This is a genomic window from Bacillus cereus group sp. MG16 (assembly GCF_040459875.1).
GTDB classification, from domain to species: Bacteria; Bacillota; Bacilli; order Bacillales; family Bacillaceae_G; genus Bacillus_A; species Bacillus_A paranthracis.
Window position 1 is genome coordinate 667,672 of record NZ_JARVHE010000001.1, and the last position, 461,373, is coordinate 1,129,044.

The window sequence follows — 461,373 nt, forward strand, 5'->3', positions numbered from 1 at the left end:
AAACAGTATTAGAAGCAAAAAATATTGAAAAAGTATATGACACGGGTGGTAATAAATTTGCAGCGTTAAAAGGTATTAACTTACAAGTAAAAGAAGGTGAGTTCGTTGGAATTATGGGACCTTCTGGTTCTGGTAAGACGACTTTACTAAATGTTCTTTCTACAATTGATAATGCGACGAACGGTGAAATTTTAATTGATGGAAAAGATATTGTGAAAATGAATGATGATAAGTTAGCATTATTCCGCCGCGATCATTTAGGCTTCATTTTCCAAGATTATAACTTATTAGATACGTTAACAGTGAAAGAGAATATCGCTTTACCACTTGCATTATCAAAGGTGAAAGCGAGTGAGATTGATCGCCGCGTTCTTGAAATCTCAAAGAAATTTGGCATTGATCATATTTTAAGTCAGTTCCCATATCAAGTATCTGGTGGACAGAAGCAGCGCTGCGCAGCATCACGTGCAATCGTTACGAATCCAAGTATGATTTTCGGGGACGAGCCAACTGGAGCGCTTGATTCTAAATCTGCAACAGATTTACTTGAAAGTATGAAGTCATTAAATGAATATGATAACTCAACAATTTTAATGGTAACGCATGATGCATTTGCAGCAAGTTATTGTAAACGAGTTATTTTCATTAAAGATGGTGAACTATATAAAGAATTGCACCGTGGTGAATCAACGCGTAAACAGTTCTTCCAAAAAATTGTTGACGTAATGTCTTCTATTTCTGGAGGTATGGCTGATGACCTTATCTAGCATTGCCCTCCGCAACATACAGCGGAACTTTAAAGACTACTTTGTATATTTCGCATCTATGATTTTTAGTATTGTTATTTATTTTACATTTAAAGCACTGCAATATAATTCACAAATGGAAAAAGCAGCAGAAGCTTCAAAAAAAATTAGCGGAGCGTTCCAAGTTTCCAGTGTGATGCTTATCATTTTCGTAGCAGTGTTTATTATATATTCAAACGGATTCTTTACACGTAAACGTAAAAAAGAAGTTGGCTTATATTCGTTATTAGGTATCCGTAAAAGACAAATTGGTAAAATGCTCTTTTATGAAAATATGTTAATGGGATTAATGTCATTAGTAATTGAGATTGCGATCGGTAGTGTCCTTTCGAAATTATTCCTTGAGTTATTAGTAAATATGATGGGATTAAATTTAAACGTTCATTTTGAAGTACCGATGGCTGCCATTATTGATACAGCAATTATTTTCTTTGTGATTATTTTATATACATCACTTCAAGGATATCGTTTAATTTATCGCTTTAAGTTAATTGAACTTTTCCGTGCAGAACGTGAAGGAGAAGCAATGCCAAAAGGATCTGTCATCATGGCATTAATTTCAGTTTTCTTAATCGGTTCAGGTTATTTTTTAGCGCTAATGTACATGAAAGCAGTTATGTATGCAGACTTTATGGTCGTTGCATTATATATTTTATTAGCGACAGTAGCAGGGACTTATTTACTGTTCATGTTCTTCACAGTATTTGTATTGAAACGTGCAAGAAATAATAAGTCAGCATTTTATAATGGTATGAATATGGTAACGACATCGCAGTTACTATATCGTATTAAAGGAAATGCGAAATCATTGGCGACAATCGCTATTTTAAGTGCAGTTACATTAACAGCGGTTGGTACGTCAGTTACGATGTATTACAACACATTTACGCAATCAAAAGTTGCTGCGCCGTATAGTTATTCCTATGAGAAAAAAGATGCAGCATTAGATAAAAAAGTAAATGAAATACTTGTTGGAGAGAAGAATAATCACCCAGTCACATATGAATCAGAAGTTGAAATGATTCCTGTGAAAGGAACATTTAAAGGTGAAAGAGCTGATCAAGTTCTGAACACACACTATAATGTTACGAATCAGTACTAGCTTATTTCTCAATCAAGCTTTAATACACTTGTGAAACATTTAGATGTAGAACCTGTAAATTTAAGTGCGAATGAAGCTTTTATATATGATAGCTTATATATTGAGAAACTTGATTTTGGTCCTCTTTATACAGGAAATACAGCTGTATTCCCTGTTGGAAATGAGTCAAAAGAATTAAAAATTAAAGGTGTAAATAATAGAAGCCTTACAAACTTAAATGAACTATTTGTAATCGTTCCTGATAAAACATATGAGCAAGTGAAACAAGTAAACGAAACGCGTACTGTAAAAAATATTGATGTAAAAGGTGAGCGAAATAGTAAAGAGTTAACAGCAAAATTAGCAAGCATTATGCCAGCTGGAGAATCAGAAGTTTTAAAACCATTTAACGATTTCTATACAGGATTCCAAATGGGGCTTGAAACGACAGGCTTAATGATGTTTATTGGGCTATTCTTAGGATTAGTATTCCTATTAGCAACAGGCTCAATCATTTACTTTAAACAATTAACAGAAGCAAGTGCTGACCGTGATCGTTACATTGTCCTTCATAAAGTTGGTGTAACGAAGCAAGAAATGAAGAAAGCTATCGCAAAACAAGTAAGCTTTATCTTCGCTATTCCATTAGTAATCGGTATTTTACACAGCTTATTTGCACTAAAAGGTTTATCAAATATATTACCATTTGAAATTATGATTCCGCTTCTCATTAGTATTGGAGTATACGGTGTCATCTATATTGGATATTACTTCTTAACGGTTCGTTCTTATTATAAGATCGTGAGTGCGAAGTAATAAGGGGCAGCTATCGCTACACGCGATAGCTGTTTTTTTATTCTTCATAAAATCTTAAGAAACTTCCTCAATTTTTATTAAGAAACGATAGTTATACTTAGACACAAGTTAAAAACTATCGAACGAATGAGGAGAGGTTTACATGCAGCTCATTACATTTTTACATGAATTTATAAAGCATCCAAAACATACTGGTGCAATTGCGCCAAGTTCAAAAATATTAGCAAAGAAAATGGTCGATGTAATTGATTTTAATAAAGCGAAATGTATTGTAGAGTTAGGGCCTGGCACAGGGGTTTTTACGAAAGAGATTATGAAGAGAAAAAAGAAGGAAACAATATTTCTTCTTATTGAAATTAATGAAGTATTTTTCAAAGAATTAAAAAGAAAGTTTAAAGATGAGCAGAATGTCATTGTTGTACACGGTTCAGCTGAAAATATAAAGAAGTATATGGAGGAGCTCAATATAGAATGCATTGATTACGTTTTATCAGGGTTGCCTTTCACTTCTTTACCAGAAGAAGTTTCAAAGCGAATTTTAAGCAATGCGATGGAAGCGATACATGAGAATGGTGAGTTCATTACATTTCAATATTCACTTGTGAAAAAAGGGTTTATACAGCATTTCTTCCCTGAAATTACACTAGAAAAAGTATGGCTCAATTTCCCGCCAGCCTACGTCTTTAGTTGCAAAAAAGAACTAAGGAGAGCGTATGCATAATGGAATTACATGAATTATTATCCTATATCGAGCAATACGGTTATTGGGCATTATTTTTCTGTTTATGGTTAGGTATTATCGGTATGCCAATTCCAGATGAAATGATTGTAATGAGTGGTGGTTTTGTCTCTTCATTAGGGATATTAAGTGTCATTCCAGCATTTTTATTAACATATTTAGGCGTTGTATCAGGGCTATCTTTAGGTTATATATTAGGGAAAATATTTGGTACGAAAGTACTCGATAAGCTAATGAAAAAGAAAAAGGCGAGATATCTTTTGAAATCTCAACAAATGGTAGAGAAGTATGGTCACTATGCGTTAGTCACAAGTTATTTCATACCAGTTGTAAGACATATTGTACCGTATGTAGTTGGAATGAATAACATGTCATTTCGGATATATGCTTTGTATTCCTATACGACAGGATTTGTTTGGACGCTCATTTATTTTGTGCTCGGTTCTTTATTCGGACAACATATTGAAAGAATTGTAGCAGTTGCGATAGAGTATGGTGTGTATTTTGGCGTAATTGTCGTTTTAATTGGCAGTTTGTTTTATGTAAAAAGAAATGCAGTAGTGAGTAAGTAGCGGAGGCTGTTCCAAAATCCATTTTGGACAGCTTCTTTTGTTGTTTCTACTGTCAGTTTTTGTCGGTAAGTCGATATTCCTTGTCGAAACGTCGATATATTGAAAAAATCGTTGATATATTTTGAGTTGTGTTCGATATATTTGAAAAATCGTCGATATAATTTCATGTACCTAGATGTGATGCCACATTTCTTCTGCGTTAAGAAAAAGTTAAGAAACTGTACGAGTTTTTATTAAGAAATGCGCTCTATACTTAGAAATGTTCTCAAGAAAACATAATGAAAGGCGGAATATAGATGAAAAGATTTATTTTTGGATCATTACTTGTTATCGTTGCAGGAGCGGCATATTTATTAAGTGGGAGTGCTACAGTAGATTCCATGAACCCGTTTCTTAAATTAGAATATCGTTATGCTGTAATTGATAACGATGGAAAAGATTTAGGTGGAAATAAAGGCCGTGTATACACAGTGAACACATACGATAAGGATGGAAACGAAAAAGAGATAACAATTGATGGAGTGGATACATTGCAAAAAGGTTCATATTGGCATGTAATTACGAGAGGAAAGTCTGTGCACGATAAGGTACAAATAGAAGAAGAAATAATTCCTGACGGTGCGAAGGCAAAGTTAGGATTGTAAATATAAACCCGATTCTTGATGAGAGAATCGGGTTTGTTATTTTATGGTAAAATTTAAAGGGGAGGAGTGAGAGGAATGCTACTTGTTGTTAGTCTTATATTAATTGGGATTATGTGTAGTATGAGGGTAGTATCTTTACATATGATAGAACGACAAAAGATAGAAGAACGATACGTATATTGTCCAAAATGTGATGCGAAAATTAGAAAAGGGAATTCTGCTCCTTTTTGTTCGAAATGTAATGTAATCTTTTAAAGAAGGTAAAAGGCCACAACGAACATGTTTAGCTTAATCCATTTATTAAACATTTGAAATTCTGCAGTGTAACAACTGCAGAATTTTTTATGATTATTACATTTCTTTTTAAGAAAATATTAAGAAACCCCATTACTATTTGTTAAGAAAATGCATCTATACTGAATTCTGTTGCTTAAAACGAACAGCAAGAATTATAACAGGAGGTACAGATAGATGAAAACGATGTTAGAAGCGAAAGGGATTTCGAAAATATATAATACAGGCGGGAATACGTTTGAAGCGTTGAAAGATATTCATCTGCAGGTGAAAGAAGGAGAGTTTGTCGGTATTATGGGACCATCTGGTTCTGGTAAGACGACACTTTTGAATGTTCTTTCTACTATTGATACGGCTTCAAAGGGTGAGATTTTAATTGATGGAAAAGATATTGTGAAGATGAATGATGATGAATTGGCACTCTTTCGCCGTAATCATTTAGGGTTCATTTTTCAAGACTATAACTTATTAGATACGTTAACGGTACGAGAAAATATTGCATTGCCACTTGCTTTGTCAAAGGTGAAGGCGAAAGAAGTAGAATCTCGCGTTGAGAAGATTGCGAAGAAGTTTGGAATAGATCATATTTTAAATCAGTATCCGTATGAAGTATCCGGTGGACAAAAACAACGCTGCGCAGCATCAAGGGCAATTGTAACAAGTCCAAGTATGATTTTTGGAGATGAGCCAACTGGTGCGCTTGATTCAAAGTCAGCGACGGATTTATTAGAAAGTATGAAGACATTAAATGAAAAAGATCTTGTAACGATTTTAATGGTAACGCATGATGCGTTTGCGGCAAGTTATTGTAAACGTGTTGTATTTATTAAAGATGGAAAGTTATATAAAGAATTACATCGTAAAGGGATGACACGAAAACAGTTCTTCCAGCAAATTATTGATATGATGTCTTCCATATCTGGAGGTGCGACAAATGAGCTTATCTAGCATTGCACTTCGTAATATAAAACGAAATTTTAAAGATTATTTTATATACTTTGCCTCTATGATTTTTAGCATCGTCATTTATTTTACGTTTAAGGCGTTGCAATACAATTCACAAATAAGTGAGGCTGGAGATAACATCGGACGAGGATTCCAGCTCGCGAGTGTTATGCTCATTATTTTCGTTGCGGTATTTATTATATATTCGAATGGTTTCTTTACACGAAAGCGTAAGAAGGAAATAGGTCTTTATTCTTTACTCGGTATTCGAAAGAAAGAAATAGGTAAAATGCTTTTTTATGAAAATATGTTAATGGGTTTATTATCGTTAGTAATCGGAATTGTAATTGGTAGCTTACTTTCAAAAGGATTCCTAAAGCTACTTGTAAATATGTTAGAGCTACATGTAAATGTTCATTTTGAAGTACCAATTGGAGCTATTATAGATACAGCAGTTATTTTTTGTTTCATTATTTTATATACGTCATTTAAAGGATACCGCGTTATTTATCAATTTAAGTTAATCGAGCTATTTCGTGCAGATAACGAAGGCGAAGTTATGCCAAAAGATTCTAAAATAATGGCTATTATTTCTTTATTATTAATTGGATCAGGTTATTTCTTGTCAGTAACGGCTATTAAAAATGCAAGCAGCGATAACTTTATGCCACTTGCGCTTTATATTGTATTAGCAACAGTACTTGGAACGTATTTATTATTTAAGTTCTTTACTGTTTTTGCATTAAAAAGAGCGCGAGATAAAAAATCTTCATTTTATAATGGAATGAAAATGGTGACGACATCTCAATTACTATACCGCATTAAAGGAAATGCAAAATCGTTAGCGACAATTGCTGTATTAAGTGCAGTAACGTTAACAGCGGTTGGAATGTCTGTTACGATGTATTACAACACATATATGCAGGCGAAGAAATATCACCCAGTTAGTTATTCATATGAAAAGAAAGATATAGAATTGGATCGTAAAGTGAGTGGGATTTTAAAAGAAGGAAAGAATGAAGTCATTCATCAATATGAATTAGAGACAGTAAAAGTAGTAGGAGAATACGGTGATGGAACTTCATTACAATCAAGAACAACAGAACTTATCGCACAATCATCATTTAATAAAATTGCAAAATATTTAAATGAAGAAACTTTAGATTTAAAGAAGAACGAATTGTATGCATTTGATGGTATGTACAGTGAAGGTAAGAGAGATAGTGAGGTATATAAAAATCGAAAAGCTACATTCCCAATTGAAGAAGTAGCACCAGTACAAGTGAAAGATGTACAAGCAAAAAACATTACAAACTTATATGAACTTCTAGTTGTTGTTCCAGACGAAGTATATGAGCAAGCAAAGAAGACAATTGGCTCTCATACTGTAAAAAATATTGATGTGAAAGATGAAAGAAATAGTAAAGTATTAACGGAGAATTTAAAGAAAGTAATACCGGAAGAAGATGCAGAAGGTAAAGAACAATTCAGTGATTTCTATACTATTTTCCGTGATGGTATTGAGGTATCAGGTTTAATGATGTTCAGTGGTATGTTCTTAGGACTTGTATTTTTACTCGCAACAGGGTCTATCATTTACTTCAAGCAATTAACAGAAGCGCATGCAGATCGTGAGCGTTACATTGTTCTTCGAAAACTAGGTGTCACGAAAAAAGAAATGAAAAGGGCAATCGCAAAACAAATGAGATTTATTTTCTTCATTCCTTTAGTAGTTGGCATATTACACACTTTATTTGCATTAACTGGATTAGCGACAGTACTTCCGTATGAAATTGCAGTTCCGTTGTTAATTAGCATCGGCGTGTATAGTGTTATTTATATTGGTTATTATTTGTTGACGGTTCGTGCTTATTTTGGGATCGTTAGTAAATAGAAAAGAGAGAAAGGGAGCATAGTGAAAATTATGTTCTCTTTCGCTGTTTATCATTATTTATTTTCTAAAATTCGTTCAACATCATGTACACTTAATTTACTTGCCTTAGCAATCGTTTTAAGTGGTATACCAAGATCATACATATTTTTAATCATTTGGATTTTTCCTTGTTGAACTCCTTCTTTTCGACCTTTTTCTATACCTTGTTCTAAGCCTTTTTCCATACCTTTTTCCATGCCTCTTTTCATACCTTCTGTCTCTGCGTGGGCGAATTTTGCTGCTTCATCCATTAAAACTTTCTCCCTTGCGTCATAGGCTTGTCGGAAAGAGGAATCTTGACTCATACGTTCCCACTTATTTATTGCTTTTTGTAAAATAGGGTCTTGGTTCATAGCAATATCCTCCAATAGTTTAGTTAAGTGCTCATCCTCATTTGCTGAAAGCAATAAAAGCCAACGAGCAAATGGGTCTTTCCACAGATTTACTTTTTCTTCATGCCACTGTTCTGTTAACTTTGGAATTTCTACAATGTGAATTTCTATGTCATCACTCAAGAGTTTCTGTTGTTGTGTATTCCACAATGTTCCCTTTGTATGAAATTCTTTGTGATCTAAAAACATTATGAAGTTCAATAAATTAATGGTGATGGTTTTACGAAGTGCACTGTAGGGCATCCCTTTTTGTAACTGAGATGTGTATAATTTTCCCCAATAATATAAACTGCGTTTCATCATATCGTGATTATTATTAAGCTGTATTTCTACATTTACTTTTGTCCCGGTGTCTAATGTTGCTGAAATATCTAGAATTGATAATTTATCATTTGCGTGTTCTCGGTGTAAATGTGGATCTTCTAATTGTAGAGAAGCAATAGGTGACTCTAAAGACTCTTGTAACATCGCGTTTAAAAAGGCAATGAGAATATCTTCACTATCATTCGTACCAAACAATTGTTTAAATGCAAAATCAATGCGTAAATTCACTAATTGTTGGTTGAACAAAGTATGCCCTCTCCCTTATATGAAGGTGCTTCTTTTCTTAATTGTATCTAAAAATAACTAGAGGATGCAAACAAGCTATTCTTCTATTTTTTAGAAGTATTATTAGAATGTCACAGGCAAATATGGTTATGTTATACTCTAGTGAAATTGGGAAATAGCTTATGAAACCGAAGAATGGAAACATGTTGAAGACGAAAAAGTAAGTGAAAATGAATTCTTCCAATCAGTAGCTGCTGCAATAGAGAAGAAAGATCCAAGCGTTATTGTGAATAAGGATTGTAATACGCATTGGACAAATTGGGGGGAGTTTGATTATGAAAACTCATATTAAAAATTAAAGCGTAGATTAAAATCTCCTTCTAATAAAAAAGACGAGCTAAAATGTTAAAATTTTAGCTCGTCTTTTTATATTTACACAACCGCAGGATTATAAATCATCGTAAAGTGTCCTTGCAACAATTCAATTTGACAAGGTGTGTGAAGTGAACTTTCTCCATCTGTATCTACTTCTTTTTCTTCCTCTGTTTCGATATGAATGGATTTCGCTTTTACGTGGAAGATGTCATTTTCGTTTGAGTCTTCAAATAGTTTCTTTCCGATGTAATCTTTAAATGCTTGAATACCTGTTGATTTGACTACGAAAATATCAAGTGTTCCGTCGTCACATTTTACGTTCGGAATAAAGGACGGGATGCCGCCAAGATATTCACCGTTTCCAACCATAACAAGGACAGCTTCATCTTCATATACTTGTCCGTCATAAGTGATTTTAACTGGGAATGTTTCAGCATTTTTGACAGTTCGAATTGTGCTTAAGTAGTAGCCGATTTTTCCGAGCTTTGCTTTTTCTTCTGCATCGATATTGTTTGATACTTCAGATACGAGTCCAATGCCCCAGAAGTTTAGGAAATGTTGTCCATTTGCTTTTGCAACGTCAACTGGTTTTACGTGTTCCTTAGTGATAAGTTTTGCTGCTTCTGCAATGTTTTGCGGAACGCCAAGTGTGCGAGAGAAGTCATTGCAAGTTCCGCCTGGAATGATTGCAAGTGTAGGTCTCGTTTCAAGAGGTGCTAAGCCGTTTGTGCATTCAAATACAGTGCCGTCACCACCAAAGACGATAATTAAATCTACTTTACTAGCAAACTCTTGGCAATATTTTGTTGCATCACCTTGCTTTTTCGTATGAAGGATATGTAAGTCAGGAAAAGCTGTGGCAAGAGGTGGTACGATTTTCGTTAAATTTGTATGTAAGTCGCCTTGTCCAGCTTTTGGATTTACGATGAGGAGTACTTTTTCAAATTTTGTTTTTGTCATTTTTCATCTCTCCCTGTTTTTTGTAATGGAAAGAAGGAGCTGTTCCGATGTATTTCAGAACAGCTTCTTCCTATTAATAGGGTGCTAAGATTGTCGGTTATTGTCGGTAAGTCGATATATTGAAAAAATCGCCGATATAATTTGAGTTACGGTCGATATATTTTGAAAATCGCCGATATAAATTTCATGTACTATCGATTTTTTAAGTTATACGATTATTCCGTTACAACCGAAGCAATAAATGGTAAGTTACGATATTTTTCTGCGCAGTCGATGCCGTAGCCAACGATAAATTCGTCTGGAATTTGGAAGCCAACATATTCAGCTTTTAAGTCCACTTTACGACGCTCAGGTTTATCAAGTAGCGTACAGAATTTTAATGCTTTTGGTTTATGCATAAAGAAGTGATCTTTTAAGAAGTGAAGTGTTAAACCAGAATCGATAATGTCTTCTACGACAATTACGTTTTTTCCAGTAATGTTTACATCGATATCTTTTAATAGTTTTACTTTTCCAGTTGTTTCTGTTTGATTTCCGTAGCTAGATGCAGAAATAAAGTCGATTGTTACATCGTTTTTAATGTGACGAATTAAATCAGCAGCGAATACGAAAGAGCCTTTTAATACAGCGATTACTACGATTTCTTCTCCCTCAAAATCACGTTCGATTTGAAGTGCTAGTTCTTTTACTTTTTCTTGTAATTGTTCTTCAGAAATTAAAGTGTTTTTTATTTCAATATTCATTGGAGTCCTCCTACAGTGTAAAACTTGTGAACATTTCGACTGTAAAGGATAGAAAGGAAAAAGTCAAAGGAGATAGTAATTTTTTACAAAATACCGACAAAATCATCTGATGATATGATATACTAATTATATTAAGAAAACGCTTCCATAAAGGGTGATTATAATGAAGAAGAAACAGTACACAACTGTAACATTTATAAAAGCATTACTTTTAACAATTGTTCTTGGATTGTTGGCTTATATAATTGATGTACCAGCGATTCGGATTTCACTAATTGGAATGACTTTAGTATTAGGCGCAATTTCTCATGGTATGATGTCGCAGCTACAAGAAGCTGGACTTGATGATATGAAAGATCATATAGATAAGAAATGAGAAACCTTCACATATGCATAGTGAAGGTTTTTTGTTTCTTACAAAAATGTAAGGTAGTTGTAAGGGAAATCGATAGTTGCATAGTAGTGTTTTGGATAAACTATGGGTGTAAGGTAAAAGGCAAGCATATTTTAGGTAAATTCAGTTTTAGGCACTCTATATGTGAAAAAGGAGTAGGAGGGCATGGAGAAACGTTGGACGACCTTTTCTTTGTTAGCAACTAGCAACACCGTAATGCTAGCTGGCGAGATGGATTTTTTGCACTTGTTTGATCGAGAAGACGATCATTCTTCTTCTAAGTTTACAATGAAATGGAATAAATGGAGCGAAAGTTGTAGGTTGGAAGAAGAGGCCCCTAACGAAGCGCAAAAAATTATTTTGACAAACCCTATTAAAGCGTGGGTTGTTCAACGTCGTAAGTGTAACGTCAAAAATCACTTAAAGAAAACTGAGCCGAGACAATTAGTTATCTCTCCGGCCCGTTCTACTTCTAAATCACGCGAAAGTAACATGTAAATAATTGAGACACACACCCGAAAAGAGCATTGTATCATACAGTGCTCTTTTTCTTTTTTGCAAAAAAGTATTTTGTTTGAGGAAAAATTTGCTATGATTATGGAGGAATCTTACATTTTGCGTTTAGTATGAAAGTATAATCGTAATAAAATTTGAAAAGGTGTGTGTATGATGAAAAAATATAGTGTAATTGCTGTAGCGAGTTTGTTAGCGACAAATCTATTAACCTTTCCTTCTAGTTCGCTAGCGGAAATTGAAAATAAAACGAGAAATAGTATAGAAGCTTTCTCCTATATACAGAGCAATGAGAAAAGCGAACTGCAACAACAATTAGAAGCTGTAAAAGAACGACAAATAGAATTAGAAAAAAGAGAAGAAATTTTAAAACAGCAGAAAGGATTATTTGTTAAGGTAGATGAATTAAAACAGAAAAAAGACGAGTTGCTGAAACAAGATGGTGAACATAAAGTACAACTGGAAGAAGTACAGCAGGAATTAGATGAGTTGAAAAAGCAGCAAGCAGAACTTGAAGGGAAGAACCCGTTACAAGTGAAGGATAATAATGAAGAGAAAAAAGCTGCTGAATTAAAAAAACAAGAAGAACTTGAAGAGAAGAATGCATTAGAAATAAAAAAAAATAATAGCCAAGAAGAAAAAAAACTTGAAGAATTAGAAGAACAAAAAAAGAAAGAAGAGCTAAAGAAGCAACAAGAGGAACTACAAAAACAGCAGGAAGAATTGAAGAAGCAACAGCTAGAATTGGAGCAGAAAACGAAACAAGAACTTGAATTAAAACAAAAAGAGGAACAAGCAAAACAAGAACTTGAATTAAAACAAAAAGAAGAACAGGCAAAACAAGAACTTGAATTAAAACAAAAAGAAGAACAGGCAAAACAAGAACTTGAGCTAAAACAAAAAGAAGAACAGGCAAAACAAGAACTTGAGCTAAAACAAAAAGAAGAACAGGCAAAACAAGAACTTGAGCTAAAACAAAAAGAGCAACAAACAAAACAAGAATTTGAATGGAAGCAAAAAGAAGAACAAGAAAAGAGAGAGACAGAATTAAAACAAGCTACCATTACAATGCAAGCAGCGCCGCAATCATTTCCTGACGTTCCAGGATGGGCACAAGAGTCTGTTTATTATTTAATTCATAAAAAAGTTATTTCTGGGATGCCAGATGGAACATTTTCACCAAGTAAAGTATTAAGCAGAGCTGAAGCAGCAACAATTATGGCGAAAATTTTAGAATTAGAAGTTAGAGAGGGGGAGAAACCAACTTTTACAGACTCTCAAGATCATTGGGCAACTCCTTATATTGCTGCTGTGGAAAAGGCAGGAGTCATTAAAGGGGAAGGAAATGGGAAATTTAATCCGAATGGTCAAATGACAAGAGCTGCTATGGCAACGATGTTAGTACAAGCCTATCAATTAGAGAAAAAGGTTCATGAAGAATTATCAACATTATTTCCTGATGTAAAAGATCATTGGGGTGAGAAATTCATTAATATTTTAGTAAGCATGGGTATATCAAGTGGTGTTGATGGAGAACGTTGGCAACCAGATAGATCCATTACACGTGCAGAGGCAGCACAGCTCGTCGCAGTTACAGATAAGTCTAAAGACAATGAATTGAAGATGAAGAAGATAAGCATTTCGAAAAAATTCTTTACGTATAATGGACCATCTTTATCATCTGGAATTTCAAAGGAATATGGCCCTAGGGAAGTAACAGTGTATGAAGAGCGAGATGGTGGTTGGATTAGAATTCATACGGATACTGGTTTTAAGTGGGTTTGTTTAGTTGAAAAGAAAGTGAATATGAATAAAAACTTTTTGACATATAATGAGGCATCCTTATCTTCAGGGATTTCAGGTGAGTATGCTCCGCAAAGTGTAACGGTTATTGAAGAAAGAGAAGGAAATTGGATTAAAGTTTATACGGCCTTAGGCTATAAGTGGGTCTGCTTAATAGACAAAAAAGTTCAGATTGATAGAGACTTTACTACTTATGATGCTCCTTTCAGGTCTGCGAATATACTAGATTATTATGGGCCTCAAGCAGTAACGGTTGTAGAGGAAAGAGGAACTTGGCTTCGTATACGTACATATGCAGGCTATCAATGGTTGGATACGAAAAAAGAAGCGAAGTATTTATCTAAAGTGTTCTTTGCTTATGATAGTCCAAGTTTTGTATCTCGTGTATCAGGAAGGTATGCACCACAGACAGTCGAGGTTTATGGTGAGAGAGACGGTGGTTGGATTCAAATTCAAACTAGTAATGGGTTAAAGTGGGTTAATGAAGGAAATATTAATCGTAGTCAAGTTATATTGAACGTACCGTCACTGTATCAATTCCCAGAATTGCATAATGGCTGTGAAGTCGTTTCTTTACAAATGCTTGTAGAACATCAAATTGGTCGCTCGTTAAATAAAGTAGCATTTGCTTTTGAAATGCCTTTTGATCAAACGAAATTAAAGAACTATAAAACATCATCACAAATTTGGGGAGATCCAGATGTAGGGTTTGTAGGTGATGTGACAGGAAATACGCCAGGATATTCTATTAATCCCGAACCACTAAAACGTTTGTTAGATAAATATGCAAGAGGAACGAATTTAACTGGAAATGATCTTTCTGTTTTAGAAGACTATGTGAGAAATGGAAAACCAGTAGTAACGTGGGTGACTGTCGCTTTAAATAATCCAAGACCAATTACAACGTGGAAAACACCAGGTGGAAAGACAATTTCTGCAAGAATGAATACGCATGCGGTTGTTTTAACAGGAGTGGATGATAATTACGTATACTATAATGATCCGTTCTATGGAACGAAAAATGTAAAAGTGAGTAAGAGCCGGTTTGCAAGTATTTATAATCAAATGGGCAAGAAGGCCTTAAGTGTAGATTAATTTTAAAAGGTTATCCGAAGATGATTTCGGATAACCTTTTTTACAATGAAATCTTTAAATGAAATATATTTCATCTGCATCTTATATTTATATCTCTTGTTTATTCTAGTGATACATCCGATGCGAAGTGATGTAAAACATATAAAGGGAGAGAAATAAAATGAAAAAGAAACTATTACCGATCTGTGCAATGGCACTTTTAGCAGTAGGATATTCTTCAGTAGCAAGTGCCGATACTGGAACAGTAACAAAGGAAGATGCAGCGCAGGTACAACAAGATAAGGCTAAAAAAGAAGAAGCGATTAAGATACAACAAAAGAGTGATGCAGAGAAAAAGCAAGCGGCGCAAGTACAAGAAAAAAGTGATATGGCTAAAAAAGAGGAAGCAATAAAAGCACAAGAAAAGAATAATGAAGCTAAAAAAGATGCAATGGTAAAAGTCGGACCAAATGGTGAAATGCAGATAATAGAAATAGCAACAGGTGAAAAATTACCAAACACAGCATCAAATAATGTAGAAATGATGGGATTAAGTGCATGTCTTGTAGCAATAGGTACATTATTTGGTTTGAATCGTCGCAATAAAGTTAAGGCGTAATTAAAATATTGCCCTATAAAGAATGGGATAATTTCATATATTAAAAATGGTAGGTTATTCCTACCATTTTTGGCATGGAGGGATGAAACATGAAGTTACTTAATTATATCGGAATTATATTGATGGCCATCGGGCTATTTATGGGATCCTATTACGCAGTGGAATGGTATAAAGGAAAAAGTTCTGCCGGGCAATTAACGACAGAAGAAATAAAGAGCCTTAACAATATACAACATAATCAACTCCCTTATGAAACACCGGTAACTTCTCAAGTGCCTTCTTCTCAAACAAAGCATAAAGAAGGAGAAAAGGTAGCGATGTTACATATACCGAAAATAAAGAAGAAGTTTTCTGTATATTGGGGAGCGGATGATGCAACATTGAAGAAAGGGGTTGGAATGTTCGTTAGTGATGTAACGACAACGCCATCTGGAGGGGGACATACTGTACTAAGTGGGCATAGGGATACTGTATTTACAGATTTAGGAGATTTGAAAGAAAAAGACACTCTTGTTGTAGAGTATGATAATAAAAGTTACACATATGAAATTCAAAAGACGTGGATTACCCATGCGGATGATCGCACTGTTATTATAAAAAAAGAAGAACCGATATTAACACTGACGACTTGTTACCCATTTGATTATATAGGGGATGCACCAGATAGATATATTATCGAGGCGAAGTTAACTGGCAGTTATTCAAAGTGAAATTATAGTTTCTGAAAGCGGGAGGGAGATACATAAGTTATGTCAAAAAATATTTTAATTGTAGAAGATGAAGATATATTACGTGAAATATTAAAAGACTATTTTTTAAGTGAGCAATATGTAGTGTTTGAAGCAAGGGACGGGAAAGAAGCTTTAGTTGTATTTGAGGAAGAAGAGGTTGATTTAGTTATTTTAGATATTATGTTGCCGGAACTTGATGGGTGGTCCGTTTGCCGAAGAATCCGTAAAACATCCGAGGTTCCTATTATTATGCTAACGGCACGTGTTGATGAAGATGATACGTTACTTGGCTTTGAACTTGGAGCAGATGACTATGTGACGAAGCCGTATAGTCCGCCAATTTTATTAGCAAGAGCGAAAAGGTTATTAGAAAGTAGAAAAGTGACGAAGCAATTTTTAGAGAATGAAGATGATACATTATCAATCCATGGTATCCATGTCCATTTTCCGTCGCGTACTGTTACGGTAGATAAAACAGATATTAATTTAACACATACAGAATTTGAAATATTAGCGTATTTTATGAGAAACCAAGGGATTGTTTTAACAAGAGAGCAACTCATTTCAAGAATTTGGGGATATGAATTTGCAGGCGATGATCGAACGGTTAATAGCCATATTCGTAATTTGAGAAATAAATTAGGAGAGAAAGCAAAGTACATTACAACTGTAGTACGAACGGGTTATAAATTTGAGGGGAATGTATGAGGAAAGGGATTGTACTAAAGTTATTTACTCTCACAACAGCATTATGTATGTTAATTTTAGCGACGATTTTTATTGGACAAACGATATTTTTTAAACAATATTACGCGAATCGAAAAGTGGAAGACATTAAAGTGAATTTAAATTCCTTTGAGAAGAATTATTTAAACTATGCAGGAAATGCAGAAGAAATTAAGCGACTGGAGCAAGACTTTTTAAGAGAAAATAATACATGGATTACGACATTAGATCAGAACGGGAATTTAAAGCATGCGGATGATTTCTATTTTGAGGTTGCATTAGAACAAAGGGCAGAGAAGAAATATGGACAAAAAAAGGTCATTATTCCTTTGTACTATCTTATGAATATAGATGAGATTGAAAGGGGAGAATTACCTACTTTTGTGGGGGGAAAAGTTTATTTTAGTGGATTAAAAAGAAATGAGCACTTTATTACATTGTATTTACAATTAACAGAAAAGAATTTAAGTTGGGCTAATAAACCGTTAAGTAAGAAGCTACTTGAAAAAGAACGTAAGATAACCGAGGATGAGCCAAAAGTTGCTCAAGACCTTATGGCTCAGGAAAGACAAAACGTTGCTGGAAATTTGAGTGATTTGGAAAAGAAGAGGGTCATTCAAAATTCTGATTTCGATATGTTTGGGAAGATTACGAAAGTTCAGCTTCCTGATGTAACAGGTCCTATAAATCCAATTTATAAAAATAGCATCTTCTTAGATAACATAAAAGAATTTCAAACTAATTTATTATTAAAAGAGAGCAAGCACATACAATATGCAATACAAACAATGGACTATGAAAAAAATGATATTAAATATAAATTATTAATCAAGCCAATAAAAGAAAAAGATGGATCAGTAACTTATATATATGCGATGGCTTCTTTACAGCCTGTAGATGAAGCCGTACAAATGGTGCAAGATTACTACATTTACATCATTGCATTTGTAGTTGTTCTTATTTTTCTAGCGTCATTCTATTATTCAAAACAAATTGCAAAGCCTTTATTAAAAATAAATGATACGACAAAGAAAATAGCGCATTTAGATTTCACAGAACAAATACCAATTACTTCAAAAGATGAAATTGGTGATTTATCGAAAAATATTAATGTATTATCAAATAAACTACATTCCCATATTGGACAGCTAGAACAAGATATTGAAAAGGAAAGAAAATTAGAAAAGACGCGGAAAGAATTCATTTCTGGTGTTTCGCATGAACTAAAAACACCGCTGAGTATTATGAAAAGCTGTATTTCTATTTTAAAAGATGGAGTAGCTGAGCATAAAAAGGAGTATTATTTTCAAGCGATGGAACGGGAAGTAGATAAAATGGATACGTTAATTTTGGATATGCTGGAGTTAGCTAAATTTGAGTCAGGTACATATAAAATGAAAATGGATTCATTTTATATCGATACAGTAATGGAAGATATATGTGAACACCTTTCTGTAGAAATAGAGAAAAAAGAACTTCGTGTTCATAAACATATAGGTCCATTTGAAGTAGTCGCAAATCAAGGACGGATTGAACAAGTCATTGTGAACTTCATTACAAATGCGATACGTTACACACCAAATAAAGAAGAGATTATTATTTCTACAATAGATGAAAAAAATCGTATAAAAGTATGTATTGAAAATAAAGGTACTCACATTGAAGAAGAGCAATTAGATAAAATTTGGGATCGTTTTTATCGCGTGGATGCAGCTCGTCAGCGTTCGCAAGGTGGAACAGGTCTTGGGCTTGCCATTTCAAAGAATATTTTAGAACTACATGATGCTGAATATGGAGTAAAGAATACAGAAGATGGTGTATTATTTTATTTCTACTTATTGAAAAAAGCGTAGATGATGCATGCTACGCTTTTTTAATTTATTTTCATATTATCTTTACCTAATCTTTATTTTTAAGCGATATAATCTGGTTAGAAAATGAGGTTATGTAAGGAGTAGATTAGCCGTGAATAGCAATTTACTAGGTATGGTAGTATTTATTTTTCTTTGCGCATTTATTGTATTTTTAATTGATATTACGATATGAAAAAAGAGCGCTCATTAAGCGCCCTTTTTGTTTGCATTTATTTGATAAGCATTGATGCTCTTGAATAAGCGTGGTGAAGTAAGGAATAAAAATATAAGTAAAACGGTACATAGAATATAGGAACCAATCATTGTACTACCATTTACGATTAATGAATATAGCACAGCTGATTGACCTTTCGGTGCATATTGTCCCCAGAAAATGATACCGGCAATAAAGTGACAGAAGTAGCGGGCAAAGCTACCGATAAATGTAGCAAGGATAATATAAGCAAGGACTTTCTTTCCTTCGTTTTGTTTTGATGAAGGTTTGTCTTTACGGCTACCTAAACTTGATTGTTCTAAGTTATTTTCATTAGAAGTTAAAAGTGCTTTTTGAATTGGACGATAGAATAAGCCAGCAAATCCGATAAAAGCAAAGGCAATGAAGTACTCAATGAATGCTTGAACAGGTGTTAAAATGTAAGCATCTCCCACAACAATTTGTAATAGTCCCCAAACTAAACCACCTAAGAAAGCTGATTTAAAGCCCCAGCGGTAAGCAATAATAAAAATAGGAATCATAGCAAATGAAATGGAACCGCCTGTTGGAAGTTTAATTGATAATGGTAAAATATCGATGATCATGGCGAAGGCTGCAAGAATAGCAGATTCGATCATCGCTTGTAAATTAGTGTTACGCATGTTGTCTCCCCCTAAATCCAAGTTGTACAAAAAAGAATAGATATCATAGGAGGATACGAAATACGTAAATAAAAATGAGGTATGTATTTCGGACGTTTGCACAATCCCTGCGTTAGCATTAACTAACAGGTTCGAAGGGTCGGAACGAAGTGTTCCCTCTCAGCGGCATGGCTCCCCCAGTGATAACGAGATTCTTTATTTGCTATTGTTTATTGTAAGCGAAATGGATGAGAATGGAAAACGAATACAGTATGACAATAATTGAAATAGAATTGTAGCGAAATGTTAATAAATATGAAGCAAAAGGGTATAGTACAAGAGAAATTGGGTGTGGTATAATTTTTTTGAAAATAATTATCATTCTCTTCTGAGGGGGAAGGTTATGAGCTTAGTAGATATTAAAATTGGAGAGAAAGTGTTAGTAAAAAGTATTCAGTCTTTAGATCAGCTATTAAAGCGTAGACTAGCTGCTTTCGGTCTTGCTGAAGGAAGCGAACTTCGCCTGAAACAGAAAGCGATGTTTAAAGGTCCTTGTACATTGGAGTGTCGTGGACAGTTAATTAGTATTCGTCATTGTGACGCGAAAATGATAAAGGTGGAATTAGCGTGAATAAGGTAGCTTTGCTAGGGAATCCGAATACAGGGAAGACATCATTATTTAATGCACTTACTGGTTCTTATGAGTATGTAGGAAACTGGAGCGGTGTAACAGTAGAAAAGAAGGTTGGTAAATTAAAAGATAGACAAGGAACTTTAATTGATTTACCAGGTGTTTATGATTTAAATCCAGTTTCACGTGATGAAGGTGTTGTAACAAACTTTCTATTAACAGAAGAATTTAATCATATGTTAAATATCGTAGATTCCTCGCAGTTTGAAAGAAATATGCATTTAACGTTGCAGTTGCTTGAATTTGGTAAGCCAGTCTCAATTGGTTTAAACATGGTTGATGTGGCGAAGCAAAGAGGAATTGTCATTGATGTAAAACGATTATCAGAACTATTAGGTGTAACAGTCGTTCCTGTTGTTGCAAGAAGTGGAAAAGGCTGTGAAGAACTGCTTACGACTCTTAAAGAAAATGACAAAAACGAGAAAAAGCCATTCCTTATTTCATATGGTGTACAAATGGATGAAGGAATTGGAGAAGTAATTGCTCTTTTAGAGACAGTGAATTACGAGCATCCGAGATGGTTAGCTCTTCAATTTTTAAGCAATAACGAAGTAGTAGAAAAAGAAATGAAAGCATTACCAATTTATAAGGAACTCATAGCCATTCGATCTCGCTTAGAAGAAAAACTTGATTGTACGTTGGAGGAACATATTTACAAAACTCGTGAAGCGTATATTGAAAAGTTAAAAACAAATGTTATGAAGCATGAGAAAGAAGGAAAAATTCCTTTTTCAGAAAAAATTGATAGATTAATTACACATAAAATTTTAGGACTTCCAATCTTTTTAGCAGTTATGTTTTTTATTTTTCAGGTTACGTTTACGTGGATTGGGACACCGTTATCTGATATGTTAGATGAGTTTTTTGGTGGCCAGCTTACGGATTGGGTAACAGCTGGACTTACAAGTGTCGGAGCTTCTGATTTTATTCAAGCACTCGTTACAGAAGGTATTATTGCCGGTGTTGGTGCTGTATTAGTATTCGTTCCACAAATCTTTGCACTATTCTTTTTCATTTCATTATTAGAAGATTCAGGGTATATGGCGCGAATTGCAGTTGTTATGGATAGAATTATGGAGTTCTTCGGTTTAAACGGAAAAGCGTTCATTCCGATGATTATCGGTTTTGGATGTAATGTTCCAGGTATTATGGCAGCGAGAACGATTGAACAAGAAAAAGAACGTTTACTTACAGTTCTTGTAACACCATTTATGTCTTGTTCGGCACGTTTACCTGTATATGCGTTATTTGCGGGAGTATTCTTCCCTCATAGTCAGGCAACTGTTGTGTTCTCCCTATATGTTGCAGGGATTGTCCTTGCGTTATTAGTTACAAAAATTATGTCTCTTACCATTTTAAAAGCGGAAAAATCTATTTTCGTTATTGAACTACCGCCTTACCGCGTGCCGCAAGCGAAAACGTTATGGCTAAGTACGTGGGAGAAAGGGAAAGGATTTGTTCGTAAAGCAGGTACATTTATCTTTGGTGGTTCTGTTGTCATTTGGCTATTAAATTATGCAGGTCCATCAGGATTTGGTGTTGATATGGGAGACAGTTACTTAGCAATGATTGGTGGATTTATCGCACCACTATTTGCACCGCTTGGTTTTGGAACGTGGCAAGCTGCAGCTTCCCTTTTAACAGGATTTTTAGCGAAGGAAGTTGTCGTTTCTACAATGGCCATTATTTATGCGGTGAAAGAAGATGTGCTTGGAAATGTAATGGGAGCACATTATACAGCATTATCAGCTTATGCATTTATGTTCTTTATTTTATTATATGTTCCGTGTTTAGCGACGGTAGCTGTTATTAAACGTGAAACAGGATCAGCGAAATGGACGATTTTCTCAGTCGTGTATCCACTCGTAGTTGCTTATGTATTAACGCTCATTATATACCAAGTTGGATCCCTACTCGGATTCTAGAAGGAGATGTATTGTGATGATGGTCAATATTATAATTGGAGCTATCATTTTTGGTTATGCAGCATACACGTTAGTTAATTTTGTAAAGAGAAGTAAAAAAGGAAAATGCGCGGCATGTTCTTTAAATAAGTCATGTCAGTCGAATACTTGTAGTCCGGATATGGAGCAAATTGCTCATAAATAGAAAAAAGCTTTTCGAATTTGAATTGAACCCAAAAAGTTAGACAAATATATTAAGCAGCTAGCTACTAAGGATTGAACTCTGTATTGCACAGGGGGCAATCCTTTTAGTTTTGCTTTAATTCTTTTGTGATTGTAGTAATAAATATAAGTTTCTAGTTCTTGCTTAAATTGTTCCATTTACTGCTTGTATTTTATCCTTTGAAGAAAATTTAGCCATTTAATTATGTGTCTAACAATTGGAGTGCACTTCATTACAGGCAGTCTTTTTAATCTACTTCAATATCTCGGCCTTCTGTCATCACTTTATTTCTCCAAAGCAAAAGTAATCTCCTAAATTCTGAAGTTTCTAATTTACATTGATTATTTGGTGGGCTAATGTAATAATTAATCGCGCTTGTATATTTAGGTTCAATAAATACAGCAGCAGCATTGTATTCTAGTTCATAACTAGGGTACTTTCCCTCTACGACATGGTCTAAAACTTCTATATATTCATCCGCTTCATCTTCATCTAGGTTTTCTATAAAGTCAGATACAATAGCAATTTCTTTTGGTAAACGAATTCTTAGTCCACCAAATGGGTCACGCCAAAATTCATGTGCATAATTCATTAATACAACCTCACTATCTTCTCGTATATTTTGGATAAGCAGTGGTAATTTCTCCATTTTCAATAATCATCTCAACCTTAAATCTAGAAGAAGTTTGCCCTACGTATTTATTTGGAGCGATTTGAACACGATTGGTATATGCTTCTTTAATAGAATCAACTACCTGGACTCTATTCCAATCCTTAGGGAAAAATGCACCTCCAATTGTTAATTATGTGTCTAACAATTGGGGTGCACTTCATTTCGTGAAGCTTTTTTGTTTTACTTTTTAATTTTTACAAGTTGTGATGATTCTACACCATTCTTTCCAGGGAACTCTTTACTTGGATCTTTATCGAATTTTAATACACCTACAGATTTTTCTTCACCTTTTACATTGCTGTAAGTTGCGTCATCAACAATCGCATACATATCTGTATATGCACGGCCACTTCCGATAATTGTGTTGCCTTCATATTTTAATTTTGCTCCATCAAGTGTAGCATTTTCTACTTTTTCTTTAGCAAATAATACACCTTGCTCTGTTGTTACAGCTGGTAATTTATCAAGTGGTTTCGTGTTGTCTTTTGCATCCACTTTGTTAAGTAATTCTTTCTTTACGAGTTCTTCACCAGTTTTCTTATCCATGACAAGAACTTTTTTACCTTCTAATGTTGTCATTTTCATTTTATAGAAGTCTTTTTCTTTCACTTCTTTTTTGTTTTTATCTGTAATTTGCTGAACTTGTTCTTCTGATCCGTAAATTACAAAGCCGTTCGCTTTCTCTCCTAATAAAGAACAACCTGATAATGCTCCAAGTGAAATTGCTGCTGCTAATCCGATTCCTACTAATTTTTTCATGATGATTTCTCCTCGTATATTATATTTAAGCTGTTATTTCAGCTTTAAATTCCCTTAATAAGAGACCCGTAAATTAATACTTGGATGTCTCAAGATATTTCTAGATAATGATTGTAGGATCATTTGGGACAATTCTAATTTCTCCTGTGGATATACCACATAAAAAAGAGTGTTTCTCAGTGAACGTGCGGGACTCCCTACTCGCAGGCTGAGCAGCCTGACCCTCGAACCTAGATGTTAGTAGCTCTAGGGCGGCTTTCGATTCAGGACAAGCTCTCATACACGAGGTTGTTGGTCGGCGTACACACTAGAGATATCTCGAGGCGTCCAAGAAATGATTCTAAATCGAAAGGAGGTCTCTTACGTGAGATTATTTGTTGGTCTAGATGTAAGTTCGTTTGATATAAAAGCTTGTATTCTAAATGGTGAAGGAGAAAAGCTAGACTCCTTTTCAGTCAATAATGATTTACCAGGTGCCACAGCGCTTAAAGAGCGATTATTACAACGTATAGCCACTCAAGAGGTTGAAACCTTTAAAATCGGCTTAGAATCCACATCTGTTTATAGTTTTCATCCATCTATGTTTCTTCACTATGATGAAGACTTACAAAGCTTTGGAGCAAAAGTCTTTCTAATGAATCCAAAACAAATTGCAAACTTCAAGAAAAGCTATTCTGACATGGATAAAACAGACGAGATTGATGCCTTCGTCATCGCTGACTATTTACGGTTCGGAAGAAATCAAATGTCTATCGTAAAAGAAAGCCAGTATGTGGCACTACAGCAATTGACAAGATCTCGTTATCAGCTCGTTAGAATGTTGACAAAGGAAAAACAACATTTTTTACAACACCTAAGTTATAAATGTAATACGTTCTCACAAGAGGTGGACTCTTCTATATTTGGCAACGCCATGATGGAATTGTTCCTTGAAAAATTCAGTCTAGAAGAGCTAGCCAACATGCCTTTAGAGGAACTCGCTGAGTTCCTACAAGTGAAAGGAAAAAACCGATTTGGTGACCCAAAATGTGTGGCATCAACCATTCAAAAGGCTGTTCGCTCTTCCTATCGTTTGGATAAGGTTGTGGAAGACTCCATCGATGTCCTTCTCGGAACATCTATTGCGGTCATTCGTACCTATCAACAACAAATCAAAGAACTAGAAAAATCCATTAAGCGAATCATGGCTGGATTGCCTCAAACACTTGAATCCATTCCTGGAGTCGGACCTGTGTTCGCCGCCGGTATTCTCGCTGAAATTGGTCAAATCGAAAGATTTGATGATGAAACCAAGGTAGCAAAATATGCCGGATTATATTGGCGTACGCACCAGTCTGGTCGATTCACCGCAGAAAACACTTCATTATCTCGTAATGGAAATCATTACTTGCGGTATTACTTAGTTGAAGCCGCCAACTCTGTAAGAAGGCATGTATCTGATTACCAAGAATATTACGTGAAAAAATATAATGAAGTACCAAAACATCAACACAAACGTGCACTCGTTCTAACCGCAAGAAAACTTGTGCGATTGGTGGATGCGCTACTACGTAGTCACCAACTCTTTACGCCAGAAAGGTGCGTGAAAGTGTGACATAAAACTTGTCATCGCTACCTTTCAATTAATTTCCAGTAAATTACATGTATTACTGGTCTAGTTTCGTGATGTCTTTTTTAAATAAATAGTACTTTGATAACTAAAAATTCTGTTGTTTTTCAGTTGACATACTACCGCAGGTCTTTTATCTGTTTTATAGTAAATACAATTTTTGTATTAGTTCCGAAATGATGAGAAGCTTGTTTGTTGCTTCAGGTATTAGTGTATAAGAAATAGGGAGACGCAACTATCGAGTTAGCTTACAGTAACATTACACTTATGTAATTTAGTGAAATTGCACAAAAGTAAGTTAATTTTAAAGAGGGATAATGAGAATATATTAGAAATACAATATTATATATAGAATGTCATATTATAATGGATGTATTTTGGAAATAACATGTAAGGACATATTAGTTTTGTTATAATAAACACATAGGCTGTAAAAATGAATATTCTTTACTGTAAAGGGAGATTTTTCAGTTTTCCAAGTAGTGAATTTGAAATATGAGGTATATCATAGGAGGAATTTAGATGTCTGTATTTAAACGATTAAGAGATTTAACAATGTCGAATGTATATTCATTAATTGAAAAAGCGGAAGATCCAGTTAAGATGACGGATCAATATTTACGCGATATGCAAGCGGATGTACAAGAAGCTGAGAAAAGTGTAGCAGCTCAAATCGCGCTTGAGAAGAAATTCAAAATATTATTTGAAGAGCAAGAAGCACTTGTGAAAAAACGTGAAGAGCAAGCTCATATGGCTGTTCAAGCTAACAACTTAGATCTTGCGCGCCGTGCACTAGAAGAAAAACAAAATGCAGAGCAAAAGATGAATGAGTATAAAGCAAGCTATGAGCAAAATAAAGTTGCTGCTGATAATCTGCGCCTGAAGCTAGAAGAAATGCGTAAGCAATTAACTGAGCTGAAAAATAAACGTGAGACACTTGTAGCACGTGTAAATGCGGCGAAAGCACAAAAGAATATTAATCAGGCGATGTCTGGATTTGATTCAAACTCAGCGAAAGCTGGTTTAAGCCGTATGGAAGAGAAAGCTCTTCAATTAGAGGCTGAAGCAGAAGCAAGCGGTGAAGTGTACAAGAAAGAAAAATCATTAGATGATGAATTCGCAAGCTTAAACAAAAATTCTGCTGTTGACGATGAATTAGCTCGTATTATGAAGCAGTATGAGAAATAATATAGAATAGAGACAAATGAACCGACATGTCTAAACAAATTCATGTCGGTTTTCTATTACCCCGCATTAACGGGCAGTAAGACTCCCACCTTTACTTTTTGTGAAAGCAGAGAGGTGGGGGGAGATCTACTGCCCGTAAATGCCCGATTGGTTCAACTAATAATCAGCGGGGAATGAACACCTCCCCACTGATTAAAGTTTCACTTTATATTTAGAGGAGGTTTTGCAATGACATGGACAAATGTATTAGCCATGCTTGTATGGACTGGAGCGAGTGCAGTACTTTTATTTGCAATTATGTGGGTTGATTCAATTTTTACTAAATACAATGACTTAAAAGAAATAAAAAATGGGAATACAGCTGTAACAACTCGTTTCGTTATGAAATTATTCGCACAAGGGTACATTTTATCTCAATCGATAACGAAAGCAAATGACTTATGGCAAGCGCTACTTGCATCAGCAGTTTCTTTCGTTATTTTATTAGTGGTAGAAATGTTTATCGAATTTGTGTTAAAGAAAATGGCTGGTTTAGATTTAGAAGAAGGTACGAAAGAAGGCAGTGTTGCGCACGCGATGTTGGCCGGATCATTACATATTGTGGGGGCACTTATTTTAGGTGCTTGTTTATAAAGAGAGAAGGAGGGGTAGCTCATGAGTTTATTTAAACGAATTAAAAATATAATGAAAAGCCCAGAACCACCGAAACCAGAGAAAAGTTTGTTAACGTTAGCTCCTGGCGATATGGTTGAAGTTTCATTAGTCATGTATGAATTAACTGGGAAAACGAGTATGCATTCTCGTAAAGAAATTGTTTTAACACTGCAAGACGGGAAAGATATTCGTTATTTAAAAATTGAAGACCGTGAAAATACGTATTACAAATTGTATACACCAATTGATGGTCGTTTAGATTCGATTGATGAAATTCCGACGACAATTGAAATGGATGATACAGAGTACCATATGGAAGAGCAATATAACGGACGTGTTGTTGTGATGGGGAAAACACCATTCTCAGCTTCAGAAGAACAGTATGTATGGGAGTTCCAATCGGATAATCGAAAATTATTACGTATTGAATGGCAAAATGGTCGCACAATGATGTATGAGGGAGAAGCAATTATTCCTGCTGATGTACAAATTATAAGAGCAACGTAAGGGGGCGTAATCATGTCAAACCGATTGTTTACCATGATTAAATCGTTCGTGATCCCTATACTTGCTATCGTTATATTACTTGTTGTTGCTGGATATGCCTTATCAGGTTGTCAGGGCGGGCAGACAAAGTCGATTCAAGACCGTTATCCGCTTGAATCTGTCGCAAAAGAAGGTAAACAAGAATCTTACGTGTATAGGGCCGCCAATCGGTCAGTTCCTGAAGTGGCGAAGGAACTCATTAATGAAAGAGAACCGAAGCAAGCATCTAAAGAAGACGAAAATCAAATGTTCCTCGTTTATTCTGATAAGATTTATAATCTCCAAAAGGATAAAGAGAAGCCATCTGATACGTTAATTGAAATAAGTAATAAAGAATTTGTCCGTCAAAATTATCAATCGTCCTTCCTGCAAGGATATATTATGGGTAGTATATTAAATGATATATTCGGTTCACGAAAATCATCGTACGGTGATTATCGCGGATATAATGACAGACAAAATCATAAACCAGTTATTCCAGAGAGACCGCCTACGAAAGAAGAAAAGAAAACCCCGCCTCCAATTACGAAGGAAGGGAAAGGGTCTATCATTAAGCGTGGCGATAATGTAGATTCGAAATCTTCTGTAGGAGATACAGGAAGTATTACGAAAAAAGGAAGCAGCACGCCTCCGCCTTCTACTGGAAGTAAAGGGAAAATAACGAAAACGCCAGGTGGTTCGAGCGGATCAGATGTGAAGCCGAAATCATCTATTAAAACGCCACCAAGGAATACATCTCCTCCGAAAACGAGGGTCGGTGGTTCAGGAAAGATTACGAAGAGAAGATAATAGGGAGACCGAAAAGTGAAATTTGCTTTTTGGTCTTTTTTTATGGAAATTAATTCCTTATAGCTGGTACAATGAAGTTATAAGGAGGAGATTATTATGACTATGTATAAAAGATTTAGTGTAATTATGTTCCTCGTCTTATTCTTAAGTTTGTTCATTAGCACAACGATGAAATTTCACTTTGTAGTAGGTATTCTATGGATACTATGTACACATGTACTCTTTTTCTGTATGTTCCGCTTCGTTTCCAACAAGAAGTGCCAGCCTTTCAAAAATACGTGGCATGGATTAAGAGCGGGGGAAGATGGGGGGAGTAAAAATATATCGACCACAACTCCAAATATATCAGCGATTATTAGAATATATCGCCCGCAACTCCAAATATATCAGCGATTATTAGAATATATCGACTTACCGACAAAAATTGACAACAATAACAGAAGAGGGTGTGCCAACATATTGGCACACCCTCTTCTGTCATAATGATTAATGAATATCACGTTTCTTAAAGTTACCGCCTTTTACTTCTGCTACGTCATAAACTGTAATAAAGGCGTGTGGATCGATTTCATTAATAAGTTCTTTCATTTTACTTTCTTCTAAACGGTTAATTACACAAGAAATTTCTTTGAATTTCTCTCTAGAATAACCGCCGTATACTTCGTTATATGTTGCACTTCGGCCTAAACGATCACGAATTGTTTCTACCATCAATTCAGGTTCTTTCGTAATGATTTTAAATGCTTTCGAACCACTTAAACCAACTTCAACGATATGAATCACTTTCGAAGCAATAAAGTAAGCAATTGCCGAAAGGATAGCTCCTTGAAGGCCGAATACGGTTGCTACGAAAATAAATACGAACATGTTTAAGAATAAAATAAGGTCACTCGTTCCAAATGGTAACTTACGAGAAAGCAATACAGCTAGCATATCGATTCCATCTAATGCCCCGCCGTTACGTAATGCTAGTCCCATACCAAAACCGATGATAATACCACCAACAACTGTAACTAATAATGTATCGCCTTCAATAATAGCTGGTATTCCGTGCATGACAACGGTACCTATTGCTAATGAAGCAATCCCGATAATGGAATAAATCGCAAAGCTTTTACCGATTTGCTTATACCCTAACCAAACGAAAGGAATGTTAATAACTGCGATTAGAGCTCCTAATGGCAATCCAAATAATCTTGAACTAACGATACTTAAACCAGTTACACCACCGTCTGATACGTTATTTGGAATTAATACCGCTTCTAATCCGTACGCTGTGATAAATGCCCCAATAATAATCATCAAAGCTTTAGAAGCAATTTTTAGCTTATTGGGCTTGTTTTTGATAATTTTCTCCATGTAATTTCCTCGTTTCAAACTAGTTTCTTATTTGTTACATAATTCACACCTAAATTCCATTTTAACATTTAATTTGAAAAATTTCTCCTTTAATGGATGTATGCAGGGAATATTATCACCATATTATCTTTAAAATATTTTTGAAATAAGTATAAGAAATCCCATCCTTTCAAAGGATGGGATGCTATTAAGAAAATATAAAACTAAGTACTGATACAAATAAAGCGAATCCTAAAATAACTCCGCAAAACTTCATATGACGTTTACGCCCCATTACGACAATCGCAACATATTCACGAATCATCGCATTAGGCCAGTAATAAAATGCAGTTTTTGATCCGATTCCTTGGCTATTAAGGCCAGCTTGTCTTGCGTATATACCAGCGCGGAAAAGATGGAAGTTGTTTGTTGTAAAGATACTTCTATACTTACCTTCAGGTTTTAAAGAATCCATAATTTCTTTAGAGAACAACATATTTTGATATGTGTTTACAGAGCGATTTTCTTGCACTGTATGTTCAAGCGGAATTCCTTTTTCAACAGCATACTTTTGCATCGCTTCTGCTTCAGGAAGGCCTTCATCTGGACCTTGTCCACCAGAGAAAATAATTGTTGGTGGTGTATTCACAGCGGCTTGTTTCCAGTAAAAGTCGATTGCTTTATGAATACGACTTGCAAGTAAAGGTGGTACTTTATCATTAATTAAGCCACTTCCAAGAACGATGATGAAATCTTGATTACGTCTTGGTCTGTTGAATTGATATAGAAAATAAGCGCTTAAAAAGTTAGATAAGTGTATAAAGAAATATACAGTTATAAGGGAAATACCTGCAAAAATAGGCTCTAAATGTGATGAGACCAAACTTGATGGATTTATAATAGGAAGTAACATAAAGAATAATATCCCTAAAGCAGCAAGAAGTGTTAAACAGTTAGTGAAACGTCGTCCTTCTCGCTTCATTAAAATTCTAGCATTCAGAAATAACCCAAACATTAAGGCAATAATACCGAAAGGAAGCATAATGAGAAGTGCTAAAATAGGTAAAATGATAATGTAGCGTAAGACATCACTACTTGAATTCACAGATATAATTACACAAAAAAGAAGGAAAAAACAGATAAAGGTATTAAATAAAAAGCCGTTTATTATTTTTCGTGGATCTTTTAAATAGGAGATAAGAAAAATAATAAACAGTATAAGAGGGATAATTCCGAAATACAGCATAAATATAGTACACCTCGACTTGTATAAGAATTTGACATACCTTTTATATTACATGATTTTATAATTGAAAATGAAAGAAAAAGGATTTTGAATTTTCTCAATAAAATATATGGATACATATGTTACAATGTATGTAAAGCGATATATTAAAAGTAAAATGGTTGAAGAGGCACTCTATGGAGTGTCTTTTCTTTTTCGTATGTAATTATGCATATTATATTTATTTTCAAGTGAAGAGGATTAAAATATAAGTGGTAGACATACTTTATAAAACAGAATTTAATACAAACATTTCCCTCTACTTTTTGTATCTAACAATCGTATAACAATAAATAATTCTGTTTTATAGTGTCTGTTTATGAAAGGCGTCTTCTTTGAAGGCGCCTTTTTTGTTGTTTCATGTAGATACTTTTCACTGTTGATATAGTGGAAAGTATCTATACTAAACATTAGCAATCTTCCGTATAAATATTATCAATTTACTATATATTCCAGTAGTGTTAACCTACATATGAAAGGCTTTCTTTTTCAAAATATTACCCCTAATAAATTTTTGAAGAAGTCAACTGTCTCCAAAATTGCCATTCATGCTTAACAAAAAAGAATCCTGCGGGATTCTTTTTTGCGTTCGACAGAATATGACAAAATACATTTGAATAATTTGTTATATTGTTAAATGGTTATTATGGAAAAAGAAGGAGACTTAAGTTATGGGATTTAAAAAATTAATTTTAACAGGTGCACTTGTTGCAACTACAGCATTTACTTCAATTGGAACAGCGCAAGCAAGCGCAAATTTTAAAGATGTTCCAAACAATCATTGGTCTTATAAAGCAATTATGGATTTAGCAAATAAAAACGTTGTTGCTGGATACGGAAATGGGATTTTTGGATTTGGTGATAATGTAACGCGTGAGCAAGTTGCAGCTCTTATGTTCCGCCATTTAAAACCGACAGTAAAAGAACAGTATAACAATCCATATAAAGATGTTACGGATCGTTCAACTATGTTTAAAAAAGAGATTCTTGCTTTAACAGATATGGGTATATTCGTTGGAGATAACACAGGAAAATTTAGACCGAAAGATTCGTTAACTCGTGAAGAAATGGCACAAATTTTGACAAGAGGATTCCAATTGCAAATAAGAGGGGATCATAATTTCCCGGATGTAGATAGAAATGGATGGGCGAATCCTGCGATTACTGCAATTAAATCAAATTATATTACGGCTGGAACTGGTAATGGTACATTCGCACCTAAAATGCATGTAAGTCGTGAGCAATACGTTCAGTTCTTATATAATGCAACGTTACCACTTGAAGAAAGACCAGGAGCAAAACAACCAGAACCGAAACCAGAAGTAAAGCCAGATCCAAAACGGTTTGCTAACTGTAAAGAGGCAAACGATGCGGGATATTATGACATTACAAGAGATAGTCCATATTACGGTAAGCATTTAGACCGTGATGGCGATGGAATTGCTTGTGAGAAAAAGAAAAAAGGTAAATAAGAAAAAGCACTCAATTTGAGTGCTTTTTCTTATGGAGACATGCTATTTTTTTAGGCACTTTTCATAAAATGAAAGTAAGGAAATGAAAGTAGGTGACAAAATGCCGTCAGTTGTGGAAGGCGTTATTATTGAAAACTGCAATGGAACGATTAATTTAGGAGATAAATATAACGTGCAGCCGATTGAAAAAACGAAAGCTTATAATGGATCGGGATCATCGAATACAGGGATTAAAGTACAAACATTTAGCGGGATTAGTACATCAGATGTAGGGGATAGCGATGTGAATGATCAAGGAATACAGTTTACTTTATAGAGAAATATGTAAAATTGCATAAAATGATGAACTTGTCCTGTGCTACAATCTAGCTGTGAGCTGTTAATGATTCTTCTGTATTATAGTTGTTAGATTAGAAATATAACATCTTATCGAAAATCATACGTATAAAAAAAGACACTTCAACCGAAGTGTCTTTTTTCATTTTAGTGATACCCTTTAGCAGAGTCTTTATGAATTTTATTTTTAAAGATACTGTAGCTCCAAAGTTGATATCCAATAACAATTGGTACCATAACCATTGCAACGAAGAACATAATTTTTAAGTTTAATTGACTACCAGCTGCGTTGTATAACGTTGTACTATAAGCGTCATTAATACGAGATGGTAACATTCTAGGGAACATACCCGCAAAGCCAGTTGTCATAAACATTGCGATTGTTAAGCAAACGAATGTGAATGCAAGGCCGATTTTATGTTTGTGCACCATAATAAGTGCAAGTACACTCATTAACATTGCAAGTACTGGAAGAATGAATAGTACCGGATATTCTGTGAAGTTTTGGAATAAATTTGTACGATTTGCAGTTGCTACATAGAAAATAGCTAAAATGATAGCAGCTGCCATTGAAAATGGTCTAGCGATTTTATAAGCACGGTCAGATACTTCACCAGTCGTTTTAATCATAACCCAAAGTGCACCAGATACGACGAATATAGCAGTGAAGAACAGCCCTCCTAAAATACCGTAATGATTTAGTAAGCTAAGTAAATTTCCTTCATAGCCATTTTTTCCGATTTGTAGTCCGTAATAAAGATTAGCAAATGTAACACCGAATAGGAAAGCAATTAAGAAACTACCAATTGCAAATGCCCATTTACAAGTTTTTTGCCAAATTGGTGAATCATCTTTATGCATGAACTCAAGTCCAGCAGCACGAGCAAATAGTGCAAGTAATACTAAGAATAACGGTGTATATAAATAACTAAACATATTTGCATATGTGACTGGGAAGGCAGCAAATGTTGCGCCACCAGCTGTAATTAACCACACTTCATTACCGCCCCAGAACGGGCCAATTGCTTCTTGTAATTGATTTCGTTCTTGTCGGTCTTTCGTAACGAAAGGAAAAATCATTCCGTTACCAAGTGCATATCCATCAAGAATAAAGTAAACTGTCCAAATCACGCCCCATAAACCAAACCAGATAATCGCAAGCATATCATGAGACATGAGCCACGCCTCCCTCAGTAGCAGGTTCCTCTAATGCTGCAGGTCCTTTTTTGGCGAACTTCAGCATTAAGTATACGTCTGCGATTAAAAGTAAAGTGTAGAACAAGATTAAACTAATTAATGAGAACCAAATTTGCGGGACAGATATAGGTGATACAGATTCTGCGGTACGCATGAGTTTATATACTGTCCATGGTTGACGACCTACTTCGGCAACAATCCAACCAGCATTAATTGCGATATATGGTAGTAAAACAGACCATATTGTAATTTTTAAGTAACGTTTTGAGTTTTCTAGTTTTCCTTGTCGGTTTAAGTAGAAACCGTACCAAGTTAATGCCATAAAGAACATACCAAGTGCAACCATTAAGCGGAAGCTATAGTACACGAGGTTAACATTTGGACGATCTTCTTTCGGAATATCTTTTAAACCAACAATTTCCCCATCAAATGAATTTGTATAGAAGAAGCTTCCTAACTTTGGAATCGTTAGGAATTCAAAGTTCTTTTCGTTTTTTACATCAGGAATTTGAACAATCGAGAAGCCTTGTCCTTTTCCAGTTTCCCAAACAGCTTCCATTGCAGCACCTTTAGCAGGTTGATATTTAGCTGCGGATACACCAGATTGATGTCCCATAAACGGTGTAATTGTTGCGGCAAATAAGCCTAACATTAAGCCAAACTTAAATGATTTTTTGAAGAATTCAACTTCATTTTTACGTAATAAGTGATAGGCACTAATTGCCATGACGAAGAAAGCACCAACAATATAACAACCAACTACAGTATGGAAAAACATATTCCAAGCGTATGGATTCGTAACGAGTGCCCAGAAATCATTTAATTCAGCGCGGCCGTTACGTACGACGTAGCCAACAGGGTTTTGCATAAAGCCATTTGCTGTAATAATCCAAAGGGCGGAAATATTTGTTCCAAGTGCAACCATCCACATACAGAAGGCACGGAACTTTGGTGAAATTTTGTCTTTACCGAATAACCATATTCCCATGAAAGTAGATTCTAAGAAGAAGGCAACGAGTGCTTCAATTGCGAGAGGTGATCCGAAAATATCTCCCATATATTTGGAGTACTCAGACCAGTTTGTTCCAAATTGGAATTCCATCGTAATCCCGGTTATAATCCCCATTACGAAGTTAATTGTAAATAATTTACCCCAGAAATTTGCCATTTTGCGGTATTTTGGATTCAATGTGCGGGCGTATTGAGTCTCCATACACGCTACTAAAATAACAAGTCCGATTGTCAAAGGTACAAATAAAAAATGATAAAAAACAGTAATTGCAAATTGAAAACGACTCAGTAACAGAACGTCGGACATAATAAATATTCACTCCTTTTTTACATTATCTACAATCAGTTTATAGTGAAAATGCGTTTAAAGTATGTGAGACTTGTTACAAAGCTGTGTGTATATTTTGAAAGAATTATGTCGATTATCTGAAAATATCTTATTTTTACTATAAAGCGATATCCTTTTTGAGTTTTTCATATTTTGGTACACTATTTATGTAGTGTAAATGAGAGAAAAGAGGGTTCCTTACTATGAAGTCATTAGAAGAGATTTTGCAATACAATGAGAAATTTGTTGAAGAGAAAAAGTATGAAGAGTTTGTAGCGGGGAAATTTCCAAACAAAAAGATGGTAATTATTTCTTGTATGGATACAAGACTTGTTGAACTATTGCCGAAAGCGATGAATATGCGTAACGGCGATGTGAAAATTATTAAAGTAGCAGGCGCTGTTATTTCACATCCATTTGGAAGTATTATGCGTAGTATTTTAGTCGCTGTATATGAACTTGGCGCTGATGAAGTATGTGTAGTTGGTCACCACGATTGTGGTATGGCAAAAATTCAAGCAAGCAGTACGATTGAGAAAATGAAAGAACGCGGTGTAACAGAAGAGAAATTAGATATGCTTCGTTATTCTGGAATCGATTTAGAACAATTCTTGCGCGGTTTCTCTAGTGTAGAAGAAAGTGTAGAACATAGCGTATCAGTACTTCGCAACCACCCATTACTTCCGGAAGAAGTACCTGTTCACGGTCTTGTTATCGATCCTGATACAGGAAAATTAGATTTAGTTGTGAATGGTTACGATAATTAAGAATTTACTTTGTCATCCTTTTTATCTGGGACAGGATCAAATCCTCCCGGGTGGAAAGGGTGACATTTTAATATACGCTTACAAGTAAGCCAAAAGCCTTTGAGTGCACCATGCTTTTGAAACGCCTCTAATCCGTAATGAGAACAAGTTGGATAAAAGCGGCAAGTTGGCGGTGTCATTGGAGAAATGAATTTTTGATAAAAGCGTATAATCCCCATAAAAATCTGTTTCATAACGGTCTCCTTTTCAGCATATTCTTAAAGTATTATAGCACGACTGTACATAATACTTTACTAATGTGCATTTCCGTTATATCATATTGGATATAACGGAATTAAATTAAAAGCGGGAGAGATGTTGTATGCCATCAGTAGAAAGCTTTGAATTAGATCATACGATTGTAAAGGCACCTTATGTAAGACATTGCGGAGTTCACAATGTAGGTAGTGACGGTATTGTAAATAAATTTGATATTCGTTTTTGCCAACCGAATAAACAAGCGATGAAACCAGATGTTATTCATACGTTAGAACATTTATTAGCATTTAATTTACGTAAATATATTGATCGTTATCCGCATTTCGATATTATCGATATTTCACCAATGGGCTGCCAAACAGGATACTACCTTGTAGTAAGCGGAACACCGACAGTTCGAGAAATTATTGATTTATTAGAATTAACATTAAAAGATGCGGTTCAAATTACAGAAATTCCAGCTGCAAATGAAACGCAATGTGGTCAAGCGAAGCTTCACGATTTAGAAGGAGCAAAACGCTTAATGAACTTCTGGTTAAGCCAAGATAAAGATGAACTTGAGAAAGTATTTGGATAGGAAGAAAAACTGCCTGTGAAAGGGCAGTTTTTTTGTGGCATGATAATAAATGAAATTATATCAACGGTTTTTCGAATATATCGACCGTAACTTGAAATATATCAACGATTTTTTTAATATATCGACGTTTCGACACTGGATATCGACTTACCGACAAAAACTGACAAAAAACCATCCCTATTTTATTACTTGCTTGTAAATGCGAAATTGCTCAAGATTTCATTCTATACGTAGCGAAGGTAGTTTGATATGAGAACGAAGAGTGTAAGAATAGAAACGAAAAAAAACGGAATGCTCATTGATTTTCGTCCGGATATAAATTCGTTAATTCCGACAAGAATAAAGAAACAACTGAGAATAAATTGTACGTATGGGAGAAGTGAGAAATGATCGGTAATCTGGATATAAGTGCAAAGAGTGAGTATGAGAAGCGTGGAAAGTCCTAAAACAATCCGTAAACCAATTAGCATGTAATTCCCCCTTAAATAGATTATTTATCGGAATATTTCTGAGAAGCTAAGAAATAAAGCGCCAGCTCCAGCTCCAGCTCCAGCTATGAAAGCAAATATACCACTAGATTTTCTGTATTGTTTTATTTCTCCTAGTCCTATAGTGAAAGCCATTAATCCTAAGAAAATGAACATATAAGGCATTATTTCTCTATTACCAGTAAAATATCCGTAGATTACTATACATAATGAAATGAGTGCAAAAGTAATCTGTAATCCTTTTAGCATATATATCCCCCCTGTTATTTTATATAGCTAATGATGAGGAAAATCTAAATAAATCCGGTTCCTGAATCTTTTTTCTTTATTTGTCCAAGGATAATGAGGAATAGTAAAGTTCCTAATAGAAATTGTGAAAGTGGTAGAAAGTTATGTTGACCTGCTAGTAAACGAATACTGGATATGATGTGGCCTAAAATAAGTAGTAGTATACGAAGCGTATTATGAATTCTTCTTGCTGTTTTTTGTATACGGGTTATCTTCTGGTTTATCGACGGAATGTTTATAAGCGTAGCCTTTATTAATCGTCATGACGGAGAGTACTAATATGACTAGGACGATTATAATACCGATAATTAATATTTTAAACATGGAATCCCTCCTTTTCTTTATTTTACATAATTTTGTAATTGATGAAAACAATAGAAATAAAAAGGATGAAAGAAGGGTGTTACATGGAGCAGAAAAAAACATATTATATATCAATAGCAAACGGTCAAATTTCACAAGTGAAGACAGCGGATACGTATAATTTTGAGATTTCCGCAAATGATGAGGAAATTACGGAGTTAAGAGAGTACTTTGATCAAGCGTATGTAGAGGATTTAGGTTCATTTGTACGCTCCCACGTTCCATTTGTTGAGTATCATCATGATTCAAATAATGACCGATATGATGAACAACTACAAAAAGCATATAAAATGATTTACGATTTAGGAAATCATGAGACGAAAGAATTAGTCGCGCAAATGGGAATAATCAATGGATTATAATTGGATAATATTATGCAGAAAAGCGAGAATATGCTACAATTTGTGGTAGGAAAAACTTGTAACCATCAATAGGGGAGTAATGGCATGTACAAATTTAAAGATTATTACCACAACACTGTACAATTATCGTTTGAACGTTATCCATTTTCTCCTGAGCCAAAGCATGTTTGGGTTGTATGCCGGTACGGGGATCAATGGTTATTAACGCATCATTTACGTCGCGGTCTTGAATTTCCAGGTGGAAAAGTAGAACTAGGGGAAACACCGGAAGAAGCGGCAGTTCGAGAGGTTCATGAAGAAACCGGCGGCATAGTTTCTGATTTAACTTACTTAGGACAATATAAAGTTTCTGGAAAAGACAAAATAATCATTAAAAACATTTATTTTGCAACAATTAGTGCAGTAGAAGAACATACGCATTACGAAGAAACGAAAGGCTCTGTTTTATTAACAGACATTCCTGACAACATTAAAACGGATAGAAAATTTAGCTTTATAATGCGCGACGATGTATTGGCGCGTACGATGAAACATATAGAAGAAATCGGCTGTTTTACGAAGTAAAGTGGCCGATTTCTTTTTTTATAAGATCAAATGTAAATATATCTTTACATTATTTTGGGTATATTATACAATTTTGTAAAGATATATTTACATTTTAGGAGGGGAAAGATGGATAAAGGGAAAGAAATGACTGTTACTGTTTCGATGGTTAAGTTAAATATCTATTCATTACTTATAATATTTGCGTTGGCGTTTGTAATTGGTTATTTGCATATATTTCTTTCAGGCGGGGTTGAATTTGAATTTACATTGCCCGTTATGTTTCTTTTGATTATTGGAATGATTGTTATCGTTTGTATTCATGAAGCGATACATTTAATAGGGTTTCGCTATATCGGAGGTGTTCCGTGGAGTGAATTAACATGGGGCGTCAATTGGAAATTAGGTGTTGCATATGCTCATTCTAAACAGGCGATTACAGTAAAGCAAATGAAGAAGGTGTTAATGCTTCCGTTTTTACCGACTGGAATTTTGCCAATTGTAATTGGGTTAGCTACGAATATGCCATTAATCTCATTTTTAGGAATTCTACTAACAGCAGGTTGCATGGGTGACATTGCCTTATATCAAAAAGTTTCAAAGTTTCCAGATGATGCGCTAGTTAAAGATCATCCGAGTAAACCGCAGTTTACTGTATATGAATCATAAAGGAAGAGGAGGCGTCCGGGAAACGAAGCCTCCTTTTACTATTGTCTTGTTTTTGTCTCTATCTCTAAAAACGAAAGCACCTCCAACAAATCATCCACCACACGCGAATGCTCAAAATCACCCCAAAATGAATCTCTCTTCCATACACCAAGAATCCCTACTTGTTCAGAACCAAGTACATCATTTTCAGGATGATCCCCAACGTAAAGACATTCTTCTGCCTTCACATCTAGCTTTTTTAAAGCTCGTTCGAAAATTTCAGGGTGAGGTTTTTTAATTCCTTCCGCTTCTGAAAAGAGAATTACATTTGTATACGTATGTATGTTTAGTGCGCGAAGATTATTCATCTGAAAGTCAGTAAAGCCGTTTGTAATAATACCAATTTTAATATTTTGTTGTGTTAAACGTTGAAGTAATTCATGCATGTTTTGGAAAGGGATACAATGATGTTGAAAATTTGCAATGTAGTCGTGCAGCAGTTGTTCTTGCGTTAAAGTAATAATGTTATATTCGGAAAGGAGAGTGGCATATACTTTATCTTTCCACGTATAGCCATTATTATCGAGTGCAAGGAATCGAGAACAATACTCGGATTTTTCTATGTTCATTAAATGAGAGGTAAAGCGATTATATTGATCATGAATAAATTGTTCTAAAGATTGACGACGGTCTAATAGTGTTCCATCTAAGTCGAATAGGACTGCCCGAATCATAGGAAACCTCCTTACAATTTTTATAATTTATTATCGCATATTCGTTAAAAAATGATTATGATATTTTTGTAGAATGTATTGATGGAGGAAAGTATGAAGAGACTGTATGGCAAGTTAGTAGGGGTTATCGTTGCAATCGGCTTACTAGCAGGGTGCGAAAGTTCTATGAAGAGTGTGAAAGAAAAAGAAGTGTGTAAAACAGACGAAGAATGCGTGGAAATAGGAGATAAGAAACTTCAAAAAGTATATGAAAAAATAGATGGATTATCTGAGCTTGAAGCAGTAGAAGATTATGAAATAGAAGAGCATGAAAGTGCAGATATGAAAGAGACAGAGCAGAAAAAAGAAGATGATGATGAAAATTATTTCTTTTTAGCTTCTTATTATATTGATGGTGATGAAATTGTAGATCCTTATTTTGAAAAAATAGAACGGAAACGTTTAAATAAAGTATTTGCTGATGATAAAGAAGCGAAAGAAGAGGTGCTACAACAACGTCAAGATAGAGGGTATCATGAAGATTTATGGGATATGTATCGTACGCTTATTCCAGCTAAATATCGCGGGAATATAACAGAATTTGATTTAATAACGGATGGTTATGACGGTGTTGTTGCTCACGTTATGCCTAGTATAGAGAATCCGAAAGAATGGACTCTTAGCTTAGATACGCTTGATTCTGCGGTAAATATCGATGAAGTGATGAAAACATTAATTCATGAGACGGCTCACGTATTGACGCTCGGGCATAAGCAAATACCAGTAGATGAAAACTATGTAAAGGATTTTGAAGAGGATAAAGATATTTCAACGTACCGAAATAAATGTGGAAATCTTTTCTTACAAGAGGGATGTGCGAAGGAAAACTCTTATATTAATCAATTTTATAATTCTTTCTGGAAGCCTATTGAGCAGGAGTGGACAGAAAAGAAAGTAGAAGAAAGTGAAGAAACGCAAATTGCATTTTTTAAAGAAAAGCATGATGAGTTTGTATCACAGTATGGAACGACAAATGTAGCGGAAGATATTGCAGATACGTTTACAGCGTTTATTTTACAAGACTCAAAAAAGGTGAAAGAAGGAACAGAGTTAAAATATAAAAAAATCGCCTTTTTCTATCAATTCCCTGAGCTTGTAAAAATGAGAGCGGAAGTGTTGGCAGGATTATATGATGTTTCGAAAACGATAGAACAACGAAGTGGAAACTAATGTGAGTTATATATGTTAGTTAAGAAAACGTAAAGAATTTTAGTTCTTTGCGTTTTTTTATGTTGATAAAATTGAAAATTCTGTCTTTTTATTAAAAAGAAGAAGGAACTATCACTATAAAATAGAATTATTATAAAAATGTCACAATTTAGACACAATTATAATGCGCGTGTTATAGGGGCTATAAGTTTACTCTAGAGGAGGTAATGAAACGTATGAAAACGATTCTTGCTGTTGCTGGTCTCATTTGGGTAATGTCTCACGGTTTTCCGATTTTTGAAGGGGAGCAAATTCGTAGTGCATTGGATAAAAAGTTTAATGATTATCATGTAATAGATCGAAAAGATAATGTCGTTACAGTACGTGTGAAAGATTGTTTCCATACAGTTACGGTTGCGGATGGAAACGTTAAAAATGAAACAAAGATGTGTGATAAAAAGTAAAAGAAAGAAGCTGACTATAGTCTATCGCCCTAAGTCAGCTTTTTTTCGTTTACCAATTAGAAGTTTTTCAAATGCCTCAACAAACACATACATAAGTGTTGCGAGGACACAGGTGAGTAGTACGCTCAGTAAGACGAGAGTAAAATTAAATACTTGGAACCCGTAGCTAATTAAGTAGCCAAGACCTTGTTTAGAGACGAGAAGTTCGCCGAATATAACACCGACCCACGATAATCCAACGTTCACTTTTAACGTTGAAATAATGGCTGGGAAAGATGCAGGGAGAACGACTTGTTTATAACATTGCCATTTATTTGCGCCAAATGTGTCCATCACTTTTATATAGTTAGAATCGACTTCTTGAAATGCGCTGTAAATAACGAGAATGGTAATGATGATAGAAATGATTACCCCCATTGCAATTGACGAAGAAATATTTGGACCGAAGATTACAATGATAATCGGACCAAGTGCCACTTTTGGCATGGCGTTTAGGACGACGAGATATGGATCAAGTACGCGGGCGAGAAGTGGTAGCCACCAAAGGAAAGTAGCGATAATGGCTCCGAGCACTGTTCCAAGAATGAAGCCTACTCCCGTTTCAAGTAATGTCGTCCATATGTGAACCAAAAGCGAACCGTCCATCCATTTATTAAGGAAGAGATCCCAAATGCTTGAAGGAGAGCTAAAGAGTAAAGGGTCAATCCATTCTTTTTTGCTAGCGATTTCCCATAGTGCAAAGAAAAGAATGAGCAGTAAAAGCTGCAAAGAGCGTGCTAACCATGCGCGCCTGCGTTCTTTTTTCCGAAACTGTTCATGTAGTTGCTTTATATTATCCAAGGCGCTCCAGCTCCTTCCATATATTTTGGAAGAGGGATGGGAAGTCATGATGGTGGCGTGATTCTAACGGTGATAAGGAACGGATACTTTCTGGGACGATAAATGTTTTTGCAATTTTTCCGGGATTCGCTTGTAGTAAATAAATACGATCACTCATCGCAATTGCTTCCTCAATATCATGTGTCACGAGTAGTGAAGTTTTCTTATATTTGTGTAGTAAGCTGAAAACGAGATCTTCTAGTTTCAATTTCGTTTGATAATCGAGCGCCGAAAAAGGTTCATCTAGCAATAAAATTTTTGGATCGGTCGCTAACGTTCGAACGAGGGCGGCACGTTGACGCATACCACCAGATAGTTCACGAGGGTATTGCTGCTCTACATCATGTAGACCGACTTGCTTTAAAAGCTGTAAAGTATGTTCTTTCGTCTGTTCATCGTAAATGTTTCGGATATGAAGCCCAAGCATAATATTTTCTTCAATTGTTTTCCATGGAAACAAGTAGTCTTGCTGCAACATATATCCCATAGATGAAGTTTTCGTTGTAATGGGCTCACCATCTAAAAAGACGATACCTTCAATTGGATCAAGCAGCCCGGCAATAATGGAGAGGAGTGTCGTTTTGCCACAACCACTTGGACCGAGTATCGAAATGAATTCGCCTTCTTCCACTTGTAAACTCATATCTTCAAGAATCAATTTGGCATTCTCTTTTGCGAAAAAGCAGTGAGAAACGTTACGTATTTGTAAAAAGCTCATACACTTCGCCTCTATTTCTTAATAACGCTCTCGGCAATTTTCGTATTGACGAGCGCTTCATGTGGAACTTCTTTTTGTAATTGGCCAGCGTCTTTCATAATCGTTTGGAGCTGTTTCCATTCTTCAGCATCTAATAGCGGATTTGTCGCATAAGAATGTTGCTTTTTATACCGTTCAATTACTTTTACTGTAATGTCTTTTGAAGTGTCTTTAAATAACGGAGAAACGGCATCAGCAATTTCTTCTGGGCTATGAGTATCAACCCATTGTTGTGCTTTATAGAGTGCCCGTGTGAATTTTTCAGCAGCAGCTTTATCTTTCTTTAAGAAACTTTCCTTTGCCATGAACGAGGTATACGGAACAGTACCAGATTCATTTCCGAACGAAGCGACGATATATCCTTTTCCTTCTTTTTCGAATATACTTGCAGTCGGTTCAAAGAGCTGTACAAATTCCCCTGTACCAGATGCGTAGGCATTTGCAATATTAGCAAATTCAATGTTTTGAATTAAGTTTGTATCTTTGTGAGGATCAATGCCATTTTTCTTTAAAACGTATTCTCCAACCATTTGCGGCATACCGCCTTTACGCTGTCCTAAAAACGTAACACCTTTTACGTCATTCCAATTAAAAGAGTCTAATTTTTTACGCGAAACTAAAAATGTTCCATCTGTTTGTGTAAGTTGTGCGAAGTTAATGACGGGGTCTTTTGCGCCTTGTTGATGAACGTAAATAGATGTTTCAGAACCGACGAGAGCAATATCAATCCCGCCAGATAATAAGGCAGTCATCGTTTTATCTCCTCCAGCTGTTGTTTGGAGGTCAACATGTAATCCCTCATCTTTAAAAAATCCTTTTTCAATCCCGACATATAACGGGGCATAGAAGAGAGAATGGGTAACTTCGCCGACGCGAACATTTTGAGTTTGTTCTTTCGTATCTTCTTTTTTACTACTGCAAGCAACAAGTGTGAAGACAGCTAGTAACATGATACAAAAAACAGCTATTAATTTTTTCACTATATAACACCTCCTAGAAGTCACTCTACAAGCATGATATGTAGGTAAGTGCCCACATGTGAGTGTAGATAGCAGGAATTTTTTTGGTGATAAAGAAGTACAAATATAAGGGGTGATAAAATGGAGTACGAATATGATGATAGCGTACATTTACATCTTGACTATTTCGGAACAGAATGTGATATGGAATCGATTGCTTATAAACGGAAGAATGAAGACGTGTGGGATGTATATTTTAATTTTGGAGCATATGGTCTTCAGAAAGATGGGATCGAGACGGGTAAATTTATGGACGAATATGCTGGCTATTACGTTTTTTCGGTACATGCTCGTGATCTTAGTTGGGAATTTGGAAGTGCTCAATTTGAAGAGTGGGTTTTGAAAAATCATATCGTAGAAAAATCGCTGCAAAAATAGGGAGGAATTTTGTGGTCGATTTTCTCATTTTCTTGTTCATTTTTGTAGTCGGATTTTTTATTATGCAAGTACTCGTTTACCGATTTGCAAAGAAAAACATCCAAAAATACACAAAAATAAAATGGCTTCATATGTGGCTAGAGATGAATATGAAAAAGGGTCCGAGATTAGATTTTTTTGATTTTGTAGTTATTGTACTCGTATGTATTGTATGGAAAATATGGCTGTTTCCTTTTATATAATACACATGCTAATGATTTTTTCTTTTATCATAAAATAACGAAAAGAACCTGTCTTGTGGCAGGATTTTTTCGTTATAGCAATAGTTGTAAAAAAACTTGCATTTATAAGTAAAATAGTGAGTAGTATTGTGAAAGATATTTTGACAAATATAGAAACACATACATACGGAATTAAAGTGTGATTACAGAATGGACAAATTGGCTGTTTGCAAAGTGTGGGGTAATAAGAAAGAGGTCGTCCACCGTTGGACGACCTCTTTCTTATTATGCTTGGTTCGTGCGGAAGAATGGAAGCTTCTGCACAATGTGAATTAATCCGTATGCAAGAATTAAGCACATAAGAGGATTAATGAAAAATCCATAGCGATTAATTGCTAAGAATAAGTTTGAGAAGATAATGTAAATAATAGAACTTGCTACTAGCATCATAACGCGTTTATGTTTAAATGAATTTAGCATGAAGCAGAAGCTGCTCAAGAATGTACCGATGATAAACACTCTATGACATAGTTGCATAAAGTTGTGAATACGGTATTGGTCTACAGCAGGAGCTGTTTTGAATAATTCAATTGTTTTACCGACAGTGAACCAAGAGAACCAATAAGTGAAGTCCGTCTTAAAGCCGTTCTTGATTAATTCTTTTGCGTATGCCCCTTTGTCATCTAAGCCTTTGGCTCTCATTTCATTTACTATATTTTCATATCCAATTTTATTAAATGGATCAGCACCCGCAATTAGTGGATCAGCACCTTGGGTTGAGAATAAAATAAATTGGTTGAGTGCTAAATAGTTACGAACAACCCATGCACCAATAATAAAGAAAGGTCCGATAAACCATAACAATCCGATTCGAATGGAGTCTTTAAATCCATATGTAAATAATACAACAAGAACAGGAATGAGCATCATTGGAGCTGGATTTGGACGGAACATAAGTAAAATTGAAACGACAATTCCAAACCATATATGGAATTTCACTTTATTGTATTTCCATGCGAGAACAAATACATATACACATAACGCTAATAAGAATATGGATGGAACTTCTGTTAGCAATGTACGGAAGTATGTATAGTTACTTGGATAAATAGCATATAAAATACTTGCAACAATTCCATAAATGTTTTTTTCGAACAATTCTTTTCCTATTAAGAATACTAATAGCACTGTGCATAGGTTCATAATCATGTTAATAACAGTTGCTACGTAATAGTAAGGAATTGATGTAATATCAGAAATAATCATAGCGCCAGCTAATAGTAATGGCTGACCTGGTGTGATATATGCATTTTTCCCTGGAACTTCACTAGGTTCTAAATACACATAACCAAATACACCATGTTTTAATAGTTGTTCAGCTGTTAACGAATAGTTAAAGGCATCATTTGCACCATATGTTACTTTGACTAACTCTCCATCTAATCCTGGCTGTTTTACTAAACAAAAAACGTGCAACAGGAAAGAAAGCGCCAAAATTGCATATACCGCTTTAGGCAAACTCTTAAACTTAGTAAGCAAAAATGAGCAACTCCTTTTTTATTAATTCTTTCGTATTTTCATGTGAAATCTTTAATAGTATTAAGGATTTCCAAAACATAGTTATTATATCATAAAGTGGAATGCTGAAATTAAGTTTTTCAAGAATGAGTAATTTGTATGCCATAATTTAAATGTTTATTAAGGGAATATTAAGACAATACATTTATGATAGAAGCAAGTATGCAGACGAAATATGTCATATATGTTATTTTAATAGAAATAGTTCTTTCGATGCGGGGGAAATTAAGACATAGAAACGAGGGAATGAATTGAAGTATGGTTCTACACTTTTTGATCTTCCAAAAAGAAATATATTAATTTCTAGCATTATAAGTAGTATGGTGACTTTATTAGTAATAACTATGCTGTTTATGCTTTTAAAGGTTTTTAATTTAGACATAATGAAAGCTCATTTAAATCAAAATCTTGTTTTAATTGTTATGATGATTTTCATATGGGGCATAACATTTTATATTTCACATTTTAATAAAAAAGAGATGTCTACACTTAGGGCATCCCTACGAGTGCATTTTGTATTATTTTTACTAGCTCATACAGTAGCGTTATTTTATATTGTCATGCAAGTTAATATGAGTTTTATAGAGGCAATGAATTGGATTTACTTGTATAACATGCAGTTTATATTAAGTTTTGTAGCAATTTATGCAATATACATTCTTGTTTATAATTTAATAGGCAAGGTTTTTCTAAGTATGATTTTAACGAGCTGTACGTTAGTCATTTTAGGTATTGTGAATTATTTAAAGCTTATTTTTAGAGGTGATCCGCTGTATCCTTCTGATTTCACACAAATTATGCATATGCAATCTGTTATACCGATGGTGATGGACTATTTTAGCTGGAGTTATATTTTTGTCATTATCTTAAGTATCGTGGCTTGTATTGTAGCAGGGATATATATGAGAAGGTATATTCAAAATGTAAAGACTCATCTAGGAATAAGAGCCTTATTAGTAGTAGGGTCTATTTTTGTTCTATATGCGTATGGTAATTTTGCGAACACATTTATGAATAAAGTATTTCAAAAATCAGGTGTAGATTTTGTTTTGTGGGATCAAAATGAGAACTATGCTTCAAATGGTTTTGTACTTGGGTTTATTAGCAATTTAGATACAACAGTTATGGAAAAACCAAAAAATTATTCTAAAGAAAATATGCTTCAAATAGCAAACGATATAAAAAAACAATATAGTGGAAATATAGGGAGCCAAAAGAAAAAAGAGAAACCGAATATTATTTTTGTAATGAGTGAATCGTTTTGGGATCCGACGAAAGCAACTAACCTTTCTTTTAGTGAAGATCCTGTACCAAATTTACATCATTATATAGAAAACTTTCCTGGTGGACAAACTATTTCTCCTACATTTGGGGGAAATACGGCGAACGTTGAATTTGAGGCATTAACGAGTTATTCAATGAGTTTGTTAAAGCCAGGTTCTATACCATATCAGCAGGTTATTACAAATAAGAAAGAAATTCCATCAATCCCTACGGCGTTGAAAAAAGAAGGGTATTACACAAGTGCAATTCATTCATTTGGTCGCACATTCTTTAAACGTGATGATGTATATAAGGTGTTAGGATTTGATAAGTTTAATGCAGCTGATACGATGGAAAATGTAGATATTGATGGAGATTATATTAGTGATTTAGCTATGAGTAAAGAGATAATTGCTGAGTTAGAGAAGCAAAAACAACCTACATTTATTCATGCAGTTACGATGCAAAATCATTTTCCATTTACAGAGGGCCGATTTGGTGAAAACCTAATAGAAATTAGCGGGCTAGAAAATGAAGAATCAAAGGGAGAATTAGAAACGTATACAGAAGGGTTAAGACGTTCAGATGAGGCCCTTCAATATTTAATAGAGCAACTAGATAATTTAGATAGACCTACATTATTAGTATTCTTTGGAGATCATCTTCCATCATTAGGAACAAATAAATCTTTTTATAAAGAGAATGGGTATATAACGAATGAAAAAACACCGAGCGAACGTTTAGCGATGGCCCAAACGCCGCTATTAATGTACGCAAACTTTGATATGCCAAATGATAATTTAGGTGTAGTAAGTCCAATTTATTTTTCTAATCTTATTTTTGATTATGCAGGATTAAATAAATCCTTATTTTATCAATTTTTATCGGCATTTTACAAGGAAATACCAGTGCTTAGAGATGAATTAAAAGTTGATAAAAATGGAGAAGTAATCAATGATTTAACAAAGAAACAAAAAGAAATATTAGAGCAATATAAAATGCTCCAATATGATTTACTCGTCGGAAATCAATATAGTAAAGATATCCTCTTTAAATAAAGTGAAACTTTAATCAGTGGGGGTTTTCTTCATCCCCCACTGATTATTAGCCTTCACCAATCGGACTTTTATGGGCAGCCCGACCCCCACCTAACTTCTTTGCTTTGCTGAATTTTGAGGTGGGGGTCTTACTGCTCGTTAAAGCGGGATAAAAGAAACAAAAAGAACTTGTATAACGATACAAGTTCTTTTTTATAGTATTTAACGGGGTAACCAGACAAGCTAGGTTTAGGGAGTATTACCTGTACATTTAGTATAAATGAAAATATAATCGTTTTATCAGTTGATTTGTGAGAAATGTGTGAATTTTAACGTTTTTGAAAACTACGTTCCTATCGATACGATTTGGCATAGGTTTTTATGAATGCAAAAACTTTATAAGTTCTTCGTTTAATTTATCCGCTTGATCGATTGGGGAGCCGTGACCACTATTGGTGAGAGGATGTAACTGAGAATTTTTAATCCGCTTTTGCGTAAGTTCAGCGCTTTTGTATGGGATAAGTTGATCGTGAATACCGTGGAATATTTTTGTTGGCACGTTAATTTTACTTAAATCTTTCGTTACATCTTCATTTGCAGCTGCTTGCAATATTTTGATGAGGGCATAGGAAGCAGACTGCATACCGAGATAAGAAAACCATTCTAACGTAGCGGATCCTAAGTTTCTATTAAAAAATGATAAAGATACATCATTTAAAAATTTAGGGAGATTGGCATACATTTGATTAATGAGAGTATCTGCTTGTTCTTTTGGGACACCATAGGGAGATTCTTGATTTTTAACGAAAGAGGGGGAAACGGCATCGACTAATACAAGTTTAGAAATACGCTGACCATTATAGCGAGACATGTACCGAATAGAAAGGGCACCGCCTACTGAGAAACCGACTAATGTAGCATTTTCGACTTGAAGTGCTTCTAAAACGATGGCGATATCGTCTGCTAAACGATCGTATGTGTAACCAGTCCATGGTTTATCAGATTGTCCATTTCCGCGTATATCCATAGCGATGCAGCGGAAACCGTGCTGTGGTAACACGTTGAGCTGATATTGGTACATTTGATGATTTAAAGGCCAGCCATGGACGAAGAACACGGTTTTACTACCGGGACCGGGGTTAACATCTTGCACAAAAATGTGCACATCTTTCTCGACGGTAACAAACATGAATGAGCCTCCTATTCATACGCCAGGAGCGTAGAATTTCGTTCTATTAAGACACTAAGCTTTCCTTCATTCTTACGTGTGATTGTAGTTACTTATCCCTCATCCATTCTCCGTAAACGCCCGATTGGTGAGGGGGGGAAGTTTTCCTTCATTTTTTGCCGCTTATATAAAATCTCTCCCACATAATATACGTATTATTGTTTATAATTTTTATGATTGCATATCGTCTGAAAATATCACAATTTTGGGATGATTTTCCTCAAATGTTCGATTTATCTTTGTTTGTATAAGAAAATCATTTATTATAATAAATGGTATTCTTAGAGATATTATGTTGAAGGGGTGTTGAAGTGAAAGAAAGTTTTCTATCATATAAAGAAGAAGAAAGGAATGCCAAAATCTTTTTGTGGGTGCTATACGTCATTGTTGTTTCATACCAAATTTTCTATGCAATCGTATTAGAAAATAAATCACTAACGGATAAGGGACATAGCATACTATGGCAAGTTATTTGCGGAACTGCAATACTCGGTGTAAATGTATATTTAATAAAAAAAGAGAAAGTGAATTTTGTGAAATATGCATGTGTATTTGCATACATAGGAATAGAAATTGCTAACATATTTTCGTATATGCTTTATAATGAGGCGGCATTTGATGGGGGAAATATAATAGAAATTATTTTCATCTTCTTTGTACCTATATTTTTAAATAAAAAATATTTTGTGTTTTTACTTTCAACTATTGTAGGGAAATATGTAATTTACTTATTTGTATTAAAAGAAGTAAAAGGATTTATGTTCCTCATTATGTATACACTCGTATTAATAGCAGCATACATCATTTTAAATCGATTTATACAATACCTTTCAGCGGTAAAGGAAAGTATTAAGATTGCTAGTGAATCACAAAAATTAGCAGTAATCGGAAAGATGGCAGCGACAGTGGGACATGAAATTAAAAATCCACTTGCTTCATTGAAAGGGTTTACGCAATTACAACGAGAGAAGCATGAAGAGGACCCTATTTATAAACAGATGATTTTTGAAATAGAAAATATGAATAATATGATAAGTGAATTGATGGAAGTTGCTACATGTAAACCCTCTATTTATAAAAAACATAATATAGGTGAAATTGCATTACAAGTAGTAGCAATTCTTCGAGAAAAAATGAATGAATCTACTGTCCAGCTTATGTCTAATATCGAAGAAAAGATAATAGAAGTTGAATGTGATGAGCGAAAAATAAGAGGAGTCTTTCTATATGTCATAAAAAATGCTCTGGAGGCGATGGAGCAAGGTGGCACATTAGAGTTACGATTAGAAAATAAAGGACAAGATTATGTAATGCTAAGTGTAATCGATAATGGTTACGGTATTAAGAAAGAGAATGTGGCTCGTGTTACAGAAGCTTTTTATACAACAAAACAGGATAAAATTGGTTTGGGACTTACGGTAGCAGATCGAATTGTCAACGAACACCTTGGTACGTTACATATTTCAAGTGAAAGAGATAAGGGAACGAGAATAGATATTATTCTTCCAAAAAAGTGTGGAAATAATGAAATCCAATTGGAAGAAAAGCTAGGAGTTACCATATGAATAAAGACGGTATATTTAAAAATGAAGAAATGAAGGCGCTGAAAATATATTTAAGTTTATTTTTCATTATATTTTTTGTATACGATCTTGCCTACGAATTTATTGTACCTTTAATAGGAGGAGAGCAAGAAGGAGTAGGACAATTTGAAGATGGTCTAGGTTTATGGCTTTATTTTCTGATGGTGGTTTTATTTTGCATTGGAATATACTCTATGAAATGGAAAAATCCATTTGCAGTAAAGTATATTATTCTAATTGGGTATAATCTATTAGATTTTATCCATAATATTATGATTTACTACGGTAGTGATGCTGAGTTTGATGGTGGAAATATAGTAGAAGGATTTTTTATTTTATTTGCCCCACTTTTTGTGAATAAAAGATATTTTTGGTTAGTTCCGAGCATACTTGTTGGAAAATATGCTCTTATAGGAATCATGATTCACTCATCACTCGTTTTAATCCCGATGGCATTATATAGCGTATTTACTATCATATGTTGGATTATGTTTGTAAGGTTCCAATCTTACGTTCGTACGCTTGAGATGATGAATAAAGAAATACAACAAACAGAAAAGTTAGCAACTGTTGGGAAAATGGCTACAGTTATTGGTTCCAAAATTAAAAGACCTTTAGCTAATTTAGATAAATTTGTAAATAAGCAAGCGGTTAAATATCCAGAGGATAAAATATATAGTGATATTATGAAACAAGAAGTAGAACGAATTCATACAATCGCTACAGAACTTAGTGGATTTGAGAAATCTAAATCAATAGAATCAGAAGTTCATAATATAGAAGAAATTATCGCTTATGTTATTCGAGTTATGGGGAAGCCTGCTTTAAATCAAGGTGTGCACATACAAGGTATTTATAGTAAAGACATACCATCGATTACATGCGATGAAAAACGATTAAAACAAGTGTTTTTTAATTTAATTAAAAATGCGATTGAAGCAATGTCAGTTGGCGGAACGATTACGATTAAAGTGACTGTAGAAGATGCAATCATTGTTCAAGTTAAGGATGAAGGTTGCGGCATTCCAAAAGACAAAATCCCGAAGCTAAATGAAGCCTTTTACACAACGAAAGAAACGGGAACAGGTTTAGGCTTAGTAGTTACAGAAAAAATTATTAAAGACCACAACGGTAAAATGAGTTTTGAAAGTGAAGTTGGGGTTGGAACGACAGTGAAGGTTATGTTGCCGATACAATAAAAAATATATTTTAAAAAGGGAAATCATTTATTTGAGAGTGATTTCCCTTTTTTGTGAATAAAAATCCGGAAGTGTTTACACTATTGGTGCATTATGTATAATTACGAATCTAAGATATGGGTATTTTTATGGTGGTAATATAGAGTGAGTTTGTTAGTTGTTGCCCTAAATTATTGAGGCTTTTTCTGTTGAATAAATTATTTTTAAGAGAGAACTAAATATTTGTGATTAGAAAAACAGAATATACAGCACTGGTAGTAATTCCAGGATTAATATAAAGGGATATAGCATCTCCTCTCGAAACGAGGTTTCCGGTTGTAATGCTACTCCAAGTTACAGTAGCTGGACCTACAGCTGAAGTAGGATTAAATACTTGAAGTTACCACGATCCAGTAATTTTGTCAGTAGTAGACTACTTATTTTGAAAATGTAGTATTTAATGAGATGAGAAAATCATCTGTTTTCTTAATAAAATAATCTGGTTGTACAGTAAATGTAGCAGATTGATAGTTTGGTAACCATTGTACGCCAATCGTTCGTACATCTGCCTGTTTTCCAGCAAGTATGTCAGCATCACTATCCCCAATAAAAATTGCTTCGTTTGCATTTACATGTAATGTATTTAATACAAGAAGAATACCTTCAGGATCAGGTTTTGGCTTCATTACATCATCTCCAGCTACTATACAGTCGAAGAAAGAAACTAATCCTAATGCTTTTAGAGAAATGTCCAGGCTTCTTCTTGCTTTTCCAGTTACGATAGCTAACTGAAACCCTTGTTTTTTTAAATGTATTAAAAGGTCTACTATTTCATGATTTCGCTCTACGTAATCATGATGCTTTTCTTCATAACATTCATAGTATCTTTCAACTGCTACTTCTTTTTCTTCAGAGAGTAAGTTCTCATGAATAATACCAATTTCACTTGGGCCAAACATAGAAAGAATCTCTGCTTCAGTAATTTCTTTATTATCAAATTGCCAAAAAACGTTTTGAAACGAGTAATAACATAAAGGTAAAGTATCAGCTAGTGTGCCATCAAAATCAAAAATAATTGTACGTAGCATTTTCTCACTCCTGTTTTAAGTTATTTTAAGGTTTATTTAAGGATTTATGTTGTGATATACTTAAAATAACTTAAAAGTACTTAAAAGTAAATAAAAATGGGTGAGAGTATGAATCAAGAGGAACGTTTAATAAAAATAATGGAGTATTTGAATGAACATAGGACGATGAGTTTGAAGATAATGTGTGAGCTATTTCAAGTCTCCAGAGATACAGCAAGAAGAGATATTGTAAAATTAACAAATGAAACAACAATAGTGCGAACCCATGGTGGTGTAGCTTTATCATCTTTCCACCATAAAATATCGGATTATGTAAATCGTGAGGAAAAAGAAATTGAATATAAGATATCTATTGGAAAGCGAGCTGCTTCTTTTGTAGAAGATAATGAAGTGATTTATCTTGATGTTTCAACAACTGTTAACTGTATGGCTTCATTTTTGACAGCAAGTAACATAACGGTTGTTACAAATTCAATTGATACAGTAAATCATTTAATGGATATGGAGAATGTAAATATTCATATTTTAGGTGGAGAATTAAATAAACACTCACGTTATATGACGGGTTTTTCTGCAATGGAGAAACTAAAAGATTATCATTTTGATAAGGTTTTTATTGGATCACCCGGTCTTACAGAAGATGGTGTCTATTATGCGTATGAGGAAGATATTCATTTTAAGCGTCAAATTGTTAAACAAACAAATGAAGTGTTTTTACTTGCTGATGAGACAAAAATGAATCAACGTCAAAACTTTAAGGCGCTGTCATTAGAATCGATAGATACAATTATTACGAATGATGCTATACCTGGCGATTTAGAAAGAGTAGTGAAAGAATATGGAATTGAGCTAATCGTTGGAGTGAAGTAAAGGAGGACGTAAAAATGAAGGGGATTATATTTGATATTGACGGAACGATGTTAGATACGGAAAAAGCAGTTTTATATTCATTACAGAGAACGTTGCGAGATGAAGGGATGAATTATTCATTAGAAAAGCTACATTTTGCATTAGGTATTCCTGGTATGGCTACATTACAAGAAATTGGTGTGGAAAATATGAAAGCAGTTCATGAGAAATGGATACGTAATATGGCAGATTTTAAGAATGAAATTACAGTATTTAAAGGAATTGCGGAAGTGATTGAAATAGTATCTTCATATAAGATTCGAACTGGTATTGTGACTTCAAAAACACGTCAAGAGTTTATCGATGATTTCCAGCCATTTGGATTACACTCATATTTTGAACACTCTATTTGTGTGGAAGATACAATGAAACATAAACCACATCCAGAGCCACTTGTGACATGTCTAAAAAGATTGAATATAGAGGCACAAGAAGCGATATACATAGGTGACTCAGTATATGACTTACAATGCGCAAAACAAGCGGGAGCAAAATTTGGTTTAGCCTTGTGGGGAGCAAAGACAAGGAAAGGATTTGAAGAGGCTGATTATATTTTTCAAACGCCTCATGAAATTTTAAGTCTAGTAAAAAGAGATAGCTAAATTAGCTATCTCTTTAAAAATTTATAACCACCATTTTTCCTGTGGAACTAAAGTAACATCCACTTCAAAATTCTCTTTAAACCAATCATACATCAATGTTTCTTTCACTTACTACATACATTGTATATTGTTCGTAATTTTCTGTATATATTTTTAAAGAAAAATGGTGGTACAATATATGAAGGATACGAGAAGAGAGGATGAAGTTTAGAATATGTACGTTACTGTAACAGAAGCAGCATATAAAAAGATTATGGATACGATTCCAAATGAAGCGAAATATATAAAGTTATTTTACGATAATGAAGGTTGCGGTTGTGTAATGAGCGGAATTATCGATTTAGTAGCTGTAGCAGAAAAAGATGAGCGCGATGTGGATATCGAATCTAGCACAATGAATTTTATCGCAGATCGCACAAAGCTTGTATTTATGGATGATAAATTAACAGTTGATTGGCATGAAGGTGGAGGGACGTTTCAGCTGAAGAGCCCGAGCCAATTTTATAATCCAAATATGAAGTTACACGTTCGAGTGTAGTAAAGAAAAGGTGGTTCCAAAATGTATTTTGGAACCACCTTTTTTATTGTATAAGTCGCTATTATTGTCGTTTTTTGTTGATAAGTCGATATATTTAAAAAATCGCTGATATAATTCGAGTTGCGCCGATATATTTTGAAAATCGCCGATATAATCAGAGTTGCGCTGATATATTCAGAAAATCGCTGATATAATTTCATGCCCCAAAACGTTTCATACAATAAAAAGATTTTTTCACATAATGAAATGTACATATGATTGAATTTTCTGTATAATTTTATTTGCGGAGGGGATACGCATGAGAAGATGGGGAATTGAGTTATTAATTTTAGCAGTCGTTATTATTTGGGGGATTAATTTTACGATTGCGAAATATGGACTTTTAGAATTTACAGCAATTGAGTTTACTGCACTTCGGATGATATCGGCGGCACCGCTTATGTTACTCCTTACATTTTTTATTGAAAAGTCGGTTTATATGGAGAGAAAAGATATACCTAGATTAATCATCGTTAGCGTTGTAGGTATTGTACTGTATCAAACGTTATTTATGGAAACTGTTAAATATACATCCGCTACAAATGCCTCTTTACTCATTTCTATTTCACCTATTTTTACAACTGTATTTGTGATTTTCTTAAAACAAGAAAAGTTTTCTTCTCGAAAGCTCATCGGTTCTATCATTGCTTTTGGTGGGGCAGCTTTAGTTTTAGTAGCAGGGCATTCACTGGCTAGTTCTTTTTACGGGAATGGGATTGGACTCATTACATCAATATGCTGGGGGCTTTATCCTGTTTTAGCTGGTCCATTAATTAAAAAATATTCAGCATTACGTGTTACCGCATGGTCAGCATTAGTTGGCGCGATTCCGCTCTTATTATTAAGTGGACCACATGTATTTACAATGCCATTTTACATTACACATGGAATGACTCTATTTGCTTTACTATATTCTATTTTCTTTGTAACAGTATTTGGTTTAGTGATGTGGTATGTAGGCGTTCAAAAAATTGGGGCGTCACATACGATGGTATATATGTATATAACGCCGCTTGTTGCCGTTTTATTTGCAGCTGTATGGGCAGATGAATATGTATCGTTTCAACAAATAATCGGTGGAATTATTATTTTCTTCGGTCTATGGTTTGTGAAATCAGAGAAAGTAAACATTCATTCTACTGCAGGAGAACCTATATCAAAATAGGAAAACAGATCACCTATGATCTGCTTTCCTATTTTTTTATTTTTGGTAAGAAGACGAGAAATAAGATCGCAGTAATAAGTGGAATTAAGTTTAAAAATGGAATACGGAAGAGAGTAATCAGAATAATACCCGGAAGAAGGACACCGAGGACAGCGTAGAAAATACTATGGTTCTTCGTGTACCAATACAATGAAAGTCCAATAAGTGCAGGGATAATGAGGTGAATGAGAGCCATTAAAAAATAAATCATTAGACGCCCCCTTTATTTGTGTACTTATTACATCATATCCGTATGTTCATAGATTGATATCAATTTTTTCATAAATGGACGAAAAATGTTTGAAAAAACGTCACAAATTATGAAAATATGATGTTTAAAATCTTGTATAATATTATTTTCTAAAAACATTTAAACAACATAAACATACCGTTTATGTTGTTTTTTATTTGAGTGAAATGGGTTTAAGTAGTATGAACTTGAAAGAAGTCTTTTGTTGGATAGATAAAAATTACTGAGGAAGAGGAGAACAGCATGATTAGTATGTCGTTAAGGTCGTTTAAAATTCAATCGTATTATATACTAGGTTTTCTTTTGCTAGGCTGGATGGTAACACCGTTTTCAGCACATTTTTTAGGTGCAGGAATTGGACTTATTGTAAGTATGTATTGCGTGTGGCTTTTAGGGAGACGAATTGAGAAGCTTGGAGATAGTATCGTAAAGAAAACGAAAGCGCCGACGCTCGGTATGTTTAATCGTTTTGCGGCTGCTATTTTAGGCGCTATTATTATGTACGAAATTGAGCACCATATGGTTATGTGGGCATTTGCAGTAGGGATTATGGGCGGTTATTTCTTAATTGTTGTGAATTTAGGATACTATAGTATGAAAGATGAGAAAGAATTAACAAAGAGCTAAAAAGATAAAAAGATAAAGAGTATCTTTTAGATGGAATAGAGGATCCAGCGGGGGATAGAAGCGGTCAGAGCCTGTTTTCGCCCCACGCGGAGTGAAACCAGAGGGATGTAGTGAGTGGGAATATAATTTATATGTTCGAAGCCGTGATTTGCCTGAGTGGAAATGTGGGTTACTCTGGAATAGAGGATCCAGCGGGGGATAGAAGCGGTCAGAGCCTGTTTTCGCCCCATGCGGAGTAAAACCAGAGGGATGTAGTGAGTGGGAATATAATTTATATGTTCGAAACTGTGATTTGTCTGAGTGGAAAGGGATTTCTCCTGGAGTAAGGGGGCCAGCGATGAATAGTATAACAGGAAGCGAAACATTGCATAAAATACAGGTTTTTGCTTCCAATAAGTTAACGTGAAATCACTTCGTGGTATGATTCTTAGGTTCTTTAAAAAAGTTGGATATAATGCAAAAAACTATTCCGGTAATTAGAATAATATATTTTATCGTTTCACTTGTATGCTCAAATAAATTAACGTTAAGCATTACAAGTCCCAAAAACATTTGGAACGCTCCGTAACTGAATAAAATTTTTCCTGTACGAGAAAAATTTTTCATAGGTTTCACCCCTTCCTATATATGTAAATTATATCATGAAAAACAAATAAATATAAAGTGAAATTTCTGTAAATTAACAAACTAAGTTACAGATGAAGAGAGTAACGTTTCACTTTATATAAGATATAGAAAGAAGCTTACGTGAAAAACGTAAGCTTCTTTTTTATGTAAGTGTGTGTAACCGTTAAGCCGCATTGGGTTTTGTCGGTGAGTACGCGAAACTTTACGGTTACACGACACTTATTCATATGAGTAAAGGGTTATTCCAACAGAAAGTTTGAGCTTAAGCGATTGGGCCGCCTAAGTTAATAATGTCTTCAGATACGCTGTCGAACTTTTTGAAGTTAGCTTTGAATTCATTTGCAAGTTCGATTGCTTTTGCTTTGTAAGCAGCTTTATCAGCCCAAGTTTGTTCAGGCATTAACACTTCGTCAGGTACACCTGGTACGTGAAGTGGAACTTCAAGACCGAAGATGTCATGTTTAGCTGTTTCAGTTTTCGCAAGTTCACCGTTTAATGCTGCTTGAATCATTGCACGAGTGTAACCTAAGTTCATACGTTTACCAACGCCGTATTCGCCACCAGTCCAGCCAGTGTTTACTAAGAATACTTTCGCATCGTGTTTCTCGATTTTTTCACCAAGCATTTCAGCATAGCGAGATGCATCAAGTGGTAAGAATGGTGAACCGAAGCAAGTTGAGAATGTCGCTTGCGGAGATGTAACGCCGCGCTCTGTTCCTGCTAGTTTACTAGTGTAACCACTTAAGAAATGGTACATAGCTTGTTCTTTTGATAACTTACTGATTGGAGGAAATACGCCAGATGCATCAGCAGTTAAGAAGATAATTGTATTTGGGTGTCCTGCAACACTTGGCAGTACGATATTGTCGATCGCATGCATAGGGTATGCAGCACGAGTATTTTCTGTTAAAGTAGTATCGTTATAGTCTGCGATACGCGTTTGATCATTAATGATAACGTTTTCTAAAACGGATCCAAATGTGATTGCATCAAAAATTTGTGGTTCTTTCTCGTGAGAAAGGTTTACACATTTTGCATAGCAACCGCCTTCAATATTGAATACACCGTTATCAGACCAACCGTGCTCATCATCACCGATTAATTTACGGTTTGGATCAGCTGATAATGTTGTTTTACCTGTTCCAGATAAACCGAAGAATAATGCTACATCGCCTTCTTCACCTACGTTTGCAGAGCAATGCATAGAAAGGATATCTTGTTCAGGTAATAAGAAGTTCATAATAGAGAAGATTGATTTTTTCATTTCTCCAGCGTATTCTGTACCACCAATTAGTACGATACGTTTTTCGAATGAAACCATAATGAATGCTTCAGAGTTTGTACCGTCAACAGCTGGATCAGCTTTGAAATTCGGTGCAGAAACAATTGTGAACTCTGATTCATGAGTTGTTAATTCTTCTTCAGTTGGACGAATGAATAGTTGATGTACAAATAAATTGTGCCATGCATATTCATTAATAACTTGAATTGGTAGGCGGTAATTGCGGTCAGCGCCTGCAAATCCTTTGAAGACGAATAACTCTTCTTTCTCTTTTAAGTATTCTAAAACTTTCGTATATAATTTATTAAAATGTTCTTCAGAAATCGGTTGGTTCACTGCTCCCCAAGCAATTTTGTCAGCAACCGATGCTTCTTTCACAATAAATTTATCTTTAGGAGAACGTCCTGTATATTTTCCAGTTGAAGCAGAAACGGCACCAGTCGAAGTTAATTTCCCTTCATTTCGCATTAATACTTTTTCCACTAATTGCGGAACACTTAGTTGAATCTGTGCATTGCTTCCGTTCAATAATTCATGTAAACCAATTTGGACATTCACAGTACTCATATTTATATACCATCCTTTTCATTTAATGAAATATTTCTCGTAATCCCCAACAAGAGTATAACACAATTATATAAATAATGTATACTATTTATTTCTTTTTGTTTGTGTGAATGCATTATTTCCTTATTAATATTTCATTTCAGGCGCACTGAGAAAAACTTTCAGGAAAATGTGAATATTAATTGACAAATGAATATCATTTCTTTAGTATAGGTTGGGACGGATACTCTCTTATCCCGAGCTGGCGGAGGGACAGGCCCGATGAAGCCCAGCAACCTCACTTGTATTGGTAAACACAAGTGAATAGGTGCTAAAACCTGTGCGAGGCTACAGGTCTCGAACGATAAGAGCGAAGGGCAAAAAGCAGTATGCAAGTAGCAAATTAAACCTTTCCTCTCTATTATGTAGGAAAGGTTTTTCTGTATGCTTGTGTGGGAGAATAAATGTATGTCGCAATCTGTGGCAAATTAAGGATGAGTTCCGTACAATATATACAATTACTGTAGGGAGGTTTACCACATGACAAAAAAACGTCATCTGTTCACATCTGAGTCTGTAACTGAAGGACATCCAGATAAAATTTGTGACCAAATTTCTGATTCAATTTTAGATGCGATCTTATCAAAAGACGCAAATGCACGTGTAGCTTGTGAAACAACTGTAACAACTGGTTTAGTATTGGTAGCGGGGGAAATTACGACTTCTACTTACGTAGATATTCCAAAAATCGTTCGTGAAACAATTCAAGGCATTGGTTACACACGCGCAAAATACGGATTCGATGCAGAAACTTGTGCAGTTTTAACATCTATCGATGAGCAATCTGCTGACATCGCTATGGGTGTTGACCAAGCGCTAGAAGCACGCGAAGGTCAAATGACTGACGCTGAGATTGAGGCAATTGGTGCAGGAGACCAAGGTTTAATGTTTGGTTTCGCATGTAATGAAACACAAGAGTTAATGCCACTTCCAATCTCGCTTGCTCACAAATTAGCTCGCCGTTTAACTGAAGTACGTAAAGATGATACATTATCATACCTACGTCCGGATGGAAAAACGCAAGTTACAGTTGAGTATGATGAAAATGGTAAACCAGTACGTGTTGATACTATCGTAATTTCTACACAACATCACCCAGATGTTACATGGGAAGAAATCGATCGCGACTTAAAAGAGCACGTAATTAAAGCTGTAGTACCAGCAGAATTAATCGATGGAGAAACAAAATTCTTTATTAACCCAACTGGTCGCTTCGTAATTGGTGGACCACAAGGTGATGCTGGTTTAACAGGACGTAAAATCATCGTTGATACTTACGGTGGATACGCTCGCCACGGTGGCGGTGCATTCTCTGGTAAAGATGCAACAAAAGTTGACCGTTCTGCAGCATATGCAGCTCGTTATGTTGCGAAAAACATCGTAGCAGCTGGTCTTGCTGAGAAAGCAGAAGTACAACTTGCATACGCAATCGGTGTAGCGCAACCAGTATCAATTTCAGTTGATACATTCGGCACTGGTAAAGTATCTGAAGACGTACTAGTAGAACTAGTTCGTAACAACTTCGATCTTCGCCCAGCTGGTATTATTAAAATGCTAGACTTACGTCGCCCAATTTACAAACAAACAGCAGCTTACGGCCACTTCGGACGTACTGATGTAGATCTATCATGGGAACGTACAGACAAAGCTGCAGCTTTAAAAGAGCAAGCTGGTCTATAATATATGAAAAAAAGCTTTGCGCGGTGAGCGCAAAGCTTTTTTTTATATATAATTACGTTGGAATAAAGCGAAGAATTCAATATCATGCCAAGTGCCATTGCGGAATATAGCTTCTTTACAAGTTCCTTCATGTTGAAAACCGAGCGATTTATATAATTTAATTGCTCTATCGTTAAAAGAAAATACTCGTAAAGAAAGGCGATGTAAATTTAATTCTAAAAATGCATAATCCAATAATAAGGTGAAAGCTTCCTTCCCATAACCTTGCCCCCAGTAACCCTTGTTACCAATATCAATAATACATTCAGCGTTTCGATTATACGAATCAATATGTATTAAAGAAGTAATACCAATTGAAAGATGCGTAGCTTTTTCTTCAATGATATAGCTCTTAGAGTTCGGAGAATGAATAAATTGCTGGCAAAGTTTTTCTGTGTCTTGAAGGGAATATTTATCAAGAGTGAGAGTAGTTGAACTCATAACGTCCATATCATTATGCCATTTATAATATGTTAGAATATCATCTTCGGAAAACTTTCGTAACTGGATACGGTTTGATTCAAACAATGTAAGTCCCCCTTTTATATTTACTATTTTTTGTTCATTATTTCAACACACGAGCTACAATAAACCTGTCCTTCTAGTTCAATATACTTTCTCATATTCGTCATACTACTTGCTGGAAATGGCATATGAATCCAAGCCTTTTCATACGTTTGTATTTCCTTTTTACATGATTTACAAAGGATAGGTTTCTTAAGGAACATATGTAATCAACCTTTCATTTGACGTGCTTTACCCGCGCAAAAGGCACTGCTTAGTAAAAATAGTGTTGCGCATATAATACTTATTAATGTAGCGTATGGAATTGCGCCTTTTAGAGAAAAGCCGACAGTGATGGAAGCGATAAATAAGAGGATGAATGTTGTTGTTAATTTTTTGTATAGTTCCATAATAGATAGACCTCCAATTTATTTTTTAGTACAAGTTTTAAAATTGAATTCTATGTATGTAGAAAATATAAAGAGTAGCTAAAGGTATGTAGTCTAAGGAGTATAAGAAAGTGCATTTTCCTTTTTGTGGGTTAGTATACTTATATTGTATCATGGCGTAGTGTTGGCTTCATACATAATTGTGTAAACATATGTATGATAAAATGAAGAAAAGTCTTTAAGAAAGGAAAGATGAAAAAATGAGCGTAACCGAACATAAAAAACAAGCGCCAAAAGAAGTGCGCTGCAAGATCGTAACAATTTCCGATACACGTACAGAAGAGACAGATAAGAGCGGTCAACTATTACATGAATTGTTAAAAGAAGCGGGCCATACAGTGACTTCTTATGAAATTGTGAAAGATGATAAAGAAAGTATTCAGCAAGCAGTGTTAGCTGGTTATCATAGGGAAGATGTTGATGTCGTGTTAACAAATGGCGGTACTGGTATTACGAAGCGCGATGTCACAATTGAAGCAGTATCAGCGTTATTACATAAAGAAATTGTTGGATTTGGTGAGTTGTTCCGCATGATTAGTTATTTAGAAGATATCGGAAGCAGCGCAATGTTAAGTAGAGCGATCGGCGGCACAATTGGGCGTAAAGTAGTCTTCTCGATGCCAGGATCTAGCGGAGCGGTTCGCCTTGCGATGAATAAATTAATTTTACCAGAATTAGGTCATATTACATTTGAGTTGCATCGCCAATGAGTAAGTATGCTGGAATTGTATTAGCAGGTGGTATGTCGAGTAGATTCGGTGAGCCGAAAGCGTTAGCGAGTTGGCAAGGGAGTACTTTTATTGAGCATATTTTGAAAGTGATGACAAGCACGCTCCAAGAAGTTGTAGTCATTAGTCATTCTCATATAAAAGAGCGAGTAGAGAAACTCGTACAAGTTCCTGTTATCGAAGATATTCCGCACTATAAAGGGAACGGGCCACTTGCTGGAATTGTATCAGGAATGGAATACATAGAAGCAGATTGGTACGCTATTATGCCTTGCGATGCGCCAAATGTTTCGCATGAATGGTTTACCATTTTATTAGGGCAAACAAGCAATGAATATGATGCAGTTGTACCTATTATTAATGGAAGAAAACAACCGTTACTTGCAGCGTACCATAACCGCGTGAAAGAAAAGATTTATGCTTTGCTTCAAGAAGAAAAAAGAAGTATGGGTCAGCTTTTATCACAATGTAATGTGAAATATATTGCTGGTGAAGATGTACAAGCAAATGCGGATTGGTTTATAAATGTGAATACGAAAGAAGAATATGTGCAGGCTCAAAAAGACCTTTCAAATGAATGAAAGGTTTTTTTGTATACAGAAATTGGGGAACAATTACTGTATAAAGGTATGTGAGTAAGTTGATTTTAAGGGGAATTTCTTAAAATCACTATACAGTTAAAATACTGTATAACCATATTTTAATTTTTATGGGTTTTTATTACAAGTCTATTTAGTTATGTTTATTTTTGTTATAATGAATATAGGAATAATATAATATTTCACCTTGTGTATCATTTATTTAAGTAAATTTTACAATTGTATAATAAACTCCCTTCGTTTTTTGAAGGGAGTTTTTCTATTTAAGCAAGCAACTCGGATTCGTTATGCTGAAGGACTTCTTCATATTCGTTAAGCAAGCCACGAAAGATCTCATCCCAGCTTTTTGATTTCGCATAAGATGAAGCTGCTATTCCCAGCTGCTCCATTTTTTCTTCATTTTGTAATAAAGAATAAATGGATGATAGAAATGCGTCCTCATTTTTGGGCGGACAAAGAACTCCTGTTTTTCCATCTGTAATAATATTTTTAACCCCGCCACTATTTGCACCGATGACAGGTGTGCCGCATGCAAGCGATTCAAGTACAACATTTCCGAATGTTTCAGTGGCTGATGGAAATACCATCAAGTTAGAACAAGCATATGCTTCAGCTAAATCCCCGCCTTGTAAATAGCCAGTAAACGTGACATTTGTTTGCGGAACAGTTTCACGCAAATTTGTTGCTAGAGGACCGTCTCCTACTATAAGCCAATGAATATCGTTTCGAGTATGCGTTGATTTAATGATAAGATTTTGCAACGTATCAATATCTTTTTCAGGGGCAATCCGTCCAACATAGGAAAGGACATACTTCGCTGTAATATTATATTTTTTCCGGAATAGGTCTGTATTGTAAGCTGGATGAAAAAGATTGCAATCTACACCCCGTCCCCAAATAGAGAGAGCCTGAAAGCCTTTATTTTTTAATTGATGTAATGTTTCAGGGGATGGAACGAAATTTTTTTGCATATGACTATGAAACCATTTTAAATAGTTCCAAAGCATATTGGAGAGAAATTCGATTTTGTAATAGCGTAAATAAGCATCGAAATCAGTATGATAAGAACCGACAACTGGTATGTTTAACTTTTTTGCATAATACAATCCACAAAGTCCCATGTTGAAAGGTGTAGCAATGTGAATCATGTCAGGTTTAAAGGAAAGAAGTTCTCGTTTAATGCGCGGAGTAGGAAAAGAAAAGCGACATTCTGGATATAATATTGTTAACGGGATACTTCTCATCTTGTTCACATTCGCTACGAAATTATCTTCAGCTGTATGCTGAGGTGCGAAAACAGAATAGGCGATATTTTCTTTCTGAAAATATCGTGTTAACCGCTCTAACGTTTTCGCAACCCCGTTCACTTGTGGCGTAAAAGTATCGGTAAAAATGGCGACTCTCATCATATCACTCCTTTATGTGAAAAGTGGGATGAATTGATAAAAAGAGATGATGCCAGAGCAAGTGCCGAGGCACATACCGACGAATACATCAGACGGATAGTGAAGCCCTAAATAAATGCGCGAAATACCAACGCATAATGCTAACGGTAATAGAAAAATAAGTAAGCTTGGATTATAGCAAATAAATGGAATAAAGACAGAGAAAACGGCTGTTGTGTGACCAGACGGGAAAGAGTGGTCTTGTAATGGATGGACTGGATATTTTGCATCCTGAATTGTTAAATAAGGACGTTTTCGTGGATACCATCTTTTTAATATTTGCACAGGGACATGGCTAATTGCTAACGAAATAGCAGTTGCAATTGCAGCTTGATGCAAAGTTCCATCTGCGAAAATTAAAAAGAACAGTGTGAGTGCGATAGAGAAAGTCGCGCCACCGATATGAGTAATATTGCTGAAAAAGATATTTAACATTTTTTGATCAAAGTAGCGGTTAATTCCTTTGAAAATGTAACATTCTATTTTATACAGTCCACTGACCTTCATGAAAATTCTCCTCCCTCGTTTACATATATATGGAGATATTAGCTTTTATTTTAATAAGATTTTGTTGAGCGAGTAATAATGTTTTGTAAAGAAAAAGTTAGATTTTATCCCGCATTAACGGGCAGTAAGATCCCCACCTCAAAATTCAGCGGAAGCAAAGAAATTAGGTGGGGGATCAACTGCCCGTAAAAGCCCGATTGGTTCAACTAATAATCAGTGGGGGATGAACAAAACCCCCACTGATTAAAGTTTCACTTTATATAAAAAAGCTGCCAGTATTATGGCAGCAGTAAAATTATTTTTGTAATGATTTATAATATTGACCTTTTTCAACATATTGTGTGCGAATTCGCTCCATGTCTTTACGGTCTTCTTCTGTTAATTCACGAACGACTTTTGCTGGGCGACCGAAAGCTAATGTGTTTGGCGGAATTTTCTTTCCTTGTGAAACGAGGCTTCCAGCACCGATAAAGGCTCCTTCGCCAATTTCAGCACCATCTAATATAATAGATCCCATTCCAATTAAAGCATCTTTCTTAATATGGCAGCTATGTAAAATCACTTGATGCCCAATTGTTACGTCATCTTCTAAAATAAGAGGATACTGTGGGCTTTGGTGGAGTGTACATTGGTCTTGTACATTTACGCGGTCTCCAATAATTGTTGGTGACACATCACCGCGGATGACTGTATTAAACCAAATACTTGATTCCTCCCCAATTGAGACCTCGCCTGTAATGGTAACATAGTCAGCGATAAAAGCACTACTCGCAATTTTCGGATTTTTTTCTTTGTAAGGATATATCATGTAAAGCCTTCCTTTCCTAGAGACTAGTTTCAGTGTATCAAATTATGAGAAAGAGTGAAATGGAGGAGAGCCGTATGTGGAATTATGAAGCGGAGGAAGCAAAAGCTGTAATCGTTATTGTACACGGCGCAATGGAATATCACGGGCGTTATGAAGCCGTTGCGGAAATGTGGAATCATATCGGCTACCACGTCGTGATGGGGGACCTTCCGTCACATGGAACGACTTCAAGAAATAGAGGACATATTGATTCGTTTGATGAATACATAGAGGAAGTTAAATTATGGGTGAAAGAGGCAAGGAAGTATAGGTTGCCTATCTTTTTATTTGGTCATAGTATGGGTGGTCTTATCGTCATTCGTATGATGCAAGAGACGAAGAGAGAAGATGTAGATGGCATTATTTTAAGTTCGCCATGTTTAGGCGTATTAGCTGGACCTTCTGCACCGCTGCAAGCTGCCGCAAAAATATTAAATGTTATCGCTCCAAAATTGCAATTCGCAACGAATCTTACAGTGGAAATGTCAACGCGTAATCATGAAGTGAGAGATGCGATGGAGAACGATTCATTGTTCTTGCGCAAAGTATCAGTACGTTGGTATAGTGAATTAATTAAGTCTATTGAAATCGCTCATAAAAAAATAGATGATTTTCCAGATGTTCCGCTCTTGCTAATGCAAGCATGTGAGGATAAACTTGTAGATAAAACACGTGTCCGCACTTGGTTTGATAATGTTAAAATAAGTGATAAGGCTTTTAAAGAATGGCCGAATTGTTATCATGAGTTATTAAATGAGTATGAGCGTGATGAAATTTTGAATTATATTCAGTCATTTACTGAAATACGCATCAATAACATAATAGAAACAAATAAGTAAATTATTTGTACATTGAATAGAGGAGATGAAGGAAGAAGTGAACGTACCGAGTAATCCCATAACGCTCATGGCGAAAGTATACCGTGATGTGTTTCCGGTTGTACACCATGAGCTAGCGATGTGGAAAGAGCGTGCCTACCATATTCCGAATGATGAGCTTCATAGTCAGGCAATCGCAAGTATTGAGCATAAAACGTTTCATTGCGAAGGCGGTGGCATTTTAGCACTATTAGCAAATGAACACCGAGAGGAATGTATTCGTTTTATCGTCGCATATCAAACGATTAGTGACTACTTAGATAATTTATGTGATCGCAGTACATCACTTGATCCAAATGATTTTGCCGCGTTGCATGAGTCCATGTTAATGGCATTATCACCTGAAGTAGAAGGTGGCGGTAATTATTATCGTTATCGTGATGATCAAGATGATGGTGGTTATTTAGATGAACTTGTTGAAACATGCCAAAATGTTTTAAAGAAAACGAAGCACTATGACAAAATTGCTCCTATTCTTCATGAACTTGCTTGTTATTATTGTGATCTGCAAATTCATAAACATGTGAAATTAGAAGAAAGAGAACCAAGATTACAAACATGGTTTGAAGCACATAAAGAAAACTTACCGGAGATGAGTTGGTTTGAATTTTCAGCATGTGCCGGTTCTACGCTTGGAATCTTCTGTCTTGTCGCATATGCCTTTCATGATGAATTACATGATGAAGATATTGCGAAAATTAGACAAGGATATTTTCCTTACGTACAAGGACTTCATATTTTACTTGATTATTTCATTGATCAAGAAGAAGACCGCATCGGCGGGGATTTGAATTTCTGTAGTTATTATGAAAACGAGCAAGTGATATTAGATCGTATGAAACATTTTGTAGAAGAAGCAGAGAAGAGCATTGGTGATTTGCCTCATGCGAAGTTTCATCGTCTCATAAGCCGAGGATTACTTGGTATTTATTTATCAGACCAAAAAGTATCAGCACAAAAGAATATGCACAAAATGGCAAGGCGCATTGTAAAATACGGTGGTCTCACTTCACGATTCTTCTATTGGAACGGGAAGATGTACCGAAAGAAAACGGCGCAGTGATAAAGAAAACCACTCATGTAGAGTGGTTTTTTGTTATAATATGGTAAAGGTGGTGGCAAAAATGAAGAGATTGTTTCAAAAGCTATATGACCATATTGAGGTTACATTACTCGTGCTACTTTCCATTTCATTTGTAACTGGAATGTATATGATGATGAATAAAGCTGGTGGTCCTACAACGATGGATTATGTAGCTCAAGTTATTATTGTATTGATTATTATAGTAGATATTGTCTTTTTAATAAGTGGTAGAAAAAAAGAAAATAGTAAATAAAAAAGCATTTGTACACGGTAGTACAAATGCTTTTTATTATGATCGTATTTTTGAAAATACATATATAAGAAGTTCAATCACAAAAATAGCTAAAACAGATAGTCCGAATAAAGGCATGATAGCCCCTAGTATAACCATCATGATAAAGAAAACGGCTATACTTTTCTTATCTCTTTGCTTTGGCGGTGCTGCTAATTTTCCTTTCGGCTTTCTTGCTAACCACATTTTTATTCCGTAATAAATAAGAAGCAGTAAAGATAATGTCGTTAGTAAGCATAATATTTTATTGGGCCATCCGAATAAATGACCTTCATGAAGCGGGATACCGTAAGTGAACCATTGTGCAAGTAATCCATAATCACGATAGTCCGTTTTGGAAATAAGTTCTCCGCTATATTGATCAAAATAAGCTGTTATTTCTTCATTTGGTGCAACATGCATACCTGTAATACCGGAACCGCTTGATTTTGAAACAGTGAACACACCTTTCGGATCAGCTGGTAGTGAGATAACATATGGCTTCTTTATCTCAATTCCTTTTTGTAATTCATCTACAGAAATTGCTTTCGGTTCATTTGAATTCGATTCAGGAGGCGCTTCTTTTCTAGTTGCCCACGGTAATTCTTTTACCTTTGATTCAGGTGGTGCCATATACAATTTCGGATATCCGAGAGATTCATTTGACGATGCGATTTTATAAATTTGGTTGCCCATAAATCCTGACCACGGCAATCCAGATGCGACTAGCAGAACGAGTGGAATTGTAAATATAATACCGATAATAGAATGACGTCGTTTTGCTTTTTCTCGCTTATTGGATGCCGGTGTGTTTTTGAACTGGCGTATACTCATATACAACCCAGTCACAATTAAGAAGATTGTCCAGCATGCCGCAAGTTCTACAGTATAGTTAACGACAGTGCCACCAACTAAAAGAGAACTATGTAATTCCCGCATGATATTGGCAAACGTTTCACTTGCGTTTTGATCCCCAACAATTTGATTATTATTATCTAAATACACATATTTTTGTTGCCCAGTATACTCATTTGTAATCGTAAGTCTCGTATTATAATCCCCATTAAACTCACTAATTTTCGACACACTATAGTGTGGATACTTTTTTTCTGTTAAGGAAATAGAATCAGCCATCGAAATAGATTCTGTTTGAGCACTCTTCCCAAAATATAAATCTTTATAGATGAAATCTTCAACTTCCTCCCGAAATAAATACCCAATTCCGCTTAGTGACAATGTAATAAGAAGCGGCGTAATAAAAAGCCCAGCATAAAAATGCCAACGCCAAAAAATGTAATGAAGCGAACGATTTACTTTCATACTCTTTGTTCCCCTAACCTTCCCTATATGAATAACTACTTATTTAATATAGCGGGATTAAGTGTGATTACTTTGAAAGAATTGTGAAGAAAGTTAAAAGTTTTGGAGAGCTGGCTGGGAATTTTGTTAGTAAAGCGATAATCTATCATGACAATAAAATTTTTAAAACGTTTTAAGATAGTTCAAAAGTAGACATCTTCAATTTTGAAGATGTTTTTTATATACCATGATTAAATACTAGCTTGACTATAACGTAGCGTCATAGATTAAGTTGTTCTTAGGAGGTGGATTAATCTGATTACTACGGGGGATGTAAAGAAAGTTACAGGTTTAACAGAAAGGACAATACGATATTATAGTGAATTGAACTTAATTACGCCAAAAAGAAATAATATAGGACAAATTCATTTATCAAGAAAGGATTTATTAGACTTAATTAAAATCCTGAATCTAAAGATAGTAGGAAAAAATTTGAAATTTATCGGAAGTCTAAATTTAAATGAACTGAGTATTAAAGATACAAGTCTTCAGCTTAATGAAATGTACAATGATTTAGAGTGTGTACTTATATCTTTAAACCATCTAGAGAATAGCAACGATGAAGATAGTATATTAAATGCTCTTAAACTTGCTCACGTAGTTAATGATAAGTACATGATGAAACGGGGATACTTATGAAAATTTTTATAGAAGATACTATAAGTCAATATGATATATTACTTTCACTATCACCTGAAGAAAGGGAGAATTTTTTTAGGCATACAATGATGAAACCATTTGAAGGAATGTGGAATGCAATTAATGTACCGATGAAATCTAAGGATCCAAAAGGTTATGACGTCATGATGGCAACACGAATGCTAGGGTATTTAGATATAAACGAGACAAAATTAGCAGAAGAAGCATTAAATGATTTAAAGAAGATGAATGCATTAAAAATTGCTGAAAAAACTTTAAAAGAATGTATAGATTTCTCTTCTGAGCATGATTTAAGAGTAAGTGCAGAGGAACTGAGATTTGGTATGTATATTGCAGACCCAAAAAAATTAAAAAATCAAAACAGTTATACTGGTTTTGGTGGTATTCCTGGTTATGTTATAGCAATAATTCGCCCGAATAGCTACAATGTTCCAAGATTTCCGGCACTCATTGCACATGAATTTCATCATAATTTACGATTCTCTTATTTTGAATGGAATCATGGAGATGTAACCGTAGCTGATTATATAATTATTGAGGGACTCGCCGATTCTTTTGCTACCGCATTGTATGGTAAAGAATTTTTAGGGCCATGGGTTACTTCAATTGACAATGAAGACCTTGAATACTCTATTTACGTAATAAAAGAAGGGCTTAATGTGAAAGGGTTTGCCGAGGTAAGTAGCTATATGTTTGGAGATGATTTCGCCAAAAAAGAAGGTTATCAACCAGTAGGCTTATCAACCGGTGCGGGTTATGCTGTAGGGTATCACATTGTGCAGTCTTTTATGAAAAATAATAATGTTACAATCCAAGAAGCTACATTGTTAAGTACAGAAGAAATAATAAAGGGGTCTAATGTTTTTTTAGGTAATTGTATTTTGAAAGACGCTATTGTTTCTAAAAGTTATGAATTCTTATGTGGATTTGGAAATTAAGTAAGCATAATACCATCCGTAAGAACGGTACTATGCTTATTTATAGTTTTAAATTTAATCAATTTTATTATAATTATACATCCATGTTCAATTGCCGAGACATACAATGTTCTATGCAAAGTGTAGTTGAATGAATTAGCTCTTCATCTCCTTTTTGTAGCCTGATTTGAAGCGCTTTTTGAAAACAAGTAAGGGCGGTTTGGAAGTCACCCTCATCTAATTTACTTTTTCCGTAATGTTGGTAGAAAAAATCTTCATAAGCGGGTAAGTCTGGTAGTGTTTGTAGAAGTTCGGCAAAGATTGTATTTGCAGCAGAAAAATCTCTTTCCCAATGATATGTATGTGCGAGACGAAGTTTGTTAATAAAAAGTCCTTTCATGTTGTCTGTTTGTGTGTAATATTTAATTGCCTTCTGTAAGTAATGTTTACTTTCAGAAAGGTTGCTAGCGATTCGTTCATAAACACCGATTAATCCGCAGTTTTTTCCATATAACGATCTTTCATGTAAATGCTCTTTCAAAAATACAATCCCCTGCTTCATTTCAGCAAGGGATATAGGCTTTTCTCTAAGATTTTCATCAAATATGTATACCATTTCAAAAGGTATATTCATTTGGACCCCCTTATATTTTCTACATACATGCTAACAACCGCCTCAGCAAGACATTGAGCAGAATCAACAAAATCCTCACTCGCCACCACATTCAAATCGGTACATGCGATAATGGCAGTATCTACTGTATCTTTCAATTGTAAAACGAGCGCATTCCACAATTCAACCTCGCCAGATTTAATACAAGTAATAATTTGATTCATCATTTCCTGCCATGTTTCATGATGAATGTATTCTATATTCCGCTTTGCAATCCCATCTTGGTAAATACCAGCTTGAACAGTTGCTTCTGTTGCGAGAAGAGCGACTCTTTTTGTATTTTCAGGAATTGCTTTTAACGTTTCATCGACTATATTTAAAATTGGAATAGAAAGAGAACGCTGTAATTCTTCAAAATAAAGATGCGCTGTATTGCAAGGCATAGCGATAAATTCTACACCAGTACTCTCGAGTTTTTGTGCGCCTTCAATAATCGCTTTTTTCATCGCTTCGTGATCAATTGTGCGATCCATATAAAACGGTGTTGGGCACGAGTAAATCATCATATGAGGAAAGTCCATATCATGCTTTGCTCCGTATATTGTTTGGCACTCTGCTACAACTATATCGACGAATGATCCAGTTGATTTTGGCCCCATTCCTGCTAGTATTCCGATCATTATTTCGTCTCCTTTCATATGTAATTAAAAACGTTTTTTGCGAACGATAAAAAGAAATAAGGTAAATAATAAAAATGAATATACGATAGCCCAAGCTGTGAGCCATAGCGTGTGAGTCAATATATTATATTTGTATTGTCCAAGCATTAGAAAGCTTTCGACAGGTGGTAAAAACCATAGTAACTCTTTTTTAAACCGGATAGATGCAATCGTTATAAGCAATATAAATGTAAGACTAAGCCAAGCAGTGCCTGCTTTTTGAATTATATTTCTAGTAAATAACGTTGCGATTGAAATTCCTAGTATAGAGAAAGACATGTGAGCGAGAAATCCGACTAAAAATAAAGAAACTGTCATTTTTTCATTAAACATTTGCAAAATAATTGGGTAGATTATGGATATAAAAGATAAAACAGTACAAATGAGAAGAGATGTAATATATTTCCCTACATATAGTGCGGAAATATTATTTGTGTGAGAAATCGTAATTTGTTCTTGTACAGGATCTTCCGTATGAAAAATTGTGACCGTAATCCAGGCAGATAATAAATAAAGCGCGAGAGCTGTTTCTAAATATGTCGGTACAATAGGAGTCGGTTTATATGCATATACAAAAAGTAAGCTCATGAAGTACATCGCAATAGGAGGGACGTACTTATACGATTTTGTATAGTCGAGAAAGTGATAACGAATAAGAGCAAACATAATAAACCTTCTTTCGATTTAAAAATTAGGTTGTAACAGTGTGATAGATGCTTTTTTATGTAATAAAAACTGAAGTATGTCGTTTGTATATTCTTTTTCGATTTGTAATTGAATAAGGTTTTGATTTGAATTGTGTGCAACGTGTATAAAACCGGATTGTTTTTGTAGTTCTATCGCTGAAAATGTGTCGTGAACGATTGCTTCAATATAGACTTGTTCTGCTCCTTTTTGTGCAGAGATATTTTCTGTGATTGTATGATTTGCTAACGTCAAAATTCTATCAGCGAAGTTTTCTAATAGTTGTTTTTCGTGACATGTAAATAACACGGATATACCTTGTTGTTTTAATGAGAGTAAAATATGTTCTAATTCTTGCTGAGAGTTAGGATCGAGCCCAGAAAGCGGTTCGTCTAAAATTAATAAATGTACGTCCGTAAGTAACGCTTGCATAATGCCTGTTTTTTGTTTCATACCTTTTGAAAAGTTTCGTACAACGGAATGTCTTGCATGAAGTAAATGAAACCTTTCAAGAAGCAGCGGAATTTTATCTTTTACATATTTTGTTGATAAACCGTGAATGCGGCCGAGATGAAATAGATAATCCTCTAATGTAAAACGAATCCCTTCAGGAAAATGTTCAGGTACATAGCCGATTTGTATATGTTCTTTCCTTTGAATTGTCCCTGCCGTATGTGAAATAAAGCCTGCAATTATTTTGAGTAGAGTACTTTTTCCAGTCCCGTTCCCGCCAACAATGGCGAGTGCTTCTCCTTCTGGAATGGATAAATCAATGTTGTCTAGTATAAGTGATTTGCCATACTTCTTTTGAATTCCCTTTAGTTCTACTAGCAAAGTTCTATCCTCCTATACAGTGTATATATCCATTATATAGGAGAATAAAAAAAGACGTGCAATAAGTGCACGTCTTTTTTTGTTATGTTTTGTCGATAAGTCGATATAGTGTGTCGAATCGTCGATATATCGAAAAAATCGTTGATATATTCGGAGTTACGATAGATATAATTGAAAAATCGTCGATATATTTATCGCTTCTCAATCGCCACAATAAATGGCGGGTTATTTTGTTGGTTAATGAAGCCATAGCGCAGTACGTGTGCTTGTTTTTGGTCTAATTCTTCGGCAAATTTGAGAACAGCGTCCCGTTCTACTTGTCCTTCTGGATGTCCGTGATAAATAACAAGGACGATGATTCCTTCAGGTGCCATTACTTCTAGTAATTGTTCGATCGCTGAAATTGTTGAGTTCGGTTTTGTAACGATATGCTTGTCTCCGCCTGGAAGATAACCTAAGTTGAAAATTGCGCCTGTTACTTTTCCTTTTGCATCTTCTGGTAATACGGATAGAAGTGTATCGTGACTATCGTGAACTAAAATAGTGCGTTCGAAAAGTTCTTTTTCTTTTAGACGAGTTGTTGAGCTTTCAATTGCCTCTTTTTGAATATCAAATCCAAATACTTTTCCGTTATCGCCAACGATTTCAGCTAGGAAGCAAGTGTCATGTCCGTTTCCTAAAGTTGCATCTACAGCGTAATCGCCTTCTTTTACTGCCGTTTGCAAGAGAGTGCGAGCAAACGGTAATACACGTTCTAATTTCATTGTTATTTCTCCTCATTTGCATATTTTCCTTGCCAGCTTCCGCGGCGTACAAATTCTGCATCGATGGAATTTAATACTTCCCATTTATTTAAGCTCCACATTGGACCAATCATTAAATCAGGTGGACCGTCACCTGTGATGCGGTGCACAATTACGTCCTCTGGAATGATTTCAAGTTGATCAACAACGAGACTTACGTAATCCTCAAGAGAAAGGAATTTTAGTTGTCCTTTTTCATATTGCTTCACCATTAGCGTTCCTTTTAATAAGTGAAGTAAGTGGATTTTAATTCCTTGTACGTCAAGCTTCGCTACTTCACGAGCTGTTTCCATCATCATGTCGTAATCTTCAAGAGGAAGACCGTTAATAATATGAGAACAAACTCGAATGCCGTGCTTACGTAATTTATTTACGCCTTCAACGTAAGAAGGATAATCGTGAGCGCGGTTAATAAGGTTTGCAGTGCGTTCATGAACAGTTTGTAATCCGAGTTCAACCCAAAGATAAGTGCGTTTATTTAAGTCCGCTAAATATGCAACGACATCGTCCGGTAAACAATCTGGACGAGTTGCGATAGAAAGACCGACAACGTCTTTTTCTGCTAGAAGCGGTTCGAATTTCTCTTTTAACACTTCAAGAGGTGCATGTGTATTTGTGTACGCCTGGAAATAAGCGATACATTTTCCATCTTTCCACTTTGAGCGCATTTTTTCTTTCATTTCATGATATTGCGTTATAACATCATCGCGGCGATCGCCAGCGAAGTCACCAGATCCAGCAGCACTGCAAAATGTACAACCGCCATAAGCAACTGTACCGTCACGGTTCGGGCAATCGAAGCCAGCATCTAATGAAACTTTAAAGATTTTTTCACCAAATTCATTTCGTAAATGGTAATTCCATGTATGATAACGTTTATTGTCGTTTGTATATGGAAAAGGGTTTTGAACCTTCATTACTTTCCCTCCTAAGCCGAGTCAAAATGAAACAAAATCCATTATAACATACTCATAAGGTTCATATGGAAGGGACACACTAAAGGGGAATTGAAGCAAGGAGGGACAATTATGGCAGAGCGTCAATCACTTGAATCGTATATTACACAAGCAGAACAAGCGGTGGAATATGCGAAAGAACAATTAGACCAAGGCATGAGACAAGAGCATTACAATACGATGGAGTATTCAGATGCGCAGTTGCAATTAGAACAAGCGTATAACGATTTACAAACGATGCAACAACATGCGAATGATGAGCAACGTGAGCAATTAAATAGAGCACGTATGGCAATTCGCCAATTGCAACATCAAATGATTATTACACCGCGCTAATAAGGAGTGAATGTAATGGCGAAACGTTCAGATCAAAATAACCCAGAGCAAAAAACGCAAAATGGACATAACGCTGAGTTTTCGAATGAATTTGATCCAGTTGTTCAAGTGAAACAGCGTAACAGTAAAAAAGGACAACCTCAAAGATCGAAACAATCAGAGTAGACCAGGTCGAAATATGACCTGGTTTTATTTTGTTATATGACAATAATGTAAGATTTCTGTAAGGTTTGTCGATAGTTATGATTGTCCTTTTCCAGTAGAGTAGGGGAGGATTAAATTTTGGACAAGGAGTTGCTTTATGGGGAACAATATTACAAACAAACGAATTGATGAGTTAGATTACATTCGTGGCTTCGCATTACTGGGGATTATTTTAGTAAATATTCTTGCACTACTTAACATTAAAATTCCAGATCCTAATACAGTGGATGCTAGTTATCAAAGGTTTTTATACTTATTTGTAGAAGGTCGTTTCTTCTCAATCTTCTCATTCTTATTTGGAGTGGGATTCTATATCTTTATCTCTAGAGCAATTGCAAAGGGCAAAAATGGATATGTTTTATTTTTCCGCCGCTTAGTTGCACTATTTATTTTCGGTTTGATTCATTTCATGTTTCAACCTGGAGAAGCACTAGCGTTATATGCAATTTGTGGGTTAATCGTTTTACCATTTTATAAGGCGAAAAAACAAGTGAACTTAGTCATTGGTCTTATTTTGACAATAGCTTTTAGTGTAATGGGAGTTAAAGAATTATTACCATTTGGCTTAATTTTATTAGGGCTTGCTGCAGGACAATATCGTGTATTTGAAAATCTTACGCAGAACATAAAGAAAGTCGCTATTTTTACAGGTATTATGTTTGTTTTAAGCGTAATAGCTGTATGGTATCAATATGGGCACGTTCCTGCTGACCCATTTATAAATGGGATAATGGAAACTGAAGACGGAACAATGGATGCTGCAAGCCAATTTTTAAAAATTGGTGTTACAGTTGGACCAATCATTTCAGCTTTCTATGTTGGAGCATTAATTTTACTACTTCAATTAAAACTAGTTCAAACATTGTTAGCGCCACTGAAATATTATGGTCGTATGGCTTTAACGAATTATATTGGACAAACTGCAATGATTTTAATCGCAGGAAGTGTATGTAACTTTGCAGGTAACTTAACGTACGTGCAGACGTTATATGTGTGTATTGCAATTTATGCAATTCAAATTGTGTTTAGTGTGATTTGGATGAAAATCTTTAAAATGGGTCCATTAGAATGGATTTGGCGTGTTATTACGTATTGGACGGTAACGCCTTTAAAGAAATAAAGTGAAACTTTAATCAGTGGGGGTTTTCTTCATCTCCCACTGATTATTAGTTGAACCAATCGGACTTTTATGGGCAGTTGATCCCCCACCTAACCTTTTTGCTTTCGCTGAATTTTGAGGTGGGGGTCTTACTGCCCATTAAAGTGGGATAAAGAGAGAAGTGGGCTGTTCCTTTTGTGGAACAGCCTATTTATATTGTCGGCTTTTGTCGATAAGTCGATATATTTTGAAAATCGCTGATAAAAGTGGAAGAATCGCCGATATATTTTGGGAATCGCTGATAAAAGTGGAAGAATCGCCGATATATGTGAAAAATCGCTGATAAAATTTCATTTACTGATGAAGTTGATCAAAAAGAAAAAACGAACCTTACACGCCCACCTTTGTTATATTACAAAAGTGTAAGGTAATTGTAATGTTAACAAATAGCAGTTCATCTCCAAAAGGCGCAAAATAGGTAATGGAAAAACAAGCGTAGGAGGATATATATGACGAAACCAGTTGTAGACGTGAAAAACGTTCAAAAAGTGTACGGTAAAAAAGGTGAGAACCAATCACATGCGTTAAAAGGTGTATCATTTTCAATTCAAGAGGGTGAGTTTGTTGGGATTATGGGGCCATCTGGTTCTGGTAAAACGACATTATTAAATGTAATTTCAACATTAGATAAAGCAACAGGCGGCGTTGTTGAAATTGCGGGTACGGACATTACGAAAATGAAGCAAGGTGAGCTTTCTGATTTCCGTTCGCAAAAATTAGGATTCATCTTCCAAGACTTTAACTTATTAGAGAATTTATCTATTTACGAAAACATTGCACTTCCACTTTCTCTTCAAGGTGTCTCGTCGCGAAATATTGGGCCAAAAGTAGAAAAGGTAGCAGATATGTTAGGCATTTCAGCAATTCTTCAAAAGTATCCATCTGAAGTATCTGGTGGACAAAAGCAACGTTCCGCAGCAGCGCGGGCTTTAGTACATGAGCCAGCTATTATTTTAGGGGACGAGCCAACAGGAGCGCTTGATTCTAAAAACGCGACGAGTTTACTTGATGCGATGACAAACTTAAATCAAGAGCAAGGCGTATCTATTATGATGGTTACACATGATCCTTACAGTGCAAGTTACTGTCAGCGTATTTTATTCATTCAAGATGGTGAGCTATATAAAGAAATTCACCGCGGTGGTACGCGTGAAGAGTTCTATAAAGAAATTTTAGATGTACTTGCAGATCTAGGTACACAAAAAGCGTAAGAAAGGAGGTCTAGGGCATGTTATTCAAACTTTCCATGTCAGGGTTAAAAAGTAAGCTGAAAGATTATATCGTCTTACTTGTCGGTCTTGTCATGTCTATCTCAATTTTTTATATGTTCCAAACGTTAGCGCTGAATAAAGCGTTTATCGAATCCAACTCAGTTATTCAATCAATTGGATTTGTATTCCAAGCAGGCTCATTTTTACTAGCCATTATAACGTTCTTCTATATTTTGTACGCGAACTCTTTCTTATTATCTCTTCGTCAAAAAGAGTTTGGTATGTATATGATGTTAGGAGCAAAAAAGCATAAAGTTACATTACTTATGTTTATTGAAACAATCGTATTAGGTGCTGCGTCTCTTGCGATCGGTATTACAGTTGGTGTAGGACTTGCAGAAGGTATCGGTCAGTTATTAATGAAACAATTAGAATTTGCAGGTGAAGGGTATAAAGCATTTTACCTACCATCTATGACTGTTACTTGTATTTTCTTCTTTGCACTATTTGTATTATCAGCAATTATGAATAGTATTAAGTTATCACGTATTTCTGTACTGCAACTTGTACATGCAGACGCACAAACAGAGCGTGTTGCGGTAAAAGGAAAAATGACAGGTGTAGTTGCATTCCTTGCGGTTATTTTATTAGGCATTGGCTATGCATCAATGATTTACATGGAAAAACTAAGAGAAATGGGAATCCTTATTGCATTAATTACAACAACAGCTGGTACTTACATGCTATTTGGATCACTTCTTCCCGTTATTATTAAAAAGTTAAAAGGTAATAAAAAGCGTAGTGAAAAAGGACTTAACGCTTTTACATTTGCACAATTAAACTTCCGTATTAATAGCTTAACAAAGGTACTTGCAACAGTAGCGATGTTAGTTGCGCTTGGAGCAGGTGCCATTTCAGGTGGTATGGCGTTTAAAAATAATGTTATCAAAATGTCTGATGGTTTCGTAATATATGATTCAGTAGTTCATAATCCTACAGCTGAAGAAAAGAAAATTTTAAATGGTATTACATTTAAAGAAAAAAATGAATATCGCTATAAAGTTGATGATAAATATGTTTATTATGTAAAAGAAGATTTAGAAAAAAATCGACCTTTAGTAAAAGATATGACAAATATGAAGTCGATGAAGGATTTTGTGAATACAAAGAAGGTTTCACAGGAACTACCAGTAGGCGCAGTTTCTAGAGAAATGAATGAAAAAGATGCGAACGCTAAAGAAATGCCAGAAGAATGGAACGAGGCTTTTAGAACAATCCAGCCATTCTACGTACATGAAGATCATGCAATTAAAATTGTAGATCAAAAATTATACGATACTGTAAATGGTAAAGAAGGAATCGTATTTACTGGAAAAACAGATGATTTTGAAGCGCACAAAAAAGAATGGAAAAAACTTGACGAGTTGCAGCTAGATAAATATAAAAATGTAGCAGTTGAAAGATTAGATAGTAAATATCAAACTTACGACATGTTATACGGCGTTGCGAGCGGAACAGTGTTTATGGGATTCTTCCTTGGAATTGCTTTCTTAGCAATGATGGCAAGTTGTCTTATGTTTAAAATTCTTTCAGGTGCATCAAAAGATATTACGCGTTATCAAATGCTTCGTAAAATTGGAGTGCGCCGTGAATTATTAACAAAATCGATTTATAAAGAGTTATTCTTAGTATTCCTATTCCCAGCAATTGTAGGTATTGCTCACGTATTAGTTGGTATGAATATTTTCGGATTTATTTTAATCGATCCGTACTTCCGTATTTGGGTACCAATTGTAATTTTCGTAGTTATTTACACGATTTATTACTTCATTACCGTTCAATTATATAAAGGAATTGTTCTTCCTAAGGAAGATTAATAAAAAACCGAGCGAAACTGCTCGGTTTTTGTTATTTTCAGAAAAAACACTTTAATGTTACTGAAATATATAATATAATATAAATAAGTAACATAATATAAAAGTAGAAGCAGCTGGAAAATGAAAGGAGGAATCCGATCAGTAAAAAGAGACTGAACCTTTATCCCCACATTTTTTCTAACCACACCGCATTTGTACAATCGTAAGTTTCCACATTAAAAATTGCTGAAACCACAGAAGTATATTGTAAAAATAATGGATAATACATGGAAATCTCATAGCGTGATAAGGTAAAATGGACAACATGATGAGAAAATTACCGTTCATAAGATGAGGAGAATACATGTATGGAAGTTGTAGAGGCATTAAAAGATATAAGCCAAATTGAGGCGATGAAAAAGTATTTAAAAGAGCACTCACAGCGAGATTATCTTTTATTTGTTATTGGAATTAACACAGGATTAAAGATTACTGAGCTACTTAGTATGAAATTTGAAGAGATATTAAATGAAGATGGAACTGTTAAAGAGTTTTATTCTCTTCCTGTGAAAGATGAAAAGTTTAAACAAGATATTTATTTAAATACAAAAGTAAAAGAAGCACTTTTAGAGTACGTACAATCTATTGATGTGAAAAGAGAAAACTACGTATTTCAATCTAATAAAACGAAAAATTCAATTACACGTCAACAAGCGTATCGTGTAATTCATAATGCTGCTGAAGCGGTTGGGATTGTTGGAAAGATTGGAACGAACTCAATGAGAAAAACATTTGGATTTCACGCGTACAAAAGGGGAATAGCAATTGCGCTATTGCAAAAGCATTTCCATCACGCGACACCTTCAGAGACATTAAAGTATTTAGGAATCTCAAAAGATGAAGAATTTAAAACCGAGATTGATGTTGATTTGTAAAAGCCGTAACTAAAAACTTTAGGAGGCGGGAATATGAATATTCGAGAGAGTGAGCTACCGGGCATTGGATGTAAGTTTGAAGTAATTACAAAAGGCAATGAAAAGCTGGTTATTGTAATTCATGATGATGGCCGAAGAGAAATGTATCATTTTGATGCAGATCATGATGAAAGTATTTCAAGCATTTCTCTTCGTGATTCTGAAGCGAGACAAATTGCGGCTATATTAGGCGGAATGGTATATAGACCGCAAGCTTTAGACACGATTGAGATGGCTTTTGAAGGATTATCAATTGAATGGTTTAAGGTGGAAAATCATGCACCAGTCGTACAAAAAACAATTGGTAGCTTACATGTCAGAAAAACATATAACGTAACGATTATTGCTATTTTAAAAAAGAATATGAAGAAATTCTTTAATCCAGGTCCAGACTCTATTATTGAAGCTGGCGATATGCTCGTGTTATCAGGCGCGAGACATGAAGTGAAAAGAATTATTAATGAATTGCTTTCAGCAGGAGGTGATTCATAATCGATGGATACTTTAATCTTTGAAGTTGGAACTGCGTTAGTATTAGTAGCTTTTGCAGCTATCCTCGCTGCGAAGTTAAAGTTCTCGATTATTCCCTTTCTCATTATACTCGGTATGTTAGTGGGGCCTCATGCCCCCGATTTAGGACTTATCGATTTAAGGTTTATTGAAAGCGGAGAAGTTATTTCCTTCCTCGGCCGTGTTGGCGTCATATTCCTCCTATTCTATTTAGGTTTAGAATTCTCAATAAAAAAATTAATTAAATCAGGAAAATCAATTGCTTTTGGGGGGACTGTCCACATATCACTTAATTTCATATTAGGTTTGCTTTATGGATATGTTATGGGCTTCCCCTTATTAGAGACGTTAATTATTGCTGGAATCATTACAATTTCATCGAGTGCAATTGTTGCAAAAGTCATTGTTGATTTAAGAAGATCTGGTAATAAAGAGACTGAATTAATATTAGGAATCATCATGTTTGATGATATTTTTTTAGCTGTATATTTATCGGTCGTTTCAAGGTTAGTACTCGGTGGTGCCACATCATTTGTAGGTGCTCTTACATCGGTGTTAATCGCAGTAGGGTATATGCTACTATTCTTTGTAATCGCTAGAAAAGCTACGCCGTTTTTAAATAAAATATTAGATATTTCCTCAAATGAAATTTTTATTATCGTAATATTCGCTATTTTATTCTTCGTAGCAGGATTTTCAGAAACGATTCATGTCGCTGAGGCAATTGGAGCGTTATTGTTAGGACTCGTCTTTTCTGAAACAGAGCATAGTGATCGGATTGAGAAGCTCGTCGTCCCATTCCGTGATTTCTTTGGAGCCATATTCTTTTTCAGCTTCGGTTTAAGCATAGATCCGTTTTCGCTTGGAGGAGCAGTGTGGTTGGCATTAGGAGCAGTTTTCATTACTCTAATCGGCAATTTTACTGCTGGAATGGTTGCGGGACGTAAAGCCGGGTTATCCCATAAGGCTTCTGTGAATATAGGTTTAACACTCGTATCACGCGGGGAATTTTCTATTATTGTAGCGAATATCGGCATTGCGGGTGGCTTAATGGCAGCGATTAAACCGTTCTCTGCTTTATATGTTTTAATATTGGCATCGTTAGGACCGTTATTAACGAAAGAGTCTGGGAGAATATACTCTCTACTAGATAAGGTATTTAAATGGAGTGCGAAAGAACGTGCAAAGCGAGAAAAGGAAGTCGGATAGCATAAAGAGGCTGCATGAACTTCATGCAGCCTCTTTATATAGTGTTGCTGTTGTCGTTTTTTGTCGGTAAGTCGATATATTCTAATAATCGCTGATATATTGCAAGTTGCGCCGATATAATTTGATAATCGCTGATATATTTCGAGTTGCGCCGATATATTTCCAAAATCGCTGATATATTTTCAAGTGGCAATCAATATAATTTCATTTATCGAAAAACCATTATCTGAATTTCATCAACTATTAATCAGTTGCCTTCCTATTTAAAAACGACTACAATTTTACTGTTATAGATGAACGAAAAAATAGAATAGGAGGGGAGACTATGCCAAGGAAAGTATGGCTATTAGTAGCTGGGATGATTATTAATGTCACGGGTGCTTCTTTTTTATGGCCTTTTAATACAATTTATTTGCATGATCACCTAGGAAAATCTTTATCTGTGGCCGGAATGGTATTAATGATCAACTCGCTTACTGGTGTAATCGGAAACTTGCTCGGCGGTGTTTTATTTGATAAATGGGGCGGTTATAAATCAACTTTAGTAGGGATTGTCATTACACTCGTATCAATTTTAGGTCTTGTGTTCTTCCACGGTTGGCCATTATATGTTGTGTGGCTAGCGTTAATTGGCTTCGGTTCTGGAATGGTCTTCCCATCGATGTACGCGATGGTTGGTACGGTTTGGCCAGAGGGCGGAAGACGAGCATTTAATGCGATGTATGTTGGACAAAACGTTGGTATTGCGATTGGAACAGCGTGTGGTGGATTAGTTGCATCGTATCGTTTTGATTATATTTTCTTAGCGAACTTTATTTTATACTTTGTTTTCTTCTTAATTGCTTTTATTGGATTCCGTGGTATGGAAGACAAGAAAGAGCCAGGAGTACAAAAAGAAGTGGAAACGAAAAAAGGTTGGTCGCTTACACCTGGATTCAAAGCACTTCTTATCGTATGTGTAGCATATGCTTTATGCTGGGTTACATACGTACAGTGGCAAGGAGCAATTGCAACACATATGCAAGAATTAAACATTAGCCTTCGTCACTATAGTTTATTATGGACGATAAACGGAGCGATGATCGTTTGTGCGCAGCCGCTAGTTAGTATGCTAATTCGTTGGATGAAGCGTTCTTTAAAACAACAAATTATGATTGGAATCATCATTTTTGCGGCTTCATTCATTGTATTAAGTCAAGCGCAGCAATTTACGATGTTCCTCGTTGCGATGGTAACATTAACAATTGGTGAGTTATTCGTATGGCCAGCAGTTCCAACGATTGCAAATATACTTGCGCCAAAAGATAAGTTAGGGTTTTATCAAGGTGTTGTAAATAGTGCGGCGACTGTAGGAAAAATGTTCGGGCCGGTCGTTGGCGGAGCAATTGTGGATTTATACAATATGGAAGTATTGTTTATAGCAATCATGGTAATGCTTGTAGTAGCGCTTATCGCAACGAGCATTTATGATAAACGAGTAAAAGTAGAAGAAACAGTTGAAGAAAAAATTGCAGTTTAGTTTGACGGAACATGTTCACATGTTTTAGAATATATTTAAATAAAACAACCTTTAGAACAAGGGAGATAGCTCGGCTGTCTTAAGACGAATTCGTTAGTTATTAAAAGTAACGATTAACCGAGAAGCCCCGCTTTAAGTAAGCTCTTTAGAGATACGAAGTGGAGGATAGTTCAAATTAACTCATATGTGTAATAACAGTGAGAAGGAGTAGTAGTAATAGAAGCTGGTTTAGAGAGTTGACGGTCGGTGCAAGTCAATCCACGTTTCGTTATGAATTCGCCTTTGAGTTGCAGTTGTGAAATTAATAGTAGCAATTGCCGTTAATCCACGTTACGGATCTAAGCGAATGTATATTTGTACATTAATTTAGGGTGGTACCGCGGGAATCTATAACCTCTCGTCCCTTTCTAGGGATGAGAGGTTTTTTGTATTTTGGGCGGTGAAAATAAATAGAATTTCAAGGAGGGTATCTCATGAGCTTTAATCATCAAGAAATTGAGAAGAAGTGGCAAGGGTACTGGGAAGAGAATAAAACATTCCGTACGCCAGATGAGACAGAAAAACCAAAATTTTATGCACTAGATATGTTCCCATATCCATCAGGTGCAGGCTTACACGTAGGACATCCAGAAGGTTATACAGCAACAGATATTTTATCTCGTATGAAGCGTATGCAAGGATATAACGTTCTTCATCCAATGGGATGGGATGCATTCGGTCTTCCAGCAGAGCAATATGCACTTGATACTGGAAACAGCCCAGCTGAATTTACAGAGCATAATATTAATACATTCCGTAACCAAATTAAATCATTAGGTTTCTCTTACGATTGGGACCGTGAAGTAAATACAACAGATCCAAACTACTACAAGTGGACACAATGGATCTTCCTAAAACTATTTGAAAAAGGCTTAGCTTACGTTGATGAAGTACCTGTAAACTGGTGCCCAGCACTTGGTACAGTACTTGCAAATGAAGAGATCATCGATGGTAAGAGTGAGCGCGGTGGACATCCAGTTGAGCGTCGTCCGATGAGACAGTGGATGTTAAAAATTACAGCTTACGGAGATCGTCTATTAGAAGATCTAGATGAGCTTGATTGGCCAGAAAGCTTAAAAGATATGCAACGTAACTGGATCGGTCGTTCTGAAGGTGCCGAAGTACACTTCAACATCGACGGTACAGACGAGAAGTTCACAGTTTTCACAACGCGTCCTGATACACTATTTGGTGCAAGCTACTGTGTACTTGCTCCGGAACATGCACTTGTTGCTGATATTACAACTGCTGAACAAAAAGAAGCTGTAGAAGCTTACATTAATTCTGTAAAAATGAAGAGTGATTTAGAGCGTACAGAACTTGCGAAAGAGAAAACTGGTGTATTCACTGGTGCTTACGCAGTTAACCCAGTAAATGGTGAGAAATTACCAATCTGGATCGCTGATTACGTTCTTGCAACTTACGGAACAGGTGCTGTAATGGCAGTTCCAGCTCATGATGAGCGTGACTATGAATTCGCATCAACGTTCAATCTTCCAATGAAGGAAGTTGTAAAAGGCGGAGACATTACGAAAGAAGCATACACAGGTGATGGTGCTCACGTAAACTCAGCATTCCTTGATGGTTTAAATAAAGAAGAAGCAATCGCAAAAATGATTGAATGGCTTGAAGTAACGAGCGCAGGAAATCAAAAAGTAACGTACCGTCTACGTGACTGGTTATTCAGCCGTCAACGTTACTGGGGTGAGCCAATTCCAGTAATTCACTGGGAAGATGGCACAATGACAGCTGTGAAAGAAGAAGAATTACCATTAGTTCTTCCGAAAACAGAAAACATTCGTCCTTCAGGTACAGGTGAATCACCACTTGCTAACATTGACGAATGGGTAAATGTTGTTGATCCTGAGACTGGGAAAAAAGGTCGTCGTGAAACGAACACAATGCCACAATGGGCTGGTAGCTGCTGGTATTACTTACGTTACATCGATCCAAACAACAGCGAAGCACTTGTAGATCCTGAAAAAGTAAAACAATGGCTTCCAGTTGATATTTATATCGGTGGTGCAGAACACGCTGTACTTCACTTACTATATGCTCGTTTCTGGCACAAAGTATTATACGATATCGGTGTAGTTCCAACGAAAGAGCCGTTCCAACAATTATTCAACCAAGGTATGATTCTAGGTGAAAACAACGAGAAAATGAGTAAATCAAAAGGTAACGTTGTAAACCCTGATGATATTGTAGCAAGCCACGGTGCAGATACACTTCGTCTATACGAAATGTTCATGGGACCATTAGATGCTTCAATCGCTTGGTCTGAAAATGGTCTTGACGGAGCTCGTCGTTTCCTAGACCGCGTATGGCGTCTATTCGTTCAAGATAACGGTGAATTAAGTGAGAAAATCACTGATGCACCAAATAAAGATCTTGAAAAAGCTTACCACCAAACAGTGAAGAAAGTAACAGAAGACTATGCAGAGCTTCGCTTCAACACAGCGATTTCTCAAATGATGGTATTCATTAATGATGCATACAAAGCTGAAACACTTCCGAAAGAATATGTAGAAGGTTTCGTAAAAATGATTGCACCAGTTGCACCTCACATCGGGGAAGAGCTATGGAGCAAACTTGGATACAATGAAACAATCACATATGCAAGCTGGCCAACATTTGATGAGTCTAAACTTGTAGAAGATGAAGTTGAAATCGTTGTTCAAGTTATGGGTAAAGTTCGCGCAAAACTAACAATGAGTAAAGACGCATCAAAAGAAGAAATGGAACAACTTGCACTTGAAGCAATTAAGGACCAAATTGAAGGGAAAACAGTTCGTAAAGTAATTGTAGTTCCTGGAAAACTTGTTAACGTTGTTGCAAACTAATTCATTCTAAATAAAAGCTCAGAGTATTTATGCTCTGAGCTTTTTTGTGTAGAAAATAATCTCCGGATCACCTTAGTTTAAGTTTTCAATTATTCCACTACGTACAAATAAAAGAGCGGAATTCCAATATAGACAAACACCTATTTTTCTATAGGAAATATGATAAAAAAGGTAGGCTAAATTGAGTAGAAGAGGTGAAAGGAATGAAAGGGATGGACAATAATGCACCACACGGATTTTTCGGAGGTGGTTCGGATAGTTATGAACAAATGATGTTAATGGGAGGAGCTGGCCAACAAGGGTACGGTGGAATTCCGAGCTGGATGGGCGGAGCACCTGGAGGGTTTTCAACATCAGTAGCTGGGGTACAAACTGGAATTCCCACATTAACAGGAGGATTTCCATCATCGGTAGCTGGAGTGCAAACAGGAATTCCCACATTTGTTGGCGGAGCAGCGGGAGGAGTACCAACTACATTCCCATCTTTCGTTGGAGGAGTACAAACAGGATTTCCGGTACCAGGAGTAGGTGTTGTGGCAGGCGGAGTAGGTGGTTATCCACAAGGTTTTTACGGTCAACATGGCCATCATCACCATCAAGGCCACCACGGTCAACATGGCCATCATCACCATCAAGGCCACCATGGTCAACATGGCCACCATCATCATCAAGGTCAACATGATCATCATGGACACCATCATCATCAAGGTCAACATGGCCATCACCACCACCAAGGTCACCACGGTCAACATGGACACCATCAACAACAAGTACATCACCACGGCCACCATCATATACATCCACAGGCTGTTCTTTATCAAACTCATCAGGGGCAACATGGTCACCACGGTCATCATGGCCAACAAGGTCAACATGGTCAACATGGCCATCATCACCATCAAGGCCACCACGGTCACCACGGCCACTAAGGTCAACATGGCCATCAAGGCCATCACGGCCACCAAGGTCAACATGGTCATCAAGGTTACCAAGGCCAACAACACCAACAACACCAACAACACCAACAACACCAACAACACCAACAACACCAACAATACCAACAGTATCAACAACAACAATCTTCTCCTTGGACAGGTGGAATTGGAGCAGGAGGAGCGGGGGCAGCAGCAGGAGCGGCTAGCATTAGTGGAGCTGCAGGACATGCGGGACACGTAGGTCATTAATGATTGCCAGAAAAAAAGACATAATAAAAAACTGCTAGGAAATCCTAGCAGTTTTTTTCAGCTTCTTGGCGTTGACGTTCGATTTCAGCACGAAGTTGTGGTTCTGGTGCTTGCCAGCCTTCAGGTTTTAGAATTTTACCGTCACCTTCGCGGAATCGAGGTTTCCCGTCAGGGAATAGTTTTGCCATGTTTGCGTTATTTACAATTTCGAATCCTTTATCAGGACGTACGCCCATTTCGGCAAACGTGCCGAATGCAAAGTAAATAAGGTCAATCAGTGCATCATATTGATCTTCAACAGTTGTTGCTTCTAGAAATTCTTCTAGCTCTTCTTGCATAAAACTCGCACGGATTTTTGCGCGTTCTTCTGTTAATTTTGTTGGAGTATTTGTCACAGGATGTCCGAATACTTCATGCATTTTCGCAACAAGTTCGTACCCTTTATCTAAACCTTTTTCGTTTGTCATGTTGTTTCATCCTTTCTCGCTTTGTCCGAATCTCATTGTAACATAGGGTGATTATGAAATGAAAAGAACATCTTATAGAAAATAAGATGCTCGTCTGTTATTCTTCTTTCTTAATTAAAATGGATAAAATAAGATCGATGCCAAATATACCAACGAGTAACATTGGTATAACGACAAGTAAATAACGTGTGAAGGAAACATTTTTTAAATATGTATGAGCAAATAAAAAGACGCCGAGAAATAAAATACCATTTAAAATAGGCTTTACTAATTTTTTAGACATAAGCTCCCCCATAAATATCTTCTCTCTCTATCTAAAATAAAAACTCCTCTTTCCGTTGTATCATGCTGGAGAGAGGAGTTCAATCATTTCTCATTCAATTACACCAGAATTTGTAATGTTTACGGTGTATTTTATAGTAACTGGAACATCTTTATACATTTGTCTCCATTCTTCTAATTTGAATGCGCGATAATGTTGTTTATACTTTGCACCTAGCCCGAGAGGATCGACGCCTAAAGATTTAAGGTGCTTAATTAGCTTAGCAGCTTGTTTATCTAATTGTTTTTGGACATCTTTTTCAATATTTTTTGTGTTCTTGTTATTTTCTAAGTTAATTTGTTTTGATAGTTCTTGAATACGTGCATCAAGACGAACGTTAATGAAAAAGGAAGGTTTTCCGTTTTTAATTTTTATATCGTAAGTTGGAACAGAACGAATATTATTAATCATTACGTACGCAGAGTCTGTTTTAAATTCATGTGAATCTAATTTATGTTTCTCTAATAGTCCTTTAAATATGAACATATCTTTTTCTGCAATTTTACCGATATATTTATCCTTTTTAAAAAGGCCAATTCCGGTAATTTTTATTTTATCACCATGCTTCTTTAGAATGGGAATATAGTAGTCTTTTCCTTCTTGATAATAGCGAAATGCACCTATATGTAGGTTATCCGTTGGTAAAGGACCGGTCTTCATATTATGTTCTAGCAATTTTTTTATATAAATTGCAACGTTGTATGAAGTCGAATATTTGCCTTTTAAAAGTTCAGTACCATTTCCGTCTAATAAAGCAGCATATAAAGCATTCCCAATGTTTACATCTCGAAGTAATGTATCGAATGAAGTAGACATTCCTGTTTTGGCAAGTCTTATCGTATATAGAGCGACACGCATTTGCCCACTAGCAAACGGTTGAGAAGACTCTAACGATGTGTCTGCTTTTACTTGTTTTACCGCATTTGCGGTGCCTTCAAAAACTTGAACTTTATTTCCTTTTTTCTGAATGGGACAAACGAATGTCACTTTTACTTTTTTATCTTTTGCAACATCAAATACTGTTCCTTGAATAAGTTGTACATCATCGATAATATTTTTTTGTAAACACCCAGTTAGACTGAAGAATGTTATACAAGAAATAAGTATTAATTTGCTTGTGCTTTTGATTTTTTCCATTTTCTTTTCACCCACACAATAATAAATAGAATTGGGATGTATACATAAATGAGCCAAAAACTAACTTTTGCTGCATTACTAATAAAATTGTTAATATCGTGCCTGTTTGTTAAAAGTTGTGAAACAATAAGCGTAATAAAGATAAAAGCAATTAAAATACCTCTTTGTTTTACACGAAATATTTCGTGAGTTGCTCTCATTGAAGCCCATAAAGGGAGGATAAAACTTGAAATAATAACGAGTGCATAGCCTGAAATTGCAATATATTCAAGTCTTTCTATAAATGGCAATTGAATGACTTGGGTCATAGAAAGTTGGGGCCATATCGTTTTTAATAATTGTTTTTCACTAAAAAATGCAAAGGCTAAAAGGGTACTAAATACATATAGTAGATTTGAAAATAGTGCTCCGTATTGAGCAAATTTATGAGACTGCATAGGCTTTTTTACAAATGGATAAACCATGAGATAAACCTCAAAACCAGTCATACTGTAGATTGACATTTGAGCGGATTTTAAAATATCTGAAAGAGAATGTGTGAATATAGGGAGTACATTATCCCAATGCGAGTATTTCAAAACGAATAGGCTCAGAAATAAATACCCAATTGTACCACCAACAGAGATGACGCAAATACCGGTAATTACACGAAATCCAGAAGAGATAATGTAATAGCTAACTAAGCACAAAAAGAGTGTTAACATAAAGGTGGAAGCGGTAGGAAACATCCATACTTGAATAATTTCAACATACGTTCGAATAACCGAAATACTGACGATTAAAAAATAAGCTGCAAAGATGATATTAAAGACATTCCCTATCCACTTTCCAAACGTTTGCCTTTGTAAATCAATTAAATTTCCATTTGTTTCTTTTAATAAAAAATACATCATCCATATAAGAAGATGGATACAGAGCCCTGTGATTAGAACGCCCATCCAGCCGTCGTATCCAGCGGCCTTTGCAATGATTCTAGCGAAGCCAAGAACGCCAGCTCCAAACTGTGCACCGTGAATTAAGAAGAAAACAAAGATAGGAGATATTTGATATTTTTCTTGAACTTTACTCATCAAATGCACCTCATTTCTTAATCATCAAAGTCTGATCTATGTTTCGTTGAAATTCCTTTTGCTGCTTTTTTTACATGTTGTGGCCTTGCTTGTACATCCCGTGTATCAATCATTGTTAAAGGGAAACGGATCCAAGAATCTTTAACAGATTGTTGTCTTGTTGGGTAGAACAAAGCGTACGGCTTGCGTAAAGAAGTAAGTCTAAATAGATGCGTAAATAAGAAGATAAATCCAAGTGAAATCCCGAAAAGTCCTCCTATTTCTGCAAATATGAGAAACGGGAAACGTAGTAATCGAACCGCATTACCCATTTTATAAATAGGTGTAATAAAGGAAGCGAGTGCTGATAAGGCAACGATAATTAATAAAATATTACTCGTTAAACCAGCTTGTACAGATGCTTGCCCGATTACGATACCGCCTACAATACCGAGCGTTTGACCAACTTTCATCGGTAACCTTGCCCCAGCTTCTCTCAGTAAATCGATTGCGAGTTCTAAAAAGAGTGCTTCAATTAAAGGTGGGAATGGTACTTGCGCCCTTGATAAAATTAAAGTTTCAAGTAAATCACTCGGAATGAGTTCATAATGATAATTTAAAACTGCAACGTATAACGGTGTAGCACATATAGAGAATAAAACGGAAATAAGACGTAAAACCCTTGAGAATGTAGCGTATAGCCAAGAGACGTTGTAGTCTTCTGGTGAAATGAAAAAATCGAAATAGGATACAGGTGTTAGTAAAACACTTGGAGAACCGTCCACAAAAATAGCGATTTTCCCATCGATTAGTGCTTTTGTAACTCTATCAGTGCGTTCTGTATTGATATAGAGAGGGAAAATCGACTTTTCTCCCATCAATTCTTGTAAATAAGCACTATCATTAATTTGATCATATTCAAGAGCACGTAAAGACTCCTCTAGAAAATCAACATTATCTTTTTCAGCAAGGTTGTCTAAATACATCATGACAACTTTTGTTTTGGAAAACTCACCGATAATCATCTCTTTTGTTTGTAAATCTAAAACAGGAAGACGTTTTCGTACTAAATTTATGTTTGTATCAATATCCTCTACAAAACCTTCTTGCGGACCAATAACAGTCGATTCATTTAAAGGAGGAGTTGGTGCACGATAATTATCAATTGCAATATTTGCGAGCATACATTTTTGATCTTGTTGATTTACTTGAACAATCGCATGCCCCTTTAAAACCATGTCCTCAATTTTTTGTAAATCGTTCGTAATTGTAATGCCGCTCATCGGAATATGTTCCTTCAGCTCTTCTAGTGAGGCGTTAGGTCGTTCTAAAAGAGTAGGCATTAAATACTTTTGCAATTTCTCACCATCAAGCGAAGGTCGATAGTAAGAAATCCAATAAGGCATCGTTTCATCGTCAGATGTGTGGTAATTAACAAAATCACTAGACTTTTTCAGCTTCTCTATTAAATCTTGTAAAGAATGAATACGGTCTTTTTCTGGTTTCGTAAAATCATAAATACTATTACCTTTAGAGTTTTGTTGCTTATCCTGATTTGAGTTTTCTTGTTTAGAGTGTTGCTGTTTATCTTGTGCTAAATTATCTTGCTTGGAGCTTTGCTGCTTATCCTGGAATGAATCATCCTGATCGGAGTCGTCTTGCTTAGAATGATTCTGTTGCCCTTGATTCGAGTCGTCTTGCTTAGAGTGTTGCTGTTGACCCTGATCGGAGTCGTTCTGCTTAGAATGATTCTGTTGCTCTTGAGAAGATTCATCTTGCTTAGAGTATTGCTGTTGACCCTGATCGGAGTTGTTCTGCTTAGAATGATTCTGTTGCTCTTGAGAAGATTCATCTTGTTTAGCACTTTGTTGCTGATTTTGATTCGATTGATTTTGCTGCTTATCTTGAGAAGATTCCTTGTGTTCCTCTTTTTTTTGCTCGCTATTGTTACCTTTATTATGTTTCGTACTTCTAGTCTGTTCTTTGTTGTCATCCTCTTGATTGTTAGGTTTTTGCTCCGAATTATCTGTTTCGTTTTTCTCTGTTGTATTTGATTTTTTTTTCTTACGTAGCCAATTCCAAATCATATGTATGCCCTCTTTGATTGTGTAATATAGTGCTATTTTGTGGCTAATTTTGTATATTATTCATTTATTTATGAAAAGAAGGAGGAGATTCGTTTGCATAGAAAAAAACCTTTAGTAAGCAGTACATACTATGACGAGAAGAGGGCGAGTCTGTGCAAATTGTAAAAAAGGAGAAATTTATTTTAAATGAGTTTACATTTGAAAATGGTAGGACAATTCCTGTTCAAATGGGGTATGAGACGTATGGTACTTTAAATAGAGGAAGGTCAAATGCGATTTTGGTTTGTCATTATTTTAGTGCAACTAGTCATGCTGCAGGAAAATATACAGCGCATGATGAGGAGTCTGGCTGGTGGGATGGTTTAATTGGACCGGGAAAAGCAATTGATACAAATAAATACTTTGTTATATGCACTGATAATCTTTGTAATGTGCAGGTGAAGAACCCTTATGTAATTACAACGGGACCGAAATCGATTAATCCGGAAACCGGAGATGAATATGCGATGGACTTTCCGGTTTTTACATTTCTTGATGTAGCGCGTATGCAATATGAGTTAATAAAAGATATGGGAATCGCAAGGCTACATGCTGTAATGGGACCGTCAGCTGGCGGGATGATTGCGCAGCAATGGGCTGTTCATTATCCTCATATGGTAGAGCGGATGATTGGTGTTATTACGAACCCGCAAAATCCAATTATTACGTCGGTAAATGTAGCGCAAAATGCAATTGAGGCTATCCGGCTGGATCCAAGTTGGAAGGGCGGAAAATATGGAGAAGTGCAGCCAATGAAGGGGCTTCATTTAGCAAATAGAATGATGTTTATGAACGCGTTTGATGAGCATTTTTATGAAACGACATTTCCTCGTAATAGTATAGAGAAGGAATCTTATGAAACATTTTCTGTATTAACATCATTTGAGAAAGAAATTAACAAAGTGACAAATAGAAGTATAGCTTTAGTTGATGCAAATTCATGGATGTACACTGCGAAAGCAGTTTTATTACATGATATTGCACATGGATTTTCGTCTTTAGAAGACGCACTGTCTAATATAGAAGCAAATGTACTTATGATTCCGTGTAAACAAGATTTGCTTCAGCCTTCACGTTATAATTATAAAATGGTAGACCTATTGCAAAGACAAGGGAAGTATGCGGAAGTATATGAGATAGAGAGTATAAATGGGCATATGGCGGGAGTATTTGATGTTCATTTGTTTGAAAAGAAAGTTTATGAATTTTTAAATCGGAAAGTGTCTAGTTTTGTGTAGAAAATAAATGATGTGAAAAAGGTGCAATGTATGTAATAGGCACCTTTTTTTACATGATTTGTAGACGAAAAATATATGTGGCAATTGCTATACCGAAGAAGGCGATACTAAGCAATAGAAACAAGAATGACATTTCTTGTGGTGATTTTATCTTTCTATTATTTTTCATACTAAGAGCAATAATTGCAGCGATTAAGAAAATGATGCCCATAATGAAAAGAAAAAGTGTCATTTTCATTGGCTCCTTTCATAAAACAAGTATATTGAGGATACAATGCAAGAGTTATGTTTGTAAAGGATAAGTTTTACGAGAAAATTGAGAAATAAATTCCCTATTCTTTGCGTTCTTTCTTTCGCATGCTAAAATTGATGAGAAATGGTTGTTTAAAGAAGAAATTAAAGGTTTTATTGTATATAAGGAGGAACGACATATGACAGAAGTGAAAACAATTACTACAGAAGAAGTGCAAGAGCGTTTAGAAAAAGGAGAAACGTTATTTTTAGTAGACGTAAGGGAAGATGAAGAAGTAGCAGCAGGAAAAATTCCAGAAGCTGTACATATTAAAATGGGTGATATCCCAAATAAAGTAGATTTCTTTGATAAAGAGAATGAATATATCTTTATTTGTCGCTCAGGAATGCGCAGTGAAAATGTATGTCATTATTTAAATGAGCAAGGCTTTAAAACAGTGAACATGGTTGGCGGTATGCTTCAATATGAAGGCGAAATCAAATAAGTAGTTTAAAAAACTTGAAACGAGTCTGTTTCAAGTTTTTTTCTTTTGCATACAGTGTACAAAAGGGGGATAGGTAAATGGGGATTAACTTACGGAAAGTAAAAATTATAAATAATACAGGGGCTGTTAATGTCGGCGATTGTTATGATATCTCACCTTTAGCTGTAGCAAAAGTATATGCAGGTGCTGGAGGATCGAGTGCGGCTATTTTTTTAAATGGGAAAAGACAGCCGGAAGCGGTAATTCGAACATCGGTGTTTCTTCCGCCATTAGCAACGAGTACACGTACATTAGGTTCATAGAGGAAAGGTAGAGTGTAATTATGCCTGCTCATATAAAAGAGTTTGTTATTGTGAATAATACTGGGAATATATTTACCGGTGATAATTTGAGTGATACTTCATTTACTGCTACGAAATCGTATAGTGGTTCAATGGGATGCACTTGGATTGATGTTGTTACAGTAATAGGAACGGAGACGAAGCTATGTTTACAGCCAGGTGATTCGGTGACGACAACGTATACGAGAGGTACTCCTGCTGGTACTGTAACAGGAACAAATATGGGGCAAAGTGTAAATGCATCGGGTATAGCACAAGCTGTCCCTAATACAGATAATATGGATTCAGTTGCTGGACTCCCTTAAGGAATTAAGGGAGTTTTTATTATTTAAAATAAAAATAGTCTTTGAGATTATTTTTGTAAATACATATTAAGAAGAGGTTTGTAATGTAAAAAAGATGGTGTGTAGGTGGTGAAAGTGTGAGAGAGCGCGATAATAAAAGGCAACAACATTCGTTAAACCCTAATTTTAGAATTTCACCAGAACTTATTGGGCCCACTTTTCCTCCCGTTCCAACGGGATTTACTGGTATTGGGATTACTGGTCCAACCGGTCCACAAGGCGCGACTGGCCCACAAGGACCAAGAGGATTTCAAGGTCCGATGGGAGAAAGGGGGCCAACAGGGCCTCAAGGTGTGCAAGGTATACAAGGAGCGGTTGGACCAATAGGTGCAACGGGATCAGAAGGACAGCAGGGGCCACAAGGATTGAGAGGACCACAGGGAGAAACCGGAGCGACAGGATCTCAAGGAGTACAAGGGTTACAAGGGTCGATTGGTCCAACTGGAGCGACTGGGGCACAAGGAATACAGGGAATACAAGGATTACAGGGGCCAATTGGAGCGACAGGACCTGAGGGATCTCAAGGAATTCAAGGAGTGCAAGGAGAGATAGGCCCGACGGGTCCCCAAGGTGTTCAAGGTCCGCAAGGAATTCAAGGAGTAACGGGGGCAACAGGAGATCAAGGTCCGCAAGGGATTCAAGGCCCACAAGGTGACATAGGTCCAACCGGCCCACAAGGAATTCAAGGCTCACAAGGTTCTCAAGGAATCCAAGGAGCGACAGGGGGAACAGGAGCACAAGGCCCACAGGGAATCCAAGGTCAGCAAGGTGACATAGGTCCGACTGGGCCACAAGGTCCAACTGGAATCCAAGGGATACAAGGAGAGATAGGTCCAACAGGTCCAGAAGGCCCAGAGGGACTTCAGGGCCCGCAAGGAATACAAGGTGTTCAAGGGCCAGTTGGAGCAACGGGTCCAGAGGGTCCTCAGGGAATACAAGGCATTCAAGGACCGATAGGAGCAACCGGTCCACAAGGTTCTCAAGGAATACAGGGAATACAAGGTGTGCAAGGGATAACGGGAGCAACTGGAGCACAAGGAGCAACTGGAATTCAAGGGATACAAGGGGAAATAGGAGCAACGGGTCCAGAGGGTCCCCAAGGAGTGCAAGGAGTACAAGGAACGATTGGTCCAACCGGTCCGGTGGGGCCACAAGGAGTGCAAGGAGTACAAGGAATTCAAGGAGCGACGGGCGAACAAGGAGTGCAAGGTCCACAAGGAATACAAGGAATCCAAGGTCCGACGGGAGCAACAGGAGATACGGGGGCAACCGGAGCGACGGGAGAGGGAACTACCGGTCCAACAGGAGTAACCGGTCCAACAGGGGTGACTGGCCCGTCAGGAGGACCAGCAGGACCGACCGGCCCAACGGGGCCATCAGGTCCGGCGGGAGTGACAGGTCCATCAGGTGGGCCACCTGGCCCGACCGGAGCAACAGGTGCGACAGGAGTAACAGGAGATAACGGGGCGACAGGCTCAACTGGAGTGACAGGAGCGACCGGAGCAACGGGAGCAACCGGAGTGACGGGTTTACAGGGTCCGCAAGGAATCCAAGGTGTTCAAGGCGATATAGGTCCAACCGGTCCACAGGGTATTCAAGGTCCCCAAGGAATCCAAGGAGTAACGGGGGCAACCGGAGCACAAGGTCCACAAGGAATTCAAGGCCCACAAGGCGATATAGGTCCAACCGGCTCACAAGGAATTCAAGGTCCACAAGGTCCTCAAGGAATCCAAGGAACGACGGGGGCAACCGGAGCACAAGGCCCACAGGGAATCCAAGGTCCGCAAGGTGACATAGGTCCGACCGGCCCACAAGGTCCCCAAGGAATTCAAGGCCCGCAAGGAATTCAAGGTCCAACGGGAGCTACCGGAGCAACCGGAGCAACAGGTCCCCAAGGAATTCAAGGCCCGCAAGGAATTCAAGGTCCAACTGGGGCAACCGGAGCAACCGGTTCACAAGGTCCAACTGGAGATACAGGTCCAACCGGAGCTGGAGCCACTGGAGCGACCGGGGCGACTGGAGTTAGTACAACTGCAACATATGCATTCGCGAATAATACATCAGGAAGTGTTATTTCTGTTTTGTTAGGTGGCACGAATATTCCGTTACCGAACAATCAAAATATTGGCCCAGGAATAACCGTTAGTGGTGGAAATACTGTATTTACAGTTGCGAATGCAGGGAATTATTATATAGCCTATACAATTAATTTAACAGCAGGTTTACTTGTAAGTTCCCGTATAACTGTAAATGGCAGTCCGCTTGCGGGAACGATAAATGCTCCGACAGTGGCTACTGGTTCATTTAGTGCAACAATCATTGCTAACTTGCCTGCTGGAGCTACTGTTAGCTTACAATTATTTGGAGTAGTTGCGTTGGCTACATTATCTACGGCAACGCCAGGAGCTACTCTAACGATTATTCGATTGAGTTAATAAGAGGAGAGCCTTGAAACTTTTATGCTTCAAGGCTTTTTATTTGTTAGAGCAAAAACATCGCAGTTCGAAAATATATTATAATAGAATGAAAAGAGAGAAATTTGGCAGAAAGGGAGGGTGGCGATGCAGGAGATGGTTACAGATTTTTTGGGACGCCCACTTCAAGATTTACGTATATCTGTCATTGATCGTTGCAATTTTAGATGTACATATTGTATGCCAGCGGAAGTGTTTGGGCCAGATTATGCTTTTTTAAAAGATGAGTTTTTACTGACGTTTGATGAAATTGAGCGTTTAGCAAAACTATTTGTTAGCATCGGTGTACGAAAAATTAGACTTACTGGTGGCGAGCCACTACTTCGTAAAGATTTAACAAAACTTATTGCACGTCTCGTGAAAATTGACGGGCTGTTAGATATAGGGTTAACGACCAATGCAATTCATTTAACGAAGCAAGCAAAAGTATTAAAAGAAGCTGGATTACATAGAGTAAATGTTAGTTTGGATGCAATAGATGATGATGTATTTAAGGCTATTAATGGCCGAAATATTAATACGAAACCTGTTATAAAGGGAATTATGGCTGCAAAAGAAGCCGGGCTTGATGTAAAGGTAAATATGGTTGTGAAAAAAGGGATGAATGATCATCAAGTACTTCCGATGGCTGCGTATTTTAAAGAGCAAGGAATCCCGCTTAGGTTTATTGAGTTTATGGATGTTGGTAGTACAAATGGATGGAACTTTGATCAAGTTGTTACGAAGCGAGAGTTAATTGAGATGATTCATCGCGTGTATCCGCTTGAGCCAGCTGAAGCGCATTATTTTGGTGAAGTTGCGAAGCGATATCGTTACGTTGGAACAAATACCGAAGTCGGTTTTATTACTTCTGTTTCTGAGTCCTTTTGTTCCTCTTGTACGAGAGCGAGAATTTCAGCAGATGGAAAGTTTTATACTTGCTTATTTGCAACAGAAGGACTAGACATAAGGGAACTTCTTAGAGGAAATCTTTCGGATGAGGAGTTAGTAAGCGTTATACAAGATGTATGGATGAATAGAAAAGATAGGTATTCGGATGAACGGACAGAAGAAAGTGCGAAAAATCGTCCGAAAATTGAAATGTCTTATATAGGGGGATAAGAAGGGAGGCTATCGTATGCAGGAGCGATATTCAAGACAAATATTATTTGCTGGTGTTGGAGAAGAAGGGCAGAGAAAAATTAGAGAGAAGCATGTGCTTATTATTGGTGCGGGAGCTCTTGGCGCAGCAAATGCAGAAGCGATTGTTAGAGCAGGTGTGGGAAAAATAACAATTGCGGATCGTGATTATGTAGAATGGAGCAATTTACAAAGGCAACAGTTATATACAGAAGAAGATGCAAAGCAGTATAAACCGAAGGCGGTAGCAGCGGCAGAGCATTTAAAAGCGATTAATTCTGAGGTGGAAATAAATCCAGTTGTGACTGATGTAACAGTGCAAGAAATGGAAGAGTTAGTGAAGGATGTAGATTTAATATTAGATGCAACAGATAATTTTGAAACGCGTCTTCTTATTAATGATATTTCACAAAAGTATAATATTCCATGGATATATGGTGGTTGTGTCGGAAGCTACGGAGTAACGTATACAATTGTACCAGGAAAAACACCGTGTTTCCGCTGTTTAATGGAGCATCCAGCAAGCGGAGCAACATGTGATACGGCTGGTATTATACAGCCGGCGGTGCAATTAGTAGTTGCGCATCAAATAACAGAAGCGTTGAAAATATTAGTAGAAGACTATGGGGCGCTTCGCGAAACGATGTTATCGTTTGATCTTTGGAATAATCAACAGATGGCATTTAAAGTGAATAGACAGAAAAGAGAAACGTGTTTATCTTGCGGAAGATTACGTACATATCCGAGTTTAACATTTGAAGCACAGACGAAAACAGAAGTGTTATGTGGACGAAATACAGTACAAATTCGTCCAGGTGTGCGGAATGAATTTAATTTAGAAGAAATTAAAAAGCGCTTACAAAGAAGTGTGGATGTAAAGGCTACTCCGTATTTAGTATCGTTTCTGGTAGAGGAATTTCGTTTTGTTTTATTTACAGATGGCAGAGCTTTTATTCATGGGACGAATGATATAAATGTAGCAAAACGTTTATATGCAAGATATATAGGTTGAACCTAAAGGGAAGTCCTTTAGGTTCAACAGGGAGAAGGTTAAGACTTTCTCGCATAATCTCCACTTTTTCCACCTGTTTTTTCAAGTAAGTACGTTTCGCCAATAATCATACCTTTATCAACAGCTTTACACATATCGTACACGGTAAGAGCGGTAGCGGAAGCAGCTGTTAAAGCTTCCATCTCAACACCGGTGCTACCTTCTGTTTTAACTTTTACTTCAATCAGTAATCGATATTGTTCATCGGATTGTTTCCAATCGAAAGAAACGTCAACACCTTTTAATAATAAAGGATGGCACATTGGGATAATATCAGAAGTGCGTTTTGCAGCCATAATACCAGCGATTTGTGCAACTGCTAATACGTCACCTTTCCCGATTTCATTATGAGAGATTTTATCGTAAATTTCTTTTGTAACGACAATGCTAGAGCACGCAATTGCTGTTCGAACGGTTGCTTTTTTGTCGCTTATATCAACCATTTTCGCGCGTCCTTGGTCATTAAAGTGTGTGAATGAAGACATGGAATTCCTCCTTGAAGTAATTTCTATTTAATATATAAAGTTTAATCGAGATAAAAAAAATTGCAAATATGGGGTGAGAAACGATGGTAGAAAAACGAATTCCGATTCAAGTTGCTGAGGCAGTAGAGAGAGTAATGGAATATGCGAAAATTGGTGAAGTAGAAGAAGTTTCTATTACGGAAAGTTACGGGAGAATTCTTGGGGAGGATGTTGTCTCTGATCATGACGTTCCTCATTTTGATCGTTCTCCTTATGATGGTTTCGCAATTCGAGCGGAAGATACGAAAGAAGCAAATCAAGAGAATGCAATTGAGTTTGAAGTAATAGGAGAAATCGGAGCGGGGTCTGTTTTTCTAGATACAGTAGGATCTTTTCAGGCGGTTCGTATTATGACAGGAGCAGCTATTCCAGCGGATTGTAATGCAGTCGTAATGCTAGAACTGACGGAAGGCTTTGAGAAGAACGGAAAAACATATATGAAGTTAAAGCGTCCTTTTCATAGTGGCGACAATGTGTCATTTAAAGGGGAAGATATAAAACAAAATCAAGTTCTCGTTCAGAAAGGTGTTGCAATCAATCCAGGTGTTGCGGCCTTATTAGCGACGTTTGGATATAGTACTGTGAAAGTTGTAAAACAGCCTGTTGTTGGTATTGTGACGACAGGAAGTGAATTGTTAGAAGTACATGAGTCATTACAGCCGGGGAAAATTAGAAATAGTAACTCTTATATGATTGCTGCTCAAATTATGAAAGCCGGAGGTAAAATTCGGTATTATGGCCAACTTGCCGACGAGTTAGATGCATGTTTTACAGCTGTTCAATCAGCGATGGATGAAGTTGATATTTTAATTACGACAGGCGGTGTGTCGGTAGGAGATTATGACTACTTACCGGCTATTTATGAAAGGCTACAGGCGAATGTACTCTTTAATAAAATAGCGATGAGACCAGGAAGTGTAACGACCGTAGCTGAAGTTGATGGAAAGTTACTTTTCGGTTTATCAGGGAATCCGTCAGCTTGTTACGTAGGATTTGAGTTATTTGTGCATCCAGTTATAAAAACATATTTGAATGCGAAAGAACCTCACGTATATAGAGCAGATGCTATTTTACAAAAAGATTTTCCAAAGCCGAATCCGTTTACTCGTTTTGTAAGAGCAAAGGTGACAATCGTGGACGGGGCATTACAAGCGATGCCGGTCGGTTTAGATAAATCGAGTGCGGTATCTTCACTTGCAGATGCGAATGCTTTTATTGTGTTGCCTGGAGGAACGAGAGGCTTTGAGGCAGGGATGAAAGTGTCTGTATTATTGTTAGAGCACGCTGAGGGATGTGATTGGCCATGGGCAAAGCCCCTTCAATCTTACAAATAGTAGGGTATCAAAATAGCGGGAAAACAACACTTGTTGAGAAAATTGTACATGTATTAACTGAAAGCGAAATGAAAGTTGCTACGATTAAACATCACGGGCATGGAGGGTTTCCAGAAGTAGCGCAAAAAGATAGTGAAAGGCATAGAAAGGCCGGTGCTGTCGTAAGTAGTGTAGAAGGTGCTGGATTACTTTCATTGTCGTCATTAAGAGAGGAATGGTCCTTGCAAGAAATTATCCGTTTATACGAGTTTTTTGAAGTGGATACAATTTTAATTGAGGGCTATAAAAAAGAGAGCTATCCAAAAGTGGTGTTACTTCGTTCTGCGGAAGATGTTGAGCTTTTACATAAAGTAGAGAATATAGTAGCAGTTATTACGTGGTATGATGCTCCTGCAAACTTACGAGAAGAATATAAAGTATTTCATATAACAGCAGAAGAGTTGTATATAGACTGGTTTTTACAAACGGTAAGGAGTGCGAAATGACACATACGTATTATGAAATAATTGATACAGAAATTTTGGTTGAAGAGGTAGCGAATAAGGTTATTCGCCGCGAATGTGGTGCTGTTACAACATTTATTGGAACGGTTAGAGAGTTTACGAAAGGGCGTCGTACATTATACTTAGAATATGTCGCTTATAAAACGATGGCAGAAAAGATGCTAGAGAAAATCGGATCAGAAGTGAAAGAGAAATGGCCAGGTACACACGTTGCGATTACACATCGCATCGGTACACTGCAAATTTCTGATATTGCGGTTGTTGTGGCTGTTTCAACGCCGCATCGTAAAGCGGCTTATGAAGCAAATGAATACATTATGGAACGCATAAAACAAATTGTTCCGATTTGGAAAAAGGAGTTTTGGGAAGATGGAGACTCTTGGATTGGCGATCAATTAGAAAAAACGCCATATCCGGCGGGAGAGCCTGGGAAGGAGCTATAAGTATGATTCGAGTATTGTTATTTGCGAACTTACAAGAAGAAGCAGGAAGAAGTGAATTACAAATAGAGAAAGAAAGTATTACGGTTGCAGAGTTAAAAGATGTTGTTGCAAAAGAATATAATGTACCAGTCACAGAACCAATTATGGTTGCGATTAATGAAGAATATGCAAATGAAGATGATACGATTCAATCTGGTGATGTTGTTGCACTAATCCCACCAGTGAGCGGTGGTTAATATTGGATTCATTAAAACGACTTTCCTATGTAGGGAAAGTCGTTTTTTTATGGCGTTTTTGAGAACACTAACGTATAGAACAAGGAGGGCGTTATGAAAAAAATATGTGTAATGCTAACAATGATATGTTCTATCTTTTCCTTTTTGCCAAGTTATTCTTTGGCAAAAGAATCGAATGAACAACTTTTAGAAAGTGCGCTATTAAATCGATATTATTCTGTGATAAGACAAGTGACAGAAGACCAATATGAATGTGCTTCAGTTATAAATATAAAGCGTCTCGGCAAGAATGGCGAGTTCGTTCCTAGATATGAAGTGACGCTACAATTTCTTACATTTCAAGGAGCACATAATCCGCCGAATGATAAAGTTACGCTTACTTTGGAAGATTATTTAGATCACGTAAAGATAAAGAAAGTGGAGCGAGAAAAGAATGTTTCTGGTGCTATTGCAGAAAAGGTTTGTGAAAGGGAAAAAGAAAAAATAAAAGCTCACTCTACTGATTCAGAGTGATAACCTATGACATTTAGTAAAGAAAGGTAATGAGCGATGGATATATTTTTAGCGATTTTACCAGCTATATTTTGGGGAAGTATTGTGCTATTTAACGTAAAACTGGGCGGGGGGCCGTATAGTCAAACACTCGGAACAACGCTTGGCGCGCTTATTTTCTCGATTGTTGTTTATATTTTTATGAAACCAGTATTGACTCCTACTGTTATTGGAGTTGGTATTGTGTCAGGTTTATTTTGGGCGCTTGGTCAGGCGAATCAATTAAAAAGTATTGATTTAATGGGCGTTTCGAGGACGATGCCGATTTCAACAGGACTTCAATTAGTTGCGACGACTTTATTTGGAGTCATCGTATTTCATGAGTGGTCCACGACAATATCAGTTGTCCTTGGTGTTTTGGCCCTCGTTTGTATTATTATCGGTGTTATTTTAACATCGCTTCAAAGTGAAGAAGAAAAGAGTGCAGAGCAAGCGGGGAATTTTAAAAAAGGCATTATCATTTTATTGATTTCAACAGTCGGTTATTTAGTTTATGTAGTAGTGATTAGACTATTTAAAGTAGATGGTTGGTCAGCTTTGTTGCCACAAGCAGTTGGTATGGTGTTAGGGGGGATTTTGCTTACTTTTAAACATCATCCATTTAATAAATATGCAATACGAAATATTATTCCAGGATTAATTTGGGCAGCTGGAAATATGTTTTTATTCATTTCACAGCCGCGTGTTGGAGTGGCAACAAGTTTCTCGTTATCGCAAATGGGGATTATTATTTCGACACTTGGCGGGATTCTTATATTAGGTGAAAGAAAAACGAAACGTCAATTAACGGGTATTGTTGTCGGTATCGTTTTTATTATTGCAGCCGGAATTATGCTAGGTATAGCAAAAAGTTAAAGGAGGTATGGAAATGTATAGTGATTTAGAAGGAAAGGTTGTCGTTATTACAGGATCAGCAAGTGGTCTTGGAAGAGCAATGGGAGTAAGGTTTGCTGCGGAGAAAGCAAAGGTAGTGATTAATTATCGCTCACGGGAGTCAGAAGCGAATGATGTGTTAGAAGAAATTAAAAAGGTAGGCGGAGAAGCGATTGCTGTAAAAGGTGATGTGACGGTCGAATCAGATGTGGCGAATCTCATTCAATCTGCTGTAAAAGAGTTTGGTACGCTTGACGTTATGATTAATAATGCAGGGATAGAAAATGCGGTACCATCGCATGAAATGCCGCTTGAAGATTGGAATAGGGTAATTAACACAAATTTAACAGGTGCTTTTTTAGGAAGCCGTGAAGCGATTAAATATTTTGTAGAACATGATATTAAAGGATCTGTCATTAATATGTCGAGTGTTCATGAGAAAATTCCGTGGCCCTTATTTGTGCACTATGCAGCAAGTAAGGGTGGTATTAAACTGATGACAGAAACGTTAGCGTTAGAATATGCACCAAAAGGTATTCGAGTAAATAATATAGGGCCAGGTGCAATTAATACGCCGATCAATGCAGAGAAGTTTGCTGATCCTAAAAAACGTGCTGACGTAGAAAGTATGATACCGATGGGCTACATTGGAAAACCGGAAGAAATTGCAGCAGTCGCAACATGGCTCGCTTCCTCAGAGGCGAGTTATGTAACTGGAATTACGTTATTTGCAGATGGCGGAATGACGTTATATCCATCGTTTCAAGCTGGACGTGGGTAATAGAAAAGGACGAAGAGAAAAAACTCTTCGTCCTTTTTTTACACAAAAAAAATAGCGGCCAGCTATTTTAAATTTAGTGATTAATAGTGTCTTGAAGATATTCTGTTGCTTGATGTTCAGAAACATTTTGCACGAGTGCAACTTCACTAATCATCATTTTTCGGGCGTTATCTAGCATTTGTTTTTCGCTCGCATTTAAAGCTCTCTCTTTATTGCGGCGAAGTAAATCTCGAACAACTTCTGCACTATCTTGCAGATTGCCGTTTTTCATTTTTTCCATATTCATTGTATATCTTTGTTTCCAGGAAAGTGATGTATCTGATTCCCCGTTTTGAAATTCAAGAAGTATATCATCTAACGTACCTTTATCTACGATATAACGAATACCTGATTTTTGTAATTGATCCATCGGAAGCATTACTTGCATATCTTTACTAATGATACGTATTACACAATATTGACGTGTTGTTCCTAATATTTCTTTCTCTTCAATGGCTTCGATGACTCCTGCGCCGTTCATTGGATAAACGATTTTATCACCAATTTGAAACAAATCATCCACCTCCATATGTGGTAACTATCTTTAATGATAGCATAAGCGAATGAAAATGTCAAATTTTATATAATACCATAATAATTATATTTGAGTCAATAAGTAAAAGTTCCTTTTATATATATTTTTTTGCTTTTATTTATTGATGATTTTGTTAGAAAAATAGTACAGGCGGAGAAAGGAGGCATATCCACTTATTTTTAAGCATAAAATGTAAAATCGCTAATACAATATACCTAAATCCGTTCTTTGCAAAGGAGGGAGAGAAGGTGGGGCGCACAATAAAAATTGATATTACAAATAAAGTTGTAGCTAAATTTAGGCCAGATTATTTGGAATTATATACGAGTAAATTTATGATAGGTAAGTTTTATGTCTATACTGAAGGTAAACAATATGTGTTAGAAGACGGATATATATATGAAGACGGAAAGTTTTATCGCATCATAGATACGCACCGTGGCAATAATCAAGCGGCGGAGGGCTGCGATCTAGGATGGTGTTAACATGATTCGTGTAAAAGTGTTTGATGAAAGTCACGAAAAAGACTTAGAAGACGCTGTAAATGTTTTTTTGAAAAAGATTGATGATAGTAACTTTGTAGATATTAAGTACCAAGTCGGTGTTTCTATTAATGATGACGAAAACCAAATTTATTGTTTTTCAGCAATGATCGTTTATAAAGCATAAAAAAGAGCTGGGTGAGCCAGCTCTTTTTTATGCTTTATGTTGGGACAACATGTGTCGGTAATACGTTCATAATAGATTGGGTTGTGCCTAATTGTTTTGTAGTTAAAAGAGGCTCCCCTGTCTGATGATTTTGGGCATCTTTACACATACCAAGGTGATAACGATCACCTAAAAATGGATCAATATAAAACCCGTTTTTGAATACTTTATCATTCGGATGTTTTTCATGGTGAATGTCAGAGCAGTTAATGCAATAGAACATAGCGTTCAACCCCTTTTTATTTTTGTTTGAAAAAAGTGAGTCGGTAGTCATTTCGCTCCTAAGGAAATGTTGAGGAGAAGAGAAATAACTACCTACTCAAATGGTGGGCATATTCCTTCTGATTTTTCATATCTCGCGTAGTGTCCCTGAGGGAAGGAGGAGAGACGAAATACGCATGATATACGTAAGGCACTTCTTCCAAGATGAATGATGGAGTTTCATGTTGAGAGAAGTTTTTATTTTTTGTTGCCTTTGTGAGTATATTATGAGGAAATGCTCGGAGGGTGTTTGTCCTGTTGAAAAAATGTTGAGAATTTCTCAACAGTAAAAAAGAGTTAGCGTTGACATGAAACTAAAAGGTGTTATATTATCAAAGTGTAACCAAAAGGTGTTATATTTGATTGCCGAATAAAGGAGAATGGAAATGGAACAACAAAATACATTAACTGACATTAAACAAACGATCGTTTTTAACGCGTCTATTCAAAAGGTTTGGAATGTAGTATCAACTGCAGAAGGGATTGCCTCATGGTTTATGCCAAATGATTTTGTATTAGAGGTAGGACATGAATTTCATGTACAATCACCATTTGGACCATCACCATGTAAAGTGTTAGAAATCGATGAGCCAAATCACCTATCTTTCTCATGGGATACAGATGGCTGGGTTGTTTCATTTCATCTGAAAGACCTAGGAGATAATAAAACAGAATTTACGTTAATTCACGGCGGCTGGAAACACCCTGATGAAATTCTTCCGAAAGCGAATGCGAAGAGCTCTATTATTCGCGACAGAATGAGCGGAGGCTGGGTAGCGATTGTAAATGAAAAACTGAAAAAGGTTGTCGAAGGCTAAGTGTCCTCATCGGCAGCGAAATATGATGTGTTTCAAGCAATTGCTGATCCAACCCGCCGAGAAGTAATACGGTTATTAAGTGATAAAGAGTTACCGATTTCCAAAATAACGGATCATTTTCCGATGAGTCGTACTGCGGTTGTAAAGCACCTTCATATTCTTTCAGAAGCGAATTTAGTAAGTGGAAGAAAAAGCGGAAGAGAGAAGATATATTGCTTGCATCCAGAACCATTAGAGGAATTACAACAGTGGCTCTCGTATTATGAACGTTTTTGGGATAATAAATTGTCCATGTTGAAACATATTGTGGAGAAGGAAGAATAAAAAAAGGATGACCAAAATGGTCATCCTTTTTACTATTGCTCACTCGTTTGTGTAGCGGGCTTCAATAAAAGCCAAGCGATAATTAATGTACATACTGCTAATACGAAAGTGCTCATATAAATGACGTGTACACTTGATGCTAATGCGGATTGCGATTCAGTTACTACGTTTGTTGTAGTACCTCCATGTCCGCCAGATACAAGATCAAGGTTTTTAATACCACGTGCGTGAATCATCGTATTGAAGATTGTACCGAATATTGCCGCACCTAACGTTTGGCTAAATGTATTAATAAATGTGTTTAAACCAACGGCTGTTCCGCGTGTATGAGCTGGTACGGCTGCTTGAATTGTTACCATGTAAATCGGTGTCACAAGCCCCATTCCTAAGCCGAATAATCCGACTGCCACATAAATAAGGAACGATGGTGAATGTGTTGATAATGTAAATAATAAGAACGTAGCGACTGATAAAATGCTAGCCCCAAGTAAAATGATTTGTTTCGTTTTTAATTTTCCTACTAAGTTACCAGAGAAAATAGCTCCAAATGTCCACATAACAGGGATTGGCATTAAAATAAGTCCAGCTTCTGTCGCATTTTTTCCTAATACTCCTTGGCTCCAAATTGGAAGGTACATTGTAATACTAATAATCATTGCGCCAGCAATAAGCGTTAATATATTAATCGTAGATAATGTACGGTTAGAGAAAAGTGCTAGCGGAATTAATGGTTCCGGAGATTTTTTCTCGATGAATAAGAAAATAATGAATGAAACGACAGCGAAGATTAATAGGCCGATAATTGTTATGTCTCCCCAGTTTTGCTTACTGCTACCTGTTAATAATGCGTATAGTAGAGCAATCGTACTTAGTGAGAATACTGTTGCACCAAGATAGTCGATATGGTGTTTAGCAGGCTTAATAGATTCTTTGTAGTAAATGGCAATCATTAAGCAGGCAATAATTCCAAATGGAACGTTTAAGAAGAAAATATAACGCCAAGAAAGAGAATCAACTAAAAATCCGCCGGCTAACGGTCCGATAACACCAGATACACCCCAAACGGCACTCATCCAGCCTTGTGCTTTCGCGCGGTCTTTCGCTTCGCTATATAAGTCTCCAATAATCGTCATTGTGATCGGCATAACAGCACCAGCACCGATACCTTGAAGAGCGCGGAAGAAGATTAATTGTTCCATCGATGTAACGACGCCGCAAAGTGCAGAACCGACTAAAAAGATTGTAGCTCCAATAAGTAAAACTTTTTTACGGCCAAATAAATCAGCTAGCTTTCCGTATATTGGAGTTGAAACCGCTGTGGCAAGCATGTAAATTGCGTAAACCCAGCTAACAAGTTCAACGCCGGATAAATCACTCGTTATACGAGGGATTGCTGTACTAACAATCGTTCCTTCTACCGCAGAAAGAAACGTCATTAGCATTAAAGACATCATGACTTTTTTTCTCATATGTTTTCCCCTTACCCTTTTTCAAATATTCAACAATATAAAATATAAAGGTACTAAGGTAAATAAAGCAACAAAAAAGCAATGGGAAGTTTGGGGGAGTGTATATTTGTCGCTTATTGTCGGTAAGTCGATATATTTGAGAAATCGCCGATATAAGTAGCAGAATCGCTGATATATTTACAGAATCGCCGATATAAGTAGTAGAATCGCTGATATATTTACAGAATCGCCGATATAATTTCATGTACCTATAAAAAAAGAAACAGGAATCCCTGTTTCTCAGTTTAATATTGCATTTTTGCGTTTTCTCCAGCTGTCGTTCCGGCAATTCTACCAGTAACGAGAGCAGATGTAATGTTATAGCCACCAGTATAACCGTGAATATCAAGAACTTCCCCGCAGAAATATAAGCCGTTCGTGAATTTAGAAGACATTTCTTTCGGGTTAATTTCTTTAACGGATACACCGCCGCCAGTAACGAATGCTTTTTCAATGGACTGCGTACCATTTACATTTACAGTAAATTCTTTAAAGTCTTTCACAAGTGCACGAATCTTCTCATGAGAAACTTGGCCAGCTTGTTCGCTACCGTCAATTTCATTTTTTTCTAATAAGAATAGGAAGTAACGCTCAGGTACATAACCTTTTAACACGTTTTTAATTCCTTTTTTCGGATCTTCTTTCATTTGTTTCAGCATGCGCTGGAATAGTTGTTCACTATTTTCTTCTGGCAATGCATCGATGCTCATTTGCACTGTATTCGTTTTGAACTTTTTCAGTGCTTTTACAACGAATTGACTACAGCGAAGAGCAGCAGGACCAGATAAACCGAAGTGAGTGAAGAGCATGTCCATTTTGTGAGAAATGATAGCCTTTCCTTTCGGGTTTAATACACTTAAGTTTACGTCTCGTAAAGCAAGTCCTTGCAGTGAACGGTCTCGAATAAATGGTTCGTTTGAAAGGATTGGTACTTCTGTTGGGAATAATTCTGTAATTGTATGACCTGCTTTTTCTGCCCAAGCATATCCGTCTCCAGTAGAACCGGTTTGCGGAACTGATTTTCCGCCGACAGCGATAACGACGTGATTTGTTTCTAGCACTTCGCCAGTCTTTAGTACGACTGCTTTCGTTTGACCATTTTCATATTCAATCGTTTCAACAGGTGTATTCGTGCGGATCTTTACACCTAAATCTTTTAATCGTGTTAAAAGTGCGTCTACTACCGATTGCGCTTTATTTGAAACAGGGAACATGCGGCCATGATCCTCTTCTTTCAGTTTTACACCGAGATTTTCGAAGAATGTAATAATATCTTCATTATTAAAAATAGAAAAAGCGCTGTATAAGAAGCGGCCATTTCCTGGTATATGTTTAACGATCTCATCAAGTGGTAGACGGTTCGTTACGTTACAGCGGCCGCCACCAGAAATCGCAAGTTTACGCCCTAGTTTATTTCCTTTATCAAGAAGTAAGACGCTTGCGCCTTCTTCTGCAGCACCGATTGCAGCCATTAGCCCAGAAGGCCCACCGCCGATGACAATAACATCATAATGCATAATATATCGACCTCATTTTCTACATTTCCTGCCTAAAAGAATAGCATGTTTTCCCTTAAAAGAAAAATAGAGTGAAGTACTGCTTAAGGAGAGAATTGTGGTACAATACAAAAGTTAGAGTTCAGCACTATCCTGCTATTTGTGGGCCATAGGACTAAAACCTTATGAGTTAGGGGAAGTCTAATAGTTCTCGAATGCTCGAATAGTTCAATTTATTATAGTTTCACTTTACCCCGCTATTTGCGGGCAGTAAGACTCCCGCCTTAAAGTTCAGTGGGAGATTAACTGCCCGTAAATGCCCGATTGGTGGGGGCTAATAATCAGTAGGGAAGAACACCCCACTGATTAAAGTTTCACTTTATGTAGATGTAGGAGGATTTTTGTATGTCCGATTCGAAATTTCTGCGCGGAACGCTTATCGTTACGTTAGGGACATTTTTAGTGAAGTTCTTAGGCATGATTTACGTCTTTCCGTTTCATGCATTAGTAGGGACAGAAGGCGGAACGCTCTATACATATGGATACATTCCATATACGATCTTTTTAAGTATTGCAACGGCAGGGGTGCCGCTTGCTGTTTCAAAATTCGTTTCCAAATATAATGCGCTTGGCGATTATAAAACGAGCCGGAGAATGTTCCGCTCGGGAATGGTTATGATGATAGTAACAGGAGTTCTTTCATTCCTAGTACTGTACATGACGGCGCCGTTGTTTGCAGAAGCAATGCTTGGTAAACAAAGTGTACACAGTAATATAGGAGAAGTTACGACGATTATTCGTCTTGTAAGTTTTGCGCTTATTGTTGTGCCGGCAGCAAGTTTAATTCGTGGTTATTTCCAAGGTCACCAATCGATGGGACCAACTACTGTTTCGCAAATTATTGAACAAATTATTCGTATCGTCTTTTTATTAGCGGGTAGTTTTATCGTTATTAAAGTACTTGGTGGTACAGTTGCAACAGCAGTTGGGGTAGCGACATTTGCTGCATTCGTTTCAGCAGTTGGAGCGCTCGGTGTACTCATTTGGTACTGGCTAAAACGTAAAAAACATTTGGATCAATATTTAATTGAACAAACTGTACCAGAATCGACAGTGAGTACTGTTCAATTATTTAAAGAATTATTTGCATATGCGATTCCTTACGTTGTAATTGGGTTAACAATTCCTTTATATCAACAAATTGATACATTGACATTTAACTCAATTATGCAAGCGATTGGCCAAGGTGATATTGCAGAGCGAGCGCTCGGTATTTTCACAATGTGGACGCATAAATTAATTATGATTCCTGTATCACTTGCGACAGCGTTTAGTTTAACGCTCGTACCAGCGATTACAAAATCATTTACTGAAAAGCAATACCGTTATTTAAAGTTACAAATTACACAAACATTCCAGGCAAATATGTTCTTAACATTGCCAGCGGTTGTCGGTATTTCATCACTTGCCTATCCGATTTATACTGCATTTTACGATTCAGATCCATTAGGTGGACAAGTATTAATGTGGTATGCACCGGTTGCGTTGTTATTTGCTTTATTTACAGTAACAGCGGCAATTTTGCAAGGTATTAACCAACAAAAGCATGCGATTATCGCACTTATAATGGGTGTTATTTTGAAATTTGTATGTAACGTAATCTTTATTCGTTATTTCGGTACAGTAGGGGCGATTCTAGCAACAGCTGTTGGTTTCTTAGCTTCTGTTTGGTACACAAATCAACAAATTAAAAAATACGCACACTATTCATTCGGTGTTGTATATAAGAGAACGTTCCAAATTGCAGTATTAACATTTGTAATGGTTGTGGTCGTAAAACTATCACAATGGATTCTATCCTTCATGATTTCGCCGGATGGCCGAGTTGGCGCTCTTATTACAGTTGCGATTTGTGCAGGTCTTGGCGGTCTCGTTTACGGATTGTTAGCAATTCGCACAGGAGTACTTGAAAGAGTATTTGGCGGAGAAGCATTAGAGAAGATACAACGTAAACTTGGCAATAGATTCAAAATAAAGTTGAAATCAAAAGGGGCGTAATTACGTCCCCTTTTCTATGATAAATAAAGAAGGTGAAAAACGTGAGATTAGATAAATTATTAGCAAATATGGGATATGGAAGTAGAAAAGAAGTAAAGAAATTATTGAAAGACGGCGTTGTGAAAATTGATGGAATACCGGTGAAAGATGCAAAGGTTCATGTAAATGTAGAAGAACAAGAAGTTATGATTCACGGTGAAGTCGTGGAATATAAAGAGTTTGTCTACTTAATGATGCATAAACCACAAGGCGTTATTTCAGCGACAGAAGATGATAATCATGAAACGGTAATAGATTTATTAGAGTTAGAAGATGCGATTTTTAATCCGTTCCCAGTGGGAAGACTTGATATTGATACAGAAGGTTTCTTATTAATAACAAATGACGGGAAGTTATCACATCAATTGTTATCTCCGAAAAAGCATGTGCCGAAAAAATATTATGCACACGTTGCAGGAGTAGTAACGGAAGAGGATGTAAAAGAGTTTGCTAAAGGTGTTATTTTAGATGATGGCTATGAGACAAAGCCAGGTGCACTTACAATATTAAAAAGCGACGATATTTCTGAAATCGAGCTTGTCATTACAGAAGGAAAGTTCCATCAAGTAAAGCGTATGTTTGAAGCGGTAGGGAAAAAAGTAGTCTACTTAAAGAGAACAGAGATGGGACCGTTAGTGTTAGATGAAGAGCTAGAACTTGGACAATACCGAGAGTTAACAGATGAAGAAGTAGAGATGTTAAAAACATATCAAGTAGATACTGAGAAATAGTGCTATTTTTAGGCGCAGAAAAGACCCCTTTCTAATGAGTTAGAAAGGGGTATGTATTTATTTACATACAATTATTTTTCGTTATGAGGTCATTCTCACTTTCTTTCCTGTTGTTGTCCACTTACCGCGGCAAGGGCTATACACGAGTTCATTAAACTGCAACACATTTAGATCACGTTGTATCGTTCGCGGTGTGATCCCGAACTCATCTACAAGGTCTTTCGTCGTTACCGTTCCGTTTTCATTGATGTACATATAAATTGATTTAATGCGTGTTAGCATACGAGTAGTTGTAGGTTTCAAGAGAAAACCACTCCTCTACTAGTTTTTTTGACCCCATTCAGGAAAGAAGGTCGTTACTACCATTGTACTCTACATGATAAAATTCATGCTTTAATCTACTTAAATTTTACAGAAATTTAACAAATATTCATATAGAAAAATATTGGTAGTTGACATTGTATATATGGTCAGTCAACTAACACATAAAATTCTACGTAAAACGCCAAATTCCTGCAAATTTTTTTGAAAAAATAAAAGAAAAACTAATAAGAAATATCTGAAATATTACAATTGTTCGGTATTTGGTTTTCGTGTATGGCATAAGAGATTTCGGTTTGTTATGATGAAAGAAATAATATAGTGAAGGATGGATGCGTGATGTCAGCAATTAATTGGACAGAAGAAGTTGCAAAACGAAAAGATGATTTAATTCGTGATACACAACAATTTTTACAAATTAAAAGTGTATGGGAAGAAGAGTCGGCAAAAGAGGGCGCACCGTTCGGTGAAGGTGTAGAAAAAGCTTTATCTTTCATGTTACATAAAGGAGAAACGGAAGGTTTTACTTCTAAAAATTTAGAAGGGTATGCAGGTCATCTTGAAATGGGACAAGGAGAAGAATTAGTAGGTATTCTTTGTCACGTTGACGTTGTACCAGAAGGAGATGGTTGGACGACTCCTGCATATAGTGCAGATATTCGCGATGGAAAGATTTTTGCACGTGGTGCAATTGACGATAAAGGCCCAACGATGGCAGCTTACTATGCGATGAAAATTGTGAAAGAATTAGGTTTACCTCTTTCAAAACGCGTTCGTATGATTTTAGGAACAGATGAGGAAAGCAATTGGAAATGTGTAGATCACTACTTTAAAAACGAAGAAATGCCAACAATCGGTTTTGCACCAGACGCGGACTTTCCAATTATTAATGCAGAAAAAGGAATTTCTGATATACAAGTTGTGCAAAATGGTAGTGAAGAGAAGAAAGGTACATATGAACTTGTTTCATTTGAGTCAGGTCGCCGTTTAAATATGGTTCCTGATTTTGCAGAAGCGGTTGTTACAGGAGAGGATGTAAGTGCACTTACAGTAGCATATGAAGAGTATTTACAAACTGCTAAAAAAATAGGTGAAGCAATTGTAGAAGGTAATACAGTAACGTTGCAAATTAAAGGGGTTTCAGCTCACGGATCTACTCCTGAAAAAGGAGAAAATGCAGGTTTATTACTGGCAAACTTCTTAACGAAAGTTGCTCTTGATGGAAAAGGGGCTTCGTTTGCGACATTTGTAGCAGCAACATTTATTGGTGATATTTATGGTGAAAAGGCTACTATCGCTTATAAAGATGAGGTTAGTGGTCCGTTAACAGTGAATGTTGGTCGTCTTTCTTATACGAAAGAAAATGGTGGCAATTTAGGATTAAACGTACGTTACCCAGTTACGACTAACTTTGAAGAAATGATTGCAAAGTTAAAAGAATATGTGGGTACTCATGGATTTGAAGTAGCTGATTATTCAAACTCTCGTCCGCATCACGTTGATAAAGACCACGTATTAATTCGTACGTTGCAGCGCGTATATGAAGAACAAACAGGTGAAAAAGCAGAACTATTAGCAATTGGCGGTGGTACTTACGCCCGTTCGTTAAAAGCTGGTGTTGCATTTGGCCCATTGTTCCCTGGAAAAGAAGAACTTGCACATCAAAAAGATGAGTATATTGAAATTGAAGACTTATTAAAGGCAACAGCAATTTACGCGCAAGCAATTTATGAATTAGCGAAGTAATGGATATATAAATAATAAAAGACCGTCCCGATACATACTTTGGGACGGTTTTCTATTACGTGTCGTTTGTTGGTAAGCAGATGTTCCTTGTCGAAATGTCGATATCATTTCATCTATTAACGCGACCTGAACTTGGTTAGACTTGTAGGGAAGTTGGATTCTTTTTAATGGAATGAGATAAGAAAGAAAAGCAACAATAGAAAGAAGGAGAAGATGTACATGGAACTGCATTATTTTGTCGCGATTACGTTACCAAATCATATAAAAGAAGTGCTGTCTAACTATAAAGAGGAAATGCAAGAGGAATTACCATTTCGTTCATGGGTACATAAAGAAGACTATCATGTTACCCTTTCGTTTTTAGGTAGTGCGACAGAGGAACAATTAGAAGGAATAAAGAATGGATTACAAACACTTATACAAATGAAAGAACTATCGTTCACATTACAAGGATTTTCAACGTTTGGTATGGAAGACAGGCCGCGTATTTTTTGGGCAAAGGTAAGCGAAAGTCAAGATTTGTTTCAATTGCAAAAGCAAGTACACGTTATGTGTGAAGAGAATGGATTTTCTTTAGAAACGCGCCCATATCATCCGCATATTACTGTTGCTCGTAAATGGGTAGGGGAAGAAAAGTTTAATTTAGAACATATAAAGGAAGTGCCTGAAATATCATTTCAAGCGGATACGATTACTTTATACGAATCTCACGTAAAGGAGACACCGAAATATAAAGCAATTGCTGAAATAAAATTACGAAAATAGAATGTATGAAAACGTTTTTTATACAGGTGAATATACTATAAAGAATAATGTGTTACTGTATAGGGCTTCGCTGATAAGAAAAGCCTTATCATTTGCAGCTCGTTTCATTTTAACTTTAAGAATGATGGTGATTTTTTTATGTTGAAAGTAAAACGTCCATTTGATGCCTATTTAGATGAAATGAATAAAATTACAATTTTGCTCCCACATGCGTATGGAACAAGTCGGACATTTCGTTTGCAAGAAGGAAGTAACGTGAAAGATTTACCGATTGCTCATACAATTGCGCTTCCGGATGCAACGAAGTATGAGTGCTTTATAGAAGAGCCGCTAGATGTGGGGAAGTATTATACAGTACGAGATGAACGGAATGAAGAAACAGATTTACAAATAGGTGCTGTCATAAGAACAGCGATTTTCGATGAGAAGTATTATTACGAAGGTACAGATTTAGGGGCAGTACACCAAAAGGAAGCAACTACATTTAAAGTATGGGCTCCAACTGCGAGGCTTGCGAAAGTAAGAATTTATAAAAGTGATAAAGAATATACAGATTACGAAATGTACAGAGAAGAAAATGGAGTTTGGGCTCATACATTGCACGGCGATTTAGCCGGTGAAAAGTATACATTTCTTGTTTGTATTAATTTAATATGGAACGAGGCTGTGGATCCTTATGCAAAATCAGTGACTGTAAATGGGAAGTACGGCGTTGTTATTGATTTGGAAAAGACGAATGTAACAAAGCGAGGGCAATTACCACCTTTACAAGCAATGACAGATGCCATATTGTATGAACTGCATATTCGTGATGCTACTATTCATCCGGGCAGTGGAGTGAGTAAAAAAGGAACATATAAGGGACTAATGGAAGAAGGAACGACAGGGCGAAATGGGACGTTAACAGGTTTGTCTCATATAAAGGATTTAGGTGTTACACATGTTGAACTATTACCCTTATATTGTTTCGGTGGTGTAGATGAGGCAAACCCTTCCTCTGCATATAATTGGGGGTACAATCCATTATATTACAATGCGCCAACGGGATTTTATGCTACAAACCCATTTGATCCTTATAACAGGATCGTAGAGTGTAAACAGCTGATTGAAACATTTCATGAGCACGGCATTAGAGTGATTATAGATGTTGTATATAATCATGTGTATGAAAGAGAGCTCTCATCATTTGAAAAGCTTGTCCCAGGATATTATTTTCGTCATGGTGAAAATGGCATGCCTTCTAATGGGACGGGAGTCGGAAATGACATAGCATCTGAACGGAAAATGATGAGGAAATTCATTGTAGAGTCTATTTTATATTGGCTTACAGAGTACAATGTTGATGGATTTCGGTTCGACTTAATGGGAATTTTAGATGTTGATACAATAAATATAATAGAAAAAGAAGTGCGAAACATAAAGCGAGATGCACTGCTATTAGGAGAAGGATGGGATTTACAAACACCACTTCCTCTAGAGGAAAAAGCAACGTTAAATAACGCAAAGAAAATGCCGCATATTGCGCAATTTAATGATCAATTTCGTGATGGGATAAAAGGGAGTACCTTTCATATAAATAAACGTGGTTTTGCATTTGGTGGGTATGTAGACTGTAATCATTTGCAGTATATTGCATCAGGAAGCCTTTTGAGTATGAAAGAAACAGGTTTGTTTCTAGAGCCTGTGCAAAGCATTAACTATGTAGAATGTCATGACAATATGACGATGTGGGATAAACTTATGCGCAGTAATGAAGAGTCGGAAGAGATTTTGAAAAAACGTCACGTGCTAGCAACTGCAATGGTGATTCTGTCGCAAGGCATCCCTTTTTTACATGCTGGGCAAGAGTTTTATCGTACGAAGCAAGGAAATGAAAATAGTTATAATGCAAATGATGAAATTAATCAATTAGATTGGGATCGAAAAGAGAAAGAAATAGAGACCGTTAACTATATAAAAGGTTTAATTGCGATTCGTAAAGAGCACGGAGCATTCCGGTTACAAAATGCAGACCTTATAAAAAAGCATATGACTTTTTTGCAAACATCCCCAGAAGTACTTGCATATCATTTAGAAAATGTAGAGTCGTTTGGACTGTGGAAAGAAATTGTCGTTTTATTTAATAGCAGTTTAGAAGAGAAAACGGTGCAACTGCCGAAAGAAGAAACGTGGCATGTGTTAGTAAACGAAAAGCAAGCGAAAATAGAGCCAATTTCTTCATTTAGAGGAAAGGAACTTAGGCTCGCTCCGATTAGCACGTATATATTGACGATAATGTGACAAATCGCTACTTGACGATGAGAATGTAATAAATGTAGAATTGACAAAGGTGACGATTTTGATAAGTTGTCATTCTATGGCTGGTTTTGTAAAATAAAATAGAGAATTTTTGGCTTATGCCAAGTTTTCTTTTCATTTACAGTAAAATATATATGAATCCACAACATGTGTAGAAATGTTGCGGTTTTTCTTTTCATAACTATAAAAGATAAGGATTTGTTAACGGGTAATGAATATGGAATGGTTGGAACAATTATTAGGAAAAGAGTGGAGTCTTGTACCGGCTGGTGGAGTAACGGGCGATGCATATATTGCGCAAAACGGACAACAGAAGTTATTTTTAAAGCGGAATACATCGCCCTTTTTAGCGGTATTGTCAGCAGAAGGAATTGTTCCAAAATTACTTTGGACAAGAAGGGTAACGAACGGTGATGTAATTTCTGCTCAAAAATGGCTTCCGGGACAGAAGCTAGAGCCAGAGGATATGAAACTAGAACGTGTTGCGAAACTTTTGAAGAAAATACACTCCTCTAAAGCACTCGTGCAGATGATTCAAAGACTTGGGAAGCAGCCGCTTCACGCACAAGAGTTATTACAACAGCTGCAACTCGTTTTAAGAGGAGATATAAGGGATGAGGAAACAATCCAGCAAGGTCTTCAATATTTAATGGATTCATTAAAAGATATTGAATACAACGAATTCGTTGTATGCCATTGTGATGTAAACCATAACAATTGGCTATTGTCGGATGAAGATGAGTTGTTTTTAATTGATTGGGATGGAGCCGTAATTGCTGACCCAGCTCTAGACCTCGGTATGTTATTATATTGGTACATTCCGCGCCAAGAATGGAGTGAGTGGCTCGGTTACTATGATATTGAAATGGATGAATCGCTGCTTAAACGTATGAGATGGTATGTGATAGCACAAACGATTTTGTCTATTCAATGGCATACAACAAAAAAACAGCAAGCAGAAGCTGAATATTGGCATCAATATTTACAGCAACTACTTGCTTCAGAGTAATACTTAAGAAAAATTGTCCATTCCAGCAATCCACTGAGTAAGTTGTTCTTGATTATTGGAAATGTGGTTGTCCAAATTAGAGGAAGATTTACCCGATTGACTATAAGAATATACATCGTTTAGCATTGCTTTAGCGTCACTACTTATATTATCGTTTGCGAGTAACGATTGAACGAGACGCTCTAATTGCTCGCATTCAGAAACTGTCCCGCAACAATCACTTTGGTGATTGACTAAAATATCTTTCAGCACTTCTAATTGATGTTGTTGATTAATTGGCATGAACGGATCATCCTTTCGATTGTTTTTCTCTTCTTAGAAAAGTAAGAGAAAAAGCTGTTTCGTCATGGAATGTTTAATGCTGTATGTAGTTTTTATCAAAATGGTACATCTTATACTTGAAAGAAACGGACCGAGTGCTCGTACGTACTTGGTTTTTTGTTTGGTAGATTGATTAAAAACAGAAAGAAGGAATTATTCCTTTAAAATAGCTATGTAAAGAGAGGGAAACATCTATGCGTTTAAGACATAAACCATATGCAATGGATCGAATTAATGAGTATTCACATATCGTAATCGGAAACCCAGAGGAGCGCGCTGGTAACTGGAAAGAAGTATTTGGAAATGAGCAACCCATTCACATCGAAGTAGGTACAGGTCGTGGCCGCTTTATGTATGATATGGCAAAAGCCAATCCACATATTAATTATATTGGAATTGAAAAATTCACAAGTGTTGTTGTAGATGCACTTGATAAATTAATTGAAGAAGAATTACCGAACTTAAAGTTAATTAATAAAGATGCTGAAGATTTAACAGTTTTCTTTGCAAAAGGTGAGATTGATCGCGTGTATTTAAACTTCTCAGATCCATGGCCAAAGAAACGTCATACGAAGCGTCGTTTAACGTACAAAACGTTTTTACGCAATTATGAAGAAGTGTTAGTAGAAGGCGGAGAAATTCATTTCAAAACAGATAACCAAGGTTTATTTGAATATTCTCTTATGAGTATGGCGGAGTATGGTATTTTACTAACTTACTTAAGCTTAGATCTTCATAACAGCGACTTTGAAGGTAACATTATGACTGAGTACGAAGAGAAATTCTCTAGTAAAGGTCATCGCATTTACCGAGTAGAAGCAAAATATCGTACAGAGCCTATGCAGTAATGCATAGGTTTTTTTGTGTCTAAAATAATCAGAATTTTATGTTAGTATTGTAAGAAAAGGGGGATGAAAAATGGAACAGTTACAAATTGGAGATATAAAAGTGACGTGGCTAAAAGGTGGGAACACACATTTAGATGGAGGAGCAATGTTTGGCGTTGTACCGAAAGTACTTTGGTCACGTAAATATAAACATAATGATACAAATCATATTTATTTACGAACAGATCCGTTACTTTTACAAACGAAAGATGGCAACATGCTCATTGATTCTGGTATAGGGAATGGTAAATTGAATGAAAAGATGAAGCGGAATCAAGGTGTAACGGAAGAGTCGTCAGTTGCGAATTCTTTAGAAAAGCTGGGACTAAAGCCTGAAGATATTCATTACGTTTTAATGACGCACCTTCACTTTGATCATGCATCTGGTTTAACGAAATGGGAAGGTGATCAACTTGTACCAACTTTTCCAAATGCGAAAGTTTACGTAAGTGAAACAGAGTGGAATGAAATGAGAAATCCAAATATTAGATCCCGTAATACATATTGGAAGGAAAATTGGGAGCCAATTGTAGACCAAGTTATTACGTTTCAGCAAGAAATAGAAATTACGGATGAAATAAAAATGGCGCATACGGGCGGCCATAGTGACGGACACGCAGTGATCGCTTTAGAAAGCAAAGGGGAAACGATGCTGCATTTAGCAGACCTATTGCCGACGCACGCCCATCAAAATGTATTATGGGTCATGGCTTATGATGATTATCCGATGACATCGATTGAAAATAAGCAAAAGTGGATGAAGTATGGAGCTGAAAAGGATGCTTGGTTTACTTTTTATCATGACGCGTATTATCGCGCAGTAAAGTGGAATGAGGAAGGTCATATCGTAGAAAAAATAGAACGGAAAACGGGTATAGAAGCATAAAAATGGGAGGGTGTTCCAGCAGTCTGCTGGAGCAGTCTCCTTTTTGTTGGCGTTTTTTGTCGGTAAGTCGATATAATTGGGAAATCGCCGATATATTCGAAAAAACGCCGATATAATTTCAATCACTATCTGCAATTAAAAAATAAGAGGTTCACCTAATGGGAACCCTCCTGTTTATGCTGCTATAACCTCTAAAACAGTACCTGTTTTAGCATCAACTAAAAATTCAAATCGTTCTTGTATATCATTTAACATCGTTGTAAGACCGCCGCGATATACTTCATACGCGACATCATATTTTTCAAATGTCTCTGGAACAATATGTACCCAAGAGCCAGTAATTTCACCTTTATGACTTAATGCTTGTTTTACCATTTTCAATGCTTTTTCTGAAGAAATATGGGATTGTTCTTGTACTTTGTTTGCAACGAAATAACCAGCTGCGAACCCAACGCCAAGACCTGCTACTAAACCTTTCCAGCTCATATATTCACCTCAATTCTATAAAATAAAAATAGTGTACCGATAATAATTATAAAGCAAATACAGCTAAAAAAGAAGAAACTAGAAACATTTCGAAAATTTCGTTACAATAAAAGAGGTATTCTACTAAGGTTTGAAAGAAGGGGACTTCGTGAATAAAGAGACATTACAATTATTTCGTACGTTAACAGAATTACAAGGTGCATCAGGTTTCGAACATGATGTACGCCGTTTTATGAAGCAAGAATTAAGCAAATATGCAGATGAAATTGTACAAGACGGTTTAGGTAGCGTATTTGGGCTGAAAAAAGGGGACGAAACTGGCCCGCGTGTTCTTGTAGCAGGTCATATGGATGAAGTAGGTTTCATGGTTACGCAAATTACGAAAAACGGAATGCTTCGTTTTCAGCCTTTAGGCGGCTGGTGGAGCCAAGTACTATTAGCTCAGCGCGTTCAAGTTATGACGAAGAATGGCCCTGTTATTGGGGTTGTTGGTTCTATTCCTCCTCATTTATTAAGTGACGCGCAACGTGCAAAACCGATGGATATAAAAAATATGTTAATTGATATAGGCGCAGATAGCTATGAAGATGCGATTGAGATTGGTGTAAAACCAGGACAACAAATCGTGCCAATCTGCCCGTTTACGCCGATGGCAAACGAAAAGAAAATTATGGCGAAAGCTTGGGACAACCGTTATGGATGTGGCCTTGCAATCGAATTACTAAAAGAATTAAAAGACGAAACATTACCAAACACATTGTACTCTGGTGCGACTGTACAAGAAGAAGTTGGTCTTCGCGGTGCTCAAACTGCTGCAAATATGATTCAACCAGATATTTTCTATGCGCTTGATGCAAGTCCAGCCAACGACGCATCTGGTGATAAAACACAGTTCGGTCAATTAGGAAAAGGTGCTCTTCTTCGTATTTATGACCGTACGATGGTAACGCATAGAGGAATGCGCGAATTCATTTTAGATACAGCAGAAACACATAACATTCCGTACCAATACTTTATTTCGCAAGGTGGTACAGATGCGGGCCGTGTACATACAAGTAACTCAGGTATCCCATCAGCAGTGATCGGTGTTTGCGCACGTTACATTCATACACATGCTTCTATTTTACATGTTGATGACTATGCGGCAGCAAAAGAGTTAATTACGAAGCTTGTAAGAGCAACGGATAAAACGACGTTAGAGACAATTAAGAATAACGCGTAGAGAAGAAGGGCTGAAGAGCCTTTCTTTTTTTGGATTGAATAGATGCTCGAGCGATATATGGTAGCGGTCAGTGCTTAATTGATTCTCGTACGGGGATTAAAACCCCGGGTAGGAAGTGAGAGTAAGGTTGCTTTTGGGTTCGAGGTCCGCAATGTTGTGAGAAAAACTCTTCTTTTTCAGAGTGAAGAGACAAACAAGCGATGTGTGGTGGCCGTGCTCCCGTGTATAAAGAACAATTTGATTAAGGGAAAATGATAAATTTTTATAGAGGTGAATGAAATGAAAGTAGTAGTTGGATCGAAGAATAAAACGAAGGTTGGAGCTGTGGAGAAGGTTTGGAAAGATGCTACAATTACATCACTTTCTGTTCCTTCAGGAGTAGCAGCACAACCGTTTTCGGATGAAGAGACGATGCAAGGAGCGATCAATAGAGCGAAGCGAGCGCTAGAGGAAGGGGAAGCTCAAATTGGCATTGGACTAGAAGGCGGCGTAATGAAAACAGAGCACGGTTTATTTATGTGTAATTGGGGCGCGCTAGCAACAAGTGATGGTAAAACATTCGTTGCTGGCGGGGCACGTATTACGTTACCAGATGATTTTTTAGCACCTCTTGAAGGTGGTAAGGAGTTAAGTGAAGTGATGGAAGAGTTTGTACAGAGAAAAGATATTCGTAGTCATGAAGGTGCTATCGGTATTTTTACGGATGATTATGTGGACCGTACGGAATTATTTGTACACGTTGTTAAGTTACTTGTTGGGCAATATAAGTATGATGAAAAGCAAGCATAAACCTTGCACCGTGCGCGATGTATGGTAGTATAAAAGAAAGATTATAACATGAAAAAATGCACTCGTTAGAGGAGGAAATATAGATGAAATCATTAGAAAGCATGGAGCAATTCCAAGAGTTAAAAAATGAAGAGAATGTAATCTTTATGTTCTCAGCAGAATGGTGTCCAGACTGCCGCTTCGTAGATCCATTTATGCCAGAAGTAGAAGAGAAATATAGTGATTTCTCATTTTACTATGTAGATCGTGATGAGTTTATTGATCTATGCGTAAAATTAGACGTATTTGGCATTCCGAGCTTTGTAGCGTACAATAAAGGTGAAGAAACAGGTCGCTATGTAAACAAAGATCGTAAAACACAAGAACAAATCGAAGAGTTCATTGAAGGTTTAAAATAAGGCAATTTGCCAATTGAATTGTAAAACAACCTCTACCTTCGCGGGGGAGGTTATTTTTTTGGAAGGGAGGAAAAAGAGATGAAGATGACAAGTAAAAAGATGAAAGACGAGTTAATGAAGAGATTATCTCGCCCGGAATGGGACTTTCAGTATGATAGTGAGAAAGAAGTTCTACGTATAGAACAGAAAGACTCAAAAAAAGGTATTAACGTATCGCTTCCAGGAGTTGTAGCAAAATGGGAAGTGAATAAAGAAAAGGCGATTGAAGAGGTTGCCTACTACGTACAAGAAGCGTTAATTGCGATGCATAAGGAAGAAAATAGCGCGGCGAAAATTTTACCTGTTATTCGTTCTACTTCTTTCCCGAAACAAGCAGAAGAAGGAAATCCGTTTATTATGACGGATCATACGGCGGAAACACGTATTTACTATGCGCTAGATTCGAATAAAACATATCGTCTCATTGACGAGCGTTTATTACAAAAATTAGGGCTTACAGAGCAACAAGTACGTGAAATGGCATTATTCAACGCTCGCTCATTAGGTTATGAATTTAAACAAGACACAGTAGCAGGTAATACATTCTACTTTTTAAACACAAATGATGGGTATGATGCCACTCGTATTTTAAACGAATCGTTACTACAATCGATGCGTGAAAAGATTTCTGGTGACATGGTTGTTGCTGTTCCTCACCAAGATGTATTAATTATTGCTGATATCGTCAACGAAATCGGTTATGATATTATTGCACAAATGACAATGAAATTTTTTGCCGAAGGGCATGTTCCGATTACATCACTTTCATTCGTATATGAAGATGGGGACTTTGAACCAATCTTCATTTTAGCGAAGAATCGGAAGAAGACAGATGGAAAAGAGAAAGGATGAACGAAGTGAACGTTTTTTACAACCTTGAAGGAATTGGTGACACTCTAATTGTTGCCTTACAAGATATTACTTTAGAGAACCGTACTTTTGATCGCAAAGGAGATGTTGCACGCGTATATGACCGTGAAAGCAACGAAACAGCAGGATTCAACATCTTTAATGCATCTTCTTACTTAGAAGTAAAAGAAACAGGTAACCTTACATTAACGAAAGAGCTTGTAGAAAAAATCAACGAAATTTTAGCGAAGAACGGCTTTGAAGAAACAGTAGAAGCAGATCTTTCTCCGAAATTTGTTGTAGGCTATGTAGCTGAAAAAGAGAAACATCCAAATGCCGATAAGCTAAACATCTGTAAAGTAGAAATCGGTACAGAAACATTACAAATTGTATGTGGCGCACCAAACGTTGATGCAGGACAAAAAGTTGTCGTTGCAAAAATCGGCGCTGTAATGCCAAGCGGTATGTTAATTAAGCCAGCTGAGCTTCGCGGAGTTCCTTCTGCTGGAATGATTTGTTCAGCACGTGAATTAGAGCTTCCAGATGCTCCACAAGAAAAAGGTATTCTTGTATTAGAAGATAGCTTTGAAGTTGGACAAGAGTTTAAATTTTAATTGATATAAGAAAAGAGAGGTTGTCCTTTTTGGATAGCCTCTCTTTTCTTTATTTTCATTTTGCGCCGGGTAATCTATGTTTTCTATTGAATCGTTAATATATTGCGAGTTGTGACAGATATATTCAAAAAATCGTTCATATTATAAGGATGTCACCTTTTTTCTTTGAATCTATATTGTATTTTATAAACAAACTAGTTAAAATTTAGAAAAAAGAAGGGGATAGACGTATGAAACAACAACCAAAAATCGCAGAACTTCTGAAACGAATTGAAACTTCAAAACAGCAAGATATCGAGTTAGGTTCTTATGAAATCTATTTGTTTAGTGAAATTGAATTAGAAAAAGGACAAATCGGCTATCGATATGATAAACATAAAAATTCATTAATAAGTGAAGAAAACGGAAAATGGAAAGAAGAATGGATTGTTATCGGATATGAAACAGATATGGGGGACCCAGTTTTCGTAAATGTGTCTGATGATGCGTATTTCGTTTATACTGCAGAGCGTGGTACAGAAGCGTGGCAACCCGTTCATATTGGAAATATGGATGAGATTATAAAACAATTATAAAAACTTTGAGACCGGTGCAAAGTGTAACGGATAGTGTAGATGAATATTGGAAGAGTAAAGCTTAAACGCAGTCTTACATGTAAGGGTGCGTTTTTCTATATGAAACAATCGTAAATTAGAATATTATGGATAAATATGACATGCTTAATTTTACCTGCACTTTTTGCCGAATGCTGATACAATAAAGGATGTTACTATTTAGTAGAAAGAGTGGTAAGCATGTTAGATTGGATGAAAAAGCTGTTTAACAAAGAGGAAGAACAAACAGCGATGAATAAAGAAGTACCAAAGCAAGTTGAAAGTCAGCCGAAAATTCCTCGTGTAAACCACTACACTGAAGCAAGAGAAGCACAAATGGCAAGTAGGAATGCAGGTAAATGCCGTTTTCCATTAGTACCGGATAATGGGTTCGATGAAGAGGTTGTTATAGAAACAGGGCGTTTTGAAGAACAACCTGTTCAAGCTGTAACATATGAAAATGAGCCTATTCAAAGAGGAATCAAAGTGGAAAGAAGCAGACGACAGTATGTAGAGAAGGTAGTTTCTACATATGAAGAACCGGAAATGCAATATGAACCGGAGCGAGAACCTGTCGTAAAGAAAGCATCTGTACCAGCGCAAGAAAGTAACCGTAGACCATTTCGTCCAACAGAAATGATTTCGCCAATTTACGGATATAATCGTCCTTCAGTAGAGAAAAAGGAAGAAAAGCAGGAGGAAGTAAAGGAAAGAGAAGACCTTGAAATATCTGTAGAGGGCAAATCAGTCGTTGATGCATGGTTAGAGAAAAAAGGATATACATTATCTGATTTCTCAGAAGGACAAGCACCGACTTCTTCTAGTCATAGAGCTGCTAACGAGCAAGGAGAGCAACAATATGAAGAGAGTAAAAAGGAAGAAAAGTCAGTTGTTGATCAATGGCTAGAGAAAAACGGTTATGAAATCGAACGCCAAGAGCCTATAGTAGAAGAAAAAGAAGTGGTTCAAGAAATGAGTGCACCGCAGGAAGTTCCAGCGGCTGAATTACTTCATGAAACAATTGCTGAGCGCATGGAAGGTGCGAAGCAAGAAAGTGATGTAGTGGACAAAAACATTCTACAAGAGGAATTAGTAGATTCTAAAGTAGAGCACGAGGATACAATATTATCAGAAGAAATTAAACGTAGTACAGAAATAGAACAACCTACTATTGAAGTAGAAAAACAAGCACCAGAAGAATCAGTGATTGTCAAAGCAGAAGAAAAACTTGAAGAAACAATTGTTGTAGAAATACCAGAAGAAGTAGAAGTAATTGCAGAAACAGAAGAGTCAGAAGAAGTAGAAGTAATTGCGGAAGCAGAAGAAGTAGAAGTAATTGCAGAAACAAAAGAGTCAGAAGAAGTGGAAGTAATTGCGGAAGCTGAAGAGCCAGAAGAAGTAGAAGTAATTGCAGAAACAGGAGAGTCAGAAGAAGTGGAAGTAATTGCGGAAGCTGAAGAGCCAGAAGAAGTAGAAGTAATTGCAGAAGCAGAAGAACCAGAAGAAGTGGAAGTAATTGCAGAAACAGAAGAGTCAGAAGAAGTGGAAGTAATTGCGGAAACAGAAGAGCCAGAAGAAGTAGAAGTAATTGCGGAAGCAGAAGAGTTAGAAGAAGTGGAAGTAATTGCGGAAGCAGAAGAGCCAGAAGAAGTAGAAGTAATTGCGGAAGCAGAAGAGTTAGAAGAAGTAGAAGTAATTGCAGAAACAGAAGAGTCAGAAGAAGTGGAAGTAATTGCAGAAACAGAAGAGTCAGAAGAAGTAGAAGTAATTGCGGAAGCTGAAGAGCCAGAAGAAGTAGAAGTAATTGCAGAAGCAGAAGAACCAGAAGAAGTGGAAGTAATTGCAGAAACAGAAGAGTCAGAAGAAGTAGAAGTAATTGCGGAAGCTGAAGAGCCAGAAGAAGTAGAAGTAATTGCAGAAGCAGAAGAACCAGAAGAAGTGGAAGTAATTGCAGAAACAGAAGAGTCAGAAGAAGTGGAAGTAATTGCGGAAACAAAAGCACCAGAAGAAGCCGAACCTGTAGCACTTGAGGAAATGCAACAAGAAATGGTGTTAAATGAAGCAATTGAACAAAAGAATGAATTCATACATGTTGCTGAGGCTGATGAACAAACGAAAAAAGATGTTCAAAGCTTTGCGGATGTTTTAATTACAGAAGAACAATTAGTTGTAGAAGAAACACCGATTGTAGAAGAGCAGCCAGTTGTAGAGGAAGCACCGGTCGCAGAAGAACAATCAGTTGTAGAAGAAGCACCGATTGTAGAAGAACAACCAGTTGTACAAAAAGAAGAACCAAAACGTGAGAAAAAGCGTCACGTACCATTTAATGTTGTTATGTTGAAACAAGACAGAACGCGATTAATGGAAAGACATGCGGCTAGAACAAATGCAATGCAACCTTCTATGAGTGAACGAGTAGAGAATAAGTCTGTACATCAAGTAGAAGAAAACCCAATGCAGCAAGTAGTGGTAGAACCACAAGTGGAAGAAAAACCAGTGCAGCAAGTGGTAGTAGAACCACAAGTGGAAGAAAACCCAATGCAGCAAGTAGTGGTAGAACCACAAGTGGAAGAAAACCCAATGCAGCAAGTAGTGGTAGAACCACAAGTGGAAGAAAGACCAATGCAACAAGTAGTAGTAGAACCACAAGTGGAAGAAAAACCACAAGTGGAAGAAAAACCAATGCAACAAGTAGTAGTAGAACCACAAGTGGAAGAAAAACCAGTACAACAAGTAGTGGCAGAGCAAGTACAAAAGCCAATTTCAAGTACGGAAGTAGAAGAGAAAGCATATGTTGTAAATCAAAGAGAGAATGATGTGCGCAATGTATTGCAAACGCCACCGACGTATACGATTCCATCATTAACATTACTATCGATTCCGCAGCAAGCAGCGTTAGATAATACGGAATGGTTGGAAGAACAGAAAGAATTATTAGATACAACGTTTAATAATTTCCACGTTGGCGCACATGTTATAAATGTATCGCAAGGTCCGGCAGTAACTCGTTTTGAAGTACAGCCAGACCCAGGTGTAAAAGTAAATAAAATTACAAACTTAAGTGATGATATTAAGCTAAGTTTAGCGGCAAAAGATATTCGGATTGAAGCGCCGATTCCAGGAAAGAGTGCGATTGGAATTGAAGTTCCAAATAAAGAAAGTAAGCCAGTATTTCTTCGTGAAATTTTAAGAAGTCCTGTGTTTACAAAGAGTGAATCACCGCTTACGGTTGCACTTGGACTTGATATTTCAGGCGATCCAATTGTAACGGATATTCGAAAAATGCCACACGGACTTATTGCGGGTGCAACGGGTTCTGGTAAAAGTGTGTGTATTAACGCCATTTTAACGAGCATTTTATATAAAGCGAAACCACATGAAGTGAAGTTAATGTTAATTGATCCGAAGATGGTTGAGCTTGCACCATACAATTCTGTTCCGCATCTTGTAGCACCTGTTATTACGGATGTAAAAGCAGCGACAGCTGCATTAAAATGGGCAGTTGAGGAAATGGAGCGCCGTTATGAATTGTTTGCGCACGCAGGTGCTCGTGATTTAACTCGCTACAATACGATTGTAAGTGGGCGAGAAATTCCGGGAGAGACATTACCTTATATCGTTATTGTCATTGACGAGTTAGCCGACTTAATGATGGTAGCACCTGGTGATGTTGAGGAAGCAATTTGCCGTATTGCGCAAAAAGCACGTGCTTGTGGTATTCATTTATTAGTAGCGACGCAGCGTCCATCTGTAGATGTTATTACAGGTTTAATTAAGTCAAACATTCCAACGCGTATTGCGTTTACTGTATCATCTCAAGTTGATTCGCGTACGATTATTGATATTGGGGGCGCGGAGAAATTACTTGGCCGTGGTGATATGTTATTCTTAGGGAACGGTACATCTAAGCCAGTTCGTGTACAAGGTGTATATGTATCGGATGATGAGATTGAAAAGACAGTTGATCATGTGAAAAAGCAAATGAAGCCGAATTACTTATTTAAGCAAGAGGATTTATTAGCGAAAACCGAACAGGCCGAGTCGGAAGACGAATTGTTCTTTGAAGCATGTCAATTTGTTGTAGAACAAGGGGGAGCGTCCACATCTTCTGTACAGCGAAAATTCCGCATCGGTTATAATCGCGCGGCACGTCTCATTGAAGAGATGGAATCGCAAGGGATTATTTCTGAAGCAAGAGGAACGAAGCCAAGAGATGTCCTTATTTCTGAGGATGAATTCGCTGCTATGCAGGAAACAAATGTATAGTAAACGGTTTTGCTGTATACTAAGAGAAAATGTTGGATAGTAAAGTAGGGAGTAAAGCGACATGAAAGAAATTGAATTAAAATTAAAAGGTGAAATAAATAGACTAACAAATAAAACATTTAAATTTGACGAACGCGTTGGAGAAGGTTGGTTCTCTGCCGTTTACTTTTTAAAGACTAGAGAAATCATCGAAGAATTTCGCCCGAAAAGTGTTGTAACGATGCAATTTTTCCAAAAGGAAAATGCAGTTCTTTGCGGAACGGATGAAGTAATTGCATTGCTACAAACATTTGCTAAAAATCCAGAGGAACTTGAGATTAACTCTTTAAAAGATGGCGATAAAATTAGTCCATTTGAAACAGTGTTAACAATTCATGGTCCTTATGAAAATTTCGGATTTTTAGAAGGTGTCATTGATGGGATTTTAGCTCGTCGTACATCGGTTGCGACAAACGTATATAACGTTGTCCAAGCTGCGCGTAGCGTAGATAAAGAAAAACCAGTTATTTTCATGGGAGACCGTGATGATCATTATACACAACAAGCTGGTGACGGTTATGCAGCATACATCGGAGGTATGAGCGCACAAGCGACGCATGCAATGAATGAATGGTGGGGCAAAAGTGGTATGGGGACAATGCCTCACGCATTAATTCAAATGTTTAATGGTGATGTTGTGGAAGCGGCAAAAGCATATCATAAAAAATTCCCAGAAGATGAATTAGTTGTATTAATTGATTACAATAATGATGTCATTACAGATGCACTTCGCGTAGCGCGTGAATTTGGTTCAACATTAAAAGGTGTACGTGTAGATACGTCCCGCACGATGATTGATCAATACTTCATTCGCCACCCGGAAGTACTTGGAACATTCGATCCACGTGGTGTAAACCCATCGCTTGTATTCGCACTTCGTAAAGCACTTGATGAAGAAGGATTCCAGCATGTAGACATCGTTGTAACTGGTGGATTTGATGAGAAACGTATTCGTGAATTTGAAGCTCAAAACGTACCTGTTGATATATACGGAGTAGGAAGTAGCTTATTAAAAATGAATATTGGCTTTACTGGTGATAACGTAGAATTAAATGGAAAACCAGAGGCGAAAGCTGGTCGCAAATATCGTCCAAACCCACGTCTAGAGCGTGTTCAATTAGAAAAAAGAGAAGATATGTAAAAGAGAGAAAAACTGATAGGTGATTGACCCTATCAGTTTTTCTGTTATCATAGTATAGCGGCTTCTTTTTTGCTATAATGGATTTGTTATGGACATAAAAAAGAAGTACGTACGAGTTTATCCTGATAAGTGAAGGGAAGAATAACTTCACTACATCAAAAATGTATGATGATTACCAAAATAAGAAAAGATTCATATACTGTCTTATAGATAGGCCGTTGTATTAGTTCGAAATGTTGGAGGTTCTTTAAGATGACAGTTTACCATTTTGTAGGAATTAAAGGAACAGGAATGAGTTCATTAGCGCAAATTCTTCATGACATGAAGCATACTGTTCAAGGGTCTGATTATGAAAAGCGTTTCTTTACACAAACAGCGTTGGAAAAGCGTAGTATCTCGATTCTTCCTTTTGATAAAAGTAATGTAAAAGAAGGACAAGTGATTATTGCAGGAAATGCATTTCCTGATACGCATGAAGAAATCGTAGCAGCAAAAGAATTAAACATCCCAGTACATCGTTACCATCACTTCTTAGGTGACCTTATGAACCAATACACAAGTGTTGCTGTAACTGGTGCACATGGAAAAACATCAACAACTGGTTTGTTAGCCCATGTAATGCAAGGTGCACACCCTACATCTTACCTTATTGGAGATGGAACAGGGCATGGGGTAGAAAATAGTAAGTATTTTGTATTTGAAGCTTGTGAGTATCGTCGTCATTTCTTGTCTTACAATCCAGACTATGCGATTATGACAAACATTGATTTTGATCATCCAGATTATTTCACAGATATCAATGATGTATTCAGTGCATTCCAAGAGATGGCATTGCAAGTGAAAAAAGGCATTATTGCATGTGGAGATGATGAAGAACTTCAAAAAATTCAAGCGAAAGTACCTGTTATTTTCTATGGATTTGGAGAAGATAATGATTTCCAAGCACGTAACATTCAAAAGAGAACAGATGGTACTATTTTCGATGTATTCGTTCGTAATACGTACTATGACACGTTCAAAATTACAGGATACGGCAATCACAGCGTATTAAATGCATTAGCAGTAATCGCGCTTTGCCATTATGAAAATGTTGATGTAGAAGCAGTTAAGCATCAGTTAACAACTTTTGAAGGCGTAAAACGTCGCTTTAATGAGAAGCCGATGGGAGAGCAAGTTATTATTGATGACTACGCACACCATCCGACAGAAATTAATGCAACGATTGAAGCAGCTCGTCAAAAACATCCAGAGCGTGAAATTGTCGCTGTATTCCAGCCGCACACATTCTCACGTACAGAAAAGTTCTTAGATGAGTTCGCTGAAAGCTTAAGCAAAGCTGACCAAGTATACTTATGTGATATTTTCGGATCAGCGCGCGAAAACAAAGGCGAATTAACAATTGAAGATCTGCAAAAGCGTATTGACGGTGCAGAATTAATTACAGATACAACAACGGATGTATTAAAGAAACATAAAAACGGCGTTCTCATTTTCATGGGCGCAGGAGACATCCAAAAATTCGAAGCAGCTTACGTAAAAGAAGTTCAAGTTGCAGAGAAATAATAGAAAAGACGTATAGCTTAGCTATGCGTCTTTTTTGTTGTGTTTGATTTTTATTTCTGTATTGACCTAGAGCTAACTCTAGGTTGTAAGATGAATATGTAAAACAAGGGGGAGAAAACATGTATAAAATCGGTGAAGTAGCAGAATTAACAGGGATGGGTATTCATACTTTGCGTTACTATGAGAAATTAGGATTATTACCACCACCAACGCGAAATAGCGGGATTCGTCAATATACAGAAGGTGATGTGCGCCTATTAAAATTTTTATGTTCATTAAAACAAACTGGAATGTCATTAGAAGAGATGGCTGAGTTTGCAAGTGATGGATGCATTATAGAGGAAATTAGGCAGAGGAAAGAGGAAGTACCAGCGAAAGTAAAAAAGAGAATTTCAATTTTGACAAATCACTTAGAAAGGTTAAAAGAACAGCAAGAACAATTGCAAAAGGTTGTCCAACTAACAGAAGAAAAGTTAGAAGTTTATTACGGTTTTCTAGGAGGAAAAGACTTGGAGGCCGACAATGAAAAATAAAGTATATGCGCAGTTATTAGGATTTGCAATATTTACTGGTGGGACATTTAATGCTTCGAAATATGCGGTGCAGTATTTCGAAGCGATTCATATAGCGGCATGGCGTTTTGGGATTGCTGCATTTATGATGTTATGTCTGTTAAAAATACGAAAAGATTTTGAGGTAGAGGTATGGATGCAGAATAGGGTCTATTACTTTTTGTTAGGTATTGTTGGTGTATTCGGCTTTAACTTCTTTTTCTTTTTAGGAATGAAACATACAGAAGCTATTAATGGTGCACTTATTATGGCAACAAATCCGCTCGTTACAACGTTATTAGCAAGTGTCATTTTACGAGAGAAAATAGTGAAGCGCCAAGGTATTGGAATGTTACTTGCACTACTTGGTGTTGTTTTTGTGCTTACACAAGGCTCGTTTACCGCACTACAAAATTTATCATTTTCAAAAGGGGATTTTTATATTTTATTAGGGAATATTTGCTGGGCGTTATACGGTGTGCTAGGCAGAAGGTTTATTAAAACTGGTAATCCAATACAAACGACGACATATACGATGACTATTGGTGCACTTGCCTTTATTATCATATCTTCTACACAAAAAAGTATAGTACCAGTTTTAGAAATTCCTTTGTTGGCATGGGGAGCGATTCTCTTTATGGCAATTGGAATGAGTGTGCTTGGTTACTTATGGTGGAATAATGGAATTGCTCAAATTGGTGCAGCAAGGACATCTTTATTTTTTAATCTAGTGCCTGTAGTTACAATGATTATTTCTTTTGTAGAGGGAGTAAATATAGCACCCGCACAATGTATAGGGATGATATTGGTTATTACGGGAGTATTGTGTTCATCAGGTTTTATACAAATAAAATCAAAAGAAAGTGTGAATATTTAACATTTTTTATTTATAAATGTTAGAATAATAAGAAAAATAAAAAGGGAGCTAAAAAACATGTTCACACTCCGGGTAGACGACGAAATCGAATTACAATTATTAGAGAAGCATCATAAAGAGGAACTATATCAATTAATAAATCAAAACCGCAATCATTTAAGAAGATGGCTTCCTTGGGTAGATGGGACGAAATCTGCTGATGTTTATAATGAGATTTGTCCGATGTGGTTAAAGAAGTTTGCAGAGGGAGACGGTTTTGAAAGTGGTATACGTTATAAAGGAAAGCTCGTTGGGATGGTAGGTATTCATCCAGTGAGCTGGGGGAAGAAAGCGGCAAGTCTCGGTTACTATCTGGCAGAAGATGCTGGCGGGAAAGGTATTATGACGCGTAGCGTGAAGGCTGTACTTCACTATGCATTTGAGAATTTAAAATTAAATAAAATGGAAATTAGATGCGGTGTTGAAAATGTGAAAAGTCGCGCTATTCCAGAACGTTTAGGGTTTAAGTTAGATGGTGTTTTAAGAGATGAAGAATGGTTATACGATCATTTTCATGATCTCGCAGTATATAGTTTACTAGCTTCAGAGTGGAAGGAGATTCGATGAACGAGAAGATACGCATTATTCCGTATGAAAGTACGTTTCAAGATGAAGTAGTAGATCTTATCGTTCATATTCAGCAAAAAGAGTACAATGTCCCCATTACGAAAGAAGAGCAGCCGGACCTGCTTGAAATAGAAACATTTTATCAAAGGAATCATGGCAACTTTTGGGTAGCAATTTATGATGGTAAAGTAGTTGGAACAGTAGCTTTATTAGATATTGGGAATCATCAAGTAGCGTTAAGAAAAATGTTCGTAAAAAAAGAATTTCGCGGAAAAGAGTGGGGTGCATCACATAAGTTGCTCCAAACAGCAATTTCGTGGGCTGAGAATAAAAAGCTGAAGGATATTTACTTAGGAACGACAGTGAAATTTTTAGCGGCGCATCGCTTTTATGAAAAGAATGGTTTTGAAAGTGTGAGTATAGATGAGTTGCCAAAAAGTTTTCCAGTGTTGCAGGTGGATAAGAAATTTTATAGATATATTGTTTAAGAAGGTCATGTAGAAATGGCCTTTTTTTATGAACTAAAATGGAAAAAGTGGTATAATTCAGGTTAGGGGGTGCGTGTATGAACTTTCCGATTCAAAGAAGTAAATCAGTAATATTTTTCGTTTGTCTCACGTTAGCTTTTATGTTTGTGTATCCACTCGTCATGATTGTCGCAAATAAAGAGCAGTGGATGTCAGCGTTAATTGGGATGGGATTATGTTTCATTGTAAATGTCCCGCTCGTTTGGGAAGTATTTATTAAAAAGCATAAAGTAGAAAATGGTGTATTAAAGTACGGTATTTTAAATGACGATATCGTATTGAAAGAGATAAGAATCATTCGTCAAGTTGGGAAATCACTTGAAATTACGACGAATTCATATAAAGTACACCTGCTTGCGATGCCGCAACATATGAAGCAGTTTTTATCACTTGTAGAAAAAGAAAATCCACATGTGAAAATAGAAATGGTAGGGAAGAAATGAAATATGTAAAACCTTTGTTTTGTTTAGAAATATTATTTGTGCTTGTTGGTTGCACTAGAGTATATATGAAATGGGATTTGCCATTATATGTGCCAATATTAATAGGTACTATTGCATTGGTACTTTTGTATTATTTTCACTTTCAGCAAACAAAAAGCGAGAAAAGTAGGTCTATGTAGTTAGGAGGATTAGTAATGAAAAAAGTCCTTATGTTATTTGTACTTCTGCTAACCGCATCCGTTCTTTTACTAGGATGTAGTATGAAGAAGGAAAAAGTAGATATGAACTTAGAAAAGGCGCAAAAAGTTGAAATTGAATCACTTACTGATTCCAGTGAGAAGAAAGTAATTACCAATAAGAAAGAAATTGAAAAGCTGTTTGAAGTCATGAAAATGGATAAGTGGGAAATGCAGTCGGCTCCTTTAGATACTCCGCAAGGGAAAACATTTAAAATGTACCAAGAGGATACAACAAAATTATCGGAGTCGAGTAAAGATAAAAAGGAGTTACATGAAATTGGTACGATGACAGTATATAAAGATGTCCCTTATGTTGAAGTTGAAATGAAAAATAAGAAAATGAGTTTTAAAGTGCCAGAAGATGTGGCGAAAGACTTATTAAAATATTAAAAAACGCTCGGAAAAAATCCCGAGCGTTTTTCATTATTTTAAGTTCTCTGGATTTAAAGCTTCTAATTCAGGTACAACGAAGCGTCCGTCTTTACGGATTAGTACGTCGTCGAAGTAAATTTCGCCGCCGCCGTATTCAGGGCGTTGGATGCATACTAAATCCCAGTGAATGTTCGAGTTGTTACCGTTCCAAGCATCGTCGTAAGCTTGTCCAGGAGTGAAGTGGAAGCTGCCATCGATTTTTTCATCGAATAGGATATCTCCCATTGGATGTAAGATGTATGGGTTTACGCCAATTGCGAACTCACCAACGTAGCGTGCGCCTTCGTCTGTATCGAAGATTTTGTTAATGCGCTCTGTATCGTTTGCAGTTGCTTCAACGATTTGTCCGTTCTCGAACTTAAGTTGTACATTTTCAAATGTATAACCGTTGTAAGGAGATGGCGTGTTGTAAGAAACTGTACCGTTAACAGAATCACGAACTGGTGCAGAGTATACTTCACCGTCTGGAATGTTTAAATGACCTGAGCATTTAATTGCTGGAATGTCTTTAATAGAGAATGTTAAGTCAGTTCCAGGTCCAGTTAGGCGCACTTTATCTGTTTTATTCATTAATGTAACAAGGCTATCCATCGCCTTATCCATTTTACCGTAGTCTAAGTTACAAACTTCGAAGTAGAAGTCTTCGAAAGCTTCTGTGCTCATTTTAGCAAGCTGCGCCATAGAAGCATTTGGGTAGCGAAGAACAACCCAGCGTGTTTTTGGAACGCGAATGTCTCTATGAACTTTCTTACCAACTGTTTGACCATGAATTTGCATTCTTTCACTTGGCACGTCAGCTTGTTCGTTAATGTTATCGCCAGAGCGAAGACCGATATAAGCGTCCATATCTTTCATTACGCTTGCTTCATATGCAGCGATTTGTTCAAAATGTTCTTCAGTAGCACCCATTAATAAAGAGCGATCTACTTGATGATCTTTTAAAGAAACGAATGGGAAACCACCAGCTGCATATGCTTCTTTAACAAGTGCAGTTACAAGTTCTTTTTGTAAGCCAAAGTTTTCAATTAATACTTTTTCGCCTTTTTGTAAGCGAATAGAGTAGTTAATTAAATTGTATGCTAACTTTTCAATGCGTGGATCTTTCATATGTAAAGCCTCCCTACTAATTATGTATCCTCTCCTATTGTAACCTACTTAGTGGAATTTGTTGAATGATTTATGTTAAAGTTAACGAATAAGTATGAAAATTCTAATGAAAAGATAGGGATTAGAACGAAACGGAAAATGATTGTATAATAGGGGAAAGTATGAAAAAGATAAAGGAAGTGATGAAATGCAAGTTCTTTTATATGTAAGTGCAGCTATTATCGCGGTTGCTTTCGCTGTATTAGTAGTGTATGTATGCAGAACGTTGTTATCGGTTCAGAAGACGTTAGAAAACGTTGCAAGTACGTTAGAAGGTTTAGAAAAGCAAATGCAAGGAATTAGCGTAGAGACGGAGCAATTATTACATAAAACAAATGCGTTAGCTGATGACATTCAACAGAAGTCACAATCATTAAATAAAGTAGTATCGGGTGTAGATGGAATTGGAACGACAATCCACTCCTTAAATACGAAACTTCGTAATGTATCAGAGTCTGTTACGGACGAAATTGAAAATAATGCAGATAAAGTAGCGCAAGTTGTACAGTGGAGTAGCGCAGCAATTGAAGTATACAATCATTATCGTGCGACAAGGCAAGAGAAAAAGGTTGAAAAAGAAGAGCGTAAATTAGAAAGACTTGAGAAAAAGCTGAAAAGAAAGAGAAGCGCTCTAGACTTCGTATGAGAGGTGAATCGTAATGAATATGACAAAACTTGAAACAATTGAAGAGCTTGAAGTACTAGTAGAAAAAAACGAGCCTTATGTTCTTTTTAAACATAGTACAACATGTCCTATTAGTCATGGTGCTTATACAGAATTTCAAGCTTATTGTAGTGAAGAAAGAGCGGTACCAGCGTACTACTTATACGTACAAGATGCGAGAGATGTTTCGAATCGTGTTGCAGAACAGTACAGCATGAAACATGAATCTCCGCAAGTGTTATACATAAAAGATGGGATGGTAGTATGGAATACGTCTCATTGGAACATTAAAAAAGATGTTTTAGAAGAGAATATTAAGTAAAAAGAAGCAAGCGAAAGGTGCTTGCTTCTTTTTTTTGTTTTTGTTGAAATATATTTAATGGTACACTGTTATTAGTTCAAATTAAATAACTAGATTGTTGAAAGTAGGTTTTAAGTAATGAAGAAAATGGCATTATCCTTCGCGGTCGTAAGTTTATTACTAGGAGCTTGTAGTAATGATACGATTAGTAAGAAGGATGAAGTTATACAAAAGGATACGAAAGAAAAAAGTATGATTCCGAGAACTGCTGTTTCTAAAGATTATTATAGAACTGTAATTCCTTTAAAAGAACAAAAGGTTATAAATACAGCTAATGTAAAAACAAATTCTAAATTAGATTTAGCAGAGTATGAAAATGGTTTAATGAATATTGCAAAAGAGCAATTTGATACAGAAAACCATGTGCTTCAATTAAATCAGTATATTCCTGAGAAGTTAGTTGATGAACTAGTCGCAAAAGTAGAAGCACCTGTTTTGACAAATATTATAGAACAAGACTATTTCGGGAAACAGAATTCAAATGAATTAAGTTTATCTGGCGTTGTAATTGGGTTAGCTATGTCTTCAAGTGTATCCAATGAAGAGGCAATGTCTAAGGGGACTGAAGTTGCTAAGCAACTTATTGAAGCTATTCATAAAAATGACAAGTATAATAAATCCCCAATTACGTTTGCTATCTTTAAGCAAGAAAGTACAAGTTCTTTAAAAAATGGCACGTATATTGCTAGTGCTACCGTTCAAAAGAATGATACGAACCTTGGAAATTGGAATGCAATTGAAGAAAAAGCGTATTCATATCCTTCCGATGAATTTACACAAGCACATGGAGAAGATAATGAAAAAATAAATAAATTTGCTGAGGCAATGAAAGGTTTTTCTCCTGGAGACTTTATCCCAGTAAATGCTAAAGTTTCGTATAAGAAAAATCAAATGGATACATTAAATATGGATATTGTTATTAAATATAACGGTAAAACAGAATTAATGGCTCTTACTCAACTCGCCGCTCAAAGTATGTTAGACCAATTACCGAAAGATGCAAAAGTACAATTGCAGATAAAGTCCGAGAATAAAATTGAGGCAATTGTTATAAAAGAGAAAAACAGCGATAAACCGTTTGTTTCCTTCTTATAAAAAAAGACAGTGTTTAATTTTATTTAGATTCAAGAAATTTGAATCAATCTTTGTTTTAACAAGAATAAATATATAATGTTACACATTATATAAGAAAAAGAAGAGGATAGATACAAACAGAATAATTCTGTATGCTCTATCCTTTTTTTGTACCACAAATGACCTCATTTACCACAACCTGTTTGGAAATAACTTTATTATTCGCGGACATAACATTTGAATTGGCTTTTCTCAAATAGTGAAAAATTTATTTTCATTTATTATAAAGGTTATGATTTAAAACATAAAATGTAAAGTATACTTGACCTAAATGGAAATCCAATGTAAAGTATACTTAACGTAAAGTTAGCTTTACTAAGATGGTAGGTGTAAAGAGTGAAGAATAACATAAAAAAATTTCGTGCCAAATACGATTTTACACAAGATGAATTAGCTGAGATGTTAGATGTATCAAGGCAAACAATTATTTCATTGGAGAAAGAGCGTTATAATCCCTCCATTACGTTAGCTTTCAAACTCGCACGTATATTCAGTTGTCAAATTGAAGATATATTCATTTATGAGGAGGATTAAGTCATGAGTAGGACTAAAAAAGCGAAAGAAAGTCGATTTATATTTTTAATTTCCGGCTTATTTGTGACTGGTGTATCAATTTATATAAATTTTGATGATGTAATAAGTGGTCGATTTCCAGATGCTATTACTATTATGTCTTTCGCATTAGGGATTAACCAATTACTGATGGCATACTTATCCCCACACTTATTTCCAAAAGATGAACGTTCGAAGATGATTTTAGGGAAATCGATGTTCGTGAATTATTTTGTCATATTTGGTACAATTTTATTTCTATTTATTCTAACAGGATTTAGCGATATCAATTGGGATGCTCAACAAACCTTAATAGTACTTACTTCAATTTTAATGTTAACAATACCTACTACGATGGTCATCTATTCAAAAATTATATAATTCTTCTAATGAAAAAAGTTCAATTTCTCTATTTAAATTGAACTTTTTAATATTAGAATTTCCTTAACGTTGTAAATAATAAAAAAGGCCATGTCATTGAAACTGCTCAAATTGCTTTCCCGCCCACATTTTATTATTTTCTGCAATATATTTTTCTGCCAAGATTAATCGCTGTACAAGCTCTTTTTTAGACATCTTCATATACTTCCGTTTCGTATTTTCTATATTTCGGTCTGAACGTATACGTCGATAATCAACAGGGGTGAAGGGGACGGAACGCTTTTGTAGAGACTTATTAGAATTTAATTTCTGTTTGTATGTTTTACTATTTTGTTTATAATATTCATTCAATTCGGGGTTTATCATAATTGTATTAGAGTGAATCCCTTTTCCTTCGGAATCGATTTCTTTAGACTTCTCCGATATGGTTTTTAATGTAATAGGGAGGTTTTGTTTGACCAGAAGGTCAATTGCCTCCTTCCCTAATAGGAATGAACGTTGACTTCGAGATTTATGAACTCCTTTAAGCCATGCTCGATTATTTTTTGAAGGAAATGTATGGCTCATATGTCTGCTCCTCCTGATATTTTTCAATCAATTCAATCTCTTTTAATTCATTTTTTGCAAGTTTTCGCATCTGTTTTGCCTTATTCACTTCAAGCGTTAATCCCATAGAAGCAAATCGCTTTTCCATATCCTTTGATAATTCCACTACCTCAACAAGCTCACCTTTCTTTTCAGGTTGTGGAATTTTTGCTACACACCCTAAACATGCCATTTTCACAGGACATACTTTATCTGTCACACAAGTTCCACCTAATACATTGTTGTACACACCGACTTTAGCTTTGTGTTTCTCCCATTCCTGTTGAAGCTCTTCAGGACTCCGAAGAACGGCTTCATCTAAGTCTACATAGTTGGCAATTCCATCATGTAATTCTCCAATTTTTTCAGCCACTTGACTTGGGGTAGGTTCTGAGTAGTACCTTGTTACAGTCAAATCACGCTGATGAAGAATTTTTGCTACAATATCAACGGGAATTTCCTGACGTTGAACAGCTTCCGTTGCGAATGCATGACGAAGTAAGTGTGTTTTAAGAACAACAGGTTGCCCTTCTTGGGTCTCGAAAACCAATCCATGTAAAAGAAAACGAATGCATGAATGGAGAGATTCTTCCGCAAGTGCTTTTTTATTGTATTGAAAGAAATAAGGCTTTGGATCTGGGAAAAAATGCTTTCTTTTACCACGATACTTTACACTTGGAATTTCTCCGTTGTAATGCTCTTTCAGCATTAAATTGACTCTTTTTATTAATTGAAAGGTATGTTTACTGATTGGATAAGATTCGAGAGAATCTCTTCCTTTTGGGACGGCATAAAAGGAAAATCTTAGCTCGCTACCTAACTTGATAGCTTGTAGACAATTTTTTTCACTACTAAGTTGTAATAATTCGTTAACTCTTGCTCCTGTGGTAGTTAAAATATCTACTGCTAACAAACCAAAGGTTGTTGCGACAACAAATGGTTTTACATCAAATAAAATGCCTTCGGCTTTATCGCTGTGAAGAGAAACGAAGTTACTTGAAGATAGAACACCTTTGTGCATAGAAGAGAAAGGAATAGGATTGCTATCTTTCTCTTCTGAACCATATCCCCATGAAGATAGGAATTTTCTCTTCCTTTCTTTTTCTTCATCTTTTATATTCAGAAACCCATTTCCTAATACACCTTCTTGAAGGATTTCTGTAAACCATAGTCCTTCCGCTACATCGTCATCTTTTAATCTTTCTGCTTTTACAAATTCCACAAAATAATGATTATTCGTCTCAGAGTATGTTCCTGTACGTTTTTCTGCTGACTTCACAATAGATTCTGTAAACTTCTGTTTGTAGTACAAGACAAAGGAAGGTTTATCCCATAAACGGAAATAAAATCGTTCTCCAATACGTTCAGGTTCGTCATAATGAAACTCTAATGGTAACTGTTCAGCTTGCTTACAAGCTGTTAGAAAAGCTTCTTGTAACCGTTTCAATTGATTCCAGCGGAAATTAGCTTCCGCTCGAATTTGAGGAAGATAAGAGACAATGGCGTCAGTTTCACTCTTACGAGTGTTTTGAGCTTGCTCTTTTGCCTGTTTATGAAAACTAAATTCTCGCCTATCAAATGCGGGTATAGGGAGTAGAAATTGCTCAAAATATTCTTGTTGTTCTTGAGTTAGTTTTCCATTAATCCATTTTCCAGACCGGTAGGAAGCAGTATTATAAAGGTCTAAAAGTTTCTTCCTTTGATTGAATGAATGGTTAGGATAAATGAGACCCTTCAAATAATCGTACATGTGTTTTTCTACATCGAAATCATCAAAACCTTTTAAGTTATAGGCATTAAATATATCTCTCAATCTTGCTGTTAATACAATGAGTATGTTTTTTATAGTTCTTGCATCCAAATTTCTTTCTCTGTTAATAAGCATCACTAATAATAAATGATTTTTCCAAGGTGTATTTAAACACTGATTGATAAAATATTTCACAGGTGTTTCATCTATTTTATCTAAGATAAACACCCCTTTGCTATCCTGTAAATGAAGAATATATTCATCTACCTTTCCTGCTAATTCATTATAAAAAGGGGATTTCGGTGAACTCATAGTTTTGTTCATCATTCGTCCTCCAAATCATCCAATAGTGCTTGTATATCTATTTCTAACTCTTTTTCTTTATCTACAACATCCAGAAAAGACTTTTTGGTTCTTTTTTGTTTTTGCTGTTTTATATAATTCTTTTCTTGCTCCACTATATGCATAAACATATTGTCGTGAAAACTTCGGTGTCTTTCTTCGTCAAAGTGATGTTCGTACACTTCAATCGTCTCTTTTTGTTTCCACTTCATATATTTAATAAGTTCATGTTTTCGCTGTTGAATCTCTGTATCTGTTTTGGAGACGTTATAGATTTCACGAATACTTGTTGTAACAAACCAATGTCTTATTTTATGTGGATTCAATCTTATATCCATCATATGCATAACTTTATTCCAATGGGGATACCAAGTTTGATATGAAAGGGACGTTCCTCGTTCCGTCAGGAACATAGGGGCATCGTTGGGTAAAGAATCGAAATCTCGATTTAAAGGGTCAAACTTCTTACGCTCTTGATTAATATAATGAAACAAAAGCTTTGCTGTGTCTTTGCTGAATCGAAGAAATTTCACTCTACGTCTATAACTGCCTTTGTTAAATGTGCTAACTTCTTCAAAAGATTTACGAGAACGATAATCACCGATGGTGAGTTCAATTACCTCAGAAGCTCTTGCTCCAGTTTCAAACAACATACGGACAATAACTTTTTCTCGTAATGACCAATTCACCTGATTTCCTGCCTGTTTAACTTTATGATAAAGAAGAGGGTCCTCAATAATTTTAGGTTGCCATTCCTCGTTGATGAGTTTAAAGTAGGAATCTGTTAAACGTCGATGTAAGATCGGATTCTCCGTTCCTGCTTCAGCAGGCATTCGAGGCTTGTTTTCTCCAATACCTTCGGTATTTCGTTTATAATCATCCAATATTGCATGAGAGTCGATAAGAGGATTCGAATAACCATACTGTTTCAGTGTAATCAAGGACTTATAAAATGACTTGAGAGCGGAGAGAAAGCGATGAACGGTATTCGGACTTTTGTTGGAACGATTGACAAAGCGAAAAGAATCTTTTTCCCGTATTTTACAAGCCATTTCGTCCATCAAATAATCTTCTACAGCGACTCTTATGGCTTCAGGGAAATCATTCCATTGTACACGTTTTCCTTGATAGTTGCTGTGTTTGTTTAACCAAGTGAGGAAAGGCAGAAGGCATTGGAGATACGATAACGCTGTACTTTCTGAAATTTTCCTACTGGCATCATCATAAAAATCTGTCAGTGGTAGAAATACTTTGTTATTTGGCTCAAACACAAGTAATGTATATCGGCTTTGAACACCTTTTGGACAACGTAAGTGGTAATAACTATCTCTCATTTTCAAATCCTCCTGTTAGATATTCAGAACCACTTATTCTTCTAACCAGTTGAAAATAGAAACTTTTGATTGATATTCATGCTGTTTTTGATTCCCCATTGCCTCATAGTCCTGTTGAGTAAGGTCATAGAGATGCTTACTTTGTTTCTTTGATAATTTTATGGGGATAGTTGTCGGACTCCAATTTTCTCGAATTGCTTTTTTTATAAATCCGTCAGGATTTTTCACTTTAGTAGTAGACTGCTGCATAATCAATAAAATTTCTAAGGTTCGTTTAATCCCAACAACTGACAGAAGAATAAGCAGTTCTTGTGTTGGAGATGCCAGTGTCACTGCTTCGTATGCCAATTTGACTAACTCTAATTCTGCAACCTTTTTCCGTTCAACTTCTTGACTTTGGTGAAAATTTTCTTTTGCAAATCTTGGTTCTTGCTTGATATATTCAACGTCACCTGCGGGAATTCTCCATCCCTCTTTGTCACTATTGCGAAATGCATTCGGAAACTTTCCAGACCGTAACCATCGCTTAATCGTTTCTTCATGTTTTTTTAAATCTAATGCCAATTCTCTTACTGTATACAAGTTCATATAAGCACCCCTCAAAGTGAAAATATATTTCTCCGTCCAGTCTAACCACACTAATGTTGTTGTAAACATCCTTTTTATAAAAATGTTGTTGTTCTATATGAGGTCATAAAGAGGGCTATGTAATAAAAAAAGTACATCACTCTCATTGAGCAATGTACCAATAATCATATAATGTGTAACATTATATGATTCCTCTTTTCTTTATAAAGAAAAATAGATATTACTGCTTATTTAGTTTACAGAGTAACTGTCTTTTTTTACTGTAAATGAAAGGGGACGATGGGACAGGGCGTCACGTAATACGCTCCATATTTCCGCTGTACTAATCTCAATTTACCCCTTGCATTGTCGATGTAACGCATTCTACAGGGGGATGGGATCTTCTATTGCCAATTGTAGAGTACTTCCAGATCCAGCGCATCAAATGCCTATCATTGTCGATTTTTGTTGGTAAGTCGATATATTCAAAAAATCGCTGATATAAATTTCAATTACTAGCTAGCGTACTGCTTAAAATAAGATTTCTACTTATGAAACATCTATATTTTTACAAAAAATACCCTTTTTTTCATGAAAAATACGAAAATACGAGAAAAGAAGCGAATTTTTTCGAAACTTTTGCGGGAAAATATTGTATGACCCTGCGTTTTTATCGTATCATTAGTAAAAGGAAGAACTCGGGACGATTGGTGGCATCTGCAAATAGAGTTGATGTCTTTTTTTCATTCAAGTAACCGATACATAAAAATAGATAGCAAAAATAGAAGGAGTGTGCGATGAGATGAACGTAACAATATATGATGTAGCGCGCGAAGCGAACGTTTCAATGGCTACCGTGTCACGCGTTGTGAACGGTAACCCAAATGTAAAGCCTACAACAAGAAAGAAAGTATTAGAAGCAATTGATCGTTTAGGATACCGCCCAAATGCGGTAGCACGTGGATTAGCAAGTAAGAAGACAACTACAGTAGGTGTTATTATTCCTGATATCTCAAATACGTTTTATGCAGAACTTGCTCGTGGAATTGAAGATATCGCAACAATGTACAAATATAACATCATTTTAAGTAACTCTGACCAAAACAAAGAGAAAGAGTTCCATTTATTAAATACGATGCTTGGAAAACAAGTGGACGGAATTGTTTTCATGGGTGAAGATATTACAGACATTCACATTGAAGAATTTAAAAAGTCTCCAGTACCAATCGTATTAGCAGCGTCATTTGATGAGCAAAATGAAACGCCATCAGTAAACATTGATTATACACAAGCAGCTTACGACGCAATGAAGCACTTTATTGAACAAGGACATAAGCGTATCGGTTTCGTCTCTGGTCCTTTCATTGATAAAGCGGGAAGCGCGAAGAAATTACAAGGTTATAAAAAAGCTCTAGAAGAAGCAGGTATTTCATATGATGAAAATCTTGTAATAGATGGAGATTACACATATGATTCAGGTATCGAAGCATTCGAAAAGCTTTGGGGCCTTGATGAGAAGCCAACAGCGATCTTCGTATCTTCTGATGAAATGGCACTAGGTGTAATCCACGCAGCACAAGACGCTGGATTAAACGTACCAACTGATGTAGAAGTACTTGGATTTGATAATACACGCCTTGCATTAATGGTTCGTCCGCAACTTTCAACAGTTGTACAACCGATGTATGATATCGGTGCAGTAGCAATGCGTCTATTAACAAAGTATATGAACAAAGAAAAAGTGGAAGATCACACTGTTATCTTACCTCACCGTATCCAATTTAGAGATTCAACGAAGTAAGTATAAAAAAGCTCACAGCGATTGCTGTGAGCTTTTATTTATATTCAGGATAGTATGTTTGAACTATAGTATCCACCGTTTCATTTTTCTTAACGTGTAAAAATCTTGCGTATAATTCTTTTCCGGTTTCAAATGGGGTATCGTCTAATTCAAACACATGCAACAGTTTTCGAAACGTCCATGTTATTTGCTCACCGTACATATTATCGTACGTATGCTCAGACTGTATAGCGATTTGTTCACCTAGTGCATGGGCCTCTTTCAAACTGTGTGCCTTAACAAGAATAATACTTTCTTCAAAAAGTGTATCGTGATTTTCTTCATAATGCTCATCCATTTTTGTAGGATCAGACTCACCAGAATGAACAGATTCAAACAATAATTTTACAGCGTACATATTATGCTGCATGTTTCACTCTATAAATAATACTTGCGACAAGTGAAGCAGGTATTGTAAATACGTTACTTTGGTAATGGTAATGTATTTGGGATTCTTCATAAGACATGTTGTCATATAGTTCGTTTTGTGACATATTCATTTTCTTCTGTTTTTCTTTGAGTATTTTAATGTAGTTATACTGTATTGGGACGAGAATGATGAAATAGGCTAATACGATTAGTGAAATCCAAATCATTATGAACACTCCCTTATAAAGAATATTTATATATGGTAATTATATCAATATATATGAAAAATATCCATTTTTTCTGGTGGTCAATTTCCTTTCCAAAATGCAAAAAGTTCTTCAGGACTTCGTAAATTATGTTCAAGACATGTTTGTGCAATGTGTTTAAAGTTTTGTATGAATTGTTCTAACCGAGAAGGATCATATTGTTTCACATTGCCAGCAATAATAGTTTCATCTTTATCTAAGTTAAGTGATATTTTTAGCGAAGTTATATTTGTTTTTAGTTGTACAACTTCCATGTAAAAAAACCTTTTGTCTAAGTCAATTATAATATAATCATATCGCTCTACTTGTTTAAAGTATCCTACAATATCATCTTCCAATTGAAATCCTCCCGAGTATATGGCTTATTGGTGACTTCGCTACAAAATGGTATTGTTCCTTGTTATATGTCACATAAGTGCAAATTTAACTATTATAGGGCAATGTCATGTATAATAGAAAGAAAAGGCTTGTGAGGGGGGAGAAGAGATGATCGTTCTTTGGATAATTACGCTTTGTATGACTGCTATTTTTGCATATATGACGTTAAAACAAAATGGTTTAAAGCGATTTGTTCCAGGAAGTATTCTTGCAGGAATTGCCCTTATCACGTATGTAATTTCTATTTTTATTGAAAGTGTATCGGTGGATATGAGCACAAGTTTAATGTTTATGGGGATTACACTATTTGCAAGTAGTATTATGGTACTTATGGTTGCTGGTATTATTTTATTTATTCATATGAATTCGGAAACGTTATAGCATATAAAAAAGGCATGTTCCTCTCGGGACATGCCTTTTTATCCGTTCAATTATGCTCTATCTTTAGAAGAGTTTTGTTGTTTTAATAAGTCGCGAATTTCGCTAAGAAGTTCTTCTTCTTTTGTTGGTTCTGGAATTTCTTCCTCTTTTTCTTCTTCTTTTTTAGATGTTAGTTTGTTGAACACTTTAACAAACATAAAGATAGCCGCTGCAATAATTAAGAAATCAAAAATAGTTTGGATGAAGTTACCGTACATAATAGATGACTTACCAAATGTAAGTTTTAAATCTGTAAAGTCAACGCCACCTAATACCATACCAAGTAATGGTGTAATAACATCTTTTACTAAAGAACTAACGATTTTACCGAATGCAGCACCGATTACAACCCCGACAGCTAAATCAACGACATTCCCTTTGAAAGCGAACTTTTTAAACTCGTTCCACATGTGTTAATCCCATCCTTTCCACGATTCATTATGAAATTTATAATTCCTATCAACATATTCTATAGAAATTTGCGTGAGAAATAAAGAGGGAATGGGAATGAAAGTAAATTCTGAAAAATGTATCCGTTTTAATTTTTGTTTACATCATTCAGAAGAGATTGCAACATTTGCTGCGTTTTTAATCCTTCTAATCCATCTACAATAGGCTTTGTATCTCCTTGCACACATTCAATGAAATGATGAACAGCATCTTCAAAACCACGTTGTTTTAACGTCGTATCCCATGATGGGGAACCAATTTGAGAAACTGCATTTTCTTGCTCAACTTCAAATGTGTTCATGTTTTTTACGCGAATGATTTTTCCTGTTGTGACAAGTTCAATTTGTTCTAAATTTGTACTGGCATGGCGATGCATTGCGGTAGAAAGTAACAGTCCACTTGGCGTTGTATATGTATGATGTCCGTAAAGAAGTTCATTCTTTTCATTGATTTGCATCATATTATGAACGACGTTAAGCTCATCGTTAGCTAACCAGCGAGCGGTATCTACAATATGTAAGTAATCATCTAACATCGTAAAGTCGTACGTATATGGTCCGACTTTATTTGTGCGGTGTTTTTCAATTCGAACCCATGAAATATTATGAGCTTGCTCTTTTGCTGCAACATACATAGGAACGAATCGGCGATTAAATCCGACCATTAACTTTCGGTTATACTTTTCGCTCAACTCGACTAGTTTTTCAGCCTGTTCCACTGTAGCAGCTAGCGGCTTATCAACGTAAACATCGATTCCTTTTTTCAGAAGTTCAGAAACGATTTCATAATGCGATGCAGTTGAACTATGAACGAAGATTGCATCGCATTCCGAAGCTAACGTTTCAATAGAATGGAAGTCTTGAATGCGGTATTGCTGGCAAACTTGTTTTCTTTTCTCCGCGTTAGGTGTAAACGCCCCTACAAAATTCCAATCTGTTTCTTTTGTAAGTGTTGGAAGATAAGCTTTTTGTGCAATACTTCCAAGTCCAATCATCCCAATTTTAGGTTTGTTCATTTGTATTCCCACCCTATTCATATTGATATAACGGCTTAAATGTAGCATAGGGCGGGGGAGGAAGGCAAAAATTAGCGTTTTACTTATGTCCTTCTAGCAAAATCTTTTCTATCTCTTCAAAGTTATGAGCGCGAGCATGCTCTAGCGGAGTAACACCATCATTATCTGGAATGTTTACATCTGCACCGTGTTCAATAAGAAGGCGGATAACTTGTTGTTGTTTTTCATTTCCGTTACTTAGTACGATGGCTTCCATTAAAGCTGTCCATCCGAGGTTATTTACATGGTTTACATCGATATTTGTTCGCGTGAGGAGTTCTTTTATAACATCAATATAACCATGTTCTGAGGCAGGGATAAGGGCTGTTCCGCCGTAACGATTCGTAAGCGCTGGATCTGCGCCGGCATCAATCGTTAGTTTTAAAATATCCAAGTAACCTTCTGCACCGGCGTATAGAAAGGGATTGTTTTTCATATCATCTTGAATATTTACGTCAGCACCAGCTTCGATAAGTACTTTTGCGGTTTTTACATCATTTTTATATGTAGCAATCATAAGAGGGGTACGTCCTTTATTGTCTGTTATATTTATGTCAGCCCCTTTTTTGAGTAACGATATAACAGTATTCGTTTCTTGTTTCTCAGTAGCTGTTAGTAGCGATGTCTCCATGTTTGGCATCTCCTTTTTAACTTCTTGTTCTTGCGAGCAACCTTGCAAAAAAATTACGCAACATATCACGCTTACTGTTTTTTTGAACATGGAATCTCAACCTCCTCATTTCAACTGTAAAAGAAGAACATTAAATTTTTATAAACTGACGCTAAAATTACTATAAAATCGCTTGAGTATTTGAACATATATTTTTATGCTTGTAAATAATAAGGTTTGATAAAGTGAGGATGTAACATATGTCTATTAAAACAAGGTTTTTATTTTCTTATATCGCTGTCATTCTCGTTTCCATTACGCTTATATTAATCGCGGGATTTTTAATCGTTTTTTCGATAACAGGTGACTTGGAAGCAGTGAAAAATTTCTATAAAAGCTCCTATATTCAAAAGCCGCTTACGTCAGAAGAAGAGAATGCGTATATTGAGTTAAAGACGGCAGCAAAGAAACATCAATCGCAACTATTAGATGAATCGTTCGTTTCATCACTTGAAAAAGAAGGGGTGAAAATTGTTGTAAGAAAGGGAGAAACCATTTCTTATGCTACAAAAGTATTTGAAAGAGGGGCTTTAAAGGAAGCCCTTCCGAAATTTGAATCTGCAAATATTAATAGTCGTGGTACAACGGAATTAGGCGATACATTTTATCGATATGTAAAGTTTGATTTTTATTTTCCTCAGGAAGAAGAGGGGAGTATATTTGTATTAAAGAAGCAAAGTTCATTTGTAGATCTTACACAAAAGTTATTTCCGATTTTGTTCGTATCACTTTTACTGTTAGCTATTTTACTTATTGGATTATTAAGTTACCTCGTCTCAAGAAGTGTTATAAAACCAATCTTTGTATTGAAAGATGCGACTGAAAAAATTAAAGAAGGAAATTTAGATTTTCAAATACCAGTTACATCGCACGATGAAATTGGGCAATTGAATCAAGGATTTGAGGAAATGAGGAAGAAATTAAAAGAATCGATAGAGATGCAAACGCAGTATGAAGAAAATCGAAAAGAGCTCATTTCAAACATCTCTCACGATTTAAAAACACCGATTACATCTATTATTGGATATGTAGAAGGAATAAAAGACGGAGTAGCAAATACGCCAGAAAAAATGGATAAGTATTTGACAACTATCCATACGAAAGCAAGACATATGGATACACTCATTGATGAATTATTTTTATTCTCAAAGCTCGATTTGAATCGAGTTCCCTTTCAGTTTGAAACGGTTGAATTAAATATGTTTATGCAAGAATTAATAGAAGAGATGCAGATGGATTTAAGTAAAGAAGGTATAGAAGTTAACTTACAATTACATGCATCACCACTTTATGTAAAGGCTGATTGCGAAAAGATAAATAGAGTGATATCAAATTTAATTCATAATAGTGTGAAATACATGGATAAAGAAGAAAAGAGAATTACTGTAACAGTATCGAGTGATAACAATAAAGTGATTGTGAAAGTAATGGACAACGGATCAGGTATAGAATCTGATACACTTCCTTATATTTTTGAACGTTTCTATCGTGCAGAGAAATCGCGAAATTCTAGTACAGGTGGAAGTGGACTTGGCTTAGCGATAGCGAAGCAAATTATTGAAGAACATGGCGGGAATATTTGGGCGGAAAGCGAGCTTGGGGAAGGCACAAGCATTTTCTTCTCATTGGAAAAAGTAGAGAAATGTGGTGAGTAAATTGAAAAGAATTTTACTAATAGAAGATGAAGTAAGCATTGCAGAATTACAGCGAGATTATTTAGAAATTAATGATTTTCAAGTTGATGTCAAACATTCAGGAGAAACAGGTTTACAAATGGCCCTGCAAGAAGACTACGATTTAATTATTTTAGATATTATGCTTCCGAAAATGAATGGATTTGAAATTTGTAAGCAAATTCGAGCTATAAAAGATATTCCGATTTTACTTGTTTCAGCAAAAAAAGAAGATATAGATAAAATTCGCGGGCTCGGTTTAGGAGCGGATGATTATATAACGAAACCGTTTAGCCCGAGTGAGCTAGTAGCAAGAGTAAAAGCCCATATTTCTCGTTATGAAAGATTATTAGGAAATGTAAGTAAGCAACGTGATACGCTATATATTCACGGAATCTCTATTGATCAAAGGGCGAGGAAAGTTTTTATAAACAATGAAGAAGTTGCGTTTACAACGAAGGAATTTGATTTATTAACATTCTTTGTCACAAACCCAAATCAAGTATTAAATAAAGAACAGCTATTTGAACGCATTTGGGGATTAGACTCCGCTGGTGATTTAGCAACTGTTGTCGTTCATATTAGAAAGTTACGTGAAAAAATTGAAAGAGATCCTGCTCACCCGCAATATATCGAAACGGTATGGGGGGCTGGTTATCGTTTTAACGTGTAGGGAACCTGTCAAAGTTTTGGCAGGTTTTTTTTATGTGATCAAAAGGGAATAATAGGTAATTCATGTTAAAATATAAAGAGAGATAAAACATAGGAGAGTGTGAGAGGGCGTGCTACATTTTGGGGGATATATTAAAAGATAATAAATCAAACAAGATTTTAAAGATTGGAACTAATATCATACTTGTTTTATTACTAATAGGCGCAATACAAATGTTTTATGATGACGATTATACGAATGATCATTTCGGTGGGTTATTTATGATGGTCTTTTTTGGAATTAAAATCATTTCTTCTTTTATAATGAGTATAAAAGAAGGAGATAAAAAGGCAGTATTCCTTGATGTAGGTTTAATGATTGTTTTGTTCTGCTTGTTGTTTTTAGTATAAAATATTTCTTTTGAAAAAAGCTCATAGTCTTATAGAGGCTGTGAGCTTTCTTTAATAATAACGGTACTAGTGTAACGATTTATAAAATTCTTGAGTAGTAGAAATAAATTGAGCAGCTTCTTCTAAAAAAGGATAATGATTACTCTCTTCAAATATCACAAAAATAGAATTACGTATGCCATCATGCATCTCGATAGAATACTGAATTGGGCACTGTACATCATGTCTTCCGCATATAATAAGGGTCTTTGTTTGGATGGAAGGTAAATTCTTTCTTAAATCAAATGAAAGATATTCATTGGTGAAAGCATTCATACGGCTAGCGGACATAGTTTTTTGGATTGGTTTACAAAAATAAGAATTGTAGTTTTCCGGTTTATATAATGATAATTTTGTTCTCTTAGTAGATAGCTCTTTCCGTTCCTCATTTGTAAGGTGGGGGCTTTTTAAGTTTTCAATGAGCTGTTGCATATAATGAAACTGAGGATGTTCCGGATGATAAATACAAAATGGTGTTTCAGTATAATTACTTGCTGCCGCTCCAACGACGACTAGTGATTGTAAGGGATTTGGATATGTAATCGCATATAAAAGTCCAAGCATACCACCTGTTGAATGACCAGCGAAATGCCATGTTGGAAGTTGTAATGCTTCTCGTATAGCTTCTAAATCGTGAATTGTTTCAATCATACTTAATTCGTTTTCTACCTGGGCTTTTGCTGAGTTACCAGCGTCTCGTAAATTAATGAGCAATACACGATGCGTAGCAGTGAAAACATCCGCAAAGTAATCACCAGTTTCATTGAATTGTGAATAGTGATGTGTAATACAAAGCGGTTCGCCATTTCCCTTTGTAAAAAGTTCAAATGTGCCACGTTTCGTGTGGATCATTTGTTGTATCCACATAATATCACGACCTTTCCTCATAAAATCCGTTAGTACATAAAAATATATCAGCGATTATTAGAATATATCGGCGCAACTCGGAATATATCAGCGATTATCAAAATATATCGGCGCAACTCAAAATATATCAGCGATTATTAAAATATATCGACTTACCGACAGAAATCGACAATAAATAAAAGGAGGCTATTCAAAAACGAGCCTCCTTTTCGTTTAGTACAAAGATTTTTTCATATTATTCCGAATAATTTCAAGGGATTTCGCTACAGTTAATGCATTCTTTTCTTCAATTTCTGGTTTGCGGGGGATAGGTTTATACATGTTGTCTGGATCTTCCCATGTGAGAGGAAGTTCTGTTTCTGCTTGTCCTTTCCAAGCTTCAATCCATTCTGGAGGGAGATAACCTGAGATGTTTTGGATGTTGTTCATTTCGAGCCAAATGAGTGCCCAAGCTCTTGGGACGACGCGCCAGTGGTCATAACCACCACCGCCGACAGCAATCCAGCGACCTTCGCAATATTCGTTAGCGATTTCGCGAGCGAGCTTCGGTATCTCGCGGTAAATATTCATCGTTGCGCAAAGGTGTGTAAGTGGGTCGTAATAATGTGCGTCAGCACCATTTTGCGTTAAAATAATATCCGGTTTAAAGTATGCAGCCACTTCTCTTACGACAGTTCGATAAGAATCTAAAAACGATTCGTCTTCTGTAAAAGCATCGAGTGGAACGTTAAAAGAATAACTATAGCCATTACCTTGTCCGCGTTCGTTTACAGCGCCAGTTCCAGGGAATAAATATCGACCAGTTTCATGTAGTGAAATGGTGCATACGTTAGGATCGTCATAAAAGGACCACTGTACACCATCACCGTGATGAGCATCTGTATCAATATATAAAACGCGTAAACCGTATTTCTTCTGAATATATTTCATTGCGATGGAACTGTCGTTATAAATACAAAAGCCAGATGCCTTGCCGCGGAAACCGTGATGTAAGCCACCTCCTAAGTTAAGCGCGTGTTTTACTTTTCCGGAAAGAACAGCATCGACAGCTGTTAACGTACCGCCAACGAGTAATGCACTTGCTTCGTGCATATTTGGAAACATCGGTGTATCTTCTGTTCCGAGTCCATATGTCATCGCAATTGATTTTTCTAACTTTCCTTCTCCAGCACGTTTTACCGCATTTATGTACTCCTCTGTATGAATGTAGGCAATCTCTTCATCTGTAGCCATCCGTGGTGAGATGATTTGGGAAGGAGAGATGAAACCACCCTTTTGTAATAAATCATACGTAAGTGTGACGCGCAGTTGGTTAAAGGGATGATCAGGGCTAAATGAATAGCCCCGAAAGTCATCCGAATAAATAAACGCGCTACTCATGCTTGCATCCCCATAATGTTCGGCCATAATACGCGGTAGCCTTCTGCTTCAAGTGCATCAATCACTTTTAGCGGATTCATCGTTTGAATGCGGAAAACGAGTACTTTATCATTCTCATCTTTTGCTGGGTAGACGAGAACGCTCACGATATTTATTTGTAAATCACTAAAAATAGCAACGACTTTTCCAAGAATACCAGGTTCATTTTTTACTTGAATTTCAATTTGTGAACTCGGTTGATGTGCTCCTGTTAATTTCACTAACGTGTGCAGTACAGTAGATTCAGAAATAATTCCAACTAACTTTCCAGCCTTTGTTACAGGAAGGCACCCTATTTTGTTTTCAAAAAATAAAGTAGCAATTTCCTCAACGAAATCGAGAGGATGGCAAGTCATAACAGGGTGTTTCATAATAAGTTCAAGCGGTTGCTTCAGCATATCGAGTGAAACTTGTTCATCTAAAATAGACGGACTTGCATCTCTTACATCCCGATCAGAAATAATGCCTACGACATGATTATTTTGATCGACAATTGGAATGTGCCGAATGCCTTTCGTGCGTATCGTTCGGATTGCTGTTTCGATTGTATCGTTTGGATGTAGTGTCACCACATCTTGATTCATAATTTCTTCTACAATCATTCCAGTTGCCCCCTTTATTAATACATAAAACGATTGTGAAAACGTAGACGATCAAATGCTTGAATAGAATCCGTATCAACGCGTTTACCGATGCGGACCATTAAACAGTTAGCAGGATGTGAACAAATTTCAGGATCATCTGTAGCCATCCATTGTAACCCGCCAGCATTCATCATCTTTTCCATTACTTTTCGGTACTCCCAAACATTTAAGCCTGTTTGTTTCAAATCCCAGTGCCAATAATATTCAGTCGTCAATATAATGTAATCTTCCATATAATCGTCCATCATAGAAACCTCTAGTAAGTTCTTTCCGACAGAACTCCCGCGGAAGGCTGGGACTACTTCAATTGCCCCGAGTTCAATTAAGTTTTCCATTTTTCCTTCTGACCATCGTTCAAGTGGATCAGGATACAAGTATGTAACATATCCAACAATCGTTTGGTCATGTCTAGCAATAATGAGACGAGCTTCTGGCAATTTAGAAATTTCGACAATTGCTTTATATTGCTGCTCGGCAGGACGAAACGCAACTAAATCTGGATGAAATTCATACATTTCTAAGTTATGTGTAGAGACAGGCCCTTCAATAATTAAAGTGCCTTTCGCTGTTTTTAAGTTTCTAGCATTATATATTTTTTTATGGATCAATGTATTGCTCACCACCTTGAGGGTTTGTGAATCTATTCATATCGTACTTTATAATATATGCGATGTGAATCGAAATTTGTCATTAAAAATTTGTCTAAAAATCAACAAATATACTGAAAATTTTAAATAATGTTATTATAATAGATAATAGAATACATAGGAGGGGGATGTAAAGTATGAAAGTAGAAACGCTTCCTGTCATTAAAGGAGAAAATAATTTGCCGAATTATGATGAGGCATACGCGAATTTTAACTGGGAAGAGGTTAATAAAAACTTTACTTGGAATGAAACAGGCCGAGTGAATATGGCGTATGAGGCAATTGATAAGCATGCGAAATACGATCGAAAGAATAAAGTAGCCCTTTATTATCAAGATGGATCGCGAAAAGAGAAATATACATTTAAGGAAATGAAGGATTTTTCTAATAAAGCAGGAAACGTCCTGAAAAATTATGGCGATGTAGAAAAAGGCGATCGCGTTTTTATTTTTATGCCGCGTTCCCCAGAGTTATATTTTGCCCTTCTTGGTGCAGTGAAATTAGGGGCAATCGTTGGACCGCTATTTGAAGCGTTTATGGAAGGAGCAGTTCGCGATCGTTTAGAAGATAGCGAAGCAAAGGTGTTAATTACAACGCCTGAACTGTTAGAGCGCGTACCATTAAATGATTTACCAGCTTTAAAAACAGTCTTCCTTGTTGGAGAGAATGTAGAAGAAGGCGGTAAAACGGTAGCGTTCAATCCTTTATTCGAACAAGCTTCAAAAGAATTACATATCGAATGGTTAGGCCGTGAAGACGGTTTGATTCTACATTACACGTCTGGTTCTACTGGTAAGCCAAAAGGTGTGCTTCATGCGCAAAACGCAATGGTTCAGCACTACCAAACGGCGAAGTGGGTATTAGATTTAAAAGAAGACGATGTATATTGGTGCACAGCTGACCCAGGCTGGGTAACGGGAACTGCTTACGGTATTTTTGCACCGTGGTTAGTCGGAGCATCAAATGTTATTTTAGGCGGACGCTTTAGTCCAGAAGCGTGGTATGAAGCACTGCAAGATTACGGTGTAACAGTTTGGTATAGTGCACCAACAGCATTTCGCATGTTAATGGGCGCTGGACAAGATGCAATTAAAAAATACGATTTATCACAAGTGCGCCACGTATTAAGCGTTGGTGAACCGTTAAATCCAGAAGTAATTCGCTGGGGTATGAACGCATTTGGACTTCGTATTCATGATACGTGGTGGATGACAGAAACAGGTGGACAAGTTATTTGTAACTACCCTTGTATGGAAATCCGTCCAGGTTCAATGGGGAAACCAATTCCAGGTGTAAAAGCAGCGATTGTTGATAATGAAGGAAATGAAGTGCCTCCATACACAATGGGTAACTTAGCAATTGGCAAAGGTTGGCCAGCTATGATGCGTGGAATTTGGAATAACAAGCAAAAGTATGAATCTTACTTTATGCCGGGCGATTGGTACGTATCAGGTGATTCTGCCTATATGGACGAGGATGGATACTTCTGGTTCCAAGGACGTATTGACGATGTAATTATGACGTCAGGTGAGCGCGTTGGTCCGTTTGAAGTAGAAAGCAAATTAATCGAGCATGCTGCTGTTGCAGAAGCTGGTGTAATTGGTATTCCTGATCCGGTGCGCGGCGAAATTATTAAAGCATTTATCGCGCTTCGTGCAGGGTACGAACCATCTGAAGAATTAAAAGAAGAAATTCGTCAATTTGTAAAGAAAGGTCTAGCAGCTCATGCAGCGCCAAGACAAATTGAATTTAGAGATAAATTACCGAAAACGAGAAGCGGTAAAATTATGCGCCGCGTATTAAAAGCGTGGGAGTTAAACTTACCAACAGGTGACTTATCAACGATGGAAGATTAAGAGAGAAAGGTCTGAACGAAATAGCGTTCAGACCTTTCTTTTTTCTTCCCTCTTTAACCTACATATAAAGAGGGAAGAAAATGAACACAGAAAAAGAAAAAATGATACTAGGAGAAATATATATACCGACTGATCCAGTTGTATGAAAAGATGTGCCAGATCATGTAGTAGTTGGCGGAAATCCTGCAAAGATTATAAAAAAATAAAATAATATTTGAACGAAGTGCCTTCCTCGTCTGTATACATTTATGAAAGAATAGATGAGGGAGGCTTTTTTATGTCTAATAAATTACTTCTTACTTTTGCTTTAATTGGAACTATAGTTGTGTTTTCCTGTGGACTGTTTTTACCAATACCAATTGGATATAGAGTATCAATGCTTACAGCTGGAGTTATAATGAGTGTTGTGTTTTCAATCATTATTCCGTTTGATAGAAAACATATAGTACGAAAAAAAGGGAATAAAATCGATTTTACAAAAACAAAAGTGTATTTTCGCTGGAATGTATTTGATACGATTTCTGTTTGTCTTGCATTGTATGCATGCATATGTGTGCAGGTTTTAATTTTTTTAGTTCCAATGGGATTTACAATTCAAAATCCATATGTTCAATTTTTTACAAATCAATCGCAGTTGTGGGTTTTTATTGCAATTGCATATTTAATTTCCCGTATTTCATTAACGTTAAAAGGAATAAAGGAGATCAAAAATCATGGCGCAGATTGGGATTGAGGAGGAACTTATGCTTGCGTATCAAAGTGGAGATAAGCAGGCTGGGGAAAAACTATACGTTTTAATCAAACCAGCGCTATACACATTTTTATATCGATTTAACCGAGATGAACAATTGAGTATCGACCTTGTCCAAGATACGTTTTTGACGCTAGAGCGTAAGAAACATATGTATGAACCTGAAAAGGGAAAAATAAAAACGTATTTATTTCAAATTGGTTATCGTCTTATGATTAATAAATTAAATAGGAGAAAAAAGTGGCGTACGCTTTTGCCATTTTTAGTGCCGATTCAGGAAAAAGAATTTTCTCACGAAGATCGACTCACAGTAAGAGAAGCAATTTTGAAAGTTCCAGAAGAGCAAAGAGCAGTCCTAATCCTTTCTTATTATCATGACATGCAGCAAAAAGAAATTGCAGAGGTATTAGATATTCCAGTTGGAACGGTGAAGTCGAGACTTCATAACGGGATAAAGAAATTGAAACAATTGCTGGAGGTGGACGAAATTGAGCGAAAATCCCTTTAAGAGTGAATATAAATTAAAACAGCATTTAGATAGTGACCATGTAGAAGTACCGGACTTTCCAAAAACGGTAAGTCGATTCGATCGATTAATCGGGTTTCTTGGTTCCCCGGCGAAAGATCCTGTGGAGGCTACGATTGGGAATGATTTATCAGTTGTGTTTCACGTATCGTTATTAGTTGGGGTTCCAATTCTTTCTCTTATTACGATACTCTTTATGACGTTGTAAAGGATTGGCAAGAAGAGAAACCCGACCTTATTTGACACGCCTATATAAATGATGGTATAAAGAAAAGTATATGAATAATTGAGCGTGGAAAGGGAGAAGTAGTGATCATTTCCCTGTTTTAGAGAGCTGATGGCCGGTGAAAATCAGCACATAGATGATCGCGAATTACGCCCCTAGAGCATCTTTTTTCGATTGAATTGTATTCAAAAGGGAAGAGACGGTGCTAAGCCGTTATGTAAATAAGGTGGTAGGCTTTTTTTGGTCTGCAACTAGGGTGGTAACGCGATAATCAAAATCGTCCCTTATTTGAAGGGGCGATTTTTTTATGTTTTTAACCTTCACGCCAGTAATGAACTTAAAGGAGAGTATGTAGGATATGGGTATTTTACAAGATCTTGAATTTCGCGGTCTAATTAATCAGCAAACAGACGCTGAGGGCCTTGAGCAATTATTAGAAAAAGAAAGCGTTAAATTATACTGTGGTTTCGACCCGACAGCGGATAGCTTACACATCGGTCATATGTTACCAGTATTAATGTTACGTCGTTTCCAATTAGCTGGTCACCAACCAATCGCACTTGTTGGCGGTGGTACTGGTATGATCGGTGACCCAAGTGGTAAAAAAGCAGAGCGTACATTAAATACGAAAGATACAGTTGCTTACTACACAGAAAGCATTAAAAACCAACTTTCAAACTTCTTAGAGTTCGAAAACGTGGACAACCCAGCAACAATGGCTAACAACTATGATTGGCTTGGTAACTTAGATGTTATTTCATTCTTACGCGATATCGGTAAAAACTTCGGTTTAAACTATATGTTAGCAAAAGATACAGTAGCATCTCGTTTAGAGACTGGTATTTCATTTACTGAGTTTAGTTACATGATTTTACAATCATACGACTTCTTAAACTTATACCAACACCATAATTGCCGCCTACAAATCGGTGGTAGTGACCAATGGGGTAACATTACAGCTGGTCTTGAATTAATCCGTAAATCAGAAGAAGATGCGAAAGCATTCGGTTTAACAATTCCACTTGTTACAAAATCTGACGGTACGAAGTTTGGTAAAACAGAAGGCGGCGCAATTTGGTTAGACCCAGAGAAAACAACTCCTTACGAGTTCTACCAATTCTGGATTAACACAGATGACCGAGACGTTGTTAAATACTTAAAATACTTTACATTCTTATCTCATGAAGAAATTCTTGAGCTTGAAAAGCAAGTAGCTGAAGCACCAGAAAAACGTGCAGCACAAAAAGCATTAGGTGCAGAAATGACAAAACTTGTTCACGGCGAAGAAGCATTAGAGCAAGCGATTAAAATTTCAGCTGCATTATTCAGCGGTTCTGTAGCAGAATTGACTGCAAGCGAAATCGAGCAAGGATTCAAAGACGTACCATCTGTAGAACGCACTGCAGAAGATACAGTATTAATCGACTTACTTGTAGAAAGCAAAATCTCTCCATCAAAACGTCAAGCACGTGAAGATGTAACGAACGGTGCAATCTACGTAAACGGTGAGCGTACACAAGCATTAGACTACGTTGTAACAGAAAAAGACCGCATCGAAGGTAAATTCACAATCATTCGCCGCGGTAAAAAGAAATATTTCTTAATTCGTTACTAATCCGAAACGAATATAAACAAATAGTACCCCGAATTGTAGGTTGAAAAGTCTATGATTCGGGGTTTTTATGTATGGATTTAAAACGCCGTATTTTTTCTTTTGAATAGAATATAAAGAATTAATATGAGCATATAAAGTAAACTCACTAGCATAACGATAAATGCTGTTGGATAAAATTTTGCTGCATATATAAAGAAGTCGATTTGATAAATATCTTCGTAATTTGAAACGGTGCCTTTGAAGTAATTCGTAAACTTAGCGCTATATTTCCATTCATCAGGATTATCTATTAAATTACTCCCCTGATACCAATTAATAAGCGCGGAAGTAATAAACAACATACATGCACTGCCTAACTGAACCATTTGGTTTATTGTCAAAATGAATCAACCTCCTATTTTATGGTTATTATAGCGTGCATTCATATACTTGTAACCATTTTGTTGTAATCTCCTTTTCGAGTTCATACGGAAATCACATGTAAGCGGTATGATAAATGTATAACAACTAGAAAGGAGTGGTAAAACAAAATGTCACTAGAAGCGCTCATTATTTTTTCTTTGCTAAATGCGGGTCAGCTTGCAGAGAATTCGAAGGTGGATGTACATAAAGAGCAGAAAGATGCTTATGTATATGTTCAGAAAGAGGAAAATAAATAACTTTATTTTATATATAAACGAAAAAAGCCAATCCACAGGATTGGCTTTTTGTCATTAACGAGAGTAGAACTCTACGATTAATGCTTCGTTGATTTCAGCTGGTAACTCAGCACGCTCAGCGTGACGAGTGTAAGTAGCTTCTAATTTGTCAGCATCGAAAGTTAAGTATTCTGGTACGAAGTTGTTAACTTCGATCGCTTCTTTAACAACAACAAGGTTGTTAGATTTTTCGCGAACGCTGATAGTTTGACCAGGTTTTACACGGTAAGATGGGATATCTACGCGAGCGCCATCAACCATGATGTGACCGTGGTTTACTAATTGGCGAGCTGCACGACGAGTGCGAGCTAAGCCCATACGGTAAACTAAGTTGTCAAGACGAGCTTCAAGAAGGATCATGAAGTTTTCGCCGTGCTTACCAGGCATTTTACCTGCTTGGTCAAATGTGCGACGGAATTGACGCTCAGTCATGCCGTACATGTGACGAAGTTTTTGTTTCTCTTGTAATTGTAAACCGTATTCTGAAAGTTTCTTACGTTGGTTAGGACCGTGAGGACCTGGTGCGTAAGGGCGTTTTTCTAATTCTTTTCCTGTGCCGCTTAGAGAGATTCCAAGACGACGAGACAGTTTCCAAGCTGGACCTGTATAACGAGCCATAGTTGACTCCTCCTTTAAAATGTTTTTATTTACGTAAAATAAAAACAGACGTAATCGATATTTACGGGCATTTTGTTTTCATGTACCTTCGCTCCAGCAGCAGGGAGTTACGAGATACACCTCCGTAGAGGAACAAAATACAAACGATAAACTCACATTACAAGGCTGCCTTTTTATTTTACACAAACGCTATTATATCTTTTACCCAGAGTTTCGTCAAGCGAGTACGTTTTTGTTTTATACATATAAATTTTGGAAATGAACAAGAAGGAATTTAAAACGATATAAAAGAAGAGATAGAAACACAAATAAAACGCTTACATAAAATGAAGTAAAACGTTCATCAAAGTTTTAATGATGAATATGCGGCAATAAAAACATAAAAGGGGATGTTTTTATGAAAAAGAAGCATATGGAGACAGCGTTAATTCATCACGGTTATACATCAGAGGAACATAAAGGAAGTTTAACACCGCCTTTATTTCAAACGTCTACATTTACATTTGAGACTGCGCAGCAAGGAGAGGCGAGTTTTGCGGGAGTGGATCCATCTTATATTTACTCAAGACTTGGAAATCCGACTGTGAAATTATTCGAAGAACGTATGGCGGTGTTAGAAGGAGGAGAAGAAGCGCTTGCTTTCGGATCCGGTATGGCAGCTATTTCCGCAACGTTAATTGGTTTTCTAAAAGCTGGAGATCATATTATTTGTTCAAATGGATTATACGGATGCACATACGGTTTTTTAGAAGTGTTAGAAGAAAAATTTATGATTACGCATTCGTTTTGTGATATGGAGACAGAGGCTGATATGGAAAATAAAATTCGCCCGAATACAAAGCTTATTTTCGTTGAAACACCGATTAATCCGACAATGAAATTAATTGATTTAAAACAAGTGATTCGGGTTGCGAAGCGAAATGGGTTACTTGTTATTGTTGATAATACGTTTTGTTCACCTTATTTACAAAGACCGCTTGAACTTGGCTGTGACGCGGTTGTTCATAGTGCGACAAAATATATTGGTGGTCACGGTGATGTTGTGGCGGGTGTAACAATTTGTAAAACGAAAGCGTTAGCTGAAAAAATCCGCCCGATGCGAAAAGATATCGGCGGTATTATGGCACCGTTTGACGCATGGTTATTGTTACGCGGATTAAAGACACTAGCAGTAAGAATGGATCGTCATTGTGATAATGCAGAAAAAATTGTATCGTTCCTAAAAAATCATGATGCGGTAGAAGGTGTTTGGTATCCAGAAGGAGAGTTAGCATCTCGCCAAATGAAACGTGGGGGCGGCGTTATATCTTTTTCAATTAAAGGCGGGAAAGAAGAGACGCAGGCGTTTATTAATGACCTTCACTTTATTACAATTGCGGTAAGTTTAGGAGATACAGAAACGTTAATTCAGCACCCGGCAACGATGACGCACGCCGCGATTCCAGCTGCGTTAAGACAAGAAATGGGCATTTATGATAATTTAATACGTTTATCTGTCGGTTTAGAATCGTGGGAGGATATCGTTTCTGATTTAGAGCAAGCGTTAAAGAAAATATCTACTGTTAGTAATCAATAAAAAAAGAGCTAGCTATCGGTTTTGTACGTCATGTACTTAATCGATAACTAGCTCTTTTTTGTTACATATGTTTTAGGAGTGTTTCCACAAACTTTTCTAAATAGCGCTGATCTACTTCGTCGAAACGGTTTTTTTCAGGGCTATCAATATCAAGTACACCAATGACATTCCCATCCTTAATAATCGGTACGACGATTTCTGAATTTGAAGCACTGTCGCAAGCGATGTGTCCTGGGAATTGGTGAACGTCTGCTACAAGCTGCGTTGTTTTCGTTTCAGCTGCAACGCCGCAAACGCCTCGTCCAAATGGAATGCGCACGCAAGCAGGCATTCCTTGGAATGGTCCAAGAACAAGCTGATTTCCTTCTGTTACGTAAAAGCCAACCCAATTAACACGATCCAAAAATTGGTTTAATAATGCGGACGCATTTGATAAGTTTGCGACTACGTTTGATTCGCCAGTTAATAATGCATCCAGTTGTTTTATTACTGTCTCATATTGCTGCACGCGAGATCCTGCATAACTTTCTTTAGTAAACATGGAAACAGCTCCTTTTTTATCGAGATGTGTAAAATATTAGCAAAATACGATGTATTTCACATGACTTTGTCGATAGAAAATTAAAGGAATTTGTCTTAAAAGTCAAGAAATTTACACTATAGCTGTTCAGTGAGAGGAAGTGAGCGCATGAAACAGACAAAACAAAAAGTAATTGATGCGGCAATATCGTTGTTTAACACGAAAGGTTATGATGGAACGTCGGTGCGAGACATTGCAAAGCGAGCGGATGTGAATGTAGCGAATATTTCATATTATTTTGCTGGAAAGCAAGGCCTATTAGAGCAGCTTATTACTAATTTTTTAGAAGGGTATATTCATGTGATTGAAACGTCCTTTGAACAGAGAGAATATTTGTCGGCTAAAGATGTGATGGTGCAAATGGTGCGCGGGATTTTACGATATCAATTTGATAATAGGGAGCTGACACGTTTCTTTTACCGAGAGCTGTCGCTTGATACGACATTAATTCGCGAAGTGATGACCGTTTATTTTTCTAAAGAAAGATATTATATAGAGCAAATGATTAGACAGGGACAAATGAAACAAGAATTTAAAAAGGTATCTTTTACAATGTTTATGACGCAATTAAAAGGCATGATGAATATGCCGTTTTTATATCCGCAATATATATCAGAAGTGCTACATTCTTTTCCATCTGAGACCTTTTTCTTAGAAATGTACACGAAAGAAATTGAACAATGGATAGAACAAACATTATGTATAACGAATATGTATTATGAATGGCCAAGAGCTGTTCATATGTGAAAAATCCCCACCTAACGAACTGAGGTGGGGATTTTTGTGCTTTCTTTTCTTTGCCATAAATTGTTGCATAATAGCGCGATAATTGTTAATGAGGCGCCCACAATTTCAATTTTGTCGACTGTATAACCTCGAAAGATGGAACCGATAAGTGCAAGTACAGGAACTAAATTCATGAATAATATGCCATTAATAGATGAAATATAGCGATTTCCTGCGTTCCAGCAAAATACTGCGATAACGCCTGCAATAATAGACATATATAAGAGTTCAAAACGAACGTTCATAATTGTCGATAGTGAAGGTACAGTAACGACGTTTGTATAAGTTAAAAAAGTGACGATAGTGATGAGTGAAATTGAGCCGAATAAACAAGTTAACGTCGTATACCTAAGTGGCGACCAAGATTGAAAACTAGCACCACCGTTTGTATAAATGACCCAGCAAGTAACGCCGCATAACATAAGTATATTTGTTGAAAGGTGACTGGCAGCTCCAAATAATAAGTGAATATTTCCTTTTGAAATGACAAGCATAACACCGATAAGTGCAACAAACATACAAAGGAATGTGTAGTTTTGTGGGCGTTTGTTTTTTGTTATCCACTGCAATAATAAAGCGATGAGTGGCATAAGAGACTGAATCATCGCGGCATGGATGGCTCCAGACGGTCCGGCAAGTTGTTGTCCGTAGAAAACGAGAAAACCATATCCTGCGAAACCGACTGTTCCGTAAAAGAGTAACGAAAGTGTTTTCTTTTCTAAGCGGAGTGACTTTGTCCCTTCGGTAAGTAATAGCAGAATAAGAAAAATAATAGCTGCTGATCCATAGCGAATCGTTGTGAAGAAGAACGGATCGATAAACTGTAAGGCGTTTGCCATGACAGGAAACATAAATCCCCAAGCCGTTACGGCAAGTAAGCATAGGAGGGATCCGAGTAGCATTTGTTTTTTGTTCAAGAGTATCTTTCCCCTTTACATTTCGTTATAGTAAGTTGATGAAATAAGTATAAAGAGTAATTGTGTATAGAAGGAAATATCGATTTTTTATGACAGTTATAACTTTTTGTTAGAGGTGTGTACGATGGATTTAGAGGCAGTACGATCGTTTATTGAAGTGAAGAATACGCGAAGTTTATCAAAGGCGAGTAAGATTTTACATATTTCTCAGCCGGCGCTTAGTAAACAAATTCAAAGGTTAGAGGCCGATTTAGAAGTTACTTTATTAAAACGTTCCGCGCAAGGAGTCGAATTAACAAGTGCTGGAGAGTTATTCATAACGAGAATGTTACCGATTTTGGGACACATACATGAAGTGAAAGCCGAAATGAAGAAGTTTCAAGAGAAGCGGAACATTTCTATAGGGATATTGCCAAGTTTAGCAGCACATTACATAGCAAAATGTAAAGATATATTAGGTGACGGGTTCGAAATAGAATGGAAAATTGAGCATACGAAAGTACTGATAGGACTTTTTAAAGAACGGAAGATTGAAGCGATGTTCATCGATTCAGTAGTAGAAGGTGCTACGTGTATAAAAGAAATACGAGAAGAAAAAATTGTGTGTGTCGTTTCAAATGATCATCTTTATAAAGAGAAAACAGTAATTCGAATGGAAGATTTGCAAAATGAAAAGTTAATCGTATACCCAGAAATCTGCGATGTAAGGAAAATGATTACGAATCTGTTTCAAGGGATAGGTGCGAAACCGATTATTGCATTTGAAACTTCTTATGCAGAACCGATGCTTGCGATGGTCAGTGCTGGACTTGGCATCACGTTACTTCCAGAAATAGCAGTAGAGCAAGCGGTAAGACAACGAAATGTGCATGCGATTTCTATTGAACCGACACTTGTACGTAAAATATATTTCGCATCTCATATGGAAGAAGGCCCTTTGCTGCATTCATTTGATGATGAGAGGTAACCCAAACGGAATATTGAGAAAGATTACAATTGCATTGAAAGAAACATGAAATTTTAAAAAAAACTAGGTCAAAAACAAACCATTACATGGTATGATTAGTACATTGTTAGTTGTTAAATATAGGGGAATTCCCTTTTTATACATAATGCCTTCCATTTCATAAACGGAACGGACAAAAAAAGAGATATAACTAGGAGGCTTTTTTGCATGGATTCTATCCTGACGATCGTTATCATTGTAGTAAGCTCTATTCTAGTGCTGCTCATGATAGAGCTTGTGATAAGAAATCGTTCATATAAAGATATTGAAGCACTTGAGCAGTGGAAACAAGAGATAAAAGATAAACCTGTGGCAGATGAACTAAAACGGGTGAAAGATTTAAATATGACGGGTCAAACAGAAGAACTGTTTGGTAAATGGCGTGAAGAATGGGATGAAATTGTATCAACAACCATTCCGAAAGCTGAAAAAGATTTAGCGCAAGCGCGAAAATTCGCCTCGCAATTCTCCTTCCGAAAAGCAAAGCATGCGATGAATGAATCCATAAGTGGTTTAGATGACGCTGATAATCGTATTACAGACATTTTAAATGAATTACAGCAATTGTTAGAAAGCCATGAAAAAAATAGCTCGGAAATCGAAGGGTTACGTGATACATATCGTAGTATGAAGAAGAGTGTTCTTGCTCATAGACATATGTATGGAGCAGCAGAGCAGAAAATCGAAGAGATGCTAGACGCTGAATCTGAGAAATTTAAAACCTTTGAAGAAGCAACAAATAATGGTGACTATTTAAAAGCGAGAGAAATTGTTATTAGTTTGGAAGAAGGTTTAGCAGATTTAGAAATCATTATTCACCAAATTCCAGATTTATTGGTAGAGTGTCAAGCGACGTTACCGGTTCAGCTGGAAGATTTATTACACGGACATAATGATATGGTAAGACAAGGTTATGTATTAGAGTATTTGGAAATCCCTAAAGAAGTTCGCGATATGAAGAAACAACTACAAATATGTTTAATGGATATACAGGAGCTTCACATAACAGAAGCGGCTGAAAAAGTAGAAAACTTAAAAACAAGTTTAGATAGCTTCTATGATCAACTAGAACAAGAAGTACATGCGAGACATTATGTGGAGCAAAAAACACTTTCTGTTTATGAAGACTTAGAAGAAATTCGCATTGAAACGATTGAAACAAAAGCAGAAACACAGCTCGTGAAACAAAGCTATCAGTTACAAGATAAGGACATTGAGTCTCAAAAAGTAATTGAAAAGCAAATGCACATTTTAATGAAACGTTTTGAAATGTTGCAATTACGGGTTGCGGAACAAGATATTGCCTTCTCTATTATTCGTGAGGAACTAGAAGAGATTTATGAGCAATGTGAAACATTAAAAGTACTTCATGCAGAATATAAAGAAATGCTGCAAACGATGCGCAAAGAAGAATTTGAAGCACGTGAGAAGTTACAAGAAATGCGAAATACTATTTTCGAAACGAAACGATTTATGCAAAAGTCGAATTTGCCAGGTCTTCCAGAGAGCATTATGGAAGATTTAAAAAGAGGACAAATGGCAATGCAAGCTGTATATGAGCAATTAGAAGTGAAGCCGTTAAATATGAATGCTGTAAATAGCAGTTTAGAAGAAGCTTATACAACTGTTAATGGTGTTGCTGAAATGACAGAAGAGTTAATTGGACAAGCGTATTTAGTTGAAAAATTAATTCAATACGGTAATCGTTACCGCAGTCATGATGAAAACCTTGCAGAGAGCTTAAATTATGCGGAGAAATTATTCCGTGAATATCAATACGATGCAGCTTTAGAACAAGCGGCTTCTGTACTAGAGCAACTTGAGCCTGGTGTTGTTCAAAAAATAGCTGAATATGTAGACAATGAACAAACCCTTTCATAAGGGTTTGTTTTTTTGTGTAATTTTGCAGGCGATGTTGCTATAATGAATAGCGGAATACAGTAAGGTTATTCGTTTTAAAATATAACGGAACCTTTGAGTAGTCTTAGCGTAATGACACGTATTTGTGATATGATTATATGATGTGACAGCGCTGAAAGGGGAAGAACGATGATCTATTTTGATAATAGTGCGACGACAAAGCCATATCCAGAAGCTCTTCAATCGTACGTAACGGTTGCGGGGAAATATTTTGGGAATCCTTCTTCTATTCATTCGCTTGGGGGAGAGGCAGAGCGTCTATTAACACAATCAAGAACAATTGCAGCGCAGCTTCTTCACGTTAAGCCTTCTGAAATTATTTTCACATCAGGTGGAACGGAAGGGAATAACCTTGCGATTAAAGGAATAGCGATGAGGAATCGTTCGCGCGGTAAACATATCATTACAACAAATATTGAACACGCGTCTGTGTTTGAAGCATATAAACAATTAGAAGATCTCGGTTTTGATGTAACATATTTACCGGTTAATGAGCATGGTGTTGTATCGGTAGAGGATGTAAAACGAGCGCTTCGTGAAGATACGATTCTTGTGTCAATTATTCACGTGAACAACGAGACTGGAGCAATTCAGCCTGTTGCTGAAATTGGAACGTTATTATCGAATTATCCGAAAATAAGATTCCATGTGGACCATGTACAAGGGATAGGAAAAGTACCGCTTAATTTATACGCTTCTCATATTGATCTTTGCTCAATATCTGGACATAAATTCCACAGTGTAAAAGGAACGGGTCTTCTTTATGTACGTGATGGCGTAAGGTTAGATCCAATTTTATCAGGTGGTCAACAAGAGCTGAAGTATCGCTCTGGTACAGAGAACTTACCTGGCATTGTAGCGATGGTGAAAGCACTTCGCATGACAATGGAGCAAGTGAAAGAAAAGGTAGCTCATTTGCAAAGTTTACAAGCAGAGCTTGTTCGTTTCTTTAAAGAGATGGAAGATGTAACGATTAATACGTCGCTTGCATATGCAGCACCGCACATTTTAAATGTATCATTTGTAGGTTTAAAACCAGAAGTGGTCGTTCATGCTTTAGAAGAGCACGGTGTATATGTATCAACGAAATCTGCTTGTTCTTCAAAAGCAAATGAAGTGAGCAGAGTGTTAGTGTCAATGGGAGTACCGCATGCCGCTGCTGCAAGTGCTATTCGCATTAGTTTGGCGCCAGAAAACACGATGGAAGAAGTAAAGCAATTTGAAGGTATTGTGAAAGAGACGATGCCAAAATTATATGAAGTGATGAGGTAAAGGAATATGATGACATATGAATATATTTTAGTTCGTTATGGAGAGATGACGACTAAAGGTAAGAATCGTTCTAAATTTGTAAGCACATTAAAAGATAACGTGAAGTTCAAACTGAAAAAATTCCCAAATATTAAAATCGATGCAACGCATGACCGTATGTACATCCAATTAAATGGCGAAGATCATGAAGCGGTATCTGAAAGATTAAAAGATGTATTTGGTATTCATAAGTTTAACTTAGCGATGAAAGTACCATCAGAATTAGAAGACATTAAAAAAGGTGCATTAGCAGCTTTCTTACAAGTAAAAGGCGATGTGAAAACATTTAAAATTACTGTACACCGTTCTTATAAGCATTTCCCAATGAGAACGATGGAATTATTACCCGAGATTGGTGGACACATTCTAGAAAATACAGAAGATATTACTGTAGATGTTCATAATCCAGATGTAAATGTACGTGTAGAAATTCGCAGTGGCTATAGCTACATTATGTGCGATGAGCGTATGGGAGCTGGCGGTTTACCAGTTGGCGTTGGCGGAAAAGTAATGGTACTTCTTTCTGGCGGTATTGATAGCCCAGTAGCAGCGTACTTAACGATGAAACGCGGCGTATCTGTGGAAGCAGTTCACTTCCATAGCCCGCCTTTCACAAGTGAGCGCGCGAAACAAAAAGTAATCGATTTAGCACAAGAATTAACGAAATACTGTAAACGTGTAACACTTCACCTTGTTCCATTTACAGAAGTGCAAAAAACGATTAATAAAGAAATCCCATCTAGCTATTCAATGACAGTTATGCGCCGTATGATGATGCGTATTACAGAGCGTATCGCAGAGGAGCGTAACGCACTTGCGATCACGACTGGTGAAAGTCTTGGACAAGTAGCAAGCCAAACGTTAGATAGTATGCATACGATTAACGAAGTAACGAACTATCCAGTTATTCGTCCGCTTATTACGATGGACAAATTAGAAATTATTAAAATCGCTGAAGAAATTGGCACATATGATATTTCAATTCGTCCATACGAAGACTGCTGTACAGTATTTACACCAGCAAGCCCAGCGACGAAGCCGAAGCGTGAAAAAGCGAATCGTTTTGAGGCGAAATACGATTTCACACCATTAATCGAAGAAGCTGTAGCGAACAAAGAAACAATGGTATTACAAACAGTTGAAGTAGTGGCGGAAGAAGAAAAGTTTGAAGAACTTTTCTAAAACCATAAATTACCATATATAAACCGTGTATGAAGTCATGTTATTTATCACACTCTATACTCACAAGGAGGTGATATAACATGTCACGTAGCACAAATAAATTAGCGGTTCCTGGTGCTGAATCAGCATTAGACCAAATGAAATACGAAATCGCTCAAGAGTTTGGTGTTCAACTTGGAGCTGATGCAACAGCTCGCGCTAACGGTTCTGTTGGTGGTGAAATCACTAAACGTCTAGTTTCACTAGCTGAGCAACAATTAGGCGGTTTCCAAAAATAATCTCATATAAGATGGCTTAGAAAGAGCGGGTTCTCCCGCTCTTTCTTTTTTGTGTTGTGTCACTATTTGTCGGCAAGACGATATCCTTTGTCGAAACGTCGATATAGTTAATTTTTCGTTGATATATTCTAAGTTGTGTGCGATATATGTGAAAAATCGTTCATATAATTTCATTTACCAATTCGACAGAACTGAAAAATTTGTCAAAAGAAGAGGGTTCAAAATTGACAGAAAATTCTTTATTATATAAGGGAGGCATAAAGAAAAAGGAGGATGTTTATGAAGAGAGAGGAATTGTTGGCACCACCGTCTTATAATTTAGTTTCTGAAATAGAGAAATATACAGGTGATAAAGAGAAGCTTGCTTTAATTTGGCAAGATGATAAAGGGAATCGACGAGAAGTTACATACGCTGAGTTAATGAAAGGTGCAAATAAAATTGGAAACGCTTTTATAAAGAGTGGTCTGCAAAAAGGGGACAAGCTCCTCATTATGATGCCGCGTTTAATTGAAGCATACATGACGTATATCGCTGCGATTAAAGCAGGATTTGTCGTAATTCCGAGTTCGGAAATGTTACGCAAAAACGATATTGAATACCGCATTGGACACGGGGAAGTAAAAGCAATCGTAAGTTATGAGCCGTACATTGGACAGTTTGATAATATAGAAGCGATGGAATCTCTTCAAAAATTCGTTCTGAGCGAGCAGTCAGTAGATGGATGGATGAATTTAAAAACAGCGTTAGAAACAGAAAGTGACATGTTAGAGATGGCAAAGACAGATAAAGAAGATATGGTCTTTTTATCGTATACGTCAGGAACGACAGGAAATCCAAAAGGTGTTGTTCATACGCATGCGTGGGCATACGCTCACTTACGTACGAGCGCTCCAAATTGGCTCGGAATTGAAGAGAATGATGTTGTATGGGCAACGGCTAGTCCAGGATGGCAAAAGTGGATTTGGAGCCCGTTTTTAGCAACTCTAGGCTCGGGGGCAACAGGGTTTGTTTACCACGGTAAGTTTGAACCAAAAACGTATTTAAATTTATTAGACGATAATAAGGTGAATGTGCTTTGTTGTACGCCAACTGAGTATAGATTAATGGCAAAGGTAGAAAATTTAAGCGAGTACAATTTAGAAGCGTTACATAGCGCGGTATCCGCAGGTGAGCCGTTAAATAGAGAAGTCATTGAAACGTTCCAAAAGTACTTTCATATTACAGTGAGAGACGGCTATGGGCAAACGGAAAACACATTGCTTGTTGGTGTAATGAAAGGGATGGATATTAGACCAGGATCAATGGGGAAACCGACGCCAGGCAACCACGTTGATATTGTAGATGAGGAAGGGATGCCGGTAAGGGTAGGCGAAGTTGGTGATATTGCGGTTCACATTGAAACACCAGCCCTCTTTAAACAATACTATAAAGACGATGAGCGCACAGCGATGCAATTCCGCGGTGATTATTATATTACCGGTGATAAAGCAAAGAAAGATGAAGACGGCTATTTCTGGTTTGAAGGGCGCGGTGATGATATTATTATTAGCTCTGGTTATACAATCGGGCCGTTTGAAGTAGAAGATGCGCTCGTAAAGCACCCTTACGTGAGAGAATGTGCGGTTGTCGCAAGTCCTGATGAAATTCGCGGAAGTGTCGTGAAGGCATTTATCGTATTAAGAGAGAATATAGAAAAGAACGAAGAAACATTAATTCCAATACTCCAACAACACGTCAAAGAACTTACTGCACCATATAAATACCCTCGCAAAATTGAATTTGTAGATGAACTACCAAAAACGATTTCTGGAAAAATCCGCCGTATTGAACTTAGAAAACAAGAGATGGAGATTCCGTCAAAATAAATTTGAAAACAGTGAAGGAAATAGTTGAATGAAATGGCAAACAATGATAATATAAAAACGAACACAAGTTCGATTTTATAAATTAAAAAAAGAGGTGTCCGTATGATTTTAGGTATTAATCCGTACTTAGTTTTAGATGGTAGTGGGCAAGAAGCTGTACAGTTTTATAAAGAGGCGTTAGATGCAAAAGTGGAAGTCATGCAAACTTTTGGTGATATGCCTGAAAATCCAGAATACCCGGTTCCAGCTGAAGCAAAAGAGCGCGTTTTACACGCTACTTTAAAAGTTGGTAATACGGATCTTATGATTTCTGATACATTTCCAGGTCAAGGGCATGCAATTGGATCTCAAGTAACAATCGCAATTCAAATTAGTAACGCGGAAAAAGCGAAAGAAGTATTCGATAAGTTAAAAGAAGGTGGCGAAGTTATTATGCCCCTTCAAGAAACGTTCTGGAGCCCAGCATACGGACAAGTAAAAGATAAATTTAATATTGAATGGCAAGTTACAACGTCTACTACTGAACAAAAGTAATGTTTAGAAAAGCACCATGTTTTGAAATGGTGCTTTTTTTTATACAATAAAACAAAGGAGATGAAATATATGGGGGAAATTTGGTATGGCGGCAACATTTACACGATGAGGGAAGAAAATGAAAAAGTAGAAGCTATTTATGTTGAAAATGGCAGGATCATTGATAATGGAAGTAAAGAAGAGTTAGAAAGCCGATATGCTGTGGTTACATTGCACGATTTAAAAGGCAAAACGATGATTCCAGGTCTCGTTGATAGCCATATGCATCTTATTGGTCACGGGGAGAGATTACTTCGTTTAGATTTATCAAATTGCACATCATATAGCGAAGTGCTTACTCTCGTCCAGAAGCGCGTAGAAGAAGCCCCAAAAGGTTCTTGGATTATTGGAGAAGGCTGGAATGAGAATAACTTTACAGATACGAAAGATGTTCACGCGCGTGATTTAGATGAAATTTCGAAAGAACATCCCATTTTATTAAAGAGAGTTTGTCGTCACGTTACATGGGTGAACTCATACATACTGCAAGAAGCGAACATAACAGAAAAGGCAGAAGATCCAAAAGGCGGGAAAATTGGCCGTGATTCATCAAATATGTTAACAGGGCTTTTATATGAACAAGGCCAAGAGTTAATCAAACATGTCCAACCTGAAATTGATGAAGCCTACTTACAAAGTGCTTTGCAAACAGCAATTAAAGACTGCTGGCAATATGGACTCGTTGGCGGGCATACGGAAGATTTAAATTATTACGGTGGATTTAGAAAAACGCATAATGCGTTTTCTCATGTTATAAAAGAAACGCCATTTAAAGCACATTTACTCGTTCACCATGAAGTAGCACATGAACGTAAAGAATATGAAAATGAGCATTATATTGAGTTTGGGGCAATGAAAATTTTTTCTGACGGTTCTTTTGGCGGAAGAACAGCTTTATTAAGTGAACCGTATGAAGATGCGAGAGAAACAAATGGAGTTGCCATTTTCTCACGTGAAGAACTTGCGGAATTAGTGAAGAAAGCACGAGACTTACATATGCCAGTTGTGGTTCATACTATCGGTGACTTATCGCTTGAATATGTCATTGATGCGCTTGAATTGTATCCGCCAGCAAAAGGATTACGTGACCGTATTATTCATTGTCAGCTAGCTCGTGAAGAGTTGATTGAAAGAATGAAAAACTTGCAAGCCATTATTGATATACAACCAGTCTTTGTTTCATCAGATTTTCCATCAGTCATTGAAAAACTAGGCGAGCACCGTCTTCGTTATGCGTACGCTTGGAAGACGTTACTGGAAGCGGGATTACACTGTAACGGGGGATCTGATGCTCCAATTGAGCAAGTAAATCCGTTTCTAGGCATATATAGCGCTGTTACACGTAGAAGTTTTATTGACGGTGTATGTTATATGCCAGAAGAAAGATTAACGGTATATGAGGCTGTTTCTTTATTTACAACAGGAAGCGCCTATGCAATCGGAAAAGAAGCGAAGCGAGGGCAAATTACAAAAGGATATGAGGCAGACTTTACAATATTAGACCGCGATATTTTTGAAATAGAGGCAGAGGAAATAAAAGAAGTACAAGTAGAGATGACCGTAATAGATGGCAAAGTCGTCTATAGAAAAGGTGCGTAAAAATATATGAGCGATTATCGGAATATATCGACCGTAACCTGAATTATATCAGCGATTATTGAAATATATCGACCGTAACTCCAAATATATCAGCGATTATTAGAATATATCGACTTACCGACAAAAACTGACAAGAATATCGGCCGGATAGCGAGAGGTTGTTGCTCGCGCCAATCGGGGTAAATAAATAACCGTAGAATTATGGGCCACCATAATTCTACGGTTATTTTAATACTATAAAAACGTTCTCTGTACTTTTTCCCAGAAAGAGTTGTTTTTTAATTTAACTGTTTTAATTTGTTTATCGCTTAAGCGTACAACAGCTTTTTCCACTTGTTTAATGCTAAGCGCTTCATTATCCATACCGATAACTGGATAATCGTTACCGTCTGGTCTTAGTTTTAAAGTTAATGTACGTTCGTGATTTAAAATGAACGGTGAACCAAGTGTACGGTATGTGTTGTTATTTAAAGATGCCAATTCACTTACTTGGAAGCAAGGGATAAGCGGGTCAACAACTGCACCACGTAACGATTTATTGTAAGCTGTACTTCCTGTTGGAGTAGAAACAACTAAACCGTCACCTCTAAATGTTTCGAAATATAAATTATCAACGTGAACATCTACAACGAACGTTTTAATAATGCTAGAACGTAATGAGAACTCATTTAAACAATGGAAAGATGTGCTACCATCTACATCTACCTCAATTGTTGGATATTTTCGCACTTCAATTTCATTTTTTGTAATTTCTTGAAGGGCTGTATCAACGTGATCAATATGGAAATCGCAGTAGAATGAAATTTCATCTTTCGTAGAAATCCCTGCGTATAAACAATCTTCCCTAAAACCAGTTTTACGAACGGCTTGTAAGAAAGTTGCATCATCTCCAACACTGACGATAGCGTTTGCATTTTTTGGATGATCTAATATGGTAAATCCATTCTCTTCTAAAATACGATAGATTGGTTTCATTTTTTCAACGAGCTTTGCTTTGTCATCACCATAAAAGAAAAATAAATTGCGACGATCTGCCATTATGTATCCCTCCACTGCAGTTAAATTTTCTATGCTTCGTGCTACATATCATTAGAGTCCGTTCCCTGACGATATGTTCAAATAATATATTTCGATATAAATTGTCAAAATACCTTTTTATTTTTAGAAAAATTTTTATATTCAATCTTATGAAACACTGTTTAATGATGAATAAAGTTGTCGATAATGGGTACGGAGTGAAAGGATGATACGTATGAAGTGGCTCGTAATTGGAATAATAATTCTTCTCCTTTTTATTTTGTTTATACTATTGTCGAAAATAAAGCTTAAAGTGACATTTTTATATTCAGAAATGGAAAAGCAATGTTTGCTTCAAGTGAAAATATGGATGATTCGATATACATTTGATGTGTTGGAAAGAATTGAGAAACAGCAGAAGAAAACAGGACAAAAAATCGAAAAAGCTGAAGAGGACGGCGGACTTGATAACAAAATTATGGCACAACTTGATAGTATTGGGGAACTGATAAAAAAGCTGCAAGAAGTTCATACTATCGTTAAAGATTTTCTCAAACGAGTGAAAATCAATGGTTGGAAATGGCATACGCAAATTGGAGCAGGCGACGCAGCTAGTACTGGAATTGTCACCGGATATGCATGGGGGACAAAAGGAATGGCTGCTGGAGTTGTAGGACAATATATGCATATTGTCGACGTACCAGAATTTGAAATTACTCCTGTTTTTCAAGGGAAAGGATTTGCATCAAGATGTGAGTTAACAGCATCTTTTCGTATATTCCGTACTATAAAAACAGCGGTGAAATTACTCGTGTTTATGAGAAGACAAAGATCTGGTACGACAGAAAAATCTGTTCAAGCATAGGGGGGATATAGAATGGACCATCCAATTCAAGGTTTAATGACAACTGCAATGCAGCATTTAAAACAAATGACTGATGTAAATACAATTGTCGGCGATCCAATTAAAGCTGCTGATGGAAGTGTAATTCTTACCGTTTCAAAAGTTAGCTTCGGATTTGCGGCTGGTGGAAGTGAATTTGGTAAAATAGAACATTCAGGCCGCCATCCATTTGGCGGGGGAAGCGGTGGAGGAGTTTCTATTAATCCTGTTGCTTTTCTTGTTATAAATGGAGAAGGCGTAAAAGTGTTGCACTTAGATAAGCAAACACACGTCATCGATAAAATAATTGAATTAGCGCCACAAGCTGTTGATAAAGTGAAAGAAATGATGGATAAACGAAAAGAAGACGATCCTGAATTTCAAATTTAACGAATAAAGAAGCTGATCAATAGATTAGCTTCTTTAATTTTTTTGTAAATAAAGCGATTTTATTTGCATTATCGATAGGGACAAACTATCATTTACATTGTACATATTTTGTTTAAATAAGGGAGGATTTTCAAGTGGCAAACGTAACTTTTAAAGGTAACCCAATGACTTTAGTTGGAACAGAAGTTAAAGTTGGCGATCAAGCGCCAAACTTCCAAGTGTTAGCAAATGACTTATCTCCAGTAAGTTTAGAAACATACAAAGGCGAAGTAAAATTAATTAGTGTTGTACCTTCTATCGACACAGGTGTATGTGATGCACAAACACGTCGTTTTAACCAAGATGCAGCAGGTATTGAAAACGCGAAAGTATTAACAATTAGCGTTGACTTACCATTCGCTCAAAAACGCTGGTGTGCAGCAAACGGTTTAGAAAATGTTGTTACACTTTCTGACCACCGTGACCTTTCATTCGGTGAAGCTTACGGCTTAGTAATGAAAGAGCTTCGTTTACTTGCTCGTGCAGTATTCGTAGTAGATAGCAATGACAAAGTAGTTTACGTAGAATACGTAAGCGAAGGTACAAGCCATCCAAACTATGAAGCAGCATTAGAAGCAGCAAAAGCTGCAAAATAATGTGAACGAAGATGACCTCTGTGTAAGAGGTCGTCTTCTCTCATATATTGCTATATGGAATCGATATACGAGAGAAGACGTTACATCATACATCACTAAAAAGGGAGCTCTTAAAAAGAGGTCGCTTTTTCTTTTGGGAAAAAATCAGATTATGGTATGATATAAGTTATGTGTAAAAGAGAGAAGGAGGAATGTACGTGAGTCAGACAGTAGAAACTTTATTTTCTATTTTTGATTCTTCTGCGGTAGTTTTACGTAAAGAATTAGATGTAACATATTTAGAGGCGCTTGTAGAAACAGGGGATAACTTGTTTGAAGGAGCGATTTTACAAGAGGAATTATCAGAAGCAGCAATTGAAAGACTGAATCGTGAATATAGTACGTTTAATGAAGAAACATATAAAGGTGAAGAAATTCGTAAAGCATTTCAGTTAGCCATCTTAAAAGGAATGAAGGAAGGCGTACAAGCGAATCACGAAATGACGCCTGATGCAGTTGGTATGTTCATGAGCTACTTATTCCATAAATTTATGAAGGGTCAAAATGAAATTACTGTATTAGACCCTGCAATTGGAACAGGTAACTTAATGACGACAGTTTTCAATAGTGCTCAAGAAAACGTTACGATGAGTGGATTTGGTGTAGAAGTGGACGAAGTGCTAATTAAACTTGCTTTAGTAAATGCGAATTTACAAAAGCATGCAATCGAATTCTTCCATCAAGATGGACTAGCACCGCTTTATATCGATCCAGTTGATGCAGTCGTTTCAGACTTACCGGTTGGTTACTATCCAAATGAAATTGGTGCAAGTGAATATAAGTTAAAAGCAGATGAAGGAATGTCATATGCCCACCACCTATTTATTGAACAAAGTGTGAAGCATACGAAAGAAGGCGGATACTTATTCTTCCTAGTACCGAACTTCATTTTTGAAAGTGATCAAGCACCGAAATTGCATGCGTTTATTAAAGAAACATGCTTTATTCAGGGGTTATTACAGCTACCTGTTTCCATGTTTAAAAACGAGAAAAATGCAAAAAGTATATTTGTTCTCCAAAAGAAAGGTCCTAGTGTAACAATGCCAAAACAGGCGTTATTAGTGGAGTTACCTAAATTCTCCAACATGAAGGCGATGGAGGACATTATGGACCAATTAAATACTTGGTTTGCAACGCATAAATAAGGCTAGGTATATGTAACAGAGCTAGTGATTCATGTAGTACAGTTTTATATGATATGTCATATTTTTAAATATATACAAGATTTAACTGAATTTTTTTGAAATCTGTAATATATTTTTTTTCTTGGTGTTACAATTTTTTCACTTGAAATATATGTCGTACGATGTTTAAATTAAAATCGTGAGTATAAAATTTACTAATGATGAAACGTTTTCATATTTAGTAAATTTGATCAGATAAAATCGAGCGGTTTGTGGAAACATCCACACAACTACCAAGAGAAAAAGGGGCGAAAGACTAGATGTCAAAAATCATCGCGATTAACGCAGGAAGCTCTTCCTTAAAATTCCAATTATTTGAAATGCCAAGTGAAACAGTATTAACAAAAGGTTTAGTAGAACGTATCGGTTTAGAAGATAGTATCTTCACTATTACTGTAGATGGCGAAAAACAAAAAGAAATTACAAACATTCCAGATCACGCAGTAGCAGTTAATATGCTTCTTAAAAAATTAACTGAAAACGGAATCGTTAAATCTCTAGATGAGATTGGCGGTATCGGTCACCGTGTTGTTCACGGCGGCGAAAAATTTGCTGACTCTGTTCTAATTACTGATGAAGTATTAGCTGATATCGAAGAATTAAGCGATTTAGCACCACTTCACAACCCAGCAAACGTTGTTGGTATTAAAGCATTCCAAGAAGTATTACCAAACGTACCAGCAGTAGCAGTATTCGATACAGCATTCCACCAAACAATGCCGGAATCTGCATTCCTATACAGCTTACCGTATGAGTACTACGAAAAGTTCGGTATCCGTAAGTACGGTTTCCACGGAACTTCTCATAAATATGTAACTGAGCGTGCGGCTGAACTATTAGGTCGTCCACTTGAAAGCTTAAGCTTACTTTCTTGTCACTTAGGTAACGGTGCAAGTATCGCAGCAGTAGAAGGCGGTAAATCTATCGATACTTCTATGGGCTTCACTCCACTTGCTGGTGTAACAATGGGTACACGTTCTGGTAACATTGACCCTGCGTTAATTCCATACATCATGGAAAAAACAGGCCAAACAGTAGAAGAAGTGGTTAACGTATTAAACAAGAAGAGTGGTATGTTAGGTCTTACTGGTTACTCTAGTGACCTACGTGACATCATTGCGAAAGAAGAAGAAGGCGATCACCGTGCGAAAGTAGCACTTGATGTATTCGTAAGCCGTATCCACAAATACATCGGTTCTTACACTGCTCGTATGAAAGGTGTAGACGCAATCATCTTCACAGCTGGTGTAGGTGAAAACAGTGCGATTATTCGTGAACGCGTATTAGAAGGCCTTGAATACATGGGCGTATACTTCGATGCAAAACGCAATAACGTATTCGGTGAGGAAGCATTCATCAACTTCCCACATTCTCCAGTAAAAATTATTGTAATTCCAACTGACGAAGAAGTTATGATCGCTCGTGACGTACTACGTCTTGGAAACATCGGTTAATATATGAAAAAAAAGACGAAGTCCTATAGGATTTCGTCTTTTTTCTTTTGGATATAGTTTAAAATTCCATCTGGATATAGTACTTTTTTCTCCTGAATGAATGCTGTAATGGGAATCCACTTCGCATACGATACTGTTTGTTCATCTTGTATATTCAGTACTTCCCTTCCATATAGTGACGTGTCTAATAAGCGTAAAGAATATAACTGAATGACTTCATGAGCAATTTCTCCATCAAGATGAAAGATGTTTTCTAAGCAACCTAAATAAGCAGTGATCTCCACTTCTGTATGAAGCTCTTCTTGAAATTCACGAATAACGGTATGTGCTGATTTTTCACCAAGTTCAATTGAACCGCCAAGAGGCCGGTAATATGTTTCATCGTCTGTATGATATTCTTGTACGAGAAGCCGCTCGTGATGTAAAGCAAGACCGAAAGCTTTTGCACGTGGATACATATACAATCACTCCTTATTTATCCCGCTTTAACGGGCAGTAAGACCCCCACCTCAAAATTCAGCGGAAGCAAAGAAGTTAGGTGGGGGGCGGGCTGTCCGTAAAAGTCCGATTGGTGAGGGCTGATAATCAGTGGGGGATGAACAAAAACCCCACTGATTAAAGTTTCACTTTATTTTGTATAAGGATGATTATAATGTATTGCGTAATAAAAGTGTCGTGTATTTAAGAATGTGGTCGAATTACGATGCCATTAAATAAGTCATTCCAAAATGTTTCATTGTACTGAAATACATCCATAATAGGACATTTTATAACGCAAATATTTTGCAATCCCCAATCTTCTTCCGTAACAGTTGGTACATCTTCAGGAATGAGTAATAGGACAGAGAATGTATGTGTAACGATTTGAGATAAAATGTGTTCCAAGGAACGTGCTTCTTCGTATGTTCCTCCAGTTCGAATAAATAATATGGATTGTGCTGTGTCAATTGTTGTTAGAAAACGATTAATTCGGTGCTCATAATTTAACTTAATTTCTGTATAAGAAGGCCAAGAAGTTGGTGTGTTTACATCTGTTTTAAAGTCGTGGCAGGAGTCGATTTCATATAGATTGTCCCGTAGTCTTAATTTCGCATCATCATCCCAAAATGAGATGAAGGATAAGTTTTCTAACTGTAAAAAACGGTCAAATCGATTTTGTAATAATATATTCACCTTTTCTAATGATGGGCTTAGCATAAAATCAATAACGCCAAAAAATGGTGATAATTTGAATTGATATAACGCCCAAGCAGGCCAGCAGTTTTGTCCTAAACTGAATACTGCATGATATTCTTTTTTTATATCGGATAGATTCATGTGATTTATCTCATCCTTTTTGTTAATATTTTATGTCACTAAAAGTGGTATGTGAATAAAGATAGACAAGCATATTTGCAAAGAATAAGCAGAAATATGTTACAATAGAAAAAAATCGAACGAGGTGGTTGTTACGATGCGATCGAAGCGAGAACAAGCCATTTTAGACAATATAAAAGAATGGGAATCGCAATTAGTTGAGCAAGAAGCGACTGATTTTCAAAAACTGTTTGATAAATGGGTACATAATACAATTGCGAAACTACCTGAGAAAAAACGAAAAGATTTCTTTACGAAAGCAGATGGATGGCTCTTTCATTTGCATGCATTGATTCAAAGTTCACAATCACAGTTAGAGGCGCGTAATCGTATTTTAGGAACATCGAGATTATTTGATGAATCGATTGAGCAACTAGAGGATTTAAAAGCATTATCTATTGATCAATTAACATACATAGCAGAGCAGCAAACAGCACGACATCGCTTATATTCATTCGTACAAGGCGGAGCAACGGGTGCTGGAGGTTTATTATTATTAACGGCTGATTTTCCGGTTATGATTGCGTTAAATGTGAAGGCTGTCCAACTTATTGCAACATCATTTGGACATGATGTGAACAAGCCTTATGAAATGATGCTTGCGTTAAAGGTATTTCATGCGTCATTACTACCAGGAAGGCTTCAGCAATACGCTTGGTACAATTTACTGCAAGAGCTGGAACAAGAAGATTCCTTCTTCTACGAAGGAGACGAAGCGGTGTTACAACCAGCTTCTACTGAAATCATCTTAAAACAAATTTTGAAAACATTTTCGATTTATGCTCTTCGTCGTAAATTATTCCAAGGAATTCCAGTAATTGGAATGGCAATCGGGTCTACAGTGAATTATCGTTTAACAAGAAACGTTACTGAATTTGCAAATAGATTTTATCAAGTGCGCCACATAGTCGAGAAGGAAAAAAGAGCATAAAAAAAAGCGAGAGGCCGAAGCCTTTCGCTTTTTTAATTTGTTGCATGCTTTTTGGACATTGGAATAGATACTGGCTGCTTTTCTTCTGCTTTTTCTGTTTTTGGATAATAAATTAAATCCAATGTTTTTGCCTGTACGGCAATCGAAAGAATAGTAAAAGCAATTTCTGTCCAATTTAAATAATATAATGAAAGCGCAAGAACAATCGCGTCAAAGACGAAGAAAATTTGCCCAATTGTAAAACGTGTTTTTTTACTTAATACAATTGTTAAAATATCGTCTCCACCGGTTGCACCGCCAAATCGCAATATAAAACCGAGTCCAATACCAGCTAACGCACCGCCAACTACTGCAGCTATAAATAAATTGTTTGATAAATCGACCGTAAATGGAGAATAATTTTCCATAAGAGAATAAAATACTCCGAATGAAATTGAACCTAAGAATGAATAGCCAACCATTTTTCTACCTAACAATGAAGCGCATAGTAGAATAATTGGGATATCCATCATTACAGTTGAAATAGATGGTGAAATATCATAAAAATTTTGGATGAATAGTGCAATACCTACAAAGCCACCTTCTGTTAAGTGGTTTTGGAAGTGAATGTGATATAGCGCTGCTGCTAAAATAAATGAACCGATTAAAACCATAAAAACTTCTTTAATAATTTGTCGACTTTGGATGTTCCTCATCGTTATTCCTTCTTTCCGTAGTTAGTAGTCCTTTTTGTGTTGTAAACTAACTACGAGCTCACATGTAGCTTTCAGTTAGTTTACGAAAAAACTAACTACGCTATATGTCGCTGAAGAAATAACGAATAATCCTCTCGTCCATCAATTCTCCCTACTTTCGTTTTAGTTTAAGTCTTAAAACGACTAAACAAAACGTGGAGTAGGATTCTTCATTTAGCAATCCTGCTCTTCTTTGTTTTGTTTAGCTAGTAACAATTAAGTCCTAAACAAAACGCTATGTGTAAGAAGAGTCTTTTTTTTGCCAAATTATCCTTCGGGCAATCATAATTTCCCCACTCTCGTATTTTTTTCGCTAGACTAAAGTATCTGAGCTGGAAAATACGCTACGTGTATGATTCGTCAATACGATGCCACATGCTCCTTCGAGCGATCATGATATCAAAATCCCTTCCTTCAAGATTTATATTATTATATCATACTTTCAAAAAATGTATGCGGATGGAAACCGACAATAAACGGAGGAAATCTACAAAAATTGTTATGTTTAAATATTTTTGTAGAAAAGCCTAAGTTATTTTGGAGAATTGGACAGTTTTTTTTAGTTTGTCCAATAAGTAAGAAAAGAAGAGTTTCTATTCAGTTGTATTTTTATCTTTAAAAAACGCATCCCAGCTAATCACACTTAAAAAAGTTAAAGCGATAATAACGAAAGCGCGCATAAGTGTAAGGCCTCCTTTTGTACATAGTATATGAATCATTTACTTTATAATGTGTCATTTTTTTACAAGTTTTAACTATTATGAGAGTATATTAATATAGATAGATGAAGAGGAGAGTGAGAATATGCTAAAAGACATGTTTAAAAGAAAAGAGTTAATATGCGTTTCATGTCAGAAAAAGATTCAATATGAAGAAGAGCTTGTTGCTTTTGTAAAGTTGCCGAAAGAAAGAAGTATATTAGTTGGCCCGTTTGATGTGTGCTTGGCGAAAACAGCACAAGAAATATATTGTAAATCGTGTTACGACAAAAAAGCATGACCCAAAATAATTGAGGGGCATGCTTTTTTTATTGGTGTGCTTTCCCCTCAGATACATGTTGAGTGAGTCGATACCAAAGCCAAAGGTCATTAATGATGGAAGCGAGATCGGCAATTTCTGAATTCAGTTTGCAAGAAATTTCGAAGTCTTCTTCGTTATTTAAATGATGCTGTTTTGCATTAATATAATGTTCGAGTTCTTTTATACGATCAGGAATCTTTCCGCGAACTTGTTCCCATTTTAATAAAATCGCATGTTGCATTTTTTCGGGGATATCTTCCCAGTCTTCTTGTAAATGCGGAACTTCAATTCCGAGATGTTCATCGTATAAGAAATACTTTTCCATAAGTTCACCCCCGTTTTCCTGCTTATATTGTACAAAAAAACAGAAAGAAGTTCGACGAAATTGTTTGAAAAAATTTGAAAATGACTCTTGATACATTTTGTAAAAGGTGTTAAAGTGTGAATTATTATAAAAGAAAATGAATATTTATTCTTTAGGGGGATGCAAAATGGAGAAGAAAAAAGTTGTATTAGCATATTCTGGAGGCCTTGATACTTCCGTTGCAATTAAATGGTTACAAGAGAAGAATTATGATATTATCGCGCTTTGTTTAGACTTAGGGGAAGGTAAAGACTTAGCATTTGTAAAAGAAAAGGCACTTTCAGTAGGTGCAATTAAATCATATATGATTGATGTTCAAGAAGAATTTGCAAATGAATATGCATTGATGGCGATGCAAGCGCACACGTTATACGAAGGGAAATACCCTCTCGTTTCAGCATTATCACGTCCGCTTATCGCGAAGAAATTAGTAGAGATTGCAGAACAAGAAGGAGCGACTGCAGTGGCACACGGATGTACAGGGAAAGGGAATGATCAAGTTCGTTTTGAAGTTTCTATTCAAGCGTTAAATCCTTACTTAGAAGTAATTGCACCTGTACGTGAATGGAAATGGTCACGTGAAGAAGAAATTGCCTATGCAAAAGAAAACGACGTACCGATTCCAATTAATTTAGATAGCCCGTTTTCAATCGATCAAAATTTATGGGGACGCAGCAATGAATGTGGCATTTTAGAAGATCCATGGGCAGCGCCGCCAGAAGATGCATATGAGATGACATTGGCATTAGAAGATACACCGAATAAACCAGAATTTTTAGAAATTGGCTTTGAAGCAGGCGTACCGACGACTTTAAATGGCACTGCATACCCACTTTCAGAACTTATTAAAACGTTAAATGCACTTGCTGGAAAACATGGCGTTGGACGTATCGATCACGTAGAAAATCGTCTTGTCGGTATTAAATCGCGTGAAGTATATGAATGCCCAGCAGCGATGACTTTAATTACGGCGCACAAGGAACTGGAAGATTTAACACTCGTAAAAGAAGTAGCGCATTTTAAACCGATGATTGAGCAAAAAATAACAGAACTTATTTATAACGGTTTATGGTTCTCGCCTTTAAAACAAGCGCTGAATGCTTTCTTACAAGAAACGCAAAAGAATGTAACAGGCATGGTGCGTGTGAAATTATTTAAAGGCCATGCGATTGTAGAAGGACGTAAATCTGAATACTCTTTATATGATGAAAAACTAGCCACATATACTGCTCAGGATGAATTTAATCATGATGCAGCAGTTGGATTCATTTCATTATTCGGGTTACCGACGAAAGTATACAGCCAAGTGAATCAAAAGAAGGTGGAAGCGTGAGCAAACTTTGGGGCGGACGTTTTACAGAAGAAGCGGAAGCATGGGTTGAAGAGTTCGGAGCATCCATCTCCTTCGATCAACAATTAGTAAATCAAGATATAAACGGAAGTATTGCACACGTAACGATGCTAGCAAAGCAAGGCATCGTTACGAAAGAAGAAGCAGAGAAAATAAAGATAGGTCTTCAATATTTATTAGAAGAAGCGAAACAAAATAAATTGCATTTTTCCGTTGAAGCGGAAGACATTCATTTAAATATCGAAAAGATGTTAATTGAAAAAATCGGTGAAGTAGGCGGGAAACTTCATACTGGCCGAAGTCGTAACGATCAAGTAGCGACAGATATGCACTTATATTTAAAAGAAAAAGTAGAGCATATTATGAAAGCTACAAAACAATTGCAGACGGTTCTTGTTCATCAAGCAGAAAATAATATTGAAACGATTATGCCTGGCTATACGCACTTACAGCGTGCCCAGCCAATTTCATTTGCGCATCATATTCTCGCTTATTTTTGGATGTTAGAGCGCGATGTGAATCGTTATGAAGATTCGTTAAAGCGTATTAACATTTCACCATTAGGAGCAGGAGCGTTAGCTGGGACAACATTCCCGATTGACCGAGAATATAGTGCGGAGCTTCTTGGATTTAATGGAATCTATGAAAATAGTTTAGATGCAGTAAGCGATCGCGATTTCATATTGGAGTTCCTCAGTAACTCATCTATGCTTATGATGCACTTATCACGCTTTTGCGAAGAACTTATTTTATGGAGTAGCCAAGAGTTTCAATTTATTGAAATGAGCGATCAATACGCAACGGGAAGCAGCATTATGCCGCAAAAGAAAAATCCAGATATGGCGGAACTAATCCGTGGTAAAACAGGCAGAGTATACGGTAATTTATTTAGTTTACTTACAGTAATGAAAGGATTACCGCTCGCTTACAATAAAGACTTGCAAGAAGATAAAGAAGGAATGTTTGATACAGTAAAAACAGTAGAAGGATGCCTTCATATTATGGCAGGCATGTTAGAGACAATGACTGTAAACAAAGAAAAAATGGGGCAAGCTGTAACGCAAGATTTCTCTAACGCAACAGAAATTGCTGACTACTTAGCAAACAAAGGACTACCATTCCGTCAAGCTCATGAAATTGTTGGAAAGCTAGTGCTGCACTGCACACAAAAAGGAATTTATTTAGTAGATGTACCACTTGAAACGTATAAAGAAATGAGTGCGCTATTTGAAGAAGATTTGTATGAAGTGCTGTCACCATATGCAGCTGTAAAGCGTCGTAACAGTGCAGGCGGGACTGGTTTTGAGCAAATTGAAAAAGCTTTGGAGAAGGCGAAGGGATTAACGAAAGAAGTTATTAAGAATTGAGTTGAAAAGTACGCCAGTCTGTTAAAGTCTGGCGTACTTTCTTTTTTACTAGTATTTAAGTTATGATATAGTAAAAAATAACAATTTAGGGGAAGTCTATGAAAAAAATAATATTTATCGTTTTACTGTTAATTAGCTTAAGTGCAAATGTTAAAGTGTTTCTCCTAGACAAATATATCTTTGTTGGTGAACAAGTAAAGCGAGAGGAAGCGATTCTTGCAACGATGTGGCACTTGCAAGAAAAAGGATATAAAGAAAGTGATATTTCGTACATAAAACCGGCCTTTTATAGTAAAATTGGTTCTTACGGTATGAATGTACAGTTTAAAGATGAACCAAACGAATCATATACATATAGAGTTTTGAAAGATGCGAAAACCAATAAAGTAACTGTACACCAAGATAGCAATGAGCCAGGTGGTATGGGCGGGAAGCATCAAGAGCTTAAATAAAGAAAGAAAAACGACTGATGGCATTCGCCTGCAGTCGTTTTCTTTTAATCATACTTATGTCGATCTTCCGTAATTCGAATATACTCAATATCCATTAAATCTCGCAGTAATGCACCATTACTTAGCTCAATTCCATGTGTTTCTCTAAAATGTGCGCGAATTGTATCTAACATTTCGATTTCTTTCCCATTCACATCTAAAATAATACGTTCAGAATCATCCATGTGGCACCCTCCTTTTTTAAACATATATATTTTGTCCGTTTATTTCTAAAAAATGTATGTTAACCTAATGTTAGGAAATAAGAAAGGGATGGAAAATGAGACGTATTTATTTTATAGGGTTAATTTTGTATACGCTAATTGTATTGCACGTTGCATTCCCAAGTATCTTTTCATTTGAGGATGTAGAAACAGTACATATCGGGATATTTATCTTTATTCTATTTGTAGTAGACTGCTGTATTTCGATATGGCTTTCGAAAAGAAAACATGTACAAGATAAAAAAGAAATGGAACGAAAAAAGAGAAAACGTTCATTTTGGATAACGACGTATTGTTTTTCTTTAGTGATTGCCGCTGCTTGTTTTAGTGAACATATTCCATTAGAAAGAGTAAATATTGGATTTGGAGCGTTCGTATTTGCATACTATTTTTTCATGCATTTTCTTCCTTATATGAAAGAAAAGCGAGGAGAAGAGGAAAATCCGCTTGTAGAAGAAGCGAGAGAACAAGAGCATAAGAGAATAGAAGAAGATATACAGAAACTTGGGGAACAAAAATGGTATTTGAAATCAAAAATCATATATGTTCTTTGCTTTATTACGCCGCCAATTGGTTATTTGTATGTTTTATGCCTTCGTAAAAAAATGACAGAAGATGCAAGGCAATCTTATTTAACAGTAGCTACGATTATGATGGCATTGTGGTCTTTGAAGTTTCTTCCGCCTTATGTGTTGGCGATCGTTATTGTTGTTGTGGTTTGTTTTGTGTTTATAGTAAAGTATGTGAAATAAGTTGTAGTTATATAGACTACAGCTATATAATTATAATCGCAATAGTTTTATATAATGATATTAAAAAGGAGATGCGGTATGAGTTTAATTAAATTAGTAACTAAAGCAGCCGCTAAAGTTACAGCCGAAGTAGTGGGCGGTGCGATAGAAGCAGTAGGAGAAGTTACGAACAGTAATTTCATAAAGGATGTTGGAAAAGGTGTTAATAAAGCTACTGTGAAAACTGGGGAAATCGTTGGGAATCTTGCTGATGGGACGTATGATGCTATAGGTGGTCTTATTACAGATGATAAACAGCAAGCGAAGCGAGGATACGAAGAAATACTTGGAACAGTTCAAGATACAGCAACGACAATTGGAAAAGGGATTGTACATGTTTCGGAAAAGGGAGTTGAAACTGTACAAGCAATAAGAGAAGGAGATACTGATAAAGCAATAGAAGCAGGGAAAGAATTAGCTAAAGTTGCAGCTGTAGGCGTCTTCTCAGTTGGAGTTATTGATATAGTTGATGGTGTGGATGGAATCGCCGACGGAGTAGAAGGTGATAGTGTAGCACAAGCATCAGTATCAGTTCCAGAAGTAATGGATGCAGAATATACAGCGGAGGAAAACCCGAATACGCATCATGCAACACCCCATGAAAGAGTTTTACCTGACGGGAGAACAATATGGGTAGATGGTGATGGCGATACGAGTGTACATACACAAGGTGGCTGGGAGCAGCATAATCCAGATTACAGAATTCCAAAAGTATAAATGAAAATAGGGTAAATAAGAGAAGCCTCTTATTTACCCTATTTATTTTTATAAATTAAAGCTCACCTTGCTCCTCATCACCACGAACAACAAGGACATCGCATTTCGCATAGCGAATAATATGTTCAGAGACGCTACCAATTAGGAAACGCTCAACAGCATTTAAACCAGTTGCACCACACATAATTAAATCTACTTTATGATTTGGAGCGATTTCTTTTGAAATTTTTGATTTAGGATTACCAAATTCTAATACAGTTTCAATTTTTTCAAGGCCAGCTTCAAGCGCAGTTTTTTTGTAGTCTTCTAATAAGTCTTCTGCAAATAGATTTGCACGTTCAGCAATTGCACGGCTATAAGCTTCTACTGCTGAGTATGCTTTTACATCAACGATATGAGCAATAGTTAATGTTGCATTGTTGCGTTTTGCGACTTGAATTGCTTTTTTAAAGGCTTTTTCTGCTTCTTTAGAACCATCCACCGCGATTAAAATATTTGTATATGTATTATTCATAGTAAATTCCTCCCAATCATTTTTATTACCGTTTACAACTTTATTATAAAACAAATTTTGGTAATATGCTTGTCGGAAACGTTACAGAATTTCGAAAACTCTGTTTTGATTCATTTTAGTTGTAATTGGTGCGAGAACTTGTTACATATGAACTATAGCAATTTAAAAGGGGGCCGTTTTGTGAGACACGCGCTCATTACAGCCGGTACGAAAGGTTTAGGAAAGCAAGTAACAGAGAAGTTATTGGCTAAAGGATATTCAGTAACAGTAACGTATCATAGCGATATCACGGCTATGAAAAAGATGAAAGAAACATATAAAAATATGGAAGAGCGTCTACAATTCGTGCAAGCGGATGTCACGAAAAAGGAAGATTTACATAAAATAGTAGAAGAAGCGATAAGCCGTTTTGGCAAAATTGATTTCTTAATTAATAATGCTGGTCCATATGTATTTGAACGAAAAAAGTTAGTCGATTATGAAGAAGATGAATGGAATGAAATGATTCAGGGTAATTTAACAGCGGTATTTCATTTGTTGAAACTTGTCGTTCCGATTATGAGAAAACAGAAATTTGGCCGTATTATTAATTACGGATTCCAAGGGGCAGATAGTGCACCGGGATGGATTTATCGTTCAGCTTTTGCAGCAGCGAAAGTAGGACTTGTTTCATTAACGAAAACTGTTGCTTACGAAGAAGCAGAATATGGAATTACTGCAAATATGGTATGTCCTGGTGATATTATTGGTGAAATGAAAGAAGCGACAATTCAAGAAGCGCGTCAGTTGAAAGAACGTAACACACCAATTGGTAGATCTGGAACAGGCGAAGATATCGCAAGAACGATTTCGTTTTTATGTGAGGAAGATTCCGATATGATTACCGGTACAATTATTGAAGTAACTGGTGCAGTAGATGTTATTCATAGACATCGATAGAGAAAAATAAAGAGAAGTTTCGAATAATTGGACAGTTTATCCTTTATGCAAAGAGGTGCGGATAATACTGCCCTTTAATATAAAATTAAATCTATCGGAAAACTTGTATTATTTTTTGTCAAATATTGAGATATTATGTTAAAATATAAGAGCGTAGAAAGCGCTTTAAAAAATGATTCAGGGGTCATTTCATAACTCAAGGGGGAACTAATAATGCGTATCGGTATTCCAACAGAAATTAAAAACAATGAAAACCGCGTGGCAATGACGCCAGCGGGAGCAGTACATTTAGTACAAAATGGTCATGAAGTTTTTGTTCAAAAAGGAGCAGGTTTAGGATCTGGCTTTACGGATGAAGAATACGTACAAGCTGGTGCGAAACTTGTTGAAACTGCTGAAGAAGCATGGAATCAAGATATGGTTATGAAGGTAAAAGAGCCAGTAGCAAGTGAATACGGCTATTTCAGCGAAGGTTTAATTTTATTCACATACTTACACTTAGCTCCAGAACCAGAATTAACAAAAGCATTAATCGAAAAGAAAGTTGTTTCTATTGCATATGAAACAGTACAATTAGAAAACCGTTCTCTACCATTACTTGCACCTATGAGTGAAGTAGCAGGTCGTATGTCTGCACAAATCGGTGCACAATTCCTTGAGAAAAACAAGGGTGGTAAAGGTATTTTACTTGCAGGCGTTCCAGGGGTAAAACGCGGCAAAGTAACAATTATCGGTGGTGGTCAAGCTGGTACAAACGCAGCGAAGATTGCAGTAGGTTTAGGTGCAGATGTAACAATCATCGACTTAAGTGCAGAACGTCTTCGTCAACTAGATGACATTTTCGGTAACCAAGTAAAAACGTTAATGTCTAATCCATACAACATTGCAGAAGCTGTAAAAGAATCTGATCTTGTTATTGGTGCAGTATTAATTCCAGGTGCAAAAGCGCCAAAACTTGTAACAGAAGAAATGATTCAATCAATGGAACCAGGTTCTGTCGTTGTAGATATCGCGATTGACCAAGGTGGTATTTTCGAAACAACTGACCGTATTACAACTCATGACAACCCAACTTACGAAAAACATGGCGTTGTTCATTATGCAGTTGCTAATATGCCAGGTGCGGTTCCACGTACATCAACTCTTGCATTAACAAATGTAACAGTACCATATGCAGTACAAATTGCGAACAAAGGCTACAAAGATGCTTGCTTAGGCAACACTGCATTACTAAAAGGTATTAACACATTAGATGGATATGTAACATTCGAAGCAGTTGCAGAAGCGCATGGCTTACAATACGCTGATGCGAAAGAGCTTCTTGAAAAAGCTCCTGCTTTATCATAATAGAAATACATGTAAGCCCCTCCTTTTGTAAGGAGGGGCTTTTGTTTAGATTAATTGTCTAGTTTCTTTACAATTTTCAATCCGAACATCATTGTAAAGAAAAGAATGCCGAATAAGTAATACAAGGCATACTCAACTCGTATCATCGAATTTTTGTCAGTGATATATAAAATAAATAGTATCGCAGAGCCGACTAAATGAGAGAGACCGAAAATTTGTGCCATAAGCTTTAAACTCATCTTCTCGATTCTTTCATCCATCTCAGGTAATGGATATTTCTCGGAAACGCTCTTTTTTTTCTTAAAGAATATTTTTTTCACTACTAATAGTATTAAATCTAAGAGTATGTATACACCAACGAATAGAAGGACAGAACTAATCTTTTCTTCGTCGTTACTATTGAAATAAAGTAATGATGATCCTAACAATAAAATAGTAAGATGTGAAATGAACTTTTGATTAGAAGTATTTTTCATTCTTTTTCCTCCCCAGTTTTATCTAATTGAAATAAATCTTCTACTTTACAGTTGAAAAACTCACATAATTTCAATGCTAATTCTAAACTTGGGTTGTATTTGTTTTTTTCGATAGCGATGAGGGATTGTCTAGTGATTTGAACAGAGGAAGCTAATTGTTCTTGGGTGATGTCTCTAACGACGCGGAATTGTTTTACCTTATTTTTAATCAAATATACAAAGTCTCCTTTTTGTAAATTTGTTACATTTGTTATATCCATTTTTAGGGAATAAGTAAATAAAACTTTACAAAAAGTAAATAAAACTTTACGTAAAATATAGCTTGTTACAATGTTGTTTTTTGTGATAATTTGGAATTAAATGAAAAATAAAAGTCAAAAGAGGGGATTGGGTGGGGAGCAAAAAGAGGAAGAAAAAGCAAGCGAAGAGACAAAAGTATATAAAGAAAAAACAGGAACAGAACATACCTTTTTCAAAAAAAGTAGTCCTTATGATAGAAAAAACATTTCGATATATTTGTATGGCCCTGTATGTAATTTTGTGTCTTTATTCAGCTAGGCTGTTTTACAGTTTTGGGATAACCCCCAATATTATTGAGAGTGTTTTTGGATATATCCTTGTCGTAATAGAGTTAGTCTTATTCTTTATATTATTTAATAAAGTATGGCCTAGTCATGAAGGTAAGAAAGATAGGCAAAGAAAAATGAGCAAAAAATCTTCATACGCTTCAAGCTCATCAAGTGGATTCGGTGATTACAGTAGCAATGATTGTAGCAGCTCAAGTGATGGTGGAGGAGATTGCGGAGGTAGTGGAGACTAAGTTGTTTTTTCAGAAGAACGACTAATGAAAGGATGAGACGAAAGATGGAAACTGTGAACTTAATAGAATTAACAAAGGACATTCAAGATCAACATAAAAACTTCGTCGTTTCAAATGTAAATAGTCATTGTTTACGAATCGCTGTATTTACTGGTGAATATGATTGGCACTATCATTCTAATTCAGATGAATTATTTATTGTGCTAGAGGGAGAGTTACTTATTGATTTTGAAGATGGAGAAACAGCGGTATTAAAGCCAAATGATTCTATTTTAATTCCAGCATGTACGATTCATAGAACGAGAGCATTAAAGAGAACGGTAAATCTTTGTTTTGAACATATAGAGGCGGATACGATTAAAGTGGAGCAATTATGAAAAAATTATCTGTAGCTGAGTATAGAAAAATCCTTCCGATTTTAGAAAGCCATACAAAGACGACGACGTTTGCTTATGCGGTATGTGATCAAGTGATAGATGGTGATGTTTTTGTAAACGAGAAGTTAACAGCAGGACTAATTCGTACAGCGAAGGGCATTTATTATTTATTTGGTCATACTGATGATCAAAATTACAACGAAGATTTATTTTCTTTTATAAAAAAGGCTATTGAAAAAACAGAGAAAAGATTTACATTGTTCTCTTCGAGTGACGAGTGGGAAATGATGATTGAAGAGCGTTTTAGTCATGTACTTCGGAACATCCCGCGAATGAAATTTCAAAGCGTAATCTTTGAAGAGAGAAAACGAGATTGTAACAAAAATACATATGAAGTGAAGCGTATTGATAGAAGAGATATAGAACGAAGCAATGAATTTACAGAGGTGTATTATAAAGAATATTGGGGAGCAACTGAAGCATTTTTAAATAATGGCTTTGGGTTTTGTATAGAACAAGATGGGATAATTGTATCTGAATGTGTTTCGATATTTAGCGGGAATGGATTTGCTGAAATTGATATTGTGACGCATAAAGCATATCAAGGGAAAGGATTAGCTCAAGCTGTTGCAGCAAGGTTTATTGAATATTGCATGCAAAATGATATTACACCGTGCTGGGATTGTTATGTAGACAATACTTCTTCGCGAAATTTAGCTAGCAAATTAAGTTTTCATAATCCAATAGAATATAGATTATTTGTACGGAAGAAAACGGGGGAATAAAAATGAATGTGGAATTAACGAGATTTAAAGTGATAAAGTGAAACAAGGTAAAAGTCATCGTGTCGATGAATGGATGCAGCTTCTTAATGACAATATGAAAGAAGTACTTTTGACATTAAACGACGAAAAGATGTACGTTGAGACAATTTTCCGGGAAATAAGAGATGGAGAAGAGCACTTATATTGGTATTCTGTGCAAGGAGAAGGCGGGGCTCTTGTCGAAAATTCTCATCATGAAATTGATAAAAAGCATTTGGAATTTTGGTATGAATGTATCGATGAGGAAGTCCCCTCTGTTGATATGAAAACAGAAGTCGTTATGATTCAAGATGTTGTGAAGGATGCGATGAAATAATAGATTGGTATTTTATAACCGTAACATGGTCATCTTTTTGGTTGGAATATATATTATTGGAGATGCTGTAGGATGAGAATTAGTAATAAATATATCACTCTTGATGAAATAGAAATAATAAGAGAACCTTTAAATAAATTGCATGAATATCATAATAATAAATCAAAACATTTTTCTGGTGACTATCCAAGAATGACATTTGAGGAACGTATTGAAAATTATAAACAAAATTTAAAGTACGGAGAATATAGAATTGAATTATTAGTTGAGGCAGAAACAAATAATATATTAGGATTTTGTATAGCGTATAGCAAAAGTATAAGCGGAAAGATTGAAGTTTTATTCGTTGATGAAAAATACCGAAGAAACGGATTTGGTTTGAAATTAATGAATAGTGCAGTGGAATGGTTTAAAGCGAAGAAGATAGATGAAATTGAATTAACAGTAGTGTACGGAAATGAAGCTGTATCGTTTTATGAAAAGCTGGGGTTTTATCCTCGTTCAATTATTATGGCAACTAAGTCATAACGATAGTATGGAGAGATGAGTGAGAGTTTTTGTTTCAAAAAAATAATTTATATGTTAATAAAGTATATATGAAGAGCGCATCAAAATAGATGTGCTTTTTATTATGAAAAAAATTTTTTAGAAAAGCTGTATACATTTTACGCTCTCAAACGTTGAGTATGTAGAAAGGAGAGCTAGATGAGCCATGATACATTTGAATCGTTATTAATAGAGAAGTCAAAAGCTGTGTTTGGATACTTAATTAAGATTGGAGCAAATAGAAAAGAAGCAGAAGATATTGTACAAGATACGTTGTATAAAGCTTTATTGCTTATGGAGGAAATACCGTTAGAACATTTAACACCGTGGCTCTTTAGAGTTGCGATCAATCAGCACCGAGATTTACAAAATCCCATTGCGATTGAATCTGTCGTTCTTATTGGTCAAAAGTCATTAGATGAAGTGCTTTTAACAAGTGAACTACAAGGCGAGGTACAAGAAATATTGGAGACGATGACGGAGGAATATCGCCATATTTTACTGTTGAAATATGAATATGAACTATCTTATAAGGAAATTGCCATTTTATTAAATATGAAAGAAGAAACAGTGAAAACAAGTTTGTACCGTGCAAGGAATCAATTTAAAAAATTGTATAGGAGGAGAAATGATGAGTCGGAAGGACTTTGATTTGAATATGGATGATAAACAGATGAAAGCTTTGATGAAGAGAGCGAAGAGGAAGCAGTTTTGGAGAAATTGGCTTATTTCTATTTGTGCGTGCATTATTGTTATAGTAACTTTGTTTTTGGGTGCATCTTACTTCTCACAGCAAACGTTTAGAAAAATGGAAAGAGAAATGAATGCACTACATATGGTTCAAGGGCCTAATATACGTTTCAGCGGAAGCATGTATTTAAGTCTTGGTATGACAGGAAGTACAGTAATATATAACTCTTATAAAAATATAGCTGGTCAACCAGTGAAATGGATAAATGATATATACGAATCTGGTATATGGGATTATAGTATGAAGCACTACAATGGTGAGCTTGTTAGTTTGGATGAGGAAAAAAGAGGTGAAGAGGCTGTTATGATACCAGATTATAATGTGCAGACAATGCAAAGGGAAATGAGGTTTTATTTACCTTTCGTTACTTATAAAAATTATGTGAATGACCTGAAAAATATTGGCGATTTGCAAAATAAAGTTGCAGAAGTAGCCTTATCTTTTGATAAATCGTATACAGCTGAACAAATTACTGAAATGCTTCCGAAAAGTGTACAGCCAGTTTGGTTTTGGGTAGATACATATAATGAAAAGAAAAGTGATTCTTATGTAGGGTTAAAAGATCCTAAAAATGGCGCGATATTAAATGCGGAAATGGCTAAAAATGTTTTTGGATTTGAAGGAAGTTATGCAAAAGTAAAAGAAGATGTGAAAAACGATTTAACAATAAACTCAAAAGAGTTTCTATACCAAATGAAGTATTTAGCAAAAAATAGTGAAGGTATACCAAGTGATTATTTTGAACAATATTATAAAGAAATAAAAAACACCAAACCAAAAGACCTACCAATATACGGTGTAGTCGTAACAGGCAAAACAGAGGATTTACAAAGTTTACAAGGAGCACCATATATTAAGGCTGCTGTTAGAGGTGTAACAGTTGAGAAATATTAATTACAGTCTATTAATGTGAATAATCAGAAAAATTTATGTTATACTATGTGAAAAGGAGGTTTATATGAGGCAAATACATGGAGCAATTTATATTTACATAACAATGTTTTTCGTGGCAATATCTTATGGATTAGGGCACGTGTATTCGCATCCTATACTAACTTTTTTAAGCGGAGCATGTATGGCGTTTGCGCTTCTTGTCCACCTTTTCTCAGTTTGGATCGTGAAATTTCAATTAAATATTAGTGAAATAGAAGAAGGCACTTTTTAAGTGGCCTTCTTTTTTTAATAATATTTTGGAAGCTCTTGTAGCAATTTTTCAATTTCATATTCAGTTTCTTTACATATAGACAGTGTACGTAGTCTGAAAAATAAGCTACGTAAGAAAGATTTTATATTTCCGTATAGAAATTCGTATGATTCAATATGTAGCGTGGATTTTTTTACTTGTAATTGAGCGACTAAATCATGAAGGGCTAATATGAGTACTTCTTCCTTTAGGCCATTTTGCAGCATTGCGACAATCGGATAAACGATACGTTCATCTTCTTCATATTTGTAATAGATGGAATGAACACAAACTTTGTTTAATAAAGTTTGTAATATTTCTTCGTAATATAAAGTTTCCAGTTTAGGACTATTCACAAGCGCCTCAAATGTATCGGAAGCATGAGCGATACTATGTGCCCAGCCGTGGTCTTGCACATATCCGCGGAAATCATGCTCGTTGTTCATATATAGAATTAATTGATCTTTTACAGTTAAAATATCATTCTGTGATAAGAAATTATGATTTGTATCAGCGTCAATAATGAGCGCAATTAATAATGTTGTAAATGCTCGGGTAAATACCGCATCTTCGTCATCTGAATGAATTTTATACAATAGATATTTTTCACCGATGCTTTCTAATAGTAGTTTCTGTAATTGCGTGTGTGAAAGGTATTCCTTTTTAATGAGATGATAAAAAGTAGAGTAAATAAGTTTATCCCTTAAATAGCTATCAGTAACACCGATGTGCTCAAGCATATTAGAACTTAAAGAATCAATGTTAATTTTGTTATCCAGTATGTAATTATTATTGCGAATTTCTTCTAACTGTTGTTGTAACATATAAACCTCCTATTTTAGAAAATTCTGTATTTTAATAGTATAATAAGAGGACGAAATAGACAATAAATAAGTGCATTTGAATGGAGGGGCATGATGAAGAGAGCATTATTCTTTTTCATTAGTATTTTCTTTTTAGGAAGTTGTTCAATTTCATATGTTACTTTTTCTAGCGAGAGCAAGAGTTGGAAGGGACAATATAAAGGCCATATTAAGGATGACAGTGAAGATGGAATGTTTACGTTTCAATATAAGGGTGGAGATGGGAATACAGAATTTAAGAATTTAGAGATTGCTATTAATGGAGCCTTTAGCACAATGACACAAACGTCAGAAAATCATAAAGGAGCAAAGGTTGAAATGAAGTCTTCTTGTGTAAGTTGCGCGCCTTTATCTAAAGATGAACCGATAGAGATTGTGATTAAATGGGATGATAAGTATGAAGAGAAGTATGAAGAGAAGATGGTGTTAAAGCGGAAATAGTGTAGGATAAGGAGTTAAGAATGAATAGGCATGTGAAGATTTCTATGTATATATTTTTTAGTGTATTTCTACTCATATTATCAGCGTGTACTACAAAACAAGTAGAGGTAAAAAAAGTACCTGAAGAAGGGTATATCATAGTAAGAAATGATGTGGTATTTTTTGTCGGTGATAAAACGTTTCATACAAAAGTAGATTTGCAACATTATATGGAACAACAAATGAATAAAGAACATCCAGCAGATATAGTGTTGAGTTTTAAGGATAAAGACGCATATAATCAATTGAACACAGGGGATAAAATAAAAGTATGGTCTTCTCAAACGCTTGAGAGTTATCCAGCGAAAATGATAGTAGAGAAATTTGAAATAGTAGAGAAACAAAAAGGCAGCAATTAAGCTGCCTTTTTATTATTTCACAAATTGTAATTCTTTCGGGAATTTCGTTAAAATTTCTGATCCGTCTTTTGTGATGTAAATATCATCTTCAATACGAACGCCACCTACGTTTGGTACGTAAATACCTGGCTCGATTGTGAAGACCATACCTTCTTTTAATGGAGATTCGTTGCCAGCTTTTACATCTGGATATTCATGTACGCTAATTCCAAGTCCGTGACCAAGACGGTGCGGGAAGAAGTCGCCGTAACCTGCATCTGCGATAACAGAACGAGCAGCGTTGTCGATTGCGCCAAGTGTAACACCTGGTTTACATGCTTCAACTGCTTGTAGTTGTCCAGCAAGTACAGTGTTGTAAATACGAGTTTGTTCTTCAGAAATCTCGCCGAATGCTACTGTACGTGTAATGTCAGAGCAATAGCCATCAATGATTACGCCTAAATCAAATAGTACGAAATCGCCGCGTTTCATTTTGTTTGCACCTGGAATACCGTGTGGAAGAGCAGAGTTTGCACCAGCTAATACCATCGTATCAAATGACATTTTATGTATGCCTTTTGTTTTTAATTCGTGTTCAATAATTGCTAATACTTCTAGTTCGCTACGATCTTCTTTAATTGCATTTACACCAACTTCAACAGCATAGTCTGCCATTTTAGCTGCTTCGCGTAAAATAGAAAGTTCTTTTTCATCTTTAATTAAACGAAGTTCACGAACTTTTTCCTCAGCTGATTTGAAAGCTGCATTTGGGAATAGTTTTGTTAGTTCTTCGTAGCGTTCTACGTTTAAATGTTCTTTTTCAATTGCAACTGCGTTTGCATTGATGCCGCGGTCTTTAATTGCTTTTGCAATCATATCCCATGGTCTGTCAGTATCAGTAAATCCGATAATTTCATGTGCCCAGCCAGCGTTACGTGCTTGGCCTTCTTCCATTTTAGGGCAAATTAAAATAGGTTCTTTTTCTTGGAATACAAACATACCAAGAAGTCTTTCGTGTGGTTCACAGTGGAAGTTTGTCATGTAGAAGACGTTCGGTGTAGAAGTTAAGAACGCAGCTTCAACGTTTTTTTCTTTTAGCCATTGCATTAAATTTTCTAATCTAGCATTCATCGATTGGCACCCCCGAGATATTTAATTACAAATATAACTTTAACTCGGAAGAAAGCGTTATGACAAGTAAATCGATGTTAGAAAAGACAGGGAATTGAAAAATCATGTAGAATAAAAAGTGAGAATGTAATAAGGGGAGGAATGTAATAATGAAAGTATCTTATCACGGGCATTCAGTTGTAAAGATTGAAACGAATGGAAAAGTAATTTTAATTGATCCGTTTTTAACAGGAAATCCAAAAACAGATTTAAAGGCTGAAGATGTAAAAGTAGATGCGATTCTTTTATCACACGGTCATGGTGATCATGTTGGAGATACAGTAGAACTTGCGAAGAAAAATAATGCAGTTGTAGTGGCACCATTTGAACTAGCGACATTTTTAAGTTGGCAAGGTGTAAAAACACATCCGATGCATATTGGTGGTTCACATGAATTTGACTTCGGAAAAGTGAAGTTTACACAAGCATTCCACGGCTCTAGTTATATTGATGAAGAAAATAAGACGATTACATATACAGGTATGCCAGCGGGTATTTTATTTACAGCAGAAGAGAAGACTTTGTACCATGCAGGGGATACTGCTCTATTCTCTGATATGAAATTAATTGGGGAATTAAATAACATTGATGTAGCATTTTTACCAATTGGTGATAATTTCACGATGGGACCAGAAGATGCTGTTTTAGCAGCAAAATGGGTTCAGGCGAAAACTGTTGTACCGATGCATTACAATACGTTCCCGGTTATTGAACAAGATCCATATCAATTTGTAGAAAAGCTACAAAATTGTACAGGGAAAGTATTAGAAGCTGGAGAAAGTATTACACTATAAAAAAGAAACCCTTCATTTGAAAAGACAAGTGAAGGGTTTTTTATGTGTGTAGGACAGCTTGTAAAGGTTGTAATTGTTTTGATGATTCTTTTCTTTTTGGAAGTGGCTGTTCAGGTGTTTCATTCAATTCCATTGCAACTTTTTTTCCGTCTACGAAAGCTAAAAATACAGCACCTACAACTTCTAATAATTTTTTCATCATGTATCCGCTCCTTTGTTTCATTTCTTGTCTTCATTGTATATGGAAGCGGCTGGACAAACTATCGAACGAGATGACAATACCATTACATTGTTGTAATGGAAGAAGTGGTGTAATGTAAGGCGTATTTTGTTATAAAAAAAATAGTACAGATATATAAAGAGAGAGTGTAACAGTTTTGAAAATATAGTATACTGAAAATACAACACATGAAGAATTTAGGGAAAAGAAAGTATGGTGAAACCATTTGGCTACCAAGCATAACCAAATTTTAGAACATATTAATAGCCTGCCAGTAGGGCATAAAATTTCTGTAAGGCAAATTGCAAAAGATTTGAGTGTAAGTGAAGGTACAGCTTATCGTGCAATTAAAGATGCAGAAAATAAAGGGTATGTTAGTACGATTGAACGTGTCGGAACAATTCGAATTGAACAAAAGAAGAAAGAAAATATTGAAAAGCTGACATATGCAGAAGTCGTTAACATTGTCGATGGTCAAGTACTTGGAGGCAGAGAAGGACTACATAAAACATTAAATAAATTCGTAATCGGGGCAATGAAATTAGAAGCGATGATGCGCTATACAGAAGCTGGAAACTTACTTATTGTCGGTAATCGTACGAACGCACATCAATTAGCGTTAGAAACTGGAGCTGCGGTGTTAATTACGGGCGGATTTGATACGGAAGATCATGTGAAGAAATTAGCAGATGAATTAAAACTGCCGATTATTTCAAGTAGTTACGATACATTTACAGTGGCAACGTTAATTAACCGTGCGATTTACGATCAGCTGATTAAGAAAGAAATTGTACTCGTTGAAGATATTTTAACACCTATTGAAGAAACGTTATATTTAAAACCAAATGATACAGTGCAGCAATGGCATGCATATAACGAAGAGACGATGCACGGAAGATATCCGATTGTTGATGAAAATAAAAAGGTGTTAGGTATTGTAACTTCAAAAGATATGATCGGTGTAGCGAAAGAAACACCAATTGATAAAGTGATGACAAAGCATCCGATTACGGTAAATGGAAAAATGTCTGTCGCAGCTGCGGCGCGTATGATGGTGTGGGAAGGTATTGAGTTACTTCCAGTTGTTGATGAAGGAAATAAGTTGCAAGGTATTATTAGCCGTCAAGATGTACTTCAGGCGTTGCAAATGATTCAGCGTCAACCGCAAGTTGGTGAAACAATCGATGATATTGTAACGAATCAATTTATGACGCCGAAAGAAGCGAAAAATGAGCATCTATATCAATTTTCAGTGACACCGCAAATGACGAATTCAATCGGAACGCTATCTTACGGTGTATTCGCAACGATTGTGACAGAAGCAACGAATCGCGTTATTCGTGCGCAAAAGAAGAGCGATTTAATTGTTGAGAACTTAACAATTTATTTCGTAAAACCAGTTCAAATTGACAATGTTGTATCCGTTCATCCGAAAGTATTAGAAATTGGACGTAAATTTGGTAAGGTTGATGTAGAAGTGCATCATGAAGGTAACGTTGTTGGGAAAGCATTACTTATGGTGCAGTTAATTGATAAATAAAAAGATGGAGCAGACCGCTTTGGTTTGTTCCATTTTTTTTTAGAACGCTACATTAGAGGGTTTTAAAATTTAGTTATCGAATGTATTATATTTTGAATTGCAAAAGAAAAAGGTAAATTACGTTCTGTTTCATATTTATAAATAGAAGCGTGCAATCATTTGAAGATGCTTGAACAATAATTGTGGAGGTGTCGAATGGGAGTAATAATTCTCTTTTTAGGGGTAGTATTTGCAATAACTTTTCATGTGTTAACACATCGAAGAATGGATATAAAGAAAAAGAAATTGTATGTAGTAAGTTTGATTTTCGCTATTGTTTGTTCCTTTATCTCTACAGCTGGAGAAAATAAGGGCGATTTTCTATACTTTGGTGTACCAGCTGAAACATTTGTTTATTATGGCGGATGGGAATTTTCGTTTCATCCATTAGGTTTTTTCCTTAATTTTATTTTGTTTTATTGGATTTTGAAGCTATTACTTAAGTTCGGTCAGAGTTTTGGGAGAGAAGTAAAAAAATAGCAGGATATGTATCGGTACGGAGAGACAATTGTTTAACAAAAAAACAGAATATTAATTCATTTGAATTTTAGACTATGTTATAATTTAATTGTAAGAAAATGGATTCCTGAAAGGTGGTATGCATGATGTCATCAACAGTACTCTTTTTTGGTAGTATCGCACTATTTTACTTCCTTGTGATGATACCGATTCAATATTTATACTTACAAGGTTTACATGAAAAAAAGAAAAAAACAGGATTATCTCAGCGAGAACTATACGAAAAAATGTCTTTTGGAGAAGAACAATTACATCTTCATGTGCAAGGCAACCCATTTAATATACCATCTGCGTTTGTCGCATATATGATTTTGAAAGTTAGAGGACGTAAAAAAGCATCACAATGTTGATGCTTTTTTACGTTGCTTCATAGCCTTCTGCTTCTTTAACTGCTAATGGTAAGAAATGTTTATATTGGCGAAATCCATTAAATACACTTGCACTACCAAATAGAACAAATAAGACACCAACGATAATACGAGCGGTTGAAAGTTCTAAAAAGAATTGATTTATCCCGAAGAATAAGACGAATGAACCGAGTGCCATTGCGGATTTTCCTGAGAGCCAACCTTTCTCCATTGGGCGGTTTGTACGAAAGTATTTTGTTTTGTAGAAGAGGTACAACATAAATGAGACGATAATACAGAAGACTAATACTGGCATAATACACACTCCCATCGTTTTGTGAAAAATAATAGTGGAGAAAAAAGAAATATCTAAACTTTCTAATTTTTATTATAAAGCAATTGTTCGCATGTATGAAATACTTTCCGTTATAATGGAGGATAAAGTGAGACTTTCATTAGTGTGGGGATGTTTCCGCGCTAATGATTAGCCCACATTCATTGGGCTTTTACTGCACGTTAAAGTGAAGAAGTTGAATAAAAAGGAGATTATACATATGCATGAGCAAATTTTAGGAGCAATTAAAGAGTTTGATACGATTATTATTCATCGTCACGTACGTCCAGATCCAGATGCACTAGGTTCACAGGGCGGTCTTAGTACAATTCTACAAGAATCGTTTCCAGAGAAAAATATTTATACGGTTGGGTACAATGAACCATCATTAGCATATTTACGAGTAATGGATGATATTGAAGATAGTGTATACGAAAATGCGCTCGTTATCGTTTGTGATACAGCGAACCAAGAACGTGTTGACGATCAACGCTATACAAAAGGGAAGATGTTAATCAAAATTGATCATCATCCAAATGAAGATCCATACGGAGACATTACGTGGGTAGATACGACAGCAAGTTCTACAAGTGAAATGATTTATGAGTTTTATAATTATGGAAAAGATAAAGGGTTACAAATAACGAAAGAAGCAGCTCGTCTTATTTTAGCGGGTATTGTTGGGGATACAGGTCGTTTCTTATTCCCGAATACAACAGCGAAAACACTTCGTTATGTGAGTGAGCTTGTTGATATGGATGTGAAATTTACAGATTTATACAACGAAATGTATAAGACGAAAGAAAAGATTGCTCGTTTAAACGGCTATATTTTACAAAACTTTACGATGGTAGAAGAAGGAGCAGCTTACATTAAATTAACGAAAGAAGTATTAGAAAAGTTTGATGTACTTCCTTCTGAGGCATCAGGCGTTGTTGGAGCACTTGGTAATATTGATGGATTAAAGGCGTGGGTTCTATTTTTAGAGGAAGACGATGTGATTCGTGTTCGCCTTCGTTCAAAAGGACCAGTTATAAATAAATTAGCAATGCAATATAACGGCGGAGGACATCCGATGGCTTCTGGTGCAAAAGCATCTTCTTGGGAAGAAGCGGATCGTCTATTTGCTGATTTACGTGAGATTTGTAAATAAAAAATTATATGTTAGAACGAAAAGAAGGAGTGGCGCTAAAGCCCTCCTTCTTTATTTTTCTTTCTCTATCGTAATGCTAATTTCAAGCACTGTATCAAAAGATATCGTATCGACTTTGAAACGGTATAGCCGATCGTAATGTTTGTACGTCTTGTTTTCGATTACCTTTTTGAGTAGGTCTTTATTTTTTGCGATACTTTGTATGTTTTTCGTTAAAAGATGCTGGAGGTCATTGTGGATAGAAGTAGTCATGTTTTCAATTGTAAGGTTGTCTAAATCGTATTTTTCTCGATTTATAAGTTTTATTTTAATCTCTTGAATGGTTAAGAGCCGTTTATTTTCAGTATTTAATTTTTCTTGATCTTCGAGAAGGACGTGGAGCTTTGCTTCTTGTTTTTCTATAATTTCTCTTTGTTCTGCTATTTTACTAGCTTGTTCTTCTTGAAAAACACCGTATATGTACAAAAAAATAAACCAGCTCAACACGCCTCCAACAGCAGCGCCAGCTAAAACTAAATACCATCTTTTTGCTGTATTGGCACTTGGTACTCTCATACATGTTCCTGCGTTAGCCATTTAATAATAATAAGACCAGTTTGCATACCACCTGTTGCGAAAAAAATAAGGAGAATTTGTTTTACGATATCTTTCATATCCCCGCCAAAGAAACTTCTTTCAAAGCTATAAAAAGTATCAAATGTTCCGCCAATCGCTGCAACGAGTGCCCAAATTCTTAAATTTTGGGCGAATTGATTAATGTAAGTTAGAGTTGGTTTTCCGATAAGAAATGCACCAAATCCACCAATTAATGAACCACCAAGTATAACCCCAAAGGCAATAAAATAACTAATAATAAGCAGAGAGAAAAAAGTGTGTTCTCTTACATCCATCGTCATTCCCCTTTCTTCTTCATATATATGGACAAAGTATAAGAAGTATGTTTTGATTTCCGCTTTCCTCTTCACCTATAATAAAAGTAGTCAAATAGGTAAAGAGAGGGTACAACAGTGAAGTTTGTGCATTTACAATGTCAAACCGTTTTTAGTTTATTAAAAAGTGCTTGTAAAATTGATGAACTTGTAGTTAGGGCGAAAGAGCTCGGTTATTCATCACTTGCTATTACGGATGAAAATGTTATGTATGGCGTTATTCCGTTTTATAAAGCATGTAAGAAACATGGTATACATCCTATTATCGGCGTAACAGCTTCTATTTTTAGTGAAGAAGAAGAAAAGTCTTATCCGCTTGTCTTACTTGCTGAAAATGAAATAGGTTATCAAAATTTATTAAAGATTTCTAGTAGCATTATGACGAAGTCAAAAGAAGGTATTCCTAAGAAATGGCTTGCACATTATGCGAAAGGATTAATTGCAATTTCACCAGGTAAAGATGGGGAAATTGAACAATTATTATTAGAAGACAAAGAGAGTCAAGCTGAAGAAGTAGCTCGCATGTATCGAAGTATGTTCGGTAATTTTTATATGAGTTTACAGCATCATGCGATTCAAGATGAACTGCTTCTGCAAGAGAAATTACCTGAATTTACGAGTAGGATAAATATTCCAGTCGTTGCAACAAACGATGTACGCTACATCAATCAAAGTGACGCACTTGTTCATGAATGCTTATTATCTGTTGAAAGTGGAACGAAAATGACGGATCCAGATAGGCCGAGGCTGAAAACAGATCAATATTATTTAAAATCATCAGATGAAATGGAAGCACTGTTTTCTCACGTAGAAGAAGCGATTTATAACACAGTAGAAATTGCAGAACGTTGCAGAGTAGAAATACCGTTTCATGTAAATCAATTACCGAAATTTCCTGTTCCAGCGAACGAGACGAATGATATGTATTTGCGCCGCGTTTGTGAAGAAGGGTTACAGAAACGTTATGGTACGCCGAAAGAAGTACATATAAACCGTTTGAATCATGAATTAAACGTGATTTCTAGTATGGGGTTTAGTGATTATTTCCTCATCGTATGGGATTTTATGAAGTATGCGCATGAAAATCATATTTTAACAGGACCAGGACGTGGATCGGCGGCTGGATCACTCGTTTCTTATGTATTAGAAATTACAGATATTGATCCAATTGAATACGATCTATTATTTGAAAGGTTTTTAAATCCCGAACGTGTGACACTTCCAGATATTGATATCGATTTTCCAGATATAAGACGTGATGAGATGATTCGATATGTGAAAGATAAATATGGTCAGCTTCGTGTTGCACAAATTGTAACGTTTGGGACGTTGGCAGCGAAAGCGGCAATTAGAGATATTGCGCGTGTAATGGGGCTTCCGCCGCGAGATATTGATATATTCTCAAAACTTATTCCATCAAAGCTTGGTATAACGTTAAAAGATGCATATGAGGAATCGCAATCACTCCGTGAGTTTATACAAGGGAATCTTTTGCATGAGCGTGTGTTTGAAATTGCAAAACGTGTAGAAGGCTTACCACGTCATACGTCTATTCATGCAGCTGGCGTTATTATGAGCCAAGAGCCATTAACCGGAAGTGTTGCAATTCAAGAAGGGCATAACGATGTGTATGTTACGCAATACCCAGCTGATGCATTAGAAGAACTTGGGTTGCTCAAGATGGACTTTTTAGGATTACGTAATTTAACGTTACTTGAAAATATTATAAAGTTTATCGTGCAAAAAACAGGAAAAGAAATCGATATAAGAAATTTACCACTTCAAGATGAAAAGACATTCCAATTGTTAGGTAGAGGGGATACAACAGGTGTATTCCAGCTTGAATCAGGTGGTATGCGAAATGTACTTCGCGGGTTAAAGCCGAATGAATTTGAAGATATTGTTGCTGTTAACTCGTTATATAGACCAGGACCGATGGAACAAATTCCAACCTTTATTGAATCAAAACACGGAAAAAGACAAATTGAATATTTACATCCGGACTTAAAGCCGATTTTAGAAAGAACATACGGTGTAATTGTATATCAAGAACAAATTATGCAAATCGCGTCGAAGTTGGCGGGCTTCTCGCTCGGGGAAGCAGATTTATTACGCCGTGCAGTGAGTAAAAAAAATCGTGATATTTTAGATCAGGAACGTAAGCATTTTGTGCAAGGGTGTTTACAAAATGGTTATGACGAGACATCTGCAGAGAAAATTTACGATTTAATTGTAAGATTTGCAAATTACGGCTTTAACCGAAGTCACGCTGTAGCCTACAGTATGATTGGATATCAGCTTGCTTACTTAAAAGCGAATTATACGCTGGAATTTATGACGGCACTATTATCGAGTGCAATTGGAAATGAAGATAAGATTGTGCAGTATATACGCGAAACGAAGCGAAAAGGTTTTCATGTTTTGCCGCCGTCTCTTCAGAGAAGTGGTTACAATTTCCAAATAGAAGGAAATGCAATACGTTACAGCTTACTTTCCATTCGAAACATCGGAATGGCTACAGTGACAGCATTAATCGAAGAACGAGAGAAAAAAATGTTTGAAGATTTATTTGAATTTTGTCTGCGCATGCCATCAAAGTTTGTAACAGAGCGAAATTTAGAGGCGTTCGTCTGGTCTGGGTGTTTTGACGATTTCGGTGTTTCGAGAACGAATTTATGGAAAAGTCTTAAAGGAGCGTTAGAGTATGCCAATCTTGCACGTGATTTAGGAGATGCTGTTCCAAAATCAAAATACGTACAAGGAGAAGAGCTCTCTTTTATTGAACAGTTAAATAAAGAGAAGGAAGTACTAGGTTTTTATTTATCAAGCTATCCGACAGCGCAGTATGTGAAGTTAGCGAAAGAATTAGAAATTCCATCTCTCGCTCAGGCGATGCGACATAAGAAAAAAGTACAAAGAGCTATCGTGTATATAACAAGCGTGAGAGTGATTCGTACGAAAAAGTTGCAAAAGATGGCATTTATTACATTTTGTGATCAAAATGATGAAATGGAAGCAGTTCTTTTCCCCGAGACGTATATACATTTCTCAGATAAGTTACAAGAAGGAGCAATTGTTTTAGTTGACGGCATGATTGAGCTTAGAAATCATAAGCTGCAATGGATTGTAAATGGACTATATCCGTTAGAAGAAATGGATGTGTATGAAGAAAAGAAAGATGCGTCTGTTTACGTGAAATTGCCGTCTCAATATGAGAAAAAGCTTTTAAATCAGGTTACTAAAATATTGTTTGACTATTCGGGTTTTGCGAAAGTACTAATTTATTATGAAAAGGAACATAAAATGGTACAATTATCACGAAGTTTATCGATTCATCCAAGTGAAGAATGTTTAGGAGCACTTCGTGAAATTGTCGGGGAAGAAAATGTGGTTGTGAAAATATAATGGACAATTTCCCTACACTTCGATTATTATAGTAGTAGTGTTCGTGGTCAGACCACTTGGAGAAATTGATATCAGCAAGAATAATTTGAGGAGAGTGGATAGTTTGTCAACACTTCGTGAAGAAGCACTTCACATGCATAAAGTGCATCAAGGAAAATTAGAAACTGTATCAAAAGTAAAAGTAGAAAATGCAAAAGATTTAAGTCTTGCATATTCTCCAGGGGTTGCAGAACCTTGTAAAGAAATTTATGACGATAAAAGTAAGGTATATGAATATACAATGAAGGGAAATATGGTAGCAGTTGTGACAGATGGAACGGCTGTACTTGGTCTTGGTAACATCGGACCTGAAGCATCTCTTCCAGTAATGGAAGGTAAAGCTGTATTATTCAAGAGCTTTGCTGGTGTAGATGCATTCCCAATTGCCTTAAATACAAACGATGTAGATAAAATTGTTGAAACTGTAAAATTAATGGAGCCAACTTTTGGCGGCGTTAACTTAGAGGATATCGCAGCACCAAACTGCTTCATTATTGAAGAACGTTTGAAAAAAGAAACAAATATTCCTATCTTCCATGATGATCAACACGGAACAGCTATCGTAACAGTAGCGGGTCTTGTGAACGCGCTAAAACTAGTTGGAAAGAAAATGTCTGACATTAAAGTTGTCGCAAATGGCGCAGGTGCAGCAGGTATTGCAATTATTAAACTTTTATATCGCTATGGCGTACGCGACATTATTATGTGTGACCGTAAAGGGGCAATCTATGATGGTCGTCCTACAGGTATGAATCCGGTGAAGGATGAAGTGGCAAAATATACAAATAAGAATCGTATCGAAGGTTCTTTAGCTGATGTTGTACAAGGTGCGGACGTATTCATTGGTGTATCTGCAGAAGGTGCATTAACAGAAGAGATGGTTCGTACAATGAATGACGATGCAATTATTTTTGCAATGGCGAATCCAGTTCCAGAAATTATGCCAGAATTGGCAAAAGCAGCGGGCGCAGCTGTTGTTGGAACGGGTCGTTCTGACTTCGCAAACCAAGTAAATAATGTACTAGCGTTCCCTGGTATTTTCCGCGGTGCACTTGACGTACATGCGACACAAATTAACGAAGAAATGAAGATGGCAGCTGTACAAGCTATTGCTGAGCTTGTAGCAGAAGATGAGTTAAATGCAGACTATATCATTCCAGCACCATTTGACGCGCGTGTAGCGCCTCAAGTAGCAGCTTACGTTGCAAAAGCTGCAATGGAGACAGGAGTAGCTCGCCGTCAAGTAGATCCAAATGAAGTTGCTGAGAAAACAAAACAATTAGCGCTGATTGGTAAAGAATAAGCGAGGAATTTCCATTGACATCATCAAATACAAAAGTATATCTCGAAATTGTAAAAAAAATCCGTTCCATTATGGAAGAGGATGGATTGGTAGCAGGGGATCGTTTGCCGTCTGAGCGTGAGTTAAGTTCACGTTTAAACGTAGGACGTTCCTCTGTAAGAGAAGCGTTGCGTGCTTTAGAACTTGTAGGATTAATTGAAACGAGACGTGGTGAAGGGACGTTTATTCGAAACTTTTACGATAACGGTCTTGTACAATTGATTGCTCCGTTCTTGCTGCAAGATGAGAAAACAATTCGTGATTTATTACAAACAAAACGATTGCTTGAGAAAGATATGATTCGAATTGTATGTAATTTACCGAAAGAAATGTTTTCTAAAGTGCTAAGTAAATTACATCAAGTGCTTGAAGGAAATGAAAACTCAGTTCCAATGCTTCACCAAACGTTCTTTAAAACACTTATTGAACAAGTCGATAATTATTTACTATATCGCATTTGGATGATCGTAAATGATTACGTATCAACGCTTTCTTGTAAAGTTTCAGGAGATTCTATCGATATGTATAGAAAGCTTTACGCTATTTTGGAAGAAAAACAAGAAAATGATGCACTAAAAATTTACGATGAATTAGTAGAGAATATACAGTTTCACTCGTAATGTATAAAATTTGTCGAAATGACCATGACACGTTATGACAAACATTCTATCGCGTAGCGGTTAAAGTTAAACGTAAAGAGTGAGGTTATTAGACAGATTGAGAAGATAAGGCTAACATCAAACTTTGGTGTTAGCCCAATTTTCTTCTTACGCTAACCTTAGCTCTCAACGAAGGGGGTCAAATTGTGCTAAGAGATTTATTCGTGAAAAAGAAAAAGTACGCTGCAATACCTTCAGAACAAGTACGAAAAGATGTACCAGACGGCGTTATGACAAAATGTCCGAAATGTAAAAAAATCATGTATACGAAAGAGCTTCTAAAAAATTTAAAAGTATGTGTGAATTGTGGATATCATCATCCTATGAATGCATGGGAACGTCTTGATAGTATATTGGACGAAGGGTCATTCCGTGAGTATGACAAAGAAATGGTTTCATTAAATCCACTCGAGTTTCCAGATTATGAAGAGAAACTAGAGAGCGATCGTAAGAAGACTGACTTGAACGAAGCGGTTGTAACTGGTGAAGGAACAATTGATGACATGCTTGTTGTTGTTGCAGTAATGGATTCTCGTTTTCGAATGGGGAGCATGGGCTCTGTTGTAGGAGAAAAAATTGCCCGTGCGGTTGAAAAGGCATACGACTTACAAGTTCCATTTATTATCTTTACTGCTTCGGGTGGTGCCCGTATGCAAGAAGGGATATTAAGTTTAATGCAAATGGCAAAAACAAGCGTAGCTTTGAAAAAGCATAGTAATGCAGGAGGATTATTTATTTCTGTTATGACTCACCCAACGACGGGCGGGGTTTCAGCGAGTTTCGCTTCACTTGGTGATTATAATCTTGCAGAACCAGGGGCGCTGATCGGATTTGCTGGTAGACGTGTAATTGAACAAACGGTGCGTGAGAAACTACCGGAAGATTTCCAAACGGCAGAATTCTTACTAGAACATGGTCAATTAGATGCGGTGGTACATCGTGATGATATGAGAGAATCGCTTCGTAAGATTTTAGAAGTTCATCAAGGAGGGGAAATGGCTGTATGGCAGAGCTAGAATTTGAGAAACCAGTTGTTGAGCTAAGAAATAAGATTCGTGAACTGAAAGACTATACGAAAAACAGCCAGATGGACTTCAGTGAGGAGATTCGTATTTTGGAAGACAAGCTAGAAAATTTAGAGGAAGATATATACGGCAATATGAAAGTATGGGACCGTGTTCAAATTGCTCGTCATGCAGAACGACCGACAACGCTCGATTATATTGAGCACTTATTTACTGATTTTTTTGAATGTCATGGAGATCGTCTCTTTGGCGATGATGCAGCGATTGTCGGCGGCATTGCGAAGTATAAAGGGATGCCTGTAACTGTAATCGGGCATCAACGCGGAAAAGATACGAAAGAAAATATTCGCCGTAATTTTGGGATGCCTCACCCAGAAGGATATCGAAAAGCATTGCGTTTAATGAAGCAGGCGGAAAAGTTCAATCGTCCAATTATTTGTTTTATTGATACGAAAGGAGCTTATCCTGGTAAAGCTGCTGAAGAACGTGGTCAAAGTGAAGCGATCGCCCGCAATTTATTTGAAATGGCAGGCTTAACGGTGCCTGTTATTTGTATCGTTATCGGCGAAGGTGGTAGTGGTGGTGCGCTAGGTCTTGGAGTAGGAGATTACATTCATATGCTAGAAAATTCCACTTATTCTGTTATTACACCAGAGGGTGCAGCAGCAATTCTTTGGAAAGATGCAGGGAAAGCAAAGGAAGCTGCAGAGGCGATGAGAATTACAGCGGCAGATTTGAAAGAATTAGGTGTAATTGACGAAATTATTCCAGAGGCAAAAGGTGGAGCACACCGTAATGTTTTAAAACAGTCAGAAAATATAGATTTAATGCTTAGAAAAACTTTTGAACAATTAAACGGAATTTCGAAAGATGAATTAATCGAAAAACGTTATGAAAAATATATGAAAATTGGGCAAGTTTCGTTTTCAAACGCTTCCATTTGGATAAAATAAGAAAAGCGTGCGTTCCACTTCGCGAATGCACGTTTTTATTATGAAAAGACACATCTTCTCCATTGTATTTTTATATTTTTTCGTGTTATTTTATTATAAGGCAAATAATCTTTATGAGGTGAGTACAAATGAAACGTATTGGTGTATTAACAAGTGGTGGAGATTCACCTGGTATGAATGCTGCCATTCGTGCAGTTGTTCGTAAAGCGATTTTCCATGATATTGAAGTATATGGTATTTACCATGGATACGCTGGATTAATTTCTGGTCACATTGAAAAATTAGAACTAGGTTCTGTTGGCGATATTATCCACCGCGGTGGTACGAAATTATATACAGCAAGATGTCCTGAGTTTAAAGACCCAGAAGTACGACTAAAAGGTATCGAGCAATTAAAGAAACACGGTATCGAAGGACTTGTTGTTATTGGTGGAGATGGTTCTTACCAAGGCGCTAAAAAATTAACTGAACAAGGATTCCCATGTGTTGGTGTACCAGGTACAATTGACAATGATATCCCTGGAACAGACTTCACAATTGGTTTCGATACAGCTTTAAACACTGTTATTGATGCAATTGATAAAATTCGTGACACAGCTACATCTCATGAACGTACATATGTTATCGAAGTAATGGGACGTCACGCTGGTGATATCGCATTATGGGCTGGTTTAGCTGATGGTGCGGAAACAATCTTAATTCCAGAAGAAGAGTATGACATGGAAGATGTTATCGCTCGTCTGAAGCGCGGTAGTGAACGTGGTAAAAAACACAGTATTATCGTTGTAGCTGAAGGTGTTGGAAGTGCAATTGACATCGGTAAGCACATTGAAGAAGCAACAAACTTTGATACTCGCGTAACTGTATTAGGTCACGTACAACGTGGTGGATCACCAAGTGCACAAGACCGTGTATTAGCAAGCCGTCTTGGTGCAAGAGCAGTTGAATTATTAATTGCTGGTAAAGGTGGACGTTGTGTAGGTATTCAAGATAACAAACTTGTTGATCATGATATTATCGAAGCGTTAGCTCAAAAGCATACAATCGATAAAGATATGTATCAATTATCTAAAGAATTATCCATCTAATCGGCGTAATGTCGGATATTTGGGAACGGTTTCATAATTTTCGGAGGTGCAATATGCGTAAAACTAAAATTGTATGTACTATAGGTCCTGCTAGTGAAAGTATTGAAAAATTAGAGCAATTAATCGAAGCAGGTATGAACGTTGCTCGTTTAAACTTCTCTCATGGTAGCCATGAAGAACACGGCGCTCGTATTAAAAACATTCGTGAAGCTTCAAAGAAAACTGGTAAAACAGTTGGTATCTTACTTGATACAAAAGGTCCAGAAATCCGTACTCACGACTTCGTAGACGGACAAGCTGAGCTTGTAACAGGTGCAGAAGTAGTTATTTCTACTGAGCAAGTATTAGGTACTGCAGAGAAGTTCTCTGTATCTTATGCTGGTCTTTATGACGATGTAAACCCAGGTTCTCGTATTCTAATCGATGACGGTCTTATCGAGCTAGAAGTAATCGAAAAAGCTGACGGAAACATCCGTACAAAAGTTCTTAACAGCGGAACTGTAAAAAATAAAAAAGGTGTTAACGTACCAAACGTAAGCATTAAGCTTCCTGGTATCACTGAAAAAGACGTAAAAGATATCATCTTCGGTATCGAGCAAAAAGTTGATTTCATCGCAGCTTCATTCGTACGTAAAGCAGCTGACGTATTAGAAATCCGTGAATTACTAGAAGAGCATAACGCTCAATACATCCAAATCGTACCAAAAATCGAAAACCAAGAGGGTATCGACAACATCGATTCAATCTTAGAGGTTTCTGACGGTTTAATGGTAGCTCGTGGTGATATGGGTGTAGAAATTCCACCAGAAGAAGTACCATTAGTACAAAAACGTCTAATCAAAAAATGTAACGTGTTAGGTAAACCAGTTATTACTGCAACACAAATGTTAGATTCTATGCAACGTAACCCACGTCCAACTCGTGCGGAAGCAAGTGACGTAGCTAACGCAATCTTCGATGGTACAGACGCAATCATGCTTTCAGGTGAAACAGCTGCTGGACAATACCCGGTAGAAGCAGTAACAATGATGGCTAACATTGCAGTACGTGTTGAAAAATCATTACAATATGAAGATATGTTCAAAAAACGTATTAAAGAGTTCACTCCAACAATTACAGATGCAATTAGCCAATCTGTTGCGCATACAGCACTTGCTCTTGATGTAGCTGCAATTGTAGCTCCAACAGAAAGTGGATATACTGCGAAAATGATCTCTAAATACCGTCCAAAATCTCCAATCGTAGCTGTAACATCTGACGAGCAAGTAGGACGTCGTCTTGCACTTGTTTGGGGTGTACAAGCATTTATGGCTGAGAAGCGCGCAGCTTCTACTGACGAAATGTTAGATACAGCGATTCAAACAGGTATGGATGCAGGTCTAATCGGACTTGGAGACACTGTAGTAATCACTGCTGGTGTTCCGGTTGCTGAAACTGGTACAACAAACTTAATGAAAATCCACGTTGTTGGTGAAGAAGTTGCTAAAGGACAAGGGATCGGTCGTAAAGCTGCAAAAGGTAAAGTAGTTGTAGCGAAAACAGCTGCTGAAGCTGTAGCAAACGTAAACGAAGGTGATATCCTTGTTACAACAAGCACTGATAAAGATATGATTCCTGCAATTGAAAAAGCTGCTGCTCTAGTTGTAGAAGAAGGCGGCCTAACAAGCCATGCGGCTGTTGTAGGTGTATCAATCGGTATTCCTGTTATCGTTGGTGTAAACGGCGTAACAGCAACTTTAAAAAATGGCCAAGAAGTAACAGTTGATGCAGCACGCGGAATTGTTTATAATGGACATGCGGAAGTGCTATAAGTAATACGGAGAGAAGGATCGGAGTCCTTCTCTTTTTTTTACACAAAAATGAGGTAAAACTAGCTTAAAACGTCTGAAATTGCTTTTAAAAGCTGTTTATTATGAAGTTTGATGGGGAAAGTGCGTTTAGCTTTTATATGGTGTATATGGACGTTGTGAGGGTGTTTAAAGTGATAGGATATGAAAGGAGTGTAGAACTATGAAGTGGTTACTATTCTTGTTTATATTAATACCGGCTATTGAGATTACAGTCTTAATTGGATCGAGTCATGTAATAGGTTTGTGGTCTACGTTCGCTATGATTGTATTTACAGGCGTTGTAGGTGTGTATTTGGCGAAAAGACAAGGGTTTAAAGTACTTGGAGAGATTCAATCTAAGTTGAATAGAGGAGAAATGCCAGGAGCAGCGGTTTTAGATGGTATTTTTATCTTTGTAGGGGGTATTCTTTTAGTGCTTCCTGGATATGTAACGGATATAATAGGTTTCATCTTTGTTGTCCCTATGACGAGGGCTTTATTGAAGCCGTTTGTTATGAAGTGGATGGAATGGAAGTTTAGAAAAAACTCAACTATTATTGTGCAGAAATAGTGCTTAGATTATAGCGATCTAAGCACTATTTTTTTGTCTGTAAAAGGATGAGAGGGTGGTTAAAGTTCAGTTAATGAAAGATGTGTTTTAATATGCGGCGAATGTGACGGTTGATAATCGATCGGGATAGGATCCTTGTAGATTAAAGTTTTACTTTGTTGTGTATTTTTTCGATTGGATATGTGATTTGGGGAGTTATTAGCTCTGAATCAGTGTGTTTAAAGTGGGAATCTGAACTTAAGATTGTTTTTGTATGTAAAAAAGAATGAATTGGAATGAAAAAAGTTAAATAAGAATAGGTAAATGGTCAGTTTAAGTCTCATTCTATGCCGATTTGTATATTTATTCATTTACATAAAAAGTAATAAATGTAAGTAATAAATATAAAATTATTAGAATAAATATGTAAAAATACCACGAAATATGCGTTTTTTATGCGAAAAACAAGAGAATCATCCTGTTTTTAGGGTAATTCTCTTGTTGTGTGTAATGAGTATGAAAAATAAGTACAAGGAATAATCAGTGGGGAATTTCCACTGATTATATGTAAGTTTTTGGTTGTGTATGAATTAGAAACTATTATTTTGAAGGTGAGCCTTTAATATATTTCCACAAATCATGGAATACACGAGCTTTGTGTAATGTATTAAGTAGTACTAAGGTGACTGGACCGATGATTAATCCTAAGAAGCCAAAGAGCTTAAAGCCGACAAATAGAGCAATCAGTGTTGCTAATGGATCAAGGCCGATATTAGATGAAAGTACCTTTGGCTCCATGATTTGCCTTTGGACAATCACGACGATGTATAAAATGAGAAGACCGATGGCGAAAGCAGTGTCGCCAGTGAAAAATACGTATATAACCCAAGGAACGAAGACAGCTCCTGTTCCTAAATACGGGAGTAAATCTACAACCCCTGTAATAATCGCGATAGTAATGGCGTATGGTACGCGTAATATTAAAAGTCCGATTAGTACAATAACAGTTGTCATAGATACGAGTGTAAGTTGTGCTTTAACAAAACCGAATAAAGCTTTTCTTAAATCCACAAAAATAGTTTTTCCATAGCCATGAACACGGTTGGGCAAAAACTTTCTTACTTTCTGAGCAAGACGATGCCAATCGTAACTAATGAAGAAAGTGGCTAATAAAACGAATACAAGTACAGTTAAAGTAGTTGGTAGTGCACTAATGAAATTTGTTAACCCGCTTATAATAGCGGTTAAAAGTTCTTTCATTTGCGTCGTTGCTTCGGTTCCTAAGTTTTGAATGTTTTGTGTAATCGTATAGCGCTGCGGTTCCCCAAGATGATTAAATTTAGAGATTAAATCATCGTAGAGAGGCATAATATGATTAAGTGCAAACTGCTGAGCGAATGCAACGATATCCGGAAATTTTACTGTAACAAGTTGTAGTAAGTATGTTGTGGCAGATATTGCTTCTGTTACAAGATATGTAACGAGTCCGACGATAGCTCCAAATACGAGAATTAAGCTAACGAGTACTGCGAGTGCGCGAGGAAATTGTAGTTTTTGATTAAGGAAATTGACGACAGGATTAATCAAATAAGCAAATGCGAAAGCGATAATAAAAGGATAGATAAGTCCTGACATATATAGTAATGCATAGAACCCGGCTACCGTCGCTACAATGACAAATACGAGTCGCAATATCATATATAGTAAGTTTCGATTCAAAGATGTATACCTCCCATTCCAATTTGGATTATCCTAATTCGTTCAACTTATAACGAGTGTACCCCACTGATTAAAGTTTCACTTTATGTTATAGTGGAATGATGGATTTTTCCTGCTTTTTCAGTATGTGAGTGACTGTGAAAGCTTGCTGTTGATGCTTCTACTATATGGTAAAAACTTCATTTTCTCTTCTTTTTATTTTACCTGTTTCTAATTAGAAAAGAAAGGAGAGACGCCTGTTTTTTAAAATGTATACATACTTACATTTTGATGGTGAAAGTCTCAGTTTTTCATTTTAAAATGCATAAAAAAATGAAGTGATTCATGTTGGATAGGCATCGATATAGCATGTATAACGATAGGTTTAAAGGTATTTTTGTTTGGAAATGAGTTCATTATTTTCAGAAAGGAAGTGCAAACATGATTAGTCAGTCAACGTTATTTTTATTCATACTACTTATTATAGGACTTATTGCGAAAAACCAATCGCTTACTGTAGCTATTGGTGTGTTATTTCTATTGAAATTTACGTTTCTAGGAGATAAAGTCTTCCCTTATCTACAAACGAAAGGGATTAACCTCGGTGTTACGGTTATTACAATAGCAGTACTCGTACCGATTGCAACGGGGGAAATAGGTTTTAAACAACTTGGGGAAGCAGCGAAATCGTATTATGCATGGATTGCTTTAGCTTCAGGGGTAGCAGTTGCTCTGTTAGCGAAAGGTGGCGTACAATTATTAACGACAGATCCTCATATTACAACTGCACTCGTTTTCGGGACAATTATAGCAGTTGCTTTATTTAATGGGGTCGCTGTAGGTCCATTAATTGGGGCTGGAATTGCCTATGCAGTTATGAGCATTATACAGATGTTTAAATAAAGAATTTTATAGTAATATAAAATTTTTGAATTCTTTCTGTTCACAAAAGTCAGATAATTGTTTATAATAGGATTAGAAACTTTGAAAAGTTACATAACAGCAGAGACTTTACACCAGATAAAATAAAAACAACATAAAACAATTTTATAATGATATTGTTTTATGTTGTTTTTATCATAAAACTCTTCGGAATTCATTTTCCTCACTAACTTGTTGTTTTGAGCGTGAGGATTCGGGGAGACATTCACGCTCATGCTTTCCATGTAGACAATGGACAATAAGAGGGGAACATCGCAACAAATTTGCATGATCGTGCATTTTGCTTGCCTAAAGAGTGAACGGGCGTTCATAATTCAAAAGGGGAGCAAATAGATATAAGGAGCAAGGTTGGGAGAATTTTCAGGAAAAGGAGAGAATGTCATGACTGTTATTCGAGGTTTAGAAGGGGTAGTAGCAACAACATCATCTGTGAGCTCTATTATTGATGATACATTAACTTATGTTGGGTATAATATTGATGATTTAGCTGAGAATGCTACATTTGAAGAAGTGGTGTACTTATTATGGCATCGCAAGCTTCCTAACGAGCAAGAACTAGCGAAATTTAAGGAGATTGTATCGGAATACTATAAAGTTCCAGGTGAGATTTTAGCATATTTGAAACAAGTAGATTTAAAAATCGCACATCCGATGTCTGTTTTACGAACTGCAATTTCCATGCTATCATTATACGATGAGAGCGCTGAAATTATGGATGAAAAGTCCAATTATTTGAAAGCGGTTAAATTACAGGCTCAAGTGGGTACTTTAGTTGCTGCTTATGCAAGAATCCGTAAAGGTTTAGATGTTGTTGAGCCTAGAAATGATTTATCATTAGCTGCAAACTTCTTGTACATGTTAAATGATCGCGAGCCAAATGAAGTTGAAATTGAAGCTTTTGATAAGGCACTTGTACTTCACGCAGATCATGAGTTAAACGCTTCTACATTTACTGCACGCGTTTGTGTAGCTACACTTTCAGATGTATATTCTGGCATTACAGCAGCAATCGGTGCGTTAAAAGGTCCTCTTCACGGCGGGGCAAATGAAAATGTAATGAAGATGTTAACTGAAATTGGCGAAGAAGAAAATGTAGAATCATATATTCATAATGCTCTTCAAAATAAAGTGAAAATTATGGGCTTTGGCCACCGTGTATATGAGCATGGTGATCCACGTGCAAAACATTTACGCGAAATGTCTAAGAGATTATGCGTGCTTTTAGGAGAAGAGAAATGGTATAATATGTCTATCAAAATTGAAGACATTGTAACAAAAGAAAAAGGTCTTCCACCAAATGTTGATTTCTATTCAGCTTCTGTATACCATTGTTTAGGAATTGACCATGACTTATTTACACCTATTTTTGCAATTAGCCGTATGTCAGGCTGGTTAGCTCATATTCTAGAACAATATGAAAATAACCGTTTAATCCGTCCGCGTGCTGATTATAATGGACCAACACATCAAGTGTATGTTCCAATTGCACAACGATAAGCGAATAACACTATTTTGATAGTGAAAATACGCTTTCAAAAGTCTGATTTTTTCGGAAAGATGTAATGATTAGAATATTTTAATTTGACTAACGGTTTGAACTGAGGGGTTATTCCCTCAGTTTCATACATATGAAATTTCAAACATGGGGGTTATCACATTGACGACAGGTGAAAAAATTACTGTAACTAATGGTGTTATGAATGTACCAAACAATCCGATTATTCCATTTATCGAAGGAGATGGAATTGGTCCTGATATTTGGGCAGCTGCATCTCGTGTACTAGAAGCAGCAGTTGAAAAAGCTTATGATGGTGAGAAGAAAATCGTTTGGAAAGAAGTGCTTGCAGGGGAAAAAGCATTCAACCAAACAGGCGAGTGGTTACCAGAAGAAACTTTAAATTTAATTCGTGAATATTTAATCGCGATTAAAGGTCCACTTACAACTCCAGTTGGCGGTGGTATTCGTTCTCTAAACGTAGCACTTCGTCAAGAATTAGATTTATATGTATGTCTACGTCCAGTTCGTTATTTTGAAGGTGTTCCTTCACCTGTAAAACGTCCGGAAGATACTGATATGGTTATTTTCCGTGAAAATACAGAAGACATTTATGCTGGAATTGAATATGCGCAAGGATCTCCAGAAGCAGAAAAAGTTCTTGCTTTCTTAAAAGAAGCAATGGGTGTTAATAAAATCCGCTTCCCAGAAACATCTGGTATTGGTATTAAACCAATCTCAGAAGAAGGGACAAAGCGTCTTGTTCGTGCTGCAATTCAATATGCAATTAACGAAAAACGCTCTTCTGTTACATTAGTTCATAAAGGAAACATTATGAAATTTACAGAAGGTGCTTTCAAAAACTGGGGTTACGAAGTAGCGGAACAAGAATTCGGCGACAAAGTATTTACTTGGGCTGAATATGATCGTATCGTTGAGAAAGATGGTAAAGATGCAGCGAATAAAGCGATGGCAGACGCTGAAGTGGCTGGAAAAATCATCGTAAAAGATTCTATTGCAGACATCTTCTTACAACAAATTTTAACTCGTCCACGTGAGTTCGATGTTGTTGCAACAATGAACTTAAACGGTGACTACATCTCTGATGCACTTGCTGCACAAGTAGGTGGAATTGGTATTGCACCTGGTGCAAACATTAACTATGTAACTGGACATGCTATCTTTGAAGCTACGCACGGTACAGCTCCAAAATATGCAGGTTTAGATAAAGTAAACCCATCTTCAGTTCTTCTTTCTGGTGTATTATTATTAGAACACTTAGGATGGAACGAAGCTGCGAAATTAGTAACTGCTTCAGTTGAGAAGACAATTGCTTCAAAAGTAGTAACTTATGATTTCGCACGCTTAATGGAAGGTGCAACAGAAGTGAAATGTTCTGAGTTCGCTAATGAACTTATTAAAAACATGGATGTAGCGATAATCAAAAACGCATAATTAAAGTGGGGGGTAAATTATGACAATCAAACGCAAGAAAGTTTCAGTCATCGGTGCAGGATTTACAGGAGCAACAACAGCATTCTTATTAGCACAAAAAGAACTTGCAGATGTTGTATTAGTGGACATTCCACAGCTGGAAAATCCAACAAAAGGGAAAGCGTTAGATATGTTAGAAGCGAGCCCAGTACAAGGTTTTGATGCTAACATTATTGGAACATCTGATTACGCAGATACTGCTGATTCTGACGTTGTTGTGATTACAGCAGGTATTGCGCGTAAGCCTGGTATGAGCCGTGATGATTTAGTAGTAACAAACTCCAAAATTATGAAAAGTATTACGCGCGACATTGCAAAACATTCACCAAATGCAATTATTGTTGTGTTAACAAATCCAGTTGATGCAATGACATATTCTGTATTTAAAGAAGCTGGATTCCCGAAAGAGCGTGTTATCGGTCAATCGGGCGTATTAGATACAGCTCGTTTCCGTACATTCATCGCACAAGAATTAAATCTTTCTGTGAAAGACATTACAGGATTTGTTCTTGGTGGACACGGTGACGATATGGTACCTCTTGTACGTTATTCATATGCAGGTGGCATTCCGTTAGAAACGTTAATTCCGAAAGAGCGTTTAGAAGCAATCGTAGAACGTACCCGTAAAGGTGGCGGCGAGATTGTAGGCTTATTAGGAAACGGTAGTGCATATTACGCACCAGCTGCTTCTTTAGTTGAAATGACAGAAGCAATCTTAAAAGATCAACGCCGTGTATTACCGGCTATTGCGTACCTTGAAGGTGAATACGGTTATAGTGACCTTTACTTAGGGGTACCAGTAATTCTAGGTGGTAACGGAATTGAAAAAATTATTGAATTAGAACTTCTTGCAGATGAAAAAGAAGCGTTAGATCGCTCTGTAGAATCTGTACGTAATGTTATGAAGGTTCTTGTTTAATCATTAAATATAAGTAGAAAAAGATTCGGGGCCCCGAATCTTTTTCTACTATTTATACAAATGTTTTTTTGAAATAACATGAAAACGCTATCATTTGTAATATCCTATAATGAAACTGTAGATTTATACTATACATTGCCCTCATCATAGTAAATGTCGGATCAAGTATCGCTTTTAGTAGGATAATAAGGTGAAAAAATCGGAGGGGGTTGTAACATGTTAAAGAAAAAAGTTCAAATTGGTCGTAAAATGGATGAAATTACAGTAGGAGAGAAATTATCTATCACTGAAAAAATTGAGGATAAAGATTTGTTATTGTACTTAGGGTTAACGAATGATGCCAATCCATTATATATTCAGCATGATTACGCATCCCAAACTCCGTATGAAAAGCCGATTGTACCAAGCATTATGCTAACTGGAATGATTACAACGGCAGTTACGAAATATTTACCAGGTCCAGGTAGTCATATTACGAGAAAGGACCTTACGTTCGTGAAGCATGTTCACCATTATGAAACGTTACAAATCCACTTTGAAGTTGTTGCTGTTTCTGAGGAGGAACATACAATTGATATGCTTGTATCTGCTCATGATGAAAAAGGGGATACTGTTGTGAAAGGTTCATTAACAGTAACGCCACCTTACAAATCAGTCTCTATTATGGAAAAAGCATTAGATAATTTTTAAAACATGGAAATGTGAATAGTGCTAGCATACCTTTCATAAGGGGGCTAGCGCTATTTTTAGTTGAAGAATCCTTCAGTAAATCCTTGAGCGAAATCTGAACAACCTGTTTTAATCGTATCCCAGCTTGGGGCGTTGAATGTAAGAATACACGTTACTATTAAAGATAGAATAGGTAGAACTAGTCGCATAATAGACCTCCATACTATTTATATCTATATATTTACATTAATAATATATAAATTGTTAATGTAAGTCAATGAAAGGAGTGATTTTTAAGGTGAGATGAAAAGATAAGAGAAGCTGAAGTATGGGCGGACGGGGTTGGAAATGAAATGCATGGAAGAGTATTTGATGGGTATGAAACACTAGATTATAAAATAGCGTACGCTGTATCTTTTTCTTAGCGCAAAGTCGAGAATATCATATCCATACGAGTATTGAATTTAATAAAGATATAGAAGTGTATAAAGTATGGATCACTACAAGTTAATTGCGCAATCCGAATCCATGAATAGACAATTATATTGAGAGGGACCTTGTTTTCTAGTATGATGAGAATAACGGGGAAAATACTAGGATGAAGAAGGTTTCAAGTCTATAACTTGGAGGAAAAGAATGAACAATCGTATTTTAGTAGTTGATGATGAGGAGTTTATCTTAACTTTAATCGAATTTAATTTACAACAAGCTGGTTTTGAAGTGATAACAGCGATGGATGGAGAAATGGCGCTTCAAAAAGCGACAACAGAACGTCCAGATTTAATTATATTAGATTTAATGCTTCCAAAAATGGATGGTATGGAAGTATGTAAAGAATTACGATTGCAGCGCGTTATGACGCCGATTTTAATGTTGACAGCAAAAGATGATGAATTTGATAAGGTGCTAGGTCTTGAACTTGGGGCTGATGATTATATGACGAAGCCATTTAGTCCAAGGGAAGTTGTCGCGCGTGTGAAGGCGATTTTACGCCGTACGAAATTACAACAAGAAGAGCAAGTTACAGAATCGTCAGATGAAGAGAGCATTACAATTGCTGAACTTAAAATTTTACCGGAGTTTTATGAGGCTTATTTCCAAGGAAGAAAGCTTGAATTAACACCAAAAGAATTTGAACTACTTGTTTATCTTGCGAAAAATAAAAGTCGCGTATTAACGCGTGATCAATTATTAAGTGCTGTATGGAATTATGATTTCGCTGGTGATACACGAATTGTTGACGTTCATATTAGCCATTTGCGCGATAAAATTGAACAAAATACGAAAAAACCGACGTACATTAAAACGATACGTGGTTTAGGATATAAATTAGAGGAGCCAAAAGGGGATGAATAAATTTCGTTCCAGGCTTCTTTTTACATTTGTTTCTCTTATTGTTTTTATTTTAGTCGGACTCGGTTTATTGCTGGAAACCGTGTTTGAAAACTATTATATAGATCATGCGAAAGAGAGAATGGTAAAAGAGACAGAGTATGTTGCGGTATTAGCAGAAGAACAAGGTTTTGATGATGTTTTAAAAAATCCATATATATTTAAAAAGCTAGAAGAAAAAATTCAGGCTTCTATTGCCTTTGTAGATGAGAAAAAGAAAGTTCAATATAGCGGGGGAGAACCGTCTGCTTTTAGCCAAGGGATAATAAAAGAACTTTCCTCTGAAACAACGAAACAAAGAAATAAAGTCATTACGAAAGAAACAGATCAAAATAATGAATTTTACCATGCGGTGTTCGTGCAAGATGTAGCAGGGAAACAAGGATACATTTTGGTGAAGAGCACAATTGAGCCTTTGAAAGACGTTCATCAAAAAACGTGGGGATTATTAATTATTGGATTCGTTATTGCCTGTCTCGTCGTCGTATTTTTAGGTATGAAAATTACAGGGCAATATATTAGGCCGATTGAGTCCGTTACGAAAGTTGCCATCGAATTAGCGAAGGGTAATTATAAAGCACGCGCTTATGAAAGTCATTCGGATGAAACGGGAATGTTAAGTAAAGCGATTAATATTTTAGCTCGTAATTTACAAGAGATGACACTTGAGCAAGAAATGCAACAAGATCGTCTGCATACGTTAATTGAAAATATGGGAAGTGGAATGATTTTAATTGATAGCCGCGGTTATATCAACCTTGTAAACCGTTCGTATAAGGAAACTTTCCACGTCACAGATGAAGAATATTTAGATCGTTTATATTATGAGTCGTTTCATCATCCGGAAATTATAGAGCTTGTGGAAGAAATCTTTATGACAGAAGTGAAAGTGCGCAAACAAATGTTATTGCCACTTGGAATTGAGCGAAAGCATTTCGAGGTATATGGAGCACCGATTATCGGGACGAACCATGAATGGAAAGGGATTGTCCTTGTATTCCATGACATTACTGAGCTGAAAAAGTTAGAACAAATGAGAAAAGACTTTTTAGCGAATGTTTCCCATGAACTAAAAACGCCGATTACTTCTATTAAAGGTTTTTCAGAAACACTTTTAGACGGTGCTATGGATAATAAAAAATTCTGCGAACATTTCTTGCACATTATTTTAAAAGAAAGTGAACGTATGCAAGGATTAATTGAAGATTTATTAGATTTATCAAAGATTGAGCAACAAGGATTTAAATTGAATATGGGTACCGTTGATATGAAGGGACTTCTTGAAGATATTCATATGGTGCTTGATAATAAAGCGGGAGAAAAAGAAATCTCTTTACAAGTAAATGCATTAAAACGTGTCTCTGTCATTGGAGATCCAAGTCGTTTGCAGCAAATCTTTATTAATTTAATGAATAACGCAATCGTATATACACCGGCTGGAGGCGTTGTTTCTGTAGAATTAGCAGAAGATAAATATAATGCTTATATAAAAGTATCGGATACTGGAATTGGTATTAGTAAAGATGAAATTCCGCGTATTTTCGAACGTTTTTACCGAGTTGATAAAGCGAGAAGTAGAAATACTGGTGGTACAGGTCTTGGGTTATCAATCGTAAAGCATTTAGTCGAGGCCCATCACGGTACGATTACAGTGGATAGTGAAGTAGGAGAAGGGACAACCTTTACAGTTGTTTTACCAAAATCAGCAACTGAAAAATAGGATGAAGGATGTTTACAATATATTAACAATGGCTTAATTAAATATTAATAAAGCTCTGTTAATATAATACATGAAAACCCCTTCATCCAAGGAGTAATTTTGGACGAGAATAGTTAAGCTATTCTCGTCACTTCCCTTTATGCCAATATAAGTCTGTTTTATATATGAAAGAAAATAACCGTTATTTTTCTTCTCTCTATTAGTCATGTTAATATAGAGGGAGGAAAGAAACGGTTTTTTTCTGTGAAAAAAATCATTTCAAATTTGTATGGGGAGGTTTCTGATTTGGAAAAAAAGGTCGTATTAGTAGATGGTAATAATATCGCGTATCGTGCTTTCTTTGCACTACCGCTTTTAAATAACGACAAGGGTATACATACGAACGCAATTTACGGTTTTACAATGATGTTAATGAGAATATTAGAGGAAGAAAAACCGACGCATATGTTAGTCGCATTTGATGCGGGTAAAACAACGTTCCGTCACAAAACGTATAGTGAGTATAAAGGAGGACGTCAAAAGACTCCGCCTGAATTATCAGAGCAATTCCCGTTTATTCGTGAGATGCTCGATGCATTCAACGTACCGCGTTATGAATTAGAAAATTATGAAGCGGATGACATTATGGGAACGCTAGCGAAAGAAGCGAGTGAACAAGGAGCTAGTGTAAAAGTTATTTCAGGAGATAAAGATTTACTTCAACTTGTTTCTGATAACACGCTTGTATGTATTCCTCGAAAAGGGATTACGGAAGTAGACGAATATACGAAAGAAGCTTTATTTGAAAAATACAGCTTATCACCAAAGCAAATTATCGATATGAAAGGTTTAATGGGAGACCAATCAGATAATATTCCAGGTGTACCAGGAGTTGGTGAAAAAACTGCGATTAAATTGTTAACACAGTTTGGAACGGTTGAAGAAGTGTATGAAAATATAGATCAAGTAAGCGGGAAGAAATTGAAAGAAAAGCTGGAAGCAAATAAAGATCAAGCTCTTATGAGTAAAGATCTTGCAACGATTATTACAGACGCGCCGATTACAGTGCATGTGGATGATATGGAGTATAAAGGGTATGAAGCAAGTGATGTCATTCCAATGTTCGAGAATTTAGGATTCACATCTCTTTTAAATAAATTAGGTGTTACGCCAGAAGAAACGGCTCCAGCTGAATTAGATGATATTACATTTGATATTGTGGAAGAAGTTACAGAAGAAATGCTTCAACAAGATAGTGCGCTTATCGTTGAAGTACAAGAAGATAATTATCATAAAGCAGATATTCAAGGTTTCGGTATTCAAAATGAAAACGGATGTTACTTTATTCAGACAGACATTGCACTTAAATCAGATGCTTTTAAAGAGTGGCTTGCAGATGGAGAAATGAGAAAGTATACATTTGATGCGAAGCGTGCGATCGTTGCGCTGAAATGGAACGGTATAGATATGCAAGGGATTGACTTTGATCTATTAATCGCTGCTTACTTACTTGATCCGGCTGATACAGATAAAGATTTCCGTACTGTAGCGAAAATGAAAGAAACGCATGCTGTGAAATCTGATGAAGAAGTTTACGGAAAAGGTGCGAAGCGTGCTGTTCCAGAGTTAGAGATAGTAGCGGAGCATGTAGCTCGTAAAGTGCATGTATTATATGATGTGAAGCAAACATTCGTTGAAGAGTTAGAAAAGAATGAGCAATATGAACTGTTTACAGAGTTAGAATTACCACTTGCACGTGTATTAGCTGATATGGAAGTAAAAGGTGTAAAAGTTGATACAGAACGTCTTCGTAATATGGGAGAAGAACTTGCAGGTAGATTAAAGGAAATGGAACAGGAAATTTATAAGCTGGCAGGAACAGAATTTAATATTAATTCACCGAAGCAGCTTGGTGTGATTCTGTTTGAGAATTTAAACTTACCGGTTATTAAGAAGACGAAAACAGGTTATTCTACGTCAGCTGATGTACTAGACAAGCTGATGGATCACCATGAAATTATTCCAAACATTTTACATTACCGTCAATTAGGGAAACTAAATTCAACTTATATTGAAGGGTTATTAAAAGTTGTACATGAAGATTCATCTAAAATCCATACTCGTTTCAATCAAGTATTAACGCAAACAGGCCGATTAAGTTCAACGGATCCAAACTTACAAAATATCCCGATTCGACTAGAAGAAGGAAGAAAGATTCGTCAGGCATTCGTTCCATCAGAAGAAGGATGGATTATGTACGCGGCAGATTATTCACAAATTGAACTTCGTGTATTAGCTCATATTGCAAATGATAAAGGGCTAGTTGAAGCGTTCCAACATGACATGGATATTCATACAAAAACAGCTATGGATGTATTTGACGTTGAAAAAGATGAAGTAACTTCAAATATGAGACGACAAGCGAAAGCTGTTAACTTCGGAATTGTGTATGGTATTAGTGATTATGGTCTTTCACAAAACTTAGGAATTACAAGAAAAGCAGCAGCGGAATTTATTGAAAAATATTTAGAAAGTTTCCCTGGTGTACAAGAATACATGGATGACATCGTAAAAGATGCGAAACAAAAAGGATATGTAGCTACATTATTAAATCGCCGCCGTTACATTCCGGAAATTACGAGTCGTAATTTTAACTTGCGTAGCTTTGCTGAGCGTACAGCTATGAATACACCAATTCAAGGTACTGCTGCAGATATTATTAAAAAAGCGATGATTATTATGGCAGATCGTTTAGAAGAAGAAGGATTACAAGCGCGTCTTCTATTGCAAGTACACGATGAATTAATATTTGAGGCGCCAAAAGAAGAAATTGAAAAATTAGAGAAGCTTGTACCAGAAGTAATGGAGCATGCAATTGAACTGGCAGTTCCACTGAAAGTTGATTATTCTTACGGTCCAACTTGGTACGACGCAAAATAAGGAAGTGATGAAATGCCTGAATTACCAGAGGTTGAAAACGTCAGACGGACACTTGAAAATCTTGTAACAGGAAAAACAATTGAAGACGTCATTGTTACCTATCCCAAAATAGTAAAACGTCCAGATGATGCAGAAATCTTTAAAGAAATGCTAAAAGGCGAGACGATTGAAAATATAAAGCGAAGAGGAAAGTTTTTGCTTTTATATGTAACGAATTATGTCATTGTTTCACATTTGCGTATGGAAGGTAAGTTTTTACTGCATCAAGAGGATGAGCCAATTGATAAGCATACGCACATCCGTTTCTTATTTACAGATGGAACTGAATTACATTATAAAGATGTGAGAAAGTTTGGTACGATGCATCTCTTTAAAAAAGGTGAGGAAATGAATCAAATGCCTCTTGCTGACTTAGGTCCGGAGCCATTTGATGCTGAATTGACACCACAGTATTTACAAGAGAGATTGCAAAAGACAAATCGTAAAATAAAAGTTGTATTATTAGACCAGCGTCTTTTAGTAGGACTTGGAAATATATATGTAGATGAAGTTTTATTCCGTTCTCAAATTCATCCAGAACGAGAAGCATCATCTTTAACAGCAGAAGAAATTGAGCGAATTTATGAGGCGACTGTTACAACGTTAGGCGAAGCAGTGAAGCGTGGCGGAAGTACAATTCGAACGTATATCAACTCACAAGGGCAAATTGGCTCATTCCAAGAACTTCTAAATGTATATGGAAAAAAAGGAGAACCGTGTGTGACTTGCGGTACGATATTAGAAAAAACAGTTGTTGGTGGAAGAGGAACGCATTACTGCCCAATTTGTCAGCCAAGAATATAGAAAAGAGATAACATCGGATAGGCATTTGTCATATACATACAGCAGAGCTATGTATAAGGGAGGAGCTTACCGATGTACCTTTATTTATCTCTTATTTTATTAGCTTTTACATTAAGCTTAGATAGCTGTAGTGTAGGGCTAACATATGGTTTAAGAAGCGTAAGAATTCCACTAAAATCAATTATAATTATCGGAATGTGTTCAGCGGCTGTTATGCTTGTTTCAATGGGAATTGGACATATGATCGCGAAAGTATTTTCACCTGTTATCGCAACGCGTATCGGTGGGCTTGTTCTTATTGGAATAGGAATTTGGGTATTATATCAATTTTTTCGAAGTGAGAAAAAAGAAGAACCGAAGCAAGAGGAGAAGGTATGGAAATTAGAGATTGCCTCGCTTGGGTTAGTCATTCAAATTTTACGGAAACCGACTGTAGCAGATTTCGATAAATCAGGCACCATTTCTGCAGGAGAAGCGTTACTTCTTGGTATCGCTCTTTCTGTAGATTCATTTGGTGCTGGAATTGGTGCATCTTTATTAGGGTATGCACCTGCTATGATGGCGATATTAGTTGCAGTGATGAGTTCTTTGTTTTTATTTATTGGAATGAAACTTGGAACGGTTTTATCAAATATGAAATGGTTGCAAAAATTTACATTCCTGCCTGGGGTATTACTCATTATTATTGGAATTTGGAAAATGTAAGTACGGGCGTGGAACATTAGTTTCGCGCCTTTTATTATGAGGAGGATTATATGATGACAGTAGTAATTGGATTAACGGGAGGTATTGCAAGCGGAAAAAGTACAGTATCTCAAATGTTTCGCGAGCTAAATATACCAGTTATTGATGCAGATATTATTGCGCGAGAAGTTGTAGAACGAGGAAAGCCAGCATATAACAAAATTGTAGAAGTGTTTGGAACAGAAGTATTACAAGAAGATGGAGAACTAAATCGTCCAAAACTAGGAAGTGTCGTTTTCTATAATGAAGAGAAACGATTGCAGTTAAACAAAATTGTTCATCCTGCAGTGCGTGAGGAAATGAATAGGCAAAAAGAAATGTACATAAAAGAAGGTATGCAAGCGGTTGTGTTAGATATTCCTCTCTTATTTGAAAGTAAATTAACAAGTCTCGTTGACCGCGTTTTAGTTGTAGCAGTTAAGCCACATACGCAATTAGAACGTTTAATGAAGCGAAATAATTTTTCAGAAGAAGAAGCAACAGCTCGTATTCAATCTCAAATGCCGTTAGAAGAAAAAGTGAAACATGCAGATGAAGTGATAAATAATGATGGCACAATTATGGGAACGAAAACACAATTACAGGGGATTTTAAAGAAATGGAACATTATTGACTAAAAAATTGTGAAATTAATGAAAATGCTTAGTGACATATCCCCTTTTTGTGTTATACTATTATTGGGATTGGAGATAAATAGTATAACGCATTCAAGGGGGATAACATATTATGACTCGTGTGGCAATTAATGGATTTGGACGTATTGGGAGAATGGTATTTCGTCAGGTAATAAAAGAAAGCGCATTCGAAATTGTAGCAATCAATGCAAGCTATCCATCTGAAACGTTAGCACATTTAATTAAATATGATACAGTTCACGGCAAGTTTGACGGAACAGTAGAAGCATTTGAAGATCACTTATTAGTTGATGGGAAAATGATTCGCCTTTTAAACAACCGCGATCCAAAGGAATTGCCTTGGACAGATTTAGGTGTTGAAGTTGTAATTGAAGCAACTGGTAAATTTAATTCAAAAGAAAAAGCAATTCTTCACGTTGAAGCTGGAGCGAAAAAAGTTATTTTAACAGCGCCTGGTAAAAATGAAGATGTAACAATTGTAGTAGGTGTGAACGAAGACCAATTAGATATTACAAAACATACTGTTATTTCAAATGCATCTTGTACAACAAACTGTTTAGCGCCTGTTGTGAAGGTGTTAGATGAGCAGTTTGGAATTGAAAACGGTTTAATGACGACAGTTCACGCTTATACAAATGACCAAAAAAATATTGATAATCCACATAAAGATTTAAGAAGAGCACGTGCTTGCGGACAATCAATTATTCCGACAACGACAGGTGCTGCGAAAGCGCTAGCAAAAGTTCTTCCACATTTAAATGGAAAACTTCATGGTATGGCACTTCGTGTACCAACACCAAACGTGTCTCTTGTTGACTTAGTAGTAGATGTAAAACGTGATGTAACAGTTGAAGCTATTAACGATGCATTCAAAACTGTTGCAAACGGTGCGTTAAAAGGCATTGTAGAATTCAGCGAAGAGCCTTTAGTATCTATTGACTTTAATACAAATACACACTCAGCTATCATCGATGGTTTATCTACAATGGTAATGGGTGATCGTAAAGTGAAAGTGCTTGCTTGGTATGATAACGAGTGGGGCTACTCTCGTCGTGTTGTAGATCTTGTAACGTTAGTTGTGGATGAATTAGCGAAACAAGAAAATGTGCAACATATTTAAGTGAATAAGGAGAGGGCAAGTGAATATTTGCCCTCTTTTTTTTATTTTTTTCTGAAAAGGAAAAAAATTATATAAGTATATTTTTAGAAGTGGACATACCACGAAGTGTTGGGATTACTGCATTCGTGAATCATTTATTTTTTTTAGGGAAAAGTAAAGAGGAAAATATGACAGAAAATCGAAAAAACTGTTGTTGCAAAATGAAAATAAACAAAGTATACTAACACTCGTAAACTTAAGAGCTGAGGTACGTAGTCACTACTTAAAGGGTTAGGACCTCTCTGGACTAACTTTCCCCCGTGGTAGTGGAGCAAGCCAAATTGCAAATTAGTTTTCAATTCGAACAGTTAGAATAAATTTACAAGGGGGAACTGTAGAATGGATACTATGGATACGATGGGTCGTCACGTGATCGCTGAACTTTGGGATTGCGATTTCGACAAGCTTAATGACATGCCGTATATTGAACAATTATTTGTGGATGCAGCACTAAGAGCTGGTGCTGAAGTGCGTGAGGTTGCTTTCCATAAATTTGCACCACAAGGTGTAAGTGGAGTAGTAATTATCTCGGAATCACATTTAACAATTCATAGCTTTCCGGAGCACGGTTACGCAAGTATTGATGTTTATACTTGTGGGGATCGTATTGATCCAAATGTTGCTGCAGAATATATTGCAGAAGGTTTAAACGCGAAAACGCGTGAGAGCATCGAGCTTCCTCGAGGCACTGGTAGCTTCGAAATTAAGCAGAGAGAAACAAAAGCTCTTTAAAAAAGAACATAATTGATTTAAAATGTAAAGAGGTGTATAATGCACCTCTTTTTTAGTTTATAAAAAAGGGAAAATATGACGTACTCGTTAGTTGAATAAATGGAGCTCTTACGAATAAGTTAACGCCCTATCGACCATCTTATTTTTGAAAACGAGATGATAAAATAATCCGCTTAAACTTAAAGTGGTAAGAGAGTTAAAATGAGTTATATAATAATGTATATATATTGTCAGATGAAGTAAGTAGAGAAAAAATAAAGAGTATAGTGTAAAGGAGTGAATATATTGCGTTGTCCATCCTGTTCTCATAATGGTACAAGAGTGTTAGATTCGCGTCCGGTAGACGAGGGGCGCTCTATTCGAAGAAGGAGAGAGTGTGAAAGCTGTTTAAGCCGCTTTACGACATTTGAAAGAGTGGAAGAGTCACCTCTTATCGTTGTAAAAAAAGAAGGAACACGAGAAGAGTTTAATAAAGAAAAGATTTTACGTGGCTTAATTAAAGCGTGCGAAAAAAGACCAGTATCTTTAAGACAATTAGAAGAAGTAACTCAAAGTGTGGAACGTGAACTTCGTAATTTAGGTATATCAGAAGTGAAAAGTGATATGATTGGTGAAATTGTTATGGAAGAACTGCGTGATATCGATGATGTTGCTTACGTGCGTTTTGCTTCTGTATATCGCCAATTTAAAGATTTAAATGTATTTATTGAAGAATTAAAAGATATACTGCAAAAAGAAAGAGAGTAGCATCTGTATCGTATTCTCTTTACATACCGTAAGTAATGAGATAAGAGAGCTAGAAGCGAAAGCTAATAGCTCTTTTTCGCTAATAAATTATATAGTGAAGATTGGATGAGAGAAAGGAAAGCAAGAATGGAAAAACAGTCATGGATGGAGCTATTGCCGATTGATCGTTATAAAGTAAGTGCGAAAGGGTTACTGCATAATTACGACCGAAAAGTGTTAACGATGTTATATCAGCCGTTAATAGGTAGTAGAGCTTTTAGCTTGTACATGACGCTATGGGGAGAGTTAGAACAAGATCGTGTGTTTGGAAAAGAGAATACGCATCATTCCCTTATGGTGACCATGCAAATGCAACTTCCCGAAGTGTATGAGGAACGAGTAAAGTTAGAGGCAATTGGGCTTTTGAAAGTATATATTAAGAAAGAAAAAGATATTCGAATGTTTATATATGAGCTGCAACCACCTTTATCTCCGAAGCAGTTTTTTGATGATATTGTTTTAAGTATCTTTTTATACAATCGATTGAGTCGGACAAAATATAATCAAGTAAAACAATATTTCTTAGAAGAAGAATTTGATTTTGTATCGTATGAAAATGTTACGCGTTCTTTTAATGATGTGTTTGGTTCGTTTAATCCAGGACAGCTTGAGCATGCGCAAGAAGACCTTCGTATTCCAAAAACGACAGCTATGCCAAGTAATGAAAAGGGAGACGCTCCAAAAGTTTGGAATGATTTCTTTGATTTCTCTTTATTTGTAGATGGCTTATCCGCTCTTGTCCCTAAAAAGGCGATTACAGATCAAGTGCGAGAATGTGTCATTACGCTTGCTTACGTGTATGATGTAGATGTGTTATCGATGCAAAATATCGTTCTTGGTGCGGTGACAGAGGTGCAGACAATTGATATCGAAAGGCTTAGAAAAGGAGCACGTGATTGGTATCAGTTCGAAAACGGCCAAGCGTTACCTGTATTAAGTGAAAGAGTACAGCCTCACGCTGCACGTATGATGAAAGAAAAAGAGCCTTCATCGCAAGAAGAGATGTTAATCAAACAGTTAGAGGAAATCTCACCAAAACAACTATTGAAAGAAATCTCTGGCGGTGCAGAGGCAACGAAGGCTGACTTGCAAATCGTTGAAGATGTAATGATCAATCAAAAGTTAACACCAGGTGTTGTGAATGTACTTATTTATTACGTTATGCTACGCTCAGATATGAAACTTGCGAAAACGTATGTGGAGAAGATTGCTGGACATTGGGCACGTAAAAAGGTCGGTACAGTAGCTGAAGCGATGGCATTAGCGAAAGAAGAAAATCGTCAATATCAAGAATGGGCTGAGACGAAGAAGAAAGGTCGTACGTCGAAGAGAACAGTACGAAAAGAAATGGTACCAGATTGGCTGAAAGAAGAGCCGAAAGAACAAGAGAAAGAAACTGTGAAAAAAGATGTAAATGCTGAAAAAGGTGCAAGTACGTTAGAGGACGAACGAAAACGATTAGAAGAAGTGTTAAAAAAATATAAGCGTGATTAATAGAAGAGAATGAACGCTCTTTGAGGTGAGAAAATGGAGCATATTCAAAATTCATTTGCAAAGTTAATGGAAAATGAAAATTTTAAAAATAGATATGAAGTATTAAAGGCGGAAGTAATGGCACATCCGCGTGTGAAAGAATTTATAGACGAACATAAAGGGGAAGTAACAACGTCTATGATTGAACGCAGTCTTGTGAAATTATACGAATATATTGGACAAAGTGTAGGTTGCGCGGATTGTCCGGATCTAGGTTCGTGTAAAAACATGCTGCAAGGATATGAGCCAAAGCTCGTTATCCAAGGGAAGATGATTGATATTCAATATGATCGTTGCGTTAGAAAAGTAGCATATGACGAGAGGAAGAAATATGAAAAGCTCGTTCAAAGTGTATATATGCCAACTGATATTTTAAAAGCAACGATGGAAAACTTAGACCCTTCAGATTTAGATGCGCGTATTGATGCAATTGGTGCAGCTAATGAGTTTTTAAGTACATATGAACCTGGTAAAAAAGTACAAGGTTTATATTTGTACGGTAAATTTGGTGTAGGGAAAACGTATTTGTTAGGAGCAATTGCGAATGAGCTTGCTCGAAAGAAAATAAGTTCGATGCTTGTATACTTCCCTGAATTTCTACGTGAAATTAAAAGTTCGATTCAAGATAATTCGATTGGGGAAAAGATTGATGCAGTAAAACGCGTACAAGTTTTAATGTTAGATGATATTGGAGCAGAAGCGATGTCAAGCTTTGTACGTGATGATGTACTCGGTGCAATTTTGCAATTCCGTATGTTAGAAAACTTACCGACGTTCTTTACGTCTAACTTTGATTTTAAACAGCTAGAACATCATTTAACATATACGCAGCGCGGTGAAGCGGAAGAAATGAAAGCAGCTCGTATTATGGAGCGAATTAAATATTTAGCGAAACCAATTCCGATTGGCGGGAAAAACCGTCGTCATAAGTAAAGAGTAAGCTGAGAAGCTTGCTCTTTTTTTGTAGTTAAACGCTTTTTAAAGTAGTCGAATTATAAAATGAAAAGTTCTTATTGAAAATTCCTAGTAGCTTGTATCATTTTTTTCTCCCTCCCTTAATATATATAAAATTAGCAAGCCATATCGAGTGGATTTTCTAACGATAGGAAAGGTAATTCTACTAAGAGTGAACTTTCACGCGGGACGGACTCTTATAGGATTTGTAACGTATAGATACAGTCCTTTAGAGCAGGGATAAAAGGGGGGACAAAAGTGATTGAAATTTGCTTCGAAGAAAAAAATGATGCTATGCACGTATATAGACAACTACTGAAAAGAGCGGAACTGTTATATAAGGAAACGAGTGTGTATTTACAGGGACAAAAAGTGGTGATTCACATACCAGTATGTGAATCAAATTATATTGAAAAGATTTTATTGCCAGTAATGGTATATTTCATTGTGAATGTGAAACAAAATGAGTGGATATATACAATATTAAAAGAGAAGTTTTTTTATGAAGAAGAGGAAGAGTGCCATCAAATATTGCATATGGCACAAGAGATTTTAAAAGGAAGAAGAAAAGGAATTGCTCGTGAATTAACACGTCACACATTTGAATCATATATTAAATCCTCTTTAAATAACTGGCTTTGTGATCCACTTTCATTCTCGTTTTCATCATATGTTCGTTTTCGTCTTCGTACATATAGGGAAATGGTAGCTAAGCTTGCTGAAGTGGCGATTGATGAGTATAAGTTGGAACAAGAATATCAAATGTTTATTGAAACGCTTCGGCAACAAGTTCGTAGCCGGAAATCACGTTTGTCATGTGTACATCTTATTTTTGATGAAAGTTTTATTTTCTATGATGATAAAGGTAGACGTTTAAAACAAGAGAAATTGGTTCAATATATAGATGAAGACTTATTAAAACAAAAGGATGTATATATTGATACGAAAGTAATTGCACCACTTCTGTCTATTTCGCCGAAAAAAATTTATTTATATACGAAAGAACAAGACCATAATATGATTATTACTTTGCGAAATGTATTTCAAGAACGGGTACAATTACATGGATTACATGAGTTTGAGCGCAATGTGAAAAATTTAAAAAATAAAGGTAACGCCCTTGATTTTCTAAGTTTTTGAGCATATAATTACCTACATAAATGAAATATATTGAAATGTCATGATGAGGACATGAGTAGTTTTCTACGATTTTCAGAGAGGGAAGCCTTAGGGTGTGAGCTTCCTAGTACGGGATTATTACTTACCACCTCTAAACTTTAGCAGTGAACGGTTTTTCTAGTAATTGCTAACGGACAACACCGTTATGTTGAACTTGAGCAATTAACAATAAGGTTAATTGGAACAAGGGTGGAACCACGAATTCAACACTCGTCCCTTTTTACGGGATGAGTGTTTTTTATTTTGAGAAAAAGAGGAGTGACCAGTGATGGCAGATGTAGTTAAAATTACTTTCCCTGATGGAGCTGTGAAGGAGTTTCCAAAAGGCGTAACAACTGAAGAAATCGCAGCTTCTATTAGCCCAGGCTTAAAGAAAAAAGCTGTGGCTGGAAAATTAAATGATGAGATGATTGATCTTGTTACACCAATCGAAGAAGATGGTGCAGTTTCTATCATTACATTAGATTCTGAAGATGGCTTATATATTTTACGCCACTCAACAGCTCACCTTTTAGCGCAAGCGTTAAAACGTTTATATAAAGATGTTAAGGTTGAGCTTGGCATTGGTCCAGTAATTGAAAATGGCTTCTACTACGATATTGATATGGAAGAAGCAATTACAGTTGAAGACTTCAAGAAAATCGAAAAAGAAATGCAAAAAATTGTGAACGAGAACTTAGAAATCGTTCGTCATGAAGTACCACGTGCAGAAGCAATTCGTCGTTTTGAAGAAATCGGCGATGAGTTAAAATTAGATTTAATTAACGATCTTCCAGAAGATGCAGTTATTTCAATCTATGAGCAAGGCGAATTCTTCGACCTTTGCCGTGGTGTTCACCTTCCATCTACAGGGAAAATTAAAGTATTTAAATTATTAAGCGTTGCGGGTGCTTACTGGCGCGGCGATAGCAATAATAAAATGCTACAACGTATTTACGGTACTGCATTCGTTAAGAAAGCAGAATTAGATGAGCACTTACGCATGCTTGAAGAAGCGAAAGAGCGCGATCACCGTAAATTAGGTAAAGAATTAAAACTATTTACTAATAGCCAAAAAGTAGGACAAGGTTTACCACTTTGGTTACCAAAGGGTGCAACAATCCGCCGCATTATCGAGCGTTACATCGTTGATAAAGAAGCAAGCTTAGGCTATGATCACGTATACACTCCAGTACTAGGAAGCAGAGAGCTTTATGAAACTTCTGGTCACTGGAACCACTACCGTGATGGTATGTTCCCATCAATGGAAATGGATAATGAAGAGTTAGTTCTTCGTCCAATGAACTGTCCTCACCACATGATGGTTTATAAAAACGATATTCACAGCTACCGTGAATTACCAATCCGTATTGCGGAACTTGGAACAATGCACCGCTATGAAATGTCAGGTGCGTTATCTGGATTACAACGTGTACGCGGAATGACTTTAAACGATGCGCACATTTTCGTACGCCCAGATCAAATTAAAGAAGAATTAAAACGTGTTGTAAACTTAACTCTAGAAGTGTACAAAGATTTCGGTTTAGAGAACTACTCATTCCGTCTATCTTATCGCGACCCAGCAGATACTAAAAAGTACTATGCTGATGATGAGATGTGGGAAAAGGCACAAGGTATGTTAAAAGAAGCTATGGATGAAATGGGTCTTGATTACTATGAAGCTGAAGGTGAAGCGGCATTCTACGGTCCAAAACTTGACGTTCAAGTTCGTACTGCTCTTGGAAAAGACGAAACACTTTCAACTGTACAATTAGACTTCTTACTTCCAGAACGCTTTGAATTAGCTTACGTTGGTGAAGACGGTAAACAACACCGTCCAGTTGTAATTCACCGTGGTGTTGTATCAACTATGGAACGTTTCGTAGCCTTCTTAATTGAAGAATACAAAGGTGCATTCCCAACTTGGTTAGCTCCAGTTCAAGCGCAAGTAATTCCAGTTTCTCCGCAAGTACATTTAGACTATGCGAAGAAAGTACAAGATGAATTACGCCGTGCTGGTATCCGTGTTGAATTAGATACTCGTGAAGAGAAAATTGGTTACAAAATCCGTGAAGCACAAATGCAAAAAATTCCGTACATGCTTGTAGTAGGTGACAATGAAGTAACTGAAAACGGCGTAAACGTACGTAAATACGGTGAACAAAAATCAGAAACAATCGCATTAGATGCTTTTGTTGATATGATTAAAGTAGAAGGAAAACGATAAGAAAAAGCCGCGGTATACCGCGGCTTTTCTATGTAATATGAGTAAGGAAATTTAGAAAAAAAAACCATGTAACACTTATCGTAAAAAAGTATTGCAAGTATGTTAGTTGTTTGTTACAATATTTCTTGTTGTTAGTAAAACACATCGCGTCTTCTTGACAGACGTCATGTCCTATGATAAACTCATCAAGGATAATAGAATATTGTTTTGTGGAACAAGTAGAAGCACCCGCTTCTCACCTGATGGACGCATTCGCAGTTTACAGGTAAATGTATTTCTTACTTAAGATTTTACAAGTGTGGGTGTCGTATGCCCGCACTTTTTTTGTCGGGTTCTATGACTACAAACTATGTTCTGAGAAAACCTTGGAGGTGGCTTACTATTAGCAAGGATATGATGATTAACGAGCAAATTCGTGCACGTGAAGTACGTTTAGTTGGTGCAAATGGCGATCAACTTGGAATCAAGTCTCGTAATGACGCTTTAGACTTAGCTGCAAATCTTAATCTTGATTTAGTATTAGTTGCTCCAAATGCGAAACCGCCAGTATGCCGCATTATGGACTACGGTAAATTCCGCTTTGAGCAACAGAAGAAAGAAAAAGAACAGCGCAAAAATCAAAAAGTAATTAGCATGAAAGAAGTTCGTTTAAGTCCAACAATTGATGAACACGACTTTAACACAAAACTTCGTAATGCTATCAAGTTTTTAGAGAAAGGCGACAAGGTTAAAGCGTCAATTCGCTTTAAAGGACGTGCCATTACTCATAAAGAAATCGGTCAACGTGTTTTAGATCGCTTCTCAGAAGCTTGTGCTGAAGTTAGTACAATCGAATCTAAGCCTAAAATGGAAGGACGCAGTATGTTCTTAGTTTTAGCACCGAAAAACGATAAGTAATAGATAGAGGAGGAAATACCTATGCCTAAACAAAAAACTCATCGCGGCGCTGCAAAGCGTTTCAAAAAGACTGGATCAGGTAAACTGAAACGTTCTCACGCTTACACAAGCCATTTATTCGCTAACAAATCTACAAAAGCTAAACGTAAACTACGTAAAGCTGGTGTAGTAAGCGCTGGTGACTTCAAACGCATTCGTCAAATGCTTGACAACTTAAAATAAGTTCGGCTGATATATAGAACAATTAGGAGGTAATATTATGCCAAGAGTAAAAGGTGGTACAGTTACTCGTCAACGTCGTAAAAAAGTAATTAAATTAGCAAAAGGTTACTACGGTTCAAAAAATACATTATTCAAGGTTGCTAACCAACAGGTTATGAAATCTCTAATGTATGCATTCCGTGACCGCCGTCAAAAGAAACGTGACTTCCGTAAATTATGGATTACACGTATCAATGCAGCAGCTCGTATGAATGGTCTTTCTTACAGCCGCTTAATGCACGGTCTTAAAAATGCTGGCATCGAAGTTAACCGCAAGATGCTTGCTGACTTAGCTGTTCATGACGAAAAAGCTTTCGCTGAATTAGCAACAGTTGCAAAAAACAACATTAACTAATTAATTAGTTGAAACCTTAGAAGATTTTTCTTCTAAGGTTTTTTTATTTGTATGCAAAGAGAAGTGTGTCGTTATCGATATGACAAAATCAATATAAAAGTTATAGCAATATAGAAGAATATGCATATGAAGTCAGGAGAATCCTCCTGGCTTCTTTTAATTATCATCCTCTGGAAAGAAGAGTATCTTTCCTACCTGAAACGACACTGCTATAATGGAAAGATGATATGGAACTTTCATCAGATAAAATAATATTTTTATTAGTGGGCAATTCCTGGATAATTATTAACTATCACCAATCGGAGTGAACAATCTAATCGTGATGATTGAAACGTATTTGTAAATTAAGGACAAGCTATTTTGTAAAGAGGTAAATGGCTGACTTATTAATAAGAAACGAAAAATAATAATGAACTTTGAGATGAAACAACATTGTTGCGTAAAATGCGATGTTGGAGGAGGACAATAGAGTGGACTTACTACAACTATTTAAATTACAAAAAGAATTAGATGACCGTATTGCGAAAGAACATGACTTACAACCGAAAAAATTGTTAAAAGAGAAAATGTTAGCTCTTCTTGTAGAAATTGGAGAACTTGCAAATGAAACACGTTGTTTTAAATATTGGAGCAACAAACCAGCATCAGAACGTGAAGTAATATTAGAAGAATACGTAGATGGTTTGCATTTTATTTTATCAATCGGAATTGATTTAGGTATTGATAAAAACTTCTTATTCTATAAGTGTGCACAGACGAATAAAACACAAGTAGAAATTTTCTTAGACACATATGCGAAGGTGATTCGTTTTACGGATCAACCATCTATTACGAACTATATTGAATTATTTACAAGCTACCTTCGACTTGGACAAGCACTTGAGTTTGAACAAGAAGAGATTGAAAAGGCATATTTAGATAAAAACGAAGTAAATCATCAGCGTCAAACACAAGGATACTAAGTTAATTTTTGAATATTTCAATTTCCTTTTGTATAATGAAGTGACTGAAGAAAAAGGAGGGTGTTGGCAATGACAAAATTAGACGAGACATTGACAATGCTAAAAGAATTAACAGATGCACGTGGTATTGCGGGTAACGAACGTGAACCACGTGAAGTAATGAAGAAATATATTGAGCCGTTTGCGGACGAACTTTCTACTGATAATTTAGGAAGTTTAGTTGCGAAAAAAGTAGGGGAAGAGAACGGCCCGAAAATTATGGTTGCAGGTCATTTAGATGAAGTTGGCTTTATGATTACGCAAATTGATGACAAAGGTTTCCTTCGTTTCCAAACAGTTGGTGGCTGGTGGTCACAAGTTATGCTTGCACAACGCGTAACAATTGTAACGCGTAAAGGAGATGTAACAGGTGTTATCGGTTCAAAACCACCTCATATCTTACCTCCAGAAGCGCGTAAAAAGCCAGTTGAAATTAAAGACATGTTCATTGATATTGGTGCTTCTAGCCAAGAAGAAGCAATGGAGTGGGGCGTACGACCAGGAGATCAAGTTGTACCTTATTTTGAATTCCAAGTGATGAAGAATGAAAAAATGTTACTTGCAAAAGCATGGGATAACCGAATTGGTTGTGCAATTGCAATTGACGTATTAAAACAATTAAAAGATGAAAAGCATCCAAACGTTGTATATGGCGTAGGGACTGTACAAGAAGAAGTCGGTCTTCGTGGTGCGAAAACATCTGCAAACTATATTAAACCAGATATCGCATTCGCAGTAGATGTTGGTATCGCTGGTGACACACCGGGGGTAACGTCAAAAGAAGCGCAAAGTAAAATGGGTGATGGACCACAGATCATTTTATATGATGCTTCTGTTATTGGTCATACAGGTTTACGTGACTTTGTAGTTGATGTTGCTGATGAATTACAAATTCCATACCAATATGATTCAGTAGCGGGCGGAGGAACGGATGCAGGTGCAATTCATATTGCTGTAAATGGTATTCCGTCTATGGCAATTACGATTGCAACTCGTTACATTCATTCTCACGCGGCAATGTTACACCGTGACGACTATGAAAATGCAGTGAAGTTAATTGTAGAAGTTATTAAACGTCTTGATAAAGAGGCTGTACATAACATTACATTTAATTAATAGAAAAGCGAAGGAGCCTCTCCTTCGCTTTTTTGTGTTTTAAAAAGGTCGTTCTAATCCCGCTGCAGTATGAGCCCCTAAAATGATTAAACGAGTTAATTGCATGGCCATAAAATGCGGGGTATATATCATTCCTCTCTTTAGCCATGACATAATCATGCCGAGGTGGGCACCGGTAACATAACTAATGAGAATATCACGCGGAACCATTAGTTTTTCATCGTTAGGTTGTGAAATAGAGAGGCTTAATGTTAAATGTGTTTGAATGGCTTTCATCATTTTATACGTATAGTTTCCGGCAGCTTTATCACCAAGCATGACGTTATAGAAATTCGCATTTTCTGCAATATGTTCAAACAATGCTAAGAAATTTGGGTGTGGTGAATCAAATGCAAGTTGAAAATCTTCTTTATTTCTATTTTTCGGTTTAATAACTTCTGTTAGCTTCTCTAACATTTCTTCAATGCTTTTGTCCAATAAGTCATATTTATCGTGGTAATGGCTATAAAACGTAGCACGATTTACAGGAGCACGTTCTGCAATATGTTGAACAGTTACATTTTCAAACCCTTTTTCGCCTACTAAAGCGACAAAAGCATCCTGTATGAGTTGTCTCGTCCGTTTTACACGTGGATCATTTGTATTTTTAATAGACATTTTTACTTCCCCTCGTTTAATTTTCTATACTTAAACAACATATTGGTATTATATTGTTGTTTAAGCGACATTTCATACGTAAATTGTCGGTTGTAGATTTAAAATAATTATTTATAATTATAAACGATAGTCCTTCAGAAATCAGCACCGCTCGCAGGTAGATAAATTTCGATTTACACCGCAGATGGTGTGATTTTTTTGTTTAAAAGTTAATATAATTAACAATTAAACAGTCTAAACAATAAGGACGTAAATAGTTTAGAAAAAAATTATATGCGATATAAGGAGAGGAATGCAATGAATCAGTTTCGAAGAATGGTGATTATCAACATTATCACATTAATTGTACTAGTTGGCGGCGGTATTGGCGGTTATTACTATTACAATCAAGCGGAAAATTACTTAAAAACAGACAATGCAAAAATTGATGGAAAGGTAATTCCGATTGCATCACCAGTAGCAGGTAAATTAACTGACTGGAAAGCTGAAGTAGGTAAGAACTACAACGAGAATGATAAATTAGGTGCTGTCACTGTAGCAGCAGCGAATGGAGAACAAACAGTAGATGTAACAATTCCACAAAATGCAACAGTTGTACAATCAAACGCTCCAACAAATGCTTTCGTTGGAGCAGGTAGCCCAATCGCTTATGCATTTGATATGAACAATTTATGGGTAACAGCAAATATTGAAGAAACAGATGTTGATGATGTTCAAAAAGGTCAAGATGTAGATGTGTATGTAGATGCATACCCAGATACAACGTTAACAGGAAAAGTAGAACAAGTTGGCTTAACAACAGCGAACACATTCTCTATGTTACCATCAAGCAACGCAACAGCGAACTATACGAAAGTAACACAAGTAGTACCAGTTAAAATTTCTTTAGATCATAGTAAATCAGTAAATATTGTTCCTGGCATGAATGTGACAGTTCGTATTCATAAGTAAGGGGGAGATGAGATGTCCTCAATCGTAATTGCAGGATATGCACTATTTTGTATAATCGTCTTCTTCCTTGTAAATCGTCTTTTACGAAAGAAAAAAACGAAAATGGGAGAAGAACAAGTCCCAGCCGTAAGTAAAATAGAAGTAAGTAAAGTTGAAACAGAAGAGAAAGACATTGAACGAAAGCAAGAACCGGAAATTTCTAATGTAGTTGAGTTGGAAACAGGAAAGCAAGAAGAAGTAAAACAAGAAAAAGAAGTGCCGAAAAAACAAATGTCTATGCCTGTAGAGAATGTGAACGTAAAAGCAGTGGTAGCTGTATTAATTCTCGGCATGTTCGTTTCTATTTTAAACCAAACAATCATTAACGTTGCATTGCCTCCGTTAATGAATGAATTTAACGTATCCACTTCAACAGCACAATGGTTAATTACAGGCTTCATGCTTGTAAATGGTATTTTAGTACCGATTAGTGCCTTTTTAGTTTCACGATTTACGTATCGTAAATTATTCGTAGCAGCAATGTTATTCTTCACGGTAGGATCTATCATTTGTGCTACTTCAGGAAACTTTACAATGATGATGACGGGCCGTGTTATTCAAGCGGTTGGCGCGGGTATTTTAATGCCGGTTGGTATGAATATCTTCATGACACTATTCCCGCCTCATAAGCGCGGAGCAGCGATGGGATTACTAGGCGTAGCAATGATTTTAGCACCAGCTATCGGACCAACTGTAACAGGTTGGGTAATTGAAAATTACAGCTGGAACTTAATGTTCTATGCGATGTTTATTATCGGTTTAATTATTACGTTCCTATCTTTAAAATTCTTTACACTAGCTCAGCCAGTGTCTAAAACGAAATTAGATATATTCGGTGTGGTTAGTTCAAGTATTGGACTAGGAAGCTTATTGTACGGATTTAGTGAAGCTGGAAATAATAGTTGGACTAGTGCAGAAGTTGTTATTTCACTTATTATCGGTGTAATTGGTTTAGCGTTATTTATTTGGAGAGAGTTAACAACGGACAATAAAATGCTTGATTTACAAGTATTTAAATATCCAGTATTTACTTTCACTTTGGTAATTAATGCAATCGTTACGATGGCATTATTCGGAGGTATGTTATTACTTCCGGTATATCTGCAAAACATTCGTGGCTTTACGCCAATTGAATCTGGTTTACTACTTCTTCCAGGATCATTAATTATGGGAATCATGGGGCCAGTAGCGGGTAAATTATTCGATAAATATGGCATTCGTCCATTAGCGATAATTGGATTGGCAATTACGACGTATGCGACATATGAATTTACAAAATTATCGATGGATACACCGTATAGCGTTATTATGACGGATTATATTATACGTTCGATTGGTATGTCATTCATTATGATGCCAATTATGACAGCTGGTATGAACGCACTGCCGATGAAATTAATTTCTCATGGTACAGCAACGCAAAATACGTCAAGACAAGTAGCTGGTTCAATTGGAACGGCGATATTAATTACACTTATGACGCAACAAACGACTGCTCACGTAGCAGATTATGGCAATATGTTAACAACGTCAAACCCAATTTTAGTTGATAAAGTACACGGCATGGGGCAAAGCTTAGCGGCCTTAGCCGGCTCAGCGCAAGCAGGAGATGCGATGAGCACGCAGCTATTATATGGACAAATTTCAAAGCTATCTGCAATTAACGGTATTAACGATGCCTTCTTAATTGCAACGATACTCGCAGGGATTGCTTGGGTGTTATCGTTCTTCTTACCATCAGGCAATAAACCAAATAGAAAAGCAGGGAATTAATTTCCCTGCTTTTTATTTTGGATAGTATTAATAAATAAATGAGAAATAACGATCCAAATTATTGAAAAATGTTAAAGAAAGAGGAATTTGAAGTTGTTATAAAAGAGTAAAGAGAGAAATCGTGATGATATCTCTCTTTAACTTAAAAGTGCTACTATATTATTTATAATATGAAATAGTATGGTTGGAATGATGGAATTTGTTTTCCTGTATAAAAAAGCCATCATTAGCCCTGCGAAGAATGCACTCACCATTATCCCCAGTGAGTATGTATGGGCGACTCCGAAAAATAAACTTGTCAAAATTGCAGCAATCCAGAATGGGAACCGTTCTGAGAAGAAGCGAAGCATAAAACCTCTGAAAATGAGTTCTTCAAAAATGGGTGTAAGTATTGCGGACCCGATAAGTAACAATGTTTGATATTGGCTTAAAATATGTAAGTTTAATGCAGACGATTGTTCTTCTGATGCATCTGGAAATACGTGTTGTAATACGAATAAATTGAAAAGGATACTTAATGAAAAGATAATGAACAAGTATGCGTATGTACGATATTTTTTTAATACACTAAAGTCAAATGATGGTAATAATAATGTTTTGGCAGGCTCGTATTTAAATATGAAAAACAATAGAATAATTAGTTGTAGTGCAGTACCTGTCGTATCTATAATAGATTCGTATAAGGCGATTTGTGTTTTATCTGCAAATATACTTTTATACATTATTAGTGGGAGTATAAGGAATGTAGTTATAAAACCAGTGCCCCAAAATGCAAATAGAGTAGAGGGGATAAATTGTCCCCATGACATGGATTGTTTTTGTTCGTGCGGAAGTTGTGTAGTAGGTTGCATATGTTTAAACCACCTCTTTATATTTGTATATTTAATTATAAAGTAATTTCTTTTTGAATGTAATATTTAAATATTACATATAAAGGTGTATTTTCCATAAAATAATAAAAGAGGTATCACCCTATAGTGATGCCTCTTTCTTATTGGTAACTATGTTCTGCTTTGTTGTTAGATTTTGATTGCTCTATTTGTAATTCACGTTCTACCAATCGGTCTAACTGTTGAATTGCTTTTAGTGCTTTTTCATAAGAAATTGTTCGATAATGATGCGCACCGCCCGGTTCTTCATCTGCTTCGTCTGCCCATTTAATAATGTTTTGCAGAGATGTTCTTTCGATTTCTTGCTGTACTAAGAAAGAATCTGTATGAAGAAGAATGGCGATAGAAATTTCTTTTGCTAGTTTAGGATGCTCTCCTAATCTAATAAGCAATTTATGAGCTCTTTCTGCTCCTTTAATTGCGTGTATATCATTCTTTTTATATAAATCATAGTCCCATTCACCGCCTGTGTACCACGTATGATGTCCGATATCATGAAGGAAACCAGCTTTTGTCGCAGCATCGACTGAGGCGTGATGCTTTTTAGCTAAGTGAAACGCATGGTAAGCGACAGCGATCGCGTGGACCATCCCAGAACGATTTACGTATTTTTGTGTAATATGGTGTTTAAAAATTTGTTCAAGCGTAATACGGTGCATAAAACATTCACTCCTTTTATCTAATGGTGTATATGAAGAAAAATCGATCGGTTTAAATGTATTTTGAACATTGTACTCCATCGAGTAGCGTTAGTAAAGTAGAAATGTTTAGGAGAAGAAAAAAATCACCTTAGCTTATGCAAAGGTGATTTTTAAATTGCTTATTTTTTTAATCCTTGCTCTAGTGTTTCTAACATTTCATGCTTTTCATTTTCATCAGCGTTTTTCCAAATGACTTCAAATAAGACACCAAGACCTGGAAGCATTTTCTCTTCACCGCTTTGAATTGCATCGACAATTGTTTCTTGTAATTGATCTTGTGTATTACCAGATACATTTGCTAATACAGCACCGCGTAAATTAAAACTCATTGTTTTCACCTCTTCTTCAGAATTGAAACTGACGTTAGTTTTTGTTCTTTTTTATGTAAATATGTATGAAAAATAGGCTATAATGATAAGACAAGAAGAGAGGGAAATACATATTATGAAAAACATTGATTCATTACAAAATCCGCGTGTGAAGCAGTGGAAAAAGCTGCAGACGAAGAAAGAGCGCGATAAAAAAGGTTTATTTTTTGTAGAAGGATTCCACTTAGTGGAGGAAGCTTTAAAAGCAGGAGTTGTAACAGAACTTATCGTTTCAGATCAGACAGACCTTCCGAAAGATTGGACAGTTAATGATGTGGAAATGTATATCGTACAGGAAGCAATCGTAAAAGTACTTCGTGAAACAGAAACGACACAAGGTGTATTTGCTGTTTGTGAAAAGCATGAGAAGGAAGTAGCTCTTGCTGATGGGAAGTTTCTTTTATTAGATGGCCTGCAAGACCCAGGTAACTTAGGGACAATTATTCGTACAGCTGATGCAGCTGGTATTCATGCCGTTGTGCTTGGAGAAGGTTGTGTTGATGTTTATAATAGTAAAGTACTCCGCTCTACACAAGGTTCTATTTTTCACTTACCAATTGTAAAAGGAAACTTAGAAGAATGGGTAGGCAAGCTAAAAAAAAATAACGTTCCTGTATATGGAACAGCTCTTGAAAATGGAGTTCCGTACGGGGAAGTAACACCAGCTGGTAGCTTTGCATTAATTGTAGGAAATGAAGGAAACGGCGTACGCCAAGAAATTCTTGCAAAAACGGATCGAAACTTGTATATTCCGATTTACGGCGGGGCAGAATCATTAAATGTTGCAGTTGCAGCAGGGATTTTAACGTATTATTTGCAAAGCCCGGTTGCGAACAAATAAAAAACTTCTTATAATAAGTTGAAGTACATTATATTAAAAGTTAAATAACGAAAAACGTTGATAGAGAAGAGTAGCTTACAAAATCGCCATATAGGGAGAGAATGCCGTAGACTGAAAGCATTCTTATGGTAGACGGAAGTGAATTCACCTCTGGAGTTGACGCCAGGACCATGTATATGTAAAGGCGTTCCGGTCAGAATTGATCGTTATAACTAATGAGTGGGCAGACATGTTCTGTCAATTTAGGGTGGTACCGCGAATTTACCTCGTCCCTTTTTGGGAGCGAGGTTTTTTTATTTTTAAAATTAGGAGGGTTCCAAATGGAAGCACGTTTAAAAGAGCTAAAGCAAAAAGCGTTAGAGCTTATTGAAGAAGCGAAAGAGCTAAAAGGCTTAAACGACGTACGCGTAGCGTATTTAGGAAAAAAAGGTCCAATTACAGAAGTATTACGCGGCATGGGAAAATTATCAGCAGAAGAGCGTCCACGTATGGGAGCATTAGTAAATGAAGTACGTGAAGCGATTCAAACGCGTCTAGACGACAAAATCAGCAACTTAGAAAAAGCAGTAATTGAAGCGAAATTAGCAACTGAAACAATTGATGTTACATTGCCAGGTCGTCCTGTTGAAACAGGTTGTCACCATCCGTTAACAGCTGTTGTTGAACAAATTGAAGATGTATTCATCGGTATGGGTTATGAAGTAGCGGAAGGAACAGAAGTAGAAAAAGACTACTACAACTTCGAAGCATTAAACTTACCGAAAGATCACCCAGCGCGTGATATGCAAGATACATTCTACATTACAGAAGAAACGTTACTACGTACACATACATCTTCTGTGCAAGCACGTACGATGGAAAATAATAAAGAAAAAGGCCCAATTAAAATTATTTGTCCTGGTAAAGTGTATCGCCGTGATGACGATGATGCGACGCATTCACACCAGTTCATGCAAATTGAAGGTCTTGTAATTGATAAAAACATTCGCATGAGTGACTTAAAAGGTACACTGCAAGTATTCGTGAAAAAGATGTTCGGTGAAGATCGTGAAATCCGTCTTCGTCCAAGTTTCTTCCCATTCACAGAGCCATCTGTAGAGATGGACATTTCTTGTATGATGTGTCATGGCAAAGGTTGCGGCACTTGTAAAGGAACTGGTTGGATTGAAATTTTAGGCGCAGGTATGGTTCACCCGAACGTACTTGAAATGGCTGGTTATGATTCAAAAGAATATCAAGGTTTCGCATTCGGTATGGGCGCAGAGCGTATCGCAATGTTGAAATACGGCGTAGATGACATTCGTCATTTCTATACAAATGATGTACGTTTCTTACAACAATTCAAACGAGCGTAAGGGAAGGAGAGGATAAGTATGTTCGTATCATATCGTTGGTTACAAGAGTATGTAGATATTAAAGATGTAACGGTACAAGAACTAGCAGACAAAATCACGAAAAGTGGTATTGAAGTAGAAGGTGTTGAAGTATTAAATAAAGGTGTAAAAGGTGTTGTAGTTGGTCACGTATTAGAATGTGAAAAACACCCAGAAGCTGATAAGTTAAGCAAATGCTTAATCGATATTGGTGAAGAAGAACCAGTTCAAATTATTTGTGGTGCTGCTAACATTGCAAAAGGTTTAAAAGTACCAGTTGCAAAAGTTGGCGCTGTACTTCCTGGTAATTTCAAAATTAAAAAAGCAAAACTACGTGGTGAAGCTTCTCACGGTATGGTTTGTGCTCTTCAAGAGCTTGGCATTGATGGAAAGTTAGTTTCAAAAGAATACGCAGATGGTATCTTCATCTTCCCAAGTGACGCTGAAGTTGGTGCAGATGCACTTGAAATTTTAAACTTACATGATGAAGTACTTGAGCTTGGTTTAACACCAAACCGTGCAGATTGCTTAAACATGTTAGGTGTTGCATATGAAGTAGCTGCTATTTACGGCCGTGAAGTAAAACTTCCAGCTATCGACTTACAAGAAACAGCAGAAAAAACTGCCGATTACATTTCTGTAAGTGTAGAAGCGAAAGAAGAAAATCCATTATACATTGCAAAAATGGTGAAGAACGTAAAAATTGGTCCATCACCAATGTGGATGCAAACTCGCCTTATGGCAGCTGGCATTCGTCCGATTAGCAACGTAGTTGATATTACAAACTACATTCTAATGGAATACGGTCAACCGTTACATGCATTCGATTACGATAAATTAGGTTCAAAAGAAATCGTTGTTCGTCTTGCAAAAGAAGGCGAAAAAATTGAAACGTTAGATGATCAAGAACGTACGTTACAAAGCCACCACCTTGTTATTACAAACGGCACAAAAGCGTTAGCTGTTGCTGGTGTAATGGGCGGAGCGGATTCAGAAGTTACAAATGAGACAGTAAACGTTCTAATTGAGTCTGCATATTTTGCAGGTCAAACAGTACGTCGTACATCAAAAGACTTAGGTCTTCGCAGTGAATCAAGTGCACGTTTCGAAAAAGGAATCGATCCAACACGTACATTTGAAGCAATTCAACACGCAGCCGCTTTAATGTCGAAATATGCTGGCGGAGAAGCGCTTGAAGGTGTAGTAGAAGTTGATAACTTACAAGTACAGGAGCGTACAGTATCTGTTACTGCTGAAAAAGTAAACCGAGTATTAGGCACAAATATTTCTGCGAGTGAAATGGGTACAATATTCACAAACTTGAAATTCCCATTCACAGAAGTAGAAGGAACATTCCACGTGAATGTACCAGCACGTCGTCCTGATATTACAATTTCAGAAGACTTAGTAGAAGAAGTGGGCCGTCTATACGGTTATGACCACATTCCAGTTACATTACCTTCTGGAACGATGACACGTGGTAAATTAACAGCAGCGCAAACGAAACGTCGTAAAGTACGTCGCTTCTTAGAAGGTGCTGGTTTATATGAAGCAATCACGTATTCATTAACAAGCGCTGACAAAGCGAAACAATATATGGTGGAGCCAAACGAAAAAGCGCCTGTAGCTCTTGCACTTCCAATGAGTGAAGAACGCAGCCAACTTCGTTTAAGCTTAGTGCCACAATTGTTAGAAGCAGTTTCATACAATGTCGCTCGTAAAAACGATAGCGTTGCTTTATACGAAGTAGGTTCTATCTTCTTACCGACAGAAGAAGGAGAACTTCCGAAAGAAGAACAACATCTTGCGGGTGTTATGACAGGTCTTGCTCTTCACCATGCATGGCAAGGTGAGAAAAAAGTAGTAGACTTCTTCGTTGTGAAAGGTGTACTAGAAGGTCTATTTGACGTACTTGGCGTTTCAAACCAAATCACATATGCACCAGCAAAACGTGAAGGTATGCACCCAGGTCGTACAGCTGACATCGTATTAGAAGGCGAAGTAATTGGTTTCATCGGTCAATTGCACCCAGAAGCAGAAAAACAATTAGATGTGAAAAATACATTCGTATTCGAACTATCTCTTGTAAAAGTATTCGGTGCAGACACTGAAGAAACTTACTACTCAGCAATTCCACGTTTCCCATCTATGACACGTGACATGGCTGTTGTCGTAACGAAAGAAACAAAAGCTGGCGAAATGAAGCAAGTTATTGCTGAAGCTGGTGGAGAACTTCTGAAAGACGTAACACTATTTGACTTATACGAAGGTGAAAAAATGGAAGAAGGCAAGAAATCACTTGCATTCTCTATGACTTACTTCGATGCAGAACGTACGTTAACAGACGAAGAAGTAACAGAAGCACATAACCGTGTATTAACAACGGTAGAAGAGAAATTTGGTGCGGAGTTACGTAAGTAATAAGAAATTGCCGGATCTATTCCGGCAATTTTTTTAGTGGATTGGTTGTCGAAAAATGTCGGTAAGTCGATATATTACAAAAATCGCCGATATATTTGGAGTTACGATCGATATATTGCAAAAATCGCTGATATATTTTCCGACATCTTGCATCTTTCTCTCGAATGTAGTACATTAATTTTAGTTTAACAAAATGAAAGACGATGATAAGGAAAAGTAGTATATACTATAATCCAAAGCGAGTCAGGGACGGTGAGAGCCTGATGAGGCGGTATATGTGAAGAACACCTTGGAGTTGCTAACCGAAATTGAATTTTGTATTCAAGAGTAGACTTAGACGGGAATCCGGCCTGTTACAAACCGGGAAGTATGTATTACATACGAGTTAAAGTTGGTCTTTATGACAAATTGGGTGGTACCGCGAAGTTTAACCTTTCGTCCCTTTATGGATGAAAGGTTTTTTTGTATTTAAATATATCAGCAAAGGAGAATTTCACTATGGAAAACACATTAGTAAAAAGTCTGTATAGAGATACAGATAAATACGCAGGTCAAACAGTACAAGTATCAGGGTGGATTCGTAATTTACGTGATTCAAAAGCATTTGGCTTCATCGAATTAAACGACGGTAGCTTCTTCAAAAGCGTTCAAATCGTTTTCGATACAGAATTAGATAACTTCAAAGAAATTGCAAAACTTCCACTTAGCTCTTCAGTTAAAGTAGAAGGTAAAGTAATTGTAACGCCTGGAGCGAAACAACCATTTGAAATTAAAGCAGAAAAAATTGATATTGAGGGCTTATCAGATTCTGATTACCCACTTCAAAAGAAACGTCATACGTTTGAATACTTACGTACAATTGCTCACTTACGTCCAAGAACAAATGCATTCTCTGCAACGTTCCGCGTACGTTCTATCGCAGCATTTGCAATTCACCAATTCTTCCAAGAGCGTGGATTCGTACATGTTCACACACCAATCATTACTGGTAGTGATACAGAAGGTGCGGGCGAAATGTTCCGCGTAACAACGCAAGATTTAAACAACGTACCAAAAGGCGAAGACTTACAAGTTGATGAATCAAAAGACTTCTTCGGCAAAGAAACAAACTTAACCGTAAGTGGACAGCTGAACGCTGAAGCTTATGCATTAGCATTCCGTGATGTATACACATTCGGACCTACATTCCGTGCAGAAAACTCAAACACAACTCGCCACGCAGCTGAGTTCTGGATGGTTGAGCCTGAGATTGCATTTGCTGAACTAGGTGACGTAATGAACCTTACAGAAGATATGCTGAAATATGCAATGAAATACGTATTAGAGCATGCACCAGAAGAAATGGAATTCTTCAACAGCTTCGTTGATAAAACAGTTCTAGAGCGCATGAACAACGTAATTAACTCTGACTTCGGTCGCATCACTTATACAGAAGCAATTAAAGTACTTCAAGAATCAGGTGCTGATTTCAAATACCCAGTAGAATGGGGTATTGATTTACAAACAGAGCATGAAAGATACTTATCAGAAGAAATCTTCAAACGCCCTGTATTCGTAACTGACTATCCGAAAGACATTAAAGCATTCTACATGCGCTTAAATGATGACGGTAAAACAGTAGCTGCTACTGACCTTCTAGTTCCTGGCATCGGCGAATTAATCGGCGGAAGTCAACGTGAAGAAAGAATGGACGTTTTAGTAGATAGAATTAAAGAATTAGGCATGAAAGAAGAGGACTACTGGTGGTACTTAGAACTTAGAAAATACGGCGGTACAAAACACGCTGGATTCGGTCTAGGTTTCGAGCGCTTCCTAATGTACATCACTGGCATGGCTAACATCCGTGACGTAATTCCATTCCCAAGAACTCCAGGTTCTTCTGAATTCTAAAATATGAAAAAAGCGAGAGGATTTCCTCTCGCTTTTTATTTTGTATAGTTTATTCTCCTGTAGCAAAAAGTAACGCGAAGGGGTGAATATAAATGAGTAAAAAAGTGAAAAAAGATCATTCAAGATCGGGCCTAGGTTCTCCAGAAGTAGAAGGACAAGGAACGACAACACATGAAACAGGTTCTCATAAAGTATCTTCATCTAATAAGAAGCAAAAACAAAGCTAACATAAAAAGGAGAGTCTTGGCGACTCTCCTTTTTATGTGTTACATCTTTTTATCATGAATCTCTTTTGTAATGTTATCTACATCTTTGTCTAATCGATCGAAATAGAAAAACCACAGTAAACTCATGAACACGTAATAGATGGCCATCACGCCAAGATTATCAGATATATTTTCAAATGTAGATTTAGTAGTGAAAAAAGCTCCCCAAATGGTAGAAATAGTGAGATAAGAAAGAGGACCTACGATGTGTACGAATGCATAAAGTACCTTTTTAACTTTTACAGCGTTCATATGAAAGACCGCCTTTTTCTAATCATACATTCAAGTTCTTCACAGAAGTGTTGTAGTTTTGCTGGATTATGTATTAACAAGCGGGCATCGTGTTTTCCGATAAATCTGCGAATCCGCAAGTTTAATAAGAAAGATCGGCCATAACGCTCTATTAAATCGTTGAACTCTCGTTGTTCACTTAGCAGCTGAATGTTTTCTCTAATTTCAAACTGCCTTTCGTGTGGATCACCTAGTAAAATATTTAGAATCATTTGTAGAAGTAGCAATGGGGATCTCCTCCTATGTTAGAATAATCTGTATATTGTAATTATAACAAAACTATAAGGACAATAGTAGGATAAAACAAAAAACAGAAGTTTGTAGGCTCCTGTTTTTGTCGATACTATTTTAGTAAGCGAAACGCCTTTTCCGTATTAGCAAAATGCAGTTTCACAAACTCAGGTAATCGTTCTTTACCAAGCTTTTGAATTAATTTAGCGGCGGCGATATCAACTTGTTTACCTGCACCTTTTGGAAGCGGCATACCAGCTTTTTTGCTTAGTTCGTTAAATTGTTTTACGAATGAGTAACGGGCTAAAATGGAGGCGGCGGCAACAGCTAAATGGACGCTTTCTCCTTTTGTCGCGAAATAAACATTTTCACGCTGTACTTGCTTTTGTTTTGCTAAATATTTGTAGTATGTATCAGGCTGTGTGAATTGGTCGATTAAGACGCCTTCAGGTTTTGTAGGCGCAATTTTAGTTAATAAGTTTGTAATAGCTTTATTATGTAGCAAAGCTTTTAGTTTACCTTGGTTGTTTCCTTTATCAAATAGCTCGTTATATTTTTCGTTATGAAGGACAAGAGAGCTGTAAGGAACAACGTGTAGAAGTTGTTTTGCAATGGCAGTAATTTGTTTGTCATTTAAGTTTTTAGAGTCTTTTACACCAAGCTCTTTTAGTAGTGGAATTTGCTTCGCATCTACATATACAGCAACGACTGTCATCGGTCCGAAGAAATCACCAGTACCCACTTCATCTGACCCTACGATCGACATTGTACCGATGGAAGCAGGCGGTGCATAACGGTGTGAATCGACAGATTTTTTTACAGCTGTTTTTGGAGTTTGGGAGCCAGTTTGCCAACGGGCAGCTTCTGCTTCAGCACGTCCACCTTGGAACATTACTTTTCCAGATTTATATGCTGTAATTGTGCAAGATGGCACCTTTGCCATGAAGATCCCGCCTTGCGGAGTTTTCGGGCTAAGCGAATGTTTATATTGTTGTTTCATGTCTTCAATTACTGTAGAATTTGTTTGAATTACGATAGAATTTGACATAATGGTCACCCCTTTTTTTATATTGTTATTTTTATCATATCGGATTGTTCTTTCTGTTTCCATATTATGAAGGTTCATGGTATGATAAACTTTAGGATTCTGTACGTGATTGGAGGCCGGTGAGTTGTCACAACAAAAGGGAAAGAAAAGTCGAATTAATGTAGAAATCTATGGTCAGCAATATTCAGTTGTTGGCGATGAAAGTACAAGTCATATCCGCATGGTAGCAGCGATTGTGGATGATAAAATGCGCGAACTCAATGCCAAGAATCCTTCGCTTGACACGAGTAGACTAGCGGTATTGACGGCGGTAAACGTCATACACGATTACATAAAATTAAAAGAAGAACATGAGAAATTGAAAGAAAGTATGACAAAAAAAGGAATGGAATAACATGATTGATATTATTATCATTTTACTGCTTGTTATGGGATTTTTCCTCGGCTTACGCAGAGGGTTTATCTTGCAACTTGTAAAGTTAACAAGCTTTATTATCGCATACCTTGTTGCATACTGGTACTGTAAAGATTTAGCGCCAGCACTTGCGAAATTTATTCCGTATCCATTTGATAAAAATGTATCTGTTCCAGAATGGATTGATGCAAATAATATTGAAACAGTATTTTATCAAGCGCTTGCGTTTATTATATTGTTTATTATTACAAAAATTGCACTTTCATTACTTGGTAATTTGTTAAATATGTTTGCAGAAATACCGGTTTTAAAGCAAGTAAATGCGTTTGCGGGGGCAATCCTCGGATTTTTAGAAGTATATATTATTTTGTTTGTCTTAATTATCATTGGGAACATTCTTCCGATTGAACAATTACAAACACCATTACAACAATCATCAATTAGCAAAATAATTGTAGACGATACACCGATTCTCTCTGAAAAGGTGAAGGAACTATGGCAGACAGGTAGCAGAGTATAACTTCTCTTTTTTCGGAAAGAGAAGTTTTTTTCTATGAAAGAAAGGCGGGACAATGATGAAAGTAAATAAAAAACAAGTAATTAAATTATTAGAGACAATCGGGCTTTTTATGGAACTAAAGGGCGCGAATCCATTTAAAATATCTGCATTTCGTAAAGCGGCAGCAGCGCTAGAAAGTGACGATCGTAGTCTTTCTGAGATTGAAGATTTCACGAAGATTCCGGGCATTGGAAAAGGAACAGCAGCAGTTATTCAAGAATATATAGAATCGGGAACATCTGAAGTGTTACAAGAGCTTGAAAAAGAGGTTCCAAGTAGCTTATTACCATTATTAAAATTGCCAGGCCTAGGTGGTAAAAAGGTAGCTAAGTTATATAAAGAACTTGGTGTTGTTGATATGGAGTCGCTAAAAGCGGTTTGTGAGGAAAATAAAGTACAAGCTTTAGCTGGTTTCGGCAAAAAAACAGAAGAGAAAATATTAGAAGCAATCGATCAAGTAGGATCCCGTCCGGAGCGTTTACCAATCGCAATGGTATTGCCTATTGCCGGGGAAATAGAGGAGAAATTGTCGAATATTGCTGAGGTAATTCGTTTCTCTCGCGCTGGTAGTTTGCGCCGTGTTCGTGAAACAGTAAAAGATTTAGACTTTATCATTGCAACGACAGAACCAGCTGCAGTACGTGAGCATTTACTACAATTTGATAATATGATTGAAGTAATCGCGAGCGGAGATACGAAAGTTTCGGTCCGTCTTCAATATGAATATGATATTTCGATTGATTTCCGCCTAGTAAAACCAGAAGAGTTTATTACAACTCTTCACCATTTCACAGGATCAAAAGACCATAACGTAAAAATGCGTCAAATCGCAAAAGATAAAGGCGAGAAAATTAGTGAGTACGGTGTAGAGAACTTGGAAACAGGGGAAGTGAAAACATTTGAGACGGAAGAAGAATTCTTTGCTCATTTCGGTCTTCCATTTATCCCGCCAGAAGTGCGTGAAGATGGAAAAGAAATTGAATTAATTAAAGAGTATCCAAACTTAATTCAGTTCTCTGATATACAAGGTGATTTACATATGCATACAACATGGAGTGATGGTGCTTTTTCTATTGAAGAGATGGTACAAGCGTGCCGTGCTCGTGGATATAAGTTTATGGCAATTACTGATCACTCACAATACTTGAAAGTAGCGAACGGTTTAACGAAAGAGCGCCTTCGTGAACAAGCGAAAGAAATTGAACGTATGAACGAAAAGTATCCAGACATTACAATTTTACGTGGAATTGAAATGGACATTTTACCGGATGCCTCGCTTGATTTTGATGATGAAGTATTAGCAGAACTAGATTATGTCATTGGAGCAATTCACTCTAGCTTCTCACAAGACCGTGAAACGATTATGCAACGTCTTCGTGCTGCGCTAGAGAATAAACATGTCACAATGATTGCCCATCCGACAGGACGTCTTCTTGGACGTCGTGAGGGCTACGATGTAGATACAGACTTATTAATCGAACTCGCAAAAGAAACAAATACAGTTTTAGAATTAAATGCGAATCCAAACCGTCTAGATTTAAGCGCGAAATTATTAAAACAGGCACAAGATGCCGGTGTAAAAGTAGCGATTAACACGGATGCTCATACACTTGAAATGTTAGAAGATATGGAAACAGGTGTAGCGGCAGCACGTAAAGGTTGGATTCAAAAAGATAACGTAATTAACACGTGGGATATTGAACGTTTATTAGACTATATTAAACGTAATAAGTAACACAAGGGGGACCTGCAACATGTTAGAAAGAACGTTGCGTGTATTAGAATATAATAAAGTAAAAGAACAATTACTTGAACATACAGCCTCTTCACTTGGTCGTGACAAAGTGAAGAACTTAGTGCCGAGCACTGATTTTGAAGAAATTGTAGAGATGCAAGATACAACGGATGAAGCAGCGAAAGTCATTCGTTTAAAAGGCAGTGCACCATTAGGTGGCATTACGGATATTCGCTCCAATGTGAAGCGTGCAAAGATTGGAAGTATGTTAAGTCCGAATGAACTACTTGATATTGCAAATACGATGTATGGTAGTCGCAATATGAAACGTTTCATTGAAGATATGGTTGATAATGGTGTCGAGCTTCCGATTTTAGAAACTCATGTCGCTCAAATTGTATCTTTATATGATTTAGAAAAGAAAATTACAAATTGCATCGGTGATGGCGGTGAAGTAGTCGATAGCGCAAGTGATAAACTGCGTGGTATTCGTACTCAAATTCGTACTGCGGAAAGCCGCATTCGTGAAAAGTTAGAAAATATGACGCGTTCTTCAAACGCGCAAAAGATGCTGTCTGACTCAATTGTAACGATCCGTAACGAACGTTACGTAATCCCAGTAAAACAAGAATACCGCGGCGTATATGGCGGTATTGTTCACGATCAATCGGCTTCTGGACAAACGTTATTTATTGAACCGCAAGTCATTGTAGAATTAAATAACGCGCTTCAAGAAGCACGTGTGAAAGAAAAACAAGAAATCGAACGCATCTTATTAATGTTAACAGAAGAAGTGGCAGTGGAAGCGGATATCGTTTTATCAAACGTAGAAGTAGTTGCAAATCTTGACTTCATCTTTGCGAAAGCTTTCTATGCGAAGCGTATTAAAGCAACAAAACCAATCGTAAATAACGAGCGTTATATGGATTTAAGACAGGCACGTCATCCGCTTATTGATCCAGAAGTTATTGTGCCAAATAACATTATGTTAGGTAAAGATTTCACGACAATTGTTATTACGGGACCGAATACAGGTGGTAAAACAGTTACACTGAAAACAGTTGGTATTTGTGTTTTAATGGCGCAATCTGGTCTTCACATTCCAGTAATGGATGAGTCAGAGATTTGTGTATTCAAAAATATCTTTGCTGATATCGGTGATGAGCAATCGATTGAACAAAGCTTAAGTACGTTCTCCTCACATATGGTGAACATTGTTGATATTTTAGAAAAAGCTGATTTTGAAAGCTTAGTTTTATTCGATGAGTTAGGTGCTGGAACAGACCCGCAAGAAGGGGCTGCACTAGCCATTTCAATTTTAGATGAAGTATGTAATCGTGGTGCTCGCGTTGTTGCTACGACGCATTATCCAGAATTAAAAGCATACGGATATAACCGTGAGCAAGTTATTAATGCGAGCGTTGAGTTTGACGTAAACACGTTAAGTCCAACGTATAAATTATTAATCGGTGTACCAGGACGTAGTAATGCCTTTGAAATTTCGAAACGCCTTGGATTATCTGATCGCGTCATTGAGCAAGCGCGCAATCACATTAGTACAGATACAAACAAAATTGAAAATATGATTGCGAAGTTAGAAGAAAGTCAAAAGAATGCAGAGCGTGACTGGAACGAAGCAGAAGCGCTTCGCAAGCAATCTGAAAAACTGCATCGCGAATTACAACGTCAAATTATTGAATTTAACGAAGAACGTGATGAACGATTATTAAAAGCGCAAAAAGAAGGAGAAGAAAAAGTCGAAGCTGCAAAGAAAGAAGCAGAAGGCATTATTCAAGAACTTCGTCAATTGCGCAAAGCACAGCTTGCAAACGTGAAAGATCACGAGCTAATTGAAGCGAAGAGCCGTCTAGAAGGCGCAGCGCCAGAGCTTGTGAAGAAACAAAAGGTAAACGTGAAAAACACTGCGCCGAAACAACAGTTACGTGCAGGTGATGAAGTAAAAGTATTAACGTTCGGTCAAAAAGGTCAATTGCTTGAAAAAGTAAGCGATACAGAGTGGAGCGTACAAATCGGTATTCTGAAGATGAAAGTAAAAGAATCTAACATGGAATACATTAATACACCGAAACAAACAGAGAAAAAAGCAGTTGCAACAGTAAAAGGTAGAGACTATCACGTTTCTTTAGAACTTGACCTTCGTGGTGAACGATTTGAAAATGCAATGGCGCGCGTTGAGAAATATTTAGACGATGCCCAGCTTGCAAGCTATCCTCGCGTATCAATCATTCACGGTAAAGGAACAGGAGCACTTCGCCAAGGTGTACAAGATTACTTGAAGAAGCACCGCGGTGTGAAAACATTCCGTTACGGTGATATGGGCGAGGGAGGCCTAGGTGTAACAGTTGTCGAATTAAAATAGAAAACAACGAAACAAAGGGGAAACCATTATATGTTTATGGACAAACTTGCAAAAGTATTGTTAGCTTGTTGCGGAATATTTTTGGTGATTGGGGTTATTTATTTAGTTGTTTTTGCGAAGTAAACGAGCGTCAATCGTGGCATAATGATATTGCCATAGATTGACGCTTTTAATATATATGAAAAGGAATAAGCTATGAAAATCAACCAATACATAAGCGAAGCAAAATCCTGTTCAAGACGTGAAACAGATCGCCTCATTAAAGCCGGGCGCGTAGCGGTTAACGGCGAAATATGTACGCACGGTGCAATTGTAAGTGATGATGATGTAGTAACGATTGATGGACGGGTTATTGTAAAGGAAGAGAAAGAAAAGGTGTATATCGCCTTTCATAAGCCAGTTGGCATTACTTGTACAGCAGCTGATCATATTGAAGATAATATTATTGATTATATCAATTACCCAGAGCGAATCTTTCCAGTTGGACGATTAGATAAAGCGTCAGAAGGTCTTATTTTATTAACGAATGACGGTGCGATTGCAAATCAAATTTTACACGGTGATCATGAGCATGAGAAAGAATATGTTGTCACAGTCGATAAACCTTTTACAGATTGGTTTATTAATGAGATGTCCAGCGGTGTAAAGATTAAAGATGGGATGACGAAGCCGTGTAAAGTGATGAGAGTGAATCAGTCTACATTTCGCATCGTTTTAACGCAAGGGATGAACAGGCAAATTCGTAGAATGAGCCGTGCTTTCGGGTTTACTGTAACAAAGCTAAAGCGAATTCGCATTATGAATATAGAGCTAAATGATCTTGAAGTAGGAAAGTGGCGAGACATTACAGCTGAAGAATTAGAATTATTAATAGGACAGTTATAGGGAGGGAAAATTTTCTTCCTATATTTTTTTGTCAGAAAAAATAAAACTATTGATTTTTTAAAAAATAGCCCATATAATAAAAAACAACAAGTTTCGACAAGATATTTTATAAAAGTAATGATGAGGACATGAGTTGTATTTTACGATTCTCAGAGAGGGAAGCCTTAGGCTGTGAGCTTCCTAATACGAAAAGACAAGCTTACCACCTCTAAACTTCAAGAGTGAACTGCATACATGATGCATTGTAATTCTTGGCGGATAAAACCGTTATCAATTTACACGAGCTATAAAATGAGCTTATTTCGTTATAAATTCATTTTATTAGAATAAGGGTGGAACCACGATTTCAACACTCGTCCCTTTGTTAGGGACGGGTGTTTTTTGCGTTCTTTTACGGGGAAGTATGCTTGAAAGAGGATATATGACGGATTTTAATTCAGAATATTTTGTTAAATTTAAATTAGGAGGTTAGTAGAAATGAAATCATCTTTAAAGTTTTCTGAGATGTTTGCAATAAGTTTAATGTTATTTGCACTATTTTTCGGTGCAGGTAATATGATTTTTCCACCAGCATTAGGACAAGGTGCTGGAACAGATGTATGGATCGCACTATTTGGTTTTGTCGTAACAGGCGTTGGATTGCCTTTATTAGGCGTTATCGTTATAGCTTTAAAGGGAGATATTAATGAGCTAGCAGGGCGTGTACACCCTATATTCGCACTAGTTTTTATTACTGCAATTTATTTATGTTTAGGCGTATTCGTAAGTGTGCCGCGTACAGGAACGGTTGCTTATGAAATGAGTGTTGCACCATTTTTACCAAGTGAAATAGCTGGTCAATCGTATCCACTTATTATCTTTACATTTATTTTCTTTGCTCTCACTTTCTATTTAGCTTTAAACCCATCAAAATTAGTGGGCCGCATCGGTAAAGTATTAACTCCGATTTTATTAGCTGTTATTGCAATTATTGTAGTGAAAGCACTTATTACACCAATGGGTGAATTTGGTGCACCAACAGAAGCATATAGTGCTCCGCTATTTAAAGGTTTTATTGACGGATATTTAACTTTAGATGGACTTGCAGCACTTGTATTCGGAAATGTTGTAATTCATGCGTTAAAAGAAAAAGGTATTACAAATAAAAATAGCATTGCAAAAGTAACAATTTTTGCAGGATTTATTGCGGCACTTGGTTTACTACTAGTTTACTTGGTGCTTGCTTATCTCGGAGCTTCTAGTGTCTCTCTTGGAATGGGAGCCAACGGAGGGATTATTTTAACAAACGTTGTAAATCATTTATTCGGTAGTTACGGAACTCTATTATTAGGAATCGCAATTACAGCAGCATGTTTAACAACTTCTGTAGGTATTGTTGCAGCTTGCGGAGAATATTTCTCTTCTTTATTACCAAAACTTTCTTATCAAAAGGTTGTTTTCATTTTCTGCGTATTAGCATTTATGGTAGCGAATCTTGGATTAACTCAGTTAAATGCATTAGCATTACCGATTTTAATTGCAATTTACCCAATTGGTATCGTGCTTATTGTATTATCACTTGTTGAAAACTATATTCGTCTTCCTTTAGTCATGTATGTAGGTGGTATTGTAGGAGCATTCATGATTAGTTTCTTTGATGGGTTACACAATGCAAATCTTGAGATTGCAGCATTAACACCAATTTTAAATAAAATTCCATTATATAGTGTTGGGATTGGTTGGTTCGTTCCTGCTCTAGTAGGTATTGTAATTGGATATGTCTTTTCATTGTTTCAAAAGAAAGAAGTTGCTGTAGAAAAATAGAGAAAAGGGGCTTTCTTTCATAGAAAGCCTCTTTTTTTGTAGAAAAAGTGTTATATAGAGAAATTTAGATATTTAAAATTTTATACGTAATATAGTTGACAAAAAAATTATGAGTAGGCTAAGATTGACTTAGTTGTGGAAATATTGGAAGGAAAGTGAGGAGTGAAAGGTATAAGACTTTCTATAACGATATCATTTTGGTAGATAGAGGTGATAGAGTAGAAAATGGTAGTTTTATTTTTTTTTGAGTTTAATTGAGAATGATAATCAACAAAAAAGATAGGGACTTATGTGAAAAAATGAATCGCTCTTTATAAGGAATAGAGAGGGATATTATTTTTAACATGAATTGAGAATGATAATCAATAATATCTGTATTACATAAACAAATTACAATTAAATAAGGATAGAAGATTATTATTTTTTTCTAATATAATGAGAATAATTATCATTTTCAAAAAAGTATGGATGAAAGATAAACAAGGAGGAAGTAAGCCAAATGAGAAAGATTTCTGTATTACCCGCTTTTATTATAACGTTCGTATGTATGCTAGCTTTTCTTGTCATGCCATATGGGAAAGTTGCAGCACAACTAGCTGACGGTACTTACGATATTAACTATGTCATTCAAAAAGCGGAAAATGATTCAGCTTCAATGGCAAATGATTATTTTGAAAAACCAGCTAAGCTAGTTGTGAAAAATGGTGAGATGAGAGTGCAAATCCCGATGAATCATAGTGCTTGGATTACAGAATTTAAAGCACCTGAGAACGGGAATTTTGTTGATGCAAAAGTTGTTAGTAAAGATGAATCGGCAGATAAAAGAACAGTAGAGTTTAAAATAGATGATTTATCTAAACCAGCTGCTGCAAAAATTCATGTTGTTGTACCAAACGTAAATTATGACCATAACTACACAATTCGCTTTGCATTTGATGCAAATGTAAAAGCGGTAGGTGGAGAAAATAAAGCAACAGCTGTAACAAAGAATAACGATCAAACAAAAACAGATACAAAACTAAAAGAAGAAGTGAAAAAAGAAGAGAGTAAAGAAGCAAATAAAGAAGCGAACAAAGGAACAAATGAAAGTGGTAAAGCTGAAAAAACAGATAACCCAAAAACAGGCGATGAAGCACGTATCGGATTATTTGCAGCGTTAACCCTTATTTCAGGAGTTTTCTTCATTCGTAAAGTACGTCAAAACTAAATAAAGGAGCGGTATTCCATTGAATAGATATTTTAAAATTGTTGTTGCGATGTTCTTAATGATATTTACATTCGTATCAACATTACAACCTCTTGCAGTTCAAGCAGCGACTCAATTAGCTGACGGTGAATATTCAATCGGTTTTAAAGTTCTTAAAGATACATCGGATGAAGTATCTAAGATGAATGATTATGTTATAAGTCCAGCTACTTTAAAAGTAAAAGATGGAAAACAAAAAGTCTCATTTACTTTAAAAAATAGTGAATGGATTACGAAGTTTACAACAGAAAAAGATGGTCAGTTTGTTGATGTAAATGTGATTGAAGAGAATAAAGAGAAGAATACTAGAGTAGTAGAATTCGATGTGGCAGATGTAGCAAACGTTTTAAATGGAAAAGTCAAAGTCGATATCGATGCGATGAATTATCATCATGTTTTTGATGTTCGCATCAAATTTGATTCAAGCAGTATTACACCAGTTCATGTAGAAAAGCCAAATGAAAAAGAGGATCCAGCAAATAAGCCAGATCCAAATGAAAAACCGGATCCAAGTCAGAAGCCCGACAAAAAGCCTGACCCAGATCAACAACCAAATTCTAACACAATTGCAGATGGAGAGTACAGTATTCCATTTAAAGTGTTAAAAGATAAGACAGATGAAGAATCTAGAATGAATACTTACATGGTAAATCCAGGAGTATTAAAAGTAGAAAACGGTAAGAAAAAAGCATTTGTAACACTAAAAAGTAGCTCATTAATTAAAAATTTCCAAACGGAAAAAAATGGTGCATTTATTGATGCAAAAGTAGTGAGTGAAGATAAAGAAAAAGATACAAGAGTCGTAGAATTTGAAGTAGACGATGTATCTAAAAAACTAAATGCAAAAGTTTTTATTGAAATGGCATCAAGAAATTATAAACAAACGCATGAGGTACAGCTTTCATTTGATCAAGAAAAACTTGAGCCAATTAAGAACGAAGAAAAGCAACCGGATGAAGATAAAAAGCCAGAAGTAGAAAAACCAGATGGAAACAAGAATCCAGATGCTGACACAATAAAAGATGGTGAATACAGCATCGATTTCAAAGCTTTAAAAGATCAAACAGAAGAAATTTCAATGATGAATACGTATACAAAGAGTCCAGGCGTGTTAAAGGTAAAAAACGGTAAAAAATATGTATCATTCACATTAACGAATAGTGCATGGATTACAAAGTTTGAATTTGAGAAAAATGGTTCGTTTATTGATGCAAGGGTATTAAGTGAAGATAAAAAGGCTGATACACGCGTAGTGGAAGTAGAAGTAAACGATTTATCTAAAAAGTTAAATGTAAAAGTGAAAGTAGATATCGATTCAATGAATTACCATCATTTCTACAATATCCAATTTGCATTTGATAAAGATAGCATTCAGCCAGTAGAAAACCAAGGTGGAAACAATAACCAAGGTGGAAACAACAACGAAGGCGGAAACGAAAACCAAGGTGGAAACAACAACGAAGGTGGAAACGAAAACCAAGGTGGAAACAACAACGAAGGTGGAAACGAAAACCAAGGTGGAAACAACAACGAAGGTGGAAACGAAAACCAAGGTGGAAACAACAACGAAGGCGGAAACGAAAACCAAGGTGGAAACAACAACGAAGGCGGAAACAATAACCAAGGTGGAAACAACAACGAAGGCGGAAACGAAAACCAAGGCGGAAACGAAAACCAAGGCGGAAACGAAAATCAAGGTGGAAACAATAACCAAGGCAATAACACAACCATTGATCCAAAAGCTCTTAAAGATGGTGAATATAGCATTGGTTTTAAAGTTTTAAAAGATAAAACAGAAGAAATTTCAATCATGAACACATATACAAAGAGTCCAGGTGTATTAAAAGTAAAAGATGGTAAGAAGTATGTATCGTTTACATTAACGAATAGTGCGTGGATTACAAAGTTTGAGTATGAAAAAAATGGTTCTTTCGTTGACGCGAAAGCGTTAAGTGAGAACAAAGAAAAAAACACAAAGGTAGTAGAAATAGAAGTAGATGATTTATCAAAAAAATTAAATGCAAAAGTAAAAGTAGATATTGATGCGATGAATTATCACCATTTCTACGATGTTCAATTTGTGTTTGATCAAAATAGTATTAAAGTTTCAGGTAACGAAGATGGAAACAACAATCAAGGTGGAAACGACAACCAGGGCGGAAACGATAGCCAAGGTGGAAATGAAAACCAAGGTGGAAACAATAACCAAGAAGGAGATAATAAGCCGAAAGTAATCGTTGATCCGAAAAATTTAGTAGATGGTCGATACGATATTCCATTTAAAGTGTTAAAAGACAAAACAAATGAACTTTCAAAGATGCATGACTATACTGTGCATCCAGCAAAATTAATCGTTAAAGATGGTAAAAAGTACATTGAGATGACACTGAAAAATAGTGCGTGGATTACGAAATTCCAAACAGAAAACAATGGTCTATTTGCTGATGCGAAAATAGTGAGCGAAGATAAAAATGCAAATACGAGAGTAGTGCAATTTGAAGTAAGTGATTTATTTGCAAAATTAAATGCAAAAGTAAAAGTAGATATTAACGAAATGAACTACCATCATTTCTACGATGTACAAATCCAATTTGATACAAATAATATTGGTGCGTTAGGAACGATTAAAGAGGATCCCCAAAAAGATCCGAAGAATGATCCGAAAAATCCAGTAACTACACCGAAAGTAGATAATGTAAAAACAGTAGGAACTCCTGATTTTAACCGAAATGCAGATGGTAAAAAGAAAAACGAAGCTACAAATAATGATGCGAAAAAAGAGAAAAACTCAAAAACTGCAGATACAGCACAGCTTGGTTTATACATGGTGCTACTGCTTGGGTCACTCGCTTTACTAGTTCGTAAATATAGAGCTGGTAGATTGTAATTTTGGGAGTCTTGATGCGTTTTCAGGCGCATCAAGACTTGTTTCATATTGTTTGGAAAGGAGTGGTGATTAAGAGTGAAGAAAATTGCAAGTGTACTAATGGCTATCATTTTATTAGTGAGTATAGCTGGTTGCTCCCCACAAAAAAAAGAAACAGCGAAGCCGGCAAAGAGTGAAGATAAAGAGAGGGTTGTTGCAACGACCGTCGCTGTTACTGAAATTATGGATGCGTTAGAAGTAGATTTAGTTGGTGTGCCAACGAGTACGAAAGATTTACCAAAAAGATATAAAGGTTTAGCTGAAGTCGGGAATCCGATGAGTCCTGATATGGAAAAAGTAAAGTCGTTAAAGCCGTCAGAAGTATTATCCGTGACAACACTTGAATATGAATTAAAGCCAGTGTTTGACGGTGTAGGTATGAAAGCAAATTTTGTGGACTTAACTAGTTTAAAAAATATGCAAAATTCCATTAATAATTTAGGTAAGCAATATGGACGCGAAAAGCAGGCTGAAGCAGTTGTAACGAAGTTAGATAAAAAGGTTGCTAGCATTCAAAAAGAAGTAAAAGGAAAGAAAGAACCGACAGTGCTTATTTTATTAGGTGTACCGGGGAGCTATTTAGTAGCAACTGAGCATTCCTATATTGGTGATTTAGTGAAACAATTAGGTGGTAAAAACATTGTACAAGGTGAACAAGTAGAATATTTAGCTTCTAATACAGAGTATTTAAAGAAAGCTGATCCGGATATTATTTTACGAGCAGCTCATGGTATGCCTGATGAAGTTGTAAAAATGTTTGATAAAGAATTTAAAACAAATGATATTTGGAAACACTTCGCTGCAGTTAAAAATAATCGTGTTTACGATTTAGAAGAGCGTTTATTTGGAACGACAGGAAATTTAGCAGCAATTGAAGCGTTAGATGAATTGAAAAAAATGATGTATCCATGATGCATTTTCATATAAAGGAAGAGTGAAATGAATAAAAAAACTTGGAGTTTTCTCATTGTTACTGCATTACTTATCGTTATGACATCATTGTCAGCGATGAAAGGGAGTTTAGAAGTAGGTATTGTTGAACTTGTACAAGGGATATTTACAGGTGGAAATGAAGATGTTGAGGTCATTAAAGATTTACGTTTTCCGCGTATTATTATTGCGTTATTCACTGGAGCGGCTCTTGCTGTTTCAGGTGTGCTTTTTCAAGCTGTAATGAAAAATCCACTTGCCGATGCTGGGGTAATTGGGATATCTTCAGGAGCAAGTTTTATGACACTTGTTATTATAACGTTATTCCCGCAATTCTTTTTCTGGACACCAGTATTCGCCTTTTTAGGTGGTGCGTTTGCGTGTTATCTCGTTTATGCCTTTTCATGGAAGTCAGGGTTAAGTCCACTTCGTATTATTTTAGTTGGTATAGCTATTAATGCGATGTTTACTGGATTAAATGAATCTTTCATTACGATTTGTGGATATTTCATTAAGAGTATTAAGCAAACGACGACTTCTAATATAACGATGAAGACGTGGAGCGATGTAGAAATAATGGTTACGTATGGAACAATTGGTCTTATTCTTGCACTGTTTGTAGGAGCTTGGTGTAATTTATTATCGCTACAAGATAAGACTGCGAAAAACTTAGGTTTGCACGTGACGAGAGTTCGTCTTATTATTTCTGCTATTGCAGTACTTTTAGCGGCAGTATCAACAGCGATTGCAGGAGTCATTGCTTTTGTTGGATTACTTGTTCCGCATATTTCGAGACAACTAGTTGGTTCAGACCATAAAGTGTTGATTCCATTTTCTGCACTTGCAGGAGCGTTATTAATTTTGACGGCGGATACGATTGGAAGGTTAATTGTGCCACCTAATGAAATTCCAGCAGCAACAATTATGGCAGTCATTGGTGGACCATTCTTAATATTCTTGCTTAGAAAGAGTGATAAAGTTCATGGAAATTAAAAATGTAACCTTTTCGTATGATAATGTAACGGATCGATTAAAGTCGGTTAGTAGTGAAATAGAAATTGGTAAAGTTACAACAATTATTGGTCCAAATGGTTGCGGGAAATCGACATTACTTGGCGTGATGTCAAGAAATCATGATCCTCGTAGCGGAGAGGTCATACTAGATGGGAAAGCAATTAGCCAATATAAACCGAAAGAGTTTGCTAGAAAGTTAGCCGTTGTCCATCAACAAAATGAAGCACCAGCAGATATGACGGTAGAGAAATTAACAAGTTTTGGTCGTATGCCTCATAAAAATATTTTTTCCTCGCAAACCGATGAAGATAGAGAAGCGATCGAAAGGGCTTTAGCATATACGAATTTGCTAAGTAAACGTGATAAAGAGATTCATGCTTTATCTGGTGGAGAAAGACAACGTGTTTGGATTGCCATGACGTTAGCTCAGGAAACACCAATGCTCTTTTTAGATGAACCGACAACCTATTTAGATATTTATTATCAACTTGAAATATTAGAGTTAGTAAAAGAGTTAAATGAAGTACATGGATTGACGATCGTCATGGTATTACACGATATTAATCAGGCGATTCGCTATAGTGATCACATCATCGTTATGAAAGATGGCGAGATTGTTACGAAAGGTAAGCCGGATGACGTTGTGACAGAAAGTATGATAAAGGCGATATACGGTGTAGATGTCGTTGTAAAGCAAGATGAAGATACAGGATTGTATATGGTCCCAATGGGTATTTAAATATGCGAACAATCCGTTTTGAGGTGATAATTTGAGTAGTAAAAAAGAACGGAAGAAGAATTCTTTTTTTCAACGAATACTTACAGTTGTTTTTTTAGGTACCTTTTTCTATTCAGTATATGAATTAGGTGATATTTTCATGGATTACTATGAAAATCGTAAAGTAATGGCCGAAGCACAAAATATTTATGAAAAAAGTCCGATGGAAGAGCAATCACAAGACGGGGAAGTGCGTAAACAGTTCAAAGCTCTGCAGCAAATTAACCAAGAAATAGTTGGATGGGTTACGATGGATGATACACAAATTAATTATCCAATCGTTCAAGCGAAAGACAATGATTACTATTTATTTCGTAATTATAAAGGTGAAGATATGAGAGCAGGAAGCATCTTTATGGACTATCGCAATGATGTGAAATCTCAAAATCGAAATACTATTTTATATGGTCATCGTATGAAAGATGGTTCTATGTTTGGAAGTTTAAAGAAAATGTTAGATGAAGATTTCTTCATGTCGCATCGTAAATTATATTACGATACATTATTTGAAGGATATGATCTTGAAGTGTTCTCGGTGTATACAACAACAACTGATTTTTATTACATTGAAACGGATTTTAGCAGTGATACGGAATACACATCATTTTTGGAGAAAATTCAAGAAAAATCGTTGTATAAAACGGATACAACAGTAACAGCAAGTGATCAAATTGTAACACTTTCGACGTGTGACTATGCACTCGATCCGGAAGCAGGAAGGTTAGTCGTACATGCGAAACTAGTAAAAAGACAGTAAAAAAGTATAGAATAGGAGAAGTGGTAACGCTTCTCCTATTCTATACTTTAAAAAAGAAATATGTTTACTGTGCTGCAGCCATTGGCATACGTACAACTTTTACATCATAGTAAGAGATTTTATTATCAAGAATATAATCTGGCATTCCGCCTTGATGGGAGTGAGCAGCTTTAAATGCTAGGCTCTTTGTCCAACCTTGGAAATCTTCTTTTGCATTCCAGCGCGTGCTAATTGTTACCTCGTCATAATCAACTGTATTTTGCGTTAGAAGAACTTCTAATCCTAAAAATCCTGGCATTGTTTCGACTTGACCTACTTTATTAAAACGATCAATTAATTTATGTCCATTTCCCTTTGTAATTTTAGCTGTATTTGTAACAATAATCATGTTTATTCCTCCTATAAGTTGTAGCCTTTATTTTCGAGAATTCATATACATTAAATGATAATGAAAATCATTATCATTGTCAATGGTAATCTTAAATTATGATAATATTTTTAATCCCGCTATTTGCTGGGCAGTAAGACCCCCACCTCAAAATTTAGCGAAAGCGAAGAAGTTAGGTGGAGGGCGGGCTGATTAAAGTTTCACTTTATGTAGTATAATATCCTCCTGTTGACTATATATTTAACTTGGTTATATATTATGTAAATAGAATCAATCGAAAATATATAGAAGTAAAGTATGGTTTATACTTTGCTGTCGCAATACTATGAACAAGGAGGGCATTATGGTTGAATCACTTTTACTTAGTATCGTTATTATTATTACATTAGGTATTGCTTCACAATGGACTGCATGGCGCTTCCAGCTTCCTGCGATTGTTGTTATGGCAGTTGCTGGATTATTAATTGGTCCGGTTTTCGGTATTATTAATCCCAAAGAGGTGCTTGGGGATGTTTTTAGTCCACTCGTATCACTCTCTGTTGCGATTATATTGTTTGAGGGTAGTTTAAGTTTAGATATACGTGAACTGAGGGGGCTATCAAAACCAGTATTTCGTATCGTTACGTTTGGTGCGTTTATCGCGTGGATTGCTGGCTCGCTTGCAGCTCATTACGTCGCTGGATTAGATTGGGCGGTTGCATTTATTATTGGAGGACTTTTTATTGTGACAGGTCCAACGGTAATTATTCCGTTGTTACGCCAAGCGCGATTAAAACCAAGAACAGCTGCAATTTTAAAATGGGAAGGGATTATCGTTGATCCATTTGGCGCTTTGCTTGCTGTATTCGCCTTTCAAATTGTAAATTTCTTAACGAAAGAAAATGTACAATTACATACGTTGCTGTACTTCTTTGCAGGTTCATTATTTGCAATGGTACTCGGTTATGTATTTAGTATTTTTATGAGCTATATGATTTTAAAGGGAAAAGTACCAGAATATTTAAAAGCCCCAATTTTGCTAGTTACGGTACTGTTATGTTTTGGCATTGCGGATGAAGTGATGCATGAAACAGGTATGCTAGCTGTGACAGTAATGGGGATTACGCTTGCGCGGATGAAAAAATATATTTCTTCTATCGGTGATATTCGTCATTTTAACGAAAATATTTCTGTGCTACTAACGTCGACTGTTTTTATCATATTAACAGCATCCCTTCCAAGAACAACGATTATGGAGATTTTCAGCTGGCCTATTATAAGCTTCGTACTTATGATGCTATTTGTTGTACGCCCTTTATCGATTTGGATATCGACAATCGGCACAGAGTTAACAAAAGCAGAACGGGCGCTAGTTGGCTGGATTGCGCCGCGAGGTATTGTTGCATTAACGGTTTCAAGTTACTTTGCGACGGAGTTATTACAAGAAGGTTATAAAGATGCTTCTATATTAACGGCACTTACATTTGCACTCGTTATTACGACCGTTTGTGCTCATGGATTTTCAATTGGATTTTTAGCGAAAAGATTAGGATTGGCGAATACGGAGCCACCAGGAATTTTAATTTCAGGTGCGAGTACATTCTCATCTGCTTTGGCATTGCACTGTAAAGAAATGGGTGTTCCGAGCTTAATTGTAGATGTATCAGAAGAGCATTTGCAATGTGCAAAGGTGAAAGGGCTTAATACATATAATGGTCAAGTACTCTCTGAACAGTTACAATTTGAAGTTGATATGAATCAGTATGAATACTTAATTGCAGTTACAGATACGGATTCTTATAATGTATTAGTCGCAAATACATACGTACCGCAGTTTGGACATCATAATACATTTTTACTTCCAATCCATGATGTGGAAAAGATTGAACAAGAACGCATTTCCCTTTCGAAAAAGGCTCATTTACTGTTTGGTCAAAATGAAATTTATGAAGAATTAAATAGAAAAATTGAAGATGGTTATACGTTTAAAACGATACAAGTTGCAGAAGAACAAAAGATTAATAAAGAAGAAATCGATTCAGAGGATTTAATATTATTTATTCGCCATAGAGATGGTAGTCTTACTTTTTCAACATTGTATAAATATATAGCTGTTATGCCAGGGGATGAGCTAGTTGTACTAGCAAAGCAATAATATGGTATAGTGAAACGAGGCTGTTTTTCAGTCTCGTTTTTTAAGTGCTTCCTATAGAGAAAGCATGCAAATGGAAAGGAAGTTTTTATATGCGATCAGAAGTAACTGTAAAAATAAAACCGAAATTTATAAAAGAAATTAAAAGTGGATATCCGCTTATTTTAAAAGATGCGATTCAAAATTTAAATGATGTTCAGGAAGAAGGAACAATCATTAAAGTGGTAGATGAGAAAAACCACTTTGTCGGAAAAGGTTATTATGGAAAACAAAATAAAGGATACGGCTGGATTTTAACGAGAAAAGAGAGTGAACAAATTAATCAATCTTTCTTTGAAAGTAAAATTAAATCTGCCTTACATAAACGAAAACAATTTTACAAATCAAGTGATACGACAGCATTCCGTGTTCTAAACGGTGAAGGTGATGGGCTTGGAGGCTTAATCATCGATTATTATGACGGCTATTATGTAGTAAGTTGGTATAGTGAAGGGATTTATACTTTCAGAGATGAGATTATAGCAGCTCTTCAAAAAGTAGCAAATTTTAAAGGTATTTATGAGAAGAAGCGTTTTGATACGAAAGGGAAATACATTGAAGGCGATGATTTCGTAGCAGGAGAGCGCGGTGAGTTCCCGCTTATCGTAAAAGAGAACGGTGTGAACTTCGCTGTTTATTTAAATGACGGAGCGATGGTTGGGGTATTTTTAGATCAACGTAACGTGCGAAAACAAATTCGTGATAAATATGCGAAGGGAAGAACTGTGTTAAATATGTTCTCTTATACAGGTGCTTTTTCTGTATTTGCAGCGCTTGGCGGAGCAAGCAAAACGACGAGTGTCGACCTTGCAAATCGTAGTTTAAGTAAAACAATTGAGCAGTTTAGTGTAAATGAAGTTGATTATGAAGCGCAAGATATTATCGTAGAGGATGTATTCCTTTACTTTAAATATGCAGCGAAGAAAAAGATGAAGTTCGATATGGTTGTATTAGACCCCCCAAGCTTTGCGCGCTCGAAAAAATATACATTTAGTGCAGCAAAAGATTATAAAAATTTATTAAAAGAAACAATTGCTATTACAGAAAATAACGGTATTATCGTTGCTTCTACAAATTGTAGTGCATTCGATATGAAAAAGTTTAAAGGCTTTATTGATACAGCATTTAAAGAAATGAATGGCAAATATAAAATATTAGAAGAACATTCTTTACCAGAAGATTTCCGTACAATCGATCAATTTAAAGAAGGAGACTATTTAAAAGTAGTTTTCATCGAGAAAATTAAAGGGTAATAAAGAAAAAGGAGCTCGAGTTTACTTGAGCTCCTTTTCTTATTGAACGATATTTTGTACTCTACCGACTTGCCCGTCCTGCAATCGAACTTTAATGCCATGGGGATGAGAAGGGGAGTTCGTTAAAATATCTTTTACAATTCCACGTGTTAATTTGCCGGTGCGTTGATCTTGTTTTAATACAATATCAACTTCAAGGCCGGGTGCGATATTAGAACGTTTTTGTCCGTTCATTTATACACCTGTACGTCTACGTTGGTTGTTTGTCTTTTTCGTTTGTTGGTTTTGTAATTTTTTTGTTTCTTGGCTTTGGTTTTTGGCATTTTGACCATTACCGTTACTTTGCTTTTTCTTTGCAAGTTGTTCGCGCATTAAATCAGCTAAGCTTACTTTTTTGTTTTCTGACATGATAAGTCTCCTTTATATAAAGTTAATTATGAACAATCGTAGTGAATTTCATCATATCATTGTTAAGGAAGGAAGGGAAGTTGGTTTGAAAATTCATATATTTGTTTCAAGTCTGTAGTAGTTACGATACAATTGAATTGTTAACGTTTGTAAAAAGGGGATAGACATATGTCACATCATATTTTATTAGTTGAAGATGATCTCTCAATTCAAGAGATGGTGGAAAAGTATTTAGTGAAGGAAGGCTTTCAAGTTACAATCGCATCTGACGGAGAAGAAGGGGTAAACACATATTTAAAAGGTTCCTTTGATTTGATTATCCTCGACATTATGATGCCAAAGCTAGATGGCTTAGAGGTTGTACGTATTATTCGTGAAAAAAGTGCCGTTCCGATTTTAATGATGTCAGCAAAAGATACAGATGTTGATAAAGCTGTTGGATTAGGACTTGGAGCAGATGATTACATTTGTAAGCCATTTTCTATGATTGAATTAGCCGCGCGTGTAAAAGCAGGTATTCGCAGGTCTACGAAATATTCGGCTACAGAAACAACAGAAAAGACGATTCAAATTGGTGATTTAACGATTGATCCAATTAATTTTACTGTGGAAAAAAACGGGAAGCCTCTCAAACTTACTTTAAAAGAATTTGAGATTCTAAAACTGTTTGTAAAGAATCAAAATCGTGTATTTACAAAAGCACAAATATATACACTAATTTGGAACGAAGAGTATTACGGTGACGATAACGTTATTAATGTTCATATGAGAAGATTGCGTGAGAAAATCGAAAGTGATCCATCTAATCCAGAATACATTAAAACGTTATGGGGCATCGGTTATAAGTTGGAAGTGATGTAATATGGTCAATTTGTTAATAAGTATTATTTTTATATTGTTATGTGTCATTTACATACAATATAAAATGAGAAAAAATAGTAGTGAAAATTTAAGATACACATATGAAAAGTTAGAAAGTATTGTAAATGAAAAAACAGGCGAGAAGTTACTTGTTATGACAGATGATCTAGAATTACAAAAATTATTAGTGGCAATTAATCAATTATTAGATGCAAAACAGAAAACGAATGCAGATCATGCGAAAGTAGAAATTTCGATGAGAAAAATGCTTTCAAATATTTCACATGACTTGAAAACACCGCTAACAGTTATTCTTGGATATACAGAAATGTTAAATAAGGATAAAACGATGAGTAAAGAAGAACAACAAATATTACTTGAAAAGGTGCATGTGAAAACACTAGAAGTGATGGAACTAATTCATAAGTTTTTTGATCTAGCAAAGTTAGAATCTGGTGACAAGGCAATCGAGATGACAAAAGTAAATATGAATGAAGTTTGCCGTGAGAAAATTTTATCTTTTTATGATTTAGTGACGACGAAAGGGTTTCAAGTTCATATTAATATACCAGAAAGAAATATATATGCACTTGGAAATGTAGAAGTATTAGGTAGGGTATTGAACAATTTTATATCAAATGCGATTACATATGGAGACGATGGAAAGACACTTGGTATGACGTTAAGAGATGATGAAACGAATGTGTATATAGACGTATGGGATACAGGAAAAGGAATTGATGAATCGCATATTGATAAAGTGTTCGAGCGTATGTACACACTTGAAGATTCAAGAAATAGATTGTACCAAGGGAGCGGTTTAGGTTTAACGATTACAAAAAGGCTTGTAGAAGCGATGGACGGAGAAATACATCTTTTTAGTAAGCCGTATGAAAAGACAATTTTTACAGTTGCATTAAAGAAGATGCAGTTTTAGCTTGTAGAGAAGAGATTCTACAAGCTTTTTTGCAGCGTAAGGAATTTGTAAGAAACGGGTAAGAAAAAAGAGATTTCCGTTGTCTATTATAAAAATATAAAGTAGTGCGAAAGGGGAAAGTGACATGACCTATATATTAAAAACGAATCAGTTAACGAAAGTGTTTAAAGGGAAAGAAGTTATTTCTAGCGTTAACATGCATGTGAAAAAAGGAGAGATATACGGTTTCTTAGGACCGAATGGTGCTGGTAAAACAACGATTATGAAAATGATTACAAATTTAATAAAACCGACGAGCGGTGATATTGAAATTTTTGGTGAGAAGTTAACGGATACATCTTATGAATTGTTAAAGCGCATGGGGACAATTATTGAATATCCAATCTTTTATGATAAATTAACGGCGAAGGAAAACCTAGAATTACATTGTGAATATATGGGGTATTACGATAAAAACGCAATTGATCATGCTTTACATTTAGTGAAACTGCACGGTATAGATGATAAAAAAGTAAAAGATTTTTCATTAGGGATGAAGCAAAGACTTGGTATTGCAAGGGCGATTATGACGAAGCCAGAATTACTCATTTTAGATGAGCCAATTAACGGTTTAGATCCAATTGGTATTAAAGAATTAAGAGACTTATTTAAAATGCTTTGCAAAGAATATGGTATTACGTTATTAGTCTCTAGTCATATTTTAGGCGAGATGGAACTAATGGCAGATACAATCGGTGTAATTCAAAATGGAAAACTAATAAAAGAAGTTTCGATGAAGAGTATTAACGGAAAACAAACAGAGTACATTGAAATTACTGTTCCTGATGTGAAGCGTGCAGCTTATATTTTAGAAGATAAACTCGGTATAAAAAATTACAAAATAATGAGCGGGAATATGATTCGTGTGTATGAATTGAAGGCGACGCAGCAAGCTATTTCAAAAGCACTTATTATGAACGATGTAGAAATTGAAAGTATTAATAAGAAACATAGTTCCTTAGAAGAATATTTCTTAAATGTAATGGATGGAGAGGGCATTCATGCTTAATGGATTGTTAGTGAATCTAGTAAGTGGATTGATTGTAATGTTCATAAGTGGGATTTTATATTATAGGAAACCAGAGCGGAAATGGTTGTTAATTCTACTAATGATAGGAATGTTCAGCGTAGTTACTGCTGGAATTAGAATGTTAGCAGTGTAGAGACAGTTATATAAAGAATGGAGGAGTGGTTTGTATGCTTAGATTAATGAAGCTCGAGTGGAAAAAACATAAATTATCTAGTTATTTTAAAGGAGTAGCGATTGGTATTATAGCAATTTTTGCTGCGGTAAGTCTTATGGCATGGGGATCTAAAGTAGAGGATGATTTGATGTTCTCTAGCTATATGGAATACATGTCTTTAGCAAATATTTTTATTAGAATTACATTTATTATTTTTGCATCGGTTATTTTATCACGTTTAGTGATTGATGAATACAAGAACAAAACAATACAGCTATTATTTATGTACCCACTGCAAAGGAAAATGCTAATGAGAGCGAAATTAGCAATTGTTTTTAGTTTTTGCTTTGTGAGTACGATAATCGCAACATTCATTATTAGTTTACTCATATTCTGTATGAATCCAATAATAGGAATACTTGAAACACCTGTTACGATGGGGGAAATAATAGCTACCGTTCCAACTACTATTATAAGTGCATTTATGATATCGGGTATAAGTTTAATTCCTTTATTTTTTGGTATGAGAAAGAAATCGACACCGACAACTATTACTTCTGCAGTGATAATTGGGATGCTAATAAACAGTAACGTTGGTCCTGGAAACGGTCAAGTAAGTATGTATGATTTTATATTTATCCCAATTGTACTCTGTTTATTAGGAATTTTTATTAGTTATCTATCGTATCGTAAAATTGATAAAATTGATGTAGCGTGAAAAAAGCTTAAAACAAAAACGAACTGAGGTATGACTGGTGAAAAAAATAATAGTAATTGCAATATTATTCATTACAATTGCTAGTGCGGTTTTGGGTTTTAAGGTATTTCAGGGCAAAGATTTTAAGCAAGAAAAGTCTTTTGAGATCAATAATATAAAAGAAATAGAAGTAGACAATGAAAACTGGAATATTGAATTTAAAAGTACAGACGCTAATAAAATAGTAATTTCTGCTCAAGGTCAACAAGTAGATAAAGAGATAGATCCCGTCAAAATAGAAAATGACGAAAATAAAATTTTGATTAAGCAAAAACAAAAGGTGACCAAATTTTTTAATGGTTTTACGTTTAGGAAGAAAAATAGTATATGTATAGCTATTCCGAAGAAAGAAATAGACAAAATTGTAGTAAATAATAAATCGGGTGATGTGAAAATAAACGATATAGTAGTAAAAAGTATCGTGACAAAAGGCAAGTCTGGAGATGGAATGATTACAGGACTATCGGCAGAGAAGGGTGAGTTCATATCCGAAAGTGGGGATTTGATGTTAAAAGATAGTTCGTTACAAGAAGTAAATATAACTTCTATTACTGGCGATAATTATGTAAAAAATATAAAAAACGAAAATATGAACATCAATTCAACATCCGGTGAAGTATTACTGAAAGATATGAAAGAAGGAAAATCATTATTTGTAGAAACAAAATCAGGAGATATTGGCGTACGGTATAAAGGTGTCCCGGCATCATTGAAGCTTACGGCTAAAAGTAATTCGGCTGACGTGATAGTGGATTTAAAAGGACTTAAGAAAGATAAAAATACAGAAAAAATAAAAGTAGGAACGATTGGTGATGCAAAAAATGAAGCGAAGATTTTAAGTGAAACAGGAGTCATTTATATTGATTAAGTCTTAGGAGAAAGGAGGACTATCATGCTACGTTTAATGAAGCTAGAACTAAAGAAGTTTAAGCTTGGATGGTATGTGAGGGGAGCGATTATTGCAAATCTTGTTATACTGGCATTCATGATCTTTACGAGCATCGTTGCTCAAATAGAGGGAGATCCAGAAATAAGAGATCCGCAGATGATTTTGTTAATGGCTAGTGCAGTAGTAAGGGCAACATTTATTATTTTTGGTAGTGTATTAATCGCAAGGCTAATAATTGGTGAATATAAAAATAAAACAATACTACTCATGTTTTCTTATCCTATTAACCGAAAGAAAATGATGGCTAGTAAGTTGGCTATTACAGCGATAGTAACATTTATAACAGTTATTGTATCTAACATTTTAGTAGTAGGAATTTTCTTTGGGATAGATAGTTATTTTTCAATTCTTCCTCATTCATTCACAGTAGATCAATTGATGCAAGAAGGAATAAAACTGATTCCGTTAGCCATTGCAACTGCGGGGATGAGTTTAATCCCATTATATTTCGGAATGCGTAAACGTTCCGTGCCAACTACAATTGTTTCATCAATTATCGTTGTATCAATTGCAATTAATAACACCCCAATGTTTTCAACGGCAACTTTTCTTCCCCTTCAACTAGCATTGGCAGCAATTGGAGTTGCCATTGCATATTACGGAATAAAAAATATAGAGAAGGAAGATATAGCTGTATGATAAGAATACGTAAAAAATAGTTTCACATGAAACAAGTTACAGAAAAAGACAAGATGTGTAAATCACCTTGTCTTTTTCTGTAGTTACATTTTAGGAGCTTCCATTCCAGCCGCAGCCCATTCTTCTTTTGCAGGACCATATACGCCAGGAACTGTTAAGCCAGCTTGCCTCATTAAAACCGTCATTTGTCCGCGGTGATGATTTTGATGATTAATAAGTGTCATTAAAAATATAGAATTCGGCATTGGACGACCAAAGAAGTCATTAATAGTTGCTAAATCTTTATCAGTCCATTCGCTTTGAAGTGCTTCAACAAAGGCCGCATTCACTTTACGGTATTGATCAGCAATTGTTGTTGCAGAAGTTGGTACAGGATAATCCTTCGTTTCTCCTTCAAACTTAAGCCCTGTGCCAGATAGCATAACAGGAATTGCAGTCACGATATGCCAAGCAACTCTGCCTAATGTCCAGTGCCCAGGTGCAATTTCTTGTGATAAAGATTCATCTGTTAATGCATCGAGCATTTTTTGAGTAGACTCAGCCTCGTATGTCCATGATTGCAAGAAGCCTTCAATAGTTTGGTACATATTTATCCCTCCTAGTTATGTTCATAGGTTACATTCGTGAAAAAAAGATAGTTTCCTTTAGTTAAGTGAACGAATACAAAAAGAGGCTTCTCATATAAGAAGCCTCTTTTTAACTAACCAACCTTCGTCTCGCTCTTCCTCATCAACCATAAGAAATAAGGTGCTCCAAGTACAGCAACGACAAGACCAGAAGGGATTTCTTTCGGGTATGCACTTGTTCGTCCGAGTAAGTCAGCAATGGCAAGAAGGATTGCTCCAAATAGTGCGGAGCAAACGAATAATCTTTGATGATTCATACCAACGACGATTCGTGCTAAGTGAGGTGCAACAAGACCTAGAAAGGCAATCGTACCGACAGCTGCGATATTTACAGATGCAAGTAGTGTTGCTAACACAATGAGAGCAAGGCGTGTTTTATTTACTGATTGCCCGAGTGATTCAACTAATAATCAGTGGAGATGGGGCGAAAGTACAAGCAAAAAGAGAGCGAATCGCATGTAATAATTACTAGAATCTATGGAATGAATCTGTGTTTATCCTCACTAGGTAAAGTATTTCTTTGTTATTTAGATAGGTGTTCTAACTCGGTGATTGGTACTTAAAAGATTGAATGTAAAGGACGTGATCAACATGTCTTCATGGAACAATAATATAAATGGATATTGTAGTTGTAATAATCAAAATGGTGTACATGTTGATTCATGTTGTTTTAGCTGTGATGGGACAGTCCCTAAGATAGGTCAAACAGGTCCGACGGGGACAACGGGCCCAACAGGAGCGACAGGAATAACAGGTCCAACGGGAGCAACGGGAATAACAGGTCCAACAGGAGCAACGGGTTCAACAGGATCAACAGGATCAACGGGAATAACGGGATCAACAGGAGCGACAGGAATAACAGGTCCAACGGGAGCGACAGGGATAACGGGTCCAACGGGAACGACGGGATCAACAGGAACAACAGGTCCAACAGGAGCGACGGGAATAACGGGTTCAACAGGATCAACAGGATCAACAGGAGCGACAGGAGCGACAGGAATAACAGGTCCAACGGGAGCGACAGGGATAACGGGTCCAACGGGAACGACGGGATCAACAGGAACAACAGGTCCAACAGGAGCGACGGGAATAACGGGTTCAACAGGATCAACAGGATCAACAGGAGCGACGGGAATAACGGGAACAACAGGTCCAACAGGAGCAACGGGAATAACAGGAACAACAGGCCCAACAGGAGTAACGGGAACAACAGGCCCAACAGGAGCAACGGGAGCGACGGGAACAACAGGCCCAACAGGAGTAACGGGAACAACAGGTCCAACAGGAACGACGGGTTCAACCGGAGCAACGGGTTCAACCGGAGCTACAGGTACAAGTATCACGGCGACGTATGCATTTGCAAATAATACGTCGGGAACAGCGATATCGGTACTTCTCGGTGGAACGAATGTCCCGCTTCCGAATAATCAAAATATCGGTCCTGGTATTACGGTTTCCGGGGGAAATACAGTATTTACGGTTGCAAATGCTGGGAATTATTATATTTCATATACGATTAATATAACGGCTTCATTATTAGTCAGTTCTCGTATTACAATTAATGGAGCACCACTTGCTGGAACGATCAATTCTCCTGCGTTAGCAACTACATCATTTAGCGCAACAATTATTACAACTCTTGCAGCAGGAGATGCTATTAGTTTGCAACTATTTGGTTTGTTAGCTGTTGCAACATTATCAACAACTACACCAGGAGCTGTGTTAACGATAATAAGATTAAGCTAAATAATAACTCTCTTATTTTTTTATAGATTAGGAGAGTTTGTACATATAATAAGAAGTTAATGGAGTGAAGCATAGTTATATAAAAGTCAGAATACTATGATTGTAACGTTATGGTGACTATAATATAATGAAAACAACCTCATGAATGAACATTCATTTATTTTTATGTATTTGAAGGGGGAATGAAGGTGGAAAAACCATGGTTGAAAAATTATCCAGAGGAAATTCCAAGTACAATTTCTTATGATATTCAGCCGCTTCATAAATATGTAGAACAGATGGCTTCTCGCTACCCAGAAAAGAAAGCGCTTCACTTTTTAGGGAAGGATATTACATTTTCAGACTTTCATGATAAGGTGAAGAGATTTGCAAATTATCTTCAAAAGCTCGGTGTGGAAAAGGGTGATCGAGTTGCTATTATGTTGCCGAATTGTCCGCAAGCTGTAATTGGTTATTACGGTACATTACTTGCAGGAGGTATCGTAGTACAAACAAATCCACTATATACAGAAAGAGAATTAGAATATCAGCTTCATGATTCGGGAGCAAAAGTCATTCTTTGCCTCGATTTAGTATTTCCAAGAGTAACGAATGTTCAATCTGCTACAAAAGTTGAGCATATTATCGTAACGCGTATTGCGGACTTTTTACCCTTCCCTAAAAATCTATTGTATCCATTTGTGCAGAAAAAACAGTCGAATTTAGTTGTGAAAGTATCAGAGAGTGAAACGATTCACCTTTGGAACTCAGTAGAAAAAGAAGTGAATACAGGTGTTGAGGTGCCTTGTGATCCTGAAAATGATCTAGCTCTTTTACAGTACACAGGAGGAACAACTGGATTTCCGAAAGGCGTTATGTTAACGCATAAAAACCTCGTTTCTAACACTTTGATGGGAGTTCAATGGTTATATAATTGCAAAGAAGGAGAAGAAGTCGTTCTTGGGGTTCTTCCATTTTTCCACGTGTATGGCATGACGGCTGTCATGAATTTAAGTATTATGCAAGGATACAAAATGGTTCTTATTCCAAAATTTGATATGAAAATGGTTTTTGAAGCGATTAAGAAGCATAAAGTGACATTGTTTCCAGGAGCACCAACTATTTATATCGCTCTTTTAAATAGCCCGCTTTTAAAAGAATACGATATTTCGTCTATTCGTGCTTGTATTAGTGGATCAGCACCACTACCAGTAGAAGTACAGGAAAAGTTCGAAACAGTTACAGGGGGTAAACTAGTAGAGGGATATGGTTTAACAGAATCATCTCCAGTTACACATAGTAATTTTTTATGGGAAAAGCGAGTGCCAGGTAGCATTGGAGTTCCGTGGCCAGATACAGAAGCAATGATTATGTCGCTTGAAACTGGTGAGGCATTACCACCGGGAGAAATCGGTGAAATTGTAGTAAAAGGCCCTCAAATTATGAAAGGATATTGGAATAAGCCAGAAGACACAGCAGCTGTACTGCAAGATGGATGGCTCCATACAGGGGACGTTGGCTACATGGATGAAGATGGCTTTTTCTATGTGAAAGATCGTAAGAAAGATATGATTGTTGCGAGTGGATTTAATGTGTATCCTCGTGAAGTAGAAGAAGTATTATATGAGCATGAAAAAGTGCAAGAAGTAGTGACGATTGGAGTTCCTGATCCGTATAGGGGAGAGACAGTTAAAGCGTTTGTTGTGTTAAAAGAAGGTACGGAGTGTTCTGAGGAAGAATTAAATCAGTTTGCTCGTAAATATTTAGCGGCCTATAAAGTTCCGAAAGTATATGAGTTTAGAGATGAACTGCCGAAAACGACAGTTGGAAAAATTTTGCGCCGTGTCCTAATTGAGGAAGAGAAAAGAAAGAACGAGGATGAGCAAACGGGCTAAGGCCCTTTCTTTTTGAAAAAATGGGATTGACACTTTTCTAAATAGTCAGTATTATAAGAATATGAATGACTATTCATTCAGTCATCTTCTTGAAGGGGACAGTAAAGTGAAGAAAAATAGACCGAAATACAATCAAATTATTGATGCGGCAGTCATTGTGATTGCGGAGAATGGGTACCATCAAGCGCAAGTTTCTAAAATAGCAAAGCAAGCTGGGGTAGCTGATGGTACGATTTATTTATATTTTAAAAATAAAGAAGATATATTAATATCCTTATTCCAAGAGAAGATGGGAGAATTTGTCGAAACAATTCGTCAAAAAACAGCAGGAATTGAAAGCGCTGTATCGAAGTTATTCATGTTGGTAGAAACGCACTTCTTGCTGTTGTCGCAAAATGATCCTCTTGCTATCGTTACGCAATTAGAGCTAAGACAGTCCAATCAAGACTTACGCCTAAAAATAAATGAAGTATTAAAAGGCTACTTACAAGTTATTGATGAGATTTTAGAGACAGGTATAAAGCAAGGTGAATTCCAAGCGGATTTAAATGTTCGCGTGGCAAGACAAATGATCTTTGGAACAGTAGATGAAGTTGTGACCAATTGGGTAATGAGCGATCATAAGTATGATCTGGTCGCACTTTCAAAAACGGTACATGGGCTACTTATTGCAGCTTGTGGTTATCGTCAATAATGGGAGGGATCATGTTGAAATTCCTATCTGTAAGAGTTGAAGATCATATCGCGGTGGCTACGTTAAATCATGCGCCAGCTAACGCGATGTCTTCACAAGTTATGCATGACGTTACTGAATTAATTGATCAAGTGGAGAAGGATGATAACATTCGTGTTGTTGTTATTCACGGTGAAGGGCGCTTCTTCTCGGCGGGAGCAGATATTAAAGAATTTACATCTGTTACTGAAGCGAAGCAAGCGACTGAATTAGCGCAGCTTGGACAAGTTACGTTTGAGCGCGTTGAAAAATGTTCAAAACCAGTTATCGCGGCAATTCATGGAGCGGCACTTGGCGGCGGCCTTGAGTTTGCTATGTCTTGCCACATGCGCTTTGCAACTGAAAGTGCAAAACTTGGTTTACCTGAATTAACACTTGGATTAATTCCTGGATTTGCAGGTACACAGCGATTACCACGTTATGTTGGGAAAGCGAAAGCTTGTGAAATGATGTTAACAAGTACACCGATTACTGGTGCAGAAGCATTAAAATGGGGACTAGTTAACGGAGTTTTTGCTGAAGAAACATTTTTAGATGATACGCTTAAAGTTGCAAAACAGATTGCTGGAAAAAGCCCAGCGACGACTCGTGCTGTACTAGAGTTATTGCAAACAACGAAATCGTCTCATTATTATGAAGGTGTACAACGCGAAGCTCAAATCTTTGGTGAAGTATTTACGAGTGAAGATGGAAGAGAAGGTGTCGCAGCATTTTTAGAAAAGCGTAAGCCTTCATTTAGCGGCAGGTAGTTCAATTATTTTTTTAATATAAATTAACAGAAAATTAAAATTGATAGAATCTTTCTGAAAAACAAGGGGGTAAATGGAATGAACATCTACGTACTCATGAAACGAACATTTGATACAGAAGAAAAAATCGTAATTAAAAACGGTGCAATTTACGATGGCGAAGCGGAATTCATCATCAACCCTTACGATGAATATGCAATTGAAGAAGCTATTCAAGTAAGAGACGCACAAGGTGGAGAAGTTACTGTCGTAACAGTTGGTGGCGAAGATAGTGAGAAAGAACTTCGTACGGCGTTAGCGATGGGCTGCGATAAAGCGGTATTAATTAATATTGAAGATGATGTAGAAAATGGTGACCAGTTTACAACAGCAAAAGTGCTTGCTGAATATTTAAAAGATAAAGATGCAGATTTAATTTTAGGCGGAAACGTTGCAATTGATGGTGCATCTGGACAAGTTGGTCCGCGTGTAGCTGAAGCATTAAATATTCCGTACGTAACGACAATTACAAAACTTGAAATTGACGGTACAAACGTGAAGATTGAGCGCGATGTTGAAGGTGATACAGAAGTGATTGAAACTTCATTACCAGTTTTAGTAACAGCACAGCAAGGTTTAAATGAACCCCGTTATCCATCGCTTCCAGGTATTATGAAAGCGAAGAAAAAGCCACTAGAAGAATTAGAATTAGATGATTTAGATTTAGAAGAAGATGATGTGGAAGCAAAGACAAAAACAATTGAAATCTATTTGCCTCCTAAGAAAGATGCAGGAAAAGTGTTACAAGGCGAGCTGCAAGATCAAGTAAAAGAACTTGTATCGTTGCTCCATACAGAAGCGAAAGTAATCTAATAAAATACGAAATTATATATGCAGGAGGGAAAATCTATGGCTCGTAAAGTATTAGTAATGGGTGAAGTTCGTGATGGATCGCTACGTAACGTTTCGTTTGAAGCGGTAGCAGCAGCAAAAACAATTGCAGAAGGCGGTGAAGTAGTAGGTCTTCTAGTTGGAGATAGCGTTGCTTCTTTTGCAAATGAATTGATTCATTACGGTGCAGATCGCGTTGTGACAGTTGAAAATGATAAATTAAAATCATATACATCTGATGGCTATGCACAAGCATTTTTAGCTGTATATGCTGAAGAAAATCCAGAAGGTATTGTATTTGGACATACAGCACTTGGGAAAGATTTATCACCAAAATTAGCAGCGAAGCTTGAAGCTGGTCTAGTTTCTGACGTAACTGCTTTAGAAGTTGAAGGTGGAAATGTTATCTTTACTCGTCCAATTTACTCTGGTAAAGCGTTTGAGAAGAAGATTGTAACAGACGGCATCTTATTTGCGACAGTGCGTCCAAATAACATCGCAACGCTTGAAAAAGATGAGTCTCGCAGTGGTGACGTGTCTTCTATTACAGTAGATGTGAAAGACTTACGTACAATCATTCAAGATGTCGTCCGTAAGACGGCAGAAGGCGTTGATCTTTCTGAAGCAAAAGTTATTATCGCTGGCGGACGCGGTGTGAAGAGCGAAGAAGGATTCAAACCATTAAAAGAGTTAGCTGACGTATTAGGCGGCGCTGTTGGAGCATCTCGTGGTGCTTGTGACGCTGAGTATTGCGATTACTCATTGCAAATTGGTCAAACTGGTAAAGTTGTTACACCAGACCTATACATTGCATGCGGTATTTCTGGTGCGATTCAGCATTTAGCTGGTATGTCTAACTCAAAAATAATCGTTGCGATTAATAAAGACCCAGAAGCAAGTATCTTCAAAGTAGCTGACTACGGTATTGTTGGCGATCTATTTGAAGTCGTACCACTTTTAACAGAAGAGTTTAAAAAGTTAAAAGTACATTCATGATTTGAGTACCCTTGAGTTCCAAGTGAAGTACCCCTATATATAGAAAAAGGTGAGAGATCCCCTGTCTCTCATCTTTTTAGTATTTAATCCGTATTTTTATATAGTATAAAGGAACACTTTTTTGTTACAATACATAACGATACATATTATTCGCCACGTATATAAGTTAATGATATACTCTTGGTAGAATATACTTGAAGGAGGAAATAAAATGGCAATTGTAAACGCAAATGACCAAAGCTTCGCAGCAGAAACTAGCGAAGGTGTTGTATTATTAGATTTCTGGGCACCTTGGTGTGGACCTTGTAAAATGATCGCTCCTGTATTAGAGGAAATTGATGCAGAACTAGGCGAAAAAGTAAAAGTAGTAAAAGTAGACGTGGATGAAAATCAAGAAACTGCTCGTCAATTCGAAGTAATGAGCATTCCAGCTCTTTTCGTATTAAAAGACGGTAAAGTAGTTGATCAAGCGTTAGGTTACAAACCGAAAGAAGCGTTAGTAGAATTAGTTTCTAAACACTTCTAAAATAAAAGGGCTACCATTTGGTAGCCTTTTTTATTTTCCTTTTTTACACCTTTCCGTTACAATGAAAGAACGTATGTTGGGTATTTTGGCATAGTATGTTTTCATGTGAAAATAAAAATGCTAAGCATGTAGAAATGGAGGGTAACGAGTGCACGAACATTTAAAAGAGAAGTTGGCTATTTTACCAGATCAACCTGGTTGCTATTTAATGAAAGATAAGCAAGGAACGGTTATATATGTCGGAAAGGCAAAAGTGCTTAAAAATCGTGTGCGCTCGTACTTTACTGGTTCGCATGATGGGAAAACACTTCGGTTAGTAGGAGAAATTGTAGATTTTGAATATATTGTAACCTCCTCAAATCTAGAGGCTCTCATTTTAGAGTTAAACTTAATAAAAAAACATGATCCAAAATATAATATTCAATTAAAAGATGATAAAACATATCCTTTTATTAAAATTACAGCTGAGAAACAGCCGCGATTACTCATTACGCGAAATGTAAAAAAGGATAAGGGAAAGTATTTTGGTCCTTATCCGAATGCACAATCAGCTCATGAAACGAAAAAACTGCTAGATCGTATGTACCCGCTTCGTAAGTGCTCAAATATGCCCGATAAAGTTTGTTTATATTATCATATGGGTCAATGTTTAGCACCTTGTGTGAAAGAAGTTACGGAAGAACAAAATAAAGAAATTGTAGATGAAATTATTAAGTTTTTAAATGGTGGACATAAAGAAGTTCGTTCGGAATTAGAAACAAAAATGTATGAAGCTTCAGAGAAACTAGAGTTTGAACGTGCAAAAGAGTTACGTGATCAAATTGCTCATATCGATGCGATTATGGAAAAGCAAAAGATGATTATGAGTGATTTAGTGGACCGTGATGTGTTTGGGTATGCAGTTGATAAAGGGTGGATGTGTGTTCAAGTTTTCTTCGTTCGAAAAGGAAAGCTAATCGAACGTGATGTTTCTATGTTTCCAATCTACGATGAACCAGAAGAGGGGTTCTTAACGTTTATCGGTCAATTTTATGAAAACAGCAGTCATTTTAAGCCGAAGGAAATTGTCGTTCCAGGAAGTATAGACTCAGAATTAGTAGAACGCTTTTTAGAAGTAGAAGCGACACAGCCGAAACGCGGTAAGAAAAAAGATCTTGTAGAACTGGCAAATAAAAATGCGAAGATTGCCTTGGAAGAGAAATTCTATTTAATTGAACGTGATGAAGAGCGAACGATTAAAGCTGTAGAGAATTTAGGGAAGCAGCTCGGAATTGAAACGCCTTATCGTATTGAAGCGTTTGATAACTCAAATATTCAAGGGACAAATCCTGTTTCGGCAATGATTGCTTTTATTGATGGGAAACCAGCTAAGAAAGAATACAGGAAATATAAAATTAAAACAGTTCAAGGACCAGATGATTATGAGTCTATGAGAGAAGTTGTGAGACGCCGTTATACAAGGGCGCTGAAAGAGGGTTTACCTTTACCCGATTTAATCATTATTGATGGCGGAAAAGGCCATCTGGCGGCTGCAAGTGATGTTTTAGAAAATGAGCTCGGTTTATATATTCCGATGGCAGGTCTTGTAAAAGATGACAAACATAAAACATCTCATTTAATTATTGGAGATCCACCTGAACCTGTGATGCTTGAGAGAAATAGCCAAGAATTTTATTTATTGCAGCGTGTTCAAGATGAAGTGCATCGATTTGCGATTACATTTCATCGTCAATTACACGGGAAATCTGTCATTCAATCAGCACTGGATGATATCCCCGGAATCGGTGATAAACGGAAAAAGGTATTGTTAAAACATTTTGGTTCATTAAAGAAGATGAAAGAAGCTTCTATAGAGGAATTTGTCGAAGCAGGTATGCCGAAAAATGTCGCAGAGACGATTTATAGTTATTTAGCGGATAAGAAGACGTTGTAGTTTACAACGTCTTCTATTTTTTGGTATAATTTCTGAAGATTTAAAATAAATTCAAATGAATGAAAATGCAAAAAGTCAACTAAACTGATATGTCTAGTTGACTGTGGGTAATGCTACACTTCAATGAGATCTTTTATATCCCATTTTACGAGAAATGTAATAGAGTCTGAACGTTTTTTCTTTTCTTCGTAGGACTCTGCAACGACGTTTCGTTGCTTTTGAATTTGTTCAGCGATGAACCCAGCTTCTAATTGATAAGAAGAATGTCTTTTTTGTTTTTGACGTTCAGCGATGAGTGTGCCTTTAAGTTGGAACTGCATTTCACGACGCTTATGTTCAATAATGCTTAAAGTGCCCCAGCCAGCTTTTTCAAAGAACTGTATGACTTCTTCAATTGTGTCTAGTGGATATTTTCTTGCAAGGTTTCTACCGGACCAGTATAAAATACCATCTAGATCGTTACCGATTAAATCAGGTAGTAATTCTTCACGTAGCAATTCGTAAGCGAAGGCGTTCAATGAAACATCTTCTAAAGATGTTGTATCGATTGTATTTTTACTCACAATATTCCCCTCTTTCTATAGGGATTATTATATAACATTTCTCATTTATAAAAACAGATTTTTCTTTGGGAAAATCTGAATATATAAGAAGAAAAAAAGAATTGGCAAATTATATGCAAATTATGTATACGTTTTCTTGACGCTTCGACAAAAATAGGAGTAAAATGAACTTGGTATCAAATTATGCTGAAATATTTCGAATAATTTTTTCAGTTTTTCTTATGCCAATAGTGAAAAAACATTATTGCCATAAACTAATCTGAAAACAGCAGTCAATCATTCAAGGGGGGTAATGGGGACATGAAAGGCCGCGAGTATACGTTTCGTAAGTGGCACTCATTAATGGGGGTCATCCCGGTTGGTGTCTTTTTGACGCAACATTTAATTGTAAACAACTTTGCAACACGAGGAGCAGAGGCTTTTAACAAAGCTGCAGGCTTTATGGAGCTCCTTCCATTCCGGTATGCGCTAGAAATTTTCATTATCTTTTTACCAATACTGTACCATGCTATATATGGTTTATATATTGCATTTACAGCTAAGAACAATGCGGTTTCTTACGGTTATTTCCGTAACTGGATGTTCGTCTTCCAAAGAATTTCAGGTATCGTTACACTGATTTTCATTTCTTGGCACGTCTGGGAAACTCGTATTCAAGCAGCGTTAGGTAAAGAGGTAAACTATGACATGATGGCAGATATTTTAAACAATCCAGCTATGTTTGCATTCTACTTAGTTGGTGTTGTTTCAACAATTTTCCACTTTGCAAATGGACTATGGACATTCTGCATCAGCTGGGGAATTACAGTATCTCCACGTTCACAAAGAATCTCTACTTATGTAACATTAGCTATTTTCTTAGGTCTATCTTATGTAGGTGTGAGTGCATTATTAGCGTTCATCGATCCACAGCTAGCAAACCAGTAAGGAGTGGGAGAGCATGAAAGGGAAACTTATAGTAGTCGGCGGTGGCTTGGCTGGCTTAATGGCAACGATTAAAGCGGCGGAAGCAGGAGTAAATGTTGAACTGTTCTCTTTAGTACCAGTAAAACGTTCGCATTCTGTATGTGCCCAAGGTGGAATTAACGGTGCCGTAAATACGAAAGGTGAAGGGGATTCTCCATGGATCCACTTTGACGATACAATTTATGGTGGGGACTTCTTAGCGAACCAACCACCAGTTAAAGCAATGTGTGAAGCAGCACCTGGTATCATTCATTTAATGGACCGTATGGGTGTTATGTTCAACCGTACGGAAGAAGGACTTCTTGATTTCCGTCGTTTTGGTGGAACGCAACATCACCGTACAGCATTTGCTGGTGCAACAACTGGACAGCAATTACTATACGCATTAGATGAGCAAGTACGTCGTCACGAAGTAGCAGGACTTGTAACGAAATATGAAGGTTGGGATTTCTTACGAGCTGTTATTGATGATGAAGGTGTGTGCCGAGGAATCGTTGCACAAGACTTACAAACTATGGAGATTAGAAGTTTCCGAGCTGATGCCGTGATTATGGCAACAGGGGGCCCTGGTATCATTTTCGGAAAATCAACTAACTCTATTATTAATACAGGTACAGCAGCTTCTGCTGTATATCAACAAGGCGCATATTATGCAAACGGTGAGTTCATTCAAATTCACCCAACGGCAATTCCTGGAGACGATAAATTACGTCTGATGAGTGAATCTGCACGTGGTGAAGGTGGACGTGTTTGGACATATAAAGATGGTAAACCATGGTATTTCTTAGAAGAAAAATATCCGGCTTACGGAAACCTTGTACCTCGTGATATCGCAACGCGTGAAATCTTTGATGTTTGCGTAGAGCAAAAACTAGGTATTAACGGTGAAAACATGGTGTACTTAGATCTTTCTCATAAAGATCCGAAAGAACTAGATATTAAACTTGGTGGAATTATTGAAATCTATGAGAAATTTACAGGTGACGATCCTCGTAAACTACCAATGAAAATCTTCCCAGCTGTTCACTATTCAATGGGCGGGCTATGGGTTGATTATAAGCAGATGACAAGCATTCCAGGTTTATTTGCAGCAGGTGAGTGTGATTATTCTATGCACGGTGGTAACCGTCTTGGCGCGAACTCACTATTATCAGCAATTTACGGTGGTATGGTAGCAGGACCAAATGCAATTGAATATATGAAAGGTCTTTCTAAATCATCAGATGCTGTTTCATCTACTGTGTATGAACAAAATGAATTAATCGAAACAGAGAAATTTAACAATATTTTAACGCTCGATGGTAACGAAAATGCGTATGTTCTTCATAAAGAGCTTGGAGAATGGATGACAGATAACGTTACAGTAGTTCGTGAAAATAAAAAATTATTAGAAACAGATGCAAAAATTGAAGAGTTAATGGCTCGCTACAAACGTATTAACATTAACGATACAGCGAGATGGAGCAACCAAGGTGCTTCATTTACACGCCAACTTGCAAATATGTTTGAATTAGCACGTGTTATTACAATTGGCGCATATAACCGTAATGAGAGCCGTGGGGCGCATTACAAACCTGAATTCCCAAATCGTGATGATGCAAACTTCTTAAAAACTACGATGGCGAAATTTGAAGGAGAAGGAAATGCACCGGCATTCCATTACGAAGACGTGGATATTTCATTAATTAAACCACGTAAACGTGATTATTCTTCAAAACACGATGTAGCTGCTAAGAGTGAAGAGAAGGGGGATAAACAACATGTCTGAGAAAACAATCCGCCTCATCATTACGAGACAAGATGGACCAGATGCGCAAGCGTTTGACCAAGAGTTTGAAATTCCGTATCGTCCGAATATGAATATTATTTCGGCGCTTATGGAAATTCGTCGTAATCCTGTTGATTCAAAAGGAAACAAAACAACTCCGATTGCATGGGATATGAACTGTTTAGAGGAAGTATGTGGTGCATGTTCGATGGTGATTAACGGAAAACCACGTCAATCATGTACAGCGCTTATCGATCAATTAGAACAACCAATTCGCTTAAAACCGATGAAGACATTCCCGGTTGTTCGTGACTTACAAGTTGACCGTAGTCGCATGTTTAATGCTTTAAAACGTGTTAAAGCTTGGATTCCAATTGATGGTACGTATGACTTAGGACCAGGACCAAGAATGCCAGAGAAGAAACGTCAATGGGCTTATGAGCTTTCAAAATGTATGACATGTGGTGTTTGCTTAGAATCATGTCCAAACGTAAATAGTAAATCGGACTTTATTGGACCAGCACCGTTATCACAAGCTCGTTTATTTAACTCACATCCAACGGGTGAAATGCATAAAGCAGATCGCTTACGTGCAATTATGGGTGATGGAGGACTTGCAAACTGTGGTAACTCTCAAAACTGTGTGCAATCATGTCCAAAGGGTATTCCATTAACAACTTCAATTGCGGCGTTAAACCGTGATACAACAATTCAATCGTTCAAAGATTTCTTTGGTAGCGACAATAACTATTAATAAATATTGCCTCTTCATATCGAAGAGGCAATATTTATAACTATATTTTTCTGTTTATTCTGTTTATTTCAAAGTGAAAAGGAGAGGGAACAATGAAGAGGATTTCTTATATTGAAGATTTTGAGCAATGGGAAAGTGGTTTTTCGTTTTACAATCCTGTAAAGGTTCGTTTTGGTGAAGTAGATATGTTTGGACATGTAAATAATGTCGTTGCCTTCACCTATTTTGAAGAAGCGCGTATCGCATTGTTTAAAGAACTTGGATTTATGCAAGAATGGACGCATGAATCTTCAGAAACGATGATTGTTGTTGCGGATTTACAATGTAATTTTATTAAACAAATATATTTTGATGAACAGTTGAAGGTGTATGTAAAAGCGGGATCAGTTGGAAATTCTTCATTAGATTTGCATTATATGGTGAAGAATGCAGAAGGAGAGGTTTGTTTAGTTGGTCGTGGAATGATGGTCCAAGCATCGAAAAAAACGGGAAGAGGCGAACCGTGGCCTGAAGAGTGGAAGAAAAAATTACTACAATAATAGAGTGAAAGAAAAATAAGAGAGCAAATTGCTCTCTTATTTTTTGTCTTCCAGCGCCTCTTCTAATGTTAAATGATGTTTATATATGTATGTAGCGTATGGATTTCCAACGTAGCGCAAATGCCACGGTTCATATGAGTATTCTGTTGTTTCTGTTTTATCTTCTAAATAACGAATGACAAAGCCAAATTCATGAGCATGTTTTGCAACCCATTTACCTTCGTTTGTTTCTCCAAAAATAGGCTCTAATTGGAATTTAGCAGATTTTGAACTAATATCCATTGCTAAACCAGTTTGATGTTCACTCGTACCGGGAATGGCACTTACTGAATCCGCCTCAGCTTTTCCTTGGCGTCTAACGTATGTATCATGTAATGATTTTTGGCGTTTGTATGAACGATAACCAGATACAGCTGTAAGTTCAAGTCCTTCTTTCTTTGCCGCTTCAAACATACTTTCAAGCGCATCTGCAGCATCTTTGCGCAGCAATGTTTTTTCTTTATCTTTTGGACTAGTAAATGGTACGTTGGGTCTCGTTAAGTCTTCAGGTGTGTATCCGTCTGGTAGTTTTCGATGTTTATTAACTAATACAAGATTAGACTCTGGATTTGTTACAACGGAAAAATCATTGTCTAGCTTCTTTGCATTATGATCAGCTTTTGGAAAAGCAGGAATCTCTTCTTTTTGGTGGTTACTATGCTGTTGACTTTCGACAGCTTTCGCATTATTTTGTAGTGGTGATTTAGAACTAAAGTAAGCGAAAGAAGTGATACCGATTACAATAGTAGTGGCAGAAATAATAATTATCTTTTTCATGATGCCTTGTAATCACAGTCCTTTCTTAATAAAATGTGTATCGTTTCTTATTATAAGTCTAGTTTAATGAAAAAGAAATATAAGAGTCGTAACGTAATAGAAATGCAAAGAAAATGTCAGAAAATGTGTGAAATTGTAGTATTTTTTCATTTAATTCATTTCTTATCTTTCATGAAATGAATTTTTTATGTAATATATATACATAAGAAGATGTAGCGATTATCGAGAATAAAGAACTTCTTGTATAGACTAGGAGTGAATGGGAATGGATTTTGCAACAATTATTGGACTTATTTTAGGATTTGTAGCAGTGGTAGTAGGGATGGTCGTCAAGGGCGCTGACGTAACAGCCTTATTGAATCCTGCCGCAGCATTAATTATTTTTATCGGTACATTTGCTGCAGTATGTATAGCCTTTCCGATGAATCAACTAAAAAGAGTTCCAAAATTATTTAAAGTTCTTTTTGGTTCAAATAAAAAGGATTTAAGTTATGAACAGTTGCTAGAATTATTTGTTCATTGGACATCAGAAAGTAGAAAATACGGTATTTTGTCTTTAGAGCAACAATTAGACAAAATTCAAGATGAATTTCTTTTACGTGGTATGAAATTTGTAATTGATGGCGTATCTGCAGAAGATTTAGAACAGATTTTAGAAGCTGAATTAGAAGCAATTGAGGAAAGGCATGCAAAGGGAGCTGCAATTTTTTCTCAAGCTGGTACATATGCACCAACATTAGGGGTTTTAGGTGCTGTTATCGGTCTTGTAGCTGCACTTGGTAATTTAACTGATATTGAAAAGTTAGGACATGCTATTTCAGGTGCGTTTATTGCGACGATTTTTGGTATTTTTTCAGGTTATGTATTATGGCATCCATTTGCTAATAAGTTAAAACAAAAATCTGCAGCTGAAATCGAAAAAAAGCGTTTAATTATTGATTGTTTATTAATGTTACAAGAAGGTACATATCCGTTTATTATGAAGAACCGCATTTTAGGTTCACTATCTGCGACTGAGCGTAAAAAGCTAGAAAAAGGAGCAGAAAAAAATGCGGAGTAAGAAAAATAGAAGAGGCAAAAAGAAAAAACATGAGGAACATATCGATGAAACGTGGTTAATTCCATATTCTGATATGTTAACGTTGTTATTTGCACTGTTTATCGTTTTATTCGCAATGAGTAGTATAGATGCAGCGAAGTTTAAACAGATGGCAGTAGCGTTTCGAAGCGAATTAGCAGGTGGAACAGGAAATAAAGAGTTTTTAAGTGATCAGAAGCCAAATGATGAAAAGGAATTATCAGCAAGTAGCCTTGAGGCAGAACAAGCAAAAAAACAAGAAGAAGCTAGAGAAAAAGAAAAAAAAGAAATGGATGAATTGAAAGCATTACAAAAAAAGATTGATCAATATATTAATGAGAAACAATTATCCTCTTCTTTTCAAACTAAATTAACTGAAAAGGGATTAATGGTGACAATATTAGAGAATGTACTGTTTGATTCCGGAAAAGCAGATGTGAAGTTAGAATCACTAGGGATTGCAAAAGAGATGTCTAGTTTACTTGTTTCAGCGTCACCTCGTGAAATTACAGTATCTGGTCATACAGATAATGTCCCTATTGCAAATTCCCAATTTGCATCAAATTGGGAACTAAGTACGCAGCGGGCAGTTAATTTTATGCAAGTATTACTCCAAAATAAAGAATTACAACCAGAAAAATTTAGTGCAATTGGTTACGGAGAATACCGTTCAATTGCTCCAAATGATACACAAGAAGGAAAGGCGAAAAATAGGCGTGTAGAAGTGTTTATCTTGCCTTTAACAGAGAAAGCAAAATAAAGAGGATGGCGAATGCCATCCTCTTTATTTTGTATCAAATGATTTTAAGTTGTCACGGCGGATTTTATCTTTTTCTGCATCTGATTTTTTGAAATCATAATCATATAAAGCGCCTTCCCAATCGCCATACATTGGATTTGGGAAAATAATAAATTTCTCCCCGAATTGTGCTTTTGAATCTGAGACTGCTTGGTTTCGGTCCTTTACAGACTTTCCATCAAAACCAGTGAAGTCAGATAAGTTATCACCGAAGAATAAAACGATATCATGTGTTTGAGAAACGAGTTCACGGCGTTTTTCTTTTCCTTTTTCTTTCGGATCTTGTAGTAATATATGTTCTTTCGTTGCTTGAGGAGCGCCTACACGCTCAAGGTTTTTAATTGTTGCATCTAGTTGGTTTGTTTTACGATTTGAGATGTAGTAAATATCTACACCTTTAGACTCTGTATATTTTAAGAAATCAATTGCACCTGGAAGGGCCTCAGCTTCAGCCTTATTAATCCAATCATCCCATTTATACGGATAGCCTTTTCCTGTTTTTACGCTCATTGCTTGATGAGGACTGTTATCTAAAACAGTTTCATCTAAATCAAGTACGATAGCGGGTTTTTTCTCGGTTCCTTTTGCAAGAGCTGCATCAAGTTTCAATTGACCGATATTGTATCCTTGGTAGTACAGTGCTTTCGTTTCACCGGCTGTTTGATACCATAAATCAGCCATTAATTGCTGGTCTGTTAATTTTACTTTCTCTTCTTTCGCCACTGTTTTCTCTTGTGTTCCTGAACATGCTACAAGCGATGTAGATAGAACCGCTACAGATAATAAAGTGGTAATGCCCCTCTTCATCTTCATATGTACCCTCCTTGATGTTAGAAAACCAGTTAATATTATATATCGAAAAATAATATTTTTTGTATGAACATTTGCATATTGTCTTTTGTATATATAGTAGTATGTCCTATATTAGAAAGATGAGAAAAAATGATGGAAATTATTTTGACAAGTTTAATTGTCGAAATGACAATTATAATTGACAAATCATGTGATTTTATTTACAATTTTAACTAAATGAAACAAATGATGGATTAGAGAGATACTACATAATAAGAGGATGGAGTGTAGTGCTATATTTTATCCTGAATAAACATAGTCTTTGAAAGAGAGTATGAATGATACTAAAGGGGAGGCTTTATACTTTGAGTTTACAAATTCAAAACTTAACGAAACAATTTGGGGAATCAAAAGCTGTTAACAGCTTGCAAATTTCATTACCAAAAGGTGAAGTGTTAGGATTGCTTGGACGAAACGGTGCAGGAAAAACAACGACAATCAAAATGCTTCTCGGACTATTAACGCCTAATGAAGGCTCTATTACATGGGATGGAAAACCATTTGGGACTAGTGGGGTAACGATAGGATACTTACCAGAAGAAAGAGGTTTATATACAAAAAGTAGAGTAATAGACCAGTTGCGATATTTTGGTAGATTAGAAGGAATGACGAAAAAAGAAGTAGATCTTGCTATTGATCATTGGTTAGATCGATTAGCGATACCAGAATATAAATTTAAAACAGCAGGAGAGCTTTCAAAAGGGAACCAGCAAAAAATTCAATTAATTGCTGCTCTTCTTCATAATCCAGAACTTCTCATTTTAGATGAGCCATTTAGCGGACTGGATCCAGTGAATGCTGGAATGTTAGCTAGCATTATTGAAGAACAAGTACAGAGCGGAAAGACAATTATTTTATCTAGTCATCGTATGGAACAAGTAGAGGCTTTTTGCCAACATGTATGTATTTTGAAAAAAGGTGAAGCTGTCGTAAAAGGCCAATTAAGTGATATTAAAAAACAATATGGTTTCCGTAATTTAACGATTGAAGATACAGAAGAGAATGAGAAGGGATTAGAATCTTTACATGTATCGTATGAAAAACAACAAGGCCTTCTTTATGTGCGAGTACAAGATGATGCAGAAGCTCTAAACATTTTACAACAATTACAAGAACAAGGTATTACCTTACGACAATTTAAGATGTTAGAGCCGACATTAAACGAAATCTTTGTAGAGAGGGCGAAATAACGATGCGTAAATTTTCTCATGTATTTTCATTTTATTTTAGAGAAGCATTTTTATCTAAAAAATCATTAATTACGAGTGCGATTTTGTTTTTAGTTGTGTTTGGCCTTTTTGCCTTTAATCATTTCACTGCTGATAATGATAAAGGAAAAGATAAATTTGCTGTAGTAACAGAAAGTGATACTTATAAAGTGCAAGAAAGTGATGTAACAAAGTTACTCCCGTCTGCTAAAGTAACTGTAGAAAATAAGGATAAGTTTAATGAGTTACGTAAGCAAGTGGAAGATGGGGATTTAGACGGTTTATTCCGTATTACAGAAAAGAATGGTATTCCAGAAGTGACGTATATGTATAGTGGTTTTCCAAGTCAATCAACTGCTACACTTATGGCGAGTTATTTAAAAGAACAATATACAGCGGTAATGATCGAAAAAAATAATGTATCTGCAGAAGTAGCAAAGCAGTTACAGATGGAAATTCCGTTAAAGCAAGAGGCAGTAAAGGATCATGCATCTTCCTTTGGAAGTGGTTATGTTTTCTCGTTTGCTTTATATATGTTTATTGTTATCTTTGGTGCTGCAATTGGAACAACTGTAGCATCTGAAAAATCATCCCGTGTTATGGAGTTAATGCTTCCGAAAGTAAAACCATTAACAATGCTACATGCCAAAATTTTAGCAATTGTTTCTAGTGCTTTACTATTACTTGTTATTGCTTCTTTCGGTTTTCTTGTACCAAATTTATTAGGGTGGGTGGATTTAGATAATGCATCCTTAATAGGACTTACACTAGATTTTTCTAAATTGGATGCTGTAGTAATTAGTATGTTCTTTGTGTATTTTGTTACGGGTTACTTACTATACGCAATGCTATATGCAGCGGTTGGTGCTGTTGTATCAAAAATTGAGGATGTGCAATCTCTTTCGTTCCCAATTACAATGTTAGGTATGGCGGCATTTTTTATTAGTCTTAAATCATTATTTGATCCAAATAGTACATTAGCTATAGTTAGTTCATATATTCCATTCTTTACACCTATGGTTACTTTTTCAAGACTTGTATCTGGTGAAGCGGGCACTGTAGAAATTATTGTGACGTTAGTCATTTTATTGGTGACTATTGTTATCGTCAATATGCTAACAAGCCGCATTTACGTAAATGGTGTAATGAATTACTCAGACAAAGTGAAATTTAAAGACTTAGCGAAATTTATAAAGCGTCAATAATGAGAGAAAAGTATGATTTCCTATTGAAATCATGCTTTTTCTTTATGTATAAATTAAAAATAGTATATAATAATAAGAGTCGTCTTTTAATAGAATGAATAAAAAGGAGGGTGTGCAGATGGGAATTAGTAGTCGTTTTACAGTAGGTGTTCATATGCTGACATTACTTGCGATAGATCGAAACTCTCGCTGTACCTCTGAATGGATTGCCGGTAGTGTGAATACAAATCCAGTTGTGATTCGTCGCATTACAGGAATGTTGAAGAGAGCAGGACTTGTTGATGTACAAGCTGGTAAAGGTGGTACGACACTTGCTCGTGATTTAGAAGAAATTACATTACTTGATGTATATAAAGCAGTGGAAGTTGTAGAAGAAGGACAGTTATTTTCCTTCCATGAAAATCCCAACATTGAATGTCCAGTAGGAGCTAATATTCAATCAGTATTAGAAATTATTTTAATGCAAGCACAAGAAGCGATGGAAAATGTACTTGCAAATGTAACGGTAGATCAACTAGTTACAAATTTAAAGTCTAAAATGAAAGAATAAAAAAGCGAGCATCCTCATAATGAGGGCTCGCCTTTTTTTATTCAGAAATATTGAAAATTCTATTTTTCAGTATTTAAAATGAATTTACCTACGATAGCTGCTACGATACCACCAAGAATTGGTGCGATGATGAATACCCATAGTTGAGAAAGGGCTTCTCCGCCAGCGAATAAAGCTGGGGCGATACTACGAGCTGGGTTAACAGAAGTTCCAGTTAACGGAATACCTAATAAGTGAACTAAAACTAATGTGAAACCAATTACTAATCCTGCTAGAGAAGAACTTCCTTTTTTACCTGTTACAGCAACGATCACTAAAATGAATACGAAAGTTAAAATAAATTCAACTAGAAATGCTCCAGATAAACCAAGAGTTCCAAAACCGTTTTGTCCTAAATTATCTAAAGGTGTTTTAGCAGATTTTAAAATTGTTACTAACGTTGCAGTTCCTAATAAACCACCTAAAATTTGAGCTAATACATAATAACAAAGTTCCATAGCGTTCATTCTTTTGTTGATGAACATAGCTACTGATACTGCTGGGTTAATGTGACATCCAGAAATTGTTCCGATGCTATATGCCATAGCCACAATAGATAGACCGAAAGCCATAGCGATTCCTAATGTTCCAATTCCTTCAATTCCGCCGCCAATGACAGCTACTCCAGTTCCGAATAATACTAGTACAAATGTACCAATAAATTCAGCGATTGCTTTTTTTAACATAATTTACCTCCTATTGTTGCGCATGAACCGTATTATAACACAGGTTTTAGTATAAACCGTTAATGAAATACTATTCTGATAAGGCGCAATAGGGGGACAATAAAAAAGAGTATAGTTCTTTGTCACAGAACCATACTCTTTTTTTATGCTGTTTTTTTCTGTTTAACGACTGGAACAGAACGGTTTAAAATGCTATTTGCAACCATTCCTAACATAATAATAATCATTCCAAGTAGGGAAAGCCCGCCAGGAAATGAACCATTTAAGAAAACAATTTCGCCAAGCACGGTAAAGACCATCGTTCCAGCTTGTGTTGCTTCAACAGCTCCAAGTAGAGCGAGATTATCTTTGGCTAAGTCAGTAGCAAAGAAAAATGTCATTGTCGCTATAACGCCAGAACATAATGCTAACAAAAATCCTTGTAGCATTTGGCTTGATGTTGGAATACCTGTAGTAGAAAATCCGTATATGCCAAGTAAAATTGTTATAGGAAGACTGCCTATTGCCATTCCTAATACACGTTGGAATGTATCAAGGCGCCCGCCAACAAGTTCCATCATTTTTCGGTTACCGAACGGATATAAGAAAGCAGCTAACACGACAGGTAAAAATCCTGAAATGAACTGAGTCATTGTAATGTGACCTGCTGCAGTTGCTTGCATACAAATTACACCAAGTAAAATAAATAATGCGACATATAAACTACGAAGTGGAATTTTTCCGCGTACAAGTTTCGTACCTGATTTTGTTTCTATTTTAACGAAAAATAATGGCGAGAGTAGTAAGCCTGCTAATATAGTAACTTGCCAAGTTCCAGCAACGAGCCAAGCTGGAGAAAAGACAGCTGCAAAACTTAATAAAGAATAGAAACCAATACCAGCAACAGACCCCCACCCGATCCAAGCCAATGGATGTTTCTTTAATTCTTCCCATAACCCCCTTGAGTTTTTGCGAAATAAAACGATAAGGAATAAAATAGGGAGAGCAAATAAAAAACGGAAGGAAGCTGTCCAAGCCCAACTCGTTCCAGATACATTCATCGCTCGATTAATAATAAAAGTTGCGGAAAAAAAGGCTGATGATAAAAGGCCTAATAAAATTGCGCGCATGAAGTATGGCACTCCTTTCGGAATTTAATAATTATGTATAGTATAATATACTTTATCTAGATAAAAGTAAACTATTTTATATTTTAAGGTGGTTTTATAGATGAAAGAACATGAAGATATGCAAACGAAAGAAGTCATTCAGCAAGTAGGTCAGTTATTAAGGCAAATTCGAAATGAGCAAAAATTAAGTTTAGAAGAATTAGCTCAAAAAACAGGAGTTAGTAAATTAACGTTAGGAAAGATTGAAAGGGGTGAAACGAATCCGACGTTAGCCGTCATTTGGAAAATAACGAAAGGATTATCGATTCCTTTATCGAGATTGATGGTTGTTGGAGAACCTGTAGCTGTTGCACGCTGCGGAGAAGGATTTGCAGTAGACGTAGGACAAGCATGGCATTTAGAAACAATGTTCCGTTATACGAAAGAAACGGGGATGGAAATGCATCGTGCTTGTTTACGATCGAATAGTATATATGAACCAGAAGCTCATCATGAAGGTGCTATTGAGCTTGTAACGGTAATGAAAGGGAAAGTATCGATTCAAGTAGAAAGTGATGTATACGAATTAAATGAGTTTGACTCGATTCAATTTGAAGCGAATAAGAAACATAGTTATAAGAATGAAGAAGATGAAGTGGCGGTATTACATTTAACGATGAAATATTCTTCATGAAAAAATCCCCTATAGAAAAATCTATAGGGGATTTTGTATACACTATGCTCAAATATACGAAAGAATGTTATTAGTAAGAGCGTGGCATAAGTAATAAACAAATAAAATAAACTAAAAACCCCGTCCCAAAACATAAAACTGCAATGACCCAAAGTATGCGAATGAGAGTAGAGCTAATATCAAAATATTCTCCTAAACCACCGCATATACCAAATAGCATTTTATCAGTTTCGGATTTACATAATCTTTTTGACATCTTCCAATACACTCCTTTTTATAGCAAACTCTATACTTCTATTCTATATGGAAATCTATGAGGAGACTATGAGGTTGTATTACATTTTTTTAGGGAACAGTCATATTAATTGTCTTAATTTTCAGTTGATATTAAAATTATAGTAAGACGTAACTTTTAATAAAGGGTGGGGAAATAGAGATGACAGTATATTGGTTGACTAATGTAACGCTTGAATCGGGGTATGCATATGAAGAGGGGAGAATTTCAAAAACAGAAACAGAGTTATGTAGTTTACTTATTGAAGAGGGGCGAATTAAAAAAATCATAGCAGGGACTGTTCAAGAGGAAGGGGTACTCATTCTTGATGCGAATCGTTTATTAATTTTGCCTGCTTTCGAAGAGATGCATATTCACATTGATAAGACGTATTATAGTGGTCCTTGGAAAGCTTGCATGCCAGCAGAAAGTATTTTTACACGTTTTAATGAAGAAGAAAAAATTTTGCCGAAGCAATTAGCAACTGCTCAAGATAGGGCGGAAAATATGCTAGCGTTATTGCTCCGAAATGGTGCGACGAATATAAGAACGCATTGTAATGTTGATCCGATTATTGGGCTTGGTAATTTGGAGGCGACGTTAGCGGCGTTGGAAACATATAAAGATCAGGTTTCTAGTAGAATTGTTGCTTTTCCGCAACATGGATTATTGCGCAGTAATTCTGTGCAACTTGTGAAAGATGCGATGCGTATGGGTGCGCATCTAGTTGGTGGAGTGGATCCAGCTACAGTGGATAATGATATTGAAAAATCATTACATACAATTATGGATATCGCGGTTGAATTTAATGCGGATGTTGATATTCATCTGCATGATGCGAATAATCTTGGGACGTTTACGATGAAGAGATTAGCAAGTTTAACAGAAGAAGTGGGATGGCAAGGTCGCGTAACGATTAGTCATGCACTTGGACTTGGTGGTGTTACGGATAAAGAAGCTGAAGAAGTGGCAGAAAGACTAGCTGCTTTACATATCGATATCACTTCAACGGTGCCAATTGGGAAACAAGTAATCCCAATTCCTTTATTAGATAAAAAAGGTGTGAAAGTTTCGTTAGGAAATGATAGTATTACTGATCATTGGTCACCGTTTGGAACAGGTGATATGCTGCAAAAGGCAAATCGATTAGCGGAACGTTTCGGGTGGAGTGATGAAAGGTCTTTAGGAAAAGCACTTCGCTTTATTACGGGAGGAAAAGAAACGTTAAACGATGATGGGAAGCGAGCATGGCCGAATGTAGGAGATGAAGCGAGTTTTGTTTTGACGAATGCAACATGTACTGCTGAAGCGGTAGCGCGTCAAACAGAGAAGCGTTTAGTCGTACATAAAGGAAATATTGTTGTTGGAAGCTTAAATGAGGTGGAATTAAATAATCTTGTGTAAAAGAATCGTTTAAATGTTTTGAGGAGGGTTCTAATTGTGAGTATAGAACTCTTCTTTTTTATGTTTGAAATATATTTCTTATAGGTTACTAGGAAGGATGGAAAATTTGGACAATCAACATCATCAAAATCATATTATGGGAACTTTGCAATGGTTTATATTTTTATTAGCGAATTCAATCGCATTACCAATTGTCGTTGGCGGATTATTTCATCTTACGACGGAGGAAATATTTTATTTAATGCAGCGTACATTTTTTGTAGTTGGTATATCTTCTTTTTTACAAGGGTGGCTTGGACATAGACTGCCAATTGCAGATGGACCAGCTGGATCATGGGTTGGAGTATTTACTGTACTTGCTTACGCAACGGTCGGGCAAGATCAATTACATAGTACATTGCAAATTTTAGAATTAGGAATGATAATCTCAGGTGTTATTTTAATAGGACTAGGAGTAACTGGTTTCATCGGACGTATTTTATTTTTATTTACACCGCTTGTGACAGGGACGTTTTTACTTTTATTATGTTTACAATTAAGCGGTGTATTCCTAAAAGGAATGCTAGGGATTACTGCTACTGTTTCTCAAATTGATGCATTTACAGCGATAATCGCGTTTAGTATATTTTTGTTCGTTGTTATACTATCTAATTTTGGAAAAGGTTTTGTCAAAAGTTATGCGGTTTTAATAGGATTAATTAGTGGGTGGATTCTTTTTCTCATTGCAGGAAAAGTGACGATTCCATCTCAAGTAACTCATTTTGTGCAACTTCCGCAAATATTTGCTTGGGGACTTCCAAAATGGAATACAGGTATGGCAGTATCAAGTTTCGTTATGGTATGTATTTTAGTTTCAAATACAGTGGCAGCTATTATAGCGATTAATCAAGCTACCATTCAAAAAGCGACTATTGAACAGAAACAGTTGAAGGATGGAACGTGGGTTGGAGGCATTTCACACATCATTTCTTCCATATTTTCAACTGTAGGTGTCGTGCCGTTACCGGCAACGGCAGGATTTATACGTTTAACGAAACAAAAATATATACGTTCGTTCTTACTAGCATGTATGTTACTAGTCGTAATGTCGCTGTTTCCAAGTATTATTCGTTATTTAGCATCTTTACCATCCGCTGTTGCATCTGCGGTTTTAATGGCTTCTTTCGTACAGTTAATTGGAATTGGGTTAAATAATATAAAACAAGTGGAGCTTAATGAAAGGAATGTAACGATTTTAGGTATTGCAGTATTATTTGGTAGCGGTGTTATGTTTTTACCGTCTGGAGCGCTCCAATCATTGCCATCTGTTATGCAATATATATTCGGAAATGGTTTGTTTGTAGGTACAGTTGTCAGCATATTACTAGAACAAATATGGCGTACCGAAAAGTAAGTGGATACAAAGAGTGAACGCACTGTATAAAAGTCTAAAATAACATGTGAAATAAAGCCCATTTTCATTCACCACCCGCACATTTCGTTCATACAATATCTTGACTAAATAAACACCCAACTTACACATACACAGCTCTGGCTTAAGCAAGGAGGGTTATACCAGTTGAAGGAAAAAGCGTATCAATCTAAACCTTTACTCACAAAGAGAGAGAGAGAAGTATTTGAATTACTGGTTCAAGATAAAACAACGAAAGAAATTGCAGGTGAACTTTTTATCAGTGAAAAGACAGTTCGTAACCACATCTCAAACGCAATGCAAAAGCTAGGGGTTAAAGGACGTTCACAAGCAGTTGTTGAGCTTCTTCGCATGGGAGAGCTCGAGTTATAAAAAGAAAGCCGACTTATATAAAGAGTCGGCTATTTTTTTGCTTATATTTTGAATTTAAAAAGGTATCTCAGACTGTGAGGGGGAAGATATGTTTAAGAAAGAAATGTTAAAAATAACTATTTTAAAATATGATGAGGTGTCCTTGTCATTCATGGATAAGAAGGTGCAAATATGAAGTTGTATTTTAAAGATATGGAGATAGGTGAAATTAAAGATGTTTTTGGAGATATGCCATGGATGTATGGAACAATTCGTCTATACGATAATAGTAAACCGTTCCAAAAATATTTTCGTGAGATGGTAGACGAAGATAGTGCATTTGATTTTGAAAGCATAGACCCTAAATTTTTATATGAAGAAAATTGGTCTATTTTTGATGAGGATGCTCAGCGGTATGTAGGGATTGATATACCTGCTATTCATATGGAGGATACAACAATTGCGTGTCGTTGGAGATAAAAGCTATACAGTTGTGAACATCTTCGTATGAAAGAATTCAAACGATAACAATAAGCTCACTTTTTACAAAAGGTCAGCTTATTGTTATCGTTTTTTCGCTTGCTATATGAATGATAAGAACACTCCATACATAAATAGGTAGTAAGGAGGGGATATGTTGAAAAGGATATTGTTAGTTTCAACAAGCGCTCATGATATGAATGGACACCCGACTGGTTTGTGGCTGGAAGAGCTCGCAGCTCCTTATAACTTGTTTAAAAAAGCTAAGTTCGATGTTGATATTGTGTCGATACAGGGCGGTAGAGTGCCGATTGATAGAGTTTCTATTCCGAACGGGATACCTCGTGAATTTAAGCATGTCGCTTCTTTATTGCAAAATACGAAGTCGATCTCAACGGTTCATTTTTCGGATTATGATGCGGTTTTATTTGGTGGTGGACACGGGGCGATTGTAGATTTTCCAGGTAATCCATATGTTGCAAATTTAATTGTGAATATGTACAACAACAACCGAATTGTAGCGGCTGTTTGTCACGGAGTAAGTTCTTTAGTCGGTGTGAAAAATAAGGACGGCTCGTTTTTTAGTGCGGGTAAGCATATAACAGGTTATACAAATGATGAGGAAAAAGCTGTACATTTAGAAAAGCGAGTGCCGTTTTTGTTAGAAAATAAATTGAAAGAAGAAGGGGCTTTGTTTTATGTTGCTCCAAATTTTACGCCGCACGTCGTAGTAGATGGGCGTTTAATTACAGGGCAAAATCCGCAGTCTAGTATGGAAATAGGGAAAGCTATAAGAAGAGCTGTAAATAAAGTATAGAAAAAGTGCTCGTTACTCATAAAGGTAGCGGGCATTTTTTCTATAGGATAAATGACCCCTTAAACTAAAAAGATGTATTGAGTATAGTGACTTCATTTATAATTAATCGTGAATTTGCTATACTATTTTGTATGGACAAAAGGGGAGGCTCTTTTAATGAGAAAAGTTGCGTGTGCAAATACTTATATTAATAAAATAAAGCCCGTTATTAGAAAAACGAGTTTTAGTCAATTGAAAATAGATGAAATTGCGAAGTATATGGATATTAGTAAAGCTACTTTATATAAACGTTTTTCTTCAAAAGATGAGATTATTGAAGCTGTGGTAGAAGATTTTATGAACTATCTTCTTGAAGGGGATGCGGATAATCAAGATGAAAGTATGTCTTTTGCAGAACGTTTCCAAAAGACGTTTATTCACTCTTTAAAATGTGTGACATACATTTCAGATGTCTTTTTACAAGATTTGAAAGAGGCATATCCGCACTTATCTGATCAGTTAGTCGCTGCACAACAAAATCGTAATCATAATTTGCAAATGTTTTTTGAAGCTGGTATGGAACAAGGCTACTTTAATAAGATGAACGCACAATTATTTATGGTGCAAGATGATGTGATGTTAAGGCGTATTATAGATCATTCTTTTTGTATTCAGTACGATATTACGTTAAAGAAAGCGATACTTGATTTTTATCAACTAAAGAAGTATCAACTGTTTAAACCAGAGTATATAGAAGCGATTGATGATTCTGAAATTGAAAAAGAAGTTATAGCTATTTTGCAAATGATTTCGTAAAAAAGCAGATTTTCCTATATGAATGGAAAATCTGCTTTTTTTATTACATGTTCTTTTTTAAGTGTTGTAATACTAATTCAGCTACTGGACCACCTGAAGCTGGGTTTTGACCAGTGATAACACGACTATCTTCTACAGCGAAAGCTTCCCAAGGCTGTGTAGCTTTTTCGTAAAGTCCTCCATTTTTAATAAGTTCATCTTCTGTTAAAAATGGAACGAATTGATCTAATTCAGCTAGTTTTTCCTCTTCATTTGAGAATCCTGTTACTTTTTTACCGCTAATTAAATGTTCCCCATTAGTTAATGTAATATGAAATAAACCAGCAGCTCCGTGACAAACAGAGGAAACAATTCCGCCATTTTCATAAATGCTACGGCTAATCATTTGGAGTTCTTTATTTTCAGGGAAGTCCCAAATCACACCGTGACCACCTGCGTAATAAATAACAGCATAGTCTTCTGGATTCACCTCACTCGGTTTCATTGTAGAACCGAGGCGATTCATAAATTCTTTCTTTTGATACCATTCCCAATCGATGCTCTCCGCCATTGCTAAACTATGCGGATCAATCGGTGTATAACCACCTTGTGGGCTAACATAATCTACTTCGTAACCAGCTTCTTCAACTTTTTTAACGAAATGAACAGCTTCACCAAGCCAAAGGCCAGTAGCTCGATTTAAATTTGGATATTTTTCAACGCTCGTTAATACAACTAACATTTTTTTCTTCATCATAATCCTCCTGTAATGTTTCTTCTGTATACAAGTTCATTATTTTATTAAGTTAGAAATTGCAAATTTGAATAGCCGTGTTAGTCCTCCTTATATCGGATTCGAAATTAGTGTATAACAATTTTTGAACAAAGTAAACTAAAAATACTAAAATAGTTTACTTTGTATATTTTTCGTTGACAAACTGTAATGCTGAAACTATGATAGTTCCATGAATATCGAACAACGTACATGTTTCGTTTCGAATTCAATTTGTCGCGCGATAAATGTATACATTTGATGAAGTTGTCTAGTGATAATAGAAGAGCTAAACAACTTCATTTTTCGTTTTCAATTACTACAATCAGGAGAGGTGTTACACATGGGGGAAGATATAAGTAATCATTCAAAATGGTTTGTTTTCACATTATGTTTTATCGTTTTATTAGGACCGATGAATGCGGTTTTATTTAATGTTGCGTTAGAGGAGATTGCTCATGATTTATCTATTAGTCAATCGAAAGTAAGTTGGGTTGTAGTAGGTTATTCTTTAGTTGTCGGTATTGGTTCAATGATATATGGGAAGCTTGCTGATCGTTACAGTGTAAAAAAACTATTAATTATTTCGATTATCATATTTGTAGTGGGTTCTATTATTGGATTTATGAATCAATCTTATGTGATTACCATTCTTGCACGATTAGTGCAAGCGAGCGGGGGTGCAGCGTTTATTGCGCTTAGTATGATTGCAGTGGCCAAATTAGTTATTCCTCATAAGAAGCCTGGTGCGTTAGCGATGATTAGTTCTTCTATTGCATTAGCAGTAGGTATTGGCCCTTTAGTTGGCGGGGTTATTACAAATACACTAGGGTGGCCATATTTATTTTTATTTATGGTTATTTCAGTAGTGGGGATTTTCTTGCTTATAAAATTTATGCCAGAAGAAGCACGGCACACGGATGAAGCGTTTTATTTTGATTACATTGGAGTGGCGTTACTATTTGCATTCATTACGACTGTTTTATTAGGTGTCAATATGAATAGTTGGCTATTTGTGTTATCGATAATTTTTTTGTTTTTATTCACGGTTCGTATGAAGAAAGCGGAGCATCCATTTATCGATATTGAGTTGTTTTCGAACAAAGCATTTCTTCGTTTAATAACAGTCGGATTTATAATTAATGTGGCGTTATGTGCTAATTTATTATTGTTGCCATTACTGTTAGGAAGAGAGCACGGATTGTCTCCATTTGTTATCGGAATTGTATTATTTGTTGCATCACTCTTTGGTATTGTGTCTAGTTTTATTACTGGAAAGATTGTCCCTTCGTTTGGAAATGTGAATATGATTTATGTAGCGTCTATCATTATGATTGTTGGCTTTTTAATTTTAGGGTTTATTCCGAATGGAAGTATAGTCGTTATTGTATTGGCGATTATTTTGACATTTATGAGTTATTCTGCCATTCAAGTATCATTGAACACATTTATACCGAAAACACTACATGCAGCTAAAGTTGGAGTCGGTCTTGGCTTATATAATTTAATTAACTTTTTCGGTATGGCATTTGGACCAGCTGTTGCGAGCAAAATTATGGAATCTACAAATAGTTATCGTTTCAATTTTATTTTAATCGTCATGTTAATTTCTGCTCATTTCTTCTTATTAATAGGAATGTCTTCTTTCCAAAAAAAGATGGAGCATTAAAGATGTACTTTATTATAGAAGAAACCGACTTTCATATAGAAGGTCGGTTGTTTTTCTGTCTTGCAAATTATGAAAAAAAGGAGCAAAATAAAAAAGGTCCTAGTCTATACAGGTACAAATGAAAATTTTCATATAGAAGCAGTTTAAGTGAGCGAACTTAAAGTGTGAAAAATATAATGATAAAATAAGATGATGAATGAGAAAACGGGTGATGAAGTTGAATAGAGCAATCGGTGTTATTGATTCAGGAGTTGGCGGTTTAACAGTGGCGAAGGAATTAATTCGTCAGTTGCCGAAAGAGCGCATTATATATTTAGGGGATACAGCACGTTGCCCTTATGGTCCACGTTCTCGAGAAGAAGTGCGTCAATTTACGTGGGAAATGACGGAGCATTTACTAGATTTAAATATCAAAATGTTAGTTATTGCATGTAATACAGCAACTGCAGTTGTATTAGAAGAGATGCAGAAACAATTACCAATTCCAGTGGTAGGAGTTATTCACCCAGGATCACGTACAGCTTTAAAAATGACAAACACGTATCATGTTGGGATTATTGGAACGATTGGAACGGTGAAAAGTGGTGCATACGAAGAAGCGTTAAAGTCTATTAATAATCGTGTTATGGTAGAAAGTTTAGCGTGTCCACCTTTTGTTGAGCTTGTAGAGAGCGGTAATTTCGAAAGTGAAATGGCGTATGAAGTTGTAAGAGAAACGTTGCAACCGCTGAAAAACACTGATATTGATACGCTTATTTTAGGCTGTACACATTATCCAATTTTAGGTCCTGTTATTAAACAAGTAATGGGAGATAAAGTGCAACTCATTAGTTCTGGTGATGAAACGGCGCGTGAAGTAAGTACCATTTTATACCATAGTAAAATGTTGAATGAGGGAGAGGAACAAAGTGATCATCTCTTCTTAACAACAGGGAAAATAGGTCTATTTAAAGAAATTGCATCAAAATGGTTCGGTCAACCGATTGAAAATGTGAAACATATTCATTTAGAAAAAGAATAATAATAGAATGCATATAAGTGAACTCCTGAGAAATCAGGAGTTTTTTTGTTTATAGGGAGCACAGCTTGTTCTAAAACATGAAACAGCTCGTATACATAATAGTACAAACTTAGATTTTAGGGGGGAATGGCATGCCTAAATCCACTTTTAAATGGGTTGTTGGTGCTACTGTGAGCGCTGTTTTACTAACAGGGTGTGGCTTTATAAATCAAGAGAAAGCAACGGAGCAAATTGATCCGCCAAAACAAGTTACGTATACAGAGGGTGGAAAGAAAGAAGTATCTAAGAAAGATAAGCAAGGAAAAACGGTGAATAGAGAACTATACCTTGTTGATAAAAATGGCTATGTTGTACCGCAAACGTTAGCTATACCTACTCCGAAAGCAAATGAGGTTATTCAGCAAACGTTAGAGTACCTTGTGAAAGATGGACCGGTAACGAATTTGTTACCGAATGGGTTTCGTGCAGTCATTCCGGCGAATACATCGATGACCCTAAACTTGAAAAAAGATGGGACGGCAGTCATTGATTTTTCTAAAGAAATGAAAAACTATGCAAAAGAGGAAGAACGTCAAATCGTTGAATCTATTGCATGGACGTTGACGCAATTTAAAGAAATAAAACAAGTGCAGTTCCAAATAAATGGTGAAAAATTAGCGAAGATGCCTGTTGGTGGTACACCGCTTGGTGAAGGGGTGAGCCGTGCGAACGGTATTAACTTCGATGATGAGCAAGTAGCGGATGTAACAAATACAAAACCAGTAACACTTTATTTTATGGCACAAAATAATAATAAACAGCAATACTACGTACCAGTAACACGCCGCGTTGTAGAAGGAAAAGAAAATGATTATGCAGCAATTGTAGATGAACTTGTAAAAGGACCGATTCATCAATCTCTTCTGAACGATTTCAATCCAGGAGTTAAGCTCATTACGAATCCGAAATTACAAGACGGAAATCTTACATTAAACTTTAACGAAAATATATTTATAAACCCAGATAAAAATATGGTTTCAAATTATGTATTGAAGTCGTTAGTTTTATCTTTAACTGAAAAGAAAGGCGTGAAAAGCGTTTCTATTGAAGTGAATGGTAAAGCAAATCTTATAGATGAAAAGGGTGGAAAGTTAATAAAACCTGTAGATCGTCCAGAAAACGTGAATACAGGTAGTTTTTAATCGTCAATAATTTGATATACTTAAGTAAGAAAGAGGAATTGCTTTTTGGGTTCCTCTTCTTTTATTGTATACATATCATACATTTAAATTTGGCTATACTAACAAGTAGTTATGAGGAGGTTATTGTTATGCGAGTAGATGGTAGAGAGAAAACAGAATTACGCCATATACATATTCATACGAATTACTTAAAACATCCAGAAGGATCAGTATTAATTGAGGTTGGGGATACTAAGGTAATTTGCTCAGCGACAATTGAAGAGCGTGTCCCGCCTTTTATGCGTGGAGAAGGCAAGGGCTGGGTAACAGCTGAATATGCGATGATTCCACGTGCGACAGAACAACGTACAATTAGGGAGTCAAGTAAAGGGAAAGTAACAGGACGTACAATGGAAATCCAGCGCTTAATTGGACGAGCATTACGTGCGGTAGTTGACTTAGAAGCGCTTGGTGAGAGAACAGTTTGGATTGATTGTGATGTTATTCAAGCGGATGGTGGAACGAGAACAGCTTCTATTACAGGTGCATATGTAGCAATGGTATTAGCGTTTGAGAAATTATTACAAGCAGAAAAAGTATCTAAAATTCCAGTAAAAGATTATTTAGCAGCAACGTCAGTAGGAATTGTTGAAGAACAAGGTGTTGTTTTAGATTTAAACTATGCAGAAGATTCTAAAGCAGACGTTGATATGAACGTAATTATGACTGGGAAAGGTCAGTTCGTTGAAGTGCAAGGAACTGGAGAAGAAGCGACGTTTAGTAGAGCGCAGTTAAATGAATTACTTGATGCTGCAGAACAAGGCATTTTCCAACTGATTGATATGCAAAAAGAAGCGTTAGGTGACATCGTATCTCATATAGAGTAGAGGTGGAAAAAATGAAACAAGTTGTTGTAGCGACAAAAAATATGGGGAAAGTACGTGAATTTGCTGAGTTATTTGAGCGATTTGATTTAGAAGTGAAATCATTACACGATTTTCCTCATATTGAAGAAGTCGAAGAAACTGGTGAAACATTTGAAGAAAATGCAATCTTAAAAGCGGACAGTTTGAGTAGACAATTGAATGCAATTGTAATTGCGGATGATTCAGGTCTTATTGTAGATGCTTTAAACGGGAAACCAGGTGTGTATTCAGCACGTTTTGCTGGAGAGCCGAAAGATGATCAAGCAAATATTGATAAAGTTTTACAAGAATTAAATGACGTAGCGTTTGAAAAGCGTAAAGCTCGTTTCTACTGTGCATTAGCAGTGGCTTTCCCTGAAGGGGATAAAAAGCCTGTCATTGTAAATGGGACGTGCGAAGGGTTTATTTTAGAACAACGCCGCGGGGAAAATGGCTTCGGATATGATCCGATTTTTTATGTGGAAGAATATAAAAAAGCGATGGCCGAACTAAGTTCAGATGAGAAAAATGCTATTAGTCACCGCGGACGTGCTCTACGTAAGCTAGAAGAAAAAATCCCTGAATGGTTTTTAGGAGAATAAGGGAGAGAGATTGATGAAAGCTTTAATCGTAAGCGATAGTCATAGCTCTGTGAAGGAATTACAGCAGTTAAAAGAGAAGTATGAAGGGAAAGTAGATATCATGATTCATTGCGGTGATTCAGAGCTAACGCCTGCTCATGAAGAGTTGCAAGGTTTCCATGTTGTAAAAGGGAATTGTGATTATGCTAACTTTCAAGACGAAATTGTAACTGATGTAGATGGTGTTCGTTTCATAGTTGTGCACGGACATCGTCATAACGTGAAAATGACGGTACAAACATTAGCGTACCGTGCTGAAGAGGTAGGGGCGCAAGTTGCATGCTTCGGACACTCTCACGTATTAGGTGCGGAATTAATCGACGGCGTTTTATTTATTAATCCAGGCAGTATTTTATTACCGCGTCAGCGTGTAGAAAAAACATTTGCTTTATTAGAAATGGATGAAAATCAAATGGAAGTTCGTTTTGAAACACTAGACGGACAGCTAGTTGAACAAGCAGTTTTTAAAAGAGGATAAGAAAAATTATCCTCTTTTAAAAAAGGTGTTGACTTTATGTATGGTTATACATATAATAAATATTGTCGATAGGGCAACGGCGCTAACGATTGAAAATAAAATAACATATGCGGGTGTAGTTTAGTGGTAAAACAAGAGCCTTCCAAGCTCTGGTCGAGAGTTCGATTCTCTTCACCCGCTCCATGTCCCAGTAGCTCAGCAGGATAGAGCAACGGCCTTCAAGAAAAATAGGAGCCTTTATAGGGAAACAAGAACCTATAAAGTGGACGACACTATATCGGTGAAGCCTTAACAGTTCGGCTGATGGTAATACCGAGGAAACTTACGATCTTGAAAAAGATTAAGGAGTTTTGAATGATTAAGTGAAACTTAATGGTAAAGACTCTGAAGTATGATGAAAATCATCGTGAGGTTCCGTAGAGACTACACGTGTCGCACCTGAAATGGTGAAGATATAGTCCAGACTACAAACAGTAATTGCTGGTAGCGAAAGCTATGGTGGTAAGCTAAGCCGTCGGTCGGGAGTTCGAATCTCTCCTGGGACGCTAACAAAACCTTTGCGGTGACGTCAAAATCCGCAATATATAAGCTCTCTAATTCGTAAGTTGAATCGTACAATGTGCGGTCGCTAACGAGTTAGGGGGCTTATTTTTTTATGTCAAAAAGACGTGATTCTTTAACGATTAGCGAAGATTTAACGAATGTTTTTAGCGATAGATTAAAAAGTGATCCGCGGAAGAAAGAGATTGCAGAAAATCGTTATATGTTCAATCTAACAATCGACAAAGTGCTCGAGATAATTGTGCGTTATTACACTACTTATGATTTGAAGGGAAACTAAAACCTTAAGAATAATATTAAACTTCTTGTTTTTATGCAGAGAAAACAAAAACAGAAAATATAGTACAACTAATAGAATAACACTAATAATTAAAGTTCCTCCGATGTACCAAACTTTTTCGCTGTTACTCCAAGTTTTATTAAGGTTATCATATACTCCAAAGTAAAAAACACAGTAGCAAATAGATATAAAATAGATATAAAATAGCACCTAACAGTGTAGATAAAATTATATTCCAAAAGTTTAATTTTACTTGTGTGACTTTATTTAAATACAATTTGTCAATTTCCTTAGTTGTTGCCGCTATTACAAGTTGATTAACACTATATAATACAGCTGGTATAAGTAAGGTGGCTATAATTGTAGTGAAAGCAGGTGGAAGTTTGCTTATTGTCTCTAACGATAATCCATCAAACATTTTTGTAGTTCAACCCTTTCGTTAAAGTTAGATAAAAAAGAACGCCACCCTAAGAGTAGGTAAGCGTCCTGCGTCTTTAATAAATCAACCTGTATCACCATCAGCTAAACCTTGTATAATATTAATAGCTGTTTGAGTGTTAACTGAAGTATGCGTGCCTATCGTTACAAGTGTAATCAATAGCAATCCTAATAATACTTTTTTCACTTTAACGCCTCCTTATTAAAAATTTCTTTCTTAGCTTCATAACTTAAGTAGAAATATTTACTTCCTTGTTCAAAGTTTCCTTCGCTATGAAATTGGACCGCTAGTGCTTCCGTGTATTCTTGAACATATTCCCATAATCTTTCGTTTCTAAAGTAGTCCATTCCTGCCAGTACTGCTTTTTCTAATTTGTCAGCAGCAGCTTTTTTATTTAGTTCTCTCAGAATTGCAAAACGGTATTGATATTCTTGATTCCCTAATTCATTGCAGATAGTTAAACCTTTTTCAATGAGTTGACATGCAATTTCTTTTTCACCTAGCTTAACATGTTCCTTTGCCTTAACAAAAATAGCTTTATAATGATGAGGTTTCTTTTCAACTACTTCTGAAAGGTATCGAATTGCCGAACTAGAAAGATTTTGACTCGCATACATTAAGCCTAAATTATGACGAACTAGTAAGATTGCTTTCTCATTTTTTTGCTTTTGGAATGTGTTCATTGCAGTAACAAAGTATTCTTCAGCTAGTTCAAATTCTTTTAAATGCGTACAAGCTAATCCTAATAAATTATCACAATAAGCTGTTTTTAATTCATAGCTTTCATGTTTAGAAAATATGTCCCTAGCTTTTGTACCATGCTTAATGGCTAAAAGTGCTTGATAAATATGATAATGATATGTTGCTAAGTTGTAATGAAATTCCGCTTTTTCAAGTTCATCAGGAATGTGTTTAAGTAAAAGTTCTGCTTTATCATACTGTTCTTTAGCAAGGTTATAATTACCAACTGCGTTAGAATGAATAGCCTTATAAAAATGGTAGTAGTAAGATAAAAAGTTATCTGTGGGAATATCAAAGGATTCAATTTTATCAAAGCTATTTTTTGAAATACTTAAATTATCCACTAAATATTTATAGCCGAAATCTAACAGGTGATAGTAGAGTAACAAGTTTGAGTCTGCTTCGTTATTGTGAATAATAGAATTAATTTCTTCTTTTAAACAATGGGCATTATCTATATTACGTGAACGTATTTCTTTGTACCATTCGTTAAGTAGTTTTGAAATTTGTGCATTCCCCTTTATTAGAACGTCCATAAAATTCCCTCCCTTTTTGAATATTCTTATAAATAATGATAGCAAGAATAGAATTTGATGGAAATTGAATTTCAATATTTCTCAACATTTGTGTAACGATTTTATTTTCAATTATGTAACTAATTGCATTCATTCTCCCTGTTAGTAATTTCAAATGGGGGTTTGTTCCTACTTTTAACTATTGCACCTGATTCTGCAATTTCAGGGAAGGCTTATTTCTGATTTTTAGTAAGAGGTGCAGTAGGTGAAGATTTTAACTCTACTAAGTCAATCTTACCATTTGCGTCCTTGCCTTCTATATCTATACGAGTGCGTACGCCCGATTTTGTTTGTACGGTTATTTGTTCATTCAATTCAGATTTAGGTTTTTGGTGTTTTATAACCTCAAACATTTTTATTTCGTATTCTTTACCTGCTAAGCTATTAGCTTTTAAAGTTTTCCGTTGTTTTTCTATTGTGGCTGCTGCACCTATTGCATTGGAAACTTTTTTTGCACCTTTGACTACTTTTATTCCCTTGCCAACAGGCGTAAGTCCCGCAAAAACCATGACATCAGCACCAGTGCGTTCCCACCATGAAAGTTTTTCGCCAGTATCGGGATCAATACCTTCTATAACACGTCGTACATCGTATTGTCCTAATTTTCACTTAGAATGTTATAACTTTTTACCATTCTAGTACGATTGAGCAACCGTTATCGAAACTTATCCCCGTTAGTGTGTTACAATGAATAGAAGCGGAAAACGAGAATCTCCAATTGACTAGACCTGTGATTGGTTAGACAGTTTAAGAAGGTTGTATAAAAAAGGGAGATGGCGCAAAGATGGCGAGATCAAATGAGAACGATTTAACGGAGAAATTGGCAGAAGGTCACCGAAAATATGGTGATGGCAACTTTACAGTACAGAACATCGGTGATGAAACCAACCCGGATTGGACTATCGTAAAAAATGTGAGGAAAGGATCGGCAGGTATTCGAGAAGAGGAAGATATATTAAGACTGCGATCAAAATATATAAAATAGTACGGAAATGGGCGGAGTGGGAGCTCGAAATTCTCCTGGGACGCTGAAAAAACCTTGTTATCTTTTGATAACAAGGTTTTCTGTTTAGTTATTAATAAACTTCTCAAATACAAAACCATAATCTTTCACATTATATTGTTTCTTCGTATCAACGAGCCAGTTAAAGGCGATTTCGTTCATTTCTTTAAATTGCTCTGCTAAATTTACTTGTGCATTTGAAATACGGCTAAAAGCGTTAGATGCCATATCTAAACTTTTATGTGCATACTGCAATGTAATATCGTTGTCGTATGAAATTTCTTCGATTTTAAGTAAAGCTTTATATAAATCTTTTAATTCCTCGATATGTTTTTTATGAACATCAATTGAATAATGTTCATCTCCCATTTGAAATTTAATTTCTACATCTAAATCAATCGTTCCCGCAGTTTCAAGCGCTACGTTTTTAATTTGATATTTACTATAGCTAAAGCGGCGTAGTGTACGTTTTTTGCTTGTCGCACTTGTACCATCTAGGTGAAGTAATCCTTTGTTTGTGAAGCAATATTCATCTGATTTCGATTTAATTAGAAAATAAATTTTCTCTCCATCTTCATGCATTACGTAATCATCAGCATCGACCTTGTCATAATCTTTCGGTGTAATGACAGAACCTACATCACTTAACCCTAAAACATCAGCAGCTACTTTTTTGAACATATATAATCCCCCTTGTAAATTAAATTCTTAATTATACAAAAATATATTAACATGGTTTTAACAAAGAGTTTTCTTTTAATGAGAAAATGTTGGGAGGTAAGTTAAGAAAAGGAACGAATATTATTTTGGAAATATGTAAAAAGGTGCTGAGAAAAAGTGTACCATCATACAAAAACAAAAGGAGATTTAGCTGTTTTAAAGGCACAAGTTGATTTGTATGAAAAAGGATATATGATTTTAATACCACAAACAGAGCATTCGCCCTTTGATCTTGTAGTATATAAGGGCGGGGTATTTAAAAGGGTGCAAGTGAAATATAGAGAGTTGAATGCAAGAGGGATACTGGAAGTAAGATTCCGATCTAGTTATTCTACAGCAAGCGGAGTCGCTACAAAAGAAGTGAATAAAGAAGAAATAGATGTGTATTGTGTATATTGTCCTCAAACGGATTGTTGTTATTATTTCAATCCGAAATTATTTAGTAAATCTATTAGTTTAAGAGTGGATTCTCCGAAAAATAAACAAGAGAAAAAAGTTAATTTTGCAAGTGATTATAGAGAAATTCCGTGAAAGCACCTCAAGCGATATGGGGTGTTTTTCAATCTCTCTTTGAAATCTTACAATTCTGTAAGGTAACTGTAAGGTAGTTCGATGGTAACAAATTGTTAATCCTCTATAATGAAGGTAACAACGATAAAACGAGGAGGAAGAAATAATGAAGGGATTAATCGTAACGGGTTTAACAGTTGCTTTTGGATTTGTAGCGTATGAGAAATTAACGTATGTAGTTGATGTTGTAAAACATTTAATCGCGTAGAGGAAACTACCATGAGAGGGAAAGGGAATGAGTGAATGAATGGAATGGTTATTTGGAATTATAGGTACTTGTAGTGTTGTGTTATTGTTCTTTGTCCCAAGTGGTATACTTAGTTCGACAACGAGTTTGTTCTTCTTAAGTTTGTTTGCTTGTACAATGCTCATCATTATGTTTTTAATGAAGCGAAGTAAACCAATCTTCTACTTTAGCATGATTGTTATGGCAATTATTGTTCTCCAAATTATTACCCTTGTTATATACCCCACTATTATAAAAGCTTTCCATTAATGATGAATCCTCTGCTTGAATTGCTGAGGGTTTTTATTTGTATATTTTTAATTTTGAGTAGGAATTCACTTGTATTGAAATGTAAAAATTAAATATTTCTATATTTCAAACAAAGGGTTTCGGGATGTTGTGTTCTCATTACTCATTTGATATATTTACTTTAAAGATAATTAAAATCTAGAAAAAGAGGCGGACGTATGGATAAAAAAGAAAATACGGTCGTATTGTTTCCGCAACTATCAGAGCGCTATATTGATGAAGGTTTTTTAGCGCTGAAAGAGCGGAAATTCGAAGATGCATTGCGCTGCTTTGAAATATTACGTCAGTATAATGCAGAAACGGAACAAACGGAACTAGCTTCGGTTATTTGTTTGTTAGAATTAAAACATATGGAAGAAGCGAAAGAGAAATGTGAACAGTTACTGGAAACAGGAGCGGTCTTATTTGGTGATATTCTTGAAACGTATGTGACAATTTTAGTTCAAACAAATGATTATGAAGGCGTTATTGAAACTGTTGAAAAAGTTTTGCAAACGAAAGATGTAATGCCGGAGCAAAAGGAAAAATTAGCACAGCTCGCTTTATTTGCAGAAGGTATGTTAAATGAAGTAGATACATCACGAGTTGATTCGAATTTTGAGTTAGATGAATTTACTAATGAAATATTTGGAGAAAACTTTGGGCAAAAGCTAAGAGCGATTCAGCAACTTTCGTTAAAAGACTTGGGTCTTGCATTACCTATTTTAAAGAAATTTTTAATAGACGAAAAACAGCACCCTTATTTGAAAACTTCTATTTTATATAAAATGATAGAAAATCAAATAGAAGAAGAGATAGAGGTAGAAAAGTTTGGGAATACGATCAAGGTAATTCCGGCATTTACAGGTCATAATGAGGAGCAATCCGATAACATTATACATAGATTATCAAGTCGATTAGAGCAAAATTATCCTGATATATTTGATGCGATGGTTACATATTGGAAAGAATTGCAAATTAGCATTTTCCCATTCGCTCTATTAATGGATAAAGTGGAGATTTGGGCTGCTGTTTTAGAGAGAATTGGTAGAAAGCGTTTCGGGTTGACTATTGATGAAGAAGAGCTTATGACAGCGTATAATATTGAATTAGAAGAGTTTCATATTGCCTATCAATGGTTATTACGTGTCGAAAGAGAAGGATATTTGCCCGTATAATTATGAAAAAGAATCGTTCGGTTCTTGAAACGAGCATATTCTATGTTATAATGTAAGGGTTGCAAAAGGCAGAAATCTGCCTGTTTGTAAGAGAAGAGAAGTGTAATTCTCTTACTTAATATGTTTCATATTATTCTCGAACAAAATATACCGTAGTTGTCTTTTAGGCAATTAGTAGATTGGAACATTATATCTGAAAGCTTTTGCTAGAGGATTATTTGTACTTTTGTTATTTCAAAAAAGAGATAATGAAGATCTTAATCTATAGAGGTATGTGCATACATTATTATAGTTGGAGGGAAAGAATAAATGGCTGCAAAATGGGAAAAATTAGAAGGTAACGTAGGCGTTTTAACAATCGAAGTTGATGCTAAAGAAGTAAACAACTCTATCGACGCTGCGTTCAAAAAAGTAGTAAAAACAATCAACGTACCAGGTTTCCGTAAAGGAAAAATGCCTCGTCCGTTATTCGAACAACGCTTTGGTGTTGAATCTTTATACCAAGATGCTTTAGATATCATCTTACCAAAAGCATACGGTGAAGCAATCGATGAAGCTGGTATCTTCCCAGTTGCTCATCCTGAAATCGACATTGAGAAGTTCGAAAAAAATGCTAACCTTATCTTCACTGCAAAAGTTACAGTGAAACCTGAAGTTAAATTAGGTGAGTACAAAGGTTTAGCAGTAGAAAAAGTTGAAACAACTGTAACTGACGAAGATGTAGAGAACGAATTAAAATCTTTACAAGAGCGTCAAGCTGAGCTAGTTGTTAAAGAAGAAGGAACTGTTGAAAACGGTGATACAGCTGTAATCGACTTCGAAGGTTTCGTTGATGGCGAAGCATTTGAAGGCGGAAAAGGCGAAAACTACTCTCTAGCAATCGGTTCTGGTACATTCATCCCAGGTTTCGAAGAGCAATTAATTGGTCTTAAATCTGGTGAGTCTAAAGACGTTGAAGTATCATTCCCAGAAGAGTACCATGCTGCTGAATTAGCTGGCAAACCAGCAACATTCAAAGTAACAGTTCACGAAATCAAAACAAAAGAACTTCCTGAGTTAAACGACGAGTTCGCTAAAGAAGCTGACGAAGCGGTTGCAACTCTTGATGAATTAAAAGCAAAACTTCGCACAAACTTAGAAGAAGGCAAAAAGCACGAAGCTGAGCACAAAGTACGTGACGAAGTAGTAGAATTAGCTGCTGCTAACGCTGAAATCGACATTCCAGAAGCTATGATCGACACTGAGTTAGATCGTATGGTTCGTGAATTCGAGCAACGTTTAAGCCAACAAGGTATGAACCTTGAGCTTTACTACCAATTCACAGGTACTGATGCTGACAAGTTAAAAGAGCAAATGAAAGAAGACGCTCAAAAACGCGTAAGAATCAACCTTGTTCTTGAAGCTATCATTGAAGCTGAAAACATCGAAGTTACTGAAGAAGAAGTAACTGCAGAAGTTGAAAAAATGGCTGAAATGTACGGTATGCCAGTAGACGCTATCAAGCAAGCTCTTGGAAGCGTAGACGCTTTAGCTGAAGATCTTAAAGTTCGTAAAGCTGTAGACTTCTTAGTAGAAAACGCTGCATAATAAAATAACAAGGCGCGATTTTAATCGTGCCTTGTTTTATAAATATAGAAATATATTTATAAAACTTTTCGATGAAGAAGGAAAACTTCCTTAATAAGTCGAATATACATATTTCAAAAGTTTTAAAAACTTTTTATTTGTACATAACTAGTCATATTATTTGTATTTCTCGCCACGTAGTGACATAATATGTATTTACATACGATACATTTATCGTGTACATACGAAGGCAAGAGGTTAGCACTTTGTAAGGGGTGTGAAAATATGTTTAAATTTAATGATGAAAAAGGGCAATTAAAATGTTCTTTCTGTGGTAAAACACAAACGCAAGTCCGAAAGTTAGTTGCAGGTCCAGGTGTTTACATTTGTGACGAGTGTATCGAACTTTGTACTGAAATTGTACAAGAGGAGCTTGCGAAAGACGAAGAAGTAGAATTCAAAGATGTACCGAAACCGGTAGAAATTCGTGAAATTTTAGATGAGTATGTCATCGGACAAGATAACGCGAAAAAAGCACTGGCGGTAGCGGTATATAACCATTACAAACGCATTAATTCTAACAGCAAAATTGATGATGTAGAATTAGCGAAGAGTAATATCGCACTTATCGGGCCAACAGGTAGTGGTAAAACATTACTGGCACAAACGTTAGCGCGTATTTTAAATGTTCCATTTGCAATCGCGGACGCAACATCTTTAACTGAAGCGGGGTACGTTGGGGAAGATGTAGAAAACATCTTACTTAAATTAATCCAAGCAGCTGATTATGATGTAGAGAAAGCGGAAAAAGGAATCATTTATATTGATGAGATTGATAAAGTGGCACGTAAGTCCGAAAATCCATCAATTACACGTGATGTATCTGGTGAAGGTGTGCAGCAGGCACTTCTGAAAATTTTAGAAGGTACTGTAGCAAGCGTTCCACCTCAAGGTGGCCGTAAGCATCCGCATCAAGAGTTTATTCAAATTGATACAACGAATATCTTATTCATCTGTGGTGGAGCGTTTGATGGCATCGAGCCAATTATTAAACGTCGTCTTGGTGAAAAAGTAATTGGATTTGGTTCTGAGAAGAAAAATGCTGATGTAAATGAGAAGCATGTTTTATCTCACGTATTACCAGAGGACCTTTTAAGATTTGGTTTAATTCCAGAGTTTATCGGTCGTCTTCCAGTTATTGCGAACCTAGAGCCGCTTGATGAAGATGCTCTTGTTGATATTTTAACGAAACCGAAAAATGCACTTGTTAAGCAATTCCAAAAACTATTGGAGCTTGACGATGTTGAGTTAGAGTTTGAAGAAGGCGCACTAATTGAGATTGCGAAAAAAGCAATTGAACGTAAAACAGGTGCTCGTGGACTTCGTTCTATTATTGAAGGCTTAATGCTTGAGGTAATGTTCGAGCTACCATCTCGCAAAGATATCGAGAAGTGTATTCTTACAAAAGAAACAGTAGCTGATAATGCAGCACCAAAATTGGTGTTACAAGACGGTACTGTACTTGATACAAAAACATCTGCATAATGCGAAGGAGAAACAGCAATTTTTATAATTGCTGTTTTTCTTTATGTTTAGCTATGTTCCTCCGCGGAAATACTAAGAGATAAAACATTGCGGGAGGAAATAAATGATGAGCTGGACAAATATATTTTTACTTGTTCAACTTGTTTTTGGTGTAATTGTCGGATTGTATTTTTGGCATTTACTTCGAAATCAGCGAACACAAAAAGTTTCAATTGATCGAGAATCGAAAAAAGAATTAGAACAGCTTCGTAAAATGCGCGAGATTTCTTTAACAGAGCCGCTTGCGGAAAAGGTGCGTCCTACATCCTTTTTAGATATTGTAGGGCAAGAGGACGGGATTAAGTCGTTAAAAGCGGCTCTTTGTGGTCCAAACCCGCAACATGTGATTATATATGGTCCGCCAGGTGTCGGAAAGACAGCGGCAGCGCGTCTTGTATTAGAAGAAGCAAAACGAAATCCGAAATCTCCATTTCGCACAAATGCAACATTTATTGAACTGGATGCGACGACAGCTCGGTTTGATGAACGTGGTATTGCAGACCCTTTAATTGGTTCGGTGCATGATCCAATTTATCAAGGTGCTGGTGCGATGGGGCAAGCAGGTATTCCGCAACCGAAAAAAGGTGCGGTAACAGATGCTCACGGTGGTATTTTGTTTATTGATGAGATAGGTGAACTACATCCGATTCAAATGAACAAAATGTTAAAGGTGCTAGAAGATCGAAAAGTGTTTTTGGAAAGTGCATACTATAGTGAAGAAAATACGATGATTCCAACGTATATACATGATATTTTTCAAAAAGGTTTACCAGCCGATTTTCGCTTAGTTGGGGCGACGACACGTTCGCCAGATGAGATACCTCCTGCTATTCGGTCGCGCTGTTTAGAAGTGTTCTTCCGTGAGTTAGATACAGAAGAAATTCAAAAAGTAGCGAAGAATGCGGCTGAAAAAGTGGAAATGCAAATCGGTGAAAATGGTATTGAAATGATTGGGATGTATGCGAGAAATGGGCGAGAAGCGATTAATCTTGTACAAATTTCTGCTGGAATGGCAATAAATGAAGAACGTCCTTTCATTAAAGATGAAGATATAGAGTGGGTTGTTCACTCTAGTCAGCTCACACCGAAGTATGAAAAACGCATTTACCCTATTCCGAGAATCGGTCTTGTAAATGGACTTGCTGTATACGGACCAAATACAGGCGCGTTATTAGAAATTGAAGTAACAGCAATCAAGGCGAAAGATAAAGGATCGGTAAATGTTACCGGAATTGTTGAAGAGGAAAGTATTGGTAGTCAAACGAAATCCATTCGTCGTAAAAGTATGGCGAAAGGTTCTGTAGATAATGTATTAACAGTACTTCGATCTCTAGATGTATTGCCAGAAGGGTACGATATACATATTAATTTTCCAGGTGGTATCCCGATTGATGGGCCTTCGGCGGGAATTGCTATGGCAACAGGTGTGTATTCAGCAGTGCATCATACGTATGTGAATAATGAAGTAGCGATGACTGGAGAGATAAGTATACACGGGGAAGTGAAACCTATCGGTGGTGTGTACGCAAAAATAAAAGCTGCGAAAAAGGCAGGAGCTAAGAAAGTTATCATTCCTGCTGAAAACATGCAACCATTTTTGTATACAATAAAAGGAATTGAAATTATTCCTGTTCGGAAGTTGAAGGAAGTATTTGAGCTAACGTTTATACAGGAAAATATACATCGAGAGCTTGATGTACATACTACGATAGACGAAACAGATGCACAATCAATGTGAGAATGAACGATAATAGTATTTGCCAGACTTCGTTTAAGTTTGTATGCTTAAGCGGAGTCTTTTTTCTTTTATAAGGGAGAAAAAACGAGGGATTTACAGTTGCGGAGAATCTCTGCAATTGCATCTAGATGTATTGTAATATAAAATAGTTGAACAGGAGTTTAATTTATTATGGAGGTGCTATGTCTAGTATGAATACGAATGAAAGAATCGTGCCCCTCCTACCATTAAGAGGCGTTCTCGTATATCCAACGATGGTTCTGCATCTTGATGTAGGACGTGATAAATCGATACAAGCACTAGAGCAGGCGGCAATGGATGAAAATATCATCTTTTTAGCAATGCAAAAAGAAATGAATATCGATGATCCGAAAGAAGATGACATATATAGTGTAGGTACAGTGGCGAAAGTGAAGCAAATGTTAAAATTGCCGAACGGTACGCTTCGTGTCCTTGTAGAAGGTTTACATAGAGCAGAAGTAGTAGAGTTTATCGAAGAAGAAAATGTAGTGCAAGTTTCTATTAAAACGATAACGGAAGAAGTGGAAGCTGATTTAGAAGAGAAAGCCCTTATGCGTACATTACTGGAGCATTTTGAACAATATATTAAAGTTTCGAAAAAAGTTTCAAATGAAACATTTGCAACGGTAGCTGATGTAGAAGAGCCAGGAAGATTAGCGGATTTAATTGCTTCTCACTTGCCAATTAAAACGAAGCAGAAACAAGAGATTTTAGAAATCATATCTGTGAAAGAACGATTACATACACTTATTTCAATTATTCAAGATGAACAAGAATTACTTAGTTTAGAAAAGAAAATTGGACAAAAAGTGAAACGTTCAATGGAGCGCACGCAAAAAGAATATTTTTTACGTGAGCAAATGAAGGCGATTCAAACTGAACTTGGCGATAAAGAAGGTAAGGGCGGGGAAGTTGAAGAACTTCGTGAGAAAATTGAACAGTCAGGAATGCCTGAAGAAACAATGAAGGCTGCGCTGAAAGAATTAGATCGTTATGAAAAGTTACCAGCAAGTTCTGCGGAGAGCGGTGTTATTCGCAATTATATGGATTGGTTATTAGCACTTCCGTGGACAGAGGCAACAGAAGATATGATTGATCTTGCTCATTCTGAAGAGATTTTAAACAAAGATCATTACGGTCTTGAGAAAGTGAAAGAGCGCGTACTTGAATATTTAGCGGTACAGAAGTTAACGAATTCATTAAAAGGGCCTATCCTTTGTTTAGTAGGACCACCTGGGGTCGGAAAAACTTCGTTAGCGCGTTCTATTGCAACATCATTAAATCGTAATTTTGTCCGTGTATCCCTTGGTGGTGTGCGTGATGAATCTGAAATTCGTGGTCACCGTCGTACGTACGTTGGAGCAATGCCAGGACGCATTATTCAAGGTATGAAAAAGGCGAAATCAGTTAATCCAGTCTTTTTATTAGATGAGATTGATAAAATGTCTAACGATTTCCGTGGAGATCCATCAGCCGCATTACTTGAAGTGTTAGATCCAGAACAAAACCATAACTTCAGTGATCATTACATTGAAGAACCATATGATCTATCGAAAGTTATGTTTGTAGCAACTGCGAATACACTTTCAAGTATTCCAGGCCCATTACTTGATCGTATGGAAATTATTTCGATTGCTGGCTATACAGAGCTTGAAAAAGTTCATATTGCTCGTGAACATTTATTGCCGAAACAATTACAAGAGCATGGTTTACGAAAAGGTAATTTACAAGTACGTGATGAAGCGCTTCTTGAAATTATCCGCTATTATACACGTGAGGCTGGTGTTCGTACACTAGAGCGCCAAATTGCAAAAGTTTGTCGTAAAGCAGCAAAGATTATCGTTACAGCAGAACGTAAGCGTATTGTAGTAACAGAGAAAAATGTTGTTGATTTACTTGGTAAGCACATATTCCGTTATGGGCAAGCTGAAAAAACAGACCAAGTTGGTATGGCGACAGGTTTAGCGTATACGGCAGCAGGTGGCGATACACTGGCGATTGAAGTGTCTGTAGCGCCAGGTAAAGGGAAATTAATTTTAACAGGGAAACTTGGGGATGTTATGAAAGAATCCGCACAAGCAGCGTTTAGCTATATTCGTTCTCGTGCAGAAGAGCTTCAGATTGATCCTGATTTCCATGAGAAAAATGATATTCATATTCATGTTCCAGAAGGAGCAGTTCCAAAGGATGGACCGTCAGCAGGTATTACGATGGCAACGGCACTTATTTCTGCGCTAACAGGTATTCCTGTAAGTAAAGAAGTGGGGATGACAGGTGAAATTACACTTCGTGGTCGTGTATTACCGATTGGTGGTTTAAAAGAAAAAACATTAAGTGCTCACCGCGCAGGTTTAACAAAGATTATTTTACCGGCGGAAAATGAGAAAGATTTAGATGATATTCCAGAGAGCGTAAAAGAAAACCTTACGTTTGTGCTTGCATCTCATTTAGATGAAGTATTGGAGCACGCATTAGTAGGAGTGAAACAATGAAAGTAACAAAAGCAGACATTGTAATTAGTGCTGTTAAACCAGAACAATATCCAGACGGTGACTTACCAGAAATTGCATTAGCAGGTCGTTCAAATGTCGGGAAGTCTTCATTTATTAATAAAATTTTAAATCGTAAAAAGTTAGTACGTATTTCTTCTAAACCAGGAAAAACACAAACATTAAACTTCTTCTTAATTAATGAGATGATGCACTTTGTGGACGTTCCAGGTTACGGATATGCGAAAGTATCTAAAACAGAGCGCGCGGCTTGGGGTAAAATGATTGAAACGTATTTTACAACACGTGAGCAATTAGATGCAGCTGTATTAGTAGTTGATTTACGTCACAAACCAACAAATGATGATGTAATGATGTATGATTTCTTAAAGCATTATGACATTCCAACCATTATTATTGCAACGAAAGCCGATAAAATTCCGAAAGGAAAATGGCAAAAGCATTTAAAAGTTGTTAAAGAAACGCTTGATATTGAAAGTGGCGATGAAGTCGTTCTATTCTCTTCTGAAACAGGACTTGGAAAAGAAGAAGCATGGAAAGCAATTCATAAATTTACAAAAACAAAAAACGCGTGACGAATGTCGCGCGTTTTTTGTTTTACTAATTTTTTTAGCGTACGTTTAATGTAACCTCAATGTTTCCTCTCGTTGCTTTCGAATAAGGACATACACCGTGAGCGGCTTCTACAAGTTCTTGTGCTTCGCTATGTGAAACGCCAGCGACATGTACATCAAGTACAGCGGATAGGCCGAAACCACCATCTGTATCTTTTCCGATAGAAACGTGAGCAGTTACTTCTGTACTTTCTACTTTCACACGTTTTGTACGAATGACAAGTTGTAATGCACTATCAAAACAAGCGGCATAACCAGCAGCAAATAGTTGTTCTGGATTTGTTGCCTCTCCGCCTGCACCACCTAGTGCTTTTGGCATTTTCACATCAAGATTTAATATGCCATCATCTGAGACTACTTTTCCGTTTCTTCCACCTGTAGCAGTTACTGAAGCAGTATATAATTTATCCATGTTTATTCCCCTTTTCTATCATTAATTGTTTTCATTGTTTCAATTAGTTTATTTAATTGAATTAATAAAGAACGATATTCTTGTTCTGTAATTCCTAAATTTGTTGCCATTGTTGTCGGTAATGAACAAGCCTTATCTTGTAAATCTTTACCTTGTTCTGTTAATTCAATACATACTTTTCGCTCATCTTCTTTGGAACGAACGCGTTTTATAAGGTTTAATGATTCCATTCGTTTTAACATAGGTGTTAACGTACCGGAATCTAAAAATAGACGTTCTCCAATTTCTTTTACTGTGAGTCCATCTTGCTCCCATAGTACGAGTAAAGTAATGTACTGTGGATACGTAATGCCCATTTCTTCTAAATACGGTCGGTAAAAGCGTGTAACCTCTCTAGAACAGGCGTAAATAGAAAAACAAAGTTGGTTATCTAGATGTAAAGAATTATCTACCATACATAACTCCTTCCTTATTAAATTGTGCACAATTTAATTTTGTAAAACTAATATAACGAAAAAGAAATACAATGTCAAATACATTGTATTGAGAAAGTTCGTGCTACAATTTGGAACAATCATACATATTTTCCTTCATGATGAAAGAAGATAGGAAAGATGATGTTATAATTCATATGGAATAGTTTCCATCACTTGATTATGAGGGCTTTTTTTGGTAACGTACAAATAGAGTTATTAATTTATAATCATTATAAAGTAGAAATTTTTTATTCGTTTTACTGAATCTCCTTTATTACATACGGAGAATAAATAAAAAATAATCGGTTGTTCACACGATTGTCAGATTCATAAGAGGAAAGTTGTATTATGATAGTAGATAAAGTGATAAAACGGGTGAAGGGGGACATGCTGCGTGCATATTCTTGTTGTTAGTGTAAATTATCGAACAGCCCCTGTAGAATTTCGTGAGAAACTCACATTTCAGGCAGCAGAGCTAGAGCAAGCAATGACTACATTACAAAATCAAAAGAGCGTGTTAGAGAATGTCATTGTATCAACTTGTAATCGCACTGAGGTTTATGCTGTTGTCGATCAATTACACACGGGACGGTATTATATTAAGAAGTTTTTAGCTGATTGGTTTCAGCTTGAAATAGAAGAAGTCGCACCATATTTAACTATTTTTGAACAAGATGGTGCAATAGATCATTTATTCCGCGTAACGTGCGGTTTAGATTCTATGGTAGTTGGAGAGACGCAAATTTTAGGTCAAATAAAAGATAGCTTTTTAGAAGCGCAACAAGTAAAAGCAACAGGGACAATTTTTAATGAATTGTTTAAGCAAGTTATTACATTAGCGAAACGTGCTCACTCAGAAACGACAATTGGTGAAAGTGCGATGTCTGTTAGTTATGCTGCTGTTGAGCTAGGAAAGAAAATATTCGGCGAGTTAACAGATTGTCACGTGCTTATTCTCGGTGCTGGTAAAATGGGTGAACTTGCACTACAGAACTTATATGGAAGCGGTGCTCGTAAAGTAACAGTCATGAATAGGACGCTTTCAAAAGCAGAAATAATGGCTGAGAAATATATGGGACATGCAAAACCTTTAAGTGAATTACAATGTGCATTATTAGAAGCTGATATTTTAATTAGTTCAACTGGTGCATCGGATTATGTCATTACGAAAGAGATGATGACAAAGGTAGAGAAAATGCGCTCTGGTCGTCCATTATTTATGGTTGATATTGCAGTGCCGCGTGATATTGATCCCGCGATTGATGAGCTAGAAGGTTCTTTCTTATATGACATTGATGATTTGCAAGGAGTAGTGGAAGCGAACCGTGCTGAACGTTTAAAAGAAGCAGAGAAAATTCAATTTATGATTGAAGAGGAAATTGTTTTATTTAAAACGTGGTTAAGTACACTTGGTGTCGTTCCGTTAATATCAGCCCTTCGTGATAAGGCACTTGCTATCCAAAGTGAAACGATGGAAAGTCTGGAACGAAAAATACCGAATCTTAATGATCGTGAGAGAAAAGTAATTAGTAAGCATACGAAAAGTATTATTAATCAATTATTAAAAGACCCAATTTTAGTAGCGAAAGAAATAGCTGCTGAAGAGGGAGCAGACGAAAAATTAGCGTTATTTGCAAAGATTTTCGATTTAGAAATGGAAGACGTAGAGAGTCGTGCGGAAGAAGTAGAACATAAAAGAGCGTGGACACCATCCGTTCCATCTTTATAATTTGGAAGGATGATCGGATGAGTTTTTTAAATAACAGTATTATTTATCATATTGCAATTATTTTATATGCTTGTAGCATTAGTTTATATTTTATAGATTATTTCCAAAGTAACCGAAAGGCGAACCGATTTGCTTTTTGGTTACTTTCGATTGTATGGGTTCTGCATTCTATTTTTATGTTGCTTAGAGCTACAGATTCAGAAACGAACCCTCTTTTAACCTTATTATCAGGCATTTATTTTTATGTTTGGCTATTGATTACGATGTCGTTAGTCATTAATCGATTTATGAGAATCGATTTTTTAGTCTTTTTTACAAATGTTGTTGCATTTGGCGTAAGCGCTTTTTCTATTTTTACGCCGCTCGGAAAGATGTCGCCGGTACTTGCAGAGCAATTAGTTTCGGAGCTTGTATATGTACATGTCGGTATGGCTATTATTTCTTATGCAACTTTTACTGTATCGTTCATTTTTTCTATTATGTATTTATTGCAATATCGCCTATTAAAAAAGAAAAAATGGAATGCGAGATTAAGAAGGTTAGGGAATTTACCGAAGCTAGAATCGATGTCTTACGGATTAAATTTATTTTCTGTTCCATTTTTCTTACTAGCTATTTTATTAGGATGCATATGGGGATATACAAAATTGGACAATTTCCATTGGTATGATACGAAAGTAATCGGGTCTTTTGTCGTTCTATTTGTATATTGTGCGGGCCTTTATTTACGAGCGGCAGATGTATTGCTAGGGAAGAAAATCGTGCAGTGGAACATCGGAGCATTTCTCGTAATGCTAATTAATATTTTTCTATTAAGCAGTTTATCCAACTTCCACTTTTGGTATTTATAATGAGGAGAGAAAATTATGCGCAAAATTATTGTAGGGTCACGAAAGAGTAAATTAGCATTAACGCAAACAAACTGGTTTATTGATCAGTTAAAAGCGCTAGGTTTACCATATGAATTTGAAGTGAAAGAAATCGTCACAAAAGGCGATGTAATTTTAGATGTTACTCTTTCAAAAGTAGGTGGCAAAGGCTTGTTTGTGAAAGAGATTGAACATGCGCTACTTACGAAAGAAATTGATATGGCTGTACATAGTATGAAAGATATGCCGGCCGTACTTCCAGAAGGATTAATGATTGGTTGTACACCAAAGCGTGTTGACCCTCGTGATGCTTTTATCTCAAAAAACGGAGCGTCGTTTAAAGAGTTAGCAGAAGGCGCTATTTTAGGTACGAGTAGTTTAAGACGTAGTGCACAGCTACTCGCTGCGAGACCAGACTTACAAGTGAAGTGGATTCGCGGAAATATCGATACACGTTTACGCAAATTAAAAGAAGAAGATTACGATGCAATTATTTTAGCGACAGCGGGATTACAAAGGATGGGCTGGGATAATGAAGTTATTACAGAACATTTAGATGAGACGTTATGTGTACCTGCTGTAGGACAAGGTGCATTAGCGATTGAGTGTCGTGAGGATGATAAAGATTTACTGCAGTTGTTAGCTCATATGAATGATGGAGTAACAGAAAAAACAGTGGCAGCAGAACGCGTATTTCTTCATAAACTTGAAGGGGGATGCCAAGTTCCGATCGCTGGATATGCAACTCTTACAGAAAACGATGCAATCGAATTAACAGCTCTTGTCGGGTCTATGGACGGTTCTGTTTTATTGAAAGAGACAGTAGTAGGAACTGATCCAGAGAAAGTGGGATTAGAGGCTGCGGACCGTTTAATTAAACAAGGCGCAAAAGAACTCATTCTTGCTGCAAATAAGGGGCAACAATAAGTATGAACGCTCTCGCTGGCAAAACGGTATTGGTTACGCGTGCCCAGCATCAAGCAAAACAAATGAGTGTAGCGGTGAAAGAAAAGGGCGGAATTCCATTGGAAATTCCGCTTTTGCGTATGGAAGGTATGTCTCATAGGCAAATTCAACATATAGCAGGGCAGTTACATTCGTATGACTGGGTTATTTTTACGAGTAAAAATGGGGTAGCTTTTTTTCTAGATCGTTTGAGACAGAAGCTACCTGTAACGAATAAAATTGCTGCAGTAGGTGTGAAAACAAAGTTAGAGTTAGAAAAGCGAGGCTATCGAGTGGATTTTGTTCCAACTTCATTTGTTGCAGAAGTATTTGCAGAAGAGTTTGTAAAAAGATTAAGTGGAAACGAACGTATTTTATTTCCGAAAGGGAATTTAGCAAGAGATGTAATTCCAGTTGCGCTTCGTGAAATGGGTGTTTCTCTAGATGAGCTTATCGTATATGGTACGAAAGAAAATGTAGAGAAAAAGCAAGAGCTTATAGAAGCGTTAGAAGTAGGGAAAGTAGACATTATTACATTTACGAGCCCTTCCACTGTTACTAGTTTTGTTCGTTTACTTGAGGATACAAACTGGAGAGAATGGACAAAAAAATGTACAATTGCTTGTATAGGGCCTATTACGGAAAAAGAGGCGAGCCTTTATTTTCCGCATATTATTATGCCGAAAGAGTACACTGTAGAAGCATTACTACAATGTGTTTGTGAATCTATAAAATAAAAGAATGGGGATAGAAATCTATGAACTCTTTACAATTTAATCGTCATCGTCGCTTAAGACAAAGTGGAGGCATGCGTGCGCTTGTGCGTGAAACGTTTTTACATACGGAAGATTTTATTTACCCTATTTTTGTATTAGAAGGAGAGAATGTTCGTAATGAAGTGCCTTCTATGCCAGGCGTATATCAAATATCTTTAGATTTATTGCAAGCTGAAATGCAAGAAGTTGTTGATTTAGGTATTCGTTCTGTTATTGTATTTGGTTTACCTGCTGAAAAAGATGAAGTTGGATCATCAGCATATTGTGATCATGGAATTGTGCAATGTGCGATTCAGCAAATTAAAGGTGAATTCCCTGATCTAGTAGTAGTTGCGGATACATGTTTATGTCAATTCACAAGCCATGGTCATTGCGGTGTAATTGAAGATGGTATTATTTTAAATGACGAGTCTCTTGCAGTTCTTGCAAAAACAGCTGTAAGTCAAGCGAAAGCAGGGGCGGACATTATTGCGCCATCAAACATGATGGACGGATTCGTAACAGCAATTCGCCACGCATTAGATGAAAATGGTTTTGGACATGTACCAGTTATGTCGTACGCTGTTAAATATTCATCAGCATTTTACGGACCATTCCGTGATGCGGCGCATGGTGCACCGCAATTTGGTGATCGTAAAACATATCAAATGGACCCAGCGAACCGCATGGAAGCATTCCGTGAAGCAGAATCAGATGTAATGGAAGGGGCAGATTTCTTAATTGTAAAGCCAGCTCTTTCTTACTTAGATATCGTTCGTGATGTGAAAAATAACTTTAATTTACCAGTCGTTGCTTATAACGTAAGCGGTGAATATTCAATGATTAAAGCGGCAGCGCAAAATGGCTGGATTAATGAAAAAGAAGTTGTACTTGAAAAATTAATTAGTATGAAACGCGCAGGAGCAGATTTAATTATTACGTATCATGCGAAAGATGCAGCAAGATGGTTACAAGAAGGAGGCGCTAAATAATGAAAAAGTTTGATAAGTCGATTGCAGCGTTTGAAGAGGCTCAAGATTTAATGCCTGGTGGCGTAAATAGCCCAGTTCGTGCTTTTAAGTCTGTCGGTATGAATCCGTTGTTTATGGAGCGTGGAAAAGGCTCTAAAGTATATGATATCGATGGAAATGAATACATCGATTACGTATTATCATGGGGTCCATTAATTCATGGTCATGCAAATGATCGTGTTGTTGAGGCTTTAAAAGCTGTTGCTGAAAAAGGTACGAGCTTCGGTGCTCCAACGGAAATTGAAAATAAATTAGCGAAACTTGTTATTGAGCGTGTTCCATCAATTGAGATTGTGCGTATGGTTAACTCTGGAACAGAAGCGACAATGAGTGCGCTACGTTTAGCTCGTGGTTATACAGGGCGTAACAAAATTTTGAAATTTATCGGTTGTTATCACGGTCATGGTGACTCGTTATTAATTAAAGCGGGTTCTGGTGTAGCAACGCTAGGTTTACCAGATAGCCCTGGTGTACCAGAAGGTGTAGCGAAAAATACGATTACAGTAGCGTATAACGATTTAGAAAGTGTGAAATACGCTTTCGAACAATTCGGTGATGATATTGCTTGTGTCATTGTAGAACCAGTAGCAGGGAATATGGGGGTTGTTCCTCCGCAACCAGGATTTTTAGAAGGTCTTCGTGAAGTAACAGAGCAAAATGGCGCATTGCTTATTTTTGATGAAGTAATGACAGGATTCCGTGTTGCTTATAATTGTGGACAAGGTTATTACGGTGTAACACCTGATTTAACTTGTTTAGGTAAAGTAATCGGTGGTGGATTACCGGTAGGAGCATACGGTGGTAAAGCAGAAATTATGCGCCAAGTTGCACCGAGCGGACCGATTTATCAAGCAGGTACTTTATCAGGTAACCCACTAGCAATGGCAGCAGGTTATGAAACGTTAGTACAGTTAACGCCAGAATCGTATGTAGAATTCGAGCGTAAAGCTGAAATGTTAGAAGCTGGTTTACGTAAAGCGGCTGAAAAACATGGCATTCCACATCATATCAATCGTGCGGGTTCTATGATTGGTATCTTCTTTACAGATGAACCAGTTATTAATTACGATGCAGCAAAATCTTCAAACTTAGAGTTCTTTGCGGCTTACTATCGTGAAATGGTAGAACAAGGTGTATTTTTACCGCCATCCCAATTTGAAGGTTTATTCTTATCGACAGCACATAGTGATGCAGATATTGAAGCGACGATTGCAGCGGCTGAAATTGCAATGTCAAAATTAAAAGCTTAATTGAATAAAAAAATCGCTCTCCGTAAGGGGAGCGATTTTTTTATTCATAAAGTCAGCTTTCCGTACATAAATCTGTAATGACATATAGTTTGGGAGGGGGAAAAGAAGTGGCAACAGATCATTCATTACGTTTTTCATTAAAAGAATCTGTTTGGTTCCAAAAAGGACAGGAAGTCGAAGAACTTTTGTCAATTTCGTTAGATCCAGACGTTGAGATAGAAGAGCTTGATCATGAGGTAATTGTGAGAGGGCAATTAGATTTAACGGGAGAGTATGTTGCAAGGCAAGATGATTCAGCTTATTCATTAAGAGATCTATCGCCAGCGAAGTCCATTGATTATGTAGAAACGAGAGAAGATGGGGTTAATGAACTTGTTCATTCCTTCCCGCTTGAAATATCAATCCCAAGAAACCGTGTGAAAGTAATTGAAGAACTATATGTATCTATCGAGGAATTTGATTATGAACTAAAGGAAAATGGTTGCTTACAATTATTAGCGGATATATCTATTACAGGTTTATGTGATGAAGAACGAATCGAGGATGAAGAGGAAGAGGAAGAAACGGCGTATGCTGAGTTAGAGGATGATTCTGCGCAAGAGCATGAAACTAGACCAACGCCACAAGTCGAAGAGCCAGCCTATAAGGAATCAGATGAGTGGGAAGATTACGCATTTGAACCGTTCCAACTAGAAGAAAGAAAAGAGCAGGAAGTAGAAGAAGAAGAAGAAGAGGAAATAGAAGAACATGAATTTGTAGAGCGTGAAGAGGAGAAAGAAACAACGCCGCAATTTGAATTGTTCGGAAGAAAAGATTTTAAGAAAGAACAAGCGAAAAAACAAGAAGTACAAGAAGAGGAAACGTATTCACAGCGGGATGAAAATGCGCTTTATTTAACGAAATTATTTACGAAAGAACCGGAAGAAGAATTTACAAAGTTAAGAATGTATTTTGTGCAAGAAGGAGATACGATCGAATCTGTTGCAGAACGTTATGAAACATCTGTACAAAACTTATACCGTGTCAATCAAACAGAAGATATATATTTAACTACAGGACAAATTATTTATATTCCTGTTTCAAGAGCGAAAGCGAAATAAGTGAGTGTTTTCACTCGCTTATTTTTCTAAAGGCTATGTTTTGAATAGAAAGGGTTATTCGTATGGATATGGAATTACGAAATCGTTATGAACCCATTGTAAGGCAATATAGATTGGATACGCAGCATATGGAAGAGCACGGAAGTGTGACGAAAATTTATACGAATCAAGGTCCATATGCGCTCAAGAAAATAGAAGGCAGGAAGTTAGAGCGGAATAACTTTTTGCATCATATTCAATATTTGAAGGAGAAAGGTTTTTCAAATTATGTACCTATATATCATGCGACGGACGGAAATTATATTTTAAGTGATGGTACGTATAATTATTATTTAATGCCTTGGTTAGAGCGTGCGGAAGGGAACGGCGAGGATAATGATCAATACCATAAAATGTTTCAGACTCTCGGAACGTTGCACCAAAAAACGGTAAAAGAAGAAACGTATACAGAAGAGGATTTAGAAAAACATTATACAAATATATCCAATCGTTGGGAAAATGATGGAGAGATGTTAGAAGAGTTTCTTGTAGAATCGGAAGCGAAGTGGTATATGTCTCCGTTTGAATTGCAGTATTGTACGTACTATCATCATGTAATGAGAGCGCGTGAGTTTGCAACGAAGCAATTAAATGAGTGGAACGATGCAATGAAAGAAAAAGAAACAACGCGCATTACTTTTGTACATGGTAACGTATCGCTTAATCATTTTTTATTTGATTATGAACGGAATGGCTATTTTATTAGTTTAGAAAAATCGAAGTTTGCAACACCTGTGCAAGATATTGTAGGCTTTTATTCTCGGTCTTTAAACACATATCCAATTGCGCGAAGTGATCGGTTTGAATGGTATCAAATGTATCAAAAAAATTTCCCTTTTACGAAAGAAGAGCAACTACTCATGTTTGCGTATATGACGTATCCATCGCAATTTATTCGGCAAATCCAGTCTTATAAGAAAAGAAGAGAGCGGCGTAATGAGGAAAATGAACTTCTCGGAGTAAAGAGTTTGCAACAAGCGCATTGGCTCGTTAGTAATATAGAATATTTTCTTTCGCAATTACAAGCTGCCCAGCAAGGGAACGGATAAAGAAGGTAAGTAGAGGATGTTACTTATCTTCTTTTTTTTACTCAAAAAGCTGTAGTATTAAATTTATCTTGACGAATAAGGTTTCGTTTTTTACACTATTGTATATAATAATTAACAATCATATAAATGCCTTGAAGGGGAAGAGTATAACAAGAAACGTCTTCAGAGAGGAGAATCATTAGCTGGGAGATTCTCTAGATAGTTATGTTAGAAGGTAGCCCTGGAGCATCTTTTCTGAACGGAATAGTTCTCATTAGGAAAAGACGGATTTGTCCGTTATCAAATTAAGAGTATAAGCAAATTCCTGAATTTGTTTGTAAATAAAGGTGGTACCGCGATGTCCCTCGTCCTTTTTTGGATGAGGGGCATTTTTTATTTTAAGGAGGGAAAATAATGTCAAACACGGAAAAGAATTTACCAACTAAATATGATCATATGTCCGTTGAAGAAGGCCTTTATCAGTGGTGGTTAGAAGGCAAATATTTTGAAGCAACAGGAGACGAGAAGAAACAACCGTATACAATTGTAATTCCACCTCCGAACGTAACTGGTAAGTTACACTTAGGTCATGCTTGGGATACAACTCTTCAAGATATTTTAACTCGTACGAAGCGTATGCAAGGTTACGATGTATTGTGGCTTCCAGGAATGGACCATGCGGGTATCGCAACACAAGCGAAAGTAGAAGGGAAACTTCGTGAAGAAGGTATTTCACGTTACGATCTTGGCCGTGAGAAATTCCTTGAAAAGGCTTGGGAATGGAAAGAAGAATACGCTTCTCACATTCGTCAACAATGGGGGAAAGTTGGTTTAGGACTAGACTATTCTCGCGAACGTTTCACATTAGACGAAGGTTTATCTGATGCGGTTAATAAAGTATTCGTTCAATTATACGAAAAAGGCTTAATTTACCGCGGTGAATATATTATCAACTGGGACCCGGCAACACGCACAGCTCTTTCTGATATTGAAGTAATTCATAAAGAAGTTCAAGGTGCATTCTACCATATGAACTATCCGTTAACAGATGGATCTGGTCACATTCGTCTTGCAACAACTCGTCCAGAAACGATGCTTGGTGATACAGCGGTAGCGGTTCATCCAGAAGACGATCGTTACAAGCATTTAATCGGAAAAACAGTTACACTTCCAATCGTAGGCCGTGAGATTCCGATTATTGCTGATGAGTATGTAGAAAAAGATTTCGGAACAGGTGTTGTAAAAATTACGCCAGCTCATGACCCGAATGACTTTGAAGTAGGTAACCGTCATGACTTACCACGTATCTTAGTAATGAACGAAGATGGAACGATGAACGAAAAAGCTGGTAAGTATAACGGTATGGATCGTTTCGAGTGCCGTAAAGCGTTAGTAAAAGATTTACAAGAAGCGGGCGTATTAGTAGAAATCGAGCCTCATATGCATTCAGTAGGTCATAGTGAGCGTAGTGGTGCAGTTGTTGAGCCTTACTTATCAACACAATGGTTCGTAAAAATGGCTCCACTTGCTGAGAAGGCAGTAGCGCTTCAGCAAAAAGAAGAAGAGAAAGTAACGTTCGTACCAGATCGTTTCGAAAACACATATTTACGTTGGATGGAAAACATTCACGACTGGTGTATTTCTCGTCAATTATGGTGGGGACACCGCATTCCAGCTTGGTATCATAAAGAAACTGGTGAAGTATACGTAGGTACAGAAGCGCCAGCAGATATTGAAAATTGGAATCAAGATAACGACGTACTTGATACATGGTTCAGTTCAGCGTTATGGCCATTTTCAACACTTGGTTGGCCAAATGAAGATGCAGCGGACTTCAAACGTTACTATTCAACTGATGCACTAGTAACGGGTTATGACATCATCTTCTTCTGGGTATCTCGTATGATTTTCCAAGGTTTAGAGTTTACAGGCGAGCGTCCATTTAAAGATGTATTAATTCACGGTTTAGTTCGTGATGAGCAAGGACGTAAAATGAGTAAATCTCTTGGTAACGGTATTGACCCAATGGAAGTTATCGAGAAGTACGGTGCAGATGCAATGCGTTTCTTCTTATCAACGGGAAGTGCACCAGGTCAAGACTTACGTTTCAGCATGGAAAAAGTAGAATCTACTTGGAACTTCATTAATAAAATTTGGAATGCATCACGTTTCGTATTAATGAATATGGATGACATGAAGTATGAAGAAATCGATTTAACTGGTGAAAAATCAGTTGCAGATAAGTGGATTTTAACTCGCTTAAATGAAACAATCGAAAGCGTAACACGCAACATGGATAAATACGAATTCGGTGAAGCTGGTCGTTCATTATACAACTTTATTTGGGACGATTTCTGTGACTGGTACATTGAAATGGCGAAACTTCCTCTATACGGTGAAGATGAAGCAGCTAAGAAAACAACTCGTTCTATTTTAGCTTACGTATTAGATCAAACAATGCGTCTGTTACACCCATTCATGCCATTCGTAACAGAGAAGATTTGGCAACATTTACCGCATGAAGGCGAATCTATTACAGTAGCAGCGTGGCCAACAGTACGCGAAGATTTACAAGATGCAGAAGCTGCAGCAGAAATGCACCTTCTAGTTGATATCATTCGTTCTGTTCGTAATATCCGTGCAGAAGTTAATACGCCAATGAGCAAAAAAGTTCAAATGCAAATTAAAGCAAAAGACGAGGCTGTACTTGCTCAACTTACGAAAAACAGCTCTTACATTGAGCGTTTCTGTAACCCAAGCGAATTAACAATTCAAACGGACTTACAAGCGCCAGAAAAAGCAATGACTGCAATCGTAACAGGTGCAGAGTTATTCTTACCGTTAGCTGATCTTATCAATCTTGATGAAGAGAGAGCACGTCTTGAGAAAGAGCTTGAGAAGTTCGACAAAGAAGTAGAACGTGTACAGAAGAAACTTTCAAACCAAGGTTTCGTAGCGAAAGCTCCTGCAGCAGTTATTGAAGGAGAGCGTGCGAAAGAGCAAGATTACCTAGAAAAACGCGAAGCAGTTCGCCAACGTCTAGCAGATCTTGAGAAATAAAATGCTTTTTAGAGACTCACTATATTGGTGAGTCTCTTTTCTTTGCGTATAATAGGGTTATGAAGGTTGTTTTTTGAAAGGGGAAAGCATACGTGATACATACATACGAAGAAGCGATAGGGTGGATTCATAGCCGATTGAAGTTTGGTATTAAACCAGGATTAGAAAGAATGAGATGGATGCTAGAAGAACTCGGAAATCCAGAACGTCACATAAAATGTGTTCATCTTGCTGGTACAAATGGAAAAGGTTCAACGTTAACATATATGCGCTACATGTTAGAAAATGCAAAATATAAGGTAGGAACATTTACCTCCCCTTATATTGAAACATTTAACGAGCGTATTAGTGTGAATGGAACACCAATTGCAGATGAAGAGATTACTGAACTTGTAAAGATGGTAAAGCCAGTCGTTGAAAAACTAGATGAAACGGATTTAGGGGAAGCGACTGAGTTTGAAATTATTACTGTTATGGCAATTTGTTACTTCGGTAAAGTTAATTTCTGTGATGTTGTTTTATTTGAAACAGGGCTTGGAGGGCGCTTTGATTCTACGAATGTGATTCATCCAGTTCTCACGATTATTACGAATATCGGTCACGATCATATGCATATTTTAGGTAATACATTAGGAGAAATTGCATATGAAAAGGCGGGAATTATTAAGTCTGGTGTTCCGGTTATTACTGGTGTGCAAGATGAGGAAGCACTGCAAGTTATTCAAAAAGTTGCAAAGGAAAATCATGCAAATGTATACGAGATGGGCAACCATTTTACATCGTTACATAAACAGTCTAGCGAAGATGGAGAACATTTCGATTTCACTTGCCCTTTCGCCTCTTTTGAAGATGTGCGAATTTCAATGAAAGGCAGCCATCAAGTAGGAAACGCAGCACTTGCACTTATGGCAGTCATGTATGTAAAAACATACTTATCATTTTTAATTGAGGAAGAAGAAATAAGAACGGGATTACAGGAAGCGTATTGGGTGGGGCGCTTTGAAAAACTGCAAAGTAATCCGGATATTATTATAGATGGTGCTCATAACCCAGAAGGTATTGAAAGTCTTGTGAAAACGGTAGAATCACATTACAAAGATAAAAATGTAATAGTTTTATTTACTGCCCTTGGTGATAAACAATTGCACAATATGGTAGGTCAATTAGAAAGCATCGCCGATGAAATTATTTTTACAACATTCGCCTTTGATCGTGCTATTTCAGCAGGCGAGCTTGCATCGTATGCAAAGGAAGAGTCAAAATTAGTTTTTGAAAATTGGAAAGAGGCAATTGATACGAAGGTTGAAATGCTTGGAGAAAATGATGTTTTTATCATAACAGGTTCTCTTTATTTCATTTCGGAAGTTCGAAAATATATTCGCGAAAAAAACTAGATAGTCTTTGCTATCTAGTTTTTTTGTTCTACAAATGAAGTCAAATGCATACATATAAGATAAATATATAGGGTTATTTGGCGAATTCCTCTGACAAATATCTCGTTTTTTTGTGAAATGAATATGATATGATGCGGACAACGATAAGAGGTGAGGTGTGAGTGTATGGACAAGCAATCACGAACGATCTCAGTGAAAGTGAATGGAACAGAAGCGAAGTATGAGGAGAAGAAGAAAGATGAATTTGACTGGATGGTAGTAGAAAGTGAAAGGCCAAAAAACGTTGTTCCGTTTCAAAAATCGAAAGTAGCATCTACGGAAAAAAATCGAAAGAAGTGGAGCAATACGTTAATTGCAATCGTTGCAACTGCAATTATTATTGGTACGGCGTTTGGGATGGGGATGCTACAGTTACTGAAAGGACAAGGTGCGACAGGAGGAAGCGAAGTAACAGCTTCGAAGCAGATGCGAAAGGAAGAATCAAAGGTGGGTGGAACGGCAGAACAAACACCAGCACCAAAAGAGGAAAAAACAAAAGCACAGACAGGAACGTCATTAGATCCAATGAAATTATTTTTTGTTCAAGGAGGAATCTATTCTTCTGAAGAAAAGGGACAGGCCGCTCTTGAAGAGTGGAAAGGTAATGGAGGTGTAGCAGCCTTAAAACCGAGCGGTGATAAGTATGCATTAGTTGTTGGTATTGCTAGCGATGAACAAGGCATAAACCAATTAATGACGCAGTATAAAAAAGATAATGTCTCCGTATTGAAAAAGGACTGGGATATAACAGATAAAGCGTTACTTAAAGATGATAAAGAAGTTGGGGCGTTTTTAACAAAAGTACAGCCATTATATACTCATTTAGCAAAGTATGCTTCTAGCGTACAAGCTAGTGAAAAAAGTAATGCAAAAGATATAAGTGCAATCGAAAAAGAGTGGAAAGCGATTGAAAAAGAAGGGAAAAGTATGAAGCAGGAAGAAGCGAAGAAATTGTATATGTATACGTCGGTAGCTGTGCAAACAGTGAAGGACGGAAAAGATGATAAGGAATCATTAGCGAAATTAAATCAAGTTATCATTGATGGTATACTTTCATACGAAAAAATTGTTTCACAAAAGGTGAAATAATAGGATAATGAAATGACGAAGGAAGAAGTGTAGAGGCTTCTTTCTTTTCTTTTGAATTTAGAGTAAAGTGCTTTCTCTATGACAGGAATATAATCGTGTTTTGGTAAGGAAGTATTATTTTGTTTAGAGAAAATAATATTTCTTTTATTTGTGGACAAACTATTCCTTTGATACGATTGATATAAATGATTCTGCTTCATGTGAGAAAGGAAGGAGAAAATATGAAAAAAATTATTTTAGCTTCAGGATCACCTCGCAGGAAGGAATTGCTTGAGTTAGCGGGTGTACCATTTGAAATTGTTGTAAGTGAAGTAGAAGAAACGATTGGTGCGTATTCATCGCCTTCTGATATTGTTATGTCCCTTGCCCTGCAAAAAGCATCTGCGGTAGCAGAAAATAACAGTGATTATATTGTGTTAGGTGCAGACACAATTGTTACATATGAGTCGCGTATTCTTGGAAAGCCATCTAATGAGGCTGAGGCGAAAGAAATGTTGCAATTATTATCAGGGAAAACACATGAGGTGTATACAGGTGTTGCAATTATAGCAAAGGACAAAACAGTCACTTTTTACGAGCGTACAGAAGTTACGTTTTGGGAATTAACAGAAGAGGAAATTGACACATACATTGCATCAAAAGAGCCTTTGGATAAAGCAGGAAGTTATGGGATTCAAGGTAAAGGATCTATTTTTGTTCAACATATTCAAGGGGACTACTATAGTGTAGTTGGGTTACCAATTTCACGTCTTGTTCGGGAATTAAAACAATTTAATATTGATGTAACCCATGCGTAAAACTGCATGGGATTTTCTTTGAGAGAACAAATAAAGGGGTGGAGAAATGAACGGTATTCGTGATGTTGTCAAAGAAGAACAGCCACGGGAGCGTTTATTGTTAGAAGGGGCTGGAAGTTTATCCAATCGGGAGCTTCTTGCAGTGTTACTCAGAACAGGTTCTAAAGAAGAAACAGTTTTAAAGTTATCGGATAAAATTTTGCATCATTTTGATGGTTTACGTATGTTGAAAGACGCAACGCTAGAAGAGTTAGTGAGTATACATGGTGTTGGAGTTGCGAAGGCATCACAGCTCATCGCTGCTTTTGAACTCGGTAGAAGAATGGTACGTTTAGAATATCAAAATAGATACAGCATTCGAAGCCCGGAAGATTGCGCCACATATATGATGGAAGAAATGCGCTTCCTGCAACAGGAGCATTTTGTATGTCTCTATTTGAACACAAAGAATCAAGTTATACATAGGCAAACGATTTTTATTGGAAGTTTAAACTCTTCAATTGTACATCCCAGGGAAGTTTTTAAAGAAGCATTTCGCCGTGCAGCAGCCTCTATCATATGTCTTCATAACCATCCCTCAGGAGACCCTGCGCCGAGCCGAGAATATATTGAAGTAACAAAACGCTTAGTAGAATGCGGCCGGATTATCGGAATTGAAGTGCTCGATCATATTATAATAGGTGACCATAAATTCGTGAGTTTAAAGGAAAAAGGTCATATTTAAGACTATGCTTTTTACTTATTTTGTTTTATAATGTGATTTATGAGTTTTTTGTAGAAAATTATCTACAAAAAGGATAAAGATATAAAAAACGTACTGTTTTTATAATATAAAGTAAGAAAAAATGAGTCCGTGAAAACAAGAAAGGAAGATAAATAATATGTTTGGATTTGGTGGCTTTACTCGCGATCTTGGAATAGACTTAGGAACTGCGAACACGCTTGTATATGTAAAGGGAAAAGGTGTAGTTTTACGTGAACCTTCGGTAGTAGCGTTACAAACTGATACGAAACAAATCGTTGCTGTAGGTAGCGATGCAAAACAAATGATTGGTCGTACACCAGGAAACGTTGTGGCACTTCGCCCGATGAAAGACGGTGTAATTGCTGATTACGAAACAACAGCAACAATGATGAAATATTACATTCAACAAGCTCAAAAATCAAATGGATTCTTCTCACGTAAGCCTTATGTAATGGTATGTGTACCATCTGGTATTACAGCTGTAGAAAGACGTGCAGTAATCGATGCGACTCGTCAAGCTGGTGCTCGTGATGCTTATCCTATCGAAGAACCATTTGCAGCAGCAATTGGTGCAAACTTACCTGTTTGGGAACCAACTGGTAGCATGGTTGTTGATATCGGTGGCGGTACAACAGAAGTTGCAATCATTTCTTTAGGTGGTATTGTAACAAGTCAATCAGTTCGTGTTGCTGGTGATGATATGGATGATTCAATCATTCAGTACATTAAGAAAAGCTACAACTTAATGATCGGTGAAAGAACAGCTGAAGCATTAAAATTAGAAATTGGTTCTGCAGGCGAGCCAGAAGGTATCGAGCCTATGGAAATTCGTGGTCGTGATTTAGTAAGTGGTTTACCAAAAACAGTACTAATTCAACCAGAAGAAATTGCAGATGCATTAAAAGATACAGTAGATGCCATTGTAGAATCTGTTAAAAATACGTTAGAGAAAACTCCACCAGAATTAGCGGCAGACATTATGGACCGTGGCATCGTATTAACAGGTGGCGGAGCATTACTACGTAATTTAGATAAAGTAATTAGTGAAGAAACAAATATGCCAGTTCTTGTTGCAGAAGATCCATTAGATTGCGTAGCAATTGGAACGGGTAAAGCATTAGACAATATCGATCTTTTCAAAACTGCTGCTCGATAATATTGCAAAATAAAAATCAATGAAATTAAGAGGGTGTGAACGTGCCACAGTTTTTCTTAAACAAAAGATTAATTGTTTTGTTAGTTAGTATTATTCTTCTCGTGGCATTGATTGGAATCTCATTGAAAGAACGGAACAGTTTAACATGGCCAGAGCAGTTTGTTAAAGACACTGTCGGTGTTGTAGAACGTGTATTCCAAAAGCCAGCGAAATACGTAGCTGGATTCTTCGAAAATGTAGAGGATGTAAAGCGCACGTATGAAGAGAATAAAGAATTAAAAGCAAAATTAGACAATTATGCAGGTCTATCAGGGAAAGTAAAACAATTAGAAGATGATAACAAGAAGTTACAAGAGTTAACGGGTAAAGATAAGTTAAATAGCGGTTATACTGAAATTCCAGCGACTGTTGTTTCTCGTAATCCAGATAAATGGTACGATTTAGTTGGACTTGATAAAGGGGCACAGCAAGGAATAAAAAAAGATATGGCTGTATTAACTCCACAAGGTTTAGTGGGACGAGTGAAAAGTGTATCTCAGTTTACATCATCAGTAGAATTGTTAAGTTCTATGAGCCGAACAAATCGTGTTTCTGCTATCGTACAAGGGAATGAGAAAATCTTTGGATTGATTGAAGGTTACGATAAAGAAAAGCACTTACTTCTTTTCACAAAGATTGGCTCTGATGCAGAAGTAAAAGCAGATCAATTAGTTGTAACATCTGGGCTCGGTGATATTTTCCCGAAAGGTCTTGTAATTGGAAAAATCGTTGAAGTTCAGCAGGATCCATACGGTTTAACAAAAACAGCTTATGTAAAGCCAGCCGCTGATTTAAATGACGTAGAGCATGTTGTAGTTGCGAAACGTGAAACGCCTTCAGCGCCATTAGAATAGGAGGGGGAGAAGAGATGATGAAGATTTTAAAAAGAGCAGCTCTTCCTCTTTTGCTCCTTTTTGCTTTTTTATTTGAAAATATGTTTGCTACTATTGTTCCAACAGAGGTTTTTTGGAAAGACAGTATAGCATCACCTCATTTCTTTATCATTGTGTTATGTTTTATTACTGTGTACTATAGTCCGGTCCAAGGGATTTATTACGGACTATTATTTGGTTTCTTATTTGATACCGTATACACGGAACTTGTTGGTATATATATTTTTGCGTATCCGATTTTAGTTTATTTAGTTTATAGTGTGATGAAGGTACTACAATTGAATTTATTTATTGTTACTTCTATCGTACTAGCTAGCATAGTAGCATTAGAGTATTATGTGTATGGATTTTTAACTTTGTTAGGACGTACTCATATGTCGGCGTATGTCTTTTTCACAGATCGTCTCCTGTCTACTTTATTGCTAAATGCAATTTTCTTATTGATAGTTTGTTTCCCACTGAGACGATATTTAGTGCGTCTTTCAAAAGCGATGGAAGAAAAAGAAAAAAGGATTTTCTAATTTTATGTCGAATTGAATCGGTGGGGTGAACTTTAGTGGAAGAAAAAAAGCAACAAAATGTAACAATAAAAGGGACAAAAGACGGAATAACCCTTCATTTAGATGATTGTTGTTCATTCTCTGAATTATTGAAGGAATTGGATGAAAAGCTTTCTACACATTACTATGATGGTGATGGACGCTCTTTAATTGAAGTGCATGTGAAAGTAGGAAACCGTTATTTAACAGAAGTCCAACAAGAAGAGATTCGTACGTTAATTCGTAATAAAAAGAATCTCGTTGTGGATTCGATTGAAAGTGATGTTATAACGAAAGAGGAAGCAATAGCTTGGAAAGAAGAAACAGAAATCGTCCCTATTTCCAAAATTGTTCGCTCTGGACAAGTTTTACATGTAAAAGGAAATTTATTGTTAATTGGTGATGTTAATCCAGGCGGAACGGTTATCGCTGGGGGGAATATTTTTGTCGTAGGATCATTAAGAGGAATTGCACATGCGGGGTATTATGGGGATTCAGATGCTGTAATCGCTGCATCTGTTATGAACCCGATGCAACTTCGAATTAGTGATGTGGCAATGCGGGCTCCGGAAGAGAAAGAAGACGGAGCGGAGGCGGCAGAATGTGCGTATATTAATGAGAACAATCACATTGTTGTCGATCGACTGCAACTTCTCACTCATCTTAGACCTAATTTAACAAAGTTAGAAAGGGGAATTGTATAGCTGTGGGAGAGGCAATAGTAATTACATCTGGAAAAGGCGGTGTAGGTAAAACTACAACGTCTGCGAACATTGGGACAGCCCTAGCGTTATCTGGAAAGAAAGTGTGCTTAATTGACACAGATATCGGTCTTCGAAACTTAGACGTAGTAATGGGGCTGGAAAATCGTATTGTATTTGATCTTGTTGATGTCGTTGAAGGGCGTTGCCGTTTACCTCAGGCTCTTATTAAAGATAAACGTTTTGATGATCTTTATTTATTACCTGCAGCACAAACGAGTGATAAATCAGCGGTAACACCTGAACAAATGGATGAATTAATACAAGTATTACGTCAAGATTATGATTACATATTAATTGATTGTCCTGCGGGGATTGAGCAGGGATTTAAAAACGCGGTAGCTGGTGCGGATAAAGCAATTGTTGTTACGACGCCAGAAGTATCCTCAATGCGCGATGCGGATCGTATTATCGGGCTTTTAGAAAAAGAGGATATTGAACCACCGAAACTTGTTATTAATCGTGTGCGTAGTCATATGCTTCATGAACAGGATATGTTAGATGTTGATGAAATCGTACGTACATTGTCAATCGAGCTTCTTGGTGTTGTCGAAGATGATGATGAAGTTATTCGTGCTACAAATACAGGTGAGCCTGTAGCGTTGCAACCGAGCGGAAAAGCAGCGTTAGCTTATCGTAATATTGCAAGACGTTTGTTGGGTGAGAATGTCCCATTACAAGCATTTGAACAAGAAAAGGTATCGGTATTTACAAAGATGAAAAACTTCTTTGGAATCCGTTAAAAGCACTTCGCATATTTGCGGAGTGCTTTCTTTTTTCTTCACACGAATATCTTTCTTTCCTAGCTCATACATATGTACAAACTGTATACAACTGTTTCTATGTACATTAGCTGAACGAAAGAAGGGAGACAGTATGAAGAATAGACGTGTAGAAGAAATTAAAAAACGGATTGCGAAAAGGAAGGCAGAGCAAGAAAGGATGGAGGAAGAGCAGTATTTTGCTGGAGAGAATTTTGATAGTGAAACAGTATTTATTGAAGATGGAGAAAAGGAAATTCATCCTTTATTTCGAAAAGAAGTATTTTTCTTCAAAGTATTGTTATCAGCAATATTAGTTCTTTCTGTCGCTATTTTATATAAGAATGCACCTTCTTCTTTTGACGGTGCGAAAGCTGTTACAGAAAAAGTGATGAAAGAAGAATTTCAATTTGCTACTGTAGCGAAATGGTACGAAAAACAGTTTGGAAAACCTCTCGTGTTCTATTCGCCTAATGAGAAAAAAGAAGGGACCATTCAGCAAAAAGATTATGCCATTCCTGCTTCCGGAAAGGTGATGCAAGGGTTTCAAAAAAATGGCCAAGGTGTATTTGTTCAAACAGCTACAAATGCAACTGTTGAGTCAGTGAATGAGGGGCTAGTTGTTTTTGCAGGAAAGAAAGAGGAACTTGGTAATACAGTTCAAATTCAGCATGCAGATGGCACGGAGTCATGGTATGCAAATTTAAATGATATGTCAGTGAAATTATATGATTACGTTTCAAAGAAACAAAAAATTGGAACGGTGAGTAATGATACAAACGATAAAAATGGTAAGTTCTATTTCGCAATAAAAAAGGATGAAAAATTTATTGACCCGATTCAGGTGATTTCATTTGATTAAATATAGAGAGGTTTTAACGAAAATTTCAGTGCATCCGTTGTTTTGGGTTATTATTGTCATTGGTATTTTTACGGCACGTTTTAAAGAGTTACTACTGTTATTTTGTATCGTTCTTGTCCATGAACTCGGGCATGCTTTTGCAGCAGCACACTATAATTGGCGCATCAAAAAAATTCAACTTTTACCGTTTGGTGGTGTAGCTGAGCTTGAGGAGCATGGGAATAAATCATTGAAAGAGGAACTAGTTGTTGTAATTGCAGGACCTATTCAACATATTTGGATGATGGCGATAGGCTATATGTTGTTTGAAGCTGGTTGGCTTCATGCGGAATTATATTATTTCTTTATGTGGAATAATATAATTATTTTAGCATTTAATTTACTACCTATTTGGCCGCTTGATGGTGGAAAAGTATTGTTTAACGTCTTATCATATCGTTTTCCTTATTTACAAGCACATGAAAAGATGATGAAATTATCATGTGTTTTTTTTAGTGTCATACTAGTGTGGCAGTTACTTTGGAATAGTAATAATATTATGATGTGGGTACTGCTTATATTTTTAGCGGTGTCGTTATATCAAGAATGGAAACAAAGACGATATGCCTTTATGCGTTTTTTATTAGAACGTTATTATGGGAACAAAAGAGGAATTGAAAAGATTGCACCAATTGAAGTGAAAACAGAAGATCGTTTATATACAATCTTCACAAAATTTCGTAGAGGATATAAGCACTCTATTATCGTCCATGGGAAATATAAAGAACATTACACATTGGATGAAAATGAATTGCTTTATGCGTATTTTACTGAAAAACGAACAACTTCATCTGTTGAAGAATTAATCGGTTAGTGTTGACGTTAGCACTAACCTTTTATTATTGTAAAAGCAAAGAAGATTATAAAGTGAGGAAAGAATTTTGAAAACGTTATATATAAACTATACTGGATCGGAAAAACGCGTTGCAATTGAAGAGAAGAAGAAAATTGTTGAGTTTTTATGGAAACGAAATGAAGAACAAGAGATTGTTGGGCATATTTATGTTGGACGTATCGTAAGAACGATTGCTGGAATGAACGCAGCTTTTGTAAATATCGGTTTAGAAAAACATGCTTATCTTTCGTACGATGATGTACCATCTTCTTATCGAATACATGAAGGACAAGCGGTACTCGTACAAGTTGTAAAAGAGGCAATTGATACGAAAGGGCCGAAATTGACAGCAAATATAGAATTTACCGGGAAATATGTCGTTTATATGCCATATGATGAAATGCGTGCGGTTTCTCGGAAAATAAAAAACAATAAAAGAAGGCAACAATTACTCCAAATTGAAGTAGAAGGGAAAGGAGGTTATATTTTCCGCTCAGCTTCTGAAAAAGGAGAAATTGAAGAAATACAAGCTGAAATGCAAAGGTTACAGCAGTTATATGAAGAGTTAAAAAGAAAAGAGGGCCAAGGAAAGGCACCGTTACTAGTCCATCGGCCAGCAACCTTTTTAGATCGTGTATTTCAAGAGAATCCAATTGAAACGATTGAAAAAGTAGTTGTAGATACAAGAAGTATAGTAAAAGAATTAGAAGAAAAAGTCGGCAAAGAAAAAATATCTTTTTATAATGAAAAGTCTTCAATATTTAACCATTTTGGCATAGAGCGTGAGATTGAGAAAGCACTTCAAAAAATTGTTTGGCTCCCAAATGGTGCTTATTTAATTGTGGAACAAATGGAGACGATGACTGTAATTGATGTGAATACGGGTAAGTTTACTGGAAAACAGAATTTACAAGATACAGTCCTTCGTACAAATGAAGTAGCAGCTGAAGAGATAGCGCGTCAATTAAGACTCCGTGATATTGGTGGTATGATATTAATTGACTTTATTAATATGAAAAGAAGAGAAGATAAAGAAAAGATAAGAGAATGTCTCATCGCTGCTATGCAAAATGATCGAACATATACAAGAGTGCTCGGGTTCACAGAGTTAGGGATTTTAGAGATGACACGTAAACGTAAAAAACATTCTTTACGCGACGTATTACTTGAAGAGTGTGCACCGTGCAAAGCGACGGGCTATGTCATGTCGTATGAAACGATTGCGTATGAGCTAGAGAGAGAGCTAATTTCATATGGCAATATAGAAGATGAGGCAGTATTAATCTCTGCACCTAAAGAATTACAAAAACAATTTTTGCAAAAAGAATTACAAAAAAATATTCCATTTGAAATTTATTTCAAAGATGATATGATCGAAAAGTACGCTATTATCCGTTTTGGAAGTAAAAAAGAAATTATAGAACGGAAAAAATAGTTATTAGAACTTTCATTGACAATAGTCTATGATTCATGATAACATCTTTATGTTATAGTTTATAGCACCTAAACGGCTATATGCTACAACCGCACAAGACAGGTTCCTTAAAGGCATTTATGTCTACCTCGTTTTTGGCGAGTCTTAGTAATTAAGAGGAGGTGCAAGTATGTACGCAATTATCGAAACAGGTGGAAAACAAATCAAAGTTGAAGCTGGTCAAGAAATCTACATTGAAAAATTAGATGTTGAAGCTGGTGAAACTGTTACTTTTGACAAAGTTCTTTTCGTTGGTGGCGAAAACGTGAAAGTTGGTAGCCCAGTTGTAGAAGGTGCAACAGTTACTGCGAAAGTTGAAAAACACGGTCGCGCTAAGAAAATCATCGTTTTCAAATACAAAGCGAAAAAGAACAATCGTAAGAAACAAGGTCATCGTCAACCTTACACTAAGCTAGTTGTTGAAGCTATCAACGCTTAATTCTGGTTAACATGATTAAAATTACGATAAGTCGCACGAAATTAGGAAGTATCCAATCATTTAAAATGACTGGACATGCCGATTATGCGCCACATGGACAAGATCTTGTCTGTGCTGGAACTACAGCGGTTGTGTTTGGTTCCATAAATGCTGTGGAAGAACTTTGTAATGTGCAGGCAACTATTGAACTCGGAAGTGATGGTGGATTCTTAACGTATGAATTGCCTAATGATTTAGACGTTCATACAGCAGAAAAAGCACAGATACTTTTAGAAGGATTGGTTGTTTCGCTTAAGACGATCGAACTTGATTACGGAAAGTATATCCGTTTAATAGAAAAAGTGCAGGAGGTGTAACGTATGTTAAGATTAGATCTTCAGTTTTTCGCATCTAAGAAAGGTGTAGGTAGTACAAAGAACGGTCGTGACTCTCAGTCAAAACGTCTTGGTGCTAAACGCGCAGATGGTCAAACGGTTACAGGTGGTTCAATTCTTTACCGTCAACGCGGTACAAAAATTTATCCAGGTGTTAACGTTGGTCGTGGTGGCGATGACACTTTATACGCGAAAGTTGACGGCGTAGTACGCTTCGAGCGTCTTGGCCGTGACCGCAAACAAGTGAGCGTATATCCTGTTGCTCAAGAAGCATAAGAACTCACGGAAAACTCTAACCTGAGTGCAGGTTAGAGTTTTTCTATATTAAGGAGTATCTAAATGAATAAAAAATGGACAATTATAGATGCATTGCGCCATTCAAGACATGATTGGCTCAATCGTATGCAGATGGTGAAAGGAAACCTTTCCCTTGGAAAAGTGGAAGAAATTCATAGTCTCATCGATCGTTTTGTCCAAGAAGCGAGACAAGAATCCAATCTGATGGGGCTATCAATGCCTTTATTTTCAGAGTGGATTTTAACATATAATTGGAAACAGCAGCCGTGCTTATTGGAGTACGAAGTATTAGGGAATTTACATAACTTATCTCACTTAGATGAGACTGTATGTACATGGACGAATCAATTTTTCTCAATGCTTCAGCATAGTTTAGACGTATATGTTGAAAATTATGTTTGTATCACAATTGAATGTGACGCGGAGAATGCTCGTTTCTTTTTTGATTTTCGTGGTAAGCTAACGAGTGTAGAAGAACTACAGAATTGGCTTGCGAACGAAAACAATAAATGGTATTCCATTTCTTATACAGTAAGAGACGAAGAAGTCTCAGTTATATTACAACCAATTGAAAAAAGTGTGGTGAAATAATGTTTGTAGATCAGGTCAAGATATATGTAAAAGGCGGCGACGGTGGTAACGGAATGGTTGCGTATCGTCGTGAGAAGTATGTTCCAAAAGGTGGTCCAGCAGGTGGCGACGGTGGTAAAGGTGCAGATGTTGTTTTCGTTGTTGAAGAAGGCTTACGTACATTAATGGACTTCCGCTACCAACGTCATTTCAAAGCTGATCGCGGTCAGCACGGAATGAGTAAAGGTCAGCACGGCCGTAAATCTGAAGATTTAATCGTTAAAGTTCCGCCAGGAACAGTAGTAAAAGATGAAAAAACTGGTCAAATTCTTGCCGATTTAGTAACGCATGGACAAACAGCTGTAATTGCAAAAGGTGGCCGCGGTGGCCGTGGTAACTCACGTTTCGCAACAGCTACGAACCCAGCGCCAGAAATTGCTGAGAATGGGGAACCAGGTCAAGAACGTGATGTCATTCTAGAACTTAAAGTACTAGCAGACGTTGGACTTGTTGGATTCCCAAGTGTAGGTAAATCTACATTATTATCTGTCGTATCATCAGCACGTCCGAAAATTGCAGAGTATCACTTTACAACAATCGTTCCAAACCTTGGTGTTGTTGAAACAGGTGATAACCGCAGCTTCGTTATGGCTGACCTTCCTGGATTAATTGAAGGGGCACATGCTGGCGTCGGACTTGGACACCAATTCTTACGTCATATTGAGCGTACACGTGTAATCGTGCATGTTATTGATATGTCTGGTTTAGAAGGCCGTGATCCATATGAAGATTACGTAACGATTAATAATGAATTAAAAGAATACAATCTTCGCTTAACGGAGCGTCCACAAGTTGTTGTTGCAAACAAAATGGATATGCCAGATGCAGAAGAAAACTTACAAGCATTTAAAGAGAAAGTGGGAGACGAAGTAAAAATCTTCCCAATCTCAGCTGTAACGAAACAAGGTGTTCGTGATTTACTATTTGAAGTAGCGAACTTATTAGAAACAACACCAGAATTCCCAATACATGAAGTTGCGGATGAGTCTGATACAAGTGTAATGTACAAATTTGATACTGAAGGTGTTAAATTTGAAATTACACGTGAAAGTGATGGCACGTTTGTTATCTCTGGTTACGATATCGAGAAAACATTCAAGATGACAGACTTCTCACGTGATGAATCTGTACGTCGTTTCGCTCGCCAAATGCGCGGAATGGGTATTGATGAAGCGCTTCGTGCACGTGGTGCAAAAGACGGAGATATTGTAAAAATTCTTGAATATGAATTTGAATTTATCGACTAAGACTGCCGAAATATGGCAGTCTTTTTTTATATCGTAAAAGTCTGATTTATACAGGAAAAAATCCCCACTAATTAAATTTTCAATTTATAATAGAAAAAGAAGTGGTTTTATAAGAACTTTTTATGGGGAGAAAGTGAACATGTATAAAATATTAATTGTAGAAGACGATGAAAAAATCGCGGGGATATTAGAGGAGCATTTAGAAAGGTATGGCTATCAGTCATTTCGAGCAAGTGATTTACGACATATAAAAGATGAGTTTGTAAAAGTAAATCCACATCTCGTGTTACTTGATATTAATTTACCGTATTTTGATGGTTTCTATTGGTGTCGTCAAATCCGCACTGTATCGAATGCACCCATTATTTTTGTTTCTGCAAGAACGGGGGAAATGGATCAAGTAATGGCAATTGAAAATGGCGGAGATGATTACATTACGAAGCCATTCCATTTAGACATTGTAATGGCTAAGGTAAAAAGTGCACTTCGTCGTGGGTATGGTGAGTATGCTTCTGCGGCAGAAAGCGATTGTTTAGGTGTAAATGGACTGTTGTTATTCCCATCTCAGCACGTTGTTGAGTGGCAAGGGCAACAAACAGAACTGACAAAAAATGAATTTTACTTATTAGAGTGTTTAATGAAACAAGCAGATCAATATGTAACGCGCGAAGAATTGTTAGAAGCCCTCTGGGATGAGGTAGCTTTTGTTGATGATAATACATTAACCGTAAATGTAAAACGTGTAAGAAAGAAACTAGAGGAGCTAGGCATTAAAAATGCAATTGTAACGAAACGTGGATACGGTTATGCGCTTCTTACAGAGTGGGGAGAAGGCCATGAAGGTTAAAGATTACCTCATGGACCGCTTTTCTTTAATTCTTTCTTACATTGTTAGCCTCTGTTTATTTGGGCTCGTTTTGCAGTTGCAAAGTCTTTTAGAAAAGCGATCTATTGATTGGAATACGTGGTTATACGGACTTTTATTAGGGACAGTTGTTTTTACTGTATATCTCATTTACGATTACCGAAAACGGAGTGTGTTTTTAAAGAGGATTGAAAAGTATGTTACTGGCGGAAATACATTACATGATTCCTTACTTATTGATACTTCTTATACGGCAGAGCAAGAGATGGTCGTTGAATCGTTTACGCTATTAAGACAGCAATATATGAATGAAGTTCATAAACAACATGCAAAAGAACAACAGCAAATGATATTTATGAACCAATGGATTCATCAAATGAAAACACCGGTATCTGTTATTGAGTTACTATTACAGAAGTTTGGTAAAGAGCATCGTGAAGCAAGGGCAACAGTTGAAAGTATTCGTGAAGAAAATAATCGCATACTAAATGGTTTAGATTTAGCGTTACATATGGCAAGGTTAGAGCAGTTTGCGAAAGATTATAAAGTAGAAGTAGTAAATGTGATAGATATTATTAGAGGTATTATTAATGAAAATAGAAAGTCCTTCATTCAATCGTCTGTATTTCCGAAAGTGATGTTTGAGGAAGATACTTGTATGGTTGCCTCTGATAGAAAATGGCTCAGTATTGCTATAGGACAAATTGTTGTAAATGCAATTAAGTATACAAAAATTTCGGAAGCAGAGAAAAAGGAAATTCAATTTCAAATTGAAGAGAAAGATCAAAAGGTGTTATTACATATTAAGGACAATGGAATCGGTATTCCAGAGCAAGATGTAAAGCGTATATTTGATCCATTCTTTACAGGGGTAAATGGTCGGAAAACGAGAGAAGCGACTGGAATGGGTTTATATATTACGAAGGAAATTTGTGATAATTTACATCACGGTATGTATGTGCAATCGGCTGAAGGGGAAGGGACAACATTCACGTTCCAATTTGCAAAAGATGAAGAATATCATACATTAATGAGAAAAATGACAAAACTGTAAGATAACAAAACGTTTTGTAAGGGAAATCACTCGTTTCTTTTTCTTATTTTTCTTATAGTAAATGTAAGAAGAAAACACATAGGGGGATTAGAAATGAGTGTTCTTGAAGTAAAAGGATTAACGAAGGTGTACCAATCGAAAGGTTCAGTAGCAACGACTGCTTTAAATGATATAAATTTTAAAATAGAAGAAGGCGAATTTGTAGGGATTATGGGTCCTTCAGGGAGCGGAAAAACAACGCTTTTAAATTTATTAGCAACAATTGATAAGCAAACTTCAGGTCATGTGCTTGTAAATGGTGAAGAAATTAATCAAATGCGTGCTGCAAAATTAGCGGAGTTTCGCCGTACACATTTAGGATTCATTTTCCAAGATTTTAACTTACTTGATACGTTATCGATTAAAGAAAATATCATTTTACCACTTGTAATGGCGAAGAAATCTGTAAATGAAATCGATGCAAAGGTGCTTGAGATTGCAAAGTTTTTAAATATCGAGGGCATTTTAAATAAAAAGGTATATGAAGTATCAGGTGGCCAACAGCAACGTGCAGCAGCTGCGAGAGCGATCATTCATGAACCGACGCTAATTTTAGCAGATGAGCCAACCGGAAACTTAGATTCTAAGTCGGCAAAATCATTAATGAGCGCGTTGCAAGATTTGCATGAACAAAAGAAAGTAACAATTGCAATGGTAACGCATGATCCAGTAGCGGCGAGTTATTGCGAACGTATTCTTTTCATACGTGATGGAGAGATTTTCTCAGAAATACATAAGGGAAGAACGAAACAAGCCTTTTTCCAAGAAATTCTGGACGTACTTGCGATGCTAGGAGGGGAATATCATGAACTTTCGCCAGCTCGCGCTTAATAATGTAAAAGGAAATTGGCGTAATTATAAAGCGTTTCTTATAAGTAGTTGTTTATCGATAGTCGTATTTTTCATGTATGCTTCCTTCATTTATCATCCAGATGTTGTAGGCGGTAATATTAGTATGAAGGAGATGATTTCAAAAGGGTTAGAATCAATGAATTATATTGTAGTCATCTTCTCAGCACTCTTTATTTTATATGCAAATTCAACGTTTTTACGAGCAAGGAAAAAAGAGTTTGGTCTATTAACATTAATAGGCGGAACAAAATCGCAGCTCGGCCGAATGATTATATTAGAGCAGCTTATGTTAGGTAGTATTGCAATTGTAGTAGGTATTGGACTTGGTATGCTTTGTTCAAAATTATTCTTCCAAGCATTAAGCGTAATATTGAAAATAGATAAAACACTTCCACTCGTATGGAATAGTAAAGCGGTTTTGATTACAGCAGGTGTATACTTTATTCTATTTTTAATCCTATCATTGTTTAGCGTTTGGACAGTAGGACGCTTGCAAATTATCGATTTATTAAGAGAAGCAAGAAAACAAAAAGTAGAGCCTTTTGCATTTACATGGTTATGCGTAGTTGGTATAGGATGTATTATTGTTGCATATGTACTTAGCTTCCAAGTAACATTTATGAATTTTATCATTCTGTTTTTACCGATTGTAGGGCTGACGATAGGCGGAACTTATTTGCTGTTTACACAAGGTAGTACAGTTGTATTAAAGGCGTTACAAAAACGAAAAAAATCTTTTTATACATATCCAAATATGTTTGTACTTAGCAATCTTATTTATAAAATGAAAGATAATGCTCGTTTTTTATTTGTAATTTCTATCATTACGGCGGTAGTATCTTCAGCAGTTGGTACGCTGTACGTATTTTTTGAGGATATGAGTTATAAGGCAGTAACTAGTACCCCGCATGCTATTTCGTATGAGGAAAAGGGAATACATACGCATAATGTCATCAAAGAAGGAAAAGCAAAACAATTAATAAAAAAACACGGATTTGAAGAAGCGCGAGAAGTAACGTACGTAAAACTTCCTGGAACTCAAAAAATCACGATGTTTAACAGTGAACATGAAATGCCAATGGCGATTGTTTCAGAAAAAGAATATAACGCTGAAGTACGTAAACAAAAAAGAGAGCAAGTTAGAGAAGTTCATAATGCACCAGGTAGTGCAACGATGGTCATAACGGATATGGCGAACGATATGATGAAGATAGATCGTACGAAACCGCATGAAATTAAAATTAACGGACAAACGCAGTCTGTTCAATTAAATAAGCCAACTCCTTTTTCTGTTTTTAATGATAGTGAATATCTCATTGTAAATGATCAAGATTTTGAGAAATACGCAAAGCTCGTACCGGATGAAGAAAAGACGAAATATTACGGTTATTATATAGAAGACTGGAAAAGTACAGAAGATCTTGTGTTAGATTTGAAAAAGGAAATTGTACCAGATAAACAAGGGGAACTAAACAACTCGGTGCTCGCTTATAAAAATATAAGGGAATCAGGGGCAATTACAATGTTTATCGGTTTCTTCGTAGCAGTACTATTCTTCTTCTTCGCTTGTAGTATGACATACTTTAAATGGTTTAACGATAAAGAACAAGATCGTATTCAATTTAAATCGTTAAAGAGAATCGGTATGACAGATAAAGAAATTCGTAAAATTGCAATTCGACAAATGGGCGTTATCTTCTTTATCCCAATTGTCATCGGCGCTATTCATAGTGGATTTGCTCTTCATACGTTAGGAAAAATGCTTTATCTCGATTTATGGAAATCAGGTGCGCTTGTAATTGGAGCATACATTTTAGCTTCTGCGATTTACTTTATGATCGCGCAAAGAGGATATTTAAAACACGTAAAAAGCTAGGGGAACCTCTAGCTTTTTGCCTATGTAGTAAGTTACAGGAGGACGATAGATGAACATTCGGCAACTAGCGCTGCAAAATATAAAAGGAAATTGGCGTAATTATAAAGTGTTTTTCTTAAGTAGTTGTTTTGCGATATTTGCGTCTTTTGCATACATGTCCGTCATTGTACATCCGTATATGCAAGAGACGATGTGGTATCAAAACGTACGCTGGGGACTGATCATATGTAATGTTATTATCATTTCTTTTTTCGTCATATTTATTTTGTACTCCACTTCTATTTTCATAGAGGCACGTAAGAAAGAATTAGGATTATATATGTTAATGGGAGCAACGAAATCTAACGTAATTGGTGTAATTATGACCGAGCAAATGTTGATCGGGGTATTTGCTAATATTTTCGGTATTGGGATTGGCATGATCTTTTTGAAACTCTTTTTTATGGTGTTTAGCATGCTAATGCGTCTTCCGAAAGAACTCCCTGTCATATTTGACGTGAAAGCGATTGTGGTAACGTTTATTACATATATGGTTGTTTTTATTCTGTTATCTTTTATAAGTGCTTTACGTATATGGAACATAAAAATTATTCGGTTATTAAAAGAATTTCGAACGGATAAAAAAGAGAAGAAAACATCAATATGGCTTTGTATATTCGGCTTTATTTGTTTAGGGACAGGATATGCGTTAGCGCTACAAGTGACAATGGAAACGATAGGATTATATTTTTTCCCTGTGTCTATACTTGTTTTTTTCGGAACGTACTTTTCTTTTACACACGGTGCAATCCAATTGTTGGAAATGATTAAACGAAATAAAAAGATTATGTATACATATCCGTATTTATTTATAGTGAATCAATTGTCACATCGAATGAAGGAAAATGGTCGCTTTTTCTTTATGCTTTCTATGGCAACGACGTTTGTAGTTACAGCAACAGGTACGGTGTTCTTATATTTTTCTGGTATGCAAGATATGTGGCGTGGCGGGGGCGTGCATTCATTTTCTTACATAGAAAAAGGTGCTTCTTCTCATGAAGTCTTTACGGAGGGCACGGTTGAACAATTATTGCACCAATATGGGTATGATGATTTTCAATCTATGAGTTTTGTTGGAGTGTATGCATCTTTTCAGACCAATAAGGGAGAAACAGAAGTAGCGCCACTCATTAAACAAAGTGAATACAATCAAGAGGCGAGAAAACAAAAACAGAAAACGTATCATCCTAAAAAAGGTACAGTGACACTCGTTTATTATAATAAATATAATAATTCGAATGTATATAATCAAAAAGAGATTCAATTGCAAGTAATGAATCAACCATATCAATTCGTATTTAACGGCCAGAAAGAAGGCGTTCAATTTAACCATCATCCTTCGTACATTAATGGTCTGTTCTTCGTTATGAATGATGAAGATTTTGATAGTATAGCAAATCAGGTTCCTGATTCTGAAAAAATGATATATAGGGGCTACACATTACCAAATATCGAAAATACGAAAAAATTAAATGAAGATTTACGGAAACATATGAAACAAGATAATAATAATGCATTTCGAAGCAATATGGAGTTGTATGTAAATATGAAAGAAGGCGGCGATATTACTCTATTTGTAGGCTCATTTATTAGTATATTATTCTTTCTTACTTCATGTAGTATTGTGTATTTTAAATGGTTCCATAATATTGCATCGGACCGAAAGCAGTATGGTGCACTCTCTAAACTTGGAATGACGAAGGAAGAAGTATGGAAGGTTTCTCGTTGGCAATTGTGTATGCTATTTTTTGTACCAATTATAGTAGGGAGTATGCATAGTGCAGTTGCGTTATATACGTTTCATAAAACGATCTTTATGGATGGTTCATTAAGAAAAGTAGCTTTGTTTATTCTATTTTATATCGCCGCATGCATCATGTATTTCTTTTTCGCGCAAAGAGAATATAAGAAACATTTAGACTAGCAAACGCTAGTCTTTTTTAAATATTCGAAATTTACATAGAAGAATATAAAAAAGTATGGTATAACAGTAAGAAAACGAAAAAGAGGGGAAAAGACGATGATTCGAGTAGGATATTTAGGACCAGAAGCAACATTTACAAATATGGCGGTGAGTCGTTTTTTTCCGGAAGCAGAGCATGTACCGTATCGAACGATTCCAGACTGTATGGATGCAACTGCAAATGGAAATGTAGATTATGCAGTGGTACCACTAGAAAACGCTATAGAAGGTTCAGTGAATATAACAGTTGATTATCTCGTGCATGAGCAACCACTTTCTATTGTAGGAGAAATTACAGTGCCCATTCAGCAACATTTACTTGTACATCCGCAGTATGCAGAAGTGTGGGAAGAAGTATATGCAGTGCATTCTCATCCACACGCTATTGCACAATGTCATAAGTTTTTAAATGAAGAATTAAAAGGGATAACTGCTCGAGATATGACATCAACAAGTGCTGCTGCGCAATATGTGAAAGAACATCCTGAAGAAAAAATTGCTGCCATTGCAAATGAAGCAGCTGCAGAGAAATACGGATTAACGATTGTAAGGCGAAGCATTCATACACATAAAAATAATCATACACGTTTCCTAGTACTCCATAAGAAAAAGAAAGCAATACTCTCAAATAATGGAGAAAACCGCGGAGAGAAAACGACGCTTATGATAACGTTACCTGCTGATTATGCAGGGGCACTATATCAAGTGTTATCAGCTTTCGCATGGAGAAAATTAAACTTATCCAAAATCGAATCGCGCCCGATGAAAACAGGACTTGGAAATTACTTTTTCTTAATCGATGTCGACAAAGCATACGATGACGTATTATTGCCAGGCGTAACGATGGAACTTGAAGCACTTGGTTTTTCTGTTACGGTGCTGGGGAGTTATTCTTCTTATTGGTTATAAGGGGAGTTAGGTTATACCGTGTGATAGATCAATAAAATCCCACCTATAAATGGTGGGATTCTTTATTTTAACTTCGCAAGACGCTCTTCTAATTGACCGCGCCAAACGTCAGCTAGTTCTGGAACAGCAAGAATCTTTTCGATGCCATCTCTATCTTTTCTATTATGAAAATAAATTTCGTTAGAGAACAAGACAGAAACATTGCTCGGTTGACGTTTTAGTAATGTGATTTTTGAATCTTTACGTACAGTACCTTCTTGAAGAACGCGGCATAGATAGCCAGTAAATCCAGTTGCTACAATGCGCGGCAGTATGCCAGGAATACCGAGGCGTTTTGAAATCGTGCTACAAGGTACTCTTGCTTGTGTCACCTGAATGATTGCTTCACCTAATTTGTATGTATCTCCGATGCAAACATCACGCTCTAACATATTTGTTACGGTAATGTTTTCGCCAAATGCAGAAGCGGGGAGTGTTGTTTGGAATTCTTCTTCCCATAGTGCGTAATGCTCGTGTGGATACACGCAAACGGCGCGATCAGGTCCACCATGGTGTTTTAAATCAGCTACATCATCACCAAGGAAGCCATCTTTTGAGAGAAAAGCTTCTTCTGTAGAATCTTTACATATACCTGTTATCATTTCTTTATCTTCGCTATATTTCATTTGTTTCGGTTTGCCAATGCTAAAGTGAACGAGTTCAATTCTCATATTTGATCTCCTTTACAATTGATTACAATATTATAGCATTAAAAAAGCACAGAGAATTATAAAAACTCTGTGCTTTACATTAATAAACGAGAAATCCTGCTTTATCTAAAGCCTCGCAAGCAGCATCTAATTTTTCTTTTGAATCTGCCTCAATAGTATGTAAGTGAATACCGTCTGTTAATTGCGATAGATAGGAAGCATTTGTGTTTTCGATTTTTTGTAAATATTGCTCTACATCAAAGCGATTGCTTACCATGATAGATGCTGTTAAGTCACCGTATACAGGATGCTCAACTTTTACATCTTTAATTGTAACGCCGTGGTCAACAAGCATTGTAAGTTCTTGACGTACTTCTGCTGGCTTATGTTGGCATACAATTACGCGTTCGAAAGCTTGTTGTTTTTCTTGTGGTTTTAAATATAAATAGCCTTGAGCAGTCGCAATGATCGGTTCGTTTCGTGCTTTAAGCAAGGAAATATCTTGCACGATAACTTGTCTACTTACGTTTGTCTTTTTCGATAGCTCATTTCCGGATAACGGTTCATTTGCAGCGAGAAGCCACTGAAGGATAAGCTGTCGTCTTTCTTCACCTAAAATCTTTTTTTGTTCATTTTGTTTCATTATGATTTAACACCTCTATAAAATTGATTTCCAATTGTGTGTAGTGCATGAATAGTAGTATCAATTTGATCTTTCGTTGTTTGTTGTCCGAAAGAGAAGCGGACATATTGTTTTGCCTCTTCATACGTTTTTCCAATTGCAAGCATTGTTTTCGAAGGTTCTTGTTTACCAACTTGGCAAGCACTTCCGGTAGAAATGGCAATACCGCGGCGATTACATTCTAGCATTGTATATTGGCCTTCTATTCCTTTTATTGTAACCCCAATAATATGTGGTAAACAAGAAGCAGAATGACCTTCTACTTCAATTTTTAGCGGAAGTGTTCGTATTTGCTCTAAAAAGTAAGATCGTAACCCTTTAAAACGTAAACTTTCTTCTTGTTGATTTTTTAATATATTCTCAGCAGCTGTTAAAAAAGCTGCGATGCCAGGAACGTTCACTGTACCTGGACGAAATCCTTTTTCGTGAGAAGTCCCCGGAAATACTTGTGTCCAGCGAACTTGCGGATTGATATAGCAAGCGCCAACACCCTTCGGTCCGTATATCTTATGTGCTGAAACAGAAAGACTATCAATCCCCATCTCAAAAACATGGATAGGAAGTTTACCAAAGGTTTGTACACAATCTGAATGAAATAAAACGTTATATTTTTTTAAAAGTGCCCCAATCTCTGCGATATTTTGAACGGTTCCGATTTCAGAGTTTCCGTGCTGTATACTTGCTAGAACAGTATCTTCTGTAATAGCTGCTTCTAAATCTATTAAACGAATGAGTCCATTTTTATCAACAGGAATTTCAGTAATTGTATACCCTTTTGATTGTAAGGTTTGAAAATAACTTCGAATGGATGCATGTTCCATAGGTGTCGTAATAATATGCTTCTTATTTTGGGCATTGAGAAGGGACTGAATCGCAAGGTAGTTCGATTCTGACCCACCGCTCGTGAAGAATACCCCTTGTTCCTTTCCGCCAATCATTTCGGCAAATGTTTTTCTACAAACTTGTAATAAAGAAGAGGCCGTTCCTCCAATATCGTGTAAACTTTGTTCATTTCCGAAGTATTGCGATGCTGCTTTCGTATATGTTTGTAATGCTTCCGCGCTCATAGGTGTAGTAGCTGCATAATCAAGATATATCATCATGTAAGTTCCTCTCTCTAGTAAGAGTTACATTTCTTTTATTTTTTAAATGGTAGTGAAAATAAGAATTATAAAAAAACTCTTGTCATTATTTTAAAACTATGTAAATATAGGTGTCAAGACAGTTGAAAAGTGTAAAGTAGGAGGCAACAATTATGCCAAGTGCAGATGTCTTAATTATTGGAAGTGGCGTTGCGGCACTTCGTGTTGCAAAAGAGATTTGTCACGAAAAGAATGTGATTATTATCACAAAGAAAACGAATCGTAATAATAATACATATTTAGCGCAAGGTGGAATTGCCGCAGCCGTAGCTACATATGACAATCCAAATGATCATTTGGAAGATACGTTAGTAGCAGGATGTCATTATAACAATGAAGATGCGGTTCGTTATTTAGTTGAAGAAGGGCCGAAAGAAATGAATCATCTCATTGAAAATGGAATGAAATTTGATGGAGATGAAACGGGCCCTCACCTTGGAAAAGAAGGTGCACATCGGAAGCGGCGTATTTTACATGCAGGTGGGGATGCAACAGGAAAGAATTTATTAGAGCATTTCATTCAAGAAGTAGTTCCGTACGTTACGGTAGTGGAACAGGAAATGGTGCTTGATTTTATTATAGAAAACGAAAAATGTGCTGGAGTTTTAACGCGAGATAGTGAAGGGAAGTTGAAGCGTTATGATGCAGATTATACGGTGTTAGCCTCAGGCGGGATTGGTGGTTTATATGCCTTTACTTCTAATGACAAAACAATTACGGGTGATGGACTTGCGATGGTGTACCGCGCGGGTGGGGAGCTTGTAGATTTAGAATTTGTACAATTCCATCCAACGATGTTATACGCGAGCGAGCGATGCTGCGGTCTCGTCTCTGAAGCAGTCCGCGGTGAAGGAGCTGTCCTTATAAACGGAAAAGGGCAGCGTTTTATGATGGATATACATCCAGATCATGATCTCGCACCGCGTGATGTAGTGGCAAGAGCGATTCATGAACAGCTTTTGGCGGGTGAAAAAGTGTATTTGAATATCGAGTCTATCCAAAATTTTGAAGAACGTTTTCCGACTGTATCATCATTGTGTAAAAAGAATGGTGTTCATATAAATGAAAAACGTATTCCGGTCGTACCGGGTGCTCATTTCCATATGGGCGGCGTGAAAACAAACTGTGATGGAGAGACGTCCATTCCACATTTATATGCGGTTGGTGAAGTAGCTTGTAACGGTGTTCATGGAGCAAATAGATTAGCGAGTAATTCATTATTAGAAGGTCTTGTGTTTGGAAAGAGAATAGGACAGCATCTTTTAACGAAAGCGACAAAAGAAAGATTGAACAACTTTGCTGAGAAGGAAAAGAAGTTTATCGTTCTGAATCATTTGCCGACGAAAGAAGAAATACAAGAATGCATGATGAAATATGTTGGGATTGTGCGAACAGAGCAAAGTTTATCTTATGCAAAGAGATGGCTTAGTAAGTACGGTGTTCGAAATATGATATTACAACATGATGTTCTTACAAATGAAGAGGTAACGCTTATTAATATGTTAACAGTTTGTGAGCTTATCGTCGTATCAGCTTTGCAAAGAGAAGAAAGCATTGGTGGCCATTATCGAAGTGATTATCCACATAGAAATAGCGTAAAAAAAGAAATCGTTCGAGTGAAAAGAAAACTACAACTTGTGTAATGAGGGGAAGAGGGGCTTTATGAATACGATAAAGGTTAAAGAAGCATTAAATCGATTTTTTCTAGAAGATATAGGAGAAAGAGATGTAACATCTCAGCTTATTTTTCCAGATAATTTACTTTCAAAAGGAACGTTTCTTGCAAAGGATACAGGAGTCTTTGCGGGACGTTTAGTCATTGAAGAAGGGTTTAAATTAATTGATGAGAGAATTAAAGTGGAGCTTCATAAAAAAGATGGAGATCTTGTAGAAAAAGGCGAAATAATTGCAACTGTCCAAGGACCAATCGCATCGTTATTAACGGCAGAGCGCGTTATATTAAACGTTATCCAGCGTATGAGTGGGATAGCGACAATGACATACGAGGCTGTTCGTGCCTTAGATAGCAGCCATACACGTATTTGTGATACGCGAAAAACGCTGCCAGGGCTACGTATGTTTGATAAGTATGCAGTCGTGTGCGGAGGCGGATTTAATCACCGTTTCGGCCTATATGACGGTGTCATGATCAAAGATAATCATATTGCTTTTGCTGGTTCTATTACGAAAGCTGTTACATCAGTGAAAGAAAAGTTAGGACATATGGTGAAAGTAGAAGTGGAAACGGAAACAGAGGAGCAAGTGAGAGAGGCTGTAGCTGCTGGTGCAGATATTATTATGTTTGATAACCGTACGCCAGATGAGATTCGGGAGTTTTCAAAGATTGTGCCAAGCGCTATCGTGACGGAAGCTTCAGGGGGCATTACAATTGAAGATTTATCGAAATACGGAAAAACAGGGGTAGATTATATTTCACTTGGAGCGTTAACACATTCAGTGAAAGCACTTGATATTAGTTTCAATATTGAGGCGTAAGGAAAGTGGCTTAGAGGGGGAGAAAGAAATATGAGTATTTTAGAAAAAGTACAACCGATTGAAACGATGTTACCAGAGCGTTATTACACGATGTCAACAGAAAACATGGAAAAGCGGGTTCGTGAAATTAAAGAAAAAATGGGGGAAACGCTATTTATTCCAGGACATCATTACCAAAAAGATGAAGTGGTACAATTTTCTGATGCGGCAGGAGATTCACTTCAGCTTGCGCAAGTTGCAGCGAGCAATAAAGACGCAAAATATATTGTATTTTGTGGTGTACACTTTATGGCAGAAACAGCAGATATGTTAACGACAGATGATCAAATCGTTATTTTGCCAGATATGCGTGCAGGGTGTTCGATGGCAGATATGGCAGATATCGAACAAACAGAAAGAGCGTGGAAAGAGCTCACAAAATTATTTGGAGATACGATGATTCCGTTAACGTATGTGAACTCTACGGCTGCAATTAAAGCGTTTTGTGGTCGTAATGGCGGAGCAACAGTAACTTCTTCTAATGCAAAACAAATGGTATCATGGGCTTTTACGCAAAAAGAGCGTCTCGTTTTTTTACCGGATCAACATTTAGGAAGAAATACAGCGTACGATTTAGGTATCCCGTTAGATAAAATGGCAGTATGGGATCCACATACTGATTCATTAGAGTACGATGGAGATATAGAAGAAATTCAAGTGATTTTATGGAAAGGGCATTGTTCAGTTCATCAAAACTTTACAGTGAAAAACATTGAGAACGTACGGAAAAATCAGCCGGACATGAACATTATTGTACATCCAGAATGTTGCTACGAAGTTGTAGCTGCTTCGGATTATGCAGGTTCAACGAAATACATTATTGATATGATTGAAGCGGCTCCATCCGGAAGTAAATGGGCGATTGGTACAGAAATGAATTTAGTGAACCGAATTATTCAACAACATCCAGATAAAGAAATTGTTTCACTTAACCCCTTTATGTGTCCATGTTTAACGATGAACCGAATTGATCTGCCGCACTTATTATGGGCACTTGAAACGATAGAAAAAGGAGAAGAAATTAACGTTATTAGCGTAGATAAACAAGTGACTGAAGAGGCAGTTCTTGCATTAAATCGTATGTTAGAGCGTGTGTAAAGCAGCGGATTCCCGTTGCTTTTTTTCGTACATATAATCATAACGAGAACAAAATGGGCATACATTGTTTTGAAGAAATCATTGCGATTATCTTATACTTATTCCGCTTCTAATGATATCGAAAATCGAAGAAGTGATACAAGTGAAAAGAGGTTAACGTTATTTAGAAAGGGTTACTTCATGAGATTTGTTACTTATAGATAAGTTATACAGGAGGGGGAAAATTTGAAAATTCATATCGTGCAAAAAGGGGATACCCTTTGGAAAATTGCGAAAAAGTACGGAGTGGATTTTGATACGTTGAAAAAAACAAATACACAACTTAGCAATCCAGATTTAATTATGCCAGGTATGAAAATTAAAGTACCATCAAACAGTGTACACGTAAAACAGCATGCTGGAGCAGGTTCAGCACCTCCAAAACAATATGTAAAAGAAGTGCAACAAAAAGAATTTGCAGCAACGCCAACGCCGCTTGGAATAGAAGACGAGGAAGAAGTTACGTATCAATCAGCACCAATTACACAAGAGCCTGCCATGCAACAAACACAAAAAGAAGTGCAAGTAAAACCACAGAAGGAAATGCAAGTGAAATCACAAAAAGAAGTACAGGTAAAACCACAGAAGGAAATACAAGTGAAGCCACAAAAGGAAGTACAGGTGAAACCGCAAAAAGAGGTGCAAAAAGAACAGCCAATTCAAAAAGAAAAACCAGTTGAAAAACCGTCAGTGATTCAAAAACCACCTGTTATAGAAAAACAAAAACCAGCGGAAAAAGAAAATACGAAGTTTTCGGTAAATGTGTTACCGCAGCCGCCGCAACCACCAATAAAAACGAAAAAAGAATATAAAATTTCAGATGTAATTAAAAAAGGAAGCGAGTTAATTGCTCCTCAAATTACTAAAATGAAACCTAATAACATTATTTCTCCGCAAACGAAAAAAGATAATATAATATCACCGCAAGTAAAGAAAGAAAATGTAGGAAACATAGTGTCACCGCAAGTAAAGAAAGAAAATGTAGGAAACATAGTGTCACCGCAAGTAAAGAAAGAAAATGTAGGAAACATAGTGTCACCGCAAGTAAAGAAAGAAAATGTAGGAAACATAGTGTCACCGCAAGTAAAGAAAGAAAATGTAGGAAACATAGTGTCACCGCAAGTAAAGAAAGAAAATGTAGGAAACATAGTGTCACCGCAAGTAAAGAAAGAAAATGTAGGGAACATAGTGTCGCCGCAAGTGAAGAAAGAAAATGTAGGAAACATAGTATCACCACAAGTAAAGAAAGAAAATGTAGGAAATATAGTGTCACCAAATGTATCGAAAGAAAATGTAGTTATTCCGCAAGTAAAACCACCAAATATTCAAGTGCCAAACATCATGCCAATCATGGATAATAATCAGCCACCAAACATCATGCCAATTATGGATAATAATCAGCCACCAAACATCATGCCAATCATGGATAATAATCAGCCACCAAACATCATGCCAATCATGGATAATAATCAACCACCAAACATCATGCCAATCATGGATAACAATCAACCGCCAAATATCATGCCAATTATGGATAATAATCAAATGCCAAATATGATGCCGATAATGGATAACAACCAAATGCCGAATATGATGCCAATTATGGATAACAATCAAATGCCAAATATGATGCCAATTATGGATAACAATCAACCACCGAATATGATGCCATATCAAATGCCGTACCAACAGCCTATGATGCCGCCGAATCCGTATTATCAACAACAAAATCCATATCAAATGCCATATCAGCAAGGAGCACCGTTTGGACCGCAATATACGTCTATGCCAAATCCAAATATGATGCCTATAGATAATAATATGCCGCCGCTCGTGCAAGGAGAGGAGGATTGTGGATGCGGAGGAGAGAGTAGGCTATATAGTCCGCAACCTGGAGGGCCACAATACGCGAATCCTTTATATTATCAACCAACTCAATCAGCATATGCACCACAGCCAGGAACGATGTATTATCAACCAGATCCGCCAAATGTATTTGGGGAGCCAGTTTCAGAAGAAGAGGATGAAGAAGAAGTTTAAAAAAGGTGGGATTATTCCCATCTTTTTTGTATGTAGATTCATTCCGGAAACGAAAGATTTACACCAAATGTTAGAAAATCCCCAGTGAAATATTAACAGTGTAAAAACCTTCTCTGTTACTCATCATAAGAGGGAGCTTTTCAGAAGAGAAGCTCATTCTAACAGAGGGGGGTTTTGTATTGAATACGAAAGTAAAAGTGATTGCTGCTTCTTTGTTAGTTACTAGTGCATTAGCTGCATGTGGTACACCAAAAGATAACAATGCAATGGATGGACGTAACTACAATTACGAGCGTACATCTTATAATGATACACACCAGTATCGTGATAATGTGGCGCGTAACGATCGTTATACAGACTATGTGACATATAGAAATGGTCGTAACGATACAGGATACAACTATTACCGTGATGTAAATTACAACGGTCAAATTGCTAATCCGCATCCAACACGTAATATTACAATGAACAATTCATACATTAACAATGATGGTAAAACTGCAGAAAGAATTACGAATCGTGTGAAACGTATGAATAACGTAGATCGCGTGTCTACAGTTGTATATGGAAACGATGTAGCGATTGCAGTAAAACCACGTAATACGGTGACAAATGAAACGGCGATGGCGAACGAAATTCTTCAAGCTGTTGCAAATGAAGTTGGAAACAGAAACGTATATGTTTCTGTAAGAAATGACATGTTTACTCGTGTCGATGCAATGAGTACACGCTTGCGTAACGGTACAGTTACAAACGATTTTAATCGTGACATAGTAAATATGTTCCGAGATATTCGTTACGGTTTAACTGGTACAGTGCGATAGCAAAATAAAGAGGAAGGATAGCCCTTCCTCTTTATTCATCGTTGTCTTGTAAACGACGCTTTTTTATAAAATAACTAACGGAGTAAGAGACTAAAAAGCATATGAAGAGAATGCTACCTGTTAAAATAGCTTCAAAGAGAGGTCTTTCTGGACTGAAAATAATATAAATAATAGCCATAATAATTCCAACGATAAGGGAGCGAAAGACAAGTTTATAGTAAGGAGTTAATTGGATATCCTTTTCGCTTTCTTCTACATCAATTGAAACGCTTAACTGTAAATAACTAAGCACAATACTCGTAAGAATAAATAATAGCCATAATGGAGATTTCGTAATTTGATCTAGTCCTTTAGTGAATCCGATATAGCCTAAAATTCCAACTATACCAAGTGATTGAAAAAGAAAGGCAATACGTATATTTTTTAATGTTTGCAGAATGAGACGTTCATCTTTTATTTTTTTCACAATATCCATCTCCTGTTTATGATGATTTCGCTGTTACGTTAATTGTAACATATATATTGCATTTATCAATTTATAATTTACATATAATTTGTTTGGATGAAAGAGGAAATAAAATTTTTTTATAAACATGTTGCACTTATACTTTATTAATGTTATATTAGCAAAGCGATGAGCTAATTTACGTAAGACGAGAGATATGCTTAAGTGCTAAACACGCGAATGTGGTCGCCTGGTCTCTCGCCGTAAACGCATCAAGACGCCTGCTTTGCAGGCGTCTTTCATTTTATATGAATGTAATGGGAAGAGTGGAGGAATCCAATCTTCCTTTTTTTATCGAAAAAGAGTCTGAAAATAAAGTTATTTACAACTGCGAATGAAAGAGTTACTATTTAATGGTAATATATTACATGTTTTTTATATATAAAAGGTTGGGATGAATAGGATATGGAGAATTTTGAATGTAGAAATACAGAAGTTGTATTAGAGAAATTTCAGGTCGTAACACCTATATTTCAGGCGTTGGGGGATGAGAATCGTCAGCAAATTATTATGCTATTGTTAGAAAATAAACAGATGAATGTAACGCAAATAACAGATGAAATGGGGATTTCTAGACCAGCTGTTTCACACCATTTAAAAATTTTAAAACAAGCAGAACTAATTGTAGCGGATCGACATGGAAAAGAAATTTTTTATTCTATAATAGCCGGAGAATTTTTAAAACAGGTGAAGGAGTTACTTCAAGCAATAGAATCGAATTATTAATTTTTTTTAACTAACAAGTAAATAAGTTTAAACTTTTAAACCTGTATACTTGAAAGGGGTAATGAAAATGAACAGAATAAATCGTATGTATGTCATTATGTTACTTGTTCCTTTATTTTGGGGTGGCTCTTTTGCAACAGCAGAGCATGTTATTACTGAAATTCCACCGATTACTGCGGCAACAATTCGTTTTGGCTTAGCAGGTTGTATTTTAATAGGCATAGTTTTTATGAAATCTGAATGGAATACAAGTTTGTTATTAAAGAGTTGGAAAGGGCTGTTATTTGTATCATTAACAGGTATTTTTGGCTATAATGTTTTTTTCTTTATGGGACTTAACTATACTTCTACTCTGAATGGCTCGCTTATTATTGCTACAATGCCCGTTTTTGTAACATTGGGAGCAATATTATTTTTTAAAGAGTCGTGGAGTATAAAAATTGGAATAAGTTTAATGTTGTCCTTTATCGGTGTAATAGTTGTGATTACGAGTGGTTCAATGAATACACTTATGTCTTTGTCATTTAATAAGGGAGATCTTTTATTTATAGCTGCTTTAATCTGTGGGGTGTTATATAGCTTAACAGGCAAAAAAGTTATGAGGGGTGTCTCCCCTTTGTTAACTACAATGAGTATGACGGTATTAGGTACTGTGTTTTTAGCGGGCCTTTCTCTATATGAAGATGGATGGGGAAAGGTTGGGGCGTTTTCTTTACAGGGATGGATAGAAATGTTGTATATGGTCGTATGCGGGACGTTAGTTGGATATATCGTGTTTAATAAAGGGGTAGAAGAACTAGGTGCAAGCAAAGCGAGTATGTATTTAAATTTAACTCCTATTGTGGCTACTGGTATCTCAGTTGTCCTATATGGAGCAGCTGTTACGTGGCGACAAATAGCTGGAATGATAATTGTGTTAATTGGTGTTTACATAGCAACGGTAAAATCCAATAAAGATATAAAGAAGCTTTCGCATAATCAATACGCTTCGAAATAAATAGGAATAATTGAACTCTATAATTCTTGATGTGAGCAATCTATGAATTAGGGATAAAACCCCCATTTCCGGAAAAACTACTAATGAAAGTATGATCTTGCCTAAAAGAGGTGAACGGAAATGAAATGGATACTGATTGCGATGCAAGCTTTCGTTATGATGTTTTGTTTCGTTTATGGAACGAATGCGAAGGCGGAAGGGCCGGTACCAGAAGTAACAGAAAAAGAGCCTGAAGTTACAATTTTATTAGAGCGAATGTATGTTGATGGAGAAGTAAGTGAGGAAATCTTTACAGAAAAAGTAGCGGACTTGGAAAAGTTTTTACAGCAGTATAAAGAATGGCAGCTCGTTGATCGTGATGATGTACAAATCGTATTACAAAAGAAAGTTGACGATATTTCTCCGTTATTAAAAACGAGCGGTTATTTTGGAGTGTCAGAGGAAGGAATATTACAAATTTTTAAAGGTGTACCGAAAAGTGATAATGCGATTCATTCCTTCTTTCAAATTGATATGAAAAAGCTTGAAAGTTATGAGCGTGCGAAATTGAAGCGTGGTATTCGTATTAAATCAAAAGAAGGTTTTGTGAAGACGATTGAAAAAATGAAGCAATATGCAGTGCAAAATAAGAAAAGAAGCAGCTCATGATGAGCTGCTTTTTTTACTTGTTTTTATCTAAAATTTGTTTTGCGATTTCATCGATTAGCATATCTTTTCCGATTGGATTGAAAGCTTTCGTATTGAAGCTTTCGTTTGATACTTCATATACATGATTGTTTTTCACAGCTTTATTGTCTTTCCAAACGGCACTGTTTTTGTAGTCTTCGTAAACTTTATCAGCTTCGCCGCCAAAGTTTACAATAAACATTTGATCAGGTTGGAATGCAACAAGACCTTCTAGTGATACTTGCGCCATCGTTTGTTTTAAATCTGTACCTTTTGTTGCTGGAAGTTTTAAGTCGTTAAAGATGATGTCACCGTACCCGAAGCTACCGTATACACGGAAGTTTTGTGGTGTAACTGCGACGAACATAAAGTTCTCATCTTTTGTTTTTTCTTTAATCTTTTTAGATAAAGAGTCTGCTTTTTTATCGTAGTCTGCAATCCATTTGTCCGCTTTCTTTTCTTCATCAAATAGTTTACCTACTTCTTTAAACTTACCACGCCAGTCTTCTAAGTTTGTTTCTAGAACTACCGTCGGTGCAACCTTTTCTAATTGATCATAAATCTTTAATTGGCGATTATTTAAAATAATTAAGTCTGGTTTTAAAGCAGTAACAGCTTCTAAATCAACTTTAGGTGCCCAGTACCAGCCTACTGCTTTTACGCCATCTAATTTTTCTGTTAAGTGATTTTGGATTTTATCTTTATATGTATTTGCTGTACCAACAGGTTTGTGCCCAAGAAGTAATAATTCTTCCGTTGAACCAGATAAATCAACAATTCTCTTTGGATTTACTGGAATTGTAGCTTCCCCTTTAGCGTGTTTTACCACTTTTGTTTTCGGTTGTTCTTTTGCTTTTGATTCTTCTTTTTGAGAAGAACAGCCAACGATAGAAAGAACAACTAGCATAATAGTAAATAAAATAAATAACTTCTGTTTCATCCTGATGTAACCCCTTTAATTAGTATTGATAATCATTATCGACTTCTGTATATTAATGTGCTTTATACTTTCTGTCAATGGAAAATAACAGAAGGTTTAAATAGAGAACATTTGTTGGGGCAGTCTCGCTTTTCTATCATTAAATATGTTAAAATGGAATACATGATTTAAGAGGGAGAGATCGTATTTTGTTTGAATATGTTACAGGTTACGTGGAGTATGTAGGACCGGAATATGTCGTAATTGATCATAATGGAATTGGTTATCAAATTTTCACACCAAATCCGTATGTATTTCAAAGAAGTAAGCAAGAAATCCGTGTCTATACATATCATTATGTGAGAGAAGATATTATGGCACTTTACGGGTTTAAAACACGTGAAGAGCGTTTATTATTTACAAAGTTGTTAGGTGTGTCTGGTATTGGACCAAAAGGCGCTCTTGCGATATTAGCTTCTGGTCAAACAGGACAGGTCGTTCAAGCGATTGAACATGAAGACGAGAAGTTTTTAGTGAAATTCCCAGGCGTAGGAAAGAAAACAGCGCGTCAAATGATTTTAGATTTAAAAGGAAAACTAGCAGACGTTGTACCAGATGCATTTGTTGATTTATTCTCAGACGAAGAACGTTTTGATGAGAAGAAAGGTTCGTCAGCTGAACTTGATGAGGCGCTGGAAGCTCTGCGCGCACTTGGATACGCGGAACGAGAAGTTTCTCGCGTTGTACCAGAGTTATTAAAAGAATCATTAACGACGGATCAGTATATTAAAAAGGCACTTAGTCTTTTACTAAATGGTAAGAGGTGAGTATAATGGACGAACGTCTCCTTTCAGGGGAATCTGCATATGAAGATGCGGATTTAGAATATTCATTACGGCCACAGACGCTCCGTCAGTATATTGGCCAAGATAAAGCGAAACATAATTTAGAGGTGTTTATTGAAGCGGCGAAAATGCGTGAAGAGACGCTAGATCACGTGCTTTTATATGGACCACCAGGTCTTGGTAAAACGACGCTTGCGAATATTATTGCCAATGAAATGGGCGTAAATGTTAGAACAACTTCAGGACCGGCAATTGAAAGACCAGGTGATTTAGCGGCTGTTTTAACAGCACTTCAGCCAGGGGATGTATTATTTATTGATGAAATTCATCGTTTGCATAGATCAATTGAAGAAGTACTATATCCTGCGATGGAAGACTTTTGCCTTGATATCGTAATTGGAAAAGGGCCTTCAGCACGGTCTGTACGATTAGATTTACCGCCATTTACATTAGTTGGAGCAACGACGCGTGCAGGTGCATTATCAGCGCCGCTTCGTGACCGTTTCGGTGTGCTTTCAAGATTAGAATATTACACAGTAGATCAGCTTTCTGAGATTGTTGAACGTACAGCAGAAGTATTCGAGGTTGAAATTGACTCGTTAGCCGCACTAGAAATTGCAAGACGTGCTCGTGGTACACCTCGTATTGCGAATCGTTTATTACGACGTGTACGAGATTTCGCACAAGTTCGTGGTAATGGAACGGTTACGATGGAAATTACACAAATGGCGTTAGAACTACTGCAAGTAGATAAATTAGGTCTAGATCATATTGACCATAAATTATTGCTTGGTATTATTGAGAAATTCCGCGGTGGTCCAGTTGGATTAGAAACGGTTTCGGCAACGATTGGAGAAGAATCTCATACGATTGAAGATGTGTATGAGCCGTATTTATTACAAATTGGCTTTTTACAACGAACGCCAAGGGGCCGAATTGTAACGCCACTTGCATATGAGCATTTCGGAATGGAGATGCCAAAAATATGACGGAGATGCCAAAATTGCTTATTACAGCAGGTATCTTACTTATCGTTGTTGGCTTAGCTTGGAAGTTCATTGGAAGACTTTCAGGCGATATTTTTGTGAAAAAAGGAAACGTTACCTTTTATTTTCCTATCATTACATGTATTGTGTTAAGTATTGTATTATCTTTTATTATGTATATAATAAATCGATTCAAATAAGAAATAGGTGGATATAGTTATGGATATTAATCTGTTTGATTTTCATTTACCAGAAGAACTTATTGCACAAGTCCCATTAGAAGAGCGTGAAACATCAAGATTAATGGTGTTAGACCGCGAAACAGGTGATATTGAGCATAAACATTTTACAGACATTCTTTCTTACTTACATGAGGGGGATTGCTTAGTTTTAAATGAAACGAAGGTAATGCCTGCTCGTCTGCATGGTGTGAAAGAAGATACAGGCGCACACATTGAAGTACTTCTTTTAAAACAAGAAGAAGGTGATAAGTGGGAGACGCTTGTTAAGCCAGCGAAACGTGTAAAAGAAGGAACTGTTATCTCTTTTGGCGAAGGAAAATTAAAAGCAACTTGCACAGGAACTGCAGATCAAGGTGGACGTCAGCTTGAATTTTCATATGACGGCATCTTCTATGAAATTTTAGATGAACTTGGAGAAATGCCACTTCCTCCATATATTAAAGAGACGCTAGAAGATCGCGATCGCTATCAAACAGTATATGCGAAAGAAATCGGTTCAGCAGCAGCGCCGACTGCAGGACTTCATTTTACAGAAGAGTTACTGGAAAAGTTAAAACAAAAAGGCGTTGAGTTAGCATTTATTACACTTCACGTAGGGCTTGGAACATTTAGACCAGTTTCTGCTGATACGATTGAAGAGCACCATATGCACGCAGAATATTACCATATGTCTGAAGAGACGGCGGCATTATTAAACCGTGTAAGAGAGAATGGTGGACGTATTATTACGGTAGGTACGACTTCAACTCGTACGTTAGAAACAATTGCGACAGATCATGACGGCAAGCTTTGTGCTGCTTCTGGCTGGACAGACATTTTTATGTACCCAGGTTACGAATTTAAAGCAATTGATGGTTTAATTACAAACTTCCATTTACCGAAATCAACATTAATTATGCTTGTAAGTGCATTTGCAAACAGAGATAATGTACTTCATGCTTATAATGAAGCAGTAAAAGAAAAATATCGTTTCTTTAGCTTTGGTGATGCAATGTTCGTTGCCTCTCACGCTAAAATGGGAAACAAATAAAAGGAGTAAATTATGACAGCAATTCGTTATGAATTTATTAAAACTTGTAAACAAACAGGTGCCCGTTTAGGACGTGTACATACGCCACACGGTTCATTTGATACACCAACATTTATGCCAGTTGGTACGCTTGCAACAGTTAAGACAATGTCACCAGAAGAATTAAAAGCAATGGATTCTGGCATTATTTTAAGTAATACGTATCATTTATGGCTACGTCCAGGTCACGAAATCATTCGTGAAGCAGGCGGTTTGCATAAATTTATGAACTGGGATCGTGCAATCTTAACGGACTCTGGTGGTTTCCAAGTATTCAGTTTAAGTGACTTCCGTCGCATTGAAGAGGAAGGCGTTCATTTCCGTAACCACTTAAATGGAGATAAATTATTCTTATCACCAGAAAAAGCGATGGAAATTCAAAATGCATTAGGTTCAGATATTATGATGGCATTTGATGAGTGTCCACCATTCCCAGCTACTTTTGAATATATGAAGAAATCTGTAGAGCGTACAAGCCGCTGGGCAGAGCGTTGCTTAAAAGCACATGAACGTCCACAAGATCAAGGTTTATTCGGTATTGTACAGGGTGGGGAGTTCGAAGAGCTTCGTCGCCAAAGTGCAAAAGACCTTGTTTCAATGGACTTCCCTGGTTACGCGGTAGGTGGTTTATCTGTAGGTGAGCCGAAAGATATTATGAACCGTGTACTTGAGTTTACAACGCCACTTCTTCCAGATAATAAGCCACGTTACTTAATGGGAGTAGGTTCTCCTGACTCGTTAATCGATGGTGCAATTCGTGGTATTGATATGTTTGACTGCGTACTTCCAACTCGTATCGCTCGAAATGGTACATGTATGACAAGTGAAGGCCGTCTAGTTGTCAAAAATGCGAAATTCGCAAGAGATTTCGGTCCGCTTGATCCAAACTGTGATTGCTATACATGTAAAAATTACTCTCGTGCGTACATTCGTCACTTAATGAAATGTGATGAAACGTTCGGAATTCGTTTAACGTCTTATCACAACCTTCATTTTCTGTTAAACTTAATGGAGCAGGTGAGACAAGCTATTCGTGAAGACCGTCTTGGCGATTTCCGCGAAGAATTCTTTGAACAGTATGGCTTTAATAAACCGAATGCTAAAAACTTCTAATACATAATTTAAAAGGAGGAACAAAAGATGAATCCAGGTATGATGAATATCGTTATGATCGTTGCGATGTTTGCGATTTTCTATTTCTTATTAATTCGCCCGCAACAAAAACGTCAAAAAGCAGTTGCTCAAATGCAAAGTGAGTTAAAAAAAGGTGATGCTATCGTAACAATCGGTGGTTTACACGGTACAATCGAATCAGTAGATGAGACGAAAATCGTTATTAAATCTGGTGGTTCACACTTAACTTTCGATCGTAATGCGATTCGTGAAGTTGTGAAAAACTAATGAGGAAGGCCCTGCATGAAATGTGCAGGGCCTTTTTTAGTTATTTTGTTTGGACATATTTACACCGAAAATGCCACCAAGTGTACTCGCGCCCATTAGTGCTAATTGGTAAAGTAACTGCGAGTTCGATAAAGTTTGAGAGAAGCCTAAATAGTTAACTAGAAAAACAAGTATAGTGAATGTAAGTCCTGTTGTGAAGCCTACTAGCCAACCTTTCCCTTGTGCTTTTTTGCCGGCAGTAAACCCGGATATAAGCATAGATAAAAGTGCTAGTATAAAAATAGTAACAGCTAATGTTCCTTCATTCATATCTGTAAATTTTAATAAAAGAGCCATAATCATGCTAGTAACTGTTGCGAGAATTAATAGGATAACGATACCGAAGCCGATTGCAGTTGATAATTTTTTCGTTCCATCCATTTATACATTCCCCCTTTTTAATACAAGCATATTTTCCTTTTGCCTAAGTTAGACTATTTTCTTTTTTATAGGGGAGTCTATACGTAAAAAGGAGATGTAAAAATGGAATGGGTATCAATCATTGGCCGGACGATGCTTTTGTATATCATTATCTTAATTATTTTTCGTCTTATGGGTAAACGTGAAATTGGAGAGCTAAGTGTATTAGATTTAGTCGTATTCATTATGCTTGGTGAAATGGCAGTAGTCGCAATTGAAAATACCGATAAATCACTTTGGCACCAATTAGTTCCGATGACTTTTCTTATGTGTATACAAATTATTTTGTCAGTTATTTCGTTAAAGTATCAACGATTTCGGCATTTAATAGAAGGTGAACCGGCCATTCTTGTAAATGCAGGAAAGATTGATGAAAAGAAGATGAGAAAGCAACGTTATAATATAGATGATTTAATGATGCAATTAAGGGAACAAGGAGTTGGAGACATCCGGGATGTAGAATACGCTATTTTAGAACCATCTGGGAAGTTATCTGTCTTTCAAAAACAAAAAGGCGGGCAGGATGTATTACAGTTTACTCTTCCTCTTATTATCGATGGCGAAATTCAATCGAATCATTTACAAATGATTGAACATACAGACGAGTGGCTTGTTGGAAAATTAAAAAACTTAGGCTATAACGATGTAACACAAATTTTATACTGTAGTTTTCAAAATGGAAAATTTTTTGTTGATTTGAAAGAAAACTAGAGGCTTACTATATGGAATAGTAAGCCTATTTACTTCAAAAATGAAAGTTTTCGAATGATAGGGAGGCGACTTAACTCTTCTTTTCGAATGAGCTTGAAAATGAAGAGGAGCACAATATAAACGAGTGTTGTTAAAGTGATTTCCCATAATGTTTGTACGCCAAGTGAATGAGAGAAAACTATATACTTATGAAGGTAAAAACCGAAGGAGCCTGCGATACCGATGGCAAGTCCGCCAAAAATATAGTCTTTTGCGTAAATGGTAAATGTAATTTTCTTTAAAACAGTAGCATAATGAAGAAATGTTACTGTTACGATATTTGCTGCAATTGCAAGGGCAACCCCCATCATTTGAAACTCTGGCCTTGAGGCTAGTACGAAAATAACAATTAATTTCACGATTGCACCAATAAACGTATTCATCATGGCCGCACGTGCTAAGTTTAAAGCTTGTAAGACAGAGGTAAGTGGACTTTGAAAATAATGAAATAAAAAGCAAGGTGCAAGAAGCTGGATGAACGCTGTTGCACTATCCGATCCATACATAAGAGTTAAAACAGGAGAAGCAAATACGTATAATATAACGACTGACCACCCGCCAGTAATGAGTGAGATTCGAAGAGCTTGTTGTAAGCGGTGTTCTACTAATTTATGTTGTCTTTTTGCCATTGCCTCGCTAATAGATGGAACGAGTGCTGTCGAAAGAGCGTATGTAATAAAGGCTGGTAGTGAAAGAAGCGGGAATGCATACCCGTTTAATATACCGTATTGCTGAGTTGCGACGGAGGCAGCAACGCCGGCAATCGCTAAGCTTTGCATAACGACGATAGGTTCAAAAAAATAGGAAACGGAACCGATTAAACGACTTCCTGTAGTTGGAAGTGCAATATCCATAAGAGAATAAAATGTCCCCTTGCTTTCCTTTACAGTAGTGAAAAATCCAGAGCGTATAGATAAATGTTTTTCACGCTGGAATAAAGTGAGTAAAAATAATAACGATGCCACTTCACCGAGAACGGCTGATAACATAGCACCAGCTGCAGCATATTCTACGCCGTAAGGTAAAAATAATTGAATACATATAGCGATAATGGTAATGCGGACAATTTGTTCTATCACTTGGGCGTAAGCGCTAGGTTTCATATTTTGTTTTCCTTGGAAATAGCCACGTAAAACAGAAGAAACAGCAATAACAGGAACGACAGGCAAAATGGCCATTAATGGATAGTACGTTCGTTCATCAGTTAATAATGTTTTTGCTAAAATAGGTGTGAGGAGCATAATTCCAATTGTTAAAATGATACTAATAACAGATGTAACAGCTAATGATACTGTTAATATTTTTTTAACTTTTTGTTTATCATTCACAGCTTCTGCTTCTGCTACAAATTTTGCGATTGCGACAGGAAGACCGATTTGTGTTAATGTAATTGCTAGAATAAATGTAGGGACGGCCATCATATAAAGGCCAACGCCTTCTTCTCCTAAAATACGTGCCATTACAATACGATTAATAAATCCTAGAATTTTGGTAATAAAGCCGGCTATCATTAAAATAAATGCGCCTTTTAAAAAGCTTTGTCTCGTCATGGTCTTCTCCTACCTTCTCAAAATCAGTGGAATGATTTACAATAATTTATATGCACGTACGAGACAAGAATGACAAGCATTTAAGAGAGTACTCTTGAAAGTAGTTATTGCTGTCCATTAGAGCGGGAATAAAAGCGACTTTTCGTGCGAAATAAGAAGGAGATGTTATATATGTTAGATAGAGAGGCTTTGGTAGAATCATACCGCGGACAGTTACAAGTCGTTTTGGAAAGTAAAGTAGAAGAGTTTCAAATGTTCGGCTACGACAGAGTGACAGATGATGACATTTGGAAGTTTCTTAAAGTGAAAAAGTGGAAGAAGATAGACAGCGATGTTAGATTGTATGAATTAGTTAATGACGTATTAACAGTAAGTGCTAATGAATATATGACTTATTTAACTGTTGAAGCATATCAAGCCCCGCTTTGGTCATTTGATGAATATGAAAATAAATAACCGACTGCAATTGGTTTGTTCTTCCTTTTGCAGTATAATGATAGGTATTGATAATGAGGAAATAATTATGTCTAAGATCATATATAAAGGAGGTAGTGAAGAGAGAAAACAAATAATGAAAGTGCAGGTATTGTGAAAACTTACCGGTACAGCTAGTGATGAGCTAGCAAAATTATAGAAAGGAAGTCTACTAACTAGACGTATGCACACGTGTAAAAGTGAATCGTAAGAGATTTATTTAAAGTGTTAGTAGCGGAAAGAGGGTACATATGGCAAAGCGTAGTACGAGAATTGCCGCCTTTTTCCTCATCGTTTTATTAATCGGTGGAGTAATTGGTGCGGCAGGAAAAGACATAGCAAAAGGAATTAGTCTAGGACTAGACCTTCGCGGTGGTTTTGAAATTCTGTATGAAGTAAAACCAGCCAAAAAAGGTGATAAAATCGATCGAGACGTACTTGTGAGTACAGTAGGTGCTCTTGAAAATCGTGTCAATGTTCTCGGTGTAAGTGAACCGAACATTCAAATCGAAGGGCAAGATCGAATTCGTGTACAGCTTGCTGGTGTACAAGATCAGCAAAAAGCACGTGAAATGTTATCAACACAAGCGAAATTAACATTCCGTGATGTAGATGACAATCTTCTTATGGATGGAACGGATTTAAAAGGTGGCGGAGCGAAGCAAACATTTGATGAGCAAGGCCGTGCGAGTGTAGGTCTTACACTAAAGAGCGCTGAAAAATTCCGTGAAGTAACTGAGAAAATTTCAAAAATGCCACCACCAACGAATTTAATGGTAATTTGGCTTGATTTTGAAGAAGGAAAAGATTCGTATAAAGCAGAATCTGCAAAACCGAATCCGAAATTCTTATCAGCAGCAACAGTAAACCAAGTGTTTAACCAAGCTGAAGTATCTATCGTAGGTGGAAACTTTACAGTTGAAAGCGCGAAACAACTTTCATCTTTATTAAATGCAGGTGCACTTCCTGTTGATTTAAAAGAAATGTATTCAACATCTGTTGGAGCGAAGTTTGGTCAACAAGCGTTAGAGCAAACAATTTTCGCTAGTGCGATTGGTATCGCTCTTATTTTCTTATTTATGCTTGTATTCTACCGTTTACCAGGACTTGTAGCGGTTATTATGTTAGGTTTATACATTTTCGTTACATTACTTGTCTTTAACTGGATGCATGCAGTTCTTACGTTGCCAGGTATTGCGGCGTTAGTGCTCGGGGTAGGTATCGCGGTTGATGCGAATATTATTACGTACGAGAGACTGAAAGAAGAGCTGAAAATTGGTAAGTCAATGATGTCGGCATTCCGTGCTGGTAACCATCGTTCATTAGCAACCATTTTAGATGCGAACATTACAACACTTGCAGCAGCTGGTGTATTATTCGTTTATGGTAACAGCTCTGTAAAAGGGTTCGCAACAAGTTTAATCGTAAGTATTTTAGTCGGTTTTATTACGAACGTATTCGGTACTCGTTTCTTACTAAGTTTACTTGTAAAGAGCCGTTACTTCGATAAAAAACCAGGATACTTTGGTGTGAAACAAAAGGATATTATTCCATTAACAAAAGGTGTAGTACATCCACCGACAAGATTTGATCGTATTAACTTCGTAAATGTCGGTCATAAATTCCTTATCTTCTCGCTGGTAGTTGTAATTGCAGGTGCAATTATTTTACCAATTTTCAAATTGAATCTTGGTATTGACTTTGCGAGTGGTACACGTATCGACTTGCAATCAAAACAAGCAGTTACTGTGTCTGATGTTCATAAAGATTTTAAAGAATTGAACATTGACGTGAAGGAAGAAAATATTGTACCGACTGGAGATGACAATAAAGGATTCGCAGTTCGTACATTAGGTGTTCTATCAAAAGATGAAATTGCGAAAACAAAAACATTCTTCCATGATAAATATGGTACAGATCCAAACGTAAGTACAGTTTCACCAACAATCGGGAAAGAGATTGCACGAAATGCATTTATCGCAGTATTAATTGCTTCTGCGGTTATCATTTTATACGTAAGTATTCGTTTCCGATTTACGTATGCATTATCTGCAGTACTTGCATTATTACATGATGCATTCGTTATGATTGTTATATTTAGTATTTTCCAGTTAGAGGTAGACTTAACGTTTATCGCTGCGGTATTAACAATCATTGGTTATTCTATTAATGACTCGATCGTTACATTTGATAGAAACCGTGAATTATACAAACAGAAAAAACGAGTACGTGATATAAAAGACTTAGAAGAGATCGTAAATGCAAGTATTCGTCAAACGCTTGGTCGTTCGATTAATACCGTATTAACAGTGCTATTCCCAGTAATTGCATTGCTTATCTTCGGTAGTGAGTCACTACGTAACTTCTCGTTTGCGTTACTTGTTGGATTAGTTGTAGGTACGTATTCTTCTGTTTTTGTTGCTTCTCAAATTTGGTTAATGCTTGAAAACCGTCGTTTGAAAAAGGGCAAAAACAAGAAAAAGGTTGAGAAAGTAGAATCTGAACCGCAAGTATAAAAAAGATGATGTCTCTTTATGAGGCATCTCTTTTTTCGTTTGTGGATACAATAAGATAGTTACTTTGAAATGATGAAATGGAAGAAAGTGGTGATGTTATCGCTGTTTTTGTTACAATAAAGTGAAACTTTAATCAGTGGGGGTTTTCTTCATCCCCCCACTGATTATTAGTTGAACCAATCGGACTTTTATGGGCAGCCCGACCCCCCACCTAAATTTTTTGCTTTCACTGAATTTTGAGGTAGGGGTCTTACTGCCCATTAAAGTGGGATAAAAAGATAGGTTAAGAAAAGAAGGGATTTTAATGATGGAAAAAGATGAACGTTTTAAACAGGCCGAGTTTGGTGCTATTGTCGGGATCGTTGGTAATATTATATTAGCGATTATAAAGGCGGTAATTGGTTATATTGGGAACAGTAAAGCGCTATTAGCAGATGCGGTGCATTCTGCATCAGATGTAATTGGTTCGCTAGCTGTACTGTTTGGGTTACGAGCAGCAAAGCAGCCGCCCGATGAAGATCATCCGTATGGTCATGGTAAAGCGGAATCGATTTCAGCGATTATTGTTGCAGTATTATTATTTATTGTGGGAATCGAGATAGCGATTTCGTCCATAAAAGCTTTTTCGCAGGAACTAGAACCACCGAAAGGGATTACAATTTTTGCTGTCGTTCTTTCAATTATCGTGAAAGAAGGAATGTTTCAATATAAATTCCGATTAGGGAAAAGGGTAAATAGTGATGCAATTATTGCAAATGCATATGAGCACCGTTCAGATGTGTTTTCTTCAATTGCAGCTTTAATCGGTATTTGTACAGCGATTATTGGTGGTAAGTTCGGGTTAGATTGGCTTGTGTATGCCGATCCAATTGCAGGATTATTTGTTTCACTTCTTGTTGCAAAAATGGCATGGAGTATTGGGGCAGAAGCAATTCATGCAACGCTTGATCATGTTCTCCATGAGGAAGATGTTGTTCCGCTTAGAGAAGCAGTACTTCAAATAGATGGTGTGAAAAAAATCGGTTCGTTATATGCGAGGGAGCATGGTCATTACGTTATTGTAGATATTAAAGTTTCTGTAGATCCATATATTACTGTAGAAGAAGGGCATCGCATTGGAAAGCATGTGAAAGAAACGCTTATGCTGCAAGATAACGTACAAAATGTATTTGTACATATAAATCCGTATTCTCCAAATTAAACATTAGTAACATTTTAGTATACAGATATTACATCGTAGTTTGCATGATATTGTCACCCCTTAATCTGTCTTGTATAATGAACAGGTTAAGGGGTGATTTCGTGTTACAACCGAAGACGCGTTGGAAAGAAAAAGAATATAATAGCGAGCGAGTGAGTGAATTAGCAAGTAAATTACAATTATCACCACTTGTCGTTTCGTTATTCCTCGGTAGAGGACTAGATACAGAAGATAAGATTTTAGATTTTTTAAATACAGAAAATCAAGAATTTCATGATCCATTTTTATTAGAAGGAATGGATAGAACGGTAGAACGTGTAAATAAGGCGATTCAAAATGGAGAGCAAATATTAATATTTGGTGACTACGATGCGGACGGAGTAAGTAGTACGACTGTTTTATATATTGCCTTACAAGAATTAGGTGCAGACGTAGAATTTTATATCCCAAACCGTTTTACAGAAGGTTATGGACCGAATGAAGAAGCATTTCGTTGGGCGCATAGCGCGGGATTTTCACTCATTATTACTGTCGATACTGGTATCGCAGCTGTACATGAAGCGAAGGTAGCGAAGGAACTTGGGATAGATCTAATTATTACAGATCACCATGAGCCACCACCAGAATTGCCAGAAGCACTTGCGATTATTCACCCGAAATTAGATGGCGGTGTGTATCCGTTTCACTATTTAGCGGGCGTTGGTGTTGCGTTTAAAGTTGCACATGCACTACTGGGCCGTGTACCAGAACATTTATTAGAAATTGCAGTAATTGGTACGGTAGCCGATTTAGTATCACTTCACGGTGAGAATAGATTGCTAGTGAAGCGCGGTTTAAAACATATGCGCATGACGAAAAATATCGGACTAAAGGCGCTATTTAAAGTTGCTAACGTTTCGCAAAGTGAAATTACAGAAGAGAGCATTGGCTTCTCAATCGCACCTCGTATTAATGCAGTTGGACGTTTAGAAGATGCTACGCCGGCTGTACATCTTTTATTATCAGAGGATCCCGAAGAAGCGAAAGAGCTGGCTGAAGAAATTGATGAGCTGAACAAACTGCGAAAAGATATTGTAAAGCAAATTACAGAAGAAGCTATCGCTGAAGTGGAAACGAATTTCCCTCCTGAAGACAATAAAGTATTAGTGCTTGCAAAAGAAGGATGGAATCCAGGTGTAATTGGAATTGTCGCTTCTAAATTAGTTGAACGTTTTTATCGTCCAACGATTGTATTATGCATTGATCCTGTAAAAGAAACTGCAAAAGGTTCAGCGCGTAGTATTGCAGGATTTGATTTGTTTGCAAACTTGTCAGATTGTAGAGAGTTATTGCCGCACTTCGGAGGACATCCGATGGCAGCGGGAATGACGCTACATATGAATGATGTAGATGAATTACGCCGCCGTTTAAATGAACAAGCAGATACAATTTTAACAGAAGAAGATTTTATTCCAATTACAGCTGTCGATGCTTTTTGCAAAGTGGAGGACGTAACACTTGCAGCAATTGAAGATATGCAAAAGTTAGCGCCATTTGGTGTTGGAAATCCAAAGCCACGTATTGCAGTGAAAGATGCGGAGTTAGAAAGTATTCGTGCAATCGGATCAGATGGTTCTCATTTAAAGATGTCTCTTCGTGATGGACAAGCAACATTGGATACAATTGGATTCGGTTTTGGTGCGTACGCGAAAGAAATTTCTCCAGTTGCAAAAGTCTCTGTAATTGGGGAAGCGTCTATTAATGAATGGAATAATTTTAAGAAGCCGCAATTAATGGTGCAAGATATTGCTGTAGAGGCATGGCAATTATTTGATTGGCGTAGTATGCGTAACGTAGAAGCAAATTTAGCAGAACTTCCGAAAGAAAAAATCACGATGTTGTATTTTTCTAAAGAGGTATTGAATAAATTTTCTTTAGAAGACTATAAAGAGCATATGATGCATGCATCAGAAGTAACCGAGTTAGATGAGCAATACATCGTGTTACTTGATTTACCAAAAGGAACAGATGAATTACGAGATCTATTTAAAGTTGGGTTCCCATCGCGAATCTATACGCTATTTTATCAAGAGAATAATCATTTATTTAGCACTGTTCCAACGAGGGATCACTTTAAATGGTACTATTCATTCTTGAGCCAAAAATCACCATTTTCTTTAAGACAATATGGAGAACAACTATGTCAACATAAAGGTTGGTCAAAAGATACAGTAAATTTCATGACACAGGTGTTTTTTGAGTTAGAATTTGTTACAATAAAAGATGGCGTCATTTTTATGGCAGACAAAAAACAAAAGCGTGATTTAATTGAATCGAACACATATCGTGAGAAAATGAACCACTTACAATTAGAAAAAGAATTGGTTTATAGCACATATCAGCAACTATACACATGGTTTGAAACGATTCGTAATCATAAAGAAGTAGAACAGTTAGGGTAAAGGATTTGTATTTACAAACCTTTTAGATCTGAGGAGGATTCAGAAATATGGATTTCAAGCAACATATCGCAATTGTACCGGATTATCCGAAAGAAGGTATCGTGTTTAAAGACATTACACCGTTAATGAACGACGGTAAAGCATACAAAGCAGCAACAGATGCAATCGTTGAGTATGCAAAAGAAAGAAACATTGATCTTGTAGTAGGACCAGAAGCGCGTGGTTTCATTATCGGTTGCCCAGTTTCTTATGCATTAGAAGTAGGATTTGCGCCAGTTCGTAAATTAGGAAAATTACCACGTGAAGTAATTACAGTTGACTACGGTAAAGAATATGGTAAAGATGTTTTAACAATCCATAAAGATGCAATTAAACCAGGTCAACGCGTATTAATTACAGATGACTTATTAGCTACAGGTGGAACAATTGAAGCGACAATTAAGTTAGTTGAAGAGCTAGGCGGAGTTGTAGCAGGAATTGCATTCTTAGTAGAACTTACTTACTTAGATGGTCGTAAAATGTTAGATGGTTACGATGTATTAGTATTAGAAAAATACTAATCACTATATAGGTAAAACTACGGTGATAAAAAGTACCCGTGAATCTCTTGGAGAGGAGCGGGTACTTTTGTATAATTGAACAAAAAATTATAGTGAAATGTCAGTAAAATCTTTTCCTTTTCACAATTCACAATCATTGGGTTATAATGATAGAATATAATTTATTCTATTTAATAAAGATAAAGTCAATTTTCAATAAAAGGTGATTCGATGGCAAATGAGCAGGTACTAACAGCTGAACAGGTACTCGAGAAAGCAAGTCAATATTTAGTGGATGAAGATATTGAGCTAGTAGCACGTGCCTATGAATATGCACGCGATGCGCATAGCGAACAATACAGAAAATCGGGTGAACCATACATTATTCATCCAATTCAAGTTGCAGGTATTTTAGTTGATTTACACATGGATCCAGCTACAGTATCAGCAGGTTTCTTACATGATGTAGTAGAAGATACAGAGATTACATTAGAAGATATTGAACGGGAATTTAATAAAGAAATTGCTATGCTTGTTGATGGTGTGACAAAGCTTGGAAAGATTAAATATAAATCTCATGAGCAACAACAAGCAGAAAACCATCGCAAAATGTTTATTGCAATGGCTCAAGATATTCGAGTTATTTTAATTAAACTAGCCGATCGTCTTCATAACATGCGTACATTGAAACATTTGCCTCAAGAGAAGCAGCGTCGCATTGCGAATGAAACGTTAGAAATCTTTGCACCTTTAGCACATAGACTCGGAATTAGTACTATTAAATGGGAGCTAGAGGATACTTCACTTCGCTACTTAAATCCACAGCAATATTATCGTATTGTAAATTTAATGAAGCGTAAACGTGCAGAACGTGAAGAGTATTTAGAGGAAGTAATGACTGGTATTCGTGAGAAATTAGATGAAGTTGCAATTCAACCTGAAATTTCTGGAAGACCAAAACATATTTACAGCATTTATCGTAAAATGGCACTGCAAAATAAACAGTTCAATGAAATTTACGATTTATTAGCTGTACGTGTCGTTGTAAATAGTATTAAAGATTGTTATGCAGTACTTGGAATTATTCATACGTGCTGGAAGCCGATGCCAGGTCGTTTTAAAGATTATATTGCAATGCCGAAAGCAAACCTATATCAATCTCTTCATACGACTGTAATTGGGCCGAAAGGTGATCCGCTTGAAGTACAAATTCGTACGAAAGAAATGCATGAGATCGCAGAATTCGGGATCGCGGCACACTGGGCGTATAAAGAAGGAAAAACAGCAGAAACAGCAGGTACACTAGAGAAGAAACTTACATGGTTCCGTCAAATATTAGAATGGCAAAATGAAGCTTCTAATGCAGAAGAGTTTATGGAGTCATTAAAAATTGATTTATTCTCTGACATGGTATTCGTCTTTACACCGAAAGGCGATGTAATGGAATTACCACTTGGATCTGTTCCAATTGACTTTGCATATCGTGTGCATTCAGAAATTGGAAATAAAACAATTGGTGCAAAAGTAAACGGGAAAATGGTGACGCTTGATTATAAATTAAAAACAGGTGACATCATTGAGATTTTAACATCGAAACATTCGTATGGACCAAGTCAAGATTGGGTGAAACTTGCTCAAACATCTCATGCAAAAAACAAAATACGTCAGTTCTTTAAGAAACAACGTAGAGATGAAAATATTGAAAAAGGCCGTGAACTTGTTGAGAAAGAAGTGCGTAGCCTAGAGTATGAGATGAAAGAAGTATTAGCTCCTGACAATTTAAAACGAGTTGCTGAAAAATTCAACTTTGCAAATGAAGAAGATATGTTTGCAGCAGTTGGATATAATGGTATCACTGCATCACAAATTGTTACGCGACTAACGGACAAGTTCCGTAAGCAACGTGAAGAAGAAGAGATTGTTGAAGTTAAAGAAGTTCGTAAACCGATGAAAATTCGAAAATGGGATTCTGGCGTTAAAGTGAGCGGTGCGGATAATTTATTAATTCGTTTATCAAAATGCTGTAACCCAGTACCTGGTGATGATATCGTTGGATATATTACGAAAGGCCGAGGCGTATCAATTCACCGCCGTGATTGTGTAAATGTTCATACAGAAGAAGCAGTAGAGCGTTTATTAGAAGTAGAGTGGGAAGGTAGTCCTGAAAAAGAAATTGAGTATAACGTTGATATTGAAATTTCAGGTTACGATCGCCGTGGTTTATTAAACGAAGTATTACAAGCTGTTACAGAGACGAAAACGTACATTTCAGCAGTTTCTGGTAGAAGTGACCGTAATAAGATGGCGACAATTAATATGTCAATCTCTATTCGTAACTTACAGCACTTGAAAAAAGTAGTAGAACGCATTAAACGTGTTCCAGAAATTTATGCAGTACGACGCATGATGCATTAATAGGGAGTGTAGAAAAGATGAGAGTTGTTTTACAACGATCAAAAGAAGCGTCTGTCACAGTAGACGGTGAGATCGTAGGACAAATTCCGTTCGGTTTAACATTACTAGTTGGCATTACGCATGAAGATACAGAAAAAGATGCAACTTACATTGCAGAAAAAATTGCGAACTTACGTATTTTTGAAGATGAGAGCGGAAAGATGAACCATTCTGTACTTGATGTAGAAGGACAAGTTCTATCCATTTCGCAATTTACATTATACGGAGATTGCCGCAAGGGAAGACGTCCAAACTTTATGGATGCTGCCAAACCTGACTATGCAGAGCGTTTATATGATTTCTTTAATGAAGAAGTACGTAAGCAAGGATTGCATGTAGAAACAGGGAAGTTCGGGGCAATGATGGATGTTTCTTTAATCAATGATGGTCCGGTGACCTTAATTGTAGAAAGTAAATAGTGTTGCTGAGGAAGAGAGGGGAGAGCCCCTCTCTTCTTTTGTGGTTTTTAATGGTATATTTTGTTAATTGTTGTTATGATAATTAAGACAATAAAAGATATAATCGGGGGATTATAGGAGGAAAATCTTATGAAAACATTTGTACTCGTTCATGGAGCATGGGATGGCGGTTATGTTTGGAAAAAACTAGCTGACCTTTTAAGGGAAGAGGGGCATAGTGTATATACTCCTACATTAACTGGCCTTGGGGAACGAACGCATCTTATGCAACCTCATATAGGGTTGAAAACATTTATTCAAGACATTGTTAATACTATTAAATATGAGAGCCTAAAAGATGTGATTTTAGTAGGGCATAGCTATTCTGGGATGGTAATTACAGGAGTGGCAGAAGTGATTCCCGAGTTTATTAAGGAGCTAGTATACGTGGATGCAATGCTTCCGGAAAATGGTGATTCCGTTATGGATATTTCTGGACCGGAAATGGCCGCACATTTTATAGAAGAAGTAAAAGTATACGGGGAAGGATGGCGTGTTCTTCCTAGAAATACAACAGATGAAAAAAAATCAGCGATGTCATTGTTGGCTTTTACACAATCGGTTGAAATAAAAAACTCTAAAGCACAACTTATACCGCATATATACGTAGAAGTAAAGGATAATCCAGAACATTGGCCAATGACGCCTATCTTTTTAGAATCAGCAAAAAAAGCAAGGGACAGAAAATGGAAAGTTTTTTCTATTGAAGTCGGTGGGCATTGGGTAATGGAAACTAATCCAGAGGCGTTGGTTCGTATATTGAATCAGAGTGTAGAAGTAATTTAATGTATGTTTTACTTCCTATAGAAGAATTGGAAGTACAAGGTGTATTACATGTAATGTTAGAAATTCTCGTAATTTGGGTAGGTATTGTATCGTTATATTATTTGAAGCATCATATGCTAGCAAGTGGACTAGCTCATTGTTATAAATCCAATACTAATGTTTATTTTGAGTCAATAGCTTTTTCATTTATGTATAACTCTCTAATCAATATGGAACAATAAAAAGTAAAACATCCATATTGAATGTGAGGGATATACGTATGCGTATGAATGAAAAAGGGCATTCTGTTACAAATGGTGCAAATCAACTGTTTAACGTAAATTTTCATGATTTTATTTCAAAAGAGCAAAACAATACTTCGATGGAGCTTGCTTCTGAGTTTGGGATTTCTCTTCAAGATGTAAAGCGTCTAAAGAAGCAGATTGAACGCTCTTAGAGCACTTGACAATCCTACTGAACAAACGTATAGTAATTTTATATTTACATATGAATATAACCTTTGATAGAGAAGAGTAAATGAGACACACATGGAAAGAGAAGAAATGTCTTAGGCTGAAAACATTTCTACATGATGACTGATTGAATGACACTCTAGAGGTTTCAACTTGAACGGCGTATACGCTTAGTAGGGATGAACGCACATTTAAGCGTTATTAAAAAAGTGGAAGCATACGTGCTTCAATTAGGGTGGCACCACGGGTATAATACTCTCGTCCCTACTGTTCAAACAGTAGAGGCGGGAGTTTTTTTATTTTTATTAAGATTAAAACAATTTGAGGAGGAACTGAATATGTCTATTCAAATCCCACGCGGAACGCAAGATATTCTTCCAGGTACTGTTGAGTTATGGCAGTATATCGAAGGGCAAGCACGCGAAATTTGCCGTCGTTACAATTATAAAGAAATTCGTACACCAATTTTTGAACACACTGAGCTATTTTTACGTGGTGTTGGTGATACGACAGATATCGTACAAAAAGAAATGTACTCATTCCAAGATCGTGGAGAGCGTAGTTTAACATTACGTCCAGAAGGTACTGCACCTGTTGTACGTTCTTACGTTGAAAATAAAATGTTCGGTGACGCAACACAACCGACGAAATTATACTATATCGGCCAAATGTTCCGTTACGAAAGACCACAAGCAGGTCGCTATCGTCAATTCGTACAATTTGGTATTGAAGCAATCGGCAGTAACGATCCTGCAATTGATGCAGAAGTAATTGCACTTGCTGTAGAGTTTTACCGCGGCATGGGCTTAAAAAATATTAAAGTTGTATTAAACAGCTTAGGTGATGCAGCAAGCCGTCAAGCACACCGTGATGCGTTAATTGCACACTTCGAGCCACGTATCGGTGAGTTCTGTTCTGACTGTCAATCTCGTTTAGAAAAGAACCCTCTTCGTATTTTAGATTGTAAGAAGGACCGTAACCATGAATTAATGGGAACGGCACCATCTATTACAGAATACTTAAACGAAGATTCAGCAGTATACTACGAAAAAGTTCAAGAACTATTAACGATGATGGATGTTCCATTTGAAAAAGATCCGAACTTAGTACGTGGTTTAGACTACTACCAACACACTGTATTTGAAATTATGAGTGAGGCAGAAGGTTTCGGTGCTATTACTACATTAAGCGGTGGTGGACGTTACAACGGACTTGTACAAGAAATCGGTGGACCAGAAATGCCAGGTATCGGTTTTGCGATGAGTATTGAACGTTTAATTATGGCACTAAAAGCTGAAAACATTGAATTGCCAATCGAACATAGCATTGATTGTTACGTTGTAGCGCTTGGTGAAAAAGCAAAAGACCATGCTGCAAAAGTTGCGTTTGATCTTCGTAAAGCTGGATTATCAGTTGAAAAAGATTATTTAGATCGCAAAATGAAGGCACAATTTAAATCAGCAGATCGTCTAAAAGCGAAATTTGTAGCTGTATTAGGGGAAGATGAGTTAGATAAAGGTATCATCAACTTAAAAGATATGGCAACAGGCGAACAAGAAGAAGTAGCATTAGATGTATTTGCTTCATACGTAGCAGAGAAATTAATATAGGGGGAACTTACAGTGGCTGAAAGAACACATGCATGTGGAAAAGTAACAGTAGAAGCAGTTGGACAAACAGTTCAATTAAAAGGTTGGGTACAAAAACGCCGTGATTTAGGTGGATTAATCTTTATCGACTTACGTGACCGTACAGGTATTGTACAAGTTGTATTTAACCCAGAAACATCAAAAGAGGCGCTAGAAGTAGCAGAAACAATTCGTAGCGAATACGTATTACACGTAGAAGGTACAGTTGTTGAGCGTGGTGAAGGCGCAATTAATGACAATATGGCAACTGGTCGTATTGAAGTACAAGCAACAAAGGTAAACGTATTAAACGCAGCGAAAACAACGCCAATCATTATCGCTGATGATACAGATGCATCAGAAGATGTGCGTTTAAAATATCGTTACTTAGACTTACGTCGTCCTGTAATGTTCAACACATTCAAAATGCGTCATGACGTAACAAAAACAATTCGTAACTTCTTAGACACAGAAGAGTTCCTAGAAGTGGAAACACCAATTTTAACGAAGAGCACGCCAGAAGGCGCTCGTGATTATTTAGTACCAAGTCGTGTACATGATGGTGAGTTTTATGCATTACCACAATCTCCACAGCTATTTAAACAGCTTCTTATGGTCGGTGGATTTGAACGTTACTATCAAGTAGCACGCTGTTTCCGTGACGAAGATTTACGTGCAGACCGTCAACCAGAATTTACGCAAATCGATATTGAAGCTTCATTCTTAACACAAGATGAAATTTTAGATATGATGGAGCGCATGATGACGAAAGTTATGAAGGATGCAAAAGGTGTAGAAGTTAGCGCACCATTCCCTCGTATGAAATATGCTGATGCAATGGCTCGTTACGGTTCTGATAAACCAGATACACGTTTTGAAATGGAACTAACAGACTTATCTGAATTTGCAGCAGGCTGTGGCTTTAAAGTATTTACAAGTGCTGTAGAAAGCGGCGGACAAGTAAAAGCAATTAATGCAAAAGGTGCTGCGAGCAAATACTCTCGTAAAGACATTGATGCATTAACTGAATTCGTAAAAGTATACGGTGCAAAAGGTTTAGCTTGGCTTAAAGTGGAAGAAGACGGTTTAAAAGGACCAATCGCGAAATTCTTCGGTGAAGAAGATGCAAATGTGTTAATGACTACACTAGAAGCTACTGCTGGCGACTTATTACTATTCGTAGCAGATAAGAAGAGCGTTGTTGCAGACAGCTTAGGTGCACTTCGTTTACGTCTAGGTAAAGAGCTTGAGTTAATTGATGAAAGTAAATTTAACTTCCTATGGGTAACGGATTGGCCACTTCTTGAGTACGATGAAGATGCAGATCGTTACTTCGCAGCTCACCACCCATTCACAATGCCATTCCGTGAAGATGTTGAGCTATTAGAAACAGCACCAGAAAAAGCACGTGCGCAAGCATATGACCTTGTATTAAACGGTTATGAGCTTGGTGGTGGATCACTTCGTATTTACGAGCGTGACGTACAAGAAAAAATGTTCAAAGCACTTGGATTCTCACAAGAAGAAGCACAAGAGCAATTCGGATTCTTATTAGAAGCATTCGAATACGGTACTCCACCACACGGTGGTATTGCATTAGGTTTAGACCGTCTTGTTATGTTACTTGCAGGTCGTACGAATCTTCGTGATACAATTGCATTCCCGAAAACAGCAAGCGCAAGCTGCTTATTAACAGAAGCTCCAAGCCCAGTTGCAGAAGCACAGCTTGAAGAGTTAAACTTAAAATTAAGCTTAAAAGAAGAGAAGTAAGAATAGGGTCTAGATGGTTATACTAATACCATCTAGGCTTTTTTTGAGAGGTTGTTTAAAAAGTCCGATTCAGATGGCTGTCGCATCTCGTCGTTACGTATGCTAGTCCGGTGCTCGAGTAGTAACGCTACACTGCGCTCCTCCTAGCATACGTGCCTCGATCTGCTCGGCCCTCTGAATCCTCCTTTTTAAACGTGTATTGGAAGGAAGTTTAAAAAGTCCGGTTCAGATAACGATCGCATCTCGTCGTTACGTATGCTAGTCCGGTGCTCGAGTAGTAACGCTACACTGCGCTCCTCCTAGCATACGTGCCTTGATCTGCTCGGTTCTCTGAATCCTCCTTTTTAAATGTGTATTTAGGAAGAAATAAAATTCTGGTCTATGTTTTCATTCTCGAAATATGTATTTTTAGGAATTCTATAACTTTTTCTATACAAATAGTCGGAAAAACGCTAGAATACATGGTAGACCATTTTTGTAATAGGAGTGTAGAGCTGAATGTTACATCAATTTTCACGTAATGAATTAGCCTTCGGTAAAGAAGGACTTGAAATATTAAAAAATAGTACAGTCGGTATTTTAGGAATTGGCGGCGTAGGTTCTTTTGCAGCTGAAGCGTTAGCACGTTCTGGAGTTGGGCGTCTCGTATTAGTAGATAAAGATGTTGTAGATATTACAAACGTAAACCGTCAAATTCACGCTTTAGTATCTACTGTAGGACGTTCAAAAGTAGAATTAATGAAAGAGCGTATTGCAGACATTAACCCAGAGTGTGAAGTAATTGGACTAGAAATGTTTTACACAGATGAAACATATGAAGAGTTCTTTAAGTACGGTTTAGACTTTGTAGTGGATGCATCTGATACGATTACGTTCAAAATTCATTTAATTAAACAATGTTTACGTCGTAAAATTAAAATTATCTCAAGTATGGGTGCAGCAAATAAAATGGACCCAACTCGTTTCCGTATTGCGGACATCTCTAAAACACATACAGATCCAATTGCGAAAGTCATTCGTACGAAGCTTCGTAAAGAGGGCATTAAAAAAGGTGTAAAAGTTGTCTTCTCTGACGAAAACCCAATCGTAATTCGTGAAGAGGTACGTAAAGAAATTGTACCAGACGAAAATGCAAAAATTCGTAAAGCGAAATTACCACCTTCATCAAATGCATTCGTACCATCTGTGGCAGGCTTAATTATGGCAAGTCACGTTGTACGTGAACGCATTAAAAATGTAGAAGTGAAACGTGTAGGGCAAGAATAAAATGAAAGCATATATCCATTTCGGATATATGCTTTTTTATATGTGCTAAAGAAATAGGGGTATTTGCATTGCTACTAGTTCAAATGTAAGCAAGGCCAGTAAGTAATAATCATATTTGTCTGATTTATAACCTGAGGTCTTTTTTAAACTGTGAATGGTAAAAAGACCTAACGTTAGAACGAGAATACCGAGTGTTATTTTGAAGGTTACTAATGAAATGGCAATCAGCTCCTTTCAATCGTATATGTTTATAGTAACATTTAAGTAAAAAATATCCAGTTGATTCGGGGAGTTCTTTGTATAGCAGGTTTACTTATTTTGTAAATATTTGTCGGTAAATCGATATTCTTTGTCGAATAGTCGATATAATTAAAAAATCGTTGATATATTGTAAGTTACGATAGATATATTCGAAAAATCGTCGATATAATTTCATTTACCAATATGCTATCCACCGAAGAGACAAAAAAAGGATGTCACTTAGCCGGAAAATTGGGCTAGGTGACATCTTTTTTAATTCTCTGCAGAATAAATAATATCTAAATTTCCATTTTGATCTGTCTTGAAAATGGGAGCGATCTGCTCTTCTTGTTCTTCAACTGAAACGAGTTTTCGAGCACGATCCATAATTCTAACGAGCATTGCATAATCTTCTTCGATTGCTTGTTGTTTTTTTGTGAGTACAGCTAATTTAGTTTCGAGCTCATCATTCGTTTTTTGCAAGGAAGTGAGCTGAGTTTGTAATACTTCATTTTCAGTTTGTAACTTTGCGAGTGAAGGATTATTGTGCTCCAAGTTTTGCAAAAACGAGATGACATTTTGCATTGTAAGTTCTTGTTTACTTGGTACAATATCTTCTGAAAACTCAGCGTCGATTACGAGTTGTTTCGTTTTTGTGAACTGATCTTTTTCTATTTTAGCTTCAGAACGCTTTAATTCTTTACGTTGTTTTTTCGCAAGCTGCACCGCATCTTCATAATTCGGCCTTACCTCAGCATTCCATCTAAAACCGCAAGCTGCGGAAGTGCGGTTTAAAGCATCGCCGACTTCATCGAATGCTTTTATTTGTGTACTGCCGCTGCGAATATGTCGTAAAACAGTTTCTGCTAAAAGGAGATCGTCTTCTTTTGTCCATGCATCTTGACGTGTTTTCATAAGCGAAGCCTCCATAATGGTGACGTTTTCGCTTATGTTACCCTTTATTTTTCGTTTTATTCGAACTTTGTAATCTTTCATATACAGTAGAAAGTGCTTGTTCAAATTTCCCTGTCGTTTTCGGTTTATAATATTGTTTGTTTTTTATTTTATCAGGTAAGTATTGTTGCTGTACCCAACCATTTGGATGGTCGTGTGGATATAAGTATCCAATGCCTCTTCCAAGTGCCTCTGCGCCTTTGTAATGACTATCTTTTAAATGACTTGGGATGTCGCCTGTTTGCCCGTTCCGTAAATCGTGTAAGGCAGCGTCAAGTGCTTTATAAGCTGAGTTTGATTTTGGTGATAGGCAAAGCTCAATAACGGCATTTGCAAGTGGTATGCGTGCCTCTGGGAATCCAACGCGTTCAGCTGATTCTATCGCGGCTAGTGTACGCGGTCCAGCTTGCGGGCTAGCAAGTCCAATATCTTCATATGCCATAATAAGAAGACGTCTACCGATGCTTTGCAGGTCACCAGCTTCAATAAGACGTGCTAAATAGTGAAGTGCTGCATTTACATCACTTCCGCGCACCGATTTTTGAAATGCCGATAGTACGTCATAATGAGCATCTCCGCCTTTGTCATGAACGAAGCTCTTTTTTTGTAAGCATTCTTCGGCGATTTCCAGCGTAATTTCCGCAGCTTTGTCATCAGTTGTAAAGCTAGATAAAACAGCTAGTTCCAGTGCATTATAAGCGGAACGCATATCTCCGCCTGATGCATTTGCGAAGTGATGTAATGCTTCAGGCGTAACAGTTACATCATATTCCCCAAGACCTTTTTCTTTATCTTCAAGTGCTCGTTTTAAGCCAATTAAAAGATCATCTTCTGTTAATGCGTGTAATTCGAAGATTTGACACCGACTTCGAATAGCAGAATTAATAGCATGGAACGGATTACTCGTCGTCGCACCAATTAAGGTAAGGAGTCCACTTTCTAAATGAGGTAATAGAAAATCCTGTTTTGCTTTATCTAGACGGTGTACTTCATCTAAAATTAAAACGAGGTGTCGATGCATTTTTGCCTCTTGTACGACAACTTCCATATCTTTTTTATTATGAGTAACAGCGTTTAATAGGCGAAAAGGGGTTCCGGTACTTCCTGCAATTGCGCTCGCGATGGATGTTTTTCCAGTGCCTGGAGGGCCATATAAAATCATAGATTGAAAATGATTTGCTTGGACCATTCGCCATAAAATTTTTCCTTCACCAACTAAATGTTGTTGTCCGATAATTTCTTGAATATTTGTAGGGCGCATTCGATGTGCGAGTGGTTGTTTCATTTTTACCGTCTCCCTTAATGTATAATCTCTTTCTATCGTATCATTTTTTTTAGTGGAATTTGAAATAGGATGCTGTTTTGTGGGAAAAATGAAAATGAATATTTTCATTTTTCTTTCAATTGTAATAATTTCCGAGTTTTTCAATGTGATTTTATGTTATCATTTTGATACACAAGTTGAAATTTCTTATAATACTATATTATGCTATAATTTCATAGGATTTTAAATTGTGTTCTTTTATAAATAAGATATAACCAATAGAAGTGAAAATTTGAAAAGAGGTGCAAAATAGATGAAGATTTCAACGAAAGGCCGTTACGGCTTAACAATTATGATCGATCTTGCAAAAAAGTTTGGTGAAGGTCCAATTTCCTTAAAATCAATTGCGCAGGCACATGATTTATCGGAACATTACTTAGAGCAATTAATTTCACCACTTCGTAACGCGCGTCTAGTAAAGAGTACACGCGGAGCATATGGCGGGTATGTATTATCAGATCAGCCAGCTAATATTACAGCTGGGGATGTAATCCGTGTATTAGAGGGTCCGATTAGTGTTGTAGAAATGATAGAAGAAGAAGAACCAGCACAACGCCAATTATGGATGCGTGTTCGTGATGCGGTGCAAGAAGTGTTAGATAGTACAACGTTAGAAGATTTAGTACGTTATGAGGAAGAAAATCACGGGGGCTATATGTTTTACATTTAATTCCTTGTGAAACGATTTGGAAAGAAGGAGATTTAATGGAACGCATTTATTTAGATCATGCTGCGACATCTCCCACTCACCCGGAAGTGGTCGAAAAGATGATTCCATATATGACAGAAACATTCGGAAATCCGTCTAGTATTCACTTTTATGGACGTCAAACGCGCCATGCAGTAGATGAGGCGAGACGCGCATGTGCACGTAGCATTCATGCGAATCCGAATGAAATTATATTTACGAGCGGTGGTACGGAAGCTGATAATTTAGCGCTTATCGGTGTAGCGCGTGCGAACCGTCATAAAGGTAACCATATTATAACGACACAAATTGAACATCATGCAATTTTGCATACGTGTGAATTGTTAGAGCGTGAAGGATTTGAAGTGACATATTTACCTGTTGATGAAACAGGACGCGTTCAAGTTTCTGACATACAAAAGGTATTAACAGAAGAGACAATTCTTGTATCTATTATGTTTGGGAATAATGAAGTTGGGACGATGCAACCAATTGCGGAAATAGGTAAGCTGCTAAAAGAGCATCAAGCTTATTTCCATACAGATGCGGTACAAGCTTACGGTTTAGTAGAAATTGATGTGAAAGAGTTTGGTATTGATTTATTATCAATTTCGGCTCATAAAATTAACGGGCCAAAAGGTGTCGGGTTCTTATACGCTGGTGCAAATGTGAAATTTGAACCGTTATTAATAGGCGGGGAGCAAGAAAGAAAACGCCGTGCTGGTACTGAAAATGTGCCGAGCATCGTTGGGTTGCAACATGCAATTTTGCTAGCTGAAAAAACTCGTGAGCAAAAAAATGCCCAATATGAAGAGTTTAAAGATATAATGGTATCTGTCTTCAAAAATGAAGACATTACTTTCGAGGTAAACGGAAACTTAGAATATCGCTTACCACATGTGCTTAATATTAGTTTTAGAGGAATGAACATTGAACCGTTTCTTGTGAACTTAGACTTAGCTGGCATTGCAGTATCAAGTGGCTCGGCTTGTACAGCTGGTTCAATTGATCCATCACATGTATTAGTGGCGATGTTCGGAAAAGACTCCGATCAAATACGTTCATCCGTACGCTTTAGTTTCGGACTTGGAAATACGAAAGAGCAAGTTGAGAAAGCGGCGTACGAAACAGTGAAAATCGTGAAGCGATTAACACAAAATTAGCATGGGAGGTGACATGATGAACAAACTACCTCACGAAACACGCGTTGTCATCGGGATGTCCGGTGGCGTCGATTCATCTGTAGCGGCTCTTTTATTAAAAGAGCAAGGTTATGATGTAATCGGAATTTTTATGAAAAACTGGGATGATACAGATGAGAATGGTGTCTGCACAGCAACAGAAGATTACAATGATGTAATCGAAGTGTGTAACCAAATTGGTATTCCGTATTATGCAGTAAACTTTGAAAAACAATACTGGGATAAAGTATTTACGTACTTCTTAGATGAATACCGAGCTGGTCGTACACCAAACCCAGATGTAATGTGTAATAAAGAAATTAAATTTAAAGCATTTTTAGAGCATGCCATTGCGCTCGGTGCTGATTATGTAGCAACAGGTCATTATGCACGCGTTGCTTATATGGACGGCGAATATAAAATGCTTCGCGGCGTTGATGACAATAAAGACCAAACGTATTTCTTAAATCAATTAAGCCAAGAGCAATTATCAAAAACAATGTTCCCGCTTGGTGAACTGAAGAAACCACAAATTCGTGAAATGGCGAAAGAAGCTGGTTTAGCGACAGCGGCGAAGAAAGATAGTACTGGTATTTGCTTCATTGGTGAGCGTAACTTTAAAGATTTCTTAAGTAACTATTTACCAGCACAACCAGGTGTGATGCAAACGTTATCTGGCGAAGTGAAAGGGAAGCATGACGGTTTAATGTACTATACAATTGGACAACGTCATGGCCTTGGTATTGGTGGTAACGGTGATCCGTGGTTTGCTGTTGGGAAAAACTTGAAAGAAAACATTTTATATGTTGATCAAGGATTCCATAACGAACTTCTATATGGCGATGAAGTTATTGCTACGAATGTTGGCTGGGTAAGTAATGAAGCGAAAGAAAAAGAATTTAAGTGCACAGCGAAATTCCGTTATCGTCAAGAAGACAATAAAGTAACGGTTCAAATCGTTGATGAAAATACAGTTCGTATTCTTTGTGACGAGCCAATTCGTGCAATTACACCAGGACAAGCAGTTGTTTTCTATGATGGAGATGAGTGTTTAGGCGGTGCTACAATTGATGAAGTGTACCGTAGCGGTAAGAAATTGGATTATTTAGGATAAAAGAGAAGCCTCTGCCGATTCGCGGTTAGAGGTTTCTTTTATATAAGGCGAATTTTCGTTCGCTTGGAAAATACATTCTTTGTTATAATTTGTTGTAGAGGTGAAGGACATGTCAAACAAACTTGAAACAGGTATTCAATATATGCAAGAAGGAAACTGGGAAGAAGCTGCTAAAAATTTCACAGAAGCAATCGAAGAAAATCCGAAAGATGCGCTTGGATATATTAATTTTGCGAACTTATTAGATGTACTAGGTGACAGTGAGAGAGCAATTTTATTTTATAAACGTGCATTGGAGTTAGATGATAAATCAGCGGCTGCGTATTATGGATTAGGAAATGTATATTACGGTCAAGAGCAATTTGCAGAGGCTAAAGCTGTATTTGAACAAGCGATGCAAGCTGGATTACAATCAGCTGATGTAACATTTATGCTAGGTATTACACATGTGCAACTTGGAAATGACCGTCTTGCACTGCCGTTTTTACAAAGAGCAACAGAATTAGATGAAAACGATGTAGAAGCTGTGTTCCAGTGTGGACTTTGCTTTGCGCGACTAGAACATATTCAAGAGGCGAAGCCTTACTTTGAAAAGGTATTAGAAATGGATGAAGAGCATGCAGATGCGTATTATAATTTAGGTGTTGCATACGTATTTGAAGATAATAACGAGAAAGCTCTCGCTTTATTTAAGAAAGCAACTGAAATTCAGCCAGATCACTTTTTAGCTGGTAATGGTATTCGTTTATTAGAGCAAGAAGTTGAATAAGATGAAAATATAGTTAATGAGTAGTTATCCCTCATCTAAATAGGTGGGGGATGTACTGCTCATTAAAGTGAAATGAAACCGGAAAGGAGAGGAAAGATGGGAAATCAACATGCAATGGATTTGTTTGAGGAAGAAAAAAAGTTTATAAAAGCGCAAGTTCTTCATACCATTTTCCACAACGAAGAAAACCTCTATTCCGTTGTCAGTATGAAAGTCATTGAAACGAATGAAACGTACGACGAAAAGAAAGTAATGATAAACGGTCATTTTCCTCGCATGCATGAAGATGAAGTGTTTACGTTGACAGGTCATTTTAAAGACCATCCGAAGTATGGAAAACAATATATGGTCGAAACGTTTAAGAAAGAATTGCCGCAAACGAAAGCTGGTATGGTGCAATATTTAGCGAGTGATTTATTTAAAGGGATAGGAAAGCGTACAGCTGAAAAAATTGTGGACCATCTGGGGGAACATGCTATTTCTAAAATTATGGATGATCCTGAGGCTTTAAATGGTGTTGTCAACAAGCAAAAAGCACAAGAAATTTATGAGACAATTGTTGAACATCAAGGGCTAGAGAAAGTAATGAGCTTTTTAAATGGCTACGGTTTTGGAACGAAGCTTTCTATTAAGATTTATCAGCAATATAAAGAGATGACATTAGAAGTAATTCGTAATAACCCGTACCAACTTATCGAAGAAGTGGACGGGATTGGTTTTGGAAGAGCGGATGATATAGGGCGTGCGTTAGGGATATCGGGTAATCACGACGACCGTGTACGCGCAGGATGTTTTTACACGTTAGAGAATGTCTCATTACAACTTGGTCACGTTTATATGAGGAAAGACCAACTTGTAAGAGAAACGATGTCACTTTTAAACAATCAAGAAGGAAGAGTGACTGAGGAAGATATTGTAGGCTGTATTGAAACGATGCAAAGTGAAGGGAAAGTCATCATAGAAGAAGAGCGAGTGTATTTAGCAACGTTATTCTACTCTGAAAAAGGTGTTGTAAAGTCCATTCGCAGGCTTATGAATCAAGAAGAAACACCTTCATTTCCAGAGGCAGAAGTGTTAAAAACATTAGGTGAAATTGAAGAACAACTGAACGTACAATATGCACCGTTTCAGCAAGAAGCAATTCAAACGGCACTTCATAAACCGATGATGTTATTGACAGGTGGACCAGGAACAGGGAAAACAACAGTTATTAAAGGAATTGTTGAAATGTATGCGTCACTTCACGGGCTATCGTTAAATCCGAATGAATACAGTGATGATAATCCATTTCCGATATTATTAACGGCTCCAACAGGAAGGGCAGCGAAGCGAATGAGTGAATCAACAGGGCTTCCAGCTTGTACAATTCACCGTTTACTTGGCTGGACGCCCGAAGGGTCTTTCCAACGGAATGAAACAGATCCGGTACAAGGGAAATTACTCATTATTGATGAATTTTCAATGGTTGATATTTGGCTTGCAAATCAGTTGTTTAAGTCATTGCCGACTAACATTCAAGTTATCGTTGTAGGCGATGAAGATCAATTACCATCTGTAGGACCTGGACAAGTATTAAAAGATTTATTGAAAGCAGGTGCAGTTCCAACAGTAAAGCTTACTGAGATTTATCGTCAAGCGGAAGGTTCATCAGTAATTCAACTTGCCCATGCGATAAAAAATGGAACGCTCCCACCAGATTTAGCGCAAAACCAAAAAGATCGTTCATTTATCGGTTGTACAGGAGCTCAAATTGTTGAGGTTGTTAAGAAGGTTTGTGAGAATGCGAAGACAAAAGGGTTTAGCGCAAGAGATGTACAAGTATTAGCCCCGATGTATCGTGGACCGGCGGGTATTAATGTACTAAACGAAGCGTTGCAAGAAGTGTTTAATCCGAAAAGGGAAAAGAGTAAAGAAATTGCTTACGGTGATGTTGTATACCGAAGAGGCGATAAAGTCTTGCAACTTGTTAATCAGCCGGAGAGCCAAGTGTTTAATGGTGATATCGGCGAAATTGTTTCGGTGTTTTATGCGAAAGAGAACGTTGAGCAACAAGATATGATTATCGTTTCATTTGATGGAATTGAGGTAACATATACAAAACCAGATTTAAATCAAATTACACATGCCTATTGCTGTTCGATTCATAAATCACAAGGTAGTGAATTTCCGATTGTGATTATGCCGATAGTAAAAAGTTATAATCGTATGTTACGTCGTAATTTAATTTATACTGGTATTACAAGAAGTAAGAAGTTCCTTATTATTTGCGGGGAGGAAGCTGCTTTCCAGTCTGGTGTAAATCGTCTTGATGATGCAATGCGTCAAACGACTTTAGCTAGTCGATTGCAAGAATCACAAGGAGAAGTACAGATGGTAACGGTTAACGGCGAAGAAATGGACGTGGAAAACATTTCACCGTATGATTTCATGTAACAAGGTGAAATTATATAGTGAAACTTTCAAACGTATAACGTTGAAAGGCTCCAGCAATGTATAAATGAATGCAGTTTGGACATAATGGCGAATAGAATCCGGGAGACTGTAAGGAGATGAACGCCATATGTTTATTTGTCCAAATTGCAAAGGGAAAGACATTGGAAAAATAGGTGTCAACCAATTTTATTGCTGGAATTGTTATATCGAATTATCGGTTTCAAAGGGGAAAATCCATACGCATCAAGTAGAAGAAGATGGTTCACTAAGCTCTCTTGATGATTTATTTGATGAGAATGAAAGAACGATCGGATAACGAAAAGGGGGATTTACTTTGAATCTACGCAATTCATTAATCGCATTAGGTGTTGGAGCGGCAGCATATCAATATGCTCGCAAACAAGATGTATTTTCAAAACGTAATATGAAAAAAGCACGTAAGATGATTAAATCTTATTTATAAGCGTAAAAAACTCCCTTCATGATAAGGGAGTTTTTTTATGCACTTGTATGCAAATATAAAAGTCCAATTTCAGAGAAGAGATAAGATAGGCCGTAACATCCAACGCCAAGCATTCCGTAATGAAATAATTGCTTCGCTTTTTCTTTTCGTGAGGAACGAATAAAGAAGCCTTTCCAAATACCCAACCCGATACAAATCCATTCAAGAATCATAAAAAGTGCAGATAATATGAGCATAAATAAAACCATTATGAGCCCTCCTGATTATAATGTTTCATGCTGCATTCTTAGGGGTGGTTGTCCTTGTTATGTTATGTATATGTACATCTTTACAAAACAGTATGGTCTGCACGAAAAGATTTTAAAACTTTTGCACATAACCTACCCTATTTATTTTCAAAATAAAGGTGGAGGAGGTTTTTCGTGTGAAGAATCTTAAAATCATTTGGATATATCGTTTAGGGTTATTGTTACTTGTTTTTCTTTGTTTGCTCGTCTTTTTAAAAATTAAGCCGCTATGGGCACCGATTATTTTTGTATGTAAAGTGGCCATTACACCGTTTCTTATTGCATGTTTCATTGCGTATTTATTGCATCCTTTAATTGAAAAAATTCATAAGGAAGGGATGCCGCGTACACTCGCTATTTTGCTTATTTACATCCTTTTCTTTGGCGGGATTGGTTATGGAATTTATAAAGGAACGCCGGTTGTGATTAAGCAATTACAAGAAATCAATGAACAATTCCCGCAGTTTACAAAGATGTATGATTCGTGGATGGATGGTGTTACAGAACAAACAGCGAATTTCCCGTCATTTATTCATGAAAAGGTGAAACAAATTTTTGTCGGAGTAGAGACGAAGATACAAGCACTTTTAAATAAAGTGATGAGCACAGCTCGTGGTGTACTAGATTCGTTACTCATTATTTTCTTAATTCCGTTCATTGTATTTTACATATTAAAAGATTACGGCGAGTTTTATCATATCTTTTGGAAACTAGTCCCGAGTAAGTGGCGTAGTACGGGGCAAATGTTGGCGAAAGAAATTGATAAGTCACTTGGAAGTTATATTCGTGGACAGTTATTCGTTTGTTTAGTATTAGGAGGAGTATCGGTTCTTTCTTTTTGGTTTATCGGTATGAAATATCCATTATTACTTGGCATCATCATCGGGATAACAGATATAATCCCATACTTTGGCCCTATTTTAGGAGCGATTCCAGCGTTGATGATTGCAGCAACGGTATCAACAAGTTTACTCATTAAAGCGGGGATTACGATTGCTATTTTGCAATTCGTAGAAAGTAACATTTTATCCCCTTATATCGTTGGTAAGTCGCTTCGCATGCATCCTGTTATTATTATGCTTGCATTATTAGTTGGGGGAGAAGTGGCAGGAATTGTAGGGTTATTAATATCAGTTCCTATTTTAGCGGTCATTCGTACAGTGATCGTTCATGTAAGGCCTCTTTGGAAAAAAGAAGATGTGTAATAGGAAGGCCCTCTACTTATAAAAGTAGAGGGCTATCATTATTTAGAGAGTTGCTCGTTTATTTTTTGAATGAGAGAGCTTACATCATTTGTTTGAATATGTTTTATTTTTTTCCATTCATTATCGTACATAAATACAATTTGATTGCTGAAAAGCCGCTTTTGCTCTTTTAAATTTGAAATTTTCGCGAAAGCGTACTCTTCAAATAAAGGGTTCTTACTTACATCTGGTCCATAAAAGAAGAGCCGTTTGTTTGTTAAAATTAGCAATCCTGGCCTTGCGACGGAACGATAAATAAATATGTCTAGTGAACAGGCTACGTAAAACAATATTGTTTCATCAGTCGTTAACATATTTTTAGCTTTGTTCAATAAGGTTGTCATTATAATCGCTCCTTTATTATTAATAATTTAATTATAACAAAAATAAAATATTCAGAAAAGTACGTGGGAGTAGTACAATTTGTTAATACATGCATAATATATGAAAAGGCTGTTAAGAATGAATAGTAGAATAGCTATGATTAATAAGTAATTGATATAATATAAATGATTATCTACATTGACAAATTTAAGAGAATTCTATTATATTTAGTCATATAATACATTAAATCAATGACGGAACAAGTACGTTACAGTCCATTTATAGAGAGAAGCTTCCATATGGCTGAAAGAAGCTTTAAATGAAGGGTAACAGAAAGCTAATCCTGAGAGCAGCTAATCACTGCCGTCTTGCCACGTTACGGCACCATGAGGTGATGAATTGATTGTTATAGTAATCAATTCATAATTAGGGTGGTATCGCGAGTTAACTCTCGTCCCTTTTATAGGGGCGGGAGTTTTTTATATTTAAGGAGGAAAATACAATGAAACAACTAACAGGCGCACAAATTCGTCAAATGTTTTTAGACTTTTTCCAAGAAAAAGGACATGCAGTAGAACCTAGTGCATCACTAGTTCCACATGAAGATCCATCTCTTCTATGGATTAACAGTGGTGTAGCAACATTAAAAAAATATTTTGATGGACGTGTAATCCCGCAAAATCCACGTATTACAAATGCTCAAAAATCAATTCGTACAAACGATATTGAAAACGTAGGGAAAACAGCTCGTCACCATACATTCTTTGAAATGTTAGGAAACTTCTCAATCGGCGATTACTTCAAAGAAGAAGCAATTACTTGGGCTTGGGAATTCTTAACGAGCGACAAATGGATCGGATTCGATAAAGAATTACTATCCGTTACAATCCATCCAGAAGATGAAGAAGCATTCACAATTTGGAATGAGAAAATGGGTGTTCCAAAAGAGCGTATCATCCGCTTAGAAGAAAACTTCTGGGACATCGGTGAAGGACCAAGTGGACCGAATACAGAGATTTTCTATGACCGCGGAGAAGCTTACGGTAATGACTTTAGTGATCCAGAATTATATCCAGGAGGAGAAAACGAGCGTTACTTAGAAGTATGGAACCTTGTATTCTCTCAATTTAACCATAATCCAGATGGTTCATATACACCACTTCCTAAGAAAAACATCGATACAGGAATGGGTCTAGAGCGTATGACATCTATCGTTCAAGATGTACCTACAAACTTTGACACGGACTTATTCATGCCGATGATTGGTGCAACAGAAACAATCTCTGGTGAGAAGTATCGTAATGGTGACTTAGAAAAAGATATGGCGTTTAAAGTAATCGCTGACCATATCCGTACAGTAACATTCGCTGTTGGTGACGGTGCTCTTCCATCTAACGAAGGCCGTGGTTATGTGTTACGTCGTTTATTACGCCGTGCTGTTCGTTACTCTAAGAAATTAAACATTAATCGTCCGTTCATGTTTGAATTAGTACCGGTTGTTGGAGAAGTAATGAAAGACTTCTATCCAGAAGTACTTGAAAAGAAAGATTTCATCGCAAAAGTTGTGAAAAATGAAGAAGAGCGTTTCCACGAAACACTTCATGATGGTGAAGCAATTTTAGCTGAAGTTATTGCAAAAGCGAAAGAAGAAAAAACAACTGTTATTTCTGGAGTAGATGCGTTCCGTCTATATGACACATACGGTTTCCCAATTGAATTAACAGAAGAATATGCAGAAGAAGCTGGTATGACAGTTGATCATGAAGGCTTTGAAAATGAAATGGAAAAACAACGTGAGCGCGCACGTGCTGCTCGTCAAGACGTTGATTCTATGCAAGTTCAAGGCGGTGTCCTTGGAGAAGTGAAAGTAGCGAGCGAGTTCGTTGGTTACGGTACGGTTGCAACAGAAAGTAACGTTGTTGCACTTGTGAAAAACGGTGAATACGCAGACAGCTTACAAGCAGGTGAAGAAGGACAATTAATGCTTGATGTAACACCATTCTATGCTGAGAGCGGCGGGCAAATTGCAGACCGTGGTTACCTTCTTGCTGACGGCGTGAAAGTTCTTGTAAAAGACGTACAAAAAGCACCAAACGGCCAAAACTTGCACAAAGTTGTAGTTGAAGAAGGTACATTAACGAAAGATGCGGCTGTAAAAGCTATTATCGATACGAAAAACCGTAGTAGCGTTGTGAAGAACCATACAGCAACTCACTTACTACACCAAGCATTAAAAGACGTACTTGGAACACACGTTAACCAAGCAGGTTCTCTTGTAACTTCTGAACGTTTACGCTTTGACTTCTCTCACTTTGGTCAAGTACAAGCTGACGAATTAGAAAAAATTGAGCGTATCGTAAACGAGAAAATTTGGGAAAGTATTGATGTTGAGATTTCTCAAAAAGCAATTGAAGAAGCGAAAGAAATGGGCGCAATGGCATTATTCGGTGAAAAATACGGTGATGTTGTACGCGTTGTACAAGTTGGCGACTATAGCTTAGAGCTTTGCGGTGGTTGTCACGTTGATAACACAGCTTCTATCGGTATTTTCAAAATCGTTGCTGAGTCTGGTATCGGTGCAGGAACTCGTCGTATTGAAGCAGTAACTGGTAAGTCTGCTTATGAATTAATGAACGATCAAGTAGGCTTATTAAAAGAAGCAGCTGGAAAAATGAAAACAAATCCAAAAGACATTTTAACAAGAGTAGATGGTTTATTTGCTGAAGTAAAACAACTTCAAAAAGAAAACGAATCTCTTGCAGCAAAATTAAGCAATATTGAAGCTGGAAACTTAACTGATTCAGTAATGACAGTTGATGGCGTGAACGTATTAGCGGCAAAAGTAAATGTTGCAGATATGAACAACTTACGTACGATGATGGATGACCTAAAAAATAAATTACAATCTGCAGTTGTCGTATTAGCGTCTGTAAATGATGATAAAGTAAACATCTTAGCTGGCGTAACGAAAGATTTAATTAGCCAAGGATACCATGCTGGTAAACTTGTGAAAGAAGTAGCTTCTCGTTGTGGTGGTGGCGGTGGTGGCCGTCCTGATATGGCACAAGCGGGCGGTAAAAACCCAGCGCAAGTTGAGGAAGCTTTAGCATTTGTACAAGAGTACGTTAAATCTGTTTCAAAATAAAGAGATAGTAGTGTACAATGGTAGGGAGAGGAGAAGTTCTTCTCCCTATACTTACTATATAAGTGAGGTGCTTGAAATGGACGGTTTTGATAAAACAATGAAGTTTAGCATTCAAGATGAAAAACAGAGTGTCCATGTAAATGATGTACTTTTAACTGTGTATGATGCACTTCAAGAAAAAGGCTATAATCCGATTAACCAAATCGTCGGTTATTTATTAAGTGGAGACCCAGCATACATACCTCGCCATAAAGATGCGCGAAGCATCATTCGCAAGCTCGAACGTGATGAATTAATTGAAGAGCTTGTGAAGTCTTACTTGAAACATCATCGTGAGGAGTAATTTATGCGGATATTAGGTTTAGATGTAGGTACAAAAACAGTCGGAGTTGCAATTAGTGACGAAATGGGCTGGACAGCGCAAGGGCTTGAAACAATCAAGATTAACGAAGAACGAGGTCAATTTGGTTTTGACCGCATTTCTGAGTTAGTAAAACAGTATGATGTGGACAAGATAGTAGTAGGTTTACCTAAAAATATGAATGGTACAATTGGCCCGCGTGGTGAAGCATGCCAACAATTTGCAGAAAACCTACGAGAGCTGTTACAATTAGACGTTGTAATGTGGGACGAGCGTTTGTCAACGATGGCAGCGGAACGTCTACTCATTTCGGCCGATGTAAGCCGTAAGAAGCGAAAGCAAGTAATTGATAAGATGGCTGCAGTCGTAATCTTACAAGGATTTTTAGATAGTAAATAAGAGGTGACCAAAATGGAAGAAAATCAAATTACAATTGTAGACGAAAAAGGTAACGAACATTTATGTGAAATTATTTTCACTTTTGACGCTGAAAAATTTGGCAAAAAATCATACGTAGTCTTCTCTCCAATCGGTGAAGTAGACGAAGATGGAGACCAAATTTATGATGCAATGGCTTATGAGCAAAATGAAGAAGAGGGCGGAACTTTACTTCCAATCGAATCTGAAGAAGAGTGGGAAATGGTACAAGAAATGTTCAACACTCTAGCTGATGAGCAAGAAGCTGAATAATAAGTACTGAAAAGGTGGACGGTATATCGTCCGCCTTTTTTATATGTAAAATGAAAGATTTTTTGTCGAAACTGCGTAATCCTTTGTAGTATAATGAGACGGATTGTAGAAAATAAAGTATCTGTCAAAAATGATAGGTAAATGTATTGTGATTTTTTATCATGTTGTATAGAAAGATGTACATATGGCCTACAATTGAATAAGGAGGAAGAGTTTTGGTAGAGAATCAAGTGAAAAAGAAGCGTAGACGCATTTTTTTATTCTCGATAATTGCACTGCTTTTAGTTTGTGGTTCAGTCTATGCGTATATTTCATCCGCATTAGGACCGGTTGATAGCGGGAATAAAAAAGAGATTGAAGTAGAAATTCCAAAGGGATCATCTACTAGTAAAATTGGTGAGATTTTAGAAGAAAAAGGTGCTGTGAAAAACGGTACAGTTTTTAGTTTTTATACAAAGGCTAAATCTAAAAATTTACAAGCGGGTACATATTTATTAAATCCTTCAATGAGTGCAAAAGATGTTATTGAGCAAATGTCATCTGGTAATGTACATCGTCCAGCTCTTTATAAAGTGACGGTAAAAGAAGGGGCACAAGTAACTGAAATTGCAGAAACGGTTGCAAACGAATTAAAGTGGAATAAAGATGATATTGTACGTCAATTAAACGATAAAGCATTTATTCAAAAAATGCAGCAAAAGTATCCCAAGCTGTTAACGGATAAAATCTTTGATAGCAATATTAAATATCCATTAGAAGGTTATTTATATCCTGCGACGTACTCTTTCTATAAAAAAGATACAACTTTGGAGGAAATTGTCATTCCGATGCTTGAGAAAACGAATGCAATCATTGTTCAAAACGAAGCAAAAATGAAAGCGAAAAACTGGGATGTTCATCAGCTTTTAACATTGTCTTCACTTATTGAAGAAGAGGCAACAGGCTTTACAGATCGTCAAAAGATCTCTAGTGTCTTTTATAATCGTTTAGCAAAAGGTATGCCGCTTCAAACGGATCCAACGGTATTATATGCACTTGGAAAGCATAAACAACGTGTGTTATACGAAGATTTAAAGGTTAACTCACCGTACAATACGTATGTTGTGAAAGGATTACCTGTCGGTCCGATTGCAAACTCTGGCAAACATTCAGTGGAAGCGGCGTTAGAACCTGCGCAAACAGATTATTATTATTTCTTAGCTGCACCAACTGGTGAAGTGTATTATGCGAAAACATTGGAAGAGCATAATGCATTAAAGCAAAAATATATTACGAAAAAGCAGTGAAATGGGGAGGGATAGCGAAAAAGGTCGCACATCCCTCTTTTTTGTGGTAAAATATATCGGGTTAAAAACTGGCAGAAGAATCGTTTTTAATATCAAAACGGGACGTACAAGCTAAGGATAAAGCTGGCTTGTATTTTTATTGCATTCTATGTGTGAAAAGACGTCATAGAGGCACTTCTCCATGTAAATAAGGAGGACCATTATGGAGGATGCAGTTAACGAGTACCTATTATCATTTATTGATCCGAAAGATAAATTAATTCTTGAAATGGAAGACTATGCGAAAGAAAATCATGTGCCAATTATGGATCGACTTGGAATGGAATTTATGTTGCAATTTTTACGTTTAATTGGACCGAAGAGCATTTTAGAGCTAGGTACAGCAATTGGCTATTCTAGTATTCGTATGATGCAAGCTATTCCAAATTCTCGCATTGTGACAGTTGAGCGCAATCGCGATCGATATGAAAAAGCACTTGAATATATAGAACGTTCACCAGTTAAAGAACGTATTTCCGTTATTTACGGTGATGCGTTAGAAACAGGCGAGCAAGTAGAAGAACATGGAACATTTGACGTTATTTTTATTGACGCAGCAAAAGGACAATATCGTCGCTTTTTTGACTTATATGAACCGTTATTAAATCCTGGTGGCGTAATTATTTCAGATAATGTTATGTACCATGGTCTTGTAACAACGAAAGAGAAAATTGAAAACAGACGTACACGTGGTTTAATCCGTCGTATTAAGACGTACAATGAATGGCTTATGAACCATGAAGGATATGATACAACGATTTTCCCAATTGGTGATGGAGTAGCTGTTAGTAAAAAGAAAGGGTGACCAAGGTATGAAGAAACCAGAATTGTTAGTAACACCAAAAGCAGTGGCGGATATCGAACCTCTTGCGAAAGCAGGAGCAGATGCGGTAATGATCGGTGAGCAAAAGTTTGGTTTACGTTTAGCAGGGGAATTTTCACGTGAAGATGTGAAACAAGCTGTGAAGATTGCACATGAAAATGGTGTAAAAGTATACGTAGCAATGAACGCTATGTTCCACAACGATAAAGTAGAAGAATTAACAGACTATGTTGCATTTTTAAACGAAGTACATGTAGATGCAATTGTTTTCGGAGATCCAGCAGTATTAATGGCGGTTCGCGAAGTAGCGCCAAATATGCAATTGCACTGGAATACAGAAACAACAGCAACAAACTGGTTTACTTGTAACTACTGGGGACAAAGAGGAGCAAAACGTGCTGTATTAGCTCGCGAGCTTAGCTTAGATGAAATTGTTGAATTAAAAGAAAATGCTGAAGTGGAACTTGAAGTGCAAATTCACGGTATGACTTGTATGTTCCAGTCGAAGCGTTCGTTAGTAGGAAACTACTTTGAGTATCAAGGACGTCATCTTGACATCGAAAAGAAAAAATATGAAGAGAATATGTTCTTATATGACCCAGAGCGTAACAATAAATATCCAATTTATGAAGATGAAAATGGTACTCACATTATGAGTCCAAATGATATTTGTTTCATCGATGAGTTAGAAGAGCTAATTGATGCTGAAATTGATAGCTTAAAAGTTGATGGTGTACTAAAAAGTTCTGCATACATTATTGAGGTAACGAAGAAATATCGTAAAGCAATTGATTTATGTGTAGAAGATCGTGATGCGTATTACGACGTGAAAGACGACTTATATAAAGAGATCGAAGAAATGCAACCGGTGAATCGTCCGTTAGATACAGGATTCTTCTTTAAAGAGACGGTTTACTAAACGAGGAGGGTGTAGGAAATGACTGTACAAGAAATTTCACGAGTGATCGATGGCAAACGCGTTATTGTGAAGAAACCTGAACTGTTAATCCCTGCGGGTAACTTAGAAAAATTAAAAGTAGCTATCCATTACGGGGCAGATGCTGTATATTTAGGTGGACAAGAATTTGGTCTTCGTTCGAATGCAGGTAACTTTACACTGGAAGAAATGGCAGAAGGTGTGGAATTTGCAAAGAAATATGGAGCAAAAATATATGTAACAACAAATATCTTTGCACATAATGAAAATATGGACGGGCTAGAGGAATATTTAAAAGGGATTGAAAAAGCTGGCGTAACGGGAATTATCGTTGCTGATCCGCTTATCATTGAGACTTGTAAACGTGTAGCGCCTTCTGTTGAGGTGCATTTAAGCACACAGCAATCACTATCCAACTGGAAAGCAGCACAGTATTGGAAAGAAGAAGGTTTACATCGTCTTGTATTAGCTCGTGAAGCAAGCTATGAAGAAATGAAAGAGATTAAAGAAAAAGTGGATATTGAAATTGAAGCATTCGTCCATGGTGCGATGTGTATCGCATATTCAGGAAGATGTACGCTAAGTAACCATATGACAGCGCGTGACTCTAACCGTGGTGGTTGTTGTCAATCTTGTCGCTGGGATTATGATTTAGTTCAAACAGTATCACAACATAAAGATGCAAAAGAGCTTCCTCTATTCCAAGAAGAAGATGCTCACTTTGCAATGAGTCCAAAAGACTTAAATTTAATTTTATCAATTCCGAAAATGATTGAAATTGGAATTGATAGCTTAAAAGTTGAAGGACGTATGAAATCAATTCATTACGTAGCTACTGTAGCGACAGTATACCGTAAAGTAATTGATGCATATTGTGCGGATCCTGATAACTTTGAGTTTAAACAAGAATGGTTAGATGAGCTTGATAAATGTGCAAATCGTGATACAGCTCCTGCATTCTTTGAAGGGGTTCCAGGACATCAAGAGCAAATGTTTGGAAATCATAGTAAGAAAACAACGTATGATTTCGCTGGTTTAGTGTTAGATTATAATGAAGAAACGGGCATCGTAACGATTGAGCAACGTAATCATTTCAAACCAGGACATGAAGTGGAGTTCTTTGGGCCAGAAATAGAAAACTTTACGCAAACGGTGGAGAAAATTTGGGATGAGGATGGAAACGAATTAGATGCAGCGAGACATCCGTTGCAAATCGTGAAATTCAAAGTGGATCAACCAGTGTATGTGAATAATATGATGCGCAAAAGCATACTTCAATAAGAAAGAGTGATAGTCGAATGGGGACGAATAAGCCTGTTGTAATTGGAATTGCTGGTGGTTCAGGGTCAGGTAAGACAAGTGTAACGAAAGCGATTTTTGACCATTTTAAAGGTCATTCCATTTTAATCTTAGAGCAAGATTATTATTACAAAGATCAAAGCCATTTACCAATGGAAGAGCGTTTAAAAACAAATTATGATCATCCATTAGCGTTTGATAATGATTTGTTAATTGAACATTTGCAGCAGTTGCTTGCATATAAACAAGTAGAGAAACCTGTATATGACTATACATTGCATACGCGTTCAGATGAAATTATTCCAGTTGAGCCGAAAGATGTAATCATTTTAGAAGGAATTCTTATTTTAGAAGACCCACGTCTTTGTGAGTTAATGGACATTAAGTTATTCGTTGATACAGATGCTGACCTTCGTATTTTACGCCGCATGCAGCGTGATATTAAAGAACGTGGTCGTACGATGGATTCAGTTATTGATCAATATGTAAATGTTGTACGTCCAATGCACAATCAATTTATTGAGCCTTCTAAGAAATTTGCGGATATTATTATCCCTGAAGGTGGACAAAACCACGTTGCAATTGATATTATGGTTACAAAAATTGCAACAATTCTTGAACAAAAAGTAAATTTGTAATAGCATAGTAAAAGATATACGGTAGGAAGGGATTTTTTCCCTTCCTATCGAATACAATGAAACATGCAACCTCATCTATATATAGGTGAGGGCATATTTATATCAACTTTCCATACATATCTTCTTTATATAAAGAAGAATTGGGAATACGGGGTTGTATGTGACAACTCCGCTAGTACAGGCGTGCTAGAAACCTCCGCTTTACATATAAGCGGGGGAGTTTTCATATGGAACTCCTCTTTTTTTCGGGGGATTGGTATATAAAAGGAGTGGAAAATATGGCAACAGAAAAAACATACCCTATGACGCAAGAGGGTAAGCAAAAGCTAGAGAACGAACTTGAGGATTTAAAAACGGTAAAACGTAAAGAAGTTGTAGAGCGCATTAAGATTGCACGTAGCTTCGGAGATCTTTCTGAGAACTCTGAGTATGATGCAGCGAAAGATGAGCAAGCGTTCGTAGAAGGACGTATTACACAATTAGAAAACATGATTCGTAACGCAGTTATCATCACAGATAACGGTGAAGAATCTACAGTTGTTACATTAGGTAAAACAGTAACATTTAAAGAACTACCAGATGGAGATGAAGAAGCTTACACAATCGTAGGTAGCGCAGAAGCAGATCCATTTGAAGGAAGAATTTCTAACGATTCTCCAATCGCAAAAAGCTTATTAGGTAAGCAAATTGGCGAAAAGGTAGCAATCCAAACTCCAGGTGGAGAAATGCAAGTAGAGATTATCTCTGTAAAATAAAAAAAGATTCTCCTATCGGGAGAATCTTTTTTTTCTGTAGAATTTTATGTAATCTTTAGAGTGATTCGACAAAAAAAGTCAAAAAAATACTTTAAGCTTTGATATCATAATTAGAGACTATAGGTTTTAAAAGGGAAAAGGGGCTAATTATGAAACATAAAATCTTTACGGGATTAGTTTGTAGTATATCCATATTAGGACTTGCTGCATGCGGAACGAATGAGGAAACTACATCATCAAAGGGAGAAAAGGTAAAGCAAGAAGAAAAAAAGGATATTAAAGCAACTGAGGGTTCAAAAACCTTAGAAACTCCGCAAGGTAAAAAGGAATTTAATGATTTTGATGTAGCGTATCAATTAGCTATTGTGATGAAAATATTTCAAGATGTAACGATTAAGTACGATTATGCGATTGGGAATCCAGATTATTTATTGCGAGATTCTATGGATCAAAAAACAATAGATGATATGAAGAATATGTTACAAGAACAGGCGAAGAATAATGATAAGATTTTAAAAGATGAAGTGAATCAAGCGTATACATATTTAAAACAATCAAAAGTAAGTAATAAAGATGATATTCAAAAAATAATAGATGCACAAAATAATTATTTACATATTGTAGATAAGATGATTACTTGTATTGACTCTGTAACAGTTGAGAATGCAAAAGAAAAAAGAAATGAAATGGATAATTTCAGTAAGGAATATTTAAAAGTAGCTGCTAATGTAACAACTACTGTAATTGAAGTTGCTAAAAACACTGGAGTGAATGAAACTGAATTTAGATCGCTTCTTATGAAATTTTTAGAAAAACCAAAGAAACAATAATAGCCTTATATAATATCTATTTTTATTTCGGAGCTTGTATAAATAAAATAGTACCTCGTCTAAACTACAATAGACGAGGTGTTTTTTTATGAAAATAAAACGGAGAATTACAATTGTTTTAATTTGTTTTATATGTGTCATGTTTATGTTACTTTGTCGTTTAATTCAAATACAAATTATAGATACGGAATCATTTACGGATCGTAAGATTAACTTAATTGAAAAAAGTGTTACACAACGGACGCAATCCATTACGGTAGATGATGGACGCGGCCATTTTATAGATCGTAATGGTAAGGAGATAGGTGAGAAAAAGTATCCTGTTTTAATTGTTTTTCCATTTCTACAATTAAAAAATAACATGTTGGAGAAAATTGCGCATATCATTGGTATGTCGAGACAAGAGATTGAAAGTCAAATGAAACATAAGAAAAGTGCATTTATCCTGGAAAGAGGAAATGAACCACTTCGCTTGGAACGAGAGCAGATGGAGAAGGTGAATCAATTAAATGTATTAGGCATTGTAGCAGCTGAAGTTCGTTTGCGGCAAACTAGCGTGATGAATCATTTAATTGGTGATGTGGGTGAGAATGAACGAGAATTTCAAAAACGATACGGAGAAGTTAGAAAAATTTCAAAACAAACACCGATTGGCATTTCAGGATTGCAGCAATCATTTGATGAATTTCTTTTGACCGATGGAGAGGCAAAAGTATTGTATCAATTGGATCGGCAAGGAGAACCGATTTTTGGAAAACAAGCGAAATATACATCGCCTGGAAATCCGTTTTATCCAGTGACGATTCAAACTACTTTACATAACGAGTTACAGAAAAAAGCAGAAGAAGTAGTTGAAGCAAGTGAAATTAAGAAGGGAGGAGTAGTGCTACTTGATGTAAAGAAAAATGAAATTTTAGCAATGGTTAGCAAACCAGCTGTACAGGTGAATGATGAGAGTTTATATAAAACTACACTTGAAAATCAAATGTTAACACCACACTTTCCCGGTTCTGTTTTTAAAACAATAATTGCGGCGGCAGCGATTGATCAAAATGAAAATGTTTTTAATCGCGTATTTAATTGTAATAAAGATTTATATGGTGAAGATCACCCACAAGTTAGGATGGGGACACTTAGTTTTAAAGAGAGCTTTGCTAGAAGCTGTAACAGGACATTTTCAGAGTTAGGAAATGAGCTAATACAAAAGGATAAGATGGTGTTAGAAACTTATGTAGAGGCTTTAGGAGGCGCTGAGAAGGTTGGATGGAGAGGTTCTGTATTTCATACAACTCATTTTGAGCAAATGCCAGAGGAGAAAAGTGTTACGATTTGGGGGAGTGAAGGAAATAAGAATAGTAAAAAAGCGGTAGCGCAAACAGCAATTGGACAGAAAGATGTACGTATGTCACCTCTAGCGATTGCAAATATGATGGCGACGATTGCTAGAGGGGGAGAAAAGATGGAAGTGAAAGCTGTTGAAAAAATAATGTATAAAAATGGAACGGATTTTTATACATTTGAAGACCATACATTAGGTGGAAAACAGCTTTCATATGAAACAGTGAAAACATTACAAAAGTTATTAAGGAGCGTTGTAACAACGGAAAAAGGCACAGGATCAGCATTCAAGTCGTTACCACTAAGTGTCGCTGGAAAATCTGGGACAGCACAAACAGGAAAAGGAACGAAAGAGAATCGATGGTTTGCAGGTTATTTTCCATATGAAAATCCAAGGTATGCTTTAGTTGTCGTGGATATAGAAACGAATAGCGATGTAAATAAAGTTACACCTATTTTCAAATCTATTGTAGAATCAATCTATCGATTAGAGAATGAAAAGTAATCTTGCAATTCATAGTAAAATGTTTTCATTTCATGAAAATATTATTGTAAATGTTCAACCTTTCTAGATTTAATGTTACAATAGCAAGTATGAAAAACTGCATGGAGGTTTGAAGAATGGCAGGAGGATCTAGATTCCAACAGAAACAACAAAAACGTCGTCAAAACGGTGTTTTAAATATTGCAATCGCTATTGTACTAGTAGCAGTAGCTATTGTAGCATATCAATTGTTTGTTCCTGACACGAAAGAGCAAGCGTCTTCTAGCGATAAAAAGGTAGCTCAGCAAACAACGAAAGAGAATAAGTCTGAGAAAGCTAAAGGCAAAAAAGAGACGAAGAAGAATGAACAAGAGAAAACAGAGGCTAAGAAGAAAGAAGAAGAAGAGAAGCTAAAGGCTGAAGAAGAACAGAAAAAAGCTGAAGAAGAAGCGAAAGCTAACGAGAAAGTACCAGCTGAAAAAACACAGCCAAAGGCAACTGACGCTTATACGAAACCTTCTTGGAAGCCAGTAGGCACAGAGCAAGGTGCAACACCTGCGATGACGTTTAAAAAAGGTACAGCAGATTGGAATGAGATGAATCAAGCGATTTCAGCTGCAATTGACGTTCCAGTAGAGCAATTAATTATTCATCGAATCGGAAATAACGGTAAGAATAAAGCTTACGGTAACGTACAAGATAAACAAACAGGTAAAAGATATTATGTAAATATTGATTGGGTAGACAATGAAGGCTGGAAACCAGTACTTGTTCAAACTCTAAACTAAAAAAGAGAAGCTCCTTAGGAGCTTCTCTTTTTTAGTTAGCGTAATTTCTTTAATTTAAAATGAACAACCGCGCTATAATATGGTCTTTTACTTTCAGGATCCATAACCATTTGATGCGAGATGTGATGAACTTCAAGCATAAGTGCTTTATTATTATCGATTTGTTCACTGATTTTACGTTCTAAAGAAGCTAAGTCTCCCGCTTCAAAAAATTCTACTTTATCTTCTAACATTTCAAAGGTAAATGACATGAAGACGGCCCCTCTCCTATGTAATCAACTATAGTGTAACAAAGAAAAGAAGGAAATACCATGTACATTTCAATTGACATTTTTAGAAAGAGGGAATATCATACTGATAAAACCGATAAGAAAAAGGGGAATTTTTATGGGTACAGAATTTAATGGTTTATTTGATGAGTGGGCTCATACGTACGACTCATTTGTACAAGGCGAAGATATACAATATAAAGAAGTTTTCGCCCATTATGAGGACATTCTAGAGGATGTAGTTAACAAGTCATTTGGTAACGTATTAGAATTTGGTGTCGGTACAGGTAATTTAACAAATAAATTATTACTTGCTGGCCGCACAGTTTACGGTATAGAACCGTCACGTGAAATGCGCATGATTGCAAAAGAGAAATTGCCAAAAGAGTTTTCCATTACAGAAGGTGATTTTCTTTCGTTTGAAGTCCCGAATTCCATTGATACCATAGTAAGCACCTATGCATTTCATCATTTAACAGATGATGAAAAAAATGTAGCGATTGCGAAGTATAGTCAATTGCTAAACAAAGGTGGTAAAATAGTGTTTGCTGATACGATATTTGCAGATCAAGATGCATATGATAAAACTGTTGAAGCAGCAAAACAAAGAGGTTTTCATCAGTTAGCAAACGATTTGCAAACGGAATACTATACACGTATTCCAGTTATGCAGACTATTTTTGAAAACAATGGCTTCCATGTAACGTTTACGAGATTAAATCATTTCGTGTGGGTAATGGAGGCAACTAAGCAATAGAAAGAGGGATTAGATTGAGAATTGCTGTAATTGGAGCAATGGAAGAAGAAGTAAGTATTTTACGTGATAAATTAGAACAAGCAGAAACAGAAACGGTTGCGGGTTGTGAATTTACGAAAGGGCAATTAGCAGGACATGAAGTAATCTTGTTAAAGTCTGGTATTGGTAAAGTAAACGCAGCGATGTCAACGACAATTTTATTAGAAAGATATAAGCCTGAAAAAGTCATTAATACTGGTTCAGCTGGTGGCTTCCATCATTCTCTAAATGTTGGGGATGTCGTTATTTCAACAGAAGTTCGTCACCATGACGTAGATGTAACAGCATTTGACTATGAGTATGGGCAAGTACCAGGGATGCCGCCTGGATTTAAAGCTGATGAAGCATTAGTTGCATTAGCTGAAAAATGTATGCAGGCAGAAGAAAATATTCAAGTTGTAAAAGGTATGATTGCAACAGGTGATTCATTTATGAGTGATCCGAACCGAGTTGCAGCAATTCGTGATAAATTTGAAAACCTTTATGCAGTAGAAATGGAAGCAGCAGCTGTTGCACAAGTATGCCACCAATATGAAGTTCCGTTTGTTATCATTCGTGCACTTTCTGATATTGCTGGTAAAGAATCAAATGTTTCATTTGATCAATTTTTAGATCAAGCAGCTCTTCATTCGACAAACTTTATCGTAAAAGTACTAGAAGAGTTAAAGTAATGTAACAAAAAGGCAACTGTCTCATATAAAGAAAATACATACAGTTGCCTTTTCTTTATTGGCAAATAAGGGGGAGAACACGATGAATGTATATCGTGGAGTTCATGAGTTAATTGGTCATACACCAATTGTGGAAATTACTCGTTTTTCACTTCCAGAAGGGGTCCGTTTATTTGCAAAGCTTGAATTTTATAACCCAGGCGGAAGCGTTAAGGACCGATTAGGAAGAGAATTAATCGAAGATGCGCTAGAAAAAGGGCTTGTTACAGAGGGCGGAACAATTATTGAACCGACAGCTGGAAATACTGGTATTGGACTGGCACTCGCAGCGTTACAACATGATTTACACGTTATCGTTTGTGTACCAGAGAAATTTAGCATTGAAAAACAAGAATTAATGAAAGCACTAGGCGCAACGGTCGTGCATACGCCGACTGAGCAAGGAATGACCGGTGCAATTGCAAAAGCAAAAGAGTTAGTAAATGAGATACCGAATTCATACTCTCCAAGTCAGTTCGCAAATGAGGCAAATCCTCGTGCATATTTTAAAACATTAGGACCTGAACTGTGGGACGCATTGAATGGAGAGATTAACATATTTGTTGCTGGAGCAGGAACTGGCGGTACGTTTATGGGGACTGCATCTTACTTGAAAGAAAAAAATGTAGATATAAAAACGGTTATTGTGGAACCAGAAGGATCTATTTTAAATGGTGGTAAGGCTGGTTCACATGAGACCGAAGGAATTGGACTGGAATTTATCCCGCCATTTTTGAAGACATCTTATTTTGATGAAATTCATACGATTTCTGATCGAAATGCATTTTTACGAGTGAAAGAATTAGCGCAAAAAGAAGGACTTCTTGTTGGGAGCTCTTCAGGAGCAGCATTTCATGCAAGTTTACTTGAAGCAGAGAAAGCGGCGCCAGGTACAAATATTGTAACGATTTTTCCTGATAGTAGTGAGCGCTATTTAAGTAAAGACATATACAAAGGATGGGAATAAAAAATGAGAGCAAAGACAAAGTTAATTCATGGTATTCGCATAGGAGAACCTTCAACTGGATCTGTAAATGTACCGATTTATCAAACGAGTACGTACAAACAAGAAGCAGTTGGTAAGCATCAAGGATATGAATATTCACGTACAGGAAACCCAACACGTGCAGCTTTAGAAGAAATGATTGCGGTATTAGAAAACGGCCATGCTGGTTTCGCATTTGGTTCAGGAATGGCGGCTATTACAGCTACAATTATGTTGTTCTCAAAAGGTGACCACGTTATTTTAACAGATGATGTGTATGGCGGAACGTACCGCGTGATTACGAAAGTGTTAAACCGCTTCGGTATTGAGCATACATTTGTAGATACAACAAACTTAGAGGAAGTTGAAGAAGCGATTCGTCCAAATACGAAAGCGATTTATGTAGAAACACCAACGAATCCGTTACTAAAAATTACTGATATTAAAAAAATATCTACTCTTGCTAAAGAGAAAGATTTATTAACAATTATTGATAACACATTCATGACGCCATATTGGCAGTCGCCGATTTCTTTAGGAGCGGACATTGTACTTCATAGTGCAACGAAATATTTAGGAGGTCATAGTGACGTAGTTGCAGGTCTAGTAGTTGTAAATAGCCCGCAATTAGCAGAAGACCTTCACTTTGTACAAAACTCAACAGGTGGCATTCTTGGCCCGCAAGATAGTTTCTTGCTACTTCGTGGTTTAAAAACATTAGGAATTCGAATGGAAGAGCATGAAACGAATTCACGTGCAATTGCTGAGTTTTTAAATAACCACCCAAAAGTAAATAAAGTATATTACCCAGGCCTTGAGTCACATCAAAACCATGAACTGGCAACAGAACAGGCAAATGGATTTGGTGCTATTATCTCATTTGATGTAGATAGCGAAGAAACATTAAATAAAGTACTTGAGAGATTACAATACTTTACGCTGGCTGAAAGTTTAGGAGCAGTAGAAAGTTTAATTTCTATCCCCTCTCAAATGACGCATGCATCAATTCCAGCAGATCGTCGTAAAGAATTAGGAATTACAGATACATTAATTCGAATTTCTGTCGGTATTGAAGACGGAGAAGATTTAATTGAAGATTTAGCACAAGCGTTAGCATAGTAAAAATGCACTGCTAGTATAGGCAGTGCATTTTTACTATATTAATTTGTGAAACATTTCACAAATTAGACAAACACAAATAAAATAAATTCATGTATATTAAGTTCATGAAGTGTTACTCACGAACAAACTTGTGGAATATTTCACAAACAATGAGGTTCATGTAGGAAAGCAATTCTATTTTTTTGCGCTAATCAGGACTAATTATGACCTGTAGGGTCTTATTTAGTCCAAGATAGCAGAATAGGAGGAATTTACATGGTAGTCAAAGAGAAAGTTGTAAATGAAATGCAGGAAGTAAAAGAGATGATTGATACGTTAGTGAATAACGGTCAGAGAGCTTTACAAGCATTAGAAAGTTTTACACAAGAGCAAATTGACAACATTGTTCATGAAATGGCATTAGCAGGTGTTGATCAACATATGCCGCTTGCGAAGTTGGCTGTTGAAGAAACAGGTCGTGGTGTATACGAAGATAAATGTATTAAAAATATTTTTGCTACTGAATATATTTGGCATAGCATAAAGAAAGATAAAACAGTAGGGATTATTCACGAAGATCCTCATGAAGAAATAATAGAAATTGCGGAGCCCGTCGGTGTAGTAGCTGGGGTAACACCAGTAACGAATCCAACATCGACAACAATGTTTAAAGCATTAATCGCGATAAAAACGAGAAATCCAATTATTTTCGCATTTCATCCTTCAGCACAAAACTGTTCCATTGCAGCGGCAAAAACAGTATATGATGCAGCGGTGAAGGCGGGGGCACCAAAACATTGTATACAGTGGATTGAAAAACCTTCTGTCGAAGCAACAAAACAATTAATGAACCATGAAGGCGTTGCTCTTGTTTTGGCAACTGGAGGGGCTGGTATGGTGAAATCAGCTTATTCTACTGGAAAACCAGCGCTAGGTGTAGGTCCTGGTAATGTACCATGTTATATAGAGAAATCAGCGCATATAAAACGAGCGGTTAATGATTTGATTTTATCTAAAACATTTGATAATGGTATGATTTGTGCATCAGAACAAGCAATTATTGTAGACAAGGAAATTTATGATGATGTGAAAACAGAAATGATTGCAAATAATTGTTATTTTGTAAACGAGGAAGAGAGAAGTAAATTAGAAAAGCTTGTTATTAATGAAAATACATGTGCAGTAAATAGTGATATTGTAGGGAAATCCGCAAAGTATATTGCCGAATTAGTTGGAATTACTGTACCTAAAAATACAAAAATGCTTGTAGCTGAAATACAAGGCATCGGAGCCGCATATCCACTATCTCGTGAGAAGTTAAGTCCAGTATTAGCTTGTGTAAAAGCAAATTCATTAGAAGAAGGGTTTACATATTGTGAAGAAATGTTAAACCTCGGTGGTTTAGGACATTCAGCAGTTATCCATTCTGTAAATAAAGAAGTGCAAAAGCAATTTGGATTACGTATGAAAGCTTGCCGCCTTATTATAAATGCCCCTTCATCACAAGGTGGAATCGGTGACATATATAATGGATTTATTCCATCACTTACGCTTGGCTGCGGTTCCTACGGGAAAAACTCGGTTTCTCAAAACGTAACAGCGACGCACTTATTAAATATAAAAAGGTTGGCAAATAGAAAAAAGAATATGCAGTGGTTCAAATTACCACCAAAAATTTATTTTGAAAAACATGCGACATCATATTTAGCAAATATGCCTAACATTTCACGTGCGTTTATTGTAACGGATCCAGGAATGGTTGAGCACAGATATGTAGATACGGTTACGCATTATTTACGTAAACATGCAAATGATGTGAAAGTTGAAGTTTTCTTTGAGGTTGAGCCAGATCCGTCAGATGAAACTGTGTTTAAAGGTGCGGAAATGATGAGAAGTTTTCAGCCTGATGTCATTATCGCACTTGGTGGTGGTTCAGCAATGGATGCAGCGAAAGGGATGTGGCTTTTCTATGAGCACCCAGAAACAACATTCTATGGAATTAAACAGAAGTTTTTAGATATAAGAAAACGTACATGTAAATATCCGGAATTAGGAAGTAAGGCGCAGTTTGTTGCTATTCCAACAACATCTGGAACAGGATCAGAAGTGACACCATTTGCGGTTATTACAGATAAGAAAAATAATATAAAGTATCCACTTGCCGATTATGAATTAACGCCAGATGTAGCAATTGTTGATCCACAATTTGTAATGACAGTACCGCCACATGTAACAGCAGACACTGGGATGGACGTATTAACGCATGCAATCGAGGCGTATGTGTCTGTTTTAGCAAATGACTATACAGATGGATTAGCATTAAAGGCTATTGATCTCGTATTTAAATATTTACCAAGAGCATTTAAAGATGGACATGATGAAGAAGCACGAGAAAAAATGCACAATGCTTCTGCAATCGCAGGAATGGCATTTGCAAATGCCTTTCTAGGTATTAATCACAGTTTAGCACATAAAATTGGACCAGAATTTCATATTCCGCATGGGCGTGCGAATGCAATTCTTATGCCGCACGTAGTTCGCTATAATGCTATTAAGCCAAGAAAACACGCATTGTTCCCAAAATATGAGCATTTTGTAGCTGATGAACGCTATGCACATATTGCGAGAATGCTCGGGCTACCAGCAAGTTCGGTGGCAGAAGGTGTAGAATCACTCGTCAAAGCAATTATTGATCTCGGAAAAAGTTTAAATATAAATATGAGTATTGCGGGACAAGGAGTTGCTAAAGACCAATTTGAAGAGGTTGTTGGATTATTAGCAGAAAGAGCTTTTGAAGATCAATGTACAACAGCTAATCCGAAATTACCTCTCATTTCAGAGCTGAAAGAAATTTATATGAAAGCATATAAAGGTGAGTAATGGTTATGAAAGAGTCGCAATAAAGCGGCTCTTTTTCTTTTGGAAAACATCTCCCAGAATGGCTGTATTTACTTGTCTTTAAGTTTAGTAGAATATGATACAGTGAAATGGAGGAGTGAGAATATAATGAAAGAATTACAAGAGAAAATAGAAGATTATACTCGGTTCGGACAAATTCTTCTCGCTGTAAGTACATTGTTAATGGTTGGCTTATTGATTCCAAGTGGAGCAAAAGAAACATCACAACCTTTTGTTATGATGGGGAGCATTGTTATATTTTTAAGTTTATCCTTCTTTTTCTTTCAGCGTGTGAAAGTGATGCGAGACGAGTTAGAGGGAAACGAATGTGAATAATATTGATAAATAGAGCGTTACAAAAAGAAGGAATCTTTTTTGTAACGCTTTTTGTTTTTCTAGAAAATGTATGCGTTTTATATTGACAATGATAATCCTTATCAATTAAAGTAGAATAGTAGTTAATGATTATCATTATCAATTAGAGGTGAAAGAATGAAAAAATCTATTACGCTATTCACAGCGATTTTATCTATTTTTTTCTTATTAATAGGTTGCAGTGCAAAAGGAGACGAAAAAGCATCGGCAACAAAAACAGAAAAAGGAAAAGAGAAAATAGAAGTTATCGACCTGTCAGGAAGAAAGGTAACATTCGATAAAGTGCCAGAGAGTTTTGCAACATTAAGTATGGGAGACATGAATATTATTCATGCTTTAGGCGGAAAAATAGTGGGTCGTCCGGATGCAAAAATAACTCTTCCAGAAGATATAAAGAAAGTACAAGTAATCGGGAATGCACATCAGCCAAATTTTGAGCAAATTGCTAGCTTAAAGCCTGATGTACTTATTGCTAACAATGGATTTCAAAAGAACATTCCAACGGTGGAAGGACAAGGAACGAAAGTAATGATTTCTTCTGCGAATTCTGTACAAGATATTCAAAAGAATATTGAGCTATATGGAACGATAATGAAGAAAGAAGATAAAGCAAACGAACTTAATCAAAAAATCAATGATCAAATGAAGAAATATGAGAAAAAGAGCGATGTGAAAGCACTGCTAGTGTATGGAGCACCAGGGACTTATTTAGCCGCATTACCAACCTCTTTATCAGGTGATATTTTAGAAAAGACAGGCGGAAAAAATATCGCTGCTGATTTTCCAGAAATGAAGGAATATCCGCAATATGCGCAGCTAAGCGTAGAACGCATTATTGAGGCAAATCCAGATGTGATTTATTTAATTACACATGGAGATCCAAATAGTGTTAAAAAAGCATTTGAAGGCGAAATGATGAAAAATGAAGCATGGAAAAATTTAGATGCAGTAAAACAAAATCGTGTAGTTATTTTGCCACCTGACTTATTTGGATCAAATCCTGGAACAAAAGTTACAGAAGCGATGGACTTTATGTATAAAAGTATACAAGATGTAAGGAAATGATAAGTATGGAAAGTAGTGAAGTAGTAAGGGAAGAGGAACATCCTTTTGCGAAAAAAAGATGGATCATAGCAGTTAGTTTAGTTATATTAACGGTTTTATGTCTTTTTTACGGCCTTTTCGCAGGAAGCTTATCCTTTTCTTTACGAGATATTGTAACAGGGATACAAGATGAAGGGTCGACAGTTCATCGAATTGTATGGGACCTTCGTATACCAAGAGTGCTCGTTGGATTTATAGTAGGAACATGTTTAGCTGCATCTGGCGCAATGCTGCAAGGGGTGATCAGAAATCCTCTTGCAGACCCTGGTATTATCGGGGTGTCATCTGGAGCAGGCCTTGTCGCAATTGTAATTATGATTTTATTCCCTCAGCATATGGCGTTTTTACCACTCGGTGCGTTTTTAGGAGCTTTCATAACGGCGATGATCATTTATGCTTTATCATGGCAAAAAGGGGCACTACCTTCAAGAATTGTCTTAGTAGGTGTGTCAATTAATGCATTAATAGGTGCAGCGACGTCAGCATTAATGTTATTACATAGTGACAAAGTACAATCCGTGTTACCGTGGTTAGCGGGTGGTATTGGCGGTGTAAGTTGGGCACATTTACATATGATTATTTATTATGCAATATTCGCTATTATATTGGCCTTCTTCGGTATCAAGCATATTCGAGTATTAATGCTTGGAGATGAAATGGCGAAATTATTAGGTCATAACGTGGAGAGAAGCCGTTTTTATTTAATAGTAGTAAGCACATTATTAGCTGGAATAGCAGTTAGTGTTTCTGGTCTTATTGGATTTGTCGGCCTTGTCGTACCACATATGTTACGTTTATTAGTTGGAAATGACTATAAATATTTACTGCCATTATCATGCCTTGGCGGAGGGATATTACTTGTTTTCGCGGATGCGATAGCTCGAAGTTGGTTTGATCCAATTGAATTGCCTGTCGGTATTTTATTATCCTTCTTAGGCGGTCCGTTCTTCTTATATTTAATTCATAGAGGGGGAAAACGAAGTGATTTCCGTTAATAAAGTGTTTTACGCACATTCTGAAAGATTTCAAATGCAAAATATGAATGTACATATTAAAGCTGGAGAGGTCGTTAGTTTAATTGGACCGAATGGATCGGGGAAATCTACTTTGCTTCGTTTAATGGCAAGACTACTTAAACAAAGCGAAGGGGATATCGTTTTAGATGGAAAAAGTATTCATACGATGAAAAGTGTTGATGTAGCGAAGCAATTAGCGATGTTACCACAAATGCATGATCATCAATTAGATTTAACAGTGAAAGAATTAATCGAATTTGGAAGAGGCCCTCATAAGTTATGGAGAGGTCGCTTAAATAAAGAAGATGAAGAAATTGTTGATTGGGCATTGTCTGTTACAAATCTTGAAGGGTATGAATATCGTCTTTTACAATCTTTATCAGGAGGGGAAAGACAACGTGCTTGGATTGCAATGACGCTAGCACAACGTACGAATGTCTTATTATTGGATGAGCCAACAACTTTTTTAGATATCGTTCATCAGTTGGAAGTAATGGAACTTGTGAAACGATTAAACGAGGAATTTGGCATGACAATTATAATGGTTTTACATGATATTAACCAAGCGGCTCAATATAGTGATCGTTTACTCGTATTAAAGCGAGGGAAGCTTCAGTATGACGGTATACCAGAAGAAGTGTTATGTCATGAAATGTTTCAACATGTATTTGGCATAGATGTAGATATTTTTCAAGGAAGCGATAAGCCATTTTTTACACCGAAACGAATTTCTAAAAAAGGAGGAGAAAGATGCGAACAGAAGAATGTGTTACCACTGAGTTAGTAAGGGAATTTGTTATGGCAGCTCACGGAGATTTAGAAAAAGTACAAGAACTGTTGGCTGAATCGCCAAGTTTACTTCATGCCTCTTACAATTGGGGTGGATCAGATTGGGAAAGTGCGTTAGGAGCAGCGGCACATGTAGGGCGTAAAGATATTGCTCTTTACTTATTAGAAAAGGGTGCTCGAATGGATATTTTCGCGGCCGCTATGCTGGGGGAATTAGAAGTTGTACAAGCTATTTTAGTAGCACAACCAGAAGCATTACGTGCATATGGTCCACATGGTATTTCTCTTCTTCAACATGCACGAATGGGTGGAGAAAAAGCACAGCGTGTATTTGACTACTTAACGGTGCTTTCTTACTGACCGCCAAAGTTCTTATGTGCGGTAAACTTTTCACTTTTATATAATTGGAAAGTTTACCGCCCGTTAGAACGGGATAAGTATCTAGTGTATTTAAAAATCCTACACCCCCCTCAATTGTAGTTTTCTTTATGCTAGTTATGATATGGATGCAGTAGACAATATTTGTTTACTGCCTTTTTTAAATTCTTTCGAGATTGAATATTCTGTATTTTAATGTTAGTTCATTTATAATAGATAGTAACATTTAGTATGGATACAAGACGTGAGCGTGTAATTAAGTACAAATTCGTGGGAAGGAGTGCAGAAATGTTTCATACAGATCGTTTACAAATTCGCAAATATACAATGGATGATTTACAGTTCTACGCTTCACTATGGGGAAATGAGAAGGTAATGCGCTATATTGGAAATGGGACGTTAAAAACATATATGCAGTGTAAAAAAAGTTTGGAGGAGTGGGTGATTCCTAGCTATAAAAACGGTCTCGGTTTATTTGTATTGATTGAAAAGGGAACGGGAATACGAATTGGTCATGCAGGATTAGTAAAGCAGCAAATAGATGGAAAAGAGGAAATTGAAATTGGTTATTGGTTATTACCTCAGTATTGGGGAAAAGGGTATGCGAAAGAAGCAGCGGCAGCATTTCGAGATTATGGCTTCCAAGCGTTACGAATGAATAAATTAATTTCTCTTATTAATCCGGATCACCCCGCCTCAATCTTTGTTGCTAGAAAAACGGGGCTTAGTTATGAGAAAACAACTTCATTTCATGGGATGGATGTTCTCGTTTATTCCATTAGGCGCATTGGATGAAAAAAGGTTAATTGCATCTTTTGAAGAATGGTATATAAAAATAAAGGGGGGATTACATGTACATTTATCATAATGGACTTATTATTCGTGAGGGAACGAATGGTGTACCTGCATATGCAATTAAAACTTTATTCGAAGATGCCGGTTGGAGCAATGATAATATCCCTTCTTGGCAAATTGAAAAATTCACGATAGCATTTGAAAATTCAACATGGGCATTCACAATTTGGGATGAGGAAGAGATGATTGCGATGGTTAGAGTCATTTCTGATGGAATCATGGTCGCCAACATAGTAAATTTAGTTGTGAAATGTGAATATAGAGGGAAGGGATTAGGTAAGAAACTTGTTGCTCTTTGTTTGCAAAAATTGCCACATGGTGACTGGTTTGCGCATACTTCTGCGAGTAATTTTGATTTTTATAGAAGTTGTGGTTTTGAGGTGAGAGAGTTATCGAGAAATGGAACATGTGCGTACTATGGATATCAAATAGCCAAAAAAGAGGGGCACCGATAAGGAGAAAAAGTAGAACAGAAAAAGGCTTACTATTTTAATAATATAAACTGAACTAAGATTCATTTTATGATAAAATGAAAGAAAATTCTGTTTATTATTAGGGGGATAAAAATGAGTATAAAAGTTGGGGATGTATTTAAATATGAAAGAAGATTTACTGAGGAAGAGGTTTTTGAATTTGCAAATATTACAGGGGATAAAGGTAGGCATCATATGGAATATGATGAAAATGGACGTTTAATGGTTCATGGTTTATTGACTGCTAGTATTGGAACGAAAGTAGGAGAAGAATTACATTACATAGCAAGAGAATTAGTAAGTGAGTTTATTAGACCAGTTTTTGCAGGAGATACGATCACTTGTGAATTAACTTTAACGAATGTTGAACAGATGGAAGGATACAAAAAGGTTTCAATCGAGTCAGTTTATCGTAATCAACACGAAAAGACTGTACTAGTTGGGACAAGCTATGGAGTTATAAGGGGATAAAAAGAAGCCTGATTTACAGGCTTCTTTTTTTAATAAACACGTTTTCGATTTTCTGCATGACTAGAGATGAGTAATAATGCAGTTTCTTCTCCTATATTACGAACGATATGAGGAACACATGCATTCCAGGAAAAAGAATCCCCTTCTTCTACAATTGCAACATCTTCTCCATGTTGAACTTCTAGTTTTCCGCGTAATACAAGGTGACATTCTTCCCCTTCATGGGCATTTGGTGTGTTTTCTTTCGGAAACCCAGCAGGAATTTCTACGAGATTGAGGCGAAGGCCACCTTGCTCTGCAACATGTTCAATTCTTTGTTCATCTTTTCCGTATACACTATATTTACGCTCTACCTTTTTGACAACTTTCAATCGATCTTTTTGTTCTAACAATAAATAGGGAAGAGGAACGTTTAAAAAATTGGAGATCGTTTCTAAAGTTGAGATAGATGGTGATGTTTTATTATTTTCAACCTGACTCATAAACCCTTTAGAAAGACCTGTTCCCTCACAAATTTGCGCGATTGTTATGCCTCTACGCTGACGAATTTCACGTATTGCAGAACCAATATTCATAAAATCAAGCTCCTTTTTATAAACAACTATTTGTATCATAGCAAAAAATATATATATTTTCCCAGTGAAAATGAATTGACGAATAAAAAAAATTAGTGTATGTTTTGTAATATAAATAAAAGTTTTATGTAAGAAAACTATAAAGGAGAGAAAGAAATGAATCAACATATTGGTAACTTAATTATTCGTATCGTGTTAGGAGTAACATTCTTTATGCACGGTTTAACAAAATTCCAATCGGGGATTGACAATATTGCAGGGTGGTTCACAAGCATTGGTTTACCAGGAGGACTTGCATACGGTGTAGCAACAGTTGAATTAGTTGGCGGTCTATTATTAATTCTAGGTTTAGGTGTAAGATATATTGGATTATTATTTGCACTAGTTATGGTTGGGGCAATTGTAAAAGTAAAATGGTCAGCTGGTTTATTAGGAGATGGAAAAAATCCTGGCTTCGAATTAGAGCTTGCATTGTTAGCGATGGGTGCGTACTTATTTGTTGCGAAAGCGGATGGTTTTGTAGATAATTTCTTAAAAGAGAAAATGTCAAAGAAGAACTAATTTACATGGGAGGCTAACAAGATGAGTTTTCAACTTCATCCCGATACAACACTTGATGTTGTTCATTTATATGTATCAAATATAAAGAAATCACTAGAGTTTTATACAGAAGTACTAAGTATGAAAGTACTAAAAGAAGATGAAATGGTCGTTACATTTGGGAATGAAAATAACGAACCACTCCTTATCATTGAAGAAAAGAAGGAAGCCTTACCAAAGCAAAGAGGGAGAACGGGTTTATATCATTACGCAATTTTATTACCGAGCAGACAGGATTTAGCGAATATCCTTCGTCATCTTGTAGAAATGGTTTATCCACTGCACGGCGGAGCTGACCATTACTTTAGTGAGGCCCTTTATTTAGCTGATCCAGATGGAAACGGGATTGAAATTTATCATGATCGTCAAAAAGAAGTTTGGCGTGATGAGAATGGAGAGCTACCATTTGTTAGTAACCCGTTAGCTGGTGAAGAATTATTGCAGCAAGGAATTACATGGAACGGATTTCCAGCTGGTACTGTGATGGGACATATTCATTTCCATGTAGCTGATTTGGAAGAAGCGAAACGTTTCTATGTGGATGGTCTTGGTTTTGAAGTAACGATCCCAGCTCGTAATGGGGCGCTCTTTGTATCGGCAGGTGGCTACCATCACCATATCGGTTTAAATACGTGGCAAGGTGAAGGAATACTACCGCAAATGCCAAATTCCGTTGGCTTGAAATATTTCACAATTGTATTAGCAAATGAAAAACAAAAAGAGCAAGTATGTGAAAGCTTAAAAAATATTGGCAAGATTGCTACGTACAAAGATGGAATATTACAAGTAGAGGATCCATTTGGACATTGTATCCATTTCAAAATAAAAGGAGAAGCCTAATTAATCCGTACCCTTTGTAAAGGACATTTTAAAAAAAGTTAGGCGGCATCAAGAAGATGATTTCTGTATTCAACAGGGGTCATCTTCTTTAAATTCCACTGATAGCGGTGTTGATTATAGTATTTCATATAGTCTTTAATTTCTTGTTTTAACTGAGTGAAAGATGTACAAGTTTTTATGTGTGCTTCATCTTTAAAGTGCCCAAAAAAGGATTCTTGAGGGGCATTATCCCAACAGTTTCCTCGTCTTGACATGGATTGTCCTAGCTTTAATTTTTTGACCAACTTTTGATAGGTAGGGCTTGTGTAATGAGCTCCTTGATCTGAATGAATATATGCATCTGGTGTTAATTCCACTTTCTTATTCCTCTTTAGTTTACGAAGAGTTGTCGTTGCGATATCTAGAGTAAGCCGTTCTGAAACATGATAAGCCAAAACTTCATTCGTAGACCCGTCTAGAATGGTAGATAAGTATCCTTTCTGATTTTTGCCATAAAACAGGTATGTGATATCTGTAAGAAGTACCTTTCCAGGTATACCTTGCCTGAATTCTCGTTTTAATTGATTAGGTACTACAAAGTGTTCTTTCGTCGCTTTCAACATTCTTTTATAGGGATTCGCTTTCCGAATGGGACAGACAATTCCATATTTTTTCATGATTCTTCGGATGCGTTTTAAATTGTAAACAACTTGAAATTGACCCGCCAATGTCATTTTAATTTGACGAGCCCCTTTCTTTCGGTTTTTAAATTGAAATGCCTTTACTATGAGCTCTTTCGCCATTTCATCTTGATGCATTCTTTTCTCTCGCTGACTTTGAGCAGTAGCGGAAAAATAATGATAGTATCCAGAGCGCGAAACACCAGCGATCTCACACAAATATCTCACCATATTTTTCAGGTTATACCTTTCAATAATAGTACGAATTAAGATGTATTTCTGACTGGGGTGTAACCTTATTTCTTTCCCATCCTCCCTTCCATAAGCTTGATCTTTTTTAATAATTCATTTTCAGCTTTTAATAAGTTTCGTTCCGCTTCTAAACGTGCATATTTCTCTTCTAATGTAAGTTCTTTCTCTGACTTTCTTCCGGAGTTATCCTTACGTGTATCTCTTAAACCAAATACCCCCCTTTCCTTATAGGAAGTACGCCATCGATTTCCTGATGATACAACACGTTGTAGACCGATGACATCTATATCAAATCCACATTCTTCAAAAATAATACGAGGTGGTTTTCCTTTTTCATTTTCTTCAATAAAAATACGTTTGAATTCATCTGTATAAGTAATCCCTTTCTGACTGACTGATTTTACGTATCGATTCTTTGATAGTGCTTGAACTTCTTTTTCTGTGAACAGTTTTTTCGTCATTTTGAAATTTCTCCGATTCTCATTTTTCTCTCATTATACAAGAAAGACCCTATAGAATAGACTTTTTTTTAAGTGTCTATTCTATAGGGTACATTTTAAATAAAGGCTTCTCCTTTTTACTTTCTTATAATGGCTTTTTCATTTTGGACAAATAGTTCATCAAATTGCTTCGCAAGCTCAAAATCGAGTTTCGTTAAACCTTTTGCATTCCAAGATGACAAAGTAATAATGACTGCTTTATACTGGATAAGGATAAATGGGTGGTGATTATGTTCTTCTGATAGTTTGGCGGCTTCAGAGACAAATTCGACTCCTTTTAAGTAGTCGGAAAACATATATTTTCTTTCAATCCATTTTTCATCCTTTACTACCCATTTATCTAACTTCAATAATTCCTCTTGAACTTCTTCTTCAGTTAATCGTAGCATCATTTTTCACATCCTTTACTGGAAGTAGCGTAAGACCATTGTTAATAAGACGTGTTACAGCTTCATCCGTTGTGAAAGTAGAAAGTTGTTGTAATAATGCTGCTGATGTTTCATGCCCTTTGTTATGCTCTAAAAGCAATTCTAATATTTCAAGGCGAAGTAACCATTCTTTCGGATACAATTTATTTAATACTTCTTGAATTGCTACTAATTGCTCGATATGCGCGTCGTGTAAAATACCTTCATTTCGAATGTCACGAACGGTTTGATACATACGTTCAAGTTCATTCAGTACAAGTGGAGCAGGTATTTCTTGGATTTCTTCATCCATTGGGAAAAATGCTGCAGCATCTGCGGCACCTGGGAATACCGAAGTAATTGTTGAACCAACAGCCATATCAAATGAGCCCCATGAAGCATCAAATAAAACGCGGTCGTTATAAGTAACTGTGCAATTGATAAAGGAAATAAGCGCAATTTTTTTATCGTTTTTTACAATATCTGTTACTGTTCCTTTTACATGAATACCACTTGCAAAAGTAAACTCAGCAATATTTCCAATTGTAATTCCTAATGATTGTAATTGTTCATCTGTACAATTTTCTAATGCAATATTTTCAGTGAGTAATCCAATTGGTGTTCCAAACCCGTCACTGTGTACAGACGTAGAATGATTCGCTAGTTGTTTATTGTGAATTGCTAATGCTGTTGGCGAGCTCGTTCGCATATAAATCAATTCACCTGCATCGTTTTCAATTGTCTCGGTAAATGTACCTGTAATTTGTAAGCCGCTATTTAATTCAGCAGTTGCATGATTTTCAGAGCGAATTGCTTTTTCTAATCCTTCTTTACCACCTGTTTTAAAGGCCATCGTTTCAGAGAATTTCTCAAGTGCTTCTGTTAATTCTTCAAATGATTCACAAACAAATAGTTGTGGTTGCATTTTTGTTACGTCATAAGTTGTACTTGTACATGCCTCTATAGAGAATGGAACCTTTTCTACAGCGTCTGTTAAGCAATATTTGCTTTCGCCAACAGAAGAAAGGAGACCAGCACCATATATTTTTGGAGCATCTATATTTCCAATTAATCCATATTCTACTGTCCACCAGAAAAGACGTGAAATTTGTTCCGCTTCTGATAAGCCAGAAACTAACTTTTGTTTTTCAAGTACATTATTCTCAGCAGCTGTAACTTCATCAGGAGTAGAAGTAGGGCTTTCTTTTACAATTGTTAATGTACGAACAGCTTCGAATGCATCATGTTCTTCTTTTGTTGAGAAAGCTTTTGCACCAATTTGTCCAAATCGTTTCACATATTTTGCATATGTAGGATCAAGTAAAATAGGTGCGTGTCCTGCAGCTTCGTGTACAATATCTGGAGCTGGTGTATACTCGATATTCTCTACCTTACGAATATCTGTTGCGATTGGTAGCAATCCGTGCCCTTGAAAATCGAAAAATGCGACGCCAGGAATAAGTCCGTCAATCGTTACAGCGCCCCAGCCGCTTGGCGCCAAACATTCATTCATTCATTTCTTCTACCTTTGGAATTGCATCTATATTAATACCAGATGATTGTAGTCCGTTCACATAGGCTGGATGAGCAACGTCTTTTAAGAAGTTATGATTTTGCCTCATAATGTAACGCCATACAGCGTGGTTCACCGGTGTGTATTGATCATAATGCTGTGTGGATACGAATGGTTTTAAATGCGATGGAATTTCTGTTTTCTTTGTCATTTAGACATCCTCCTTTTTTAAAATAAAATTAAGTATCGGTTTCGTATAGCTTGTATCACCCCCTTTCAAAATTGTAAGCGCTTATAAAATTTTATCATAAGATTCGGAATTATTTAACATTTGTTTCTGTGAGAAATAGAAAAAGCCCCTATCGGAAAATCCGATAGGGGCGAAAGAATCGCGGTACCACCTTATTTGTAAGTGAAAATATACTTACATCTCAATTAATGATAACGGAAAAACTCCGTCTTTTCCTTCATGTCTATAATAATTTTTTATCCCGGTTTAATGGGCAGTAAGACCCTCACCTTAAAATTCAGCGAAAGCAAAGAAGTTAGGTGGGGATCGGGCTGCCGATAAAAGCCCGATTGGTGAGGGCTGATTAAAGTTTCACTTTATTTCACATCTAAATCAACATTTAAATTAGATGTATTTCCAGCTGCATCTGTTGCTACAATGTGAATTGTATTTTTACCTTCTTGTAATTGAGTACGATCTAAATAAATGCCGTAATTTTTCTCCCAAGGATTTAGGAATGCACTTTCCCATACACCATTTCCGTTGATTTCATACTGTAGTCTCACTGGAATTCCAGGTGCTACCCAACCAGATTCTGTCATCCAATCTAGTAAGATATCATCCATTTTTCCTGTGATTACAAGGTTTTCTTGGTCAATTTCGTATGTTAACTTAGGTGCAGTTCTATCAAGAAATACAGCAGCTGTTTGTTTTGTTTCCCCACCAGAATTAGAGGCAACTGCTTCGATTTGGTATAGACCGTCAGCTAACGGAGTACCATCTGCTTTTGTACCATTCCATTTGAAAGGTTTGTATCCAGCTGTTTCATTTTTAGCTTGATGGATAATCCCTTGGTACGTTACACGTTCTTTTGTAACTAAATTTGCGTGCAATGTTACATCATCCACAGGTGCAACTAAATAGTAGTTGATGAGATTATCGTCTAATATTTGGTCACCATTTGGACTAAATGTAGAATTAATAATTTCGAGTCCATCTATACGTTTGTAATCTTTAGGATCGATACTAAATGTAAATGGAATGCGAGTTTCTTCCTTCTTACCTTGTTCTTTTATATACACATTTCCAGTATAGACACCTTGGGGTAGCGAACTATCGACAGTGATAGTAAATGGTTTTTCGGTACTACTATTCGGCTGTATGCTAATCGATGAAGGTACAGAAGTTTTTACTTTTGTTTTTGTGTTTGTGTTTGTATCTAGCAATTCCACACGAGTTGAAAAACTTTTCTTTTTACTAGATAGATTTTGTAACGTAATATTTTGCGTCAGTTTTACTTTACCACTGTTTGGCTTTATAAGACCGAAGCTCACATTGTTAGGTTTGACTAATACATCTGTTTGAGCTGCTTTCGGGATGTTAATTAAACCAGATCCTTGTGTCATAATAGGATATGTATTTTCATTCACATCTTTTAAAGTTTTTGCGGTATTGGCAAGGGATGCTTTTAATTGCTCTGTCGTCCAATCAGGATGCATTTGACGCAAGAGGGCAACCGCTCCAGCTACTTGTGGAGCAGCCATACTTGTACCATTATGAGATTCATAGCCGCCTCTCGGTACTGTACTCGTAATTTGTACGCCAGGTGCAATTATATCTGGTTTTATAAGCCAACTTCCTTGTGACGGACCTCTGGAACTGAAGTTAGCAATCAATTCGGTTGGATTTGGTTGGCCAATTTTTATATTTTTCTTACGCTTTGTAATTAAGTTTTTCAACTCTTCACCGTCTATATTTGATAATTGCATAACTGGAAGGGCTAGATTTTCACGCATAAAATATTCTGGCATAATATTGATTTCTTTTTCTGTAGAAATGAATAGTACACCAACTGCACCAGCTTGTTTCGCTTGTTCTGCTTTTACTAACGTACTAGAAGTACCTTGTAAAACAAGTGCAAATTTCCCTTTCACATCTTGTTTTGCATAATCACTTGGATTACCATAGCCAACGTATACAAGAGGGGAATCATTTCCTATTGGGAAATCGGACTTTGATAACGGTAACCCTTGATATGTTTTGCTGGAACCAGCTACTTGGAACGTTGGAAACGGAATAGAAACTGTAGATGCTCCAACTGATATCACGCTACTTGCATTTCCAGGTGCATCAACAGACCAAGGTTTTGGACCATCATTTCCATTGGAAACGACTGCAGTAACCCCAAGCTTTGCTGCACGTTCTAACGTTAAAGTTACAGGCTGATCAGGTACATTTAAATCTTGTCCAAGGGATAGATTTAACACATCAGCACCATCTTGAATTGCTCGTTCAATACCTTGAATAATATCATCTGTTGTACCAGTACCACCGTCATTCATGACACGATAAGCTAAAATAGAAGCATTTGGAGCAACGCCTTTAATTTTTCCGTTACCAGCAATAATTCCAGCTACATGAGTACCGTGTACGTTACCATCCATTGGATCATTATCTTCATCAACTGTGTCATATCCACCGATATAATTTGCTTTTAAGTCAGGATGTGTATAGTCTACACCAGAGTCGATAATTGCTACTTTCATCCCTTTTCCATTAAGCGGTTTGCCAGATGGGTCTTTTAAATTCCATGCTTCAGTTGCACCAATTGTCGGTCCGCCGATATTTGGTGCCTCTTCATTAGTAGTACTTTTTGATGTTTCATGTAATTTATATGTTAAGTTCGGGTAGACTGCTTTTACTTCGGGTAAAGAAGCAAGAGCAGTAATTTGATCTCCAGGAACTGAAATAGAGAATCCAGAAAATAACGTATTATACACTTCTTTAATTTTTGCACCAGGTGCTTTTTCTGTTATTTTCTTAGTCGTATCTTCTTGTGCTTTTTTAAGCTCAGCATGATAAGACTGTGCATTATTATTTTGTAAATCTGGAGCATGCTGAATGTTACTTTGTGAAGCGAGTGGAGCATGTTGCAATTCTACAATGACAGAAATTTCTTTTGATGTTTTTGTTTCAACATTTTGTGCGATTTTGTTTTCTCCCCATTGTTCAATGTTCGCTTTTAACTGTGGACTAAATTGTTTCTCCTTTTGCAGCGATTCAGCATGTGCGCTTAAAGCTCCAAAACTGGAAAAGACGAGCGCCATACTTAATAGTGTAGATGTAGTTTTTTTCATTGAAACTCCCCCTAATAAAAAGTGCTAATATTCCGAAAGATTATCTTACAAATTTATCTCGAATTACATAATCGGATGTTAGCTAAACTATATTTTCGACATAATTCATACCAATCCTCTAGGAATTTAAAATTTCTTGGGAAATTTTTTCTGATTATGTCGAATAGGTATTTTTTACATATTGTAGGTGGAAATTGAGGAATGCTATGAGGGAAATGGAGGGGTGTTATGAAACGGTTCATAGTAAGCGTTGGTACAATGTTAGTCGTATTTTTATGTTCAACCATTAATAGTAGCGCAGAAAATAATGAATTTAAAATTGCTTTTATTCGTCATCATGACCTCTGGATTAAAGTTGATGGAAAAGAAAAACAACTTACAAAAGGAGAGTATATAACAGGGCCAAAGTGGTCTCATGATGGAGAGTGGCTGGCATATGTAAAAGGAAAGAAACAAAGTAATCTTGAGTTATATCGGCTAAAAGATGGAAGAAAAGTTACGCCGTTTCACTCAGAAGTATCAAATTATCAATGGTCACCAACAGAAAATATAATTGCATTTATATTTACAGGTACATTACATACCTTCGAGGTAGAAAAAAAGAATGCAGATTTTGAAAATGTATCGGCTGGTGTAGGTGATTATGCATGGTACCCGAATGGAAAGAAGTTTCTTGTATCTTCTGAAGCACACTTACTTCCAACTGGATGGACAGGAGCACAGCTATATGAAGTGCAAAAAGATGCCCATATGAACCCTCATAAAATGAAACATTTGTATGCATTGCCAAATGAACATGATGATTTCCTAGCGCTAGTTGCAAGTGGCTTTCAGTGGTCGCCAGATCAAAAGTGGATTTCATTTTTAGCAGTACCGACAGCTTCATGGTCAGCTGATAGTAATACGCTTTGCTTAGTTCGTGCAGATGGTAGTCGTTTTGAAAAGGTAGATCAAATGTTATTAAACACACAATGGTTCAAATGGGCGCCAACCAACAATATATTGGCCTATATTGAAGGAAGCGGGAGAGTTGCGTTAGAGAATAAACATTTAAAAGTAAAAGAATTGCCAGCACTTCAGCAGAACACATTTACGCCGCAAGGATATGTTGATTGGGATTTTGCATGGAAGAACGATAACGTAATTATCGTCTCTCGAGCAAAAGAGGGAGGATTTGAAACATTGCCAGAAAAAAGGCCACTACCATCTTTATATGAGGTTGATAGTACAAGCAATGTACAGCATCGAATCACAAAGCCACCTCATAAGCAGGGTGATTATCATCCAATCTTTATGAAGAAGAGCAATCAATTAATATGGATACGTTCAGACCGTAAGAAAGCAGATGTATGGCTTGCTCATAGAGATGGAAAGCATGAAATGAAGTGGATTGAAAATATAGATGTACCAGAGTGGTATTATGAGAAATGGAATTGGGGAAATGTTATATCGGTGAAATAACAATAAAAAATCTGCCTAAAAGATAATTTTAAGCAGATTTTTTATTATTATTTATGCGTTTTATTTGGCTTCTTTTTCGCTGGGTTTCCGTTTCCCTGACGTTTTCTATTTTGTTCATCTTTTGCTTGTTTTTCATGCAGCGTATCTAAAAAATCATTCGAGTTACTCATTTTTCTATCGCTCCTTTCATTTCGTCCTAATTACTATAACCATTTAGGAGGATAATCATGAGATAAAAAGTTAAGCGCTTAGTTTTCTTCGATAGTATACGTAAAATATGCCATACGTAATAAGTAGCATAAATAAAATTTGTAACTCTACATTTTCTTTTAAAATAGTTGCGACAGAAGTTGGTAAGTATGGTGATGTATTACTCGTTTCTATACCTAACCATTTGTTTAAGAGATTAATGGTACAAAACATAAAAACACCAGACCAGCTTGCAATAATTGCTTTCTGTTTAATTTTTGTTTCACGTTCATCATCTGTAATCCAAGGATTAGAAGTTTTATCACTACTAAAAAATCCGTTTATATATCCCCATATAATCATGCCAATTAAGATAGTTAGCCATTTCATATGTATGTTTCTCCTCTCTCTTGTAAAAAGTGTTTTACATATACAATTGTAATGTTTTCCAATTTGTTGTGTCAAATATTTTTTACATATCAGTTTTGTATGTAGCAGGAATAAAGAATGGAATAGGGAAGAAATATGTAAGAGGATTTCATATTGAGAGGAGGATGGGTATGAAACTCGTCTTTGTTCGGCACGGTGAAGGAGAACATACAAAAGATTTGCCGGCAAGTTTACAAGTGCTGCATCCACCATTAACGGATGAGGGAAGGAATCAGGCTGGATTCATTCAATACAATGTACCATTACAGGAAACGGATATATTAATCGCTAGCTCTACACTTAGAACTTTACAAACGGCGGCGATATGGAGTGAGAAAGTAGCTTGTCAAAAAATCGTCCATCCATATGCATCCCCACGTATTTTTCCTTATCGAGAAGGAGCAAAAACATTACCATGTGACCACATAGTAGATCAGGGGGTAATAACAAATTTATTTCCACATTTTTTGATAGAGAAAAGTACAAATAAACAGCTATGGACGGAAGGTATAAATACTATTCCAGAGAATCGTTTTCAGCAAATCGTAGATGAATTTCTTCTTTGGTGTTGTCAGCTAGGCGCTGAAAGAATTTGCATTGTATCTCACGAAGGGACAATTACTGCGTATCGGCAATATTTACAAAAAGTCGTTTTAACTAGAGCTGATTTTTTGCAAGAAACGGGTATATATGAAATGGATGTATCCTTTAAAAGTCTAATTGGTGAAATCTAATTATAGGATGGAGGGTGTATGTTGAATGTTGCACTAGTAGTTGGTTTTAATTCGGATTTAGAGGCGCAATCAATCCGAGCATCGCTTGAATATTTTGGTGCAAGAGTTGTAACATATTGGATTGGTAGACCGAAAGATTTTATAGAAGTTCTTTCTGGAAAGAACTTATTTAACGATATCAATTATATTATTTTTTGCTTTCATGGTGAGGAAGGAAAGTTTGTCATGGAAGAGTTGGGTGAAGATATATATGAACAAGATGAACCGAGAGGATACTTTGGTGCAGAAGAAATTTATAAATATGCAAAATTGCATAATACAAATATTGTAAATAGTGGGTGTACGTTAGGGGAACAAAAACTAGCAGAATCTTTCTTACGTAGTGGTGCGAAATCGTATATTGGATCGATAGATTATGTAGATGGGAATGCAGCACTTATGTTTACAATACGTTTATTTTATGGGCTTATTAACTATGAAAAAACGTTAGGAGAGGCTTTTGAAGAAGCACAGTTAATTGATAAAGAGACACATACATTTCGATTATATAAGTAGTGTGAAACACGTTTATTCTATATTCGAATAAACGTGTTTCACATTTAACTCACATTTTTTTTACATTTTCTTCAATGAAAACCATTATCACTTATGGTATGATATGTTCAAGTTTTTACGGGTAATAAAAGTTACTATATAAACGTTAGTTTTTAATGTTTCATACACATGTCACGGAATATTCATAATTAACGTTTGAAAAATAAGTAACTAATGTTATTATATTATCTGTAACTAACTTAATTACAACTTTAGGAGGAAGATATGGTTATTCAATTTTTAAGAGAAAACAAAGCAGTTTCTTTTGTATTAGCAGTAATTCGAGTATATCTTGGTTACACATGGTTAATGGCTGGAATCGGTAAACTACAAGGAAAAGGATTCGATGCAACTGGTTATTTACAAGGTGCAATTGAAAAATCTAAAGGAGCACAACCGGCTGTTCAATCTTGGTGGGCATCATTTTTACAAGATTTCGCAATTCCAAACGTTGATCTATTTAATACACTTGTAACGTGGGGAGAAATTTTAGTCGGAATTGGTTTAATTGTAGGCTGTTTAACAAAAACAGCGGTCTTTTTCGGTCTTGTAATGAACTTTTCCTATATGTTTAGTGGGTCAATTGGTGTGAATCCTGAAATGGTTATTCTATCAATGTTCGTTCTAGTTTCTGGTATGAATGCTGGTAAATTTGGAATAGATGGTTTCGTTATTCCGAAAGTATTAGGTTCAAAAACTCAAAAACGCCAAAAGCAAGCTGCTTAATATATGAAAGCGGGTATCTCAAAATGAGATACCCGCTTATTTTTCAGTTATTATAGGGTTTTTGTCAAAGAATTCTTTCACATACCCTACAAACTCCTGTGGTTCCTGACGAAATGGTGCGTGATAACCTTTTTCGATAATATGGAAAGTACTATTTTTTAAAAATTGATGATACGTTTGGCCCTCTTTCCAAGAAACGCTACTATCATTTCTTCCCCATATAATTAAGGTTGGTTGTTTTATTTCATTTGCATTAATTTGAAGACGTCTAGGCCATAATTTCATTTTATTGTAATGCTCTTCATCATTACGTTTAAATTTCACTTTGCTCTCATCATAATCTGCAATGG

General features: G+C 36.4%; 479 protein-coding genes, 1 tRNA gene, 14 pseudogenes, 2 riboswitches and 11 other annotated features (2 of these 507 cut by a window edge). Of the genes and pseudogenes, 362 read left to right on the forward strand and 132 right to left on the reverse strand.

Features of this window, described 5'->3' with window-relative positions; all coding sequences use genetic code 11:
- The 8 genes and pseudogenes from QCI73_RS03375 to QCI73_RS03410 form a co-directional block, all read left to right on the forward strand.
- Nucleotides 1–767: the 3' portion of an ABC transporter ATP-binding protein gene (locus QCI73_RS03375; RefSeq protein ID WP_000859655.1), read on the forward strand. The gene continues 4 nt to the left of window position 1, outside the view; only the last 767 of its 771 coding nucleotides appear in the window; its start codon lies beyond the left edge, outside the window; its stop codon occupies nt 765–767.
- Nucleotides 754–2,703 (forward strand): annotated as a pseudogene (locus QCI73_RS03380) (FtsX-like permease family protein). Before QCI73_RS03375 ends, QCI73_RS03380 begins: the two are co-directional and overlap by 14 nt.
- A gap of 142 nt (nt 2,704–2,845) precedes the next feature.
- Complete coding sequence (locus tag QCI73_RS03385; RefSeq protein WP_001176065.1) at nt 2,846–3,424, forward strand: class I SAM-dependent methyltransferase; 579 nt, start codon at nt 2,846–2,848, stop codon at nt 3,422–3,424.
- Complete coding sequence (locus QCI73_RS03390; RefSeq protein WP_262724695.1) at nt 3,424–4,014, forward strand: DedA family protein; 591 nt, start codon at nt 3,424–3,426, stop codon at nt 4,012–4,014. Before QCI73_RS03385 ends, QCI73_RS03390 begins: the two co-directional genes overlap by 1 nt.
- A gap of 296 nt (nt 4,015–4,310) precedes the next feature.
- Nucleotides 4,311–4,658: a YxeA family protein gene (locus QCI73_RS03395; RefSeq protein ID WP_000819355.1), complete on the forward strand. Its 348-nt coding sequence runs from the start codon at nt 4,311–4,313 to the stop codon at nt 4,656–4,658.
- A gap of 75 nt (nt 4,659–4,733) precedes the next feature.
- Nucleotides 4,734–4,913 (forward strand): hypothetical protein, encoded by a 180-nt coding sequence (locus QCI73_RS03400; RefSeq protein ID WP_000928044.1) that lies wholly within the window; start codon nt 4,734–4,736, stop codon nt 4,911–4,913.
- A gap of 216 nt (nt 4,914–5,129) precedes the next feature.
- On the forward strand, nt 5,130–5,900 hold the full coding sequence (locus tag QCI73_RS03405; protein ID WP_000855640.1) for an ABC transporter ATP-binding protein: 771 nt from the start codon (nt 5,130–5,132) through the stop codon (nt 5,898–5,900).
- Nucleotides 5,887–7,791 (forward strand): ABC transporter permease, encoded by a 1,905-nt coding sequence (locus QCI73_RS03410; RefSeq protein WP_353822497.1) that lies wholly within the window; start codon nt 5,887–5,889, stop codon nt 7,789–7,791. The genes QCI73_RS03405 and QCI73_RS03410 overlap by 14 nt, the downstream gene beginning before the upstream one ends.
- Nucleotides 7,792–7,844: 53 nt before the next feature.
- Here the strand turns inward: QCI73_RS03410 and QCI73_RS03415 are convergent, their stop codons facing one another.
- The gene (locus tag QCI73_RS03415) at nt 7,845–8,792 is read right to left on the reverse strand and encodes an Rpn family recombination-promoting nuclease/putative transposase (protein ID WP_353822498.1); all 948 of its coding nucleotides are present in this window, start codon (nt 8,790–8,792) and stop codon (nt 7,845–7,847) included.
- A 145-nt stretch (nt 8,793–8,937) separates the two neighbouring features.
- Between QCI73_RS03415 and QCI73_RS03420 the strand changes: the two are divergent.
- Nucleotides 8,938–9,123, forward strand: a pseudogene (locus tag QCI73_RS03420) (DUF7003 family protein); the annotation flags it as partial.
- A gap of 80 nt (nt 9,124–9,203) precedes the next feature.
- On the opposite strand, the gene QCI73_RS03425 reads toward QCI73_RS03420, so the two are convergent.
- Both QCI73_RS03425 and hpt read right to left on the reverse strand, forming a co-directional pair.
- Nucleotides 9,204–10,106, reverse strand: coding sequence for a diacylglycerol/lipid kinase family protein (locus QCI73_RS03425; RefSeq protein WP_327922277.1), 903 nt, complete (start codon nt 10,104–10,106; stop codon nt 9,204–9,206).
- Between the two features lie 215 nt (nt 10,107–10,321).
- The gene (gene hpt / locus QCI73_RS03430) at nt 10,322–10,849 is read right to left on the reverse strand and encodes a hypoxanthine phosphoribosyltransferase (protein WP_001019312.1); all 528 of its coding nucleotides are present in this window, start codon (nt 10,847–10,849) and stop codon (nt 10,322–10,324) included.
- Between the two features lie 160 nt (nt 10,850–11,009).
- Between hpt and QCI73_RS03435 the strand changes: the two genes are divergently transcribed.
- From QCI73_RS03435 to QCI73_RS30830, 8 genes and pseudogenes are all read left to right on the forward strand, one after another.
- A complete protein-coding gene (locus QCI73_RS03435; protein WP_002156638.1) occupies nt 11,010–11,225 on the forward strand; it encodes a hypothetical protein in 216 nt (71 codons plus the stop codon).
- 183 nt (nt 11,226–11,408) lie between these two features.
- The gene (locus QCI73_RS03440; RefSeq protein ID WP_353822499.1) at nt 11,409–11,741 is read left to right on the forward strand and encodes a hypothetical protein; all 333 of its coding nucleotides are present in this window, start codon (nt 11,409–11,411) and stop codon (nt 11,739–11,741) included.
- A 168-nt stretch (nt 11,742–11,909) separates the two neighbouring features.
- Nucleotides 11,910–14,654: an S-layer homology domain-containing protein gene (locus QCI73_RS03445; RefSeq protein WP_353822500.1), complete on the forward strand. Its 2,745-nt coding sequence runs from the start codon at nt 11,910–11,912 to the stop codon at nt 14,652–14,654.
- Nucleotides 14,655–14,814: 160 nt separating this feature from the next.
- On the forward strand, nt 14,815–15,252 hold the full coding sequence (locus QCI73_RS03450; protein WP_327922279.1) for an LPXTG cell wall anchor domain-containing protein: 438 nt from the start codon (nt 14,815–14,817) through the stop codon (nt 15,250–15,252).
- An 89-nt stretch (nt 15,253–15,341) separates the two neighbouring features.
- Nucleotides 15,342–15,962, forward strand: coding sequence for a class D sortase (locus QCI73_RS03455; RefSeq protein WP_353822501.1), 621 nt, complete (start codon nt 15,342–15,344; stop codon nt 15,960–15,962).
- 39 nt (nt 15,963–16,001) lie between these two features.
- A complete protein-coding gene (locus tag QCI73_RS03460) occupies nt 16,002–16,691 on the forward strand; it encodes a response regulator transcription factor (RefSeq protein ID WP_262724685.1) in 690 nt (229 codons plus the stop codon).
- A pseudogene (locus QCI73_RS30825) lies at nt 16,688–17,218 on the forward strand (two-component sensor histidine kinase); the annotation flags it as partial. The gene QCI73_RS03460 and the pseudogene QCI73_RS30825, both read left to right, overlap by 4 nt.
- 132 nt (nt 17,219–17,350) lie before the next feature.
- Nucleotides 17,351–18,562, forward strand: a pseudogene (locus QCI73_RS30830) (sensor histidine kinase); the annotation flags it as partial.
- A gap of 207 nt (nt 18,563–18,769) precedes the next feature.
- Here the strand turns inward: QCI73_RS30830 and thiT are convergent.
- Nucleotides 18,770–19,438 (reverse strand): energy-coupled thiamine transporter ThiT, encoded by a 669-nt coding sequence (gene thiT / locus QCI73_RS03470; RefSeq protein ID WP_044793606.1) that lies wholly within the window; start codon nt 19,436–19,438, stop codon nt 18,770–18,772.
- Between the two features lie 86 nt (nt 19,439–19,524).
- Nucleotides 19,525–19,626, reverse strand: a riboswitch (TPP riboswitch).
- A 194-nt stretch (nt 19,627–19,820) separates the two neighbouring features.
- On the opposite strand from thiT, the gene QCI73_RS03475 reads away from it, so the two are divergent.
- Genes QCI73_RS03475 through QCI73_RS03485 form a run of 3 tightly spaced genes read left to right on the forward strand, consistent with a single transcriptional unit; the run spans nt 19,821 to nt 22,217 of the window.
- Nucleotides 19,821–20,048 (forward strand): FeoA family protein, encoded by a 228-nt coding sequence (locus QCI73_RS03475; RefSeq protein WP_000060512.1) that lies wholly within the window; start codon nt 19,821–19,823, stop codon nt 20,046–20,048.
- Nucleotides 20,045–22,033, forward strand: coding sequence for a ferrous iron transport protein B (gene feoB / locus QCI73_RS03480; RefSeq protein WP_353822503.1), 1,989 nt, complete (start codon nt 20,045–20,047; stop codon nt 22,031–22,033). The genes QCI73_RS03475 and feoB overlap by 4 nt, the downstream gene beginning before the upstream one ends.
- A gap of 16 nt (nt 22,034–22,049) precedes the next feature.
- Nucleotides 22,050–22,217 carry a FeoB-associated Cys-rich membrane protein gene (locus QCI73_RS03485; RefSeq protein WP_000989595.1) on the forward strand — a complete coding sequence of 56 codons (168 nt, stop codon included), beginning with the start codon at nt 22,050–22,052 and terminating at the stop codon, nt 22,215–22,217.
- A 56-nt stretch (nt 22,218–22,273) separates the two neighbouring features.
- On the opposite strand, the pseudogene QCI73_RS03490 reads toward QCI73_RS03485, so the two are convergent.
- The 4 genes and pseudogenes from QCI73_RS03490 to QCI73_RS03505 form a co-directional block, all read right to left on the reverse strand.
- Nucleotides 22,274–22,393, reverse strand: a pseudogene (locus QCI73_RS03490) (IS3 family transposase); the annotation flags it as partial.
- A gap of 89 nt (nt 22,394–22,482) precedes the next feature.
- Complete coding sequence (locus QCI73_RS03495) at nt 22,483–22,884, reverse strand: hypothetical protein (protein WP_353822504.1); 402 nt, start codon at nt 22,882–22,884, stop codon at nt 22,483–22,485.
- Nucleotides 22,841–23,032 carry an EndoU domain-containing protein gene (locus tag QCI73_RS03500; protein WP_316250408.1) on the reverse strand — a complete coding sequence of 64 codons (192 nt, stop codon included), beginning with the start codon at nt 23,030–23,032 and terminating at the stop codon, nt 22,841–22,843. The genes QCI73_RS03495 and QCI73_RS03500 overlap by 44 nt, the downstream gene beginning before the upstream one ends.
- A 56-nt stretch (nt 23,033–23,088) precedes the next feature.
- The gene (locus tag QCI73_RS03505) at nt 23,089–23,667 is read right to left on the reverse strand and encodes a lipoprotein BA_5634 family protein (protein WP_327922286.1); all 579 of its coding nucleotides are present in this window, start codon (nt 23,665–23,667) and stop codon (nt 23,089–23,091) included.
- A gap of 364 nt (nt 23,668–24,031) precedes the next feature.
- On the opposite strand from QCI73_RS03505, the gene QCI73_RS03510 reads away from it, so the two are divergent.
- From QCI73_RS03510 to QCI73_RS03535, 6 genes and pseudogenes are all read left to right on the forward strand, one after another.
- Complete coding sequence (locus tag QCI73_RS03510; RefSeq protein WP_127063753.1) at nt 24,032–25,261, forward strand: IS110 family RNA-guided transposase; 1,230 nt, start codon at nt 24,032–24,034, stop codon at nt 25,259–25,261.
- 537 nt (nt 25,262–25,798) lie between these two features.
- Nucleotides 25,799–26,464: a PspA/IM30 family protein gene (locus QCI73_RS03515; RefSeq protein ID WP_000110282.1), complete on the forward strand. Its 666-nt coding sequence runs from the start codon at nt 25,799–25,801 to the stop codon at nt 26,462–26,464.
- A gap of 228 nt (nt 26,465–26,692) precedes the next feature.
- On the forward strand, nt 26,693–27,097 hold the full coding sequence (locus tag QCI73_RS03520; RefSeq protein ID WP_000220322.1) for a DUF350 domain-containing protein: 405 nt from the start codon (nt 26,693–26,695) through the stop codon (nt 27,095–27,097).
- Nucleotides 27,098–27,118: 21 nt separating this feature from the next.
- Complete coding sequence (locus QCI73_RS03525; RefSeq protein WP_000051761.1) at nt 27,119–27,625, forward strand: DUF4178 domain-containing protein; 507 nt, start codon at nt 27,119–27,121, stop codon at nt 27,623–27,625.
- A 12-nt stretch (nt 27,626–27,637) separates the two neighbouring features.
- Complete coding sequence (locus QCI73_RS03530; RefSeq protein WP_353822505.1) at nt 27,638–28,453, forward strand: DUF4247 domain-containing protein; 816 nt, start codon at nt 27,638–27,640, stop codon at nt 28,451–28,453.
- Between the two features lie 96 nt (nt 28,454–28,549).
- Nucleotides 28,550–28,770, forward strand: a pseudogene (locus tag QCI73_RS03535) (hypothetical protein).
- Nucleotides 28,771–28,939: 169 nt separating this feature from the next.
- Here QCI73_RS03535 and QCI73_RS03540 read toward each other — a convergent pair.
- Both QCI73_RS03540 and QCI73_RS03545 read right to left on the reverse strand, forming a co-directional pair.
- A complete protein-coding gene (locus tag QCI73_RS03540; protein WP_353822506.1) occupies nt 28,940–29,812 on the reverse strand; it encodes a YitT family protein in 873 nt (290 codons plus the stop codon).
- A gap of 187 nt (nt 29,813–29,999) precedes the next feature.
- Entirely contained in the window at nt 30,000–31,037 is a 1,038-nt protein-coding gene (locus QCI73_RS03545) for a YdcF family protein (RefSeq protein WP_353822507.1), read from the reverse strand.
- A 710-nt stretch (nt 31,038–31,747) separates the two neighbouring features.
- On the opposite strand from QCI73_RS03545, the gene QCI73_RS03550 reads away from it, so the two are divergent.
- Both QCI73_RS03550 and QCI73_RS03555 read left to right on the forward strand, forming a co-directional pair.
- A complete protein-coding gene (locus QCI73_RS03550; protein ID WP_353822508.1) occupies nt 31,748–32,548 on the forward strand; it encodes an S-layer homology domain-containing protein in 801 nt (266 codons plus the stop codon).
- A gap of 82 nt (nt 32,549–32,630) precedes the next feature.
- A complete protein-coding gene (locus QCI73_RS03555; protein WP_001998505.1) occupies nt 32,631–32,864 on the forward strand; it encodes a spore germination protein in 234 nt (77 codons plus the stop codon).
- A 167-nt stretch (nt 32,865–33,031) separates the two neighbouring features.
- Here QCI73_RS03555 and cydB read toward each other — a convergent pair whose 3' ends face one another.
- Both cydB and cydA read right to left on the reverse strand, forming a co-directional pair.
- Nucleotides 33,032–34,060: a cytochrome d ubiquinol oxidase subunit II gene (gene cydB, locus QCI73_RS03560; protein ID WP_044793599.1), complete on the reverse strand. Its 1,029-nt coding sequence runs from the start codon at nt 34,058–34,060 to the stop codon at nt 33,032–33,034.
- Nucleotides 34,050–35,399: a cytochrome ubiquinol oxidase subunit I gene (gene cydA, locus QCI73_RS03565; protein ID WP_353822509.1), complete on the reverse strand. Its 1,350-nt coding sequence runs from the start codon at nt 35,397–35,399 to the stop codon at nt 34,050–34,052. The genes cydB and cydA overlap by 11 nt, the downstream gene beginning before the upstream one ends.
- Before the next feature lie 224 nt (nt 35,400–35,623).
- Between cydA and QCI73_RS03570 the strand changes: the two genes are divergently transcribed.
- Nucleotides 35,624–36,187, forward strand: coding sequence for a beta-class carbonic anhydrase (locus tag QCI73_RS03570; RefSeq protein WP_000838163.1), 564 nt, complete (start codon nt 35,624–35,626; stop codon nt 36,185–36,187).
- Here QCI73_RS03570 and yidD read toward each other — a convergent pair.
- Nucleotides 36,184–36,420, reverse strand: a complete 237-nt coding sequence (yidD, locus tag QCI73_RS03575) for a membrane protein insertion efficiency factor YidD (RefSeq protein WP_000809345.1) — start codon at nt 36,418–36,420, stop codon at nt 36,184–36,186. The two genes, QCI73_RS03570 and yidD, sit on opposite strands and share 4 nt — an antisense overlap.
- Before the next feature lie 128 nt (nt 36,421–36,548).
- On the opposite strand from yidD, the gene luxS reads away from it, so the two are divergent.
- Nucleotides 36,549–37,022, forward strand: a complete 474-nt coding sequence (gene luxS, locus QCI73_RS03580; protein WP_001141369.1) for an S-ribosylhomocysteine lyase LuxS — start codon at nt 36,549–36,551, stop codon at nt 37,020–37,022.
- A gap of 494 nt (nt 37,023–37,516) precedes the next feature.
- Here the strand turns inward: luxS and QCI73_RS03585 are convergent, their stop codons facing one another.
- A complete protein-coding gene (locus tag QCI73_RS03585) occupies nt 37,517–37,759 on the reverse strand; it encodes a DUF3953 domain-containing protein (RefSeq protein ID WP_353822510.1) in 243 nt (80 codons plus the stop codon).
- 213 nt (nt 37,760–37,972) lie between these two features.
- Entirely contained in the window at nt 37,973–38,122 is a 150-nt protein-coding gene (ytzI, locus tag QCI73_RS03590; protein ID WP_000472802.1) for a YtzI protein, read from the reverse strand.
- Nucleotides 38,123–38,205: 83 nt separating this feature from the next.
- Between ytzI and QCI73_RS03595 the strand changes: the two genes are divergently transcribed.
- From QCI73_RS03595 to QCI73_RS03605, 3 genes are all read left to right on the forward strand, one after another.
- A complete protein-coding gene (locus QCI73_RS03595) occupies nt 38,206–38,523 on the forward strand; it encodes a hypothetical protein (protein ID WP_000435818.1) in 318 nt (105 codons plus the stop codon).
- 84 nt (nt 38,524–38,607) lie between these two features.
- Nucleotides 38,608–39,087 carry an antimutator 8-oxo-(dGTP/GTP)ase gene (mutTA, locus tag QCI73_RS03600; RefSeq protein ID WP_000276386.1) on the forward strand — a complete coding sequence of 160 codons (480 nt, stop codon included), beginning with the start codon at nt 38,608–38,610 and terminating at the stop codon, nt 39,085–39,087.
- A 108-nt stretch (nt 39,088–39,195) separates the two neighbouring features.
- Nucleotides 39,196–39,735 (forward strand): DUF3267 domain-containing protein, encoded by a 540-nt coding sequence (locus QCI73_RS03605; protein ID WP_353822511.1) that lies wholly within the window; start codon nt 39,196–39,198, stop codon nt 39,733–39,735.
- Between the two features lie 38 nt (nt 39,736–39,773).
- On the opposite strand, the gene QCI73_RS03610 is transcribed toward QCI73_RS03605, so the two are convergent.
- The gene (locus QCI73_RS03610; RefSeq protein ID WP_353822512.1) at nt 39,774–40,448 is read right to left on the reverse strand and encodes an HAD family hydrolase; all 675 of its coding nucleotides are present in this window, start codon (nt 40,446–40,448) and stop codon (nt 39,774–39,776) included.
- 93 nt (nt 40,449–40,541) lie between these two features.
- Here QCI73_RS03610 and QCI73_RS03615 point away from each other — a divergent pair, with 93 nt between their 5' ends.
- Together QCI73_RS03615 and QCI73_RS03620 are read left to right on the forward strand one after the other, a co-directional pair.
- Entirely contained in the window at nt 40,542–41,657 is a 1,116-nt protein-coding gene (locus tag QCI73_RS03615; RefSeq protein WP_327922295.1) for a recombinase family protein, read from the forward strand.
- A gap of 215 nt (nt 41,658–41,872) precedes the next feature.
- Nucleotides 41,873–42,100 (forward strand): hypothetical protein, encoded by a 228-nt coding sequence (locus tag QCI73_RS03620; RefSeq protein WP_000849109.1) that lies wholly within the window; start codon nt 41,873–41,875, stop codon nt 42,098–42,100.
- A gap of 21 nt (nt 42,101–42,121) precedes the next feature.
- Here QCI73_RS03620 and QCI73_RS03625 read toward each other — a convergent pair whose 3' ends face one another.
- The 3 genes from QCI73_RS03625 to QCI73_RS03635 are packed head-to-tail and all read right to left on the reverse strand — an operon-like array spanning nt 42,122 to nt 44,716.
- A complete protein-coding gene (locus QCI73_RS03625; protein ID WP_353822513.1) occupies nt 42,122–42,940 on the reverse strand; it encodes an ABC transporter permease in 819 nt (272 codons plus the stop codon).
- On the reverse strand, nt 42,933–43,697 hold the full coding sequence (locus QCI73_RS03630) for an ABC transporter ATP-binding protein (protein ID WP_000009047.1): 765 nt from the start codon (nt 43,695–43,697) through the stop codon (nt 42,933–42,935). The genes QCI73_RS03625 and QCI73_RS03630 overlap by 8 nt, the downstream gene beginning before the upstream one ends.
- Before the next feature lie 11 nt (nt 43,698–43,708).
- Nucleotides 43,709–44,716 (reverse strand): ABC transporter substrate-binding protein, encoded by a 1,008-nt coding sequence (locus QCI73_RS03635; RefSeq protein WP_353822514.1) that lies wholly within the window; start codon nt 44,714–44,716, stop codon nt 43,709–43,711.
- 120 nt (nt 44,717–44,836) lie between these two features.
- Here QCI73_RS03635 and QCI73_RS03640 point away from each other — a divergent pair, with 120 nt between their 5' ends.
- The 3 genes and pseudogenes from QCI73_RS03640 to QCI73_RS03650 all read left to right on the forward strand — a co-directional run.
- Nucleotides 44,837–45,133, forward strand: coding sequence for a DUF3986 family protein (locus QCI73_RS03640; RefSeq protein ID WP_000455572.1), 297 nt, complete (start codon nt 44,837–44,839; stop codon nt 45,131–45,133).
- 11 nt (nt 45,134–45,144) lie between these two features.
- Nucleotides 45,145–45,375 (forward strand): hypothetical protein, encoded by a 231-nt coding sequence (locus QCI73_RS03645; RefSeq protein WP_000227435.1) that lies wholly within the window; start codon nt 45,145–45,147, stop codon nt 45,373–45,375.
- A gap of 107 nt (nt 45,376–45,482) precedes the next feature.
- Nucleotides 45,483–45,557 (forward strand): annotated as a pseudogene (locus QCI73_RS03650) (DUF2196 domain-containing protein); the annotation flags it as partial.
- 82 nt (nt 45,558–45,639) lie between these two features.
- Here the strand turns inward: QCI73_RS03650 and QCI73_RS03655 are convergent.
- Entirely contained in the window at nt 45,640–46,893 is a 1,254-nt protein-coding gene (locus QCI73_RS03655) for a glycosyltransferase family 39 protein (protein WP_000956217.1), read from the reverse strand.
- Nucleotides 46,894–47,183: 290 nt separating this feature from the next.
- On the opposite strand from QCI73_RS03655, the gene QCI73_RS03660 reads away from it, so the two are divergent.
- Complete coding sequence (locus QCI73_RS03660) at nt 47,184–49,253, forward strand: LTA synthase family protein (RefSeq protein ID WP_327922299.1); 2,070 nt, start codon at nt 47,184–47,186, stop codon at nt 49,251–49,253.
- Between the two features lie 358 nt (nt 49,254–49,611).
- On the opposite strand, the gene QCI73_RS03665 is transcribed toward QCI73_RS03660, so the two are convergent.
- Nucleotides 49,612–50,421 (reverse strand): alpha/beta fold hydrolase, encoded by an 810-nt coding sequence (locus tag QCI73_RS03665; protein WP_353822515.1) that lies wholly within the window; start codon nt 50,419–50,421, stop codon nt 49,612–49,614.
- Nucleotides 50,422–50,771: 350 nt separating this feature from the next.
- Between QCI73_RS03665 and QCI73_RS03670 the strand changes: the two genes are divergently transcribed.
- Together QCI73_RS03670 and QCI73_RS03675 are read left to right on the forward strand one after the other, a co-directional pair.
- Nucleotides 50,772–52,025 carry an ATP-binding protein gene (locus QCI73_RS03670; protein ID WP_353822516.1) on the forward strand — a complete coding sequence of 418 codons (1,254 nt, stop codon included), beginning with the start codon at nt 50,772–50,774 and terminating at the stop codon, nt 52,023–52,025.
- Nucleotides 52,022–53,242: an ATP-binding protein gene (locus QCI73_RS03675; RefSeq protein ID WP_327922302.1), complete on the forward strand. Its 1,221-nt coding sequence runs from the start codon at nt 52,022–52,024 to the stop codon at nt 53,240–53,242. Before QCI73_RS03670 ends, QCI73_RS03675 begins: the two co-directional genes overlap by 4 nt.
- Before the next feature lie 416 nt (nt 53,243–53,658).
- Here the strand turns inward: QCI73_RS03675 and QCI73_RS03680 are convergent, their stop codons facing one another.
- Nucleotides 53,659–54,309: an HAD family hydrolase gene (locus QCI73_RS03680; RefSeq protein ID WP_000946538.1), complete on the reverse strand. Its 651-nt coding sequence runs from the start codon at nt 54,307–54,309 to the stop codon at nt 53,659–53,661.
- A 108-nt stretch (nt 54,310–54,417) separates the two neighbouring features.
- On the opposite strand from QCI73_RS03680, the gene QCI73_RS03685 reads away from it, so the two are divergent.
- From QCI73_RS03685 to QCI73_RS03700, 4 genes are all read left to right on the forward strand, one after another.
- Nucleotides 54,418–55,179 (forward strand): DeoR/GlpR family DNA-binding transcription regulator, encoded by a 762-nt coding sequence (locus QCI73_RS03685; protein WP_048551248.1) that lies wholly within the window; start codon nt 54,418–54,420, stop codon nt 55,177–55,179.
- A gap of 14 nt (nt 55,180–55,193) precedes the next feature.
- Entirely contained in the window at nt 55,194–55,820 is a 627-nt protein-coding gene (locus QCI73_RS03690) for an HAD family hydrolase (RefSeq protein WP_000676034.1), read from the forward strand.
- Nucleotides 55,821–56,034: 214 nt separating this feature from the next.
- On the forward strand, nt 56,035–56,358 hold the full coding sequence (locus tag QCI73_RS03695) for an iron-sulfur cluster biosynthesis family protein (RefSeq protein ID WP_000289565.1): 324 nt from the start codon (nt 56,035–56,037) through the stop codon (nt 56,356–56,358).
- Between the two features lie 298 nt (nt 56,359–56,656).
- Nucleotides 56,657–57,562 (forward strand): DMT family transporter, encoded by a 906-nt coding sequence (locus QCI73_RS03700; protein WP_327922305.1) that lies wholly within the window; start codon nt 56,657–56,659, stop codon nt 57,560–57,562.
- Between the two features lie 28 nt (nt 57,563–57,590).
- On the opposite strand, the gene QCI73_RS03705 is transcribed toward QCI73_RS03700, so the two are convergent.
- On the reverse strand, nt 57,591–57,812 hold the full coding sequence (locus QCI73_RS03705) for a hypothetical protein (protein WP_000639043.1): 222 nt from the start codon (nt 57,810–57,812) through the stop codon (nt 57,591–57,593).
- Nucleotides 57,813–58,094: 282 nt separating this feature from the next.
- On the opposite strand from QCI73_RS03705, the gene QCI73_RS03710 reads away from it, so the two are divergent.
- Nucleotides 58,095–58,478: an ATP synthase subunit I gene (locus QCI73_RS03710; protein ID WP_000624921.1), complete on the forward strand. Its 384-nt coding sequence runs from the start codon at nt 58,095–58,097 to the stop codon at nt 58,476–58,478.
- A 408-nt stretch (nt 58,479–58,886) separates the two neighbouring features.
- On the opposite strand, the gene QCI73_RS03715 is transcribed toward QCI73_RS03710, so the two are convergent.
- Nucleotides 58,887–59,084 carry a hypothetical protein gene (locus QCI73_RS03715; RefSeq protein ID WP_353822517.1) on the reverse strand — a complete coding sequence of 66 codons (198 nt, stop codon included), beginning with the start codon at nt 59,082–59,084 and terminating at the stop codon, nt 58,887–58,889.
- Between the two features lie 283 nt (nt 59,085–59,367).
- Nucleotides 59,368–60,954 carry a phosphoenolpyruvate carboxykinase (ATP) gene (gene pckA, locus QCI73_RS03720; protein ID WP_353822518.1) on the reverse strand — a complete coding sequence of 529 codons (1,587 nt, stop codon included), beginning with the start codon at nt 60,952–60,954 and terminating at the stop codon, nt 59,368–59,370.
- Between the two features lie 228 nt (nt 60,955–61,182).
- Nucleotides 61,183–61,304, forward strand: a riboswitch (SAM riboswitch).
- A gap of 169 nt (nt 61,305–61,473) precedes the next feature.
- Between pckA and metK the strand changes: the two genes are divergently transcribed.
- Nucleotides 61,474–62,673 (forward strand): methionine adenosyltransferase, encoded by a 1,200-nt coding sequence (gene metK / locus QCI73_RS03725; RefSeq protein ID WP_000163115.1) that lies wholly within the window; start codon nt 61,474–61,476, stop codon nt 62,671–62,673.
- Nucleotides 62,674–62,715: 42 nt separating this feature from the next.
- Here metK and QCI73_RS03730 read toward each other — a convergent pair whose 3' ends face one another.
- Both QCI73_RS03730 and QCI73_RS03735 read right to left on the reverse strand, forming a co-directional pair.
- On the reverse strand, nt 62,716–63,240 hold the full coding sequence (locus QCI73_RS03730; protein ID WP_353822519.1) for a GNAT family N-acetyltransferase: 525 nt from the start codon (nt 63,238–63,240) through the stop codon (nt 62,716–62,718).
- Nucleotides 63,241–63,446: 206 nt separating this feature from the next.
- Nucleotides 63,447–63,626, reverse strand: a complete 180-nt coding sequence (locus QCI73_RS03735; protein WP_327922306.1) for a hypothetical protein — start codon at nt 63,624–63,626, stop codon at nt 63,447–63,449.
- Nucleotides 63,627–63,865: 239 nt separating this feature from the next.
- Between QCI73_RS03735 and QCI73_RS03740 the strand changes: the two genes are divergently transcribed.
- Entirely contained in the window at nt 63,866–64,375 is a 510-nt protein-coding gene (locus tag QCI73_RS03740) for a MogA/MoaB family molybdenum cofactor biosynthesis protein (RefSeq protein ID WP_000117134.1), read from the forward strand.
- A complete protein-coding gene (locus tag QCI73_RS03745; protein WP_353822520.1) occupies nt 64,372–64,974 on the forward strand; it encodes a molybdenum cofactor guanylyltransferase in 603 nt (200 codons plus the stop codon). The genes QCI73_RS03740 and QCI73_RS03745 overlap by 4 nt, the downstream gene beginning before the upstream one ends.
- A gap of 281 nt (nt 64,975–65,255) precedes the next feature.
- Here QCI73_RS03745 and QCI73_RS03750 read toward each other — a convergent pair whose 3' ends face one another.
- From QCI73_RS03750 to QCI73_RS03760, 3 genes are all read right to left on the reverse strand, one after another.
- Entirely contained in the window at nt 65,256–66,398 is a 1,143-nt protein-coding gene (locus QCI73_RS03750) for a glycosyltransferase family 4 protein (protein ID WP_353822521.1), read from the reverse strand.
- 12 nt (nt 66,399–66,410) lie between these two features.
- Nucleotides 66,411–66,944 carry a phosphatase PAP2 family protein gene (locus QCI73_RS03755; RefSeq protein WP_353822522.1) on the reverse strand — a complete coding sequence of 178 codons (534 nt, stop codon included), beginning with the start codon at nt 66,942–66,944 and terminating at the stop codon, nt 66,411–66,413.
- 295 nt (nt 66,945–67,239) lie between these two features.
- On the reverse strand, nt 67,240–67,752 hold the full coding sequence (locus tag QCI73_RS03760; protein WP_353822523.1) for a gamma carbonic anhydrase: 513 nt from the start codon (nt 67,750–67,752) through the stop codon (nt 67,240–67,242).
- Between the two features lie 74 nt (nt 67,753–67,826).
- Here QCI73_RS03760 and QCI73_RS03765 point away from each other — a divergent pair, with 74 nt between their 5' ends.
- Genes QCI73_RS03765 through QCI73_RS03775 form a run of 3 tightly spaced genes read left to right on the forward strand, consistent with a single transcriptional unit; the run spans nt 67,827 to nt 70,006 of the window.
- Entirely contained in the window at nt 67,827–68,630 is an 804-nt protein-coding gene (locus QCI73_RS03765) for an alpha/beta hydrolase (RefSeq protein WP_353822524.1), read from the forward strand.
- A gap of 37 nt (nt 68,631–68,667) precedes the next feature.
- Nucleotides 68,668–69,732: a tetraprenyl-beta-curcumene synthase family protein gene (locus QCI73_RS03770; RefSeq protein ID WP_353822525.1), complete on the forward strand. Its 1,065-nt coding sequence runs from the start codon at nt 68,668–68,670 to the stop codon at nt 69,730–69,732.
- A gap of 40 nt (nt 69,733–69,772) precedes the next feature.
- Complete coding sequence (locus QCI73_RS03775) at nt 69,773–70,006, forward strand: hypothetical protein (protein WP_262724658.1); 234 nt, start codon at nt 69,773–69,775, stop codon at nt 70,004–70,006.
- Between the two features lie 36 nt (nt 70,007–70,042).
- Here the strand turns inward: QCI73_RS03775 and QCI73_RS03780 are convergent, their stop codons facing one another.
- Nucleotides 70,043–71,344: a PepSY-associated TM helix domain-containing protein gene (locus QCI73_RS03780; protein WP_327922311.1), complete on the reverse strand. Its 1,302-nt coding sequence runs from the start codon at nt 71,342–71,344 to the stop codon at nt 70,043–70,045.
- A 297-nt stretch (nt 71,345–71,641) separates the two neighbouring features.
- Here QCI73_RS03780 and QCI73_RS03785 point away from each other — a divergent pair, with 297 nt between their 5' ends.
- Together QCI73_RS03785 and QCI73_RS03790 are read left to right on the forward strand one after the other, a co-directional pair.
- The gene (locus QCI73_RS03785) at nt 71,642–72,022 is read left to right on the forward strand and encodes a MerR family transcriptional regulator (protein WP_353824088.1); all 381 of its coding nucleotides are present in this window, start codon (nt 71,642–71,644) and stop codon (nt 72,020–72,022) included.
- Nucleotides 72,019–72,981: a DUF2268 domain-containing putative Zn-dependent protease gene (locus QCI73_RS03790; protein WP_353822526.1), complete on the forward strand. Its 963-nt coding sequence runs from the start codon at nt 72,019–72,021 to the stop codon at nt 72,979–72,981. Before QCI73_RS03785 ends, QCI73_RS03790 begins: the two co-directional genes overlap by 4 nt.
- Before the next feature lie 73 nt (nt 72,982–73,054).
- Here QCI73_RS03790 and QCI73_RS03795 read toward each other — a convergent pair whose 3' ends face one another.
- From QCI73_RS03795 to mnmL, 6 genes are all read right to left on the reverse strand, one after another.
- Nucleotides 73,055–73,594, reverse strand: a complete 540-nt coding sequence (locus QCI73_RS03795) for a hypothetical protein (protein WP_353822527.1) — start codon at nt 73,592–73,594, stop codon at nt 73,055–73,057.
- Entirely contained in the window at nt 73,591–74,253 is a 663-nt protein-coding gene (locus QCI73_RS03800; protein ID WP_353822528.1) for an aspartate/glutamate racemase family protein, read from the reverse strand. The genes QCI73_RS03795 and QCI73_RS03800 overlap by 4 nt, the downstream gene beginning before the upstream one ends.
- A gap of 24 nt (nt 74,254–74,277) precedes the next feature.
- Entirely contained in the window at nt 74,278–74,958 is a 681-nt protein-coding gene (locus QCI73_RS03805) for an ABC transporter permease (RefSeq protein ID WP_353822529.1), read from the reverse strand.
- Nucleotides 74,959–74,976: 18 nt separating this feature from the next.
- Nucleotides 74,977–75,810, reverse strand: coding sequence for an ABC transporter ATP-binding protein (locus QCI73_RS03810; protein ID WP_353822530.1), 834 nt, complete (start codon nt 75,808–75,810; stop codon nt 74,977–74,979).
- Between the two features lie 191 nt (nt 75,811–76,001).
- Nucleotides 76,002–76,574, reverse strand: a complete 573-nt coding sequence (gene mnmM / locus QCI73_RS03815; RefSeq protein ID WP_070807007.1) for a tRNA 5-(aminomethyl)-2-thiouridylate-methyltransferase MnmM — start codon at nt 76,572–76,574, stop codon at nt 76,002–76,004.
- A gap of 2 nt (nt 76,575–76,576) precedes the next feature.
- A complete protein-coding gene (gene mnmL / locus QCI73_RS03820; protein ID WP_353822531.1) occupies nt 76,577–77,530 on the reverse strand; it encodes a tRNA modification radical SAM protein MnmL/YtqA in 954 nt (317 codons plus the stop codon).
- Between the two features lie 111 nt (nt 77,531–77,641).
- Between mnmL and QCI73_RS03825 the strand changes: the two genes are divergently transcribed.
- The 11 genes and pseudogenes from QCI73_RS03825 to QCI73_RS03875 all read left to right on the forward strand — a co-directional run bounded on the left by QCI73_RS03825 (nt 77,642) and on the right by QCI73_RS03875 (nt 90,613).
- On the forward strand, nt 77,642–77,905 hold the full coding sequence (locus QCI73_RS03825; protein WP_000840870.1) for a YtzC family protein: 264 nt from the start codon (nt 77,642–77,644) through the stop codon (nt 77,903–77,905).
- 15 nt (nt 77,906–77,920) lie between these two features.
- Nucleotides 77,921–78,070: a glycogen biosynthesis protein GlgD gene (locus QCI73_RS03830; protein ID WP_070129089.1), complete on the forward strand. Its 150-nt coding sequence runs from the start codon at nt 77,921–77,923 to the stop codon at nt 78,068–78,070.
- Between the two features lie 136 nt (nt 78,071–78,206).
- Nucleotides 78,207–79,229, forward strand: a complete 1,023-nt coding sequence (locus QCI73_RS03835) for a DUF418 domain-containing protein (RefSeq protein WP_353822532.1) — start codon at nt 78,207–78,209, stop codon at nt 79,227–79,229.
- A gap of 488 nt (nt 79,230–79,717) precedes the next feature.
- Nucleotides 79,718–80,479 (forward strand): ABC transporter ATP-binding protein, encoded by a 762-nt coding sequence (locus tag QCI73_RS03840; RefSeq protein ID WP_353822533.1) that lies wholly within the window; start codon nt 79,718–79,720, stop codon nt 80,477–80,479.
- A 17-nt stretch (nt 80,480–80,496) separates the two neighbouring features.
- Nucleotides 80,497–82,356 carry an FtsX-like permease family protein gene (locus QCI73_RS03845; protein ID WP_353822534.1) on the forward strand — a complete coding sequence of 620 codons (1,860 nt, stop codon included), beginning with the start codon at nt 80,497–80,499 and terminating at the stop codon, nt 82,354–82,356.
- A gap of 347 nt (nt 82,357–82,703) precedes the next feature.
- Nucleotides 82,704–83,270 (forward strand): tyrosine-type recombinase/integrase, encoded by a 567-nt coding sequence (locus QCI73_RS03850; protein ID WP_000454214.1) that lies wholly within the window; start codon nt 82,704–82,706, stop codon nt 83,268–83,270.
- Nucleotides 83,271–83,303: 33 nt separating this feature from the next.
- Nucleotides 83,304–83,801, forward strand: a complete 498-nt coding sequence (locus QCI73_RS03855) for a cation:proton antiporter regulatory subunit (protein ID WP_001026038.1) — start codon at nt 83,304–83,306, stop codon at nt 83,799–83,801.
- Between the two features lie 3 nt (nt 83,802–83,804).
- Nucleotides 83,805–85,028: a cation:proton antiporter gene (locus QCI73_RS03860; RefSeq protein ID WP_353822535.1), complete on the forward strand. Its 1,224-nt coding sequence runs from the start codon at nt 83,805–83,807 to the stop codon at nt 85,026–85,028.
- Between the two features lie 325 nt (nt 85,029–85,353).
- Complete coding sequence (locus QCI73_RS03865; RefSeq protein WP_001971233.1) at nt 85,354–86,547, forward strand: MDR family MFS transporter; 1,194 nt, start codon at nt 85,354–85,356, stop codon at nt 86,545–86,547.
- 188 nt (nt 86,548–86,735) lie between these two features.
- Nucleotides 86,736–86,955 (forward strand) — a binding site (T-box leader).
- Between the two features lie 65 nt (nt 86,956–87,020).
- Entirely contained in the window at nt 87,021–89,429 is a 2,409-nt protein-coding gene (gene leuS, locus QCI73_RS03870; protein ID WP_327922321.1) for a leucine--tRNA ligase, read from the forward strand.
- Between the two features lie 203 nt (nt 89,430–89,632).
- Nucleotides 89,633–90,613 (forward strand): annotated as a pseudogene (locus QCI73_RS03875) (hypothetical protein).
- A gap of 44 nt (nt 90,614–90,657) precedes the next feature.
- Here QCI73_RS03875 and QCI73_RS03880 read toward each other — a convergent pair.
- The 5 genes from QCI73_RS03880 to QCI73_RS03900 form a co-directional block, all read right to left on the reverse strand.
- On the reverse strand, nt 90,658–91,080 hold the full coding sequence (locus QCI73_RS03880) for a pyrophosphohydrolase domain-containing protein (RefSeq protein ID WP_000180554.1): 423 nt from the start codon (nt 91,078–91,080) through the stop codon (nt 90,658–90,660).
- Nucleotides 91,081–91,177: 97 nt separating this feature from the next.
- Nucleotides 91,178–91,363, reverse strand: coding sequence for a hypothetical protein (locus QCI73_RS03885; protein ID WP_000038779.1), 186 nt, complete (start codon nt 91,361–91,363; stop codon nt 91,178–91,180).
- A gap of 90 nt (nt 91,364–91,453) precedes the next feature.
- Nucleotides 91,454–92,539, reverse strand: coding sequence for a spore germination protein GerHC (gene gerHC / locus QCI73_RS03890; protein WP_353822536.1), 1,086 nt, complete (start codon nt 92,537–92,539; stop codon nt 91,454–91,456).
- A complete protein-coding gene (locus QCI73_RS03895) occupies nt 92,509–93,609 on the reverse strand; it encodes a spore germination protein (protein ID WP_353822537.1) in 1,101 nt (366 codons plus the stop codon). The genes gerHC and QCI73_RS03895 overlap by 31 nt, the downstream gene beginning before the upstream one ends.
- A 17-nt stretch (nt 93,610–93,626) precedes the next feature.
- Entirely contained in the window at nt 93,627–95,675 is a 2,049-nt protein-coding gene (locus QCI73_RS03900; RefSeq protein ID WP_353822538.1) for a spore germination protein, read from the reverse strand.
- 152 nt (nt 95,676–95,827) lie between these two features.
- Here QCI73_RS03900 and QCI73_RS03905 point away from each other — a divergent pair, with 152 nt between their 5' ends.
- Nucleotides 95,828–96,952, forward strand: a complete 1,125-nt coding sequence (locus QCI73_RS03905; RefSeq protein WP_353822539.1) for a homoserine O-acetyltransferase family protein — start codon at nt 95,828–95,830, stop codon at nt 96,950–96,952.
- A gap of 49 nt (nt 96,953–97,001) precedes the next feature.
- Here QCI73_RS03905 and QCI73_RS03910 read toward each other — a convergent pair whose 3' ends face one another.
- The gene (locus QCI73_RS03910; RefSeq protein WP_000171883.1) at nt 97,002–97,184 is read right to left on the reverse strand and encodes a hypothetical protein; all 183 of its coding nucleotides are present in this window, start codon (nt 97,182–97,184) and stop codon (nt 97,002–97,004) included.
- Between the two features lie 199 nt (nt 97,185–97,383).
- Between QCI73_RS03910 and QCI73_RS03915 the strand changes: the two genes are divergently transcribed.
- The 6 genes from QCI73_RS03915 (at nt 97,384) to QCI73_RS03940 (ending at nt 102,979) form a co-directional block, all read left to right on the forward strand.
- Nucleotides 97,384–97,689, forward strand: coding sequence for a rhodanese-like domain-containing protein (locus QCI73_RS03915; RefSeq protein ID WP_000141202.1), 306 nt, complete (start codon nt 97,384–97,386; stop codon nt 97,687–97,689).
- Nucleotides 97,690–97,766: 77 nt separating this feature from the next.
- Entirely contained in the window at nt 97,767–97,991 is a 225-nt protein-coding gene (locus QCI73_RS03920; protein ID WP_000512463.1) for a spore germination protein, read from the forward strand.
- 20 nt (nt 97,992–98,011) lie between these two features.
- Nucleotides 98,012–98,335: a hypothetical protein gene (locus tag QCI73_RS03925; protein ID WP_087968339.1), complete on the forward strand. Its 324-nt coding sequence runs from the start codon at nt 98,012–98,014 to the stop codon at nt 98,333–98,335.
- Between the two features lie 116 nt (nt 98,336–98,451).
- Complete coding sequence (locus QCI73_RS03930; protein ID WP_353822540.1) at nt 98,452–100,809, forward strand: BclA C-terminal domain-containing protein; 2,358 nt, start codon at nt 98,452–98,454, stop codon at nt 100,807–100,809.
- Between the two features lie 126 nt (nt 100,810–100,935).
- Entirely contained in the window at nt 100,936–101,949 is a 1,014-nt protein-coding gene (gene moaA / locus QCI73_RS03935; protein WP_262724639.1) for a GTP 3',8-cyclase MoaA, read from the forward strand.
- A gap of 16 nt (nt 101,950–101,965) precedes the next feature.
- Complete coding sequence (locus QCI73_RS03940) at nt 101,966–102,979, forward strand: molybdopterin-synthase adenylyltransferase MoeB (protein ID WP_262724638.1); 1,014 nt, start codon at nt 101,966–101,968, stop codon at nt 102,977–102,979.
- 38 nt (nt 102,980–103,017) lie between these two features.
- Here the strand turns inward: QCI73_RS03940 and moaC are convergent, their stop codons facing one another.
- Nucleotides 103,018–103,503, reverse strand: coding sequence for a cyclic pyranopterin monophosphate synthase MoaC (moaC, locus tag QCI73_RS03945; RefSeq protein WP_000094140.1), 486 nt, complete (start codon nt 103,501–103,503; stop codon nt 103,018–103,020).
- 83 nt (nt 103,504–103,586) lie between these two features.
- On the opposite strand from moaC, the gene moeA reads away from it, so the two are divergent.
- The 7 genes from moeA (at nt 103,587) to QCI73_RS03980 (ending at nt 108,264) form a co-directional block, all read left to right on the forward strand.
- The gene (moeA, locus tag QCI73_RS03950; protein ID WP_353822541.1) at nt 103,587–104,876 is read left to right on the forward strand and encodes a molybdopterin molybdotransferase MoeA; all 1,290 of its coding nucleotides are present in this window, start codon (nt 103,587–103,589) and stop codon (nt 104,874–104,876) included.
- The gene (gene mobB / locus QCI73_RS03955; RefSeq protein WP_353822542.1) at nt 104,846–105,361 is read left to right on the forward strand and encodes a molybdopterin-guanine dinucleotide biosynthesis protein B; all 516 of its coding nucleotides are present in this window, start codon (nt 104,846–104,848) and stop codon (nt 105,359–105,361) included. Before moeA ends, mobB begins: the two co-directional genes overlap by 31 nt.
- Nucleotides 105,358–105,822: a molybdopterin synthase catalytic subunit MoaE gene (moaE, locus tag QCI73_RS03960; RefSeq protein WP_353822543.1), complete on the forward strand. Its 465-nt coding sequence runs from the start codon at nt 105,358–105,360 to the stop codon at nt 105,820–105,822. The genes mobB and moaE overlap by 4 nt, the downstream gene beginning before the upstream one ends.
- Before the next feature lie 2 nt (nt 105,823–105,824).
- On the forward strand, nt 105,825–106,058 hold the full coding sequence (moaD, locus tag QCI73_RS03965) for a molybdopterin converting factor subunit 1 (RefSeq protein ID WP_000621793.1): 234 nt from the start codon (nt 105,825–105,827) through the stop codon (nt 106,056–106,058).
- A gap of 93 nt (nt 106,059–106,151) precedes the next feature.
- Complete coding sequence (locus tag QCI73_RS03970; RefSeq protein ID WP_262724635.1) at nt 106,152–106,571, forward strand: DUF3888 domain-containing protein; 420 nt, start codon at nt 106,152–106,154, stop codon at nt 106,569–106,571.
- Between the two features lie 36 nt (nt 106,572–106,607).
- Nucleotides 106,608–107,465, forward strand: a complete 858-nt coding sequence (gene glcU / locus QCI73_RS03975) for a glucose uptake protein GlcU (RefSeq protein ID WP_071743045.1) — start codon at nt 106,608–106,610, stop codon at nt 107,463–107,465.
- A 13-nt stretch (nt 107,466–107,478) separates the two neighbouring features.
- A complete protein-coding gene (locus tag QCI73_RS03980) occupies nt 107,479–108,264 on the forward strand; it encodes a glucose 1-dehydrogenase (RefSeq protein WP_000286684.1) in 786 nt (261 codons plus the stop codon).
- A 73-nt stretch (nt 108,265–108,337) separates the two neighbouring features.
- Here the strand turns inward: QCI73_RS03980 and QCI73_RS03985 are convergent, their stop codons facing one another.
- Nucleotides 108,338–108,832: a CarD family transcriptional regulator gene (locus QCI73_RS03985; RefSeq protein WP_001993652.1), complete on the reverse strand. Its 495-nt coding sequence runs from the start codon at nt 108,830–108,832 to the stop codon at nt 108,338–108,340.
- A 254-nt stretch (nt 108,833–109,086) separates the two neighbouring features.
- Between QCI73_RS03985 and QCI73_RS03990 the strand changes: the two genes are divergently transcribed.
- Both QCI73_RS03990 and QCI73_RS03995 read left to right on the forward strand, forming a co-directional pair.
- Nucleotides 109,087–109,323 (forward strand): DUF2553 family protein, encoded by a 237-nt coding sequence (locus QCI73_RS03990; protein WP_000533800.1) that lies wholly within the window; start codon nt 109,087–109,089, stop codon nt 109,321–109,323.
- A gap of 1 nt (nt 109,324) precedes the next feature.
- Nucleotides 109,325–109,507 carry a sporulation protein Cse60 gene (locus QCI73_RS03995; RefSeq protein WP_000621751.1) on the forward strand — a complete coding sequence of 61 codons (183 nt, stop codon included), beginning with the start codon at nt 109,325–109,327 and terminating at the stop codon, nt 109,505–109,507.
- A gap of 34 nt (nt 109,508–109,541) precedes the next feature.
- Here QCI73_RS03995 and QCI73_RS04000 read toward each other — a convergent pair whose 3' ends face one another.
- On the reverse strand, nt 109,542–109,769 hold the full coding sequence (locus tag QCI73_RS04000; RefSeq protein ID WP_000498992.1) for a DUF3973 domain-containing protein: 228 nt from the start codon (nt 109,767–109,769) through the stop codon (nt 109,542–109,544).
- Nucleotides 109,770–110,193: 424 nt separating this feature from the next.
- Between QCI73_RS04000 and QCI73_RS04005 the strand changes: the two genes are divergently transcribed.
- Together QCI73_RS04005 and QCI73_RS04010 are read left to right on the forward strand one after the other, a co-directional pair.
- The gene (locus QCI73_RS04005; protein WP_000437775.1) at nt 110,194–110,625 is read left to right on the forward strand and encodes an SRPBCC family protein; all 432 of its coding nucleotides are present in this window, start codon (nt 110,194–110,196) and stop codon (nt 110,623–110,625) included.
- Complete coding sequence (locus tag QCI73_RS04010) at nt 110,626–110,949, forward strand: ArsR/SmtB family transcription factor (protein ID WP_353822544.1); 324 nt, start codon at nt 110,626–110,628, stop codon at nt 110,947–110,949.
- 32 nt (nt 110,950–110,981) lie between these two features.
- Here the strand turns inward: QCI73_RS04010 and QCI73_RS04015 are convergent, their stop codons facing one another.
- Together QCI73_RS04015 and QCI73_RS04020 are read right to left on the reverse strand one after the other, a co-directional pair.
- On the reverse strand, nt 110,982–112,418 hold the full coding sequence (locus QCI73_RS04015) for an MDR family MFS transporter (protein ID WP_353822545.1): 1,437 nt from the start codon (nt 112,416–112,418) through the stop codon (nt 110,982–110,984).
- A 284-nt stretch (nt 112,419–112,702) separates the two neighbouring features.
- Nucleotides 112,703–113,974 carry a BaiN/RdsA family NAD(P)/FAD-dependent oxidoreductase gene (locus tag QCI73_RS04020; RefSeq protein ID WP_000558878.1) on the reverse strand — a complete coding sequence of 424 codons (1,272 nt, stop codon included), beginning with the start codon at nt 113,972–113,974 and terminating at the stop codon, nt 112,703–112,705.
- Between the two features lie 384 nt (nt 113,975–114,358).
- Here QCI73_RS04020 and QCI73_RS04025 point away from each other — a divergent pair, with 384 nt between their 5' ends.
- Together QCI73_RS04025 and QCI73_RS04030 are read left to right on the forward strand one after the other, a co-directional pair.
- Nucleotides 114,359–116,011, forward strand: a complete 1,653-nt coding sequence (locus tag QCI73_RS04025) for a putative polysaccharide biosynthesis protein (RefSeq protein WP_001284047.1) — start codon at nt 114,359–114,361, stop codon at nt 116,009–116,011.
- A gap of 41 nt (nt 116,012–116,052) precedes the next feature.
- A complete protein-coding gene (locus QCI73_RS04030) occupies nt 116,053–116,781 on the forward strand; it encodes a pseudouridine synthase (RefSeq protein ID WP_001234931.1) in 729 nt (242 codons plus the stop codon).
- Nucleotides 116,782–116,862: 81 nt separating this feature from the next.
- Here the strand turns inward: QCI73_RS04030 and QCI73_RS04035 are convergent, their stop codons facing one another.
- Complete coding sequence (locus QCI73_RS04035; RefSeq protein ID WP_000805512.1) at nt 116,863–117,084, reverse strand: DeoR family transcriptional regulator; 222 nt, start codon at nt 117,082–117,084, stop codon at nt 116,863–116,865.
- Nucleotides 117,085–117,441: 357 nt separating this feature from the next.
- On the opposite strand from QCI73_RS04035, the gene pepV reads away from it, so the two are divergent.
- The 4 genes from pepV to QCI73_RS04055 all read left to right on the forward strand — a co-directional run bounded on the left by pepV (nt 117,442) and on the right by QCI73_RS04055 (nt 122,920).
- The gene (gene pepV, locus QCI73_RS04040) at nt 117,442–118,848 is read left to right on the forward strand and encodes a dipeptidase PepV (RefSeq protein ID WP_074540367.1); all 1,407 of its coding nucleotides are present in this window, start codon (nt 117,442–117,444) and stop codon (nt 118,846–118,848) included.
- A 219-nt stretch (nt 118,849–119,067) separates the two neighbouring features.
- Entirely contained in the window at nt 119,068–119,613 is a 546-nt protein-coding gene (gene thpR, locus QCI73_RS04045) for an RNA 2',3'-cyclic phosphodiesterase (protein WP_353822546.1), read from the forward strand.
- 138 nt (nt 119,614–119,751) lie between these two features.
- Complete coding sequence (gene pulA, locus QCI73_RS04050) at nt 119,752–121,893, forward strand: type I pullulanase (protein ID WP_353822547.1); 2,142 nt, start codon at nt 119,752–119,754, stop codon at nt 121,891–121,893.
- A 229-nt stretch (nt 121,894–122,122) separates the two neighbouring features.
- Nucleotides 122,123–122,920, forward strand: a complete 798-nt coding sequence (locus tag QCI73_RS04055; protein WP_001055736.1) for a phosphotransferase family protein — start codon at nt 122,123–122,125, stop codon at nt 122,918–122,920.
- Nucleotides 122,921–122,923: 3 nt separating this feature from the next.
- Here QCI73_RS04055 and QCI73_RS04060 read toward each other — a convergent pair whose 3' ends face one another.
- Nucleotides 122,924–123,202, reverse strand: a complete 279-nt coding sequence (locus QCI73_RS04060; protein WP_327922335.1) for a YtzH-like family protein — start codon at nt 123,200–123,202, stop codon at nt 122,924–122,926.
- A gap of 233 nt (nt 123,203–123,435) precedes the next feature.
- Between QCI73_RS04060 and trmB the strand changes: the two genes are divergently transcribed.
- A complete protein-coding gene (trmB, locus tag QCI73_RS04065; protein ID WP_353822548.1) occupies nt 123,436–124,089 on the forward strand; it encodes a tRNA (guanosine(46)-N7)-methyltransferase TrmB in 654 nt (217 codons plus the stop codon).
- 70 nt (nt 124,090–124,159) lie between these two features.
- Nucleotides 124,160–125,014 carry a YtnP family quorum-quenching lactonase gene (locus QCI73_RS04070; protein WP_262724629.1) on the forward strand — a complete coding sequence of 285 codons (855 nt, stop codon included), beginning with the start codon at nt 124,160–124,162 and terminating at the stop codon, nt 125,012–125,014.
- A 174-nt stretch (nt 125,015–125,188) separates the two neighbouring features.
- Here QCI73_RS04070 and QCI73_RS04075 read toward each other — a convergent pair whose 3' ends face one another.
- A complete protein-coding gene (locus QCI73_RS04075; protein WP_353822549.1) occupies nt 125,189–125,500 on the reverse strand; it encodes a PepSY domain-containing protein in 312 nt (103 codons plus the stop codon).
- Nucleotides 125,501–125,648: 148 nt separating this feature from the next.
- Here QCI73_RS04075 and QCI73_RS04080 point away from each other — a divergent pair, with 148 nt between their 5' ends.
- From QCI73_RS04080 to QCI73_RS04155, 16 genes are all read left to right on the forward strand, one after another.
- Nucleotides 125,649–126,722: a M42 family metallopeptidase gene (locus tag QCI73_RS04080; RefSeq protein WP_001031510.1), complete on the forward strand. Its 1,074-nt coding sequence runs from the start codon at nt 125,649–125,651 to the stop codon at nt 126,720–126,722.
- Nucleotides 126,723–127,001: 279 nt separating this feature from the next.
- On the forward strand, nt 127,002–127,511 hold the full coding sequence (locus QCI73_RS04085) for a DUF84 family protein (protein ID WP_257811208.1): 510 nt from the start codon (nt 127,002–127,004) through the stop codon (nt 127,509–127,511).
- Between the two features lie 83 nt (nt 127,512–127,594).
- Complete coding sequence (locus tag QCI73_RS04090) at nt 127,595–127,909, forward strand: thioredoxin family protein (protein WP_000838188.1); 315 nt, start codon at nt 127,595–127,597, stop codon at nt 127,907–127,909.
- A 78-nt stretch (nt 127,910–127,987) separates the two neighbouring features.
- Nucleotides 127,988–128,800, forward strand: coding sequence for a DUF1444 domain-containing protein (locus QCI73_RS04095; protein WP_000784613.1), 813 nt, complete (start codon nt 127,988–127,990; stop codon nt 128,798–128,800).
- Nucleotides 128,797–129,411: a YtpR family tRNA-binding protein gene (gene ytpR / locus QCI73_RS04100; RefSeq protein ID WP_001006759.1), complete on the forward strand. Its 615-nt coding sequence runs from the start codon at nt 128,797–128,799 to the stop codon at nt 129,409–129,411. Before QCI73_RS04095 ends, ytpR begins: the two co-directional genes overlap by 4 nt.
- A gap of 230 nt (nt 129,412–129,641) precedes the next feature.
- Complete coding sequence (locus tag QCI73_RS04105) at nt 129,642–129,986, forward strand: hypothetical protein (RefSeq protein WP_000813326.1); 345 nt, start codon at nt 129,642–129,644, stop codon at nt 129,984–129,986.
- 219 nt (nt 129,987–130,205) lie between these two features.
- Nucleotides 130,206–134,270, forward strand: coding sequence for a DNA translocase FtsK (locus QCI73_RS04110; RefSeq protein WP_353822550.1), 4,065 nt, complete (start codon nt 130,206–130,208; stop codon nt 134,268–134,270).
- Between the two features lie 61 nt (nt 134,271–134,331).
- Complete coding sequence (locus QCI73_RS04115; RefSeq protein WP_000658369.1) at nt 134,332–135,450, forward strand: nicotinate phosphoribosyltransferase; 1,119 nt, start codon at nt 134,332–134,334, stop codon at nt 135,448–135,450.
- 252 nt (nt 135,451–135,702) lie between these two features.
- Nucleotides 135,703–137,013, forward strand: a complete 1,311-nt coding sequence (gene murC, locus QCI73_RS04120; RefSeq protein WP_000219470.1) for a UDP-N-acetylmuramate--L-alanine ligase — start codon at nt 135,703–135,705, stop codon at nt 137,011–137,013.
- A gap of 119 nt (nt 137,014–137,132) precedes the next feature.
- Entirely contained in the window at nt 137,133–137,546 is a 414-nt protein-coding gene (locus QCI73_RS04125) for a MerR family transcriptional regulator (RefSeq protein ID WP_353822551.1), read from the forward strand.
- Nucleotides 137,536–138,441 (forward strand): DMT family transporter, encoded by a 906-nt coding sequence (locus tag QCI73_RS04130; RefSeq protein ID WP_086386070.1) that lies wholly within the window; start codon nt 137,536–137,538, stop codon nt 138,439–138,441. Before QCI73_RS04125 ends, QCI73_RS04130 begins: the two co-directional genes overlap by 11 nt.
- A gap of 57 nt (nt 138,442–138,498) precedes the next feature.
- Entirely contained in the window at nt 138,499–139,047 is a 549-nt protein-coding gene (locus tag QCI73_RS04135) for a GNAT family N-acetyltransferase (protein ID WP_193655428.1), read from the forward strand.
- Nucleotides 139,044–139,535, forward strand: a complete 492-nt coding sequence (locus tag QCI73_RS04140) for a GNAT family N-acetyltransferase (protein ID WP_001003140.1) — start codon at nt 139,044–139,046, stop codon at nt 139,533–139,535. The genes QCI73_RS04135 and QCI73_RS04140 overlap by 4 nt, the downstream gene beginning before the upstream one ends.
- A 77-nt stretch (nt 139,536–139,612) precedes the next feature.
- Nucleotides 139,613–140,017, forward strand: a complete 405-nt coding sequence (locus QCI73_RS04145) for a PH domain-containing protein (protein ID WP_262724624.1) — start codon at nt 139,613–139,615, stop codon at nt 140,015–140,017.
- Nucleotides 140,014–140,196, forward strand: coding sequence for a hypothetical protein (locus QCI73_RS04150; protein ID WP_262724623.1), 183 nt, complete (start codon nt 140,014–140,016; stop codon nt 140,194–140,196). The genes QCI73_RS04145 and QCI73_RS04150 overlap by 4 nt, the downstream gene beginning before the upstream one ends.
- A gap of 15 nt (nt 140,197–140,211) precedes the next feature.
- The gene (locus QCI73_RS04155; protein WP_262724622.1) at nt 140,212–140,646 is read left to right on the forward strand and encodes a hypothetical protein; all 435 of its coding nucleotides are present in this window, start codon (nt 140,212–140,214) and stop codon (nt 140,644–140,646) included.
- Nucleotides 140,647–140,679: 33 nt separating this feature from the next.
- Here QCI73_RS04155 and QCI73_RS04160 read toward each other — a convergent pair whose 3' ends face one another.
- Nucleotides 140,680–141,795 (reverse strand): aminopeptidase, encoded by a 1,116-nt coding sequence (locus QCI73_RS04160; protein WP_000654739.1) that lies wholly within the window; start codon nt 141,793–141,795, stop codon nt 140,680–140,682.
- A gap of 187 nt (nt 141,796–141,982) precedes the next feature.
- Here QCI73_RS04160 and QCI73_RS04165 point away from each other — a divergent pair.
- From QCI73_RS04165 to QCI73_RS04185, 5 genes and pseudogenes are all read left to right on the forward strand, one after another.
- Nucleotides 141,983–142,494, forward strand: a pseudogene (locus QCI73_RS04165) (DUF948 domain-containing protein).
- Entirely contained in the window at nt 142,494–142,820 is a 327-nt protein-coding gene (ytxJ, locus tag QCI73_RS04170) for a bacillithiol system redox-active protein YtxJ (protein ID WP_074606466.1), read from the forward strand. The pseudogene QCI73_RS04165 and the gene ytxJ overlap by 1 nt, the downstream one beginning before the upstream one ends.
- Nucleotides 142,821–142,937: 117 nt before the next feature.
- A complete protein-coding gene (locus QCI73_RS04175; protein ID WP_000738019.1) occupies nt 142,938–143,954 on the forward strand; it encodes a CamS family sex pheromone protein in 1,017 nt (338 codons plus the stop codon).
- Between the two features lie 375 nt (nt 143,955–144,329).
- Nucleotides 144,330–144,527, forward strand: coding sequence for a helix-turn-helix transcriptional regulator (locus QCI73_RS04180; protein ID WP_197235851.1), 198 nt, complete (start codon nt 144,330–144,332; stop codon nt 144,525–144,527).
- 3 nt (nt 144,528–144,530) lie between these two features.
- Nucleotides 144,531–144,926 (forward strand): hypothetical protein, encoded by a 396-nt coding sequence (locus QCI73_RS04185; protein WP_353822552.1) that lies wholly within the window; start codon nt 144,531–144,533, stop codon nt 144,924–144,926.
- 93 nt (nt 144,927–145,019) lie between these two features.
- Here the strand turns inward: QCI73_RS04185 and QCI73_RS04190 are convergent, their stop codons facing one another.
- The 4 genes from QCI73_RS04190 to QCI73_RS04205 are packed head-to-tail and all read right to left on the reverse strand — an operon-like array spanning nt 145,020 to nt 149,525.
- Nucleotides 145,020–145,493, reverse strand: coding sequence for a hypothetical protein (locus QCI73_RS04190; RefSeq protein WP_353822553.1), 474 nt, complete (start codon nt 145,491–145,493; stop codon nt 145,020–145,022).
- The gene (locus QCI73_RS04195) at nt 145,465–147,585 is read right to left on the reverse strand and encodes a site-specific integrase (RefSeq protein WP_353822554.1); all 2,121 of its coding nucleotides are present in this window, start codon (nt 147,583–147,585) and stop codon (nt 145,465–145,467) included. The genes QCI73_RS04190 and QCI73_RS04195 overlap by 29 nt, the downstream gene beginning before the upstream one ends.
- Nucleotides 147,585–148,937, reverse strand: coding sequence for a tyrosine-type recombinase/integrase (locus tag QCI73_RS04200; protein WP_353822555.1), 1,353 nt, complete (start codon nt 148,935–148,937; stop codon nt 147,585–147,587). Before QCI73_RS04200 ends, QCI73_RS04195 begins: the two co-directional genes overlap by 1 nt.
- Nucleotides 148,938–148,970: 33 nt before the next feature.
- Nucleotides 148,971–149,525, reverse strand: coding sequence for a helix-turn-helix domain-containing protein (locus QCI73_RS04205; protein WP_353822556.1), 555 nt, complete (start codon nt 149,523–149,525; stop codon nt 148,971–148,973).
- A 781-nt stretch (nt 149,526–150,306) separates the two neighbouring features.
- Between QCI73_RS04205 and ccpA the strand changes: the two genes are divergently transcribed.
- Nucleotides 150,307–151,305, forward strand: a complete 999-nt coding sequence (gene ccpA / locus QCI73_RS04210) for a catabolite control protein A (protein WP_001103293.1) — start codon at nt 150,307–150,309, stop codon at nt 151,303–151,305.
- A gap of 34 nt (nt 151,306–151,339) precedes the next feature.
- Here the strand turns inward: ccpA and QCI73_RS04215 are convergent, their stop codons facing one another.
- The 3 genes from QCI73_RS04215 to dhp61 form a co-directional block, all read right to left on the reverse strand.
- Complete coding sequence (locus QCI73_RS04215; RefSeq protein WP_353824089.1) at nt 151,340–151,702, reverse strand: DUF4288 domain-containing protein; 363 nt, start codon at nt 151,700–151,702, stop codon at nt 151,340–151,342.
- A 1-nt stretch (nt 151,703) separates the two neighbouring features.
- Nucleotides 151,704–151,940, reverse strand: a complete 237-nt coding sequence (locus QCI73_RS04220) for a DUF3949 domain-containing protein (RefSeq protein ID WP_000637881.1) — start codon at nt 151,938–151,940, stop codon at nt 151,704–151,706.
- Between the two features lie 80 nt (nt 151,941–152,020).
- On the reverse strand, nt 152,021–152,317 hold the full coding sequence (gene dhp61, locus QCI73_RS04225) for a protein Dhp61 (protein ID WP_327922349.1): 297 nt from the start codon (nt 152,315–152,317) through the stop codon (nt 152,021–152,023).
- 148 nt (nt 152,318–152,465) lie between these two features.
- Here dhp61 and QCI73_RS04230 point away from each other — a divergent pair, with 148 nt between their 5' ends.
- The gene (locus QCI73_RS04230) at nt 152,466–152,738 is read left to right on the forward strand and encodes a DUF3917 domain-containing protein (RefSeq protein ID WP_000636593.1); all 273 of its coding nucleotides are present in this window, start codon (nt 152,466–152,468) and stop codon (nt 152,736–152,738) included.
- A gap of 50 nt (nt 152,739–152,788) precedes the next feature.
- Here QCI73_RS04230 and mscL read toward each other — a convergent pair whose 3' ends face one another.
- The 3 genes from mscL to QCI73_RS04245 form a co-directional block, all read right to left on the reverse strand.
- Nucleotides 152,789–153,187 carry a large-conductance mechanosensitive channel protein MscL gene (gene mscL / locus QCI73_RS04235; RefSeq protein WP_000267018.1) on the reverse strand — a complete coding sequence of 133 codons (399 nt, stop codon included), beginning with the start codon at nt 153,185–153,187 and terminating at the stop codon, nt 152,789–152,791.
- Nucleotides 153,188–153,315: 128 nt separating this feature from the next.
- Nucleotides 153,316–154,242 carry a Gfo/Idh/MocA family protein gene (locus QCI73_RS04240; RefSeq protein ID WP_353822557.1) on the reverse strand — a complete coding sequence of 309 codons (927 nt, stop codon included), beginning with the start codon at nt 154,240–154,242 and terminating at the stop codon, nt 153,316–153,318.
- Between the two features lie 79 nt (nt 154,243–154,321).
- A complete protein-coding gene (locus tag QCI73_RS04245) occupies nt 154,322–155,002 on the reverse strand; it encodes an ankyrin repeat domain-containing protein (RefSeq protein WP_353822558.1) in 681 nt (226 codons plus the stop codon).
- A gap of 149 nt (nt 155,003–155,151) precedes the next feature.
- On the opposite strand from QCI73_RS04245, the gene QCI73_RS04250 reads away from it, so the two are divergent.
- From QCI73_RS04250 to QCI73_RS04260, 3 genes are all read left to right on the forward strand, one after another.
- Nucleotides 155,152–156,606 carry a sensor histidine kinase gene (locus tag QCI73_RS04250; protein ID WP_353822559.1) on the forward strand — a complete coding sequence of 485 codons (1,455 nt, stop codon included), beginning with the start codon at nt 155,152–155,154 and terminating at the stop codon, nt 156,604–156,606.
- Between the two features lies 1 nt (nt 156,607).
- Complete coding sequence (locus QCI73_RS04255; RefSeq protein WP_353822560.1) at nt 156,608–157,297, forward strand: response regulator transcription factor; 690 nt, start codon at nt 156,608–156,610, stop codon at nt 157,295–157,297.
- 119 nt (nt 157,298–157,416) lie between these two features.
- Nucleotides 157,417–157,686: a hypothetical protein gene (locus QCI73_RS04260; protein ID WP_000502328.1), complete on the forward strand. Its 270-nt coding sequence runs from the start codon at nt 157,417–157,419 to the stop codon at nt 157,684–157,686.
- 66 nt (nt 157,687–157,752) lie between these two features.
- Here the strand turns inward: QCI73_RS04260 and QCI73_RS04265 are convergent, their stop codons facing one another.
- The 4 genes from QCI73_RS04265 to acuA form a co-directional block, all read right to left on the reverse strand.
- Nucleotides 157,753–158,613, reverse strand: a complete 861-nt coding sequence (locus tag QCI73_RS04265) for an alpha/beta fold hydrolase (RefSeq protein WP_327922354.1) — start codon at nt 158,611–158,613, stop codon at nt 157,753–157,755.
- A 192-nt stretch (nt 158,614–158,805) separates the two neighbouring features.
- A complete protein-coding gene (gene acuC, locus QCI73_RS04270) occupies nt 158,806–159,972 on the reverse strand; it encodes an acetoin utilization protein AcuC (protein ID WP_000092805.1) in 1,167 nt (388 codons plus the stop codon).
- Nucleotides 159,969–160,613 (reverse strand): acetoin utilization AcuB family protein, encoded by a 645-nt coding sequence (locus QCI73_RS04275; protein WP_000634566.1) that lies wholly within the window; start codon nt 160,611–160,613, stop codon nt 159,969–159,971. The genes acuC and QCI73_RS04275 overlap by 4 nt, the downstream gene beginning before the upstream one ends.
- A 17-nt stretch (nt 160,614–160,630) precedes the next feature.
- Nucleotides 160,631–161,263, reverse strand: coding sequence for an acetoin utilization protein acetyltransferase AcuA (acuA, locus tag QCI73_RS04280; RefSeq protein ID WP_000581400.1), 633 nt, complete (start codon nt 161,261–161,263; stop codon nt 160,631–160,633).
- A 176-nt stretch (nt 161,264–161,439) separates the two neighbouring features.
- On the opposite strand from acuA, the gene acsA reads away from it, so the two are divergent.
- From acsA to tyrS, 5 genes are all read left to right on the forward strand, one after another.
- Nucleotides 161,440–163,158, forward strand: a complete 1,719-nt coding sequence (gene acsA, locus QCI73_RS04285) for an acetate--CoA ligase (RefSeq protein WP_353822561.1) — start codon at nt 161,440–161,442, stop codon at nt 163,156–163,158.
- Between the two features lie 277 nt (nt 163,159–163,435).
- Nucleotides 163,436–163,891, forward strand: a complete 456-nt coding sequence (locus QCI73_RS04295) for a hypothetical protein (RefSeq protein ID WP_001993853.1) — start codon at nt 163,436–163,438, stop codon at nt 163,889–163,891.
- Entirely contained in the window at nt 163,872–164,417 is a 546-nt protein-coding gene (locus QCI73_RS04300) for an RNA polymerase sigma factor (protein WP_000057192.1), read from the forward strand. Before QCI73_RS04295 ends, QCI73_RS04300 begins: the two co-directional genes overlap by 20 nt.
- Nucleotides 164,398–164,643 (forward strand): hypothetical protein, encoded by a 246-nt coding sequence (locus tag QCI73_RS04305; protein WP_001293796.1) that lies wholly within the window; start codon nt 164,398–164,400, stop codon nt 164,641–164,643. Before QCI73_RS04300 ends, QCI73_RS04305 begins: the two co-directional genes overlap by 20 nt.
- Before the next feature lie 76 nt (nt 164,644–164,719).
- Nucleotides 164,720–164,949: a binding site (T-box leader), on the forward strand.
- A gap of 70 nt (nt 164,950–165,019) precedes the next feature.
- Nucleotides 165,020–166,276: a tyrosine--tRNA ligase gene (gene tyrS / locus QCI73_RS04310; protein WP_000512078.1), complete on the forward strand. Its 1,257-nt coding sequence runs from the start codon at nt 165,020–165,022 to the stop codon at nt 166,274–166,276.
- A gap of 77 nt (nt 166,277–166,353) precedes the next feature.
- Here tyrS and QCI73_RS04315 read toward each other — a convergent pair whose 3' ends face one another.
- The gene (locus QCI73_RS04315) at nt 166,354–166,656 is read right to left on the reverse strand and encodes a YjdJ family protein (RefSeq protein WP_327922361.1); all 303 of its coding nucleotides are present in this window, start codon (nt 166,654–166,656) and stop codon (nt 166,354–166,356) included.
- Nucleotides 166,657–166,806: 150 nt separating this feature from the next.
- Between QCI73_RS04315 and QCI73_RS04320 the strand changes: the two genes are divergently transcribed.
- Nucleotides 166,807–166,935, forward strand: coding sequence for a hypothetical protein (locus tag QCI73_RS04320; RefSeq protein ID WP_000050944.1), 129 nt, complete (start codon nt 166,807–166,809; stop codon nt 166,933–166,935).
- 54 nt (nt 166,936–166,989) lie between these two features.
- On the opposite strand, the gene rpsD is transcribed toward QCI73_RS04320, so the two are convergent.
- The gene (gene rpsD / locus QCI73_RS04325; protein ID WP_000135311.1) at nt 166,990–167,592 is read right to left on the reverse strand and encodes a 30S ribosomal protein S4; all 603 of its coding nucleotides are present in this window, start codon (nt 167,590–167,592) and stop codon (nt 166,990–166,992) included.
- Nucleotides 167,593–167,989: 397 nt separating this feature from the next.
- Here rpsD and megL point away from each other — a divergent pair, with 397 nt between their 5' ends.
- Entirely contained in the window at nt 167,990–169,168 is a 1,179-nt protein-coding gene (gene megL / locus QCI73_RS04330) for a methionine gamma-lyase (protein ID WP_000726590.1), read from the forward strand.
- Nucleotides 169,169–169,229: 61 nt separating this feature from the next.
- On the opposite strand, the gene QCI73_RS04335 is transcribed toward megL, so the two are convergent.
- Nucleotides 169,230–169,709: a GAF domain-containing protein gene (locus QCI73_RS04335; RefSeq protein WP_000494335.1), complete on the reverse strand. Its 480-nt coding sequence runs from the start codon at nt 169,707–169,709 to the stop codon at nt 169,230–169,232.
- Nucleotides 169,710–169,856: 147 nt separating this feature from the next.
- Between QCI73_RS04335 and refZ the strand changes: the two genes are divergently transcribed.
- Nucleotides 169,857–170,495: a forespore capture DNA-binding protein RefZ gene (gene refZ / locus QCI73_RS04340; RefSeq protein WP_000814932.1), complete on the forward strand. Its 639-nt coding sequence runs from the start codon at nt 169,857–169,859 to the stop codon at nt 170,493–170,495.
- An 11-nt stretch (nt 170,496–170,506) separates the two neighbouring features.
- On the opposite strand, the gene QCI73_RS04345 is transcribed toward refZ, so the two are convergent.
- On the reverse strand, nt 170,507–171,451 hold the full coding sequence (locus QCI73_RS04345) for a DMT family transporter (protein ID WP_353822562.1): 945 nt from the start codon (nt 171,449–171,451) through the stop codon (nt 170,507–170,509).
- A 124-nt stretch (nt 171,452–171,575) separates the two neighbouring features.
- Between QCI73_RS04345 and QCI73_RS04350 the strand changes: the two genes are divergently transcribed.
- From QCI73_RS04350 to QCI73_RS04385, 8 genes are all read left to right on the forward strand, one after another.
- Complete coding sequence (locus QCI73_RS04350) at nt 171,576–172,418, forward strand: LysR family transcriptional regulator (RefSeq protein WP_353822563.1); 843 nt, start codon at nt 171,576–171,578, stop codon at nt 172,416–172,418.
- Between the two features lie 207 nt (nt 172,419–172,625).
- Nucleotides 172,626–174,338, forward strand: coding sequence for a septation ring formation regulator EzrA (ezrA, locus tag QCI73_RS04355; RefSeq protein ID WP_000377297.1), 1,713 nt, complete (start codon nt 172,626–172,628; stop codon nt 174,336–174,338).
- Nucleotides 174,339–174,506: 168 nt separating this feature from the next.
- Nucleotides 174,507–175,649: a cysteine desulfurase family protein gene (locus QCI73_RS04360; RefSeq protein WP_000638965.1), complete on the forward strand. Its 1,143-nt coding sequence runs from the start codon at nt 174,507–174,509 to the stop codon at nt 175,647–175,649.
- Nucleotides 175,650–175,655: 6 nt separating this feature from the next.
- The gene (gene thiI / locus QCI73_RS04365) at nt 175,656–176,870 is read left to right on the forward strand and encodes a tRNA uracil 4-sulfurtransferase ThiI (RefSeq protein WP_000989285.1); all 1,215 of its coding nucleotides are present in this window, start codon (nt 175,656–175,658) and stop codon (nt 176,868–176,870) included.
- Between the two features lie 80 nt (nt 176,871–176,950).
- Complete coding sequence (locus QCI73_RS04370; protein ID WP_000091639.1) at nt 176,951–177,148, forward strand: alpha/beta-type small acid-soluble spore protein; 198 nt, start codon at nt 176,951–176,953, stop codon at nt 177,146–177,148.
- Nucleotides 177,149–177,427: 279 nt separating this feature from the next.
- Nucleotides 177,428–179,014 carry an acyl-CoA synthetase MbcS gene (gene mbcS, locus QCI73_RS04375; protein WP_353822564.1) on the forward strand — a complete coding sequence of 529 codons (1,587 nt, stop codon included), beginning with the start codon at nt 177,428–177,430 and terminating at the stop codon, nt 179,012–179,014.
- A gap of 102 nt (nt 179,015–179,116) precedes the next feature.
- A complete protein-coding gene (locus QCI73_RS04380; RefSeq protein WP_353822565.1) occupies nt 179,117–179,548 on the forward strand; it encodes a VOC family protein in 432 nt (143 codons plus the stop codon).
- A 69-nt stretch (nt 179,549–179,617) separates the two neighbouring features.
- Entirely contained in the window at nt 179,618–181,186 is a 1,569-nt protein-coding gene (locus tag QCI73_RS04385; RefSeq protein WP_353822566.1) for an amidohydrolase, read from the forward strand.
- 234 nt (nt 181,187–181,420) lie between these two features.
- Here QCI73_RS04385 and QCI73_RS04390 read toward each other — a convergent pair whose 3' ends face one another.
- Entirely contained in the window at nt 181,421–182,224 is an 804-nt protein-coding gene (locus tag QCI73_RS04390) for an NAD kinase (RefSeq protein WP_000785171.1), read from the reverse strand.
- 205 nt (nt 182,225–182,429) lie between these two features.
- On the opposite strand from QCI73_RS04390, the gene QCI73_RS04395 reads away from it, so the two are divergent.
- From QCI73_RS04395 to ackA, 5 genes are all read left to right on the forward strand, one after another.
- Nucleotides 182,430–183,068 carry a DUF2953 domain-containing protein gene (locus QCI73_RS04395; protein ID WP_041185191.1) on the forward strand — a complete coding sequence of 213 codons (639 nt, stop codon included), beginning with the start codon at nt 182,430–182,432 and terminating at the stop codon, nt 183,066–183,068.
- Between the two features lie 12 nt (nt 183,069–183,080).
- Nucleotides 183,081–183,476: a GerW family sporulation protein gene (gene ytfJ, locus QCI73_RS04400; RefSeq protein WP_000350002.1), complete on the forward strand. Its 396-nt coding sequence runs from the start codon at nt 183,081–183,083 to the stop codon at nt 183,474–183,476.
- A 134-nt stretch (nt 183,477–183,610) separates the two neighbouring features.
- Nucleotides 183,611–184,111, forward strand: a complete 501-nt coding sequence (gene tpx, locus QCI73_RS04405) for a thiol peroxidase (protein WP_000024530.1) — start codon at nt 183,611–183,613, stop codon at nt 184,109–184,111.
- 197 nt (nt 184,112–184,308) lie between these two features.
- Nucleotides 184,309–185,295 carry a class I SAM-dependent methyltransferase gene (locus QCI73_RS04410; protein WP_139303674.1) on the forward strand — a complete coding sequence of 329 codons (987 nt, stop codon included), beginning with the start codon at nt 184,309–184,311 and terminating at the stop codon, nt 185,293–185,295.
- 299 nt (nt 185,296–185,594) lie between these two features.
- Complete coding sequence (gene ackA / locus QCI73_RS04415) at nt 185,595–186,788, forward strand: acetate kinase (protein ID WP_000034576.1); 1,194 nt, start codon at nt 185,595–185,597, stop codon at nt 186,786–186,788.
- A gap of 23 nt (nt 186,789–186,811) precedes the next feature.
- Here the strand turns inward: ackA and QCI73_RS04420 are convergent, their stop codons facing one another.
- Nucleotides 186,812–187,246 (reverse strand): NUDIX hydrolase, encoded by a 435-nt coding sequence (locus tag QCI73_RS04420; RefSeq protein ID WP_353822567.1) that lies wholly within the window; start codon nt 187,244–187,246, stop codon nt 186,812–186,814.
- Between the two features lie 223 nt (nt 187,247–187,469).
- Entirely contained in the window at nt 187,470–188,105 is a 636-nt protein-coding gene (locus QCI73_RS04425) for a DUF1796 family putative cysteine peptidase (protein ID WP_001053724.1), read from the reverse strand.
- 136 nt (nt 188,106–188,241) lie between these two features.
- On the opposite strand from QCI73_RS04425, the gene QCI73_RS04430 reads away from it, so the two are divergent.
- Nucleotides 188,242–189,075, forward strand: coding sequence for an EcsC family protein (locus QCI73_RS04430; RefSeq protein WP_001256869.1), 834 nt, complete (start codon nt 188,242–188,244; stop codon nt 189,073–189,075).
- 32 nt (nt 189,076–189,107) lie between these two features.
- Here the strand turns inward: QCI73_RS04430 and QCI73_RS04435 are convergent, their stop codons facing one another.
- Nucleotides 189,108–189,770 (reverse strand): YitT family protein, encoded by a 663-nt coding sequence (locus tag QCI73_RS04435; protein ID WP_001244531.1) that lies wholly within the window; start codon nt 189,768–189,770, stop codon nt 189,108–189,110.
- Between the two features lie 843 nt (nt 189,771–190,613).
- On the opposite strand from QCI73_RS04435, the gene QCI73_RS04440 reads away from it, so the two are divergent.
- Entirely contained in the window at nt 190,614–190,808 is a 195-nt protein-coding gene (locus QCI73_RS04440) for a hypothetical protein (protein ID WP_000910278.1), read from the forward strand.
- A 28-nt stretch (nt 190,809–190,836) separates the two neighbouring features.
- Here the strand turns inward: QCI73_RS04440 and QCI73_RS04445 are convergent, their stop codons facing one another.
- Entirely contained in the window at nt 190,837–191,154 is a 318-nt protein-coding gene (locus QCI73_RS04445) for a hypothetical protein (protein ID WP_044790643.1), read from the reverse strand.
- A 166-nt stretch (nt 191,155–191,320) separates the two neighbouring features.
- Between QCI73_RS04445 and QCI73_RS04450 the strand changes: the two genes are divergently transcribed.
- From QCI73_RS04450 to QCI73_RS04460, 3 genes are all read left to right on the forward strand, one after another.
- Nucleotides 191,321–192,526 carry an argininosuccinate synthase gene (locus QCI73_RS04450; protein ID WP_353822568.1) on the forward strand — a complete coding sequence of 402 codons (1,206 nt, stop codon included), beginning with the start codon at nt 191,321–191,323 and terminating at the stop codon, nt 192,524–192,526.
- Complete coding sequence (gene argH / locus QCI73_RS04455; RefSeq protein WP_353822569.1) at nt 192,523–193,911, forward strand: argininosuccinate lyase; 1,389 nt, start codon at nt 192,523–192,525, stop codon at nt 193,909–193,911. The genes QCI73_RS04450 and argH overlap by 4 nt, the downstream gene beginning before the upstream one ends.
- Before the next feature lie 98 nt (nt 193,912–194,009).
- Nucleotides 194,010–194,363, forward strand: a complete 354-nt coding sequence (locus tag QCI73_RS04460; protein ID WP_061132057.1) for a DUF3139 domain-containing protein — start codon at nt 194,010–194,012, stop codon at nt 194,361–194,363.
- 44 nt (nt 194,364–194,407) lie between these two features.
- Here the strand turns inward: QCI73_RS04460 and QCI73_RS04465 are convergent, their stop codons facing one another.
- The gene (locus tag QCI73_RS04465; RefSeq protein WP_000342755.1) at nt 194,408–194,587 is read right to left on the reverse strand and encodes a hypothetical protein; all 180 of its coding nucleotides are present in this window, start codon (nt 194,585–194,587) and stop codon (nt 194,408–194,410) included.
- A 95-nt stretch (nt 194,588–194,682) separates the two neighbouring features.
- On the opposite strand from QCI73_RS04465, the gene QCI73_RS04470 reads away from it, so the two are divergent.
- The gene (locus QCI73_RS04470) at nt 194,683–195,378 is read left to right on the forward strand and encodes a hypothetical protein (protein ID WP_353822570.1); all 696 of its coding nucleotides are present in this window, start codon (nt 194,683–194,685) and stop codon (nt 195,376–195,378) included.
- A gap of 78 nt (nt 195,379–195,456) precedes the next feature.
- Nucleotides 195,457–196,134 carry a hypothetical protein gene (locus QCI73_RS04475; RefSeq protein WP_353822571.1) on the forward strand — a complete coding sequence of 226 codons (678 nt, stop codon included), beginning with the start codon at nt 195,457–195,459 and terminating at the stop codon, nt 196,132–196,134.
- A gap of 55 nt (nt 196,135–196,189) precedes the next feature.
- Here QCI73_RS04475 and QCI73_RS04480 read toward each other — a convergent pair whose 3' ends face one another.
- A complete protein-coding gene (locus QCI73_RS04480) occupies nt 196,190–196,648 on the reverse strand; it encodes a universal stress protein (protein ID WP_001066673.1) in 459 nt (152 codons plus the stop codon).
- Between the two features lie 147 nt (nt 196,649–196,795).
- Here QCI73_RS04480 and QCI73_RS04485 point away from each other — a divergent pair, with 147 nt between their 5' ends.
- Nucleotides 196,796–197,587, forward strand: a complete 792-nt coding sequence (locus QCI73_RS04485; RefSeq protein WP_002156665.1) for an SDR family oxidoreductase — start codon at nt 196,796–196,798, stop codon at nt 197,585–197,587.
- A 213-nt stretch (nt 197,588–197,800) separates the two neighbouring features.
- Nucleotides 197,801–198,934 carry an alanine dehydrogenase gene (gene ald / locus QCI73_RS04490; RefSeq protein WP_327922385.1) on the forward strand — a complete coding sequence of 378 codons (1,134 nt, stop codon included), beginning with the start codon at nt 197,801–197,803 and terminating at the stop codon, nt 198,932–198,934.
- Between the two features lie 50 nt (nt 198,935–198,984).
- Here the strand turns inward: ald and QCI73_RS04495 are convergent, their stop codons facing one another.
- Both QCI73_RS04495 and QCI73_RS04500 read right to left on the reverse strand, forming a co-directional pair.
- Nucleotides 198,985–199,410 carry a hypothetical protein gene (locus tag QCI73_RS04495; RefSeq protein ID WP_353822572.1) on the reverse strand — a complete coding sequence of 142 codons (426 nt, stop codon included), beginning with the start codon at nt 199,408–199,410 and terminating at the stop codon, nt 198,985–198,987.
- On the reverse strand, nt 199,407–199,622 hold the full coding sequence (locus QCI73_RS04500; protein WP_000594567.1) for a helix-turn-helix transcriptional regulator: 216 nt from the start codon (nt 199,620–199,622) through the stop codon (nt 199,407–199,409). The genes QCI73_RS04495 and QCI73_RS04500 overlap by 4 nt, the downstream gene beginning before the upstream one ends.
- 179 nt (nt 199,623–199,801) lie before the next feature.
- Here QCI73_RS04500 and QCI73_RS04505 point away from each other — a divergent pair, with 179 nt between their 5' ends.
- The 8 genes and pseudogenes from QCI73_RS04505 (at nt 199,802) to QCI73_RS04540 (ending at nt 204,209) form a co-directional block, all read left to right on the forward strand.
- Nucleotides 199,802–200,230 carry a hypothetical protein gene (locus tag QCI73_RS04505; RefSeq protein ID WP_353822573.1) on the forward strand — a complete coding sequence of 143 codons (429 nt, stop codon included), beginning with the start codon at nt 199,802–199,804 and terminating at the stop codon, nt 200,228–200,230.
- 44 nt (nt 200,231–200,274) lie between these two features.
- Entirely contained in the window at nt 200,275–200,607 is a 333-nt protein-coding gene (locus QCI73_RS04510) for a cupin domain-containing protein (RefSeq protein WP_071678969.1), read from the forward strand.
- Nucleotides 200,604–201,392 carry a GNAT family N-acetyltransferase gene (locus QCI73_RS04515; protein WP_353822574.1) on the forward strand — a complete coding sequence of 263 codons (789 nt, stop codon included), beginning with the start codon at nt 200,604–200,606 and terminating at the stop codon, nt 201,390–201,392. Before QCI73_RS04510 ends, QCI73_RS04515 begins: the two co-directional genes overlap by 4 nt.
- Nucleotides 201,393–201,394: 2 nt before the next feature.
- Nucleotides 201,395–201,747: pseudogene (locus tag QCI73_RS04520) on the forward strand (DUF6176 family protein).
- A gap of 72 nt (nt 201,748–201,819) precedes the next feature.
- Nucleotides 201,820–202,275, forward strand: coding sequence for a GNAT family N-acetyltransferase (locus QCI73_RS04525; RefSeq protein WP_098313456.1), 456 nt, complete (start codon nt 201,820–201,822; stop codon nt 202,273–202,275).
- A gap of 177 nt (nt 202,276–202,452) precedes the next feature.
- Complete coding sequence (locus QCI73_RS04530; RefSeq protein ID WP_353822575.1) at nt 202,453–202,944, forward strand: RNA polymerase sigma factor; 492 nt, start codon at nt 202,453–202,455, stop codon at nt 202,942–202,944.
- Entirely contained in the window at nt 202,925–203,938 is a 1,014-nt protein-coding gene (locus tag QCI73_RS04535; protein WP_353822576.1) for an anti sigma factor C-terminal domain-containing protein, read from the forward strand. Before QCI73_RS04530 ends, QCI73_RS04535 begins: the two co-directional genes overlap by 20 nt.
- 64 nt (nt 203,939–204,002) lie before the next feature.
- Entirely contained in the window at nt 204,003–204,209 is a 207-nt protein-coding gene (locus QCI73_RS04540) for a hypothetical protein (protein ID WP_001248905.1), read from the forward strand.
- Between the two features lie 14 nt (nt 204,210–204,223).
- On the opposite strand, the gene QCI73_RS04545 is transcribed toward QCI73_RS04540, so the two are convergent.
- A complete protein-coding gene (locus QCI73_RS04545; RefSeq protein WP_071728151.1) occupies nt 204,224–205,051 on the reverse strand; it encodes a DUF2785 domain-containing protein in 828 nt (275 codons plus the stop codon).
- Between the two features lie 90 nt (nt 205,052–205,141).
- On the opposite strand from QCI73_RS04545, the gene QCI73_RS04550 reads away from it, so the two are divergent.
- Complete coding sequence (locus QCI73_RS04550; RefSeq protein WP_327922401.1) at nt 205,142–205,531, forward strand: hypothetical protein; 390 nt, start codon at nt 205,142–205,144, stop codon at nt 205,529–205,531.
- A 20-nt stretch (nt 205,532–205,551) separates the two neighbouring features.
- Nucleotides 205,552–205,929 (forward strand): DUF3221 domain-containing protein, encoded by a 378-nt coding sequence (locus QCI73_RS04555; protein ID WP_098321425.1) that lies wholly within the window; start codon nt 205,552–205,554, stop codon nt 205,927–205,929.
- Between the two features lie 12 nt (nt 205,930–205,941).
- On the opposite strand, the gene pepQ is transcribed toward QCI73_RS04555, so the two are convergent.
- Nucleotides 205,942–207,039, reverse strand: coding sequence for a Xaa-Pro dipeptidase (gene pepQ, locus QCI73_RS04560; RefSeq protein WP_000994026.1), 1,098 nt, complete (start codon nt 207,037–207,039; stop codon nt 205,942–205,944).
- A gap of 149 nt (nt 207,040–207,188) precedes the next feature.
- Here pepQ and QCI73_RS04565 point away from each other — a divergent pair, with 149 nt between their 5' ends.
- Nucleotides 207,189–207,872 carry a metal-dependent hydrolase gene (locus QCI73_RS04565; RefSeq protein WP_000868938.1) on the forward strand — a complete coding sequence of 228 codons (684 nt, stop codon included), beginning with the start codon at nt 207,189–207,191 and terminating at the stop codon, nt 207,870–207,872.
- 40 nt (nt 207,873–207,912) lie between these two features.
- On the opposite strand, the gene QCI73_RS04570 is transcribed toward QCI73_RS04565, so the two are convergent.
- Nucleotides 207,913–208,074, reverse strand: a complete 162-nt coding sequence (locus tag QCI73_RS04570; RefSeq protein ID WP_262724947.1) for a hypothetical protein — start codon at nt 208,072–208,074, stop codon at nt 207,913–207,915.
- Between the two features lie 244 nt (nt 208,075–208,318).
- Between QCI73_RS04570 and QCI73_RS04575 the strand changes: the two genes are divergently transcribed.
- The 3 genes from QCI73_RS04575 to QCI73_RS04585 all read left to right on the forward strand — a co-directional run bounded on the left by QCI73_RS04575 (nt 208,319) and on the right by QCI73_RS04585 (nt 210,540).
- A complete protein-coding gene (locus tag QCI73_RS04575) occupies nt 208,319–209,632 on the forward strand; it encodes a CBS domain-containing protein (RefSeq protein ID WP_060632509.1) in 1,314 nt (437 codons plus the stop codon).
- A gap of 195 nt (nt 209,633–209,827) precedes the next feature.
- Nucleotides 209,828–210,151, forward strand: a complete 324-nt coding sequence (locus QCI73_RS04580) for a hypothetical protein (protein WP_046198164.1) — start codon at nt 209,828–209,830, stop codon at nt 210,149–210,151.
- Between the two features lie 125 nt (nt 210,152–210,276).
- Nucleotides 210,277–210,540, forward strand: coding sequence for a DUF3949 domain-containing protein (locus QCI73_RS04585; protein WP_000099739.1), 264 nt, complete (start codon nt 210,277–210,279; stop codon nt 210,538–210,540).
- A 7-nt stretch (nt 210,541–210,547) separates the two neighbouring features.
- On the opposite strand, the gene QCI73_RS04590 is transcribed toward QCI73_RS04585, so the two are convergent.
- Nucleotides 210,548–210,853: a YtpI family protein gene (locus QCI73_RS04590; RefSeq protein ID WP_001144775.1), complete on the reverse strand. Its 306-nt coding sequence runs from the start codon at nt 210,851–210,853 to the stop codon at nt 210,548–210,550.
- A 238-nt stretch (nt 210,854–211,091) separates the two neighbouring features.
- On the opposite strand from QCI73_RS04590, the gene QCI73_RS04595 reads away from it, so the two are divergent.
- Entirely contained in the window at nt 211,092–212,024 is a 933-nt protein-coding gene (locus tag QCI73_RS04595; protein WP_000545149.1) for a DHH family phosphoesterase, read from the forward strand.
- A gap of 51 nt (nt 212,025–212,075) precedes the next feature.
- Here the strand turns inward: QCI73_RS04595 and ytrI are convergent, their stop codons facing one another.
- Both ytrI and QCI73_RS04605 read right to left on the reverse strand, forming a co-directional pair.
- Nucleotides 212,076–212,579 carry a sporulation membrane protein YtrI gene (gene ytrI, locus QCI73_RS04600; protein WP_001265735.1) on the reverse strand — a complete coding sequence of 168 codons (504 nt, stop codon included), beginning with the start codon at nt 212,577–212,579 and terminating at the stop codon, nt 212,076–212,078.
- Entirely contained in the window at nt 212,576–212,989 is a 414-nt protein-coding gene (locus QCI73_RS04605) for a YtrH family sporulation protein (RefSeq protein ID WP_002003648.1), read from the reverse strand. Before QCI73_RS04605 ends, ytrI begins: the two co-directional genes overlap by 4 nt.
- A gap of 42 nt (nt 212,990–213,031) precedes the next feature.
- Between QCI73_RS04605 and dnaE the strand changes: the two genes are divergently transcribed.
- The 8 genes from dnaE (at nt 213,032) to QCI73_RS04645 (ending at nt 223,864) form a co-directional block, all read left to right on the forward strand.
- Entirely contained in the window at nt 213,032–216,358 is a 3,327-nt protein-coding gene (dnaE, locus tag QCI73_RS04610) for a DNA polymerase III subunit alpha (protein WP_353822577.1), read from the forward strand.
- Nucleotides 216,359–216,491: 133 nt separating this feature from the next.
- The gene (gene ystJ, locus QCI73_RS04615; protein ID WP_001970845.1) at nt 216,492–217,700 is read left to right on the forward strand and encodes an NADP-dependent malic enzyme; all 1,209 of its coding nucleotides are present in this window, start codon (nt 216,492–216,494) and stop codon (nt 217,698–217,700) included.
- A gap of 14 nt (nt 217,701–217,714) precedes the next feature.
- Nucleotides 217,715–218,359: a FadR/GntR family transcriptional regulator gene (locus QCI73_RS04620; RefSeq protein ID WP_000204431.1), complete on the forward strand. Its 645-nt coding sequence runs from the start codon at nt 217,715–217,717 to the stop codon at nt 218,357–218,359.
- A 185-nt stretch (nt 218,360–218,544) separates the two neighbouring features.
- Nucleotides 218,545–219,414 carry an acetyl-CoA carboxylase, carboxyltransferase subunit beta gene (gene accD / locus QCI73_RS04625; RefSeq protein ID WP_000942861.1) on the forward strand — a complete coding sequence of 290 codons (870 nt, stop codon included), beginning with the start codon at nt 218,545–218,547 and terminating at the stop codon, nt 219,412–219,414.
- Nucleotides 219,402–220,376, forward strand: a complete 975-nt coding sequence (gene accA / locus QCI73_RS04630; protein ID WP_000818794.1) for an acetyl-CoA carboxylase carboxyl transferase subunit alpha — start codon at nt 219,402–219,404, stop codon at nt 220,374–220,376. The genes accD and accA overlap by 13 nt, the downstream gene beginning before the upstream one ends.
- Nucleotides 220,377–220,504: 128 nt before the next feature.
- A complete protein-coding gene (pfkA, locus tag QCI73_RS04635) occupies nt 220,505–221,464 on the forward strand; it encodes a 6-phosphofructokinase (RefSeq protein WP_000821163.1) in 960 nt (319 codons plus the stop codon).
- A gap of 53 nt (nt 221,465–221,517) precedes the next feature.
- Nucleotides 221,518–223,275 (forward strand): pyruvate kinase, encoded by a 1,758-nt coding sequence (gene pyk / locus QCI73_RS04640; protein WP_001232661.1) that lies wholly within the window; start codon nt 221,518–221,520, stop codon nt 223,273–223,275.
- A gap of 199 nt (nt 223,276–223,474) precedes the next feature.
- Nucleotides 223,475–223,864 (forward strand): FxsA family protein, encoded by a 390-nt coding sequence (locus QCI73_RS04645; protein WP_000871625.1) that lies wholly within the window; start codon nt 223,475–223,477, stop codon nt 223,862–223,864.
- A gap of 579 nt (nt 223,865–224,443) precedes the next feature.
- Here the strand turns inward: QCI73_RS04645 and ytvI are convergent.
- Complete coding sequence (ytvI, locus tag QCI73_RS04650) at nt 224,444–225,562, reverse strand: sporulation integral membrane protein YtvI (RefSeq protein WP_001081397.1); 1,119 nt, start codon at nt 225,560–225,562, stop codon at nt 224,444–224,446.
- Nucleotides 225,563–225,982: 420 nt separating this feature from the next.
- Between ytvI and QCI73_RS04655 the strand changes: the two genes are divergently transcribed.
- From QCI73_RS04655 to QCI73_RS04675, 5 genes are all read left to right on the forward strand, one after another.
- Entirely contained in the window at nt 225,983–226,444 is a 462-nt protein-coding gene (locus QCI73_RS04655) for a DUF441 domain-containing protein (protein ID WP_000625507.1), read from the forward strand.
- A 387-nt stretch (nt 226,445–226,831) separates the two neighbouring features.
- Nucleotides 226,832–227,980 (forward strand): citrate synthase, encoded by a 1,149-nt coding sequence (citZ, locus tag QCI73_RS04660; protein ID WP_138321022.1) that lies wholly within the window; start codon nt 226,832–226,834, stop codon nt 227,978–227,980.
- Nucleotides 227,981–228,140: 160 nt separating this feature from the next.
- Nucleotides 228,141–229,433, forward strand: a complete 1,293-nt coding sequence (icd, locus tag QCI73_RS04665) for an NADP-dependent isocitrate dehydrogenase (RefSeq protein WP_000206898.1) — start codon at nt 228,141–228,143, stop codon at nt 229,431–229,433.
- A 19-nt stretch (nt 229,434–229,452) separates the two neighbouring features.
- Nucleotides 229,453–230,391, forward strand: coding sequence for a malate dehydrogenase (gene mdh / locus QCI73_RS04670; RefSeq protein WP_353822578.1), 939 nt, complete (start codon nt 229,453–229,455; stop codon nt 230,389–230,391).
- A 216-nt stretch (nt 230,392–230,607) separates the two neighbouring features.
- The gene (locus QCI73_RS04675; protein ID WP_000914178.1) at nt 230,608–231,081 is read left to right on the forward strand and encodes a MaoC family dehydratase; all 474 of its coding nucleotides are present in this window, start codon (nt 230,608–230,610) and stop codon (nt 231,079–231,081) included.
- Between the two features lie 56 nt (nt 231,082–231,137).
- On the opposite strand, the gene QCI73_RS04680 is transcribed toward QCI73_RS04675, so the two are convergent.
- Nucleotides 231,138–231,269, reverse strand: a complete 132-nt coding sequence (locus QCI73_RS04680) for a hypothetical protein (protein WP_016718644.1) — start codon at nt 231,267–231,269, stop codon at nt 231,138–231,140.
- Between the two features lie 427 nt (nt 231,270–231,696).
- On the opposite strand from QCI73_RS04680, the gene phoP reads away from it, so the two are divergent.
- The 18 genes from phoP (at nt 231,697) to QCI73_RS04770 (ending at nt 251,492) form a co-directional block, all read left to right on the forward strand.
- A complete protein-coding gene (phoP, locus tag QCI73_RS04685; RefSeq protein ID WP_001065225.1) occupies nt 231,697–232,416 on the forward strand; it encodes a two-component system response regulator PhoP in 720 nt (239 codons plus the stop codon).
- On the forward strand, nt 232,409–234,172 hold the full coding sequence (gene phoR, locus QCI73_RS04690) for a sensory box histidine kinase PhoR (RefSeq protein ID WP_048557715.1): 1,764 nt from the start codon (nt 232,409–232,411) through the stop codon (nt 234,170–234,172). Before phoP ends, phoR begins: the two co-directional genes overlap by 8 nt.
- Nucleotides 234,173–234,457: 285 nt before the next feature.
- Nucleotides 234,458–237,091 (forward strand): DNA polymerase I, encoded by a 2,634-nt coding sequence (gene polA / locus QCI73_RS04695; RefSeq protein WP_353822579.1) that lies wholly within the window; start codon nt 234,458–234,460, stop codon nt 237,089–237,091.
- A gap of 12 nt (nt 237,092–237,103) precedes the next feature.
- A complete protein-coding gene (gene mutM / locus QCI73_RS04700) occupies nt 237,104–237,934 on the forward strand; it encodes a DNA-formamidopyrimidine glycosylase (RefSeq protein ID WP_353822580.1) in 831 nt (276 codons plus the stop codon).
- Between the two features lie 72 nt (nt 237,935–238,006).
- Entirely contained in the window at nt 238,007–238,639 is a 633-nt protein-coding gene (gene ytaF, locus QCI73_RS04705) for a sporulation membrane protein YtaF (RefSeq protein ID WP_242299341.1), read from the forward strand.
- A gap of 53 nt (nt 238,640–238,692) precedes the next feature.
- A complete protein-coding gene (coaE, locus tag QCI73_RS04710; RefSeq protein WP_353822581.1) occupies nt 238,693–239,295 on the forward strand; it encodes a dephospho-CoA kinase in 603 nt (200 codons plus the stop codon).
- Nucleotides 239,296–239,404: 109 nt separating this feature from the next.
- Nucleotides 239,405–240,433 (forward strand): glyceraldehyde-3-phosphate dehydrogenase, encoded by a 1,029-nt coding sequence (locus QCI73_RS04715; protein ID WP_353822582.1) that lies wholly within the window; start codon nt 239,405–239,407, stop codon nt 240,431–240,433.
- A 387-nt stretch (nt 240,434–240,820) separates the two neighbouring features.
- Complete coding sequence (speD, locus tag QCI73_RS04720) at nt 240,821–241,204, forward strand: adenosylmethionine decarboxylase (RefSeq protein ID WP_002003660.1); 384 nt, start codon at nt 240,821–240,823, stop codon at nt 241,202–241,204.
- A gap of 285 nt (nt 241,205–241,489) precedes the next feature.
- Nucleotides 241,490–241,951 (forward strand): transcriptional regulator NrdR, encoded by a 462-nt coding sequence (gene nrdR / locus QCI73_RS04725; RefSeq protein ID WP_001203687.1) that lies wholly within the window; start codon nt 241,490–241,492, stop codon nt 241,949–241,951.
- Nucleotides 241,952–242,077: 126 nt separating this feature from the next.
- Nucleotides 242,078–243,484: a replication initiation and membrane attachment family protein gene (locus QCI73_RS04730; protein ID WP_353822583.1), complete on the forward strand. Its 1,407-nt coding sequence runs from the start codon at nt 242,078–242,080 to the stop codon at nt 243,482–243,484.
- Between the two features lie 33 nt (nt 243,485–243,517).
- Entirely contained in the window at nt 243,518–244,456 is a 939-nt protein-coding gene (gene dnaI, locus QCI73_RS04735) for a primosomal protein DnaI (protein ID WP_353822584.1), read from the forward strand.
- Between the two features lie 279 nt (nt 244,457–244,735).
- Nucleotides 244,736–245,617: a putative sporulation protein YtxC gene (ytxC, locus tag QCI73_RS04740; protein ID WP_000569622.1), complete on the forward strand. Its 882-nt coding sequence runs from the start codon at nt 244,736–244,738 to the stop codon at nt 245,615–245,617.
- Nucleotides 245,618–245,648: 31 nt separating this feature from the next.
- Nucleotides 245,649–245,877: a binding site (T-box leader), on the forward strand.
- 47 nt (nt 245,878–245,924) lie between these two features.
- Nucleotides 245,925–247,862 (forward strand): threonine--tRNA ligase, encoded by a 1,938-nt coding sequence (gene thrS, locus QCI73_RS04745; RefSeq protein WP_000786081.1) that lies wholly within the window; start codon nt 245,925–245,927, stop codon nt 247,860–247,862.
- Between the two features lie 210 nt (nt 247,863–248,072).
- Nucleotides 248,073–248,193, forward strand: a sequence feature (ribosomal protein L20 leader region).
- A gap of 62 nt (nt 248,194–248,255) precedes the next feature.
- A complete protein-coding gene (infC, locus tag QCI73_RS04750) occupies nt 248,256–248,759 on the forward strand; it encodes a translation initiation factor IF-3 (protein ID WP_000973214.1) in 504 nt (167 codons plus the stop codon).
- 21 nt (nt 248,760–248,780) lie between these two features.
- Nucleotides 248,781–248,981: a 50S ribosomal protein L35 gene (gene rpmI, locus QCI73_RS04755; protein ID WP_001125945.1), complete on the forward strand. Its 201-nt coding sequence runs from the start codon at nt 248,781–248,783 to the stop codon at nt 248,979–248,981.
- Nucleotides 248,982–249,018: 37 nt separating this feature from the next.
- Nucleotides 249,019–249,375: a 50S ribosomal protein L20 gene (gene rplT / locus QCI73_RS04760; RefSeq protein ID WP_001138362.1), complete on the forward strand. Its 357-nt coding sequence runs from the start codon at nt 249,019–249,021 to the stop codon at nt 249,373–249,375.
- Nucleotides 249,376–249,845: 470 nt separating this feature from the next.
- Nucleotides 249,846–250,337, forward strand: a complete 492-nt coding sequence (locus QCI73_RS04765; RefSeq protein WP_000365050.1) for a dUTP diphosphatase — start codon at nt 249,846–249,848, stop codon at nt 250,335–250,337.
- 69 nt (nt 250,338–250,406) lie between these two features.
- Complete coding sequence (locus QCI73_RS04770; protein ID WP_000163568.1) at nt 250,407–251,492, forward strand: M42 family metallopeptidase; 1,086 nt, start codon at nt 250,407–250,409, stop codon at nt 251,490–251,492.
- 39 nt (nt 251,493–251,531) lie between these two features.
- On the opposite strand, the gene QCI73_RS04775 is transcribed toward QCI73_RS04770, so the two are convergent.
- Nucleotides 251,532–252,149, reverse strand: coding sequence for a TetR/AcrR family transcriptional regulator (locus QCI73_RS04775; protein WP_000023665.1), 618 nt, complete (start codon nt 252,147–252,149; stop codon nt 251,532–251,534).
- A 297-nt stretch (nt 252,150–252,446) separates the two neighbouring features.
- Here QCI73_RS04775 and QCI73_RS04780 point away from each other — a divergent pair, with 297 nt between their 5' ends.
- Both QCI73_RS04780 and QCI73_RS04785 read left to right on the forward strand, forming a co-directional pair.
- Nucleotides 252,447–253,100, forward strand: a complete 654-nt coding sequence (locus QCI73_RS04780) for an HlyD family secretion protein (RefSeq protein WP_353822585.1) — start codon at nt 252,447–252,449, stop codon at nt 253,098–253,100.
- A gap of 12 nt (nt 253,101–253,112) precedes the next feature.
- Nucleotides 253,113–254,912 carry a DHA2 family efflux MFS transporter permease subunit gene (locus QCI73_RS04785; protein WP_074610072.1) on the forward strand — a complete coding sequence of 600 codons (1,800 nt, stop codon included), beginning with the start codon at nt 253,113–253,115 and terminating at the stop codon, nt 254,910–254,912.
- 137 nt (nt 254,913–255,049) lie between these two features.
- Here the strand turns inward: QCI73_RS04785 and QCI73_RS04790 are convergent, their stop codons facing one another.
- The 3 genes from QCI73_RS04790 to sspI form a co-directional block, all read right to left on the reverse strand.
- Nucleotides 255,050–255,763 carry a CPBP family intramembrane glutamic endopeptidase gene (locus tag QCI73_RS04790; protein WP_353822586.1) on the reverse strand — a complete coding sequence of 238 codons (714 nt, stop codon included), beginning with the start codon at nt 255,761–255,763 and terminating at the stop codon, nt 255,050–255,052.
- Nucleotides 255,764–255,903: 140 nt separating this feature from the next.
- Nucleotides 255,904–256,461: an HD domain-containing protein gene (locus QCI73_RS04795; protein WP_000554791.1), complete on the reverse strand. Its 558-nt coding sequence runs from the start codon at nt 256,459–256,461 to the stop codon at nt 255,904–255,906.
- Between the two features lie 161 nt (nt 256,462–256,622).
- A complete protein-coding gene (gene sspI / locus QCI73_RS04800) occupies nt 256,623–256,832 on the reverse strand; it encodes a small acid-soluble spore protein SspI (protein WP_000009513.1) in 210 nt (69 codons plus the stop codon).
- An 82-nt stretch (nt 256,833–256,914) separates the two neighbouring features.
- On the opposite strand from sspI, the gene QCI73_RS04805 reads away from it, so the two are divergent.
- The 5 genes from QCI73_RS04805 to QCI73_RS04825 all read left to right on the forward strand — a co-directional run bounded on the left by QCI73_RS04805 (nt 256,915) and on the right by QCI73_RS04825 (nt 263,623).
- Complete coding sequence (locus QCI73_RS04805; RefSeq protein ID WP_353822587.1) at nt 256,915–257,712, forward strand: TrmH family RNA methyltransferase; 798 nt, start codon at nt 256,915–256,917, stop codon at nt 257,710–257,712.
- Nucleotides 257,713–257,760: 48 nt separating this feature from the next.
- Nucleotides 257,761–257,989, forward strand: a binding site (T-box leader).
- Between the two features lie 43 nt (nt 257,990–258,032).
- Complete coding sequence (gene pheS / locus QCI73_RS04810; protein ID WP_000388219.1) at nt 258,033–259,067, forward strand: phenylalanine--tRNA ligase subunit alpha; 1,035 nt, start codon at nt 258,033–258,035, stop codon at nt 259,065–259,067.
- A gap of 18 nt (nt 259,068–259,085) precedes the next feature.
- Nucleotides 259,086–261,506, forward strand: a complete 2,421-nt coding sequence (gene pheT / locus QCI73_RS04815) for a phenylalanine--tRNA ligase subunit beta (protein WP_353822588.1) — start codon at nt 259,086–259,088, stop codon at nt 261,504–261,506.
- A gap of 194 nt (nt 261,507–261,700) precedes the next feature.
- Nucleotides 261,701–261,952: a binding site (T-box leader), on the forward strand.
- Nucleotides 261,953–262,004: 52 nt separating this feature from the next.
- Nucleotides 262,005–263,396, forward strand: a complete 1,392-nt coding sequence (gene asnS, locus QCI73_RS04820) for an asparagine--tRNA ligase (protein ID WP_353822589.1) — start codon at nt 262,005–262,007, stop codon at nt 263,394–263,396.
- Nucleotides 263,397–263,488: 92 nt separating this feature from the next.
- Nucleotides 263,489–263,623: a YuzL family protein gene (locus QCI73_RS04825; protein WP_000039589.1), complete on the forward strand. Its 135-nt coding sequence runs from the start codon at nt 263,489–263,491 to the stop codon at nt 263,621–263,623.
- A 39-nt stretch (nt 263,624–263,662) separates the two neighbouring features.
- Here QCI73_RS04825 and QCI73_RS04830 read toward each other — a convergent pair whose 3' ends face one another.
- The 3 genes from QCI73_RS04830 to rnhC all read right to left on the reverse strand — a co-directional run bounded on the left by QCI73_RS04830 (nt 263,663) and on the right by rnhC (nt 265,232).
- Nucleotides 263,663–263,914: a hypothetical protein gene (locus QCI73_RS04830; protein ID WP_000994756.1), complete on the reverse strand. Its 252-nt coding sequence runs from the start codon at nt 263,912–263,914 to the stop codon at nt 263,663–263,665.
- Nucleotides 263,911–264,180 carry a hypothetical protein gene (locus QCI73_RS04835; RefSeq protein WP_208735346.1) on the reverse strand — a complete coding sequence of 90 codons (270 nt, stop codon included), beginning with the start codon at nt 264,178–264,180 and terminating at the stop codon, nt 263,911–263,913. Before QCI73_RS04835 ends, QCI73_RS04830 begins: the two co-directional genes overlap by 4 nt.
- 116 nt (nt 264,181–264,296) lie before the next feature.
- Nucleotides 264,297–265,232, reverse strand: a complete 936-nt coding sequence (gene rnhC / locus QCI73_RS04840) for a ribonuclease HIII (protein WP_353822590.1) — start codon at nt 265,230–265,232, stop codon at nt 264,297–264,299.
- A 124-nt stretch (nt 265,233–265,356) separates the two neighbouring features.
- Between rnhC and zapA the strand changes: the two genes are divergently transcribed.
- The 12 genes from zapA (at nt 265,357) to srtB (ending at nt 280,660) form a co-directional block, all read left to right on the forward strand.
- The gene (gene zapA / locus QCI73_RS04845) at nt 265,357–265,626 is read left to right on the forward strand and encodes a cell division protein ZapA (protein ID WP_000082701.1); all 270 of its coding nucleotides are present in this window, start codon (nt 265,357–265,359) and stop codon (nt 265,624–265,626) included.
- A 1-nt stretch (nt 265,627) separates the two neighbouring features.
- Nucleotides 265,628–266,167, forward strand: a complete 540-nt coding sequence (locus tag QCI73_RS04850) for a CvpA family protein (RefSeq protein ID WP_000565408.1) — start codon at nt 265,628–265,630, stop codon at nt 266,165–266,167.
- Nucleotides 266,168–266,222: 55 nt separating this feature from the next.
- Nucleotides 266,223–267,941, forward strand: coding sequence for a DNA polymerase/3'-5' exonuclease PolX (gene polX / locus QCI73_RS04855; RefSeq protein WP_353822591.1), 1,719 nt, complete (start codon nt 266,223–266,225; stop codon nt 267,939–267,941).
- A gap of 19 nt (nt 267,942–267,960) precedes the next feature.
- A complete protein-coding gene (locus tag QCI73_RS04860; protein WP_074610096.1) occupies nt 267,961–270,321 on the forward strand; it encodes an endonuclease MutS2 in 2,361 nt (786 codons plus the stop codon).
- 195 nt (nt 270,322–270,516) lie between these two features.
- A complete protein-coding gene (locus tag QCI73_RS04865; protein WP_353822592.1) occupies nt 270,517–271,206 on the forward strand; it encodes a 23S rRNA pseudouridine(2604) synthase RluF in 690 nt (229 codons plus the stop codon).
- Between the two features lie 108 nt (nt 271,207–271,314).
- Nucleotides 271,315–271,570, forward strand: a binding site (T-box leader).
- Nucleotides 271,571–271,683: 113 nt separating this feature from the next.
- On the forward strand, nt 271,684–273,009 hold the full coding sequence (gene brnQ6, locus QCI73_RS04870; RefSeq protein WP_353822593.1) for a branched-chain amino acid transport system II carrier protein BrnQ6: 1,326 nt from the start codon (nt 271,684–271,686) through the stop codon (nt 273,007–273,009).
- A 499-nt stretch (nt 273,010–273,508) separates the two neighbouring features.
- Nucleotides 273,509–274,216: a heme uptake protein IsdC gene (gene isdC / locus QCI73_RS04875; RefSeq protein ID WP_353822594.1), complete on the forward strand. Its 708-nt coding sequence runs from the start codon at nt 273,509–273,511 to the stop codon at nt 274,214–274,216.
- A 19-nt stretch (nt 274,217–274,235) separates the two neighbouring features.
- Nucleotides 274,236–277,142, forward strand: a complete 2,907-nt coding sequence (locus QCI73_RS04880; protein ID WP_353822595.1) for an NEAT domain-containing protein — start codon at nt 274,236–274,238, stop codon at nt 277,140–277,142.
- A gap of 75 nt (nt 277,143–277,217) precedes the next feature.
- Nucleotides 277,218–278,093, forward strand: a complete 876-nt coding sequence (gene isdE / locus QCI73_RS04885) for a heme ABC transporter substrate-binding protein IsdE (RefSeq protein ID WP_327922415.1) — start codon at nt 277,218–277,220, stop codon at nt 278,091–278,093.
- A gap of 27 nt (nt 278,094–278,120) precedes the next feature.
- Nucleotides 278,121–279,104, forward strand: a complete 984-nt coding sequence (locus QCI73_RS04890) for a FecCD family ABC transporter permease (protein WP_327922416.1) — start codon at nt 278,121–278,123, stop codon at nt 279,102–279,104.
- A complete protein-coding gene (locus QCI73_RS04895) occupies nt 279,094–279,864 on the forward strand; it encodes an ABC transporter ATP-binding protein (protein ID WP_262724966.1) in 771 nt (256 codons plus the stop codon). Before QCI73_RS04890 ends, QCI73_RS04895 begins: the two co-directional genes overlap by 11 nt.
- Before the next feature lie 31 nt (nt 279,865–279,895).
- Complete coding sequence (gene srtB, locus QCI73_RS04900; protein ID WP_070806923.1) at nt 279,896–280,660, forward strand: class B sortase; 765 nt, start codon at nt 279,896–279,898, stop codon at nt 280,658–280,660.
- Between the two features lie 64 nt (nt 280,661–280,724).
- On the opposite strand, the gene isdG is transcribed toward srtB, so the two are convergent.
- Complete coding sequence (isdG, locus tag QCI73_RS04905; protein WP_353822596.1) at nt 280,725–281,048, reverse strand: heme oxygenase; 324 nt, start codon at nt 281,046–281,048, stop codon at nt 280,725–280,727.
- Between the two features lie 343 nt (nt 281,049–281,391).
- Between isdG and QCI73_RS04910 the strand changes: the two genes are divergently transcribed.
- Both QCI73_RS04910 and QCI73_RS04915 read left to right on the forward strand, forming a co-directional pair.
- On the forward strand, nt 281,392–283,182 hold the full coding sequence (locus tag QCI73_RS04910) for a cation:proton antiporter (RefSeq protein WP_000230343.1): 1,791 nt from the start codon (nt 281,392–281,394) through the stop codon (nt 283,180–283,182).
- Nucleotides 283,183–283,271: 89 nt separating this feature from the next.
- The gene (locus tag QCI73_RS04915) at nt 283,272–284,471 is read left to right on the forward strand and encodes a class I SAM-dependent rRNA methyltransferase (RefSeq protein WP_098224757.1); all 1,200 of its coding nucleotides are present in this window, start codon (nt 283,272–283,274) and stop codon (nt 284,469–284,471) included.
- Between the two features lie 39 nt (nt 284,472–284,510).
- Here the strand turns inward: QCI73_RS04915 and QCI73_RS04920 are convergent, their stop codons facing one another.
- Nucleotides 284,511–284,705: a YwbE family protein gene (locus QCI73_RS04920; RefSeq protein WP_001014310.1), complete on the reverse strand. Its 195-nt coding sequence runs from the start codon at nt 284,703–284,705 to the stop codon at nt 284,511–284,513.
- Nucleotides 284,706–284,879 carry a hypothetical protein gene (locus QCI73_RS04925; RefSeq protein ID WP_353822597.1) on the reverse strand — a complete coding sequence of 58 codons (174 nt, stop codon included), beginning with the start codon at nt 284,877–284,879 and terminating at the stop codon, nt 284,706–284,708.
- A 168-nt stretch (nt 284,880–285,047) separates the two neighbouring features.
- Between QCI73_RS04925 and QCI73_RS04930 the strand changes: the two genes are divergently transcribed.
- The 7 genes from QCI73_RS04930 (at nt 285,048) to QCI73_RS04960 (ending at nt 290,245) form a co-directional block, all read left to right on the forward strand.
- Nucleotides 285,048–285,740 (forward strand): response regulator transcription factor, encoded by a 693-nt coding sequence (locus QCI73_RS04930; RefSeq protein ID WP_000018065.1) that lies wholly within the window; start codon nt 285,048–285,050, stop codon nt 285,738–285,740.
- 1 nt (nt 285,741) lies between these two features.
- The gene (locus QCI73_RS04935; RefSeq protein ID WP_327922417.1) at nt 285,742–286,677 is read left to right on the forward strand and encodes a HAMP domain-containing histidine kinase; all 936 of its coding nucleotides are present in this window, start codon (nt 285,742–285,744) and stop codon (nt 286,675–286,677) included.
- Nucleotides 286,678–286,801: 124 nt separating this feature from the next.
- Nucleotides 286,802–287,725, forward strand: coding sequence for an ABC transporter ATP-binding protein (locus QCI73_RS04940; RefSeq protein WP_016086047.1), 924 nt, complete (start codon nt 286,802–286,804; stop codon nt 287,723–287,725).
- Complete coding sequence (locus QCI73_RS04945) at nt 287,718–287,879, forward strand: hypothetical protein (RefSeq protein ID WP_353822598.1); 162 nt, start codon at nt 287,718–287,720, stop codon at nt 287,877–287,879. The genes QCI73_RS04940 and QCI73_RS04945 overlap by 8 nt, the downstream gene beginning before the upstream one ends.
- A 34-nt stretch (nt 287,880–287,913) precedes the next feature.
- A complete protein-coding gene (locus tag QCI73_RS04950) occupies nt 287,914–288,618 on the forward strand; it encodes an ABC transporter permease (protein WP_262724971.1) in 705 nt (234 codons plus the stop codon).
- A 37-nt stretch (nt 288,619–288,655) separates the two neighbouring features.
- A complete protein-coding gene (locus QCI73_RS04955; RefSeq protein ID WP_262724972.1) occupies nt 288,656–289,525 on the forward strand; it encodes a DUF4097 domain-containing protein in 870 nt (289 codons plus the stop codon).
- Nucleotides 289,526–289,549: 24 nt separating this feature from the next.
- On the forward strand, nt 289,550–290,245 hold the full coding sequence (locus tag QCI73_RS04960; RefSeq protein ID WP_353822599.1) for an ABC transporter permease: 696 nt from the start codon (nt 289,550–289,552) through the stop codon (nt 290,243–290,245).
- An 83-nt stretch (nt 290,246–290,328) separates the two neighbouring features.
- Here QCI73_RS04960 and QCI73_RS04965 read toward each other — a convergent pair whose 3' ends face one another.
- Nucleotides 290,329–290,832: a DinB family protein gene (locus tag QCI73_RS04965; RefSeq protein ID WP_327922418.1), complete on the reverse strand. Its 504-nt coding sequence runs from the start codon at nt 290,830–290,832 to the stop codon at nt 290,329–290,331.
- A gap of 113 nt (nt 290,833–290,945) precedes the next feature.
- Nucleotides 290,946–291,278: pseudogene (locus tag QCI73_RS04970) on the reverse strand (FecCD family ABC transporter permease); the annotation flags it as partial.
- Between the two features lie 184 nt (nt 291,279–291,462).
- On the opposite strand from QCI73_RS04970, the gene QCI73_RS04975 reads away from it, so the two are divergent.
- The 8 genes from QCI73_RS04975 to uvrC all read left to right on the forward strand — a co-directional run bounded on the left by QCI73_RS04975 (nt 291,463) and on the right by uvrC (nt 300,298).
- A complete protein-coding gene (locus QCI73_RS04975) occupies nt 291,463–292,617 on the forward strand; it encodes a BclA C-terminal domain-containing protein (protein WP_353822600.1) in 1,155 nt (384 codons plus the stop codon).
- Nucleotides 292,618–292,805: 188 nt separating this feature from the next.
- Nucleotides 292,806–294,491, forward strand: coding sequence for a long-chain-fatty-acid--CoA ligase (locus tag QCI73_RS04980; RefSeq protein WP_327922420.1), 1,686 nt, complete (start codon nt 292,806–292,808; stop codon nt 294,489–294,491).
- Nucleotides 294,492–294,597: 106 nt separating this feature from the next.
- On the forward strand, nt 294,598–295,185 hold the full coding sequence (locus QCI73_RS04985; protein ID WP_000742222.1) for a fatty acid metabolism transcriptional regulator FadR: 588 nt from the start codon (nt 294,598–294,600) through the stop codon (nt 295,183–295,185).
- Nucleotides 295,186–295,196: 11 nt separating this feature from the next.
- Entirely contained in the window at nt 295,197–295,973 is a 777-nt protein-coding gene (locus QCI73_RS04990; RefSeq protein ID WP_000911295.1) for an enoyl-CoA hydratase, read from the forward strand.
- Nucleotides 295,974–296,051: 78 nt separating this feature from the next.
- A complete protein-coding gene (gene etfB, locus QCI73_RS04995) occupies nt 296,052–296,825 on the forward strand; it encodes an electron transfer flavoprotein subunit beta (protein ID WP_001029030.1) in 774 nt (257 codons plus the stop codon).
- A gap of 36 nt (nt 296,826–296,861) precedes the next feature.
- A complete protein-coding gene (gene etfA / locus QCI73_RS05000; protein ID WP_000101965.1) occupies nt 296,862–297,839 on the forward strand; it encodes an electron transfer flavoprotein subunit alpha in 978 nt (325 codons plus the stop codon).
- Between the two features lie 211 nt (nt 297,840–298,050).
- Nucleotides 298,051–298,365, forward strand: coding sequence for a thioredoxin (gene trxA, locus QCI73_RS05005; RefSeq protein ID WP_001018943.1), 315 nt, complete (start codon nt 298,051–298,053; stop codon nt 298,363–298,365).
- 148 nt (nt 298,366–298,513) lie between these two features.
- Nucleotides 298,514–300,298: an excinuclease ABC subunit C gene (gene uvrC / locus QCI73_RS05010; RefSeq protein ID WP_327922421.1), complete on the forward strand. Its 1,785-nt coding sequence runs from the start codon at nt 298,514–298,516 to the stop codon at nt 300,296–300,298.
- 113 nt (nt 300,299–300,411) lie between these two features.
- On the opposite strand, the gene QCI73_RS05015 is transcribed toward uvrC, so the two are convergent.
- Nucleotides 300,412–300,861 (reverse strand): YslB family protein, encoded by a 450-nt coding sequence (locus tag QCI73_RS05015; RefSeq protein WP_000042220.1) that lies wholly within the window; start codon nt 300,859–300,861, stop codon nt 300,412–300,414.
- 300 nt (nt 300,862–301,161) lie between these two features.
- Here QCI73_RS05015 and sdhC point away from each other — a divergent pair, with 300 nt between their 5' ends.
- From sdhC to QCI73_RS05035, 4 genes are all read left to right on the forward strand, one after another.
- Nucleotides 301,162–301,788, forward strand: a complete 627-nt coding sequence (sdhC, locus tag QCI73_RS05020; RefSeq protein WP_000678352.1) for a succinate dehydrogenase cytochrome B558 — start codon at nt 301,162–301,164, stop codon at nt 301,786–301,788.
- A 13-nt stretch (nt 301,789–301,801) separates the two neighbouring features.
- Nucleotides 301,802–303,595, forward strand: a complete 1,794-nt coding sequence (gene sdhA, locus QCI73_RS05025; protein ID WP_000676735.1) for a succinate dehydrogenase flavoprotein subunit — start codon at nt 301,802–301,804, stop codon at nt 303,593–303,595.
- The gene (sdhB, locus tag QCI73_RS05030) at nt 303,588–304,349 is read left to right on the forward strand and encodes a succinate dehydrogenase iron-sulfur subunit (protein WP_001291826.1); all 762 of its coding nucleotides are present in this window, start codon (nt 303,588–303,590) and stop codon (nt 304,347–304,349) included. Before sdhA ends, sdhB begins: the two co-directional genes overlap by 8 nt.
- 92 nt (nt 304,350–304,441) lie before the next feature.
- Nucleotides 304,442–304,888, forward strand: coding sequence for an acyl-CoA thioesterase (locus QCI73_RS05035; RefSeq protein ID WP_000822740.1), 447 nt, complete (start codon nt 304,442–304,444; stop codon nt 304,886–304,888).
- 36 nt (nt 304,889–304,924) lie between these two features.
- On the opposite strand, the gene QCI73_RS05040 is transcribed toward QCI73_RS05035, so the two are convergent.
- Nucleotides 304,925–305,704 (reverse strand): M15 family metallopeptidase, encoded by a 780-nt coding sequence (locus QCI73_RS05040; protein ID WP_000720208.1) that lies wholly within the window; start codon nt 305,702–305,704, stop codon nt 304,925–304,927.
- Between the two features lie 265 nt (nt 305,705–305,969).
- Here QCI73_RS05040 and motA point away from each other — a divergent pair, with 265 nt between their 5' ends.
- Nucleotides 305,970–306,764 (forward strand): flagellar motor stator protein MotA, encoded by a 795-nt coding sequence (motA, locus tag QCI73_RS05045; RefSeq protein ID WP_000344858.1) that lies wholly within the window; start codon nt 305,970–305,972, stop codon nt 306,762–306,764.
- Nucleotides 306,754–307,542, forward strand: a complete 789-nt coding sequence (gene motB, locus QCI73_RS05050) for a flagellar motor protein MotB (RefSeq protein ID WP_070806906.1) — start codon at nt 306,754–306,756, stop codon at nt 307,540–307,542. Before motA ends, motB begins: the two co-directional genes overlap by 11 nt.
- A 24-nt stretch (nt 307,543–307,566) precedes the next feature.
- On the opposite strand, the gene QCI73_RS05055 is transcribed toward motB, so the two are convergent.
- Nucleotides 307,567–308,394 (reverse strand): 5'-nucleotidase, lipoprotein e(P4) family, encoded by an 828-nt coding sequence (locus tag QCI73_RS05055; protein WP_353822601.1) that lies wholly within the window; start codon nt 308,392–308,394, stop codon nt 307,567–307,569.
- A 344-nt stretch (nt 308,395–308,738) separates the two neighbouring features.
- Between QCI73_RS05055 and QCI73_RS05060 the strand changes: the two genes are divergently transcribed.
- From QCI73_RS05060 to QCI73_RS05070, 3 genes are all read left to right on the forward strand, one after another.
- Entirely contained in the window at nt 308,739–309,623 is an 885-nt protein-coding gene (locus tag QCI73_RS05060) for an ABC transporter ATP-binding protein (RefSeq protein ID WP_070806904.1), read from the forward strand.
- A 2-nt stretch (nt 309,624–309,625) separates the two neighbouring features.
- On the forward strand, nt 309,626–310,846 hold the full coding sequence (locus QCI73_RS05065; RefSeq protein ID WP_353822602.1) for an ABC transporter permease: 1,221 nt from the start codon (nt 309,626–309,628) through the stop codon (nt 310,844–310,846).
- Between the two features lie 118 nt (nt 310,847–310,964).
- A complete protein-coding gene (locus tag QCI73_RS05070; protein ID WP_000512998.1) occupies nt 310,965–311,396 on the forward strand; it encodes an Rrf2 family transcriptional regulator in 432 nt (143 codons plus the stop codon).
- Nucleotides 311,397–311,455: 59 nt separating this feature from the next.
- Here QCI73_RS05070 and QCI73_RS05075 read toward each other — a convergent pair whose 3' ends face one another.
- Together QCI73_RS05075 and QCI73_RS05080 are read right to left on the reverse strand one after the other, a co-directional pair.
- Complete coding sequence (locus QCI73_RS05075; RefSeq protein ID WP_000913198.1) at nt 311,456–312,121, reverse strand: MIP/aquaporin family protein; 666 nt, start codon at nt 312,119–312,121, stop codon at nt 311,456–311,458.
- 143 nt (nt 312,122–312,264) lie between these two features.
- Nucleotides 312,265–313,230: a DMT family transporter gene (locus QCI73_RS05080; RefSeq protein WP_353822603.1), complete on the reverse strand. Its 966-nt coding sequence runs from the start codon at nt 313,228–313,230 to the stop codon at nt 312,265–312,267.
- Nucleotides 313,231–313,330: 100 nt separating this feature from the next.
- Here QCI73_RS05080 and QCI73_RS05085 point away from each other — a divergent pair, with 100 nt between their 5' ends.
- Nucleotides 313,331–313,903 (forward strand): helix-turn-helix domain-containing protein, encoded by a 573-nt coding sequence (locus QCI73_RS05085; protein WP_000658051.1) that lies wholly within the window; start codon nt 313,331–313,333, stop codon nt 313,901–313,903.
- Nucleotides 313,904–313,973: 70 nt separating this feature from the next.
- Here the strand turns inward: QCI73_RS05085 and QCI73_RS05090 are convergent, their stop codons facing one another.
- The gene (locus QCI73_RS05090) at nt 313,974–314,159 is read right to left on the reverse strand and encodes a PspC domain-containing protein (RefSeq protein WP_000044337.1); all 186 of its coding nucleotides are present in this window, start codon (nt 314,157–314,159) and stop codon (nt 313,974–313,976) included.
- Between the two features lie 180 nt (nt 314,160–314,339).
- Between QCI73_RS05090 and QCI73_RS05095 the strand changes: the two genes are divergently transcribed.
- The 6 genes from QCI73_RS05095 to QCI73_RS05120 all read left to right on the forward strand — a co-directional run bounded on the left by QCI73_RS05095 (nt 314,340) and on the right by QCI73_RS05120 (nt 319,435).
- A complete protein-coding gene (locus tag QCI73_RS05095) occupies nt 314,340–315,581 on the forward strand; it encodes an amidohydrolase family protein (RefSeq protein WP_262724341.1) in 1,242 nt (413 codons plus the stop codon).
- Between the two features lie 97 nt (nt 315,582–315,678).
- Nucleotides 315,679–316,974 carry a purine/pyrimidine permease gene (locus tag QCI73_RS05100; protein ID WP_327922426.1) on the forward strand — a complete coding sequence of 432 codons (1,296 nt, stop codon included), beginning with the start codon at nt 315,679–315,681 and terminating at the stop codon, nt 316,972–316,974.
- A 165-nt stretch (nt 316,975–317,139) separates the two neighbouring features.
- Complete coding sequence (gene gerE, locus QCI73_RS05105) at nt 317,140–317,364, forward strand: spore germination transcription factor GerE (RefSeq protein ID WP_000659484.1); 225 nt, start codon at nt 317,140–317,142, stop codon at nt 317,362–317,364.
- 171 nt (nt 317,365–317,535) lie between these two features.
- The gene (locus QCI73_RS05110) at nt 317,536–317,823 is read left to right on the forward strand and encodes a hypothetical protein (protein WP_353822604.1); all 288 of its coding nucleotides are present in this window, start codon (nt 317,536–317,538) and stop codon (nt 317,821–317,823) included.
- Between the two features lie 154 nt (nt 317,824–317,977).
- Entirely contained in the window at nt 317,978–318,640 is a 663-nt protein-coding gene (locus QCI73_RS05115; protein ID WP_327922429.1) for a type 1 glutamine amidotransferase domain-containing protein, read from the forward strand.
- Nucleotides 318,641–318,796: 156 nt separating this feature from the next.
- Nucleotides 318,797–319,435, forward strand: a complete 639-nt coding sequence (locus QCI73_RS05120; RefSeq protein ID WP_029443378.1) for a TetR/AcrR family transcriptional regulator — start codon at nt 318,797–318,799, stop codon at nt 319,433–319,435.
- A 43-nt stretch (nt 319,436–319,478) separates the two neighbouring features.
- Here the strand turns inward: QCI73_RS05120 and QCI73_RS05125 are convergent, their stop codons facing one another.
- On the reverse strand, nt 319,479–320,168 hold the full coding sequence (locus QCI73_RS05125; protein WP_262724345.1) for a type 1 glutamine amidotransferase domain-containing protein: 690 nt from the start codon (nt 320,166–320,168) through the stop codon (nt 319,479–319,481).
- 361 nt (nt 320,169–320,529) lie between these two features.
- Between QCI73_RS05125 and QCI73_RS05130 the strand changes: the two genes are divergently transcribed.
- The 8 genes from QCI73_RS05130 (at nt 320,530) to QCI73_RS05165 (ending at nt 326,901) form a co-directional block, all read left to right on the forward strand.
- Nucleotides 320,530–321,855, forward strand: a complete 1,326-nt coding sequence (locus tag QCI73_RS05130; RefSeq protein WP_353822605.1) for an MFS transporter — start codon at nt 320,530–320,532, stop codon at nt 321,853–321,855.
- A 211-nt stretch (nt 321,856–322,066) separates the two neighbouring features.
- The gene (gene racE / locus QCI73_RS05135) at nt 322,067–322,876 is read left to right on the forward strand and encodes a glutamate racemase (RefSeq protein WP_060632430.1); all 810 of its coding nucleotides are present in this window, start codon (nt 322,067–322,069) and stop codon (nt 322,874–322,876) included.
- 131 nt (nt 322,877–323,007) lie between these two features.
- A complete protein-coding gene (gene gerM / locus QCI73_RS05140; protein ID WP_353822606.1) occupies nt 323,008–324,057 on the forward strand; it encodes a spore germination protein GerM in 1,050 nt (349 codons plus the stop codon).
- A gap of 128 nt (nt 324,058–324,185) precedes the next feature.
- Nucleotides 324,186–324,923, forward strand: a complete 738-nt coding sequence (gene rph, locus QCI73_RS05145; protein WP_001261765.1) for a ribonuclease PH — start codon at nt 324,186–324,188, stop codon at nt 324,921–324,923.
- A gap of 11 nt (nt 324,924–324,934) precedes the next feature.
- Entirely contained in the window at nt 324,935–325,543 is a 609-nt protein-coding gene (locus QCI73_RS05150; protein WP_000815935.1) for an XTP/dITP diphosphatase, read from the forward strand.
- Nucleotides 325,544–325,556: 13 nt separating this feature from the next.
- Complete coding sequence (locus tag QCI73_RS05155; RefSeq protein WP_000645500.1) at nt 325,557–326,060, forward strand: metallophosphoesterase; 504 nt, start codon at nt 325,557–325,559, stop codon at nt 326,058–326,060.
- A 109-nt stretch (nt 326,061–326,169) separates the two neighbouring features.
- Nucleotides 326,170–326,243: transfer RNA gene (locus QCI73_RS05160), tRNA-Gly, on the forward strand.
- 472 nt (nt 326,244–326,715) lie between these two features.
- Nucleotides 326,716–326,901 (forward strand): hypothetical protein, encoded by a 186-nt coding sequence (locus tag QCI73_RS05165; protein WP_000044632.1) that lies wholly within the window; start codon nt 326,716–326,718, stop codon nt 326,899–326,901.
- Nucleotides 326,902–327,403: 502 nt separating this feature from the next.
- On the opposite strand, the gene QCI73_RS05170 is transcribed toward QCI73_RS05165, so the two are convergent.
- The 3 genes and pseudogenes from QCI73_RS05170 to QCI73_RS05180 all read right to left on the reverse strand — a co-directional run.
- Nucleotides 327,404–327,526 carry a hypothetical protein gene (locus QCI73_RS05170; protein WP_353822607.1) on the reverse strand — a complete coding sequence of 41 codons (123 nt, stop codon included), beginning with the start codon at nt 327,524–327,526 and terminating at the stop codon, nt 327,404–327,406.
- On the reverse strand, nt 327,523–328,617 hold the full coding sequence (locus QCI73_RS05175) for a response regulator aspartate phosphatase (protein WP_070806892.1): 1,095 nt from the start codon (nt 328,615–328,617) through the stop codon (nt 327,523–327,525). Before QCI73_RS05175 ends, QCI73_RS05170 begins: the two co-directional genes overlap by 4 nt.
- Nucleotides 328,618–328,736: 119 nt before the next feature.
- Nucleotides 328,737–329,255, reverse strand: a pseudogene (locus QCI73_RS05180) (pre-toxin TG domain-containing protein); the annotation flags it as partial.
- A 185-nt stretch (nt 329,256–329,440) separates the two neighbouring features.
- On the opposite strand from QCI73_RS05180, the gene QCI73_RS05185 reads away from it, so the two are divergent.
- Nucleotides 329,441–329,641 carry a hypothetical protein gene (locus tag QCI73_RS05185; RefSeq protein ID WP_000124456.1) on the forward strand — a complete coding sequence of 67 codons (201 nt, stop codon included), beginning with the start codon at nt 329,441–329,443 and terminating at the stop codon, nt 329,639–329,641.
- A gap of 84 nt (nt 329,642–329,725) precedes the next feature.
- On the opposite strand, the gene QCI73_RS05190 is transcribed toward QCI73_RS05185, so the two are convergent.
- The gene (locus QCI73_RS05190; protein WP_000475206.1) at nt 329,726–330,340 is read right to left on the reverse strand and encodes a PH domain-containing protein; all 615 of its coding nucleotides are present in this window, start codon (nt 330,338–330,340) and stop codon (nt 329,726–329,728) included.
- Between the two features lie 156 nt (nt 330,341–330,496).
- Between QCI73_RS05190 and QCI73_RS05195 the strand changes: the two genes are divergently transcribed.
- From QCI73_RS05195 to ysxC, 8 genes are all read left to right on the forward strand, one after another.
- Nucleotides 330,497–330,910, forward strand: a complete 414-nt coding sequence (locus tag QCI73_RS05195) for a group I intron-associated PD-(D/E)XK endonuclease (protein ID WP_000274735.1) — start codon at nt 330,497–330,499, stop codon at nt 330,908–330,910.
- Between the two features lie 286 nt (nt 330,911–331,196).
- A complete protein-coding gene (locus QCI73_RS05200; RefSeq protein ID WP_001983650.1) occupies nt 331,197–331,445 on the forward strand; it encodes a hypothetical protein in 249 nt (82 codons plus the stop codon).
- Between the two features lie 197 nt (nt 331,446–331,642).
- Complete coding sequence (locus tag QCI73_RS05205) at nt 331,643–332,641, forward strand: hypothetical protein (protein WP_327922438.1); 999 nt, start codon at nt 331,643–331,645, stop codon at nt 332,639–332,641.
- Between the two features lie 309 nt (nt 332,642–332,950).
- Entirely contained in the window at nt 332,951–334,228 is a 1,278-nt protein-coding gene (gene tig, locus QCI73_RS05210) for a trigger factor (protein ID WP_000729258.1), read from the forward strand.
- Between the two features lie 264 nt (nt 334,229–334,492).
- On the forward strand, nt 334,493–335,752 hold the full coding sequence (gene clpX, locus QCI73_RS05215) for an ATP-dependent protease ATP-binding subunit ClpX (protein ID WP_000472282.1): 1,260 nt from the start codon (nt 334,493–334,495) through the stop codon (nt 335,750–335,752).
- 106 nt (nt 335,753–335,858) lie between these two features.
- A complete protein-coding gene (lonB, locus tag QCI73_RS05220; RefSeq protein WP_014481760.1) occupies nt 335,859–337,529 on the forward strand; it encodes an ATP-dependent protease LonB in 1,671 nt (556 codons plus the stop codon).
- 182 nt (nt 337,530–337,711) lie between these two features.
- Nucleotides 337,712–340,042: an endopeptidase La gene (gene lon, locus QCI73_RS05225; RefSeq protein ID WP_000097297.1), complete on the forward strand. Its 2,331-nt coding sequence runs from the start codon at nt 337,712–337,714 to the stop codon at nt 340,040–340,042.
- Nucleotides 340,039–340,635, forward strand: a complete 597-nt coding sequence (gene ysxC, locus QCI73_RS05230; RefSeq protein ID WP_000869113.1) for a ribosome biogenesis GTP-binding protein YsxC — start codon at nt 340,039–340,041, stop codon at nt 340,633–340,635. The genes lon and ysxC overlap by 4 nt, the downstream gene beginning before the upstream one ends.
- A 34-nt stretch (nt 340,636–340,669) precedes the next feature.
- On the opposite strand, the gene QCI73_RS05235 is transcribed toward ysxC, so the two are convergent.
- Together QCI73_RS05235 and QCI73_RS05240 are read right to left on the reverse strand one after the other, a co-directional pair.
- Nucleotides 340,670–341,086 carry an organic hydroperoxide resistance protein gene (locus QCI73_RS05235; protein ID WP_000359781.1) on the reverse strand — a complete coding sequence of 139 codons (417 nt, stop codon included), beginning with the start codon at nt 341,084–341,086 and terminating at the stop codon, nt 340,670–340,672.
- Nucleotides 341,087–341,088: 2 nt separating this feature from the next.
- A complete protein-coding gene (locus QCI73_RS05240) occupies nt 341,089–341,541 on the reverse strand; it encodes a MarR family winged helix-turn-helix transcriptional regulator (protein ID WP_353822608.1) in 453 nt (150 codons plus the stop codon).
- A 415-nt stretch (nt 341,542–341,956) separates the two neighbouring features.
- On the opposite strand from QCI73_RS05240, the gene hemA reads away from it, so the two are divergent.
- From hemA to pheA, 32 genes are all read left to right on the forward strand, one after another.
- The gene (hemA, locus tag QCI73_RS05245; RefSeq protein WP_327922440.1) at nt 341,957–343,291 is read left to right on the forward strand and encodes a glutamyl-tRNA reductase; all 1,335 of its coding nucleotides are present in this window, start codon (nt 341,957–341,959) and stop codon (nt 343,289–343,291) included.
- Nucleotides 343,292–343,308: 17 nt separating this feature from the next.
- The gene (locus QCI73_RS05250) at nt 343,309–344,142 is read left to right on the forward strand and encodes a cytochrome C assembly family protein (RefSeq protein ID WP_000008995.1); all 834 of its coding nucleotides are present in this window, start codon (nt 343,309–343,311) and stop codon (nt 344,140–344,142) included.
- A gap of 15 nt (nt 344,143–344,157) precedes the next feature.
- Nucleotides 344,158–345,087, forward strand: a complete 930-nt coding sequence (hemC, locus tag QCI73_RS05255) for a hydroxymethylbilane synthase (protein ID WP_001226411.1) — start codon at nt 344,158–344,160, stop codon at nt 345,085–345,087.
- Between the two features lie 2 nt (nt 345,088–345,089).
- Nucleotides 345,090–345,842: a uroporphyrinogen-III synthase gene (gene hemD / locus QCI73_RS05260; RefSeq protein WP_327922442.1), complete on the forward strand. Its 753-nt coding sequence runs from the start codon at nt 345,090–345,092 to the stop codon at nt 345,840–345,842.
- 20 nt (nt 345,843–345,862) lie between these two features.
- Nucleotides 345,863–346,852, forward strand: coding sequence for a porphobilinogen synthase (hemB, locus tag QCI73_RS05265; RefSeq protein WP_353822609.1), 990 nt, complete (start codon nt 345,863–345,865; stop codon nt 346,850–346,852).
- Nucleotides 346,852–348,141 carry a glutamate-1-semialdehyde 2,1-aminomutase gene (hemL, locus tag QCI73_RS05270; protein WP_000712926.1) on the forward strand — a complete coding sequence of 430 codons (1,290 nt, stop codon included), beginning with the start codon at nt 346,852–346,854 and terminating at the stop codon, nt 348,139–348,141. The genes hemB and hemL overlap by 1 nt, the downstream gene beginning before the upstream one ends.
- Nucleotides 348,142–348,248: 107 nt before the next feature.
- Nucleotides 348,249–349,241: a stage VI sporulation protein D gene (gene spoVID, locus QCI73_RS05275; protein ID WP_353822610.1), complete on the forward strand. Its 993-nt coding sequence runs from the start codon at nt 348,249–348,251 to the stop codon at nt 349,239–349,241.
- Between the two features lie 62 nt (nt 349,242–349,303).
- A complete protein-coding gene (gene ysxE / locus QCI73_RS05280; protein ID WP_000367002.1) occupies nt 349,304–350,329 on the forward strand; it encodes a spore coat protein YsxE in 1,026 nt (341 codons plus the stop codon).
- A 122-nt stretch (nt 350,330–350,451) separates the two neighbouring features.
- Nucleotides 350,452–350,684, forward strand: a binding site (T-box leader).
- Between the two features lie 38 nt (nt 350,685–350,722).
- Nucleotides 350,723–353,368, forward strand: a complete 2,646-nt coding sequence (locus QCI73_RS05285; protein ID WP_000072228.1) for a valine--tRNA ligase — start codon at nt 350,723–350,725, stop codon at nt 353,366–353,368.
- A 92-nt stretch (nt 353,369–353,460) separates the two neighbouring features.
- Nucleotides 353,461–354,762 carry a bifunctional folylpolyglutamate synthase/dihydrofolate synthase gene (locus tag QCI73_RS05290; RefSeq protein WP_327922444.1) on the forward strand — a complete coding sequence of 434 codons (1,302 nt, stop codon included), beginning with the start codon at nt 353,461–353,463 and terminating at the stop codon, nt 354,760–354,762.
- 165 nt (nt 354,763–354,927) lie between these two features.
- The gene (locus QCI73_RS05295) at nt 354,928–355,890 is read left to right on the forward strand and encodes a stage II sporulation protein B (RefSeq protein ID WP_070806885.1); all 963 of its coding nucleotides are present in this window, start codon (nt 354,928–354,930) and stop codon (nt 355,888–355,890) included.
- Between the two features lie 221 nt (nt 355,891–356,111).
- Nucleotides 356,112–356,687, forward strand: coding sequence for a Maf family protein (locus tag QCI73_RS05300; RefSeq protein ID WP_000720488.1), 576 nt, complete (start codon nt 356,112–356,114; stop codon nt 356,685–356,687).
- A gap of 46 nt (nt 356,688–356,733) precedes the next feature.
- Nucleotides 356,734–357,411: a DNA repair protein RadC gene (gene radC, locus QCI73_RS05305; protein WP_353822611.1), complete on the forward strand. Its 678-nt coding sequence runs from the start codon at nt 356,734–356,736 to the stop codon at nt 357,409–357,411.
- Nucleotides 357,412–357,568: 157 nt separating this feature from the next.
- Nucleotides 357,569–358,588, forward strand: a complete 1,020-nt coding sequence (gene mreB, locus QCI73_RS05310) for a cell shape-determining protein MreB (RefSeq protein ID WP_000466737.1) — start codon at nt 357,569–357,571, stop codon at nt 358,586–358,588.
- Between the two features lie 41 nt (nt 358,589–358,629).
- Complete coding sequence (gene mreC, locus QCI73_RS05315) at nt 358,630–359,481, forward strand: rod shape-determining protein MreC (protein ID WP_001135482.1); 852 nt, start codon at nt 358,630–358,632, stop codon at nt 359,479–359,481.
- Between the two features lie 14 nt (nt 359,482–359,495).
- Nucleotides 359,496–360,041: a rod shape-determining protein MreD gene (gene mreD, locus QCI73_RS05320; RefSeq protein WP_000975746.1), complete on the forward strand. Its 546-nt coding sequence runs from the start codon at nt 359,496–359,498 to the stop codon at nt 360,039–360,041.
- Between the two features lie 35 nt (nt 360,042–360,076).
- A complete protein-coding gene (gene minC / locus QCI73_RS05325; RefSeq protein WP_000391517.1) occupies nt 360,077–360,763 on the forward strand; it encodes a septum site-determining protein MinC in 687 nt (228 codons plus the stop codon).
- A 2-nt stretch (nt 360,764–360,765) separates the two neighbouring features.
- A complete protein-coding gene (gene minD / locus QCI73_RS05330; protein WP_000503310.1) occupies nt 360,766–361,563 on the forward strand; it encodes a septum site-determining protein MinD in 798 nt (265 codons plus the stop codon).
- Nucleotides 361,564–361,696: 133 nt separating this feature from the next.
- Nucleotides 361,697–362,443: a stage IV sporulation protein SpoIVFA gene (spoIVFA, locus tag QCI73_RS05335; protein WP_000797462.1), complete on the forward strand. Its 747-nt coding sequence runs from the start codon at nt 361,697–361,699 to the stop codon at nt 362,441–362,443.
- Nucleotides 362,436–363,296, forward strand: coding sequence for a stage IV sporulation intramembrane metalloprotease SpoIVFB (gene spoIVFB / locus QCI73_RS05340; RefSeq protein ID WP_262724357.1), 861 nt, complete (start codon nt 362,436–362,438; stop codon nt 363,294–363,296). Before spoIVFA ends, spoIVFB begins: the two co-directional genes overlap by 8 nt.
- Before the next feature lie 67 nt (nt 363,297–363,363).
- Nucleotides 363,364–364,752: an Rne/Rng family ribonuclease gene (locus QCI73_RS05345; RefSeq protein WP_327922445.1), complete on the forward strand. Its 1,389-nt coding sequence runs from the start codon at nt 363,364–363,366 to the stop codon at nt 364,750–364,752.
- Between the two features lie 77 nt (nt 364,753–364,829).
- Nucleotides 364,830–364,907, forward strand: a sequence feature (ribosomal protein L21 leader region).
- 14 nt (nt 364,908–364,921) lie between these two features.
- A complete protein-coding gene (gene rplU / locus QCI73_RS05350) occupies nt 364,922–365,230 on the forward strand; it encodes a 50S ribosomal protein L21 (RefSeq protein WP_000270908.1) in 309 nt (102 codons plus the stop codon).
- Between the two features lie 11 nt (nt 365,231–365,241).
- Nucleotides 365,242–365,586, forward strand: a complete 345-nt coding sequence (locus QCI73_RS05355) for a ribosomal-processing cysteine protease Prp (RefSeq protein WP_001993153.1) — start codon at nt 365,242–365,244, stop codon at nt 365,584–365,586.
- A 3-nt stretch (nt 365,587–365,589) separates the two neighbouring features.
- Complete coding sequence (gene rpmA, locus QCI73_RS05360) at nt 365,590–365,880, forward strand: 50S ribosomal protein L27 (protein WP_000944958.1); 291 nt, start codon at nt 365,590–365,592, stop codon at nt 365,878–365,880.
- A 63-nt stretch (nt 365,881–365,943) separates the two neighbouring features.
- Nucleotides 365,944–366,492, forward strand: coding sequence for a sporulation initiation phosphotransferase B (locus QCI73_RS05365; protein ID WP_353822612.1), 549 nt, complete (start codon nt 365,944–365,946; stop codon nt 366,490–366,492).
- Nucleotides 366,492–367,778: a GTPase ObgE gene (gene obgE / locus QCI73_RS05370; RefSeq protein WP_327922447.1), complete on the forward strand. Its 1,287-nt coding sequence runs from the start codon at nt 366,492–366,494 to the stop codon at nt 367,776–367,778. Before QCI73_RS05365 ends, obgE begins: the two co-directional genes overlap by 1 nt.
- Nucleotides 367,779–367,917: 139 nt before the next feature.
- On the forward strand, nt 367,918–368,625 hold the full coding sequence (locus QCI73_RS05375; protein WP_000276715.1) for a response regulator transcription factor: 708 nt from the start codon (nt 367,918–367,920) through the stop codon (nt 368,623–368,625).
- Nucleotides 368,615–369,697, forward strand: a complete 1,083-nt coding sequence (locus QCI73_RS05380; protein WP_000864967.1) for a HAMP domain-containing histidine kinase — start codon at nt 368,615–368,617, stop codon at nt 369,695–369,697. The genes QCI73_RS05375 and QCI73_RS05380 overlap by 11 nt, the downstream gene beginning before the upstream one ends.
- 93 nt (nt 369,698–369,790) lie before the next feature.
- Nucleotides 369,791–370,567 carry an ABC transporter ATP-binding protein gene (locus QCI73_RS05385; protein WP_000114533.1) on the forward strand — a complete coding sequence of 259 codons (777 nt, stop codon included), beginning with the start codon at nt 369,791–369,793 and terminating at the stop codon, nt 370,565–370,567.
- A complete protein-coding gene (locus QCI73_RS05390) occupies nt 370,542–372,464 on the forward strand; it encodes an ABC transporter permease (protein ID WP_353822613.1) in 1,923 nt (640 codons plus the stop codon). Before QCI73_RS05385 ends, QCI73_RS05390 begins: the two co-directional genes overlap by 26 nt.
- Before the next feature lie 49 nt (nt 372,465–372,513).
- Nucleotides 372,514–374,427, forward strand: coding sequence for an ABC transporter permease (locus QCI73_RS05395; RefSeq protein ID WP_353822614.1), 1,914 nt, complete (start codon nt 372,514–372,516; stop codon nt 374,425–374,427).
- A 96-nt stretch (nt 374,428–374,523) separates the two neighbouring features.
- Entirely contained in the window at nt 374,524–375,375 is an 852-nt protein-coding gene (pheA, locus tag QCI73_RS05400; RefSeq protein ID WP_061132109.1) for a prephenate dehydratase, read from the forward strand.
- A 62-nt stretch (nt 375,376–375,437) separates the two neighbouring features.
- Here the strand turns inward: pheA and QCI73_RS05405 are convergent, their stop codons facing one another.
- The 3 genes from QCI73_RS05405 to QCI73_RS05415 form a co-directional block, all read right to left on the reverse strand.
- The gene (locus QCI73_RS05405) at nt 375,438–376,085 is read right to left on the reverse strand and encodes an MOSC domain-containing protein (RefSeq protein WP_070806877.1); all 648 of its coding nucleotides are present in this window, start codon (nt 376,083–376,085) and stop codon (nt 375,438–375,440) included.
- 79 nt (nt 376,086–376,164) lie between these two features.
- Entirely contained in the window at nt 376,165–376,707 is a 543-nt protein-coding gene (locus QCI73_RS05410) for a transcription repressor NadR (RefSeq protein ID WP_000812272.1), read from the reverse strand.
- Nucleotides 376,707–377,849, reverse strand: coding sequence for an IscS subfamily cysteine desulfurase (locus QCI73_RS05415; protein ID WP_200730844.1), 1,143 nt, complete (start codon nt 377,847–377,849; stop codon nt 376,707–376,709). Before QCI73_RS05415 ends, QCI73_RS05410 begins: the two co-directional genes overlap by 1 nt.
- Before the next feature lie 152 nt (nt 377,850–378,001).
- Between QCI73_RS05415 and nadB the strand changes: the two genes are divergently transcribed.
- From nadB to QCI73_RS05440, 5 genes and pseudogenes are all read left to right on the forward strand, one after another.
- Nucleotides 378,002–379,531 (forward strand): L-aspartate oxidase, encoded by a 1,530-nt coding sequence (gene nadB, locus QCI73_RS05420; RefSeq protein WP_200730843.1) that lies wholly within the window; start codon nt 378,002–378,004, stop codon nt 379,529–379,531.
- Nucleotides 379,532–379,550: 19 nt separating this feature from the next.
- Complete coding sequence (gene nadC, locus QCI73_RS05425) at nt 379,551–380,384, forward strand: carboxylating nicotinate-nucleotide diphosphorylase (protein WP_200730842.1); 834 nt, start codon at nt 379,551–379,553, stop codon at nt 380,382–380,384.
- Nucleotides 380,385–380,414: 30 nt separating this feature from the next.
- The gene (nadA, locus tag QCI73_RS05430; RefSeq protein ID WP_200730841.1) at nt 380,415–381,521 is read left to right on the forward strand and encodes a quinolinate synthase NadA; all 1,107 of its coding nucleotides are present in this window, start codon (nt 380,415–380,417) and stop codon (nt 381,519–381,521) included.
- A 225-nt stretch (nt 381,522–381,746) separates the two neighbouring features.
- Nucleotides 381,747–381,903, forward strand: a pseudogene (safA, locus tag QCI73_RS30835) (SafA/ExsA family spore coat assembly protein); the annotation flags it as partial.
- A gap of 1,876 nt (nt 381,904–383,779) precedes the next feature.
- Nucleotides 383,780–384,424: a YhcN/YlaJ family sporulation lipoprotein gene (locus QCI73_RS05440; protein ID WP_353822616.1), complete on the forward strand. Its 645-nt coding sequence runs from the start codon at nt 383,780–383,782 to the stop codon at nt 384,422–384,424.
- Nucleotides 384,425–384,455: 31 nt separating this feature from the next.
- On the opposite strand, the gene QCI73_RS05445 is transcribed toward QCI73_RS05440, so the two are convergent.
- Nucleotides 384,456–384,890 (reverse strand): branched-chain amino acid ABC transporter substrate-binding protein, encoded by a 435-nt coding sequence (locus tag QCI73_RS05445; RefSeq protein ID WP_353822617.1) that lies wholly within the window; start codon nt 384,888–384,890, stop codon nt 384,456–384,458.
- 444 nt (nt 384,891–385,334) lie between these two features.
- Between QCI73_RS05445 and QCI73_RS05450 the strand changes: the two genes are divergently transcribed.
- The 3 genes from QCI73_RS05450 (at nt 385,335) to QCI73_RS05460 (ending at nt 387,300) form a co-directional block, all read left to right on the forward strand.
- On the forward strand, nt 385,335–385,655 hold the full coding sequence (locus QCI73_RS05450; protein WP_262724365.1) for an ArsR/SmtB family transcription factor: 321 nt from the start codon (nt 385,335–385,337) through the stop codon (nt 385,653–385,655).
- 67 nt (nt 385,656–385,722) lie between these two features.
- The gene (locus tag QCI73_RS05455) at nt 385,723–386,652 is read left to right on the forward strand and encodes a DMT family transporter (protein WP_353822618.1); all 930 of its coding nucleotides are present in this window, start codon (nt 385,723–385,725) and stop codon (nt 386,650–386,652) included.
- A 120-nt stretch (nt 386,653–386,772) separates the two neighbouring features.
- Nucleotides 386,773–387,300: a BofC C-terminal domain-containing protein gene (locus QCI73_RS05460; protein ID WP_029440006.1), complete on the forward strand. Its 528-nt coding sequence runs from the start codon at nt 386,773–386,775 to the stop codon at nt 387,298–387,300.
- A gap of 13 nt (nt 387,301–387,313) precedes the next feature.
- Here the strand turns inward: QCI73_RS05460 and QCI73_RS05465 are convergent, their stop codons facing one another.
- Nucleotides 387,314–388,258, reverse strand: coding sequence for an iron-hydroxamate ABC transporter substrate-binding protein (locus QCI73_RS05465; RefSeq protein WP_327922453.1), 945 nt, complete (start codon nt 388,256–388,258; stop codon nt 387,314–387,316).
- Nucleotides 388,259–388,446: 188 nt separating this feature from the next.
- Here QCI73_RS05465 and ruvA point away from each other — a divergent pair, with 188 nt between their 5' ends.
- Genes ruvA through yajC form a run of 6 tightly spaced genes read left to right on the forward strand, consistent with a single transcriptional unit; the run spans nt 388,447 to nt 392,780 of the window.
- The gene (gene ruvA / locus QCI73_RS05470; protein WP_000464508.1) at nt 388,447–389,064 is read left to right on the forward strand and encodes a Holliday junction DNA helicase RuvA; all 618 of its coding nucleotides are present in this window, start codon (nt 388,447–388,449) and stop codon (nt 389,062–389,064) included.
- Nucleotides 389,065–389,069: 5 nt separating this feature from the next.
- A complete protein-coding gene (gene ruvB, locus QCI73_RS05475) occupies nt 389,070–390,071 on the forward strand; it encodes a Holliday junction branch migration DNA helicase RuvB (protein WP_000344453.1) in 1,002 nt (333 codons plus the stop codon).
- Nucleotides 390,068–390,268: a DUF2905 domain-containing protein gene (locus QCI73_RS05480; RefSeq protein ID WP_336455820.1), complete on the forward strand. Its 201-nt coding sequence runs from the start codon at nt 390,068–390,070 to the stop codon at nt 390,266–390,268. Before ruvB ends, QCI73_RS05480 begins: the two co-directional genes overlap by 4 nt.
- Nucleotides 390,269–390,287: 19 nt before the next feature.
- Nucleotides 390,288–391,340, forward strand: coding sequence for a tRNA preQ1(34) S-adenosylmethionine ribosyltransferase-isomerase QueA (gene queA / locus QCI73_RS05485; RefSeq protein WP_000354031.1), 1,053 nt, complete (start codon nt 390,288–390,290; stop codon nt 391,338–391,340).
- 12 nt (nt 391,341–391,352) lie between these two features.
- Nucleotides 391,353–392,492, forward strand: a complete 1,140-nt coding sequence (gene tgt / locus QCI73_RS05490; RefSeq protein WP_000125362.1) for a tRNA guanosine(34) transglycosylase Tgt — start codon at nt 391,353–391,355, stop codon at nt 392,490–392,492.
- 27 nt (nt 392,493–392,519) lie between these two features.
- Nucleotides 392,520–392,780, forward strand: a complete 261-nt coding sequence (yajC, locus tag QCI73_RS05495; RefSeq protein ID WP_001068066.1) for a preprotein translocase subunit YajC — start codon at nt 392,520–392,522, stop codon at nt 392,778–392,780.
- Nucleotides 392,781–392,816: 36 nt separating this feature from the next.
- Here yajC and QCI73_RS05500 read toward each other — a convergent pair whose 3' ends face one another.
- A complete protein-coding gene (locus QCI73_RS05500; RefSeq protein ID WP_014893502.1) occupies nt 392,817–393,200 on the reverse strand; it encodes a TIGR04086 family membrane protein in 384 nt (127 codons plus the stop codon).
- A 102-nt stretch (nt 393,201–393,302) separates the two neighbouring features.
- On the opposite strand from QCI73_RS05500, the gene QCI73_RS05505 reads away from it, so the two are divergent.
- Nucleotides 393,303–393,950 (forward strand): DUF421 domain-containing protein, encoded by a 648-nt coding sequence (locus QCI73_RS05505; RefSeq protein WP_262724370.1) that lies wholly within the window; start codon nt 393,303–393,305, stop codon nt 393,948–393,950.
- A 29-nt stretch (nt 393,951–393,979) separates the two neighbouring features.
- Here the strand turns inward: QCI73_RS05505 and spoVB are convergent, their stop codons facing one another.
- Nucleotides 393,980–395,539 carry a stage V sporulation protein B gene (gene spoVB / locus QCI73_RS05510; protein ID WP_000198282.1) on the reverse strand — a complete coding sequence of 520 codons (1,560 nt, stop codon included), beginning with the start codon at nt 395,537–395,539 and terminating at the stop codon, nt 393,980–393,982.
- A gap of 171 nt (nt 395,540–395,710) precedes the next feature.
- Here spoVB and QCI73_RS05515 point away from each other — a divergent pair, with 171 nt between their 5' ends.
- The 13 genes from QCI73_RS05515 to QCI73_RS05575 all read left to right on the forward strand — a co-directional run bounded on the left by QCI73_RS05515 (nt 395,711) and on the right by QCI73_RS05575 (nt 411,524).
- Nucleotides 395,711–395,995, forward strand: a complete 285-nt coding sequence (locus QCI73_RS05515; protein ID WP_000886978.1) for a post-transcriptional regulator — start codon at nt 395,711–395,713, stop codon at nt 395,993–395,995.
- 269 nt (nt 395,996–396,264) lie between these two features.
- The gene (secDF, locus tag QCI73_RS05520) at nt 396,265–398,529 is read left to right on the forward strand and encodes a protein translocase subunit SecDF (protein WP_327922455.1); all 2,265 of its coding nucleotides are present in this window, start codon (nt 396,265–396,267) and stop codon (nt 398,527–398,529) included.
- Nucleotides 398,530–398,836: 307 nt separating this feature from the next.
- A complete protein-coding gene (locus tag QCI73_RS05525) occupies nt 398,837–399,730 on the forward strand; it encodes a cation diffusion facilitator family transporter (protein WP_353824090.1) in 894 nt (297 codons plus the stop codon).
- A 101-nt stretch (nt 399,731–399,831) separates the two neighbouring features.
- A complete protein-coding gene (gene recJ, locus QCI73_RS05530) occupies nt 399,832–402,171 on the forward strand; it encodes a single-stranded-DNA-specific exonuclease RecJ (RefSeq protein WP_000941278.1) in 2,340 nt (779 codons plus the stop codon).
- Between the two features lie 47 nt (nt 402,172–402,218).
- The gene (locus tag QCI73_RS05535; RefSeq protein WP_000346219.1) at nt 402,219–402,731 is read left to right on the forward strand and encodes an adenine phosphoribosyltransferase; all 513 of its coding nucleotides are present in this window, start codon (nt 402,219–402,221) and stop codon (nt 402,729–402,731) included.
- Between the two features lie 210 nt (nt 402,732–402,941).
- The gene (relA, locus tag QCI73_RS05540; RefSeq protein ID WP_327922457.1) at nt 402,942–405,125 is read left to right on the forward strand and encodes a GTP diphosphokinase; all 2,184 of its coding nucleotides are present in this window, start codon (nt 402,942–402,944) and stop codon (nt 405,123–405,125) included.
- Nucleotides 405,126–405,142: 17 nt separating this feature from the next.
- Nucleotides 405,143–405,583 (forward strand): D-tyrosyl-tRNA(Tyr) deacylase, encoded by a 441-nt coding sequence (locus QCI73_RS05545; protein WP_001266956.1) that lies wholly within the window; start codon nt 405,143–405,145, stop codon nt 405,581–405,583.
- Between the two features lie 129 nt (nt 405,584–405,712).
- Complete coding sequence (locus QCI73_RS05550) at nt 405,713–406,408, forward strand: alpha/beta fold hydrolase (RefSeq protein WP_353822619.1); 696 nt, start codon at nt 405,713–405,715, stop codon at nt 406,406–406,408.
- The gene (locus QCI73_RS05555; RefSeq protein ID WP_353824136.1) at nt 406,408–406,629 is read left to right on the forward strand and encodes a hypothetical protein; all 222 of its coding nucleotides are present in this window, start codon (nt 406,408–406,410) and stop codon (nt 406,627–406,629) included. The genes QCI73_RS05550 and QCI73_RS05555 overlap by 1 nt, the downstream gene beginning before the upstream one ends.
- 38 nt (nt 406,630–406,667) lie before the next feature.
- The gene (locus QCI73_RS05560; protein ID WP_001242605.1) at nt 406,668–406,844 is read left to right on the forward strand and encodes a hypothetical protein; all 177 of its coding nucleotides are present in this window, start codon (nt 406,668–406,670) and stop codon (nt 406,842–406,844) included.
- 54 nt (nt 406,845–406,898) lie between these two features.
- Nucleotides 406,899–407,129, forward strand: a binding site (T-box leader).
- 69 nt (nt 407,130–407,198) lie between these two features.
- Entirely contained in the window at nt 407,199–408,470 is a 1,272-nt protein-coding gene (gene hisS, locus QCI73_RS05565; protein ID WP_000027087.1) for a histidine--tRNA ligase, read from the forward strand.
- A 12-nt stretch (nt 408,471–408,482) separates the two neighbouring features.
- Nucleotides 408,483–410,258, forward strand: coding sequence for an aspartate--tRNA ligase (aspS, locus tag QCI73_RS05570; RefSeq protein ID WP_000840901.1), 1,776 nt, complete (start codon nt 408,483–408,485; stop codon nt 410,256–410,258).
- 498 nt (nt 410,259–410,756) lie between these two features.
- Nucleotides 410,757–411,524 carry a tRNA threonylcarbamoyladenosine dehydratase gene (locus QCI73_RS05575; protein WP_000903179.1) on the forward strand — a complete coding sequence of 256 codons (768 nt, stop codon included), beginning with the start codon at nt 410,757–410,759 and terminating at the stop codon, nt 411,522–411,524.
- A 513-nt stretch (nt 411,525–412,037) separates the two neighbouring features.
- Here the strand turns inward: QCI73_RS05575 and QCI73_RS05580 are convergent.
- Nucleotides 412,038–412,679 carry an RsfA family transcriptional regulator gene (locus tag QCI73_RS05580; RefSeq protein WP_000857700.1) on the reverse strand — a complete coding sequence of 214 codons (642 nt, stop codon included), beginning with the start codon at nt 412,677–412,679 and terminating at the stop codon, nt 412,038–412,040.
- Between the two features lie 37 nt (nt 412,680–412,716).
- The gene (locus tag QCI73_RS05585; RefSeq protein WP_000812933.1) at nt 412,717–414,003 is read right to left on the reverse strand and encodes a replication-associated recombination protein A; all 1,287 of its coding nucleotides are present in this window, start codon (nt 414,001–414,003) and stop codon (nt 412,717–412,719) included.
- 292 nt (nt 414,004–414,295) lie between these two features.
- On the opposite strand from QCI73_RS05585, the gene cymR reads away from it, so the two are divergent.
- The 7 genes from cymR to QCI73_RS05620 all read left to right on the forward strand — a co-directional run bounded on the left by cymR (nt 414,296) and on the right by QCI73_RS05620 (nt 420,690).
- Complete coding sequence (gene cymR / locus QCI73_RS05590) at nt 414,296–414,712, forward strand: cysteine metabolism transcriptional regulator CymR (RefSeq protein WP_000704116.1); 417 nt, start codon at nt 414,296–414,298, stop codon at nt 414,710–414,712.
- Nucleotides 414,713–414,747: 35 nt separating this feature from the next.
- A complete protein-coding gene (locus QCI73_RS05595) occupies nt 414,748–415,893 on the forward strand; it encodes a cysteine desulfurase family protein (protein WP_353822620.1) in 1,146 nt (381 codons plus the stop codon).
- 16 nt (nt 415,894–415,909) lie between these two features.
- Nucleotides 415,910–417,025 carry a tRNA 2-thiouridine(34) synthase MnmA gene (gene mnmA, locus QCI73_RS05600; RefSeq protein ID WP_001038006.1) on the forward strand — a complete coding sequence of 372 codons (1,116 nt, stop codon included), beginning with the start codon at nt 415,910–415,912 and terminating at the stop codon, nt 417,023–417,025.
- A gap of 109 nt (nt 417,026–417,134) precedes the next feature.
- Nucleotides 417,135–417,794, forward strand: coding sequence for a tetratricopeptide repeat protein (locus QCI73_RS05605; protein WP_353822621.1), 660 nt, complete (start codon nt 417,135–417,137; stop codon nt 417,792–417,794).
- Between the two features lie 96 nt (nt 417,795–417,890).
- The gene (gene recD2, locus QCI73_RS05610; RefSeq protein ID WP_353822622.1) at nt 417,891–420,227 is read left to right on the forward strand and encodes an SF1B family DNA helicase RecD2; all 2,337 of its coding nucleotides are present in this window, start codon (nt 417,891–417,893) and stop codon (nt 420,225–420,227) included.
- 127 nt (nt 420,228–420,354) lie between these two features.
- Complete coding sequence (locus QCI73_RS05615) at nt 420,355–420,543, forward strand: hypothetical protein (RefSeq protein ID WP_000469281.1); 189 nt, start codon at nt 420,355–420,357, stop codon at nt 420,541–420,543.
- A gap of 18 nt (nt 420,544–420,561) precedes the next feature.
- The gene (locus tag QCI73_RS05620) at nt 420,562–420,690 is read left to right on the forward strand and encodes a YrzQ family protein (protein ID WP_001053553.1); all 129 of its coding nucleotides are present in this window, start codon (nt 420,562–420,564) and stop codon (nt 420,688–420,690) included.
- 35 nt (nt 420,691–420,725) lie between these two features.
- Here the strand turns inward: QCI73_RS05620 and QCI73_RS05625 are convergent, their stop codons facing one another.
- Nucleotides 420,726–420,938, reverse strand: coding sequence for a hypothetical protein (locus tag QCI73_RS05625; protein WP_353822623.1), 213 nt, complete (start codon nt 420,936–420,938; stop codon nt 420,726–420,728).
- Between the two features lie 176 nt (nt 420,939–421,114).
- On the opposite strand from QCI73_RS05625, the gene QCI73_RS05630 reads away from it, so the two are divergent.
- Entirely contained in the window at nt 421,115–422,182 is a 1,068-nt protein-coding gene (locus tag QCI73_RS05630) for an AI-2E family transporter (RefSeq protein WP_000793117.1), read from the forward strand.
- Nucleotides 422,183–422,220: 38 nt separating this feature from the next.
- Here the strand turns inward: QCI73_RS05630 and QCI73_RS05635 are convergent, their stop codons facing one another.
- Complete coding sequence (locus QCI73_RS05635; RefSeq protein ID WP_071728480.1) at nt 422,221–422,565, reverse strand: PH domain-containing protein; 345 nt, start codon at nt 422,563–422,565, stop codon at nt 422,221–422,223.
- A 222-nt stretch (nt 422,566–422,787) separates the two neighbouring features.
- Nucleotides 422,788–423,007 (forward strand) — a binding site (T-box leader).
- 40 nt (nt 423,008–423,047) lie between these two features.
- Between QCI73_RS05635 and alaS the strand changes: the two genes are divergently transcribed.
- The 13 genes from alaS (at nt 423,048) to QCI73_RS05700 (ending at nt 435,958) form a co-directional block, all read left to right on the forward strand.
- Nucleotides 423,048–425,690, forward strand: a complete 2,643-nt coding sequence (gene alaS, locus QCI73_RS05640; protein WP_000811832.1) for an alanine--tRNA ligase — start codon at nt 423,048–423,050, stop codon at nt 425,688–425,690.
- A 76-nt stretch (nt 425,691–425,766) separates the two neighbouring features.
- Complete coding sequence (locus tag QCI73_RS05645; RefSeq protein WP_000348590.1) at nt 425,767–426,033, forward strand: IreB family regulatory phosphoprotein; 267 nt, start codon at nt 425,767–425,769, stop codon at nt 426,031–426,033.
- 3 nt (nt 426,034–426,036) lie between these two features.
- A complete protein-coding gene (gene ruvX / locus QCI73_RS05650; protein WP_001221197.1) occupies nt 426,037–426,450 on the forward strand; it encodes a Holliday junction resolvase RuvX in 414 nt (137 codons plus the stop codon).
- 12 nt (nt 426,451–426,462) lie between these two features.
- Complete coding sequence (locus tag QCI73_RS05655) at nt 426,463–426,741, forward strand: DUF1292 domain-containing protein (RefSeq protein WP_000392247.1); 279 nt, start codon at nt 426,463–426,465, stop codon at nt 426,739–426,741.
- A gap of 215 nt (nt 426,742–426,956) precedes the next feature.
- Complete coding sequence (gene mltG, locus QCI73_RS05660; protein WP_353822624.1) at nt 426,957–428,027, forward strand: endolytic transglycosylase MltG; 1,071 nt, start codon at nt 426,957–426,959, stop codon at nt 428,025–428,027.
- Between the two features lie 202 nt (nt 428,028–428,229).
- A complete protein-coding gene (locus QCI73_RS05665; protein ID WP_000389089.1) occupies nt 428,230–428,871 on the forward strand; it encodes an O-methyltransferase in 642 nt (213 codons plus the stop codon).
- A 7-nt stretch (nt 428,872–428,878) separates the two neighbouring features.
- Nucleotides 428,879–429,808 (forward strand): peptidase U32 family protein, encoded by a 930-nt coding sequence (locus QCI73_RS05670; protein WP_000742781.1) that lies wholly within the window; start codon nt 428,879–428,881, stop codon nt 429,806–429,808.
- 18 nt (nt 429,809–429,826) lie between these two features.
- Nucleotides 429,827–431,107: a peptidase U32 family protein gene (locus tag QCI73_RS05675; protein ID WP_000217969.1), complete on the forward strand. Its 1,281-nt coding sequence runs from the start codon at nt 429,827–429,829 to the stop codon at nt 431,105–431,107.
- Between the two features lie 17 nt (nt 431,108–431,124).
- On the forward strand, nt 431,125–431,763 hold the full coding sequence (udk, locus tag QCI73_RS05680) for a uridine kinase (RefSeq protein ID WP_000537087.1): 639 nt from the start codon (nt 431,125–431,127) through the stop codon (nt 431,761–431,763).
- 278 nt (nt 431,764–432,041) lie between these two features.
- Nucleotides 432,042–432,518, forward strand: coding sequence for a transcription elongation factor GreA (greA, locus tag QCI73_RS05685; RefSeq protein WP_000179963.1), 477 nt, complete (start codon nt 432,042–432,044; stop codon nt 432,516–432,518).
- A gap of 149 nt (nt 432,519–432,667) precedes the next feature.
- Nucleotides 432,668–433,348: a hypothetical protein gene (locus tag QCI73_RS05690; RefSeq protein ID WP_000680874.1), complete on the forward strand. Its 681-nt coding sequence runs from the start codon at nt 432,668–432,670 to the stop codon at nt 433,346–433,348.
- An 88-nt stretch (nt 433,349–433,436) separates the two neighbouring features.
- The gene (locus tag QCI73_RS05695; protein ID WP_353822625.1) at nt 433,437–435,191 is read left to right on the forward strand and encodes a peptidoglycan D,D-transpeptidase FtsI family protein; all 1,755 of its coding nucleotides are present in this window, start codon (nt 433,437–433,439) and stop codon (nt 435,189–435,191) included.
- 116 nt (nt 435,192–435,307) lie between these two features.
- Nucleotides 435,308–435,958 carry a YrrS family protein gene (locus tag QCI73_RS05700; protein WP_353822626.1) on the forward strand — a complete coding sequence of 217 codons (651 nt, stop codon included), beginning with the start codon at nt 435,308–435,310 and terminating at the stop codon, nt 435,956–435,958.
- A gap of 35 nt (nt 435,959–435,993) precedes the next feature.
- On the opposite strand, the gene QCI73_RS05705 is transcribed toward QCI73_RS05700, so the two are convergent.
- On the reverse strand, nt 435,994–436,209 hold the full coding sequence (locus QCI73_RS05705; RefSeq protein WP_000010984.1) for a YrzA family protein: 216 nt from the start codon (nt 436,207–436,209) through the stop codon (nt 435,994–435,996).
- Nucleotides 436,210–436,345: 136 nt separating this feature from the next.
- On the opposite strand from QCI73_RS05705, the gene QCI73_RS05710 reads away from it, so the two are divergent.
- The 13 genes from QCI73_RS05710 (at nt 436,346) to QCI73_RS05770 (ending at nt 448,178) form a co-directional block, all read left to right on the forward strand.
- Nucleotides 436,346–436,984: a class I SAM-dependent methyltransferase gene (locus QCI73_RS05710; protein WP_000536319.1), complete on the forward strand. Its 639-nt coding sequence runs from the start codon at nt 436,346–436,348 to the stop codon at nt 436,982–436,984.
- Nucleotides 436,985–436,998: 14 nt separating this feature from the next.
- Nucleotides 436,999–437,694 carry a 5'-methylthioadenosine/S-adenosylhomocysteine nucleosidase gene (mtnN, locus tag QCI73_RS05715; RefSeq protein ID WP_353822627.1) on the forward strand — a complete coding sequence of 232 codons (696 nt, stop codon included), beginning with the start codon at nt 436,999–437,001 and terminating at the stop codon, nt 437,692–437,694.
- A gap of 82 nt (nt 437,695–437,776) precedes the next feature.
- Entirely contained in the window at nt 437,777–438,700 is a 924-nt protein-coding gene (locus tag QCI73_RS05720; RefSeq protein WP_074610332.1) for an O-acetylserine dependent cystathionine beta-synthase, read from the forward strand.
- A gap of 3 nt (nt 438,701–438,703) precedes the next feature.
- Entirely contained in the window at nt 438,704–439,837 is a 1,134-nt protein-coding gene (locus QCI73_RS05725) for a bifunctional cystathionine gamma-lyase/homocysteine desulfhydrase (protein ID WP_001201909.1), read from the forward strand.
- 258 nt (nt 439,838–440,095) lie between these two features.
- Complete coding sequence (gene adhE, locus QCI73_RS05730; RefSeq protein ID WP_327922464.1) at nt 440,096–442,699, forward strand: bifunctional acetaldehyde-CoA/alcohol dehydrogenase; 2,604 nt, start codon at nt 440,096–440,098, stop codon at nt 442,697–442,699.
- Between the two features lie 126 nt (nt 442,700–442,825).
- A complete protein-coding gene (locus QCI73_RS05735) occupies nt 442,826–443,053 on the forward strand; it encodes a YrhC family protein (RefSeq protein WP_000661445.1) in 228 nt (75 codons plus the stop codon).
- Between the two features lie 156 nt (nt 443,054–443,209).
- Nucleotides 443,210–444,157 carry a helical backbone metal receptor gene (locus QCI73_RS05740; RefSeq protein WP_136444626.1) on the forward strand — a complete coding sequence of 316 codons (948 nt, stop codon included), beginning with the start codon at nt 443,210–443,212 and terminating at the stop codon, nt 444,155–444,157.
- A gap of 5 nt (nt 444,158–444,162) precedes the next feature.
- Nucleotides 444,163–445,191 carry a FecCD family ABC transporter permease gene (locus tag QCI73_RS05745; RefSeq protein ID WP_353822628.1) on the forward strand — a complete coding sequence of 343 codons (1,029 nt, stop codon included), beginning with the start codon at nt 444,163–444,165 and terminating at the stop codon, nt 445,189–445,191.
- Nucleotides 445,178–445,996, forward strand: coding sequence for an ABC transporter ATP-binding protein (locus tag QCI73_RS05750; protein WP_353822629.1), 819 nt, complete (start codon nt 445,178–445,180; stop codon nt 445,994–445,996). Before QCI73_RS05745 ends, QCI73_RS05750 begins: the two co-directional genes overlap by 14 nt.
- Nucleotides 445,963–446,361, forward strand: coding sequence for an ankyrin repeat domain-containing protein (locus QCI73_RS05755; RefSeq protein ID WP_044793760.1), 399 nt, complete (start codon nt 445,963–445,965; stop codon nt 446,359–446,361). Before QCI73_RS05750 ends, QCI73_RS05755 begins: the two co-directional genes overlap by 34 nt.
- Before the next feature lie 249 nt (nt 446,362–446,610).
- On the forward strand, nt 446,611–447,174 hold the full coding sequence (locus QCI73_RS05760) for a GNAT family N-acetyltransferase (protein ID WP_138321077.1): 564 nt from the start codon (nt 446,611–446,613) through the stop codon (nt 447,172–447,174).
- A gap of 56 nt (nt 447,175–447,230) precedes the next feature.
- On the forward strand, nt 447,231–447,689 hold the full coding sequence (locus tag QCI73_RS05765; protein WP_000276116.1) for a GNAT family N-acetyltransferase: 459 nt from the start codon (nt 447,231–447,233) through the stop codon (nt 447,687–447,689).
- A gap of 111 nt (nt 447,690–447,800) precedes the next feature.
- A complete protein-coding gene (locus QCI73_RS05770; RefSeq protein ID WP_000025005.1) occupies nt 447,801–448,178 on the forward strand; it encodes a hotdog family protein in 378 nt (125 codons plus the stop codon).
- A gap of 29 nt (nt 448,179–448,207) precedes the next feature.
- Here QCI73_RS05770 and QCI73_RS05775 read toward each other — a convergent pair whose 3' ends face one another.
- A complete protein-coding gene (locus QCI73_RS05775; RefSeq protein ID WP_001020702.1) occupies nt 448,208–448,753 on the reverse strand; it encodes a helix-turn-helix domain-containing protein in 546 nt (181 codons plus the stop codon).
- Nucleotides 448,754–448,909: 156 nt separating this feature from the next.
- Here QCI73_RS05775 and QCI73_RS05780 point away from each other — a divergent pair, with 156 nt between their 5' ends.
- Complete coding sequence (locus QCI73_RS05780) at nt 448,910–449,314, forward strand: DoxX family protein (RefSeq protein ID WP_001071557.1); 405 nt, start codon at nt 448,910–448,912, stop codon at nt 449,312–449,314.
- Nucleotides 449,315–449,335: 21 nt separating this feature from the next.
- Nucleotides 449,336–450,193 (forward strand): VOC family protein, encoded by an 858-nt coding sequence (locus QCI73_RS05785; protein ID WP_353822630.1) that lies wholly within the window; start codon nt 449,336–449,338, stop codon nt 450,191–450,193.
- 38 nt (nt 450,194–450,231) lie between these two features.
- Here QCI73_RS05785 and QCI73_RS05790 read toward each other — a convergent pair.
- The 4 genes and pseudogenes from QCI73_RS05790 to QCI73_RS05805 all read right to left on the reverse strand — a co-directional run bounded on the left by QCI73_RS05790 (nt 450,232) and on the right by QCI73_RS05805 (nt 456,890).
- A protein-coding gene (locus tag QCI73_RS05790) for an IS3 family transposase (RefSeq protein WP_416274065.1) occupies nt 450,232–451,565 on the reverse strand; the annotation gives its coding sequence in 2 pieces (ribosomal slippage) (nt 450,232–451,181 and nt 451,181–451,565; 1,335 coding nt in all).
- A 116-nt stretch (nt 451,566–451,681) separates the two neighbouring features.
- Nucleotides 451,682–451,996: a 4a-hydroxytetrahydrobiopterin dehydratase gene (locus QCI73_RS05795; protein ID WP_000979541.1), complete on the reverse strand. Its 315-nt coding sequence runs from the start codon at nt 451,994–451,996 to the stop codon at nt 451,682–451,684.
- Nucleotides 451,977–453,735 (reverse strand): annotated as a pseudogene (locus tag QCI73_RS05800) (aromatic amino acid hydroxylase). Before QCI73_RS05800 ends, QCI73_RS05795 begins: the two are co-directional and overlap by 20 nt.
- A 395-nt stretch (nt 453,736–454,130) precedes the next feature.
- Nucleotides 454,131–456,890 (reverse strand): S8 family serine peptidase, encoded by a 2,760-nt coding sequence (locus tag QCI73_RS05805; protein ID WP_353822631.1) that lies wholly within the window; start codon nt 456,888–456,890, stop codon nt 454,131–454,133.
- Between the two features lie 228 nt (nt 456,891–457,118).
- Here QCI73_RS05805 and QCI73_RS05810 point away from each other — a divergent pair, with 228 nt between their 5' ends.
- Nucleotides 457,119–458,351, forward strand: coding sequence for an eIF2A-related protein (locus tag QCI73_RS05810; protein ID WP_353822632.1), 1,233 nt, complete (start codon nt 457,119–457,121; stop codon nt 458,349–458,351).
- A 47-nt stretch (nt 458,352–458,398) separates the two neighbouring features.
- On the opposite strand, the gene QCI73_RS05815 is transcribed toward QCI73_RS05810, so the two are convergent.
- Both QCI73_RS05815 and QCI73_RS05820 read right to left on the reverse strand, forming a co-directional pair.
- The gene (locus QCI73_RS05815; protein WP_000071861.1) at nt 458,399–458,521 is read right to left on the reverse strand and encodes a DUF4023 domain-containing protein; all 123 of its coding nucleotides are present in this window, start codon (nt 458,519–458,521) and stop codon (nt 458,399–458,401) included.
- Between the two features lie 70 nt (nt 458,522–458,591).
- Nucleotides 458,592–458,930 carry a phosphoglycerate mutase gene (locus QCI73_RS05820; RefSeq protein WP_353822633.1) on the reverse strand — a complete coding sequence of 113 codons (339 nt, stop codon included), beginning with the start codon at nt 458,928–458,930 and terminating at the stop codon, nt 458,592–458,594.
- A gap of 170 nt (nt 458,931–459,100) precedes the next feature.
- Here QCI73_RS05820 and QCI73_RS05825 point away from each other — a divergent pair, with 170 nt between their 5' ends.
- The 3 genes from QCI73_RS05825 (at nt 459,101) to QCI73_RS05835 (ending at nt 461,023) form a co-directional block, all read left to right on the forward strand.
- Entirely contained in the window at nt 459,101–459,703 is a 603-nt protein-coding gene (locus QCI73_RS05825) for a histidine phosphatase family protein (protein WP_353822634.1), read from the forward strand.
- Nucleotides 459,704–459,721: 18 nt separating this feature from the next.
- On the forward strand, nt 459,722–460,258 hold the full coding sequence (locus QCI73_RS05830; RefSeq protein ID WP_353822635.1) for a delta-aminolevulinic acid dehydratase: 537 nt from the start codon (nt 459,722–459,724) through the stop codon (nt 460,256–460,258).
- Nucleotides 460,259–460,522: 264 nt separating this feature from the next.
- A complete protein-coding gene (locus QCI73_RS05835) occupies nt 460,523–461,023 on the forward strand; it encodes a DoxX family protein (protein WP_000236600.1) in 501 nt (166 codons plus the stop codon).
- Between the two features lie 36 nt (nt 461,024–461,059).
- Here the strand turns inward: QCI73_RS05835 and QCI73_RS05840 are convergent, their stop codons facing one another.
- Nucleotides 461,060–461,373 carry the 3' end of an alpha/beta fold hydrolase gene (locus QCI73_RS05840; RefSeq protein WP_327922475.1) on the reverse strand. Its footprint extends 571 nt past the window's final position, so 314 of the gene's 885 nt are visible here — the last part of the coding sequence; its start codon lies off the right edge, out of view; its stop codon occupies nt 461,060–461,062.

Bases quoted from the DNA above. Each gene is read 5' to 3' on its own strand.
- QCI73_RS04025 (WP_001284047.1), top strand. From the start codon at position 114,359: ATGTCCGATTCGAAATTTCTGCGCGGAACGCTTATCGTTACGTTAGGG.
- acuC (WP_000092805.1), bottom strand. From the start codon at position 159,972: ATGAGTAGCGCGTTTATTTATTCGGATGACTTTCGGGGCTATTCATTT.
- QCI73_RS05355 (WP_001993153.1), top strand. From the start codon at position 365,242: ATGATTAAAATTACGATAAGTCGCACGAAATTAGGAAGTATCCAATCA.
- QCI73_RS04320 (WP_000050944.1), top strand. From the start codon at position 166,807: ATGTCACTAGAAGCGCTCATTATTTTTTCTTTGCTAAATGCGGGTCAG.
- racE (WP_060632430.1), top strand. From the start codon at position 322,067: ATGAAGTTGAATAGAGCAATCGGTGTTATTGATTCAGGAGTTGGCGGT.
- QCI73_RS04515 (WP_353822574.1), top strand. From the start codon at position 200,604: ATGAAAAAATTATCTGTAGCTGAGTATAGAAAAATCCTTCCGATTTTA.
- QCI73_RS03940 (WP_262724638.1), top strand. From the start codon at position 101,966: ATGCAGGAGCGATATTCAAGACAAATATTATTTGCTGGTGTTGGAGAA.
- ezrA (WP_000377297.1), top strand. From the start codon at position 172,626: ATGGATTCTATCCTGACGATCGTTATCATTGTAGTAAGCTCTATTCTA.
- QCI73_RS04585 (WP_000099739.1), top strand. From the start codon at position 210,277: ATGTCATCAACAGTACTCTTTTTTGGTAGTATCGCACTATTTTACTTC.
- QCI73_RS03925 (WP_087968339.1), top strand. From the start codon at position 98,012: ATGCCTGCTCATATAAAAGAGTTTGTTATTGTGAATAATACTGGGAAT.
- QCI73_RS04385 (WP_353822566.1), top strand. From the start codon at position 179,618: ATGGGGGAAATTTGGTATGGCGGCAACATTTACACGATGAGGGAAGAA.
- QCI73_RS03545 (WP_353822507.1), bottom strand. From the start codon at position 31,037: ATGCTGTATTTCGGAATTATCCCTCTTATACTGTTTATTATTTTTCTT.
- QCI73_RS05200 (WP_001983650.1), top strand. From the start codon at position 331,197: ATGGAATGGTTATTTGGAATTATAGGTACTTGTAGTGTTGTGTTATTG.
- QCI73_RS03485 (WP_000989595.1), top strand. From the start codon at position 22,050: ATGATGGTCAATATTATAATTGGAGCTATCATTTTTGGTTATGCAGCA.
- QCI73_RS05505 (WP_262724370.1), top strand. From the start codon at position 393,303: ATGGAATGGGTATCAATCATTGGCCGGACGATGCTTTTGTATATCATT.
- QCI73_RS05705 (WP_000010984.1), bottom strand. From the start codon at position 436,209: ATGTCATTTACCTTTGAAATGTTAGAAGATAAAGTAGAATTTTTTGAA.
- QCI73_RS05710 (WP_000536319.1), top strand. From the start codon at position 436,346: ATGGGTACAGAATTTAATGGTTTATTTGATGAGTGGGCTCATACGTAC.
- QCI73_RS04205 (WP_353822556.1), bottom strand. From the start codon at position 149,525: ATGAACTTGTATACAGTAAGAGAATTGGCATTAGATTTAAAAAAACAT.
- nadA (WP_200730841.1), top strand. From the start codon at position 380,415: ATGAGTATTTTAGAAAAAGTACAACCGATTGAAACGATGTTACCAGAG.
- QCI73_RS05185 (WP_000124456.1), top strand. From the start codon at position 329,441: ATGGCGAGATCAAATGAGAACGATTTAACGGAGAAATTGGCAGAAGGT.
- QCI73_RS04175 (WP_000738019.1), top strand. From the start codon at position 142,938: ATGAAGAAAATGGCATTATCCTTCGCGGTCGTAAGTTTATTACTAGGA.
- QCI73_RS04095 (WP_000784613.1), top strand. From the start codon at position 127,988: ATGAAGATGACAAGTAAAAAGATGAAAGACGAGTTAATGAAGAGATTA.
- QCI73_RS05810 (WP_353822632.1), top strand. From the start codon at position 457,119: ATGAAACGGTTCATAGTAAGCGTTGGTACAATGTTAGTCGTATTTTTA.
- tig (WP_000729258.1), top strand. From the start codon at position 332,951: ATGGCTGCAAAATGGGAAAAATTAGAAGGTAACGTAGGCGTTTTAACA.
- ruvB (WP_000344453.1), top strand. From the start codon at position 389,070: ATGGACGAACGTCTCCTTTCAGGGGAATCTGCATATGAAGATGCGGAT.
- QCI73_RS05065 (WP_353822602.1), top strand. From the start codon at position 309,626: ATGCGTAAATTTTCTCATGTATTTTCATTTTATTTTAGAGAAGCATTT.
- QCI73_RS05675 (WP_000217969.1), top strand. From the start codon at position 429,827: ATGACTGTACAAGAAATTTCACGAGTGATCGATGGCAAACGCGTTATT.
- QCI73_RS05405 (WP_070806877.1), bottom strand. From the start codon at position 376,085: ATGAGAATTGAACTCGTTCACTTTAGCATTGGCAAACCGAAACAAATG.
- QCI73_RS05380 (WP_000864967.1), top strand. From the start codon at position 368,615: ATGAAGGTTAAAGATTACCTCATGGACCGCTTTTCTTTAATTCTTTCT.
- QCI73_RS04130 (WP_086386070.1), top strand. From the start codon at position 137,536: ATGAAAAATAAAGTATATGCGCAGTTATTAGGATTTGCAATATTTACT.
- pfkA (WP_000821163.1), top strand. From the start codon at position 220,505: ATGAAACGTATTGGTGTATTAACAAGTGGTGGAGATTCACCTGGTATG.
- spoVB (WP_000198282.1), bottom strand. From the start codon at position 395,539: ATGACGAGACAAAGCTTTTTAAAAGGCGCATTTATTTTAATGATAGCC.
- QCI73_RS05690 (WP_000680874.1), top strand. From the start codon at position 432,668: ATGAAACATAAAATCTTTACGGGATTAGTTTGTAGTATATCCATATTA.
- QCI73_RS03425 (WP_327922277.1), bottom strand. From the start codon at position 10,106: ATGACAAAAACAAAATTTGAAAAAGTACTCCTCATCGTAAATCCAAAA.
- QCI73_RS03595 (WP_000435818.1), top strand. From the start codon at position 38,206: ATGGAGCAGAAAAAAACATATTATATATCAATAGCAAACGGTCAAATT.
- QCI73_RS05300 (WP_000720488.1), top strand. From the start codon at position 356,112: ATGAAAAAAATTATTTTAGCTTCAGGATCACCTCGCAGGAAGGAATTG.
- QCI73_RS04435 (WP_001244531.1), bottom strand. From the start codon at position 189,770: ATGAGGAACATCCAAAGTCGACAAATTATTAAAGAAGTTTTTATGGTT.
- QCI73_RS04430 (WP_001256869.1), top strand. From the start codon at position 188,242: ATGCGATCGAAGCGAGAACAAGCCATTTTAGACAATATAAAAGAATGG.
- QCI73_RS04775 (WP_000023665.1), bottom strand. From the start codon at position 252,149: ATGTCTATTAAAAATACAAATGATCCACGTGTAAAACGGACGAGACAA.
- ackA (WP_000034576.1), top strand. From the start codon at position 185,595: ATGTCAAAAATCATCGCGATTAACGCAGGAAGCTCTTCCTTAAAATTC.
- QCI73_RS05165 (WP_000044632.1), top strand. From the start codon at position 326,716: ATGTCAAAAAGACGTGATTCTTTAACGATTAGCGAAGATTTAACGAAT.
- QCI73_RS04335 (WP_000494335.1), bottom strand. From the start codon at position 169,709: ATGTTTACTAAAGAAAGTTATGCAGGATCTCGCGTGCAGCAATATGAG.
- queA (WP_000354031.1), top strand. From the start codon at position 390,288: ATGGATATTAATCTGTTTGATTTTCATTTACCAGAAGAACTTATTGCA.
- QCI73_RS03750 (WP_353822521.1), bottom strand. From the start codon at position 66,398: ATGAGAGTCGCCATTTTTACCGATACTTTTACGCCACAAGTGAACGGG.
- moaC (WP_000094140.1), bottom strand. From the start codon at position 103,503: ATGTCTTCATTCACACACTTTAATGACCAAGGACGCGCGAAAATGGTT.
- QCI73_RS03920 (WP_000512463.1), top strand. From the start codon at position 97,767: ATGGGGATTAACTTACGGAAAGTAAAAATTATAAATAATACAGGGGCT.
- QCI73_RS05725 (WP_001201909.1), top strand. From the start codon at position 438,704: ATGAGAGCAAAGACAAAGTTAATTCATGGTATTCGCATAGGAGAACCT.
- QCI73_RS05835 (WP_000236600.1), top strand. From the start codon at position 460,523: ATGGTTATTCAATTTTTAAGAGAAAACAAAGCAGTTTCTTTTGTATTA.
- ytrI (WP_001265735.1), bottom strand. From the start codon at position 212,579: ATGAGAGTACCAAGTGCCAATACAGCAAAAAGATGGTATTTAGTTTTA.
- QCI73_RS04075 (WP_353822549.1), bottom strand. From the start codon at position 125,500: ATGAGCTGGAAAGGTTTAGTAGCAGGTCTTGGCGTTGGGTTCGCAGCT.
- pheT (WP_353822588.1), top strand. From the start codon at position 259,086: ATGTTCGTATCATATCGTTGGTTACAAGAGTATGTAGATATTAAAGAT.
- ytxJ (WP_074606466.1), top strand. From the start codon at position 142,494: ATGAATATGACAAAACTTGAAACAATTGAAGAGCTTGAAGTACTAGTA.
- QCI73_RS04115 (WP_000658369.1), top strand. From the start codon at position 134,332: ATGAAAGAAATTGAATTAAAATTAAAAGGTGAAATAAATAGACTAACA.
- QCI73_RS04450 (WP_353822568.1), top strand. From the start codon at position 191,321: ATGGAGAAGAAAAAAGTTGTATTAGCATATTCTGGAGGCCTTGATACT.
- QCI73_RS04925 (WP_353822597.1), bottom strand. From the start codon at position 284,879: ATGTCAGAAAACAAAAAAGTAAGCTTAGCTGATTTAATGCGCGAACAA.
- etfA (WP_000101965.1), top strand. From the start codon at position 296,862: ATGGCTCGTAAAGTATTAGTAATGGGTGAAGTTCGTGATGGATCGCTA.
- rph (WP_001261765.1), top strand. From the start codon at position 324,186: ATGCGAGTAGATGGTAGAGAGAAAACAGAATTACGCCATATACATATT.
- sspI (WP_000009513.1), bottom strand. From the start codon at position 256,832: ATGAGTTTTAATTTACGCGGTGCTGTATTAGCAAATGTATCTGGTAAT.
- QCI73_RS05580 (WP_000857700.1), bottom strand. From the start codon at position 412,679: ATGAAAACACGTCAAGATGCATGGACAAAAGAAGACGATCTCCTTTTA.
- QCI73_RS03915 (WP_000141202.1), top strand. From the start codon at position 97,384: ATGACAGAAGTGAAAACAATTACTACAGAAGAAGTGCAAGAGCGTTTA.
- QCI73_RS05760 (WP_138321077.1), top strand. From the start codon at position 446,611: ATGGATACAAGACGTGAGCGTGTAATTAAGTACAAATTCGTGGGAAGG.
- luxS (WP_001141369.1), top strand. From the start codon at position 36,549: ATGCCATCAGTAGAAAGCTTTGAATTAGATCATACGATTGTAAAGGCA.
- QCI73_RS04850 (WP_000565408.1), top strand. From the start codon at position 265,628: ATGATTGATATTATTATCATTTTACTGCTTGTTATGGGATTTTTCCTC.
- ytaF (WP_242299341.1), top strand. From the start codon at position 238,007: ATGTACCTTTATTTATCTCTTATTTTATTAGCTTTTACATTAAGCTTA.
- QCI73_RS04895 (WP_262724966.1), top strand. From the start codon at position 279,094: ATGGAAATTAAAAATGTAACCTTTTCGTATGATAATGTAACGGATCGA.
- mbcS (WP_353822564.1), top strand. From the start codon at position 177,428: ATGAAGAGAGAGGAATTGTTGGCACCACCGTCTTATAATTTAGTTTCT.
- QCI73_RS05100 (WP_327922426.1), top strand. From the start codon at position 315,679: ATGGAAAATTTGGACAATCAACATCATCAAAATCATATTATGGGAACT.
- infC (WP_000973214.1), top strand. From the start codon at position 248,256: ATGATGATTAACGAGCAAATTCGTGCACGTGAAGTACGTTTAGTTGGT.
- QCI73_RS05075 (WP_000913198.1), bottom strand. From the start codon at position 312,121: ATGTTAAAAAAAGCAATCGCTGAATTTATTGGTACATTTGTACTAGTA.
- brnQ6 (WP_353822593.1), top strand. From the start codon at position 271,684: ATGAAATCATCTTTAAAGTTTTCTGAGATGTTTGCAATAAGTTTAATG.
- QCI73_RS04110 (WP_353822550.1), top strand. From the start codon at position 130,206: ATGTTAGATTGGATGAAAAAGCTGTTTAACAAAGAGGAAGAACAAACA.
- QCI73_RS05090 (WP_000044337.1), bottom strand. From the start codon at position 314,159: ATGTCAAAAAGATTATGTAAATCCGAAACTGATAAAATGCTATTTGGT.
- QCI73_RS03855 (WP_001026038.1), top strand. From the start codon at position 83,304: ATGAATATTCGAGAGAGTGAGCTACCGGGCATTGGATGTAAGTTTGAA.
- QCI73_RS05365 (WP_353822612.1), top strand. From the start codon at position 365,944: ATGAATAAAAAATGGACAATTATAGATGCATTGCGCCATTCAAGACAT.
- QCI73_RS04275 (WP_000634566.1), bottom strand. From the start codon at position 160,613: ATGATTGTAGAAGAAATTATGAATCAAGATGTGGTGACACTACATCCA.
- QCI73_RS05575 (WP_000903179.1), top strand. From the start codon at position 410,757: ATGTTACATCAATTTTCACGTAATGAATTAGCCTTCGGTAAAGAAGGA.
- QCI73_RS05625 (WP_353822623.1), bottom strand. From the start codon at position 420,938: ATGGTTTTATTTATGCTCATATTATCTGCACTTTTTATGATTCTTGAA.
- QCI73_RS04190 (WP_353822553.1), bottom strand. From the start codon at position 145,493: ATGAGCCATACATTTCCTTCAAAAAATAATCGAGCATGGCTTAAAGGA.
- QCI73_RS04295 (WP_001993853.1), top strand. From the start codon at position 163,436: ATGTCTAATAAATTACTTCTTACTTTTGCTTTAATTGGAACTATAGTT.
- yidD (WP_000809345.1), bottom strand. From the start codon at position 36,420: ATGAAACAGATTTTTATGGGGATTATACGCTTTTATCAAAAATTCATT.
- gerHC (WP_353822536.1), bottom strand. From the start codon at position 92,539: ATGGAAAAAATCAAAAGCACAAGCAAATTAATACTTATTTCTTGTATA.
- QCI73_RS05765 (WP_000276116.1), top strand. From the start codon at position 447,231: ATGTACATTTATCATAATGGACTTATTATTCGTGAGGGAACGAATGGT.
- QCI73_RS05695 (WP_353822625.1), top strand. From the start codon at position 433,437: ATGAAAATAAAACGGAGAATTACAATTGTTTTAATTTGTTTTATATGT.
- hemC (WP_001226411.1), top strand. From the start codon at position 344,158: ATGCGCAAAATTATTGTAGGGTCACGAAAGAGTAAATTAGCATTAACG.
- coaE (WP_353822581.1), top strand. From the start codon at position 238,693: ATGACAGTAGTAATTGGATTAACGGGAGGTATTGCAAGCGGAAAAAGT.
- QCI73_RS05595 (WP_353822620.1), top strand. From the start codon at position 414,748: ATGGAACGCATTTATTTAGATCATGCTGCGACATCTCCCACTCACCCG.
- QCI73_RS03685 (WP_048551248.1), top strand. From the start codon at position 54,418: ATGAATCAAGAGGAACGTTTAATAAAAATAATGGAGTATTTGAATGAA.
- QCI73_RS04860 (WP_074610096.1), top strand. From the start codon at position 267,961: ATGTTAGAAAGAACGTTGCGTGTATTAGAATATAATAAAGTAAAAGAA.
- QCI73_RS05635 (WP_071728480.1), bottom strand. From the start codon at position 422,565: ATGACAACCTTATTGAACAAAGCTAAAAATATGTTAACGACTGATGAA.
- QCI73_RS03680 (WP_000946538.1), bottom strand. From the start codon at position 54,309: ATGCTACGTACAATTATTTTTGATTTTGATGGCACACTAGCTGATACT.
- QCI73_RS05555 (WP_353824136.1), top strand. From the start codon at position 406,408: ATGTATGTTTTACTTCCTATAGAAGAATTGGAAGTACAAGGTGTATTA.
- clpX (WP_000472282.1), top strand. From the start codon at position 334,493: ATGTTTAAATTTAATGATGAAAAAGGGCAATTAAAATGTTCTTTCTGT.
- asnS (WP_353822589.1), top strand. From the start codon at position 262,005: ATGGAAAACACATTAGTAAAAAGTCTGTATAGAGATACAGATAAATAC.
- QCI73_RS05250 (WP_000008995.1), top strand. From the start codon at position 343,309: ATGAGTTTTTTAAATAACAGTATTATTTATCATATTGCAATTATTTTA.
- QCI73_RS05515 (WP_000886978.1), top strand. From the start codon at position 395,711: ATGTTAGATAGAGAGGCTTTGGTAGAATCATACCGCGGACAGTTACAA.
- QCI73_RS05235 (WP_000359781.1), bottom strand. From the start codon at position 341,086: ATGGATAAATTATATACTGCTTCAGTAACTGCTACAGGTGGAAGAAAC.
- QCI73_RS05745 (WP_353822628.1), top strand. From the start codon at position 444,163: ATGGAAAGTAGTGAAGTAGTAAGGGAAGAGGAACATCCTTTTGCGAAA.
- QCI73_RS04865 (WP_353822592.1), top strand. From the start codon at position 270,517: ATGAAAATCAACCAATACATAAGCGAAGCAAAATCCTGTTCAAGACGT.
- megL (WP_000726590.1), top strand. From the start codon at position 167,990: ATGAAAAAGAAGCATATGGAGACAGCGTTAATTCATCACGGTTATACA.
- QCI73_RS05460 (WP_029440006.1), top strand. From the start codon at position 386,773: ATGAAATGGATACTGATTGCGATGCAAGCTTTCGTTATGATGTTTTGT.
- motA (WP_000344858.1), top strand. From the start codon at position 305,970: ATGGATTTTGCAACAATTATTGGACTTATTTTAGGATTTGTAGCAGTG.
- murC (WP_000219470.1), top strand. From the start codon at position 135,703: ATGACAGTTTACCATTTTGTAGGAATTAAAGGAACAGGAATGAGTTCA.
- ytpR (WP_001006759.1), top strand. From the start codon at position 128,797: ATGAACGAAGTGAACGTTTTTTACAACCTTGAAGGAATTGGTGACACT.
- mdh (WP_353822578.1), top strand. From the start codon at position 229,453: ATGACAATCAAACGCAAGAAAGTTTCAGTCATCGGTGCAGGATTTACA.
- QCI73_RS05655 (WP_000392247.1), top strand. From the start codon at position 426,463: ATGGAAGAAAATCAAATTACAATTGTAGACGAAAAAGGTAACGAACAT.
- QCI73_RS05550 (WP_353822619.1), top strand. From the start codon at position 405,713: ATGAAAACATTTGTACTCGTTCATGGAGCATGGGATGGCGGTTATGTT.
- QCI73_RS05070 (WP_000512998.1), top strand. From the start codon at position 310,965: ATGGGAATTAGTAGTCGTTTTACAGTAGGTGTTCATATGCTGACATTA.
- QCI73_RS05390 (WP_353822613.1), top strand. From the start codon at position 370,542: ATGAACTTTCGCCAGCTCGCGCTTAATAATGTAAAAGGAAATTGGCGT.
- motB (WP_070806906.1), top strand. From the start codon at position 306,754: ATGCGGAGTAAGAAAAATAGAAGAGGCAAAAAGAAAAAACATGAGGAA.
- sdhC (WP_000678352.1), top strand. From the start codon at position 301,162: ATGAAAGGCCGCGAGTATACGTTTCGTAAGTGGCACTCATTAATGGGG.
- QCI73_RS03835 (WP_353822532.1), top strand. From the start codon at position 78,207: ATGGGGAACAATATTACAAACAAACGAATTGATGAGTTAGATTACATT.
- QCI73_RS04390 (WP_000785171.1), bottom strand. From the start codon at position 182,224: ATGGCAGATCGTCGCAATTTATTTTTCTTTTATGGTGATGACAAAGCA.
- QCI73_RS03385 (WP_001176065.1), top strand. From the start codon at position 2,846: ATGCAGCTCATTACATTTTTACATGAATTTATAAAGCATCCAAAACAT.
- QCI73_RS04830 (WP_000994756.1), bottom strand. From the start codon at position 263,914: ATGAACGCTGTAAAAGTTAAAAAGGTACTTTATGCATTCGTACACATC.
- QCI73_RS03885 (WP_000038779.1), bottom strand. From the start codon at position 91,363: ATGTCTAAAAAATTAGTAAAGCCTATTTTAAATGGTATTTTATTTCTC.
- trxA (WP_001018943.1), top strand. From the start codon at position 298,051: ATGGCAATTGTAAACGCAAATGACCAAAGCTTCGCAGCAGAAACTAGC.
- QCI73_RS04060 (WP_327922335.1), bottom strand. From the start codon at position 123,202: ATGCCAATTAATCAACAACATCAATTAGAAGTGCTGAAAGATATTTTA.
- QCI73_RS03530 (WP_353822505.1), top strand. From the start codon at position 27,638: ATGTCAAACCGATTGTTTACCATGATTAAATCGTTCGTGATCCCTATA.
- QCI73_RS05605 (WP_353822621.1), top strand. From the start codon at position 417,135: ATGTCAAACAAACTTGAAACAGGTATTCAATATATGCAAGAAGGAAAC.
- QCI73_RS03695 (WP_000289565.1), top strand. From the start codon at position 56,035: ATGTACGTTACTGTAACAGAAGCAGCATATAAAAAGATTATGGATACG.
- QCI73_RS03405 (WP_000855640.1), top strand. From the start codon at position 5,130: ATGAAAACGATGTTAGAAGCGAAAGGGATTTCGAAAATATATAATACA.
- QCI73_RS03525 (WP_000051761.1), top strand. From the start codon at position 27,119: ATGAGTTTATTTAAACGAATTAAAAATATAATGAAAAGCCCAGAACCA.
- QCI73_RS04795 (WP_000554791.1), bottom strand. From the start codon at position 256,461: ATGCACCGTATTACGCTTGAACAAATTTTTAAACACCATATTACACAA.
- QCI73_RS03715 (WP_353822517.1), bottom strand. From the start codon at position 59,084: ATGAAAAATTTTTCTCGTACAGGAAAAATTTTATTCAGTTACGGAGCG.
- QCI73_RS05085 (WP_000658051.1), top strand. From the start codon at position 313,331: ATGAAAGAACATGAAGATATGCAAACGAAAGAAGTCATTCAGCAAGTA.
- QCI73_RS05805 (WP_353822631.1), bottom strand. From the start codon at position 456,890: ATGAAAAAAACTACATCTACACTATTAAGTATGGCGCTCGTCTTTTCC.
- pulA (WP_353822547.1), top strand. From the start codon at position 119,752: ATGTTGAAAGTAAAACGTCCATTTGATGCCTATTTAGATGAAATGAAT.
- QCI73_RS04965 (WP_327922418.1), bottom strand. From the start codon at position 290,832: ATGTACCAAACTATTGAAGGCTTCTTGCAATCATGGACATACGAGGCT.
- QCI73_RS04565 (WP_000868938.1), top strand. From the start codon at position 207,189: ATGAAAGTATCTTATCACGGGCATTCAGTTGTAAAGATTGAAACGAAT.
- QCI73_RS04470 (WP_353822570.1), top strand. From the start codon at position 194,683: ATGAGACGTATTTATTTTATAGGGTTAATTTTGTATACGCTAATTGTA.
- QCI73_RS04545 (WP_071728151.1), bottom strand. From the start codon at position 205,051: ATGTTACAACAACAGTTAGAAGAAATTCGCAATAATAATTACATACTG.
- QCI73_RS05175 (WP_070806892.1), bottom strand. From the start codon at position 328,617: ATGGACGTTCTAATAAAGGGGAATGCACAAATTTCAAAACTACTTAAC.
- ytfJ (WP_000350002.1), top strand. From the start codon at position 183,081: ATGGACCATCCAATTCAAGGTTTAATGACAACTGCAATGCAGCATTTA.
- QCI73_RS04935 (WP_327922417.1), top strand. From the start codon at position 285,742: ATGGTCAATTTGTTAATAAGTATTATTTTTATATTGTTATGTGTCATT.
- pepV (WP_074540367.1), top strand. From the start codon at position 117,442: ATGTCAGCAATTAATTGGACAGAAGAAGTTGCAAAACGAAAAGATGAT.
- ysxE (WP_000367002.1), top strand. From the start codon at position 349,304: ATGGATATGGAATTACGAAATCGTTATGAACCCATTGTAAGGCAATAT.
- QCI73_RS05700 (WP_353822626.1), top strand. From the start codon at position 435,308: ATGGCAGGAGGATCTAGATTCCAACAGAAACAACAAAAACGTCGTCAA.
- cymR (WP_000704116.1), top strand. From the start codon at position 414,296: ATGAAGATTTCAACGAAAGGCCGTTACGGCTTAACAATTATGATCGAT.
- QCI73_RS03825 (WP_000840870.1), top strand. From the start codon at position 77,642: ATGGCAGAGCGTCAATCACTTGAATCGTATATTACACAAGCAGAACAA.
- QCI73_RS03980 (WP_000286684.1), top strand. From the start codon at position 107,479: ATGTATAGTGATTTAGAAGGAAAGGTTGTCGTTATTACAGGATCAGCA.
- rnhC (WP_353822590.1), bottom strand. From the start codon at position 265,232: ATGTCAAATTCTATCGTAATTCAAACAAATTCTACAGTAATTGAAGAC.
- QCI73_RS03830 (WP_070129089.1), top strand. From the start codon at position 77,921: ATGGCGAAACGTTCAGATCAAAATAACCCAGAGCAAAAAACGCAAAAT.
- QCI73_RS05830 (WP_353822635.1), top strand. From the start codon at position 459,722: ATGTTGAATGTTGCACTAGTAGTTGGTTTTAATTCGGATTTAGAGGCG.
- QCI73_RS05525 (WP_353824090.1), top strand. From the start codon at position 398,837: ATGGAAAAAGATGAACGTTTTAAACAGGCCGAGTTTGGTGCTATTGTC.
- QCI73_RS03570 (WP_000838163.1), top strand. From the start codon at position 35,624: ATGAAGTCATTAGAAGAGATTTTGCAATACAATGAGAAATTTGTTGAA.
- QCI73_RS03550 (WP_353822508.1), top strand. From the start codon at position 31,748: ATGGGATTTAAAAAATTAATTTTAACAGGTGCACTTGTTGCAACTACA.
- QCI73_RS05780 (WP_001071557.1), top strand. From the start codon at position 448,910: ATGAATCAACATATTGGTAACTTAATTATTCGTATCGTGTTAGGAGTA.
- gerM (WP_353822606.1), top strand. From the start codon at position 323,008: ATGCCTAAATCCACTTTTAAATGGGTTGTTGGTGCTACTGTGAGCGCT.
- thiI (WP_000989285.1), top strand. From the start codon at position 175,656: ATGATGACATATGAATATATTTTAGTTCGTTATGGAGAGATGACGACT.
- QCI73_RS04915 (WP_098224757.1), top strand. From the start codon at position 283,272: ATGCGATCAGAAGTAACTGTAAAAATAAAACCGAAATTTATAAAAGAA.
- QCI73_RS05150 (WP_000815935.1), top strand. From the start codon at position 324,935: ATGAAACAAGTTGTTGTAGCGACAAAAAATATGGGGAAAGTACGTGAA.
- QCI73_RS04000 (WP_000498992.1), bottom strand. From the start codon at position 109,769: ATGTTCTATTGCATTAACTGCTCTGACATTCACCATGAAAAACATCCG.
- QCI73_RS05795 (WP_000979541.1), bottom strand. From the start codon at position 451,996: ATGATGCTACGATTAACTGAAGAAGAAGTTCAAGAGGAATTATTGAAG.
- relA (WP_327922457.1), top strand. From the start codon at position 402,942: ATGGCAAATGAGCAGGTACTAACAGCTGAACAGGTACTCGAGAAAGCA.
- ruvX (WP_001221197.1), top strand. From the start codon at position 426,037: ATGCGGATATTAGGTTTAGATGTAGGTACAAAAACAGTCGGAGTTGCA.
- QCI73_RS04530 (WP_353822575.1), top strand. From the start codon at position 202,453: ATGAGCCATGATACATTTGAATCGTTATTAATAGAGAAGTCAAAAGCT.
- rpsD (WP_000135311.1), bottom strand. From the start codon at position 167,592: ATGGCTCGTTATACAGGTCCAGCTTGGAAACTGTCTCGTCGTCTTGGA.
- mnmM (WP_070807007.1), bottom strand. From the start codon at position 76,574: ATGAAATTAGAACGTGTATTACCGTTTGCTCGCACTCTCTTGCAAACG.
- QCI73_RS04495 (WP_353822572.1), bottom strand. From the start codon at position 199,410: ATGAAAAATACTTCTAATCAAAAGTTCATTTCACATCTTACTATTTTA.
- QCI73_RS03390 (WP_262724695.1), top strand. From the start codon at position 3,424: ATGGAATTACATGAATTATTATCCTATATCGAGCAATACGGTTATTGG.
- QCI73_RS03735 (WP_327922306.1), bottom strand. From the start codon at position 63,626: ATGGAACTATACAAAAAATTAACAACAACATTCATCCTCTTATTTATC.
- QCI73_RS04200 (WP_353822555.1), bottom strand. From the start codon at position 148,937: ATGAGAGATAGTTATTACCACTTACGTTGTCCAAAAGGTGTTCAAAGC.
- QCI73_RS04730 (WP_353822583.1), top strand. From the start codon at position 242,078: ATGGAAAAACAGTCATGGATGGAGCTATTGCCGATTGATCGTTATAAA.
- nadC (WP_200730842.1), top strand. From the start codon at position 379,551: ATGAATACGATAAAGGTTAAAGAAGCATTAAATCGATTTTTTCTAGAA.
- thrS (WP_000786081.1), top strand. From the start codon at position 245,925: ATGGCAGATGTAGTTAAAATTACTTTCCCTGATGGAGCTGTGAAGGAG.
- QCI73_RS04360 (WP_000638965.1), top strand. From the start codon at position 174,507: ATGATCTATTTTGATAATAGTGCGACGACAAAGCCATATCCAGAAGCT.
- lonB (WP_014481760.1), top strand. From the start codon at position 335,859: ATGAGCTGGACAAATATATTTTTACTTGTTCAACTTGTTTTTGGTGTA.
- QCI73_RS04160 (WP_000654739.1), bottom strand. From the start codon at position 141,795: ATGAAAGATCCACGCATTGAAAAGTTAGCATACAATTTAATTAACTAC.
- QCI73_RS03630 (WP_000009047.1), bottom strand. From the start codon at position 43,697: ATGAGCTTTTTACAAATACGTAACGTTTCTCACTGCTTTTTCGCAAAA.
- cydB (WP_044793599.1), bottom strand. From the start codon at position 34,060: ATGTCTCATGATATGCTTGCGATTATCTGGTTTGGTTTATGGGGCGTG.
- QCI73_RS04475 (WP_353822571.1), top strand. From the start codon at position 195,457: ATGAGTTTAATTAAATTAGTAACTAAAGCAGCCGCTAAAGTTACAGCC.
- ald (WP_327922385.1), top strand. From the start codon at position 197,801: ATGCGTATCGGTATTCCAACAGAAATTAAAAACAATGAAAACCGCGTG.
- QCI73_RS05410 (WP_000812272.1), bottom strand. From the start codon at position 376,707: ATGAAACAAAATGAACAAAAAAAGATTTTAGGTGAAGAAAGACGACAG.
- QCI73_RS03895 (WP_353822537.1), bottom strand. From the start codon at position 93,609: ATGAGTAAAGTTCAAGAAAAATATCAAATATCTCCTATCTTTGTTTTC.
- mnmA (WP_001038006.1), top strand. From the start codon at position 415,910: ATGAACAAACTACCTCACGAAACACGCGTTGTCATCGGGATGTCCGGT.
- secDF (WP_327922455.1), top strand. From the start codon at position 396,265: ATGGCAAAGCGTAGTACGAGAATTGCCGCCTTTTTCCTCATCGTTTTA.
- QCI73_RS04085 (WP_257811208.1), top strand. From the start codon at position 127,002: ATGAAAGTAGTAGTTGGATCGAAGAATAAAACGAAGGTTGGAGCTGTG.
- QCI73_RS03395 (WP_000819355.1), top strand. From the start codon at position 4,311: ATGAAAAGATTTATTTTTGGATCATTACTTGTTATCGTTGCAGGAGCG.
- isdG (WP_353822596.1), bottom strand. From the start codon at position 281,048: ATGATTATTGTTACAAATACAGCTAAAATTACAAAGGGAAATGGACAT.
- QCI73_RS04645 (WP_000871625.1), top strand. From the start codon at position 223,475: ATGAAGTGGTTACTATTCTTGTTTATATTAATACCGGCTATTGAGATT.
- QCI73_RS04370 (WP_000091639.1), top strand. From the start codon at position 176,951: ATGTCACGTAGCACAAATAAATTAGCGGTTCCTGGTGCTGAATCAGCA.
- QCI73_RS05395 (WP_353822614.1), top strand. From the start codon at position 372,514: ATGAACATTCGGCAACTAGCGCTGCAAAATATAAAAGGAAATTGGCGT.
- QCI73_RS05465 (WP_327922453.1), bottom strand. From the start codon at position 388,258: ATGAAACAGAAGTTATTTATTTTATTTACTATTATGCTAGTTGTTCTT.
- QCI73_RS04135 (WP_193655428.1), top strand. From the start codon at position 138,499: ATGTTCACACTCCGGGTAGACGACGAAATCGAATTACAATTATTAGAG.
- QCI73_RS04445 (WP_044790643.1), bottom strand. From the start codon at position 191,154: ATGGAAAAGTATTTCTTATACGATGAACATCTCGGAATTGAAGTTCCG.
- QCI73_RS03985 (WP_001993652.1), bottom strand. From the start codon at position 108,832: ATGGAGGTGGATGATTTGTTTCAAATTGGTGATAAAATCGTTTATCCA.
- QCI73_RS03640 (WP_000455572.1), top strand. From the start codon at position 44,837: ATGGAGTACGAATATGATGATAGCGTACATTTACATCTTGACTATTTC.
- QCI73_RS04465 (WP_000342755.1), bottom strand. From the start codon at position 194,587: ATGGATGATTCTGAACGTATTATTTTAGATGTGAATGGGAAAGAAATC.
- QCI73_RS03740 (WP_000117134.1), top strand. From the start codon at position 63,866: ATGAGCGTAACCGAACATAAAAAACAAGCGCCAAAAGAAGTGCGCTGC.
- QCI73_RS05110 (WP_353822604.1), top strand. From the start codon at position 317,536: ATGAAGTTGTATTTTAAAGATATGGAGATAGGTGAAATTAAAGATGTT.
- moeA (WP_353822541.1), top strand. From the start codon at position 103,587: ATGGTAGAAAAACGAATTCCGATTCAAGTTGCTGAGGCAGTAGAGAGA.
- QCI73_RS04570 (WP_262724947.1), bottom strand. From the start codon at position 208,074: ATGATGAAAAAATTATTAGAAGTTGTAGGTGCTGTATTTTTAGCTTTC.
- QCI73_RS03995 (WP_000621751.1), top strand. From the start codon at position 109,325: ATGATTCGTGTAAAAGTGTTTGATGAAAGTCACGAAAAAGACTTAGAA.
- trmB (WP_353822548.1), top strand. From the start codon at position 123,436: ATGCGTTTAAGACATAAACCATATGCAATGGATCGAATTAATGAGTAT.
- QCI73_RS05055 (WP_353822601.1), bottom strand. From the start codon at position 308,394: ATGAAGATGAAGAGGGGCATTACCACTTTATTATCTGTAGCGGTTCTA.
- spoIVFA (WP_000797462.1), top strand. From the start codon at position 361,697: ATGAAGAATAGACGTGTAGAAGAAATTAAAAAACGGATTGCGAAAAGG.
- QCI73_RS04090 (WP_000838188.1), top strand. From the start codon at position 127,595: ATGAAATCATTAGAAAGCATGGAGCAATTCCAAGAGTTAAAAAATGAA.
- QCI73_RS04950 (WP_262724971.1), top strand. From the start codon at position 287,914: ATGCTTAGATTAATGAAGCTCGAGTGGAAAAAACATAAATTATCTAGT.
- dnaI (WP_353822584.1), top strand. From the start codon at position 243,518: ATGGAGCATATTCAAAATTCATTTGCAAAGTTAATGGAAAATGAAAAT.
- QCI73_RS03675 (WP_327922302.1), top strand. From the start codon at position 52,022: ATGAATAAAGACGGTATATTTAAAAATGAAGAAATGAAGGCGCTGAAA.
- QCI73_RS05155 (WP_000645500.1), top strand. From the start codon at position 325,557: ATGAAAGCTTTAATCGTAAGCGATAGTCATAGCTCTGTGAAGGAATTA.
- QCI73_RS05450 (WP_262724365.1), top strand. From the start codon at position 385,335: ATGGAGAATTTTGAATGTAGAAATACAGAAGTTGTATTAGAGAAATTT.
- QCI73_RS03765 (WP_353822524.1), top strand. From the start codon at position 67,827: ATGTGGAATTATGAAGCGGAGGAAGCAAAAGCTGTAATCGTTATTGTA.
- QCI73_RS04580 (WP_046198164.1), top strand. From the start codon at position 209,828: ATGGGAGTAATAATTCTCTTTTTAGGGGTAGTATTTGCAATAACTTTT.
- QCI73_RS04975 (WP_353822600.1), top strand. From the start codon at position 291,463: ATGTCTTCATGGAACAATAATATAAATGGATATTGTAGTTGTAATAAT.
- QCI73_RS04595 (WP_000545149.1), top strand. From the start codon at position 211,092: ATGCATGAGCAAATTTTAGGAGCAATTAAAGAGTTTGATACGATTATT.
- QCI73_RS05545 (WP_001266956.1), top strand. From the start codon at position 405,143: ATGAGAGTTGTTTTACAACGATCAAAAGAAGCGTCTGTCACAGTAGAC.
- mutTA (WP_000276386.1), top strand. From the start codon at position 38,608: ATGTACAAATTTAAAGATTATTACCACAACACTGTACAATTATCGTTT.
- QCI73_RS04425 (WP_001053724.1), bottom strand. From the start codon at position 188,105: ATGAATCTATCCGATATAAAAAAAGAATATCATGCAGTATTCAGTTTA.
- QCI73_RS04350 (WP_353822563.1), top strand. From the start codon at position 171,576: ATGGATTTAGAGGCAGTACGATCGTTTATTGAAGTGAAGAATACGCGA.
- QCI73_RS04930 (WP_000018065.1), top strand. From the start codon at position 285,048: ATGTCACATCATATTTTATTAGTTGAAGATGATCTCTCAATTCAAGAG.
- QCI73_RS03760 (WP_353822523.1), bottom strand. From the start codon at position 67,752: ATGATATATCCTTACAAAGAAAAAAATCCGAAAATTGCGAGTAGTGCT.
- QCI73_RS05740 (WP_136444626.1), top strand. From the start codon at position 443,210: ATGAAAAAATCTATTACGCTATTCACAGCGATTTTATCTATTTTTTTC.
- phoR (WP_048557715.1), top strand. From the start codon at position 232,409: ATGAATAAATTTCGTTCCAGGCTTCTTTTTACATTTGTTTCTCTTATT.
- QCI73_RS05775 (WP_001020702.1), bottom strand. From the start codon at position 448,753: ATGAATATTGGTTCTGCAATACGTGAAATTCGTCAGCGTAGAGGCATA.
- QCI73_RS03790 (WP_353822526.1), top strand. From the start codon at position 72,019: ATGAAAATTTTTATAGAAGATACTATAAGTCAATATGATATATTACTT.
- tyrS (WP_000512078.1), top strand. From the start codon at position 165,020: ATGGGTATTTTACAAGATCTTGAATTTCGCGGTCTAATTAATCAGCAA.
- QCI73_RS05115 (WP_327922429.1), top strand. From the start codon at position 317,978: ATGTTGAAAAGGATATTGTTAGTTTCAACAAGCGCTCATGATATGAAT.
- QCI73_RS04510 (WP_071678969.1), top strand. From the start codon at position 200,275: ATGGAAACTGTGAACTTAATAGAATTAACAAAGGACATTCAAGATCAA.
- rplT (WP_001138362.1), top strand. From the start codon at position 249,019: ATGCCAAGAGTAAAAGGTGGTACAGTTACTCGTCAACGTCGTAAAAAA.
- QCI73_RS04265 (WP_327922354.1), bottom strand. From the start codon at position 158,613: ATGAGGAAAGGTCGTGATATTATGTGGATACAACAAATGATCCACACG.
- etfB (WP_001029030.1), top strand. From the start codon at position 296,052: ATGAACATCTACGTACTCATGAAACGAACATTTGATACAGAAGAAAAA.
- QCI73_RS04185 (WP_353822552.1), top strand. From the start codon at position 144,531: ATGAGTAGGACTAAAAAAGCGAAAGAAAGTCGATTTATATTTTTAATT.
- QCI73_RS03475 (WP_000060512.1), top strand. From the start codon at position 19,821: ATGAGCTTAGTAGATATTAAAATTGGAGAGAAAGTGTTAGTAAAAAGT.
- QCI73_RS04395 (WP_041185191.1), top strand. From the start codon at position 182,430: ATGATACGTATGAAGTGGCTCGTAATTGGAATAATAATTCTTCTCCTT.
- QCI73_RS03805 (WP_353822529.1), bottom strand. From the start codon at position 74,958: ATGTTTGCTCTTATTCGTTATCACTTTCTCGACTATACAAAATCGTAT.
- QCI73_RS04140 (WP_001003140.1), top strand. From the start codon at position 139,044: ATGAACGAGAAGATACGCATTATTCCGTATGAAAGTACGTTTCAAGAT.
- QCI73_RS04380 (WP_353822565.1), top strand. From the start codon at position 179,117: ATGATTTTAGGTATTAATCCGTACTTAGTTTTAGATGGTAGTGGGCAA.
- QCI73_RS05190 (WP_000475206.1), bottom strand. From the start codon at position 330,340: ATGTTCAAAAAAGTAGCTGCTGATGTTTTAGGGTTAAGTGATGTAGGT.
- QCI73_RS04460 (WP_061132057.1), top strand. From the start codon at position 194,010: ATGAAAAAAATAATATTTATCGTTTTACTGTTAATTAGCTTAAGTGCA.
- ytzI (WP_000472802.1), bottom strand. From the start codon at position 38,122: ATGTTTAAAATATTAATTATCGGTATTATAATCGTCCTAGTCATATTA.
- QCI73_RS03495 (WP_353822504.1), bottom strand. From the start codon at position 22,884: ATGGAGAAATTACCACTGCTTATCCAAAATATACGAGAAGATAGTGAG.
- QCI73_RS03610 (WP_353822512.1), bottom strand. From the start codon at position 40,448: ATGATTCGGGCAGTCCTATTCGACTTAGATGGAACACTATTAGACCGT.
- pckA (WP_353822518.1), bottom strand. From the start codon at position 60,954: ATGAGTACTGTGAATGTCCAAATTGGTTTACATGAATTATTGAACGGA.
- QCI73_RS03970 (WP_262724635.1), top strand. From the start codon at position 106,152: ATGAAAAAAATATGTGTAATGCTAACAATGATATGTTCTATCTTTTCC.
- alaS (WP_000811832.1), top strand. From the start codon at position 423,048: ATGAAACAACTAACAGGCGCACAAATTCGTCAAATGTTTTTAGACTTT.
- hpt (WP_001019312.1), bottom strand. From the start codon at position 10,849: ATGAATATTGAAATAAAAAACACTTTAATTTCTGAAGAACAATTACAA.
- QCI73_RS04230 (WP_000636593.1), top strand. From the start codon at position 152,466: ATGATCGTTCTTTGGATAATTACGCTTTGTATGACTGCTATTTTTGCA.
- QCI73_RS03460 (WP_262724685.1), top strand. From the start codon at position 16,002: ATGTCAAAAAATATTTTAATTGTAGAAGATGAAGATATATTACGTGAA.
- QCI73_RS03865 (WP_001971233.1), top strand. From the start codon at position 85,354: ATGCCAAGGAAAGTATGGCTATTAGTAGCTGGGATGATTATTAATGTC.
- QCI73_RS03910 (WP_000171883.1), bottom strand. From the start codon at position 97,184: ATGACACTTTTTCTTTTCATTATGGGCATCATTTTCTTAATCGCTGCA.
- polX (WP_353822591.1), top strand. From the start codon at position 266,223: ATGAAAGTAAATAAAAAACAAGTAATTAAATTATTAGAGACAATCGGG.
- QCI73_RS03880 (WP_000180554.1), bottom strand. From the start codon at position 91,080: ATGACAAACGAAAAAGGTTTAGATAAAGGGTACGAACTTGTTGCGAAA.
- QCI73_RS04525 (WP_098313456.1), top strand. From the start codon at position 201,820: ATGAGAATTAGTAATAAATATATCACTCTTGATGAAATAGAAATAATA.
- QCI73_RS03400 (WP_000928044.1), top strand. From the start codon at position 4,734: ATGCTACTTGTTGTTAGTCTTATATTAATTGGGATTATGTGTAGTATG.
- greA (WP_000179963.1), top strand. From the start codon at position 432,042: ATGGCAACAGAAAAAACATACCCTATGACGCAAGAGGGTAAGCAAAAG.
- QCI73_RS04300 (WP_000057192.1), top strand. From the start codon at position 163,872: ATGGCGCAGATTGGGATTGAGGAGGAACTTATGCTTGCGTATCAAAGT.
- QCI73_RS03445 (WP_353822500.1), top strand. From the start codon at position 11,910: ATGATGAAAAAATATAGTGTAATTGCTGTAGCGAGTTTGTTAGCGACA.
- QCI73_RS05815 (WP_000071861.1), bottom strand. From the start codon at position 458,521: ATGAGTAACTCGAATGATTTTTTAGATACGCTGCATGAAAAACAAGCA.
- QCI73_RS04780 (WP_353822585.1), top strand. From the start codon at position 252,447: ATGAATCAGTTTCGAAGAATGGTGATTATCAACATTATCACATTAATT.
- leuS (WP_327922321.1), top strand. From the start codon at position 87,021: ATGAGCTTTAATCATCAAGAAATTGAGAAGAAGTGGCAAGGGTACTGG.
- QCI73_RS03900 (WP_353822538.1), bottom strand. From the start codon at position 95,675: ATGATTTGGAATTGGCTACGTAAGAAAAAAAAATCAAATACAACAGAG.
- QCI73_RS05755 (WP_044793760.1), top strand. From the start codon at position 445,963: ATGCGAACAGAAGAATGTGTTACCACTGAGTTAGTAAGGGAATTTGTT.
- rplU (WP_000270908.1), top strand. From the start codon at position 364,922: ATGTACGCAATTATCGAAACAGGTGGAAAACAAATCAAAGTTGAAGCT.
- QCI73_RS04940 (WP_016086047.1), top strand. From the start codon at position 286,802: ATGACCTATATATTAAAAACGAATCAGTTAACGAAAGTGTTTAAAGGG.
- QCI73_RS03755 (WP_353822522.1), bottom strand. From the start codon at position 66,944: ATGAAGGTCAGTGGACTGTATAAAATAGAATGTTACATTTTCAAAGGA.
- hemB (WP_353822609.1), top strand. From the start codon at position 345,863: ATGAACTCTTTACAATTTAATCGTCATCGTCGCTTAAGACAAAGTGGA.
- lon (WP_000097297.1), top strand. From the start codon at position 337,712: ATGTCTAGTATGAATACGAATGAAAGAATCGTGCCCCTCCTACCATTA.
- metK (WP_000163115.1), top strand. From the start codon at position 61,474: ATGACAAAAAAACGTCATCTGTTCACATCTGAGTCTGTAACTGAAGGA.
- QCI73_RS05285 (WP_000072228.1), top strand. From the start codon at position 350,723: ATGTCAAACACGGAAAAGAATTTACCAACTAAATATGATCATATGTCC.
- QCI73_RS04485 (WP_002156665.1), top strand. From the start codon at position 196,796: ATGAACTATAGCAATTTAAAAGGGGGCCGTTTTGTGAGACACGCGCTC.
- refZ (WP_000814932.1), top strand. From the start codon at position 169,857: ATGAAACAGACAAAACAAAAAGTAATTGATGCGGCAATATCGTTGTTT.
- QCI73_RS05385 (WP_000114533.1), top strand. From the start codon at position 369,791: ATGAGTGTTCTTGAAGTAAAAGGATTAACGAAGGTGTACCAATCGAAA.
- accA (WP_000818794.1), top strand. From the start codon at position 219,402: ATGGCAGAGCTAGAATTTGAGAAACCAGTTGTTGAGCTAAGAAATAAG.
- QCI73_RS04195 (WP_353822554.1), bottom strand. From the start codon at position 147,585: ATGAACAAAACTATGAGTTCACCGAAATCCCCTTTTTATAATGAATTA.
- QCI73_RS04420 (WP_353822567.1), bottom strand. From the start codon at position 187,246: ATGTATCCACGTGCAAAAGCTTTCGGTCTTGCTTTACATCACGAGCGG.
- QCI73_RS04790 (WP_353822586.1), bottom strand. From the start codon at position 255,763: ATGCAACCTACTACACAACTTCCGCACGAACAAAAACAATCCATGTCA.
- QCI73_RS03555 (WP_001998505.1), top strand. From the start codon at position 32,631: ATGAAAGTAGGTGACAAAATGCCGTCAGTTGTGGAAGGCGTTATTATT.
- moaA (WP_262724639.1), top strand. From the start codon at position 100,936: ATGCAGGAGATGGTTACAGATTTTTTGGGACGCCCACTTCAAGATTTA.
- QCI73_RS04675 (WP_000914178.1), top strand. From the start codon at position 230,608: ATGTTAAAGAAAAAAGTTCAAATTGGTCGTAAAATGGATGAAATTACA.
- QCI73_RS05455 (WP_353822618.1), top strand. From the start codon at position 385,723: ATGAACAGAATAAATCGTATGTATGTCATTATGTTACTTGTTCCTTTA.
- QCI73_RS05080 (WP_353822603.1), bottom strand. From the start codon at position 313,230: ATGCGCGCAATTTTATTAGGCCTTTTATCATCAGCCTTTTTTTCCGCA.
- QCI73_RS04480 (WP_001066673.1), bottom strand. From the start codon at position 196,648: ATGAATAATACATATACAAATATTTTAATCGCGGTGGATGGTTCTAAA.
- QCI73_RS04125 (WP_353822551.1), top strand. From the start codon at position 137,133: ATGTATAAAATCGGTGAAGTAGCAGAATTAACAGGGATGGGTATTCAT.
- sdhA (WP_000676735.1), top strand. From the start codon at position 301,802: ATGAAAGGGAAACTTATAGTAGTCGGCGGTGGCTTGGCTGGCTTAATG.
- QCI73_RS05785 (WP_353822630.1), top strand. From the start codon at position 449,336: ATGAGTTTTCAACTTCATCCCGATACAACACTTGATGTTGTTCATTTA.
- QCI73_RS04550 (WP_327922401.1), top strand. From the start codon at position 205,142: ATGATGAAGAGAGCATTATTCTTTTTCATTAGTATTTTCTTTTTAGGA.
- thiT (WP_044793606.1), bottom strand. From the start codon at position 19,438: ATGCGTAACACTAATTTACAAGCGATGATCGAATCTGCTATTCTTGCA.
- QCI73_RS03795 (WP_353822527.1), bottom strand. From the start codon at position 73,594: ATGAATATACCTTTTGAAATGGTATACATATTTGATGAAAATCTTAGA.
- QCI73_RS04655 (WP_000625507.1), top strand. From the start codon at position 225,983: ATGATTAGTCAGTCAACGTTATTTTTATTCATACTACTTATTATAGGA.
- QCI73_RS03440 (WP_353822499.1), top strand. From the start codon at position 11,409: ATGGAGAAACGTTGGACGACCTTTTCTTTGTTAGCAACTAGCAACACC.
- QCI73_RS03710 (WP_000624921.1), top strand. From the start codon at position 58,095: ATGATTAGTATGTCGTTAAGGTCGTTTAAAATTCAATCGTATTATATA.
- mreD (WP_000975746.1), top strand. From the start codon at position 359,496: ATGATGAAGATTTTAAAAAGAGCAGCTCTTCCTCTTTTGCTCCTTTTT.
- moaD (WP_000621793.1), top strand. From the start codon at position 105,825: ATGATTCGAGTATTGTTATTTGCGAACTTACAAGAAGAAGCAGGAAGA.
- QCI73_RS03845 (WP_353822534.1), top strand. From the start codon at position 80,497: ATGTTATTCAAACTTTCCATGTCAGGGTTAAAAAGTAAGCTGAAAGAT.
- QCI73_RS05615 (WP_000469281.1), top strand. From the start codon at position 420,355: ATGTTTATTTGTCCAAATTGCAAAGGGAAAGACATTGGAAAAATAGGT.
- QCI73_RS04240 (WP_353822557.1), bottom strand. From the start codon at position 154,242: ATGAACAAACCTAAAATTGGGATGATTGGACTTGGAAGTATTGCACAA.
- QCI73_RS04105 (WP_000813326.1), top strand. From the start codon at position 129,642: ATGAAACAACAACCAAAAATCGCAGAACTTCTGAAACGAATTGAAACT.
- QCI73_RS05035 (WP_000822740.1), top strand. From the start codon at position 304,442: ATGAAGAGGATTTCTTATATTGAAGATTTTGAGCAATGGGAAAGTGGT.
- QCI73_RS04990 (WP_000911295.1), top strand. From the start codon at position 295,197: ATGTTGAAATTCCTATCTGTAAGAGTTGAAGATCATATCGCGGTGGCT.
- QCI73_RS04960 (WP_353822599.1), top strand. From the start codon at position 289,550: ATGCTACGTTTAATGAAGCTAGAACTAAAGAAGTTTAAGCTTGGATGG.
- QCI73_RS05125 (WP_262724345.1), bottom strand. From the start codon at position 320,168: ATGAAGAAAAAAATGTTAGTTGTATTAACGAGCGTTGAAAAATATCCA.
- QCI73_RS03585 (WP_353822510.1), bottom strand. From the start codon at position 37,759: ATGCTAAAAGGATTACAGATTACTTTTGCACTCATTTCATTATGTATA.
- QCI73_RS05295 (WP_070806885.1), top strand. From the start codon at position 354,928: ATGGACAAGCAATCACGAACGATCTCAGTGAAAGTGAATGGAACAGAA.
- speD (WP_002003660.1), top strand. From the start codon at position 240,821: ATGGATACGATGGGTCGTCACGTGATCGCTGAACTTTGGGATTGCGAT.
- thpR (WP_353822546.1), top strand. From the start codon at position 119,068: ATGGAACTGCATTATTTTGTCGCGATTACGTTACCAAATCATATAAAA.
- QCI73_RS03860 (WP_353822535.1), top strand. From the start codon at position 83,805: ATGGATACTTTAATCTTTGAAGTTGGAACTGCGTTAGTATTAGTAGCT.
- QCI73_RS05535 (WP_000346219.1), top strand. From the start codon at position 402,219: ATGGATTTCAAGCAACATATCGCAATTGTACCGGATTATCCGAAAGAA.
- moaE (WP_353822543.1), top strand. From the start codon at position 105,358: ATGACACATACGTATTATGAAATAATTGATACAGAAATTTTGGTTGAA.
- QCI73_RS04150 (WP_262724623.1), top strand. From the start codon at position 140,014: ATGAAATATGTAAAACCTTTGTTTTGTTTAGAAATATTATTTGTGCTT.
- radC (WP_353822611.1), top strand. From the start codon at position 356,734: ATGAACGGTATTCGTGATGTTGTCAAAGAAGAACAGCCACGGGAGCGT.
- QCI73_RS04215 (WP_353824089.1), bottom strand. From the start codon at position 151,702: ATGTACGCTGTAAAATTATTGTTTGAATCTGTTCATTCTGGTGAGTCT.
- QCI73_RS04785 (WP_074610072.1), top strand. From the start codon at position 253,113: ATGTCCTCAATCGTAATTGCAGGATATGCACTATTTTGTATAATCGTC.
- mutM (WP_353822580.1), top strand. From the start codon at position 237,104: ATGCCTGAATTACCAGAGGTTGAAAACGTCAGACGGACACTTGAAAAT.
- QCI73_RS05500 (WP_014893502.1), bottom strand. From the start codon at position 393,200: ATGGATGGAACGAAAAAATTATCAACTGCAATCGGCTTCGGTATCGTT.
- hemL (WP_000712926.1), top strand. From the start codon at position 346,852: ATGAAAAAGTTTGATAAGTCGATTGCAGCGTTTGAAGAGGCTCAAGAT.
- QCI73_RS05770 (WP_000025005.1), top strand. From the start codon at position 447,801: ATGAGTATAAAAGTTGGGGATGTATTTAAATATGAAAGAAGATTTACT.
- QCI73_RS05735 (WP_000661445.1), top strand. From the start codon at position 442,826: ATGAAAGAATTACAAGAGAAAATAGAAGATTATACTCGGTTCGGACAA.
- ystJ (WP_001970845.1), top strand. From the start codon at position 216,492: ATGCATAAAGTGCATCAAGGAAAATTAGAAACTGTATCAAAAGTAAAA.
- QCI73_RS03505 (WP_327922286.1), bottom strand. From the start codon at position 23,667: ATGAAAAAATTAGTAGGAATCGGATTAGCAGCAGCAATTTCACTTGGA.
- QCI73_RS03800 (WP_353822528.1), bottom strand. From the start codon at position 74,253: ATGATCGGAATACTAGCAGGAATGGGGCCAAAATCAACTGGATCATTC.
- ysxC (WP_000869113.1), top strand. From the start codon at position 340,039: ATGAAAGTAACAAAAGCAGACATTGTAATTAGTGCTGTTAAACCAGAA.
- QCI73_RS05585 (WP_000812933.1), bottom strand. From the start codon at position 414,003: ATGAAACAACCACTCGCACATCGAATGCGCCCTACAAATATTCAAGAA.
- QCI73_RS04250 (WP_353822559.1), top strand. From the start codon at position 155,152: ATGTCTATTAAAACAAGGTTTTTATTTTCTTATATCGCTGTCATTCTC.
- pepQ (WP_000994026.1), bottom strand. From the start codon at position 207,039: ATGAATGCTAGATTAGAAAATTTAATGCAATGGCTAAAAGAAAAAAAC.
- QCI73_RS04680 (WP_016718644.1), bottom strand. From the start codon at position 231,269: ATGCGACTAGTTCTACCTATTCTATCTTTAATAGTAACGTGTATTCTT.
- QCI73_RS04945 (WP_353822598.1), top strand. From the start codon at position 287,718: ATGCTTAATGGATTGTTAGTGAATCTAGTAAGTGGATTGATTGTAATG.
- QCI73_RS04890 (WP_327922416.1), top strand. From the start codon at position 278,121: ATGAATAAAAAAACTTGGAGTTTTCTCATTGTTACTGCATTACTTATC.
- rpmA (WP_000944958.1), top strand. From the start codon at position 365,590: ATGTTAAGATTAGATCTTCAGTTTTTCGCATCTAAGAAAGGTGTAGGT.
- cydA (WP_353822509.1), bottom strand. From the start codon at position 35,399: ATGTCCGACGTTCTGTTACTGAGTCGTTTTCAATTTGCAATTACTGTT.
- QCI73_RS04540 (WP_001248905.1), top strand. From the start codon at position 204,003: ATGAGGCAAATACATGGAGCAATTTATATTTACATAACAATGTTTTTC.
- adhE (WP_327922464.1), top strand. From the start codon at position 440,096: ATGGTAGTCAAAGAGAAAGTTGTAAATGAAATGCAGGAAGTAAAAGAG.
- QCI73_RS05375 (WP_000276715.1), top strand. From the start codon at position 367,918: ATGTATAAAATATTAATTGTAGAAGACGATGAAAAAATCGCGGGGATA.
- QCI73_RS04155 (WP_262724622.1), top strand. From the start codon at position 140,212: ATGAAAAAAGTCCTTATGTTATTTGTACTTCTGCTAACCGCATCCGTT.
- obgE (WP_327922447.1), top strand. From the start codon at position 366,492: ATGTTTGTAGATCAGGTCAAGATATATGTAAAAGGCGGCGACGGTGGT.
- QCI73_RS04535 (WP_353822576.1), top strand. From the start codon at position 202,925: ATGAGTCGGAAGGACTTTGATTTGAATATGGATGATAAACAGATGAAA.
- QCI73_RS04910 (WP_000230343.1), top strand. From the start codon at position 281,392: ATGGTTGAATCACTTTTACTTAGTATCGTTATTATTATTACATTAGGT.
- pheS (WP_000388219.1), top strand. From the start codon at position 258,033: ATGGAAGCACGTTTAAAAGAGCTAAAGCAAAAAGCGTTAGAGCTTATT.
- QCI73_RS05820 (WP_353822633.1), bottom strand. From the start codon at position 458,930: ATGAAATGGCTAACTATCTTAATTGGCATGATTATATGGGGATATATA.
- ccpA (WP_001103293.1), top strand. From the start codon at position 150,307: ATGAACGTAACAATATATGATGTAGCGCGCGAAGCGAACGTTTCAATG.
- QCI73_RS05645 (WP_000348590.1), top strand. From the start codon at position 425,767: ATGGACGGTTTTGATAAAACAATGAAGTTTAGCATTCAAGATGAAAAA.
- QCI73_RS03615 (WP_327922295.1), top strand. From the start codon at position 40,542: ATGAAGAGACTGTATGGCAAGTTAGTAGGGGTTATCGTTGCAATCGGC.
- QCI73_RS05130 (WP_353822605.1), top strand. From the start codon at position 320,530: ATGGGGGAAGATATAAGTAATCATTCAAAATGGTTTGTTTTCACATTA.
- mobB (WP_353822542.1), top strand. From the start codon at position 104,846: ATGGGCAAAGCCCCTTCAATCTTACAAATAGTAGGGTATCAAAATAGC.
- phoP (WP_001065225.1), top strand. From the start codon at position 231,697: ATGAACAATCGTATTTTAGTAGTTGATGATGAGGAGTTTATCTTAACT.
- QCI73_RS04245 (WP_353822558.1), bottom strand. From the start codon at position 155,002: ATGTTCAAAAAAACAGTAAGCGTGATATGTTGCGTAATTTTTTTGCAA.
- nadB (WP_200730843.1), top strand. From the start codon at position 378,002: ATGCCAAGTGCAGATGTCTTAATTATTGGAAGTGGCGTTGCGGCACTT.
- QCI73_RS05240 (WP_353822608.1), bottom strand. From the start codon at position 341,541: ATGGTAGATAATTCTTTACATCTAGATAACCAACTTTGTTTTTCTATT.
- acsA (WP_353822561.1), top strand. From the start codon at position 161,440: ATGAAAGTAGAAACGCTTCCTGTCATTAAAGGAGAAAATAATTTGCCG.
- glcU (WP_071743045.1), top strand. From the start codon at position 106,608: ATGGATATATTTTTAGCGATTTTACCAGCTATATTTTGGGGAAGTATT.
- QCI73_RS05205 (WP_327922438.1), top strand. From the start codon at position 331,643: ATGGATAAAAAAGAAAATACGGTCGTATTGTTTCCGCAACTATCAGAG.
- QCI73_RS04070 (WP_262724629.1), top strand. From the start codon at position 124,160: ATGGAACAGTTACAAATTGGAGATATAAAAGTGACGTGGCTAAAAGGT.
- QCI73_RS04770 (WP_000163568.1), top strand. From the start codon at position 250,407: ATGACAAAATTAGACGAGACATTGACAATGCTAAAAGAATTAACAGAT.
- QCI73_RS03780 (WP_327922311.1), bottom strand. From the start codon at position 71,344: ATGAAAGTAAATCGTTCGCTTCATTACATTTTTTGGCGTTGGCATTTT.
- QCI73_RS05720 (WP_074610332.1), top strand. From the start codon at position 437,777: ATGAATGTATATCGTGGAGTTCATGAGTTAATTGGTCATACACCAATT.
- sdhB (WP_001291826.1), top strand. From the start codon at position 303,588: ATGTCTGAGAAAACAATCCGCCTCATCATTACGAGACAAGATGGACCA.
- recD2 (WP_353822622.1), top strand. From the start codon at position 417,891: ATGGGAAATCAACATGCAATGGATTTGTTTGAGGAAGAAAAAAAGTTT.
- QCI73_RS04805 (WP_353822587.1), top strand. From the start codon at position 256,915: ATGATAAGACAAGAAGAGAGGGAAATACATATTATGAAAAACATTGAT.
- QCI73_RS05415 (WP_200730844.1), bottom strand. From the start codon at position 377,849: ATGATGATATATCTTGATTATGCAGCTACTACACCTATGAGCGCGGAA.
- QCI73_RS04555 (WP_098321425.1), top strand. From the start codon at position 205,552: ATGAATAGGCATGTGAAGATTTCTATGTATATATTTTTTAGTGTATTT.
- QCI73_RS04440 (WP_000910278.1), top strand. From the start codon at position 190,614: ATGCTAAAAGACATGTTTAAAAGAAAAGAGTTAATATGCGTTTCATGT.
- QCI73_RS05480 (WP_336455820.1), top strand. From the start codon at position 390,068: ATGACGGAGATGCCAAAATTGCTTATTACAGCAGGTATCTTACTTATC.
- QCI73_RS03520 (WP_000220322.1), top strand. From the start codon at position 26,693: ATGACATGGACAAATGTATTAGCCATGCTTGTATGGACTGGAGCGAGT.
- mscL (WP_000267018.1), bottom strand. From the start codon at position 153,187: ATGTGGAACGAGTTTAAAAAGTTCGCTTTCAAAGGGAATGTCGTTGAT.
- QCI73_RS03620 (WP_000849109.1), top strand. From the start codon at position 41,873: ATGAAAACGATTCTTGCTGTTGCTGGTCTCATTTGGGTAATGTCTCAC.
- QCI73_RS03450 (WP_327922279.1), top strand. From the start codon at position 14,815: ATGAAAAAGAAACTATTACCGATCTGTGCAATGGCACTTTTAGCAGTA.
- QCI73_RS05095 (WP_262724341.1), top strand. From the start codon at position 314,340: ATGACAGTATATTGGTTGACTAATGTAACGCTTGAATCGGGGTATGCA.
- QCI73_RS05825 (WP_353822634.1), top strand. From the start codon at position 459,101: ATGAAACTCGTCTTTGTTCGGCACGGTGAAGGAGAACATACAAAAGAT.
- mnmL (WP_353822531.1), bottom strand. From the start codon at position 77,530: ATGAAGGTTCAAAACCCTTTTCCATATACAAACGACAATAAACGTTAT.
- QCI73_RS04055 (WP_001055736.1), top strand. From the start codon at position 122,123: ATGAATATGGAATGGTTGGAACAATTATTAGGAAAAGAGTGGAGTCTT.
- QCI73_RS03840 (WP_353822533.1), top strand. From the start codon at position 79,718: ATGACGAAACCAGTTGTAGACGTGAAAAACGTTCAAAAAGTGTACGGT.
- QCI73_RS05560 (WP_001242605.1), top strand. From the start codon at position 406,668: ATGCGTATGAATGAAAAAGGGCATTCTGTTACAAATGGTGCAAATCAA.
- QCI73_RS04020 (WP_000558878.1), bottom strand. From the start codon at position 113,974: ATGCATTATGATGTTATTGTCATCGGCGGTGGGCCTTCTGGGCTAATG.
- QCI73_RS03700 (WP_327922305.1), top strand. From the start codon at position 56,657: ATGAGAAGATGGGGAATTGAGTTATTAATTTTAGCAGTCGTTATTATT.
- QCI73_RS05040 (WP_000720208.1), bottom strand. From the start codon at position 305,704: ATGAAAAAGATAATTATTATTTCTGCCACTACTATTGTAATCGGTATC.
- rpmI (WP_001125945.1), top strand. From the start codon at position 248,781: ATGCCTAAACAAAAAACTCATCGCGGCGCTGCAAAGCGTTTCAAAAAG.
- isdC (WP_353822594.1), top strand. From the start codon at position 273,509: ATGAGAAAGATTTCTGTATTACCCGCTTTTATTATAACGTTCGTATGT.
- QCI73_RS03515 (WP_000110282.1), top strand. From the start codon at position 25,799: ATGTCTGTATTTAAACGATTAAGAGATTTAACAATGTCGAATGTATAT.
- QCI73_RS04220 (WP_000637881.1), bottom strand. From the start codon at position 151,940: ATGATTTGGATTTCACTAATCGTATTAGCCTATTTCATCATTCTCGTC.
- QCI73_RS05665 (WP_000389089.1), top strand. From the start codon at position 428,230: ATGGAGGATGCAGTTAACGAGTACCTATTATCATTTATTGATCCGAAA.
- QCI73_RS03850 (WP_000454214.1), top strand. From the start codon at position 82,704: ATGGAAGTTGTAGAGGCATTAAAAGATATAAGCCAAATTGAGGCGATG.
- QCI73_RS03665 (WP_353822515.1), bottom strand. From the start codon at position 50,421: ATGTTTGTTACCGTCGAGAAAGATGTGCACATTTTTGTGCAAGATGTT.
- QCI73_RS04715 (WP_353822582.1), top strand. From the start codon at position 239,405: ATGACTCGTGTGGCAATTAATGGATTTGGACGTATTGGGAGAATGGTA.
- QCI73_RS03775 (WP_262724658.1), top strand. From the start codon at position 69,773: ATGGTAAAGGTGGTGGCAAAAATGAAGAGATTGTTTCAAAAGCTATAT.
- mreB (WP_000466737.1), top strand. From the start codon at position 357,569: ATGTTTGGATTTGGTGGCTTTACTCGCGATCTTGGAATAGACTTAGGA.
- QCI73_RS03605 (WP_353822511.1), top strand. From the start codon at position 39,196: ATGGATAAAGGGAAAGAAATGACTGTTACTGTTTCGATGGTTAAGTTA.
- pheA (WP_061132109.1), top strand. From the start codon at position 374,524: ATGATTCGAGTAGGATATTTAGGACCAGAAGCAACATTTACAAATATG.
- QCI73_RS04590 (WP_001144775.1), bottom strand. From the start codon at position 210,853: ATGCCAGTATTAGTCTTCTGTATTATCGTCTCATTTATGTTGTACCTC.
- hemD (WP_327922442.1), top strand. From the start codon at position 345,090: ATGAACGCTCTCGCTGGCAAAACGGTATTGGTTACGCGTGCCCAGCAT.
- udk (WP_000537087.1), top strand. From the start codon at position 431,125: ATGGGGACGAATAAGCCTGTTGTAATTGGAATTGCTGGTGGTTCAGGG.
- QCI73_RS03690 (WP_000676034.1), top strand. From the start codon at position 55,194: ATGAAGGGGATTATATTTGATATTGACGGAACGATGTTAGATACGGAA.
- QCI73_RS04825 (WP_000039589.1), top strand. From the start codon at position 263,489: ATGAGTAAAAAAGTGAAAAAAGATCATTCAAGATCGGGCCTAGGTTCT.
- pyk (WP_001232661.1), top strand. From the start codon at position 221,518: ATGCGTAAAACTAAAATTGTATGTACTATAGGTCCTGCTAGTGAAAGT.
- QCI73_RS04145 (WP_262724624.1), top strand. From the start codon at position 139,613: ATGAACTTTCCGATTCAAAGAAGTAAATCAGTAATATTTTTCGTTTGT.
- QCI73_RS03745 (WP_353822520.1), top strand. From the start codon at position 64,372: ATGAGTAAGTATGCTGGAATTGTATTAGCAGGTGGTATGTCGAGTAGA.
- QCI73_RS03705 (WP_000639043.1), bottom strand. From the start codon at position 57,812: ATGATTTATTTTTTAATGGCTCTCATTCACCTCATTATCCCTGCACTT.
- tgt (WP_000125362.1), top strand. From the start codon at position 391,353: ATGACAGCAATTCGTTATGAATTTATTAAAACTTGTAAACAAACAGGT.
- QCI73_RS04005 (WP_000437775.1), top strand. From the start codon at position 110,194: ATGGAACAACAAAATACATTAACTGACATTAAACAAACGATCGTTTTT.
- yajC (WP_001068066.1), top strand. From the start codon at position 392,520: ATGAATCCAGGTATGATGAATATCGTTATGATCGTTGCGATGTTTGCG.
- QCI73_RS04015 (WP_353822545.1), bottom strand. From the start codon at position 112,418: ATGAGAAAAAAAGTCATGATGTCTTTAATGCTAATGACGTTTCTTTCT.
- QCI73_RS03540 (WP_353822506.1), bottom strand. From the start codon at position 29,812: ATGGAGAAAATTATCAAAAACAAGCCCAATAAGCTAAAAATTGCTTCT.
- QCI73_RS04920 (WP_001014310.1), bottom strand. From the start codon at position 284,705: ATGAACGGACAAAAACGTTCTAATATCGCACCCGGCCTTGAAGTTGAT.
- QCI73_RS05120 (WP_029443378.1), top strand. From the start codon at position 318,797: ATGAGAAAAGTTGCGTGTGCAAATACTTATATTAATAAAATAAAGCCC.
- QCI73_RS03455 (WP_353822501.1), top strand. From the start codon at position 15,342: ATGAAGTTACTTAATTATATCGGAATTATATTGATGGCCATCGGGCTA.
- hisS (WP_000027087.1), top strand. From the start codon at position 407,199: ATGTCTATTCAAATCCCACGCGGAACGCAAGATATTCTTCCAGGTACT.
- QCI73_RS05670 (WP_000742781.1), top strand. From the start codon at position 428,879: ATGAAGAAACCAGAATTGTTAGTAACACCAAAAGCAGTGGCGGATATC.
- QCI73_RS03410 (WP_353822497.1), top strand. From the start codon at position 5,887: ATGAGCTTATCTAGCATTGCACTTCGTAATATAAAACGAAATTTTAAA.